At 72.2% G+C, this 461373-nt stretch carries 401 protein-coding genes and 7 pseudogenes (2 of these 408 cut by a window edge); 215 read left to right on the top strand and 193 right to left on the bottom strand.

From position 1 onward, the window contains the following. The 4 genes from M1P99_RS25035 to M1P99_RS25020 all read left to right on the top strand — a co-directional run. Window positions 1–163: the 3' portion of a hypothetical protein gene (locus M1P99_RS25035; RefSeq protein WP_304455031.1), read on the top strand. Its footprint begins 11 nt before the window's first position; 163 of the gene's 174 nt are visible here — the last part of the coding sequence; the start codon falls outside the window, past its left edge; it ends in the stop codon at window positions 161–163. A 202-nt stretch (window positions 164–365) separates the two neighbouring features. Further along, window positions 366–1775 carry an MFS transporter gene (locus M1P99_RS25030; protein WP_304455030.1) on the top strand — a complete coding sequence of 470 codons (1410 nt, stop codon included), beginning with the start codon at window positions 366–368 and terminating at the stop codon, window positions 1773–1775. Then, window positions 1772–3865: a molybdopterin oxidoreductase family protein gene (locus M1P99_RS25025; RefSeq protein WP_304455029.1), complete on the top strand. Its 2094-nt coding sequence runs from the start codon at window positions 1772–1774 to the stop codon at window positions 3863–3865. Before M1P99_RS25030 ends, M1P99_RS25025 begins: the two co-directional genes overlap by 4 nt. Before the next feature lie 72 nt (window positions 3866–3937). Next, window positions 3938–5395, top strand: coding sequence for an FAD-dependent oxidoreductase (locus M1P99_RS25020; RefSeq protein ID WP_304455028.1), 1458 nt, complete (start codon window positions 3938–3940; stop codon window positions 5393–5395). 86 nt (window positions 5396–5481) lie between these two features. Here the strand turns inward: M1P99_RS25020 and M1P99_RS25015 are convergent, their stop codons facing one another. Then, on the bottom strand, window positions 5482–5970 hold the full coding sequence (locus tag M1P99_RS25015; protein WP_304455027.1) for a DUF1772 domain-containing protein: 489 nt from the start codon (window positions 5968–5970) through the stop codon (window positions 5482–5484). 195 nt (window positions 5971–6165) lie between these two features. On the opposite strand from M1P99_RS25015, the gene M1P99_RS25010 reads away from it, so the two are divergent. The 3 genes from M1P99_RS25010 to M1P99_RS25000 all read left to right on the top strand — a co-directional run bounded on the left by M1P99_RS25010 (window position 6166) and on the right by M1P99_RS25000 (window position 12770). Beyond that, a complete protein-coding gene (locus tag M1P99_RS25010) occupies window positions 6166–9042 on the top strand; it encodes a LuxR family transcriptional regulator (RefSeq protein ID WP_304455026.1) in 2877 nt (958 codons plus the stop codon). Window positions 9043–9195: 153 nt separating this feature from the next. Continuing rightward, window positions 9196–10965 (top strand): S8 family serine peptidase, encoded by a 1770-nt coding sequence (locus tag M1P99_RS25005; protein WP_304455025.1) that lies wholly within the window; start codon window positions 9196–9198, stop codon window positions 10963–10965. 182 nt (window positions 10966–11147) lie between these two features. Further along, window positions 11148–12770, top strand: a complete 1623-nt coding sequence (locus tag M1P99_RS25000) for an OmpA family protein (RefSeq protein WP_304455024.1) — start codon at window positions 11148–11150, stop codon at window positions 12768–12770. A 47-nt stretch (window positions 12771–12817) separates the two neighbouring features. Here the strand turns inward: M1P99_RS25000 and M1P99_RS24995 are convergent, their stop codons facing one another. Both M1P99_RS24995 and M1P99_RS24990 read right to left on the bottom strand, forming a co-directional pair. Beyond that, on the bottom strand, window positions 12818–13954 hold the full coding sequence (locus M1P99_RS24995; protein WP_304455023.1) for a hypothetical protein: 1137 nt from the start codon (window positions 13952–13954) through the stop codon (window positions 12818–12820). A 186-nt stretch (window positions 13955–14140) separates the two neighbouring features. Then, entirely contained in the window at window positions 14141–15103 is a 963-nt protein-coding gene (locus tag M1P99_RS24990; protein WP_304455022.1) for a GlxA family transcriptional regulator, read from the bottom strand. A 122-nt stretch (window positions 15104–15225) separates the two neighbouring features. Here M1P99_RS24990 and M1P99_RS24985 point away from each other — a divergent pair, with 122 nt between their 5' ends. Beyond that, window positions 15226–15681, top strand: coding sequence for a nuclear transport factor 2 family protein (locus M1P99_RS24985; protein ID WP_304455021.1), 456 nt, complete (start codon window positions 15226–15228; stop codon window positions 15679–15681). Between the two features lie 14 nt (window positions 15682–15695). Here M1P99_RS24985 and M1P99_RS24980 read toward each other — a convergent pair whose 3' ends face one another. After that, window positions 15696–16337 (bottom strand): DsbA family oxidoreductase, encoded by a 642-nt coding sequence (locus M1P99_RS24980; RefSeq protein ID WP_304455020.1) that lies wholly within the window; start codon window positions 16335–16337, stop codon window positions 15696–15698. A gap of 88 nt (window positions 16338–16425) precedes the next feature. Then, window positions 16426–17031, bottom strand: coding sequence for a LysE family translocator (locus tag M1P99_RS24975; RefSeq protein WP_304455019.1), 606 nt, complete (start codon window positions 17029–17031; stop codon window positions 16426–16428). 62 nt (window positions 17032–17093) lie between these two features. Here M1P99_RS24975 and M1P99_RS24970 point away from each other — a divergent pair, with 62 nt between their 5' ends. The 11 genes from M1P99_RS24970 to M1P99_RS24920 all read left to right on the top strand — a co-directional run bounded on the left by M1P99_RS24970 (window position 17094) and on the right by M1P99_RS24920 (window position 32771). After that, window positions 17094–18563 (top strand): PLP-dependent aminotransferase family protein, encoded by a 1470-nt coding sequence (locus M1P99_RS24970; protein WP_304455018.1) that lies wholly within the window; start codon window positions 17094–17096, stop codon window positions 18561–18563. Window positions 18564–18782: 219 nt separating this feature from the next. Further along, a complete protein-coding gene (nirB, locus tag M1P99_RS24965; protein ID WP_304455017.1) occupies window positions 18783–21293 on the top strand; it encodes a nitrite reductase large subunit NirB in 2511 nt (836 codons plus the stop codon). After that, window positions 21290–21658 carry a nitrite reductase small subunit NirD gene (gene nirD / locus M1P99_RS24960; RefSeq protein WP_304455016.1) on the top strand — a complete coding sequence of 123 codons (369 nt, stop codon included), beginning with the start codon at window positions 21290–21292 and terminating at the stop codon, window positions 21656–21658. The genes nirB and nirD overlap by 4 nt, the downstream gene beginning before the upstream one ends. After that, window positions 21655–22809 (top strand): uroporphyrinogen-III synthase, encoded by a 1155-nt coding sequence (locus M1P99_RS24955; protein ID WP_304455015.1) that lies wholly within the window; start codon window positions 21655–21657, stop codon window positions 22807–22809. Before nirD ends, M1P99_RS24955 begins: the two co-directional genes overlap by 4 nt. Next, the gene (locus M1P99_RS24950) at window positions 22806–23498 is read left to right on the top strand and encodes a sirohydrochlorin chelatase (protein WP_304455014.1); all 693 of its coding nucleotides are present in this window, start codon (window positions 22806–22808) and stop codon (window positions 23496–23498) included. The genes M1P99_RS24955 and M1P99_RS24950 overlap by 4 nt, the downstream gene beginning before the upstream one ends. Window positions 23499–23781: 283 nt before the next feature. Continuing rightward, window positions 23782–24492, top strand: a complete 711-nt coding sequence (locus M1P99_RS24945) for a septal ring lytic transglycosylase RlpA family protein (RefSeq protein ID WP_304455013.1) — start codon at window positions 23782–23784, stop codon at window positions 24490–24492. A gap of 778 nt (window positions 24493–25270) precedes the next feature. Further along, a complete protein-coding gene (locus tag M1P99_RS24940; RefSeq protein WP_304455012.1) occupies window positions 25271–28870 on the top strand; it encodes a TM0106 family RecB-like putative nuclease in 3600 nt (1199 codons plus the stop codon). 257 nt (window positions 28871–29127) lie between these two features. Next, on the top strand, window positions 29128–29451 hold the full coding sequence (locus M1P99_RS24935; protein ID WP_304455011.1) for a hypothetical protein: 324 nt from the start codon (window positions 29128–29130) through the stop codon (window positions 29449–29451). A gap of 61 nt (window positions 29452–29512) precedes the next feature. Next, a complete protein-coding gene (locus tag M1P99_RS24930; protein ID WP_304455010.1) occupies window positions 29513–30019 on the top strand; it encodes a hypothetical protein in 507 nt (168 codons plus the stop codon). 58 nt (window positions 30020–30077) lie between these two features. Continuing rightward, the gene (locus M1P99_RS24925) at window positions 30078–31304 is read left to right on the top strand and encodes a site-specific integrase (protein ID WP_304455009.1); all 1227 of its coding nucleotides are present in this window, start codon (window positions 30078–30080) and stop codon (window positions 31302–31304) included. 135 nt (window positions 31305–31439) lie between these two features. Further along, entirely contained in the window at window positions 31440–32771 is a 1332-nt protein-coding gene (locus tag M1P99_RS24920; protein WP_304455008.1) for a hypothetical protein, read from the top strand. A gap of 207 nt (window positions 32772–32978) precedes the next feature. Here M1P99_RS24920 and M1P99_RS24915 read toward each other — a convergent pair whose 3' ends face one another. Continuing rightward, window positions 32979–33503, bottom strand: coding sequence for a hypothetical protein (locus M1P99_RS24915; RefSeq protein WP_304455007.1), 525 nt, complete (start codon window positions 33501–33503; stop codon window positions 32979–32981). A 177-nt stretch (window positions 33504–33680) separates the two neighbouring features. Beyond that, complete coding sequence (locus M1P99_RS24910) at window positions 33681–35144, bottom strand: amino acid permease (RefSeq protein ID WP_304455826.1); 1464 nt, start codon at window positions 35142–35144, stop codon at window positions 33681–33683. 225 nt (window positions 35145–35369) lie between these two features. Between M1P99_RS24910 and M1P99_RS24905 the strand changes: the two genes are divergently transcribed. The 3 genes from M1P99_RS24905 (at window position 35370) to M1P99_RS24895 (ending at window position 38098) form a co-directional block, all read left to right on the top strand. Continuing rightward, window positions 35370–36599 (top strand): sensor histidine kinase, encoded by a 1230-nt coding sequence (locus M1P99_RS24905; protein WP_304455006.1) that lies wholly within the window; start codon window positions 35370–35372, stop codon window positions 36597–36599. Continuing rightward, window positions 36596–37252, top strand: coding sequence for a response regulator transcription factor (locus tag M1P99_RS24900; protein ID WP_304455005.1), 657 nt, complete (start codon window positions 36596–36598; stop codon window positions 37250–37252). The genes M1P99_RS24905 and M1P99_RS24900 overlap by 4 nt, the downstream gene beginning before the upstream one ends. A 93-nt stretch (window positions 37253–37345) precedes the next feature. Next, on the top strand, window positions 37346–38098 hold the full coding sequence (locus M1P99_RS24895) for a class I SAM-dependent methyltransferase (RefSeq protein WP_304455004.1): 753 nt from the start codon (window positions 37346–37348) through the stop codon (window positions 38096–38098). Window positions 38099–38180: 82 nt separating this feature from the next. Here the strand turns inward: M1P99_RS24895 and M1P99_RS24890 are convergent, their stop codons facing one another. From M1P99_RS24890 to M1P99_RS24865, 6 genes are all read right to left on the bottom strand, one after another. After that, on the bottom strand, window positions 38181–38957 hold the full coding sequence (locus M1P99_RS24890) for an alpha/beta fold hydrolase (RefSeq protein ID WP_304455003.1): 777 nt from the start codon (window positions 38955–38957) through the stop codon (window positions 38181–38183). A gap of 13 nt (window positions 38958–38970) precedes the next feature. Further along, entirely contained in the window at window positions 38971–39771 is an 801-nt protein-coding gene (locus M1P99_RS24885; RefSeq protein ID WP_304455825.1) for an exodeoxyribonuclease III, read from the bottom strand. Window positions 39772–39905: 134 nt separating this feature from the next. Beyond that, the gene (locus M1P99_RS24880) at window positions 39906–40934 is read right to left on the bottom strand and encodes a tyrosine-type recombinase/integrase (protein WP_304455002.1); all 1029 of its coding nucleotides are present in this window, start codon (window positions 40932–40934) and stop codon (window positions 39906–39908) included. A 325-nt stretch (window positions 40935–41259) separates the two neighbouring features. Next, window positions 41260–42345: an acetate/propionate family kinase gene (locus tag M1P99_RS24875; RefSeq protein ID WP_304455824.1), complete on the bottom strand. Its 1086-nt coding sequence runs from the start codon at window positions 42343–42345 to the stop codon at window positions 41260–41262. Then, window positions 42345–44693, bottom strand: coding sequence for a phosphoketolase (locus tag M1P99_RS24870; RefSeq protein ID WP_304455001.1), 2349 nt, complete (start codon window positions 44691–44693; stop codon window positions 42345–42347). The genes M1P99_RS24875 and M1P99_RS24870 overlap by 1 nt, the downstream gene beginning before the upstream one ends. A gap of 1071 nt (window positions 44694–45764) precedes the next feature. Next, entirely contained in the window at window positions 45765–46769 is a 1005-nt protein-coding gene (locus tag M1P99_RS24865; protein WP_304455000.1) for an acyltransferase domain-containing protein, read from the bottom strand. A 130-nt stretch (window positions 46770–46899) separates the two neighbouring features. Here M1P99_RS24865 and M1P99_RS24860 point away from each other — a divergent pair, with 130 nt between their 5' ends. Then, complete coding sequence (locus tag M1P99_RS24860) at window positions 46900–48519, top strand: AMP-binding protein (RefSeq protein WP_304454999.1); 1620 nt, start codon at window positions 46900–46902, stop codon at window positions 48517–48519. Window positions 48520–48662: 143 nt separating this feature from the next. Continuing rightward, entirely contained in the window at window positions 48663–49715 is a 1053-nt protein-coding gene (locus tag M1P99_RS24855; protein ID WP_304454998.1) for a GNAT family N-acetyltransferase, read from the top strand. On the opposite strand, the gene M1P99_RS24850 is transcribed toward M1P99_RS24855, so the two are convergent. Then, on the bottom strand, window positions 49680–49964 hold the full coding sequence (locus M1P99_RS24850; RefSeq protein WP_304454997.1) for a 4a-hydroxytetrahydrobiopterin dehydratase: 285 nt from the start codon (window positions 49962–49964) through the stop codon (window positions 49680–49682). The two genes, M1P99_RS24855 and M1P99_RS24850, sit on opposite strands and share 36 nt — an antisense overlap. A 394-nt stretch (window positions 49965–50358) precedes the next feature. Between M1P99_RS24850 and M1P99_RS24845 the strand changes: the two genes are divergently transcribed. The 6 genes from M1P99_RS24845 to M1P99_RS24820 all read left to right on the top strand — a co-directional run bounded on the left by M1P99_RS24845 (window position 50359) and on the right by M1P99_RS24820 (window position 56296). Next, on the top strand, window positions 50359–52731 hold the full coding sequence (locus M1P99_RS24845) for a nitrate- and nitrite sensing domain-containing protein (protein ID WP_304454996.1): 2373 nt from the start codon (window positions 50359–50361) through the stop codon (window positions 52729–52731). Further along, a complete protein-coding gene (locus M1P99_RS24840; protein ID WP_304454995.1) occupies window positions 52731–53192 on the top strand; it encodes a roadblock/LC7 domain-containing protein in 462 nt (153 codons plus the stop codon). Before M1P99_RS24845 ends, M1P99_RS24840 begins: the two co-directional genes overlap by 1 nt. Further along, entirely contained in the window at window positions 53189–53551 is a 363-nt protein-coding gene (locus M1P99_RS24835) for a DUF742 domain-containing protein (RefSeq protein ID WP_304454994.1), read from the top strand. Before M1P99_RS24840 ends, M1P99_RS24835 begins: the two co-directional genes overlap by 4 nt. 12 nt (window positions 53552–53563) lie before the next feature. Beyond that, window positions 53564–54148 (top strand): ATP/GTP-binding protein, encoded by a 585-nt coding sequence (locus M1P99_RS24830; RefSeq protein ID WP_304454993.1) that lies wholly within the window; start codon window positions 53564–53566, stop codon window positions 54146–54148. Between the two features lie 286 nt (window positions 54149–54434). After that, the gene (locus M1P99_RS24825; RefSeq protein WP_304454992.1) at window positions 54435–55790 is read left to right on the top strand and encodes an APC family permease; all 1356 of its coding nucleotides are present in this window, start codon (window positions 54435–54437) and stop codon (window positions 55788–55790) included. A gap of 62 nt (window positions 55791–55852) precedes the next feature. Then, complete coding sequence (locus M1P99_RS24820; protein WP_304454991.1) at window positions 55853–56296, top strand: hypothetical protein; 444 nt, start codon at window positions 55853–55855, stop codon at window positions 56294–56296. A gap of 18 nt (window positions 56297–56314) precedes the next feature. On the opposite strand, the gene M1P99_RS24815 is transcribed toward M1P99_RS24820, so the two are convergent. The 3 genes from M1P99_RS24815 to M1P99_RS24805 all read right to left on the bottom strand — a co-directional run bounded on the left by M1P99_RS24815 (window position 56315) and on the right by M1P99_RS24805 (window position 59331). Then, complete coding sequence (locus tag M1P99_RS24815; RefSeq protein WP_304454990.1) at window positions 56315–56875, bottom strand: TIGR03086 family metal-binding protein; 561 nt, start codon at window positions 56873–56875, stop codon at window positions 56315–56317. A gap of 116 nt (window positions 56876–56991) precedes the next feature. Next, complete coding sequence (locus M1P99_RS24810) at window positions 56992–58398, bottom strand: amidase (RefSeq protein WP_304454989.1); 1407 nt, start codon at window positions 58396–58398, stop codon at window positions 56992–56994. 147 nt (window positions 58399–58545) lie between these two features. Beyond that, window positions 58546–59331, bottom strand: coding sequence for a DeoR/GlpR family DNA-binding transcription regulator (locus M1P99_RS24805; protein WP_304454988.1), 786 nt, complete (start codon window positions 59329–59331; stop codon window positions 58546–58548). Window positions 59332–59522: 191 nt separating this feature from the next. Here M1P99_RS24805 and M1P99_RS24800 point away from each other — a divergent pair, with 191 nt between their 5' ends. From M1P99_RS24800 to M1P99_RS24770, 7 genes are all read left to right on the top strand, one after another. Continuing rightward, entirely contained in the window at window positions 59523–60809 is a 1287-nt protein-coding gene (locus tag M1P99_RS24800; protein WP_304454987.1) for an ABC transporter substrate-binding protein, read from the top strand. Window positions 60810–60819: 10 nt separating this feature from the next. Then, window positions 60820–61791 carry a carbohydrate ABC transporter permease gene (locus tag M1P99_RS24795; protein WP_304454986.1) on the top strand — a complete coding sequence of 324 codons (972 nt, stop codon included), beginning with the start codon at window positions 60820–60822 and terminating at the stop codon, window positions 61789–61791. Then, window positions 61788–62675, top strand: a complete 888-nt coding sequence (locus M1P99_RS24790; protein WP_304454985.1) for a carbohydrate ABC transporter permease — start codon at window positions 61788–61790, stop codon at window positions 62673–62675. The genes M1P99_RS24795 and M1P99_RS24790 overlap by 4 nt, the downstream gene beginning before the upstream one ends. 164 nt (window positions 62676–62839) lie before the next feature. After that, window positions 62840–65017 carry an alpha-galactosidase gene (locus M1P99_RS24785; RefSeq protein WP_304454984.1) on the top strand — a complete coding sequence of 726 codons (2178 nt, stop codon included), beginning with the start codon at window positions 62840–62842 and terminating at the stop codon, window positions 65015–65017. Continuing rightward, the gene (locus M1P99_RS24780; protein ID WP_304454983.1) at window positions 65014–65178 is read left to right on the top strand and encodes a hypothetical protein; all 165 of its coding nucleotides are present in this window, start codon (window positions 65014–65016) and stop codon (window positions 65176–65178) included. Before M1P99_RS24785 ends, M1P99_RS24780 begins: the two co-directional genes overlap by 4 nt. Before the next feature lie 272 nt (window positions 65179–65450). Then, window positions 65451–66476, top strand: a complete 1026-nt coding sequence (locus tag M1P99_RS24775) for an aldo/keto reductase (RefSeq protein ID WP_369696572.1) — start codon at window positions 65451–65453, stop codon at window positions 66474–66476. A gap of 20 nt (window positions 66477–66496) precedes the next feature. Further along, window positions 66497–67126 (top strand): class I SAM-dependent methyltransferase, encoded by a 630-nt coding sequence (locus M1P99_RS24770; protein ID WP_304454981.1) that lies wholly within the window; start codon window positions 66497–66499, stop codon window positions 67124–67126. Window positions 67127–67316: 190 nt separating this feature from the next. Here M1P99_RS24770 and M1P99_RS24765 read toward each other — a convergent pair whose 3' ends face one another. Together M1P99_RS24765 and M1P99_RS24760 are read right to left on the bottom strand one after the other, a co-directional pair. Continuing rightward, window positions 67317–68096 carry a TSUP family transporter gene (locus tag M1P99_RS24765; protein ID WP_304454980.1) on the bottom strand — a complete coding sequence of 260 codons (780 nt, stop codon included), beginning with the start codon at window positions 68094–68096 and terminating at the stop codon, window positions 67317–67319. 166 nt (window positions 68097–68262) lie between these two features. After that, window positions 68263–68736, bottom strand: coding sequence for a hypothetical protein (locus tag M1P99_RS24760; protein ID WP_304454979.1), 474 nt, complete (start codon window positions 68734–68736; stop codon window positions 68263–68265). Window positions 68737–69062: 326 nt separating this feature from the next. On the opposite strand from M1P99_RS24760, the gene M1P99_RS24755 reads away from it, so the two are divergent. Beyond that, on the top strand, window positions 69063–69320 hold the full coding sequence (locus tag M1P99_RS24755) for a hypothetical protein (protein WP_304454978.1): 258 nt from the start codon (window positions 69063–69065) through the stop codon (window positions 69318–69320). A gap of 4 nt (window positions 69321–69324) precedes the next feature. Here the strand turns inward: M1P99_RS24755 and M1P99_RS24750 are convergent, their stop codons facing one another. The 4 genes from M1P99_RS24750 to M1P99_RS24735 form a co-directional block, all read right to left on the bottom strand. Then, complete coding sequence (locus tag M1P99_RS24750) at window positions 69325–70047, bottom strand: potassium channel family protein (RefSeq protein WP_304454977.1); 723 nt, start codon at window positions 70045–70047, stop codon at window positions 69325–69327. A gap of 96 nt (window positions 70048–70143) precedes the next feature. Then, window positions 70144–70776: an alpha/beta hydrolase gene (locus tag M1P99_RS24745; RefSeq protein ID WP_304454976.1), complete on the bottom strand. Its 633-nt coding sequence runs from the start codon at window positions 70774–70776 to the stop codon at window positions 70144–70146. Then, window positions 70773–71723, bottom strand: coding sequence for a ring-cleaving dioxygenase (locus tag M1P99_RS24740; protein ID WP_304454975.1), 951 nt, complete (start codon window positions 71721–71723; stop codon window positions 70773–70775). Before M1P99_RS24740 ends, M1P99_RS24745 begins: the two co-directional genes overlap by 4 nt. Before the next feature lie 264 nt (window positions 71724–71987). Next, entirely contained in the window at window positions 71988–73298 is a 1311-nt protein-coding gene (locus M1P99_RS24735) for an MFS transporter (RefSeq protein ID WP_304454974.1), read from the bottom strand. A 70-nt stretch (window positions 73299–73368) separates the two neighbouring features. Between M1P99_RS24735 and M1P99_RS24730 the strand changes: the two genes are divergently transcribed. Further along, the gene (locus tag M1P99_RS24730; RefSeq protein ID WP_304454973.1) at window positions 73369–74316 is read left to right on the top strand and encodes a LysR family transcriptional regulator; all 948 of its coding nucleotides are present in this window, start codon (window positions 73369–73371) and stop codon (window positions 74314–74316) included. A gap of 58 nt (window positions 74317–74374) precedes the next feature. On the opposite strand, the gene M1P99_RS24725 is transcribed toward M1P99_RS24730, so the two are convergent. From M1P99_RS24725 to M1P99_RS24695, 7 genes are all read right to left on the bottom strand, one after another. After that, window positions 74375–74830 carry a cupredoxin domain-containing protein gene (locus M1P99_RS24725; RefSeq protein ID WP_304454972.1) on the bottom strand — a complete coding sequence of 152 codons (456 nt, stop codon included), beginning with the start codon at window positions 74828–74830 and terminating at the stop codon, window positions 74375–74377. Between the two features lie 262 nt (window positions 74831–75092). Further along, window positions 75093–76550: an aldehyde dehydrogenase family protein gene (locus tag M1P99_RS24720; RefSeq protein WP_304454971.1), complete on the bottom strand. Its 1458-nt coding sequence runs from the start codon at window positions 76548–76550 to the stop codon at window positions 75093–75095. A 46-nt stretch (window positions 76551–76596) separates the two neighbouring features. After that, window positions 76597–77433 (bottom strand): ABC transporter ATP-binding protein, encoded by an 837-nt coding sequence (locus M1P99_RS24715; protein ID WP_304455823.1) that lies wholly within the window; start codon window positions 77431–77433, stop codon window positions 76597–76599. A gap of 32 nt (window positions 77434–77465) precedes the next feature. Next, entirely contained in the window at window positions 77466–78338 is an 873-nt protein-coding gene (locus M1P99_RS24710) for an ABC transporter permease (protein WP_304454970.1), read from the bottom strand. Then, on the bottom strand, window positions 78335–79186 hold the full coding sequence (locus M1P99_RS24705) for an ABC transporter permease (RefSeq protein WP_304454969.1): 852 nt from the start codon (window positions 79184–79186) through the stop codon (window positions 78335–78337). Before M1P99_RS24705 ends, M1P99_RS24710 begins: the two co-directional genes overlap by 4 nt. Continuing rightward, window positions 79183–80148: an ABC transporter substrate-binding protein gene (locus M1P99_RS24700; protein ID WP_304454968.1), complete on the bottom strand. Its 966-nt coding sequence runs from the start codon at window positions 80146–80148 to the stop codon at window positions 79183–79185. The genes M1P99_RS24705 and M1P99_RS24700 overlap by 4 nt, the downstream gene beginning before the upstream one ends. Window positions 80149–80258: 110 nt before the next feature. After that, window positions 80259–81215 (bottom strand): ABC transporter substrate-binding protein, encoded by a 957-nt coding sequence (locus M1P99_RS24695; RefSeq protein ID WP_304454967.1) that lies wholly within the window; start codon window positions 81213–81215, stop codon window positions 80259–80261. A gap of 362 nt (window positions 81216–81577) precedes the next feature. Between M1P99_RS24695 and M1P99_RS24690 the strand changes: the two genes are divergently transcribed. After that, window positions 81578–82519, top strand: a complete 942-nt coding sequence (locus tag M1P99_RS24690; RefSeq protein WP_304454966.1) for a sucrase ferredoxin — start codon at window positions 81578–81580, stop codon at window positions 82517–82519. A gap of 125 nt (window positions 82520–82644) precedes the next feature. On the opposite strand, the gene M1P99_RS24685 is transcribed toward M1P99_RS24690, so the two are convergent. Beyond that, a complete protein-coding gene (locus M1P99_RS24685; protein WP_304454965.1) occupies window positions 82645–84519 on the bottom strand; it encodes a serine/threonine-protein kinase in 1875 nt (624 codons plus the stop codon). A 489-nt stretch (window positions 84520–85008) separates the two neighbouring features. Between M1P99_RS24685 and M1P99_RS24680 the strand changes: the two genes are divergently transcribed. Next, window positions 85009–86277 carry a cytochrome P450 gene (locus M1P99_RS24680; RefSeq protein ID WP_304454964.1) on the top strand — a complete coding sequence of 423 codons (1269 nt, stop codon included), beginning with the start codon at window positions 85009–85011 and terminating at the stop codon, window positions 86275–86277. Window positions 86278–86348: 71 nt separating this feature from the next. Continuing rightward, complete coding sequence (locus M1P99_RS24675) at window positions 86349–87458, top strand: endo-1,4-beta-xylanase (RefSeq protein WP_304454963.1); 1110 nt, start codon at window positions 86349–86351, stop codon at window positions 87456–87458. Between the two features lie 55 nt (window positions 87459–87513). Here the strand turns inward: M1P99_RS24675 and M1P99_RS24670 are convergent, their stop codons facing one another. Further along, the gene (locus tag M1P99_RS24670; RefSeq protein ID WP_304454962.1) at window positions 87514–88320 is read right to left on the bottom strand and encodes an SDR family oxidoreductase; all 807 of its coding nucleotides are present in this window, start codon (window positions 88318–88320) and stop codon (window positions 87514–87516) included. A 93-nt stretch (window positions 88321–88413) separates the two neighbouring features. Here M1P99_RS24670 and M1P99_RS24665 point away from each other — a divergent pair, with 93 nt between their 5' ends. Both M1P99_RS24665 and M1P99_RS24660 read left to right on the top strand, forming a co-directional pair. Next, window positions 88414–89031 (top strand): TetR/AcrR family transcriptional regulator, encoded by a 618-nt coding sequence (locus tag M1P99_RS24665; RefSeq protein WP_304454961.1) that lies wholly within the window; start codon window positions 88414–88416, stop codon window positions 89029–89031. A gap of 91 nt (window positions 89032–89122) precedes the next feature. Continuing rightward, window positions 89123–90022: an aminoglycoside phosphotransferase family protein gene (locus M1P99_RS24660; RefSeq protein WP_304454960.1), complete on the top strand. Its 900-nt coding sequence runs from the start codon at window positions 89123–89125 to the stop codon at window positions 90020–90022. A gap of 25 nt (window positions 90023–90047) precedes the next feature. Here M1P99_RS24660 and M1P99_RS24655 read toward each other — a convergent pair whose 3' ends face one another. Next, window positions 90048–90506, bottom strand: a complete 459-nt coding sequence (locus tag M1P99_RS24655; protein WP_304454959.1) for a hypothetical protein — start codon at window positions 90504–90506, stop codon at window positions 90048–90050. Window positions 90507–90806: 300 nt separating this feature from the next. Here M1P99_RS24655 and M1P99_RS24650 point away from each other — a divergent pair. Both M1P99_RS24650 and M1P99_RS24645 read left to right on the top strand, forming a co-directional pair. Further along, window positions 90807–91346 (top strand): annotated as a pseudogene (locus M1P99_RS24650) (DUF5753 domain-containing protein); the annotation flags it as partial. After that, window positions 91343–91513, top strand: coding sequence for a DUF397 domain-containing protein (locus M1P99_RS24645; RefSeq protein WP_304454958.1), 171 nt, complete (start codon window positions 91343–91345; stop codon window positions 91511–91513). The pseudogene M1P99_RS24650 and the gene M1P99_RS24645, both read left to right, overlap by 4 nt. A 52-nt stretch (window positions 91514–91565) precedes the next feature. On the opposite strand, the gene M1P99_RS24640 is transcribed toward M1P99_RS24645, so the two are convergent. Next, on the bottom strand, window positions 91566–91958 hold the full coding sequence (locus M1P99_RS24640) for a hypothetical protein (RefSeq protein ID WP_304454957.1): 393 nt from the start codon (window positions 91956–91958) through the stop codon (window positions 91566–91568). Window positions 91959–92155: 197 nt separating this feature from the next. Between M1P99_RS24640 and M1P99_RS24635 the strand changes: the two genes are divergently transcribed. After that, window positions 92156–92629: a carboxymuconolactone decarboxylase family protein gene (locus M1P99_RS24635; protein ID WP_304454956.1), complete on the top strand. Its 474-nt coding sequence runs from the start codon at window positions 92156–92158 to the stop codon at window positions 92627–92629. 76 nt (window positions 92630–92705) lie between these two features. Here the strand turns inward: M1P99_RS24635 and M1P99_RS24630 are convergent, their stop codons facing one another. The 3 genes from M1P99_RS24630 to M1P99_RS24620 form a co-directional block, all read right to left on the bottom strand. Further along, the gene (locus M1P99_RS24630; protein WP_304454955.1) at window positions 92706–94421 is read right to left on the bottom strand and encodes a CBM35 domain-containing protein; all 1716 of its coding nucleotides are present in this window, start codon (window positions 94419–94421) and stop codon (window positions 92706–92708) included. Window positions 94422–94666: 245 nt separating this feature from the next. Further along, the gene (locus M1P99_RS24625; RefSeq protein ID WP_304454954.1) at window positions 94667–95368 is read right to left on the bottom strand and encodes a pentapeptide repeat-containing protein; all 702 of its coding nucleotides are present in this window, start codon (window positions 95366–95368) and stop codon (window positions 94667–94669) included. 71 nt (window positions 95369–95439) lie between these two features. After that, window positions 95440–97014, bottom strand: coding sequence for a PucR family transcriptional regulator (locus M1P99_RS24620; protein WP_304454953.1), 1575 nt, complete (start codon window positions 97012–97014; stop codon window positions 95440–95442). A gap of 285 nt (window positions 97015–97299) precedes the next feature. Here M1P99_RS24620 and M1P99_RS24615 point away from each other — a divergent pair, with 285 nt between their 5' ends. The 14 genes from M1P99_RS24615 to M1P99_RS24550 all read left to right on the top strand — a co-directional run bounded on the left by M1P99_RS24615 (window position 97300) and on the right by M1P99_RS24550 (window position 117846). Continuing rightward, complete coding sequence (locus M1P99_RS24615; RefSeq protein ID WP_304454952.1) at window positions 97300–98169, top strand: xanthine dehydrogenase family protein subunit M; 870 nt, start codon at window positions 97300–97302, stop codon at window positions 98167–98169. Next, window positions 98160–98678 (top strand): (2Fe-2S)-binding protein, encoded by a 519-nt coding sequence (locus M1P99_RS24610; RefSeq protein ID WP_304454951.1) that lies wholly within the window; start codon window positions 98160–98162, stop codon window positions 98676–98678. The genes M1P99_RS24615 and M1P99_RS24610 overlap by 10 nt, the downstream gene beginning before the upstream one ends. Continuing rightward, a complete protein-coding gene (locus M1P99_RS24605; RefSeq protein ID WP_304454950.1) occupies window positions 98671–100026 on the top strand; it encodes an 8-oxoguanine deaminase in 1356 nt (451 codons plus the stop codon). The genes M1P99_RS24610 and M1P99_RS24605 overlap by 8 nt, the downstream gene beginning before the upstream one ends. Next, on the top strand, window positions 100026–102461 hold the full coding sequence (locus M1P99_RS24600; protein ID WP_304454949.1) for a xanthine dehydrogenase family protein molybdopterin-binding subunit: 2436 nt from the start codon (window positions 100026–100028) through the stop codon (window positions 102459–102461). The genes M1P99_RS24605 and M1P99_RS24600 overlap by 1 nt, the downstream gene beginning before the upstream one ends. 191 nt (window positions 102462–102652) lie before the next feature. After that, a complete protein-coding gene (locus M1P99_RS24595; RefSeq protein WP_304454948.1) occupies window positions 102653–104089 on the top strand; it encodes an NCS2 family permease in 1437 nt (478 codons plus the stop codon). Between the two features lie 195 nt (window positions 104090–104284). Further along, the gene (locus tag M1P99_RS24590) at window positions 104285–106237 is read left to right on the top strand and encodes a serine/threonine-protein kinase (protein ID WP_304454947.1); all 1953 of its coding nucleotides are present in this window, start codon (window positions 104285–104287) and stop codon (window positions 106235–106237) included. Between the two features lie 164 nt (window positions 106238–106401). Further along, window positions 106402–107346: a phosphatidylinositol-specific phospholipase C gene (locus M1P99_RS24585; protein WP_304454946.1), complete on the top strand. Its 945-nt coding sequence runs from the start codon at window positions 106402–106404 to the stop codon at window positions 107344–107346. A 268-nt stretch (window positions 107347–107614) separates the two neighbouring features. Then, the gene (locus tag M1P99_RS24580) at window positions 107615–110257 is read left to right on the top strand and encodes a molybdopterin-dependent oxidoreductase (protein ID WP_304454945.1); all 2643 of its coding nucleotides are present in this window, start codon (window positions 107615–107617) and stop codon (window positions 110255–110257) included. Then, window positions 110254–111240 carry a xanthine dehydrogenase family protein subunit M gene (locus M1P99_RS24575; RefSeq protein WP_304454944.1) on the top strand — a complete coding sequence of 329 codons (987 nt, stop codon included), beginning with the start codon at window positions 110254–110256 and terminating at the stop codon, window positions 111238–111240. The genes M1P99_RS24580 and M1P99_RS24575 overlap by 4 nt, the downstream gene beginning before the upstream one ends. A gap of 127 nt (window positions 111241–111367) precedes the next feature. Next, window positions 111368–112765 carry a hypothetical protein gene (locus M1P99_RS24570; RefSeq protein ID WP_304454943.1) on the top strand — a complete coding sequence of 466 codons (1398 nt, stop codon included), beginning with the start codon at window positions 111368–111370 and terminating at the stop codon, window positions 112763–112765. A 14-nt stretch (window positions 112766–112779) separates the two neighbouring features. Continuing rightward, window positions 112780–114093 (top strand): hypothetical protein, encoded by a 1314-nt coding sequence (locus M1P99_RS24565; RefSeq protein ID WP_304454942.1) that lies wholly within the window; start codon window positions 112780–112782, stop codon window positions 114091–114093. Between the two features lie 155 nt (window positions 114094–114248). Further along, window positions 114249–115454: a hypothetical protein gene (locus tag M1P99_RS24560; RefSeq protein ID WP_304454941.1), complete on the top strand. Its 1206-nt coding sequence runs from the start codon at window positions 114249–114251 to the stop codon at window positions 115452–115454. A gap of 28 nt (window positions 115455–115482) precedes the next feature. Next, window positions 115483–117093: a hypothetical protein gene (locus M1P99_RS24555; protein ID WP_304454940.1), complete on the top strand. Its 1611-nt coding sequence runs from the start codon at window positions 115483–115485 to the stop codon at window positions 117091–117093. A gap of 63 nt (window positions 117094–117156) precedes the next feature. Further along, complete coding sequence (locus tag M1P99_RS24550) at window positions 117157–117846, top strand: peptidoglycan recognition family protein (protein WP_304454939.1); 690 nt, start codon at window positions 117157–117159, stop codon at window positions 117844–117846. A gap of 4 nt (window positions 117847–117850) precedes the next feature. Here M1P99_RS24550 and M1P99_RS24545 read toward each other — a convergent pair whose 3' ends face one another. From M1P99_RS24545 to M1P99_RS24530, 4 genes are all read right to left on the bottom strand, one after another. After that, the gene (locus tag M1P99_RS24545) at window positions 117851–119266 is read right to left on the bottom strand and encodes a sigma 54-interacting transcriptional regulator (RefSeq protein ID WP_304454938.1); all 1416 of its coding nucleotides are present in this window, start codon (window positions 119264–119266) and stop codon (window positions 117851–117853) included. A gap of 190 nt (window positions 119267–119456) precedes the next feature. Beyond that, the gene (locus tag M1P99_RS24540; RefSeq protein ID WP_304454937.1) at window positions 119457–121676 is read right to left on the bottom strand and encodes a molybdopterin-dependent oxidoreductase; all 2220 of its coding nucleotides are present in this window, start codon (window positions 121674–121676) and stop codon (window positions 119457–119459) included. 204 nt (window positions 121677–121880) lie between these two features. Then, entirely contained in the window at window positions 121881–122861 is a 981-nt protein-coding gene (locus tag M1P99_RS24535) for a D-alanine--D-alanine ligase (RefSeq protein ID WP_304454936.1), read from the bottom strand. Window positions 122862–122886: 25 nt separating this feature from the next. Continuing rightward, window positions 122887–124119: a PLP-dependent aminotransferase family protein gene (locus M1P99_RS24530; RefSeq protein WP_304455821.1), complete on the bottom strand. Its 1233-nt coding sequence runs from the start codon at window positions 124117–124119 to the stop codon at window positions 122887–122889. A 566-nt stretch (window positions 124120–124685) separates the two neighbouring features. Between M1P99_RS24530 and M1P99_RS24525 the strand changes: the two genes are divergently transcribed. Beyond that, window positions 124686–125339, top strand: coding sequence for a hypothetical protein (locus M1P99_RS24525; RefSeq protein ID WP_304454935.1), 654 nt, complete (start codon window positions 124686–124688; stop codon window positions 125337–125339). 315 nt (window positions 125340–125654) lie between these two features. Here the strand turns inward: M1P99_RS24525 and M1P99_RS24520 are convergent, their stop codons facing one another. Beyond that, entirely contained in the window at window positions 125655–126977 is a 1323-nt protein-coding gene (locus M1P99_RS24520; RefSeq protein WP_304454934.1) for a GAF domain-containing protein, read from the bottom strand. 241 nt (window positions 126978–127218) lie between these two features. Continuing rightward, window positions 127219–128838, bottom strand: coding sequence for a PucR family transcriptional regulator (locus M1P99_RS24515; RefSeq protein WP_304454933.1), 1620 nt, complete (start codon window positions 128836–128838; stop codon window positions 127219–127221). A 331-nt stretch (window positions 128839–129169) separates the two neighbouring features. On the opposite strand from M1P99_RS24515, the gene speB reads away from it, so the two are divergent. From speB to M1P99_RS24500, 3 genes are all read left to right on the top strand, one after another. Next, window positions 129170–130123, top strand: coding sequence for an agmatinase (speB, locus tag M1P99_RS24510; protein ID WP_304454932.1), 954 nt, complete (start codon window positions 129170–129172; stop codon window positions 130121–130123). 4 nt (window positions 130124–130127) lie between these two features. Next, the gene (locus M1P99_RS24505; protein ID WP_304454931.1) at window positions 130128–131747 is read left to right on the top strand and encodes a thiamine pyrophosphate-binding protein; all 1620 of its coding nucleotides are present in this window, start codon (window positions 130128–130130) and stop codon (window positions 131745–131747) included. A gap of 79 nt (window positions 131748–131826) precedes the next feature. Next, window positions 131827–133269, top strand: coding sequence for an aminobutyraldehyde dehydrogenase (locus M1P99_RS24500; protein WP_304454930.1), 1443 nt, complete (start codon window positions 131827–131829; stop codon window positions 133267–133269). Window positions 133270–133321: 52 nt separating this feature from the next. Here the strand turns inward: M1P99_RS24500 and M1P99_RS24495 are convergent, their stop codons facing one another. Next, a complete protein-coding gene (locus M1P99_RS24495; RefSeq protein ID WP_304454929.1) occupies window positions 133322–133804 on the bottom strand; it encodes a MarR family winged helix-turn-helix transcriptional regulator in 483 nt (160 codons plus the stop codon). A gap of 49 nt (window positions 133805–133853) precedes the next feature. Between M1P99_RS24495 and M1P99_RS24490 the strand changes: the two genes are divergently transcribed. Then, window positions 133854–134279, top strand: a complete 426-nt coding sequence (locus M1P99_RS24490; RefSeq protein WP_304454928.1) for a nuclear transport factor 2 family protein — start codon at window positions 133854–133856, stop codon at window positions 134277–134279. A 118-nt stretch (window positions 134280–134397) separates the two neighbouring features. Here M1P99_RS24490 and M1P99_RS24485 read toward each other — a convergent pair whose 3' ends face one another. Together M1P99_RS24485 and ddaH are read right to left on the bottom strand one after the other, a co-directional pair. After that, window positions 134398–135048 carry a TetR/AcrR family transcriptional regulator gene (locus M1P99_RS24485; protein ID WP_304454927.1) on the bottom strand — a complete coding sequence of 217 codons (651 nt, stop codon included), beginning with the start codon at window positions 135046–135048 and terminating at the stop codon, window positions 134398–134400. Between the two features lie 206 nt (window positions 135049–135254). Next, window positions 135255–136085, bottom strand: coding sequence for a dimethylargininase (gene ddaH, locus M1P99_RS24480; protein WP_304454926.1), 831 nt, complete (start codon window positions 136083–136085; stop codon window positions 135255–135257). Between the two features lie 283 nt (window positions 136086–136368). Here ddaH and M1P99_RS24475 point away from each other — a divergent pair, with 283 nt between their 5' ends. Continuing rightward, window positions 136369–137463: a Zn-dependent alcohol dehydrogenase gene (locus M1P99_RS24475; protein ID WP_304454925.1), complete on the top strand. Its 1095-nt coding sequence runs from the start codon at window positions 136369–136371 to the stop codon at window positions 137461–137463. 4 nt (window positions 137464–137467) lie between these two features. Here the strand turns inward: M1P99_RS24475 and M1P99_RS24470 are convergent, their stop codons facing one another. Further along, entirely contained in the window at window positions 137468–138289 is an 822-nt protein-coding gene (locus tag M1P99_RS24470; RefSeq protein ID WP_304454924.1) for a hypothetical protein, read from the bottom strand. Between the two features lie 237 nt (window positions 138290–138526). Here M1P99_RS24470 and M1P99_RS24465 point away from each other — a divergent pair, with 237 nt between their 5' ends. After that, complete coding sequence (locus M1P99_RS24465) at window positions 138527–140185, top strand: FAD-binding dehydrogenase (protein ID WP_304454923.1); 1659 nt, start codon at window positions 138527–138529, stop codon at window positions 140183–140185. A gap of 33 nt (window positions 140186–140218) precedes the next feature. On the opposite strand, the gene M1P99_RS24460 is transcribed toward M1P99_RS24465, so the two are convergent. Further along, entirely contained in the window at window positions 140219–141721 is a 1503-nt protein-coding gene (locus M1P99_RS24460; protein ID WP_304454922.1) for a CYTH and CHAD domain-containing protein, read from the bottom strand. A gap of 208 nt (window positions 141722–141929) precedes the next feature. Here M1P99_RS24460 and M1P99_RS24455 point away from each other — a divergent pair, with 208 nt between their 5' ends. Beyond that, window positions 141930–142547, top strand: coding sequence for a Uma2 family endonuclease (locus M1P99_RS24455; RefSeq protein ID WP_304454921.1), 618 nt, complete (start codon window positions 141930–141932; stop codon window positions 142545–142547). A gap of 47 nt (window positions 142548–142594) precedes the next feature. Here the strand turns inward: M1P99_RS24455 and M1P99_RS24450 are convergent, their stop codons facing one another. Then, window positions 142595–142816: a hypothetical protein gene (locus tag M1P99_RS24450; RefSeq protein WP_304455820.1), complete on the bottom strand. Its 222-nt coding sequence runs from the start codon at window positions 142814–142816 to the stop codon at window positions 142595–142597. Window positions 142817–142831: 15 nt separating this feature from the next. Further along, window positions 142832–143740 (bottom strand): SPFH domain-containing protein, encoded by a 909-nt coding sequence (locus tag M1P99_RS24445; protein WP_304454920.1) that lies wholly within the window; start codon window positions 143738–143740, stop codon window positions 142832–142834. A gap of 106 nt (window positions 143741–143846) precedes the next feature. Between M1P99_RS24445 and M1P99_RS24440 the strand changes: the two genes are divergently transcribed. Both M1P99_RS24440 and M1P99_RS24435 read left to right on the top strand, forming a co-directional pair. After that, a complete protein-coding gene (locus M1P99_RS24440; RefSeq protein WP_304454919.1) occupies window positions 143847–144344 on the top strand; it encodes a PH domain-containing protein in 498 nt (165 codons plus the stop codon). Continuing rightward, entirely contained in the window at window positions 144341–146167 is a 1827-nt protein-coding gene (locus M1P99_RS24435) for a PH domain-containing protein (protein WP_304454918.1), read from the top strand. The genes M1P99_RS24440 and M1P99_RS24435 overlap by 4 nt, the downstream gene beginning before the upstream one ends. A 73-nt stretch (window positions 146168–146240) precedes the next feature. On the opposite strand, the gene M1P99_RS24430 is transcribed toward M1P99_RS24435, so the two are convergent. Then, window positions 146241–146645, bottom strand: a complete 405-nt coding sequence (locus tag M1P99_RS24430; protein ID WP_304454917.1) for an STAS domain-containing protein — start codon at window positions 146643–146645, stop codon at window positions 146241–146243. 374 nt (window positions 146646–147019) lie between these two features. On the opposite strand from M1P99_RS24430, the gene M1P99_RS24425 reads away from it, so the two are divergent. From M1P99_RS24425 to M1P99_RS24410, 4 genes are all read left to right on the top strand, one after another. Continuing rightward, window positions 147020–147556: an NUDIX hydrolase family protein gene (locus M1P99_RS24425; RefSeq protein ID WP_304455819.1), complete on the top strand. Its 537-nt coding sequence runs from the start codon at window positions 147020–147022 to the stop codon at window positions 147554–147556. 96 nt (window positions 147557–147652) lie between these two features. After that, window positions 147653–148309, top strand: a complete 657-nt coding sequence (locus M1P99_RS24420) for a nucleoside/nucleotide kinase family protein (protein ID WP_304454916.1) — start codon at window positions 147653–147655, stop codon at window positions 148307–148309. A 112-nt stretch (window positions 148310–148421) separates the two neighbouring features. Then, entirely contained in the window at window positions 148422–149036 is a 615-nt protein-coding gene (locus M1P99_RS24415; RefSeq protein WP_304454915.1) for a TetR/AcrR family transcriptional regulator, read from the top strand. Beyond that, complete coding sequence (locus M1P99_RS24410) at window positions 149033–150301, top strand: FAD-dependent oxidoreductase (RefSeq protein ID WP_304454914.1); 1269 nt, start codon at window positions 149033–149035, stop codon at window positions 150299–150301. The genes M1P99_RS24415 and M1P99_RS24410 overlap by 4 nt, the downstream gene beginning before the upstream one ends. Here the strand turns inward: M1P99_RS24410 and M1P99_RS24405 are convergent. Then, entirely contained in the window at window positions 150190–151503 is a 1314-nt protein-coding gene (locus M1P99_RS24405) for an NAD(P)/FAD-dependent oxidoreductase (RefSeq protein WP_304454913.1), read from the bottom strand. The genes M1P99_RS24410 and M1P99_RS24405 overlap by 112 nt on opposite strands. 305 nt (window positions 151504–151808) lie before the next feature. Between M1P99_RS24405 and M1P99_RS24400 the strand changes: the two genes are divergently transcribed. Beyond that, window positions 151809–151943 (top strand): hypothetical protein, encoded by a 135-nt coding sequence (locus tag M1P99_RS24400; RefSeq protein ID WP_304454912.1) that lies wholly within the window; start codon window positions 151809–151811, stop codon window positions 151941–151943. A 73-nt stretch (window positions 151944–152016) separates the two neighbouring features. Here the strand turns inward: M1P99_RS24400 and M1P99_RS24395 are convergent, their stop codons facing one another. Next, complete coding sequence (locus M1P99_RS24395; protein ID WP_304454911.1) at window positions 152017–152184, bottom strand: DUF397 domain-containing protein; 168 nt, start codon at window positions 152182–152184, stop codon at window positions 152017–152019. Next, a complete protein-coding gene (locus M1P99_RS24390; protein ID WP_304455818.1) occupies window positions 152181–152951 on the bottom strand; it encodes a helix-turn-helix transcriptional regulator in 771 nt (256 codons plus the stop codon). Before M1P99_RS24390 ends, M1P99_RS24395 begins: the two co-directional genes overlap by 4 nt. A 97-nt stretch (window positions 152952–153048) precedes the next feature. On the opposite strand from M1P99_RS24390, the gene M1P99_RS24385 reads away from it, so the two are divergent. The 6 genes from M1P99_RS24385 (at window position 153049) to M1P99_RS24360 (ending at window position 160007) form a co-directional block, all read left to right on the top strand. Beyond that, window positions 153049–153297 (top strand): helix-turn-helix domain-containing protein, encoded by a 249-nt coding sequence (locus tag M1P99_RS24385; RefSeq protein WP_304454910.1) that lies wholly within the window; start codon window positions 153049–153051, stop codon window positions 153295–153297. 11 nt (window positions 153298–153308) lie between these two features. Continuing rightward, on the top strand, window positions 153309–153953 hold the full coding sequence (locus M1P99_RS24380; protein WP_304454909.1) for a class I SAM-dependent methyltransferase: 645 nt from the start codon (window positions 153309–153311) through the stop codon (window positions 153951–153953). Between the two features lie 243 nt (window positions 153954–154196). After that, window positions 154197–154607, top strand: a complete 411-nt coding sequence (locus M1P99_RS24375; protein ID WP_304454908.1) for an ester cyclase — start codon at window positions 154197–154199, stop codon at window positions 154605–154607. A gap of 165 nt (window positions 154608–154772) precedes the next feature. Next, the gene (locus M1P99_RS24370; RefSeq protein WP_304454907.1) at window positions 154773–155663 is read left to right on the top strand and encodes a hypothetical protein; all 891 of its coding nucleotides are present in this window, start codon (window positions 154773–154775) and stop codon (window positions 155661–155663) included. Window positions 155664–155684: 21 nt separating this feature from the next. After that, entirely contained in the window at window positions 155685–158036 is a 2352-nt protein-coding gene (locus M1P99_RS24365; RefSeq protein ID WP_369696571.1) for an NACHT domain-containing NTPase, read from the top strand. Window positions 158037–158234: 198 nt separating this feature from the next. Beyond that, window positions 158235–160007: a GAF domain-containing protein gene (locus tag M1P99_RS24360; RefSeq protein WP_304454906.1), complete on the top strand. Its 1773-nt coding sequence runs from the start codon at window positions 158235–158237 to the stop codon at window positions 160005–160007. Window positions 160008–160051: 44 nt separating this feature from the next. Here the strand turns inward: M1P99_RS24360 and M1P99_RS24355 are convergent, their stop codons facing one another. After that, window positions 160052–160717: a response regulator transcription factor gene (locus M1P99_RS24355; RefSeq protein ID WP_304454905.1), complete on the bottom strand. Its 666-nt coding sequence runs from the start codon at window positions 160715–160717 to the stop codon at window positions 160052–160054. A 281-nt stretch (window positions 160718–160998) separates the two neighbouring features. Here M1P99_RS24355 and M1P99_RS24350 point away from each other — a divergent pair, with 281 nt between their 5' ends. Both M1P99_RS24350 and M1P99_RS24345 read left to right on the top strand, forming a co-directional pair. After that, window positions 160999–161565 carry a pyridoxamine 5'-phosphate oxidase family protein gene (locus M1P99_RS24350; RefSeq protein WP_304454904.1) on the top strand — a complete coding sequence of 189 codons (567 nt, stop codon included), beginning with the start codon at window positions 160999–161001 and terminating at the stop codon, window positions 161563–161565. 318 nt (window positions 161566–161883) lie between these two features. After that, entirely contained in the window at window positions 161884–164148 is a 2265-nt protein-coding gene (locus M1P99_RS24345) for a DUF6351 family protein (RefSeq protein ID WP_304454903.1), read from the top strand. A 94-nt stretch (window positions 164149–164242) separates the two neighbouring features. On the opposite strand, the gene M1P99_RS24340 is transcribed toward M1P99_RS24345, so the two are convergent. Continuing rightward, complete coding sequence (locus tag M1P99_RS24340; protein ID WP_304454902.1) at window positions 164243–164794, bottom strand: transcriptional regulator; 552 nt, start codon at window positions 164792–164794, stop codon at window positions 164243–164245. Window positions 164795–164868: 74 nt separating this feature from the next. Here M1P99_RS24340 and M1P99_RS24335 point away from each other — a divergent pair, with 74 nt between their 5' ends. Next, window positions 164869–166131, top strand: a complete 1263-nt coding sequence (locus M1P99_RS24335; RefSeq protein ID WP_304454901.1) for an MFS transporter — start codon at window positions 164869–164871, stop codon at window positions 166129–166131. 115 nt (window positions 166132–166246) lie between these two features. Continuing rightward, window positions 166247–167026, top strand: coding sequence for a phosphotransferase (locus M1P99_RS24330; RefSeq protein ID WP_304454900.1), 780 nt, complete (start codon window positions 166247–166249; stop codon window positions 167024–167026). A 42-nt stretch (window positions 167027–167068) separates the two neighbouring features. Here M1P99_RS24330 and M1P99_RS24325 read toward each other — a convergent pair whose 3' ends face one another. Continuing rightward, window positions 167069–167770, bottom strand: a complete 702-nt coding sequence (locus tag M1P99_RS24325) for a class I SAM-dependent methyltransferase (protein WP_304454899.1) — start codon at window positions 167768–167770, stop codon at window positions 167069–167071. 470 nt (window positions 167771–168240) lie between these two features. Between M1P99_RS24325 and erm the strand changes: the two genes are divergently transcribed. Together erm and M1P99_RS24315 are read left to right on the top strand one after the other, a co-directional pair. Beyond that, entirely contained in the window at window positions 168241–169071 is an 831-nt protein-coding gene (gene erm / locus M1P99_RS24320; protein ID WP_304454898.1) for an ErmE/ErmH/ErmO/ErmR family 23S rRNA (adenine(2058)-N(6))-methyltransferase, read from the top strand. Beyond that, entirely contained in the window at window positions 169019–169288 is a 270-nt protein-coding gene (locus M1P99_RS24315; RefSeq protein ID WP_304454897.1) for a Uma2 family endonuclease, read from the top strand. Before erm ends, M1P99_RS24315 begins: the two co-directional genes overlap by 53 nt. A 27-nt stretch (window positions 169289–169315) precedes the next feature. Here M1P99_RS24315 and treZ read toward each other — a convergent pair whose 3' ends face one another. From treZ to treY, 3 genes are all read right to left on the bottom strand, one after another. Continuing rightward, window positions 169316–171100 (bottom strand): malto-oligosyltrehalose trehalohydrolase, encoded by a 1785-nt coding sequence (gene treZ / locus M1P99_RS24310; protein WP_304454896.1) that lies wholly within the window; start codon window positions 171098–171100, stop codon window positions 169316–169318. 89 nt (window positions 171101–171189) lie between these two features. Then, a complete protein-coding gene (locus tag M1P99_RS24305) occupies window positions 171190–172068 on the bottom strand; it encodes a putative RNA methyltransferase (RefSeq protein ID WP_304454895.1) in 879 nt (292 codons plus the stop codon). Window positions 172069–172106: 38 nt separating this feature from the next. Beyond that, the gene (gene treY / locus M1P99_RS24300) at window positions 172107–174533 is read right to left on the bottom strand and encodes a malto-oligosyltrehalose synthase (protein ID WP_304454894.1); all 2427 of its coding nucleotides are present in this window, start codon (window positions 174531–174533) and stop codon (window positions 172107–172109) included. Between the two features lie 158 nt (window positions 174534–174691). Here treY and pstS point away from each other — a divergent pair, with 158 nt between their 5' ends. Further along, complete coding sequence (gene pstS / locus M1P99_RS24295; RefSeq protein WP_304454893.1) at window positions 174692–175870, top strand: phosphate ABC transporter substrate-binding protein PstS; 1179 nt, start codon at window positions 174692–174694, stop codon at window positions 175868–175870. A gap of 370 nt (window positions 175871–176240) precedes the next feature. On the opposite strand, the gene M1P99_RS24290 is transcribed toward pstS, so the two are convergent. The 5 genes from M1P99_RS24290 to M1P99_RS24270 all read right to left on the bottom strand — a co-directional run bounded on the left by M1P99_RS24290 (window position 176241) and on the right by M1P99_RS24270 (window position 182406). Then, complete coding sequence (locus tag M1P99_RS24290; RefSeq protein WP_304454892.1) at window positions 176241–177917, bottom strand: glycosyltransferase; 1677 nt, start codon at window positions 177915–177917, stop codon at window positions 176241–176243. A 189-nt stretch (window positions 177918–178106) separates the two neighbouring features. Beyond that, complete coding sequence (locus M1P99_RS24285; protein WP_304454891.1) at window positions 178107–178280, bottom strand: hypothetical protein; 174 nt, start codon at window positions 178278–178280, stop codon at window positions 178107–178109. Window positions 178281–178366: 86 nt separating this feature from the next. Then, window positions 178367–179368, bottom strand: coding sequence for a C40 family peptidase (locus M1P99_RS24280; protein WP_304454890.1), 1002 nt, complete (start codon window positions 179366–179368; stop codon window positions 178367–178369). Window positions 179369–179845: 477 nt separating this feature from the next. Beyond that, a complete protein-coding gene (locus M1P99_RS24275) occupies window positions 179846–181750 on the bottom strand; it encodes a S9 family peptidase (RefSeq protein ID WP_304454889.1) in 1905 nt (634 codons plus the stop codon). A 191-nt stretch (window positions 181751–181941) separates the two neighbouring features. Then, on the bottom strand, window positions 181942–182406 hold the full coding sequence (locus M1P99_RS24270) for an Rv3235 family protein (RefSeq protein ID WP_304454888.1): 465 nt from the start codon (window positions 182404–182406) through the stop codon (window positions 181942–181944). Window positions 182407–182558: 152 nt separating this feature from the next. Here M1P99_RS24270 and M1P99_RS24265 point away from each other — a divergent pair, with 152 nt between their 5' ends. From M1P99_RS24265 to M1P99_RS24245, 5 genes are all read left to right on the top strand, one after another. After that, the gene (locus M1P99_RS24265) at window positions 182559–183383 is read left to right on the top strand and encodes a glycerophosphodiester phosphodiesterase (RefSeq protein ID WP_304454887.1); all 825 of its coding nucleotides are present in this window, start codon (window positions 182559–182561) and stop codon (window positions 183381–183383) included. Window positions 183384–183389: 6 nt separating this feature from the next. Then, window positions 183390–184799 (top strand): MFS transporter, encoded by a 1410-nt coding sequence (locus tag M1P99_RS24260; RefSeq protein WP_304454886.1) that lies wholly within the window; start codon window positions 183390–183392, stop codon window positions 184797–184799. 42 nt (window positions 184800–184841) lie between these two features. Then, window positions 184842–187880 carry a DEAD/DEAH box helicase gene (locus M1P99_RS24255; RefSeq protein WP_304454885.1) on the top strand — a complete coding sequence of 1013 codons (3039 nt, stop codon included), beginning with the start codon at window positions 184842–184844 and terminating at the stop codon, window positions 187878–187880. After that, window positions 187877–188584, top strand: a complete 708-nt coding sequence (locus M1P99_RS24250) for a hypothetical protein (protein ID WP_304454884.1) — start codon at window positions 187877–187879, stop codon at window positions 188582–188584. Before M1P99_RS24255 ends, M1P99_RS24250 begins: the two co-directional genes overlap by 4 nt. Window positions 188585–188701: 117 nt before the next feature. Then, complete coding sequence (locus M1P99_RS24245; RefSeq protein ID WP_304454883.1) at window positions 188702–189538, top strand: SAM-dependent methyltransferase; 837 nt, start codon at window positions 188702–188704, stop codon at window positions 189536–189538. Window positions 189539–189590: 52 nt separating this feature from the next. On the opposite strand, the gene pcaD is transcribed toward M1P99_RS24245, so the two are convergent. From pcaD to M1P99_RS24210, 7 genes are all read right to left on the bottom strand, one after another. Then, on the bottom strand, window positions 189591–190724 hold the full coding sequence (gene pcaD, locus M1P99_RS24240; RefSeq protein ID WP_304454882.1) for a 3-oxoadipate enol-lactonase: 1134 nt from the start codon (window positions 190722–190724) through the stop codon (window positions 189591–189593). Further along, window positions 190721–192088, bottom strand: coding sequence for a 3-carboxy-cis,cis-muconate cycloisomerase (pcaB, locus tag M1P99_RS24235; RefSeq protein ID WP_304454881.1), 1368 nt, complete (start codon window positions 192086–192088; stop codon window positions 190721–190723). Before pcaB ends, pcaD begins: the two co-directional genes overlap by 4 nt. A gap of 12 nt (window positions 192089–192100) precedes the next feature. Further along, on the bottom strand, window positions 192101–192664 hold the full coding sequence (pcaG, locus tag M1P99_RS24230; protein ID WP_304454880.1) for a protocatechuate 3,4-dioxygenase subunit alpha: 564 nt from the start codon (window positions 192662–192664) through the stop codon (window positions 192101–192103). Further along, on the bottom strand, window positions 192661–193419 hold the full coding sequence (gene pcaH / locus M1P99_RS24225; protein WP_304454879.1) for a protocatechuate 3,4-dioxygenase subunit beta: 759 nt from the start codon (window positions 193417–193419) through the stop codon (window positions 192661–192663). Before pcaH ends, pcaG begins: the two co-directional genes overlap by 4 nt. 145 nt (window positions 193420–193564) lie before the next feature. After that, the gene (locus tag M1P99_RS24220; protein WP_304454878.1) at window positions 193565–194737 is read right to left on the bottom strand and encodes a thiolase family protein; all 1173 of its coding nucleotides are present in this window, start codon (window positions 194735–194737) and stop codon (window positions 193565–193567) included. A 95-nt stretch (window positions 194738–194832) separates the two neighbouring features. Then, window positions 194833–195588 carry a CoA-transferase subunit beta gene (locus M1P99_RS24215; RefSeq protein ID WP_304454877.1) on the bottom strand — a complete coding sequence of 252 codons (756 nt, stop codon included), beginning with the start codon at window positions 195586–195588 and terminating at the stop codon, window positions 194833–194835. Beyond that, complete coding sequence (locus tag M1P99_RS24210) at window positions 195585–196421, bottom strand: CoA transferase subunit A (protein WP_304454876.1); 837 nt, start codon at window positions 196419–196421, stop codon at window positions 195585–195587. Before M1P99_RS24210 ends, M1P99_RS24215 begins: the two co-directional genes overlap by 4 nt. Before the next feature lie 175 nt (window positions 196422–196596). Here M1P99_RS24210 and M1P99_RS24205 point away from each other — a divergent pair, with 175 nt between their 5' ends. Both M1P99_RS24205 and M1P99_RS24200 read left to right on the top strand, forming a co-directional pair. Next, window positions 196597–197400 (top strand): IclR family transcriptional regulator, encoded by an 804-nt coding sequence (locus M1P99_RS24205; RefSeq protein ID WP_304454875.1) that lies wholly within the window; start codon window positions 196597–196599, stop codon window positions 197398–197400. A gap of 102 nt (window positions 197401–197502) precedes the next feature. Beyond that, on the top strand, window positions 197503–198375 hold the full coding sequence (locus tag M1P99_RS24200) for an aldo/keto reductase (RefSeq protein WP_304454874.1): 873 nt from the start codon (window positions 197503–197505) through the stop codon (window positions 198373–198375). Between the two features lie 20 nt (window positions 198376–198395). Here M1P99_RS24200 and M1P99_RS24195 read toward each other — a convergent pair whose 3' ends face one another. Continuing rightward, on the bottom strand, window positions 198396–199001 hold the full coding sequence (locus M1P99_RS24195) for a TetR/AcrR family transcriptional regulator (RefSeq protein ID WP_304454873.1): 606 nt from the start codon (window positions 198999–199001) through the stop codon (window positions 198396–198398). 97 nt (window positions 199002–199098) lie between these two features. Between M1P99_RS24195 and M1P99_RS24190 the strand changes: the two genes are divergently transcribed. Continuing rightward, window positions 199099–200142: an aldo/keto reductase gene (locus tag M1P99_RS24190; RefSeq protein WP_304454872.1), complete on the top strand. Its 1044-nt coding sequence runs from the start codon at window positions 199099–199101 to the stop codon at window positions 200140–200142. A 24-nt stretch (window positions 200143–200166) separates the two neighbouring features. Here M1P99_RS24190 and M1P99_RS24185 read toward each other — a convergent pair whose 3' ends face one another. The 4 genes from M1P99_RS24185 to M1P99_RS24170 form a co-directional block, all read right to left on the bottom strand. Beyond that, on the bottom strand, window positions 200167–200688 hold the full coding sequence (locus M1P99_RS24185) for a GNAT family N-acetyltransferase (protein WP_304454871.1): 522 nt from the start codon (window positions 200686–200688) through the stop codon (window positions 200167–200169). Window positions 200689–200788: 100 nt separating this feature from the next. After that, window positions 200789–201694, bottom strand: coding sequence for a carbohydrate ABC transporter permease (locus tag M1P99_RS24180; protein WP_304454870.1), 906 nt, complete (start codon window positions 201692–201694; stop codon window positions 200789–200791). Next, window positions 201691–202557 (bottom strand): carbohydrate ABC transporter permease, encoded by an 867-nt coding sequence (locus tag M1P99_RS24175; protein ID WP_304454869.1) that lies wholly within the window; start codon window positions 202555–202557, stop codon window positions 201691–201693. The genes M1P99_RS24180 and M1P99_RS24175 overlap by 4 nt, the downstream gene beginning before the upstream one ends. Before the next feature lie 189 nt (window positions 202558–202746). Further along, on the bottom strand, window positions 202747–204078 hold the full coding sequence (locus M1P99_RS24170) for a sugar ABC transporter substrate-binding protein (protein ID WP_304454868.1): 1332 nt from the start codon (window positions 204076–204078) through the stop codon (window positions 202747–202749). A gap of 379 nt (window positions 204079–204457) precedes the next feature. Between M1P99_RS24170 and M1P99_RS24165 the strand changes: the two genes are divergently transcribed. Both M1P99_RS24165 and M1P99_RS24160 read left to right on the top strand, forming a co-directional pair. Then, window positions 204458–205852, top strand: a complete 1395-nt coding sequence (locus tag M1P99_RS24165; RefSeq protein WP_304454867.1) for a hypothetical protein — start codon at window positions 204458–204460, stop codon at window positions 205850–205852. A gap of 75 nt (window positions 205853–205927) precedes the next feature. Continuing rightward, window positions 205928–206917, top strand: a complete 990-nt coding sequence (locus M1P99_RS24160) for a LacI family DNA-binding transcriptional regulator (protein WP_304454866.1) — start codon at window positions 205928–205930, stop codon at window positions 206915–206917. Window positions 206918–206933: 16 nt separating this feature from the next. Here M1P99_RS24160 and M1P99_RS24155 read toward each other — a convergent pair whose 3' ends face one another. Together M1P99_RS24155 and M1P99_RS24150 are read right to left on the bottom strand one after the other, a co-directional pair. After that, window positions 206934–207686 carry a thioesterase II family protein gene (locus tag M1P99_RS24155; protein ID WP_304454865.1) on the bottom strand — a complete coding sequence of 251 codons (753 nt, stop codon included), beginning with the start codon at window positions 207684–207686 and terminating at the stop codon, window positions 206934–206936. Between the two features lie 644 nt (window positions 207687–208330). Continuing rightward, window positions 208331–208540: a hypothetical protein gene (locus M1P99_RS24150; RefSeq protein ID WP_053619961.1), complete on the bottom strand. Its 210-nt coding sequence runs from the start codon at window positions 208538–208540 to the stop codon at window positions 208331–208333. Between the two features lie 450 nt (window positions 208541–208990). On the opposite strand from M1P99_RS24150, the gene M1P99_RS24145 reads away from it, so the two are divergent. Then, window positions 208991–209995: an arabinan endo-1,5-alpha-L-arabinosidase gene (locus M1P99_RS24145; RefSeq protein ID WP_304454864.1), complete on the top strand. Its 1005-nt coding sequence runs from the start codon at window positions 208991–208993 to the stop codon at window positions 209993–209995. Between the two features lie 255 nt (window positions 209996–210250). Next, window positions 210251–213463 (top strand): bifunctional cytochrome P450/NADPH--P450 reductase, encoded by a 3213-nt coding sequence (locus M1P99_RS24140; protein WP_304454863.1) that lies wholly within the window; start codon window positions 210251–210253, stop codon window positions 213461–213463. Between the two features lie 159 nt (window positions 213464–213622). On the opposite strand, the gene M1P99_RS24135 is transcribed toward M1P99_RS24140, so the two are convergent. From M1P99_RS24135 to M1P99_RS24105, 7 genes are all read right to left on the bottom strand, one after another. Then, the gene (locus M1P99_RS24135; protein ID WP_304454862.1) at window positions 213623–214246 is read right to left on the bottom strand and encodes a TetR/AcrR family transcriptional regulator; all 624 of its coding nucleotides are present in this window, start codon (window positions 214244–214246) and stop codon (window positions 213623–213625) included. Window positions 214247–214358: 112 nt separating this feature from the next. Then, window positions 214359–215807, bottom strand: a complete 1449-nt coding sequence (locus M1P99_RS24130) for a BNR repeat-containing protein (RefSeq protein WP_304454861.1) — start codon at window positions 215805–215807, stop codon at window positions 214359–214361. Window positions 215808–215848: 41 nt separating this feature from the next. Continuing rightward, window positions 215849–216166, bottom strand: a complete 318-nt coding sequence (locus M1P99_RS24125; protein WP_304454860.1) for an L-rhamnose mutarotase — start codon at window positions 216164–216166, stop codon at window positions 215849–215851. A gap of 150 nt (window positions 216167–216316) precedes the next feature. Further along, window positions 216317–217387, bottom strand: a complete 1071-nt coding sequence (rhaS, locus tag M1P99_RS24120) for a rhamnose ABC transporter substrate-binding protein (RefSeq protein ID WP_304454859.1) — start codon at window positions 217385–217387, stop codon at window positions 216317–216319. Then, complete coding sequence (locus M1P99_RS24115) at window positions 217384–218496, bottom strand: ABC transporter permease (RefSeq protein WP_304454858.1); 1113 nt, start codon at window positions 218494–218496, stop codon at window positions 217384–217386. Before M1P99_RS24115 ends, rhaS begins: the two co-directional genes overlap by 4 nt. Beyond that, the gene (locus tag M1P99_RS24110) at window positions 218480–219529 is read right to left on the bottom strand and encodes an ABC transporter permease (RefSeq protein WP_304454857.1); all 1050 of its coding nucleotides are present in this window, start codon (window positions 219527–219529) and stop codon (window positions 218480–218482) included. The genes M1P99_RS24115 and M1P99_RS24110 overlap by 17 nt, the downstream gene beginning before the upstream one ends. Continuing rightward, complete coding sequence (locus tag M1P99_RS24105) at window positions 219529–221052, bottom strand: sugar ABC transporter ATP-binding protein (protein ID WP_304454856.1); 1524 nt, start codon at window positions 221050–221052, stop codon at window positions 219529–219531. Before M1P99_RS24105 ends, M1P99_RS24110 begins: the two co-directional genes overlap by 1 nt. Window positions 221053–221366: 314 nt before the next feature. On the opposite strand from M1P99_RS24105, the gene M1P99_RS24100 reads away from it, so the two are divergent. After that, complete coding sequence (locus M1P99_RS24100) at window positions 221367–222416, top strand: LacI family DNA-binding transcriptional regulator (RefSeq protein ID WP_304454855.1); 1050 nt, start codon at window positions 221367–221369, stop codon at window positions 222414–222416. A gap of 109 nt (window positions 222417–222525) precedes the next feature. On the opposite strand, the gene M1P99_RS24095 is transcribed toward M1P99_RS24100, so the two are convergent. The 3 genes from M1P99_RS24095 to M1P99_RS24085 all read right to left on the bottom strand — a co-directional run bounded on the left by M1P99_RS24095 (window position 222526) and on the right by M1P99_RS24085 (window position 225626). After that, window positions 222526–223560: a carbon-nitrogen hydrolase family protein gene (locus tag M1P99_RS24095; protein ID WP_304454854.1), complete on the bottom strand. Its 1035-nt coding sequence runs from the start codon at window positions 223558–223560 to the stop codon at window positions 222526–222528. Between the two features lie 98 nt (window positions 223561–223658). Continuing rightward, entirely contained in the window at window positions 223659–224579 is a 921-nt protein-coding gene (locus M1P99_RS24090) for a helix-turn-helix domain-containing protein (protein WP_304454853.1), read from the bottom strand. A gap of 54 nt (window positions 224580–224633) precedes the next feature. Further along, window positions 224634–225626: a LacI family DNA-binding transcriptional regulator gene (locus M1P99_RS24085; RefSeq protein ID WP_304455816.1), complete on the bottom strand. Its 993-nt coding sequence runs from the start codon at window positions 225624–225626 to the stop codon at window positions 224634–224636. A 199-nt stretch (window positions 225627–225825) separates the two neighbouring features. Between M1P99_RS24085 and M1P99_RS24080 the strand changes: the two genes are divergently transcribed. From M1P99_RS24080 to M1P99_RS24030, 11 genes are all read left to right on the top strand, one after another. Continuing rightward, window positions 225826–227106, top strand: a complete 1281-nt coding sequence (locus M1P99_RS24080; protein ID WP_304454852.1) for an ABC transporter substrate-binding protein — start codon at window positions 225826–225828, stop codon at window positions 227104–227106. An 8-nt stretch (window positions 227107–227114) separates the two neighbouring features. After that, complete coding sequence (locus M1P99_RS24075; RefSeq protein WP_304454851.1) at window positions 227115–228110, top strand: carbohydrate ABC transporter permease; 996 nt, start codon at window positions 227115–227117, stop codon at window positions 228108–228110. A 98-nt stretch (window positions 228111–228208) separates the two neighbouring features. Then, entirely contained in the window at window positions 228209–228988 is a 780-nt protein-coding gene (locus M1P99_RS24070; protein ID WP_304455815.1) for a carbohydrate ABC transporter permease, read from the top strand. 248 nt (window positions 228989–229236) lie between these two features. Beyond that, on the top strand, window positions 229237–231621 hold the full coding sequence (locus tag M1P99_RS24065; RefSeq protein ID WP_304454850.1) for a glycoside hydrolase family 3 N-terminal domain-containing protein: 2385 nt from the start codon (window positions 229237–229239) through the stop codon (window positions 231619–231621). 184 nt (window positions 231622–231805) lie between these two features. Continuing rightward, the gene (gene ribA, locus M1P99_RS24060) at window positions 231806–232456 is read left to right on the top strand and encodes a GTP cyclohydrolase II (RefSeq protein ID WP_304454849.1); all 651 of its coding nucleotides are present in this window, start codon (window positions 231806–231808) and stop codon (window positions 232454–232456) included. Between the two features lie 6 nt (window positions 232457–232462). Next, window positions 232463–233158, top strand: coding sequence for a CDP-alcohol phosphatidyltransferase family protein (locus tag M1P99_RS24055; RefSeq protein ID WP_304454848.1), 696 nt, complete (start codon window positions 232463–232465; stop codon window positions 233156–233158). A 76-nt stretch (window positions 233159–233234) separates the two neighbouring features. Next, a complete protein-coding gene (locus M1P99_RS24050; protein WP_304454847.1) occupies window positions 233235–234209 on the top strand; it encodes a dehydrogenase in 975 nt (324 codons plus the stop codon). Window positions 234210–234242: 33 nt separating this feature from the next. Beyond that, window positions 234243–234626 (top strand): 6-carboxytetrahydropterin synthase, encoded by a 384-nt coding sequence (locus M1P99_RS24045; protein WP_304454846.1) that lies wholly within the window; start codon window positions 234243–234245, stop codon window positions 234624–234626. Continuing rightward, the gene (locus M1P99_RS24040) at window positions 234623–235663 is read left to right on the top strand and encodes a glycosyltransferase family 4 protein (RefSeq protein ID WP_304454845.1); all 1041 of its coding nucleotides are present in this window, start codon (window positions 234623–234625) and stop codon (window positions 235661–235663) included. Before M1P99_RS24045 ends, M1P99_RS24040 begins: the two co-directional genes overlap by 4 nt. After that, entirely contained in the window at window positions 235660–236445 is a 786-nt protein-coding gene (locus M1P99_RS24035; RefSeq protein ID WP_304454844.1) for a trans-aconitate 2-methyltransferase, read from the top strand. Before M1P99_RS24040 ends, M1P99_RS24035 begins: the two co-directional genes overlap by 4 nt. After that, the gene (locus tag M1P99_RS24030) at window positions 236442–237416 is read left to right on the top strand and encodes a lysylphosphatidylglycerol synthase transmembrane domain-containing protein (protein WP_304454843.1); all 975 of its coding nucleotides are present in this window, start codon (window positions 236442–236444) and stop codon (window positions 237414–237416) included. The genes M1P99_RS24035 and M1P99_RS24030 overlap by 4 nt, the downstream gene beginning before the upstream one ends. On the opposite strand, the gene M1P99_RS24025 is transcribed toward M1P99_RS24030, so the two are convergent. Both M1P99_RS24025 and M1P99_RS24020 read right to left on the bottom strand, forming a co-directional pair. Continuing rightward, window positions 237315–238046 (bottom strand): creatininase family protein, encoded by a 732-nt coding sequence (locus M1P99_RS24025; RefSeq protein ID WP_304454842.1) that lies wholly within the window; start codon window positions 238044–238046, stop codon window positions 237315–237317. The two genes, M1P99_RS24030 and M1P99_RS24025, sit on opposite strands and share 102 nt — an antisense overlap. Before the next feature lie 22 nt (window positions 238047–238068). Then, entirely contained in the window at window positions 238069–238659 is a 591-nt protein-coding gene (locus tag M1P99_RS24020) for a TetR/AcrR family transcriptional regulator (protein WP_304454841.1), read from the bottom strand. A 169-nt stretch (window positions 238660–238828) separates the two neighbouring features. Here M1P99_RS24020 and M1P99_RS24015 point away from each other — a divergent pair, with 169 nt between their 5' ends. The 3 genes from M1P99_RS24015 to M1P99_RS24005 all read left to right on the top strand — a co-directional run bounded on the left by M1P99_RS24015 (window position 238829) and on the right by M1P99_RS24005 (window position 242013). Beyond that, window positions 238829–240346 (top strand): MDR family MFS transporter, encoded by a 1518-nt coding sequence (locus tag M1P99_RS24015; protein ID WP_304455814.1) that lies wholly within the window; start codon window positions 238829–238831, stop codon window positions 240344–240346. A 172-nt stretch (window positions 240347–240518) separates the two neighbouring features. Beyond that, window positions 240519–241319: an SAM-dependent methyltransferase gene (locus M1P99_RS24010; protein ID WP_304454840.1), complete on the top strand. Its 801-nt coding sequence runs from the start codon at window positions 240519–240521 to the stop codon at window positions 241317–241319. A 136-nt stretch (window positions 241320–241455) separates the two neighbouring features. Further along, a complete protein-coding gene (locus tag M1P99_RS24005; RefSeq protein ID WP_304454839.1) occupies window positions 241456–242013 on the top strand; it encodes a dihydrofolate reductase family protein in 558 nt (185 codons plus the stop codon). Window positions 242014–242082: 69 nt separating this feature from the next. On the opposite strand, the gene M1P99_RS24000 is transcribed toward M1P99_RS24005, so the two are convergent. Next, on the bottom strand, window positions 242083–242808 hold the full coding sequence (locus M1P99_RS24000; protein ID WP_304454838.1) for a DUF4190 domain-containing protein: 726 nt from the start codon (window positions 242806–242808) through the stop codon (window positions 242083–242085). Between the two features lie 300 nt (window positions 242809–243108). On the opposite strand from M1P99_RS24000, the gene M1P99_RS23995 reads away from it, so the two are divergent. Further along, window positions 243109–243708, top strand: a complete 600-nt coding sequence (locus tag M1P99_RS23995; RefSeq protein WP_304454837.1) for an HAD family phosphatase — start codon at window positions 243109–243111, stop codon at window positions 243706–243708. A gap of 155 nt (window positions 243709–243863) precedes the next feature. After that, complete coding sequence (locus M1P99_RS23990) at window positions 243864–244619, top strand: hypothetical protein (protein ID WP_304454836.1); 756 nt, start codon at window positions 243864–243866, stop codon at window positions 244617–244619. A 79-nt stretch (window positions 244620–244698) separates the two neighbouring features. Here the strand turns inward: M1P99_RS23990 and M1P99_RS23985 are convergent, their stop codons facing one another. The 8 genes from M1P99_RS23985 to M1P99_RS23950 form a co-directional block, all read right to left on the bottom strand. Then, complete coding sequence (locus tag M1P99_RS23985; RefSeq protein ID WP_304454835.1) at window positions 244699–245064, bottom strand: helix-turn-helix transcriptional regulator; 366 nt, start codon at window positions 245062–245064, stop codon at window positions 244699–244701. Continuing rightward, a complete protein-coding gene (locus M1P99_RS23980; RefSeq protein WP_304454834.1) occupies window positions 245061–245507 on the bottom strand; it encodes an SRPBCC domain-containing protein in 447 nt (148 codons plus the stop codon). The genes M1P99_RS23985 and M1P99_RS23980 overlap by 4 nt, the downstream gene beginning before the upstream one ends. 95 nt (window positions 245508–245602) lie before the next feature. Then, the gene (locus M1P99_RS23975; RefSeq protein ID WP_304454833.1) at window positions 245603–246835 is read right to left on the bottom strand and encodes an FAD-dependent oxidoreductase; all 1233 of its coding nucleotides are present in this window, start codon (window positions 246833–246835) and stop codon (window positions 245603–245605) included. A gap of 348 nt (window positions 246836–247183) precedes the next feature. After that, window positions 247184–248677: a rhamnulokinase family protein gene (locus M1P99_RS23970; RefSeq protein ID WP_304454832.1), complete on the bottom strand. Its 1494-nt coding sequence runs from the start codon at window positions 248675–248677 to the stop codon at window positions 247184–247186. Next, window positions 248674–250710: a bifunctional aldolase/short-chain dehydrogenase gene (locus M1P99_RS23965; RefSeq protein ID WP_304455813.1), complete on the bottom strand. Its 2037-nt coding sequence runs from the start codon at window positions 250708–250710 to the stop codon at window positions 248674–248676. Before M1P99_RS23965 ends, M1P99_RS23970 begins: the two co-directional genes overlap by 4 nt. Window positions 250711–250757: 47 nt before the next feature. Then, the gene (gene rhaI / locus M1P99_RS23960; RefSeq protein ID WP_304454831.1) at window positions 250758–251936 is read right to left on the bottom strand and encodes an L-rhamnose isomerase; all 1179 of its coding nucleotides are present in this window, start codon (window positions 251934–251936) and stop codon (window positions 250758–250760) included. A gap of 497 nt (window positions 251937–252433) precedes the next feature. Continuing rightward, window positions 252434–253342: a serine hydrolase gene (locus M1P99_RS23955; RefSeq protein ID WP_304454830.1), complete on the bottom strand. Its 909-nt coding sequence runs from the start codon at window positions 253340–253342 to the stop codon at window positions 252434–252436. Next, window positions 253339–254232, bottom strand: a complete 894-nt coding sequence (locus tag M1P99_RS23950) for a LysR family transcriptional regulator (protein WP_304454829.1) — start codon at window positions 254230–254232, stop codon at window positions 253339–253341. The genes M1P99_RS23955 and M1P99_RS23950 overlap by 4 nt, the downstream gene beginning before the upstream one ends. A gap of 128 nt (window positions 254233–254360) precedes the next feature. On the opposite strand from M1P99_RS23950, the gene bla reads away from it, so the two are divergent. The 3 genes from bla (at window position 254361) to M1P99_RS23935 (ending at window position 256205) form a co-directional block, all read left to right on the top strand. Further along, on the top strand, window positions 254361–255269 hold the full coding sequence (gene bla / locus M1P99_RS23945) for a class A beta-lactamase (RefSeq protein WP_304454828.1): 909 nt from the start codon (window positions 254361–254363) through the stop codon (window positions 255267–255269). A 74-nt stretch (window positions 255270–255343) separates the two neighbouring features. Beyond that, a complete protein-coding gene (locus M1P99_RS23940) occupies window positions 255344–255697 on the top strand; it encodes a DUF3817 domain-containing protein (protein ID WP_304454827.1) in 354 nt (117 codons plus the stop codon). 94 nt (window positions 255698–255791) lie between these two features. Then, the gene (locus M1P99_RS23935) at window positions 255792–256205 is read left to right on the top strand and encodes a YchJ family protein (RefSeq protein ID WP_304454826.1); all 414 of its coding nucleotides are present in this window, start codon (window positions 255792–255794) and stop codon (window positions 256203–256205) included. Here the strand turns inward: M1P99_RS23935 and M1P99_RS23930 are convergent. Beyond that, window positions 256184–257731 (bottom strand): hypothetical protein, encoded by a 1548-nt coding sequence (locus tag M1P99_RS23930; protein WP_304454825.1) that lies wholly within the window; start codon window positions 257729–257731, stop codon window positions 256184–256186. The genes M1P99_RS23935 and M1P99_RS23930 overlap by 22 nt on opposite strands. 257 nt (window positions 257732–257988) lie before the next feature. On the opposite strand from M1P99_RS23930, the gene M1P99_RS23925 reads away from it, so the two are divergent. After that, window positions 257989–258384: a VOC family protein gene (locus tag M1P99_RS23925; protein WP_304454824.1), complete on the top strand. Its 396-nt coding sequence runs from the start codon at window positions 257989–257991 to the stop codon at window positions 258382–258384. Window positions 258385–258620: 236 nt separating this feature from the next. On the opposite strand, the gene M1P99_RS23920 is transcribed toward M1P99_RS23925, so the two are convergent. Further along, window positions 258621–259427 (bottom strand): PaaX family transcriptional regulator, encoded by an 807-nt coding sequence (locus M1P99_RS23920; protein ID WP_304454823.1) that lies wholly within the window; start codon window positions 259425–259427, stop codon window positions 258621–258623. Next, window positions 259424–260029 (bottom strand): GNAT family N-acetyltransferase, encoded by a 606-nt coding sequence (locus M1P99_RS23915; protein WP_304454822.1) that lies wholly within the window; start codon window positions 260027–260029, stop codon window positions 259424–259426. Before M1P99_RS23915 ends, M1P99_RS23920 begins: the two co-directional genes overlap by 4 nt. 29 nt (window positions 260030–260058) lie before the next feature. Here M1P99_RS23915 and M1P99_RS23910 point away from each other — a divergent pair, with 29 nt between their 5' ends. Continuing rightward, window positions 260059–261090, top strand: a complete 1032-nt coding sequence (locus M1P99_RS23910) for a S9 family peptidase (protein WP_304454821.1) — start codon at window positions 260059–260061, stop codon at window positions 261088–261090. 68 nt (window positions 261091–261158) lie between these two features. Here the strand turns inward: M1P99_RS23910 and mug are convergent, their stop codons facing one another. Together mug and M1P99_RS23900 are read right to left on the bottom strand one after the other, a co-directional pair. Next, entirely contained in the window at window positions 261159–261764 is a 606-nt protein-coding gene (gene mug / locus M1P99_RS23905) for a G/U mismatch-specific DNA glycosylase (protein WP_304454820.1), read from the bottom strand. 111 nt (window positions 261765–261875) lie between these two features. Further along, a complete protein-coding gene (locus M1P99_RS23900; protein WP_304454819.1) occupies window positions 261876–262550 on the bottom strand; it encodes a haloacid dehalogenase type II in 675 nt (224 codons plus the stop codon). Between the two features lie 1209 nt (window positions 262551–263759). On the opposite strand from M1P99_RS23900, the pseudogene adhE reads away from it, so the two are divergent. Further along, window positions 263760–266351 (top strand): annotated as a pseudogene (gene adhE / locus M1P99_RS23895) (bifunctional acetaldehyde-CoA/alcohol dehydrogenase); the annotation flags it as partial. Between the two features lie 682 nt (window positions 266352–267033). Further along, window positions 267034–267765: pseudogene (locus tag M1P99_RS23890) on the top strand (ice-binding family protein); the annotation flags it as partial. Window positions 267766–268040: 275 nt separating this feature from the next. On the opposite strand, the gene M1P99_RS23885 reads toward M1P99_RS23890, so the two are convergent. Beyond that, window positions 268041–268610, bottom strand: a complete 570-nt coding sequence (locus M1P99_RS23885) for a hypothetical protein (protein ID WP_304454818.1) — start codon at window positions 268608–268610, stop codon at window positions 268041–268043. Window positions 268611–268677: 67 nt separating this feature from the next. Then, window positions 268678–268875 (bottom strand): hypothetical protein, encoded by a 198-nt coding sequence (locus M1P99_RS23880; protein ID WP_304454817.1) that lies wholly within the window; start codon window positions 268873–268875, stop codon window positions 268678–268680. A gap of 356 nt (window positions 268876–269231) precedes the next feature. On the opposite strand from M1P99_RS23880, the gene M1P99_RS23875 reads away from it, so the two are divergent. Further along, window positions 269232–271685, top strand: a complete 2454-nt coding sequence (locus M1P99_RS23875) for a LuxR family transcriptional regulator (protein WP_304454816.1) — start codon at window positions 269232–269234, stop codon at window positions 271683–271685. Between the two features lie 387 nt (window positions 271686–272072). Next, on the top strand, window positions 272073–272906 hold the full coding sequence (locus M1P99_RS23870) for a MerR family transcriptional regulator (RefSeq protein ID WP_304454815.1): 834 nt from the start codon (window positions 272073–272075) through the stop codon (window positions 272904–272906). A 197-nt stretch (window positions 272907–273103) separates the two neighbouring features. On the opposite strand, the gene M1P99_RS23865 is transcribed toward M1P99_RS23870, so the two are convergent. From M1P99_RS23865 to amiA, 7 genes are all read right to left on the bottom strand, one after another. Further along, entirely contained in the window at window positions 273104–274792 is a 1689-nt protein-coding gene (locus M1P99_RS23865) for an ABC transporter ATP-binding protein (protein WP_304454814.1), read from the bottom strand. Next, entirely contained in the window at window positions 274789–276465 is a 1677-nt protein-coding gene (locus M1P99_RS23860; protein WP_304454813.1) for an ATP-binding cassette domain-containing protein, read from the bottom strand. The genes M1P99_RS23865 and M1P99_RS23860 overlap by 4 nt, the downstream gene beginning before the upstream one ends. Continuing rightward, the gene (locus tag M1P99_RS23855; protein ID WP_304454812.1) at window positions 276462–277556 is read right to left on the bottom strand and encodes a hypothetical protein; all 1095 of its coding nucleotides are present in this window, start codon (window positions 277554–277556) and stop codon (window positions 276462–276464) included. Before M1P99_RS23855 ends, M1P99_RS23860 begins: the two co-directional genes overlap by 4 nt. 10 nt (window positions 277557–277566) lie before the next feature. Continuing rightward, window positions 277567–278994 carry a YcaO-like family protein gene (locus M1P99_RS23850; RefSeq protein WP_304454811.1) on the bottom strand — a complete coding sequence of 476 codons (1428 nt, stop codon included), beginning with the start codon at window positions 278992–278994 and terminating at the stop codon, window positions 277567–277569. Continuing rightward, window positions 278991–279989 (bottom strand): CocE/NonD family hydrolase, encoded by a 999-nt coding sequence (locus tag M1P99_RS23845; protein WP_304454810.1) that lies wholly within the window; start codon window positions 279987–279989, stop codon window positions 278991–278993. Before M1P99_RS23845 ends, M1P99_RS23850 begins: the two co-directional genes overlap by 4 nt. Next, window positions 279986–280876, bottom strand: coding sequence for a hypothetical protein (locus tag M1P99_RS23840; protein ID WP_304454809.1), 891 nt, complete (start codon window positions 280874–280876; stop codon window positions 279986–279988). The genes M1P99_RS23845 and M1P99_RS23840 overlap by 4 nt, the downstream gene beginning before the upstream one ends. 85 nt (window positions 280877–280961) lie before the next feature. After that, window positions 280962–281144, bottom strand: coding sequence for a streptamidine family RiPP (gene amiA / locus M1P99_RS23835; RefSeq protein ID WP_304454808.1), 183 nt, complete (start codon window positions 281142–281144; stop codon window positions 280962–280964). Between the two features lie 117 nt (window positions 281145–281261). Between amiA and M1P99_RS23830 the strand changes: the two genes are divergently transcribed. From M1P99_RS23830 to M1P99_RS23805, 6 genes are all read left to right on the top strand, one after another. Beyond that, window positions 281262–282464 carry a hypothetical protein gene (locus M1P99_RS23830; RefSeq protein ID WP_304454807.1) on the top strand — a complete coding sequence of 401 codons (1203 nt, stop codon included), beginning with the start codon at window positions 281262–281264 and terminating at the stop codon, window positions 282462–282464. A 2-nt stretch (window positions 282465–282466) separates the two neighbouring features. Next, on the top strand, window positions 282467–284248 hold the full coding sequence (locus M1P99_RS23825; RefSeq protein WP_304454806.1) for a prolyl oligopeptidase family serine peptidase: 1782 nt from the start codon (window positions 282467–282469) through the stop codon (window positions 284246–284248). 167 nt (window positions 284249–284415) lie between these two features. Further along, window positions 284416–285441, top strand: coding sequence for a FecCD family ABC transporter permease (locus M1P99_RS23820; RefSeq protein WP_369696587.1), 1026 nt, complete (start codon window positions 284416–284418; stop codon window positions 285439–285441). Next, window positions 285438–286274, top strand: a complete 837-nt coding sequence (locus tag M1P99_RS23815) for an ABC transporter ATP-binding protein (RefSeq protein ID WP_304454804.1) — start codon at window positions 285438–285440, stop codon at window positions 286272–286274. Before M1P99_RS23820 ends, M1P99_RS23815 begins: the two co-directional genes overlap by 4 nt. After that, window positions 286271–287314, top strand: a complete 1044-nt coding sequence (locus M1P99_RS23810; RefSeq protein WP_304454803.1) for an ABC transporter substrate-binding protein — start codon at window positions 286271–286273, stop codon at window positions 287312–287314. Before M1P99_RS23815 ends, M1P99_RS23810 begins: the two co-directional genes overlap by 4 nt. A 551-nt stretch (window positions 287315–287865) precedes the next feature. Beyond that, window positions 287866–288357 (top strand): SUKH-3 domain-containing protein, encoded by a 492-nt coding sequence (locus tag M1P99_RS23805; protein WP_304454802.1) that lies wholly within the window; start codon window positions 287866–287868, stop codon window positions 288355–288357. 45 nt (window positions 288358–288402) lie between these two features. Here M1P99_RS23805 and M1P99_RS23800 read toward each other — a convergent pair whose 3' ends face one another. The 3 genes from M1P99_RS23800 to M1P99_RS23790 all read right to left on the bottom strand — a co-directional run bounded on the left by M1P99_RS23800 (window position 288403) and on the right by M1P99_RS23790 (window position 289593). Beyond that, a complete protein-coding gene (locus tag M1P99_RS23800; RefSeq protein ID WP_304454801.1) occupies window positions 288403–288594 on the bottom strand; it encodes a hypothetical protein in 192 nt (63 codons plus the stop codon). Window positions 288595–288615: 21 nt separating this feature from the next. Further along, complete coding sequence (locus tag M1P99_RS23795; RefSeq protein ID WP_304454800.1) at window positions 288616–289083, bottom strand: hypothetical protein; 468 nt, start codon at window positions 289081–289083, stop codon at window positions 288616–288618. 315 nt (window positions 289084–289398) lie between these two features. After that, the gene (locus tag M1P99_RS23790) at window positions 289399–289593 is read right to left on the bottom strand and encodes a hypothetical protein (protein ID WP_304454799.1); all 195 of its coding nucleotides are present in this window, start codon (window positions 289591–289593) and stop codon (window positions 289399–289401) included. Window positions 289594–290022: 429 nt separating this feature from the next. Between M1P99_RS23790 and M1P99_RS23785 the strand changes: the two genes are divergently transcribed. After that, the gene (locus M1P99_RS23785; protein ID WP_304454798.1) at window positions 290023–292470 is read left to right on the top strand and encodes an FGLLP motif-containing membrane protein; all 2448 of its coding nucleotides are present in this window, start codon (window positions 290023–290025) and stop codon (window positions 292468–292470) included. 124 nt (window positions 292471–292594) lie between these two features. On the opposite strand, the gene M1P99_RS23780 is transcribed toward M1P99_RS23785, so the two are convergent. The 5 genes from M1P99_RS23780 to M1P99_RS23760 form a co-directional block, all read right to left on the bottom strand. Next, window positions 292595–293881, bottom strand: a complete 1287-nt coding sequence (locus M1P99_RS23780) for a glycosyltransferase (protein ID WP_304454797.1) — start codon at window positions 293879–293881, stop codon at window positions 292595–292597. Window positions 293882–293883: 2 nt separating this feature from the next. Beyond that, window positions 293884–294351 (bottom strand): GbsR/MarR family transcriptional regulator, encoded by a 468-nt coding sequence (locus tag M1P99_RS23775; protein WP_304454796.1) that lies wholly within the window; start codon window positions 294349–294351, stop codon window positions 293884–293886. 600 nt (window positions 294352–294951) lie between these two features. Then, entirely contained in the window at window positions 294952–295647 is a 696-nt protein-coding gene (locus M1P99_RS23770) for a hypothetical protein (RefSeq protein WP_304454795.1), read from the bottom strand. A gap of 48 nt (window positions 295648–295695) precedes the next feature. Then, the gene (locus tag M1P99_RS23765) at window positions 295696–296547 is read right to left on the bottom strand and encodes a DUF1963 domain-containing protein (protein ID WP_304454794.1); all 852 of its coding nucleotides are present in this window, start codon (window positions 296545–296547) and stop codon (window positions 295696–295698) included. A gap of 87 nt (window positions 296548–296634) precedes the next feature. After that, window positions 296635–297222 (bottom strand): hypothetical protein, encoded by a 588-nt coding sequence (locus M1P99_RS23760; RefSeq protein ID WP_304454793.1) that lies wholly within the window; start codon window positions 297220–297222, stop codon window positions 296635–296637. Window positions 297223–297634: 412 nt separating this feature from the next. Between M1P99_RS23760 and M1P99_RS23755 the strand changes: the two genes are divergently transcribed. The 4 genes from M1P99_RS23755 (at window position 297635) to M1P99_RS23740 (ending at window position 301840) form a co-directional block, all read left to right on the top strand. Continuing rightward, window positions 297635–298162: a hypothetical protein gene (locus M1P99_RS23755; protein WP_304454792.1), complete on the top strand. Its 528-nt coding sequence runs from the start codon at window positions 297635–297637 to the stop codon at window positions 298160–298162. A gap of 846 nt (window positions 298163–299008) precedes the next feature. Then, window positions 299009–299149, top strand: a complete 141-nt coding sequence (locus tag M1P99_RS23750) for a hypothetical protein (protein ID WP_304454791.1) — start codon at window positions 299009–299011, stop codon at window positions 299147–299149. A 74-nt stretch (window positions 299150–299223) separates the two neighbouring features. Continuing rightward, complete coding sequence (locus M1P99_RS23745) at window positions 299224–300624, top strand: MFS transporter (protein ID WP_304454790.1); 1401 nt, start codon at window positions 299224–299226, stop codon at window positions 300622–300624. A 457-nt stretch (window positions 300625–301081) separates the two neighbouring features. Further along, on the top strand, window positions 301082–301840 hold the full coding sequence (locus tag M1P99_RS23740; RefSeq protein WP_304454789.1) for a methyltransferase domain-containing protein: 759 nt from the start codon (window positions 301082–301084) through the stop codon (window positions 301838–301840). 62 nt (window positions 301841–301902) lie between these two features. Here the strand turns inward: M1P99_RS23740 and M1P99_RS23735 are convergent, their stop codons facing one another. The 3 genes from M1P99_RS23735 to M1P99_RS23725 form a co-directional block, all read right to left on the bottom strand. After that, window positions 301903–303141 carry a cytochrome P450 gene (locus M1P99_RS23735; protein WP_304454788.1) on the bottom strand — a complete coding sequence of 413 codons (1239 nt, stop codon included), beginning with the start codon at window positions 303139–303141 and terminating at the stop codon, window positions 301903–301905. Between the two features lie 74 nt (window positions 303142–303215). After that, window positions 303216–303320, bottom strand: a complete 105-nt coding sequence (locus M1P99_RS23730) for a cittilin family RiPP precursor (RefSeq protein ID WP_304454787.1) — start codon at window positions 303318–303320, stop codon at window positions 303216–303218. Between the two features lie 224 nt (window positions 303321–303544). Further along, window positions 303545–303700 carry a hypothetical protein gene (locus M1P99_RS23725; protein ID WP_304455853.1) on the bottom strand — a complete coding sequence of 52 codons (156 nt, stop codon included), beginning with the start codon at window positions 303698–303700 and terminating at the stop codon, window positions 303545–303547. A gap of 12 nt (window positions 303701–303712) precedes the next feature. Between M1P99_RS23725 and M1P99_RS23720 the strand changes: the two genes are divergently transcribed. Next, the gene (locus tag M1P99_RS23720; RefSeq protein ID WP_304454786.1) at window positions 303713–304021 is read left to right on the top strand and encodes a hypothetical protein; all 309 of its coding nucleotides are present in this window, start codon (window positions 303713–303715) and stop codon (window positions 304019–304021) included. A gap of 53 nt (window positions 304022–304074) precedes the next feature. Further along, window positions 304075–304959 carry a phosphotransferase enzyme family protein gene (locus M1P99_RS23715; RefSeq protein ID WP_304454785.1) on the top strand — a complete coding sequence of 295 codons (885 nt, stop codon included), beginning with the start codon at window positions 304075–304077 and terminating at the stop codon, window positions 304957–304959. On the opposite strand, the gene M1P99_RS23710 is transcribed toward M1P99_RS23715, so the two are convergent. After that, window positions 304953–305162: a hypothetical protein gene (locus M1P99_RS23710; RefSeq protein ID WP_304454784.1), complete on the bottom strand. Its 210-nt coding sequence runs from the start codon at window positions 305160–305162 to the stop codon at window positions 304953–304955. The genes M1P99_RS23715 and M1P99_RS23710 overlap by 7 nt on opposite strands. A gap of 609 nt (window positions 305163–305771) precedes the next feature. Here M1P99_RS23710 and M1P99_RS23705 point away from each other — a divergent pair. Both M1P99_RS23705 and M1P99_RS23700 read left to right on the top strand, forming a co-directional pair. Further along, a complete protein-coding gene (locus M1P99_RS23705; RefSeq protein ID WP_304454783.1) occupies window positions 305772–306269 on the top strand; it encodes a DUF5959 family protein in 498 nt (165 codons plus the stop codon). A gap of 16 nt (window positions 306270–306285) precedes the next feature. Then, complete coding sequence (locus M1P99_RS23700) at window positions 306286–306654, top strand: replication-relaxation family protein (RefSeq protein ID WP_304454782.1); 369 nt, start codon at window positions 306286–306288, stop codon at window positions 306652–306654. Window positions 306655–307274: 620 nt separating this feature from the next. Here M1P99_RS23700 and M1P99_RS23695 read toward each other — a convergent pair. After that, the gene (locus M1P99_RS23695; RefSeq protein ID WP_304454781.1) at window positions 307275–307661 is read right to left on the bottom strand and encodes a VOC family protein; all 387 of its coding nucleotides are present in this window, start codon (window positions 307659–307661) and stop codon (window positions 307275–307277) included. Window positions 307662–307727: 66 nt separating this feature from the next. Here M1P99_RS23695 and M1P99_RS23690 point away from each other — a divergent pair, with 66 nt between their 5' ends. Further along, entirely contained in the window at window positions 307728–308675 is a 948-nt protein-coding gene (locus tag M1P99_RS23690; protein WP_304454780.1) for a YafY family protein, read from the top strand. 673 nt (window positions 308676–309348) lie between these two features. Here M1P99_RS23690 and M1P99_RS23685 read toward each other — a convergent pair. Then, window positions 309349–309819: a diadenosine tetraphosphate hydrolase gene (locus M1P99_RS23685; protein ID WP_304454779.1), complete on the bottom strand. Its 471-nt coding sequence runs from the start codon at window positions 309817–309819 to the stop codon at window positions 309349–309351. Window positions 309820–309945: 126 nt separating this feature from the next. Here M1P99_RS23685 and M1P99_RS23680 point away from each other — a divergent pair. The 6 genes and pseudogenes from M1P99_RS23680 to M1P99_RS23655 form a co-directional block, all read left to right on the top strand. Further along, window positions 309946–310228 (top strand): annotated as a pseudogene (locus M1P99_RS23680) (transposase); the annotation flags it as partial. A 1135-nt stretch (window positions 310229–311363) separates the two neighbouring features. Then, window positions 311364–314021, top strand: a complete 2658-nt coding sequence (lanKC, locus tag M1P99_RS23675; protein WP_304454778.1) for a class III lanthionine synthetase LanKC — start codon at window positions 311364–311366, stop codon at window positions 314019–314021. Window positions 314022–314056: 35 nt separating this feature from the next. After that, entirely contained in the window at window positions 314057–314182 is a 126-nt protein-coding gene (locus tag M1P99_RS23670; RefSeq protein ID WP_304454777.1) for a SapB/AmfS family lanthipeptide, read from the top strand. A gap of 150 nt (window positions 314183–314332) precedes the next feature. After that, window positions 314333–316090, top strand: a complete 1758-nt coding sequence (locus tag M1P99_RS23665; protein ID WP_304454776.1) for an ABC transporter ATP-binding protein — start codon at window positions 314333–314335, stop codon at window positions 316088–316090. 113 nt (window positions 316091–316203) lie between these two features. Next, window positions 316204–317943 (top strand): ABC transporter ATP-binding protein, encoded by a 1740-nt coding sequence (locus M1P99_RS23660; RefSeq protein ID WP_304454775.1) that lies wholly within the window; start codon window positions 316204–316206, stop codon window positions 317941–317943. A gap of 165 nt (window positions 317944–318108) precedes the next feature. After that, window positions 318109–319666, top strand: a pseudogene (locus tag M1P99_RS23655) (IS3 family transposase). A 148-nt stretch (window positions 319667–319814) separates the two neighbouring features. Here M1P99_RS23655 and M1P99_RS23650 read toward each other — a convergent pair. Further along, window positions 319815–321122 carry a protein kinase gene (locus tag M1P99_RS23650; RefSeq protein WP_304454774.1) on the bottom strand — a complete coding sequence of 436 codons (1308 nt, stop codon included), beginning with the start codon at window positions 321120–321122 and terminating at the stop codon, window positions 319815–319817. 730 nt (window positions 321123–321852) lie between these two features. Here M1P99_RS23650 and M1P99_RS23645 point away from each other — a divergent pair. The 4 genes from M1P99_RS23645 to M1P99_RS23630 all read left to right on the top strand — a co-directional run bounded on the left by M1P99_RS23645 (window position 321853) and on the right by M1P99_RS23630 (window position 325352). Then, complete coding sequence (locus M1P99_RS23645) at window positions 321853–322155, top strand: hypothetical protein (RefSeq protein WP_304454773.1); 303 nt, start codon at window positions 321853–321855, stop codon at window positions 322153–322155. A gap of 89 nt (window positions 322156–322244) precedes the next feature. Continuing rightward, on the top strand, window positions 322245–322874 hold the full coding sequence (locus M1P99_RS23640; protein WP_304454772.1) for a hypothetical protein: 630 nt from the start codon (window positions 322245–322247) through the stop codon (window positions 322872–322874). Between the two features lie 75 nt (window positions 322875–322949). Continuing rightward, complete coding sequence (locus M1P99_RS23635) at window positions 322950–323345, top strand: hypothetical protein (RefSeq protein WP_304454771.1); 396 nt, start codon at window positions 322950–322952, stop codon at window positions 323343–323345. A gap of 657 nt (window positions 323346–324002) precedes the next feature. Then, on the top strand, window positions 324003–325352 hold the full coding sequence (locus M1P99_RS23630; protein ID WP_304455812.1) for a pentapeptide repeat-containing protein: 1350 nt from the start codon (window positions 324003–324005) through the stop codon (window positions 325350–325352). 119 nt (window positions 325353–325471) lie between these two features. On the opposite strand, the pseudogene M1P99_RS23625 reads toward M1P99_RS23630, so the two are convergent. From M1P99_RS23625 to M1P99_RS23575, 11 genes and pseudogenes are all read right to left on the bottom strand, one after another. Continuing rightward, a pseudogene (locus M1P99_RS23625) lies at window positions 325472–325606 on the bottom strand (IS5/IS1182 family transposase); the annotation flags it as partial. 1330 nt (window positions 325607–326936) lie between these two features. Beyond that, a complete protein-coding gene (locus tag M1P99_RS23620) occupies window positions 326937–327179 on the bottom strand; it encodes a C40 family peptidase (RefSeq protein WP_304454770.1) in 243 nt (80 codons plus the stop codon). A 228-nt stretch (window positions 327180–327407) separates the two neighbouring features. Next, window positions 327408–327593, bottom strand: coding sequence for a hypothetical protein (locus M1P99_RS23615; protein ID WP_304454769.1), 186 nt, complete (start codon window positions 327591–327593; stop codon window positions 327408–327410). A gap of 150 nt (window positions 327594–327743) precedes the next feature. Then, window positions 327744–327989 (bottom strand): hypothetical protein, encoded by a 246-nt coding sequence (locus M1P99_RS23610; protein ID WP_304454768.1) that lies wholly within the window; start codon window positions 327987–327989, stop codon window positions 327744–327746. A gap of 243 nt (window positions 327990–328232) precedes the next feature. Then, on the bottom strand, window positions 328233–328400 hold the full coding sequence (locus tag M1P99_RS23605) for a hypothetical protein (RefSeq protein WP_304454767.1): 168 nt from the start codon (window positions 328398–328400) through the stop codon (window positions 328233–328235). A gap of 29 nt (window positions 328401–328429) precedes the next feature. Further along, entirely contained in the window at window positions 328430–328717 is a 288-nt protein-coding gene (locus M1P99_RS23600; RefSeq protein ID WP_304454766.1) for a metal-dependent hydrolase, read from the bottom strand. A 172-nt stretch (window positions 328718–328889) separates the two neighbouring features. Next, on the bottom strand, window positions 328890–329195 hold the full coding sequence (locus tag M1P99_RS23595; protein ID WP_304454765.1) for a hypothetical protein: 306 nt from the start codon (window positions 329193–329195) through the stop codon (window positions 328890–328892). A gap of 96 nt (window positions 329196–329291) precedes the next feature. Beyond that, window positions 329292–329537 carry a hypothetical protein gene (locus tag M1P99_RS23590; protein ID WP_304454764.1) on the bottom strand — a complete coding sequence of 82 codons (246 nt, stop codon included), beginning with the start codon at window positions 329535–329537 and terminating at the stop codon, window positions 329292–329294. After that, entirely contained in the window at window positions 329527–330243 is a 717-nt protein-coding gene (locus M1P99_RS23585) for a PIN domain-containing protein (RefSeq protein WP_304454763.1), read from the bottom strand. Before M1P99_RS23585 ends, M1P99_RS23590 begins: the two co-directional genes overlap by 11 nt. A gap of 373 nt (window positions 330244–330616) precedes the next feature. Beyond that, window positions 330617–331546, bottom strand: coding sequence for a phosphotransferase enzyme family protein (locus M1P99_RS23580; protein WP_304454762.1), 930 nt, complete (start codon window positions 331544–331546; stop codon window positions 330617–330619). Continuing rightward, window positions 331543–332760 (bottom strand): helix-turn-helix transcriptional regulator, encoded by a 1218-nt coding sequence (locus tag M1P99_RS23575; RefSeq protein WP_304454761.1) that lies wholly within the window; start codon window positions 332758–332760, stop codon window positions 331543–331545. The genes M1P99_RS23580 and M1P99_RS23575 overlap by 4 nt, the downstream gene beginning before the upstream one ends. Window positions 332761–333115: 355 nt before the next feature. On the opposite strand from M1P99_RS23575, the gene M1P99_RS23570 reads away from it, so the two are divergent. The 8 genes from M1P99_RS23570 to M1P99_RS23535 all read left to right on the top strand — a co-directional run bounded on the left by M1P99_RS23570 (window position 333116) and on the right by M1P99_RS23535 (window position 339241). Continuing rightward, window positions 333116–333685, top strand: coding sequence for an ATP-binding protein (locus tag M1P99_RS23570; RefSeq protein ID WP_304454760.1), 570 nt, complete (start codon window positions 333116–333118; stop codon window positions 333683–333685). Between the two features lie 11 nt (window positions 333686–333696). Beyond that, entirely contained in the window at window positions 333697–333969 is a 273-nt protein-coding gene (locus M1P99_RS23565) for a hypothetical protein (RefSeq protein ID WP_304454759.1), read from the top strand. A gap of 119 nt (window positions 333970–334088) precedes the next feature. Then, the gene (locus M1P99_RS23560; protein WP_304454758.1) at window positions 334089–334220 is read left to right on the top strand and encodes a hypothetical protein; all 132 of its coding nucleotides are present in this window, start codon (window positions 334089–334091) and stop codon (window positions 334218–334220) included. Between the two features lie 10 nt (window positions 334221–334230). Then, window positions 334231–335412 carry a cupin domain-containing protein gene (locus M1P99_RS23555; RefSeq protein ID WP_304454757.1) on the top strand — a complete coding sequence of 394 codons (1182 nt, stop codon included), beginning with the start codon at window positions 334231–334233 and terminating at the stop codon, window positions 335410–335412. Then, window positions 335409–336323, top strand: coding sequence for an aldo/keto reductase (locus M1P99_RS23550; protein WP_304454756.1), 915 nt, complete (start codon window positions 335409–335411; stop codon window positions 336321–336323). The genes M1P99_RS23555 and M1P99_RS23550 overlap by 4 nt, the downstream gene beginning before the upstream one ends. A 418-nt stretch (window positions 336324–336741) precedes the next feature. Next, window positions 336742–337146 carry a phosphotransferase gene (locus tag M1P99_RS23545; protein ID WP_304454755.1) on the top strand — a complete coding sequence of 135 codons (405 nt, stop codon included), beginning with the start codon at window positions 336742–336744 and terminating at the stop codon, window positions 337144–337146. 1037 nt (window positions 337147–338183) lie between these two features. Beyond that, the gene (locus M1P99_RS23540; RefSeq protein ID WP_304454754.1) at window positions 338184–338450 is read left to right on the top strand and encodes a hypothetical protein; all 267 of its coding nucleotides are present in this window, start codon (window positions 338184–338186) and stop codon (window positions 338448–338450) included. Window positions 338451–339067: 617 nt separating this feature from the next. Next, window positions 339068–339241: a hypothetical protein gene (locus M1P99_RS23535; RefSeq protein WP_304454753.1), complete on the top strand. Its 174-nt coding sequence runs from the start codon at window positions 339068–339070 to the stop codon at window positions 339239–339241. 1920 nt (window positions 339242–341161) lie between these two features. Here M1P99_RS23535 and M1P99_RS23530 read toward each other — a convergent pair. Continuing rightward, a pseudogene (locus tag M1P99_RS23530) lies at window positions 341162–342039 on the bottom strand (IS5 family transposase). Window positions 342040–342213: 174 nt separating this feature from the next. Between M1P99_RS23530 and M1P99_RS23525 the strand changes: the two are divergent. Both M1P99_RS23525 and M1P99_RS23520 read left to right on the top strand, forming a co-directional pair. After that, on the top strand, window positions 342214–343296 hold the full coding sequence (locus M1P99_RS23525) for an IS630 family transposase (protein WP_304453806.1): 1083 nt from the start codon (window positions 342214–342216) through the stop codon (window positions 343294–343296). A 641-nt stretch (window positions 343297–343937) separates the two neighbouring features. Then, window positions 343938–345284: a pentapeptide repeat-containing protein gene (locus M1P99_RS23520; protein ID WP_304454752.1), complete on the top strand. Its 1347-nt coding sequence runs from the start codon at window positions 343938–343940 to the stop codon at window positions 345282–345284. Window positions 345285–345447: 163 nt separating this feature from the next. On the opposite strand, the gene M1P99_RS23515 is transcribed toward M1P99_RS23520, so the two are convergent. The 6 genes from M1P99_RS23515 to M1P99_RS23490 form a co-directional block, all read right to left on the bottom strand. Next, the gene (locus tag M1P99_RS23515) at window positions 345448–348618 is read right to left on the bottom strand and encodes an RNA 2'-phosphotransferase (RefSeq protein WP_304454751.1); all 3171 of its coding nucleotides are present in this window, start codon (window positions 348616–348618) and stop codon (window positions 345448–345450) included. Between the two features lie 1090 nt (window positions 348619–349708). After that, window positions 349709–350941, bottom strand: coding sequence for an RNA polymerase sigma factor (locus tag M1P99_RS23510; protein ID WP_304454750.1), 1233 nt, complete (start codon window positions 350939–350941; stop codon window positions 349709–349711). Beyond that, window positions 350938–351315 (bottom strand): YciI family protein, encoded by a 378-nt coding sequence (locus M1P99_RS23505; RefSeq protein ID WP_304454749.1) that lies wholly within the window; start codon window positions 351313–351315, stop codon window positions 350938–350940. Before M1P99_RS23505 ends, M1P99_RS23510 begins: the two co-directional genes overlap by 4 nt. Window positions 351316–351343: 28 nt before the next feature. After that, window positions 351344–351925 (bottom strand): dihydrofolate reductase family protein, encoded by a 582-nt coding sequence (locus M1P99_RS23500; protein ID WP_304454748.1) that lies wholly within the window; start codon window positions 351923–351925, stop codon window positions 351344–351346. 161 nt (window positions 351926–352086) lie between these two features. Further along, on the bottom strand, window positions 352087–353532 hold the full coding sequence (locus M1P99_RS23495) for a DEAD/DEAH box helicase (protein ID WP_304454747.1): 1446 nt from the start codon (window positions 353530–353532) through the stop codon (window positions 352087–352089). Between the two features lie 237 nt (window positions 353533–353769). Then, window positions 353770–353973: a cold-shock protein gene (locus M1P99_RS23490; protein ID WP_179820163.1), complete on the bottom strand. Its 204-nt coding sequence runs from the start codon at window positions 353971–353973 to the stop codon at window positions 353770–353772. Window positions 353974–354265: 292 nt separating this feature from the next. Between M1P99_RS23490 and M1P99_RS23485 the strand changes: the two genes are divergently transcribed. The 6 genes from M1P99_RS23485 to M1P99_RS23460 all read left to right on the top strand — a co-directional run bounded on the left by M1P99_RS23485 (window position 354266) and on the right by M1P99_RS23460 (window position 360689). Further along, window positions 354266–355108 (top strand): S1 RNA-binding domain-containing protein, encoded by an 843-nt coding sequence (locus tag M1P99_RS23485; protein ID WP_304454746.1) that lies wholly within the window; start codon window positions 354266–354268, stop codon window positions 355106–355108. Window positions 355109–355514: 406 nt separating this feature from the next. Then, complete coding sequence (locus tag M1P99_RS23480; RefSeq protein WP_304454745.1) at window positions 355515–356405, top strand: LysR substrate-binding domain-containing protein; 891 nt, start codon at window positions 355515–355517, stop codon at window positions 356403–356405. Between the two features lie 110 nt (window positions 356406–356515). Beyond that, a complete protein-coding gene (locus M1P99_RS23475; RefSeq protein WP_304454744.1) occupies window positions 356516–357601 on the top strand; it encodes an S-(hydroxymethyl)mycothiol dehydrogenase in 1086 nt (361 codons plus the stop codon). After that, window positions 357598–358230, top strand: a complete 633-nt coding sequence (locus M1P99_RS23470) for an MBL fold metallo-hydrolase (protein WP_304454743.1) — start codon at window positions 357598–357600, stop codon at window positions 358228–358230. The genes M1P99_RS23475 and M1P99_RS23470 overlap by 4 nt, the downstream gene beginning before the upstream one ends. 323 nt (window positions 358231–358553) lie before the next feature. After that, window positions 358554–359774, top strand: coding sequence for an MFS transporter (locus M1P99_RS23465; protein WP_304454742.1), 1221 nt, complete (start codon window positions 358554–358556; stop codon window positions 359772–359774). A gap of 270 nt (window positions 359775–360044) precedes the next feature. Continuing rightward, on the top strand, window positions 360045–360689 hold the full coding sequence (locus M1P99_RS23460) for a hypothetical protein (protein ID WP_304454741.1): 645 nt from the start codon (window positions 360045–360047) through the stop codon (window positions 360687–360689). A 385-nt stretch (window positions 360690–361074) separates the two neighbouring features. On the opposite strand, the gene M1P99_RS23455 is transcribed toward M1P99_RS23460, so the two are convergent. Continuing rightward, window positions 361075–361641 carry a PadR family transcriptional regulator gene (locus M1P99_RS23455; RefSeq protein ID WP_304454740.1) on the bottom strand — a complete coding sequence of 189 codons (567 nt, stop codon included), beginning with the start codon at window positions 361639–361641 and terminating at the stop codon, window positions 361075–361077. 105 nt (window positions 361642–361746) lie between these two features. On the opposite strand from M1P99_RS23455, the gene M1P99_RS23450 reads away from it, so the two are divergent. From M1P99_RS23450 to M1P99_RS23435, 4 genes are all read left to right on the top strand, one after another. Continuing rightward, window positions 361747–362148, top strand: coding sequence for a nuclear transport factor 2 family protein (locus tag M1P99_RS23450; RefSeq protein ID WP_304454739.1), 402 nt, complete (start codon window positions 361747–361749; stop codon window positions 362146–362148). A 305-nt stretch (window positions 362149–362453) separates the two neighbouring features. Continuing rightward, complete coding sequence (locus M1P99_RS23445) at window positions 362454–363668, top strand: CdaR family transcriptional regulator (RefSeq protein WP_304454738.1); 1215 nt, start codon at window positions 362454–362456, stop codon at window positions 363666–363668. A 476-nt stretch (window positions 363669–364144) separates the two neighbouring features. Further along, a complete protein-coding gene (locus M1P99_RS23440; RefSeq protein ID WP_304455811.1) occupies window positions 364145–365353 on the top strand; it encodes a multidrug effflux MFS transporter in 1209 nt (402 codons plus the stop codon). 49 nt (window positions 365354–365402) lie between these two features. Next, the gene (locus M1P99_RS23435) at window positions 365403–365915 is read left to right on the top strand and encodes a pyridoxamine 5'-phosphate oxidase family protein (protein ID WP_304454737.1); all 513 of its coding nucleotides are present in this window, start codon (window positions 365403–365405) and stop codon (window positions 365913–365915) included. Window positions 365916–365919: 4 nt separating this feature from the next. On the opposite strand, the gene M1P99_RS23430 is transcribed toward M1P99_RS23435, so the two are convergent. Beyond that, complete coding sequence (locus M1P99_RS23430) at window positions 365920–366570, bottom strand: hypothetical protein (protein ID WP_304454736.1); 651 nt, start codon at window positions 366568–366570, stop codon at window positions 365920–365922. Window positions 366571–366653: 83 nt separating this feature from the next. Here M1P99_RS23430 and M1P99_RS23425 point away from each other — a divergent pair, with 83 nt between their 5' ends. Beyond that, the gene (locus M1P99_RS23425) at window positions 366654–366929 is read left to right on the top strand and encodes a hypothetical protein (RefSeq protein ID WP_304455810.1); all 276 of its coding nucleotides are present in this window, start codon (window positions 366654–366656) and stop codon (window positions 366927–366929) included. Between the two features lie 7 nt (window positions 366930–366936). Here M1P99_RS23425 and M1P99_RS23420 read toward each other — a convergent pair whose 3' ends face one another. Further along, window positions 366937–367371 (bottom strand): hypothetical protein, encoded by a 435-nt coding sequence (locus M1P99_RS23420; protein WP_304454735.1) that lies wholly within the window; start codon window positions 367369–367371, stop codon window positions 366937–366939. A gap of 191 nt (window positions 367372–367562) precedes the next feature. Here M1P99_RS23420 and M1P99_RS23415 point away from each other — a divergent pair, with 191 nt between their 5' ends. Further along, the gene (locus M1P99_RS23415) at window positions 367563–368762 is read left to right on the top strand and encodes a damage-control phosphatase ARMT1 family protein (protein WP_304454734.1); all 1200 of its coding nucleotides are present in this window, start codon (window positions 367563–367565) and stop codon (window positions 368760–368762) included. Window positions 368763–368855: 93 nt separating this feature from the next. Next, window positions 368856–369449, top strand: a complete 594-nt coding sequence (locus M1P99_RS23410; protein WP_304454733.1) for a TetR/AcrR family transcriptional regulator — start codon at window positions 368856–368858, stop codon at window positions 369447–369449. 61 nt (window positions 369450–369510) lie between these two features. Here M1P99_RS23410 and M1P99_RS23405 read toward each other — a convergent pair whose 3' ends face one another. Both M1P99_RS23405 and M1P99_RS23400 read right to left on the bottom strand, forming a co-directional pair. Further along, window positions 369511–370584 carry a magnesium and cobalt transport protein CorA gene (locus M1P99_RS23405; RefSeq protein WP_304454732.1) on the bottom strand — a complete coding sequence of 358 codons (1074 nt, stop codon included), beginning with the start codon at window positions 370582–370584 and terminating at the stop codon, window positions 369511–369513. 216 nt (window positions 370585–370800) lie between these two features. Beyond that, on the bottom strand, window positions 370801–371184 hold the full coding sequence (locus M1P99_RS23400) for a MerR family transcriptional regulator (RefSeq protein ID WP_304454731.1): 384 nt from the start codon (window positions 371182–371184) through the stop codon (window positions 370801–370803). Window positions 371185–371374: 190 nt separating this feature from the next. Between M1P99_RS23400 and M1P99_RS23395 the strand changes: the two genes are divergently transcribed. From M1P99_RS23395 to M1P99_RS23385, 3 genes are all read left to right on the top strand, one after another. Further along, window positions 371375–371806, top strand: coding sequence for a PPOX class F420-dependent oxidoreductase (locus tag M1P99_RS23395; protein WP_304454730.1), 432 nt, complete (start codon window positions 371375–371377; stop codon window positions 371804–371806). A 60-nt stretch (window positions 371807–371866) separates the two neighbouring features. Further along, the gene (locus M1P99_RS23390) at window positions 371867–372538 is read left to right on the top strand and encodes an HAD-IA family hydrolase (protein ID WP_304454729.1); all 672 of its coding nucleotides are present in this window, start codon (window positions 371867–371869) and stop codon (window positions 372536–372538) included. A gap of 490 nt (window positions 372539–373028) precedes the next feature. Then, window positions 373029–374171: an undecaprenyl-diphosphate phosphatase gene (locus tag M1P99_RS23385; RefSeq protein ID WP_304454728.1), complete on the top strand. Its 1143-nt coding sequence runs from the start codon at window positions 373029–373031 to the stop codon at window positions 374169–374171. Between the two features lie 82 nt (window positions 374172–374253). On the opposite strand, the gene M1P99_RS23380 is transcribed toward M1P99_RS23385, so the two are convergent. After that, entirely contained in the window at window positions 374254–375525 is a 1272-nt protein-coding gene (locus tag M1P99_RS23380) for a CdaR family transcriptional regulator (protein ID WP_304454727.1), read from the bottom strand. 117 nt (window positions 375526–375642) lie between these two features. Beyond that, window positions 375643–376521 (bottom strand): alpha/beta fold hydrolase, encoded by an 879-nt coding sequence (locus M1P99_RS23375; RefSeq protein WP_304454726.1) that lies wholly within the window; start codon window positions 376519–376521, stop codon window positions 375643–375645. Window positions 376522–377227: 706 nt separating this feature from the next. Here M1P99_RS23375 and M1P99_RS23370 point away from each other — a divergent pair. After that, complete coding sequence (locus M1P99_RS23370) at window positions 377228–378235, top strand: Ku protein (RefSeq protein ID WP_304454725.1); 1008 nt, start codon at window positions 377228–377230, stop codon at window positions 378233–378235. Here M1P99_RS23370 and M1P99_RS23365 read toward each other — a convergent pair. Further along, complete coding sequence (locus tag M1P99_RS23365; RefSeq protein ID WP_304454724.1) at window positions 378227–379189, bottom strand: ATP-dependent DNA ligase; 963 nt, start codon at window positions 379187–379189, stop codon at window positions 378227–378229. The two genes, M1P99_RS23370 and M1P99_RS23365, sit on opposite strands and share 9 nt — an antisense overlap. A 325-nt stretch (window positions 379190–379514) precedes the next feature. On the opposite strand from M1P99_RS23365, the gene M1P99_RS23360 reads away from it, so the two are divergent. Further along, window positions 379515–380432, top strand: a complete 918-nt coding sequence (locus tag M1P99_RS23360; RefSeq protein ID WP_304454723.1) for a ketopantoate reductase family protein — start codon at window positions 379515–379517, stop codon at window positions 380430–380432. A 112-nt stretch (window positions 380433–380544) separates the two neighbouring features. Here the strand turns inward: M1P99_RS23360 and M1P99_RS23355 are convergent, their stop codons facing one another. Then, window positions 380545–381957, bottom strand: coding sequence for an FAD-binding protein (locus M1P99_RS23355; RefSeq protein WP_304454722.1), 1413 nt, complete (start codon window positions 381955–381957; stop codon window positions 380545–380547). Between the two features lie 288 nt (window positions 381958–382245). On the opposite strand from M1P99_RS23355, the gene M1P99_RS23350 reads away from it, so the two are divergent. Both M1P99_RS23350 and M1P99_RS23345 read left to right on the top strand, forming a co-directional pair. Next, window positions 382246–382896, top strand: a complete 651-nt coding sequence (locus M1P99_RS23350) for a class I SAM-dependent methyltransferase (protein WP_304454721.1) — start codon at window positions 382246–382248, stop codon at window positions 382894–382896. A gap of 133 nt (window positions 382897–383029) precedes the next feature. Continuing rightward, window positions 383030–384763, top strand: a complete 1734-nt coding sequence (locus M1P99_RS23345; RefSeq protein ID WP_304454720.1) for a SpoIIE family protein phosphatase — start codon at window positions 383030–383032, stop codon at window positions 384761–384763. Window positions 384764–384994: 231 nt separating this feature from the next. Here M1P99_RS23345 and M1P99_RS23340 read toward each other — a convergent pair whose 3' ends face one another. The 4 genes from M1P99_RS23340 to M1P99_RS23325 all read right to left on the bottom strand — a co-directional run bounded on the left by M1P99_RS23340 (window position 384995) and on the right by M1P99_RS23325 (window position 386773). Further along, window positions 384995–385657, bottom strand: a complete 663-nt coding sequence (locus M1P99_RS23340) for a DUF305 domain-containing protein (RefSeq protein ID WP_304454719.1) — start codon at window positions 385655–385657, stop codon at window positions 384995–384997. 101 nt (window positions 385658–385758) lie between these two features. Further along, a complete protein-coding gene (locus tag M1P99_RS23335) occupies window positions 385759–386148 on the bottom strand; it encodes a hypothetical protein (RefSeq protein ID WP_304454718.1) in 390 nt (129 codons plus the stop codon). A 71-nt stretch (window positions 386149–386219) separates the two neighbouring features. After that, window positions 386220–386606, bottom strand: coding sequence for a Fur family transcriptional regulator (locus M1P99_RS23330; protein ID WP_304454717.1), 387 nt, complete (start codon window positions 386604–386606; stop codon window positions 386220–386222). Then, entirely contained in the window at window positions 386606–386773 is a 168-nt protein-coding gene (locus M1P99_RS23325; protein WP_304454716.1) for a hypothetical protein, read from the bottom strand. The genes M1P99_RS23330 and M1P99_RS23325 overlap by 1 nt, the downstream gene beginning before the upstream one ends. A 126-nt stretch (window positions 386774–386899) precedes the next feature. On the opposite strand from M1P99_RS23325, the gene M1P99_RS23320 reads away from it, so the two are divergent. Then, the gene (locus M1P99_RS23320) at window positions 386900–387292 is read left to right on the top strand and encodes a hypothetical protein (RefSeq protein ID WP_304454715.1); all 393 of its coding nucleotides are present in this window, start codon (window positions 386900–386902) and stop codon (window positions 387290–387292) included. A gap of 6 nt (window positions 387293–387298) precedes the next feature. Here the strand turns inward: M1P99_RS23320 and M1P99_RS23315 are convergent, their stop codons facing one another. After that, entirely contained in the window at window positions 387299–388276 is a 978-nt protein-coding gene (locus tag M1P99_RS23315) for a LysR family transcriptional regulator (RefSeq protein ID WP_304454714.1), read from the bottom strand. Between the two features lie 74 nt (window positions 388277–388350). Here M1P99_RS23315 and M1P99_RS23310 point away from each other — a divergent pair, with 74 nt between their 5' ends. Next, window positions 388351–389283 (top strand): DMT family transporter, encoded by a 933-nt coding sequence (locus M1P99_RS23310; RefSeq protein ID WP_304454713.1) that lies wholly within the window; start codon window positions 388351–388353, stop codon window positions 389281–389283. A gap of 100 nt (window positions 389284–389383) precedes the next feature. Next, window positions 389384–390151, top strand: a complete 768-nt coding sequence (locus M1P99_RS23305) for a siderophore-interacting protein (RefSeq protein ID WP_304455809.1) — start codon at window positions 389384–389386, stop codon at window positions 390149–390151. On the opposite strand, the gene M1P99_RS23300 is transcribed toward M1P99_RS23305, so the two are convergent. Continuing rightward, window positions 390144–391055: a GNAT family N-acetyltransferase gene (locus M1P99_RS23300; RefSeq protein ID WP_304454712.1), complete on the bottom strand. Its 912-nt coding sequence runs from the start codon at window positions 391053–391055 to the stop codon at window positions 390144–390146. The genes M1P99_RS23305 and M1P99_RS23300 overlap by 8 nt on opposite strands. A gap of 239 nt (window positions 391056–391294) precedes the next feature. Between M1P99_RS23300 and M1P99_RS23295 the strand changes: the two genes are divergently transcribed. The 4 genes from M1P99_RS23295 (at window position 391295) to M1P99_RS23280 (ending at window position 394462) form a co-directional block, all read left to right on the top strand. Next, a complete protein-coding gene (locus M1P99_RS23295) occupies window positions 391295–391711 on the top strand; it encodes a spore-associated protein A (protein WP_304454711.1) in 417 nt (138 codons plus the stop codon). A 53-nt stretch (window positions 391712–391764) separates the two neighbouring features. Continuing rightward, window positions 391765–392178 carry a spore-associated protein A gene (locus M1P99_RS23290; protein WP_304454710.1) on the top strand — a complete coding sequence of 138 codons (414 nt, stop codon included), beginning with the start codon at window positions 391765–391767 and terminating at the stop codon, window positions 392176–392178. 56 nt (window positions 392179–392234) lie between these two features. Next, window positions 392235–392651: a spore-associated protein A gene (locus M1P99_RS23285; RefSeq protein WP_304454709.1), complete on the top strand. Its 417-nt coding sequence runs from the start codon at window positions 392235–392237 to the stop codon at window positions 392649–392651. A 266-nt stretch (window positions 392652–392917) separates the two neighbouring features. Further along, window positions 392918–394462: an AfsR/SARP family transcriptional regulator gene (locus M1P99_RS23280; protein WP_304454708.1), complete on the top strand. Its 1545-nt coding sequence runs from the start codon at window positions 392918–392920 to the stop codon at window positions 394460–394462. Between the two features lie 158 nt (window positions 394463–394620). On the opposite strand, the gene M1P99_RS23275 is transcribed toward M1P99_RS23280, so the two are convergent. The 4 genes from M1P99_RS23275 to M1P99_RS23260 are packed head-to-tail and all read right to left on the bottom strand — an operon-like array spanning window position 394621 to window position 398115. Continuing rightward, window positions 394621–395658, bottom strand: a complete 1038-nt coding sequence (locus tag M1P99_RS23275) for a pyridoxal-phosphate dependent enzyme (RefSeq protein ID WP_304454707.1) — start codon at window positions 395656–395658, stop codon at window positions 394621–394623. Next, the gene (locus M1P99_RS23270) at window positions 395616–396578 is read right to left on the bottom strand and encodes a GHMP kinase (RefSeq protein WP_304454706.1); all 963 of its coding nucleotides are present in this window, start codon (window positions 396576–396578) and stop codon (window positions 395616–395618) included. Before M1P99_RS23270 ends, M1P99_RS23275 begins: the two co-directional genes overlap by 43 nt. After that, on the bottom strand, window positions 396575–397381 hold the full coding sequence (locus M1P99_RS23265; protein WP_304454705.1) for a Rossmann-like domain-containing protein: 807 nt from the start codon (window positions 397379–397381) through the stop codon (window positions 396575–396577). The genes M1P99_RS23270 and M1P99_RS23265 overlap by 4 nt, the downstream gene beginning before the upstream one ends. Further along, complete coding sequence (locus tag M1P99_RS23260; RefSeq protein ID WP_304454704.1) at window positions 397378–398115, bottom strand: methyltransferase; 738 nt, start codon at window positions 398113–398115, stop codon at window positions 397378–397380. Before M1P99_RS23260 ends, M1P99_RS23265 begins: the two co-directional genes overlap by 4 nt. Window positions 398116–398506: 391 nt before the next feature. Here M1P99_RS23260 and M1P99_RS23255 point away from each other — a divergent pair, with 391 nt between their 5' ends. Beyond that, a complete protein-coding gene (locus M1P99_RS23255; RefSeq protein ID WP_304455808.1) occupies window positions 398507–399718 on the top strand; it encodes an MFS transporter in 1212 nt (403 codons plus the stop codon). 91 nt (window positions 399719–399809) lie between these two features. On the opposite strand, the gene M1P99_RS23250 is transcribed toward M1P99_RS23255, so the two are convergent. Beyond that, the gene (locus M1P99_RS23250) at window positions 399810–401939 is read right to left on the bottom strand and encodes a heavy metal translocating P-type ATPase (RefSeq protein WP_304454703.1); all 2130 of its coding nucleotides are present in this window, start codon (window positions 401937–401939) and stop codon (window positions 399810–399812) included. A gap of 495 nt (window positions 401940–402434) precedes the next feature. On the opposite strand from M1P99_RS23250, the gene M1P99_RS23245 reads away from it, so the two are divergent. The 6 genes from M1P99_RS23245 to M1P99_RS23220 all read left to right on the top strand — a co-directional run bounded on the left by M1P99_RS23245 (window position 402435) and on the right by M1P99_RS23220 (window position 412613). After that, window positions 402435–403610, top strand: a complete 1176-nt coding sequence (locus M1P99_RS23245; RefSeq protein ID WP_304454702.1) for a glycosyltransferase — start codon at window positions 402435–402437, stop codon at window positions 403608–403610. A 396-nt stretch (window positions 403611–404006) separates the two neighbouring features. Next, window positions 404007–406178 carry a SpoIIE family protein phosphatase gene (locus M1P99_RS23240; protein WP_304454701.1) on the top strand — a complete coding sequence of 724 codons (2172 nt, stop codon included), beginning with the start codon at window positions 404007–404009 and terminating at the stop codon, window positions 406176–406178. Window positions 406179–406308: 130 nt separating this feature from the next. Next, window positions 406309–407415 (top strand): hypothetical protein, encoded by a 1107-nt coding sequence (locus M1P99_RS23235; RefSeq protein ID WP_304454700.1) that lies wholly within the window; start codon window positions 406309–406311, stop codon window positions 407413–407415. Window positions 407416–407748: 333 nt separating this feature from the next. After that, on the top strand, window positions 407749–410901 hold the full coding sequence (locus M1P99_RS23230) for a glycoside hydrolase family 38 C-terminal domain-containing protein (RefSeq protein WP_304454699.1): 3153 nt from the start codon (window positions 407749–407751) through the stop codon (window positions 410899–410901). Window positions 410902–411177: 276 nt separating this feature from the next. Then, window positions 411178–411705: a DoxX family protein gene (locus tag M1P99_RS23225; protein WP_304454698.1), complete on the top strand. Its 528-nt coding sequence runs from the start codon at window positions 411178–411180 to the stop codon at window positions 411703–411705. A 257-nt stretch (window positions 411706–411962) separates the two neighbouring features. Further along, window positions 411963–412613, top strand: coding sequence for a TetR/AcrR family transcriptional regulator (locus M1P99_RS23220; RefSeq protein ID WP_304454697.1), 651 nt, complete (start codon window positions 411963–411965; stop codon window positions 412611–412613). A gap of 122 nt (window positions 412614–412735) precedes the next feature. Here the strand turns inward: M1P99_RS23220 and M1P99_RS23215 are convergent, their stop codons facing one another. Beyond that, window positions 412736–413926, bottom strand: coding sequence for a 4-hydroxybenzoate 3-monooxygenase (locus M1P99_RS23215; RefSeq protein WP_304454696.1), 1191 nt, complete (start codon window positions 413924–413926; stop codon window positions 412736–412738). Between the two features lie 77 nt (window positions 413927–414003). Between M1P99_RS23215 and M1P99_RS23210 the strand changes: the two genes are divergently transcribed. Beyond that, a complete protein-coding gene (locus M1P99_RS23210; RefSeq protein ID WP_304454695.1) occupies window positions 414004–414768 on the top strand; it encodes an IclR family transcriptional regulator in 765 nt (254 codons plus the stop codon). A 110-nt stretch (window positions 414769–414878) separates the two neighbouring features. Here the strand turns inward: M1P99_RS23210 and M1P99_RS23205 are convergent, their stop codons facing one another. Continuing rightward, window positions 414879–415736 carry an SDR family oxidoreductase gene (locus M1P99_RS23205; protein ID WP_304454694.1) on the bottom strand — a complete coding sequence of 286 codons (858 nt, stop codon included), beginning with the start codon at window positions 415734–415736 and terminating at the stop codon, window positions 414879–414881. A gap of 331 nt (window positions 415737–416067) precedes the next feature. Then, the gene (locus M1P99_RS23200) at window positions 416068–416850 is read right to left on the bottom strand and encodes a thioesterase family protein (protein WP_304454693.1); all 783 of its coding nucleotides are present in this window, start codon (window positions 416848–416850) and stop codon (window positions 416068–416070) included. A gap of 239 nt (window positions 416851–417089) precedes the next feature. Here M1P99_RS23200 and M1P99_RS23195 point away from each other — a divergent pair, with 239 nt between their 5' ends. Continuing rightward, window positions 417090–417497 (top strand): helix-turn-helix domain-containing protein, encoded by a 408-nt coding sequence (locus M1P99_RS23195; RefSeq protein WP_304454692.1) that lies wholly within the window; start codon window positions 417090–417092, stop codon window positions 417495–417497. A gap of 99 nt (window positions 417498–417596) precedes the next feature. On the opposite strand, the gene M1P99_RS23190 is transcribed toward M1P99_RS23195, so the two are convergent. After that, window positions 417597–418700, bottom strand: a complete 1104-nt coding sequence (locus tag M1P99_RS23190) for a CPBP family intramembrane glutamic endopeptidase (RefSeq protein WP_304454691.1) — start codon at window positions 418698–418700, stop codon at window positions 417597–417599. 289 nt (window positions 418701–418989) lie between these two features. Here M1P99_RS23190 and M1P99_RS23185 point away from each other — a divergent pair, with 289 nt between their 5' ends. From M1P99_RS23185 to M1P99_RS23165, 5 genes are read left to right on the top strand one after another with little or no spacing between them, the layout of a single operon-like run. Continuing rightward, window positions 418990–420168 (top strand): ABC transporter substrate-binding protein, encoded by a 1179-nt coding sequence (locus M1P99_RS23185; RefSeq protein ID WP_304454690.1) that lies wholly within the window; start codon window positions 418990–418992, stop codon window positions 420166–420168. A 1-nt stretch (window position 420169) separates the two neighbouring features. Continuing rightward, window positions 420170–420943 carry an ABC transporter ATP-binding protein gene (locus M1P99_RS23180; protein ID WP_304454689.1) on the top strand — a complete coding sequence of 258 codons (774 nt, stop codon included), beginning with the start codon at window positions 420170–420172 and terminating at the stop codon, window positions 420941–420943. Continuing rightward, a complete protein-coding gene (locus M1P99_RS23175; RefSeq protein ID WP_304454688.1) occupies window positions 420940–421605 on the top strand; it encodes an ABC transporter ATP-binding protein in 666 nt (221 codons plus the stop codon). Before M1P99_RS23180 ends, M1P99_RS23175 begins: the two co-directional genes overlap by 4 nt. Further along, window positions 421602–422465 carry a branched-chain amino acid ABC transporter permease gene (locus M1P99_RS23170; RefSeq protein WP_304454687.1) on the top strand — a complete coding sequence of 288 codons (864 nt, stop codon included), beginning with the start codon at window positions 421602–421604 and terminating at the stop codon, window positions 422463–422465. The genes M1P99_RS23175 and M1P99_RS23170 overlap by 4 nt, the downstream gene beginning before the upstream one ends. Continuing rightward, a complete protein-coding gene (locus tag M1P99_RS23165) occupies window positions 422462–423481 on the top strand; it encodes a branched-chain amino acid ABC transporter permease (RefSeq protein ID WP_304454686.1) in 1020 nt (339 codons plus the stop codon). Before M1P99_RS23170 ends, M1P99_RS23165 begins: the two co-directional genes overlap by 4 nt. A gap of 115 nt (window positions 423482–423596) precedes the next feature. Here M1P99_RS23165 and M1P99_RS23160 read toward each other — a convergent pair whose 3' ends face one another. Further along, complete coding sequence (locus M1P99_RS23160; protein WP_304454685.1) at window positions 423597–424469, bottom strand: PaaX family transcriptional regulator C-terminal domain-containing protein; 873 nt, start codon at window positions 424467–424469, stop codon at window positions 423597–423599. 152 nt (window positions 424470–424621) lie between these two features. Here M1P99_RS23160 and M1P99_RS23155 point away from each other — a divergent pair, with 152 nt between their 5' ends. From M1P99_RS23155 to M1P99_RS23140, 4 genes are read left to right on the top strand one after another with little or no spacing between them, the layout of a single operon-like run. After that, window positions 424622–425557 carry an SDR family NAD(P)-dependent oxidoreductase gene (locus M1P99_RS23155; protein ID WP_304454684.1) on the top strand — a complete coding sequence of 312 codons (936 nt, stop codon included), beginning with the start codon at window positions 424622–424624 and terminating at the stop codon, window positions 425555–425557. Further along, window positions 425557–426456 carry an amidohydrolase family protein gene (locus tag M1P99_RS23150; RefSeq protein WP_304454683.1) on the top strand — a complete coding sequence of 300 codons (900 nt, stop codon included), beginning with the start codon at window positions 425557–425559 and terminating at the stop codon, window positions 426454–426456. The genes M1P99_RS23155 and M1P99_RS23150 overlap by 1 nt, the downstream gene beginning before the upstream one ends. A 2-nt stretch (window positions 426457–426458) precedes the next feature. After that, window positions 426459–428006 (top strand): long-chain fatty acid--CoA ligase, encoded by a 1548-nt coding sequence (locus tag M1P99_RS23145; RefSeq protein WP_304454682.1) that lies wholly within the window; start codon window positions 426459–426461, stop codon window positions 428004–428006. Between the two features lie 20 nt (window positions 428007–428026). Next, window positions 428027–428482 carry a MaoC family dehydratase gene (locus M1P99_RS23140; RefSeq protein WP_304454681.1) on the top strand — a complete coding sequence of 152 codons (456 nt, stop codon included), beginning with the start codon at window positions 428027–428029 and terminating at the stop codon, window positions 428480–428482. A 171-nt stretch (window positions 428483–428653) separates the two neighbouring features. On the opposite strand, the gene M1P99_RS23135 is transcribed toward M1P99_RS23140, so the two are convergent. Then, on the bottom strand, window positions 428654–429952 hold the full coding sequence (locus M1P99_RS23135) for an erythromycin esterase family protein (RefSeq protein ID WP_304454680.1): 1299 nt from the start codon (window positions 429950–429952) through the stop codon (window positions 428654–428656). A gap of 627 nt (window positions 429953–430579) precedes the next feature. Between M1P99_RS23135 and M1P99_RS23130 the strand changes: the two genes are divergently transcribed. Beyond that, window positions 430580–431335 (top strand): metal-dependent hydrolase, encoded by a 756-nt coding sequence (locus M1P99_RS23130; RefSeq protein ID WP_304454679.1) that lies wholly within the window; start codon window positions 430580–430582, stop codon window positions 431333–431335. Between the two features lie 77 nt (window positions 431336–431412). On the opposite strand, the gene M1P99_RS23125 is transcribed toward M1P99_RS23130, so the two are convergent. Both M1P99_RS23125 and M1P99_RS23120 read right to left on the bottom strand, forming a co-directional pair. Then, window positions 431413–432588, bottom strand: a complete 1176-nt coding sequence (locus M1P99_RS23125; protein WP_304454678.1) for a low temperature requirement protein A — start codon at window positions 432586–432588, stop codon at window positions 431413–431415. Between the two features lie 50 nt (window positions 432589–432638). After that, window positions 432639–433274, bottom strand: coding sequence for a potassium channel family protein (locus tag M1P99_RS23120; protein WP_304454677.1), 636 nt, complete (start codon window positions 433272–433274; stop codon window positions 432639–432641). A gap of 535 nt (window positions 433275–433809) precedes the next feature. On the opposite strand from M1P99_RS23120, the gene rph reads away from it, so the two are divergent. Further along, window positions 433810–436464 (top strand): rifamycin-inactivating phosphotransferase, encoded by a 2655-nt coding sequence (rph, locus tag M1P99_RS23110; protein WP_304454676.1) that lies wholly within the window; start codon window positions 433810–433812, stop codon window positions 436462–436464. Between the two features lie 262 nt (window positions 436465–436726). Here rph and M1P99_RS23105 read toward each other — a convergent pair whose 3' ends face one another. The 7 genes from M1P99_RS23105 to M1P99_RS23075 form a co-directional block, all read right to left on the bottom strand. Further along, complete coding sequence (locus tag M1P99_RS23105; protein ID WP_304454675.1) at window positions 436727–437059, bottom strand: hypothetical protein; 333 nt, start codon at window positions 437057–437059, stop codon at window positions 436727–436729. Continuing rightward, window positions 437056–438099 carry a quercetin 2,3-dioxygenase gene (locus M1P99_RS23100; protein ID WP_304454674.1) on the bottom strand — a complete coding sequence of 348 codons (1044 nt, stop codon included), beginning with the start codon at window positions 438097–438099 and terminating at the stop codon, window positions 437056–437058. The genes M1P99_RS23105 and M1P99_RS23100 overlap by 4 nt, the downstream gene beginning before the upstream one ends. Then, the gene (locus M1P99_RS23095) at window positions 438096–439148 is read right to left on the bottom strand and encodes an alpha/beta hydrolase (protein ID WP_304454673.1); all 1053 of its coding nucleotides are present in this window, start codon (window positions 439146–439148) and stop codon (window positions 438096–438098) included. The genes M1P99_RS23100 and M1P99_RS23095 overlap by 4 nt, the downstream gene beginning before the upstream one ends. A 75-nt stretch (window positions 439149–439223) precedes the next feature. Beyond that, window positions 439224–440105 carry a LysR family transcriptional regulator gene (locus M1P99_RS23090; protein WP_304454672.1) on the bottom strand — a complete coding sequence of 294 codons (882 nt, stop codon included), beginning with the start codon at window positions 440103–440105 and terminating at the stop codon, window positions 439224–439226. A 240-nt stretch (window positions 440106–440345) separates the two neighbouring features. Then, complete coding sequence (locus M1P99_RS23085; protein ID WP_304454671.1) at window positions 440346–441230, bottom strand: bile acid:sodium symporter family protein; 885 nt, start codon at window positions 441228–441230, stop codon at window positions 440346–440348. A gap of 416 nt (window positions 441231–441646) precedes the next feature. Next, entirely contained in the window at window positions 441647–442840 is a 1194-nt protein-coding gene (locus tag M1P99_RS23080) for a CdaR family transcriptional regulator (protein WP_304454670.1), read from the bottom strand. Window positions 442841–443022: 182 nt separating this feature from the next. After that, entirely contained in the window at window positions 443023–444225 is a 1203-nt protein-coding gene (locus tag M1P99_RS23075) for an IS110 family transposase (RefSeq protein WP_304450835.1), read from the bottom strand. Between the two features lie 206 nt (window positions 444226–444431). Between M1P99_RS23075 and M1P99_RS23070 the strand changes: the two genes are divergently transcribed. Beyond that, window positions 444432–445919: a long-chain fatty acid--CoA ligase gene (locus M1P99_RS23070; RefSeq protein ID WP_304454669.1), complete on the top strand. Its 1488-nt coding sequence runs from the start codon at window positions 444432–444434 to the stop codon at window positions 445917–445919. A 304-nt stretch (window positions 445920–446223) separates the two neighbouring features. On the opposite strand, the gene M1P99_RS23065 is transcribed toward M1P99_RS23070, so the two are convergent. The 6 genes from M1P99_RS23065 to M1P99_RS23040 all read right to left on the bottom strand — a co-directional run bounded on the left by M1P99_RS23065 (window position 446224) and on the right by M1P99_RS23040 (window position 452567). Then, window positions 446224–447516, bottom strand: a complete 1293-nt coding sequence (locus M1P99_RS23065) for a cyanophycinase (RefSeq protein WP_304454668.1) — start codon at window positions 447514–447516, stop codon at window positions 446224–446226. Between the two features lie 148 nt (window positions 447517–447664). After that, entirely contained in the window at window positions 447665–448879 is a 1215-nt protein-coding gene (locus M1P99_RS23060; protein ID WP_304454667.1) for a M20/M25/M40 family metallo-hydrolase, read from the bottom strand. Then, on the bottom strand, window positions 448879–449646 hold the full coding sequence (locus M1P99_RS23055) for an amino acid ABC transporter ATP-binding protein (protein WP_304454666.1): 768 nt from the start codon (window positions 449644–449646) through the stop codon (window positions 448879–448881). The genes M1P99_RS23060 and M1P99_RS23055 overlap by 1 nt, the downstream gene beginning before the upstream one ends. Continuing rightward, the gene (locus M1P99_RS23050) at window positions 449647–450576 is read right to left on the bottom strand and encodes an amino acid ABC transporter permease (RefSeq protein WP_304454665.1); all 930 of its coding nucleotides are present in this window, start codon (window positions 450574–450576) and stop codon (window positions 449647–449649) included. It abuts the gene before it with no gap. 50 nt (window positions 450577–450626) lie between these two features. Continuing rightward, window positions 450627–451565, bottom strand: coding sequence for a transporter substrate-binding domain-containing protein (locus M1P99_RS23045; RefSeq protein WP_304454664.1), 939 nt, complete (start codon window positions 451563–451565; stop codon window positions 450627–450629). A gap of 144 nt (window positions 451566–451709) precedes the next feature. Beyond that, on the bottom strand, window positions 451710–452567 hold the full coding sequence (locus tag M1P99_RS23040) for a MurR/RpiR family transcriptional regulator (RefSeq protein WP_304454663.1): 858 nt from the start codon (window positions 452565–452567) through the stop codon (window positions 451710–451712). 288 nt (window positions 452568–452855) lie between these two features. Between M1P99_RS23040 and M1P99_RS23035 the strand changes: the two genes are divergently transcribed. Together M1P99_RS23035 and M1P99_RS23030 are read left to right on the top strand one after the other, a co-directional pair. Continuing rightward, window positions 452856–453647: an SGNH/GDSL hydrolase family protein gene (locus M1P99_RS23035; RefSeq protein WP_304454662.1), complete on the top strand. Its 792-nt coding sequence runs from the start codon at window positions 452856–452858 to the stop codon at window positions 453645–453647. A 383-nt stretch (window positions 453648–454030) separates the two neighbouring features. Further along, the gene (locus M1P99_RS23030) at window positions 454031–454606 is read left to right on the top strand and encodes a hypothetical protein (RefSeq protein WP_304454661.1); all 576 of its coding nucleotides are present in this window, start codon (window positions 454031–454033) and stop codon (window positions 454604–454606) included. A gap of 142 nt (window positions 454607–454748) precedes the next feature. Here the strand turns inward: M1P99_RS23030 and M1P99_RS23025 are convergent, their stop codons facing one another. Further along, a complete protein-coding gene (locus M1P99_RS23025) occupies window positions 454749–455858 on the bottom strand; it encodes a substrate-binding domain-containing protein (protein ID WP_304454660.1) in 1110 nt (369 codons plus the stop codon). 209 nt (window positions 455859–456067) lie between these two features. Between M1P99_RS23025 and M1P99_RS23020 the strand changes: the two genes are divergently transcribed. Together M1P99_RS23020 and M1P99_RS23015 are read left to right on the top strand one after the other, a co-directional pair. Then, window positions 456068–457552: an RICIN domain-containing protein gene (locus M1P99_RS23020; protein ID WP_304454659.1), complete on the top strand. Its 1485-nt coding sequence runs from the start codon at window positions 456068–456070 to the stop codon at window positions 457550–457552. Window positions 457553–458019: 467 nt separating this feature from the next. Further along, on the top strand, window positions 458020–458838 hold the full coding sequence (locus M1P99_RS23015; protein ID WP_304454658.1) for an aminoglycoside phosphotransferase family protein: 819 nt from the start codon (window positions 458020–458022) through the stop codon (window positions 458836–458838). On the opposite strand, the gene M1P99_RS23010 is transcribed toward M1P99_RS23015, so the two are convergent. The 4 genes from M1P99_RS23010 to M1P99_RS22995 form a co-directional block, all read right to left on the bottom strand. After that, complete coding sequence (locus M1P99_RS23010) at window positions 458822–459367, bottom strand: hypothetical protein (RefSeq protein ID WP_304454657.1); 546 nt, start codon at window positions 459365–459367, stop codon at window positions 458822–458824. The genes M1P99_RS23015 and M1P99_RS23010 overlap by 17 nt on opposite strands. A gap of 94 nt (window positions 459368–459461) precedes the next feature. Then, window positions 459462–460397 (bottom strand): energy-coupling factor ABC transporter ATP-binding protein, encoded by a 936-nt coding sequence (locus tag M1P99_RS23005; protein WP_304454656.1) that lies wholly within the window; start codon window positions 460395–460397, stop codon window positions 459462–459464. Further along, window positions 460394–461134, bottom strand: coding sequence for a cobalt ECF transporter T component CbiQ (gene cbiQ, locus M1P99_RS23000; RefSeq protein WP_304454655.1), 741 nt, complete (start codon window positions 461132–461134; stop codon window positions 460394–460396). Before cbiQ ends, M1P99_RS23005 begins: the two co-directional genes overlap by 4 nt. A 6-nt stretch (window positions 461135–461140) precedes the next feature. Further along, window positions 461141–461373 carry the 3' portion of an energy-coupling factor ABC transporter substrate-binding protein gene (locus M1P99_RS22995; RefSeq protein WP_304454654.1) on the bottom strand. It continues 196 nt past the right edge of the window, so the window shows 233 of its 429 coding nt (coding positions 197–429); its start codon lies off the right edge, out of view; the stop codon is at window positions 461141–461143.

Here is a 461373-nt window from a genome sequence, read left to right as displayed (position 1 = left end):
GAAGCCGGGCAAGGGGATGGCCCTCGGACTGATTCTGGGCGCGGCCGTCGGGCTGTCCCTGGACAACATCGCCATCGGTATCGCCATCGGTCTCGCGCTGGGCACGGCCTTGGACGCCGGCACGCGCAACAGACAGCGGGGCCAGGGGCCCGACGGCCGGTGACCCGCCAGGGTGCGCAAGAACACACCGGGCGTGAAACGTGGGTGCTACATGCCTGATTGCGCTCGTAACATGGGGTTCTCACCGCGGTCGACGCCCCTGGGTGAGGCGACTGTTTCTTGTGTGTTACGGCTGGACATGTCGCGGACACGCAAGCTTCCTACCTTCGGTTTTGTCACCAACCGTCGAACAGGAAGGCCCGGTCGTGACCCCCGAGACTGGCCAACGCGCCGCCCGCACAGGAAAGAGCTGGATCACCGACTGGGATCCGGAGAACGACACCTTCTGGCAGGAGAAGGGGCGCCCCGTCGCCAAGCGCAACCTGTGGGCCTCGATCTTCTCCGAGCACATCGGATTCTCCATCTGGAGCATCTGGTCGGTACTCGTCCTGTTCATGACCCCCGCCACCGGCTTCGACTGGGCGCCTGAGCAGAAGTTCCTGCTGGTGTCCGTGGTCGCCTTCGTCGGCGCGGTCCTGCGCGTGCCCTACACCCTGGCCGTGCCCTTCTTCGGCGGCCGCAACTGGACGATCATCTCCTCCACGATGCTGCTGGTCCCCACCGGCCTGGCCGTCTTCCTCATCCAGGCACCGCAGACGCCCTACTGGCTCTTCCTGGTCCTGGCGGCCGTCGCCGGCATCGGCGGCGGCAACTTCTCCTCCTCCATGGCCAACATCAACTTCTACTTCCCCGAGAAGGAGAAGGGGTGGGCCCTGGGCATGAACGCCGGCGGGGGCAACATCGGCGTGGCCACCGTCCAGCTGGTCGGCCTCGGCGTCATCGCGCTGTTCACCGCACAGGCCGGACACTTCGTCCCGCTGTTCTACGTGCCGTTCATCCTGCTCGCGATCTGGGTCGCGATCCGCCACATGAACAACCTCGCCGGTGCCCGCAGCGACGCCTCCGCCCAGCTCGCCGCGACGAAGGACCGCCACTTCTGGATCATGTCCTTCCTCTACGTCGGCACGTTCGGCTCCTTCATCGGCTTCGGGTTCGCCTTCGGCCTGCTGCTGCAGAACCAGTTCGGCCTCGAGCCCCTGCAGGCCGCCTCCATCACCTTCCTCGGCCCCGCGATCGGCTCGCTCATCCGCCCGATCGGCGGCAAGATGGCCGACCGCTTCGGCGGGGCGCGCGTGACCCTGTGGAACTTCGTCGCCATGGTCGCCGGCACCGGCGTGGTCGTCGCCGCCATCAACGCCGACTCCTTGGCCGTGTTCATCGGCGCCTTCTGCGTCGTGTTCGTCCTGACCGGGATCGGCAACGGCTCCACCTACAAGATGATCCCCTCCATCTACGCCGCCAAGGCGCAGAACGCCATCGCCCAGGGCGCCCCCCGCGAGGAGACCCTCTCCTACAACAAGCGCATCGCCAGCTCCATGCTCGGCCTGATCGGCGCGATGGGCGCCATGGGCGGCGTCGCCATCAACCTCGTCTTCCGCGAGTCCTTCCGCGCCACCGAGTCGGCCGCCCCCGGCTTCATCGCCTTCCTGGTCTTCTACACGGTGTGCGCTTTCATCACCTACGCCGTCTACATGCGCACCCCCGGCCTCGCCACACCCCCCTCCTCCCGCCCCCAGCCCGCCCAGACCGGCACCACGGAGACCGTCGCACGATGACCCAAGGCACGAGCACCCAGACCCACTGCCCCTACTGCGCCCTCCAGTGCGCCATGCACCTGGAAACCGGACCAGACGGACGGCTCGCCGCCCGCCCGGCGGACTTCCCCACCAACCGGGGAGGCCTGTGCCGCAAGGGGTGGACCTCCGCCGAGGTGCTCACCGTGCCCGACCGCCTCACCCGGCCGCTGATGCGCAAGGACCGCGGTTCCCCGCTCACCGAGGTGGACTGGGACACCGCACTGGACCACATCGCCGAACGCCTGCTCGCCCTCCGGGCGGAGTCGGGTCCCGACACGGTGGCGGTGTTCGGCAGCGGCGGCCTGACCAACGAGAAGTCCTACACCCTGGGCAAGTTCGCCCGCCTGGCCCTGGCCACCTCCCAGATCGACTACAACGGCCGGTTCTGCATGTCCTCGGCCGCGGCCGGCTCCACCAAGGCCTTCGGGCTGGACCGCGGGATGCCCTTCCCGCTCACCGACGTCGGCCAGGCCGAGGTGGTCGTGCTCGCCGGGGCCAACCCGGCCGAGACCATGCCGCCCATGATGGGCCACCTGTCGGCACCCACCCTGATCGTCATCGACCCGCGCCGCTCGGCCACCGCCCGCGTCGCCCTGGACAACGGCGGCGTGCACCTGGCGCCCCGCCCCGGCACCGACCTGGCCCTGGCCCTGGGACTACTGCACGCCGCCCGCATCCAGGGCTGGGTCGACGACGACTACGTCGCCCGCCGCACCGCCGGCTTCGACCGCGCCTGGGAGCACGCCGCCGCCTGGTGGCCCGAACGCACCGAGCAGGTCACCGGCGTCCCGGCCGGCCGCATCCGCGCCGCCGCCGACCTGCTCGGGCAGGCCGCCCGCAACCGGTCCGCCTACATCCTCAGCGGACGCGGGACCGAACAGCACGCCAAGGGCACCGACACCGTCTCGGCGTGGATCAACCTGGCCCTGGCCCTGGGACTGCCCGGCCGCCAGGGCTCCGGATACGGGTGCATCACCGGCCAGGGCAACGGCCAGGGCGGCCGCGAGCACGGCCAGAAGGCCGACCAGCTGCCCGGCTACCGCAAGATCGCCGACCCCGACGACCGCGCACACGTGGCGGGCGTGTGGGGCGTGGACCCCGACACCCTGCCAGGCCCCGGCCGCTCGGCCTTCGAGCTCCTGGACGCCCTGGGCGAGGGCGGCGGACCGCGCGCCATGCTCCTGTTCGGCTCCAACCCCGTCGTCTCGGCCCCCGACTCCGAGCGCGTGCGCTCACGCGTGGCCTCCCTGGACTTCCTGGTCGCCGCCGACTTCGTCCTGTCCGAGACCGCCGCGATGGCCGACGTCGTCCTTCCCGTGGCCCAGTGGGCCGAGGAGTCGGGCACCATGACCAACCTCGAAGGCCGCATCCTGCGCCGCAACCGCGCCACCGCGCCCCCCGAAGGCGTGCGCACCGACCTGGAGGTGCTCTCGGCGCTGGCCGCCAGGCTCGGCCAGCCCGCCGAACGCTTCCCCACCGACCCCGACACCGTCCTGGCCGAACTGGGCCGCGCCTCGGCCGGGGGAGCGGCCGACTACTCCGGCGCCACCCCCGAGCGCCTGGAGGACGGCGAAGCCCTCTACTGGCCGGTGCTGCCCGACGCCGCGCCCACCCCGCGCCTGTTCCTGGACGCCTTCGCCCACCCCGACGGACTGGCCCGCTTCGTGGCGGTCGCCCACCGGCCCCCGGCCGAGGACACCGACGAGGACTTCCCGCTGCTGGCCACCACCGGCCGTCTCATGGGCCACTACCAGTCCGGAGCCCAGACCCGCCGCGTCACCGAGCTGCGCACGGCCGAACCCGACGTGTACGTGGAGGTCCACCCCGACACCGCGGCACGCGCCGGAGTCACGGCAGGGGAGTGGGCCACCGTCTCCTCCCGGCGCGGACGCACCCGCGCCCGGGTCCGCCTCGACCACACCGCCCGCCTGGACACGGTGTTCCTGCCCTTCCACTTCGGCGACGAGCACAGCGCCAACAACCTCACCAACCCGGCACTGGACCCCACCAGCCGCATGCCCGAGTTCAAGGTCAGCGCGGTCCGCCTCGAACCCGGACCCGCGTCCTGAGGACCGCAGCACCTTGTCAGACCCGGCCGACGCCGCCCGGGACGCCCACACCCACCCACCTGGAGGCAGTAGTTGAGCACCGTGCAGGGCGCGTCCCCGCGCCAGATCGTGGTCGTCGGCAACGGGATGGTCGGCGCCCGCTTCGCCGAGGAGGTCGCCCGGCTCGACCCTGAGGGGCGGCGCGTCCACGTCACCGTGGTCGGCACCGAACCCCACGCCGCCTACAACCGCGTCCTGCTCTCGGGCGTGGTCGCGGGCGACTACACCCCCGAACAGATCCGCCTGCCCGCACCCGACACCCCCGGCGTCACCATCCGCACCGGCCTGACCGCCACCGCCCTGGACACCGCACAGCGCACGGTGACCCTGGACGACGGCTCCCACCTGCCCTACGACGAACTGGTCATGGCCACGGGCGCACGCGCCTCCTTCCCGCCCGTGACGGGCGTCTCGGCCAAGGACGGGCAGCCCGGCGAAGGCGTGACCGCCCTGCGCGACCTGGCCGACTGCGAACGCCTGCTGTCGCTGGTACGGCCCGGCGCCCCCGTGGTGGTCCTGGGCGGCGGCGTGCTGGGCCTGGAGGCCGCGCGCGGACTGGCCGGACGCGGCGCCCGGGTGTCGGTGGTGGAGTCCTCGCCCTGGATCATGCGCCGCCAGATCGACAAGCCCGCCGCGAAGATCCTGGGCCACCTCTACGAGGACCTGGGCGTGACCGTCCACTCCTGGCGGGTGGCCTCACGGTGGGTCCCGGGCACCGGCCTGGAACTGGACGACGGGCGCGTCCTGCCCGGCGACGTCCTCGTGGTCACCGCGGGAGTGCGCGGCAACACCGAACTCGTCAAGGACGCGGGCATCGAGGTCGAGCACGGCGTGCTGGTCGACGACTTCCTGAGCACCTCCGACCCGCGTGTGCACGCCATCGGCGACTGCGCCCAGCACGCCGGAGGCGGCGCCGGCCTCGTCCAGCCCGGCTGGGAACAGGCCGCCGTCCTGGCCCGGCGCCTCACCGGCACCGAACCCCAGGCCCGCTACACCGGGTCCAGGCCGGTCACCCGCCTCAAGGCCGAGGGGATCGAGCTGACCTCCTTCGGGCAGGTCCACGAGGACGACGACGCCGCAGGCCTGGAGACCGTCACCGTCAGCGACGCGCACGGGGGACGCTACGCCAAGCTCGTGGTCAGCCAGGACAAGGTGGTGGGCGCCGTCCTGCTCGGCTTCCCCGAGGCAGCCGCCACCGTCTCCCAGCTGCACGACACCGGCGCCTCGGTGCCCGCCGACCGCCTGGCCCTGGTCCAGGGGCTGCCCACGGCCACACCGGACGAGGGAGCCCCAGGCACCCCCGAGGCGCTGGTGTGCCGGTGCAACGCCGTCACCCGCACCGACATCGAGCAGGCGTGGCTGGACGGGGCCCGGGACCGGGACGCCATCGCCGCGACCACCCGCGCCACCACCGGGTGCGGCGGGTGCGTGCGCGACGTCAACGCGCTGCTGGCGGGCCTGGACTCCAACGACGCGGCGCCGGTGAGCTGACCCGCGACCGCCGGTGCCCGCCGCGAAGCCATGGCGGCGGGCACAGCGCCCCGGCACAGCCGGCACCACCCGGGGCGGCGGTGCCCTCAGTGCGCGGCGATCGCGATCGCCGCGCACACCAGCGCGGCCAGGGACACCAGCGTGCGCAGGTGGTTCCACCGCACCCACACACCCTCGAAGTCCGCCCGCACCGCCGCGGGGTCACCGATCCGCTCGGCCGGACCGGCCTGCTCCAGGGCGTTGTTGCGCGGCACGTTCACCCCGAAGGTGATCACGTACACGGCCACCAGCAGCACCAGCGCCGACGCCGACCACGCCGCGGCCACCGCCTCACCCGAGCCGGCGTGCAGCACCAGCGCGGCCAGCACCGCCACCGGCGCTCCCACGAACACCACCGCGAACCACGGGTTGAGGATGGCGGCGTTGACACCCCGCATCGCCTCGATCATCGCGCGGTCGCCCGCCCGGCCCAGCCCCGGCATCACCGCGATCGAGAACGCGAAGAACAACCCGGCGAGCAGACCGGCCAGCACCACCGCGAGCACGGGCACCAGCGCATGCATCGTCTCCACCATCCGCGCACCCCCGCCGTGTCCTCCGAAGCGGCCACTATGCCCGATCCGCTGTGGCACACGCCACCCGACCAGCCGCGCGCCCCCAGCGCCACCACACCGACCTGGCCTACCGTTCAGTATCCAAAGCGATCGGGCACCGGATGTCGCCCCAGACCCCCTTTTCCTACCCGCGGTGTCGCTATAACGTCGTCAGGTGTGCGCCTTCCCCCACTCGTCGGCCGTCAACACCACCAACGCCGCCTGCGCGCCGCCGCCGCTCCCGGAGCCCTGCTCCTACTGGCCGGCCCGGCAGGATCGGGCAAGACCCGCCTGGTCCACACCCTGACCGAGGACGCCGACACCACCGTCCTGACCGGACACTGCCCGCCCCGCGCCGAACCCTTCCCCTTCGCCGCCCTGGTCGACGCCCTGCGCCAGGCCACCATCCCCGACGGACTGAGCCCGCTGTGCGGCGCCCTGGCCCCGCTCATCCCCGAACACACCGCCCACCTGCCCCCCGCCCCGCCCCCCGCCCCCACACCCGCCGCCGACCACCACCGCACCTACCGCGCCCTGGCCGAACTCCTGGACGCCCTGGGACCGGCCGTCCTGGTCCTGGAGGACACCCAGTGGATCGACGCCGCCACCCACGACCTGCTGCGCTACCTCACCCCCCGCCTGCCCCCGCACCTGTCCCTGATCCTGACCTACCGCCCCGAGGAACTGCCCCGCTCGGTCCGCCTGGCCGCACTGGCCGCCCGCACACCCCCCGGCACCCGCCACGACGAACTCACCCTGGGCCCGCTCACCGCCGAGGACGTCCACACCCTGGCCGAGCACATCCTGCACCCGCGCCCGGTCACCCGCGCCGACGCCCACCGCCTGAGGGACTGGACCGGCGGCCTGCCCCTGGCCGTCACCCAGACCCTGCACCACCTGGCCGCCACCGCCCCGACCACCCCCGCCGCCGACCCCCTCATCCCCACCCGCCCACCCGTGCCCGCGCCCCTGCGCGACTGGCTCCTGGACCGCGTGCGCTCCCTGGGACGTGACGCCCGCCGCCTGGTCCACGCCGCCAGCGTGCTGGAGGGCCCCGCCCACGAAACGCACCTGGCCCACATCGGCGCCCTACCGCCCGAACGCGCCGACAAAGCCCTCTCCCAAGCCTGCCGCCGCGCCGTGCTCACCACCACCGCCCCCGCCACCCTCACCCTGGCCACACCCCTGCTGCACCAGGTCTGCCACGACCACCTGCGCCAGGACCGGCGCCGCCGCCTGCACCGCGCCGCCCTGGAGGTCCTGGCCCGGACCGAGGACCCGCCCCACGCCCGCCTGGCCCGCCACGCACGCGAAAGCGGCGACCACGACCGGTGGACCGAGCACGCCGCACGCGCCGCCGAACAGGCCCTGGCCGCGGGCGAGGACGCCACCGCCGTCGCCCTGCTGCGCGACGCACTGACCCGCCCCGACCTGCCCGCGCCCCGCCGACGCGACCTGGCCCTGACCCTGGGACGCGCCGCCCTGACCGGCCTGAGCGCCGACCACACCATCACCGTCCTGCGCGACGTGCTGACCACCCCGGGCATGAGCGCCGCCGAACGCGGCGAGCTACGCATGGAACTGGGCCTGCTCCTGCTCAACCAGGCCGCCCGCGGCCGCACCGCCCGCGGCGAACTCGTCCGCGCCGCCACCGAACTCTCCACCCGCCCCGACCTGGCCGCACGCGCCATGTGCGCCCTGGCCGTCCCCCGCTCCACCCCCGACCCCGTCGACACCCACCGCCGCTGGATGGACCAGGCCGTCACCGCCGCCCGCCGCAGCCGCAACCCCGCCACCCCCCAGGTCGTAGCCGTCAACCAGGCCACCCTGCTCGCCCAGATCGGCGACCCCGCCGCCTGGGACGTCCCCCTGCCCGACCCCGGCACCGCACACGGCCACCCCACCCCCGACGTGCTCGCGCGGCGCCGCGAGTTCGCCCGCGGCTCCCTCAACCTCGCCGACGCCGCCGTCATGCTCGGCCACTACGACCGCGCCGACCACCACCTCGACGACGCCGCCCACTGGTCACCGCCCGACCAGACCCCCTACGTACACGCCAGCGCCCACACCCTGCGCCTGATGCTGGACTGGGCGCGCGGGCGGTGGTCCGGCCTGGCCGAGCGCACCGAACGCGACCTGCGCTCACCCCGCCTGGCGCGCCTGCACGCCGTCACCGCCGAACTCACCCTCGTACGCGCCGCCCTGGCCCTGGCCCAGGGCGACCCCGCCACCACCCAAGCCCGCCTGGCCGACCTGTGCGCCGGGGCCGGAGCCGACGACGCCCCCGACTACACCGTGCCCGTGCGGGCCTTCGCCGCGGGCCTGGCCGCACGTCTGGCCACCGCCCAGGGCGACCCCGCCGCCGCCTGGCACCACGTCCAGGACCTGGTCACCCTCGTGGCCAACAAGGGCGTGTGGGTCTGGGCCGCCGACCTGCTGCCCGGACTGTGCGCCCTGATCGCGTGCGGGCGCCGCGCCGTGGCCCGCGACCTGTGCACCCGCTTCTCCGCCGGACTGCGCGGCACCGACGCCCCCGCCGCGCACACCGCCCTGCTGCGCCTGGAAGCGGCCCTGGCCCACGACCAGAGCGACCACGACCGCGCCCTGGCCCTGTACCGAAAGGCCGAGGACCGCTACCTGGACATGCCCCGCCCCTACGACGCCGCCCAGGTCCGGGAGGAGGGCGCCCTCGCCCACCTGGCCCGGCCCGGAGGCCGCGGCACCGCCGCGGGCCTGACCGCCCTGCACGCCGCACTGGAGCAGTACACCGCCCTGGGCGCCGCCTGGGACGCCGCCCGCGTACGGCGCGCCCTGCGCTCCCACGGCGTGCACACCGTCACCGGTACCGGGCGCGGGCGCCGCGGCACCCGCCTGTCCCCGCGCGAGGGCGAGATCGCCGCACTGGCCGCCCAGGGCCGCACCAACCGCGAGATCGCCGCCCTGCTCCACCTGTCGCCGCGCACCGTGGAGACCCACGTGGCCAACGCGCTGGGCAAACTCGGGCTGCGCTCGCGCCGCGAACTGACCGCCCCCACCGACACCGCGCCTACGTAGCCGCCCCACCACCCCCGAACTACGTAGCGACTACGTATTGTCCGGCCACGGTGAGCCACGGACGATGACGCCAGGGTGATGACCGCATCGCCCCAGGGCGCGTATCCGCGGAACCCGCCCTCACGATCCCCCACCCCCACGAAGGATCCCCCCATGCGAAGAATCGGCGCCGTGTTCGCCGCGGCACTGTTCCTGCCCCTGCTGGCCGCCGCACCCGCCTCCGCCGCCCCCGACGAAGTGCCCGACTTCCTCACCGAAGCCGCCCCCGGCGAGCGCACCTACATCGTCGTCCTGGACGAGGACGCCGCCCCCGACGAGGTCGCCGACCGGCACGGCGACAACCCCCGCGGCGTCTACGAGCACGCCCTGACCGGCTACGCCGCGGACATGACCGCCGACGAGGCCGCCGACCTGCTCCAGGACCCCGACGTGGCCTACGTCCAGGAGGACCAGCCCGTCCACGCCCTCGAACAGGACGTCCCCACCGGCCTGGCCCGCGTCTTCGCCCCCGACAACCCCAACCTGGACGTCAACGGCCAGGACGACTACGTCCCCGACGTGAGCATCGCGGTCCTGGACACCGGCGTGGACGGCTCCCACCCCGACCTGAACGTCGCCCACTCGGTGGACTGCACCAGCGGCACCTGTACCGCCAACACCTCCACCGACGGCAACGGCCACGGCACCCACGTCGCGGGCAGCGCCGCGGCCATCGACAACGACCTGGGCGTGGTCGGGGTCGCCCCCGGCGCGAACGTGTGGAACGTCCAGGTCCTGTCCTCCTCCGGCGGCGGCACCCTGTCCGGGATCGCCGCCGGCGTGGACTACGTCACCGCCAACGCCGACCAGGTCGCCGTCGCCAACATGAGCCTGGGCTGCAACGGCTGCACCGACCAGGCCCTGAGCCAGGCGATCACCGGCTCGGTGGACGCGGGCGTGGCCTACGCCATCGCCGCGGGCAACGACGGCGTCGACGGGGCGAACTTCTTCCCCGCCAACCACCCCGACGTGCTCACCGTCTCCTCCATGGCCGACTCCGACGGGGCACCCGGCGGCAACGGCGGAACCCTGTCCTGCCGCAGCGACTCCGACGACACCCTGTCCACGTTCTCCAACTACGGCGCCGTCATCGACATCGCCGCCCCCGGCTCCTGCATCACCTCCACCTGGCCCGGCGGCGGCTACAACACCATCAGCGGCACCTCCATGGCCTCACCCCACGCCGCCGGCGGCCTGGCGCTGCTGGCCGTGGGCGAGGCCAAGCCCACCGACCGCGCCGGAGTCATGGCCCTCTACCAGACCCTGACCGAGGCCGGCAACCACGACTGGAACGACACCTCCGGCGACGGTGAGCACGAACCCCTGCTGGACGTGGGCGACCCCGCGGTCTTCCCCGCCGACGGCGACACCACCCCGCCCGACGGCCCCGTGGCCCGCGTCTCGCACTCGTGCGACGACACCACCCTGGAGTGCTCCTTCGACGGCAGCGCCTCGGCCGGCGAGGTCACCGACTGGGCGTGGGACTTCGGCGACGGCACCACCGCAACCGGCGCCACCACCACCCACACCTACACCGAGCAGGGCACCTACAGCGTCTCCCTGACCGTCACCGACGACGCCGGGCGCACCCACACCACCCAGACCGAGGTGTCGGTGGGCGCCCCCGACCACACCGCGCCCACCGCCGACTTCACCGGCTCCTGCTACTCGTTCTTCTCCTACTGCAGCCTGGACGCCGGCTCCTCCACCGAAGGCGACGCCGCCATCGAGTCCTACCACTGGGACTTCGGCGACGGCACCACCGGAAGCGGCGCCACGACCTGGCACTTCTTCCCCGGCCCGGGCACCTACACCATCACGCTGACCGTCACCGACACCACCGGCGCCACCGGTTCGCTGTCCAAGACCGTCACCCTGTCCTGACCCCGCACCCACCAGCGGCCCCCGACCTCCCACGGCCGGGGGCCGCACCGCTCCGCCCAGCCCTTCCAGGACACGATCCGCCCACCATCCCGAACCCGCCCCCTGGCGACGGCGTCTGACCAGCAGGTGACCGGCCCCCACCGGGAGACCACACAGACCGACCGCGAGGGAGCCCCCAGACCATGCCCACACCACTGACAGGAGCGGTCGGCGCGGCCGTGGCGCTGAGCCTTCTCCTCAGCTCCTGCGGCATCATCCGCGACCTGACCGGCGGCGAGACCGGAACCGACCCCCAGACCACCACCGAGGACCAGGCGGCCACCCAGGACGTCACCTACCCCCGACTCCCGTTCGTCCGCCAGGCGCGCATGTCCGTCGAGGACGGCAACGACGTCCAGTTCGAACTCACCGTCAACCGACTGCAGAACAACGGCGAGTACCTCATGCTGGAGGTCGAGCACAACTTCCTCGAGCCGCTGCCCGGCACCGTCACCGGCCGCAACGCGCCAGTGCGCCTGGTCGACCCCATCTCCGGGGAGGTCATGCGCGGGCTGCGCGACGCCGAGAACAACAACGAGAACTACGGCACCTACTTCGTCCTGGGCGACCCCTTCATGCCCACGCACGAAGGCCTGCCCACGACCATCCGCCGCTACTTCCCCGCCCCCTCACAGGACGTGGAGTACCTGTCGCTGACCGGCGCCGGCGTCGGCCACATGCCCGGCATCCCCCTCACCTACGTCGACGACTTCACCCAGGCCCCCGAACCCACCGCCGACCAGTACATCGACCCCGACACCTTCGCGCAGGCCCCGCAGCTGCCCGAGGAGATCTGGTACCCCGACAACGTCCCCGAGCCGGGCCTGGACACCTCCGCCTACCTGCAGTCCATCGAGAGCTTCGTCGACGGCCCCACCGCCTCCACCACGCGCTCGGGCGACCAGGAGACCATCGCCCTGCACTCGGACAACATGTTCGCGGTCGACGAGGCCGAACCCACCGCCGAGGCCCAGGAGACCATCCGCCAGGCCGCCCAGTCCCTGCGCGAGAACCTGGGACCCGGCGTCGACGAGATCACCATCATCGGCCACACCGACGGCCAGGGCGCGGCCGACTACAACCAGACCCTGTCCGAACAGCGCGCCGAGGCCGCCAGGGCGCTGCTGGAGGAGGAACTGGGCTCGCAGTTCACCTTCGTCACCCAGGGCCGCGGCGCCACCGCCCTCCTGGCCCAGGAGGGCGGCGCCGACGACCAGCAGGCGCGCGCCCGCAACCGCCGGGTCGAGTTCGCCTACCAGGTGCCCCTGGACGACACCGACACCTCCCAGCGCCCCCAGGGCCTGGACTCGGCCAGGCGCCACGTCGGCCCCCCGGCCCCCTACTTCGACAACCCCGAGCCCTTCACCACCGTCTCCCACAACGACGTCGACCTGCACGTGTACCCGATGGTGCGCGACGGCGCCTACCTGGTGCAGATGGTCGGCTTCCAGAACTCCACCCCGCGGGAGCTGGAAGCGGACCTGGACGCGGACGAGGCCGTCATCCCCGGCAGCCCCGCCCAGTACACCGAAGGCACCATGGGCGGGTTCCGCCTGGAGGATCCCGACACCGGCATCATCCGCTACGTGGTGCGCATCCACCTGCTCGACGGCTCCTACGAGGACTTCGCCGACCAGATCAACACCCTCGCCCCGGGCGAGCAGTACTTCGCCATCGCGGTCTTCCCCGCCCCCGCGCTCGACGCCACCGAGATGACCCTGTACGCCGGGGCCTTCGGCCAGGTCGCCGGCGTGCCGATCCACTAGCAGCGGCACGGCGGTGCCCCGCCCGGATCGGGCGGGGCACCGCCCCGTCAGAGCGCTTCACCTCCGCGGGAGGGGCCAGCGGCCCGGCTCGGCCTCGGGCAGCCCCCGCCCGCACCGCCCGCACTCCGCGCGCCGGCGCACGGCATAGGCCGCGGTCGCCACCACCAGCGCCGCACCCCACAGCGCCATCGACGCGAAGACCACCGTGTGCAGCGGCTGCGAGGCCAGCGCACCCGACCCGGGTCCCGCGGCCACCTGGACGATGACGCTGCGCCCCATCGACACCAGCGCCACCGCCACCACCGCGGCCGGGACCACGGCCAGCGGCACCGGCACACGCCGACCCGCCAGACCCACCATCCAGCGCGGGAAGCGCACCCCCACCGCTGGACCAGCCCCAGCATCAGCACCGCGCCGACCACCCCGGCCGAGCCCAACCCCACACCCACGACCACCATGTCCGAGTCGGCCAGGATCCTCGCGGCGTCCCGCTCGCTCATCCCGGGCACGACACCGAACAGCCACGGAAAACGCAGCATCGGATACAGCAGGGCCAGCACCACACCGGCCGCCACCGCACTCCGCCCCACCACCGTGGCACTCGCCCGCGCCCGGCGCTCACCCTGCGCGCTCCAGCGGCCATCGCGCCCGCACACCTGACAGGCCAGGAGCCGGGCCCGCCGATGCGTGAGCGCCGCGGCCACCCACAAGCCGGTGCCCAGAGTGCACCACAGCAGCGTCAGGGCCGTCGGCTCCAGAACGGCCCCGACCCAGGCGCCGAACAGGCCGGGCACGAACCAGCCCGCGACCGGCACCATCATGGAGTAGCCCAACAGCGCCAGCAGCGAGCCGTCGACGAACACCAGCAGCACCACGGCCGCCATCGCCCAGGCCGCCGCCTCCGCGGGGCGCCCGCCCGCGCCCCGGCGGCGCAGCAGGAGCAGCGCGATCACCACCCCGGCGGCGCCCACACCGAGGGCGGCGGCCGAAGCCGCCTCCAGGCTCCGCCCGGTGAACAGGGACCCGAACCCGTCGGTGTCGGGCACACCGCGCGGCAGGACACCCGCCCACCAGCCCAGGCCCACCCCCACCAGCGCGGCCGACCAGGCCAGGACGGACCAGGGGAGCAGCAGTGGCCGCAGACTCCGGTGTGTGTGCGGGGCGTCGGGCGGTGCGGGGGCCATGGGGCTCACTCCTCGGTGAAGGTGAAGGTCTTCGATGCCTCCACCCTGGCGCGGGCACCCCGGCCCGCACCTCCCCCCACGGCAGGAACCGCCTCCCTCCCGCGGGGGAGCGGGGTGCCCCCAAGCACCGGCCGCCGCTGCCCCGGGCCCCGACCGATCCCAACCCCGGCCGACCCCGACCACGGCTCAGGGGGAGCGGCGGGCCGTACGGAAACGGTCGCGGTAGGCGGAGGGGGTCAGCCCCAGGTGGCGCCAGAACGCCCGGCGCAGCGACTCGTCGCTGCCCAGGCCGGAGCGACGCGCGGCGCCGGTGACGCTCTCCCCGGCCTCCAGCAGCGCACGGGCCGCCTCCAGGCGCACCTGCTCCACATGGGCCCCCGGCGTGGTACCCAAACGCTCCCGGAAGAGCCGGGCCAGATGACGGGTACTCACCCCCGCCCGGGCGGCCAGGACCGGGGCCGCGTGGTCGGCACCAGGATCGGCGGCCACCGCGTCCAGAACCGGGCGCAGCACGTCCCGGCGCGGCCGAAAGGTACGGGAGGCCACCGAGAACTGCGACTGCCCGCCCGGCCGCTGCAGGAACACCACGAGGTCGCGGGCCACCTCCCTGGCCAGATCCGACCCCTCGTCCTCCTCCACCAGCGCCAACGACAGGTCCAGGCCCGCACTGACCCCGGCCGAGGTCAGCACGGGGCCGTCACGCACGTAGATGGCGTCCGGCTCCACCCGCAGCCCGGGGTGGAGCCGGGCCAGCAGAGCGGCGTGGCGCCAGTGCGTGGTCGCCCGCCGGCCCTCCAGCAGACCCGCACCGGCCAGCACGAACGCACCCGTGCACACCGAGGCCACGCGCTCGGCCCGCCCCGCCAACTCCTCCACGGCCCGGGCCAGCCCCTCGGGCCGGGGGCCGCGGGGCAGGGCGGGCGAGCCCGGCACCAGCAGCGTGTGGACCTCGCCGACCTCGGATGCGGCGCCGTCGACACCCAGGCGCAGGCCCGCCGACGTGCGGACCGCGTCCCCCGAGGGCGAGCACAGCCCCACCGTGTAGGACCCGCCCAGCCCCGCCGCGGTCGCGAACACCTCCGCCGGAGCCGTCACGTCCAACAGCCGGACACCGTCATAGGCCACCACCACGATGGCGTGTCTTCCCATACGCGCGAGCCTAGCCACCACCGGTGTCCGAATGTGCGGGGCCGGTGTCCGCAGGGACATCGCCGGCGCACGCACCGCGCTGCAACGATCGAACCCCCACCCGCCACCCGAGGAGGACACGCATGACCCGCCCGCCCCTGCCGCCCTTCACCGAGGCCGACGCCCGCACCAAGGTCCAGGCCGCCGAGGACGCCTGGAACACCCGCGACGCCCACCAGGTGTCACTCGCCTACACACCCGACTCCCGCTGGCGCAACCGCGACCTCTTCCTCACCGGACGCGACCAGATCCAGGCCTTCCTCACCGACAAGTGGAAGCGCGAACTCGACTACGCCCTGCGCAAGGAACTGTGGGCCTTCGGCGGGGACCGCATCGCCGTGCGCTTCCAGTACGAGTGGCACGACGACCAGCACCGGTGGTGGCGCAGCTACGGCAACGAACTGTGGGAGTTCGACGCCCAGGGGCTGATGCGCCGCCGCGAGGCCAGCATCAACGACGTGCCCATCACCGCGAACGAGCGCCGCATCCACGGCCCCCGCCCGCGCCAGGAGCACGGCGTGCCCTTCCCCCTGGCCTGAGCCGCCGCCGGGGCTCAGCCGCGCGCGGCGGCGTAGGCCTTGTCCAGCGCCGAGACGAACACCTCCACCGGCTGGGCCCCCGACACCCCGAAAGCCCCGTCCATCACGAAGAAGGGCACCCCGGTCGCCCCCCACCGGCGGGCCTGGTCGGCCTCCCGGCGCACCTGCTCGGCGAAGTCCTCACCCCCCAGCACACGCCGGGCCGCCGCCGCGTCCACGCCCACCTCCGCCACCAGCGCCACCAGCGTGTCCGGATCACTCAGATCACGGGCCTGCACCAGCTGGGCCAGCAGCAGGCGGTCCATCACCGCACCGTCCAGCCCGCTCTGCCGGGCCAGGTGCACCAGGCGGTGGGCGTCCAGGGTGTTGACCATCAGCGCACCCGCCAGGTCGTAGTCCAGGCCCTCCGCGGCCGCCTCCTGCGCGACCTGCTCGGTCATCACCCGCACCTGCTCGGTGGAGGCCCGCATCTTGGCCGCCAGCGAGGCGTAGACCGGCTCGCTGCGCCCGCGCGGGAAACCCGGGTCGAGCTGGTAGCTGTGCCAGACCAGCTCGACCTCCCCGGCGTGGTCGAAGCGCTCCAGGGCCGCCTCCAGCCGGCGCTTGCCGATGAAGCACCACGGGCACACGATGTCGGACCACACGTCGACCCGCACGAACGACCCCCACTCTTCCCCTGCGCCGGCATCGATCCCACCGCCCAAGCCAGTATGCGGCCCGGCCCGATCCAGGACAATGACGCCCTCAGGGCAGGGCCAGCCGCAGCCCCAACGCGGCGAAGGCCCCCGCGAAACCCCGCCGCAGCCACGCCACCACGCGCGGGCTGCGGACCACCCGGTCGCGCACCAACGCCGAACAGCACCCGTAGCCCACGAACACCACCAGCGTCATCGCCATGAACACCCCGCCCAGGCCCAGCATCGCCCCCAGCGCCGAAGCAGCGTCCACCGCCACGAACTGCGGCAAGAACGCGAAGAAGAAGATCGTCAGCTTGGGATTGAGCAGGTTCACCAGCACCCCCGACCCGATGACCCGCCACACCCCCCGCTCGGCCTGCTGCGCCGACACCTCCAACGCCCCCCGGTCCCGCCAGATGCTCCAGGCCATGAACAGCAGATAGGCCACACCCGCGTACCTGAGCACCTGGAAGGCCACCGCGCTGGTGTGCAGCAGCGCCGCCAGACCCGTGGCCGCGGCCACCAGGTGCGGCACGATCCCCAGCGTGCACCCCAGCGCCGCCACCGCCGCACCCCGCACCCCCCGGGCCAGCCCCGCCGCCACCGTGTACAGCACCCCCGTACCGGGCGTGAGCACCACCACCAACGCCGTCACCACGAACTCCGCACTCACCACGACCTCCCGCGCACACCCCTGACCCGTTCACCACCCCACCCTGGCCGCACAATGGACCAGTGAACAGGTCCAAAAAGCCCTCCGAGAACAGGTCCACAACCGTCGGCGCCGACTTCCTCCAACTCGACCCCGCCCACGCCCGACCCGGCCACCTCACCGACTGGCTCACCGACCACCTGCGCCAGGCCCTGACCCACCAGCGCCTGGGCGTCGGCTCACGCCTGCCCGCCACCCGCACCCTGGCCGCCGACCTCGGCGTCTCCCGCGGCGTGGTCACCGAGGCCTACCGGCGCCTGACCGACGAAGGCCACCTGACCGCCCGCGGACGCGGCGGCACCGTCGTGGCCTCCACCCCCGCCGCCCCGGCCACCACCCCCGCCCAGGACCACACCCCCCTGCCCGCCCTGCCCGCCGACCCCGGCACCGACATCTTCGACCGCCTGCGCCACACCCCGGCCCGCCACGACCTCACCCCCGGCACCCCCGACCTGGCCGCCTTCCCCCGCACCGCCTGGCTGCGCGCCGAACGCACCGTCCTGGCCCAGACCCCCACCACCGACCTGGGCTACACCGACCCGCGCGGCCACCCCCGCCTGCGCACCGCACTCGCCCACCACCTGGCCCGCTACCGCCGCATCAGCGTCCACCCCGACCACGTCCAGATCGTCTCCGGCACCGCCCAGGCCCTGGCCCTGCTCGGCCAGCTCCTGCACCAGGACGGCGTCGACACCCTCGCCCTGGAGGACCCCGGCTCCCTGGGCATCCGCCAACACCTGCACCACGCCCGCCTGCGCACCCCGCCCGTGCCCGTGGACGAACACGGCGCCGACATCGCGGCCCTGACCGCCACCGGCGCCCCCGCCGTCCTGCTCACCCCCGCCCACCAGTTCCCCACCGGCGCCGTCCTGTCCGGCCCCCGGCGCCGCCTCCTCCTGGACTGGGCCAAGAACGGGGGACTGGTCATCGAGGACGACTACGACGCCGAACACCGCTACGACCGCGCCCCCGTACCCGCCCTGCACTCCCTACTGCCCGACCGGGTCTGCTACACCGGCAGCGTCTCCAAACTCCTGGCCCCCGCACTGCGCCTGGGCTGGGTCCTGGCCCCGCCCCGCCACCGCGACCGCCTCACCGAGGCCAAACGCTTCAGCGACCTGGGCAGCCCCGTCCTGCCCCAACTCGTCCTGGCCCACCTCATCGAGTCCGGCACCCTGGAACGCCACCTGCGCCAGATCCGCGCCCGCCACCGCCGGCGCCGCGACACCATGACCGCCGCCCTGGCCACCCACCTGCCAGGCGCCACCGTCCACGGCGCCGCCGCCGGCCTGCACCTGATGCTCACCTTCGCCCCGGGCCTCGACGACACCGCCCTGGCCAGGGCCGCCCTGGCACGCGGCGTGCGCACCCACCCCCTGTCCTGGCACCGCCAACGCCCCGGACCCCCCGGCCTGGTCCTGGGCTACGCCGCCGCCACCGGCATCACCCAGGCCGTCACCGAACTCGGCCACGCCCTGCGCCAGACCACCTGACCCCGTCCCGCCGCCGCGACCTGCGCCGACCCGGCATCGGCCCAGGCCCGACCCCCGCCCGCCCCCGGCCCCACAGGGGCCGACGTGACCAATCACGCACCCCCCACCTGCAATGACAGGACATCGAAACACCGCCGACACAGACGGCTGATGCGCGGGTAACACCCTGCGGGTTGCCTGAAACACGACCGCACCCGCACCAGGAGGAGTCCACCCGCCATGGAAGAACTCGTCGTCATCGGCAACGGCATGGTCGGACACCGACTCGTCGAAGCCCTCCGCGACCGCGACACCGGCCGCCAGTGGCACATCACCGTCGTGGGCGAAGAACCCCGCACCGCCTACGACCGCGTCGCCCTGTCCTCCTACTTCGACGGCGCCAGCGCCCAGGACCTGTCCCTGGGCGACCTGGCCGGACCCGCGGTGGACATCCACGTCAACGAACGCGCCACCGACATCGACCGCACCGAGCGCACCGTCACCACCGCCTCGGGCCGCACCCTGAGCTACGACCGCCTCGTCCTGGCCACCGGCTCCACCCCCTTCGTGCCCCCCATCCCCGGCCACGACCGCGACGGCTGCCACGTCTACCGCACCATCGAGGACCTGGACGCCATCACCGCCTCGGCCAAGAACGCCACCACCGGCGTGGTCATCGGCGGCGGCCTGCTGGGGCTGGAGGCAGCCAACGCCCTGCGCCTGCTCGGCGTACAGGCCCACGTCGTCGAACTCGCCCCCCACCTGATGCCCGCCCAGATCGACGAAGGCGCCGGCGCCCTACTGAAGAACCTCGTCGACGACCTGGGCGTGAGCGTGCACACCGGCACCGCCACCACCGCCATCGAGGACACCCCCCACGGCGACGGCCACCGCCTGGTCCTGTCCGATGGCACACACCTGGACGCCGACCTCGTCGTGTTCTCCGTGGGCATCCGCCCCCGCGACGACCTCGCCCGCACCGTCGACCTGGACCTGGGCCCGCGCGGCGGCATCGCCATCGACGACACCTGCACCACCAGCGACCCCCGCATCCACGCCATCGGCGAGGCCGCCAACCACCACGGCACCGTCTACGGCCTCATCGCCCCCGGCAACGCCATGGCCGAGGTCGTCGCCGACCGCCTCCTGGGCGGCGACGCCACCTTCACCGGCGCCGACACCTCCACCAAACTCAAGCTCCTGGGCGTGGACGTGGCCAGCTTCGGCGACGCCCACGGCCGCACCGAGGGCGCCCTGGACGTGGTCGTCAACGACGCCGCCTCCGGCCGCTACGCCAAGCTCGTACTCTCCGACGACGCCACCACCCTGCTCGGCGGCATCCTGGTCGGCGACGCCGCCGCCTACGCCACCCTGCGCCCCATGGTCGGCTCACCCCTGCCCGGCGACCCGCTCGCCCTCATCACCCCCGAAGGCGGAGCCGCCCTGGGCGCCGACGCCCTACCCGACTCCGCGCAGATCTGCTCCTGCAACGCCGTCACCAAGGGCGAACTGTGCCAGGCCATCCACGACCAGGGCGCCACCGACGTACCCGCCCTCAAGGCGTGCACCAAGGCCGGCACCAGCTGCGGCTCGTGCGTGCCCATGCTCAAGCAGATCCTCACCCAGGCCGGCATCGAACAGTCCACGGCCCTGTGCGAGCACTTCCCCCAGTCGCGCGCCGAACTCGTGGAGATCGTGCACGCCACCAACACCACCACGTTCTCCGCGCTCATCAAGGCCCACGGCACCGGCACCGGCTGCGACATCTGCAAGCCCGCGGTCGCCTCCATCCTGGCCTCCCTGGGCGGCGGCCACATCCTGGAGGGCGAACAAGCCACCCTGCAGGACACCAACGACCGCTACCTGGCCAACATGCAGCGCAACGGCACCTACTCGGTCGTGCCCCGCATCCCCGGCGGCGAGATCACCCCCGACAAGCTCATCGTCATCGGCGAGGTCGCCCGCGACTTCAACCTCTACACCAAGATCACCGGCGGCCAGCGCATCGACCTGTTCGGCGCCCGCCTCGAACAGCTGCCCGCCATCTGGTCGCGCCTGGTCAACGCCGGCTTCGAGTCCGGACACGCCTACGGCAAGGCCCTGCGCACCGTCAAGTCGTGCGTGGGCACCACCTGGTGCCGCTACGGCGTCCAGGACTCGGTCGGCCTCGCCATCCGCCTGGAGGAGCGCTACCGGGGCCTGCGCTCACCCCACAAGCTCAAGTCCGCGGTCTCCGGATGCGCCCGCGAATGCGCCGAGGCCCGCAGCAAGGACTTCGGCATCATCGCCACCGACCAGGGCTGGAACCTCTACGTCGGCGGCAACGGCGGCTTCACCCCCCGCCACGCCGAACTCCTGGCCTCGGACCTGGACGAGGACACCCTCATCCGCTACATCGACCGGTTCCTGATGTTCTACATCCGCACCGCCGACCGCCTGCAGCGCACCGCCCCCTGGATCGAAGCCCTGGACGGCGGCCTGGACCACCTGCGCGACGTCGTCGTCCACGACTCCCTGGGCATCGCCGACGAACTCGAAGCGGCCATGACCGACCACGTGGCCGCCTACGCCGACGAATGGGCCGCCGTCCTGGCCGACCCCGACAAGCTCGCCCGCTTCGTCTCCTTCACCAACGCCCCCGACACCCCCGACCCCACCATCAGCTTCACCACCACCCGCGAACAGCCCACCCCCGACACCCCCCTCAACCTCGGCATGCCCACCCCCCGCACCAAGGAGGCCGCACGATGACCACCGCTCCCACCCAGCCCGCCGTCTGGATCAACGCCTGCCCCACCCACCGCCTGGGCCCCGCCGACGGCGCCGCCGTCCTGATGCCCGACGGCCGCCAGGTCGCCCTGTTCCGCACCCTGGACGACGAGTACTACGCCGTCGACAACATCGACCCCTTCACCCACGCCGCCGTCATCTCCCGCGGCATCGTCGGCGACCGCGGCGGCGAACCCACCGTCGCCTCACCCATGCTCAAGAACGTCTTCTCCCTGCGCACCGGCCAGAGCCTGGACGACGAGGCCGTCCAGCTGACCACCTGGCCCGTACGCGTGCACGAGTCCACCATCCAGATCAACACCCGCGCAGAACAGGGGACCCCTTGACCACGCCCGTCACCGGACCACCCGCCCACGCGCCCGCCACCACCGCGCCCCTGGCCGGCTTCACCGTGGCCGTCACCGCCGCCCGCCGCGCCGAGGAGCTCAGCGCCCTGCTGTGCCGCAAGGGCGCCCAGGTCATCGCCGCACCCGCCCTGCGCATCGTCCCCCTCAGCGACGACCAGCGCCTGGCCTCGGCCTCCACCGAACTCACCCGCCGCCCCGCCGACGTGGTCGTGGCCACCACCGGCATCGGCTTCCGCGGCTGGATCGAGGCCTGCGAGACCTGGGGCATGGCCGAGGGCCTGCTCAAGTCCATGCAGTCCTCCCGCCTGCTCGCCCGCGGCCCCAAAGCCAAGGGCGCCATCCGCGCCGCCGGCCTCAACGAGGAGTGGTCACCGCCCTCGGAGTCCTCCGCCGAAGTCCTGGACTACCTGCTCTCCACCGGCGTCCAGGGCCTGCGCGTAGCCATCCAGATGCACGGCGAACCCCTGCCCGACTTCACCGCCGCCCTGCGCCTGGCCGGAGCCGAGGTCCTGGAAGTGCCCGTCTACCGCTGGACCCAACCCGAACAGACCGCCCCCCTGGACCGCCTCATCGAATCGGTCACCACCGGGGGAGTGGACGCCGTCACCTTCACCAGCGCCCCCGCCGCCGCCGGACTGCTCTCACGCGCCGCCACCACCGGCCAGGACGGCGCCCTGGTCCACGCCCTGCGCGGCGACGTGCTGGCCATGTGCGTGGGCCCGGTCACCGCCCGCCCCCTCATGGCCCACGACATCCCCACCGTGTGGCCCGACCGCGCCCGCATCGGCGCCCAGGTCCGCAAACTCACCGAAGAGCTGCCCGCACGCTTTCCCACCCTCGGCGTCGCCGGACACCGCCTGCGCCTGCGCGGACACGCCGTGCTGGTCGACGGCACCGTCCACACCCTCTCGCCCACCCTGATGCGCATCATGCGCGAACTGGCCCGCCGCCCCGGCCAGGTACGCGACCGCGCCCACCTGCTCACCTGCCTGGGCGAGGACGCCGACGCCCACGCCGTGGAGACCGCCGTAGCCCGCCTGCGCACCGCCCTGGGCGACGCCAAGATCATCCAGACGGTCGTCAAACGCGGCTACCGCCTGGCCCTGGACACCACGGACTGCTCACGATGAACCGACACCCCACCCTGCTGCTGGCCGTGCACGGCACCCGCCAGGCGCGCGGCACCGCCATCGCCCACTCCCTGGCCCTGCGTGTGGGCGAGATCACCCAGCGCCCCACCCAGCTGGCCTTCGCCGACGTCCTGACCCCCTCGGTGGGGGAGGTGGCCGCCACCGTCCCCGGCCCGCTGGTGGTCGTACCCGCCTTCCTGGCCTCGGGCTACCACGTGCGCACCGACATCCCCCACCAGCTCGCCCAGGCCGGCCGCGCCGACGCCGTCATCACCCCGGCCCTGGGCGCCCACCCCGCCGCGCTGGCCACCGCCCGCCGGCGCCTGCTGGCCGCCGGCTACCAGCCCGGCGACGGTGTGGTCCTGGCCTGCGCCGGCACCTCCGACGCCCGCGCCCACACCGAACTGGACCAGGCCGCCGCCGGACTGTCCCAGCAGCTGGGCACCCGCGTGGTGCGCGGCAGCATCGCCACCAGCACCCCCACGGTCGCCGACCAGGTCACCGCCCTGCGCCGACGCGGCCACACCCGCGTGGTGGTCGCCAGCTGGCTGCTCGCCCCCGGCCTGTTCCACGACCGCCTGGCCCACTGCGGCGCCGACGCCGTGGCCGCACCCCTGTGCCCGGACGCCGCCATCGCCCAGGCCCTGGCCGACCGCTACCACCGGGCCGCCATCGTGCTCCCGGTCTGAGACACCCCCACCTGTGGCCGCCGCCCGCCGGCGGCCACACCCATGCCAAACACAGCAAAACCGCAGGTCAAGTGGTGATAAGTTCCACAAACCACCACTTTCCGGTACCGTGACCTGCGCGTTACCCCTAAGCTCTGCGCCCAGACCCCCGCGTGCAACACCCGGCGGTCCGACTCCACCCGTCCCACGCCCCACCCCACCAACGGGGCACCGGGCACGGGGTCCCGCGCACCCGCGCCGGAGACGGCCCGCCCCACCCTGTTCCCGTTCAAAGGACACCGCCGTGGGCAACACCGAGCCACAGACCCCGCACCTCGACACCGCCGCCACACCCGGCCCGCGCGTGACGGCCGCCCGCACCCGCAACCGCAGGAAACGCGCCCTGGTCATCGCGGCGGCCTCCGCAGCGACCCTGGCCGTGGCCGGCACCGCCACAGCCGCCGTCATCGCCACCGGCACCCCGCCCGAGACCACCGTCAACGCCGCCCAGATCCCCCAAGCCGAACCCGACCCGCTGACCACCCCCGAGGACACCCCGGCCGAACCCGACCCCGCCACCGCCGAACAGGCCGGCGAGGCCGTCTCCAACGCCACCCAGAACTCCACCGCCGACGGCAGCGCCGTCCCGGCCGAACCCGAACCCCAGGACGACCCCGACACCACCCAGCAGAGCGCACCCTCCACCGAAGGCACCCCCACCGGCGAGGGCGGCACCTGCCAGGCCTCCTTCTACGGCGACGGCTTCCACGGCGCCACCACCGCCAACGGCGAGACCTTCGACACCTACGGCATGACCGCCGCGCACAAGACCCTGCCCTTCGACACCATGGTCAAGGTCACCAACCCCGACAACGGCACATCCGTGACCGTGCGCATCAACGACCGCGGCCCCTACATCGACGGCCGCTGCCTGGACCTGTCCACCGCCGCCTTCGACCAGATCATCGGCACCGGCGCGGGCGTGGGCACCGTCCAATGGCAGGTCGTCGGCTAACCGCCACCGGCGCCCCGCCACGGGCGCCGCCGACCCCCACAACCGCCCGCAGCCTCGAGCCCGGCCACCCCGGCCAGCTCCCCGGACCCGGCGCGGGCGTACCAGCGCACCACCCACGAACGGTCCTCGGCCGCGCGCCCAGCACCCGAACGGCACTCATAGCGCAGCACACTCGTGTGCCACGCGCCACCACGCTCACACCCGGTACCGCGCCGTCCACCGCCCCGGCCCCACAGGCCCGCCCCGCCCGCTCCCTCGGCGTGGGCTCGGGCACGAACAACGGCACCAGAGCCTTCCCCGGTGCCACAGGCGCGGGCACACCCAGCAGCGCCGCGCACGCCGCCGCGTCATCGGCCGACAGAGCGAACGCGGGCCCCGCCAGGAACACCGCCCCGTACCGGCGCGGCAGACTCCGCACCCGCCCGCGAGCGCACTCCACCACGTCCGCCGAGGAATCCCCGTCCGCCCCGCGCCGCCGCGACTCGACCAGCGGATCACCATCACCGCACCCCGGCTCCAGGCCCGGCCCGCCCACGGACCGCACGCACCCCTCACAAGGAGCGACCTCCGCGGCCAACCGCCTCAACGGGCCGGACAGACCGGCGACGATTCCGGTGAAGGAATCCGCAGGACGCCTCCCGCGACCCCAGAGCACCACCCACCCCCGCGCCCACCGCACTTTCCCACCCGCGCCCGCGCGTAGCCACCCGCACACGTCCCCCGCACATGGCACAATCCCCACACCCGCACCACCCACACACCACAGGGAGCTCCGGCGTTGTTCCGCACCACCACCGGCTGGGTCGTCTCACCCACCGACCTCGTCGACACCCTGGAATGCGACCACCGCAGCGCCCTGAAGACCGCGCTGGCCGCACGCCTGCCCGGAGCCCCCGCCCCCGAACCCGTCGACGCCCTCATCGCCCACCACGGCCTGGCCCACGAACACGCCGAACTCGACCGCCTGCGCGCCCTGTTCGGCGACATCGCCCACATCGAGGACCCCCACCCCGACGACGCCTCCCTGGCCAAAGCCGCCACCGCCACCAACCAGGCCATGGCCGCGGGCGTACCCGTCATCTACCAGGGCAGCTTCCACCACCCGCTGGAGCACCGAGGCGGCGAACCGGTCGCCTTCCACGGACGCGCCGACTTCCTCATCCGCTCCGACCTGGACCCCGCCACCGGCCGAGCACACACCCCGCCACCGCCCACCTGGACCTACGAGCCCTGGGACACCAAACTCGCCCGCCGCCCCGGCCCCGGCGCCGTCCTCCAACTGGCCGCCTACGCCCACGCCCTGACCGTCGCCACCGGCCAACAACCCCAACACATGCACCTGCGCACCGGCGACGACCACACCCACACCCTGCCCACCGCCGACTTCACCCCCATCCTGCACACCATCACCCGCCGCCTGCTCGCCCGCCTGGAACACGAACCCGCCCTGCCCACCCCCACCTGGGGCCAGCCCCGCCCCGCCTGCGAGAGCTGCGGCTACGCCACCTGGTGCACCCAGGGCCGCACCGCCGCCCGCCACCTGTCCCTGGTCGCCGGACTACGCACCGACCAGGCCACCAAACTCACCGACGCCGGCCTGGCCACCATCGACGCCCTGGCCCACGCCACCGACGACCAGCGCCCACCCACCCTGCCCCGCCGCACCTTCGACCAACTGCGCGCCCAGGCCGCCCTCCAGGTCCGCCAGGACTCCACCCGCACCCCCACCGACCCCCAGGGCACCGTCACCGCCGAGGTCTTCGCCCCCGACGGCCTGGCGAGCCTGCCCGCGCCCAGCCCCGGCGACGTCTTCTTCGACATGGAGGGCTACCCCTACCACTCCCGCGACGACGGCCGCGGCCTGGAATACCTCTTCGGCGCCACCACCGAGGACGCCGACGGCCACGAGACCTTCCACGCCTTCTGGGCCCACGACCGCGCCCAGGAGAAGCAGGCCCTGGAGGACTTCGTCGACTTCGCCACCGCCCGCATCGACGCCGACGAGAACGCCCACATCTACCACTACGCCTCCTACGAGGTCGACCGCCTCAAACACCTCAGCTCCGAGTACGCCACCCGCGAAGAAGAGGTCAACCGCCTCCTGCGCGAGAACCGGCTCATCGACCTGTACACCGTCGTACGCAAGAGCATGCGCGTGTCCCAGCGCTCCTACTCCATCAAGTACCTCGAACCCCTCTACCTGCCCGCCTCCCGCTCGGGCGGCGTCACCACCGCCACCTCCTCCATCGACGCCTACGCCGCCTACCAGGCAGCCCACCAGGCCGGCGACCACCACACCGCCACCCGCGTCCTGGACGACATCGCCGCCTACAACCGCGACGACTGCCACTCCACCGCCCGCCTGCGCGACTGGCTCGAGGACCACCGCGCCCGCCAGGGCATCACCGACCGGCCCCTGATCCAGTTCGAACTCACCGAGGCCGAAGCCGAACGCGCCCGCAAACGCGCCGAGAAGCAGGCCCGCCACGCCGCCCTGACCACACCCCTGCTCGCCGACGTGCCCACCACCGACACCGACCGCGACGACGACGAGCGCACCCGCGCCGCCCTGGCCGCCCTGGTCGGCTACTACCAGCGCGAACAGCTCCCGCCCTGGCGCGAGCACTACCGCCGCACCAGCGCCCCCCTGCAGGACCTGGAAGCCGACACCGACTGCGCCGTGCCCTGGCGGGTCCGCGCGGGGGAGTGGGCCCCGCCCACCGGCCGCCAGAAGAAGGCCCGCCGCGAGATCGACATGCGCCTGGACACCGCCCACCCCCACCCCTTCACCACCGGCCAGGACGTCCACCTGCTCTACCCCGGCGCCCCCGGCCAGCCCGCCACCACCACCGGGGCCAAGGTCACCGGCGCCGAAGCCGACTCCCTCACCCTGACCGAGACCAGCGACCCCGACACCACCACCTCCCGGCCCCCCGTGGCGGTCCTGCCCGGCGCACCCGTCAACCCCCAGCCCAAGGACGGCGCACTGGAACTCATCGCCCGCACCGCCGTGGAGGACCTGCCCGCCTGGCCCCGCCACACCGGCCTGGACGTCCTGCGCCGCACCCCGCCCCGCCTGCACGGCGGCGGCCCCCTACCCGACCCCGCCCACACCGGCGGCGACACCATCGCCGCCACCATCGCCGCCGTGGACCGCCTGGACCACTCCTACCTCGCCGTCCAGGGCCCGCCCGGCGCCGGCAAGACCTACCTCGCCGCCCAGCTCATCACCCACCTGGCCCGACAGGGCCGCAGCATCGGCGTGTGCTCCACCAGCCACAAGGCCGTCGAGAACGTCATGAGCGCCGCCGTGCGCGCCGCCGCCGACGCCGGCGTGCCCCTGGCCGCCGCCAAACGCGCCAAGAGCCGCACCCCCGCCACCGACCACACCCCGCCGCCGCCCTGGGACCAGCCCTCCACCCCCCAGGCCCTGGCCACCTGGCGCACCAAACACGCCGCCGCGGGCGAGGCCGTCCTCATCGGCGGCACCGCCTGGGCCCTGGCCAACGCCGCCATGGTCGCCGACCCCGTGGACGTCCTCATCATCGACGAGGCCGGACAGTTCGCCCTGGCCGACACCCTCGCGGTGTCCGCGGCCGCCCACAACCTCGTCCTGCTCGGCGACCCCCAACAGCTCCCACAGGTCGTCCAGGGCACCCACGGCGAAGGCGCCGACGCCTCCGCCCTGCAACACCTGATGGAAGGCGAGGCCCTCATCGACCCCGCCCGCGGCTACTTCCTCGACCAGACCCGCCGCATGCACCCCGACCTGTGCGAGGCCGTGTCGACCCTGTCCTACCAGGGGCGCCTGCGCGCCCACCCCAGCACCCGGGCCCGCTCCCTGACCCACCTGGCACCCGGAGTACACGCCCACCCCACCCCCCACCAGGGCCGCACCACCCACAGCCCCGAAGAGGTCGCGGCCGTCGTCGCCATCGCCACCCGCCTGGTGGGCGACACCCTCACCCCGGGACCCCACACCCCCGCACGCCCCATGAGCGGCCACGACATCCTCGTCGTGGCGCCCTACAACCTCCAGGTGCGCGCCCTGCGCCGCGCCCTGGCCGCCGCCACCGAGCACACCCCCGCCCTGGAAGGGGTACGGGTGGGCACCGTCGACCGATTCCAGGGCCAGGAGGCGGCCGCCGTCATCTGCTCCATGACCACCTCCAACGCCGCCGAGGGCGGCCGCGGCACGGCCTTCGTCCTGGACCGCCACCGCCTCAACGTCGCCCTCTCGCGCGCCCAGGTCGCCGCCACCGTCGTCTACTCACCCGACCTGCTCACCACCACCCCGCGCACCATCGAGGACCTGCGCCTGCTGGCGGCCTTCACGGGCCTGGTCACCCACGCCCACCCGCCCCCCACCGCCCACTAGGACGCGTTCGGCGCACCCGGCGCGCCCACACCCCGGCCTGCGCCCCCAGCGGACACCGGCCACGCACCCCGCACGGGTTCCACCCACCTGCCCGGGCAGGTACGTTTTACACAGCACGCCCACCGCACCGAACGCCGCACACGCCAACGGTGCCAGGACACGCGTGCCCCCAACCACCCACCACCCGCGCGCGCCGGTGTGCCCTGCGCACCCCACCCAGGCCCGCCGCCCGTTAGACGAAAGGCACCACGGCCCCCGTGTCTGACCGTCCCTCCGCCCCCGACGGTGGTCGCAACACCCGCCACCCCACCGGCATCCGCGTCGTCATCGCCATCGTGGCCCTGCTCGCCCTGGTCCTGGGCCCGGCCGGCTACCTGATGGGCGTACGCGCCGACACCCCCACCGACTCCGGCGCCGAATGGGTCACCCTGGCCTTCGGCGCCGCCATCGGCCTGCCCCTGCTGGCCGCGGCCGTGGCCACCGTCGCCGGCGACCGCCGCGCCGCCCTGTGGTCCCTGGCCCTCCTCGTATGGCCGGTGGTGTTCGTGTCGGCCATCCACCTGGCCGGACTGGCCGGATAGGATCCACACCCGCCCCGGGCACCACAGCACCACAGCACCACCAGGCAAGGACGACAGGCGCGTGTCACCCAAGAAACGCCAACGCCGCAAGGCCGCCCCACAGCGGCCCCGCACCACCGGCCAGGACCACAGCCCCGCCTCAGGCCAGGGCGACCAGCCCGCCACGGGCCCGCGCACCGACCGCACCACCCCCCTGGTCCTGCCCGACCCGCCCGACAAGCGCATCACCGCCCTGTGGGTCGCCCTGACCGTGCTGTGGGCCCTGGGCACGCCCCTGGCCCTGGCCCACCTGCTCTTCACCGCCCTGGACATGCAGGAAGCCGCCCTGGCCGCCGGCGGCGACCCCACCGCCACCCCCGACCTGAGGGCCGTGGGCAACGCCCTGATCTGGGTCCTGGTCCTGGCCCTGGCCGTCCCGGCCGCCTCCGCCGCGGCCGCCGCGATCCTGCGCCGCAAGATCGCCGCGATCGGCTTCACCGCCGCCCTGGTCGTCTCGGCCCTGCCCCTGTTCTGGGTCATGCCGCCCCCCGACCTGTGGGACGCCCTGCGCGCCCACCTGACCGGCTGACCGACCGGCCGCGGCGCCTACCCCACACCGGAGCGCGCGTGCCCCATCATGGAACACCGTGAACACACCCGAACCGCACACACCCGACGCCCTCGAACTGCCCGCCGGCGTACGCCGACAACTGCGCACCGTCACCCACAGCGTCCTGGTCGACACCCACACCCTGAGCCGGGTCCGTGAACGCTTCGACGCCGAACAGGCGAGCACGCTCGGCCGCTACCTGGCCAGCGCCCAATCGCCCAACACCCTGCGCGCCTACCGCACCGACTGGACGGCCTTCACCGCCTGGTGCCTGGCCGAAGGACGCCAGGCCCTGCCCGCCGACGCCGTGGACGTGGCCGTCTACCTGGCCGCCTGCGCCCACACCCGCACCGACGACGGCACGGCCTGGGCCCTGGCCACCCCCACCCTGGAACGGCGCGCCGCCGCCATCGCGGCCGTGCACGGCGCCCACGGTCTGGCCTCACCCACCCGCTCCGACGTGGTCCGCATGACCCTGCGCGGCATCCGCCGCACCCGCGCCGCCCGCCCGCGCCGCAAGGACCCCGTCACCCTGACCACCCTGGAAGCCCTGCTGGCCGTACGCCCCCCCGAGGGCTTCCCCGGCGGTGTGGCACGGCGCCGCGACGCCGTCCTGCTGCTGACCGGGTTCGCCGGCGCCCTGCGCCGCTCGGAACTGGCCGCGCTGACCTTCGACGACATCACCGCGCGCACCGACGCCGCCTCCGGGGCCGCCACCCTCATCGTGCACCTGGGCGCGACCAAGACCGACCAGGAGGGCCGCCGCGGCCACATGGTGGCGCTGCCGCGCGGCCGCCACCGCTCGACCTGCCCGATGTGCGCCTTCGCCGACTGGGCCGACCTGCTCAGCGCCCTGCGCCGGGCAGGGCAGGAGGGCGTGCGCGCACACCTGGACCGGGCCGAGCCCCCGGCCGCCGCGGCCGCCCACCGGTGCGACCGGCCCCACCACCACGACCTGGCCGACGGCACCGCCCGGCCGCTGCTGCCCGCCGTGAGCAGGCACGGCCGGGTGGGGGAGCGGCCCATGTCCGGGCGGGCCGTGGGCGAACTGGTCAAACGCTACGCCGCCCGGGCGGGGCTGGACCCCGACGACTTCGGTGGGCACTCCCTGCGGGCGGGCTTCGCCACCCAGGCCGCCCTGGGCGGGGCCACCGACCGCCAGATCATGCGCCAGGGCCGCTGGACGAACCCGCGCACCGTGCACGACTACATCCGCACCGCCAACCCCCTGGAGGACAACGCCGTGACCCGCCTGGGCCTGTGACCTGGCCCGGGCGCGCGGCGGCCACGCATCTCAGCTTGCCAACGAACCCACCAACAGCACTCGAAATCACCCGTTAACGTGCGATCCTGCCTTGATGAGACATTAGGTTGGTTGCGTGAGAAAGGGGACGGACCCATGGTCGACGAATTCCGCGCCGCATTCCAAGAACTCATCGACGCCTCCGTCGCGGCCGACCCCCACACCTTCCCACCCGCGGTCCACAAGGTCTACACCCTGGCCTCCCAGGTCCCCCTCGTCGAACGCGAACTCGCCCTGGAAGCCCTGACCCCCCTGCTCTCAGGCGACCACACCGCCCCCGGCATCATCGCCGACCTGTCCGTGGTCGCCGGCGCCATCGTCGAGATGGGCACCGACCCCGGACCCACCGGCCCCGAGATCCTGCACCGCCTGCGCACCATGGGCAAGGGCGCCATCGTCTTCCTGCGCGCCTGGCAGCGCACCGGCCCCGACGCACCCCCCGACCCCGAGGCCGTCACCGCCGACACCGAAGCACGCGTGGCCACCCACCTGGGCGCCGACGCACCCTCGGCCACCATGTGCTGGTGGACCATCCGCCGCCACGGCCTGGCCGCCAAGACCATGCTCAGCGAAGGCGAAGTACGCTCACACGTACGCCGCGACCCCTCCCTGCACGCCGAACTCGTGGCCATCGCCAACCAGCTCAGCGACCACCTGACCGAGTTCGACGAGGTCCGCGCCCTGCTGCGGATGGCCGAAGCCACCTCCGCCCTGGTCATGGACCGCCGCTCCCAACGCGCCTTCCGCGTGCTCTTCGACGGCATCGGCGACAACTTCCAACTCCACACCCTGCTCGCCGACGCCCTCATCGGCCCCCACGCCCAGGGACTGCACGGCGAGGCCCCCGACCCCCGCTGGGCCGCCGCCTACCGCGACAGCGAACCCGACCCCGCCGCCCACACCGTGCGCGGCTGGTGGAACCTGGTCGCCCACGACGGCACCTGGGTGTGGAACGAGGGCGTACCCGCCGAGATCCCCACCGTGGACGGCGAACACGTCCTGATCCTGGACGACCTGCCCTACCCCCGCTCCTGGAACGCCGGACGCCGCCACCCCCACGTGACCGGATGGCTGGAGATCGAGTCCGAGCTCACCGCCGACGAAGCCCAGGTGTGGTGGAAGAGGGTCGCCCCCGCAGAACCGGCCATCCCCGACCCCGACGGCGGCTCCGACCACCCGCCCCTGCCCGAACCGGTCCTGATGCCCGCCCAGGAGGACGAGCCCGAGGCCGAACGCGTACGCGGCTTCCTGGCCACCGCACCCGCCGCCGAAGAGCCCGCCCCGGACCCGCGCCCCGACCCCCGGCCGCACCCCGAACCGCAGCCGCCACGCCCGGCACCGCAGGCCCCGGCCGCACCGCCCCAAGGACTGCCGCCGCTACCGCCCGGAGTGTCCAACAGCTCCGGCTGGGGCCCCGCCTGGCGCTAGCTCGCCTGCGACACGACCCCGCCCGGGCCCACCCCGGCCGCGCCCGCACGCTCCTGCGCCACGACCAGGCCCAACGACAGCCCGCCACCGCGCACGAACCCGCCTGAGCAGCGCCCCACAGCCACCAGAACACCACCACCCCACCCCACGCCGACGGGCCCCGGCGACCGCAGCCGCCGGGGCCCGCACACGCCCACCCGGACCCGATCAGGCCCGGTGACGCGGCTCCCGACGCCCAGGGGCACCAGAGTGGGCACCGGCCGCCGGCGGACGACCGCGCTCCTCGTCCCCGTACAGGCCCTCGAAGTACTCATCCTCGGTGACCCCCTCCGGATCACGCCGCCACCGGCCGCCCACGAACACCGTGGCCGCCAGCACCACCACCAACGGCACGAACGCGCCCAACGGCAACAACACCAAAGCGCCCTCGCTGCCGGGCAGCGAAGGCAACCGCTCCAACAGGTGCATGCGCAGCACCGACACCGCGCTGGCCCCGCCCAACACCAGCGCCGCACCCAACGGCAGCATCGGCGTCAGCCGCGGCGGCACCGCGAGCAGGGCCACCACCAGGCCCACACCCGCCAGCCCCGCCAGGGCCAAGGGGCCGGCGCCGTCCAAGGCACCGAGCCCCGAACCGTGCAGCCGACGCAGGTGGGAGAACGCCCACCCGCTCAGCAACAGCAGAACCGGGCCCAGGATCAATCCGGACAGGAAGCCGACGACATGTCGCACGGGGTGCTCCTCTCAGGGGGTTGCCAGCACCCTAGCGACAAAAGCCAGATTCGGCACACATGCCCATGACCAGGCAACTCTGCGCATACACCCCCAACACAGGGGGCCACCGCCCAGCACCGCACACACCGGCGGCGCCGCCCCGACCACGGCAGCGACTCCACCGGCACCCCCGTCTCAGACGCCGCCCGGCCGCTCCGGCTTCCCCTGCCGGGCGGCCCCGGCACCCGAACCCGGCCCACCCGCCAGGTCCGACGAACCGCCCCGGCCCGCCACCCGCGCCAACTCAGCCGGATCCGCACGACCCGGCACACCCAGCACGACCCGGCTGACCGGCACCCGCCCCCACCGGCGCCGCACCTCGAAGGCCACCATCGCCACCGCCACCGACGCCAGCGTCGCCCACAGCGACTGCCGGTGCTCCGGAATCGTCGCCATCGCCACCGCGACCGCCACCAACCCCGCCAGCACCACCCACGTCAGATACGGAAACCCCCACATCCGCAACGCCACCCGCTCCGGCGCCCGGCGACGCAACCGCGCCCCGACCACCAACTGCGAAGCACAGATCGTCACGAACAGCACCAACAGGATCGCCCCGATCGAGGCCACCAGGAACGGGAACACCCGCTCCGGCCACAGCAGGTCCGCGACCACCGCCGCATAGCCCACCACCGTCCCCAACAGGATCGCCCGCACCGGCACCCCGCGCCGGTTGGTCCCCGACAGCGCCCGCGGCGCGTCCCCCTGCCGCGTCAGCGCGAACAGCATCCTCGAGGAGGTGTACATCGCCGCGTTCAACACGCTCAGCACCGCGACGAACACCACGACCTCCATGATCAGCGCCGCACCCGGCACCCCCACGGTCTCCATCACCACCACGAACGGACTGCGGTCCAACTCCGCGGAGTTCCACGGCACCACCATCACCACGACCAGGATCGAAGCCACGTAGAACAACCCGATCCGCCACAGCACATTGGTCACCGCCGAGGCCACACCCCGCTCAGGCTCCGCGCTCTCACCCGCCGCGATCGTGATGATCTCCACCCCGCCGAACGCGAACAGCACCACCACCGTCGCACCCAGCACCGCGACCCACCCATGGGGCGCGAACCCGCCCACCTGCCACAGGTTGGCCCACCCCGAACCGGGCGAAGCACCCCACAACCCCAACGCCCACGACCCGCCGACCAGCAAGAACGCCACGATCGTGGCGACCTTGACCATCGAGAACAGCGACTCGGTCTCAGCGAAGACCCGCACCGAGACCACATTGGCCACCGTCATCGACAACAGCACCGCCAACGCCAGCGCCCACCCGGGCGCCGACACCCACCGGCCCAGGATCGCCGCACCGGCCACCGACTCCGCGGCCACCAGCACCGCGTACATCCACCAGTACACCCACCCGATCGTGAACCCCGCCCGCGGCCCGAACGCCAGGCGCGCGTAGTCGGAGAACGAACCGCCCGCGGGCACGGCCACCACCATCTCGCCCAACGCCCGCAACGTGAAGAAGACCAGCGCCCCGGCCAGGGCATAGGAGACCACGGCGGCCGGACCGGCCGTCTGGATCACCGTGCCCGACCCGATGAACAGGCCCGCCCCCACCGACCCGCCGATCGCGATCAGCGCCATGTGCCGCCGGCGCAGCGTGTGCGCCAGCCCCGACCCCGTTGCCCCTGCCGCCCGCGGCGGCGTCTCACTGCGTGTCACATCACCAACCATAGGACGACCGGTTCATCACATATCGCAAGGAGCCAGTGGAACACCTCACCCACACCGCACCCCACCAGCACAAAGCCCCCGCCCTCACCCCACAGAGGGAAGCGCCCACCCACACCCCTGTGCCACGATTTGCCCGTGCGCCCACTCACCCCGGTGATCCGACCCCTCATCCACGCCCACACCTACCGACGATGGGCCTACCTCGTCATCGGAGGCGCCCTGCTCATGCCCTTCGCCATGGCCGCACTGGTCCTGGCCACCCTCATCACCCAACACGGCCGCCCCGCAGGCGACCCCGGCCCCACCGCCATCGCCCTGGCCACCCTGCTGTGCCTGGCCCTGCTCACCGCCACCGCCCTCATCCCCGGCGTACGCAACGGCCAGACCCACCTGGCCCGCGCCCTCCTCCAAGGACCCCTGACCAACACCCCCCACACCAGAACCAGCCGCCCCACCGCCCGCTCCGCCCTGTGGCTGTGCCTGCACCTCCTCCTGGGCATGGCCGCCAGCCTGGCCACCATGGTCGCCCTCACCGAAGCCGCCATGCTCGCCACCGCACCCCTGAACCCCCAGCCCTACTCCACCCCCGCCCAACGCCTCCTCGGCCCCCTCCTGGCCCTGCTCCTGGTCGCCGCCCTGCTCTACACCATCGCCCTCCTGGGCCACCTGCTCACCCGCACCGCACCCCACCTCCTGGGACCCACCCCCACCGAACGCCTGGCCGCCGCCCACGCCCACGCCCACACCCTCGCCGAACGCGCACGCCTGGCCCGCGAACTCCACGACTCCCTCGGCCACGCCCTGTCCGTGGTCACCCTGCAGGCCGCCACCGCCGCCCGCCTCCTGGACACCGACCCCGACTTCGCCCGCAACGCCCTCACCCACATCGCCGACCAGGCCCGCACCGCCACCGCCGACCTCGACCACGCCCTGGGCATCCTGCGCGAGGACACCCCCACCGACCGCACACCACCACCCGACCTCACCCACCTCCACCACCTCACCCAAGCCACCCGCCACACCGGCACCGACCTCACCTGCCACATCACCGGCGACATCCACCGCGTACCCGCCCTGCTCTCCCGCGAGGCCTACCGCATCACCCAAGAAGCCCTCACCAACGCCCTACGCCACGCCCCCCACCACACACCCACCCTCACCCTGCACATCACCCCCACCGACCTCACCCTCAACGTCACCAACCCCCGACCACCCCGCACCCGGCCCCGCACCCGCCCCGGCCCCGGCCGCGGCATCACCGGCATGCAAGAACGCGCCCACCTGCTCGGCGGCACCCTCACCTGCCGCCCCACCCCCACCCACTGGCACCTCACCCTCCACCTGACCTGGAAAGACACCCGATGATCCGCATCAACCTCGTCGACGACGAGCCCCTCATCCGCACCGGACTGGCCGCCCTGATCAACGCCGAAGACGACATGGAGGTCACCGGCCAGGCCGCCGACGGCGCCGACGTCCCCGACCTCGTCCGCCGCACCCGCCCCGACCTGGTCCTGATGGACGTGCGCATGCCCGGACTCGACGGCATCCGCGCCACCGAACACCTGCACCGCACCCTGACCAGCCCGCCCCGCGTCATCGTCGTCACCACCTTCGACAACGACGACTACGTCTGGGGCGCCCTGCGCGCCGGCGCCACCGGATTCCTCCTCAAACGCACCCCGCCCGACGACATCCTGGCCGCCCTGCGCCTGGTCCACCGCGGCGACACCCTGCTCTTCCCCACCGCCCTACGCGCCCTGGCCGCCACCCAACCCGCCGCACCCACCCCCGCCGCCCACGCCGTCGCCACCCTCACCGAACGCGAATCCCAAACCCTCACCCTCATGGCCCAAGGCCTCACCAACGCCGAAATCGCCGACCACCTCGTCCTCGGCGTCCAGACCATCAAGACCCACGTCTCCCACATCCTCACCAAACTCGGCGTCCGCGACCGCACCCAAGCCGTCATCACCGCCTACGACGCAGGCCTCATCCGCCCCGCCACCCCCCGCTGACCACGACACACCCCCCAGTCGGCACCGCACGCCCGAGCCGCACTGCTACCTTCGGCAATCACCATCAGTCCGGACACGACCCCGGGGAGTCACATGCCCGCCACCATCGACCTGGCGCACATCAGCGACCTCTACCGCACCCACCGCGACGACCTCGCCCGCGTCCGCGACCACATGCGCGCCCACCAACGCGACGCCGCCCCGACCATGACCCCCCAACTCGACGACCTCGAAGCCGAGATCACCTACCTGCTCCTACGCGAGCACACCCCCGCCACCGTCGTGGAGATCGGCACCTACTACGGCTGGTCCACCACCTGGATCCTGCACGCCCTCCACGACAACGCAACCGGCCACCTGCACTCCTTCGACATCGTCGACCACGCCCCCCAGCACGTACCCCACCACCTCACCGACCGGTGGACCTTCACCAAAGGCGACATACGCACCAAAACCAACCTCATTCCCGCCCACACCGACCACCTGTTCATCGACGCCGCCCACAACGGCTGGTTCGCCCGCTGGTACCTGCACCACCTCCTGCCCACCCTGCCCCCCGGCATCCCCATCAGCGTCCACGACGTCTTCCACCAGCGCCACGCCCTGCCCTTCACCGAAGGCGCCGTCGTCCTCAAATGGCTCACCACCCACACCACCAGCTTCTTCACCGCCTCCGCCGCCCGCGCCCCCCACCACCACCAGGCACTGACCGACCTGAAGAAGGAACTGGGCCTGACCGAACCCGTCCGCACCGGCCACCGCAACCCGATGATCTACTTCCGCCTGCCCCACAGCGCCACACACGCACCCGCCACCACCAGCGCCCACACACCCCGCACCCGCTGACCCCCGCCCAACCCCACCACCCCCGCACACACCGGTGGGGCCGCAGGCCACCACCGGCCCCGGCCCCACCACACCCCCACACTCAGCCCTCGGCCCCCAACGCCGGCCCAGGCTCACCCCCCGACGCCTCCACCTGCGCCCGCACCGCCTCACGCGCACTGACCACATCAGCCGCATCGCCCACGATCCGCGAGAAGTTCACCGGCTGGTCCAAACTCACCATGTGCCCCGCCCGCGGCACATTCACCAACCGCCCATCCGCACACGCGTCGAAGAACTGCTTCTCATGGATACGCATGTGATCACGCGAACCGTTGATCAACCACACCGGCCCCGGATACGCCGACAACGCCGACAACGCGTCCATGTCCGAGACCGCGTCGATCACCGCCGTGGCGGCCTCGACCGCCAAACCGCCGTCCAACACCGCATCAGCCGCACCATCACGCAACGTCAACCGGTGAAAGCGCTCATTGACCGCCGCACCCTTGTCCGGCAACCGCTCCATCAACACCGACGGAATCCGATACAGCTGCGCCAACGACTGCGCCGGCTTGGCCGTACAACTGGCCGCCACCAACCCCGCCACCCGCCCCGGCGCCGCCCCCGCCGTCGCGATCGACACGAACCCGCCCAGACTCAACCCCACCACCAGAGCACGCCCGCCCACACCGTCGATCGCCCCCAACACGGTGTCCACCGCACGCCCCAGCGAGAACGCCTCACCCCGCCGCGACCCGTGCCCCGGCAGATCCGGCGCCACCACCCGACGCCCCTGAGCCGACAACAACTCCACCTGCGGCCGCCACATACTCCCCGACAACCGAAGACCATGCACCAACACGATCGGCACACCCATACCAGCAGCCCTCCTAGGCCCCGTACCGCACCGTCACCGGAGCATGATCCGACCAACGCGCACCATGCTCCACCGCACGCTCCACACGCCCCGACACCGCACGCGCGGCCAACCCCGGCGTCGCCACCTGCAGATCGATCCGCCACCCCGTGTCATTGTCGAACGCCCGCCCCCGATAGGACCACCACGAGTACGGGCCCTCCTGCTCCGGATGCAGAGCACGCACCACATCCACATACCCCGCCTCGTCGAAGACCCGCGACAACCACTCACGCTCCTGCGGCAGGAAACCCGAGTTCCTCCTGTTGCCCCGCCAGTTCCTCAGATCCACCTCCCGGTGCGCGATGTTCCAGTCACCGCACACCACCAGCTCACGCCCCTGCGCCTCCACCTGCGCACGCCGCTTGACCAGATACGGCAGAAAAGCGTCCATGAAACGCTCCTTCTCCTCCTGACGCGGCGTCCCCACCTCACCCGAGGGCAGATACAGCGACGCCACCGTCACCGCCCCCAGATCCACCTCCACATACCGGCCCGAATCCTCGAACTCGGCCTCACCGAAACCCACCCGCGACGCATCGGGCTCACGGCGCGAATACACCGCCACCCCCGCACGCCCCTTCGCCGCCGCCGGAGCCAACAGCACATGCCACCCCCGCGGCGCCACCACCGCGGCCGACAGCTGGTCGGCCTCGGCCCGCGTCTCCTGCAGACACACCACATCGGCCTCCGTGGCCGCCAACCACGCCACGAAACCCGGATCCTTCCTCGCCGCAGCACGCAGGCCGTTCACATTCACCGTCGACACCGTCAGATCATTCACAGCCACACACTAGAGCGTGTCGGCCCGCCACCGCCCGCCGCGACCACCCCAGGACAGGCCCCCACAGGCGACAGGCAAACCACCCTTCACCGACCGCGACGCACAGCACCCACGCAACACACCCCCTAACCGCCCACCACCTCATCCACCCCGCCCTCGGACCCGGCCTCGGCCACCAACCGGCGCACCACCCCATACGTGCGGTTCGACCCCGCCGCCTCCCGCTGCGCCCGCGCCGTCACCTCGATATAGGCCTGCGACGACGCCACCGACGCATGCCCCAGCAGATGCATGATCTCGCTCACCGACGCCCCGTCCTCCGCCAACCGCGTCGCGAACGTATGCCGCAACGCGTGCACCAGCGTCCCCCGCGCCACCCGGTCATGCACCCCCGCGTGCTTGTAGCACTGACGCACCAGATACTGCAGACCCCCGCGCCGCAACCCCTGCCCGCGGTTGTCCACCAGCAACGGATCCGCGCCCCTGACCACACCGAACCGGTGCCGCCGCGACACCAGATAGGCCTCCAACAACACCTCCAACGGCACCTCGATCGGCAACACCCGCTCACCACCCCCCTTGCCCACGACCCGGATCCGCCGCTCACCGGCACGCCCACCCACCGACTCCACCCGCAACGACAGCATCTCCGCCGAACGCATCCCCGTCAGCAGCGCCAACGCCAACACCGCCAGATCCCGCTCCGGCCACGGATCACGCGCCCGACGCGCCCCCCGCGCCAACGCCTCCAACAACCGCTCCGGAGTGTCCTCACCCATCAACGGCTTGGGCCCCGAGGGCCGCACCCGCGGCCGCGGCACCGCCGACATCGGATTGCCGCCCACCACACGCTCCGAGACCCAAAAACCGAAGAACCCGTTCCAGGTCGACCACGCCCGCACCACACTCGAAGCCGCCCGCTCGGTGGCGAAGTCAGCGAACGCCGCACGCAGCACACCCGCCGACAGCTCCGCCAACTCCACCTCCCGCACCCGGCACCCGCGCCCGCGCGCCACCAACTCCAGCACCGAGTTCAGATCCCGCCGGTAGGCGGCCACCGTGTGCGGCGACGGCTTGGCCGCCCGCCGCGCCACCAGATACTGCTCCACCGCGTCCTGGGCCGACACCGGCCCCGCTCCAGCTACAGCACTCATGCCCTCAGCATCCCCGATCCGCCACCACATCCACGCCGCGCATCGAACAGAATCGAACACGACGACGGCCCGGCACCCCAGGCCCCGGCAGGGGAGCCCCCCACCACCCCCCACCAGGCCGAACCCACACCACAGGCGGGGGAGAGGCCACACCCCAGCACACCCACCACCACCGAACACCCATACGAACACCGGGGGAGGGGACCCACAGCCACCGAGCACAGGCCACCGGCGCCACCAGACCCACCGGGGCAGCACCCACCACCCCCGCACACCACGAAGGGCGGCGACCCCACGGCCACCGCCCCCACACCGACCCACACCCTCACCCGCCCGCCAACACCCCCCGCACACCACCAGCGATCTCCACATCCTCACGCGCCCGCACCACCAGCGTGCGCACCCGCGCCCCCGCAGCACTCACCTCACCCTCACCCTCCACCCCCGCGTTCACACCCTCATCCACACCCACACCCACAAACCCCAACCCCCGCGCCACCAGCTCACGCACCCGCGCCGCACCCTCACCCACACCACCGGTGAACACCAACGTGTCCAACCCGCCCATCGACGCCGCCATCGACGCCACCGCCCCCCGCAACCGGTGCACATACACCCCCAGCGCCAACACCGCCGACGCCTCACCACGCCCCTCACGCTCAACGACCTCACGCATGTCCGCGGTCCCCGCCAACGCCAACAACCCCGAACGACGCACCAACGCCTCAGAGATCTCCCGCACCGCCAACCCCGCCTGCTCGTGCAACCACAACACCAACCCCGGATCCACACTCCCCGAACGCGTGGCCATCACCAACCCCTCCAAGGGCGTGAACCCCATCGTGGTATCCACACACCGGCCACCCAGCACCGCGGCCAACGACGCCCCCGCCCCCAGATGCGCCGTCACCACCCGCTCACCACCGGTCCACTCCCGCGCCCGCCGCGACGCATAGGCGTGCGAGAGCCCATGGAACCCGTACCGCACCACCCCCCACCGGCGCCGCCACTGCTCAGGCACCGCATAGGTCGCCGCCGCCTCCGGCAGCGTGGTGTGAAAGGCCGTATCGAAACACGCCACCCCCGCCACCCCCGGCAACACCCGCTCCACCACCTCGATACCGGCCAGCGCCCGGGGCTGGTGCAGCGGCGCCAAAGGCGTCAACTCCCGCAACCGCTCCACCACACCCCCCTCCAACCGGGTCGGCTCGGTGAACACCCGCCCACCGTGCACCACCCGGTGCCCCACCGCCTCCGGCTCCGGCCACCCCGCCAGCACCTCCTCCACCGCCGACGCGCTCCACCGCCCCTGCTCCAACTCCAGCGCACGCGAGCCCAGCACCTCGTCGCGCTCACCCAGCACGCTCAGCTTCAGACTGCTCGACCCGGCATTGACCACCAGAACACGCATCAGTACGGCCACGTCCACTCGCGCACCCGCGCGGGGTCCTCACCGAACTCGCGCGTGTGGGCCCGCACCGCCAACCGCGCGTCCACCATCTGCTGGCGGATGTTCGCCGCCCGCTGACCCAACCCCTCGATCCGGTCGATCACGTCGATCACCAGGTGGTACCGGTCCAGATCGTTGAGCATCACCATGTCGAAGGGGGTCGTGGTCGTCCCCTCCTCCTTGTAGCCGCGCACATGCAGGTTCTCGTGGCCCCGCCGCCGATAGGTCAACCGGTGCACCAGCCACGGATACCCGTGGAAGGCGAAGATCACCGGCTTGTCGGTGGTGAACAGCGCCTCGTACTCCGCATCGGGCAACCCGTGCGGATGATCGCTCTCAGGCCGCAGCCGCATCAGATCCACCACGTTCACCAACCGCACCCTCAACTCCGGGAACAGCTGCCGCAACAGATCCACCGCCGCCAACGCCTCCAACGTGGGCACATCACCCGCACACGCCAGCACCACGTCCGGATCGGCGCCGCCGTCCGTGCTCGCCCACTCCCAGATCCCCAGGCCCCGCGTACAGTGCGCGACCGCCTCGGGCATCGACAGGTAGTCCAGCCCCGGCTGCTTGCCCGCCACCACCACGTTCACCAGATCGCGCGAACGCAGGCAGTGGTCCACCGTCGACAGCAGCGTGTTGGCGTCCGGCGGCAGGTACACCCGCACCAGCTCGGCCGGCTTGTTCATGACCACGTCCAAGAACCCCGGATCCTGGTGGGTGAACCCGTTGTGGTCCTGACGCCACACGTGCGAGGTCAACAGATAGTTCAACGACGCGATCGGCCGCCGCCAGGGAAGGCGCCGACTCACCCGCAACCACTTGGCGTGCTGGTTGAACATCGCGTCCACGATGTGCACGAACGCCTCATAGCAGTTGAACAGCCCGTGCCGGCCCGTGAGCAGGTACCCCTCCAGCCAGCCCTGGCACAGGTGCTCACTGAGCACCTCCATCACCCGGCCCCGCCGCCCCAGGTGCTCGTCGGTGGGCTCCAACCCCGCCTGCCACACCCGGTCGGAGACCTCGAAGACCGCCGACAACCGGTTCGAGGCCGTCTCGTCGGGGCCCATGATCCGAAACGAGGACGGATTGCGCTCCACCACATCTCGCAGGAAGCGCCCCAGCACACGCGTGGCCTCACTGGTGTGCACCCCGTGCGGGGCCTCACGCACCGCGTAGCGGCGAAAGTCCGGCAGCCGCAGCTCCTTGAGCAACAGACCGCCGTTGGCGTGCGGATTGGCGCCCATACGCCGCTCGCCCCGCGGCGCCGACTCCCGCAGCCGCGCCACAGGCGCCCCCGACGCGTCGAAGAGCTCCTCGGGCCGGTAGGAGCGCATCCACTGCTCCAGCATGCGCCGGTGCTCGCCGTTGGTGCGCACCTGGGAGATCGGCACCTGGTGGGCACGCCAGGTCCCCTCCACCGGGTGCCCGTCGACCTCCTTGGGCCCCGTCCACCCCTTGGGGGAGCGCAGCACGATCATCGGCCAGCGCGGCGCCTCCCGCAGTCCCGTGGTGCGCGCCTCGTGCTGGATGCCGGCGATGCGGGCCATGGCCTCGTCCATGACCTCGGCCATCCGCCGGTGCATGTAGGTCGGGTCCTGGCCCTCCACCACCAGCGGCTGGTACCCCAGCCCCTGGAAGTAGGCCAGCAGGTCCTGGTGCGGGATCCGCGCCAGCACCGTCGGGTTGGCGATCTTGTACCCGTTCAGGTGCAGGATCGGCAGCACCGCGCCATCGCCCACCGGATCCAGGAACTGGTTGGAGTGCCAGCTGCCCGCCAGCGGACCCGTCTCGGCCTCGCCGTCGCCGACCACGCACGCCACCACCAGGCCGGGGTTGTCGAAGGCCGCCCCGAACGCGTGCGCGAGCGAGTACCCCAGCTCACCGCCCTCGTGGATCGACCCGGGCGTCTCGGGCGCCACGTGGCTGGGGATGCCGCCGGGGAAGGAGAACTGGCGGAACAGGTGCCGCATGCCCTCCTCGTCCTGGGACACCCGCGGGTAGACCTCGCTGTAGGTGCCCTCCAGCCAGGCGTTGGCCACCGCCGCCGGCCCGCCGTGCCCGGGCCCCACCACGTACATCATGTCCAGGTCCCGGGCCACGATGACCCGGTTCAGGTGCGCGTGAAGGAAGTTGAGTCCGGGTGTGGTGCCCCAGTGCCCCAGCAGGCGGGCCTTGAGGTCCTCGGGCCGCAGCTCCCGGCGCAGCAGCGGATTGTCCAGCAGGTAGATCTGTCCCACCGACAGGTAGTTGGCCGCCCTCCAGTAGGCGTCGATCAACTCCAGTTCCCGTGTGTCCAGGGCCATGTGATGTCCTCTCGCAAGGGTTGGATCGGACGCGGCGGGGGAGTGGTACCGGTCACGGTAACCCTCCGGCGGCACGTGTTCCACGAGACGTGCCGCACCCGCGGCCCCGGGTCGAGGACGCGTCGGCCCCGTCGCGGGGGAGGGCTCGGCCGGACCGGGGGCCGGCCGCGGGGGAGCAGCGCCCGGACCGGGGCCTACCCGGGCGCGGCCGCGCGACTCCGGGCCGAGGGCTCACGGGCGGGGGACCTTCGTCCCGTCTCCTGCGCACACGGCGACCCAACAGATCACCACGAACCACGCATAGATGATCAAAACCCTGCAAAAGGATGCATAACACAGATTATGCATCAAACATGGACAGACCCCGGGTTGGGCGGGGGACGCCCGCAACCGTCCACCCCGCCCCGACACCGTCCACGGGCCCGGGACAACGCGCCCCGGAGCACATCCGCGAGCCCGGCCACCCGCACGCCGCGGCCCGCGCCGGGGGACCGCGCCGGGGGACCGCGCACCGCACGTATCAGGGCCCTGGGCGCACACAGCGAGAATCCGCGACGGCCCGGCGACCTGACCGACCCGACATCAGCTTCCTGACCAGCAAGGACGCCCCAGGGCGTTCCTGCCACGGCCCGTCGGCGGCACACCGCGCCGGGCATGCGCGTCCAGAGCCGGTCACGGCCGCCTCAGGAGCCGACCGGCGCCCGCACCACGGCCCTGGGCTCCGCCGAGCCGGCTGCCACCGGCGACCCCGCACGGCAGCCGCCTCCGGCGCGGCGGCCCAAAGCACCGCGCCACGCACTGACCAGGCCCGGACACGCCCCGCGGACAGGACTCGGCCGACCCCTTCCCGACCCTCCTCCCATGCCGCCGATAATGCACATTATGTCAAGTAGAAGGTGGCGGGACCCCAGGGCCGGCCCACCCCTCCTGCCGCGCCTGAGCGGAGACCAGACCGCTCCCCTGAACTGTGATCACTCGACTCCGCCCAGACCACCCAGGACGACGAAACGACCGTGCCGGACACAGCCCCCACCAGGCCATGACCAGCACGGTCAACCCACAACACACCCCTCACGCCAACCGCAGCCACCCCGTACGCACCCGAAACCCACCCCCCGCCTCCAACCGCTCCACCACCGCACGCTCCAACCGCGTCCCCCGCGGCGCCGCAGCCACATCCACCTCCGGCATCCCGAACACGAACCGGAACACATCCGACTCCCCCGGCACACCCCGCCCCACCAGCTCGAACCGCCGCTGGAACCGCACGATCTTGGAATCCTCCCCCAACACCTCACCCCACACCGGATCCAACAACCACGACGAACACGTCGCCACCACCGGATCGAACCCCAACTGCTCCCGCGCGAACCCCCGCGCACCCGCCAACGCCGCATCCACCGACTCAGGAGCCAACCCGCCCGACGGAATGTGCAACCGCAAACACCGCTCCCCCGGCGCGAACCCCGCCCCCAACGACCGCGCCTCCTCCGGCGAATACCACTCCACACCCCCCTCATCGACCAACAGCGCCGGCTCGAACTGCAACCCGCCCACCCAGAACAACCGGTCCCGGAACTGCGCCGCCACCCACGACGCCGTCTCCACACCCAACCGGCCGAACATCCGCCGCGACCGCGCCACCTGCACACCCACATCCGCCAGCGTCGCCGCCGTCACCGCCGGATCCACCCCCGACGCCGCCTGCCGCTCCAGATGCGCCGGAACCATCGCCGCGAACGCCCACAACGACGCCGCCCGCACCCGCGCGTCCTCAGCACCCACCAGCGTCGGCCAGTCCCGCCAACCCCCCAACGGCAGATCCACGTCCGCGCACAACCGCCGGTACATGCACTCCACCAGATGCCACAACTCCGGCGGCCACCCGCCATCCGGCCACAAGCCCTCCACCTCGGCCCGATCCCGCGGACTCAGGGCGAACAGGTCCAACACCCCCGCCGGATCAGCCGGAACCTCCAACGAACGCACCGGATCAGGCAACCGCTCGGCCTCCTCCAGCCACGCCCGCACCCCAGCACCCAAACCGAACCGCTCCACCACCGCTGCACTGTCCATCAGCCCATCATCGCCCAACCCCCACACCCCACGCGAGTGAGGCCGACCTCACAGGTGGGCATAGTGTTGACGTACACCACCCAACACCACCCATCACCACCAAACCGACCGAAAACGAGGACCGCCACCGATGTCCGACCCGGCGCAGCTCATACGCGACTGGATCACCACCTACGACACCCCCACCACATCGGTGGCACACCTGCTCTGCGACCGCCACCACCCCGACACGACCGCCACCACCGAAATCGGCCCCACCCTCACCGCCACCACCCTCACCTACGGCGAACTCGCCGAACGCTCCCACGCCCTCGCCGCCGGCCTGCACGACCTCGGCATCACCCCCGGCGACCGCGTCGCCACCCTCATCCCCAAAGGCATCGACCTCACCATCACCGCCCTGGCCGTCTGGCGCCTGGGAGCCGTCCTCGTCCCCCTCCTCTCCTCCTTCGCCCCCTCCGCCATCGCCCAACGCCTCACCGACTCCCACACCCGCCTGGTCATCACCGACGACGAGTACCGCACCAAACTCGACCCCGGCCCCGACATGACCAGCACCCCCGCCTGGGACATCGCCACCACCGGCACCCACCCCCTACGCGAAGGCGACCACACCCTCACCACCCTCACCGGCCCCACACCCCGCACCGTCCCCGACACCACACGCACCGGCGCAGACCCCCTCGCGATCCTGTACGTGTCCACCGTCGTCGGCCCACCCCGCGGCGTCACCGTCCCCGTCCGCGCCCTGGCCGCCATGCACGCCTACCACCACTTCGGCCTCGGCGTCGAAGACGACGACGTCTACTGGAACACCGCCGACCCCGGATCCGCCTACGGCCTCTACCACGGCGTCATCTCCCCCCTCCTGGCCGGCCACGGATCCCTCGCACTACGCGCCGGATTCTTCGACCCCGAACTCACCCTCGACGTCCTGGGCATGTACGGCGTCACCAACCTCGCCGCCGACCCCACCACCTACCGCACCCTGCGCGCCGCCACCAAGACCCTGCCCCCCGAGGTCATCGTCCAACGCCTCTCCAGCGCCGGAGAGATCCTCGGCCAGGACGTCATCGACTGGGCCACCGACATCTTCGGCGTCCCCGTACGCGACCACTACGGCCAGACCGAACTCGGCTGGTGCGCCGGCATCCCCAACGGCGCCACCGACGGCACCGACACCCCGCTCGCCCCCGGATCCATCGGCCCCGCCCTCCCCGGATGGGACATCGCCATCCTGGAGGCCATCTCCGACGACCCCTCCCCGCTGGGCACCTACGGCCGCATCGCCATCGACCTCGCCAACAGCCCCCTGGCCTGGTTCCAGGGCTACATGGGCAACGAGAGCGCCTCCCAGCTGCGGTTCACCCCCGACCACGCCTACTACCTGACCGGCGACACCGGCATCCTGGACCGCCAACACCAGCTCTACTTCTCCACCCGCGACGACGGAGCCATCGTCACCCGCGGATACCGGATCGGCCCCAGCGAGGTCGAAGCCGTACTCAACACCCACCCCGCGGTCGAGGAGTGCGGGGTCTACTCCATCCCCGACGACCTCGCCGGACAACTCGTCGGCGCCCGGATCGTCCTCCACACCGACCACACCGGGTCCCCCGCCCTGGCCGAAGAACTCAAGGAGTGGGTGCGCACCCGCTTCGCCGAGCACGCCGCACCGGAGGACATCGACTTCGTACCGGAACTCCCCCGCACGGCCTCGGGCAAGATGCGCCGCGCCCGCCTGCGCTGACGACCGGAACACCCGGAGCCCGGCCCGTGCGCGGCACGCGCCCGCCCGCCGCGCCATCGCGGCACCAGCGCACTCGACCAGCGCTGGTGGGGGCCGGAAAACCCGTGGACACGCCCCGCGGCTTGCTGGCACCGTGGGGCGCCATGACGACCCCAGAGCTTCTGACAGCGGCGGACGTGGAGCTCATGCAAGGGCTCGCGCAGCGCATCACCGCCACCCGCCCGGAGCTGGTGAACAGCGATGCCTCGTACGGCGGACTGGCCTGGAACTGGGGCCGGGCGCACGCCGCCCAGGGTTCTGCGTGGCGCCGCCGACTATGGTCCCGAGGCGGGGACCTGGTGGCGTGGGGATGGGCCCAGCTGCCGCGCAGCGTCCGGCTCAGCGACGGAACGGTCAAGGAGACCACCGGCGCCTACCTGGCCTACCAGGTCCACCCCCACCACCCCGACCTGGTCGACGAGGTGATCGACTGGTACGACGCCACGGCGCCTGGCCTGGAACGCACCGTGCTGCCGAGCGCTGAGGACGGGTTCGCCCTGGAACGGTGGGCGGCGCACGGGTATGCGCCCGACCCGTCCGGGCAGGGCGACACCGGCTCCTGGACCCAGCTCAACCAGCGCGACCTCGTCCGGCTGGAGCCCGCGGTGCTGCCGGACGGATACCGGTTCCGCACCGCCGACCAGGCCGGGCCCGAGGCCGCGGTCCAGGCCCATCTCAACGCCTGGGGGCCCCGGGCGTACTCGGTCGAGGCCTACGGGAACCTCAGGCGGACCACGGGGTACCGCGGCGATCTGCACGTTCTGGTCGAGGCGCCGGACGGGACGATGGCGTCATCGGCGGTGATGTGGCTGGACGAGACGAACCGGACCGTCGAGTTCGAGCCGGTCGGGACGCACCCCGGCCACCGGCGTCTGGGCCTGGGACGGGCGGCGCTCCTGCACGGGATGCTCCTGGCCCGGGAGGCGGGGGCCGTGCAGGCGACGGTCGCCTGCCTGGGGGCGCCCGGCCACCCGGCGGCCCGCGCGTTGTACTACGGCGTCGGGTTCCGCGTGCTGTACCGGGACGTCCCCCTGCTCAAGTCCGCGACCGACGACCGGCGCAACACGATGCCCAGCGCCGGTGCGGGCCCTGGAGGGGCTGCCCTGGCGGGACCTCCCGGCTCAGGCGATGAGCTCGTCGATCCGGGCGGCCAGTGACATGTCGTTCTCGGTGATGGCCCCGACCGCGTGCGTGCACAGGGACAGCCGTACCTTGTTGTAGCGGATGTCGATGTCGGGGTGGTGTCCGACCTGTTCCGCGGCCTGGGCGATGCTGTTGACCAGTTCCATGGCGGCGACGAAGTCGGGCAGGCGCACGGTCCGGTGGATGTCGGGCTGGTCGGGGTCCCAGTGCCAGTCGGTGAGCCGGCTCATCCCGTCGCGGATCTGGTCGTCGGTGAGCTTCATGGGTCCTCTCCCCCGGCGGTGCCACTTTCGGTGCCAGTGAGTCACTGGACGGTACCCGTGTGATGGTCTTCCTGCGTCCGCCATACCCGGGTCACGGTCGGCTCTCACCCGCGCCGAGGCGGAGCCTGGTGTGTTCGGTGCGGCGAAGCCGCTCCTTGTTGTCGTAGGTGCTTTGTCAAAAGCACGCGCCACCTTTACGACGTAGATTTTGAATGTTGCCAGATCGAGAGCTTCTGCTCTGACCTGCGAAATCCCTGCGGATCGTACCCCTCGGACCCCGACCGGCACTTGCGCTCACACCCTCCGGGGCTGTTCACTCTGGGGAACTCCGGACACCCCCCTCCCCCCGGCGGGCGCCTCCCTCGTCGCCCGCCCCTCCCCCGGAAGCGAGCCCATGTCCCAGCACAAGCGTCGATCGCTGCGGGCCCGCATGATCACGCTGGTGCTCATCCCCAGCACCGCCCTGCTTGTTCTGTGGGCCGTCCTGACCACGGTGATGCTCACCGACATCCGCGAACTGCGCACCACCGCGTCGGTCACCGAGGAGATCGGCGGGCCGGTCGTGGACGTCATCAGCGAGCTCCAGCGCGAGCGCAGGGCCACCATGGCCGCCGCCAACCCCACCAACGGCAACCTGCGCGACCTGGCGGAGGCCCGGGAGCGCACCGACGAGGCCGTGGCGGTCCTGGACCGGCGGATCGCGGCCTTCGACACCGGCGACGTCCCCCGGTCGGCGCTGCGCTTCCAGAACGCCATGGCCCGGATCGACGGCCACCGCGTCCTCGTGGACGGCGTCTCCCCCTCGGAGATGGCCATGAAGGAGGGCACCGGCACCTACACCGACGTCATCGAGCACGGACTGCGCGTGTGGGACTCCCTGGTCGCACTGTCGGACCCCGAACAGGTCCCGCACCTGCGCTCCCTGACCTCGCTGATGCGCACCCGCGAACTGCTCAACCAGCAGGACGCCGTCCTGGCGCACTCGGTGGCCACCCACTCCTTCCCCGACGAGTCGCACGCCACCTTCGCCGCGGCCGCCGGCGCCCAGCAGTACGCCTGGGCGCGGGTGGGCACCGAACTCAGCGACCAGGACCGCCAGGACTACGTCGCGCTGGAGTCCTACTCGGTACTGCACACGGTCTACCTGCTGCAGGGCAGCATCGTGGGCACTCCCCTGGGCCGGGCGAACACGGTGCCGGTCAACGCCCCGACCTGGCGCGGGGCGGCCGAGGCGGTGGACATGCGGATGCGCGAGGTCGAGGAGTCGCAGATGGAGCGGGTGGTGGCCCTGGGCCACGCCCACGCGTCCTCCCTGCGGGACCAGGTGCTGCTGGTCAGCGTTCCCGCGCTGGTCGTCGCGCTGGCCTCCAGCGCGGTGGCGGTCACCGGGGCCCAGCGGGTGGGGCGCAGGCTCCAGCGGCTGCGCTCGTCGACGCTGGAGCACGCCCGGGTGCGGCTGCCCTCGGTCACGGCACGGCTGCGCCGGGGCGAGCAGGTGGACGTGGACGAGGAGGTGCCGCGGTTGAGCGGGGGCCGCACCGACGAGATCGGCGAGGTCGCCCAGGCCTTCGACACCGCCCAGCGCGCGGCGGTGGCCGCGGCCGTGGAGGAGGCGCAGGTGCGGGCGGGTGTGCGCAACATGTTCCGCAACATCGCCCGGCGCACGCAGTCCCTGGTCCACCGCCAGCTGGGGCTGCTGGACTCGCTGGAGCGCGGCGAGACCGACCCGGCGGTCCTGGAGTCGCTGTTCCGGATCGACCACTTCAGCACGCAGCTGCGGCGCAACGCCGAGAACCTGATGCTGTTGAGCGGGGACGCGCCCGTGCGGCGGGGCTGGGAGCCGGTGGGGCTGTACGAGGCCGTGCGGGCGGCCTCCAGCGAGATCGAGGACTACACCCGGGTGCGGCTGCACCGGCTGCCCGACGTGGCGCTGCGGGGCGACGTCGGGGCGGGCGCCGTGCGGTTGCTGGCCGAGCTGTTGGAGAACGCGACGCTGTTCTCCCCGCCGGGCACCGAGGTGACGGTCACGGGTGAGCGTTCGGCGGACGGCGGGGTCGTACTGCGGGTGCGTGACCGCGGGCTGGGGATGGGCGAGACGCAGGTGGAGCGGGCCAACGCGCTGCTGGCGGATGCTCCGCGCTTCGACCTGGGCCGGGTGCGCGAGGACTCGCAGCTGGGCCTGTTCGTGGTGGCCACGGTCGCGGCCCAGCACGGCCTGGAGGTGTCGCTGGAGGCTTCGGCGCAGGGCACGCTGGCGGTGGTGGTGATTCCCAGGGGTGCGCTGGCACCGGCCGAGCCGGTCGGGCCCGTGCCGGACCTGCCGCGGGTGCGTGCCGCGGAGCCGTCGGAGGCCGTGCGGTCGGGGGTGCGGGAGGGTCCGCGCGTGCCCGAGCCGGTCGGCGGTGGGCGCCCTGGCGCACCCTCCCCGGCCCCCGTGTCCTCCGAGCCCGTCGGGGACGGCGAGAGGGAGCGGGCGGTCGAGCCGGAGGCGGTGGCCGCCGCGGTGGTGGCGAGCGGAGAGGCCGACGGGGAGGCCGAGGAGACCTACATGGGCCTGCCGCGGCGCCGGCGCAGGGGCCGGGAACCGGCCACCGAGCCGGCGGCGCCGTCGGGCCGGGAGCCGGACGGGCAGCGGTCGCTGGCCGAGATCCGGTCGATGATGAGCGCGTTCCAGGCCGGGACGATGCGCGGTCGCGCGGGGTCCGAAGGTCCTGATGGAGAGGTCGGCGCGCACGGTGCGCGCCTTGGACAGGACGTGGAAGGGTGATGTCGATGTCGACGGGTGCTGCGGCGGAGGACCGGGTCGCCGACGGTGGTGAGGGTCGTTCGCCGGCCCAGACGTTGGACTGGCTGCTGAGCGACCTGGTGGAGCGGGTGGTGGGCGCGCGCCAGGCGCTGCTGCTGTCCGCGGACGGGTTGCTGCTGTCCTGTTCGCGGGGGCTGGATCGCGGGGAGGGCGAGCGCCTGGCGGCGATCGCGTCGGGGTTCGCGAGTCTGGCCCGTGGGGCCAGGGCGCAACTGGGGGCGGCCGAGGTGCGTCAGACCGTGGTGGAGATGGACAGTGTGTTCTTCTTCGTGCTGGCGGCCGGGCGGGGGGCTTCGTTGGCGTTGGTCGCGGAGTCCTCGTGCGACATGGGCCAGGCCGCGTTCGAGGTGAACCGTCTGGTGCGCCAGGTGGGTCCGCATCTGTCGGCGCTGCCGCGACGGCGGGGTGGTGGCGTGGGGTGAGCGGGGTGCCGCCCGGTGATCCGGGGGAGTCGAGTCTGATCCGGCCGTACTCGGTGACGGGTGGGCGTACGCGTCCGTCGCGGTCGGATCTGGCCCTGACCTCCCAGGTGGTGGCGGTGCCGTCGTTGGATCCGGTGGAGCTCGATCCCGAGCCCGCGCTGTTGCTGTCGCTGTGTGTTCGTCCGGTGTCGGTGGCGGAGGTGGCCTCGCGTTCGGGTTTCGCGCTGGGAGTGGTGCGGATCCTGTTGGCCGATCTGTTGGATCAGGGCTACGCGGTGGTGCACGGTTCGGAGTGGGAGAAGCGGCGTCCGGACGCCGCGACGCTGCGGTCGGTTCTGGAGCGTATTCGTGCGTTGTGAGGTGGAGTGGCGTTGGACGTGAAGGCCTCCGAGGGGGCGGGACCTGTTCCCGACACCTTGAAGATCCTGGTCGCCGGTGGTTTCGGGGCGGGCAAGACCACCCTGGTCTCGGCGGTGAGCGAGGTGGAGTCGCTGCACACCGAGGAAGTGATGACCTCCGAGAGCGTGGGCGTGGACGACCTGGCGGGGGTGGAGGGCAAGACCACGACGACGGTGGCGCTGGACTTCGGCCGGATCACGTTGGACGAGTCGACGGTGGTGTACCTGTTCGGGACGCCGGGGCAGAAGCGGTTCTCGTTCATGTGGGAGGAGTTGGCGGAGGGGGCGCTGGGCGCGGTGGTGCTGGCCGACACGCGGCGGTTGTCGGACTCCTTCGGGGCGATCGACTTCTTCGAGAGCCGCGGGGTGCCGTTCGTGGTGGCGGTCAACTGCTTCGACGGGCAGCGCACGCACCGCGGGGAGGACGTACGGGTGGCGTTGGACCTGGAGGAGCAGGTGCCGTTGCTGTTGTGTGACGCGCGCAGTCGGGAGTCGGCCAAGGAGGTGCTGGTGGAGCTGGTGGCCCTGGTGCTGCGGATGGAGTTGTCGGGGGTCTGAGTGTGTGGTGGCGGGGTCCGGCGCGGGGCGCCGGGCCCCGTTCGTGTGTGCGGACGAGGTCGGGTGCGGGGGGTGTGGGGGGTGTTCGTGTGGATGCACGAGCACCCCTTCCACAGGACAACTGATTTCATTGCGCGGCAAAGCCAGCAGGCATGATTCAGTTGTCGGTGTGATTCTTTGCGAGTGATTCACTTGCGCTTCGGGCGTGATGTCTGTCATGGTGGGCTGGTTCACATTAGCCCAAAGCCATGCAAGTGGTGATATACCTCGCAGGAAGGTCGATCTGTTGCCAAAGACGACCCCTCGGTTGGAGCGCGTCCTCAAGCTCCCGCACCTGGTGCTGTTCGGCCTGGCCTACCTCGTGCCGACGACCATCCTGACCGTCTACGGCGTGGCCACCGCCCTGTCCGGGGGCCGCCTGCCCTCCGCCGTGCTGGTCGCCCTGGTCGCCATGCTCTTCACCGCCTACTCCTACGGGCGGATGTCGCGGGTCTACACCTCGACCGGTTCGGCCTACGTCTACGCCCAGAAGTCGCTGGGACCGCGCACGGGGTTCATGGTCGGCTGGACGATGATGCTGGACTACCTGTTCCTGCCGCTGATCAACTACATCACCATCGGCCTGTACCTGAACGCCCAGTTCCCCTCCGTGCCGGACTGGGTGTGGATCATCGGCTTCCTGGGCGTGATCACCACCCTGAACGTGCGCGGTATCCAGATCGTGGCCCGGGCCAACACCTTCATCGTCGGCGCCCAGGTGGCCTTCCTGCTGCTGTTCTTCGCCCTGAGCTCCCGGCACCTGTTCGGGCAGGCCGACATCCACCCTCTGGCGCCCTTCGTCGGCACGGGACTGGAGATCCTGCCCGTCATCGCGGCCGCCGCCATCCTCACCGAGTCCTTCCTGGGCTTCGACGCGGTGACCACGCTCTCCGAGGAGGCCGAGAACCCCAGCCGGGACGTGCCGCGGGCGATCATGCTCGTGACTCTGCTGGGCGGGCTGATCTTCCTGGCCGCCTCGTGGTTCGGCCACATGGTCTTCCCCGACCACAGCCGCTTCACCGACGTGGACGCCGCCGCGCTGGACATCATGCGCGCCCTGGGCGGCGACCTGCTGGCGGCGCTGCTGACCACCGCGCTGATCATCGGCTCCTTCGGGTCCGCACTCAGCTCCCAGGCCAGCGTCTCGCGCGTGCTCTACGCCATGGGGCGCGACGGCACACTCCCCCAGCGCTTCTTCGGCCGCCTCAGCCCCCGCTTCTCCACTCCGGCGGCCAACATCGTCCTGGTCGGGGCGGTGTCCCTGGGCGCGGTGTTCCTGGACATCGAGACCGTGGCCTCCTTCATCAGCTTCGGCGCCCTGGTGGCCTTCTCCGCGGTGAACCTGTCGGTGATCTGCCACTTCGTGGTCCGCGAGCGGATGCGCACGCGACTCGACCTTGTCCGCTACGGACTCGTTCCCGGCGTCGGCCTGACACTGACGGTGTACCTGTGGACCAACCTCAGCGGTCTGGCCTTCGCCATCGGCGGCGTGTGGGCCCTGATCGGACTGGCCCAGCTCGCCTACGTCACCCAGGGGTTCCGCCAGGCCCCGCCCGAGATGGACTTCGACGAGCGCACCCTGGCCGAGCGCGTCGAGGCCTGAACCCCCGGACCACTCCCCTGGCACACCGGCGGCCCCGGAGCACGACGCTCCGGGGCCGCCGCGTGCGTGCCCGCGAAACAGACGAAGAGCCCGCAGAGGACGAGGAGGAACCCGACGCGGTTGTCGTCGGAGCGGGCGGGGGGCTGGTCGAGCAGGCCCGTGCCAAGGCCGCGGCGGCGGGCGTGGCGCCGCGGCTGCTGCACGGCGACGCCACCCGGCTCGACGAGGTGGACGCGCCCGGCCCGTTCGACCTGTTCTTCGACCTGAGCTGCCTGTGCGGCATCCCCCCGCACCGCCGCGACGCCTACGCCGGGGGGCTCACCCGCCGCGCGGCGCCCGGCGCACTACTCCTGATGTTCGGGTACGGCCCCGGCGCCTTCGACGATCCGGACGCGGGGGTGGGCTCCGAAGAGATCGCCACCAGGTTCTCCGGCTGGGAGCTGATCGACACCACCCCGGGCACCAATCCCTTCCCCACCTTCTGGTTCACCCTGCGCCGTGTCTGAGCGCCCGGCCGGGCCGTGTCAGGGCGTGCGCCCGGTCAGGGCCAGCAGGCGGTCCTGGGGCCCGGCGTCGGCCGCCACCGGCGCGGGGGCGCCGAACATCGGCCCCGGACCCAGGGGCCGGTCCCCCGCCCACTCCCGCAGCGCGGCGACCAGGGCCGCGTCGAGTTCCTCGTCCGCGCCCACGGCTCGGGCGAGGTCCCAGGCGTGCACGGTCAGGTCGAAGGTCATCTGCCACAGGTACTCCTGCCCGGGGGTGTCGCCCAGGGACAGGTGCACGGTCCGCTCCAGGGCCCCGGGGGACAGCCAGGCCAGACGGGCCTCGCGGGAGGCGACCGCCCAGGTGGCCGCGGGCGCCTCGCCGAGGTTGTCGCCCGCGAGCTCGTCGGCCAGGTCCTCCACTCGGCCGCCGGAGAGCAGGTGGGGCACCCACAGCTGCTCGGTGACCAGATGGTTCACCAGATCGTGCACGTCCCAGTCGGCGCAGGGCGTGGCCAGCGCCCAGTCGGCCGTCCCCACGGCCCTGACACGGCGGTCGAACTCGCCCATGGCGGTGGCGTGCAGGTCGGTCAGCTCCGGCATGGCTTCCCCTCGGCGGACGTCGGCGGTTGCCCGGGCAGCGTACCCGCCGCCGCGGCCGGGCCAAACGGTCCCCGGGCGCGCCTGCCGGGGCCCGGTGCCCCGCGACCTGGAGCGGCTCACACGTGGGCGGGCGGCAGCCGGTCCCGCCAGGGCAGGGCCGCTTCGAGCTGGGCCGCCACCATCAGCAGCAGGTCCTCCCGGCCGGCGGCGGCCACGAGCTGGACGCCGATGGGCAGACCGCGCGGGCTCTGGGCCAGGGGGAGGCTGATCGCGGGGTGCCCGGAGACGTTGAAGGGCGCGGTGAAGGGCCCGTAGGCCAGGATCCGGCGCAGCCAGGAGCGCACCGAGTGCCCGGGGGCGTCGTAGTCGAGGGTGCCGTGCGGTGCGGGCGGCCGTCCCAGGGTGGGGGTGACCAGGAGGTCGTGGGTGTCCAGGAAGAGGGACACGGCACGGGTGACGCGGTGCTGGGCCTGCAGGGCGCCGGCGATCTCCACGGCGGTGCACCGACCGGCCTCGGCCAGGACCTGGCGGGAGACGGACTCCAACGCGGCGGGGTCGGGGCGGTGGGGCAGCCGCAGCAGGGCCGTGCCGGTGGCCATGGCTGCCAGCACGCACCCCTCCACCACGTCCTCGGATTCCAGGACCGGGGCGTCCTCCCGCACGGTGTGCCCGATCCACTCCAGGGCGCGGGCGGTGTCCACAGCGGCCTCGGCCACACCCGGGTCCACCTCGGTCTCGGCCCAGGGCCGGGTGGTGACGGCGATGCGGAGCCGGCCGGGATCGCGGCGCACGGCCTGGGCGAAGGGGCGTTCGGGGGCCGGTGCGACGAACTTCTCGCCCAGGGGCGGGGCGCCCAGCGCGTCGAGCAGGTGGGCGGCGTCGCGCACGGTGCGGGTGAGGCCGAACTCCACCACCAGCCCGTACCCGGCCTCTCCGGCGTCGGGGCCGCAGGGGGTGCGGCCGCGGGTGGGTTTGAGGCCGACCACGCCGCAGGCGGAGGCCGGCACACGCAGGGACCCGGCACCGTCGTTGCCGTGGGCGAAGGGGACCGCTCCGGCGGCCACCAGTGCGGCCGCTCCCCCGCTGGATCCGCCGACGCCGAAGCCGGTGTCCCAGGGGTTGCGGGTGGGCCCGTGCCGTCGGGGCTCGGTGGCGAAGTTGAGCCCGAGTTCGGGCGCGGTGCTCTGGCCCAGGGCGGTGAGCCCGGCCGCGCGCAGGCGCTCCATCAGGGTGTGGTCGCGCCGGCCCACGGCGAGCAGGCCGCGGCTGCCCAGCGCGGAGGGCACGCCCCGGGCGAAGGGGCCGCTGTCCTTGATGACGAAGGGGACCCCGGCCAGGGGTCCGTGCGGGTCGTGGGCGGTCGGGGCGTCGAAGAGCGGTCCGGTGAGGGCGTTGAGGCGGGCGTCGGCGTCGGTGAGCGCGCGCCGGGCGGCCGTCTCGACCTCGGTGGTGCTGACCTGTCCCTGGCGGATCAGGGCGGCCAGGCCGACCGCGTCGTGCCGGGCGTAGTCGTGGACGTCCACCGCTGGTGCTCCTCGCCGGATCGGGGCCGCCGGGTCCCGGGTCGGGGCGGCCCCGCGCCACCGTAGTGGTGCGGCGGCGCGGCGCACCAGCGGTTTTCCGGTGGGGCTGTCGGTGTCACCGGGGTCGGCCGGTGCGGCCGGCCGCGCTCAGGCGTCCTCTCCGACGGGGGCGGCCACGACGCTGCCCACGTGTTCGTCGAGGGCCCGGCGCGCGGCGGGGTCGAGGCCGGTGTCGGTGACGAGCACGTCGCAGCGGTCGAGCGGGGCGATGGTGCTGACCCCCACGGTGCCCCACTTGGTGTGGTCGGCCGCGACCACCAGGGTGCCGGCGGCCTCGACCAGCGCGCGGTCGGTCTCGGCCTCCATGAGGTTGGGGGTGGTGAAGCCGGCCCGGACCTGCATGCCGTGCACGCCCAGGATGAGGACGTCGAGGTTGAGGCCGCGCAGGGAGGTCAGGGCGAGGGGTCCCACGAGGGCGTCGGAGGGGGTGCGGAATCCGCCGGTCAGGGCGACGGTGCGGTCCTGGCGGGGGGCGCGGTGCAGGATCTCGGCCACGCGCAGGGAGTTGGTGACCACGGTCAGCCCGGGGACCTCGCACAGGTGTTCGGCCACGGCCGCGGTGGTGGTGCCGGCGGACAGGCCCACGGCGCTGTGCGGTGCGACCAGGCCCGCGGCGGCGCGGGCGATGGCGCGCTTCTCGTCGGCCTGGCGGGTCGACTTGGCCTCGAACCCGGGTTCCTCGGTGCGCGGGCCCTGGAGGGTGACGGCGCCGCCGTGCACCTTGCGCAGGGCGCCGCGGCCCTCCAGCGCGTCGAGGTCGCGCCTGATGGTCATGTCCGACACCGCGAGGCTCTCGACGAGGTCGGCGACGCGGACGGCCCCGCTCCGCCGCAGCTGGTCGAGGATCTGTTCCTGCCGTTGGGCGGCCAGCAATTCGTCTCCCTGGGGCGCACGAAAATGTTCGAAGATGTTGGTTATAGCCTGGCATGATCCGTGCTCGTGTCAATTCGACCGTGGATGCCTGTTGGAAAAAGTTCATACCTGTTGACAACGTGGGCGTGAAGTGTGGAACATGTTGAAGATTGACGTGTGACCGCCTTCACACCTTTTCGGAGGAGCCCACGATGCACCCCAGACCTCCGGCACCACCCGGCCTCCGGCGCCGCTCCCTGCTGCGCGGACTCGCGGGCGCCGGGACCCTCGCGGCCCTGCCCGCCCTGGGCGGCTGCTCCTCCAGTGACCCGAACACCGTCACGCTGACCTCCAACCGCGCCAACGCCGCCCAGCGCGCGGCCATGCAGGACATCGTCGGCCTCTTCGAGGCGGAGTCCGGCCGCACCGTGGAGATCAACACCTTCGACTCCACGTCCTTCCAGGAGAGCGTCAACAACTACCTCCAGGGCACACCGGACGACGTCATCGCGTGGTTCGCCGGGTACCGGACGCGCTTCTTCGCCGAGCGCGGCCTGATCAGCGACGTCTCCGCCGTGTGGGAAGGGCTCGACGGCGCCTTCACCGACCAGGTCCGCGACCTGTGCTCCGCCCCCGACGGCAAGCAGTACATGGTGCCCGACTCCACCGCCCCCTGGGCGGTCTTCCACCGCAGGAGCCTGTTCGAGGAGAACGGCTACGAGGCGCCCGCCACCCGGGCGGAGTTCGTCGAACTGTGCGAGCGCATGCGCCGGGACGGCCTCGAACCGATCGCCTCGGGCGTGCGCGAGGGCTGGCCCGCCATGGGCATGTTCGACCACCTCAACCTGCGTCTGAACGGGCCCGGGTTCCACCTCGAACTCCTCGACGGCCAGCACTCCTGGGACTCCCCCGAGGTCCGCGCCGTCTTCGGCGCCTGGGCCGAACTGCTGCCCCACCACCAGGCCGACCCCCTGGGCCGGGGCATCAACGAGGCGCAGACCGCCCTGGTCCGCCGCGAGGCCGGGATGATGCTCTGCGGCATGTTCCTCACCCACGTCTTCCCCGAGGGCGAGGACCTGGACGACCTGGACTGCTTCCCCTTCCCCGAGTTCGACGCCGAGATCGGCGCCGACGCGGTCGAGGCCCCCATCGACGGGTTCATGGCCTCGGGAACCCTCCGCAACCCCGAGGGCGCCCACGCCCTGCTGGCGCACTTCGGCACACGCGAGGCCGAGGAGGTCTACACCGCGGTCGACCCCCAGGCGCTGCCCCTGCGGCTGGACGCCGACACCAGCGGCTTCAGCCCGCTGGAGGCCAAGGTCAACGACATGGTCGTCAACGCCGGGGCGCTCACCCAGTACATGGACCGCGACTCGCGCCCCGACTTCGCGTCCATCGTGATGATCCCCGCGCTCCAGCGCTTCCTGAGCCGGCCCGACGACATCGCCGACCTCACCGCCAGCATCCAGCGCCAGAAGTTGTCCATCTTCGGTCAGTGAGGAGCAAGGCATGGCCACCCCCGGCACCACCGAAGCACCCCCGTCGGCTCCGCCGACCCGCGACCGGGAACGACCGCCCCGGCGCGGCGGCACCTCGCTGCGCCACGGACGCCGCGACCGGATCTCCCTCGCCCTGATGCTGGGCGTCCCCGCGTTCCTGGTGGTCGGCCTGGTCTGGCTGCCCGCGGCCGCCACGGTCCTGCTGTCGTTCACCCGCTGGGACGGTATCGGCGGCCCGGAGACCATCGAGTGGGTCGGCACGCAGAACTACACCGACGCGTTCACCCTCTACCCCCCGTTCGGACCGGCGCTGCGCAACAACGTCGTGTGGCTGGTGTTCCTGTTCGCGGTCCCCACCGTGCTGGGCATGTTCTTCGCGGTCCTGCTCGACCGGGAACTGCGCGGCGGCCCCGTCTACCAGAGCGTCTTCTACCTGCCCGTGGTGCTGTCGCTGGCCCTGACCGGGTTCATCTGGCAGCTCATCTACTCCAGCGACCAGGGCCTGCTCAACGCCTTCCTCGCCCTGGTCTCCGACGCCCCGGCCGTGGACTGGTTCGGCGACCCCGACATCAACCTGTACGCGGTGCTGGTCGCGGCGGGGTGGAAGCACACCGGCTACATCATGCTGCTCTACCTGGCGGGCCTGAAGGCCGTCGACCCCTCGCTGCGCGAGGCGGCCGCCATCGACGGCGCCGGCTCGGTGCGCACGTTCACCAGCGTGGTCTTCCCCGCCCTGGTGCCGATCAACGTGGTCGTGGTCGTGGTGACCGTCATCGACGCACTGAGGGCCTTCGACCTGGTGTGGATCATCAACCGGGGGCGCAACGGCCTGGAACTGATCTCCGCGCTGGTGACCTCCAACGTCATCGGCGAGGCCAGCCGGGTGGGCTTCGGCTCCGCCCTGGCCGTGATCATGCTCGCGTTCTCGCTCGTCTTCATCGCCATCTACGTGTCCACCGTGCTGAGAGGGGCCCAACGGTGACCGCCACGACCCTGCCCGCGGCTCGCCGCCGCCGGATCCGCCCCGCGCGGGCCCCCCTGCACACGTTCCTCGTGATCACCGCGCTGGCGTGGTTCTTCCCCGTGCTGTGGGCGGTGATCAACTCCCTCCGCGACTACGACTACACGACCGTGCACGGCTACCTGTCCCTGGGCGGCTTCACCCTGGACAACTACGTCGACGCCTGGACCCAGGGCGAGATGCCCGTCTACTTCGCGAACTCGCTGCTCATCACGGTTCCCGCGGTGATCCTGACACTGTTCCTGTCCTCGTGCGCGGCGTTCGTGCTCAGCAACTACTCGCGCCGGTTCAACCTGGTGATGCTCGCGGTGTTCCTGGCCGCGAACCTGCTGCCGCCCCAGGCCCTGCTGGTCCCGCTGTTCCGCCTCTACACCTCCGTCCGGCTGCCGTTCTGGATCAGCGAGTCCGGCTCGCTCTACGACAGCCACATGGGAGTCGTCCTGATCCACGTGGCCTTCCAGATCGGGTTCTGCACGTTCGTGCTCAGCAACTTCATGAAGGCCATGCCCGCCTCCCTCCTGGAGGCGGCCAGGGTGGACGGGGCGAGCGTGTTCCAGCAGTACTGGAAGGTCGTGCTGCCCCTGTGCCGCCCCAGCCTGGCGGCCCTGGCCACCCTGCTGGTGACCTGGATCTACAACGACTTCTTCTGGGCGCTGGCGCTGCTGTCCAGCGGCGACAAGATGCCCATCACCACCGCGCTGCAGAACCTCCAGGGCGCCTTCTTCGTCGACTACAACCTCCTGTCGGCCGGGTCGGTCATCGTCGCCCTGCCGACGCTGATCGTGTTCTTCCTGCTCCAGCGCCACTTCGTGGCGGGACTGACCCTGGGAGCGAGCAAGGGGTGACGGTCCCCCGCCCAAGGGCGAGGGAGCGCAGAGGCCCCCGGCCCGCACGGGGCGGCCTTCCGCACCCGTCCCGGACGGACACGGCACACCACCGCACACCGCCCATTCCGCAGTACCGCCCACACCGCACAGAAGGAGCCCGGGACATCCGACCCGAACACCACATGACCCACCGCACCATCGAACTGCGGGCCGCGGGGACCGCACTGGTCCTGGCCGTGCCCGAGGCCGGGCTGCCGCACGTGCTGCACTGGGGCGCCGACCTGGCCGACACCGCGGGCCTGGCCGGGACCGCCGCACCGGCGGCCGCGAACAACGGGCTCGACGCACCGGTCCCGGTCTCGCTCCTGCCCGCCCAGGGCGAGGGCTGGCGCGGCCACCCGGGCATCTCCGGCCACCACGAGGGGCGGGCCACCTTCCCGCGCTGGACCGTCGACGAGGTCGTCGTGGACCCCCTCGACGGCGACAGCGGGCCGGACGGCCAGGCGCGGGACACGGACGGCGGCCGGGGCGGCGTCGTGACCGTCACCGCGCACACCGCCGGGCTGGACCTGCGCAGCGAGGTGCGGATGGAGGCCACCGGGCTGGTGCGCGTGCGCCACACGGTGACCAACACCGATGCCGCCGTGTGGACCCTGGGCTCCCTCCAGGCGACCATGCCCCTGCCCCGCGAGGCCGGCGAGGTGCTGGACCTGACGGGGCGCTGGTGCCGCGAACGCGCGCCCCAGCGCCAGGAGCTCACCATGGGCACCCGGCTGCGGGCCTCTCGGCGCGGCCGGACCGGGCACGACGCCCCGCTGGTGCTCACCGCCGGCAGCCCCGGGTTCGGCTTCCGGCACGGCGAGGTGTGGGGCGTGCACACCGGCTGGAGCGGCGACCACGTCCACCTGGCCGAACGCCTGCCCGAAGGCGCCGGACAGGCCGACGCCGTCCTGGCCGGCGGTGAACTCCCCCACCCCGGCGAGGTGCGGCTGGCCCGCGGCCGGAGCCACACCACCCCGTGGGTGTACTTCTCCTGGTCCGACCGGGGCTTGGACGGGATGTCCGCGCGCGTGCACCGCTGGCTGCGCTCACGGCCCGCCCACCCCTCCTCCCCGAGGCCGGTGGTGCTCAACACCTGGGAGGCCGTCTACTTCGACCACGACCCGGACACGCTCACCCGCCTGGCCGAGACCGCGGCGGCCATCGGGGTGGAGCGCTTCGTCCTGGACGACGGCTGGTTCCGGGGCCGGCGCGACGACACCGCGGGGCTGGGCGACTGGACCGTGGACACCGAGGTGTGGCCCGACGGACTGCACCCCCTGTTCGACCACGTGCGCTCCCTGGGCCTGCAGGTCGGGCTGTGGGTGGAGCCGGAGATGGTCAACCCCGACTCCGACCTCGCGCGCGCCCACCCGGACTGGTTGCTGTCCGCCGAGGGCCGCCCGCCCCCGCCCAGCCGCCACCAGCACCTGCTCGACCTGGCACGGCCAGAGGCGTTCGAGTACGTGTTCGAACACCTGGACGCACTGCTCACCGAGTACCGCCCCGACCACGTCAAGTGGGACCACAACCGCGACCTGCTCGAACCCGTGCACGCGCCCACCGGCGGGGCGGGCACCCACCACCACACCCTGGCGGTGTACGCGCTGTTGGACCGGCTGCGCGCGCGCCACCCCGAGGTGGAGATCGAGTCGTGCTCCTCCGGCGGCGGCCGGGTCGACCTGGGCATCCTGGAGCGCTCAGACCGGGTGTGGGCCTCCGACACCAACGATCCCCTGGAACGCCTGGCGGTCCAGCGCTGGACCGGCCTGCTGATCCCGCCCGAGCTCGTGGGCAGCCACGTCGGCGGGCCCCGGTCGCACACCACGGGCCGCATCGCCGACCTGTCCCTGCGCTGCCTGACGAGTCTGATGTCGCACGCGGGCCTCGAATGGGACATCACCGGGTGCGGCCCGCAGGAACTGGAGGTTCTGGCGGGGTGGATCGGCCTGTACCGGGAGCTGCGCCCGCTCCTGCACTCGGGCGACCTCGTGCACGCGGACGCGCCCGACCCCGCCGAGCAGCTCGACGGGGTGGTGGCCCCCGACGGAGGGGAGGCGGTCTTCCGCTACGCCCGCCTGACGACGTCGGCCCGCGCGGTGCCGGGCCGGGTCCGTCTGCCGGGCCTGCGGGAGGACCGGACCTACCGGCTGCGCCGACGCGAGGAGGCGGGCCCGCCCCGCACCACCCAGCAAGGGGCGCCGCCGTGGTACGGGCGCGAGGGGATCGAGGTGTCGGGGGCGGTACTGGCGCGCTCGGGGATCCAGCTGCCCAACCTCGACCCGGCCCAGGCGCTCCTGCTGCACCTGCGCGCGGTGTGAACCCGCGGGGAGACGAGGGCGCCTCGCAGGTGCGGTGTGAGGAGCCCGAGGAGTGGTTCCGCGGCCGGCACGCGACGCACGCCGCGCCGCGGGTGGTGGACTTCGTTCCGGAGCTGCCGCGTACGCCCTCGGAGAAGATGCGGCGGGCGTGGTCGCGCTGAGCCCACCCGGAGGTGCTCACGGGGATGCCGAGGTCGGGGTGGTGTCCGGCCTGTGCGGCGGCGGAGTCCTTCAGTTCGGCCGTGCGGTGGATGTCGGGGGCTTCGGTGTCCCACTTCCAGTCGGTGATCCACGCCTCGCGGATCTGGTCGCCGGTGATCTTCCTGGCGTCCTTCCCCTTCTTGGAAGTTCGTTCCTGACTGCCCGTTCCGCCATCTCCCCGATGGACACGCACTCACTTGACTTCATGTTGACATGAAGTTGCAGAGTTCTCATGGACTGCCAAGTGATCGGCAAAGGGAGAACGATGCTGGACGACACACGCCGTCGACGTCGGTTGGGCCGAGGAGGACCGGAGGTATCCCCGATCGGTCTGGGGTGTATGGGGATGAGCCATGCGTACGGACCGGCGGACCGCCGAGAGGCCCTGCGTACTCTTCGGCACGCCGTGGAGATCGGGGTGGACCTCCTCGACACGGCCGACGCCTACGGCGACGGACACAACGAGGAACTCGTCGGAGAAGCGGTGCGGCACCGTCGGGACGACGTGGTGCTCGCGACGAAGTTCGGGCTGCGCGGTGCCCCCGGCTCCCGTTCCCTGGCGATCGACACCTCACCGGAGTGGGTGGTGGCGGCCTGCGAGGCTTCGCTGCGTCGGCTAGGGGTCGACACCGTGGACCTGTACTACGTCCACCGCCGCGACCCCCGGGTACCCGTCGAGGAGACGGTCTCGGCGATGGCCGGTCTCGTCGCGGCGGGCAAGGTGCGCTGGCTCGGTATGTCAGAGGTCAGCCCGCAGACCCTGCGGGCCGCCCACGCGGTGCACCCCATCACGGCCGTGCAGGTGGAGTACTCGCTCTTCACCCGGGAAGTGGCGGAAGGCGAACTGTGGGACACGTGCCGCGAACTGGGGGTGGCCCTCGTTGCCTACTCACCGATCGGCCGGGGGTTGCTCAGCGGGGCGTACGTGTCCGGCGACGGCGATCAGCGCCGGTCCCTGCCCCGTTTCTCCGAGGAGAACCTGCCGCGCAACCTGGCACTGGCCCAGGCGGTCCGCCAGGTGGCCGCCGACATCGGCTGCACACCGGCGCAGGCCGCGCTGGCCTGGGTCCTGGCCCAGGGGGAGGACGTCGTCGCCATCCCCGGGACCCGAAGCGTCGCCCACCTCGTTGACAACGCCGACGCACGCGACATCTCGCTGACCCCGGACCAGATCGACCGGCTCTCACGGGCGGTCCCGCCGACCGGTGTCGCCGGGGAACGGTACCCCCAGCACGCGCTGGCCTGGGTGAACCGCTGAGTGACGAGGAGAACGACTCGATGAGACAACGCATCCACGCCCGACTGCACGCCGCCGTGCACCACCGCGGCGGCGACGGCTTCGACCGACGACGGAGTGAGTCCTACGACCGGCTGGCCCAACGGACGCTGCGGGGACTGTACCGGCGGGTGGCCTCCGACGTCGCGCGTGCGACGCCCCCGCGAGGACAGGTGCTCGATGTGGGAACCGGTCCGGGGCGGCTGCTGCACGAGGTCGCCGCGAAGCGGAGCGATCTGTCCCTCATGGGCGTCGACCCGTCCGAGGACATGATCGCGCTCGCCGAACGGCTGTCCGCAGAGCGCGGATCGGCCGGTCGCACCGCCTTCCGTGTCGCCGACGTGGCGGCACTTCCCCAGGCCGACCACAGCGTCGACCTCGTGGTGTCGACTCTGAGCATGCACCACTGGCCGGATCCGGAGGCGGCCGCCGCGGAGCTGGCCCGCGTGATCCGCCCGGGGGGCCGGCTGATGGTCTACGACTTCCGCTTCGCGCCGGTCGATGAGGCGATGAGCGCGCTGAGTCGACACCCGGTGTTCGCGCAGGGGTCGCCGGTGCGCGAACCGGTGCGCACCGGCTGGTTCCCCTTCGCGGTGTTCCAGCTCCTGGCGCTGTCCGCGTCCGGGCACTGACCTCCGTCGAGCAGAACCTCCCGGAGCCGTGCGCGAGCCGATCCCGGTGCCCGGATGCGTCCGGGCCGGCTCGCGCACGGCTCGTCTGGCTGAGGCCCGGCCCGGCGGCACGGGCCTCAGTCGGACGTGGAGGACGAGATGTCGAGTTGGACCGCCGTGTACGTGTCCGACAACGCCCAGGGGTGCCGGGTCAGGGGCCGGCCAGGACGTCCCAGCCCATGCGCACGAGGAGGGCCAGCACGACCACGAGCAGGACGGCACGGACGAATCCGGAGCCGCGCCTGAGCGCCATACGGGCACCGATCTGGGCGCCGATGATGGTGCTCACGGCCAGACCCAGGCCCAGCAGCCAGTCGATGTGGCCGCCGAAGGCGAACACGACCAGGGCGCCGAGGTTGGTGCACACGTTGACGATCTTGGCCGAGGCGGAGGCGGTGACGAAGTCCATGCCCAGGACGGCGGTCAGGGCGATGATGAGGAAGACGCCGGTGCCGGGGCCGATCAGCCCGTCGTAGAAGCTGACGCCGAGCCCGGCCAGGGCGATGGCGGCCAGCAGGCGGTTGCGGGTGCGCAGGCGGGGGTCGGCGACCGAGCCCATGGCGGGGCGGACGTAGACCAGCAGGGCCACACCGGCCAGGACGACCATGATGACGGGTTTGAGGACGTCGGCGGTCAGGGCGGTGGCCAGGACCGCTCCCAGTCCCGAGCCCAGCAGCGCGAGCGCGGAGGTGGGCAGGACCACGCTGCGGTCCAGCGGCACGCGGCGGGCGTAGGCGAGGGCGGCGGACGTGGTGCCGAAGACCGCGCCGAGCTTGTTCGTGCCCAGCAGGGTGGCCAGGGGTGTGCTGGGCGCCGCGACCAGCAGTGCGGGCAGCAGGAGGAGGCCTCCCCCGCCGACGACGGCGTCGACCCAGCCCGCGGCCACGCCGGCGAGCAGGAGCAGGCCCAGGATCTCGGGGTCGAGGGTCACTGGTCGCCCTGGGAACGTGAGGGGATCATGGGTTCTTTTCGGTGGGCGGAGTGGGTCGTGGCGATTCTAGCGGCGGGGGCGGTGTGAGCCGCGCCTCGCCGGGGTTCGGACGCCCAGCGCCTTTACGACGTAGATCACCCATTGCCGCGCAGCCGGGGCGGCCCCCTCAGCCCTGGGCGTCCGAGTGCTCCTGGCCCCTGCCCCGGCCCCGGCCCCGCGCGAGCTTGACGCAGACGATCGCGGCGGCGCCGACGGCGATGAGCACGGCCAGCCCGCCGAAGGGAACCCACAGCGGCGACGCCACGAGGGAGCTGATCCAGAAGAGTCCGGCCACGGCGTAACCGCTCCCCGCGGCCAGGGCCAGGACGTTCACCAGGACCGTGGTCAGGTTGTGGGAGGAGCCGGCTTCGGACTGCGTCTGGTAGCTGACCCCGAACCCTCCCGGAAGGCCGACGCCGAACTGCTGGATCTCGGCCGGCCGCAGCATCATGTGGGTCGGCGGCTGCGGCGCGGCCCCGGGCCGGGCGGAGGCCGGCGGCGCGGGCTCCGTCGGCACCTCGTCCTCCAGGTCCTCCGAACTCGCCACCTCGACCTCGGCGCCCGCCGCCCCGTGCGGCACTTCGTCACTGAGGTCGTCCATGTCCGCTCCCCTCGGCCAGGGTCCGCGAACGCTCGACGCGGATCGGGTCGTCCGCGTCGCGCGTCGGCATCTCATCACTGAGGTCTTCCTCACTCAGCACCACGAGCCGGTCCTGCCGACCGTCCTCCGGCATGCCACCCCCATCCCCGTCAGTCGATGACCATTTGCATCCAGAGGATGACCCGTTGCAAGCATCGACGTTGGCGCGCCGTCAGATTCAGTCAACGTATGTATGATTGATGCATATTGACTGTTCCAAACGCGTACGACAACTGACTCCGGGCAGTATGTCGGAGTCGGTGGCCCTACGCAGGAAGGCGGCGAGCATGGCCCGCACGCAATCGCGCCAGGAGACCGAGGACCAGGCCGCGGTCACGAAGGTGCACCGGGTGACCGTCAACCTGACCGAGAACTCCCACGAGAAGCTGGAAGAGACCGTCAAGCTCACGGGGCGGAACAAGACGGACACCATCAACCGCGCCATCCAGGTCAACGCCTGGCTGGAGGAGGCCATCCAGAACGGGGCGAGCGTCTTCGTGCAGGAGGGAGGGGACGGGGAGCTGCAGAAGATCGTGCTCCTGTGACTCCTCAGCCGCCCTGTGCGCTCTTGGCGTCCTCGGTGTCCTTGCGGTCCTGCTGCTGGATGTTGGAGACGAACGCGGACGCCACCGCGGCAGTGAGCGTACCCACGAGCGAGATCCCCATGATCATCATGGCGACCGCCACCAGGCGGCCCTGGAAGGTGACCGGGTAGAAGTCGCCGTAGCCGACCGTCGTCACCGTGACCACCGACCACCACAGGGCGTCGCCGAACTCGGTGATGTTCGCCCCGGGGGCGTGCTGCTCGACGTCCAGGACGGCGATGGCGCCCAGGACGGACGTCAGCGCGGCCGTGCCGGCCACGTACATCGACGCCTTGCCGCTCAGCGTCCCCGCCAGGGAGCGGTTCAGCATGCGCAGCAGGGCGAGCAGCCGCAGCAGCCGCAGCGTGCGGAACATGGGGAGCACGATCAGGACCACGTCGTACCAGTGCCGGAGCGCGTACCACGCCCGGTGCTCGGCCAGGTAGAGCCGGATGAAGAAGTCGACGGCGAACGCCGCCCACACCGTCCACGACAGGGCGCGCAGCATGGAGCGCAGGTCGCTGTCCAAGCTCTGGTCGATGACGGGCCAGGCGTAGGCGACCAGGAACGCCCCGGCCAGGAGCAGCATCGGGATCTCCACGCGCTGTTCCCAGCGGGCGACCCGTGCGCCGTGGTCGCGGCGTCCGGCGGGCTTCTTGTTCTCGTTGCCCTCGTGCGGTGCTGCCATGGGGGACCGGTCTCCGTTCTGCGTTGGATCGCCACAGGTGAGTGCACGTCCACGTAACCAGAGAGCGGACACCGCCACGACACCCGGGCGTCACGGTCAGAACGCGCTGTCGGCCCACCACCGTTGGACCTCGGCCAGCACGCGCGGCGGGATCGCGTGTCCGCCGGGGTGTTCGCGCGCCGTCACCGCCGCGCCCCGCTCCCCCAGCTGGGCGGCCAGCAGGCGCGCCTGGTCGATGGGGGTGACGGGGTCGGCCTGTCCGGCCCCCAGGAAGACCCGCGTACCGGACAGGTCCACCGGCTCGGGCTCGCGGCCCTGCAGGGGCGCTCCGGCGGCGAAGAGCGCGGCGCCGGCCAGGAGGTCCGGGTGGAGCAGCAGCAGGGCCGCGGCGGTGTTGGCGCCGTTGGAGAACCCGCTGGCCACGATCCGCCGCGGGTCCAGGCCGTAGGAGCGGGTCGCGGCGGTGGTGAACTCCGCCAGCTCGGCGGACCGTTCGATGAGGTCGTCGACGTCGAAGACGCCCTCGCGCAGGCGGCGGAACCAGCGGCTGGCCCCGTTCTCGTCGACCTGGCCGCGCGGCGAGAGCAGCGCCGCGCCGGGCGCCAGGGCACGGCCCAGCGGCAGCAGGTCGTGCTCGTCGGCGCCGGTGCCGTGGAGCAGGAGAACGGTGGGCGCCCCGGGCTCGGTCGCGGGCTCGAACACGTGGACGAAGTCGTCGGTGGTGGTCACCGTCCGACCCGGACCTCGGGCAGGCGGGCGGCGATCTGCTCGCGGTCGGGCTCCATCCACGGCGGGAGTTTGAGGGAGCGGCCCAGTTCCAGGAGGGGTTCGTCGTAGTCGAACCCGGGGCCGTCGGTGGCGATCTCCAGCAGGGCCCCGCCGGGCTCGCGGAAGTAGATCGAGGTGAAGTAGCAGCGGTCGCGGATCTCCGTCACGCCCACGCCGTCGCCCTCCAGCCGCTCGCGCCAGGCCTTCTGGACGGGGCCGTCCGGGGCGCGGTAGGCGACGTGGTGGACGGTTCCGGCGGCCACGAGGCCGCGTTCGGCCCGGGGCCGGGCCAGGACGTCGACGATGGTGCCCACCCCGGCGCCGGAGTCGTTGGTGCGAAAGCGCAGGCGGTCGCCGTCCTCCTCGGCCAGGCGGAAGCCCAACCGCCCTCCGAGCATCTCGGCGGTGCCCTCGACGTCGTTCTCGGTGAAGGTGACCGCGCGGATGCCGCGGATGGCGTGTTCGGCGGGGACCCGGCCGCCGTCCCAGGGGTCGGTGTCGTGGGAGTCGGCGCTGGCGGCGAGTTCGATGACCAGGCCGTCGGGGTCGCGCAGGCTGAGCACGTCCTCCGCTCCGCGCTCGGCGGGCCGTGTGGTGGGTACGTCCAGTGCGGCCAGGTGGTCGGCCCACCAGCCCAGGGAGCCCTCGGGCACGGAGAAGGTCGTCGTGGTGGCCTGGCCGGCGCCGCGCCGTCCCCGTGGTGCGTCGGGCCAGGGGAAGAAGGTCATGATCGTGCCGGGATTGCCCGCACGGTCGCCGTAGTAGAAGTGGTAGGTCTGCGGCGCGTCGAAGTTGACCGTGCGTTTGACCATGCGCATGCCCAGGGCGTTGAGGTAGAAGTCCGCGTTGGCCTGGGGGTCGCTTGCGATCGCGGTCACGTGGTGGATCCCCGAGGGCCGCACGTCCATGTCGTCACCTTCCGTCGAGCGCTCACCGGATCTGAGACCGGGAAGTAGTTCAACTTTAAATTAGATGGCCCGCTTTGTCTCTACCCTGCCCCAACAACACCACGAGGCCGCCCGCGACACGGTGGTGCCGCGCCCGGGCGACCGGAGGGACGTTCATCCCCCGCGGCACCATCGGCCACGGGCGGGTGCGCGGGCGCACCGGGCACGGTCCGGCCGACGCGCGGGGACCGCACTGACGCTGTGCGGCAGCCCGCCACCGGGCGATCAGCCCCGTGCGCCCGCGCCGTGGCCGGTCGCCGCCGCGGATCCGCCGCACCGGTCCGGGGTCTGCTTCGTGGGCTCCTGGGCAGGCGCGGGAGCGGGCAGTCGGCGCAGGCGCAGCGCCACCAGGGCGGCCGCGGCGCACAGGCCCACGGCGAAGAGCACCGCGCCGTTCCAGCCCGCCGCGTCATAGACCAGGCCGCCCAGCCAGCCGAAGAGGCTGGAGCCGAGGTAGTAGGCCAGCGTGTACAGGGCCATGGCCTGGGCGCGCCCGGCCGAGGCACGCGATCCCACCCACGCCGAGGCGGTGGCGTGGGCGCTGAAGAAGCTGAAGGTCAGCACCAGCAGGGCCGCCAGCAGGCCGACCAGGACGCCGGCGAACAGGCCCGCCAGCCCCACGGCCATGAGTCCGGTGGACACCGTCAGGACGGCGTAGCCGCCGAAGCGGGCGGTGGCCGATCCGGCGACGGCGGAGCCGAGCATCCCGGCGGTGTAGGAGAGGAAGAGCAGGGAGGCGGCGGCCTGGGACAGCCCGAACGGTTCGGCCGTGAGCCGAAAGCCCAGCAGGTTGTAGACGGTCATGAACGCGCCCATGAGCAGCAGGGCCTGGGCGTAGAGGGCGGGCAGCCCCCGGGCGGTGAGCGCCGAGCGCAGGCGGGCCGCCAGGGACGGGCCCGCGGCGCGTCCGGACGCCGTCGCCGGACGGGGCGCCCGCCCCCGGGGCAGGACGAGCACGAACACCGCCAGGGCGACCAGGCCCAGCAGTGTGTTGGCGGCGATCCCCCAGGCCCAGCCGCCGTGGTCGGCGGCGAACCCGGCCAGCAGCCGCCCGCCCATGCCGCCCAGCGGGTTGCCCGCGATGTAGAGCCCGGTGGCGCGTGGGGCGTCGGCGGGGTGGATCTCCTCGGCGAGGTAGGACACCGCGGCGGCGGGGACCCCGCCCAGCGCGGCGCCCTGGAGGGCGCGCAGGGCCAGCAGGAGCCAGAGGTCCGCGGCCAGGGGTGCCGCGCACCCCAGGAGGGTGGCCACGAGCAGCGAGGCGGTGATGACGCGGGCGCGGCCGAAGCGGTCGGCGGCCCCGCTCCAGACCAGGGTGAACCCGGCCAGGCCGCCGGTGGCGACGGAGACGGTGAGCGCGGCCTGGCTCGCGGAGGTGTCGAAGCCCTCGGCGATGGCGGGCAGGATCGGCTGGACCGACCACAGCTGGGCGAAGGTGGCCACCGCGGCGGCGACCAGGGCGACGACCGTGCGGCGGTAGGCGCGGCTGCCCGCGCGGGGGCGCGGATCGGGGGTGGTCGGGCTGGTCGCGGTCATGCCCTCCACGCTAGGCAGGGCCGTTTCATACGTCCAATGCATGATTTGTCGCTGATGCATACTGGATCGCATGAATGAAGTGGACGCGCTGGCCCAGGTCCTGGTCCCCCGGCTGCGGATGGTCGCGGCGGTGGCCCGCACCGAACACGTCACACAGGCGGCCGAGTCGCTGGGCGTGCCCCAGCCCACGCTCAGCCGCGCGCTGGCGCGGGTGCAGGAGGAGATGGGCATCGCGCTCGTGGAGCGCACGGGGCGGGGTGTGCGGCTGACCCGGGCCGGGCAGAGGCTGCTCCCCTACGTGGAGCGGGCCCTGGAGGACCTGCGCGAGGGGTTGGCCGACCTGACCGGCGCCGAGGAGGGCCGGGTGGCGCTGACCTTCCTGCCCACGCTCGGCGTCGAAGTGGTTCCGGCGCTGCTGCGGGGGTTTCGCGCCGAGCATCCGGGGGTGCGCTTCACCCTGACCCAGGAGCCCTGGGCGGAGTCCCTGCGGCGGCTGTCCGCGGGTGGGGCGGACCTGGCGCTGACCTCGCCGCTGCCCGCGGACCCGGGGCTGGCGTCGGCGGTGCTGCACACGCAGTGGCTTCGGCTGGTGGTGCCCGAGCACCACCGGCTGTCGTCCTCGGCGGGGCCGGTGTCGGCCGCGTCCGCGGTGGCCGAGGAGTTCGTGCTGCTCAAGCCCGGGCGGGGGGTGCGCCATCTGACCGACCGGTTGCTGGACGAGGCGGGTGTGACGCCGCGGGTGGCGTTCGAGGCCGACGACATCGCCACGGCGCGGGGGCTGGTGGCGGCGGGCCTGGGGGTGTCGGTGCTGCCCGCACGGCCGCGCGGGCCCCTGCCGGGGACCGTGGAACTGGGCCTGGCGGAGGAGGGCGCCGACCGGCCGGTGGGGGTGGTCTGGCCGCGGGCGTCCGTGGACGGCGGCAGCGGGCGTCGGGCGTTCGAGCCGCCCGCGGTCGCGTTGTTCCGCGACTACGTGTGCCGGGTGGGCCCGCGGACCATCCCCGACCTGACCGGTTGAGGAGCCCTCCCGCCCCGGGGTTCGGCCGGGGCGGGACGGAGGCCGGGCGGGGAGCCGCCTACTCGACGGTGACGGTCTGTTCCATGCCCATCTCGCGGTGGGTGCCCACGGAGCAGTAGAAGGTGTAGGTGCCGGGCTCCAGGGTGACGGTGCCGGTGGCGCTCCCTCCACCGTCGGTCACGGGAATGACGGTCTCGTCGCCGAGCTCCTCGACGACCAGGTCGTGCGGGGCCTCCCCGGCGTTGTCGAACGTGATCTCGACGGTCCCGGCCGGGAGGGTCTCGGGGATGCCCTCGAAGGCCATCTCCGAGGCGGTGACGGTGAAGGCGTCGGCCGCTTCGGCGGCCTCGCCCTCGGCGGAGTCGCCGGGCTCCTCGGCGCCGCCCTCGGCGGTCTCCCCGCCTTCGGCCGCGGACTCCTCCGCGGCGGGCGCGGCGGCCTGGTCCTCGGACGAACAGGCGGCCAGACCGAAGGCTCCGGCGGCCACCAGGGCGATCAGGGCGAGGCGTGACATGTGGTGCTCCTTGGCATCGGAGTGGCACCGAACGCGGACGTGGGGCGCGTCGGTTCGGCGCCGGGCGGGAATGCGGCCGGGGCAGTGACTCCCAGCAGCGCTCCGACCACACTAGCCGCATTGCTTTCCAGTAAACACATGAACTCTCAAGTGAAGAGGAGCACAGGCGTCACGGTCCCGGCGCATGTCCTCGGCCGGTCGTCCGTCGGGCCGGGCCGCGGCCGGGGCGCCCCCACACGCGCCCCGGCCGCGGCCCCGCCGTCTAGAAGGGGTAGCGCGCCGGGTCGGCCTGCATCGTGACCCACTGGGTCTCGGTGAAGGCCTCCATGTTGGCGCGGGTACCGCCGAAGCGGGATCCTGTGCCCGAGTCGCCCACGCCCCCGAAGGGCGCGACCGCCTCGTCGTCCACGGTCTGGTCGTTGATGTGCACGATCCCGCTGGGGACCCGGTCGGCGATCTCCATGCCGCGCATCGGGTTGCGGGTGAGCACGCCCAGGCTCAGTCCGTACTCGGTGGTGTTGGCCAGCTCCACGAGCTCGTCGATCGAGGAGAAGCGCACCACCGGGGCCACCGGCCCGAAGACCTCCTGGGCGTAGGCGGGTGTGGCGGCCCCGACCCGGTCCAGGACGGTGGGCCGGTAGAACAGGTCCTGGTAGGTGCCGCCCGCGCGCAGCCGTGCCCCGGCGTCGACGCTGCCCGTGACCAGGGCGTGGATCTTGTCGCGCTGGCCGGCGTCGATGACCGGGCCCAGGGCGGCGCCGTCCTCCTCGGTGCTGCCCACGGTCAGGGCGTCGGCCCTGGCCGCCAGGCTTTCGACGTAGGCGTCGGCGACCGCCTCGTGCACCAGGTGCCGGCCGGTGGTCATGCAGATCTGCCCCTGGTGCAGGAACGAGCCCCAGGCGCCGATCGAGGCGGCGGCGTCCACGTCGACGTCGTCCAGGACCACCAGCGGGGAGTTGCCGCCCAGTTCCAGGTGCGCGCGCTTGAGGTGGCGCCCCGCGGCCTCGCCGACCTTGCGCCCGGCCTCGGTGGAGCCGGTGAAGGAGATGACCCGCACGTGGGGGTCGGTGATGAGGGCCTGGCCCGCCTCGGCCCCGCCGGGCAGGACCTGCAGGACCCCCTCGGGCACCCCGGCCCGGCGGAAGACCTCGGCCATGACGGCGCCGCCACACACCGCCGTGCGCGGGTCGGGCTTGAGGATGACGGCGTTGCCGACCGCCAGGGCCGGGGCGACCGAGCGGATGCCCAGGATGAGCGGCACGTTGAAGGGGGCGATGACGCCCACGACGCCGACGGGTACCTGGCGGGCGAAGCTCAGCCGGGGCTTGGCGGTGCGCAGGATCTCGCCGTGGGGCTGGGAGGCCAGGGCGGCGGCCTCGAAGCACTCCGCGGCCGAGACGTGGACCTGGAAGCCCGCCATCCCGGCGGCGGCCCCGCCCTCGCGGCGCAGCCAGCCCGAGATCTCCTCGGCGTTGGCCTCCAGCAGGTCTCCGGCGCGGCGCAGCACGGCGGCGCGTTCCTCGAAGGAGGCCGCGGCCCAGTCGCGCTGGGCCCGGGCGGCCCGGGCCGCGGCGTCGTGGACGTCCTCTCCGTCGGCGATGCCGATGCGGCCCAGGACGGTTCCGGTGGACGGTGAGACCACGGGCGCGTCACCGCCCTTGGCCGGGGTCCACGTTCCGGTGAAGACGGCCGAGGTGTGGTCGTCGGCGAGCAGGGTCACGGTGTGTCTCCTTCGACGGTGGTGACGGGGTGGTCGTGCGCGCGGGTCAGTGCACGGCGGTCGAGGCGCGGTCGGCTCCGGCGGCGCTGTCGGCCGGGCCGGCGGATGTGCCCCCGGCGCTGTTCTTGGCCTGCTGGATCTCGGCGTAGACGCGGGCGCGCAGTTCGGTGAAGCGCTCGTCCTGGCGTGTGGTGAGCTGGTCGCGTTCCGCGGGCAGGTCGACGGTGATGTCATCCTGCACGATGGTGGGCGAGGATGACAGGACCAGGACGCGCTCGCCCAGGTAGACCGCCTCGTCGATGTCGTGGGTGACGAACAGGACGGTGACGCCCATGCGCCGCCAGATGGTGCGGATGAGGTCCTCCAGGTCGGCGCGGGTCTGGGCGTCCACCGCGGCGAAGGGCTCGTCCATCAGCAGGACCTGGGGTTCGTAGGCGATGGCGCGGGCGATGGCCACGCGCTGTTGCATGCCGCCCGAGAGCTGCCAGGGGTAGGCGTCGGCGAACGCGGTCAGGCCCACGGCCTCCAGGGACTCGGCGACCAGTTCGGCGCGGCGGGCCTTGGTCAGCTTCTTCTCCTTGAGGGGGAGTTCGACGTTGGCGCGCACGGTCATCCACGCGAAGAGGCTGCGGCCGTACTCCTGGAAGACCACGGCCATGTCGGGCGGCGGGGCGGTGACGGGCCGCCCGGCCAGCTCCACCGTGCCGCTCGTGGGCGGCATGAGCCCGGCGATGCACTTGAGCAGTGTGGTCTTGCCGCAGCCGGAGGGGCCGACCAGGCACACGAGTTCGCCCTCGGCCAGGTCGAAGGTGAGGTCGCGGACGGCCTCCACGTCCTTGGCGCCCCCGTGGTAGATCTTCTGCAGTCCGGTGACCTTGAGCATGGTGCCGTGTTCTCCTTGGTGGTTCATGGCTCTCACTCCCCCCGGTGGGCGGCGCGCAGGCCGCGGTACCAGTACAGGACGCGGCTCTCGGCGAGCTCGAAGAGCGCGGACAGGGCGAAGCCGATCAGGCCCAGCAGCACCATGCCCGCCCACATCTCGGGGATGGCGAAGCTGCGCTGGAACTGGACGATGGCGAAGCCCAGGCCGCTGGAGCTGGCGAACATCTCGCTGATGACCATGAGGATGATGGCCAGGGCCAGGGCCAGGCGCAGTCCCGCCATGATCTGCGGACTGGCCGAGCGCAGGATGAGTACGCGCAGCCGGGTGGTGCCCCCGATGCCGTAGCAGCGGGCGGTGTCGGCCAGGACCGGGTCCACGGCCCGTACGCCCTCGACGGTGTTGAGCAGGATCGGCCACACGCAGCCGGAGACGATGACCATGATCTTCATGGAGTCGTCGATGCCCGCGAGCAGGATCATCAGCGGGACCAGGACGGGCGGCGGAATGGCGCGCAGGAACTCCAGGAGGGGTTCGAGTGTGGCGCGCACACGGGTGGACATGCCCAACAGCACGCCCAGGGACACGCCGATCAGGGCGGCCAGGGTGAAGCCGGTGAGCAGGCGGGCGAGGCTGGGCAGCACGTCGCTGAACAGGCGCTCGGAGAACCACAGCTCCCCGAAGGCGGACGCGATGAGGTCGGGCGTGGGCGTGTAGTAGCTGCTGGAGGTGGCGCTGGCGTAGGCGTAGACGCCGATGAGCACCACGGGCAGGAGCAGGACGTGGAGCACGCGGCTCCCGGCGCGGCGGGCGGTGCCGCCGCGCGGCCGGCGGGGCGCTCGGGTCTCGCGGGCGGCTGCCGCCGCGGATTCCGTGGTGGCCGGGTCGGTCTGGGTGGGCTGGCTCATGCGGTGGCCTCCCCGCGGACGGACGTGTGCCAGCGCAGGACGCGCCGTTCCAGGACGCGTACGCCGGTGTTGATGACCACGCCCAGCGCGCCGGTGGCGACGATGAGGGCGTAGACGGACTCCACGGCGCCGCTGGACTGGGCGACGGCGATCTCCCGGCCGATGCCGGGTGAGCCGATGACCAGCTGGGCGGTGATGGACAGGATGAGGGCGACGGCCGCGGCCAGGCGCAGCCCGGTCATGAGGTAGGGCAGGGTCGTGGGCCACACGACGTGGCGGACGCGGGCCAGGCGGCCCAGTCCGTAGGAGCGCGCGGTCTGCTCGGCCACCGGGTCGACGTCGGCGACGCCGTAGAGCACCTGGATGTAGATGAGCCAGAAACAGGCGTAGACGACCAGGAGCAGCGTGGAGCGGATGTCGGTGCCGTAGAGCAGCACGGCCAGCGGGATGAGCGCGACCGAGGGGATGGGTCGCAGGAAGTCGACCGTGGAGGTGGTGTAGGCGCGGATCCGGGGCAGGGCGCCCAGGGTGAAGCCGAGCACGACCGCGGCGGTGAAGGCGATGGCCAGGCCCAGGGCCCAGCCGGCGAGGGTGTCGCCGACCGCGGCCCAGAACCCGGGCGTGGTGGCGCGCGCTCCCAGGGCGACCAGCACCTCGGTGGCGGGCGGCAGGTAGCGGTCGGAGACCACGCCCAGGCGCGGCACGGCCTCCCACAGACCGAGGAAGGCCAGGATGCCCAGGGCGCCGAGCAGAGGGCGGCCCAGGCCGTCCCGGGCGGGGCGGCGGGGACTCCGGGCGGGCGCGGGCGGGTCGGGCGCGCGGCTTTCGGTGGCGGGTGTGGCGGTCATCGGATCATCGTGTCCAGGTCGGGTGCGGAGTCGATCAGCCCGTCGGTGACCATCAGTGCGGCGACGGTCTCCAGGGCCTCCCGGTCGATCTCGGACGGGAAGCGCGGCCAGCGCAGGTCCTCGACCAGGTCGGGGTCGATCTCGGTGAAGGAGGTGAGGACGCCGGCCGTCTCGTCGGGGTGGTCGGTGGCGTAGTCGAGGGAGGCGTCCATGGCCTCGCTGAAGGCGTCCACGGTGTCGGGATCGGAGCCGATGAGGTCGTCGCCGGTGAAGTAGGCGGCGATGGACAGGTCCGGGTGCAGGTCGACGAAGTTCGCGGCGACGGGAGTGGCGCCCTGGGCCAGGGAGATGCTGAGGAAGGGCTCGACGACCCAGGCGGCGTCGACCTGGCCGTTGGACAGGGCGCCAGGCATGTCGGGGAAGGCGAGTTCGACGAAGTCGACGTCGGTGGGGTCGCCCCCGCCGACGCGGACGGAGTTGCGCACCGAGGTGTCACCGATGTTCCGGAGGTTGTCGATGGCCACGGTGGCGCCCTCCAGGTCGGCGGCGCTCTGGATGGGGCTGTCGGGCGGAACGACCAGGGCGCTGTAGTCGGTGTCGGCGTCACCGGTGGTGGTCATCCCGTTGGCGACCATGGTCAGGGGCAGGCCCTGTTCACGGGCGATCATCAGGGAGACCACGTTGCCGAAGGCGAAGTCCAGTTCGCCGCTGACCACGCGCGGCACGGTCGTGGCACCGCCGCCTCCGGTCTCGATGGTCACGTCCAGACCGCGCTCTTCGAACAGGCCCCGTTCGACACCGAGGTAGAGCGGGGCCACGGCGGTGATGGGCAGAACGCCCACGGTGACGGGGGTGAGTCCGTCGCCGTCGGGATCGTCGGTGGTCCGGGCGCCGGTGCCGCAGGACGCGACCGCCAGGGTCGCCGCGGTGGCCAGGGCCGTCGTGCGGAGCGGTCTCTTCATGGTCGGACATCTCCTGCGTCGTCTGCGTCGATGGGGGGAGGGTCCGCCCGGCGGGGGGCTGCCGGGCGGACCGGGAGGGGGTCGGATCGCCGCGGCCCTCGGCACCGGTGCTACCGGTAGAGGGCGTCCAGGTCGGGCTCGGAGTCGACGAGGCCGTCCTCGACCATGAGGTCGGCGAGGGTCTGGACCGAGTCGGTGTCGATGGCGGCGGGGAAGCGCGGCAGGGTGAGCTCCTCGATCACGCTCTGGTCGATCTCGGTGTAGGTGGTGATGACGGCGCGAACGTCGTCGGGGTGGGCCTCGGCGTAGGCCAGGGACTCCTCCAGGGCCGAGGTCAGGTCGTCGAAGAGTTCGGGGTCCTCGGCCACGCGCGGTTCGGCGGCGAAGTAGGCGGCCACCGACAGGTTCTCGTGCGTGTCGACGAAGTTGGAGGCGATCTCGCGCCCACCGGACTCGCGGATGATCGAGGCGAAGGGCTCCACGGCCCAGACGGCGTCGATCTGTCCGGTCTCCAGGGCGGCGGGCATGTCGGGGAAGGGCAGTTCGAGGAACTCGACTCCGGTGGGGTCTCCCCCGGCCTCGCGCACGGACTCCCGGACGGTCGTGTCGCCGATGTTGTTGAGGTTGTTGATCGCCACCGTGGCGCCCTCCAGGTCGGCGGCGCTCTCGACGGGGCTGTCGTCGGGGACGAAGACCCCGCCGAAGTCGGCTCCCTGCTCGCCCACGCTGGTGACGCCGTTGGAGAGCGTGACCAGGGGCAGGCCCTCCTCGCGGGCCACGATGAGCGAGACCAGGTTGCTGAAACCGAGGTCGAACTCGCCGCTGATGACGCCGGGGACGATGGCGGCGCCGCCGGAGCCGGACTCCAGTCGCAGGTCGATGCCGTGCTCGGCGAAGATGCCCTGCTCCACCCCGAGGTAGACGGGGGCGACGTCGACGATCGGGATGACGCCGGCGGTGAGCGTGGTCAGCTCCCCGTCCTCCTCCGAGGACGCTCCCTGTGCCCCGCAGGCGGTGGCGGCCAGGAGGGCGGCGCCCGTAGCGAGGGCGACCAGTGGACGGCGCATGGGAACTCCAAGAGGGGGTCGGTGGAAGCGGTCGGTGGACGACGTGGATCGACACCAGGTTGTGCGAGCTACGAACATGTGTTCTTTAAGCGAACATAAGTGATCCGGGTCACGGGGTCAAGGTGTCGACAGGGCACATTTCGAGCACGTGAACGGGTGGGCGGTGGGATGGATTCGCCTGGTCACGGCCACACCTGCGCCACCACGGGCGACCAGGAGCCGCCGCAGGGCCGATCCCGCGCACCATGGGTGCGCACGGAAGAATGGATAGGTTAGCCTTACCTTTAAGCAAGGTTCGGGCAGCGCCCCGCGCTACCGCGACCGACCGCCCCTGCCCCCGTGCCACCCGATTGGACGCGAACGTGCGCCTGCCCACCGCCCCCGACGGCAGCCGAGGATGCTCGGCCCTGGCCCGCTACAGCGGCGAGCAGATCGCCGGAACGGCGGGCCGGACCGGCGGATGGCTCCTGGTGGAGCACAACGGGCCCTGGCGCCACCCCGCCCTGGCCAGTCCCGGCTTGGACCGCGAGGCCGCCGCCGAACTGGCCCGGCGCGTGGCCGACCGCGACGTCAAGCCCCAGCTCATCAAGCGCCCGGGCCGCGTCCGCGCCGACGACGACGGCGGCCCGCTGCGCGCCTACCTCGCGCACACCGGCCGCTCGGGGGCCTGGACGCGGCGTCTGGACTTCGACGACCTCGCCGAACTACTGGACTACGACCTCACCGCCGCGGAGCGCCCCGAGCCGCCCTCCTTCGGCACACCCGTCGACCACACCCTGTACCTGGTGTGCACCCACGCCAAGAAGGACCCGTGCTGCGCGGTCCTGGGCCGCCCGGTGGCCGGTGCCCTGGCGGACGGCGACGCGGAGGTGTGGGAGACCACCCACGTGGGCGGCGACCGCTTCGCCGCCAACCTCGTGGCACTCCCCCAGGGCGTGTACTTCGGCCGTCTGGACCCCGACTCGGCGGTGCGGGCGGTGGCCGCCTTCGAACGCGGCGAGGTGGTCCCGGACCACTACCGCGGCCGCTGCACCGACTCCCCCGCCGCCCAGGCGGCCGAGGCGGCCCTGCGCGCACGGCTGGGGACCGTGGGCCTGGACGCGGTCGTCCACCTGGACGAGCGCGAGACCGAGGCGGGGGTGCGCGTCACCCTGGGCCACGGCGGCGGCGTGTACACGGTCTCGGTCGCCACTGTCGAGGGCCGGGCCTGCCCGACCACCTGCTCGGCCGTCGAGCCCACCCGCCCGGTGCGCCACGAGGTCACCGAGATCCGGCGGACCCCCGCTGTGACCGCCGCCCGCTGACCACGGGGGACGCGCCCAGCCCGGGCCCCGGCCACGGGCGCCGGTCGGGCTCCCCCTCGTCGACGACGAACGCGGCGGCCCCTCTCGGGAGCCGCCGCGCGTGTGCGGTGGTGGAGCCGGGCCGGTCAGCCCCAGAAGCCGAACCCGTAGAGCAGGAAGTTCGTGGCGGCGATGACGCCCAAGGCCAGCACCGCGCCGGTGACGAACGCCGTGCGCAGCGACCGCACCAGGAACTCCAGCGACACCAGGTTGTTGAACAGGAAGTACCCGAGCATCGTCGCGCTCCAGAACCCGGTCATGCTCAAGGGCTCGAAGGCGAAGGCCGATCCGTTCCACACCTGGGTCTGGGTGGTGAACCACTCCCAGGCGAGCGAGGCGCCGTAGCCCAGCGGGATCTGGACCAGCGGCAGGATCAGCAGCGGCAGGAGCTTGACGAAGCCCCACACCCCCGGCTGGTCCGCCTGGCGCGCCTGGGCCTGGGCCCGGCGCGTGGCCTCCTGTTCCGCGCGCAGGCGCTCGCGGTGCACGCGCTCGGCCTCCTGGCGGCGGCGCTGCTCCTCCATCTGCCGCTGCTGTTCGGCCCGGCGCCGCTGCTCCTCGGCTTGCTGCTGGGCCCGCGCCTGCTCGGCCTGCATCCGGCGCTGCTGCTCCTGCTGCCGGTACCCGGCGGTGTCGGCGCCGCCGCGGCGCTCGCCGTACAGTCCGGCGTAGGGGTCGTCGTCGGCGGGACGGGCCTGCTGCCCGTACCGGCCCTGCCCGTACTGCCCCTGGCTCTGGCCGTACTGGGCCTGGCTCTGGCCGTACTGCCCCTGCCCGTACTGGGCCGTGGGCGGTGTCCCCGGCTGCTGCTGCGTGGCGGGGAACTGTGCGGTGGGCCGGTATCCCTGCCCCTCGGCGGTCGGCTGGTGCCCCTGGGCACCCATGACCGACGTGGCGCCGTGGTCGCCCGCGCCCTGGGCGTGCGGCCCGTCCGCCGGAGCGACCCGGGTGGCCTGGTCGTCACCGAGCGCGCCCGCGGCGGCGGCGCCCGCCGCCCCGCCCAGCGCGGCCGCGCCGCCCGCGCCCAGGACCTCGGTGCGGCGGTGCCCGCCGGTGGCCTGGGGGTCGTGCGCCGAGCCCGCCAGCGCCCGGTTGACCTTGGCGACCTGCTCCTGCACACCCCTCATCACCGCCGGGGGGAGCCAGGCGGTACCGGCGGGCACGTCACCGAGGTAGTCGAGGATCTCGCCCGGGCTCGGCCGCCCGGAGGCGTCCTTGGACAGGCACGCCGCCACCAGGTGGCGCAGGGACTCCGGGACGGCGGACAGGTCCGGCTCGCGGCTGATGATGCGCATGACCATCGTGGGCATGCTGCCCTCGCCGAAGGGGCCCGTGCCGGTGGCGGCGAAGGCCAGGACGGCGCCGTAGGCGAACAGGTCGCTGGCGGGGCCGAGCGCCTCGCCCTGGACCTGTTCGGGGCTCATGAAGCCCGGGGTGCCGATGACCGACTGCGTGGCCGCCGTGCCGTCGGTGGCGCGGGCGATGCCGAAGTCGATGACCCGTGGGCCGTCCTCGGACAACAGGACGTTGCCGGGCTTGAGGTCGCGGTGGATCAGCCCGACCCGGTGGATCTCGGCGAGCGCCTCGGCCAGCCCGGCCGCGAGCACGTGCACGCTGGCCTCGGGCAGCGGACCGTGGGCCCGGAGCGCCTCGTCCAGCGGCAGCGAGGGGACGTAGGAGGTGACCAGCCAGGGCACCTCGTCATCGGGTCCGGCGTCGATGACGGGGGCGGTGAAGGCGCCGCTGACCTGGCGGGCCGCCGTCACCTCGCGGGCGAAGCGCTCACGGAAGGAGGCGTCGGCGGCCATGTGCGGGTGGATGCGCTTGATCGCGACCGCTCTCCCCCCGGCCGAACGCCCCAGGAACACCTGGCCCATGCCACCGGATCCCAGGCGGTTGATCAGCCGGTACCGGCCGATCCTCTCCGGATCCGCGCTCTCCAAGGGAGCCAACGTCCTCAACCTCCGACTCTGCCGTGTGTCGTCCCGGGGCCTGAGCGATCGTAGCCAACAGCAGGGCGCGGGCCCCGTCGCGACCGTTCACGCCCGGTGTCCTACCGAGGACACGACCGGACGCGCGAGCGCCGTGCCCACTCGGGAGAGGCCCAGTCTAGGGGTCGCGCTCCCCCGGACGGCCACCCTGCACCGTGTGGGATCCGCTGCCCGCCGGTGGGGTTCGCACGGGCGCCGGCGGGTTCGATCGGACGAAGGTGAGCGGGCCAACGAGTGGGCGTGCGCACGAGTTCCCTCCTGACCGGCCCCGGCCAACCGGTGGAGGGCCGCCCGCCAGGGGAAGGACACGCCCTAGTCTGGCCGTCACCGGCCCAGGCCGGACGTGAACGAGCACGTGTGCCCGGCCCCCGGGCGCACACCGCCGCTGTCGGAGCGCCGCGTGAGCCAGGATCCCCCCGCTCGTCCGGCGGGCAGAGCACCCGAGAAAGGACCTGCACCATGCCTTGGCCCGACACCCTTCGGCCGGACTCACTGCGCGTCGACGCCCGGCTGCGCCTGGCCCGGGGTGCCTCCTGGATGGCGGCCCAGCGGGGGGACCACCCCAGCCGCCTCCTGCACTGGCCCTGGAGGGAGAACCCCTACCCCACCTACGCCCGCCTGCGTGGCCAGGGCCCGCTCGTCACCAGCACCCTGGGGTTCCGGAGCGCGAACTCCCACGCCGCGGTGCGCGAGATCCTGCGCAGCCGCGACTTCGGTGCCGAGCCGCCCGAGGGCTTCAGCTCTCCCTCCCAGTTCCGCGTGGTGGCGCTGTCCTTCCTGCAGATGGACCCGCCCGAGCACACGCGGCTGCGCGCGCTGGCCCGGCCGGCGTTCACTCCGCGCAGGATGCGCGCGTACCGCCCCGAGATCGAGAAGATCACCGGTGAGCTGCTGGACCGGGCGCTGGCGCGGGGCGGGTTCGACCTCATGGCCGACTTCGCCCAGAAGCTGCCGATCGCGATCATCAGTCGGCTGTTGGGCGTCCCCGAACGCGATGACGCGGAGTTCGTGCGGATCGGCACCCTCATCGGGGGCGCACTCGACGGCGCCCATTCGGCGCGTCACGTGCGACAGATCCAGGGCGCCTCGGCAGAATTGGACGCGATGTTCGAGCGGCTCATGGCCGAGCGGCGCCGGGATCCGAGGGAGGACGTGATCTCGGCTCTGACGGCCCACGCGGACGGGGGCCGGATGACGGCCGCCGAACTGCGGGACATGTGCCGCCTGTTGCTGTTGGCCGGCTTCGAGACCACGGTGAACCTGATCGGGAACGGAATGCTGGCGCTGCTGCGCCACCGGGACCAGTGGGAGCGCCTGGTGGCCGACCCGGAGCTGGCGGGTGGCGCGGTGGAGGAGGTCCTGCGGTTCGACTCGCCCGTGCAGCTGACCGGCCGCTGGGCGCACACCGACACCGAGGTGGAGGGTGTGCCGGTCCGGCGCGGCGGTCAGGTGATGGCGTTGATCGGGTCGGCGAACCGCGACCCGGCCCACTTCACCGACCCGGACCGCTTCGACATCACCCGGACCGCCGCCGGTGACCACCTGGCCTTCTCCGGCGGCGAACACTACTGCCTGGGTGCGCCCCTGGCCAGGCTGGAGGGGCAGATCGCACTGCGGGCCCTGGCCGAGCGCGCGCCGGGGCTGCGGCCCACCGCGATGCCCACGCGCCGACGCACGCTCACCGTGCGCTCGCTGTCGGCGTTCCCCGTCACGACCGGTTCCCGGTAGCGGTGGGGACGGGCGAACGGGAGGCCCGACCGCGGCGGCGGTCGCGAACCCGGGGAAGGACGGTCCTCATCATGGCCGTTGCCGGATGTACCGCGATCATGTGCGCGACGGCGCTGCTGGCGTTCACAGGGCCCTGGGCCGACGGCGGCCCGCCGACAGGCAGCGGGGACCTGCCCGTGCTGGCGCGGGCCAACGGAGTGGACCTGGGGGTGGCGGTGGCCGTCGACCCCCTGCTGGGCGACGGCGGCTACCGGGACGTGGTCGGCGGGCACTACACGTCGGTGACGGCCGAGAACACCATGAAGTGGGACCACGTCCAGCCCGAGCGGGGCGTGTTCGACTGGAGCGGCCCGGACGCGATGGTCGACTTCGCCGAGGCCCACGGCATGAACGCGCGCGGACACACCCTGCTGTGGCACAACCAGCAGCCCGAGTGGCTGTCGCGGGGCGAGTGGACCTCCGCCGAGCTGCGCGGGGTCCTGCGCGAGCACATGGAAGCGCTCATGGGGCGCTACCAGGGCCGGATCGGGGCGTGGGACGTGATCAACGAACCGTTCGAGGACGGTGAGCCGTTCCTGCGCGAGAACCTGTGGCACCAGGTGCTGGGCGAGGACTACATCGCCGAGGCGCTGCGGATGGCGCACGAGGTCGACCCCGGGGCGCGGCTCTACATCAACGAGTTCAACATCGAGGGCGGCGGCGCCAAGACCGACGCACTCTACGCACTGGCCGCCGACCTGCTGGACCGGGGGGTGCCACTGCACGGCATCGGTTTCCAGGGGCACTTCGTGCACGGCCAGGTCCCCGGGAACCTGGCCGAGACGATGAACCGCTTCACTGATCTGGGCCTGGAGGTGACCGTCACGGAACTGGACGTGCGCATCGCCGAACCGGTGTCGGAGCAGGCGGTCCGGGACCAGCGGGAGGAGTTCCGCCACGTGGTGGCGGCGTGCCTGGAGGTGCCCGACTGCCGAGGTGTGACCGTGTGGGGCGTCAGCGACGCCCACTCCTGGATCCCGGAGTGGTTCCCCGGGTACGACGCGGCCACGCCCTTCGATGAGGACTACTCCCCCAAACCGGCCCTGTGGGGCATGGTGGACGCGCTCTCCCGGGAGCCCTCCGGCCGCTCGGCGGGACGGACTCCCCGGGGTCGGCGGCGCGAACGCACGCCCGCCCCCTGACGCCGAGCGGCGCGCCGGTCCGCCCGTGAGCAGGGGGCCGGCGCGCGGCCGGGTGTCACCGGGCCACGCGCGGGCGGCTCATCATCGCCCCCAGGGCCATGGTGGTCCACCGGCGGCTGACCGCCCGCGTGAGCAGGGAGGTGAGCCGGTTGGACAGGCCTGCGATCACGCTGGGCGGGGGGTTCCTCCGGTCGAGCGCGGCCAGGGCCGTCCTGACCACGTCCGCGGCCTCCATCCTGCGCATCCCGCCGTCGGCGCCGTCTCCGGCGACCTCGAAGAACTCGGTCCGGGTGGCCCCGGGCGACAGGGCGAGCACGCGCAGGCCGGTGCCGCGCGCCTCGTACCACAGCGCCTCGGTGAAGTTCAGGACGAACGCCTTGGCCGCGCCGTAGACGGCCAGCGCGGGGGCGGCCTGGTAGGCCGCCATGCTGGCGACGTTGAGCAGGAAGCCGTCACCGCGTTCGCGCAGGCCTTCGATGAAGGTGCGGCTGATGTCGACGACGCTCGTGACGTCCAGCGCGATCTCGGCGGCCAGGCGTTCGGGGTCCTCCTCGTGGAAGGGCCCGTAGGTGGCGAATCCCGCGTTGTTGATGACACTCGTGACCTCGGTGCCCCGTGCGGCGAGGGCGCGTTCGAGGGCGGCTCCTGCCCTGGGCGCGGCCAGGTCCATGGGGATCGCGGTGGCCTTGGTCCCGTGCTTCTCGGTGAGCTCGCCCGCGAGCGCGTCGAGCCGGTCGAGGCGGCGCGCGACGAGCACCACGTCGGCGCCGCGCGCGGCGACCTGGCGGGCGAACTCTGCGCCCAGCCCCGAGCTCGCCCCGGTGATGAGGACGGTCTGTGCGCGGTAGTCAATGGCGTTCATGCAAGTCTCTTCCACTCGGCGGATTGTCACACTATGACCGCCTGGCACTGAGTGTCAATTGGGCATTGGGGAGCATATGGTTACGATCGAAGCGTGAAACCAGGAGAGACGAACACCGAGCGCCTCTGGACGCGGTCCCGCCGCGCGGCCTACGCGGAGATCACCGAGATCGCGATGGGCCTGTTCCTGAGCAAGGGCTTCGAGGACACGACGATCGACGACATCGCCCGCGCCTCCGGCATCTCACGGCGGTCGTTCTTCCGGTACTTCGGTACCAAGGAGGACATCGTGCTCGGCGACCTCACACAGGAGGGTGAGGACGCCAGGCGCGCACTGGAGGAGCGCCCGGGCTCCGAGCCCCCGTGGACCGCCCTGCGCCACGTCCTGCTGGACATCGCCGCCGGGTCCCGCGACCTCGACCGCATGCTCAAGGTCACGAAGATGATGCACGAGACCCCCTCGCTCAGGTCCCGGTGCATCGAGAAGCACCTCGGGTGGCAGGCCCAGATGACCCCCGAACTGCGGCGCCGACTCGCTCGGGAACACGCCGACGGGCCGTGGCTGGACGTGCGCGCCCAGTCCCTGGTCGCGTGCGCCATCGCCTGCCTGGACGTGGCCGGAGAGGCGTGGGCCCGCGCGGACGGGGCCGTGCCCCTGTGCGAGCTGTTGGAGGCGGCCTTCGACGCGGTCGGTGACACGCGTGAGCCGTGAGGTGCCCCCGCCGCGGCGCCCTGGCCCCCGGCCCGCGCGGACCGGGGACACGGCAGGGACCGGCGCGCCCGGCCCCGTCCAGCCGATCGCCGTGCCCGACGCGCTCGCCGCCTCCGTGACCGGGTTCTTCGGCCCCGAGTGGGCACGGGACCTGCCCGCACTGGCCGCGCGGCAGTGCGACCGGTGGGGGCTGCGGCCCAGCGGCGCCGTCGCGCACGGCATGGTGGCGCTGGTCGTTCCGGTCGAACGCGCCGACGGCTCAACGGCCGTGCTCAAGCTCCAGCCGGTGGACGACGAGACCGCGGGCGAGCCGATCGCGCTCGCCGCGTGGGCGGGCGACGGCGCCGTGGGGCTCCTGGACCACGATCCGGCCACCGGAGCGATGCTGCTGGAGGCCCTCTCCCCCGGGCGGGACCTGTCCCGGGTGGAGATCACCGCGGCGCTGACGGTGATCGGCACCCTGCTGGCCCGGTTGACCGCCTGTCCGGCGCCCGCCGGGCTGCGGGGACTGGGCGCGGTGACCCTGGACCTGGCGGAGCGGGCCGACGGCATCGTGGCCGCGGGTCCGTGCTCGGAGCCCGACCGTTGGCTGCTGGCGGATCTGGCGGCGCGGGCGCGCGAGATCGCGGCCGAGCCGGGTGACCGGCTGCTGCACTGGGATCTGCACTATGGGAACGTCCTGGCCCCGGTGCCCGGCACCGGGCGCGAACCGTGGCTGGCCATCGATCCCAAGCCGCTGGCGGGCGATCCCGCGTTCGATCTGGAGCCCGCGCTGGACAACCGCTGGGACGAGGCCGTGGCCACGGGTGACGTCCGGCGCGCGACCCGGTTCCGCTTCGACCTGCTGACGGAGGTCGCCGGCCTGGAGCGCGAGCGGGCGCGGGCCTGGACCCTGGTGCGGGTGCTCCAGAAGTGCGTGTGGGCGATCGAGGGCGGCGCGGATCGACTGCCGGCCGTGCACGCCGCCATCGCCGGTGCGCTGAGCCGGTAGCCCCGGTGCACGGCTGCAGGCTTCGCTACCTGGCGGGGCCGGGGCCGCCCTGCTGGCCGGTGCCCTGGCCCGGCCACCCCGGTGCGGGACCATGACCCTGCCCCGGGCCGGGGGCGGGGTGGTGGCCCTGGCCCGGACCCGCGCCGGGAGCGGGCCCCTGGCCGGGCAGGGCCTGGAGGGCCTGCGTGAGGTGGAAGTGCAGCTCGTCGGCGATCTTGCGGCCCTCCCCCCAGTCGAAGAAGCCGAAGTTCATCTTGGGCGAGATGCGCAGGTGCGTGCCCTGAGGGAGGGGGTAGAGCTCGACGAACACGCTGAACCCCCAGGTGAGCAGGCTCATCCCGGTGGAGAAGGAGTAGCGGTAGCCGCCGCCGGGCACCGGGTTGCCGACGCTGGAGGCCCTCGTGCAACACCGCACGGCGGCGGGAAGCGTGTTCCATACGTGGTTCGGCGCGTACGGAAGCTGGAAGTCGTGGTTCGCGGCCATGCTCTCTATCCTGGGTCGGACTCCCGCGGCGGGCACTCCGCGTCGGAGATCGCACCGGGCTCGGTCGGTGCGCCGCATCCTACAGGCCCCGGACCCGCCGTATGGCGGGCGTACCCCGCCGCACGGCGCTGCCCGATGCGGCGCCACAGATCGACAATGGTGACACAGCACACACCACGCTTCGCCCACGCCCGGAGGCACCCATGACGACTCCCGCCCGCCCCCCGTTCGACCCCGAACTGGCCGCCGCCCTGACCGGGGGCGAAGCAGACGCAACCTTGGTGGCTCGGGAAGTTCGTTGAGATCGAGCGAAAGACCCAGGTCATCCAGGATTTTCAGTCCCAGGTCACATCTGGACTCCTCCAGACCGAAAGCTACGCACGAGCTGTCATGTGGGCGTCGTTCCCACCACAGAGTCAACAGGAACTCGAGGAGCGCCTGAAGCGGAGGATGGATCGGCAGAGGATCCTCGATCGCGAGAATCCCCCGCTAGCGCTGTTCGTGATCGAGGAAGGTGCTATGCGCAGGTCGGTAGGCGGAACCGAGGTGATGAAAGCGCAGTACGAGGCGCTCATCGCGCGGGCGCGTATGCCCCATCTACGACTCCAGGTACTCCCCTTCGACCGAGGGGCGCACAGCGCGATGGACTGGGCCTTTATGACCATGCGGATGACGCCCGTGGAGTCCCTTGTGTACGCGGAGGCACCGGGAGGAGGACACGTGATCACCGATGTTTCCGTGGTGGCAGACTGCCAGCAGCGGTTCGGCGCGCTGCAGAGCATGGCGCTATCACCGAACGAATCCATCGACTTCATCGCTTCACTGGGAGAGACGACGTGACGGACTGGCACACATCGACCTACAGCGGAAACACAGGAGCCTGTGTCGAAGTCAAGGAAGACTGGGTCACTGGTGTTCGGGACTCCCAGAACAGGGACCTGGGCCAGCTCTCCTTCGACTCCCAGGAATGGTCAGCCCTACTCGACGCGGTACGCGCCTCCGCCTGACCCCCGCTGTCCCCGACCCCGCGCCGGGGCGGGGACCGAGGGCTGCCGGCGGTCAGTACGTCCGGCGATACGCCTCATCCCACTTGCGTCGGGCGCCTTTCCGGGTGATCGTGCGGACGATGCCGAAGACGAAGAGCAGGAGCCCCGCGAACACGACTGCCCCGCCCGTGTATCCGAACGCCCTGGCGAAGTCGTCGAACCCCTCGGCGTTTCCGCCGCCTCCGAGGACGAACAACAGGTACGGAAGGATGACGATCACCACGCCCACGAATCCGGCGAGGATGCCGAACACGATCGACAGGACCCCGAGCGCGTTCGAAGGGCGCTTGGGCGGGATCGGCCGCGCCGGAGCGGAAGGGGCGTACGGGTGGGGCTGCACGACTCGGCCGTGTGCCCGGGGCGGGGCGGTGTGGGGCACCGGGTTCTGTGGGGGGTTCTCGTTCATCACGCCACGATAGGACACGCCGTCATCACGCACCATGGACCACAACAGGCAGGCAGGTGAGCTCGAACACCCCCGAGCGCGTCGCGGCGTTGACGTGTGGCCCGCACCACCCCCACTCGGGCCGACAGGCTGTCACATTCCGCCCGCCCGATCTGTCAGTTGAGTGACAGGCACCGCGCACACGGCGAGGAGACACCATGCAGCCCCGTATCGACCCCTTCGGCAGCGAGCTCTCGACCAAGGTCATGAAGCACTTCGTGGCGGCGAGCCGGGTCCTCTCCGAGTCGACCGTCCCCCGCGCGACCCGGGAACTCGTGCGGCTGCGGGCCAGCCAGATCAACGGCTGCGGTTACTGCACCGACATGCACTTCAAGGACGCCGTCCACGCCGGAGAGGACCCCGTGCGTCTCAACCTGGTCGCCGCCTGGCGCGAGGCCGCGGTCTTCACCGGGGCCGAGCGCGCCGCCCTGGAACTGACCGAGGAGGGCACCCGCATCGCCGATGCCGCCGGCGGAGTCAGCGACAAGGTCTGGGAGAACGCCGCCAGGCACTACGACGAGGAGGAACTGGCCGCCCTGGTCGCCGGTATCGCCCTCATCAACGCCTTCAACCGCCTCAACGTCATGATCCAGAACCCGGCCGGCGACCACCGGCCCGGCCGGTTCGCCTGAGCCGCCGGTCCTCCGACACCGGCAGCGGGCCCCGTCTCGGCGACGGGGCCCGCTGCCGCGCCCGGGGACGCGGCCCTCAGGACAGGGTGATGCTGTCGATCTCGGCGTAGCCGGTACCGCCCTCGAAGTGGGGTGAGCCCTTGGCCAGCCGGATCACGTTGTATCCGGCCTGGAGGTCGACGGTCACGCTCGTCGTCGCGAACTGTCCCCACCCGGCGGTCGGCGGGTAGGAGACCGTGGACCAGTCGCTGCCGTTGTAGGCCAGACCGTGCGTGGAGGTCGCCCCGGTGCCGTTGGCGTAGTCGATGGTCATCGTGTAGCCGCGCGCCTCGGGCACGTTGACGGTGAAGTCCACGAAGGAGTCCGAGCGCATGTCGGCGTCCCCGTCGATCCCGCCGACGTAGTAGCCGTTCGACGCCTCGCCGGAGGACCGGGTCTGCGCGTTGACGACCGTGGCGTTCTCCGCCTCGTACACCTGCTGCCAGGAGCTGGCCGGCCCGCCCGCCGGGGTGACCAGGAGCCGGTAGGCGCCCTCGGCGTCCATACCGTTGACGGGAACCGAGATCCGGCCGCCGGAGACGGGCATGGTCTCCTCGCGCACGACGGTGGGCTCGGCGACGTGGGTGTGGCGACCCGATCCGGGGGTGGACAGGAGCCGCACGTCGACCGACGAACCGAACGAGTCCAGGCCGGTGACGTCGACGGTGTTGTCGCCCCAGTCGCCGCCGAAGGCGACGTTGACGATCTGGCGGCTGGAGTCGTAGGAGGCCACACCGTCCAGCCAGCTCTGCGGGGTCGTGGCCACGATGTTGCCGGTCATCTCCCCGTACCAGCGGTAGAGCCAGTACGACGCGGTCGGCTCGTTGTCCAGGGTGAACAGGCCGTCGAAGGTGCCGGCCTCGAACCAGTAGGCGCGGTGCGCCTCACGCGCGCCGTGGCGCTCGAACACGCTCATCCAGTGCAGGGCCACGCTCGGGACGTCCATCTGGTTGAAGCTGTTGTACTCGTTGATGGCGATCGGGCGCGGCGAGACGCCGAGCTGCTGCTCGATGGCGCGGTAGTCGGCGACGTGGTCGTCGAAGGAGTCCCAGTTCATGTCGTCGAGTTCGTGCCACACGATCACGTCCGGCAGGGTGTCGGTGTCGCGGGCGTGGGTCATGAAGTCGAGCATGTCGTCGTGCCGGTAGACCGACGGGCTCGGTCCGACGATCGGAGTGACCGGGTCCAGGGACCGCACCAGGTTGTAGGTGCGGGTCCAGCCGTCGCTGAAGGAGCCGGCCGCCTGGGTGTCCCACGTCCAGTCGGGCTCGTTCCACAGCTCCCAGCCGTGGATGTTGGTCGTGTCGGTCGCGGCCAGGCGGTCGTTGACCATGGTCGTGACCTTCTGCTCCCAGTCACCCCACCCCTGCCACTCGTAGGGGAAGGTGGGATAGATGTCGGGCAGTCGGATGAACTGCTGGGCACCGGCCCTGGTGATGTTGTGCCCCACGTCGAGCGCGTCGCAGCACGGTTCGGTGGCGCCGTTGCCCAGGTGGGTGGTGCCGGGCGGGGGCTGGGTGAAGCTGGTCGGGTTCAGCGGCAGCAGCATGTCCGTGGTCGGCTGGGAGTCGGAGCCGACTCCGTAGAGGCCGCCGGCGGCGACCTGCGTCGCCGGGCGCACGACCTGCCCGACGTCGACGGTGAGGGTCAGGTCGGCGGCGCTCGCGGGGGAGGCGGGCCCCGCGGCGATGACACCGGCGAGCAGAGTGAGGGCGGACAGACGCGCGAGCGTCCGTTTCAACGGGGGGTGCAAGTGTTCTCCTCAAGGAGGCGTCGAACCGGTTCGACAACCCGGCTCGGAACCGACCGTAGTTTCGAACGCCGTTCGCCACAAGACACCTTCCGGACACTCTGAGGGCGGGCGACGGGGCGGACCGGCACATCAGCGCCGATACCGCGCCCTCGCGTCCTCGCACCCGCCGACGGGCGCGCGGGGGCGGCACCCGGCCGCCGTCCCCGCGCCCGGCGGCCCCTCGCCCCGCTCCCCCGCCGCGGTTCCTACTCCGCCACCGTGATCCCCAGCGCCCCCAGGATGGCCCCCGCCTGCGCCGGGCTGATGGTGGCTCCGCGCAGGTATCCGGCCTGGTCCAGGCCCGGCTCCCCCAGGTCGGCGCCGCGCAGGTCCGCGCCTTGGAACCGCGCGTTGACCAGGTTGGCGCCGCGCAGCCGCGACTCCACCCACACCGTCTCGCGCAGGTCGGCACTGGCCAGGTCGGCCTCGTCCATGCGCAGGCCCTCCAGCGTCAGCCCCCGCAGGGACAGGCCCTTGCACCGGGCCAGCATGAGGTTGCAGTGCGCGAAGGAGTACCCCACCCCGCGCAGCGACGTCAGGCCCGCCCCCGTCATCCGGCAGCCGGAGAAGGCCGCGTCGGTGAGCAGTGCGCCCTGCCAGCGCGTGTTGGCCAGGTCCACCCGCTCGAACCGGGCGTCGGCGCACTCCGCCCCGGCGAGGGTCGCGCCCGAGGCGCTGCCGCCCGTCAGGAGTGCCCCGTCCAGGAGCGCCCGGTCCAGCCGGGCTCCGTCGAGGCGGCAGTCGGTGAAGACGGCGTCCACGAGGTCGGTCTCGCGCAGGTCGGCCTGGGACAGGTCGCAGCGCACGAACTCCCGGCGCTGTCCGGCGGGCTCGGCGAGCGCGTCGCGCAGGTCCGTTCCGGACAGGTCGGCGTCGGTGGTCAGGGGTGTGGAGAGGTCGGTACTCATCGCGCGCACCCTAGCCGCCGCCGGTGACAGAACCGGGGAGGGCTCGCGCGGTCGGGCGCCCGACCGCGCGCTCAGTCGCGGAGCTTGAGCGCCAGGAACAGGTCGACGCGGTGTTCCAGGCTGCTCATGTCGCGGCCGGTCAGCTCCTCCACCCGGCCGATCCGGTACCGCAGGGTGTTGACGTGGACGTGCATGGCCGCGGCGCAGCGCTGCCAGGACCCGGAGTGCTCCAGGAACCGTTCCAGGGTCGTCACCAGCTCCGACCGGTGGTCGCGGTCGTAGGCCACCAGCGGGCCGAGCAGGCGTTCGCGGTAGGACGTCTGCACCTCCTCGGGCACCGAGGCCAGCAGGAGCTCGTGGGAGTCGATCTCCGCCCCGGCGATGACGCGTGAGCGCCCGCCGCGCAGTTCGGCCAGGCGGCGCGCGTGGCGGGCCTCCACGGCGGCCCCGCGCAGCTCGGGCACGCCGTGCGCGGCTGAGCTCAGGCCGATGGCGAGCCGGTAGTCCAGCAGTCCGCCCTCCAGGACGCGCGCGCGGTGGACGAGTTCGGACCGGATCTCCTCGGCGCGCTCGCGCGCCTGGGACTCGCCGCCTTCGACCGGGACCACGGCCAGGGTGTCGTTCTCGCCGGTCACGACCGCGCCGGGCCAGTCCGCGACGAGTTCGGTGAGCACGCGCCGCGCCAGGTCGGGTACGCGCGGCTCGGGCATCATCACGGCGCTCACCACCACGTGACCCCCGTCCTTGGTCCCGGCGGTCGCACCGGTGCCGTCCATGAGCGCGGTGACCTCGTCGAAGCGCTGGGCGGCCAGCAGGCGCGGCAGCCCCTCCAGGTGGCGGGCGTCGGTCAGGGCGCGCTCCTCCACCCGGCTGCGCGCCAGCACCGAGACCGACACCAGTTCGGCGACGGCCTCGTGCTCCTCGTCGCCCCACACCTGGTGGTCGCCCGTGCAGACCAGCAGCCAGTTCGACAGCGGATGGGAGTCCTTGGCCTGGACGGGTACGACGGTGAGTACGCGGCCGCCCTCGACGGGCAGGCGGGTGGTGTGGGGGAAGGACGACCAGGTCAGGGCTCTGGCGGCGATCCATTCGCGGTCGTGCTCGGCCAGCGGTTCGGTGGTCGCGGCCACGTGGCGGCCGGTGGAGGAGATCACCCAGGCACGTGTCGAGGCGTGGGTGGCCGCGTCGGCGAAGGCGGAGGGGAAGTCGGCGCCCGCCGCGACCTCCGCCATCAGGCGGCGGTGGCGGTCGCGGGTCTCGGCGATGGTGGTGAAGCGGCGTTGGGTGAGCGAGCGCAGGACCTCTTCGGTGACCGCGCCGAAGGAGGTCTCGGAGGGGACCTCCACGAGCGGGATGTCGTGCGCCTGGCAGGCGGCCATGAGGTCCGGGGGGATCTCGCCCAGGGCGGTGCCGGCGCCGATCGCGACGGCCCCGGCGCTGACGACGGAGGCCACGAAAATCTCGGAGTCCTCGGGCCGGGTGCGCCACATCATGCCGGTGAGGACGAACTCGCCGCCGCGCAGGTAGCGGGCGGGCTCCAGCAGATCCGTGGTGTAGGCCCAGCGCACGGTGCGGTGCTGGTGCTCGGCTCCCGTCAGGAACCGCAGGTGCAGCCGCTTGACGGCGACCAGCTCACTGATCTGCATGGACTTCCCTCAGAACTCTCGTGGGCGGGCCTCGGCCCGCGGGTGATGCGCGCGTTCGGCGACCCGCGCGAGGGGCGGTGGTCGCCCTCGGCACCGATTGTTCGCCTGATCGTCGCTTGTAGGAAACGACCAACGATAACTGTTCGTTCCACTGGCACTTCATGGCATCGCGTGCTAGTTGGACGCCCGTCGTCGGTGGTGTACTTCACACCACTACCTGATGTACCGAGGAGTTGCGCAAACCGACCGCTGACCGACCTGACCTGGCGAGCAACGAGGACAAGCATGGAATTCCTGAGTCCCTCCACTCTGGAGGAGGCGCTTGAGGCCAAGAGCGCCCACCCTGACGGGGTCCCCATCATGGGCGGAACCGACGTCATGGTGGAACTCAACTTCGACAAGCGGCGCCCGTCGGCCCTGATCGACCTGGCCCGCGTGCCCGAGCTGGGTGAGTGGGCCACCGAGGGCGACCACATCCGCCTGGGCGCGGGTGTGCCCTACTCCACGATCGTCGAGCACCTGTCGCGGAGCGCTCCCGCTCTGTCCAAGGCCGCACGCACGGTGGCCTCCCCGCAGATCCGCAACCGCGGCTCCGTGGGCGGCAATCTGGGCGGTGCCTCGCCCGCGGGGGACGCCCACCCTCCCCTGCTCGCCACCGACGCCGTCGTCGAACTGGCCTCGGTGCGGGGCCGTCGGCGGGTCCCCGCCCGGGAGTTCTACCTCTCCCTGCGCAGGACCGCCCTGCAGGACGACGAGCTCATCACGGCCGTCCTGCTGCCCGAGCCCAAGGGCCCGCAGCAGTTCGCCAAGATCGGCACCCGCAACGCCATGGTCATCTCCGTGGCCGCCTTCAGCCTGGCCCTGGACGCGGAGAAGCGCACGGTGGGCACCGGCCTGGGCTCGGTGGCCCCGACTCCGATCCGCGCCGAGGAGGCCGAGGCGTTCCTGGCCGCCGAGTTCGACTGGGAGGGCGCCACCCTGCCGTCGGAGAGCCTCGTGCGGCGCTTCGGCGAGCTGGTGGCCTCCGTCACCCGTCCCATCGACGACCAGCGCGGCACCGCGCAGTACCGCACCCACTCCATGGCCGTGATGGCGCGTCGCGCGCTGTCCTGGTCGGCCACCGAGTACCGGAAGGGAGTCACGCGATGCGCGTGAACGTCAACGTCAACGGCGAGGACATGACCGCCGAGAACGTGTGGCCGGGCGAGAGCCTGCTGTACGTCCTGCGCGAGCGCCTGGGCCTGCCGGGCAGCAAGAACGCCTGCGAGCAGGGCGAGTGCGGCTCGTGCACCGTCTACTTCGACGGTGTGACGGCGTGCTCGTGCATGATCGCCGCCGGGCAGGCCGAGGGCCGCGCGGTGCGCACGGTCGAGGGTCTGGCCCAGGAGCCCGGCAAGGGATCGGACCGCACCCTGGGCGCCGTCCAGGACGCGTTCGTCGAGGCCGGCGCCGTCCAGTGCGGCTTCTGCACACCGGGCCTGCTCGTGCAGACCGACGACCTGCTGGAGCGCACCGTGGGCGCGGGCAAGGGCGCTCCCGACGACGCCGAGATCCGTGAGGCGCTGGCCGGGAACCTGTGCCGGTGCACCGGTTACGAGAAGATCATCGACGCCGTGCACATGGCCGCCGCGCGCCGAGCCGAGAGCGGAGCCGCACATGAGTGACGTGACCGTCATCGAGGGCGCCCACGTCGTGACCGTGGACGGCGGGGAGTACGCGCAGGGCCACATCGTGGTGCGCGACGGCCGCATCGGGGCCGTCGGGCCCGGCCCCGCCCCCGAGGTCCCGGGTTCCCGCAAGGTCGACGGTCGCGGCTGCCTGGCCACGCCGGGCCTGGTCAACACGCACAACCACCTCTACCAGTGGGCCACCCAGGGGCTGTTCGCCGACGGCACGCTCTTCGAGTGGCTGGTGGGTTCGTACGAGATCTGGCACCGGCTGGACGCGGAGGTCGTGGGGAACACGACGTCGGCGGGGATGAGCCACCTCGCGCTGTCGGGGTGCACCACCGCCTCCGACCACCACTACATCTTCCCCTCGGGCCGGGGCGACATCGTCGCCGCCGAGGTGGCCGCCGCCCGCGAGGTCGGCATCCGCCTGGACCTGGCCCGCGGGTCGATGGACCGGGGCCACAGCTCCGGCGGCCTGCCGCCGGACAGCGTCGTGGAGAGCCTGGAGGAGGCGCTGGGCGCCACCGGGGCCGCCATCGACGCCCACCACGACGCCTCCTCCGACGCCATGACGCGCGTGTCGGTGGCGCCCTGCTCGCCGTTCTCGGTGAGCCGGGAGCTGATGGTCGGCGCGGCCGAGCTGGCCCGTGCCAAGGGCGTGCGCCTGCACACCCACCTCGCCGAGACGCTCGACGAGGAGGAGAAGTGCCTGGCCGAGTTCGGGTGCACCCCCGTCGAGTACGCGGAGAAGCTCGGCTGGCTGGGCGAGGACGTGTGGTTCGCGCACGCGGTGCACCTGTCCGACGCCGCCATCGCGCGGATCGCGGCCACCGGGACCGGTATCGCGCACTGCCCCACCTCCAACGCCCGGCTGGGCGCGGGCATCTGCCGCACCACCGAGCTGCTGGAGGCGGGCGCGCACGTGGGACTGGGTGTGGACGGCCCGGCCTCCAGCGAGCTGACCCCGCTGGCCGGGGAGATGCACCAGGCGCTGCTGATGGCGCGCGCCCGCAAGGGCCCGCAGGCGCTCAGCGCCCGCCAGGCCCTGCACATGGCCACCCTGGGCGGGGCACGGGTGCTGGGCCGCGACGCCGAACTCGGTTCGCTCACCGTCGGCAAGCTCGCCGACATCGCCCTGTGGCGGGTCGACGGGTTCGGCTACGACGTGATCGACGACCCGGTGGTCGCGACGGTCTTCGGCCCCACGCCGCCCCTGGAGCGCCTGCTGGTCGGCGGCCGTACGGTCGTCGACCGCGGTGAGCTCCGCACCCTGTCCGCCGACACCGCCGCCGCGCGCGGCCGGGCCGCGCACCGCGCCCTTCTCCAGGAGGTGAACCGCTGATGGCCACGACGACCAGCCCCACCGTCACGGACCTGTCCAGTACCACCAGGGACGGCCTGGGGTCGAGCCCGCGCCGCCCCGACGGCACGCTCAAGGTGACCGGGGAGTTCGCCTACTCCTCGGACATGTGGATGGAGGACATGCTGTGGGGGATGACCCTGCGCAGCCCCCACCCGCACGCGAGGATCCTGGGCATCGACATCACCGAGGCGCTCAAGGTCCCCGGCGTGGAGGCCGTGCTCACGCACGAGGACGTCCCCGGCGCCAAGCGCTACGGCCTGGAGTACAAGGACCAGCCCGTGCTGGCCTTCGGCAAGGTGCGCTACAAGGGTGAGCCGGTGGCCCTCGTGGCCGCCGACCACCCGGAGACCGCGCGCCGCGCCATGGAGCGGATCAGGGTCGACTACGAGGTCCTGCCCCCGGTCAGCGACTCGCGCCGGGCCGCCCTCGACCCGGAGTACCCGCTGGTACACGAGGAGGGCACCCTCAAGATCCACGAGGAGTACCACCAGTCCGGCAACCGGGTGCGCTACCAGCCCATCCGCACCGGCGCGTTCCAGGACGTGGCCGGGGAGAAGGAGCGCGAGCGCGAGCTCCTGGAGACCCTGCGCGCCCAGGCCGACGCGGTCGTGTCGACCGAGTACGAGGTCGGGATGCAGGACCAGGCGTTCCTGGGTCCGGAGTCCGGCCTGGCCGTGCCGGAGGAGGACGGCGGCGTCCACCTCTACGTCGCCACCCAGTGGCTGCACAGCGACCTCTGGCAGATCGTGCCCTGTCTGGGCCTGCCCGAGGACAAGGTGCGGATGACCATGGCGGGGGTCGGCGGCGCCTTCGGCGGCCGCGAGGACCTCTCGATGCAGATCCACGGCGCCATGCTCGCGCTGCGCACCGGCAAGCCGGTCAAGATCGTGTACAACCGCGAGGAGTCCTTCTACGGCCACGTGCACCGCCACCCGGCCAAGATGCGCTTCGAGCACGGCGCCAGGGCCGACGGAACGCTGCTGTACGCCACGCTGGAGATCATCGTGGACGGCGGCGCCTACGCCTCGGCGACGCCGGCCGTGGTGGGTGTGGCCTCCTCGCTGGGCATCGGCCCCTACGAGGTGCCCAACGTGCTGGTGGACGCCTACGGGGTGTACACCACGAACCCGCCGTGCGGGGCGATGCGCGGTTTCGGCGCGGTCCAGGCGTGCTTCGGCTACGAGTCGCAGATGGACAAGCTCGCGCGGGAGCTGGGCATGCACCCGGTGGACCTGCGGATCAAGAACGCCATGGCGCAGGGCTCGCGGATCATCACGGGCCAGGAGCTGCACAGCCCGCTGCCGATGGCGGACATGCTCCGGCGCGCCCGTGAGCTGCCGATGCCCGCCGACCGCTCCGAGCTGCCCGACCCCTCCGACCTGCGCACCCTCCCGGGCGGCGTGGCCGGGACCACGCACGGCGAGGGTGTCGTGCGCGGAGTGGGCTACGGCGTGGGCCTGAAGAACCTGTGCTTCTCGGAGGGGTTCGACGACTACTCCACCGCGCGCGTGCGGCTGGAGATCGTGGCCGGCGAGCCGGTGGTGCTCGTGCACACCGCGGCCGCCGAGGTCGGCCAGGGCCTGGTCACCGTCAAGGGCCAGATCGCCCGCACCGAACTGGGTGTGGAGAACGTGGCCATCAACCCGTCCGACACCCGCGTGGGTTCGGCCGGCTCCTCCTCCGCCTCCCGCCAGTCGTACATGACCGGCGGCGCGGTGAAGCTGGCCTGTGAGGCCGTGCGCGCGTCGGTGTTCGCGATCGCCCGGGAACGCGGTGTGGTTCCGACCGACCGGGACGAGGCGGACCTGTCCCTGAGCGGCGGCAAGCTGGTCTCGGCGGCCGACGGCGTGCTGGCGTCGCTGGCCGACCTGCTGGGCGAGTCCGCGAGCGGCGGCACGGTCGTGGAGGAGACCCGCGAGCACCACCACCGCCCGACCGAGATGATCGACCCGGTCCTGGGCCAGGGCTCCTCGCACACCCAGTTCGGGATGTGCGTGCACCGCGCCGTGGTGGACGTGGACGTGGAGCTCGGCCTGGTGAAGGTCGTGGCCCTGGACGCGGTCCAGGACGTGGGTAAGGTGCTGCACCCGCAGCAGCTCGCCGGTCAGATCCAGGGCGCCTCGACCCAGGGCCTGGGCCTGGCGCTGATGGAGGAGATCCAGGTCAAGGACAGCGAGATCCGCAACCCGTCCTTCACCGACTACCTGATCCCGACCATCCTGGACACCCCGCCGATGCGCATCGAGGTGCTCGAGCACCCCGACCCGCACGCGCCCTACGGGCTGCGCGGCGCGGGTGAGCCGCCGACGCTGTCGTCGACGCCGGCGATCGTGGCGGCGGTGCGCGACGCCACCGGGCGCCCGCTGACGCACGCTCCGGTGCGGCCGGAGGACATCGTCGGCATCGACCTGTGACCGCGGGCGGCTGACTCCGCCGCCCCGTCACACCTGAACCGCCCGCCCCGGCTCCGCCGGCGCCCTCGGCACCGGGGCGGGTGCCCCGCAGGACAGCGTGGTTCTGCGCCTACGCACGATCGGCTACTCTCCGTAGCATTCCCCCCACACATGGCGAGCTTCGCCATGCTCATCTCCCTCCAGGAGGGGACATGACCAGTACCAAGGACGGTGTCGCGCCCGAGGCGCGCACCGCACCGGCTCGATCCTGGCTCGACCGCTTCTTCTTCATCAGTGAGCGCGGATCCACCGTCGGCCGCGAGATCCGCGGCGGCCTCACCACCTTCATGGCGATGGCGTACATCATCGTCCTGAACCCGATCATCCTCGGCGGCGTCCCCGACGCCAACGGGGACTTCCTCTCCCCCGCCCAGCTGACCACCATGACCGCGCTGGCCGCGGGGCTCGTCACGATCATGATGGGCCTGGTGGGGCGCGCGCCGATCGCCTGCGCCGCCGCCCTGGGCGTCATGGCGGTGGTCGCCTACCAGGCGGCGCCCGTGATGACCTGGCCCGAGGTGATGGGCCTGGTGGTCTGGCAGGGCATCGCCATCATCGCGATGGTGGTGACCGGTGTGCGCACCGCGGTGATGAACGCGCTCCCGCACAACCTCAAGATGGCGATCGGCGTGGGCATCGGCCTGTTCGTGTCGCTGATCGGCCTGTCCAACGCCGGCTTCGTCAGCGCCGGCGAGGGCGGCCTGCTCCAGCTCGGCTCCGCCGGAGGCGGCGGCCACCTCGACGGCTGGCCGATCCTGGTGTTCGTCTCCGGCCTGGTGCTGGCCAGCATCCTGCTGGTGCGCCGGGTGCCGGGCGCGATCTTCTACGGGATCGTGGGCGCCACCGTGTTCGCGATCATCGTCCACTACACCGCGGGACTGAGCGACGAGGCGTGGGGCAGCGGCAGCCCGAGCCTGCCCGGCAACCCGGTCGCGGCCCCCGACTTCGGCCTGCTCTTCCAGGTGGACATGTTCGGGGCGTGGAGCTCGGCGGGCGTGACGACGGCCGGCGTCATCCTGTTCACGCTCGTGCTGGCCGGGTTCTTCGACGCGCTGGGCACGATCCTGGCCATCGGCACCAAGGCCGACATCGCCGGGGAGGGAGGGCAGATGCCCCGGGTGAACCAGATCCTGGTCACCGACGGCGCGGGCGCCGTGACGGGCGGCCTGACCAGTTCCTCGGCCACGCTGGTGTTCGTGGAGTCCACCGCCGGAGTGAGCGAGGGCGCCCGGACGGGCCTGGCGAGCGTGGTGACGGGGCTGTTCTTCCTCGCCGCGATCTTCTTCGCGCCGGTGTTCGGCATCGTCCCCGCCCAGGCCGCGTCGGTGGCGATGGTGCTGGTGGGCGCCATGATGATGATGCACATCCGCGAGATCGACTGGTCGGACATCTCCATCGCGATCCCGGCGTTCCTGACCATCGCGATGATGCCGTTCACCTACGACATCGCCAGCGGCATCGGGATCGGGATCATCGCCTACACCATCGTCAAGACCGCCCAGGGGCGGGTGGCCGAGGTCGGCTGGCTGATGTGGCTGCTCTCGGCCGTGTTCGCGTTCCACTTCGCGATGCACGCCCTGGGGTTCTGACCCGCGCCCTCCCGGGGCGCGATGGGCGGGGGACCCGGAGGCCGGTTCGCACACATGTGTGGGCCGGCCTCCCCTCGTGTCCGGAAAAGGTAAGCGGACTGTTACCTCAGGGCAAGAACCGCCGACGGCCTTCGCCACGTCACAGTGACAGATGAAGAACGCCGCCCGCGATACCCCGCAGACAGGGCTCACGCCATGACGACTCCCCTGACTCCTTCCGATCCGACCACCATCGGCCCCTACACCCTGTCCGCCCGCATCGACGCCGGCGGACAGGGCACCGTGTACCTGGGGCACGCCGACGACGGCTCACCCGCCGCGGTCAAGGTGCTGACCGGGCTGTGGGGTGAGGACGGGCGCCAGCGGGCGCGCTTCGCCAGGGAACTGGCCGCCGCGCGCACGGTCGCGCCGTTCTGCACCGCGGCGGTGCTGGACGCCGACATGGACGCGGACGTGCCCTACATCGCCAGCGAGTACGTCCCCGGGCCGACCCTGCGCTCGGCGGTGACGGACGAGGGCCCGCGCACGGGGGCGGCGCTGGACCGGCTGGCGATCGCGACCGTGACGGCGCTGGCCGCCGTGCACGAGGCGGGGGTCGTGCACCGCGACCTCAAGCCCGGCAACGTCATCCTGGGGCCGGACGGGCCCCGGGTGATCGACTTCGGTATCGCGCGCTTCACCGACGCCACCCAGCAGACGACGACCGTCGCGGGCACGCCGGCCTACATGGCGCCCGAGCAGATCCAGGGCCTGCCCGCGGCCTCGGCCGGCGACATGTTCTCCTGGGCGGCCGTCATGGCCTTCGCCGCCACGGGCCGTCACGCCTTCCCGGGCGAGAACACCATGGCGGTGATCGACCGGGTGCTGAGCGCGGAGCCGGACCTGGAGGAGGTACCGGAGCGGCTGCGGCCGGTCCTGAGCCAGTGCCTGGACAAGGACCCGGCGGCGCGGCCGAGCGCGGTGGAGGTGCTGGACCGGCTGATCGGGCGCGCCTCGTCGGCGGCCGCCCCGGTGGCCCGCACGGCGGTGCTGGAGGAGGTGTCCACGGCCGTGGACCAGGGCACGGCGCGCATTCGCGTCGGGCCGTGGATCCCGTTCGCGGGCGGGACGGCGGACCCGGCCAAGGGCACCGCGGCCACCGGCCCGGCACCGGGCGGGTCCGGGATGCCGACCGACGGAGGCGCCACGCCTCAGGGGCAGTGGGCTTCCGGCGCGCCCGGCCCCGGGCCGGAGGGGACCGGGGCGGCGGGCGCCGGAGCCGACGGGCCCGGTTCGGCCGCGGGACCGGAGCACCCGGCCGACGCTCACGCGCACACGGGCTTCGACAGTGGGGGTTCCGGAGCGTCGGCGCACACGGGTCACGGCACATGGGGGCACGGACCGGCTTCCGGTGGCGCGGACGCGCCGGGGACCGGCACCGGCGACCGCTGGAGCCCGGACGGGGTTCCGACCGAGCGCGACGGACTCCCGGCCCAGATCGGTGTCGCTCCCACGGCGCGTATCGGCGTCCCGCCGACGCAGGCCTTCACACCGCGCCCGGAGCGCCCCTCGGGGGCGCGTCGCACGGCCCGGCGCCGGACGAGGCCCGCGCTGGTGACCGCGGGCATGGTGGCGGCCCTGGGCTTTCTGGCGGCGCTGCTGCTGTGGTCCTACGAGCAGGGCAGGCCCGGACCGGTGGTGCCCACCGGATCGACCCCCTCCGACACTCCGGTGGACACCGTCACCGACGAGCCCGGCGCCTCGGAGGAGCAGGAGATCCCGGTCGGGACGGTGGAGGACGGAGCGGACACACCGGTCGTGGAGGAGCCCCACGAACCGGAGTGGACCCCGCCCGCGCCGGACTGCGCCACCGATCCGCACGCCGAGGGGTGCGCCGGGGTCGAACCGGACGTGTGCGAGTACGACCCCGAGACCTGCGAGGAGCCCACCGACGGTGGCGACCCCGGCGGGGGCGAGGACACCGGCGGCGACGGTACCGACGGTGACGGAACAGGCGACGGTACCGACGGCGACGGCGGTGGCACCGGCGAGGGAGAAGGGGGCGGCACCGACGTCGACGACCCCGTCACCGAGAGCGCGACCGCCCCGGAGAACGGCGAGTTCGCCACGCCGTGGGGCTTCGCCACGCCGGGGATCGGCGAGTTCTAGGGCGTGTTCGGCGGATGCCGCCCGTCGCGAGCGGCGTTCCGGTGCGGCGCGGCGGGCGTCCCCGCTTCCGGGGGGATGGCACGGCGGGCGCCGCGTGGCAGGGTGGTCGGCAGTCGGGGCGGTCCCCGCGCGGGCCCGCCCGCCCCCACCGGTGAAGGACCCCCATGCACCACTCCCCCCGCCGCCGCGCCGTGCTGGGCTCGGCGCTCACCGCCGCGTTCGCCCTCGTGGCCGCTCCCCCGCCCGCCGCCTCGGTGGTGTCCGTCGATCGCGCGGCGTGGATGGCGCCGCTCCCCGACTCCACCGCTCTGACGTCGCTGTCCCTGCCCGGCACCCATGACAGCGGTGCCTGGACCGGCAGCGTCTGGTCACGGACCCAGGACCTGGCCCTGACCGGCCAACTGGCCTCGGGTGTGCGCTTCCTGGACGTGCGCACGCGCCACTTCCATGACGCGTTCACCATTCACCACGGTGCGGAGTACCTGAACCTCAACTTCACCGACGTGGTGCGCGCCGTGACCGCCTTCCTCGCCGCCAACCCGGGCGAGACCGTGCTCATGCGCATGAAGAAGGAGCACACGGAGGAGGGCAACACCCGCACCTACGAGGAGACGCTGAACCACTACGTCGAGCACGATCCCGAAACCCGGGACCTGCTCGCCGCCCACCTGTGGGTGCCGCCGGAACAGGGCGGGAACCGCGTACCCGCGCTGGGAGAGGTCCGGGGGCGCGTGGTGGTCGTGCAGGACTTCGCGGCCACGCGGGACTACGGCGTGCGGTGGAACGCCGGCGTGCTCGACGTCCAGGACGACTACCGGGTGCCCACGCTGTTCGACATCCCGGCCAAGTGGGAGAGCGCGCGCTCGCACTTCGCGGCGGCAGCCTCGGGACCCGCCGACGTGCTCTACGTCAACCACCTCAGCGGGAGCGGGGCGCCGTGGGCCAACCCCCGCGAGGTGGCCTGGGGCGCCCTGGGCCTGCGGGGCGTCAACGACCACGCCCTGGCCCATCTGCGCTCGTCGGGCGCGTACCGCACGGGAGTGGTGGTCATGGACTTCCCGAGCCAGGAGCTCACCGACCTCGTTCTCGCCCACAACCCCGGAACGTGAGCGCCGCCTTTACGATGTAGATTCCTTTGTCGCGCGCCCCCGGTCGGACTCGGAGTCCGGCCGGCACCGCGCGCGGCGAGCCCACGGCTGCGCCCCACCGCCACGACAGGTCCTCGGCGCACCTGCGCATCCCCTCCTCCGCCGTCGGCGGCGGCCGCCCCGAAGACCCCGGCCGCCGCCACGGACCTCCCCGCGGGCCGTCGTTGACAGCACACGGGGCCACCCCTAAGTTGTCAGTGTCAACTTCGCAGCAACGGGACGGACCCACATGGACGTGGAAGTCAACGGCTCCTCCTGCCCGGCACCCGACGGACCCGGCGGCACGGCCGCCGACCACCTGCGCGACCGGCTCGGCCTGACCGGCACGAAGGTCGCCTGCGGGTCGGGCGTATGCGGCGCCTGCACCATCCTGGTCGACGGCTCCCCCGCCGTCTCCTGCCTCCTGCCCGCCGACGGCCTCGCCGGTCGCGCGGTCACCACCGTGGAAGGACTGGGCGGCGACCACCCGGTCCAGCGGGCCTTCGCCGCCCACGACGCCTTGCAGTGCGGATACTGCACACCCGGCTTCGTCGTGGAGGCCTCGGCCTTCGTCGACACCTGGCGCGCCGAGCACGGCGACACCCGGCCCGACCGCGAGACCATCGCCGACGCCATGGCCGGGCACCTGTGCCGGTGCGGCGCCTACGAGGGGATCTTCGCCGCCGTGGCCGACGCCTGCGCCGGGACCTTCGACGAGGCCTCCGAGCAGGACCCGCCCCGGATCGACGCCCTCGACAAGGTCACCGGCCGCGCCGAGTTCACCGCTGACCGGCTCCCCGACGGCACCTGGGAGGGCGTGGTCGTCCGCTCGGCCCGGGCGCACGCACGCGTGCTCTCGGTCGACCCCGGCGGCGCCCGCCCGCCCGAGGCCGACCGGCCCGCCCCGGCCGCGGGCACCGCTCCGGTCCTGGTCGACCTGCTCGGCCCCGACCGCACCGTCCGCTACGTCGGACAGCCGATCGCCGCCGTGGCCGCTCCCACCGCCGAAGCAGCCCGGGCGGCGGCGGCCGCGGTCACGATCGGCTACGACCCCCTGCCCGCGGTCCTGGACACCGGGGCCGCGCAGACCCCGGGAGCCCCCGTCCTCTATCCCACCCGGGCCGAGCAGCGCGCAGCCCCGAGCTACTCCGAGGGCCCCACCCCGCCCGCCCGGTGGAACGGCAACACACGCGGCCCCAGCACCGTGGGCTGGCGCGGGACCACCGCGCTGCGGCGGGTGCGCGCCGCAGCGGACCGCCAGGACCCGCTCCTGGTGGCCCAGGAGTACACCACCGCCACGCAGGTGCACAGCGCACTGGAGCCCCACGTGTGCGTGGCCTCCTGGGACGACGACGGCGACCTGCGCCTGCGCGTGTCCACCCAGGGGGTGGTCCAGGTCACCGACCGCGCCGCCGAGCGCTGGGACCTGCCCCGCGAGCGCGTGCACGTGGTCACCGAGTTCGTCGGCGGCGGCTTCGGCGGCAAGAACGGGCTGAGCACCGACGTCGTGGCCGCGGTGGAGCTGTCCCGCGCGGCGGGTGCCCCGGTGCGCGTGTCCCTGGACCGCGCCGAGGAGCTCACCGACGCCGGGCACCGGCCCGGCACGCGCACCCGGGTGGCCCTGCTGGCCGACGGCGAGGGCCGCCTGTCGGCGATGACCGTGGACTCCTACGGCGACGGCGGCGTGTCGACCGGGTCCAACACGGCCACGCTCGCGTTCTTGATGTACGGGCGCTCGCCCCGCCGGGTACGCGACTTCGACGTGGTCACCAACCGCCCCCCGGGCAAGCCGATGCGCGGGCCCGGCGGCCCGCCGATGGCCTGGGCCCTGGAACAGGCCGTGGACGAGATGGCCCTGCGCCTGGGCGAGGACCCTCTGGCCCTGCGCGCCCGCTGGGACGGCAACCCCAAGCGCCGGGCGCTGTACGAGAAGGCCGCCCGCCTGGACCTGTGGCGCTCCCGTCCGCGCGGCGCACGCACCGGCCGGTTCCGCCGAGGCGTGGGCGTGGCCGCCGCCAACTGGATGTACCTTCTCGCGCCCCGGGCCAAGGTGGAGCTCTCGGTGGAGGACGGCGTACTGGTGGCGCGCTCGGCCACCCAGGATCTGGGCACCGGCATCCGCTCCGTGCTCAGCGACGTGGTCACCGAACGGCTCGGGGTGCCCGCGTCGGCGCTCAGGGTGGAGATCGGGCACAGCTCCTCGGTGCACGGCACCGGCTCCTACGGCAGCCGCACCACCACCTCGATGGGCCCGGCCGCGGCCCAGGCCGCCGAACGGATGCGCGCCGCGCTGCGCGAGCACGCCCCGGACGTGCCCGCCGCGGGGCCGATCCCCGAGCGCGCCCTGAAGGAGGCGCTCACCGGCGCCGAGGGCGTGCGGGTGGTCGGCGAGCGCGGGGCGGACCGCTGGGGTCACCTCTCCCCCGACATGGGCGACCTCGCGCTGGGCCGCGGGCTCAGCGGCGCCGTCCACGTCATGGAGGTCGAGGTCGACACCCTGCTCGGACGGGTGCGGCCCACCCGCTGCTGGGCGGGCATCGCCGCCGGACGCGTCTACTCCGAACGGCTGGCGCGCAATCAGTGCGAGGGCGCGGTGGTCCAGGGCGTGGGCTACGCCCTGTTCGAGGAGCGCAGGGACGACCCGGCCACCGGCGTGGTGCTCACCGACACCATGGAGGACTACCGGATCCCCGGGATGGGCGACGTGCCCGAGACCGAGGTGTACTTCCACCAGGAGGGGTTCGAGCACGTCCGGGGCGGCGGGGTCGGCCTGGGCGAGGTGTCGGTCGTGGGCGTGGCCGCCGCGCTCGGCAACGCCGTCCACGACGCCACCGGTGTGCGCCTGCGCGAGCTGCCCATCCGACCGGACCGACTGATCAGGGGCCTGCGATGACCATCACCCGACCGACGGACCTGGGGGCCGCGCTGGCCCTGCTCGACGGCACGGGCGCCCGCCCGCGCGCCGGTGGCACCGACCTGACCGTGTGCCTGGCCGCCGGGGTGGTCGAGTCCGCGCCGGTGGTGGACCTGACGGGCGTCGGCGACCTGCGGGGCGTGGCGTGGGAGGCCGACGGGTCCGCACGTGTGGGCGCGCTGACCAGGATCGCCGAGCTCTCCGGCGATCCCCTCCTGGCCGACTCCTATCCGGCGCTGGCCCGGGCCGCTTCGGCACTGGCCACACAGCAGGTGCGGGGCACGGCCACCGTGGGCGGCAACCTGCTCCAGCGCAACCGCTGCTGGTACCTGCGCAACCCGGCCTTCGACTGCTTCCAGACGGGTGGGGACTCCTGTCCGGCCCGGTCCGGGGACCACCTGTACGGAGTGGTCGTGGACCAGGGGCCGTGCGCGGCTCCGCACCCGTCCTCGCTGGCGGTGGCGCTGCTGGCGTACGGGGCATCGGTGCGGGTGGCCGGCGGGCGGGAGCGGGAGGTACCCGTGGCGGAGCTCTACGACGGCACGGACGCCACACGCGACCACGTTCTGGGCTCCCAGGAGGTGCTGGTGTCGGTGGCGCTGCCGGTCCCCGCCCCGGGCGAACGGGCCGCCTACCTGCGCGCGACCGGACGCTCGCGCGCCGAGTGGCCGCTGGTCGAGGTGGCCGTGCGGCTGGTGTGCGGGGGCGGGGGCGCGGGCCCGGTCGCCTCGGCCTCGGTGGCCGTGGGCGGGGTGGCCCGCACCCCGCTGCTCCTGCCCGACGTGGCGGAGGCGCTGGTCGGCGCGGTGCCCGGAACGGCGCCGGGCGATGGCGTGGACGTCGCGCTGGCGGCACTGGCCGACCTGTGCGACCCGCTGCCCGCCACCGGCTACAAGGTGGACCTGCTGTCGGCGACCGTACGCGCCGGCGTGGAGCGGGCACTGGGCACCTCGGCGCAGTGAACCGCGCCCGCCCGGCGGCCCCGGCCGACCGGGCGGGCGCGGTGTCCTGCCACGTCGGAGGCGGTCGTGGCACGAATCCTGCTGGAGGAGTGGCGAGGGCACACGCCGACGGACCCGGGAGGCGACGATGGACGACGTGGACCGGACGATGGCCGTCGGGACCCCGACGGCGGGACGCGCTCCCCTGGCACCGCCCTTCGACCTGCTGGAGTCGGAGGCATCGGCCCTGTTGGACCGGCTCGCCCTGGTCCGGCCGTTCGCCCTGCACGAGACCATGGTCCCGGCCGCGGCCCTGCCGTCTCCCGCCCTGCTGGAGGTGGAGCGCTTCCTGGCCCGCGGCCGTCGGCTGCTGCGGCGGCGCGTCGAACGCTATCTCGCCTGGCTGCGCGCCCGTGCCGAGGCCACCGACCCGGCGCGTGCCCAACGGTCCTTCGTCCTGCTCCGGCTGGAGTTCAACGCCCTGTTGTCGCAGTTCGACCTGTTCGCCGACGTCATCACCCAGCGCAGCGAACACGACACGGGCGTGTGGCTGGCCGGACTCGACGCCGCCGCGGCCGACGGACTGCGTGCCGCCGCTCCCCTGGCCCGCGCAGGGCGCCTACCCGAGGTCGTGTGCTACCTGGACCGCGGACCCGGCGCGGCGATCCGCCGCGCCCGCACACGTCTGCCGGGCGGGCCCCCCAATCCGGTGGCGATCGTGCGCGTGCCCCGCGAGCGCATGGTGGGCACCGCCATCGCCTCGTCCCTGATGCACGAGGTCGGCCACCAGGGCGCCGCCCTGCTCGACCTGCGCGCGTCCGTCGGCCGGGACGTGACGCGCCGCCGGTCGCAGGCCCCGCCGCGTGACCGCCCGGCCTGGGACCTGTGGCAGCGGTGGCTGGGTGAGGCCATCCCCGACTTCTGGGCGGTGGCGAGCGTGGGCGTGTGCGCCACCCTGGGCCTGATCCAGGTCGTGAGTCTGCCCCGGGCCTTCGTGTTCCGCCTGTCCCCGGACGCTCCCCACCCGGTGCCGTGGATCCGGGTGCTGCTGAGCGCGTCGTTCGGCGCGCGCCTGTACCCGCACCCGCAGTGGCGGCGGCTGGTCCGCGCCTGGACCGCGCTCTATCCCGCCGCCCCGGACCGCCCGGAGTTCGACCGGCTGCTGGCGACCCTCCCCGAACTGGTGGGACTCATCGCCGGCCACCGCTCCCCCGCCCTCGGCGAACGGAGCCTGGCGCGGTCCCTGCCCCTGCGGGAGCGCTCGCCCGCACGGTTGAGGGGGATCGCCCTGCGCTGGCGGCGCGATCCGCGCACGGCCGCGCACCTGTCGCCCTCGCTGGCCTTCGCCGTCGTGGGCCAGGCCCGCGCGGACGGGCTGATCGGTCCCGGCGACGAGAGCCGCCTGGTCAGGGGCCTGTTGGAGAGGTGGGCGCTGGATCGAGCCCTGGGCGGTGACCCGGTCCCGCCCTCGGCCGCCGGAGGGCGCACCGGCCCGTCGGCCGGACCCGCGCCACGCGTGAGATGCTCGATGAAGGACCGGGGTTGAGGCGGGAGGCCGTCATGCAGCCTGTACTGGGGCAGATACCACAGCCACGACTGGAGCCGCGCTGCACGCCGGAACAGGTCGCCTACGCGCGCCTGCTGTCCCTGGGCGGAGCCGCGTTCGAGTCGGCCGTGGCCGCCGAACTCGACACCAACCCGGCGCTGGACCGCCAGGACGCCGCATGCCCGGTGTGCGGCGGTGTCGTGCGCGGCCCGTGCTGCGCGCCGGCCCCGCGGTACCGGGACGGTGACCTCGGCACCGACCGCTCCACCGGCTCCTGCGAGCACGTACCCGGGGCCCTCCCCCTCGCCGAGGCCCTGCTGCGCGACCTGGCCCCGCTGGTGCCCGGCCACGACCTGCCGGTGGCACGCTACGTCCTGGCCGCGCTGGACGAGCACGGCATCCTGGACGGCACGCCGGCCGAGGCCGCCGAGGCCCTGGGCGTGGACGTGGGCCGGGTGGAGGGGGTCGTCCGTGCCCTGCGCGGCGTGACCTGCCCCGGAACGGCGGCGTCGAGCCTGCGCGAACACCTGCTCCTGGACCTGGACTCCCTCGAGGACACACCCCTGACCCGCCTCGCCCGGGCTCTGGTGGGCGAGGCGGGCGGGGCGCTCGCACGCGGCGGGGCCGCGGCCGCGGCGCGTGCCCTGGGCGCCGAGCCGGACGACGTCGCCGCCGCGTGCGACCTCGTGCGGGAGCACCTGCACCCCTATCCCGTCCTGGACGCCGACCGCGACCACACCGCGCCGGTGGTGTACACCGCCCCCGACGTGGTCCTGAGCGCCGACGAGGGCCGCGTCGCCGCCCGCGTGGTCGAGGCCGACCGCGTCCTCCTGCGCGTGGACGAGCGCTTCGAGCGGCTTGCCGGCGCTCCGGTGACACCGGGCGAGGCCCTCCGGGCCCGTGCGGCCGTGGAGCGGGCCCGGCTGTTCCTCGACCGGGTCGCCCGCCGTTGGTGGACGATGCGTGCGGTGGCGGAGGCCGCCGCCGCGCACCAGCGCGACTTCGTGCTGACCGGCGCTCCGATGCGCCCGTTGACGCGCAGCGCGCTCGCCGACCGCCTGGGGCTGCACGAGTCCACGGTGGGGCGGGCGGTGCGCGACCGCGCCGTCCGGCTGCCCTCGGGGCGCACGGTCCCCTTCGCCGACTTCTTCCCGACCGCTCCGGGCCTGCGCGAGACGCTGCGGACCATCGTCGCCGACGAGGAGCACCCGCTGACCGACGCCGAACTGGCGGCGGAGCTGGAGCGGCGCGGCCACCGGGTCGCACGCCGCACGGTGGTCAAGTACCGGGCCCAGCTCGACATCGCCTGCGCGTCCCGGCGCGGCTGAGGCGACCCCGCGCAGCCGGCTGCGCCCTCCGCGCCCGCTTTCGCGCTTCCCGCGCAGCCGGCTGCGCGTCGGACGCCCTCCGACCGCTGGTCGGGCGTGGCACGGCTCCTGCTGAGAGGGGGGCGAGGACATCCGCAGCCCGGAGGGGGAGACCGATGCACGACCTCGATCTGATCCTGCAGAACGACGACGCGGCCGACGACAACGGGGCGGCGGCCGAGGAGAACGAGCTGGCCTACGAGCTGGTGGACCTGGACGGGCCCGAGGAGCTCGACCAGTTCATCGGCAAGCTGGCCAGGAAGGCGGCCCGGGCGGCGGGCAGGTCCCTGCGCTCGGACGTGGGCCGGGCGGTCGGGGGTGTGGTGCGGGACGCGGTCACCGGGGCCGCCCGCACCGGCCTGCCCGCCCTGGCCGGCGCCGTGGGAGGAGCGGCCGGCGCCCGGTTGGGCTCCCGCGGCGCCGGTGAGCGCATCGGCCGGCGCATCGCCGCATCCGCCCTGTCGCGCTACGGCCAGGGCGAGCTGGAGGCGCCCGAGGCCGACGACGAGGCGGGCCTGGAGGTCGCGCGCGATCTGGTCCGCTTCGCCGACGCCACCGCGCGCGGTGCCGCGCGGGCCCGAACGGGCACCGACCCGTGGCGCACGGCGATGGACGCGGCGCTGACCGCCGCGCGCGAGCTGGGAACCGACGGACCGCGCTACACCGACGACGACCGGGGCGCGCGCTCGCGCGACGAGGAGGAGGCGGAGATGGACGAGTTCGGCTTTCCGGAGGAGTCGGGACACGGCGGCCCCGAGCGGGAGTACGACGACGTCGACGACCTGGACGAGGGCGAGGAGATGGAACTGGCGGCCGAGCTGCTGTCGGTGACCGACGACGCCGAGCTCGACGAGTTCCTCGGCAAGGTCTTCCGTCGCGCCCGCAAGTCCGTCAAGCGGGCCGTGCGCGGACCGGTGGGCCGCGCACTGGGCCGAGGCCTGAAGGGCGTGGCCAGGAAGGCGCTGCCGATCGCCGGGGGCGCGGCGGGCACGGCCCTCGGCGGCCCCGCCGGCGGCGCGGTCGGCGCCGCGCTCGGCTCCGCCGCGGGGCGCACGTTCGAGCTGGAGCTGGAGGGGCTCAGCCCAGAGGACCAGGAGTTCGAGGTGGCCCGCCGCTTCGTCCGCCTGGCCGACGAGGCGGCCCGGCAGGCCGCGCTGGCGCCCCAGGACCAGGACCCGCGGGCCGCGGCCCGGCAGGCGCTGGCGACCGCCGCCGAGCGGTACGCGCCGGGCCTGGTGCGCACGGAGTCGGAGGTCTCCACCGCCCCGCGCTCGGGACGCTGGGTCCGCCGGGGCCGGAGCATCGTCATCACCGGCGTCTGAGACCGGAACGCGGAAGGAGGACACTGCGATGTCAGACACGACCGGGGGCCTGCTCCGGCTCATCCGCGATGAGCCGGGGCTGGCCGAGAAGCTGACCGTGGACATCCTGGCCGAGATCGTCAGGGAGCACTCCGACCAGGCGCCCGCCGACGTCAAGGCCGCGCTGGTCGAGCAGGTGCGGGACCTGGCCGGGGAGGCGGATCAGGCGCCCGAGCCGGACGCCGACGGGCTCGGCCGGCCCGTGCGCGTGCGCGTGGAGGGCCCGGTGCTGACCCAGCGCGAGGCCCGCTCGGAGACGTCCAACGAGTGGCTCTTCGCCAAGATCCGCGAGCGCGCCGCCGCCGTCTCCTACGACGCCTACGAGTCCTACCTGGCCAGGGCGTTCTGCGCCGAGTACGGCACGGGGGAGGCGGAGCACTCGCCCTACTTCGGGGTGGACGCCTACGAGCACCTGCGCGAGGCGACCGAGAAGTTCCTCATGTGCGAGGTGGGCACCTACGACCGCTCCGCGCACACCCAGGAGGCCAACGACCAGAGCCTGCAGCGGTTGGCCCACCACGGTCTGGAGGACTTCACGGAGCTGACCCGGCGCTACCGGGAGGAGTACCTGGTCGCCCTGGCACGGGAGGGGACCCGTGAGGCGCGTGTGCTGCCCTACACCGATCGGATCATCCGTGCGCTGGGCGAGCTCCCGCTCAAGTCGTCGGCGGAGCCGGGATGCTACGGGATCGTCCGTTCCCGGATCTCGCCGCCCTGCCTGCTGGAGCTGATCTGGTCGTACTGGCAGGAGCAGGGCATGCTCGTGCAGACGATGCAGTCGGTGAGCCTGCGCTTCCAGAACCGGGAGGTGGGCCGCGGCAACCCGCTCGCCAACCTGGAGATCGACCCGCTGCGGCCGCTGAACAACCTCATCTGGGGCTATATCCAGGACGAGCCGCGGCGGCTGAGCGTGCTGCGCCGCACCTACGAGTACGACCACCAGTACGGGCTCCGCCTGCGCGGCAAGGCCGTGCCCGCGATGAACCCGGCCGACAGCCGCCGCCGGTTCCTGGAGGCCTTCCACGACCTCCTGCACCTGGCGACGGTGTTCTTCAAGGAGGAGGACGACACCAACTACCGCGCGGACGGGTTCCCGCTGCTGAACGCGCTCAAGGAACTGCACCTGATCCTGGCGCAGGGGGCGCACAACCAGTACGGCGACCTGCCCTGGCAGGCCCGCCAGGAGATGCTGATCATGCAGTGGCTGCTGGCCCGCCCGGAGATGCGCGACTTCCTGGGCGGACGCGTCATGGTGCCCTACGCCGAGCCCTGGATGGGCCGGGTGGAGTCGATGGCGTCCCTGCGCGGCTGGCGCACGGCCGGGGTGACCCACTTCCGGGACCTGGCCGTGTTCGGCGAGCAGGTCCTGCTGTCGGTGCGCCAGGACGACTGGGTGGGCGCCTCCGACGTCGAGCGGGCCTCGAACTGGGCGCGGTTCTGGCGGCCGGAGATCCAGGGCTACATCCACGCCTACCGCGCCGCGACGGGAGTGGACCTGTCGGCCGACACCATCGACTCCGCGCAGATGCGGATCCGCTACACCGATCCGTCCAAGCTCCTCGGCCGACGCGGGGAGCCCTCCAAGCAGGCCCTGACCTGAGGGGCCCGATCCCGACGCCGCCGCGGGCCCGGCTGCGGGCCGCGGCGGGGCGGGGAGGCAGCGATGACGCACCACACCACCGGCCCGCGGCCGCTCGACGCACTGTTCGAGGATCGCGGGGACGACGGCGAGGAGGGGTTCCTCTCCTGGTGGCCCTTCTCCTCCGGCGTCACGGTCGAGGACCGCACCGACACCCCGTATCCGCACTCAGAGCACAAGCGGGCCCGGCCGCGGCCGGCCGACACCGTCTACGCGCTGGTGCTGCATCAGATGGCGTTCAGACGGAGCCCGCGCCGCGGCCCCGGCCGGTACGACAAGGTGACGGCGCACTACATCATCACGGAGAGCGGGAGGCTCGCCCAACTGCACCCGGTCACCACCTACCTGTACGCGTCCAACGGGTTCAACTCCGGCAGCGTGGCGGTCGAGTTCTCGGGCAACCTGCCCAGCGTCCGCGGCAGGTGCTGGAGCCCGGACACGCACGGGTGCCACGAGCTGACCCAGGCGCAGGTGAGCGCCGGACGGGGCCTGCTGCGCCACCTGGTGCGGGAGATCGGTCTGACGCACGTGCTGGCCCACCGGCAGGCCAGCGGGTCCAGGACCAACTGCCCGGGACCCGACATCTGGTACAACGTCGGCCAGTGGGGGGTGGACGAACTGGGCCTGAAGGACGGCGGGCCGGGGTTCCACCTCAAGGGCGGCAACCCGATTCCGGACGAGTGGCGCACCTGGGGCCGCTCGCCGACCCGGTGAGCGGCTAGGAAGTGCGCGGCGGGGCGGTGTCGGCGGCGCGGTCGTGCTGCCACACCTGCAGGGTCCGCACGCTCACGCCGAGGCGGTCGGCGGCCCGCCGCAGCAGTCCGGTCCGGCCGCGGCCGGCCTCCTCGGCCAGGACCTGGCCGATCAGCTCGTCGCGCACCGCGTCCCTGACCTGGGCCAGGGTCGCTCCGCGCACCAGGGCCAGGCGCACGGGGCCGGCCAGGGAGCACTCCAGCGGCTCGGGGCCGCGCGCGGGACGTTCGTCGCTCGGTACGTCGCCCACCGTGACGGCACCCGGCCCGGCGTGCCGCGCGGCCATCCGGTACACGAGCTGACGGAGCTCGCGGACGTTTCCGGGGTAGTCGAGGGCGACGAGCATCTCCCGGACCGCGCGGTCGAAGCACGGCCGGCGGTGGTCGGGCATCGCCTGGCGCAGGAAGTGCTCGGCCAGCGGCAGGATGTCGTCGGGGCGCTCCCTCAGGGGCGGCAGGTGGAAGCGGGACACGGCGATGCGGTAGTAGAGGTCTCCGCGGAAGGTCCCCTGGCGGATGCGCTCGTGCAGATCCCGGTTGGTGGCGCAGACCAGGCGGAAGCGCGTGGTGTGCCAGGTGTTGCCGCCGACCCGTTTGTAGGTCCCCTCCTGGATGACGCGCAGCAGCTCCGCCTGCAGGTCCAGGGGCAGCTCGCCCACCTCGTCCAGGAACAGGGTGCCCTGGTCGGCCAGGGCGAAGGCGCCGTCGCGGGCGCCGACCGCGCCCGTGAAACTGCCCTTCTCGTGCCCGAAGAACTCGCTTCCGGCCAGGGTCGGCGTGATGGTCGTGCAGTCCACCAGGACGAGGGAGGACCGTCCCGACCGCCGGTCGAGGGCGTTGACGAGCCGGGCGGCGAGTTCCTTGCCGGTGCCGGTCTCTCCGGTGACGAGTACCGGGTTGTCGGTGAAGGCGGCGGTCTCGACCAGGTCGGACAGGACCGAGCGCCATACGGTGCCGTGCCCGACGAGGTTGTCGCGCACGACCGGGGAGTCCAGGAGTTCCTCGACCCGCCGCCACCGCCGCAGCCGGGCGGCCACCGCGCGGACCACGTCGTCTCCGCCGCCCGCCCAGGACAGGACGTCGGAGGCTCCGTGGCGCAGGAGCCCCCACGCCTCGTCCGGCGCCGCCTCCCGGTGTCCCACGCACAACACGAGCACACGGCCGACCCGGCACATCCGGCGGACCAGCCCGTGCACGCCCTCGCCCGGTGAGGTGCAGGCGAGCACGCCGTCGCCGCGGGTGTCCGGGCGCCACGGGACGAGGTGCAGGCCACCCCCGGCCAGGCGCTCGCGGACCTCGGACACCAGGCCGTCGTCGCCCTCGGCCACGGCGCGGAACCAGTACGGGCCGATCGCGGGATCGTCGGACACGGTACTTCCCATCCATGACACCGCCGGAGCGGCGTCAGGGCGCGTGCGGGTCGGCGCGGAGCGGGAGCGCGTCGGGGCGCCCCGACGGGCGCGGCCCCTCACCGGCCGACGCCATCGGAACGCCACAGCGGGACCACACTACGGCGGCGCCGACCGGCCGATCCAGGGGACACGCGGTGCCCCGGGTGCGTGTCGGCGCGGGTCAGCCCTGGGGCAGCACCGCGACGGGGACGCCGTTGAGGACGGCGGTGCCCGAGAGCGGGTCGACCACCGAGGGGTCGGTGACGGCGTTGACGTTGACCCCCGGGTTCTGGGCGGCGACCGTCATACGGGTGCCGGGCAGGCCGTGCCCCCACCCGTGCGGCAGGCTCACCACGCCGGGCGCGACGGTGCCGGTGCGCTCGACGGGGGCGCTCACCTCGCCCGAGGCGCTGCGCACGGTGGCCTCGGCGCCCTCGGCCAGGCCCAGGCGGTCGGCGTCGTCGGGGTGGACGTGCAGGGTGCAGGTGTTGCTGCCGCCGGTGAGCCGGGGGACGTTGTGCGACCAGCTGTTGTTGGAGCGCAGGTGGCGTCGGCCCACGAGCACCAGGGAGTCGCGGCGCGCGGCCAGCCCCTCGCTCAGGCGGGCGACGTCCTCGGCGAGGGGCGCGGGGCAGGCCTCGACCCGGCCGGAGGCGGTGGACAGGATCTCGGGGACGCGCGCGTCCAGCGGGCCCAGGTCCACGCCGTGCGGCGCGTCCAGCAGCCGCCGGAGGGTGAGTCCGTCGGGGCGGGCGCCGAAGGCGTCGCCGTAGGAGCCCAGGCGCAGGAGCAGGTCGACCCGGCGCTCGGACCAGGTGCCCGGGTACAGGGCCGCGCTCAGCTCGGCCGGGTCGCGCCCGTGCACGGACGAGGAGGGGTCGGCGACGGCGCGGGCGAGGATCCGGGCGGTCTCGGCCTCGTCGACCGCGTCGGGGTCGGCGTCCGGGCCCTGGCCTGCGGCGATCTGTACGAGCCTGCGCAGGATGAGCGACTCGTCGGCCTCCCCCTCGTCCAGGGGCAGGGGCGCGGGCGAGTAGCGGACGGTGTTGCGCACCGCGAGTTCGCCGAAGGCGAGGTCGAAGTGGGGGGTGCGGCTCGGCGGCGCGGGCGGGAGGATGACGTTCGCGTGCCGGGTGGTCTCGTTGAGGTAGGGGTCCACGCTGACCATGAACTCCAGGCCCGGCAGTTCCCGGTCCAGGCGGTCGCCGCCGGGGGTGGACAGCACCGGGTTTCCGGCCACGGTGACCAGGGCCCGGACCTGTCCGGTGCCGGGGGTGGCGATCTCGTCGACGAGGGTCACCGCGGGTAGCTCGCCCTTGGCCTCGGGCAGGCCGCGCACGCGGCTGCGCCAGCGCCCGAGCCGGAAGGGGCGGCTGCGGCCGGCACCGGCGGGGCGGTGGGCGGGGCGGGGGAAGAGGGCGCCGCCGGGGCGGTCGAGGTTGCCGGTGATGAGGTTGAGGACGTCCACGAGCCAGCTGGTGATGGTGCCGAACTCGGCGGTCGTGGTGCCCACACGGGCGTAGACGGCGGCGGTGGGCGCCGCGGCCAGGTCGCGGGCCATCCCGCGGATGTGGTCGGCGTCGACGCCGCAGACGGGCGCGACCGTCTCGGGGGTGAACTCCTTGGCCAGGGCGCGCACCTCCGCCAGGCCCTCGACGTGCTCGGCCAGGGCTCCGGGGTCGGCCAGGCCCTCGGCGAAGAGGGTCTGGGCCATGGCGAAGAGCAGGTAGGCGTCGGTGCCGGGCCGGATGGCGACGTGCTCGTCGGCGAGGTCGGCGGTGCGGGTGCGCCGGGGGTCGACCACGACCAGGCGGCCGCCGCGGGCGCGCAGCGCCTTGAGCCGGCCGGGGAAGTCGGGCGCGGTGCACAGGCTGCCGTTGGACTCGACGGGGTTGGCGCCGAGCATGAGCAGGTGGTCGGTACGGTCCAGGTCCGGTACGGGAATGGCCAGGGGGTCGCCGAACATCAGGCCGCAGGAGACGTGCTTGGGCATCTGGTCGACGGTGCTGGCGCTGTAGATGTTGGCGCCGCCCAGGGTGCGCGCGAGCAGGCCCGAGTAGAGCTGCCCGGCCAGGGTGTGCACGTTGGGGTTGCCGAGGTAGGCGGCGACCGCGTCGCGGCCGTGGCGGCGCACGACGCCGGAGAGCCCGGCGTCGACGGCGGCGAAGGCCTCGGACCAGTCGACCTCCCGCCAGTGCTCGCCCTCGCGCACCATCGGGCGGCGCAGGCGGTCGGGGTCGTTGTCGAGGGCGGGCAGGGTGGCGCCCTTGGGGCAGACGAATCCCGCGCTGAAGACGTCCTGGCGGTCACCGCGGGCGGCGGTCACCCGCCCGGTGTCGATGGTGAGGGTGAGGCCGCAGGTGGCTTCGCACAGCGGGCAGATCCGAAGTGCCGTTTCCATGGGGGCTCCCGTTGACATACCGGACGGTCGGTTTGGACTGACCCTACCGCCGTCGGCACCATGTGTACAGGTCCAGAGTGCCTTCGCGACGGGGCGGCGAGCGGGTGGCGCCGCCCAGCGGGCAGAAGCGCCCCGGAACGCGGTGCGGCCCGGACCGATCGGGTCCGGGCCGCACCGCGGCGGGGTCAGCCGTGCTCGACCGGGTCAGCCGCGCAGGTAGGCCTGGTGGGCCAGCTCCCGGCAGACCACCGCGAAGTCGAGTCCGGCCGCGCCCGCCGCCATGGGGAACGTGGAGGTCTCCGTCAGCCCGGGGGCGACGTTGGTCTCCAGGAAGGTGACCTCGCCGTCCCGGCCCACGATGACGTCGGTGCGCGACAGGTCGCGCAGGCCCAGCGTCTCGTGGGCGGTGAGCGCGACCCGCGTGGCCGCCTCCAGGGCGTCGTCGTCCAGGCGGGCCGGGCAGAAGAACTCGGTGCGCCCGGCGGTGTAGCGCGCCGCGTAGTCGTAGACGCCGCCGTCGGGGACGATCTCCACCGGCGGCAGGGCCATCGGGCCCTCCCCGGTGTCCACCACGCCCACGGCCAGTTCCGTACCCTGGACCTGCTCCTCGATCAGGGCGGAGTCGCTGTAGGCGAAGCACGACACCAGCGCCGCGGACAGGTCGTGCAGCGAGGTGACCGGCGCGGCGCCGAAGGCCGACCCGCCGCGGTCGGGCTTGACGAACAGCGGAAGGCCCAGGCGGTCGGCCAGCCGCTCCAGTAGCGCCGGGGCGCCCAGGTCGTGGAAGGTCGACTTGGGCAGGGCGGCCCCGCGCGCCACCCGGACGCCGCGCGCCGCCAGCAGCGCCTTGGCCGCGGGCTTGGAGTAGGCCAGGCGGCAGGCTTCGGGCCGGGCGCCCACGTAGGGCGCCCCGACCAGTTCCAGGACCTCGCGGATCGCTCCGTCCTCGCCCGCCGATCCGTGCAGCACGGGGAAGACCACCTGGGGCGGGTCGTCGGCCAGTCGGCCGAGCAGGGTGGAGTCCACGTCGGCGACCTGCACCTCCACGTCCAGGCGCCGCAGCGCCTCGGCGACGCTGCGCCCGGAGTGGACGCTCACCTCGTGTTCGGGGGACAGTCCCCCGGCGAGAACGAGAACGCGGTCAAGGTCGGCCACGGCGCGGACCTCCTTCTGTGCTGCTGTCATGGTGCGGGGTGCCCTCACGGCTGTCTCAGGGCAGGTCGGGGGCGGGTGCCTGGCTGCCTCGGGTGGGCGGGGTCAAAGTGGTGCCGAACGTATCACGCAGGTCGACCTCGCCCTCGATGGCGCCGACCAGGCGGCGCACGCCCTCGCGGATCTGCTCCGGCGTGGGATAGCAGAAGCTCAGCCGCATGTTCGCGCGTCCGCGCTCGTCGGCGTAGAAGCCGGTTCCCGGCACGTAGGCGACCCGTTCGGCGACCGCGCGGGGCAGCATCGCCTTGGCGTCGATGCCCTCGGGCAGCGTCGCCCAGACGAAGAAGCCGCCCTCGGGCCTGGTCCAGGTGCACCCGTCGGGCATCATCGCGTCCAGCGCGTTGAGCATGGCGTCGCGGCGCTCGCTGTACATCGTGTTGAACACCTTGATCTGTTCCTGCCAGGGGAAGGTGTTCAGGTAGCGGCGCACCACGAGCTGGTTGAACGTGGAGTGGCTGAGCATCGCCGACTCGGCGGCCAGGACGAGCTTGGCGCGGACCGCGGCCGGGGCCAGCGCCCAACCGATGCGCAGGCCCGGTGAGAGCGTCTTGGACAGCGAACCGAGGTAGATGACGTTGCCGCTGCCGTGGGAGAACAGGGTGGGTTCGGGGTCGCCCTCGTACCGCAGCAGGCCGTAGGGGTTGTCCTCCACGACCAGGACGTCGTGGCGCTCGCAGATCTCCATCACGCGGGCGCGGCGCTCGGCGCTCATGGTGAGGCCGGCCGGGTTCTGGAAGTTGGGGATCGTGTAGAAGAACTTGACCGTGCGCCCGGCCCTGGCCGCCTCGGTGAGCGAGCGCTCCAGTTCCTCGGGGACCACGCCGCGCTCGTCCATGCCCACGTGCTGGATGTCGGCCTGGAAGGCGGCGAAGGTGTTGATGGCGGTGACGTAGGTGGGGGCCTCGCACAGGACGACGTCGCCGGGGTCGACGAAGACCCGTGTGATGAGGTCGAGGGCCTGCTGGGAGCCCACGGTGACGATGACGTCGTCGGGGCTGGCGGTGATGCCCTCCAGCGTCATGTAGTCGCAGAGCTGCTCGCGCAGGACGGGGTCGCCCTGGGCCGAGCCGTACTGCAGGGCCGCGGCGCCCTCCTCGGAGACCACGTCCTTGACCAGTTCGCCGATCTGGTCGAGCGGGAGCGCGGCCACGTTGGGCATGCCTCCGGCCAGGGAGACGACCTCCGGGCGGGACGCGACGGCGAAGAGTGCCCGGACCTCCGATGCGACCATCCCCTGTGCTCGGCGTGCGTAGCGGCCGACGTGCGGGTCGATACGCGAGCCCTGAGGGTTGGGCTGCTGCTCTCGGTGGTCAGCGGACACGGTCCACCTCCGAAGGAAGGACGGAAATAGCGGGGCCGTCCGGGTGCCGGCCCCGACCATCGTTGGTCTGGAGTTCGACGCCCGCCGCGGCCCGGTGGTTCACAGGATGCCGGTGACGCGGCGGGGCCGCACGGTGGCGCTGTGAGGTTCGGGTTGTGCGAGCCGTGGATGAACACGGTTCGGTAAATGTCCAGAGTGTAGCCCACGAGCGGTGTCGGCCCGGGGTCCAGGCTCCGGCCGAGCCCGTGACCGCACCGGCGTTCCGCTCCCGGCGGGCCCGCTCGACGACGGGCCCTGCCGCCTGGATCCCCGGCCGGGTGGGGGTGCCACACCTCGGATTGCCAGAACATGGCGGACTCTTCACTCTTTTCTCCCGAGTCGGACATAGTCGGCAAGCCTCCCATCAGCGACATTGGTCACGTCGGGTGCGCACGCAGTGACACCCGCACCGGATCCCGCACCTGGAGGGGGAACCCATGCGAGTCCGCTCGACCACCGTTCTCGCGCCGCTCTCGGCGCTGCTGCTGGCCTGCGTGCTCACGACGTCCTGCGCGCTCGACGACGGCGACCAGGAGGCCGACCCCGAGCGGTTGGAGCTGGAGGCGGCCGCCGGCGCCCTGTCGGTGTCGGTGCTGCGCCCGGGCGCCGAACGCGCCTTCGCGCGCGGCGGGCACACCCTGGACGGCGGTCTGCAGTGCACGAACGAGGCCCCGGCCGAGCCCTCGGCCGACCCCGGGGGCTCGGCCCCCGCCGACGATGGCACCGAGGAGGCCGACGGCTCCGGAGGAGCCGCGGACACCGGGGAGGCGAGCCCGCCGGATCAGGACGGCGGTCTGCTCGCGGTCTACTGCACCGGGGTCACCGGCGAGGGCGAGGAGGCCGCCTTCGAGGGACGCCTCGCACGCGCGGACCTGGCCGCGCGCGGGGCCGGCGACGACAGCCTGCCCGGTGACTTCACCGGCAGCGTGGCCGGTGAACAAGTCTTCGAGCTGGACTGCTTCCAGTGCGCGCCCGTGGCGGCCGCCGACGGCAACGGCGCGGAGGGCGATCAGGCCGAGGGGGGCCAGGCGGGCGACGGCGACGCGGACGACGGCGGGACCGGCGCCGCGCCGGCCGGGGAGACGGAGTAGTGCCGGTGCCGGGCGCGTCCCCTCGTGCGCGCCCGGCAGCCGACTCCGCGGCTGCGCGGCCTGGAGGTGACCTCACTCCAGGCCGCGCCACCGAAGCGGTGACCCGGGGGCTCCCCCGACCCCTCCGGATCACCTGCGGCCCGTGGGCTCGTCCGCCCCTCCCCCGAAGACCCCCCTCAAGGCTCGAAGGCCGCGGACGTGGCTCCGACACCGGGTCGCGACCGCCGTTCCCCCTGCTCAACCCGACGACCGCCCCGACTCCGGGCCGCGCGGGTACAGACAACACCACCCACCGCCGCCACAGCAATGGTTGCACTAGGTTGCGGCTACGTCGCCAAGAGCGACCATCGGAGCGCCTTCCTGCACCGTGTTCCGCAACCGGCGGACCTCGGGGGCCACGGACCCCGGCAGCAGGTCGACGCGGCTCTCCGGATAGTCCACCCGCACCCGGACGTCCTCGACGAACCGGTAGGGGCGGCTCTCGATGATCCCGCCCAGGTGGCGGCGCACCCGCGAGAGCTCGGCGCGCACGGTCACCACGTGGCCGCCGTCGCCGAACACGTCCTGCGACAGCTGCACGCCCGTGCGCCCCTGCCGGTGCACGGCCAGCAGCAGCAGGAGTTCTGCGTGGCGAGGCGTGAGGCGGTGGGACCACTGCCCGCTCGGACCGGCCACCGAGACCGTCGGGCTGCCGCCCGACAGGTCCAGGGTGACCGTGGAGGGCGTGTCGCCGCCCTCCGCGTGCAGCGGCCGCACGAGCCACCCGCCGGGCAGCGGCTCCAGGGAGCACTCCCCCAGTGCGGGCAGCCAGGCCGTCCCGGTGTCGCGCAGCGTGGGCAGGAGCACGCGGCGCACCGGCTCCATGTTCACCACGGCGGCCGTCCACCCGGCCTCGTCCACCACCATCGCGCGTCCGCCCAGCCCGGCCAGCAGGGGTGCGGCCACCGCCCGCAGCCGCTCCAGGTGAGTGTGGTGGATGCTCTGCAGGTGCGCCTCGGCCAGTTGGGCCACGGCGTGCACGAGGGCGAGCGTCGAGGGGTGGACGGTGCTCACCGGACCCGTGACGTCGACGGCCCCGAGCAGGCGGCCGTCCCGGGGGTCGTGGATGGGGGCGCAGGCACAGGTCAGGGTGTGCAGTTGGCGGACGAAGTGCTCGGCCGAGTAGACCTGGACCGGGCGCCCCACCACCAGAGCGGTGCCGATGGCGTTGGTTCCGGTGCTCCCCTCGTTCCAGAACGCCCCCTCGACGAGCCCGACCCGGTCTCCGGCCGACCTCATGCGGTGCGAACCGTCGCGCCACAGGATCTGTCCGGCGGCGTCGGTGACCAGCATGATGTGGTCGGCCTCGTCGGCCACCGAGACCAGGGACCGGCGGATCAGCGGCAGGACCTCGGCGATGGGTGAGCTGGACCGGTAGGTGTGGAGCTCGTCCAGGCGGGTGACGCGCGGCGGCGGAGCGTCGTCCGGATCGATGCCGAACCGGCGCATGCGCTGCCAGGAGTCCTCGATGACCGCACGCAGCCGGACGGGCGCCGGACGACCACTGAGCGAGGCTTCGTGCACCTTGCGCAACAGGCGCGCGTGTTCACGCGCGTCGACCCCTGCGGGAAGGGCCGTGTCCAGCGGAGGAAACGACATGTGGCCCCCTGACTTCGACGTGGCTACGGCGGTCCCCAGTTTCGTCCTTCGGCCGCGCCCGAGGCGGTGGAATCGACAGAAACGTGTGTGGCACGCGCGACTTGTGGCGCCTTTGCGTCCTGGTGCGAGGTTCCACCCGCGGGCCGGCCCGCCCACGGGCCGGATCCACCGGCATCGGGCCTCGCGCACGTCCGCCCCGGACGGTGACCGGATCCGGCCACGTGCGGACGCGCGTGCACGCTCACGGACGCCACCGGGAGAGGGCGAACCACAGCCGCATCCGCTGCTCGGCGTCGCCCAGGTCCACGCCCAGGTCGCGTTCGATCCGGCTGATCCTGTAGCGGACGCTGTTGCGGTGCGTGCCCAGGTCGGCGGCGGCGCGGTCCCAGTTTCCGTGGCGGGTGAGCCACGCGCGCAGCGTGTGGCGCAGAGTGCGCGCGGAGTCGGTGTCCACCGCCAGCGGCCCGAGCACGCGGCGCGCCAGGTCGTCGACGCCGCCCGGGTCCAGGAGGGCGTCGAAGGGGTCGGTGCCGGTGCCCCACAGCAGCGGCGTGCCGGAGGCGCGGGCGCGGGCCAGGAGGGCGGCCGCCTGGCGGTCGGCCTCGGCCAGACCGGAGGGCGGCGCCGGCGCGCTCAGCGCACCCGTCCAGCCGTGCACGCGCAACTCCTCCAGTCGGTCCCGGTGGACGTCCTCCCCCCGGTCGGCGAGCACCGCCCGCAGGCGCTCCTCCCCCGCCGCGCCCGTGTGGTCCAGTACCGGTGTGTCCAGGGGCAGCGCCGCCGGGGCGGTACGCCGTCCCGGGCGCGCACAGGCGTGCAGGACCCGGTAGCACGCGCTGTGGGAGCCGTCCGGGGCCGCGGCGGTTCCGGAGGAGGACCCCGTGGGTCCGGGGGCCTCCGGGGAGCGGTCCGACGGGGCTGTCCCGGCGGTTCCGGGGGCCGGTGCGGCCGCGGTGGGGCCGGCGCGGGTGAGTTCGGCGAGCAGGGGGGCGGTGGCGCGGGTGACGCCGCCGTCGAGGAGCAGGCCGGTGAGCAGGCGGCCGGGGACGGGCGGGGCCTCGCCGGCGGTCCGGGCCAGCAGGTCGAGCAGGGCGGTGGCGGTGCGCAGCACCGCGCGGTCGGTGATGCCGAGCGGCTCGGGGCGGCCCACCAGGACCACGCCGTGGTCCTCGGGCGGCGTGCCGACCGTGTGGAGGAAGACCTCGTCGTCCCCGGAGAGGGCCTTGGCGCTGCGCGGGCCGCGCACGGAGGAGAGCTTGTCGAGCAGGCCGGACAGGTCGGACAGGTCGGCGGGGGCGGTCGGGGTGCGCCGCGGGTCGGGTCCGGAGAGGGCGGCCCAGCCGGCGAGGGACTCGGCCAGGACGCGCAGCACGCGCCCCGCGGGGTCGGGGTCGGAGACCGCGCGGGCGAGCGCCTGGTGGGCCTCGCCCAGGCGGCGCAGGTCGCGCAGGCGGCGCTCCTCCAGTTCCTCGCCCACGGCCTGGCTGACGGCCGTGAACGGCGTGGGCCTGGGGACCTCCACCAGGGGAAGGCCCTGCAGGTGGCACTGCTCGATCAGGCCGACGGGAACGGTGTCGAGCACGGGGGTGACGCCGAAGCCGACGGCGCTCACTCCGGCGCCGACCAGGGACGCCACGTAGGCGCGCAGGCCCGCCGCGGTGGCGGGCAGGTTGACGCCGGCGGTCAGCAGGAGTTCGCCGCCGCGCAGGTAGACGGCCGGGTCGTCGAGCTCGCTGACCACCGCCCAGCCGATGCCCGGGTCGCCCGCGGCCACGACGGTGGCCAGGTCGAGGTCGCGACGGCCCACCACGGTGCTCAGGGGCACGGAGTGGGAGTCGTCGCGGAACGCGGTGTCGGCCATGGCGGGGCCCTTCCCCGCGCCGGGGGCGCGGACGTGTGTCGCCGGTGTTGCGTCCACGGAGGCGCGGACCGCACGTTGTGGATGATTCGTCCAGATCAGGTTCGGTTCTGGTGCGGATCATCCACTGGAGAGGAGTGTAATCGCTACCTAACCTGACGACAGTTCGTGTGACCCGCGGAGCCGCCTGCGGGGCGAGGACACCGTCCCCGCCCCGGGCTCCGGGACTCACGGCCCCGACCGCCCCGGCGACGGCGCCGCCCCTCCCCGACCACCTCCCACTGACCGCATTCGACGACGACGTCCACCGACGCACCGACAGGGAGCACCACCGATGAACACACCGATCGGACCCACCGACTCCAGTCTCGTCCCGCGCTTCGCCGGACCGGCGACCTACGCGCGGCTGCCGCGCATCGACCAGGTCGACAAGGCCGACATCGCCGTCGTCGGTGTGCCCTTCGACACCGGTGTGTCCTACCGTCCCGGGGCCCGGTTCGGCCCCTCGGCCATCCGTGAGGCCAGCCGCCTGCTGCGCCCCTACCACCCGGGCCTGGACGTGTCCCCGTTCGCCTCCGCGCAGGTGGTCGACGGCGGCGACATCGCGGTCAACCCGTTCTCCATCGGCGACGCCGTCGAGACCGTCGACCAGGCGGCCTCGGAGTTCGTGCGGGCCGGGACCAAGCTGGTCACCCTGGGCGGCGACCACACGATCGCGCTGCCCCTGCTGCGCTCGCTGTACCGTCAGCACGGCCCCATCGCCATGGTCCACTTCGACGCCCACCTGGACACCTGGGACACCTACTTCGGTGAGCCCTACACGCACGGCACCCCGTTCCGCCGCGCCGTCGAGGAGGGCATCCTCGACACCGAGGCGATCGCGCACGTGGGCACCCGCGGGCCGCTGTACGGCAAGCGCGACCTGGAGGACGACCGGCGCTTCGGCTTCGGCATCGTCACCGCCGCCGACGTCATGCGCAAGGGCGTGGACGAGATCTCCGACGCGCTGCGCCAGCGCGTCGGCCGCCGCCCGCTCTACGTGTCCGTGGACATCGACGTCCTGGACCCCGCCCACGCCCCGGGCACGGGCACCCCGGAGGCGGGCGGACTGACCAGCCGCGAGCTCCTGGAGATCCTGCGCGGGCTGTCGACCTGCCACCTCGTGGGCGCGGACGTGGTGGAGGTCGCCCCGGCCTACGACCACGCGCAGATCACCGCCACCGCCGCCTCGCACGTGGCCTACGACCTCGTGAGTGTGCTGGCCCTCAACCACGGCCTGGGGGACTGAACCCGTGGGCGCCCCGCGCAACGGCGGTGACCTGGTCACCGAGACCCTGACGGCGCTGGGCGCCCGGGTGGCGTTCGGCATCCCGGGCCAGCACGCGCTGGGGCTGTTCGACGCCCTGCGGCGCTCGGAACTGGAGTTCGTCTCCGCCCGGGTGGAGAACAACGCCGCCTTCGCCGCCGACGGCTACGCCCGGCGGACCGGGTGCGTGGCTCCGCTGCTGGTCTCCACCGGACCCGGTGCGCTCCTGACGCTGGCCTCGCTGCAGGAGTCCAAGGCCTCCAGCGCGCCCGTGCTCGTGATCAGCGCCCAGATCCCGCGCGCGGGCCTGGGCGGGGCCCGGCGCGGCTTCCTGCACGAGCTGCCCGAGCAGTCGGCGGGCTTCGCGAACGTCACCAAGTCGGTGTACACGGCGCGGCACGCCTCGCAGATCCCCTCGGCGCTGGCCGAGGCCTGGCGGACCGCCGCCGCTGCCCCGGCCGGCCCGGTGCTGGTGGAGATCCCGCAGGACGTGCTGCTGGAGCCGACCGCGCTGCCGCCCGTGGCGGACGTGGACGGCTCCCCCGCCCCTCTGGAGCCGCGCGCGGAACTGGTCGCCGAGGCGGCCCGGCTGCTGGACGGCGCCCGGCGCCCGGTCGTGCTGGCCGGCGGCGGCGTGGGCCGCGCGGGCGGCCACGGGGCCCTGCTGGATCTGGCCGAGGCCCTGCAGGCGCCGGTGGCGACCACGTTCGGCGCCAAGGACGCCTTCCCGTGGGAGCACCCGCTCTCGCTCCAGTCGTGGCTGGAGGACCGGCACACCACGGACTACCTCGCCGGCGCCGACGTGCTCCTGGTGGTCGGATCGGGGCTGGGCGAGCTGTCCAGCAACTACCACACCCTCGCCCCTCGGGGCCGGGTGGTGCAGGTCGAGGCCGACCTGGGCAAGCTGGAGTCCAACGTCTCGGCGCTGGGCGTGCACGGCGACGCCGCCCTGACCCTGGCCGCGCTGGCCGCGCGGGTCACGCGCCGGCCGCACGACCCGGCCGTGGCCGCGGAGGTGGCCGGGGTCAGGGCCGCGGTGGCCGCCCGCCTGGACGCCCAGGACCTGTCCGCCGAACGGGACGTGCTGGCCGCCGTGCGCGCCGCGCTGCCCGACGACGCGCCGAGCTTCTGGGACATGACGATGCTCGCCTACTGGGCGTGGTCGGCGTGGGATCCGCGCCGGGGCCGGATGTTCTCCGCGCAGGGCGCGGGCGGGCTCGGCTACGGGCTGCCCGCCGCCCTGGGCGCGGCCGCCGCCGGGGACGGGCCGGTCCTGGCCGTGTCCGGCGACGGCGGCGCCATGTACTCGATCGCGGAGCTGGCCACCGCCCGCCAGCACGATCTGGACGTGACGTGGCTGGTCGTCGACGACGGCGGCTACGGCATCCTGCGCGAGTACATGGAGGACGCGTTCGGCCAGGCCGCCCACACGGAGCTGGCGCGCCCGGACTTCGCCGCGCTGGCCGCCGCGTTCGGGGTGCCCTCCACCCTCACCGCACCCGAGCGGCTGCGCGAGGACCTGGCCGCCGCCCTGGCCGCGCCCGGTCCGCACGTGGTCGTCCTGCCCATGGTGCTGGGACTGTTCGCCCCCACCCACACCGCCTGAGAACCCGACCGGCGCCGTCCGCCCCGATCCCCCGACCCGGGGCACGCCCTTCCCACACCGACCGACGAAACGAGAGACCATGCCGACGCACGCGTTCGACACCCTGCCGAGCTTCATCGACGGCGCCCCCGTCCTACCCGAGGGGGACCGGGTCCTGGACCTGGTGGACCCGGTCACCGGCGAGGTGAGCGGCCGGGCGGGGATCTGCGGAGGGCCCGAGGTGGAGGCCGCGATGACCGCCGCCGCCCGCGCCTTCTCGACCTTGCGCCGCGAGGCCGCCCCGGCACGGCGCCAGGAGGTGCTGCTGGCCCTGGCCGACGGCCTGGCCGCGCGGGCCGAGGAGTTCGCCGACGCCGAGTGCCGCGAGACCGGCAAGCCGCGCGCGTCGATGCTGGAGGAGGAGATCCCCTTCTGCGTGGACACCCTGCGCTTCTTCGCCGGGGCCGCGCGCCACCTGGAGGGCCGCGCGGCCGCCGAGTACATGGGCGGGCACACCTCGTGGATCCGCCGCGAGCCGGTGGGCGTGTGCGTGGGCGTGACACCGTGGAACTACCCGCTGATGATGGCGGTGTGGAAGATCGGTCCGGCGCTGGCCGCCGGCAACACGGTCGTGCTCAAGCCCGCCGAGACCACGCCGACCACCACGGTCATGCTCGCCGAGCTCGCCGCGCGGGTGCTGCCGGCGGGCGTGCTGTCCACGGTGGTGGGCGACCGCGACACCGGCCGCCTGGTGGTGGAGCACCCGGCCGCGCGCCTGGTGTCGATCACCGGGTCCACCCGGGCAGGTGTGCAGGTGGCGCGGGCGGCGTCGGCCGACCTCAAGCGCCTGCACCTGGAGCTGGGCGGCAACGCGCCGGTGCTGGTGTTCGACGACGCCGACGTGGCGGCGACGGCCGCGGGCGTGGTGGCCGGGGGCTTCCTCAACGCCGGACAGGACTGCACCGCCGCGACGCGGGTGCTGGTGCAGGAGGGCGTGCACGACGCGTTCGTGGCGGAGCTGGCACGCCTGGCCTCGGAGCAGACCACGGGGCTGCCCAGCGGGCAGAACGGCGACTTCGGTCCGCTCAACAACGCCGACCAGTTCGCGCGGGTGACGGGGTTGCTGGAGCGGCTGCCCGCGCACGCGGTCGTGCAGACCGGCGGGCACCGGGTGGGCGGGCGGGGCTTCTTCCTGGCGCCCACGGTCGTGTCGGGTCTGCGCGCCGACGACGAGATCGTGCGCGAGGAGGTCTTCGGACCGGTCGTGACGGTGCAGCGGTTCGCCGACGAGGCGGAGGCCGTGGGCCTGGCCAACGGGGTCGACCAGGGGCTGGCGTCCTCGGTGTGGACGGCCGACCACGCGCGGGCGATGCGCGTCAGCGCGGAGCTGGACTTCGGCGCGGTCTGGGTGAACTCCCACGGGGAGCTGACCTCGGAGATGCCGCACGGCGGGTTCAAGCACTCGGGGTACGGCAAGGACCTGTCCGCCTACAGCCTGGAGGACTACACGCGCGTCAAGCACGTCATGAGCTCGCTGGCCTAGCCGCGGCGACCCGGGCGCCTCGGGTCCGGGGGGTGCGGCCGCCGCGCCGTCCTCATCGCGGCGGCCGCACCCGGCGCCGACGCACGGCCTCGGTGCCGCCGAGTTCGTCGAGCAGCTCGCGCAGCAGAGCGCGGGCGGTGTCCAGGCCGCGGTCCCCCAGACACTCGCGGAGACGTTCCTCCAGTTCCGTGCGGGCACGGCGGGCCGCGTCGACGGCCTCGTGGCCCCGGGGGGTCAGGGCGACGCGGCGGACACGGGCGTCGTGCGGGTCGGGGCGGCGTTCGGCGTAGCCGAGCGCTTCGAGTTCGGCCACCGCCTTCGAGGCGCCCTGCTGGGTCATCTCGAGCGCGGCGGCCAGGTCCCGGATGGTGGGCGCGGCGCCGAGGAGGTGCTGGAAGAGGTAGCCGTGGGAGGTCCGCAGACCGGTGAAGCCGTCGGCGGCGATGCGCTCCTGGACGCTGGAGGCCGCGGCCGATCCGACGAAGAGGGCGAGGGTGCCGGTGTCGAGGTCATCGGGATCCACTGGTGGTGTCATGACTCCAGTGTCCATTGACAACCATGGTTGTGCAACTAAGGTTGTCTATATGATGGAATCCAGTCACCCCCACGTCCGTACGGCCGTCCGCTACCACCAGGCCGTGTCGCGCTTCGCCGGGCCCGAGGAGCTCTCCGCCTTCCTCCACCCGGAGTCGGTCCACACGCAACTGCCCAACACACTGTTCCCGGACGGCACGGTCCGCGACGTGTCGGAGGTCGTCGCGGCGGCCGGCCAGGGCGCGTCGATGCTGGCCCACCAGGACTTCGAGGTGCGCAACGCCGTCGCCGAGGGCGACCAGGTCGCCCTCGAGGTGGTGTGGTCCGGGACGCTGTCCGTGCCGGTCGCGGGCCTGGCCGCCGGCCAGGTCCTGAGAGCCCACATCGCGGCGTTCCTGGAGTTCCGGGACGGCAGGATCATCGCCCAGCGCAACTACGACTGCTACGAACGCCTCACTCCGGCACCGCGGGAATAGGACGCGCAACGCTCCCGGTGCGGGTCCCGCGGCGCGGCGCTCGCACCGGGCACGCGCGAGCGAGGGTCGTCCCCGTGTCCGAGGGCACGGGGACGGCGGGGCACCCCCGTCCGCCTCGTCACAGCGCGGCGCCCGCCCGGTGTTCGCCCAGGTGCGACCAGGCGAGCTCGGTGACGTGCCCCGCCATGGCGTCGGGCGACTCCTCCGGGTGCTCCACGAGCCAGTCGGCGAAGGCGTCGGCGGTACTGACCGCGATACGGGCCATGAGCTGGGCGTCCTTGGCGTCAGGGCACCTCTGGTCGTGACCGGAGGTGCCGCCGGGCGCGCCACGGGTGCAGGTGGTGACGAGGTCGACGATCTCGGCCATCACACGCTCGCGCACCCGGGTGGCCTCGGCCGCGAAGGGCTCGCCCTGGACGGCGGCGCGACGGTACAGGACCGTCCAGCTCTCGCGGTTCTCGGTGACGTAGGTGAAGAAGGCCTGGATCCCGCGGCGCAGGGGGTCGTCTCCGGCGTCGGCCGGTGGCTCGTGGACGGCCCTGCGGATGGCCTGGATGAGCCGGTCGGCCTCCCGGCGCACACAGGCGGTGAACAGACCTTCCTTGGAACCGAGGTAGTGGTAGACGGTGGGCTTGGACGTACCGGCCGCCTCCGCGATCTCCTCCACGCGGACCGTGTGGTAGTCGCCCTTGGAGAAAGCGGTGACGGCGGCGTCGATCATCTGCTGTTCTCGGACCCGACGCGGCAGTCGGCGCTGTTTGGTCTTCACATCTCCAAACCCTAGGGGCCGGGGCGTTTTTGACCAGGGGCCATCGTCCCGCGTACGGGCGACCCGCGGCGGTCCGGGAGCGACCCCACGCGCGTGACCAGTAGCAATCAGTTAGTCCACCCTGACCCAGCGTGGCATTTCCCACACTCAGGCACGTTTAGTGGCCGGGATGCGCACATGGGTACGTTTTCGACACCCTGGCCTTGTCAGTCGCGTGCGTGCCGGATCTCCAGGGTGCAGCACTTGGCGCCGCCGCCCGCCTTGCGCAGCTCGTCCAGCTCCACCGGGTGCACGCGGTAGCCCCGGTCGCGCAGCCGCTCGGCCAGGGACACGGCCTCGGCCGCGATGACGACGTCGGTGCCGTCGCAGACCGCGTTGAGCCCCAGGACGGCCGCGTCCTCCTCGGTGGCCAGCAGGGCGTCGGGGAACAGCGAGGCCAGCACACGCCTGCTGCCGTCGGAGAAGGCGCCCGGGTAGTAGGCGACCTGGTCGCCCGAGAGCGCGAAGAGGGCGGTGTCCAGGTGGTAGAAGCGCGGGTCGACCAGTTGCAGGGTGATGACGGGGCGGCCGAGGAAGCGCTCGGCCTCCTGGTGGGCGGCGGCCTCGGTCCGAAAGCCCGTGGCCGCCAGGACGACCTCGTCGAGGGTGATGAAGTCGCCCTCGCCCTCGTTGACGTGCTTGGGCTCTCGGGTCTGGGTGAACCCGGCCTGGCGGAACCAGTCCAGGTAGGCGGGCCCCTCGGGGGTGCGCTCGGCACTGGCGAAGCGGGCGCCGTAGACCCGGCCGTCGACGACCAGGGCGCCGTTGGCGGCGAAGACCATGTCGGGCAGGCCGTCGATCGGCGTGATCTCACTGACCCGGTGCCCCAGCGAGCGGTACAGGTCGCGCAGGGCCTCCCACTGCCGGATGGCCCGCGCGCGGTCGACACCGGCCGCCGGGTCCATCCAGGGATTGATCGCGTATTCGACGGCGAAGTAGGTGGGCGGGCACATGAGGTAGTGCCGCCGGGTCCGTACCGCATCCCCGGATCGAGCCATGGAACCTCCCAGACGCGCGCCGCGGGCCGAGCCCCGGCGGTGAACAGGTGTGGACGGCGTCACACCGTCCGCACGGACGCGACGAAGATACCCGCGGGACCGGGCGCCCACGATGGCGATTTCTCCAAAGTCATCGCCATGAGTTCGGCGATTTCGTGGAAACGTCGACGCCGTTCCCGCCGTCCGGGACGATCCGTGCCAGGATCCGGCTCGCCCCACCCGCGCTCTGTACCAACCGGTCGGTATTGCTAGGGTCACGGCAGTCCGCGATTGGAGCGCCCCTATGAGTACGACCGTCAAGGCCGCCGTCTTCCACGAGATCGACGCGCCCCCGGAGATCCGCGACGTGGTCCTGCCCGACCCCGGTCCCGGCCAGGTGCGGGTCCGCATCGCCGCGGCCGGTGTCTGCCACTCCGACCTGTCCCTGTCCAACGGCACCCTGGCGCAGAAGATGCCGGCCGTCCTGGGACACGAGGGCACCGGGACCGTCGAGGCCGTGGGCGAGGGCGTGACCAGTGTGATGCCGGGCCAGCAGGTGATCCTCAACTGGGCGCCGCCGTGCCGCGAGTGCTGGTTCTGCCGCCAGGACGAGCCCCACCTGTGCGAGCACGCCCTGGACGGCATGCTGACGCCCTACGCGGAACTCACCGACGGCACCCCCGTCTACCCGGGGCTGGGCACGGGCGCCTTCGCCGAGGCCACCGTCGTGCCCGTGCACGCCGTCGTCCCCCTGCCCGACGGCATCGACCCCTCGGTCGCCGCCGTGCTCGGCTGCGCGGTGATCACCGGATGGGGCGCGGTCAACAACTCCGCGCACGTGCGCCCGGGCCAGTCCGCCGTGGTCATGGGCCTGGGCGGGGTGGGCCTGTCACTGCTCCAGGCGGCCCGCCTGGCGGGGGCCGACCCCCTCATCGCGGTGGACGTCTCCCCCGCCAAGGAGGAACTGGCCCGGTCGCTGGGCGCCACCCACTTCCTGCAGGCCGACGCGACGCTGACCAAGCAGGTGCGGGGGCTGACCGAGGGCCGGGGCGCCGACCACGTCTTCGAGGTCGTCGGGTCGGCCAAGGTGGTGCGCGCGGCCTGGAAGGCCACCCGGCGCGGGGGCACCGTCACCGTCGTGGGACTGGGCCGGGTCGACGACGAGGTGAGCTTCAACGCCCTGGAGCTGTTCCACCAGGCGCGCACGCTGCGCGGATGCGTGTTCGGGTCCAGCGACCCGGCCCGCGACATCCCCGTCCTGGCCGAGCAGGTGCGCTCGGGCGAGCTGAGGCTGTCGGCGATGATCACCGACGAGATCTCCCTCGACGGGGTGCCCGAGGCCTTCGAGCGCATGCGCCGGGGCCAGGGCGGCCGGTCGCTGGTCCGCTTCGGAGCCTGAGGGCTCAGGCCTGCGCGGTCGAGCCGTCGGTCTCCCGCTCCTCCTGGACCGACGGCGGCCGTTCCCGGCCCAGATTCATGGCGGACAGGGTGTTCACGGCGGTGAACAGCCCCCAGAAGAGGAGCGGGAACAGCAGGGACCCCGCGAGCACGAACAGGTAGGCGCCGGTAGCCACGAACGTGACCACCGCCATGGTGAGGGCGCCGCGCCAGCCGCAGTGGGACACCGACCAACCGGACAGCAGGGCGATGACCAGGACCACGTCCCCCGGGTGGAGGCCGAACCGGACCAGGAGCAGGGGCACGAGCACCGCGTGCGTGATCACGACCGCGCACAGGGTCCCCACGATCGACGCCGCCACCATCCAGCCCCGCTCCTGCGCGCTCCGGGGCAGGAGCGCGGCCGTGCCGGGCGGCAGCCGCAGCGGTGGGGCCTCGCCCCGCGCGATCGTGGCACTCCGTCGCACCCCGACCCAGATCTGGACGGCGGCGCCCACGACCAGGAGCGGCCATCCCCAGACGACGAGCAGGGAGACCACCGTCGCGGGCGGGTTGTCGCCGAACCAGTACACGGTCGTCGCGGCCAGGCCGAGGTCCGCGGTGGTCACGGCGGTGGCGGTGCCGACGAAGGACAACGCCGCCACCGCCTCGCCCAGGCTCGACCAGCACGTGAACCGGTAGACGCGCGACGCCGGGGTCCCCGGCCGTGTGGACGACGAGCTCAGGCGCCGCAGGACGAGCGGCAGGACGAGGAGGTAGGCGATCAGGCCCAGGCCGATCGCGGTGGCCACGGGACCGGCCTCGAAGGTCGGGGGATGGAAGTACACGGGGGATTCCTTGGTGGGGTGACGGGCGCCCGGCCACTGCGGCACGGGCCGTTCCGGGTCCGGAGCGACGTCTGCGGACCGCGGCCGGACCATGGTGCCACATGACCCGACCTTGTCACCGGGTGACAAAGGATATGGCGCGGAACACACACCGGCCTTGCCCGGAGCGTGCGTCGGGGCCAGAGTCGTCATCATCGCGCACACTGTGCCCGCGCGGCACGACGAAGGGACGGGTCCATGAGCAAGGAGCAGGCCGACGCGATCGTCGTCGGAGCCGGACTGGCCGGGCTGGCCGCCACGGCCGAACTGGCCGAGGCGGGCAAGCGGGTCCTGTTGCTGGACCAGGAGCCCGAGCACTCCCTGGGCGGCCAGGCGCACTGGTCGTTCGGCGGCCTGATGTTCGTGGACACGCCCGAGCAGCGCCGGATGGGGATCAGGGACTCGGCCGAACTGGCACTGCAGGACTGGATGGGCACCGCCGCCTTCGACCGCCCCGAGGACGCCTGGCCGCGCAAGTGGGCCGAGGCCTACGTCGACTTCGCCGCCGGGGAGAAGCGCGCCTGGCTGCACGCGATGGGCATGCGGTGGTTCCCCATCGTCATGTGGGCCGAGCGCGGCGGCTACCTGGCCGGCGGGCACGGAAACTCCGTCCCCCGCTTCCACATCACCTGGGGCACCGGACCGGGGGTGGTGGCGCCGTTCGAGCGGCGGGTGCGCGCCGCGGCCGATCGGGGGCTGGTGCAGCTGCGCTTCCGGCACCGGGTCGACGACCTCGTGGTCAGCGACGGGACCGTCACGGGGGTGCGGGGCACGGTGCTGGCGCCCAGTGACACCGAGCGCGGCCAGGCCAGCAACCGCGACTCCGCGGGCGAGTTCGAGATGGGCGCGCAGGCCGTCGTCGTCACCTCCGGCGGCATCGGCGCCAACCACGACCTGGTGCGCCGGAACTGGCCGGCGCGGCTCGGCTCACCGCCCGAGCACATGCTCTCCGGCGTGCCCGAGCACGTCGACGGCCGGATGCTGGGCATCACCGAGAAGGCCGGCGGCCACATCATCAACCCCGACCGGATGTGGCACTACACCGAGGGGATCCAGAACTGGAACCCCATCTGGGCCCGGCACGGCATCCGCATCCTGCCCGGTCCCTCGTCGTTGTGGCTGGACGCCACCGGCACGCGCCTGCCCGCGCCCTACCTGCCCGGCTTCGACACCCTGGGCACGCTGGAACACATCATGAGCACCGGGCACGACTACACGTGGTTCGTGCTCTCGCAGCGGATCATCGAGAAGGAGTTCGGGCTCTCGGGGTCGGAACAGAACCCGGACCTGACCGGCAAGGACCTCAAGCTGGTGCTCAAGCGGGTGCTGCCGGGGGCACCCGGGCCCGTGGAGGCCTTCAAGGAGCACGGGGCGGACTTCGTGGTCGCCGACCGGCTGCCCGCGCTCATCGACAAGATGAAGGCCGTGGCGGGCGACGGCGTGCTCGACGCCGACACCGTGACCCGCGAGGTGGTCGCCCGCGACCGCGAACTGGTCAACCCCTTCTCCAAGGACGTGCAGGTCATGAGCATCCACGCGGCCCGCAAGTACCGGGGCGACCGGCTCGCCCGGGTGGCCTCGCCGCACCAGATCCTGGACCCCGCCGCGGGCCCGCTCATCGCCGTGCGCCTGCACATCCTCACCCGCAAGACCCTGGGCGGGCTGCACACCGACCTGGACGCCCGGGTACTGCGCGCGGACGGCACCCCGCTGCCGGGCGTCTACGCCGCGGGCGAGGTCGCCGGGTTCGGCGGCGGCGGTGTGCACGGCTACCGCGCCCTGGAGGGCACGTTCCTGGGCGGCTGCCTGTTCTCCGGCCGCACCGCGGGCCGGGCCGTGGCCGCCGCGCTGGGGTAGGCGCCGCCCGGCGCCCCGGCACGACCGCGGGGGTCAGCGCCCGGGGAGGGGGTCGCGCGGGTCGGGACCCCCGGACCACACCCGGGCCGCCTCCTCGATGAGCGCCGCTCCCCTGGCGGCCTCGGCTCCCGCCAGGGCGCCGAGGGTCACCAGGGCCGCGTCCCGATCGTCGACCGCCGCCGCCAGGGTGTGCGCGTGTTCTGCCAGGTAGGCGCGCAGAGCCACCCCGTCCTGGTGTTCGCCCAGGACCTGCTGCAGACGGCTCGCCCACGAGCGCACGCGTTTGGCGGGCCTGCCCAGGACGGGAGCCGCGAGCGTGGCCGCGTAGCGGGTGCGCTTGGCGGCCTTGCGGACCTCGTGCCAGGCGGTGACCCGTGCGCCGGCGCCCCGGGCGGCCGTGGCGTGGTCGTGGGCGTCGGCCAGCCGGTGGCAGGCGCGCGTGAGGTCGTCGGCCAGGACGGTGCGCGCCTCCCGACCGGCCTGCCCGGTCAGCGGCGGCTCGGCGCGCAGATCGTCCAGGGCGTCCAGCAGCGCGAGGTAGCGCGCGCCCGCCAACTCGTCGGCGATGCGGCGCGTCTCGACGGCGCGGTGGTCGTCGATCGCGCCGAGCCAGGCTCCGGAGAGGCGGTGTCCCGCGGTGCGCTCCGGCAGCTCGGCGAGCCAGGACTCGCAGCGCTCGCGCAGGACCTCCAGGTCGCGGGCCAGGCCGAGCACGCCCGACAGGCGGCGCAACTCGTCGGCGAGCGGCCGGGTGGCGTCCCTGCGCAGGACTGTGGGGAACACCTGGAGCACCGCGCGGATCCGGCGGGTGGCCACGCGCATCTGGTGCACGGCGTCGGGTTCGTCCAGGCGCACCGGGGGGTCGTGGACGAGCAGGTGTTCGACCTGGTCCCAGAGGTAGGCCCGCACGACGTCGCCGGCCGTGTCGCCCGAGGGGCGGGGCGCGGGTCGGGGCACCCGGTCTCCGAGCACGGTCAGCAGCTTGCTCCCGGTCGCGGAGGGGACCGCGCCCGCCGCGGTCAGGCGCTCGCCGACGCGCTCCACCAGTGCGCGGTCCCCGCCGGCGAGTTCGACCTCGACCTCCCGCCAGGTGGTGGATTCGGTGGCCTCACCGGTGACGGTGTCGTCCGCGACCAGCACGAGCGGGGTCCCGTCGGCGTCGCGCAGCGCGGACTCGGTGCGCCGGGTGGCGATCCGCGCGACCGGGCGCAGTGCCGCGCCGCGAACGGTGGCGCGTGCGAGGTCGGCCAGTTCACCGGGGACGGTGTCGGTGTCCTGTCCCAGCGGGACGTGGAACTCGCGCTTGGCGCCCTCGCCCCACGGGATCTTCAGGTGCCAGCCGGCGTCGGTGCCGCCGGTACGGCGGCGCAGGGTGACGCCGCGCGCGGCCAGGCGCAGGTCCTCGGTGTCGAGGTAGGCGGCGTCCAGCTCGTGCGTACGCCGCTCGATACCGCCGGGCGCCAGATCGGCCAGGTCGGGCAGAACGGCGTCGGTACCGACGCTGAACGTGGTCTCGAACTCGATGTGGCCGGGCACCGGCGCTCACCTCCGGCGGGGCACCTCGGCACCGGAGGGGGTTCCGGAGCGGCGCGGTCCCGCCCCTACAGACCTACCCGCACCGGGGCCCGGGAAAAGGTCGCCCACATACGCGAATGGGGCAGTCACATATTCACGAATATCCGGATTCCCGCCCCTGACACGGAGAGTCACGGAAGACTGGCCACCATGCGATCGAGGAGGCATCATGACTCTCATGACAACCGGCAAGACGGATACGGAAGCGGAGCCCCCGCTGACCGTGGACGACCTCAGGCGGATGCCGGACGACGGACGGCGCTACGAGCTGGTCGACGCGCGGCTTGACGTGTCGCCCGCACCGATCTTCCTGCACAGCCGGGTCGAGTCCCGGCTCGCCATACACCTCGGTGTCCTCGCCCCGGGCGAGTTCGAGGTCGTCGCGGCCCCGGGCATCAACGTCAACGGCGACCGGACCCACCACCGGATCCCCGACCTGGCAGTGCTGCGCGCCGCCGACGAGGAGAGCCCCTATCTGACCAAGCCGCCGCTCCTGGCGGTCGAGGTGGTCTCTCCCGAGAGCGCCATCCGCGACCACCACACCAAGCGGCGCGAGTACGAGGAGTTCGGCGTCCACTCGTACTGGATCATCAATCCGGACCGCGATCTGCCGAGCATCACCGAACTCTGCCTGGAGGACGGCGGATACCGGGAAGCGGCCACGGTCTCCGGCGAGGCGGTCTTCAAGACCGACCTTCCCTTCCCGCTACGCATCGTGCCGCACTGGCTGGTCGGCGCGGGCGACTGGCGCAAGCACATCGGCGGGTCCGACGAGGCCGCCGGATAGCGGTGCCCGGCGGTGCCGGGCGACCCGGCACAGGTCACCCGGCGCCGTCAGGCACCGCTCTCGCCCCCCTCCGGGGCCTGCTTGCGCGGTCGTCCGCGGCGCGGCATCCCCCCGGCGTCCTTCGGCATCCGTCCGGCCTCGTCCAGCGCGCGGCGCAGAAGGAACTCGATCTGGGCGTTGGTGCTGCGCAGCTCCTGCCCCGCCCAGCGCGCGAGCGCGTCGTGGACGGCGGGGTCGAGCCGCAGCAGGACCTTCTTGCGATCGGACACTGCCACCCCCGACGGCTACTGGTACAGGGTCCCGGTGTTGACGACGGGGCTGGCGGGGCGGTCCGAGCACAGCACCACGAGCAGGTTGCTGACCATCGCGGCCTTGCGCTCCTCGTCGAGTTCCACGACCTCCTCGTCCGAGAGCCGGGCCAGCGCGCGGTCGACCATGCCCACGGCGCCCTCCACGATCTGTTGGCGCGCGGCGATCATCGCACCGGCCTGCTGGCGCTGGAGCATCGCGTGCGCGATCTCGGGCGCGTAGGCCAGATGGGTGAAGCGGCACTCCACGATCGCCACCCCCGCCGCCTCGACCCGGTCGGCGACCTCCTTGGCGAGCTTCTCCGTGATGACGTCGGCGCTGTCGCGCAGGGACAGCTCCGTGTCCTCGCCGTGGGCGTCGTAGGGGTACTCGCCCGCGATGCGCCGCACGGCGGCCTCGGTCTGGATGGACACGAACTCCACGAAGTCGTCGACCTCGAAGCTCGCACGGGCGGTGTCCTGGACCTGCCAGACCACGACCGCGGCGATCTCGATGGGGCTGCCGGAGGCGTCGTTGACCTTCATGACGGAGGTCTCGTGGTTGCGGATGCGCGTGGAGACGGAGTTGCGCACGGTGAACGGGTTGACCCAGCGCAGGCCGTCGGTGCGGATGGTGCCGACGTAGCGGCCGAAGAACTGCACGACCTGGGCCTGGTTGGGCGCGACCATCGTCAGGCCCAGGGCCGGTACCGCGCCGACGAGGGCGAGCACGACGCCCACGGCGACGAGGAGGGCGGGGGCGCCCAGGAGCGGCAGGAGGGCCAGGGCGACGCCGGCCAGTGTCAGCACCGCGCAGGCCGCGGCCACGGGGATCCCGTCGTAGCCGAAGGCGGCGCGCTCCCGGTACCGCGGAGCTGGAGTGATGGTCGGTACGGGTTCGCTCATCGGTTCTACCGTCCTCTCGGGGTGATGACACGACAATAGCATTGTGATATCACTTTTACGAGGCGGCCCGCTTCCCGGGCCCGGACGATGAAGAGAGGCGGACGCGATGAGCACCGACGCTCTGCGACTGCGCCCACCCCACCACCGCGTGGACCGGCGCGCGATCCTGTGGTGGACCACCCGTGCGCTGGCCGTGGCCGTGGTCCTGACCGCGGCGCCCGCGATCCCCGCCGTCGTCTTCGAGCCCGCGCGCCCCTGGCTCGTCCCGGCCACCGCCGTCGTCGGCGGCGTCGGCCTGCTGGTCACCGTGGCGATGCCCTGGTGGCGCTACCGGGTCCACCGCTGGGAGGTCACCGACACCGCCGTCTACACGGCCAGCGGCTGGCTGTGGCAGGAGTGGCGGGTGGCCCCGATGTCGCGCATCCAGACCGTCGACACCGCCCGCGGCCCGCTCCAGCGCGTGTTCGGCCTGTCGAGCGTGACCGTGACCACCGCTTCGGCGGCCGGTCCGATCGCCATCTCCGGGCTCGACCACGAACTGGCCACCCGGGTGGCCGACCAGCTCACCGAGACCACCCAGGCCACGGAGGGAGACGCCACATGAGCGACCCCGACGGCATCCGCCCCGGGGAGCGGGCCCACAAGCCCGCCGACCCCGCTCCTGCGGCGGCGGAACCCGCCCCCGAGCCCGCGTCCGAGCCCGAGCGGACCCCCGAGACCGCCCCGGCCGCGGAGAACGCCCCGGCGCCGGTGAGCGACCTGCCCGGGGACTGGCAGCGGCTGCACCCTCTGAGCGTCTGGGCCGGCACGCTCGCCGCGGGGATCTTCATGGTCCCGACGGCCGTCCTCGGCACCGCGGCGATCGTGTTCGCCGCGCCCCAGCCCTGGTGGGCGCTGGCCCCGCTGCCCGGAACGATCGCACTCCTGGCGCTCTTCACCTCCATCGACCTGCTGCGCCTGCGCGCCACCCGGTTCCGCGTCACCGACGAGCGCATGGAGATGCGCTCGGGCGTCGTCGCCAAGGCCTACCGCTCCATCCCCCGCGAACGCGTGCGCAGCGTGGACGTGAACGCACCCCTCTTCGTGCGCGTGTTCGGCCTGTGCTCGGTCACGGTCGGCACGGGCGACCAGGGCGGCTCCGACCAGCTCCAGCTGCTGTACGTGACCGCGGAGCAGGGCGAGCGGCTGCGCCGGGAACTACTGCTGCGCGGACAGACCGCCGGCGCCGACGCGTCCGCCGAGGGCGCCGAGGATTCCGGGGAGGTCGAGCTGGCCCGGCTCGACCGGGCGTGGTTCGCCTACGCGCCGGCGACCACCGCGACGCTCGGTATCGGCGTGGGCTTCATCGCCGCGGTGGTGGGTCTGAACGCCCAGACCGGCGGCTGGGCGTGGGAGTGGGCGTCCGAACAGGCGAACCTGCCCACCACCGAGGAACTCGCCTCGATGGTGATGACACGGATACTGGTCGTGGTACCCGTGACCCTCCTCGTCCTGCTGCTGTCGGGTGTGGTCGTGCTGACCGCCATCGCCGTCGAGACCTGGTGGAACTACCGGCTCACCCGCGAGGCCGACGGGTCGGTCCGGCTGCGCCGCGGCCTGTTGACCAGCGTGTCGCTGTCGGTGGAGGGCCGCCGCCTCAACGGCGTCACCCTGCACCAGCCGTTCGTGCTGCGGTCGGTGGGCGGGGCGGACGTGCGGGCGGTGGCGACCGGGCTGGCCGCCGCCGACGACGAGAAGACCAGTGCCAAGAGCCGCCTGTCCCCGCCGATGCCGGTCGGACGCGCCCGCGCGCTGGCCGCCGCGCTGGTCCAGGAGGACGACTCGCCCCTGGACGTCCCGTTGGCCCGGCACCCGCGCGCCGCGCTGCGCCGCCGGTTCACGCGGGCCGGGTTCGTGACCCTGCTGGGCGTGGCGGCCTCGGCCGCGCTGGCGTGGCTGCACACGCTCGCGACGCGGGCGTGGTGGGACGCGGTCCACCGGATCGAGGAGGAGATCATCCCGGTGCCGCTGGCGTCGCGGGCGGTGGAGACGACACCGAGTTGGGGATGGGCGTTCCTGGCCGTGCTGGTCGCGGCGGCGGCGTTCTGGTACGCGGTGGGCTCCTACCGCGGGCTCGGCCACGGAGTGCACCCGCGCTTCCTGGTGGTGCGCGGCGGCATGGCCGCGCGCGACACCGTGGCGCTGCAGCGGTCGGCGGTGATCGGCTGGCGGATCACGCGCTCGCCCTTCCAGCGCCGGCTGGACCTGGCCGACGTGGCGGCCACGACCGCCGCGGGCCAGGGGATGTACGCGGCCAGGGACGTGGGCCTGGGGCAGGGCCTGGCCTGGGCGGACGCGGCCGTGCCCGACCTGTTGGCGCCCTTCCTGGTCCGTGAGGACGGCGGGGACGGCGGCGGCCGCGCCCGTGAGGCGGCGGCCCCGGAATGAGGGAGGGCACCCGGCACGCGCTGCCCTCGCCGACGGGAGGGCGCCGCGCGGGCCCAGGGGCGGCCGACGCCCCTCAGGGGACCGGGTTGTTGGCGATGGGGTCGCTGTCCACGCGCAGACCGCTGGTGTGGGTCAGCGCCATCTCCAGCAGCGGGTAGATCTCGAAGACCCGGCCCATGTCGAGCGCGCTCAGGACGCGGTCGGCGATGGGTGAGGGCTCGGCCAGCACCGTGTGCCGGCCCTGGGCCCACAGGATCCTGGCGACGGTGACCAGGGCGCGGACACCGCTCGCGTCGAAGAACTCCAGCCCGGACATGTCCACCACCAGGCAGTCGCACCGTGAGTCGTACACCGCCCGCAGGAGCCGATCGCGCATCCGGTCGGCCGTGGCGAAGTCGACCTCGCCGTGGACGGGTACCACGGTGACACCTGTACAGGCGGAATGCTCCTGGGCACAGAACCGGGCATCGCGTGCCACTCGGAACCACCTCTCACCGGACGTGACCTGTCCACTACGCAACCGCGTACGAGATCGTAACCTCTCCAGGGAGGTTCGGGGAGGCTTTCGATGCGAAAACCGCGCGAAATCTCACCGAAGGCCGACATCGCGTTCGTGGCCGCCCGCCCGGACCGTACGCCTGGCGGTCACCACTCCTCTCGGACACTCGGATCCGCCCCCGCACCGTGCGTCGGGCCCCCGCGTGCGGTAGAAGCAGTAAGGCACTGTGCGTTCCCGTCCGCCACGGACGGGAGACTGGTCCTCCAGTGACGCCGACCGAGCGAAGGGAGGGAGCGGTGGCCGCATCCCGGCCGCGCCAGGCGCGCGCCGCTGGACGCACCGCCGCGCACCCCATGACCGACACCGCCGACACCCAGCCCGGCTGGTTCTCCGCCGAGGAACTGGAGAGTATCCGCGGCCGCATGCCGGTGCTCTACGTCCAGGCCGTGCCCGTACGGGTGGACGAGACGGGGCAGGTGACCCATTTCGGTCTGTTGATGCGGGCCGCGCCCGACGGCAGCTTCAACCGCTCCGTGGTCTCCGGGAGGGTGCTCTACCACGAGCGGGTGCGCGACGCCCTCCTGCGGCACCTGGAGAAGGACCTGGGCCCGGTGGCGCTGCCGCGCATCCCGACCGCCCCGCAACCGTTCACGGTGGCGGAGTACTTCCCCACGCCCGGCGTCACGCCCTTCCACGACCCGCGCCAGCACGCGGTGGCGATGGCCTACATCGTGCCGGTCTCCGGTGACTGCCAGCCGCGACAGGACGCCCTGGACCTGATCTGGTTCACTCCGGAGGAGGCGGCCAGCCCGAAGGTGATCGAGGAGATGACCGGCGGCCAGGGCGTGCTGCTGCGCCAGGCCCTGGCCTTCGTCGGCCACGCGCCCTGAGCCCCGGCCGCCCCGGGGCGGGGGCCGCGGCGCATCGCGTGGCCCGCCCCGGTGGCGGGCCGCGCCGCGGGCCCCGCAGCGCGTAGGCTCGTGCGCATGTCCGACTCGCTCGCCGCAGAAGCCCTCCGGATCGCACGTGAGGCCGCGGCCCGCCCAGGGCGGCGCGCGGTCCTCGGCCTGACCGGTGCCCCGGGCGCGGGGAAGTCGACGCTCGCCCGCCACCTGGTGGCGCGGGTCGACGACCGGCTGGGGCCGGGGGCGGCCGGATACCTGCCGATGGACGGCTTCCACCTGTCCAACGCCCAACTCGACCGCCTGGGTCGGCGCGACCGCAAGGGCGCCCCCGACACCTTCGACGCGCACGGCTACGTGGCGCTCGTCCGGCGCCTGCTGGCCGAGACGGAGCACCCCGTGTACGTGCCGGACTACGACCGGCGGCTGCACGAGCCGGTGGCCGCGCGGCACGTGGTGGACCCGCACACCGTGCTGGTGGTGACCGAGGGCAACTACCTCGCCAGCGACGAGGAGCCCTGGCACCGGCTGCGGGGGCTCTTCGCTCAGCTGTGGTACGTCGAGGCCGACGACCGGGTGCGCGAGGAGCGGCTCCACCTCCGCCAGGTCTCGGGCGGGGCGAGCGAGGAGGCCGCGCGGGAGTGGGTCGAGCGCAGCGACCGCCCCAACGGCGAGCTGGTCAAGCGGTTCCGTGACAACTGCACCCGCGTGGTGCGTCCGGGGCCCCTGGACCCGCGCTGAGCCCGGCCGCCGACCGGCGCGCCCCATCCGGACCCCCGCGGTCCGCGCCTCCGCCCTCCCCCGTCCACGACTCCCTCTTGCCTTCGGTCCCTCATTCCCCTAGTTTGGTCATATGACCAAGGCATATGACCAAACCGGAGCGGGCGCCACCTCCGCCGAACGGGGGCGTTCCAGCCGCGCCAAGCTGCTGTCCGCGGCCGTGGAGCTGATCCCGGAAGTGGGGTGGAACGCGGTCACCACCCGCCTGGTGGCCTCCCGCGCGCAGGTGCGCCCCGGACTCGTCCACTACCACTTCGACTCGCTGCCCGCACTGCTGCGCGCCGCCGCGGCCACCGTCCTGGATGACGTGCTCTCCGGCCCGCTCGCGGCCCTGACCGCCGCGCCCGACCCCGCCGAGGGGGTGGTGGCGGCCCTGCGGGAGATGGACGAGTACCAGGGCGACGATCCCGCGTCCGTCCTGGTCACCGAGGCCTACCTGGCCGCGACCCGCGACCCCGAGCTGCACGCGGTCATGGCGCGGATCGTGGTCGAGACCCGGGACGCCATCGCCGCGTGGCTGAGGAGGCACGGCACCGCGCAGCCGGAGGCCGCCGCCGAACTGGTGTGCGCGTTCTTCGACGGCGTGGTCCTGCACCGGGCGCTGGGCCCGGTGCCGCCCGCCGAGGCCTATCTCGAACCCCTGCGCCGCATGCTCGCGGCGCCCACCACCGAAGGAGACCCCAGATGAGAGCGATCATCATCGGCGGCGGCATCGCCGGTCTGGCCACGGCGTGGTGGCTGCGGCACGAGGGCTGGGAGGCCACCGTCGTCGAGCGGGGCCCGGCCCCCTCCCCCGCCTCCGGCCTGGCGGCCCTGGACGCGCCGGACTCCATCGACGGCACACTGGACCGCGGTTACGTCATCGACTACTTCGGCCCCGGCTACGACACCCTGGAGCGGATGGGCCTGCGCGCGCGGGTCCACGAGTCCGGGCTCGGGCTGAACGCGGTGCGCTACCGCAGGGCCGACGGCCGCGACTCGGCCCGCCTCGACGCCTCGGTGCCCGCACGGATCACCGGCGGCCGCTTTCTGACCCTGCTGCGCGGCGACCTGGAGGGCGTGCTGCGCGAGGCGCTGGGCCCCGCGGCCGACGTGCGGTACGGGACCGGGATCGAGGAGGTGCGCCAGGACGACGAGGGCGTCACGGCGGTCCTCACCGACGGTTCGGCCGAGCGCGCCGACGTGCTCGTGGGGGCCGACGGGATCCACTCGCGCACGCGGCGGCTCGTGTTCGGTCCGGAGTCGCGCTACCGCCGCTACCTGGGAGCGCACGCCGCGGCCTACGTGTTCACCGACCCCGAACTGATGGGGGTCCTGGCGAACGAGTTCCAGGCCGTGGAGGCCCCCGGCGTCCAGGCGGGGATGTACCGCCTGTCCGACACGACCGGGGCCGCGTTCCTGTGCCACCTGTCCCCGGACGGCTCGTTGCCGCAGGACCCGCGCGCACGGCTGCTGGAGGTGCACGGGGGCCTGGGGTGGCTGGTGCCCCGTCTGCTCGCGGCGTGCCCGCCCCGGCCGTACTACGACGAGGTCGGGCAGATCGTCATGCCGGGCTGGTCCGACGCGCGCGTGGCCCTGGTCGGCGACGCGTGCCAGGCGGTCTCGCTGATGGCGGGGCAGGGGGCGAGCATGGCGGTGGCCGCCGCCGAGGTCCTGGCCCAGGAGCTCGGCCGCCTGGCTCCGGGGAGCGGGGCGGCCAAGGCGGGGACGGACGAGGTCGCGGCCGCGCTGCGGCGCTACGAGGGCCGGGTCAAGCCGGTCATCGACACCAAGCAGCGCGCGGGCCGCAGCCTGGCGAAGTGGTTCGTCCCGGCCACGCCCGCCCGCCTGTTCGTCCGCCGTCAGGCCCTGCGGCTGTCGTCGACACCGCTGGCCGAGCGCGTCATGCGGCCCTTCCTCGCGACGCCGCGGGACACGCCGTTCGACGCTCCCGCCGAGGGCGCCCGGTCCTGAACCGCGCCGGTCCGGGCGTGGTTCCGGCGCAGGTGCCGCCGGCCCGCGTTCCGGGTCAGGCGCAGGTTCGTGGCGGCCTGGCCGCCGGTGCGCGCGCTGTCGTAGGCCCCGGCCACGATGTACTCCTTGACACGCGCCGCGAGGCGCCCGGTCAGGAAGGCCGCGCGGGGGCTGTCGTCGGGGCGCACGAACTGGACGAGGCCGTCGTGCCGGCCCAGGCTGACGCACTGGATCAGGTAGCCGAACGGGGTGGTGTCGGGTGCGCGCCCGGCGAGGTCGGCCAGGACGGTCTCGGCGGCGCTCCAACCCATCGGCAGGCCCATGGCGCAGGACATGCGCAACGGATCCCCCGTGGCACCGTCGGCGCGGGCCGCGTCGCCCACGACGAGGACGTCGGGGTGGGAGAGCGAGCGCTGGGAGGCGTCGACCAGCGCGCGGCCGTCGTCGTCGACGGACAGGCCGATCGCCGCGGGCAGTCCGGAGGCGCTGAACCCGGCGTTCCACACCACGAGGTCGGCCGGAACCCGCGCGCCGTCGGACAACAGCAGGCCCGTGGCGTCGACCTCGCCGACACCCGCGTGCTCGCGCAGCACCACACCGAGCCGGTGCAGGACACGGCGCACATGGGTCCGCGCCCGGGGCGCGACCCCCGGCGCGACCTCGCCTCGGGTGACGAGTTCGACCCCGAGACCCGGGTGGGACTCGGCCATCTCCGTGGCGGCCTCGATACCGGTGAGCCCGCCGCCGACCACCACCAGGCGCTGGGGCCGGTCGGCGGCGACGCGCTCGGCGACGGCCCGTGCGCCGTCCAGGTCGGCGATGGCCAGGGCGTGCTCGTCGGCGCCGGGCACGACTCCGGCGCGGGCCGTGCTGCCGGGGGCGAGGACGAGCGAGTCGTAGCCGAGTGTGCGCGCCCCCTGGTCCCCGCGGACCGTGAGGGTGCGGGCGTCGGGGTCCACGTGCTCGACCAGGCCGACGACGAGGCCGATGCCGGTGCCGTCGAGTGCCTGGTCCAGGGCGTGCACACCGACGTCCTGGCCCGCGGCGACCTGGTGCAGGCGGACGCGTTCGATGAAGTCCCGGGTGGCGTTGACGAGCGTGACGGTGACGTCGGCGCGCTCGTGCCGGGCGAGGTCGTGGGCACGGCGAGCGGCCGCGAGCCCGGCGTAGCCGGCCCCGAGGACGAGCAGTCGGTGAGTCATGGGAATCGTGGTCCTTCCGCGTGGCGGCGGCCTTCGTGGACGCCTTCGCAGCACAGGACGAGGGCGGCGGCGCCGTTCGTGACACGGCTCCCGGGTGAGGCACCTCACATCCCCGCGGCGGAGCCGGGTCCCGATCGGCCGCACACCGACCCGGCACGGGCGCCGACCGGCCCCCGGCGCAAGGTCCGCACCGTGAGTCCCGCGGACACGTCCCTCCCGGCCCGCGCCCGCCACACGGGCGCGTCGGTGGCGTACGACGCCGCGGGCCTGCCGGGGGCGTCGTACGCCCCTACGTCGCGACCCGGGTGACCGGACGGTTCGGCCTGGACCGGGTGGGCGGTCGGCTGGTGCCGACCGGCGCCGCCGCGCTGGTCGCGCTGTTGCTCAGCCGCGAGAGCAGGGACGACTCCCTGGACGCGATCCCCTCGCTGACCGCATGATGGTAGCGAGCACCCCCTGCGGGAGGGCCCCGTCGGACACGTCCGGCGGGGCCCTCCCGATACGGGCGCCGGTTCAGCGCGCGGCCGCCGCCAGTAGCGCGGCCCATTCCACGGCGGAGAAGGACAGGTGACCGGCGCTCCGGTTCTGCGTGTCTCGCACGTCCACCGCATCCTGCTGCTCACGCACTTCCACGCAATGGCCACCGGTGTCCGACCAACTGGACTTGTGCCAGCCACTCACAGTAGATCCTCCAGTGCTTTCCGGGACTGACCTTCGGGGAGGGAGGCACCCAAGGCGCGTTTGACCAGTTCGGACAGCCGCTCGAAGTCCTCTGAATCCTCGATGATCACGTTACCGCTGACGTGATCGCTCGAAGCCGCCCTGCCTCCATCGACCAGCTTCACCAGAAACAGCGGAGACGTCACTCCGACCAGTACCGACCCACTCGGCACCAGGTGAACACGCATCCGTTCGTCACCCATCAGCGCGAGCAGGTGTTCGGCTTGTTCCCGGCGCACCGATTCCGGAGGCCACGTGAGCGCGCTCTCCGGGAAGACGGCCGTCACCATGGGATTGTTTCGCTTCTTCAGATACGCCAAGCGCGCACACCTGGCGGTGACCAGGCTCTCGATGGCCGCATCCGGAAGAGTCGGGTTCGCTTCGCGAAAAACAATGCGCGCGTAGGAGGGGCACTGAATCAACCCGGACACCAGCACGGGGGACACGAAGTCAATCGTGATGGCCTCCGCCTGCAATAATCCGGCGTCTTGCATGAATGACGGCAACGATCCGTCCGTGGTGTCCCGCTGCCAGGTGCGAATGAGACGGCCCTCGGCATTCAGAACGCGGTCCAGGTTCTCCACATGTCCGCGCCTGGGGACGACCTCGCCCTTCTCCCACCGACAGCACGCGGACGGGGAGACTCTTGCCCGAGACGCGAGTTGCCTCTGCGACAATCCGGACAATATCCGCAATTTGGTGAGGTGCTGGGGAAATCGTTGCGCCATGATGAAAGCGTAACTCGACATTGAATTGCGCACCCTAACTTTGGAGACACATGCTTCTTCCTCGCGCAATGGCGGAGGCGAGGCGGATGCTGGGCTCATGGACGAACGAGACATCCGCTTTCTGGAAGAGACCCACCCGGACATGTACTTCACCAACGGCGAGGCGGCGGCCGTCGTCGGCGTCTGTCCGTCGACGATGCGCGCGTGGGCCCGTACCGGCCGCCTCGACGACGTGAAGTCCTTCCGCAGCAAGTACGGCTGGCGCTATTTCCGGGCGGGCGACGTGTTCACCCTGCGGGACGGCCGCACGGCGTCCGGACGGCCGCTCGACCACGAACCCGAGTAGAGTGCCCGACCGTGGCCCCAGCCGACTTCCTCGCCGAGGCGCGCACGTTCTACGACGCCTTCGCCGCCGACTACACCGAGCGGTTCCGCGACGCGCTCGACGCGATGCCGGTGGACCGGGCGATGCTGGGTGTGTTCGCCGAGCTCGTCCGCGCCTCGGGCGCGGGCCCGGTCGCCGACCTGGGGTGCGGGTCCGGGCGCGTGACGGCGTACCTGCGCGATCTGGGCCTGCCGGTGTTCGGGGTCGACCTCTCCCCCGCGATGGTCGAGTTGGCCCGCCGTGACCACCCCGGCCTGCGCTTCGAGGTGGGCTCGATCCTGGACCTGGACCTGCCCGACGGCTCGGTGGGCGGCGCGCTGGCCTACTACTCGATCATCCACACGCCGCCGGAACACCTGCCCGAGGCGTTCGCGGAGTTCCGCCGGGTGCTGGTCCCGGGCGGGCACCTCATGCTCGCCTTCCAGGTCGGTGACGAGCCCCTGTACCTGGACCGGCCGCTCGGACACGAGGTCTCCCTCGACTTCCACCGGCTCCAGCCGGACGAGGTCGCCGACCTGCTCACGGACGCGGGACTCTCGGTCCGCGTCCGTGCGGTCCGCGAGCCCGACCCGGGCGAGAGCGTGCCCCAGGCCTACCTCCTGGCCCGCCGGACGTGACCGGAAGCGGCCATCGTCGCACTTCACAGGCGACTTTGACCGCGCTTCGGGGTCGAGCTGTGCGATCGTGGAGACAACCGGCTCCGCTCGCGCGCGACCGCCGGTGGCCCGGTCCGACCGTCCAGTGCCCGACGACTTCCGTCGGCGCCCGCACGAGTTCCCCTCCTCGGCGTTCGGGCCGACCCCGCGGACCACCGGGCACGGGCGACCCACGCCGGCCGAGCATCCGAGGGGGGATGAACCGTGGGACGGGCCACAGAGATCCAGCGAGAGTACTTCGAGGCCATTCAGGCGGCTGACTTCGACCGGATCCGGTCGCTGCTGCACCCGGACTACGCCTTCACCGACGAGGAGGGCACCGAGCACGGCGTCGAGGGGAGCATCGAGAAGATCTCGGTGTTCACCACCGCGTTCCCCGGCTTCGAGATCGACATCCACCGGCAGTTGGAGATGGGCGACGTCGCGGTCATGGAGGCGACGATGCGCGGTGTGCACCGCGACGAGATGGCGGGCATCCCCGCGACGGGCAGGTCCGTGGAGATGGCCTACTGCAACGTCCTGGAGCTCCGGGACGGCAAGATCTATCGCGAGCACGACTACAACGACAACCTGAGCCTCATGCGCCAGCTCGGCGTGGCGGAGGTGCCGACCTAGCCGGACGGCCGAGGGAGCGGGCCGGGGCCGTGGTGCCGTCCCGGCCCGCCCGCGGTCGGGCGCGCTCAGGACTGGCCGGTTCCGGCCGGGCCGGGTCACCGGGCCGGGCGGCCGCCGGGCCATAAGCTCGGAACCGCCCCCTGTCGCCCCACCGGAAAGCCCTCCGTGTACGACGTCGCACTCAAACTGGGCGTGGCCGTGGTCAAGGCCGCGTGCGGCCTGTGGATCGGTAACCCGATCGCTCAGAGCGCCACCACGACGGTGGTCGACCTGGTTCAGCAGAAGGTGTCCGGCAAACGGGACCAGCGCAGGCTGGAACGCCGGTTCGCCGAGATCGAGGAGAGCATCGCCGACCGGATCATGTCCGACCTCGACCACGAGTTCCGGGGGCTGCCGGAGAACGAGCGCGAGGCCGCCGTCCTCGCCGTCGCCGACGCCTTCACGCGGGCCGGTCTCACCGACCGCACACTCTTCGAGCAGGATCTGGACCCGCTGTACCTGGAGCGCCACATCCGCGGACGCAACCCGCACGCCACGCGGGACCTGAGCGCCGCGGCCGTGGGCCTCTACGACCGGGTCCTGCCCGAGGCCTGCGCCTACGTGCTGGCCACAGTGTCCACACTGCCGAACTTCCAGAGCGGGGCGTTCACCGAGCTCCTGCGCCGCGAGGCCCTCATCCTGGAGCAGTTGGAGGAGGTCCTGGACCGGATCCCCCCGCGCCAGGTGGGCCGGGAAGAGGACCCCGAGGCGGCGTTCGAGACCGCCTACCGCCGCAAGGCGGCCGAGCGCTGGGACGTGCTCGAGCTCTTCGGCACCGACGCCCACACCCGCCGGTACCCGCTCACACCGGCCTACCTCAGTCTGCGGGTGTCCCACGCGGACATCGAGGACCCCGGGTACGCGCCGGACGGACACGACGTGCGCGTGGAGGAGGCACTCGCGACCCATCGTCGCGCGTTCCTGCGCGGGTCGGCGGGCACGGGCAAGACCACGCTGCTGCGCTGGATCGGGGTACGCGCCGGACGGGGCGACTTCCCCGACGAGATGGCGGCCTGAAACGGCCTGGTCCCGTTCCTGGTGCCCCTCCGCCAGTACGTGGACGATCCCCTCCCCGAACCGGCCGACTTCGTCCGGCACGCCGGGCGCCACCTCGCCGACCAGGCGCCTCCGGGGTGGGCCACGCGCGTACTCGCCGAGGGCCGCGGGGTCGTGCTGGTGGACGGCGTCGACGAACTCCCGCCCGGGCGGCGCGAGGACGCCCGCCGCTGGCTGCGCGACCTGCTCACCGACTTCCCCGACTGCCGGTACGTGGTGACGGCCAGGCCCGGGGCCGCGGGTGAGGCGTGGCTGGACGCCGACGGTTTCACCAGCGCGGAGATCCGACCGCTGCGGGAACGGGACGTGCGGTCCTTCGTCCACCACTGGCACGAGGCCGTGCGCGGCCAGACCGCCGACGAGGCCGAACGCGCCCTGCTGACCCGCTACCAGTCCGAGCTGACCCGAAAGGTCCTGGGCCAGCGCCACCTGCGCGCGATCGCGTCCACTCCCCTGCTCTGCGCGCTGCTGTGCGCCCTGTACCGCGACCGGCACACGTCGCTGCCCCGGGACCGGATGGAGGTGTACGAGGCGGCGCTGGCCATGCTGCTCAAGGACCGCGACCAGCAGCGCGGTATCGAGGGGATCGACCTGTCGCGCCAGGAGCTGGTCCTGCTCCACCAGGAGCTGGCCAGGTGGCTCGTGCTGAACGGGAGCTCGGACGCGCCGACGGCCACCGCGCAGCGCCAGGTCACACGTGTTCTGGCGGCCATGCACCGCGTCAGTGAGCGGCCGGAGGAGGTGTTCTCCCACCTGGTCGTGCGCGGCGGCCTTCTCCAGTGCCCGGCCGTGGACCGGGTGAGCTTCCTGCACCGCACCTTCGAGGAGTACCTGGCGGCCAAGGCACTCGTGGAGGAGGACAGCTTCCCGCTCCTGATCAAGCACGCGCACGACGAACAGTGGCACGAGGTCGTGGTGATGGCCGCCGGGCACGCCACACCCGCGCAGAGGGAGGAGCTGATCGGCGGCCTGTTGGAGCGTTCCGGCCGGGTCAAGAAGCACCGCGACCGCTTGCTGCTGGTGGCCTTCGCCTGCCTGGAGACCTCGCCCCGGCTGTCCCCTCGGCTCCGGGACGAGGTGCGGGACAGGGTGCGGAGCATCCTCCCGCCGCGCACCGAGGCCCACGTGCACGCTCTGGCCCTGGTCGGTGAGTACGCGCTCCCCCTGCTCTCGGAGGCGCCGCCGAAGAACGCCCGCCAAGCCGTGAAGGCCATCGAGACCGCGTCGGCGATCGGCGGACCGCGGTCCGTCCCGATCATCGAGGACGCGCTCAGGTTCGACTCCGAACGTGTCTTCCTCGCCGCGCAGCAGGCCTGGTGGAAAGAACGCACTCCGGACCTCGCCAGAGCCTTCTTCCCCGTGGCGGAGAAGCGGCGCCCGCACTATTACGTGCCCGTGACCGTGGACCAGATCCCACTGCACTCCCTCCACATGCCGGGCAACAGTCGGGTCTCCGTGGAGGGCGGGCACGGGGAGCGTGTGGACGAGCTGGCCTCCATGTCCGGCGTCACGTTCGTCCACCTGCGGAACCGGGACGGTGAGGACTGGCACGGAATCGATCTGGCACCCCTGCGGGAGATCCCGCTCCTGGACCGGGTCGAGGTCTACGGCAGCGCCTCCGCGTCGTCCATCGCTCCCCTCACCGGGAGCCCGATCGAGGAACTCGACCTCAGCTGGCCGGACCGCACCCTTGATCTTCACCTGACCAGGCAATTCGCCAGTCTCGAACGCCTGGTGCTGGCCCGCTCGCTTCCCGCGGTGCCGTTCGGGGACGTGGTTCCCGAGACAGGGTTGGACGCCCTCGCCTTCGTGCGGACCGGTATGCCGGATCTGCGCTACCTGACGAGCCGCCCCGACTCCGTTCACAGGCTCACGGTACTCGCCGCTCCCGGCCTCGAAGGCCTCGACGGATTGGAGAGCCAGGGCGGAACGCTGACGCACCTGGTCATCCGAGAGAACGAAGGGGATCAGCCGGTCTCCTTCCGGCCCCTTGCGGAGCTGGCCAAGGTCACAGCGCTGCGCGTCGAGGGCCCGTCCTGGAGCCGCCCCGGCAATCCGGCGTGGATCACTCGGATGCCCGAGCTCCGCCACCTACACCTGGGCAACCACGCCGCGGGGCGCCCCACGTGGGTCATCGCTCCCTGGATCGCGGACCTGCCCCACCTGCAGGACCTCTACCTCCAGTACGCCGGCCACATCGACCTCACGGCACTGGCGGGCGTCGAGGACCTGACCGTGCATGTGAGCGCGACCCAGAGGGTGACGGGAGCCCACCTCCTCGGTACGGGATCCACGCTGGTCAAAACCGACCTGCTGCGCTTCCTGCGCTGGTGAGAGCACGGTCCGGACGATTCCACGCAGGCGCACCCGACATGCGCCCACCGGCCGAGGTCGACGGCGGTGCGTGGCGGGTCAGCGCGAGCGGCTCGGGGTGCCTTCTGCGCCCCGCGCCGCGATCCCGGGAGGCGGGGAGATCCGAACCGTCGTAAGGTCGGAGCCACAAGCTTCGACACCTGCCGGAGATGAACCCTCATGAGCCAGACAGGCGACGAGCCGTACGAGCACGACGAGCGGTACCGGCTGTCCCTGCCCCGCGCCGGGCTGGACGACCTCCTGGACGAGGTCAGGGCGCGCATGTCCGACATCTACGCGACCCAGGACCGGATCCGCACGCTGCTGGAGGCGGTCATCTCCATCGGGGAGGGCCTGCAGCTGGACCCGCTGCTGCTGCGCATCACCGAGACCGCCGCCCGCCTGGTCAACGCCCGCTACGGCGCCCTGGGCGTGATCGGCTCCAACGGCGAACTCGCCCGGTTCATCCCGGTCGGCCTCCAGCCCGAGGAGATCGCCGCCATCGAGCACTGGCCCGAGGGCAAGGGCATCCTCGGCCTGCTGATCAAGGAACCGCACGCGCTGCGGCTCAGCGACGTGCACGATCACCCCGAGTCGCGCGGGTTCCCCGAGGGCCACCCGCCCATGCACTCCTTCCTGGGGGTGCCCATCCGCATCCGCGACCAGGTGTTCGGCAACCTGTACATGACCGACAAGCGCGACGCCAGCCGGTTCACCGAGGACGACGAACTGCTGCTGCGGGCCCTGGCCACCGCGGCGGGCACGGCCATCGAGAACGCGCAGCTGTACTCCCAGTCCCAGAGCCGTGAGACCTGGCTCGACGCCTCCGGGCAGATCACCACGCAGCTGCTGACCGGGGCCGCTCCCGACCAGGTGCTGCGGCTGGTCGCGCGCCGGGCCCGCGTCATGGCGCACGCCGACTTCGCGGTCATCGCCATGCCCGGATCCGAGCCCCGCACGCTCACCGTGCGGGTCTGGGACGCCGTCGGGGACCACGGCGGCCGGCCGTGGGCGGGCCTGGAGGGAGCCGTCCTCTCCTGCGGCCCCGACACTCTGCTGGGGCGCGTCTACATGGGCGGTGACGCCATGATGGCCGACGTCTCCGCACCCGAGCACCAGGGCGCGGACTTCCTGAAGGACCTGGGCGCCGGACCCGTGCTCGTGCTGCCCTTCGGACCGCCCGAGGGCGTGCGCGGCATCCTCTTCCTGGCCCGTTCCCGGGACAAGGACGCCTTTCAGGAGAGCTGGGTGGGCGTGCTGTCGTCCTTCGCCGACCAGGCGGCCGTCGCCCTGGAACTGGCCGAGGCCCGTCTGGACTCCGAGCGCCTGACCGTGTTGGAGGACCGCGACCGGATCGCCCGCGACCTGCACGACACCGTCATCCAGCGGCTCTACGCCACGGCCATCACCCTGATGGGCACCGTGCGGCGGATCGACGACACGGGCACCGCGGCCCGGGTCCAGGGCGCGGTCACCGACCTGGACGACACCATCCGCCAGATCCGCTCCACGATCTTCGCGCTGCAGAGCACCGGGTCGGACGCCTCCTGGCTGCGCTCCCGGGTGCTGGACCTGGTCAACAGCGCCGGCGACACCCTCGGGTTCGCGCCCCGCCTGCTGACTCAGGGCCCCATCGACAACGAGGTCGACGAGACGGTCGGCGAACACCTGACGGCGGTCCTGCGTGAGCTGCTGTCCAACATCTCCCGGCACGCCGGGGCGACCCGGGTGGACGTGGAGCTGTCGGTCGGGGACGACCTGTGCCTGCGGGTGGTCGACGACGGGTGCGGCATTCCCGAGGGCGCCGTTCGCAGCGGGCTGCGCAACGTCGAGTCGCGCGCCCGGGAGCTGGGCGGACACGTCACGGTCACCACGGCCGAGGAGCAGGGCACCACGGTCGTGTGGCGGGTGCCCTGCCGGGCCGGTGCGGCCGACCCGCACCGCGACGACTGACATCCCGAGGAGCATCCCGGCCGCTGCGGCGGCCGGGCCGGACGCTACCGGTGGGCCCGGTCATCGCCCATGGACAGCTTGGTCGCGTAGGAGGCCGCCTGGGTACGCCGTGCCATGCCCAGTTTGGCGAGCACCCGCGAGACGTAGTTCTTCACCGTCTTCTCGGCCAGGAACATCCTGGCGCCGATCTCCCGGTTGGTCATGCCCTCGCCGATCAGCTCCAGGACGCGCCGCTCCTGCTCGGTGAGGTCGCTGAGGGGGTCCTGGCGCACGGCGTCCTCGCGCAGCCGGCGCAGCATCCGGGTCGTGGACTCCGGGTCGAGCAGTGAGCGGCCCTCCGCCACGGTGCGCACGGCGCCGACGAGGTCGGTGCCCTGGATCTGTTTGAGGATGTACCCCGACGCCCCGGCCATCACGGCGCCGTAGAGCGCATCGTCGTCGGAGTAGGAGGTCAGCATGAGGATGCGCGTCTCGGGGAGCTGGGAGCGGATCTCCCGGCACAGCGTGACCCCGTCGCCGTCGGGCAGGCGCACGTCCAGAACGACCACGTCCGGGGCGAGCGCCGGGATCCGGGCCTTGGCACGTGCGGCGGTGCCGGCCTCGCCCACGATGTCGATGTCGGCCTCGTCGGCCAGGAGGGATCCCACACCGCGCCGCACCACCTCGTGGTCGTCCACGAGGAACACTCGGATCATGCCGTCACCGCTCATCGGCCGACCACCTTTCGTCACCGCCGCCCTGGGAATTCCGGGTCGCCCGGCCACCGCGGACAGACGGGGCCACGGCTCTGGAAGCACAGCCTAGCCACTGTGGGCGGTGCGGGTCGTGAGCCGAACGTCCCGCGCTGTTTGAGCCCCAGGTCCCCGGGGGAGGCGAGGATCGAGGACCTTCTGCGCCCCGGCCGGGACCGACGGACCACGTCGACGGTACGAGCAACGAGGATGATGGTGGCGGGAAGGCAGCCGGACCGGCGTGTGACAGGGGGCGTGTGATGACTTCTTCAAGCGGTTCGAACGAGTCGGCACAGGGGCGCGGGGGTGTCACGGGGGCACCCGCAGCCCCTGCTCCGCGCGCGGCCTCGGACCTGGCGGGCACCGAGCAGCTGAGCGAGGACGCCGAACTGCTGGTGGGCGCGGACATCGCCGAGAGCACGGACTCCAGCTTCACCGTGCTGGAACGGGAGACCTGCCTCAACCTGCTGTCCACACGCGGCATCGGGCGGGTGGCCTTCACCATCGAGGGCGACGCCGCCCCCACGGTGCTGCCGGTGAACTACACGCTGCTCAACGACACGATCGTGTTCCGGTCCAACCTGGCCGGGACCATCATGCGGCACGGGCGCGGGTACGCCGCCTTCGAGGTGGACCACTTCGACCACGAGCGCTTCGAGGGGTGGAGCGTGCTCGTCTCGGGCCGGTGCCGGTGGATTCGCGACACCGGTGAGCTGAGCCGCATCCCGCAGGGGCAGCTCGCCAAGCCCTGGGCCTCGGGTGTGCGCGACCAGGTCCTCAAGATCGTGCCGAGCCGGATCTCCGGCCGACGGATCGCCAGGAGCTGACCGCGGGGTTCGGCGTTCCCGGGGACGGCGGGGACGCGGAGCCGTGACGGCGGTCGGCCCGGGCCGGACGGGCCGCCCGGCGTGCGTTCGCGAGCCGGTGGTCCGCCGCGGGGCGGGAGTGCCTTCCGCACCCGCCCCGGTCCGGGTTCGGTTCGTCCCGGTTCGGGGTACCGCTCCCCCTATGGGAGCGCGCAGTCCTCGGCGGCCACGGAGTAACCGGAACGCCGCCGGCCGCCACACGGGTCCTACCCGCCCGGGTGATCAGACGTACCCGGTCGGCGAGCGCGCCGCCGGCCCCTCCCGCGCCGCGGGCCGCCCGTGCTGAGCCGCCGCGGCACGCGGGTCCTGCTCGGCGCCGGCGCGGCCGCACTGGCCGCCCTCTTCACGGTCTCCGGCGCGCCCCTGGCCGGACTGCCCGCCGTCGTCGCCGCGGCGCTGCCCTCCTCGGCCGCGCCCGCGAGGCCTCCCCCGGCACCGCCCGTGGGCGCGGAGGCGGCCCCCGACGGCACCCGTCCGCTCACGGTCGAGGTGCTCTCCTCCCGCCCCGACACCGTGACGGACGGCACCGCGCTGGTGCGCGTGGCCCTGCCCGCCTCGGTCGAACCGCACCTGGTGCGGCTGGCCGCCGACGGCGCCGACGTCACCGGGAACCTGCGCACGGTCGTGCTCGGCGACGGCGGACTGGCGCTGGAGGGCGTGGTCACCGGCCTGCCCGTGGGCGGCTCCGCCCTGGTGGCGACGGTGCGCGGCTCCGACCGCTCGGCGCGGCTCCCGGTCACCAACCACCCCGCCGCCGGTCCGGTGTTCTCCGGCCCGCACGAGGAGCCGTTCGTGTGCCAGACCGACGACTTCGCGCTGCACGGCGGCGGGACGCTGGGACCGCCGTTGGACGCGGACTGCTCGGCGCGGACCGTGGTCCGGTACATATACCGGACCACCGGCGGAGCGTGGGCGGAGCTGCCCGACCCGGACCGGGTGCCCGCCGACGCGGCCGAGACCACGACCACCACGGGTCGGACGGTCCCCTACACCGTGCGCGTGGAGACGGGTACGGCGAACCGGTCGATCTACGAGACGGCGGTGCTGTACGCGCCGGGTGAGGAGGGTCCCGACCCCTGGCACCGGCACCCGGGCTGGAACGGCCGGCTCGTGTTCAGGTTCGGCGGCGGATGCGCGGGCGGCTGGTACGTCCAGGGCCGCTCCACCGCCGGTGTCCTGGACCCCGGCATGCTCGCCCGGGGGTACGCGGTCGCCTCGTCCTCTCTGAACGTGTTCGGCCACAACTGCAACGACCTGCTGGCCGCCGAGAGCGCCGCCGCGGTCAAGGAGCGCTTCGTCCTCTCCCACGGGGTGCCCGACGCGACCCTGGGCTGGGGCAACTCCGGCGGCGCCTACCAGGCGCACCAGATCGCCGACAACCACCCGGGCCTGCTGGACGGGATCGTGGTCGCCCAGAGCTTCCCGGACGTGGTCTCGTCCGTGGTCCCGGCGGTGGCCGACGCCCGCCTGCTGCACGCCTACACGCGGGCCCACCCCGACGCGCTCACGCGCGACCGGCAGACGGCGGTGTCGGGGTTCGGGCACTGGGCGAACATCGAGAGGATGGCCGACTCGGCCGTACGCCTGGACCCCGCGGGCACGTGCCCCGCCCGGTGGTCCGAGCACGAGGTCTACCACCCCGAGGACAACCCCGGCGGGGCCCGCTGTGAGCTGTTCGCGCACACCGTCAACGTCTACGGCACCGACCCGGACACCGGCCTGCCCCGGCGCCCGCTGGACAACGTCGGCGTCCAGTACGGTCTCGGCGCCCTGCTCGACGGCACACTCGACGTGGACGCCTTCCTGCACCTGAACGAGCACATCGGGGGCCTGGACGAGGACGGCCGGGTGGTCGGGGAGCGGATGCGCGCCGACCCGGGCGCGGTCGTCGCCGCCTACCGGACCGGGCGGGTGCTGTACACCGGAAACGGGCTGGCCGACATCCCCGTGGTGGACTACCGCGCGTATCAGGACGACACTCCCGGCGGGGACATCCACCAGCGCTACCACTCCTTCTCCACGCGGGCGCGCATGGTCGCGGCCAACGGCCACGCGGACAACCACGTGATGCTGGCGGAGTCGCGCGAGCACGGTCGCTTCTCCGCGTCGGCGCCGGTCTCCGGGCGGGCCCTGACCGAAATCGACGCCTGGGTGAGCGGCATCCGCGAGCAGGAGAGGGCCCGTCCCGAGCGGCCGCGCGCCGAGCACGTGCGCACGGCCCGGCCGGAGTGGCTCGTGGACTCGTGCTGGGTGGGCGGGCCGGCGGCCGAGCGCGTGGCGGCCGAGCAGCGCCCCCTGACCGGCGGCGATCCCTGCGCGGACGCCTTTCCCGTGCACACGTCTCCGCGCACGGTGGCGGGCGCGCCGCTGTCCTCCGACGTCCTGGCGTGCCGCCTGCGGCCCTTCGACGCCGCCGAGCACCCGGCCGACTTCGACGAGGAGCAGGCCGAGCGCGCCGCCGCGGTCTTCGCCGACGGGGTGTGCGACTACTCCGTCCCCGGGCGCGGCCAGCAGGCCCCCGCCGGGACCTGGCTGCGCCTGTGAGGCGGGGCGCAGCGCCGGCGCGGGGACACGGCTCCCGTGTTCCGCCTCCTGCCTCGGCCCCCGCCCTCGCGTGTGTCCGGGCGGCGGCTGAGGCTCATTCGGCGGGGCGGTGCAGGATGAACGCCCCGCCGTACAGCGGCTGGTCCCGGCGCTGGTGGTCGGTGGCCACGTACTCGTCCAGGACGGCGAGGATGCGGCGGTCGAGTTCGGCGACCTGTTCGTCGGACAGGTGCAGCGCGAAGCGCGCGAACGCGCGTACCGACTCGGGGCCGGCTTCGGCCAACTCCTGCTGGAAGGCGCTCACCGGGGCGGAGCCGTCGGTGCCCCCCGGCGGCTGGGACCCGTCCAGCCACCAGGACTCGCCGGTGGCGCGGTAGGGCTTCTCCAGCGCCCCGCCGGCGCCGGTGCGCACGGGTTCGGCCACCAGCAGGCCCGCGGCCACGAGCTGTCGCACGTGGTAGAGGACGGTGCCGGGCGCGGTGTCGAGGCGGTCCGCGAGTTCCCGGTTGGTGAGCTCGCGGTGCAGGCACAGGCGCAGGATACGCACGCGCAGCGGGTGGGCCAGGGCCTTGGCCTCGCGGACGGTGGCCGGGCGCCGCCGGCGCGGCGCCGGGGCGGGGGCGCCGTGCTCTTCCTCGTCGCTCATGGCCGTCAGCGTAACAACCATGGGGAACCGATGAATCGATTGAGTTTTCTCAATCGATCTGGAATCCTCGACCCATGGACGAATCCTCCCGCCCCACCGACGCCCCCTCCCCCTCCGCGGCCCTGGGCGGCCGCTTCTGGCGGCTGTGGGGTTCCTCCGTGCTGTCCAACCTGGCCGACGGCGTGCTCAAGGTCGCCCTGCCCCTGGCCGCGCTGCGGCTGACCGACTCCCCACCCCTGGTGGCGGGCGTGACCTTCGCGCTCACCCTCCCCTGGCTGGTGTGCGCGCTGCCCGCCGGAGCCCTGGCCGACCGGGTCGACCGGCGCACGGCGATGCTCGGCGCCAACCTCGTTCGCGCCCTCGCCCTCACCGCCCTCGCACTGGTCCTGGCCTCGGGCACGGCGTCGATCTGGGCGCTGTACGCCGTGGCGCTGTGCGTGGGTGTGGCCGAGACCGTCTACGACACCTCCGCGCAGTCGATCCTGCCGCAGGTGGTGCCGCGCGGCCGGCTCTCGGCCGCCAACGGCCGCCTGCACGCCGCGGAGCTGACCGCGCAGCAGTTCGTCGGCCCGCCGCTGGGCGGTCTGCTGGCGGCGCTGGGTCTGGTCACCGCCTTCGCCACTCCGGCCGGGCTGTGGCTGGCGGCGCTGGGGGCGCTGCTGACCGTCGGCGGCCGCTACCGGGTCGCGCGGGGGGCGCCCGCGCCCCTGCGGTCCGACATCGCCGAGGGCCTGCGGTTCCTGTGGAGGCACCGCCTGCTGCGGGCGCTCGCGGTCATGGTGGGCGTGTCCAACTTCGCGACCAACGCGGCGTTCGCCGTGCTGGTGCTGTACGCGGTCGGCCCGGAGTCGGCCCTGGGCCTGACCGAGCCCGGGTACGGGGTGCTGCTGACCGCGACCGCCGCGGGCAGCCTGCTCGGAGCGCTGGGCGCCGAACGGATCGAACGGTTCCTGGGCCGGGGGCGGTCGCTGTGGGTGACCGTCCTGACCTTCGCCCTGCTGGTCGGCGCGCCGGCGCTGAGCACGAACCCGTACGGGGTGGCGGCCTGTTTCCTGGTCGGCGGGGTCGGGATCGCGGTGTGGAACGTCATCACGGTGTCGCTGCGCCAGCGGACCACCCCCGATGCCCTGCTCGGCCGGGTCAACAGCGCCTACCGGCTGCTGGCCTGGGGCACCATGCCGCTGGGTGCGGCCGCGGGCGGGCTCCTGGCCGAGTTCCTGGGCGTGCGGGCTGTGTTCGCGGTGATGGCGCTGCTCGTGCTGACGCTGCTCGTGCCGATGGCGCGGATCGACCGCGCGGCCCTGGACTCGGACGGGGCGCGACACCACGCCGGATAGCCCCGACAGACCCCGGCGCCCGACGCCGGGAGCCGGAGTCGGCCACGGGTCCGGCCTGCCCCGTGCCCGGCAAAACCGGTGGACGCGCCCGCCCGCCCGGCCCGAGCATGGGGCCATGGCGGACCTGTGGCCCTCCGGGCCGGACGAGACACCGATGACGGGCGGCAACGTGGCCGCGGAGGTCGTGCGAGCGGGCGCGACGGTGCGCAAGCCCTGGCTCCGCTCCTCACCGTCGGTCCTGGACCTGCTGCGCTATCTGGAGCGCCGCGGCTACGAGGGCGCTCCGGCCGGGCTGGGCCGCGACGACCGCGGCCGACAGGTGCTGGAGTACGTGCCCGGGACGATGGCCGATCGGATGGCACCACTGAGCGCGGCCGAGCTGGGCCGGGTCGGGGGGACGATCCGGCGCCTGCACGACCTGACCGCCGACTACCGGCCGCCGCGGGACGCCGTGTGGGAGGCATGGCTGCGGCCGCTGCGCGAGGAGGTCGTGTGCCACCACGACCTCGCGCCGTGGAACCTGGTCCGCGACGGCGACCGCTGGGTCTTCGTGGACTGGGACGGCGCCGCCCCGGGCTCGCGGATGGAGGACCTGGGCTACGCCGCGCACGGCTTCGTTCCCCTGCACCCCGGCGGCGACCCGCGGGCCGACGCCCGTCGCCTGCGCGCGCTGGCCGACGGGTACGGCTGCGACGGCGCCCAGCGGCGGGAACTGCCCGACGCGGTCCTGTACCGGGTGCGGGGGATGTTCCACACCCTGCGGGAGGGGGCGCGCACGGGCGTCCAGCCGTGGGCCCGGCTGCACGCGCAGGGTCACGCGGAGCACTGGGGTCCGGCCGCCGACTACGTGGAGCGCTACCGCGACGTGTGGCTGGCGGCCCTGACCGCGCCGTGAGCCCGGCCGGGGCCGCGCGGGCGGCGCGGGGAACCCGATCCGTCAGGCCGGGAGGTCCCACACCAGGGCGGCGGAGATGGGGTGGCCGCGGAACCGTTCCCACTTCGGCTTGGCCGCGACCCAGTCGTCGTCCACGGTGGCCTCCGACAGCTCGGCCAGCCGCCACCCGGCGGCCAGAGCCGCGCGCACGTGGTCGCTGAGCAGGTGCACGTGGGTGGTGATGGCCACGTCCTCCCCCGCGTCGTCGGTGAAGTGCGTGGGCATGCCCGACACCATCATGAACTGCGGGTGGTAGGCGACCAGGGCGAAGGTCCCGCCCGGCGCGGCCAGGCGCCGGGCCTCGGCGTAGAGCGGGGCCAGGTCGGGCAGGTGCTCGTCGATCAGTGAGGCGATCACCAGGTCGTAGGCGCCCTCGGACAGACCGCTCGCGCGCACGTCCCCCTGGGTGAGGCTGTCGTGGGCGCCGCGCGCGTCGGCCAGCTTGAGCATTCCGGCGCTGAGGTCGACGCCGTCCACGCGCGCCACGCCCCGTCCGCGCAGCCAGGCGCCCGTGCGCCCGGTGCCGCATCCCAGGTCGGCGGCGCGCCGGACGGCGGCCCAGTCGGGGTGGGCGAGGCCCTCCAGCAGGGCGAGGTCCATGGCGTCCAGGACGGAGTCCTCGTAGGTGCTCGACCAGCCGTCGTAGCCGGTGGCCACGTCGACCGTGCGGTAGTGGCGGGTGTCGAAGTCCGCGAAGTTCGGCATGGTCGCGAGTATGGCGTGGTCACGCCCGCCGGGGCGAGTCGTTTTCCCGACCGCCCACCCCGCAGGGAAAACCCGTTGCCCGGCCGTGGGGGACCCTCCTACGGTGGGGCGCATGTGCTGCTTCTGCGCGATAGAGGACCGGGCCCTGACCTGGTCCCTGAGCGCCCCTGAACTCGTCGTCCGGCCCCGGTCCGCTTCCCTGGACCGGTAGCCGGCGCCCGAGGCCTCTGTTCGGCGCGCGTTCGCGCCCGGAGGCGTCGAGGCCGCCCGCGCCCCACGCCGCCCGCCCGCGCCACTCGTGCGCGTTCGGGCGCGGTGGCGCGCGCACCCTCCCCGCTCCGGTCCAGGTCCCGCCTGTCCACTTTCCTCCAGGACGGGCCGCCCGGACCTTCCCCGGCGTGCGCACAGTGCCGCGCCCGAACTCGGCGCCCGTCCTTGTCGGCCACCCCGTGGCTGGAACGGACCGCACCGTGGCACGTACCGCACGCCCGCGACGCACCTCCGCCGGAGACACCCGGCGCCGCCTGTCCCAGAACTTCCTCGCCGATCCCGGTGCCGCCCGGCGCGTGGTGCGCCTGTCCGGGATCGGACCCGACGACCTGGTGGTCGAGATCGGTCCCGGCGAGGGCGCGATCACCCGCTTCCTCGTCCCCGCGGCCGGCCGGGTGACCGCCTACGAGCTCGACCCCCGCCTGGCCGACCGCCTGGCCGCGCGCTACCGCGGCCGGCCGCTGCGGGTGGTGCGCGCCGACTTCACCCGCTCCCGCCCGCCCCGCGGCCCCTTCGCCGTGGTGGGCAACATCCCCTACGCCCGCACCGCCGACATCGTGCGGTGGTGCCTTGCGGCACGGGACCTGACCCGGGCCACGCTGGTCACGCAGCTGGAGTACGCGCGCAAGCGCACCGGCGCCTGCGGGCGCTGGAGCCGGTTGACGGTGCTGACGTGGCCGGAGTGGTCGTGGTCGCTGGCGGGCCGGATCGACCGCGACCGGTTCCGGCCGGTGCCCCGCGTGGACGCCGGGATCCTCGTATTGGACCGACGCGCGCGGCCCCTGGTGGCGGCCGAGCGCCGAGCGGCCTACCGGCACCTGGTGGAGCTGGGGTTCGGCGGGGTGGGCGGGTCGCTGGGCGCGTCGCTGCGCCGGGCACACCCGGCCCGCCGGGTGGCGGCGGCGCTGCGCGCGGCCGGAGTCCCGCCGGACGCACCCGTGGGGACGGTCTCCCCGGACCAGTGGCTGACGGTGTTCGGTGTGCTCGACGAGGGAACGAACTCGGTCGAGGAAGTCCTGCGAAGCCGATAACTCCGCGGACCGTGTCGAGGAACCCGCCGCGTACGCGGCAACCGGTATCGGCGTCTACCTGCTGGTGGACCGCGACGCCAACGCCGTCGTAGTCCACTCCCGACCGGTGGCAGGTCGATACCTGGACCGGTCAGAGCACCCCTACGGCGAGGCCGTACGGGTCCCTGGTGTCGGGATCGTCTTGGACACCGACACTCTCAAGCGCTTCGCCCGCTGACCATCCGACGGCCCAGGAGCGGCCCGCTCACAGCCGCAGGACGGCGAAGCACTCCCCCGGCAGGTCGACCAGTGTGCCGCGCACGCGCGGGCGGCCGTTGGCGAACAGGAGTTCGCGGGGCGGGGCGTCGAGTTCGACTTCGGCGTCGACCGGGTCCAGGTTGCAGACCACGCGAAGGCCGCCGCGGACCAGGACGAGCTGACGGCCGTCGCCGCTCGCCACGACCTCGAACCGGTCCAGGCGCGGGTCGGCCAGTTCGGGTTCGTCCCGGCGCAGGGCGATGAGGGAGCGGTAGGTCTCCAGGACCAGCGCGTGGTGCTTGTGGTCGCGCTGGTCCCAGTCCAGGACGGCGGAGTCGCGGGTGGCGGGGTCCATGGGGTCGGGTACGTCCTCCTCGGCCCATCCCAGGGCGGCGAACTCGCGTCGGCGGCCGCGCCGTACGCCCTCCACCAGGTCGGGGTCGGTGAAGGAGGCGAAGAAGGGCCAGGGAGTGGTGGCGGCCCACTCCTCGCCCATGAAGAGCATGGGTGTGAAGGGCGAGCACAGGACCAGCGCGGCGCCGCAGGCGAGCAGTGTGGGCGAGAGCCGCTCGCCCATGCGGTCGCCGCGCGCGCGGTTGCCGATCTGGTCGTGGTTGCTCAGGTAGCCGAGGAAGCGGTGGCCCGGGACGCGCACGGTGTCCACGGGGGCGCCGTGGGTGCGGCGGCGGAAGGAGGAGTAGGTGCCCGCGTGCCAGAACGCGCGGGTCAGCGTGGTGGGCAGCGCCTCGGGATCGTCGAAGTCGGCGTAGTAGCCGTGGGTCTCTCCGGTGAGGGCCACGTGCAGGGCGTGGTGGAGGTCGTCGGACCACTGCGCGTCCATCCCCAGGCCGCCCGCCTCGCGGGGCGCGACCGTGCGCGGGTCGTTGCGGTCGGACTCGGCGATCAGCGCCAGCGGCCGGCCCAGGGCGGTGGCCAGCGCCTCGACCTCGTCGGAGAGCGCGGCGAGCAGCGGTGTGGCGCGGTCGTCGCGCAGGGCGTGGACGGCGTCCAGGCGCAACCCGTCCAGGTGGAAGTGGCGCAGCCAGTCGAGCGCGCCGTCCAGGACGTGGCGGCGCACGGGGTCGGAGTCAGGTCCGTCGAGGTTGAGCGAGGGCCCCCAGGCGTTCTCCCCGGAGAAGTAGGGGCCGAAGCGGGGCAGGTAGGCCCCGGAGGGTCCCAGGTGGTTGTAGACCACGTCCAACAGGACGGCCAGGCCGCGGGCGTGGGCGGCGTCGACGAAGGCCTTGAGCGCGTCGGGGCCGCCGTAGGGCTCGTGCACGGCCGACCACAGGACGCCGTCGTAGCCCCATCCGTGGGTGCCGTCGAAGGCGTTGAGCGGCAGGAGTTCGACGTGGGTGACGCCGAGGTCGGCCAGGTGGTCCAGCCGTTCGGCGGCCGACCACAGGTCCCCTTCGGGGGTGAAGGTGCCCACGTGCAGCTCGTAGACCACGCCGCCGGGCAGGGCGCGGCCGGTCCAGGAGCCGTCGGTCCAGGTGTGGGCGGCGTGGTCGTAGACGCGGCTCGCGGCGTGGACACCCCCGGGCTGCCGGAGCGAGCGCGGGTCGGGCAGCGGCCGCGGGTCCTCGTCCAGGAGGTAGGCGTAGTCGGTTCCGGGTCCAGCGGTGTCGACGCCGGCGCGCCACCAGCCGTCGTCGCCGCGCCGCATGCGGTGGTCGGCGCCGTCGGCACGCAGGGTGACGCGGGCGGCGTGGGGCGCCCAGACGGCGAAGTCGCCGTCCACCCCCCGTCCGGGCGTCGCGGTGGTGGTGGACACGGTCTCCTGTTCGCTCACGGAGGGTCACCTACCCCGGTGCCGGACCCTTCACGCCGGGCGATCGTGACCGGGGTGCCTCGCCGCGCCCGCCGGACCGACCGGCGGTGTCAGCACGGGTGGTAGCCGTGCAGCCGCACGGACGCGGTGACCGTGACGGGGGCGGGCAGTGCGGCGATGCGGTCGCGCAGGTCGGCGGGGGTGATGTGGCGGGCGCTGGGGCCCATGCCGACGACGGTGGCCGCGTCCTCGTGGGTGAGTTCCATGGTGAAGCGCAGCGGCCGGGCCTGCGCCGGAGCGAAGTCGCCGTGCAGGGACTCGGCGAGGCGCTCGTCCTTGCGCGGGTCCACCTCCAGCAGCCCCAGGGGCGCCCGGAGTTCGGCGAGGTGATCGGTGTCGGGGGTGACGACGACCAGCACGCCGTCGGGGCGCAGGACGCGCCGGAACTCGGCGGCGTTGCGCGGGGCGAAAACGTTGAGCAGGGCGTCGACCGATCCGGTGCGCAGCGGCAGGGGCCGCCAGGTGTCGGCGGTGACGGCTCCGCCGCGCTCGTGGGCGCGGGCGGCCCTGCGGACGGCGAACTTGGACACGTCGAGGGTGAGCCCCACGGCGTCGGGCCGGGCGTCGAGCACCTGGGTCAGGTAGTGGCCGGTGCCGCCGCCGACGTCTGCGATCAGCGGCGCCGGAACCGTCTGTGCCAGGGCCTCGGCCAGGGCGCGGCCGAGGGGATCGTAGTGGCCGGCGGCCTGGAAGCGCACGCGGTCGGCGACCATCTCCTTGCTGTCGCCGGTGCCGGGCGGGGTGGATCCGGTGAGCAGCCCGGCGTAGCCCTCCCGGGCGATGTCGAAGGCGTGCCCCCGGTCGCAGGCCAACCCGCGCTCTCCGCGGTCGAGCCCGTCGCCGCAGACGGGGCAGGCCAGCACCGCCGCGACACGGTCGGGCATGCGCAGCCGGGGGCCGGTGTGGTGTGTGGTGTTCTCTCGCGCCATGATCGCGCCCAGCGTAGCCGGGTCGGCGCCGGTTCCGGTCACTCCCGGACCAGCACGGCCACCGGGTAGCGGTCGAGCAGGCCGGCCAGGCCCGCCAGGGTGAGGCCGTCGGCGGTGGCCGGTGCCAGGGCGCGTCCGGTGAGCCGGTCGGTCCACGCGCCCGGCCCCGAGGGCAGCGCGAGGGACGTCTCACCCCATCCGCCCGTCTCGGCCAGCGCGATCGGCAGCCGGGTGGCGACCACCGCCAGGTCGGGCCGGGCGGCCCCGCGCGAGGTGCGGGCGAAGGCCAGTGCGTGGCGGGCGGCCGGCCCGGTGGCGGTGAGCGGGAGGTAGCCGGCGGGGTCGAGGTCGCGGCGCGCGCGCAGGCAGGTGCGGACCAGGTGGAGCTTGGCGGCGCCGGAGGCGTCCACGGGCGGTCGCCATCCCGACTCGATCCGTTCGAGCAGCGCGGTGCGGGCCGCCCAGTCCACGGGTCGGCGGTTGTCGGGGTCCACCAGGGACAGGTCCCACAGCTCGGTCCCCTGGTAGACGTCGGGGACGCCGGGGCCCAGGAGCTGGACGGCCTTCTGCCCCAGGGAGTTGCTCCACCCGGGCCGCAGCAGCGACTCGGCCATCGCGGCGACCTCGGCGCACAGGTCGGCGTCGGCCAGCACCTGGCCGGGCCAGGCCCGCACGTGTTCCTCGAAGCCGGTGTCGGGTGCGGTCCAGGAGGTGCCCAGGCGCGCCTCCCGGGCCGCCTTGAGCAGGTACTCCGCGAGCCGGTCCGTGCCGATGGGCCAGGCGCCGACGAGGGTCTGCCAGCCGAGCAGGTTCAGGGCGGGTTCGGGCAGGGGGCGGCGCTCGGTCCAGCGGCGGACGGCGTCGGCGAAGTCCTCGGCCACCTCCGAGAGCGCGGCCAGCCGGGCCCGCACGTCCTCCGAGCGCTTGGTGTCGTGGGTGGACAGGGTGGTCATGGTGTGCGGTCGGGCGGCGGCGCGACGGGCCGCGGCCGTGTGCAGTTCGCCGGGGTCCACGGCGAAGCGGCCGGGGTCGCCGCCGACCTCGTTGAGGGCGACGAAGCGGGTGGCGCGGTAGAAGGCGGTGTTCTCCGTGCCCATGGCCACGACCATGCCGCTGGTCTGCTGGATGCGCCGCGCGGCCTCGCCCCTGGGGTCGGCGCGTACGCGGCGGTCGATGACCTCCAGGTCGAAGGCGAGGTCGGGTCGGCGGTCGATGGCGCGGCGCACCGCGCGCGTCCAGGCGTCGGTCTGCTCGGGCAGGTAGGAGCGGTAGACGTCGAAGGCGCACAGCAGCTCGGCGACGGCGTCCTCCCGCTGACGGTCGGCCATGGCCGAGGGCCGGGGGGTGGTGGCGGGCGGCTGGGCGGGGAGCAGGGCGGCGATGCGGCGGACCTCGGCGCACAGCAGCTCGGAGGCGGCCTGGTGGCGGGCGTGGTCGTCGGCGGCCCCCGTGTCGGTCTCGACTCCCTGCGCTTCGGCCAGCGCGGTCAGGGCGGGCTCGCCTCCGGGGTCGGTGAACGCCCCGCAGACCTCGCGCAGGGCGTCGTAGCCGGTGGTGCCCGCCACCGGCCAGGACTGGGGCAGGTCCTCGTCGGGGGCGAGGATCTTCTCCACCACGATCCACCCGCCGAAGCGCTCGGCGAGGCGGCGCAGGTAGCCGCCGGGATCGGTGAGTCCGTCGACGTGGTCCACGCGCAGTCCGTCGAGTTGGCCGAGCCCGGCCCAGCGCAGGATCTCGGCGTGGGTGGCGTCGAACACGCCCGGGTCCTCCACGCGGACGGCGGCCAGTTCGTTGACGTCGAAGAAGCGGCGGTAGTTCAGCTCCGTGTCCCCGCGCCTCCAGGACACCAGGCGGTAGTGCTGGCGCTCGTGCAGCCGCTGGACCGGTGCGCCGGGCTCGTGGGTGCCCGGCGCCAGCGGGTAGCGCTTGTCGTGGTAGACCAGGCAGCCGTCGGCGACGGCGAGGTCGTCCAGGGCGGCCCGGCCGCCGTCGCCGTCGTCGGCCAGGACGGGCACCAGGAGCGGTCCCCGGTCGAAGTCGATGTCGAAGCAGCGCGCGAAGACCGAGTCCCGGCCGTGTTCGAGGACGTCCCACCACCAGGGGTTGGCGGCGGGCTGGGCCACGGACATGTGGTTGGGCACGATGTCGGCGACCACGCCCAGGCCGAGCCCGTGTGCCTTGTCGGCCAGGGCCGCGCGGGCGGTGTCGCCGCCCAGGACGGGCGCGACGCGGGTGGGATCGACCACGTCGTAGCCGTGCGACGACCCGGGCGCGGCGGTGAGCACCGGGGAGAGGTAGACGGCGCCGACACCGAGCCGGTGCAGGTAGTCGAGCTGGTCAGTGGCGTCGTCCAGGGTGAACCCGGGGCCCAGTTGGAGGCGGTAGGTTGACGTCGGAGCGGTGTCCGCGGGCGTGTCGTCGGTGCTCTTCACGGATGATCCGTGCCCGTCCCGCCCGCGTGTCATGCATGCCGCCGCAGGTCCGGCGCATCCGTGGCCCGCGGGACCCGGGTCGGGGCCACGGCCCGCCAATGGTTAAATGCTCGGCGGTGTTCCATCACCTGCGGCGAACCGCCCCGGAGGGGCCGCGCGCGGTGCACACACGGAGAGGACCACCGAGACCGATGAAGGGGACAGATCCAGTCGTGCCGTCCAAGAAGCGTTCGCGCACCCAGACCCGAGCCCAGCGCCCGCTCGGCGCCCACCGGGGTGCGGCCTCGGCCGCGCTGGCCGGCCTGCTGCTGGCGGCCACCGCCTGCGGCAGCGACAACGCCGTGCCGGGGGCGCGGGACCTGCCGACGCCCGCGGACCTGGAGTGCTTCTCCGGCAGCCTCTCGGGGGCGGGGTCCAGCGCCCAGGAGAACGCGATGACCACCTGGATCGCGGGCTACCAGTCGGCGTGCGAGGACGCACGCGTGTACTACGACTCGATCGGGTCGGGCGGCGGCCGCAGCCAGTTCATCGACGGCGCGGTCGACTTCGCCGGGACGGACGCCGCCTTCACCCCCGAGGAGAACACCGACGCGATGGAGCGGTGCGGGGGCGCGAACACCCTCAACCTGCCCGCGTACGTGGTCGCCATCGCCGTGGTCTTCAACCTGGAGGGCGTGGACTCGCTGAACCTGCGGCCGGACACGATCGCCAAGATCTTCAACCAGGAGATCACCCACTGGGACGATCCTGAGATCGCCGAGGCGAACCCGGACGCGGACCTGCCCGACATGCCGATCACCCCGGTCAACCGCGCCGACGACTCCGGGACCACGGAGAACTTCACGCGATACCTGCAGGAGGCCGCGCCGGACGCCTGGCCGCACGAGGCGGACGGCATGTGGCCGATCACGCCGCGCGAGTCCGCCCAGGGCAACAGCGGTATCGCGGACACGGTCGGGCGCGCCGAGGGGGCCATCGGATACGTGGAGATGTCCCACGTGCACGAGATGTCCACGGTCGCCGTGGGCGTGGGCGGGGAGTTCGTGGAGATCTCGCCGGAGGCCGCGGCGCAGGTGGTCGCCGACTCCCCCCGCCGTGAGGAGAACGCCAGCGAGTTCGACCTGGCGCTGGCCCTGGACTACGGCACGACCGAGCCGGGCAGCTATCCGCTCGTGCTGGTGAGCTACGAGGCGGTGTGCGCGGAGTACGACGACGCCCGGATCACCGAGCGGGTCCAGGCGTTCCTGCGCTACGTGGTCAGCCCGGAGGGCCAGGAGCTGGTCTCGGAGGAGACGGGCTCCACACCGGTGAACGAGTCGCTGCGCGAACAGCTGCTGGAGTCGATCGACGCGATCGGCGCCGCGGACTGATCCGCGGCGCACGCCCGGGGGGCGGCGGACACACCGCACCGCGGCGTGTCCGCCGCCCCCTCCCGATCGGGTACCGTACGCAGTGATCGCATCGCACTCGGTCACCCCTGCGGCCGGGTGGTGGCGCGCTCCGCGGTGCCCGCCCGTTCGTCGGGCCGGCGTCTTCCCCCGTCGGCCCGGCAGCGTCGGCGGGCCCCGGGCCGCGCCCGGTCCAGCCTGCGCCGGATCCCGCCGAGTCCCACGCACAGCACCGACCATCCCGGTTCCCTCCCGCACCGCGCGTGCGGCGTGAGGTCGACGGGAGGGCCGGCGCCCGCCCAGGGACGGCGGGCCCGGTCACCGCGAGTGCGGGTCAGGCCGTCGCGGCGGGTCAGGCGCGCGCGGGCCCGCGCCCCCGGCGGCGGGTCCGGTGCCACACGGCCGCGAGCCAGGCGCGGACGCGGCCCGCACGATCACCGACGGGGGCGACCGCCCCGACCGCCGGCCGCCCCTGCCCGGAGCCCCGGCCGTCCCGCCCGGCCGTCGCCTCGGACACACCGGACCCGTCCGGAGCCGCAGGCCCGGACTGCCGGGGCACGGCGACCGCGGGAGCGCGGGCGGGCGGGTCCGACTGGGCGCGCGGTGGCGGTGGGACCGACCGGTACAGGGACAGGTCGGCCAGCGTGTCCTCGCCCGCGTGGATGCGGTAGCGGCCGTGCAGGGCGGCGACCACGTCGGCGAGGTCCTCCCCGTCCGCGCGGACCCGCAGCGCTCGCGCCAGCGCCCTGGTGCGCCACAGCCGCACTCCGGCGTCGTGGGAGGGCGAGGCCGCGGGGAAGAGTTCGGTGAGCCCGGCCCGGTGGCGCTCGGCGCTGGCCAGGAGCCGGGACAGGGCCACCTGGCCCAGGCCCCAGGCGACGGGCACCTGGAGCAGGAAGGGCGAGGGAAAGCCGGTGAGCGGCGGGGCCCCGGCGAAGGTGATCCGTGGCTCGCGCAGGTAGTTGGCCTGGACCAGGCGCAGGTCCAGGTGCGGGCCGCCGGGCGCCGCGGGGTCGTGGTCGGCGCCCTCCCAGTCGGCGACCAGGGTGAGCACCAGGTCGGTCTCGGCGCTGTCCAGAAGGCGGTCGACGCAGCCGCGGACGAGGTCGTAGGAGGCGCCGCGCACGTCGACCACGGCGTGCACGAGCGGGACGCGGCGCCGGTGCGCGGGGAGGCGCTCGCGGTAGGCGTGCGGGTGGGGCATGAGTTCGGCCAGGACCTCGGTGCGGTAGCGCTCGGAGGGCAGGCGGGTGCGGGCGGTGGTGGCTCGGCCGACGTGCCAGGCGGTCGCCGCGGGCTCGGGCAGCAGGACGGCTCCGGCCTGCCAGAGGCGGTAGCCGAACTCGGTGTCCTGGCCCAGGTCCAGGTCGGGGTCGACGCCGCCGGCCGCCTCGTACAGGCTGCGGCGCAGGGCGGCGGCCGCGCCCATGTAGGCATGGAAGCCCAGGTGGTCGGCGTCGCGCAGATCCTCACTGGTCGCGAGCAGGTGGGTGATCCACTCGTGGTGGCGCCCGGTGTCGAGGGCGTCGTGGAGCCGTCCGGCCCGGGACAGGGAGAGCACTTCGGCGGGATGGGCCGGGCCGGTGTCGGCGAAGCGGACCCGGCCGAGGGTGACGCACTCGGCGTGCGTGTGCTGCCAGCGGGCCTGAGCCTCGACGAAGCCGGGGGCGGCGATCATGTCGGCGTCCATCCAGAGCAGGATGTCGCCGGTGCTGGCGTGGGCACCGTAGGAGCGCCCGAACCCGGCGCCCCAGCCGCCGTCGGGAGCGGCCAGGATCCGGCAGTGCTCGGGGCGCAGGGCGGGCAGCCGCAGGGGTGGCGAGGAGTGGTCGTCCACGACGACGACCTCGATCAGGTCGCCGGGGTAGGTCTGGGCGGCCAGGGAGGCCAGGGCGAGATCGAGGCGGCGCTGGCCGCCTCGGGCCGGGATCACCACGCTGACCCGCATCTCGGGTGTCCAGCGTCCGAGGACGGGCGGTGTCAGCGCACCCCAGTCGTTGCGGAAGACGCGGGTCGGAACGCGTTCCACCCGGCCTCGATGGGAGACACCATCGCACCCTACGTACTTATTCAGTGACACAGAGTCACTATAACCCTGTTTGGTGTCCTCATGTGGTGCTGATCACCCCGGTGTCACGCATCCGTGCGAGCGCGGGCCACGCACACGCAGGAGGCGCCGCGCTCGCGCGGAGCACGGCGCCTCCCCTCCGGCGGCGGCTCAGCGCCCGGGTCCGGTGTCGGACCTGAGCATCTTCACGCCCAGCCAGACCACGCCGACGACGGCCGCGATCATGACGATCCATACCAGCAGGCCGACCACGATGGAGAGGAGCCAGAAGAGGAGCAGCACGGCCGCGACACCTGCGGCGATCCTGATCAGAAGTCGTCCCATGCGCGGAAGGATACGCGGCCGGGGCGGCACCGGCCACCCCGGCGGCGCTCCGGTCGGCGCCGCGCGGCCGGCGCCGCCCGCGCGGGTCAGCCCACCCGGACCGCGCCGGTGAAGACGCTGTCCCAGTACGAGGCCAGGTCGACCTCCTCCAGCGGCTTGGAGGGGTTGGAGCCGTGGATCATCATGCCGTCGCCGGAGTAGATCCCCACGTGGCTGGGCGCCGACGCGCTGTAGAAGAACAGCAGGTCGCCCGGCTGCAGCTCGTCGCGTGAGACGGGCGTACCGGCGTTGACCTGGTCGTAGGTGGTGCGGGGCAGACTGACCCCGGCCTGCGCCCAGGCGGCCTGGACCAGGCCCGAGCAGTCGTAGGAGTCCGGACCGGTACCGCCCCACACGTAGGGCTTGCCGATCTGGGCGCGGGCGAAGTCCAGGACGGCCTGGACGTCGCCCGAGGCCGCCGCGGCCTGCGCGTTCTGCGCGGATCCGCCGGAGGAGGGGGCCGCGACCGGCTCCGGGGCGAGCTCGGCGACGAGCTCCTCCTGCTCCTCCAGCGCGGCCTCGCCCTCCTCCTGGGCCGCCTCGGCGGCCTCCACGGCCTCGGCGGCGGCGGTCTCGGCCTCCTGGGCCTGCGTCTTGAGCCCCTCGAAGCGCTCGACCGCCCCGACGTGGTCCTCCAGGACGATGTCCTGCCCCACGGACAGGAAGTCCAGGTCGGCGATGTTCTGCAGGGCGTCGTCGGGCGAGACGCCGAAGAGGACGCCGAAGGTGCTGTAGCTGGCGCCGACGTAGGCGGACTGGGCGATGTTGACGGCCTGGCCGGACACCTCGTCCAGCTCCTCCTCGGCCGCCTCCAGCCGCCCCTCGACCTCCTCGGCCTCGACCTCGGCCGCCACGTGGTCCTCCTGGGCCTGGTTGTAGGCCTCGTTGAGTTCGGACAGCTCCTGTTGGAGCTCCTCGTAGCGCTCCTGGGCCTCCTCCTGGGTGGGCTCGGCCGCGGCCAGGCCCGACGACAGGACGAGGGCGCCCAGGGTGAGGGCGCCGACCGTGGCGCCACGGCGCGGGGTACGCGAACGGGGTGTGCGAGTCACTGGACCGACTGCCTTCCTCCCACTCCCGCCTACCGGCGCAGGGCATCCCGAAGGCACACCTGTGGCAGGTGTGCGGGGATGCGTGGGAGGGGGTCCGGCTGCGGCGTGTGGGCCGCGGGGGCGGGCCGGCTGTCTGCGGCGGCCTCTGCTCCTGGGACAAGGACGGACAAGATGAGCAGAGTGCGACGGAGACCGGACGCCGTCACCCAGGTGGTGACAGATCAGGGCGTTCCGGCCTGAGGGAACACTAATTCATCCCCGACCCGAACGCGACCCTTTCGTTACCTTCCCTTGGGCAACCCCCTGACCTGCACGAACCTTCCCAGCAACCGGGATCACCCGCCACGGAGGAGAAACGGACACATTCTCTGCCCGCTCATCGCACGTCAAAACAAGGTCATGACACCTGAACCCGTGACATGAACCACACAGCCGAAGAAACGGGGGCCGGGGCCGTCGGGCCCCGGCCCCGGCCGGTCACAGGTGGCGCGCCCACCAGTCCAGGACGGCCTCGAACCTGGCCACCCGGTGGCTGGGCAGGCCCGAGCGCGACATCTCGTGCCCCTCCCCCGGGAAGAGCAGCATCTCCGTCTCGTGCCCGCGTGCGCGCAACGCCACGAACAGCCGCTGCGCCTGTTCCACCGGGCAGCGCCAGTCCTGCTCGGAGTGGATGATCAGGAAGGGCAGGTCGATCCGGTCGGCGTAGGTCAGCGGGCTCTCCTTCGCCCAGACCTCCGGCGGCCCGTACAGCGGACCGGGGAAGAACGCCCCGATGTCGGAGGAACCGTGGAAGCTGTCCAGCGCGTTGACGGCGCGCTCGCTGATGGCCGCGCGGAACCGCTCACCGTGGTGCGCGGCGATCCACGTCGTCATGAACCCGCCGTGCGAGCCGCCCATGATCCCCACGCGCGCCGCGTCGAGCCGGTCGTCCTTGAGCGCCTCGTCCAGGAACGCCAGCACGTCGGTCGCGGTGGTCGCTCCCACGGAGCCGATGATCGCCCGGCCGTGGTCGTGCCCGTAGCCCGAGGAGCCGCGCGGGTTGCACATCACCACCGCGTACCCGGCGGCGGCGTAGACCTGGGTCTCGTCGAAGAGCTGGGGACCGTACTGCGAGAACGGACCGCCGTGGATCATGAGCACGACCGGGTGCGGCCCCTCCCCCTCCGGGAGCGCCACCCACCCGTGCACGGGATAGCCGTCGGCGGTGTGCGCCGTCAGCTCCGTCATCGGCAGCGGGTCGAGCTCGGCGAAGCCGGTGAGCCGCCGCTCCCCGTCCGCGGTGACCAGCACCAGTTCACCGCTGCTGCGCCCGTCGGCCACGACCGCCACGGTGACGCCGCCGTCTGCCCCGTCCACGTGGTCGAAGGACTGCGTCTGCGCTCCGCCGGCGGAGAGCCGTCGCACACCGGCTTCGAAGGGCACCAGGACCAGGTCGACGGCGCCCCGGTTCTCGGCCAGAACCAGCAGACCGTCCCCCGTCACCCGCAGGCCCGGCTGGAGCCGGGGCCCCTCCCCGGGGGTCAGCCGGGTGGGCGCGGCCGAGGCGTCGGCCGGGACCGACCAGGCGCCCGTGGTCTGCCCGACGAAGTCGTTCAGGTCCGCGCCGAGCTCGTCGGCCAGGAAGTACACGGTCGACCCGTCCGGGGAGAAGCGCGCACTGCTGACGCCGAGGTCGCCTGCGCTCACCCGGCGCGGCTCGGCGCCCTCCTCCGGGGCGCACGCCCAGGCGTCCGCCACCAGGTCGGTGTCGCGGGTGGTGTGCAGCGCGGCGCAGAACACCAGTTCGGAGCCGTCGGGGCGCCACTGCGGGGCGGAGTGGTCGGCGTCGCCGCCGGTCACCCGGACCGGCTCGCCCGCAGCTCCGGAGGGATCGATCGGGGCCGTGACGAACACGTGGCTGCGGCGGTCGTTGGTGAAGCCCAGGCCGTCGAGGCGGTACTTGAGCCCGGTGATGCGGCGCGGCCGCTCCTTGTCCGGCTCGGTACCCGCGTAGCGTCCGGGCTCGGGGACGCGGGCGGTGTGGGCGATCCGGGTGGAGTCGGGGCTCCAGGCGATCTCGCCCGCGCCCAGGGGGTGGTCGGTCACCTTCCAGGGCTCGCCGCCGTCGGCGGGCAGCACGTGGATCTGGGGGCGCTTGTCGCCGTCGGCCCGCAGGAAGGCGATCCAGCGGCCGTCGGGCGAGTACGAGGGGGCGCTGTCGCGGTCCCCCCGGGTCAGGCGGGCGGGCGGCGCGGAGCCGTCGGTGGGGACCGTCCACAGCGCGCTGGTGTAGGTGTCCGCCTCCAGGTCGGGGCGGGTGAGGGTGAAGACCGCGCGGCGGCCGTCGGGGGACAGGGTGGGTGCGCCGAGGCTGTGCAGGCGGGCGATGTCAACGGGTCTCATGCATCGTCGGCGGCCCGGGGCCGGATGGGCCCGGGCCGCCTCCTCCTTCTGTGGGCCTGGGGAGCCCCCGGCCGGCGGGTCAGGGGCCGTGTCCGCAGGACCCTATCTGCGCGGATGAGGGCAGATCCAGGGGATTTCACTCACCGCTGAGGCGGGCCCGGCGCCGGAACGGCGCCACGGGCCGGGGCGGCTCACCGCGCGCGCCTGGAGGTGTCGGTCTCCAGGCTGGTGCACACCCACCGGTCGTCCTCGCGGCGGGCCCGGAAGGCGAAGACCCGGGTGCGGTGGTCGCACATGATCACGGCGTTGGCCTCCACGGTGCGGCCGGGCAGGGGCTGGTGGAAGACCCGGGTGAGGCGGGGCGCCAGAGCACAGGGCACCGACCCGCGCAGGCGGCGCAGCTCCTCGCGCACGGGCACCGCCAGCTGGTCGCGCAGGGCCTCGGGCCTGCGCCGGCCCACCAGCACCTCCGCCACGCGCTGCGCCAGCAGGTGCACCTCGCCCGGGGTGCGGTGGCCGCGCAGCGGTGCGCGGCGGCGGGCCGCGGCCGGGCGGCGCAGCGGCGTGCGGGCGGGCGTGGTGACGGGGCGGTGGGCGAGGGAGTCGCGCTGGCAGAGGAGCCGGGGGCAGGGGTGACAGGGCCGGGAGTGCGACATGAACAGGTTCCTTCCATGGGGAGGACATCCGCCTTCACTCCTGCCAGGAGCGATCCGCACACCCGTGTGCCACCTGGAATTCCAGCTTTTCGCGCGGCGGCCCGGCCGGGGACGGCCCACCGGCCACGACGCGCAGCGGGCATACTGGCGACGTGACAGACGCCTACCTCTCCCCACGCCCTCCCCTGGCGCTCGCCCACCGCGGCGGGTGGTTCACCGACGGCCAGGGAGTACGCCGGACCGAGCTGGAGAACACCGCGGTCGCCTTCCAGCACGCCGTGGACCTGGGCTACACGTACCTGGAGACGGACGTGCACGCCACCAGCGACGGCGTCCTGATGGCCTTCCACGACCACACGCTGGACCGCGCCACCGACATGAGCGGCGCCATCGGCGACCTCCCCTACCACGAGGTCGCCCGGGCCCGCGTGGCCGGGAGCGAGCCCGTGCCCGTCCTGGAGGACCTGCTCGGCACCTGGCCCGAGGCCCGGTTCAACATCGACCTGAAGTCGGACGCGGCGGTGGAACCCCTCCTGGACGTGCTGCGCCGCACCCAGGCCTGGGACCGGGTGTGCGTGGGCTCCTTCGACCAGCGGCGGCTCGACCGCGCCCGCCGCCTGTTCGACCACCCGGTCGCCACCTCCTGCGGCCCCCTCGACGTGGTGCGCCTGCGCCTGGCCTCGCTCTGGCGGCCGCTGCGGCCGCTGATCGGCCGCGCCCCGGTCTGCGCGCAGATCCCCCTGCGCCAGGGGTCCTTCCCCGTCCTGAGCCGGGACCTCATCCGCACCGCGCACCGGCGGGGCCTGCAGGTCCACGTGTGGACCATCAACGAACCCGCGGTGATGGAGCGCCTGATCGACGCGGGCGTGGACGGCATCGTCACCGACAACACGCTCGCGCTCAAGGAGATCATGGTCCGCCGCGGCCTGTGGCCGGGCGCCGACCCCGGCGCCGACAGCACCCTCCAGAACGGATAGTCCCCCATGGCCGACGCCCCTCCCGCACCGAGAGCGGACAACTCGCCCTCCCCCGATCCGCGACAGCGCAGACGCGAGCAGCGCGGCTGGTACCTGTACGACTGGGCCAACTCGGTGTTCATCACGTCCGTGGTGACCGTCCTCATCGGCCCCTACATGAGCACCCTGGCGTGTGCCTCCGCGGGGGCCGCCGACGCGGCGGCGTGCCAGGACTCCTCCCTGGCCCTGGCCCCGCTGGGCGTGGACTGGTTCACGCTGCACCCCAACGCGCTCTACCCGGCGCTGACCACCCTGGCGATCCTGCTCCAGATCGTCCTGCTGCCCTCGGTCGGCGCCATGGTCGACCGCTCCCGGCACAAGAGGCGCTGGCTGCTCTGGCTGGCCCTGGGCGGCTCGGCGTGCACCGCGGGCCTGTACGCGGCCACCGACGGATACCACGCGGCGTCGGTGCTGTTCGTGCTGGCCAACGTCCTGTACGGACTCTCGATCGTGGTCTACAACGCGTTCCTGCCGGAGATCGCCACCCCGGACGAACGCGACCGGGTGTCGGTCGCGGGGTGGGGCATCGGCTACCTCGGCGGCGCCCTGCTGCTCGCCGTCCACCTGGGCCTGGTGCTCTCGGCGGACTCGCTGGGCATCGACACCGGCCACGCCGTGCGGATCGCGTTCGTGTCCGTGGGCCTGTGGTGGGCGGGCTTCACGGTCCTGTCGGTCCGGCCGCTGCGCGACCGCTACGGTGCCCTGGCCGTGGGGAAGGGGCCGGGTCGGGCCGCCGGGGGCTCCCTGCGCCAGTTCGCCCACACCCTGCGCGACATGCGCCGCTACCCCAACACCATCCTGTTCCTGCTGGCGTTCATCCTGTTCAACGACGGTGTGCAGGCGGCCATCCGCTACGCTGCGCCGTTCGCGACCCAGGACCTGGGCCTGGGGGAGGACGCGCTGATCATGACCATCCTGGTCATCCAGTTCGTCGCCTTCGCCGGAGCCTTCCTGGCCGGGCGCGTGGCCCGGGTGGCGGGCAGCAAGGCCACGGTCCTGGGCAGCCTGGCGGTGTGGTGCCTGCTGGTCGCCCTCGCCTACTTCCTGCCGGCGGGCAACGTCCCGCTGTTCGTGGCGATGGGCGTGGGCATCGGCCTGGTCCTGGGCGGCACGCAGTCGCTGGCCCGAGCGCTGTTCTCCCAGTTGATCCCTCCGGGCCGCGAGGCGGAGTACTTCAGCCTCTACCAGATCTCCGACCGGGGATCGACGTTCCTGGGGTCGCTCGCGGTCACCATCGCGGTGAGCCTCACCGGCGGCTACCGGGTCGCGATCCTCTCCCTCATCGTGTTCTTCGTCGTCGGCGGCCTGCTGCTGTGGCGGACCCGGATGCGCGAGGGCATCGAAGCGGTCGGGAACGAGGCCCCCGAACGGCTGTGACGGCGTCCCGGGCTGTCGTCGGCCCCGGCCATACTGGGGCCGATGGACGCGATGACGGGAGGCCGCGTGCGGGTCGTGCACGGCGCGTGGGTCAGGGACGCACTGGTGCTGTGGGGTGAGGCGGACGGGGGCCCGTCCGGGGCGAGCGCGTCCGCGGACGGCCCCCCGGCGCACCCCCGCGCGGCCGACGCCGACACCCTGCGCGCCCTCCTCGCGTCGACGGGCGCCGGACCCGTGGCCGAACGGGCTCAGGACACCGGCCTGGTCGTGCGCCTGCCCGGCGACGGCACCGCCCCCTGCCCCTCCCGAGCGGACGCGGCGCCCGAGGAGGGCGTCCGGTCGCCCTGGCGGGTCCCGGGGCTGTCCCTGAGCGCGGCCGACGCCGACATCGTGCTGCCCGGTCTCGCGGGCACCACCGTTCCGGCCCCGGGGCCGTCGCTGGTCCACCTGGCGGCGGTGCACGATTTCGCCGAGCGGCTCGTGACCGCCGGGGCCGTGCTGCCCGACCTCGTGGGCGACCCGCCCCGGGCGCGCTGGCGGCCCGCGCCGATGGACACCGCCGAGGAGCACCTGGCCGCCCTCACCGCCGCCCTGCCGCCGAGCGCGCACGCCCACCTGACCGGGAACGACTCCCCCGCCCGCGCGTGCGTCCTGGCCCCCCTGGAACTGCTCACCGACGCCGCCGCCCGGCGCCTGGCACCCGCGCCGGCCCGGCCCGCCCTCGACCGGAACGCCGAGACCGCTCCCGCCGCACGGCTGGCGGCGGCGCTGACCGGTGAGCTCACCCGCGTGGACGCCGACACCGCCCAGGAGCTGCGCGGGCCGCTGCGCCGATGGCGTGAGCGCGTGCGCGGCGCGGGCCGGGCGCGGCTGCTGTTCCTGCTGCGCGAACCCGACCGGGACGGCCCCTGGCAGGTGGAGTTCTGGGTGCGCTCGGACAGCGACCCCGGTCTGCGCCTGCCGCTGGAACAGGTGTGGCTGGGCGAGGGCGCGGCGTGGCTGCCCGACGACGTCGGCACGACCGCGCTGGCGGACCTGCGCCGGGCGGCCCGGCACTACCCCGCCCTGCACCGTGCCCTGTCCGACCTCGCCCCGGCGCGGCTGCCGCTGAACACCGCCGGCGCCGAGGAGTTCGTGGGCCGGGCGGCGCCGCGGCTGGGCGCCGCCGGGTTCGCGGTCGTCCTGCCCGAGTGGAGCGGACGCGGTCCGCTCACCCTGCGCATGGCGGTCGACGACGAGCCGCGCAAGCGGCGGCGCGGCGGGGTCGGACCCACCGACCTGGTCGACGTCTCCTTCGAGGCGCTGCTGCGCGGCACCGGCTCCGACCGGCCCCTGGAGGAGTCCGAACTGGCGGAACTGGCCGAGCTGGCACGGCTCAAGCGCTCGCTGGTGCGGGTGCGGGGCCGGTGGATGGAGATGGACCCCGAGCGGGTCGGCGCCGCTCTGGACCTGCTCCGCAAGCGCGGTTCCATGCGCCGGGACCAGGCGCTGCGGATGGCGGTCGGCGCGGACCCCGCGGTGCCGCTGCCGGTCTCCGACGTGGTGGCCGACGGCCCGCTGGGCGCGCTGCTGGACGGCGGGGCCAAGGCCGAGCCGCGGCCGATGGGTGCTCCCCCGGGCTTCACCGGGACCCTGCGCCCCTACCAGGACCGGGGAGCGGCCTGGCTGCGGTTCCTGGGCGAGCTGGGCCTGGGCGCGGTCCTGGCCGACGACATGGGCCTGGGCAAGACCGTGCAGCTCCTGGCGCTGCTCACCGACGAGCGGGCCGAGGGGCCCGCCCCGGGCCCCACCCTGCTGGTGTGCCCGGTCTCCTTGGTGGGCAACTGGCGGCGTGAGGCGGCGCGGTTCGCCCCGGAGCTGCGGGTGCACGTCCAGCACGGGACGGACCGGCCGGGCGGCAACGCACTGGCACGGCTGGTGGGCGCCTGCGACCTGGTGGTGACCACCTACGGGGTGGTGGCGCGCGACGACGAGTTGGCCGCGCTGCCCTGGCACCGGGTGGTGTGCGACGAGGCCCAGGCGCTGAAGAACCACGCCACCCGGCAGGCGCGCGCGGTGCGGGCCCTGCCCGCCGCGACCCGGATCGCGCTGACCGGAACGCCGGTGGAGAACAACCTGGGCGAGCTGTGGTCGGTGATGGAGTTCGCCAACCCGGGGCTGCTGGGCTCGGCCCAGGACTTCCAGCGCGCGGTGGCCGACCCGGCCGAGGCCGCGGCCGACGGCGACGGCGCGGGTCCGGGGTCCGGCACGGGAACCGACCTGGTGCGCCGGCTGACGGGTCCGTTCGTGCTGCGCCGGCTCAAGACCGACCGCTCCATCATCGCCGACCTGCCGGAGAAGCAGGAGATGCGGACCTGGTGCACGCTCACCCCGGAACAGGCCTCCCTGTACAAGGCGGTCGTGGACGAGATGGCCCAGCGCATGTCCGAGGCCGACGAGAAGGAGCGCAAGGGCCTGGTGCTGGCGACGATGTCGCGGCTCAAGCAGATCTGCAACCACCCGGCGCAGTTCCTGGGCGACGGTTCGGCGCTGTCGGGCCGCTCGGGCAAGCTCGACCGGTTGGAGTCGATCCTGGGCGAGGCGGTGGCCGAGGGCGACAAGGCGCTGTGCTTCACGCAGTACGCGCGGTTCGGTGAGCGCCTGGCGCCCTACCTCGCGGCGCGGACCGGCGTTCCGGTGCTGTGGCTGCACGGCGGGACGCCGCGGGCCGAGCGCGAGCGGATGACCGAGCACTTCCAGAGCGTGTCGGGGCCGATGGTGTTCCTGCTCTCGCTCAAGGCGGCGGGCACGGGGCTGAACCTGACCGCGGCCAACCACGTCGTGCACGTGGACCGGTGGTGGAACCCGGCGGTGGAAAACCAGGCCACCGACCGGGCGTTCCGGATCGGGCAGCGGCGCGACGTGCAGGTGCGCAAGATGGTGTGCGTGGGCACCGTGGAGGAACGGGTGGACGAGATGATCGAGCGCAAGAGCGCGCTGGCCGACGGGGCGGTGGCCACCGGCGAGCAGTGGCTTGCGGGGCTGTCGGTGGCGGATCTGCGCGAGGTCGTGCGCCTGGCGCCGGAGGCGGTGGCCGGATGAGCGGGTCGTGGTCGGCGCTGCTGGAACAGGCCCTGGGCGCGAGCACGGGACCGGCCGTCCCGGCGCCCGTGCCGCCGGCGGTCGAACGGCTCGCGGTGCGTGGGGGCGAGGTGGTCGCGCGGGTGCGCGGCGGCTTCGAGGTGAGCCTGATCCGGCCGGTCTTCCCCGACCACGAGTGGGAGCGCGCCTGCGCTGCGCTGGCCTCGCAGCCCGTGTTCCGGGCGCGGCTGCTGGCGGGGGAGCTGCCGCCCGAGGCGGCGCGGGTGTTCTCCCTCCTGGGCCTGGACCTGGTGCCGCGCGGCTGGGGCGACCTGGTGGCCCACTGCTCGTGCGACGAGTGGCGGGGGCGGTGCGCGCACCTGGCCGCCGCGGTGGCCGCGCTGGGGCGCGAGGCCGACCGCGACCCCTTCACCCTGGCCGCCTGGTGCGGGCGTGCGCGCCGGGAGCTGGTCGCGCGGGTCGGCGCCGCCGGGGTTCGGGAGGAGGCCGAGCCGCCCGCCGGTCCGCCGGAGGCCGATGCCGCCGAGGAGTCGGACGGGGGCGGGTCGGGCGGCGCCGTGGCGGGCACGGCGGCCGGGTTCTGGTCCGCTCCACCCCTGCCCTCCCCTTTCTCCGCCCCCTCCGGTGCCGGTGCGCGTGTACGGGCCGCGGCGCCGGGAACGCTCGCCGACGAGATCCCCGCATTCACACCCGCCCGGACATGAGAATGGCCGTCGAAATCCCGTCACCGGAGTTCTCAAAACGCCCATGGGAACGGTGGAACACGGTTACGATTCGCCTGGAGATCATCTCCGCCCGACCGACCGGATTGGTGCCCCTCGATGGCTGACCGCTTCCCCCCCAACATCGACATGGAAACCCCCAGCATCGCACGCATGTACGATTTCCTGCTCGGCGGAAAGGACAACTTCGAGGCGGATCGCAAAGCGTGCGAGGCCCTCGCGAACGGTATTCCCGAACTGGTCACCTTCGCCAATGACAACCGCGCCTATCTCGCGCGGGCGGTCGAATACGTCGCCTCCCAGGGAGTGGACCAGTTCCTCGATCTGGGCGCCGGCCTGCCCACCGCCGACAACACCCACCACGCGGCCCAGCGGCACAACCCCGAGGCCAGGGTCGTCTACGTCGACCACGACCCCATCGTGCTCTCGCACGGCCGCGCGCTGATCGACGACAGTGTCAGGACGAGCTTCCTGCTGGCCGACATCCGTGACACCGACGGCATCCTCGGCGCCCCCGAGACCACCCGGCTCCTGGACCTCGACCGGCCGCTGTGCGTGATGCTGGTGTCGCTCCTGCACTGCCTGCCCGACGACAGCGACCCGTTCGGCATGGTGCGCCGACTCATGGACCGGCTGGCCCCGGGCTCGTGCGTCATCTTCTCGCACATCGTCTCCGACGACCCGGACGCCGCGGTCTGGATGACCGACAAGATCCTGTCCTTCGGCACGCCGTGGGGCCGCGTGCGCAGCCCCGAGGAGGCCGCCGTGGTCTTCGACGGCCTGGAGATGGCCAGCCCGTGGCTCGACGGACGCGACGAGGGCCCCTTCGCCGTGGACTGCGCCACCTGGCGCATGCCCGGCGCCGACCCCCGGTTCCGGCCCGAGTCGGCCGAGAGCAAGCTGTGGGAGTTGTCGGGCGTCGCCTTCCGGCGCTGATCCGCCGCCCCGGGGCCGGGTCCGGGCGTTCCCGACCCCGGCCCTGCGGTGGTCAGTCGTGCTCGGCGAAGACCTCCTGGGCGACCGCGAAGGCCTTGTTGGTGGCGGGGACGCCGCAGTAGATCGCGGCCTGCAGGAACACCTCGCCGATGTCGTCCCTGGTCAGCCCGTTGCGCAGGGCCGCGCGCACATGCATCGCCAACTCGGCCCAGTGGCCGTGCGCGACCAGCGCGGTCAGCACCATGCAGCTGCGCGTGCGGCGGTCCAGTCCCGGCCGGGTCCAGATCTCGCCCCAGGCGTAGCGGGTGATGAGGTCCTGGAACGGTTCGGTGAAGGGCGTCTTGTGCGCCTCGGCGCGGTCCACGTGCGCGTCCCCGAGGACACTGCGGCGCACCCGCATCCCCGCGGAGGCGCGGTCGCCTGCGGTGAAGTGGGCGGTCAGCAGGGTGTTGACCTTGGCGCTCTGTTCCCATGAGAGCAGGTGGGCCGCCTCGTCCAGGACCGCCAGTCGAGCGCCCGGGACGCGTTCGGCGATCAGGGCCCCGTGCTCCGACGGCGGGGTCGCCGGGTCGTCGGCGCCGGAGACGACCAGGGTGGGCGCCTGGATCCTCCCCAGGTCCTCGCGGACGTCCCAGTTCTCGATGGCGCCGCAGCAGCCCGCGTAGCCCTCGGCGGCCGTCGCGGCGATCCCCTCGCGCAGGACGGCGACCTCGGCGGGGTGCGCCTTGGCGTAGTCGGGGGTGAACCAGCGCTCGACCACGGAGTCGGCGACGGCGCCGGTGCCCTCGCGCCGCACCAGGTCGGCACGGTCGCGCCAGTTCCGGGCGGGGCCCATGTGCGCGGAGGTGGCCAGCAGCGCGAGGCGGTCCACGCGCTCGGGCGCGTGCAGCGCGAGCCACTGGCCGACCATGCCGCCGATGGACAGCCCCGCGACATGGGCGCGCCCGATCCCCAGCCGGTCGAGCAGCCGCACGACGTCCCCGCCCAGGTCGGCCATGGAGTAGGGGCCCTCGGGCACGGGTGAGCCCCCGTGGCCGCGGTGGTCGATCCGGATCACGCGGAAGACCGCGGAGAGCGCCTGCGCCTGGGGCTCCCACATGTCCACGGTGGCGCCCAGGGATCCCGCCAGGACCAGGGGCGGGGCGTCGGCGGGTCCGCTCTCGGTGTAGTACAGGTCAACGCTCATGCTCGTCCTTCGTCGGTGCTCGTCCGGCCCCGCCGGCCTCCGGCCGCGGTGACCCGGTCGGTGAACTCCGCGGCGGCGCCCAGGTAGCCCGCCGGGTCCAGCAGTGTCTCGATCCGCTCGCGGGTGCGGGTGCCCGCCAGGTGCTCGGCCAGGACCTCGGCCAGGGGGCGGCCGGTGGCCGCGGTCCGCTCGCAGGCCGCGGTGACCAGCCGGTGGGCGTCGAGCCGGCCCAGTTCCGGCGCCAGGTCGGTGGTGACGCGCTCGCTCAGGGCCAGTCCCGCGGTGGCGTCGAGGTTGGCGCGCATGCGCTCGGGGTGCACCCGCAGCCTCGTGGCGCCGGTCCGCAGCCAGGACACCGCGCTGCCGGTGCGGCGCAGCAGGTCGGTCAGGGGCAGCCACTCGGAGTGCCAGGCGCCGGCCGCCCGCTGGTGCTCCTGGATCTGGGCGGCCAGGAGGGTGGCGACCAGTCCGGGCGCCTGGCGGGCGGCGGCCAGCGCGCTGACGGCGGCGACGGGGTTGCGCTTGTGCGGAAGCGTGGAGGACCCGCCGACGCCGGGGCCGCCGTCCTCGGTCACCTCGCCGACCTCGGTCTGGGCGAGCAGGACGATGTCCTGCGCGCTGGTGCCGACGGCGCCGCAGACCCGCCCCAGGGCGCCGGCCAGGTCGGCGACGCGACCGCGTTCGGTGTGCCAGGGCAGGACGGGTTCGGGCAGGTCCAGGCGGGTCGCCAGGGCCGCGGTCACGGCGGGGCCCTCGGGCCCCAGGGAGGCCAGGGTGCCCACGGCGCCGCCGAGCTGGACCGCCAGCCCGGTCCGCAGCACGGCGTCGAGCCGGTCGGCGGCCTCGGACAGGCCGTGGGCCCAGCCGGCGGCGACCGCCCCGAAGGTGGTGGGCAGCGCCTGTTGGAGCAGGGTGCGCCCGGGCATGGGCGTGGTGCGGTGGCGGGCGGCCAGGTCGCGCAGCCCGGCGGTGAGGTCGGCCAGATCGACCAGGACGGCCCGTCCGGCGCGGCGGGCCACCAGCATGGCGGCGGTGTCCATGACGTCCTGGCTGGTGGCGCCCTGGTGGACGTGGCGCGCGGCCTCCGGATCGACCTCGCGCACGGCGGCGGTGAGCTCCTTGACCAGCGGGATGACCGGATTGCCTCCGCCCGCGGCGGCCCGCCCCAGGGCGTCGGGGTCGTAGCGGTCCGCGGCGCAGGCGGAGGCGATCGTCTCGGCCCGGTCCGGAGTGATCGACCCGGTGTCGGCCAGGGCGCGCGCGAGCGCGGCCTCGGTGTCGAGCAGGGCCTGGAGCCAGGCGGTGTCATCGGTCAGCGGACCCACGGGGCCGTGGTTGAGGACACCGTCGAACAGGCCGGGCATGCTGGTTCCTCGCTAGATGTCGAAGAAGACGGTCTCTCCGTCGCCCTGGAGGCGGACGTCGAAGCGGTAGCCGTCCGGGGCGGGGCGGGCCACCAGCGTGGCCCGGGCCTCGGGGTCGGCGATGCTGTTCAGGACGGGGTCGGCGGCGTTGGCCGCCTCCTCCTCCGGAAAGTACACCCGCGTCACGACGCGGTTCAGCATGCCGCGCGCGAACACCGACACGTCGATGTGCGGCGCCTGGTCTCCCTCGGGGCCGGGCACTGAGCCGGGCTTGAGGGTGAGGACGCCGTACTCGCCGGAGGCGTCGGTGGGGCAGCGCCCGAAGGCGCGGAAACCAGGGTGGGACGTGGCGCCGCGCGGGTCGTCGGGGTGGTCGAAGCGGCCCGCCGGATCGGCCTGCCAGGTCTCGATGAGGGCGTCGGTGACGACCGCGCCCGCGCCGTCGTAGACGGTGCCGCGGATCCACACCGCGCCGGGTGCTCCCTCGGCGACGGCGTAGGGGCCGTCGGCCCAGGGCAGGCCGATGTGCAGGTAGGGGCCGACCGTCTGGGACGGCGTGGTGGGGTGGGTGCTCAAGCGTCGTCCTCCATGATCTCCTCGTCGGACTCGAACGGGGTCTGTTCGCGTCCGCGCAGCACGATGTCCCAGCGGTAGGCCAGGGCCCACTCGGGTTCGGTGGTGTCGTAGTCGAACCGGGCGAGCATGCGCTCGCGCACCTTGGGGTCGGGCACCGAGTTCCACATCGGGTCCTGGAAGAACAGCGGGTCGTCGGGGAAGTACATCTGCGTGACGAGCCGCTGGGTGAAGGCGCGGCCGAACAGCGAGAAGTGGATGTGCGCGGGCCGCCAGGCGTTGCGGTGGTTCTTCCAGGGGTAGGCGCCCGGCCGGATGGTGACGAACCGGTAGCGGCCCTCGGCGTCGGTGAGGACGCGTCCGACCCCGCTGAAGTGGGGGTCCAGGGGGGCGGGCCAGTTGTCCGCGGTGTGGCGGTAGCGCCCGGCGGCGTTGGCCTGCCAGATCTCGACCAGGGTGTGCGGGACGGGGGTGCCGTCGCTGTCGCGCACCTGGCCGTGCAGGATGATGCGCTGGCCCTGCGGTTCCTCCTCGTGCTGTCGGGTCAGGTCGTGGTCGAGCTCGCCGAGGCGGTCCTGACCCAGGACGGGCGAGGTGATCTCGGTGAGCGTGTGCGGGAGCAGGGTGAGCGGGCGCTCGGGGTGGCGCAGCGCGGTGCTCTTGTAGCCGGGGTAGTCCAGCGGCGGGTGGGTGTCGTGGTCGCGGATGTAGCCGGGCACGATGAGCCCGGGCGGGGTCCCGTCCGGTGTGGTGGGCATGGCGGTGGTCTTTCCCTCGGTGCGGTGCCCGGACCTGGAGCATATTCCGTGGATACTCACCCTGCTGCGCGGCGCATCCACGGAACACGCCCCCGGGCCGCGGCCCGCGTACTCGTGTTCTCAGTCTGCTCGTGTGCGACCCGGTTCAGGCCTCCAGGACGACGGCGATCCCCTGGCCGACCCCGATGCACAGGGCGGCCAGGCCCCAGCCGCCGCCGCGGCGGCGCAGTTCGTGGGCGAGCTGGCCGACCACGCGCGCGCCGGAGGCGCCCAGCGGGTGGCCGATGGCGATGGCGCCACCGTGCGGGTTGACGATGGCGGGGTCGAGGTCCGGCCAGCCGCGCAGGCAGGCGAGCGACTGGGCGGCGAAGGCCTCGTTGAGTTCGACCACCGACAGGTCGCCCCAGCCGATACCGGCGCGCCGCAGCGCGGTCTCGGCGGCCTGGACGGGACCGATGCCGAACACGTCGGGGTCGACGCCGGCCGTGCCGCGACCGGCGATGCGGGCCATGGGCTCCAGCCCGGCGGCCTCGGCGCCCCGGCGGTCGCCGATGACCAGGCCCGCGGCGCCGTCGTTGAGCGGCGAGGCGTTGCCCGCGGTGACGGTGCCCTCGGCGCGGAAGGAGGTCTTGAGCCCGGCGAGCTTGTCGGCGGTGGTCGCCCGGATGCACTCGTCGCGCTCCAGTTCGGCGCCGGGGACCTGGACGATCTGGCCGTCGAAGATCCCTTCGGCCCAGGCACGGGCGGCCTTGGTGTGGCTGGCCAGGGCGAAGGCGTCCTGTTCGGCGCGGTCGATGCCGAACTTCGCGGCCAGCCGCTCGGTGCTCTCTCCCAGCGAGATCGTCCACTGGTCGGGCATCGCCGGGTTCACCATGCGCCAGCCCAGGGTGGTGGAGTGCAGCGTGGCGTCGGTGGCGGGGAAGCCCTTGGCGGGCTTGGGCAGGACCCAGGGGGCCCGGCTCATGGACTCCACTCCCCCGGCCAGGGTCAGGCTCGCGTCGCCGGTCTCCACCGTACGGGCGGCCTGGACGACGGCCTCCAGGCCGGATCCGCACAGCCGGTTGACGGTGGCTCCGGGCAGGCCGGTGGGCAGGCCGGCCAGGAGCGCGGCCATGCGGGCGACGTTGCGGTTCTCCTCGCCGGCGCCGTTGGCGTTGCCGAGGTAGACCTCGTCGTAGGCGGCGGGGTCGGCGCTGTTGCGGTCGGCCAGCGACGAGAGCACGTGCGCGGCGAGGTCGTCGGGGCGCACGCCGGACAGGGCGCCGCCGAACTTGCCGAAGGGGGTGCGGACGGCGTCGAGGATGTAGGCGTCGGTCACCGTGGGCCTCCAGGGTGTGGCGCGGCCGGCGCGGGGCCGGTCGCGGGCGATGTTGAACCTAACAGTGTTAGGTATCCTAGTCGGGCGCTCCCGGCTCAGGCCGACCCGGTCAGCTCCCGCAGCACCGCGAGCTCCTCCGTGGTCGGCTCCGGGGTGCGCACGAGGTCCTCGGAGACCTTCAGGTCCCACCCGGTCGCCTCCCTGACCGCCGCCGTGTCCACACCCGGGTGCACGCCGGTCAGGACGAGTTCCCTGGTCTCGGGGTGGGGCTCCATGACGCCGAGGTCGGTGATGACGCGCGTCGGCCCCGCCCCCGTGAGCCCGAGCCGCTCGCGGTCGCCCGGTCCGGCCCCGTGGCCGACCGAGGTCACGAAGTCGACGCGGTCGACGAACGCCCGTGTGCTCTGGCGCATGATGACCACCACCTCGCGGCAGGAGGCGGCGATCTCCGGAGCGCCGCCGGCCCCGGGCAGGCGCACTTTCGGGGCGTCGTAGTCGCCGATCACCGTGGTGTTGATGTTGGCGTACCGGTCGATCTGGGCGGCACCGAGGAAGCCCACGTCGATCCGCCCCGGCTGGAGCCAGTAGTTGAACACCTCGGGCACGGACACCACCGTGTCGGCGGTCTCGGCCAGGATCCCGTCGCCGATGGACAGCGGCAGGTGGTCGGGGACGGCGCCGAGCGTCCCGGACTCGTAGATCATCCACAGTCCGGGCGCGTGCGTGCGCCGTGCGACGTTCGCGGCGGTGCTGGGCAGGCCGATGCCGACGAAGCAGGCCATCCGGTCGCGCAGCGAGCGCGCCGCGGTGACCGTCATGATCTCGTCGGCGGTCCAGGTCACGGTGGTCACAGGGCCCTCCCCGCGGGCTGAGGACTGGTGCTGGACGCCTCGCCCGTGAGCCGCTCCAGCCAGGCGGTGAAGGCGGCGCGGTCGCGGCCGATCGCGTCCCAGGCCTTGTAGGCGTCGTTGTCGCGCTCGTAGTACCCGTGCGCGTAGGAGGGCGCGGCTCCGCCGGGGACCGGGCTGACGGCGGTGACCACGCGCCCGGGCAGGATCACCTGCCCGGGGACGGGGTCGAGGGTGTCCACGACCTCCTCGACGGTGACCAGGACCCGCTCGGCCGCCAGGGCGGCCTCCTTCTGGATGCCGGTGATGCCCCACAGCTGGACGTTGCCGTCGGCGTCGGCGCGCTGGGCGTGCACGATGGTGACGTCGGGGTTGAGCGCGGGGACCGCGGCGAGCTCCTGCCCGGTGAAGGGGCAGGCGATGGACTTGATGTTCGGGTTGTGCGCCACCAGGTCGGTGCCGCTGTAGCCGCGCAGCACGGCGAAGGGAAGACCGGAGGCGCCGGCGACGTAGCGGTTGGCCATACCCGCGTGGCTGTGCTCCTCGATCTCCAGCGGAACCGGCCAGGAGGAGGTCACGGCGTCGCGGAACCGGTGCAGGGAGCCCACTCCGGGGTTGCCGCCCCAGGAGAAGACGAGCTTGGCGGCGCACCCGGCGCCGATGAGCTGGTCGTAGACGATGTCGGGGGTCATCCGGACCAGCGTGAGGTCGCGCAGGCCCTGGCGGATGATCTCGTGCCCTGCGGCGACGGGGATGAGGTGGGTGAACCCCTCCAGAGCGACCGTGTCGCCGTCGTGGACGAGCTCGCGGACCGCCTCGTCCAGGGGGACGATCATGTGACCTCCCGTTCGTATAGCGAATGCATGTTCACACAGCGAACATCTTGGGTACGACAGTAGCGCTGACCATGGTCGGGGTCAAGGCGCCCACCGGTGCCATCCCCGCTGTGCGGCATGAGAACATCGCGAAGGGCCACGCGCCTCCGCACGACACCCGACCCAGGAAGGCCCCATGCCCACCGACGACGACACCGCTCGCGGCTCCCACTTCGTCCAGTCCCTGGAACGGGGCCTGATGGTGATCCGCGCCTTCTCCGCGGAGCGGCCCTCCATGACGTTGAGCGAGGTCGCCCGCGAGACCGACCTGACGCGCGCGGCCGCCCGCCGCTTCCTGCTCACCCTGGGCGACCTCGGCTACGTGCGCACCGACGGCCGGCTGTTCTCCCTCACCCCCCGCGTGCTGGAGCTCGGCTACGCCTACGTCGCCTCCGCGGGCCTGCCCGACGTGGCCCAGCCGCACCTGGAGGACCTGTCCGCCCGCGTGCACGAGTCCGCCTCGGTCTCGGTCCTGGAGGGCGACGACGTCCTCTACGTCGCGCGTGTGGCGACCTCGCGCATCATGGCCGTCGCGATCACCGTGGGTACCCGCTTCCCCGCCTCGGCCACCTCGATGGGCCGCGTGCTGCTCGCCGGGCTCGACGACGCCGAACTCGACGCCTACCTCGACCGCGTCGAACTCAAGCCGCTCACCCGCTTCACCATCACCGACCCCTCCGAGCTGCGGGCGGAGGTCCTGCGGGTACGCGAGCGCGGCTACTGCATCGTCGACCAGGAGTTGGAGGAGGGCCTGCGGTCCCTGGCCGCCCCGGTCCGCGACGCCTCGGGCCGGGTCATCGCCGCCACCAACGTCTCCGCCCACGCCAACCGCTCCTCCAACGAGGACATCCGGCGCGACCTGCTGCCCGTGCTGTTGGAGACCACCGCCCGCATCGAGTCCGACCTGGCCTCGGTCGCCCGCCGCGACTCCGGCAGCTGAGACCCGGGCGGCCGGACCCCGGCGGGCCCGGCCCAACACGCCTCCTTGCCAGCCCGCCTCACCTGCTGAGATCCTGCCCCTCAGCCATCCGGAGGGGGCCACGTGATCGACGTACACAGCAATGCCGCGCGGGCGGGGACCTTCGCGCTGGGCGGGGACCTGCCCGTGCACCGGCTCGGCTTCGGCGCGATGCGGATCGTGGGCGAGGGGGTGTGGGGTCCGCCCCGCGACCGGGACGAGGCCCTGGCCGTCCTGCGCCGCGCCGTCGAGCTGGGCGTCTCGCTCATCGACACCGCCGACTCCTACGGCCCGGCGATCAGCGAGGAACTCATCCGCGAGGCCCTGCACCCCTATCCCGAGGACCTGGTCATCGCGACCAAGGCCGGCCTGGCGCGCACCGGCCCGTCCCAGTGGCACCGCCTGGGCCGCCCCGAGTACCTCAAGCAGCAGGCCGAGCTCAGCCTGCGCCGACTGGGCGTGGAGCGCCTGGACCTGTTCCAGCTGCACAGGATCGACCCCGATGTGCCGCTCGCCGACCAGCTCGGCGCGCTGATGGAACTGCGCGCGCAGGGCAAGATCCGGCACATCGGGCTCAGCGAGGTGACCGTGGACGAACTCTCGGCCGCCCGCGCCATCGCGCCCGTCGCCTCGGTCCAGAACCGCTACGACGCCGCCTTCCGCGAGCACGAGGACGTGCTCGACCAGTGCGAGCGCGACGGGATCGCCTTCCTGCCCTGGGCGCCGGTCGCGCGCGGTGAGCTGGCGGGCCCGGGGTCGCCCCTGGCCGCGATCGCCGCCGAGCACGCCGTGAGCCCGGTCCAGCTGTCCCTGGCCTGGCTGCTGCACCGCTCGCCGGTGATGGTGCCCATCCCCGGCACCTCGCGCGTGGCCCACCTGGAGGAGAACACGGCGGCGGCCGCCGTACAGCTGACGGAGGACCAGACGGAGCGGATCGGCCGGTTCCTGGGGGCCTAGCCCAGGGCCCGCCCCCGGGGTCACTCCGACACGAAGACCCCCGCCCGGGCCGCCTCGACCGCGGCCCGGGCCCCGCGCTCAGCGGCGGCCTCGTCCAGGGGGTCGCCGCTGGCCAGCAAGCGGTAGTACAGCGGTGCGGAGACCGCCCGGACCACCTCGTCGGCGTCGGTGCCGGGCGGGACCTCGCCGCGCTCGACCGCCTGGTCCACGCACGGCGCCCACTCGGCGATCCTCGCGGCGTAGAAGCGGTGCAGCGCGTCGGCGGTGCGGTCGTCGCAGGCCGCGGCGGCGATCATCGCCTTGAACAGCGCCCCCTGGCGGGGATCGACCAGGGTGCGGCGCACCAGGCGGGCGTTGGCCAGCAGGTCCTCCAGCAGCGATCCGGTCTCCACCCGCGGCAGGGACTGTTCCGCCATGTCCTCCAGCAGGTCCGCGACCAGCGCGGGCACACTCCCCCAGCGGCGGTAGACGGTGGTCCTGCCGACCTCCGCGCGCCGCGCCACGTCGGCCAGGTCGAGGCCGGCCATCCCGTGTTCGGCCAGGGCGTCGCCCGCGGCGGCCAGGACCGCGGCCCGGACCCGCGCGGTGCGCCCTCCGGGTCGGACGCTTCCCGGTTCAGCAGCCATAAAGGGACTCCAGTTCCATTAAAGCCTCGGTCGTGCTAGCGTACGAGCCATCTTAACGGAACATTAGACCCGTTAGTGGTCTCTGTAGGAGGACTCCATGCGATACCGCACCCTGGGCGCCAGCGGCCTGCGCGTACCCGAACTGAGCCTGGGCACCGGCACCTTCGCCGGACACGGCCCGCTCTTCAGCGAGTGGGGCGGCACCGACGTCGACCAGGCACGACGCCTGGTCGACATCAGCCTCGACGCGGGCCTGACCCTCTTCGACAGCGCCGACGTCTACTCCGACGGAGCCGCGGAGGAGGTCCTCGGCGCCGCGGTCAAGGGCCGCCGCGACCAGGTCCTGCTCTCCACCAAGTTCGGCCTGCCCATGGGCGAGGGTCCCCAGGACGCGGGCGCCTCGCGCTCCCGGGTCATCCGCGCCGCCGAGGACGCGCTGCGCCGCCTGGACACCGACCGCATCGACCTGCTCCAGCTGCACGGGTTCGACGCCGCCACCCCCGTCGAGGAGAGCCTCTCCGCACTCGACACCCTGGTCCGCGACGGCAAGGTCCGCTACGTGGGGGCGTCCAACTTCGCCGGCTGGCAGCTGATGAAGTCGCTGGCCGCCGCCGACCGGCTGCACCTGCCGCGCCACGTCGTCCACCAGGTCTACTACTCCCTGGTCGGCCGCGACTACGAGTGGGAGCTCATGCCGCTGGGCCTGGACCAGGGCGTGGGCGCGATGGTGTGGAGCCCGTTGGGGTGGGGACGGCTCACCGGCCGGATCCGGCGCGGGCGGCCCCTGCCCGAGCGCAGCCGCCTGCACCGGACCGTCGAGCTGGGACCGCCCGTGGCCGACGGACTGCTCTACGACGTGGTCGACGTCCTGGAGGAGATCGCCGAGGAGGCCGGCCGCAGCGTCCCCCAGGTCGCGATCAACTGGCTGCTGCGCCGGCCCACGGTGTCCTCGGTCATCATCGGGGCGCGCGACGAGGAGCAGTTGCGCGAGAACCTGGGCGCGGTCGGCTGGGAGCTCACCCCCGCCCAGGTCGAGCGCCTGGACGCGGTCAGCCACCGGCCCGCCCCCTATCCCCGGTTCCCCTACGAGCGCCAGGAGGGGTTCGCGCGGATCGACCCGCCGCTCTTCGCGCGGCCGTGACCGCGCTGGTCCGGCACGCGGGCCTCAGGCGGGACGCATGCGGAAGACCTGCAGCCGCATGTCGTAGTACTTCTCCGTCTCGCCCACCCACTCCATGCCGAGCCGGCGCGCCACCGCGATCGCCCGGGTGTTGTTGGGGCGCGCGACGGCGAACACCTCCTCAATGCCCTGCTTGAACGCCCAGTCCATGAGCGCCTGGCTCGCCTCGGTGGCGTAGCCCTGCCCCCACACGTCCGGGCGCAGGGCCCAGGTGAGCTCGAAGTCCTCCTCGAACGGCGGCAGGAGCTTCAGCGACAGGCCGCCCACCAGCTCCCCGTCGGATTCGCGGACGATCGCCCAGCGGCCCGCCGGCGGGACCAGGTTCGGCCCGGCCTCGATCCATGCGTGCAGTACCGAGCGCATCGCGTCGACGTCGTTCACCGGTTGCCACTCCGGCGTCAGCCAGTGAGCGACTTCCTCGGCCCCGTACACCTTCAGGGCGGCCTCGGCATCGCTCAGCTCCCACTCCCGGATACGGAGTCGGTCGGTCGGCAGCTCAAGTCCCATACCACAAAGGTAACCCGGTTCGAACCACCCGGACAGGGGGGTGTGCCTTGTAACCGCACCCCCCGTCCGGTCGGCGGACCGGGCTCCGGCCCCGGCGCTCTCAGCCCTTGAGGCCGGTGGAGGCCACGCTCTGCACGAACCAGCGCTGGAAGACGAGGAACACGACGAGCATGGGCAGCACCATCATCACGCCGAACGCCATGATGTCCCCCCACTGGAAGGGCGGCTGTCCCTGGTAGACGCTGATCGCCAGCGGGAGGGGCCGCACGGCCGGGTCGCTGACCATGAGCACCGGCCACAGGAACATCCCCCACTGGGTGAGGAAGGACAGGATGGCCACGGTCGCGAACACCGGTTTGCTCATTGGGACGATGATCCGCACGAAGATCCGCAGCGGCCCCGCGCCGTCCATCCGGCCCGCCTCCTCGATCTCCTTCGGGATCTTCAGGAAGAAGGAGTAGAAGAGGAAGACCGAGAAGGCGTTGGCGATCAGGGGGACCGACTGGACCGCCAGGGTGTTGCGGAAATCGTTGAGCAGGTAGAAGAGCGGTACCGCGATGGCCTCGAAGGGCAGCACGACCAGCGCCAGGACCAGGATGAGAACGGCGTCGCGTCCCCGCCAGCGCAGACGGGCCAGGGCGTAGGCGGCCATGGAGTTGACCGCCAGGCCCGCCAGGACCACGACGCCGGTGACGATCACCGACGTGCCGAGGAAGTCCAGGAAGTACCCGGTGCTCGGATCGTCGAAGGTCGCGAAGACGTCGGCGTAGTTGTCCAGGGAGAGGTTGCTGGGGACGAAGCCCCCCAGACCGTCGAGCACCTGGTCGTCGGGTTTGAGGCTGCCGACGAACATGTACAGGATCGGCGAGGCGAAGACCAGCGTCACCGCGCCCATCAGGAAGTGGTCGAGTGCTCGGCGCAGGAACGCACGCCGGCGGCGGGCCGGTCGGCGGTGCGGCGGCCGCACCCGTGCGGGCGCGGTCGGCCGGTCGGCGAGCACGGTCATGAGATCTCCCGTTCCTGGGTGACGAGACGGCGCTGGAGCAGGGTGAGGCCGAGGACGACGACGAAGAGCACCACGGTCATCGACGCCGCCCGGCTGACGTTGCTCTCCGCGAACGCGGTGGTCACGGCCAGGTGCATCACCGTGCTGGTCGCACCGTCCGGGCCGCCCCGGGTGAGGATGTACACCTGGTCGAACAGGCGGAACGACAGGATCGTGGTGACCAGCGCGACGAAGACGAGCGTGTTGCGCAGGCCCGGCAGGGTGACCGCCCGGAACCTCTGCCACCGGCCGGCCCCGTCGACCTCGGCCGCCTCGTAGAGCTGGTCGGGGATGCCCTGCAGGCCGGCGAGGAGGATGACCATCTGGAAGCCGACCCCCTGCCACAGGGACAGCAGCATGATGGAGGGCATGGCGGTGCCCGCCTCACCGAGCCAGTCGTGCGGAGAGAACAGGCCGAAGCTCGCCGCGCCGAGAACGGCGTTGAGGATGCCGTCCGGCCCGGGGTCGAAGAAGAGCCGCCAGACCGTCGCGATCAGGGCCATCGGAAAGACGACCGGCATGAAGAAGAAGGTCCGGAACACCGGCATCCCGCGCAGCGGGCGGTTGAGCAGCAGCGCCAGCGCCAGGGCGGCGACCGTCTGGACCGGCACGATCACGGCGGCGAACAGGACGTTGTTGCCCAGCGCCCGGTAGAAGTCGCCGCTGAACTCCGGTGAGACGAGGATGCGCCGGTACTGCTCCAGGGCCATGAAGTCGGGCGGCCGGAAGGAGTCGAGCCGCACGTTGAACAGGGACAGCCCGATGGCCATCGTGAAGGGCAGGGCCGCGAACAGCACCAGCCCGGTGACCGCGGGCAGGGCCATCAGTGGACCCGCCCACGTCTGACTCCGCGGCCGGCGGCGCTGTCGGTGCGCGCGCGGTGGAGCGGGAGCGGTCATGAGAAGTCGTCCTTGGGTTCGGTGGGTGTGAGGGGCGGTCGGTCCCGGGCCGGGCGCGCCGCCGCCGTGGCGGCGGCGCGCGGACGCGGCCCCGGCGCGGCCCGGGGGCCGCGGCTAGCGGATGCGGAAGGAGTCGTTGTCGGCGAAGTCGGTGTCGATCGCGGTGGCAGCACCGTCGAGCGCGTCGGCGGCGTCCGCCCCGTCCCAGATGGCGGCGAAGGCGTCGGCGAACTGGCGGGTGATCACCGGGTATCCGGCGGTCACCGGGCGGGGCACGGACACGCAGTCGGCGGTGACGGGGCCGTCCCCGCAGGTCGCCGCCAGCTGGTCGGCGAACAGTTCCAGATCCCCGCCGGGTCCGTAGAGGTCGCTGGACGCGATGGCGGTCGTGGTTCCGGGCGGTGCGCCGTTGGCGGCCGTCATGACGGCGACCTGCTCGTCGGCCATGAGGAAGTCGATGAACTCGCCGGCGGCGGAACCGTTCTCGGAGGTGCCGGCCACACCCCAGGCCCAGGAGCCCTGGCCCGTCTTGACGCCGTGGCCGAAGTCGGGAAGCGGGAGCACGACGAGGTCCTCGCCCAACGCCTCGGAGTAGTTGGGGTACTCCCAGTGCCCGACCAGGGACAGCGCGACCTCACCGGAGGCGAACGCGTCGTCGTCGGTGTTGGCGTCGGTGTAGTCGGCCCATTCCTGGACCAGGCTCAGTGCCTCGACGGTGGCGGGGGTGTTGAGCGCGCCGTCGGCCGTGTCGCCGTCGATCAGTGCGCCGCCCGCGGACCAGACCACGGGGCTGAAGGCGTACGTCGTCCACTCGCTGCCGGAGCCGAAGCCGTAGTTCTGCTTGACGTCCAGGACACGGCCGTCCCCGTCCTCGGCGGCCAGGTCCGCCAGCGCGGAGGTGAACTCCTGCGCGGTCCAGGCGTCCTCCAGGCCCTCCGGGTAGTCGATCCCGGCCTCGTCCAGAAGCGCGGCGTTGCCGTAGACGCCGAGCGCGGAGTCGAACATGCCCAGGCCGTAGAGGGACCCGTCGAGGGTGCCCTGGGCGAGGATCGACTCGGTGGCGTTGGTGCGGGTCTGCTCCGACACGAAGTCGTCGATCGGGGAGAGCTTGCCGTTGTAGACCAGGCTGGCCATGGTGGGGCCGTCGAACTCGACCACGTCGGGCAGTTCGTCCGGGCTCGCCGTGGTGAGGGTGGTCGTGTAGTCGGCCTCCGGAATGAGCGTGAGCTCCACGGAGATGTCGGGGTTGGCCTCACCGAACGCCGTCACGGCGTCCTGGATGGCGACGACCTCGCGGTCCTGGCCCTGGTGGGCCCAGACGGTGATGACGCCGGCGCCGTCGCCCGCCCCGGCGGCCCCTCCCCCGGTGCCGCACGCGGCCAGGGCGAGGATCGGGACCGACAGCACGGCGGTGGCGCGCAGGGCGGCGCGTGGTCGGTTTCGCATGGATCGCACAGTCATCTCCTCCAAGCGGGCACCCCGGGTGTGCCGGCCGCGTGTGGCGGCGGTGCCGCCGCATCTGAAGGACCGCGGGCCGGACCGGGATGCCCTGTGAGCTGTGCCACCCAACGCTAGCCACGCGCAACAGGAATGCAATCGCTTACATTGACTCGTTGCGAGGACGTAATCAAACTTGCACCACACGCACACGGACGACCACATCACGTCACACAGACGGTTTCCAACTGGGGGTATAGAGTCTGCCATCAGCAGGGAGTGACTCCTTGCTATGATGTAAGCGATTGCATTATTAGGGTGCTGCGTGGCGTGCTCGGCCCCGGGGCCGCACCGCCGCGACGCCGACCACGGAGAGGACCGAGCGACCATGCGCTACGCACCCCCGGGGGCCTGCCTCAACGACTTCGCCGTCGTCGAGGGACCCGCCTACGTCCTGCTGCACCTGCAGGCCCCGTGGATCGAGCACCCCGACGTCAGCCTGTTGGAGACCTCCTACGGACGGGCGGTCTCCCACGACCTCGTCCGGTGGGAGCCGCTCGCACCCGCCTTCGGCGTGGGGGCGCCCGGGGCGTTCGACGACGCCAGCGTGTGGACGATGCACCCGCTGCGTGTCGGGGACGGGTGGACCATGGCCTACACGGGGGTGCACGACGACGGGGACAGGCGTCAGGCCGTGGGACTGGCACGGACCGGCGCCGACGACGGCTCGGGGTGGCGGCGCGTCGCCGACGTGGTCGTGCGCCCGGACGCGCGCTGGTACCGGACCGGCGCGGAGGAGGCGTGGCGGGACCCGTGGATCGTGGAACCCAAGGGAGGCCTGTTCGGGTTCCGCTACGCCATGCTCGTGTGCGCGCGGATCGCTGACGGGCCCGTCGAGGACTCCGGCTGCGTCGGGCTCGCCGTCTCCGACGACCTGGAGCACTGGACCGTCCGGCCGCCCCTGCTCGTGCCCGGCGACATCGACGAGCTGGAGTGCCCGGTCCTCGAACGCGTCGAGGGGGGCTGGCTCCTGCTCGGCTCCATCGGCTCCTCCCACCACATCGAGGCGTGGAGGGCCGACCGGCTGGACGGGGACTGGGAGCGGCTCGGCCCCCTCGCACCGCCCGGACCCTACGCTCCGCGCCTGGTCGACGGGCCCGGGGGCGAGCGCCTGCTGTTGCACACCGTCCAGCGCCGGACCGGGCTGGACGACGGCGGCACGCCGTGCCGGGGCATGCTCGCCCAGCCCAAGGTCCTGGAGACGGGGCCGGGAGGCCGTCCCCGGCTCGCCTGGTGGCGGGGCGTCGAGCCGTACCTGGGGCCGGTGACCGACCCCGATGACCACGTATGGAACGCCGTCGCGGACGCCGCTCTCGGGGGAGAACCGGCCCGCCTCGTACTCCGGGGCGGGTCGGGATTCACCGTGGACGTCACACCCGAGCGGCTGCGCGTCCGCGGCGGCGCGGACGGCCCCGTACAGGAGACCGTGTTCGCGCGCCCGGTCGAGCGGCTGCGCGCGCTCCTGTTCGGCGAGTACCTCGAAATCTACGCCGACGGTGAGTTCGTCGCCTGCGCGATGTCCTACGGTCGCGCGCCGGGCGCCTGCCACGCCCGTACCGTCGGCGGGCGCCCTCTCGCTCTGCGCGTCCGCCCCCTGCGCGACCCCTACGCCGACCGCGACGACGTGTCGGTCGCGCTGCGCTCCGACGCGCGCGCCGCCGCGCCGCCGGAACCGGCGCGCACGCGGCCCGAGCCCGCGCGTCCCCAGGGCGTGGCGGACTAGGATGCGCTTGGCCGCACGACCGGCCGGGGCGGCCGACGAGTGGGAGGAAGCGCAGTGGGAGCGAGTCTTGCGGATGTGGCCAACCGTGCCGGGGTCTCCACGGCGACGGTCTCGCGTGCCCTGCGCGGGCTGCCCAGTGTCGCCGAGGGGACACGGCTGCGGATCGTGCGCATCGCGCGGGAGCTGGACTACACCATCACGCCGAGTGCCTCCCGCCTGGCCAGCGGACGCACCCACACGATCGCCGTGGTGGCGCCCTACGTGAACCGGTGGTTCTTCGGCCAGGTGATCATGGGCATCGAGGAGGTCCTGCGAGCGAAGGGCTTCGACCTGCTGCTCTACAACCTGGCCGACGCCACCAGTCGCGACCGCTTCTTCGAGGCGATGCCGCTGCGGCGCCGGGTGGACGGCGTGGCCGTCCTGAGCATGCCGCTCTCGGCCGAGCAGGCCGCCGCCCTGTCCGGGCTCGACGTCCCGCTGGGGCTGGTGGGCACGGAGATGGAGGGCTTCGCGTGCGTGCGCATCGACGACGTGGCCGGCGCCACCAGCGCGATGCGGCACCTGACCATGCTGGGCCACCGCGACATCGCCCATATCAGCGGCGGCGGGCCGGTGGCGCACAGTTTCACCACACCGCGCGACCGCGCCCGCGCCTACCACGACGTGCTCAAGGAGGCGGGGATCGCCCCCCGCGCCGACCTGGAGGCCGTCGGCGACTACACGGTCGCGGGAGGCGAGCGGGCCATGAGCACCCTGCTCAGCGGCCCCACACGCCCCACCGCGGTCTTCGCCCAGTCCGACGAGATGGCCTTCGGGGCGCTGCGGGCGATCCGCCACAGCGGCCTGCGCGTCCCGGAGGACATCTCCGTGGTCGGCTTCGACAACCATGAACTCGCCGGGGTGATGGAACTGACGACCGTCGAGCAGCCCGTGGCGGAGCAGGGCAACCTCATCGGCCAGATCCTGCTCGACCTGCTCGAATCCGGTGGGGCACCGCCTCCGACCATGATGCTGCCCACACGGTTGGTCGTGCGCGGCAGTACCCGCCCCCTGCGGCCGGAGTGACCGGGGGCGCGGCCGGTCAGACGGAGACGGGCTCGGCCGCGCGGACGTCCTCGGTCAGGCGGGCGGCCACCTCGCGCAGGCGGCCGACGAAGTAGAAGTGGCCCCCGGGCAGGATGTGCGTGCGCACGGGGCCCTCGGTACGGCCGTGCCAGGCGGCCAGCCGCGACGGGGGCATCCCGCGGTCGTCCTCGCCGCCCAGCACCGTCACGGGATGGCGCAGCGGGGGCGTCCCGGGCCCGGGGCGCCAGGTGTCGACGACGGCGAGGTCGGCGCGGATGAGGGGTTCGGCGGCCCGCCACCGGTCGGGGTCGTCCAGCACGGAGGCGGGAGTGCCGCCCATGCGGGCGACCGACGCACGCAGGCGGTCGTCGGTGAGCCGGTGGCGCGGCCGGTCCCACTCGGCTCCGGGCGCGGGACTCCAGGCCGAGACGCCGAGCCAGGAGGGCGTGGGGCCGTCGGCCAGGCGCAGCGCCATCTCGTAGGCCACCAGGGCGCCCATGCTGTGGCCGAAGAGGCCGAAGGGCCGGTCCAGGTGGGGCCGTAGGCGCTCGCACAGGTGGCGGGCCAGCGCGCGGGCGTCGGTGAAGGGTGCCCGGTCCGACGAGCGACCGCGTCCGGGCGCCTCGACCAGGCACACGTCCCAGTCCGCCGGGAAGTGGCGGATCCAGGCCCGGTATCCCTGCGGGGAGCCGCCCGCGTGGTGCAGGAGGAAGAGCCGGAACCGGCTGTGGGGAACGGGTCTGATCCGCGTCAGGACGCTCTCGTGCACTGTTCCTCCCATCGCTCTCCGATCCGACCTCCGGGCAAAGCTACCAGTCGGTAGAACTTGCCGGTAACCAGCGTTCGCGCTGGCGGGGCGGGTCCGCCCGACACGGAGCACCCGGTCGGCTCCCCCTGGCCGCGGCCCCGCCGAACCGCCGCGTGGAGAACCCGCGACCACCGCACAGCCTTGACCCACTTCTCCTACCTGGACAGAGGGCTTATCTCCTCCGCGGAAGCCGGGCCGGATGCCCGCCGCTCGCGTACCGGCACACCCCCGGCCCGCGAGCGCGCGCCGCGTTCGGGGCGTCCCGGTGTCGTGCCCTCATCGGCGCGCCCTCATGCGCACTGTGACGAACACAGCCCTCCACGGGACCATCCATCCCACGCGGCGGCGGCCCCGCTCCACCGGCTGAGACGTTCGAAACGACCGCTCCGGTGGCCGGCGATGCACACACACCGAACGCCCGCCCCCTCCCAGGGGCGGGCGCGGGCCGCCCTGCGCCACACGCCGCCCCGGGGACCGGAGCGGCGGCCACCTGCCGCGGCCCGGACGGGGGCGTCCGGCAGGATCACTCGTCACCAGGGGCACCCACCGGCGTGCACTGGACTCGTGATCGCTCGTGCGGGTGCGTCGGTCGCGGGACGCTTCCGCTACTCCGAGGGCTCGGGCAACGGCGGGCACTCCACGCTCGGGTTCACCCCCAGGTAGTTCAGCGGGCCCACGAAGATGGTGCCGAACGTGTGCCCGACGGTCGAGCACGAGGCCTCATCACGGAAGAACAGGCCGCGTTGGAAGGCGGCGACCAGCCCGATCAGCAGCCACAGGACGACCAGGGTCGACAGGACGATCCGTAAACGCACTCTCTGCCTCCGGGGGGTGGGGGGTGCCAGGGGGGCGTGGGTTTCGACCAAGACCTACCCGCACCGCGTGGATCCCCAACCAGGCGGGGGCTTCCGGCACACGCGAACGCGCACGTGTGCGGAAAAGGAGGGTTGACGCGCACCGGACGCCACCTTACGATGACCGAACAATTACGAAGCGTATTCGTAATGAGGAACGGCGACCGCCGAACCGACCCCCTACCCCCCACGACACACCACCCCCCGTGTCCGACAGGGCGCCCGGCGGACCACCGGGCCGAGGCGGCCCGGACCCGCGACGCGTGACTCCCGTCGCCCTTCCCCACCGCCACCCGCACCCCACGGACTCCGCACAGGAGCTTCTCCGCTGAATGTTAGCGCTAACAGCCCGGCTGCGGTGCTCCGCGGCCCCTGTCGGTCAGAACGCCCACCGAGCCGAGGAGGCTCCCCATGACACGACACCCCCGCACACCCTCCGTGTTCCCCTCCCGACGCACGATGCTGGGCGCGGCCCTGGCCACGGGAGCGCTGTCCGCGGTCCCGACCATGGCCGCCGCCGCTCCCGCGCCCGCCGACTACCCCGGCCCCGGCGTGGTGACAGGGGACATCAGACTGCACGACCCGTCCTTCGTCAAACGGCCCGAAGGCGGCTATCTGGTCGCCCACACCGGCCACGACGTCGCACTGAAGACCTCGGCCGACCGGACCGCCTTCAGGGACGCGGGCACGGTCTTCCCCGGCGGCGCCCCCTGGACCACCCCGTACACGGGCGGCGACCGCAACCTGTGGGCTCCGCACCTGTCCCATGCCAACGGCCGCTACCACCTCTACTACTCCGCTTCGAGTTTCGGCTCCAACCGGTCCGCGATCTTCCTGGCCACCAGCACCAGCGGGAACTCCGGAACCTGGCGCGACGAGGGCCTGGTCATCGAGTCGTTCACCTCGAACGACTACAACGCCATCGATCCCCACCTGCAGGTGGACACGCGGGGCCGGTGGTGGATGGCCTTCGGCTCGTTCTGGTCGGGCCTCAAGATGGTCCGGATCGACCCGGCCACCGGCAAGCGCTACGACGGAAACCTGTACTCGATCGCCGGGCGCGGGGGCGGAGCCATCGAGGCACCGACCCTCTTCCACCGCGGCGGCTGGTACTACCTGTTCGTCTCCTTCGACCTGTGCTGCCGCGGCGCGGACAGCACCTACCGCATCATGGTCGGCCGCTCCAGGAGCATCACCGGCCCCTACCGCGACCGCAACGGCACCGCGATGACCTCAGGCGGAGGCACCGAGGTCCTGTCCGGGCACGGCGGGATCCACGGCCCCGGCCACCAGGACGTCTTCGCCGACACCGACAACGACATCCTCGCCTACCACTACTACGCCGACGACGGCACGGCACTGCTGGGGCTCAACTGGCTCGGCTGGGACTCCTCCGGCTGGCCCTACGTCCACTGACCCGCCCCGCTCCCCGCACCGGACCGCTCCGGTGCGGGCGAGCCCGGCACACCGTTGGGGCGGGGCCCGCGCCGGGCCCGGTCATGGTGGGGCCCCGGCGTTCGGCCCGGGCCGCGCACCACGACACCCCTCCCCCGCCTTTCATTCCTTCACCCGACCGTGTCATTCAACACAGTCACTCGACATGTTCGAGTGACTATGTCACTCGTATGGTGGTCTGCGAGCGACGGAAGACGCGGAACGAAAGGCACTCCCATGACGCAGGCATCCGCTGCCGCGGCCCGGACGATCCCCGAGCGCCCGGCGCTGCCCCTGGTCGGCCACGCCCTCGGCATCCCGACGGGGATCGACGGCCTCATGCACCTGATGAAGGAGTTCGAGGAGATGGGGCCGGTGTACCGGGTCCGCGCCTTCGGGTCCGAGAACGTCTTCGTCGGTGGCGCGGACCTGGTGGCGGAACTGGCCGACGAGACCCGGTTCCGCAAGAACGTGCACGCGGACCTGGTCGAGATCCGCCAGTTCGCCGGGGACGGCTTGTTCACCGCCTTCCACCACGAAGCGAACTGGCGCAAGGCACACGACGTCCTGATGCCCGCGTTCTCACTCGGGGCGATGCGCGACTACCACGCGACCATGCTCGACGCCGCCCACTCCCTGATCGACACGTGGGACCGGGCCGCCGGTGCACGGCCCGTGGACGTTCCCGAGGACATGACCCGGCTGACGTTCGACACCATCGGCCTGTGCGGCTTCGGCTACGACTTCCAGTCCCTGCACCGGGACGAACCGCACCCCTTCGTCGGCGCGATGTCACGGGCACTGGCGTTCGCCCAGAGCAAGGTGGAGTCCGTTCCGGGCGCGGAGCTGTTCAGGCCGAAGCAGGCCGAGCAGTACCGCCGCGACGCCGAGCTGATGACGGACCTGGTCGACGAGGTCATCCGGCGGCGCAGGACCACCGGCGACACGAGCGCGGACGACCTGCTGGGCCGGATGCTGAACACCCCGGATCCAGTGACGGGCGACCTGCTGGACGACGCCAACATCCGCAACCAGGTGATCACGTTCCTCATCGCCGGGCACGAGACCACCAGCGGCGCGCTGTCCTTCGCCCTGTACTACCTGACCAAGCACCCCGAGGTGCTCGCCCGGGCCCAGGCCGAGGTGGACGCCCTGTGGGGGGACACCGACAACCCGCACCCCGGCTACGGCGACGTCGGCAAGCTCACGTACATCCGCCAGGTCCTCAACGAGAGTCTGCGGTTGTGGCCGACCGCACCCGCCTTCGCCGTGGAGCCCATCGAGGACACCGTCATCGGGGGCCGGTACACCGTGCGCGGGGGCGAGACCCTCATGGTGCTCACCCCGGCCCTGCACCGCGACCCCGCCTGGGGTGAGAACGTCGAGCTGTTCGACCCCGAGCGCTTCACCCCCGAGCGGGAGGCGACGCGCCCGGTCCACCTGTACAAGCCGTTCGGCAGCGGTGAACGCGCCTGTATCGGCCGTCAGTTCGCGCTGCACGAGGCCACCCTGTTGCTGGGGCTGCTCGTGCACCGCTACCGGCTGATCGACCACACCGACTACCGGCTGAAGATCAAGCAGACCCTCACCCTCAAGCCCGACGGGTTCACACTCATGCTGGCCCGGCGCACCAGCGGCGAGCGCCGCCGGCCCCCCGCGACCCCGCACAGCGCCACCGCCGGCCGGGCGGAGCCCACCGAGCGACGGGCAGCCGGCACCGCGCTGACCCTGCTGCACGGCTCCAACCTGGGCACCTGCGCCGGTATCGCCCGCGATCTGGCGGTGGAGGGCGACGCGTACGGGTTCGCCCCGTCCGTCGCCCCCCTCAACGAGCACGCCGGCGGGCTGAGCTCCGCCGCGGGCCCGGTGGTGATCGTGGCCGCCTCCTACAACGGCAGGCCCACCGACGACGCCGCCGAGTTCGTCGCCTGGACGGAGGGGCTCCGGCCAGGCTCTCTCGACGGTGTCGCCTACGCCGTGCTCGGTGTCGGTGACCGCAACTGGGCGGCCACCTATCAGCGCGTCCCGGCCCTCATCGACGAGCGCCTGGCAGCGGCCGGCGCCACACCGCTGGTGCCGCGCGGCACGGCCGACGCGTCCGGGGACTTCACGGGTGCCGTGGACCGGTGGACGGGCGCCCTGTGGACGGCCCTGCTGGAACGCGACGGTGAGCCGGTGTCCGCGGCCGCGGACACCGACGAGCCGGGCGAGGACCGGGGCCTGTACGAAATCGAGGACACCACCGACTCGGTCACCGGCGGACTCACGGCACGGCACGGCGTGCAACCGATGGAGGTGCTCGACGCGCGCGAGCTCGTCGACACGGACCATGAACTCGGCCGGTCCAAACGCTTCGTGAGGCTGCGGCTGCCCGAGGGCGTCACCTACAGGACCGGTGATCATCTGGCGGTCCTGCCCGAGAACCCGGACGCCCTCGTCCGCCGGGTCTCCGCGCGCTTCGACCTCGACCTGGACCGCACCGTCCGCCTGCGGGCCCGCCGCCGCAGCCGCAACGCCCTGCCCGTCGACCGCCCGCTGACCCTGCGCCGACTGCTGACCGACTTCGTGGAACTGCAGGTCCCCGCGACCCAGGACCAGGTCGCCGTGCTCGCCGAGCACACCGTCTGCCCGCCCGAGCAGCGCCCCCTGGCCGAACTCGCCGCGGCGGTTCCCGACGCCTTCCGTGAGCGGGTCACCGACGCCGGACTCAGTGTCCTGGACCTCCTGGAGCGCTACCGGTCCTGCGAGCTGCCCTTCGCCCGCTTCCTGGAATCGCTGCCGGCCCTGCGCCCACGCCGCTACTCGATCTCCTCGTCCGCCAGGAAGTCCCCCGGGGAGGTGGACCTCATGGTGTCCCTGCTCTCCGCCCCGCACCGGAGCGGAGAGGGCACCTTCCACGGCATCGCCTCCCACCACGTCCGGACCGTGACGGCCGGCGACACGCTGCAGGCCCGGGTACTGCCGTGCGGCGAGGCGTTCCGTCTGCCCGAGGACCCGTCCGTGCCGGTCATCGTGGTGAGCGCCGGCACCGGGCTGGCACCCTTCCGCGGCGCGATCCTCGACCGGCTGCACACGGGGAGGACCGGGACCCTGCTGTGCTACTTCGGCTGCGACCATCCCGACGTCGACTACCTCCACCGCGAGGAGCTCGCCCGCGCCGAGGCGGCCGGGGCCGTCAGTATGCGCCCCGCCTTCATGCACGCGCCCGAGAACGGAGCCCGGTTCGTCCAGGACCGCATCATGCGCGAGAGCGCGGAGGTCTGGTCCGTGCTGGAGGCCGGTGGCCGGGTCCACGTCTGCGGTGACGGCCGACGCATGGCCCCTGCCGTGCGGGAGGCCTTCCGGGCGGTCTATCGCGAGCACACCGGCGCGGACGATGCAGGGGCCTCCGCCTGGCTGACCGGGCTCATCGGGTCCGGGCACTACGTCGAGGACGTCTGGGCCGGCTGAGCGTGCCACCCTGGACCGCTCGGCCGCCACGGCCCCGGACGGTCGGGTCCCGGCGGCCGCCGTGACGCGCAACGCCCGCGTGCTCGGACGGCCGACACCGCGTCCCACCGGTGGCGGGGCCGACCCCGCCACCGGGGCCCGGACCTCTCCGCCGCGGCGTCAGTCCGTCGGTACCTCCACCAGGTCGAGCCGTCCCCCGGCCAGAGCCAGGGTCGCGGCGACCAGAGCCCGCAGGCTGGCGTGCTCCGCCGACTCCTCCGGTGCGTAGAGGTGCTGCATCGTCAGCCCGTCGAAGCCGGCGAGGAAGAACCGGGCGACCGCCTCGGCGGGCTGGGCGAGCTCGTAGCCCGTACGCGCCGCCGTCTCGGTGACCATCCTCGCCGTCAGCTCGGTCACCCCTTGGTAGTGGGTCCGGCGGGCCCGGCCCAGGCGAGGGGTGCGCAGGGCGAACATGGTCAGCTCCGTGAGCAGGTGGTACCTGGCCGCGTCCTCGCGCATGGTGCGCCACAGGGCGCCGGCCAGTGCGGTGATGGTCTCCTCGAAGCCGGCGTCCTCCGGAGCCGCTTGCTCGACCCGCGCGATCAGGTCCTCGGTGAGCCGGTCCATGACCGCCAGGTACAGGTCCTCCTTCGTTCCGAAGGTGTAGTGGACCGTGGCCTGCGCGACACCGAGCTCCGCGGCGATGGCGCGCGTGCTGCCGGCGGCCATGCCCTCCCTGGTCATCAGGCTGATGGCCGCGTCGATCAACTGAGGGCGGCGCTCAGCCGCGGGAACGTGAGCCATATCCGCACCCTATCGACTCAGTCCATCGAACAAGTCAGCGGAGGAATCCGGAGCGCGCAGGCCGGAACCGCGTGCCGGGGCCCGGGCACGAACGCACGGGCCCCGGGCGGGGTCAGCCGAGCCGGAAGTCGGCGACCCGGATGGGAGTGGAGGGCCGGTCGCCCGCCTCCTGGTACATGATCGACAGCACGCCCTCGGAGGCGACCCTGGACTCGTCCACGAGCACCTCTCCGAAGGCGTCGATGTCCGAACCGTCGTCGACCATCGTCCAGTCCGTCCAGCCGGACTCGGCGGTCGCCGCCATGATCCGGCCGAAGGGCATGACCACGTAGGCGGTGTCCTCGTCGGTCATGACCAGCCGGGACCGGCCGAAGGCCTGGAGCGGCTCGGGGATCTCCGTCTTGTGCCACTGGCCCGCGTCGTCCTGGTACAGGTGGAAGACGTACCCCTGGTTCCGGCGGTCGCGGGCGAAGTCGGTGGAGCAGTGCCCGAACCGCCCCGGCCGGTAGCTGATCAGGACGTGCGGGTTGCCCTCGCCGTCGACCGCCTGCGACTCCTGGTTCATCAGCGCGTAGTTCAGCGGCAGGGGGTCGACCACGTGGCCGGGGGTGTCCACGGACACCCGCTGCGAGGTGCCGGTGACCGCGGCCACGGAGCCGTCGTCGGTGCGCCAGGTGCGGCCCTCGTCGTCGCTGTAGACGTAGCCGGTGTCGTGGTTGGACAGTCCGCCGGGGTGGCAGAGGATGTCGCCTCCCGCGGCGGTCTCGCGCCAGGTGAACGACGCGTGCAGTCGGCCGTCGTCGCCGTAGCCGATGCCGTGCAGGTACATGTTGCGGCTGGTGCTCACCGCGCCGTTGGCCGCGTAGGAGCCCTCGGGGGAGGACCACGCGCCCAGGTGCGTCCAGTGGCCGTCGCCGCCGTCGTCCCCGTCGTACTCGGCCAGCTCCAGGGTGCCGTTGCCGGATCCGCCGGTCCGGTAGGCGAGCTGCAGCCCGTCGTCGGGGGCACTGATGAACCGGGGGTAGGTGATCGATCCGAGGTCCAGCCCGGCCAGGTCCCGGCTGATCGGCTCGAAGGAGTCGAGGGACCAGGGGGCGTCGCCGGACAGCAGGCCCTCGGCCGAGCGCGTGTAGTAGACGCGGTTGTTGTGGGTGTCCATGGCCACGTGCAGGCTGCGGTCCTCGGCGGACACGCCCAGCGAGATGCTGTTGTGCGAGTCGTCGACGCTGAGCCGGTGCGGCAGCTCCAGGGTCTGCCATTCGCCGCCGTCGAGACCGCGGCGGGCCAGGACGGCGTGCCGGGTCTCGGTGTACCAGGCGGCGTACTGGTGGTCGCCATGGGTGATGATGCCGGACTGCTGGTAGGAGCCGTTGTTGACGAGTCCGTCGTAGGAGACGAAGTACAGGGCCCGCTCGTCCAGGGTCTGCTGTCCCAGGGGCGTGGCCGAGGGTTCGGCGGCCGCGGCGGCCGGGGACCCCAGGGCGCCCGCGAGGGGGACGGCCAGCGTCAGAGCCAGCGCCGAGGTCAGGAGGCGGGTGCGGGGGGCGGTGCGGGGGGACATCCGGAAGCCTTTCGACAGGGGGAGCGGGTCGGTGTCGTGGGTCAGGCCAGGTGGAAGATCTCGGTGAGCGGGAGCATGCCCTCGTCGGGGCGGCCGGGCAGTCCCTCGAAGAAGGGCGCCATCTCGGCCTGCCAGCGCTCGTTGACGTCGGTGCGGGCCATCGCGGCGCGGGCCGCCTCGAAGTCCTCGGTCTCCAGGTAGCCCACGACCATGCCGTCGTCGGTGCAGAAGAGCGAGTAGTTGTGCCATCCGGTCTCGCTGAGCGCCGCGCGCATCTCGGGCCAGACGGCGGCGTGCCGTTCCTTGTACTCCTCCAGGCGCTCCTGGCGGACCTTCAGGATGAAGCAGACGCGCTGCAAGGGATTCTTCTTCCGGGTGGGCGGACGGGCGGGCACCGCGCCGAAGGCGTCCGTTGAGGGTGGACGCCCCCGCACGAAGTGCCCCTCGGCCGGTGGCGGGTGACGGGTGGGCGGGCGGGCCGCCCGGAGCGGCCCGCCCGGAGGAGGAATCTAGAAGTCGAAGTCGTCGATGTTGTCCTCGTTGAACACCGTCGGCGGGCCGAGCACGACCTCGCCGTCCTCGCCGACCGTGTACTCGCCCAGCTCACCGGCGGTGAAGGTCTCGCCCTCGGCGCCGGTGATCTGTCCGGCCTTGAGCGCGGCGCCGGTGTAGCCGGCCAGGTAGCCCAGCTCGTGCGGGTTCCACAGGGCGAACTCCTCGACGGTGCCGTCGTGGACGAACTCGCGCATCTGGTTGGGCGTGCCCAGACCGGTGATGGCGACCTCGCCCTTGTACTCGGAGTCGCTGACGTAGCGTGCCGCGGCGGAGATGCCCACGGTGGTCGGCGACACGACGCCGTCCAGGTCCGGGTAGGACTGCATCAGGCCCTGCATCTCCTGGAAGGACTCCAGGTCGTCGTCGTTGCCGTAGACGGTGTCGACCAGTTCCAGGTCAGCGTACTCGTCCTCCTGCAGGATCTCCTCCATCGCCGCGATCCAGGTGTTCTGGTTCGTGGCGTTGGGGGTCGCCGACAGGACCGCGAAGGTGCCCTCGCCGTCGAGCTGTGCGGAGATCATCTCCACCAGCGCGCGGCCGATCAGGTCGTCGGAGGACTGGTTGACGAACACGTCGGTGCAGTTGGCGTTGGAGTCGTAGCCGACGATGGCGGCGCCGTTGTCGCGGGCCTCGTTGAGGGCCGGGCAGACCGCGTCGGGGTCGTTGGCGGCGATGACGATGACGTCGCTGGCGGCCTGGCTGGCGGCGTTGATGTACTCCACCTGGGAGTCGGCGGTGGGCTCGGTGCCGCCGCGCTCGGTGTACTCGCCCGCCAGCTCCTCCACGGCCTGCGCGCCACCGGCGTTGACGATGTCGGAGTAGGGGTTGTTGAGCTGCTTGGGCAGGAAGTCGATCTTCAGGCCCTCGGGGATCTCCGCGTCGGGGTCGGCGGTGCCGGTCGGGCCGGAACCGCCCGACTCCTCGGCAGCGTCGTCGATGGTGGTGCCGCCGCAGGCGGCGGTCATCAGCACGGCGGCCGCCGTGGCGACCAGGGCCAGGTAGCGCGGGCGCAGGGGATCGATCATGACTGTTCTCCATTACGTGGACGGTCGGTGGAGCTGGGGACGGGCACGGGTGTGGACACGGGTGGGGACCCGGGTGCGCGTCTGGCGCGGACCCTGGCCACGAGGTTGGGTGTGACCACGGAGGCGATGAGGATCAGACCGGTGATGATCTGCAGGACCTCGCTGGACAGCCCGAAGAGTTGGAGCGCGTTGCGGATGGCGCCGAGCAGCACGACGCCGCACATGACGCCGAGGATCGAGCCGACCCCGCCGAAGATGGACACTCCGCCGAGCAGGACGGCGGCCACGACCTGCAGTTCCAGGCCGAAGGCCGTGTCGGCCCGGGAGGTGCCGTACTGCAGGGTCCAGAAGACGCCCGCTCCGGCGGCGACGACACCGCTGAGGGTGAAGAGCCAGAACTTGGTCCATCGGACGGGTGTTCCGGTGAACCGCGCGGCCTCGTCGTTGTTGCCGATGTCGAACAGCGAGCGGCCGACCGGGGTGGCGTGCAGCAGGACGGCGAAGAGCACGGCCAGGACCAGCACCCCCACGGCGATCCATGGCAGCCCCTCGATGCCGAGGAAGGACTCGCGGGCCCCGCTGACCCAGCTCTGCGGGTAGCTGGCCACGGCCCGGTCGCCCAGCAGGACGTAGGCCAGGCCGCGGTACAGGGCCATCGTGCCGATGGTGACGGCCAGCGACGGCAGACCCATGACGGTGACCAGGACGCCGTTGAGGGCTCCCAGCCCGGCGCCGACGGCCAGGCAGATCCACAGCGCCGTTTCGATGGGTATCCCGGACTCCCACAGCACGCCCAGGGTGGCGCTGGTCAGGGCGAGCGTGCTCGCCACCGACAGGTCGATCTCACCGGTGACGACGATGAGGGTCATCGGCAGGGCCATCAGGGCGATGGCGGCGATGCTCAGCAGCAGGAAGCTGATGTTGCGCCCGGACGCGAACATGTCGACGAACAGGGACGCGCCGAGCAGTGCCACGACGAGGGCGGCGACGACGGGTGACTCGCGCAGGGACAGCAGAGAGACGATCCGCCGGACGCCCCCGGGCCGTTCGGGTCCGGCCGCCGGAGCGGCGGCCGGACTGGTGATGACGCGTTCAGGCGCCACGGGCACCTCCTCCTCGAAGCTTGCGGGCCGTGCGCAGCGCCAGCAGGCGGTCCAGGCCGATGGCGGCCAGGATGAGCGCGCCCACCACGGCCTGCTGCCAGAACTGGTCGATCTGCCAGATGGGCAGGGCGGCGGTGATGGTGGTGAGCAGGACGGCGCCCAGAGCGGCGCCGTAGACGGTGCCCACTCCCCCGGCGATGGCCACGCCGCCGACCACGGCGGCCGCGACGACCTGCAGTTCCATGCCGGTGCCGACGGTGGAGTCGACGGTGCCGTAGCGGGCGGCGAACAGGACTCCGGCGAGCCCGGCCAGGGCGCCGTTGACGGCGAAGGCGGTGATGACGCGGCGGCCCGCGGGGATGCCGGACAGGCGCGCGGCGTCGGCGTTGGAGCCGATCGCGTAGAGCTCGCGGCCGGAGCGGAAGTTGGCCAGGTACAGGCCCACGGCCACGACGACGACCACGGCGATCGCCGCGGGCAGCGGCACCCCCAGGACCGAGACGCGGCCCAGGGACAGGAAGCCGTCCGGCATGTCGTGGGCGTTGACCTGTCCGCCGCCCGCCCACCAGTGGTTGAGGCCGCGGTAGGCGTAGAGGGTACCCAGGGTGACGACCAGTGCCGGGACCTGCACGGTGGTCACGAGCAGGCCGTTGGCCAGGCCGCAGACCAGGCCGATGAGCACGCCCGCGAGCATGACGACGGGGACCGGCAGGCCCGGGAAGGAGACGAAGAGGATGCCGGTGCCGAAGGCGGACAGGCCCATGACGGACCCGACCGACAGGTCGACGTTCTTGGTGATCAGGACCAGGGCCTGGCCGACGGCGAGGACGGCCAGGACGGTGGCGCCCAGGAACAGGTCGCGCACTCCCTGGTGGGACAGGAAGCCGGGGTTGTGCAGCCAGGTGGCCGCGATGAGGACGACGACGGCCAGCAGGACGCCGAGTTCGCGGACCTGGGGACGGCGCCGGGCGGCTCGCGCGGCGGGCGCGGGCGGCGCCCCCGTGGCCGCAGGGGTGGACGCGGTGGTGGGTGTGCTCATCAGGCGGCCTCGCTCGGTCGCTGTCCGGTGGCCGCGTACATGACCGACTCCTCGTCGGCCTCGTCACGGTCGAGTTCGGCGGTGACGCGGCCCTCGTGCATGACCAGGACCCGGTCGGCCATGCCCAGGACCTCCGGGAGTTCGCTGGAGACCATGACGATGGCCAGCCCCTCCCCCGCGAGGGTGGACAGCAGGCGGTGGACCTCGGCCTTGGTGCCGACGTCGATGCCGCGGGTGGGTTCGTCGATGAAGAGCACACGCGGCTCGGTCGAGAGCCACTTGGCCAGGACGACCTTCTGCTGGTTGCCGCCGGAGAGCGTCGCGACGGCGTCGGTGAACGCGCCGCACTTGAGCTGGAGCCGGCCGCCCCACTCCCGCGCGCTCTCGCGTTCGGCGCGGGCGCCGAGCAGCCCGAAGCGGCTGAGCAGGCGCCGGCGGGTCGCGGTGGCGTTGCGTTCGATGGAGGACTCCATGACCAGTCCCTGCTGGCGCCGGTCCTCGGGGACCAGCGCCATACCGGTGTCCATGGCGGCGCGCGGTCGGCCCGCGGGAAGGGCCCGGCCGCCGACGCGGACGGTGCCCGCGTCGTAGCGGTCGACGCCGAAGACGGCGCGGACGACCTCGCTGCGGCCCGCCCCGACGAGGCCGGCCAAGGCGACGATCTCCCCGGCGCGCACCGAGAAGGACACGTCGGCGAAGGCGCCCTGGCGGGTCAGTCCCTCGACCTCCAGGACGGTGTCGCCGAACTCGGCGTCCTCCTTCGGGTAGAGGCTGCTGACGTCGCGTCCGACCATGCGGCGTACGACGGTGTCCACGTCCAGGTCCGCGGTGGGATCGCAGGAGACGAAGGCGCCGTCGCGCACGACGGTGATGCGGTCGCACAGACCGAACACCTCGTCGAAGCGGTGGGAGATGAACAGCAGGGCCGCGCCCTCGTCGCGCAGGGTGCGGGCGACGGTGAACAGCCGTTCGGCCTCGACGCCCGAGAGTGCGGCGGTGGGCTCGTCCATGACCAGGACCCGCGCGTGGCGGGTGATGGCCTTGGCGATCTCGACCAGCTGCTGGTCGGCGATGGACAGGCCGCGCGCGGGCCGGTCGGGTTCGATCGCCACGCCCAGGCGGCCGAACACCTCGTCGGTGTCGCGGCGCATGCGGGCGCGGTCGATGGTGCCCAGGCGGGTGCGGGGCTGGCGGCCGATGAAGATGTTCTCGGCCACCGACAGGTCGGGGAAGAGGGTGGGCTCCTGGTAGATGACCGCGACTCCGGCGCGCTGGGCGTCGGCGGGCGCGGTGAACTCGGTGGTCCGCCCGTCGACCAGGACCTGGCCGCCGTCGGGCCGGTGGACTCCGGCTATGGTCTTGACCAGCGTGGACTTGCCCGCGCCGTTCTCCCCCACGAGCGCGTGGATCTCCCCGGCACGCAGGTGCAGACTCAGTCCCCGCAGCGCTCGGACGCTCCCGAAGGACTTGGTGACGTCCACCAGCGCGAGGGGCGGAGGCACTGGTGATCGGTCGTCCGACACGTGCGTCCTCCTTCTTCCTGTGCCGATCTCCTGGAGTCCAGGAGATTCGTGCAAAAACGTTTTAATATGAAATGGATGTTAAGTCCAGCACACTACCCCGTCAAGGGGAGGACGAAGAAATCGCAGGTATCACGCTGGTAACGATGCCAGGACCGCCCCTGGGCACCCCTCGGCCCTCCCGCTCGGAGGCGCCGTGTTCCGGAATGTTATTGACACGTTTCAATCCGAGTGTGAGCATGAATCAACGTTCTGAGGGCCGTGTCAGTAGCATTCGAGCGCGTCGCCCCGACCGTTCGAGCCCCAGTGGAGAACCCTTGAGTCCCAGTCCACGCGCCACCCGCCGCACGGTGGGCATCACCGAGGTCGCCCGGCACGCCGGGGTCTCCCCCGGCACGGTGTCCAACGTCCTCAACCGGCCCGAGCGCGTCGCCGCGACGACCCGCCGCAAGGTCGAGGCGGCCATCGCCGAGCTCGACTACGTGCGCAACTCCTCCGGCAGCAGCCTGCGCTCGGGCCGCAGCGGGTCGGTGGGCCTGCTGGTCCTGGACGTCACCAACCCCTTCTTCACCGAGGTCGCGCGCGGCGTGGAGGAGGAGGCCGCAGCGGCCGGGCTGGCGGTGGTCCTGCTCAACTCCGCAGAGCAGCAGGACCGCCAGCGCCGCAACCTGCGCCTGCTCGCCGAACAGCGCGCGGCGGGCGCCGTCGTCATGCCCGTGGACGACGACCTGTCCGACCTGATCTGGCTGGCCAGGCAGGGCACCGCCTGGGTGGCCCTGGACCGGGGCGACGTGTCGGAGGAGGTCGGCTGCAGTGTCAGCGTGGACAACCACGCGGGCGGGCTGGCCGCCGGACGGCACCTCATCGGGCTCGGACACGAGCGGATCACCTTCCTGACCGGCCCGTTCGCGATCGAGCAGGTGCGGCGCCGCCACGAGGGGCTGCGCGAGGCGTGCGCGGAGGCGCACCTGGACCCGGACGAGGCCGTCCGGGTGGTCGAGCAGCCCCAGCTCAACGCCGCCCAAGGGGAGCGGGCCGTCGACGCGGTCCTGGCCGGCGGTCCCAAGCAGCGTCCCCAGGCCGTCTTCTGCGCCAACGACCAGCTGGCGCTGGGCCTGATGAAGGGCCTGGGCCGGCGCGGGATCCGCGTACCCGAGGACATCTCCGTCGTCGGCTACGACAACGTCGACATCGCCGACCTCGTCCACCCCGGGCTGACCTCGGTCGCCCAGCCCAAGTTCGACCTGGGGCGCTCGGCGATGCGCCTGCTCGTCTCGGAACTGAACGACCCCGGCCACCGGCACGAGCGCGTGTGGTTCACACCCGAGCTCGTGGTCCGGGGGTCCACGGCCGCGCGCCGGTCCTGATCCGTCCCCGGCCGATCCGCTCCCCCGAGCGCGTGGCCGGGCGCACGCGCGGGGTCGGCACCCGGGCGGCGCCTCGGGGCGGGGTCGCCCCGGGGCGCCGGACGCGTCCTCAGACCGCGGCGGCCTCGTCCTCGGTCCCGGCGGCGGATCCGTGCTCGGGCTCGTCGGGGTCCGGGAAGACCGGCCCCGGGGACGCGGACGGGACACGGACCACCGAGCGGGGGCGGTCGTCCATCAGGAGTCGGAGGACGTCCGGTCGCGCGTAGTGGCCGACCGGGTCAGCGGCGTTCTTGGCCAGGTCGATCAGGCCCAGATCGATGTCGGCGAGCACCAGGCCCTCGGTGTGCTCGTCCAGGGGCTCGGTGAGCCGGCGACCGTCGGGGCCGTAGACCCGGGAGCATCCGGCCCCGGGAGAGAGCAGAGCGCGTTGGCCGTCGGTCGGAGCGAAGACCTCCAGACCCGCCGGTCCGAGGACCTGCGTGGTCGCGACCACGAAGCAGCCGCCCTCCAGGGCGTAGGTCTGGGTGACCGCCATGTTGGCCTCCTCCCCCAGGGCATGGGCGAGTCCCCTGTACAGGCCGAAGCTGGGCCAGCCCGCGACGTGCACCTGCTCGTGTTGGGCGTACATCGCGAACTTCACCAGCGGCTGAAGGTGCTCCCAGCAGTTGAGCGCGCCCAGTCGGCCGAGCGGGGTGTCGGCCACCACCAGGTCGCCGCCGTCGCCCTCCCCGAACAGGGTGCGCTCGACGTGCGTGGGCTTGAGCTTGCGGCGGTGCAGGACCAGCGCGCCGTCGGCACCGAACACCGACTGTGCCATGTACAGGCTGCCGTGGTCCTTCTCGCTGTAGCCGAGCGCCACGGTGATGCCGTGGCGCCGGGCCGCCTGGCGGATCGCCGCCAGGTGGCGCCCGTCCACGGTCAGCGAGTTGGCGTGGTAGCGGGCGATGGAGGGCATCTGCCCGGCCACCGGGCCAAGCCAGAGGAAGAGCGGGTAGCCGGGGATCCAGGTCTCGGGGAAGGCGATGAGCGCCGCGTCGCGGGCGGCGGCCTCGGCGATCAGGGCCAGGGTCTTGTCGACGGTCGCGTCCGCGTCGAGCCACACCGGCTCGGCCTGGACGGCGGCGACGCGATAGGTGCCGGACATCGTGTCCTCCTCGTTCGGGGAAGGGCGTGCGGCCATGGTCGATGGCGCACACTCCGCCCGCGAGGCGCAACGTGCACGGACGTGCGGCGTCGTGCGCACTACTCCCGCAGCGCGGAGGGGGCGATGCCGTAGCGGCGGGTGAAGGCACGGGTGAAGGTCGTCCGGTCGGGGAGGCCGACCGCCGCGGCGATCCCGGCGATGGTGCGCAGCCGCTGCCGGGGGTCGGTGAGCATCCGGTGCGCGGCACGCAGCCGCTGGTCGCGGATGTAGGCGGCCGGCGAGGTCCCGGCCTCGGCGAAGACCAGGGCCGTGTAGCGCGCCGAGACTCCGTGTTCGCGTGCCAGTCGGCCCGCGGTCAGGTCCGGGTCGGCGAAGTGGTCGCGCACGTGGGCACGCATGGCCGACAGCAGTGCCCCGCGGCCGGTGTCCGCGGGCGCTTCGGTGCCGGTCGAGGCGCGAAGGGCGGTCGCCAGCAGTCCCAGCGCGGTGTGTCCGAGTTCGGCACGCTGGTCCCCGGTCAGGCCGTCGGCGACTCCGGAGAGTTCGCCCAGGTACGCGGCCAGCACTCGGGTGGCGGGCTCCGCGGCCGGTAGCGCGCGGCCGTACAGCGCGTCCTCGCCGCAGCCGACGAGGTCGCGCAGCGCGGGCCGCGGAACCTGGAGGACGATCTCCCGGATGGGCCCGGGAAAGGCGAGTCGATAGGGACGTGTGGCGTCGTAGAGCGCGCCCGACCCGGGGGCCAGGGGCACCCGCCGTTCTCCCTGCAGCACCGTTCCCGCTCCGCCCAACTGCAACGAGAACAGGTAGAACTCGCGCGGTTCCACCCTGGTCAGGCGGGGCGTGCGCAGCACGACCGAGTGACCGCGCGAGTCGACGCCGGTCATGGTGACGCCGGGCAGAAGGACGGTCTGTTCGACGGAGCCGCGGAAGGAATCGGACACCCCGGCCAGCGCCAGAGGCACGAAACTGTCGCTGATCACCTGGGCCCACTGCTCGGGCCCCTCCGCACTCACCTTCATGCCCGGATTGTCCTCCGGCCACGTCGCGGACGGGTCACAGCCCCTGGTCGGCGCTCAGGTGGCCGCCGGCGCGGCCGTGCTGCGCCGCACCACGAGGTCGGTGGCCAGGTCCAGGCGCAGGTTGGCGGGGCGCTCCCCGCGGGCCAGGGAGAGCGCCATCCGGGTGGCCTCCTCGGCCATCTCGGTGAGCGGCTGGCGCACGGTGGTCAGCGGCGGGCCCACCCACCGGGCGACGGGCAGGTCGTCGTAGCCGACGACGCTGAGGTCCTCGGGGATGCGCACGCCCAGCTCGCGCGCGGCCTCGTACAGGCCCATGGCCTGCAGGTCGCTGCCGGCGAAGATCGCGGTGGGCGGGTCGTCCAGCCGGAGGAGCTCGCGTCCCCGGTCACGGCCGCTCTCCACGTGGAAGTCGCCGTAGCGGATCAGGTCGGGGTCCACCTCGATCCCGGCGGCGTCCAGAGCCGAGGTGTAGCCGTCGATGCGGGCCTTGCTGCACAGCACGGGCCGCGGACCGCCGATCACCCCGATACGCCGGTGGCCGAGTTCGATGAGGTGGCGGGTGGCGGCCAGGCCGCCGTTCCAGTTGGCCGAGCCCACCGCGGGCATGTCCGGCCCGGGGTCCCCGGCCGGGTCCACGACCACGAAGGGGATGTCGCGGGCGGCCAGGCGGGCGCGCTGTTCGGGCGCCAGGTCGGAGAAGACCAGGATCGCCGCGGTGGACTGGCGCGCCAGGACGGCGTCGACCCAGGCCTCGCGGGGCGTCTGCTCGCCCCCGGACTCGGTGAGCACCACGCTCAGCCCCTCGGCGCGCGCGACGTTCTCCACACCGCGGATGACCTCGATCGCCCAGGCGCTGTCGAGTTCGTGGAAGACGAGGTCGATCATCGAGGACCGGCCGCCGCCGGGTCCGCGCCGACGGCGGTAGCCGTGCCGGCGGATCAGCTCCTCCACGCGCGCGCGGGTCTGGCTGGCCACGTCGGCCCGGCCGTTGAGGACCTTGGACACGGTCGGCACCGAGACACCGGCGGCTTCCGCAATTTTCGAGATGGTGACCGGCTCCGAGAGCGTCGATCCTTCGGGTCCGGGGGTCGGGTCTGCACTCACGTCGCCTGATACTACGCGCTTCCGTGCGGTTCGGCACGAGGCATCGCAACCGACCCGGTATTGACGCCTCTCGTTGCGTCGGCGTAAATTCGGGCCACGCAGATATCGAAATACCATCCGATAGTTTCGGAAGAGGTTGCCCATGACCACCCCCCGAGTCGTCGCAGCAGGCGCATCCGTTCTGGCCCTCCTCACCGCCACCGCGTGCGGAGGAGGCGGAGGCGGTGCCGCCGCGGACGACACCATGCACGTGTGGATGTACCAGGACACGCTGGTCGTCGTGCAGGAGGCGGCCGTCGAACGCTTCAACGCCGACTCCGACGTCCAGGCCGTCATCGACGAGGTCCCCGGTGACAACTACGAGGAGCGGCTGCGCACGGCCATGGGCTCCAGCGAGCAGCCCGACGTCTTCTTCAACTGGGGCGCCGGGAGCATCCAGCCCTACGTCGACCAGGACATGCTGATGCCGCTGGACGACCTCCTGGCCGAGGATCCCGAGCTCGCCGACGCCTTCATCCCCTCCATCCTGGAGGCCGGGAAGGTCGACGGCGTCCAGTACGGCATCCCGCTGCGCGGCACCCAGCCGGTGATCCTCTTCTACAACGAGGCCGTGTTCGAGGACGTCGGCGTCGAGCCGCCGCAGACCTGGGAGGACATCCTCGACCTGGTCGACGCCTTCGACGAGGCCGGGGTGACCCCCTTCGCCCTGGCCGGGGCCGACCCCTGGACCGAGCAGATGTGGCTGCAGTACCTCGTGGACCGCATCGGCGGCCCGGAGGTGTTCGAGCGCATCCACGGCGGCGACATGGAGGGCTGGCGCGACCCGGCGGTCCTGGAGGCCGCCGAGACCGTACAGGACCTGGTCGAGCGCGGCGCGTTCGGCGACGCCTACGCCTCGGTCAGCTACACCGAGGGCGGCGCCTCCACGCTCCTGTCCGAGGGGCGGGCCGCCATGCACCTGATGGGCTCGTGGGAGTACTCCACTCACCTGGACCAGGACCGCGCCTTCGCCGAGGACGACCTGGGCTACACCGTCTTCCCGCCCGTGCCGGGCGGTGAGGGCGACCCGGCCAACGTCGTGGGCAACCCGACCAACTTCTTCTCCGTCACGGCCGACACCGACCACCCCGAGCAGGCCCGCGAGTTCCTGGGCCACACCTCCCGGGAGGAGTACGTGGCCGACATGGTCGCCAACGGCGAGGTCCCCACCACGACCAACGCCGAGGCAGCCGTCGCCGACAGCCCCAACCCCGAGTTCGCCGCCTTCCAGTACGAGATGGTGCGCGACGCGCCGCACTTCCAGCTCTCCTGGGACCAGGCGCTGCCCCCCGAGACCGCCACGCCGATGGTCACCGAGATCGAGTCGCTCTTCAACGGCCAGAGCACGCCCGAGCAGTTCGTCGACGCCCTGGCGGCCCTGTGACCGGCTCCATGACCGGGACCGACACGAGTGAGACCTCGATGAGAGCCCTGCCCCAGAACCGCCCCGCCCGGTCCGGCCCCGCGCCGGCCGCGCCCGCCCCCTCCCCCCGCAGGGCGCGCCCCGTGCGCCACGTGGGCCGACCGGGCGGGGCCTGGGCCCTTCCGGCCCTGCTGTACTTCGGCGTGTTCGCCGCGCTGCCCATGGTGCTGGTGGCCTACCTGTCCCTGACCTCCTGGGGCGGGCTGGGCACACCGGAGTTCATCGGCCTGGAGAACTGGTCACGGCTGGTCGAGGACCCCGTCATGCGCCGCGCGGTGTGGCTCAGCCTGGTCCTCACCGTGCTGAACTGGATCGTCCAGACCCCCATCGCCCTGCTGCTGGGGGTCTGGGCGGCCGGCCCGCAGCGCAACCGCGCCGTCCTCTCGGCGGTCTTCTTCCTGCCGCTGCTGCTGTCCTCGGCCGCCATCGCCATCATCTGGCGGGCCCTGCTCGACCCCAACTTCGGTCCGCTGGCCTGGCTCGGCCCACGGCTCGGCCTGGAGTCGGTGGACGTGCTGGGCGGGCCCACCAGCGCGTTCGCGATGATCGTGTTCGTCACCGCCTGGCAGTTCATCCCGCTGCACATGCTGCTGTACCAGGGCGGCGCGCGCCAGATCCCGGCCTCCCTGTACGAGGCGGCCCGCATCGACGGGGCGGGGATGCTGCGCTCGTTCTGGCACATCACGCTCCCGCAGCTGCGGCACACCGTCACCACGTCGTCGGTGCTGATGGTGGTGGGGTCGCTGACCTACTTCGACACGGTGCTGATCCTCACCGGCGGAGGGCCGGGCACCGACACCACCATCGTGCCGTTCCTGATGTACCGCGCGGGCTTCCGCAGTTGGGAGCTGGGCTACGCCAGCGCGATCGCCTTCACCCTCGTGGTCGTGGCGACCGTCATCGCCCTGTTGCTCGTCCGCTTCACCGGCTTCGGCACGATGCGCAGCACCCGGGAGGGCCTTTGAGCACCACGACCACCCGGCCCCGGACGACCGGGGCCGTCCGGACACGCCCGTCCGCCGCACACCGCCGGCGGCCCAACCTCCTCGCGGGAGCGGGGTCCCTGCTGTGGCTGGCCGTCGTGGGCGTGCCGCTGTACGCCCTGCTCGTGGCCACCTTCCAGCGCAGCGAGAACTACACCTCCGAGGGGCCGCTGACGCCGCCGAGCGACCCGACCCTGCACAACTACGCCACCGCGATCGAGAACGGACTCCTGGGCTTCGTGCTCAACACCGCGATCGTCACCCTGGCCGTGGTGGTGATCGTGGTGGCGCTGTCGGCGACCGCCGGGTACGCCGTGGTGCGCTCGCGCACCCGGTGGACCAACGGGGTCTTCCGCGCCTTCCTGCTGGGGCTGGCGATCCCGTCCCAGGCGGTCATCATCCCCGTCTACCTCATCATCGTGGAGATGGGCCTGTACGACTCGCTGACCGCGATCGTGCTGCCCACGGCGGCGTTCGCGCTGCCGGTCTGCATGCTGATCCTGGTCGGGTCCATGCGCGACATCTCCGAGGAGCTGTACGAGGCCATGGCCCTGGACGGCGCCGGATCGGTGCGCACCTTCGTCCAACTGGTGGTGCCGCTGTCCAGGCCCGGGCTGAGCACCGTGGCGGTCTACTCCGCGCTCCAGGCGTGGAACGGCTTCCTGTTCCCCCTCATCCTCACCCAGTCGTACGACAAGCGGCTCATCACGATGGGGCTCTTCGAGTTCCAGGGCGAGTACCGGGTCGACGTGCCCGGCCTGCTCACCGCCGTGGTGCTGTCCACCGTTCCGCTCTTCATCGTCTACCTGGTGGCACGCCGTTCGCTGGTGGCCGGGCTGATGGGGGTCGGCGGCAAGTGAGCCACGCGCCGCCCACCCGTCGCCCGCCATCGCCCGTGGGGGCGCGCTGCGCGACGAGAGCCGGGCTACCACCGTCAACCGACGCTGACGCGACACCAACCCCCCGTCGCCCGCCACCGCCCGTGGGGGCGCGCTGCGCGACGAGAGCCGGGCTACCACCCTCAACCGACGCTGACGCGACACCAACCCCCCGCCACGAGCACTCCCGAGGCTCCGCGACCCGGAGCACCCTGACAGAGAGAGAGCAGATGACGCGCCCTACCGACTCCCCGGCCCTCGACGTCTGGCGCGACCCCGCGCTGCCGACCGACGACCGCGTCGACCACCTGCTGGGCCGGATGACCCTGGAGGAGAAGGCCGCGCAACTGCGCGGCCTGTGGGTGGGCGCGGACGACAGCGGCACCGGGGTCGCACCCCACCAGCACGACATGGTCGAGGAACCGCCCGTGTGGGAGGAGGCGATCGCCGACGGGCTCGGCCAGCTCACCCGGCCCTTCGGGACCGCGCCGGTCGACCCGGCCGTCGGGGCGCGCTCCCTGGCGCGTTCCCAGCGCGAGGTCGCGGCGGCCAACCGGTTCGGGATCCCCGCCCAGGTGCACGAGGAGTGCCTGGCCGGCTTCACCACCTGGAAGGCGACGGTCTACCCGGTCCCGCCCGCCTGGGGCGCGGCGTTCGACCCGGACCTGGTGGAGCGGATGGCGGCCCAGATCGGTGCGGGGATGCGCCGTGTGGGCGTGCACCAGGGGCTCGCCCCGGTGCTGGACGTGGCCCGCGACCTGCGGTGGGGGCGGACCGAGGAGACGATCGGCGAGGACCCCTACCTCGTCGGCACGATCGCCGGCGCCTACGTGCGCGGGCTGGAGTCGAGCGGGGTCGTGGCCACGCTCAAGCACTTCGTGGGGTACTCCGCCTCGCGCGCCGGCCGCAACCTCGCCCCCGTGCCGGTCGGTCCGCGCGAGTTGGCCGACGTGCTGCTGCCGCCGTTCGAGATGGCACTGCGCCACGGGGGCGCGAGGTCGGTCATGCACTCCTACACCGACAACGACGGGGTGCCGGCGGCGGCCGACCGCGGCCTGCTGACCGGTCTGCTCCGCGACACCTGGGGCTTCGAGGGCACGGTGGTGGCCGACTACTTCGGGGTCTCCTTCCTGCGGACCCTGCACCGGGTGGCCGAGTCCGAGGCGCGGGCGGCCGCGCTGGCCCTGACCGCCGGGGTGGACGTGGAGCTGCCGACGCTGCACTGCTACGGCGCCCCTCTGGTGGCGGCGGTCCGGGCGGGCGAGATCCCCGAGTCCCTGGTGGACCGGGCCGTCCGCAGGGTGCTGCGGCAGAAGTGCGAGCTGGGCCTGCTGGACCCCGACTGGGATCCCGAGGCGGGCGGCACGGCGGCGGAGAAGGGCGGGGTGGACCTGGATCCGGCACCGCAGCGGGACCTGGCCCGGCGCCTGGCCGAGGAGTCGGTGGTGCTGCTGGCCAACGACGGCGTCCTGCCGTTGTCGACGGGCGGGACGATCGCGGTGGTGGGCCCCAACGCCGACACCGCCGAGGCGATGCTGGGCTGCTACTCCTTCCCCAGCCACGTGGGGGTGGCCCATCCCGGGCTGCCCCTGGGCGTGGAGATCCCCACGCTGGTGGAGTCACTGCGCGCCGAGCTGCCCGACACCGGCATCGTGCACGCGCGCGGCTGCGGGGTGGACGACGGCGACACCTCCGGCATCGCCGAGGCGGTGGCGCTCGCGCGCGGGGCACAGGTGTGCGTGGTCGTGCTGGGTGACCGGGCCGGGCTGTTCGGCCGCGGGACCTCGGGTGAGGGCTGCGACGCCACCGACCTGCGCCTGCCCGGGGCGCAGCGCGACCTGGTGGCCGCCGTGGCGGCCACGGGCACACCGGTCGTGCTCGTGCAGCTCGGCGGGCGCCCCTACGCGCTGGACGGGCTGAGCGACCGGGTGGCCGCGGTGGTGCAGGCGTTCTTCCCCGGGGAGGAGGGCGGTCCGGCGGTGGCCGGTGTGCTCTCCGGTCGCGTCAATCCCAGCGGCCGGATGCCGTTCGGGCTGCCGCGCGATCCGGGCGGTCAGCCCTCGACGTATCTCGGTCCGCCCCTGGCCGGGCGCAGCGAGGTGAGCTCGGTGGATCCCACGCCGCTCTTCGCCTTCGGCCATGGGATGTCCTACACCGACTTCTCGTGGTCGTGCCCGGCTCTGAACGGGGCCGCGCAGAGGCCGGACGAGGCGGCCCCGGAGGTGGCCACCGACGGGGAGGTCGCCGTCGCGTGCACGGTGCGCAACGACGGTCCGGTCGCGGGCACCGAGGTGGTCCAGCTGTACCTGAGCGACCCGGTGGCGGCGGTGACGCGCCCGGTGCGGCGGCTCATCGGCTACGCGCGGGTCGATCTGGAGCCGGGTGACGAGCGTACGGTGGAGTTCACGGTCCACGCGGACCTGGCCGCCTACACCGGTCCTGACCTGCGCCGGATCGTGGACCCGGGTGACCTGGAACTGAGCCTGGCCGCGTCTTCCGCAGATCCGGGTTTCCTGTTCCGGATCCGTCTGCGCGGACCGGTCCGGGAGGTCGGACACACCCGTCGCCTCCTCACGGAAAGCAGAATCCTCCGCGAACCCGTCCGCGCCTCCTGACACCAGCGAAGCCTCCCGTGACCTGTGCGTCGCCGCTTGACTACCCCGTACAGGCCCTGGAACATTCACGCTGTTTCGATCATCAGACCGCTTGAACCCTCCCGCGGACGCCGCTAGGTTTTCGGCACCCCACGGGTGGGAAGTCGGCGGATGAGTCGCTTCCGCGACGAGATCGAAGGGGCGTATGAGCGATCAGAGCATTGACCCGAGTGCGGTGGCCGAGTCCGAACTCGCGACACGGCGCGGGATGTTCCGGGCGGTGGCCTTCCGTGACCCCGGGGACGGCAACGAGCACCTGGCCCTGGTGCTCGGCCCCCTGGGGGACGGCGAGGACGTCCTGGTCCGCGTCCACTCCGAGTGCGTGACCGGGGACGCCATGGGCGCGCTGCGCTGCGAGTGCGGCGACCAGCTCGACGCCGCCCTGGACAGGATCGTCGGCGAGGGCCGCGGCGTCCTGGTGTACCTGCGCGGGCACGAGGGCCGGGGCATCGGGCTCCTGGCCAAGGTCCGCACCCTCGCGCTCCAGGACCGCGAGGGACTGGACACCGTCGACTCGGCCACCGTGCTGGGCCTGCCCGTGGACACGCGCGACTACGGCCCGGCGGCGCGCGTGCTGCGCCACCTGGAGGTGCGCTCGGTCCGGCTGCTCACGAACAACCCGGACAAAGGGCGCTCCCTGGAGGACCACGGTGTCAAAGTGGCCTCCCGCGTCCCGCTGCTGATGCCCGCCCGCACGCAGAACAGGGCCTATCTGACGGCCAAGCGCGACCGGATGGGCCACGACCTGCCACACCTGGACCCGCCCCTGGACGGACCCGACCCGGCGCTGGGGTGACCGGCCATGTGCGCTGTGAGCGTCGCCGCCGGCGTCCCGCCGGAGACCGCGGTCCTGACGGCCGGAGGAATCGGGCTCGGCCCGGTGGGCTGGACGATGGGCGCGGTCTACCTCGTGGCCGGTGCCGCCGCCCTGCGGTGGGCCATGCGCCGGGCGGGCCGGGGCGCCCTGGGACCGGCCGACCGCGTGACCCTGGTGCGGGCGGCCCTCATCGGCGGGGTGACCGCGCTGGTCGCCGACGGCGGTCACACCTGGGCCGTCGTCGCGCTGGCCCTTCCCGCCCTGCTCCTGGACCTGGTGGACGGGTTCGTGGCCCGTCGCACCGGGACCGAGTCGGACTTCGGTGCCCGCTTCGACATGGAGACCGACGCCTTCCTCATCCTCGTCCTGAGCGTGCACGCCGTGCAGTACCTCGGGCCGTGGGTGCTCCTCATCGGGGCGATGCGCTACGTCTTCGGCGCCGCCGCGTGGGTGGCGCCCTGGCTGTCCGGCCCGCTGCCGCCCAGTCGGGCACGCAAGCGGGTCGCCGCCCTGCAGGGCGCGGCCCTGGTCGCGGCCGCCCCGGCCCTGCTGCCGGTCTGGGCCGCCACCGTGCTGGTGGCCGGCGCCCTGGCCGCCCTGCTGTGGTCCTTCGGGCGCGACGTCGTCCGGCTCTGGCACTCGCGTGAGTGCGGCGCGGACCTGATCGCCCACCGCAAGTGAACCGGCCCCAGGCGCGGGGCCGGGGTCGCGCGTGCGAGGGATGTGTCCGCTGTGACTGACGAGGACGAGGAGAAACATGAGCCAGCAAGCACGGGGGTTCTGGGTGAGTGCTCCCGGCGCGGGTGAGATCCGCACCGTCGACCTGCCCGAGCCCGGGGCCGGCGAGGTCCGCGTGCGCACCCTGTACTCGGGTGTGAGCCGGGGCACCGAGACGCTGGTCTTCCAGGGGCGTGTGCCCGAGCGTCTGGACCGCGTGATGCGCGCTCCCTTCCAGGAGGGCTCCTTCCCCGGACCCTGCAAGTACGGCTACCTCAACGTCGGTGTGGTCGAGGAGGGGCCGGAGAGCATGGTGGGGCGCACCGTGTTCACGCTGTACCCGCACCAGACGCGCTTCGTGCTGCCGGTGAGCGCGCTGCGGCTCGTACCCGAAGGGGTACCGCCCGCGCGGGCCGTACTCGCCGGCACCGTGGAGACGGCCGTCAACGCCCTCTGGGACTCCACGCCGCGGCTCGGCGACCGTGCCACGGTCGTCGGCGCCGGGATGGTGGGCTGTTGCGTGGCCCGGCTGCTGGCCCGCGTGCCGGGCACCCGGGTCGAGCTGGTCGACGTCGATCCGGCCCGCGCCCGTGTCGCCGAACGGCTCGGCGTCGGCTTCGCCCCGCCCGAGGAGGCCGCCCACGACCGCGACCTGGTCTTCCACACCAGCGCCACCGAGGAGGGGCTGGCACTCGCCCTGCGCGTGGCCGCCACCGACGGCGAGGTGGTCGAGCTGAGCTGGTACGGCGACCGGCCCGTGAGCGTGCCGCTGGGCGAGGACTTCCACTCCCGCCGGATCACGTTGCGCTCCAGCCAGGTGGGCGGGATCGCCCTCGCCCGACGGGGGCGGCGCGACTACGGCGACCGGCTCGACCTGGCCCTGGAACTGCTCGCCGACCCCGCCTTCGACGCGCTGCTCACCGGGGAGAGCGCCTTCGACGACCTGCCCTCGGTCATGCCCCGGCTGGCCGACGGGTCCCTGCCCGCCCTGTGCCACCGGATCGTCTACCCGTGACCGCAACCGCCCCCACCGAAGGAGCCGCCTCCCGTGTTCACCGTCACCGTCCGCGACCACCTGATGGTCGCCCACAGCTTCCGCGGCGCCGTCTTCGGTCCCGCCCAGCGACTGCACGGCGCCACGTTCGTCGTCGACGCGACGTTCCGCCGTCCCGAACTCGACCAGGACAACATCGTCATCGACATCGGCCTGGCCACGCGTGAGCTGGCCGCGGTGCTCGCCGAGCTCAACTACCGCAATCTGGACGAGGAACCCGATTTCGCGGGCGTCAACACCTCCACCGAGTACCTGGCCAAGGTGGTCGGCGACCGGCTCGTCGAACGCGTCGACGCGCGGGCGCGCGGCCTGAGCGGACTGACCGTGACTCTGAGCGAGTCGCACGTGGCCTGGGCGAGCCACGACCGCGAGCTGTGAGCACCGTCTTCGTCGTCCCCGCCGGCGACGCTCCCAGCGGCGGCCACGTCTACGACGAACGGCTGGCGCGGGCCATGGCGGCCGCCGGACGCCCCCTGCGGACCGTGGCCGTGCCCGGCGACTGGCCGCGGCCGGACTCCGCGGCACGGGCGCGCCTGGCCGGACTGCTCGCCGGGCTGCCCGACCGGTCCACCGTGCTGCTGGACGGCCTGGTCGCCTGCGGTGTGCCCGAGGTGGTCGTGCCGCACGCCGGGCGGCTGCGCACGGTCGTGCTGGTGCACCTGCCGCTGGCCGACGAGACCGGACTGGACCCCGGTCTGGCCCGCGACCTGGACGAACGCGAGGGCCGGGTGCTGCGGGCCGCCGCGGAGGCGGTGGCCACCAGCGCGTGGGCCGCCGCGGACGTGGCCGCCCGCCACGGCGTGGACCGGGTCCACGCCGTGCCCCCGGGTGTGGACCCGGCGCCGCCCTCCCCCGGGACGGACGGGTCCTCCCGCCTGCTGTGCGTGGCGTCGCTGACCCCGCGCAAGGGGCACGACGTACTGCTGGACGCGCTCGCTCTCGTGCGCGGCCCCGCGTGGTCGTGCGAGTGCGTGGGCCCCTTCGGCGACCCCGGCCTGGTGGCGGCGCTGCGGTCCCGGGCCGGGTCGCTCCCGGTACGCTTCGCGGGCGCACGGGCCGGCCTGGCGCTACAGGCGTCCTACGCCGCCGCCGACCTCGTCGTGCTGCCTTCCAGAGGGGAGACCTACGGCATGGTCGTGACCGAGGCACTGGCCAGGGCGGTCCCGGTGGTGGCGACGGCGGTGGGCGGTGTCCCCGAGGCGCTGGGCCGCGACCCCTTCGGTCGCCGTCCCGGCCTGCTCGTCGCGCCGGAGGACCCCGCCGCGCTCGGCGACGCGCTGCGGCGGTGGCTGACCGACGCGACGCTGCGCGAACGGTTACGCGACTCCGCGCGCCTTCGACGGCTGGACTTGACAGGATGGAAGGAGGCGGCGCGGGCCATGGCCGCCGTCCTGGACCGGGAGGTGTCCCGATGAGCGAGACCGACGTAGCCCCGTTCGCTCCGGAGTGGCTGGCCCTGCGCGAGGGCGCCGACGCCCGGGCGCGCGCCCGTGAGCCGGTCGGGCTGATCGGCGACCGCGGCCGGGTCGTCGCCGACCTGGGCTGCGGCACCGGTTCGCTGGGCCGCTGGCTCGCCCCCCGCCTGCCCTCCCCCCAGCACTGGGTGCTCTTCGACCGCGACCCCCGGCTGCTCGCGATGGCCGAGCACGGCGTGCCCGGCGCCACGACCGAGACCCGGCGGCGCGACCTGGCGTCTCTGCGGCCGACCGACCTGGACGGATGCACGCTGGTGGTGGCCTCCGCCCTGCTGGACGTGCTGACCCGTCCGGCGGTGGGCGCCCTGGTCGAGGCCGTGGTCGGCGCCGGCTGCCCGGCGCTGTTCTCGCTGACGGTGGCGGGGCGTGTGGAGCTGTCGCCCGCCGATCCGCTCGACGGCGCGGTCGCCCGCGCGTTCGACGCCCACCAGCGGCGCGGGGGCCTGCTGGGTCCCGACGCGGTCGAGGCGGCGCGCGCGGCCTTCACCGAGCGCGGCGCCGCGACGCGCACGTTCGCGAGTCCGTGGCGGCTGGGTCCTGGGGAGGGCGCGCTGCTGGCGGCGTGGCTGCGCGGCTGGGTGGGCGCGGCGCGGGAGCAGGACCCGGACCTGCCCGCGGACGCCTACCTGGAGCGGCGGCTGGAGGAGTGCTCGCGCGGCGCCCTGTACGCCATCGTCCACCACACCGACCTGTGGGCCGACCCGGCCGGGGACGACCGATGAGGATCCACGCGTGGCTGCGGGGCCTGGCCGGTGCGCTGGTCCTGGCGGGGGTGGTGTGGTGGTACCCGCTGGAGGTCTTCACCGACGCGTTCGCCGTGGTGGACGCGGGCGCGGTCGGGCTGGCCCTGGGCGTGGGCGCGTTGACCACGGTGCTCAGCGCCGCGCGCTGGCGGGTGGTGGCACGCGCCGTGGGCCTGCGGTTGCCGCTGGGGCGCGCGGTCGCCGACTACTACCGGGCCGTGTTCCTCAACGCCGTGCTGCCCGCCGGGGTGGTCGGGGACGTGCACCGGGCGCTGTGCCACGGGCGCTACGCCGGCGACCTGTCGCGGAGCGTGCGCGCTGTGGTGCTGGAGCGCCTGGCCGGGCAGGCCGTGCTCGCCCTGACCGCGGCCGCGCTGCTCTTCGCGCTTCCGGCCGCCCTGCTGGGGCCGGGCCTGCGCGCGGTCGGGGTCTCCGCGGGTGTGGTCGCGGTACTGGCGGCGGGTACCGCCGTCGGCCTGGCCGTGGGACGGCGCCGCCGTCCGCGGTGGTGGGGGGCGCTCCGCGCCGCGGCTGCCGACGCGCGGACCGGCCTGTGGTCGCACCGCGCCGAGGTGCTGACGCTGTCGGCTGCCGCACTGGCCGGCTACGTCGTGCTGTTCCTGGCGGCGGCGCGCCTGGCGGGTGTGACCGCCCCGTGGCCGCAGGTGGTGCCGTTGGTGGTCCTGGCGCTGCTGGCGATGAGCCTGCCGGTCAACGTCGGAGGCTGGGGGCCGCGCGAGGCCGTCACGGCGCTGGCCTTCGGCGCGGCCGGGCTGGGTGCCGAGCAGGGGGTGACGGCGTCGGTGGTCTACGGGCTGCTGGCGCTGGTGGCCGCCGCGCCGGGGGCGCTAGTGCTGGTCGTGCGTGTCCTGCAGGGCCCCGAGGTGCCCGGCGAAGGCCCCGACCAGGGCGGCGAGCAGCCGTCCGCCCTTGTCGGCCGTGGCCAGTGAGGGGCGGCCGACCACGCCGGTCGGGGTGTAGGGCGCCAGGCCCAGGGTGGGCATGTGGTCGCGCGGCCCGGTGACGTGGTCGGCTCCGGCGGCTGAGGGGCCGACCATCTCCGGGTGGGCGTGCAGCAGGACGGAGGTCTCCAGTTCGCCCGCGTGCATGTCGGTGTCGTTGTCCGTGGCCATCCCGGCGGCGGTGCGGGCGGCCTCCCATTCGTGGGCCTGGGGGAAGAGCGCCATGGCGCCGCCGGACTCCTGGACCACGTTGGCCAGGACGTGGTTGCCGCCGTGGCCGTTGACCAGGACCAGCCGCGGTGTGCCCGAGCGGCGCAGGGAGTCGGCGGCGTCGGTGACCACGGCGTGCAGGGTGCGCGCGGAGATGCTGACGGTGCCGGGCCAGGCGGCGTGCTCGTGGGAGCAGGACAGGGTCAGGGGCGGCAGGACGCGCACGGGGTGGGCGTCGGCGAGGGCGGCGGCCACCGTGCAGGCGATGACGGTGTCGGTGACCAGGGGCAGGTGGGGGCCGTGCTGTTCGAGGCTGCCGACGGGCAGCAGGGCCACCCGCGCAGCGCGTTCGCCCTCCTCCACGGTGGTGGTCAGCGGTAGCAGGGAGCGCGTGGTCCGGTCGTCCATGGGGCCAGTATCCCCCGCGGGGTCAGGAGGTGAAGGGCGCCTCGGCCTCGTCGAGGACCTCCTCGGCGATCTCGGCGAGGTCGCGCGCGGCCTCCTCCCCGGTCCAGGTCTCCAGGGACACCCGCAGGCAGGCGAGGAAGACGGCGACGAGGACGGCGTAGCGCACGCCGCCGGGGCGGCGGCGTCCGTCCAGGGCCCGTTCCAGGTCCCGGGCGAGCTCGGCGTGGTTGGCGAGCAGCCTGGCCAGCAGTGCGGGGTGCTTGCGGGCGAGTTTGGCGCGCGCCCACCCCTCCCGGTCGGTCGGGCGTCCCCAGTGGGCGTAGACGCCGCGGGCGGCGTAGCGCAGCGCGGTCCAGGCGTCCTCGTCGGCGGGCCGGTCCAGCACCGCGTGCGTGAGCGAGCGCATGTACACGTGCTCACCGTGCAGGACGGCCTCCTCCTTGCAGGAGAAGTAGTTGGAGAAGGTCCGTCGCGAGACGTTGGCGGCCTCCGCGATCGCCTCCACCGTGACGTTCTCGTACCCGAGTTCGGCGGTCAGCCGCACGGCGGCGGCGTGCACCCCTCGCCGCGTCTCTTCCTTCTTGCGTTCCCGCAGTCCACCCGCTCTGTCCACGGTGCTAGTCTACACACAGTGCAAACATGCTCATTGGGCATCTTTGCCTGGTGAGCACACTTTCAGGCTCGTCCCATCTCGTCTTCCAGAGGTCTCCTTGAGCAGAACACGCCCGGCGCCCGAGACGCGGACACCATCGATCACGCGCTCACTGAGCGGGCTGCTCACCGTGCTGGGCGTGACGATGCTCAGCGGCACGATCGTGTCGGTCGCGCTCCCCCAGATCGTGGGCTCCCTCAACGGCACGCAGTCGCAGTACACCTGGGTGGTGACCGCGACCCTGCTGGCGTCGACGGCCTCCACACCGATCTGGGGCAGGCTGGCCGACCTCTTCGACAAGAAGCGGCTGCTCCAGCTGTCGATCGTCCTCTTCGTCCTCTCCTCGCTGCTGTGCGGCCTGGCGCAGTCGACCGAACAGCTCATCGCCTTCCGCACCGTGCAGGGTCTGGGCATGGGAGCGTCCCAGGTCCTGGTGCAGGTGATCATCGCCTCGCTGGTCAGCCCCAAGGAGCGCGGCAGGTTCAACGGCTACATCGGCGCCATCATGGCGGTGGCCACCGTCGGCGGGCCGCTCATCGGCGGGGCGATCACCGACATCTCCTGGCTCGGCTGGCGCTGGTGCTTCCTCATCGGCGTGCCGTTCCTGGTCATCGCGTTCGTCGTGATCGGCCGCACCCTGCACCTGTCCGACACCCGCCGCCCGGACACCAGGGTGGACTACGCGGGCGCGCTGCTCATCGCCTCCGGTGTCAGCCTGCTCCTGCTGTGGGTGACCTTCGTCGGCGACGGCTTCGGCTGGTTCTCCTGGCCGTCCGCCGCCATGGTCGCGGGGACGGTGGTCCTGCTCGGCCTGGCCGTGCGGGTGGAGTCGCGGGTGTCGCAGCCGGTCATCCCCGTGCACCTGGTCGTGCGGCGCGAGACGGCGATGGCCATCCTGGCCAGCGCCGCGGTCGGCATGGCCATGTTCGGCGGCGCGGTCTTCCTGGGCCAGTACTTCCAGCTCGCCCGCGGCTACTCCCCGATCGAGGCCGGGCTCCTGACCGCGCCACTGATGCTGGGCGTCCTGGTCTCCTCCACGGTCTCGGGCCGTATGGTCTCGCGCTCGGGCCGGGTCAAGTCCTACGTCGTCACCGGCATGGTGTCGCTGACCGCGGGCTTCCTGGTCCTGTCCACCATCGACGAGACCACGTCGCTGTACCTCGTGGCCGGCGGCATGGTCCTGATGGGTGCCGGGGTGGGCATGTCGATGCAGAACCTGGTGCTGGTGGTCCAGAACTCCGTCCCGCTGAGCGAACTCGGCGCGGCCAGCGGGGCCATCACCTTCTTCCGCTCCCTGGGCGGCACCGTCGGGGTCTCGGTCCTGGGAGCCGTCCTGGCCAACCGGGTCGGCACCGGCGTCACCGACGGCCTGGCCCGCGCGGGGGTCGACGCCTCCGCCGCCCCGGGCAGCGCAACGCTGAACCTGGACGCCATGCCGCCGTTCGTCCGGGGGATCGTCGAGTCCGCGTACGGCTCCGCGACCGGCGACATCTTCCTGCTCGCCACGGGCATCGCGTCGGTCGGCCTGGTCGTCGCCCTGTTCCTGCCCCGGGTGCGGCTGCGCGACAGCCTCGATCTGCCGGGCCGGGAGGACGACGGGGAGCCCGCCGGTCCCACCGCCCCGACCGACACGGCCGCCTCCGGCTGAATCCGCTGGTCCACCCAGGAAAGGACGCCCCCGGCATCGCCCCCGGGGGCGTCCGCCGTGTCGGTCCCGGTGCGGGAAGCCCTACGGGACAGGCGATACGGAGTTGCGCACGCGGGGCGCGGCCACAAGACTGCGGGTAGCGCAGCGCTCACCGCTCCGACGAGAGGTCCCCATGACGGACACGCCCATCGACACCAGCGTCGCCCACACGGCACGGGTGTGGAACTACTGGCTCGGCGGCAAGGACAACTACCCCGTCGACCGCGAGGTCGGGGACCAGGTCAGAGAGCTTCTCCCCCAGGTGGTCGAGGTCGCCCTCGGCGACCGCCTCTTCCTGCGCCGCGCGGTCACGCACATGGCCGAGGAGGGGATCCGCCAGTTCCTGGACATCGGCACCGGCCTGCCCACAGCCGACAACACCCACGAGGTGGCCCAGGCCCGCGCCCCTGAGGCGCGTGTGGTCTACGTCGACAACGACCCCCTCGTCCTGGCCCACGCGCACGCCCTGCTCACGGGCACCGAGGCGGGCCGGACCACGTTCGTGGGATCGGACCTGCGCGACACCGCATCGGTGCTCGAGGCCGCCGCCGAGACCCTCGACCTCTCACAGCCGGTCGGCCTGACCCTGCTGGGGACGATGGGCCACTTCGAGGACATCGAGGAGGCACTCGGCCTCGTCCGCACCTACATGGCCGCCCTGGCGCCGGGCAGCTTCCTGGCGGTGTGCGACGGCGTCTTCGCCCACCTGGAGCGGGTCACCGGCGCGCGTGCGCTGGAGGCCATGGAGCGCTGGCAGGAGGGCGTCGCCCAGGCGTACCACCTGCGCTCGGTGGAGGACTTCACCCGCTTCTTCGACGGCTTCGAGCTGGTCGAGCCCGGGGTCGTCTCCGTGCTGCGCTGGCGTCCGGAGCCGACCGAGGTCGGCGAGATCCGGGACCTGCCCCAGTACTGCAGCCTGGCCCGCAAGGTGTAGGGCCTCCGCCGAGGGGGCGGGGGCCGTCCCGGGCGGGGCCGCCCCGCGGGTGGCCTCCGGGGAATGTCGTGGGGCGGTCCTAGGGTGGTCCCACCCGCCCCGGATCCACCGGGCACGAACGGAAGCGGACCCCGCCATGAGCACCATCACCCACTTCGTCGCCCAGTCCGTCGACGGCTACATCGAGGGTCCCGGCGGCGAGTTCGACTGGCCGCTCATGGGCCCCGAGCTGTCGGCGTACGCGCGCGCCCTGGGAGAGGAGACCGACGCCTTCCTCTACGGCCGCAGGGTGTGGGACATGATGTCGGGTTTCTGGCCGCGCGCCGAGGACATCTCCACCGACGAACACGACCTGGCCTTCGCCCCGATGTGGCGGGACAAGCCCAAGTACGTCGTGTCCCGGACCCTGGAGAAGGCCGACTGGAACACCGAGGTCATCGGGGACGACGTGGCCGCGCGGCTGGGCGCGCTCAAGGAGTCCGGCACGAGCATGGTGATGTTCGGCGGCTCGGACCTGGCCGCCTCCCTGACCGAGGAGGGGCTCATCGACGACTACCAGGTGTTCGTGCACCCGGTGGTGCTGGGCGGCGGCAGGCCCGCCTTCCCCCACAACGAGAGGCGCCACGGGTTGAGCCTGGTCGAGTCGCGCGTGTTCGACTCCCAGGTCGTCCTGGCGCGCTACCGCCGCGCCTGAACCGCCCGGTCCGCGCACGCGTCCGGGCCCGCCAGGCGGTGACCGGGCCCGGAGCGGACCGTACGGTGGTCAGTTCACCGTGACGGTCAGGGGATCGTCGAGCGTGGAGGGATCCACGACCTCCAACTCGGAGACCTCGGTGCCCTCCGGCACGTCCACCACGACCTCACCACTGAGCGAGTTGCCCGGGTTGATGTCGGTGTAGACGAAGTCGCCGAGGAGGGTGAAGTCGACCGAGTGGGCGTTGCCCTCGGAGTCGTGCAGAGTCACGGCCTCGCTCGCGTCGAACACGGTGGCCTCGGTGCCCTGGTTGGACACCTCCATCTGGATCACCTGGAACTCACCCTGCGGGTACTCGGTGAGGTCGAACTCGTCGGTGTAGGAGGTCCGGGTCTGGATGTCCACCACGGTGACCTCCCAGTCGCCCGTGGACCCGGCCTCGCCCACGGCCACGGTCTGACCTGCGGGTTCCGACTCGGCGGAGAGCACGAACACGCCCGCCACCACCAGCACGAACAGGGAGAATCCGGAGAGGACGATCCCCCACAGGGCCATCGTCGTGCCCTTCAGGTGACCCGCGGAGCCGCGGATGCGCACGAGCGCCAGGACGCCGGTCACCGCTCCGACGATCGGCGGGAAGACCAGCAGCCCCAGTGGCGTGACCGAGGCGATGCCGACCACGAGGGAGACGGTGGCCAGACCGGAGGTCTCGGCCGGGGTCACCGGCTGGTAGTAGCCTTCGGGCGGGTATCCCGTGGGCGGTGTCCCCCCGTTGTACGGCGGTTGCTGGTTCATCGCGACCCCCTCGGCCGGTCCCCACCGCGGCGGCGCCGGGATGGGGCGGGCGCACGCCCGCCGTCCCGGACCGGGTCTCCGTCCACCCGCGAGGTGTGCGCCCCTCCACCACCAGCCCACCCCGGAACGTGATCCATATCACTGGGGCATTGCGCCCTGGCGCTGGGGTCATTGTCCGGACCGACGGGGTCCTTCGTCCCTGACCGGGGCACGGCGGAGGACCCCGGGAGCGGACGGGTAGCCTTCCCTCGGACCCGCCGCGGGCGGCGTGCCGCCCGACCGACCACCGGGAGGACCTCCGTGGACGCAGTGCTCTTCGACATGTTCGGTGTCATCGCCAGGGACCAGTCCGAGAAGGGGCGTTCGGCCCTGGTACGGGCGGCGGGCGCGCCGGCCGAGGACTTCTGGTCCGCCTACTGGCACCCCCGCCACGCCTACGACCGCGGCGACCTGGACGGCCCCGGTTTCTGGCGCGCGGTCGGCGAACGCCTGGGCACCGCCTTCGACGACGCCGCGGTCGCGGAGCTGGTGGCGCTCGACGTGCGGAGCTGGTCGCACGTGGACGAGGACATGGTCTCCTTCGTCGGCTCGCTGGCCTCCGACGGCGTGAAACTGGGTCTGCTGTCCAACATCCCGCACGAGAACGCCGAGTACTTCGAGCGGCACCACGCGCGGGTGCTGGACCTGTTCGAGGTCCTGGGCCTGTCCTGCCGGCTCAACCTCGCCAAGCCCGAGGCCGCCGCGTACCAGTGGTGCCTTGAAGGGCTGGGGGTCGCGCCCGAGAAGGTGCTGTTCGTCGACGACCGCCCGCACAACGTGGACGCCGCCGTGGCGCTGGGGCTGCAGGGGCACGTGTTCACCTCGCGCGCGGCCCTCCAGGAGCGGCTCGGCCTCCGGTGACCCGACGCCGGACCGCGCCGGAGCCGTGACCGGGTGCGGTCGGCTCCTGACCTGTACCCGGGCGGACCGCTGGGCGTACTGTGACGGTAAGCGCCCTGTGCCCGGGCTCAATGGGCGCCCGGGCCGGGCCGGTTCTCGCCCTGGAGGTGGGCGCCATGTCCACACCTACCCGCAACCGGATCCGAGCGGCCGTCATGATCATCGCGCCGGTGGTCCTGTTGGTCGCCTTCCTCTACCACCCGTTCGTGACCGGCGCCGGCGTCCCGGCCCCGGAGGCCGTCGCGGCGGCCGCCGAGGCCGACACCACGCGTTGGGCCACGGCGCACCTGCTGACCCTGGGCGCCTTCGCCCTGACCGTCCTCGCCTTCCAGGCCCTGCGCGGGCGGCTGAGGGACGCGGGCGAGGAGCGGTGGAGTTCCTGGGGCTTCCCGCTGGTCCTCGTGGGCTTCGTGCTCCTGGCCGGGCTCCCCGCGATCGAGATGACCGTCGCGAGCGCGATCGGCACCGGTGTCGACACCCTGGCGTTGATCGAGGCCGTGAACCCGTGGTTCATCACGCTGCTGATCGGCGGTTCCGTGGCCTTCGTGCTGGGGACGCTGGCGTTCGCTGCCGGTGTGGCCCGTGGCGCGATCATGGGCCGCGGGCTGACGGCGCTGGTGGTGATCGCCCTGGTCGTGACGGCGCTGGCGATGGCGGCCCCGCCGTTCTGGGCCTTCTACGTGGCGGGTGTCGCCGCGATCGCGGCGTTCTGGCCGGTGGCCTGGGCGACGATGCGCACCGGGACGCGGACCGGTGCGACGGTGGAGGCGCAGGAGGGCGTGCGACCCACGGCTCCGCGTCCGCGTGTGGCCGAGGAGCAGGGCGGACTGCTCCGCGGCTTCGGCCGGCGCCGCACGCACACCTCCCACTGATCCCGGCGCTGCCACGGGGCCGACGGTGGACCCGTCGGCCCCGCCCACGCACGCAGCGGCGCACGCCGACCGGCCGCCGTCAGGACTCCGGGGCCGGATCCTGGCGTTCGGCGGCCTCGGCGAGGCGTTTGACCGCCGCCAGGCGCCGGTCCCAGTCGGCGGCGAGCGCGGACATCCACTGAGCCGTCGCGTCCAGCGCCGCGGGCCGCACCGTGTACCGCACCTCGCGTCCGGCCCGCCGTCCGGTCACCAGACCGGCCGCGTCCAGCACGGACAGGTGCTTGACCACCGCCTGCCGGGTGACGGGCAACTGGTCGGCCAGCGCCGTCGCGCTGGCCTCGCCCCGGACGGCGAGCAGGTCGAGCAGTCGGCGCCGGGTCGGGTCGGCCAGGGCGGCCAGGACGCCGTCGGCCTCCTCTCCGGCGCCCGGTTCCGCGCCGGTCACCGCGAGGTGCGTTCGGCGCGCTTCCTGAACGCCTCGAAGACCTCGGGCCAGCCCACGGTGTTGTCCCGCACGGCGCGGTCGCGCAGCTCCTGGGATCCGGCCAGCGACGCGAACCCGCTCTCGACGACGCGCAGCCGTGTCTTGTCGCCCTCGGTGGTCAGCGTGAACTCCACGAGGGTGCTGTTGTCCTCGCTCGGCTCCTCGCCCGGGAAGGCGCTGGCCCAGCGGTAGGCCAGGTAGCCGGGCGGATCGACCTTCTCCACCCGGACGGGGAAGTCGCCGTGCACGGGGTCGCGGGCCACGACGGTCTCGCCCTCCCTGGCCACGGTTCCGGCCGCGGCCTCCGGGTCGGCGACCCAGAACCCGGGCTGGGCCACCAGCGACCAGACACGCTCCAGCGGTGCCGCGATCAGGGTGTCGCGCTCGATTCGGTCCTCGCCCATGGGAGCCTCCTTCGCCGTACCGATAAGTGCAACTCCAGAGTTGCACATCCGGCCAGAAGGAGCAACCATCAGGTTGCACTTCGATCGGGAGCCGGTCACGGTCGCCTGGCGAACTCCGGGGCGTGCTCGGTGCGCACACCGACACCGATCACGTACGCGGGTACGGCCCCCAACGGGGGGAACCGTTTGACCAGCGCGGTCATCGCTTCGGGCGGCCCCGTGCGCCTGCCCTCCAGCACGGGGGCGATCACGTTCCGGTGCATGAGTTGTTGCAGCCCCTGCACCAGGATGGTCGCCGGAAGGCGGCGCCGGTGCACCCGTGCCAGGTCGCGGACACTCGGATGCCCCGCGCGCAGCGGCCCGGCGAGGACCCCGGCCGCGGCGACCGCGTCCTGCACGGCCAGGTTGATGCCGACACCGCCCGCCGGGGACATGGCGTGCGCGGCGTCCCCGATGCACAGCAGGCCGGGCAGGTGCCACTGGCGCAGCCGGTCGAGTCGGACGTCGAGGAACGCGACGTCGTCCATCGACGTCAGCGCGTCCACCGTGTCGGCCAGCGCGGGCAGGCACTCCGCCAACCGCTCGCCGAACCGGTGGACCCCCTCCGCCCGGCGTTCGGCGTCGGACCCCTTGGGGATGAGGTACGCGATCTGGTAGTAGCCCTCGCGCGGGATGACCACGCACATCTGGCCGGTCGCGAAACTGGCCTGGAGCGCCTCGATCCCGTCCCCGGGCCTGCGGGGCAGCCGCAGCCACCAGGCGTCGAAGGGCACCTTGGTCCCGTGCGGCCTCAGGCCCGACGCCGCACGCACCGTCGAACCGCGCCCGTCGGCTCCGACGGTCAGGTCGGCGCGCAGCTCGCCCTCCCCTCCCCCGTCCTCGCGGTCCCGGTACCGGACACCGGTGACCACGCCTCCCCGCCGGGTCAGCCCGGTGACCTCGGTGTTCATCCGCAGGGTGAAGTGCGGCTCCGCCTCGCCCGCCTCGGCGAGCAAGTCGAGCAGGTCCCACTGCGGCACCATCGCGATGTAGGGGAAGGCGATCCCGAGCCGTGTGAAGTCGGCGAACACCACCCGCTCCCCGTGGACGTCCGGCAGGGCCACCTCGTCCACCCTGCTCTGCGGCAGCGCCGCGAAGCGGGCGCCGAGACCGAGTTCGTCCATGAGCTGGAGGGTGCTCGGATGCACGGTGTCACCGCGGAAGTCCCGCAGGAAGTCACCGTGCTTCTCCAGCACGGTCACGTCGACACCACCGCGGGCCAGGAGCAGGCCCAGCACCATTCCGGCCGGTCCGCCGCCCGCGATCACGCAGGTCGTGTGTTCGGTCATGGTCGCCTCCCCGTCCATCGTCGGTCGGCGCGGCACGCCGTGCAATGCCCCGGGCCCGTGTCATCGTGCCCGCCCGGGGCCGGCACGACGCCCGGACGTCGACGACGGGGTGGGTGCTGGGCGCCGGCACCGGCCGAAGCGCCGGCCCCGCCTGTCCCGGTCCAGCGACGGGGGAGGTGCGCACGGCAGGCACCGCCTCCCGGGCACCTGCACCGGAGCCCCACGAGGGGCGGCGCCGGAGGGCCCCGCTCATGAGAAACCCGTGGGCCCCACCGGGCGAACGCGGTGGGGCCCACGGGTGACGCGGCCGGAGCCGTTCGGCCGGAGCGGCGCGCGGCAGGGCACGCCCTAGGACCAGAGGCGCTTGTGGGCCGCCTCCCACGGCCGCGTGTCACCGGACGGCTCGTACCGGCGGGTCTCGGTCGAGGCGGCGACGATCCGGCGCAGCGCGGCGAGGTCGCCCTCCACCGCGCCGACCGCGCGGGCCTGCACCAGCAGGTTGCCGATCGCCGCACCCTCCGCGGGGCCCGCCACGACCGGCAGTCCGGTCGCGTCGGCGGTCAGTTGGCACAACAGGGTGTTGTGCGCGCCCCCGCCGACCACGTGCACGACATCGACGTCCCGACCGCTGAGCTCGGCGGCCTGGCGCACGGCCCGGCGGTAGGCCAGGGCCAGGGAGTCGATGACGCACCGGGCCAGTTCGGCGTCGTCGGACGGCGGGCGCTGCCCGGTCTCGACCGCCAGCTCCGCGATGCGCGCGGGCATGTCGCCCGGCGGCAGGAAGCGCGGGTCGTCCACGTCCACCACGCAGGAGAGGGCGGGCACCCCCGCGGCCCGGCGCAGCAGGTCCGGCAGGTCGACCTCCCGGCCCTGCTCGCGCCAGGTGCGCAGGGACTCCTGCAGCACCCACAGCCCCATGACGTTGCGCAGGTAGCGGACGGTACCGTCCACGCCGAGCTCGTTGGTGAAGTTGGCGGCCCGGCTCCGCTCGCTGCGCACCGGGGCGTCCAGCTCCACGCCGACCAGGGACCACGTCCCGCACGAGACGTAGGCGAAGTTCGGGGTGGTGGCGGGAACCGCGACCACGGCCGAGGCGGTGTCGTGCGAGCCCACGGCGACCAGCGGGGCGCCTGCGGCGGCGCCCACCGACTCCCGGCCCCGCAGCGGGCCCACGACCGTACCCGGCTCGACCAGCCGCGACAGCAGACCGCGCACCGGTACCCCGAACGGTCCTTCGAGCGCGTCCAGGCACGCGTCGGCCCAGGTCCGGGTGCGTACGTCGACCATCCCGGTGGTGGAGGCGTTGGTCAGCTCGGCGACCCGCTCCCCCGTCAACCAGTACCCGAGCAGGTCGGGGATGAGCATCAGCTCGCGGGCCAGGGCCATCTGCGCGTCGCCCGCCGCGGCGGCCAGTTGGAAGACCGTGTTGAACTGTTGGACCTGCAGGCCGTTGACCGCGTACATCCGGTCGGCGGGCAGGTGCTCGAACACCCTCTCCGGGGCACCGGTGGTCCGCGCGTCGCGGTAGTGCGCGGGGTTGCCGAGCAGTGCCGCGTCGGCGTCCAGCAGGCCGTAGTCGACCGCCCAGGAGTCGATACCCGCCGAGGCCAGTCCCCCGTGCGCTTCGGCGGCCGCGCGCAGCCCCTCCTGGACCCCCCGGTACAGGGACAGGATGTCCCAGTGCAGGGTGTCGCGCCCCTCGCGGGGGATCGCGACGGGTCCGTTGGGGAAGCGGGCGACCTCCTCGGTGTGCAGGCGCCCGCCCTCCAGACGGCCGGTGATGACGCGGCCGCTGGAGGCGCCGAGGTCGACCGCGGCGTGGACGGAGTGCGCGGCGCTCATCGCAGGAAGGCGGCGGCGACGCCGGCGTCGACGGGGATGTGCAGGCCGGTGGTGTGCGACAGCTCCCCGGCGGTCAGTGCGAACACGGCGTTGGCGACGTGCTCGGGCAGGACCTCGCGGCCCAGGAGGGTGCGCTTGGCGTAGAACGCGCCCAGCTCCTCCTCCGGGACACCGTAGACCTTGGCCCGCTGGGCGCCCCAGCCGCCGGCGAAGATCCCGGAGCCGCGCACGACCCCGTCGGGGTTGACGCCGTTGACGCGGATGCCCTCGGAGCCGAGTTCGGCGGCCAGCAGGCGCACCTGGTGGGCCTGGTCGGCCTTGACCGAGGAGTAGGCGATGTTATTGGGTCCGGCGAACACCGCGTTCTTGGAGGCGATGTAGACGATGTCCCCGCCCAGGCCCTGGGCGGTCATCAGCCGGGCTGCCTCGCGGGAGACCAGGAAGGAGCCCTTGGCCATGACGTCGTGCTGCAGGTCCCAGTCGCGCTCGGTGGTCTCCAGCAGCGGCTTGGAGATGGACAGGCCGGCGTTGTTGACGACCAGGTCCACTCCGCCGAAGGCCAGGGCTGCCTCCTGGAAGGCGGTGGCGACGGCGGAGGGGTCGCTGACGTCGCAGGCCAGGCCCACGGCGAGGTCGTTCGAGCCGAGTCCGGCGGCGGCCTCGACGGCCTTGTCCGCGTCCAGGTCGGCGACGACCACGCAGGCGCCTTCGGCGGCCAGGCGGGTCGCGATGGCCTTGCCGATGCCGCTCGCGCCGCCGGTCACCAGGGCGACGCGGGTGGCCAGCGGCTTGGGCTCGGGCATCCGGGCGAGCTTGGCCTCTTCCAGGGCCCAGTACTCGATCCGGAACTTCTCCGACTCCTCGATGGGCCGGTAGGTGGAGACCGCCTCGGCTCCGCGCATGACGTTGATGGCGTTGACGTAGAACTCGCCGGCCACGCGCGCGGTCTTGGCGTCCTTGCCGAAGGAGAACATGCCCACCCCGGGCACCAGCACGATGGCCGGGTCGGCGCCGCGCATGGCGGGGCTGTCGGGTGAGGCGTGGCGCTCGTAGTAGGCGCGGTACTCGGCGCGGTACTCCTCGTGGAGTTCGCGCAGCCGGGCGACGGCGTCCTCCAGCGGCGCGTCGGCGGGCAGGTCCAGGACCAGCGGACGGACCTTGGTGCGCAGGAAGTGGTCCGGGCAGGAGGTGCCCAGGGCGGCCAGCCGGGGGTGTTCGGCGGCGGCGAGGAAGTCCAGGACGACGTCGCTGTCGGTGAAGCGGCCGACCTGCGGGTGGTCGGTGGAGGCCAGGCCGCGGATGACCGGGGCCAGGGCGGCGGCGCGCTCGCGGCGCTTCTCCTCGGGCAGGGCGCCGTAGCCCTCCAGGGCGGGGCCGAAGGGCTCGGGGCGGCCGCGCTCGGCGAGGAAGGCCTCGGCGGTGCGGATGATCTCCAGGGAGTTGGCCTGGCACTGCTCGCTGGTGTCGGCCCAGGCGGTGATGCCGTGGCCGCCCAGGACCGCGCCGATGGCCTGCGGGTTCTCCTCGGCGATCGTGGCGATGTCCAGACCGAGCTGGAAGCCCGGACGGCGCCAGGGCACCCACACGACGCGGTCGCCGAAGCACTCGCGGGTGAGCTTCTCGCCGTCGGCCGCGGTCGCCAGGGCGATGCCGGAGTCGGGGTGCAGGTGGTCCACGTGCGCGGCGCGTACGAGCCCGTGCATGGCGGTGTCGATGGAGGGGGCCGCCCCGCCCTTGCCGAAGAGGCAGTGGTCGAAGGCGGCGACCATCTCGTCCTCGCGCTCCTCGCCGGGGTAGACGTCCACGAGCGCGTGGAGCCGGTCCAGGCGGAGCACGGCCAGGCCGTCCTCGGTCAGGGTGCCCAGGTCGCCGCCGGAGCCCTTGACCCACAGCAGTTCGACGGGCTGGCCGGTGACGGGGTCGGTCCGGGTGCCGGCGGCGGAGGTGTTGCCCCCGGCGAAGTTGGTGTTGCGCGGGTCGGCGCCCAGGGTGTTGCTGCGCTTGATGAGGTCGTCGATGACGGAGTCGGCCATGGTGGTCTCCTGGTCGGTCTCGGCTGTGCGGTGGGGTCGGGACTCGCTCACGCGCCCCACCCGGCCTGGGTTCCGCCCTTGCGCTCGTCGATGACGCGTTCCATGTAGCCGGAGGCGGCGTGGGCGGCCATGGGGTCGGCGGCCAGGCCCAGGTCCTCGCGCAGTCCGGCGAGCAGGGGGCGCACGTCGGTGTTGAAGGCGTCCATCATGACGGCGTTGGCGGCCAGGACGTCGCCCTCGGCCTGGGCGGCGGCCAGGGCGTCGGCGTCCACGAGCAGGGCCTTGGCGGTGGCCTCCTGCACGTTCATGACCGAGCGGATCTGCCCGGCGATCTTCGGCTCGATGTTGTGGCACTGGTCGAGCATGAAGGCCACCTCGGTGTCGGCGGCCAGACCGCCGCCGCGGGCGACCTCGTACATGATGCGGAAGAGCTGGAAGGGGTCGGCGGCACCGACCATCAGGTCGTCGTCGGCGTAGAAGCGGGAGTTGAAGTCGAAGGCGCCCAGGCGGCCCGCGCGCAGCAGGAAGGCGACGATGAACTCGATGTTGGTGTGCGCCGCGTGGTGGCCGGTGTCGACGCAGACCACGGCCTTCTCACCGAGTTCGAGGCAGTGCGCGAAGGCGGTGCCCCAGTCGGGGACGTCGGTGGCGTAGAAGGCCGGTTCGAAGAGCTTGTACTCCAGCAGGATGCGCTGGTCGGGGCCGAGCCGTCCGTAGACCTCGGACAGCGCCTCGGACAGGCGGTCCTGGCGGGCCCGCAGGTCGTCCTGGCCGGGGTAGTTGGTGCCGTCGGAGAACCACAGCTTGAGGTCGCGGGAGCCGGTGGCGTCCATGACGTCGACGCAGTCCAGCAGGTGGTCGGTGGCCTTGCGGCGGACCTTGGGGTCGGGGTTGGTGACGCTGCCGAGCTTGTAGTCGTCGTCCTGGAAGACGTTGGAGTTGATGGTTCCGATGCCGATGCCCAGGTCGCGGGCGTGGGCGGCGAGCGCGGAGTAGTCGTCGACCCGGTCCCAGGGGATGTGCAGCGCGACGGTGGGGGCCACGCCGGTGAGGCGGTGGACCTCGGCGGAGTCGGCGATCTTCTCCCAGGGGTCGCGGGGCACGCCCGGCTGGGCGAACACCTTGAAGCGGGTGCCGGAGTTCCCGAACGCCCAGGAGGGCAGCTCGATGTGCTGGCGTCGGAGGACGTCCAGGACGTCCGCGCGGCTGTCGGTGGAGGGTGCCACGGTGGGGCTCCGTTCGGGTGGTGGTCGGCGTGCCGTGAGGTGTGCGGGTGGGCGGGGCAAGCCGATTGAATCGTTTCATTTCAACTTCGCAGAAGTTATCGTTGTGCGTCCCAACCTGTCAATATCTCCTCACCTGGCTAGGAAGCACATCCCCAGGTGACCAGCTTGAAACGTTTTACCTTCACAGTCTTCCCGGCCTACACACGGAGTCATGGATCACATACTCGGCTCCCCGGCCGCACCGGCGGCCGGCCGTGTGGAATCGTGGGCGCGACCCGCTGGATCCGGGTGGCTCACGAGCCCCGGCCCCGTACCGGGCCCGGCTGCCGGACTACCGGGGCCACCTGCTGGACGCCGCGGGCCTGTCGGTGCGGGACCGCCGGCCGGTGCTGCCGTGGTCGCCCGGCGTCACCGCGGGTGTACGCCCGGCGGCGGCCCCGGTCCGGTAGGAATCCCCGCGGCCGGGTGGGGCGGAACCGTCCGGTGCGTGCCGGGGGTCACGCCCAGGCGGCGCGCAGGTGGTCGCGCAGGGCGCGGGCGACACGGGCCATGAGCGCCTCGGCGCCCGGCTGGCTGTAGGCGGGCACGCGCGAGGCCGTCATCGCGGCGACCGCGAACGCCTGCCCGTCGGCGTGCTCGACCACCCCCACCTCGTGGCGCAGGTGGAGCAGGGTGCCGGTCTTGGACGACCACCGCGACGCGTCGGAGCTGAAGTCGGGCGCCAGCCGGTGCCGCAGGACGTTCCCGGCCATGAGCTCGCGCACCCGCGCGGCGACCTCGGGCGTGATCGCCGAGGGGGTCCACAGTGCCTGGAGCAGGTCGGTGAAGGCACGCGCCGTCCCGGAACTGGCTCGGGTGATGTCGAGCTGCGGGATCCGGTGCCCCCGGCCGGGGGTGCCCGCGCCGATGGCCAGGATGTGGGCCAGGTCGACCTCCGCGGGCGAGAGGCGGTCCGCAGGAGTGCTGGTGAGCTCGCCCATGGTGTGCCGGACGGTGACGCCGCGCAGTCCGAGCCGACGCAGCACGGCCGCGACCTCGGAGGGCGGTGTGAGCTCGAACAGGGCGTCGGCCGCCGCGCTGTCGCTCAGGCACGTACTCAGGTAGAGCAGGTCGTCGATCGAGATCCGGGCCGGGTGCCGGAACCGGGTCACCCCGATGGGGCCCGGCGTGGTCACTCTCCCGGGCTGGACGAGAACCTGGGTGGAGCCGTCGAGTTCCCCCCGGTGCACGCGCTCCAGGACGGCCAGGGCGAGCGGGATCTTCACCAGGGAGGCCGACGGCAGCTCCAGGTCGGGTTCTATGCCGAGTTCGTCGCCCGTGCGCAGGTCTCGGACCAGGAACGATCCGTCCAGCCCGCCGGCGTCGAGTTCCTCGCGCAACTCCCGCAGCAGCGCATGGCCGTTCAACGGACCTCCTCCATGGTCTGCGGAGTGCCCAGGCAGTGGCCGAGCGGCTCGTGCAGGGCACCGCGCAGGGGCTCGGCGTCGCCGGCGTCGTCGGCGGACACGTCGTAGCCGCGTGCGAGCCCGATCTCGCCGAGGGGGCGCCAGTGCAGGCCCAGTTCCTCCGCCTGGCCGCGCGAGCACAGCAGGAGGTCGGCCGACGCCAGGACCTCGGCGGCGGCGGAGGCGAGGGAGGCGGCGACCGCGACCTGTCCGGGCCGCAGGCCGACCGCGTCGCGGATGCGTGTGAGCGGGTCGCGGATGTGGGGGACGTCGTCCTCGGGCTGGATCCACACCCTGCGGGCTCCCACGGGCGGGTCGGTGCGGCCCACCCGCAGTGTCTCGACGTAGGCGACGGCCACCGCGGGTTCGACCGCGCCGGCCACCCCCAGGGGCACCGTCCAGGTGGCCTCGCCCGGGGGGACGGCGAGGACGGCGGCACGGACCTCCCGCGAGCGCAGCAGGTGGACCCGCTCTCCGGGCGGGCCCGGTCGCGGGTCCAGGCGCAGGCCCCGGCGGCGGCCCTCCGCGGCCAGTAGCGCGAGTCCACGGGTGGGGCACACGTCGGGGACGGCCAGGCCGAAGGGCGCCTGGCGGGCCCGGTGCGCGTCGTGCTCCATCGACTCGGCCAGATCGACCAGGCGGCGGGCGGAGGGCAGCATGTCGCGGCCGAAGCGCGTGAGGGTCGCCCGACGCGAGGTGCGGTCGAACAGTCGGGCTCCCAGGTGTTTCTCCAGGGCGGCCACCCGTCGGCTCGCCACGGGCTGCGGGATGCGTGCGGCGGCGGCGCCGAGGGTGAAACTGCCGCGGTCGCTCACGTAGACGAAGGCCCTGCAGGCCCCGACGAGGTCCATGCACCACACACTATGCCGGAAACGCATGGGAGTGCTCATTCGCGTCTTGGACAGCATGATCGAGGGGCGCGAGACTGCTGAGCGTCACCGATCGAATCCGGACGGGGAGTCCCACCATGCGTGTACCCATGACCCGACACAAGGCCCTAGCGGCGCTGGCCGCCTTGGCCCTGGCGCCGCTGGCCGCCTGTTCGACGCCCGGAGCGGCGGAGACACCCGCGCCCTCGGCGTCGCCGACGGCGTCGGCCTCGGCGGGCGCCGCCGAGGCCGACTTCGCGCGGCTGGAAGAGGAATTCGACGCCAGACTCGGCGTCTACGCGCTCGACACCGGCAGCGGCGAAGCCGTCGAGTACCGCGCCGAGGAGCGGTTCGCCTTCGCCTCGACCATCAAGGTGGCGCTGTTCGGGGCCCTGCTCGAACAGACCACGCCTGAGGAGTTGGAGAAGGAGGTCACCATCACCGAGGACGACCTGGTCAACTGGAATCCGATCACCGAACAGCACGTCGGCGAAGAGATGTCCCTGCTCGAGCTGGGCGACGCCGCGCTGCGCTACAGCGACAACGCCGCGACCAACCTGCTGCTGGAGGAGCTCGGCGGTCCCGACGCACTGGACGCGGCGCTGGAGGAGATCGGCGACGACGTCACCAGCGTCGACCGGAGCGAACCCGGCCTGAACGAGGCCGCCCCGGGTGACGAGCGCGACACCAGCACTCCCCGCGCCATGGCCACCACCCTGGAGGCCTTCACCCTGGGCGACGTCCTGCCCGAGGACGACAGCGAGATCCTCACCGAGATGATGCGGGGCAACACCACCGGGGACGACCTGATCCGCGCCGGCGTCCCCGACGGCTGGGAGGTCGGTGACAGGACCGGCGCGGGCGGCTACGGCACCCGCAACGCCATCGCCGTGGTGTGGCCGCCCGAGGACGACCCGATCGTCCTGGTGGTCATGTCCGGCCGCGACCAGGAGGACGCCGAGTACGACGACGCCCTCATCGCGCAGGCCACTGAGGTAGTGGTCGGCGCCCTGGCCTAACCTGGGACCGGTCCCGGCCGCCGACGGCGTGCCGGGGCCGGTCGTGTCCGGCACCCACGAGTTCGAGGAACAGCGTGCGCATCTCCACCCTGACAGCGATGGCCTTCCGCGCGGTGGCCGCCTTCGAGGCCCTGACCTGGGCCGGGCTTCTGGTCGGTATGGGCTTCAAGTACCTGGTCAACGGCAACGAGCTCGGTGTGCACATCTTCGGACCGATCCACGGCGGGGCGTTCGTCGTCTACGTGCTGCTGACGCTGTTCGCGGCGTTGCGGCTGCGCTGGGGCGTGTGGCCCACCCTGCTCGCGCTGGCCGCCTCCGTGCCCCCGATGTGCACCCTGGTCGCCGACTGGTGGCTGCACCGCACGGGCCGCCTGACGCCGCCCGAGCAGCGCGACGCCGCCGACCGCGCCCCCGAGAAGATCGCCTGACCCGTCACTGGCACCGGGCGGGGTCCGGGCGGCACGAGACCGGCCCGAGCGCGAGGGGGAACGGTGCACGCCTCCCAGGCGCCACAATGGACCCATGTCCCGATCCCGCCGCCGCGCCACGGCTCCGCCCGACACCGATCCCTGCCCCTGCGGTTCGCCGCGCCCCTACGGCCGGTGCTGTGGGCCGCTGCACCGGGGCGAGTCCGCGGCGCCCACCGCGGAGGCGCTGATGCGCTCGCGCTACAGCGCCTTCGCCGTCGGTGACGCCGCCTACCTGATGCGCACCTGGGCGGCGGGCACCCGGCCCGCCGCGCTCGACCTGGACCCGCGCACGGAGTGGGTGCGCCTGGAGATCCTGGGCACGGGCGAGGGGACGCCGTTCCACAGCGAGGGCACGGTGTCGTTCCGGGCCGTGTACCGCGAGGACGGGCGCGAGGGCGAGCTGCGCGAGGACAGCCGGTTCGTCCGCGAGGACGGCGCCTGGGTCTACCTCGACGCCCTCGCCTGACGGCCCTTCGGAGCCTCCTCCCGCCGTCTGCGGAGGAGTCCGCGCACACCGTCGATCACCGCCCGTGCCCCGGGGCTGTGGGCATCGCCCGGGCGGTCCGGCGGCTTCGGGCCACAGGCCGCGGCCGCCTCGGCGAGTGAGGCGCGCAGCCGCCCGGCCAGCACGGGATCGACTTCCATGGTCTGGGCATCCGCGCTGGTACCCGCGCCGGGGGCCGTGCCCGTGCCGACCTGAGCGGCGGTGTCCGGGGTGGTGCTGGCGCCGGGCCCGGTGGCGCTACCCGTGTCCGCGGTGGCGCCCGCGACGGGCGCCGACCCGTCGAACGGCTCGGGCTCCGGTGGCCGTGCGGGCGGAGATGTCGGACGCTCGGGGTGGAGGAGTTCGCCGGGCACGCTCCGGCACGGCCCCTGGCAGGCCCGGCACCGCCCACCGGGGACGTTGCGCACGCCAGGGTGCTCGGGGCAGGTGCGTGGCGCGGTTCCCGACGCGTCGACCCCGAACTCGGGCGGACGGTCGAACACGTCGTCACCGCCTTCGTGCGGCGCGCGCGGCGACGGGATCGGCAGCGGTCCTCTCGGCCGGTGCACCCCCGCGCCGAGGCGACCGTCCAGGAAGTCCCGGGCCGAGCGCGGGCTCGCCAGGCGCCGCATGAGGGCGGGAAAGGGCCTGGTCAACGTGTCCGCTCCGGACAGAAGAGCGGACAGCGCGGCAGCGTCCAGCCCGGCCTGGGCCAGCCGCTCGACGGCCCGGGCCAGGGCGGCGCGGTCCGCGCCCGGGTCGCGCAGCGCCCCGGTGGGAATGTCGGCGATCGCCTCCAGCGCGTGCGCCTCCGCCGTCTCGCGCGCCTGCGCGCCTCCTGTGGTGTGGCTCCCGCGGACGGACCGGGCGGCCTCGTCGGAGAGGGGTGGAATGGAAGAGGGGTCTGTGGGTGGATGTGACCTGGCGCCGGGGTCGATTTGACCTGTCGCGGTCGCACCCGGGCAAGGACGGGAACCGACGGTCAGCGGTTCCTCCCCCAGCGCGGCTCGCTGCCGGTTGATCCGCTCCAGGACCGGCGCAGGGTAGGCCCGGGCCGGGACCATCAGCTCCAGCACTGTGGGAAGGCGGTCGCCGTGACGGCGCCGGGCGACGATGTCCTCGGCGAAGAACCGGCGTGCCTCCTCCGGCGCAAGCCTGCGCACCAGCCCCGCCCGCACGAGATCGGCGAGGCCGCGCTTGACGGTGGAGGCGCTGGCGAGCCCGCCCGTGCGTTCGCGGACCGTGTCCACGAACAGGTAGCACCAGCGGCCGTCGACGTCGACGGCGCCGGCGATGATCCTCGCGACGAGGTAGGCGCGCTGGGAGGGCACCAGCCCGGCCCGCAGCGCGTCGTCGACCCAGATCGAGGGGTGGAACCCCTCGGCGCGCATCGAGCGCAGCGGGCGCTTGCGGGGGCCGACGTTTCCGGCCGGGACCGGATCGGGGTTCGGGCCGGGTCGATTGGGAGGAGTCGCCTGTACTTCGGGGCTGGAGAAGTTACACTTCACTCCGAGCCGCCTTCCTGGTTGTGCAGGAATCGGTGGTCAGAGGCCGTCCCAGTGTTGGTAGCACAGGGCGGCCTCGATTTTTGTGCGCGTCACGACCGGCCAGGCGAACAGGGGTTCGCATGCGTCGCGATCACGAAGCAGGATGCCACACCACCACGGTGTGTGCGGGGCGTTCGACGAAAAACCCGTTGGGTTCCGGACACGGGACGGCTACCGTGTCCAGCGGCGAACGCGCCACGTGCCTGGGAGGCTCCGACATGGCCAGCAAGTTCACCGAACTCGCGATCGACTGCGCCGACCCCGGTGGTCTCGCCCGGTTCTGGTGCGCGGTCCTCGGCTACGAGGTACAGGAGGTGGACGAGGAGGACGGGTTCGTCGCCATCGGCTCCCCCGCCGTCCCCGAGGGCGGGAGCCGCCCCGGCCCGGTGCCGCCGTCGTTGACGTTCGCGCGCGTGCCCGAGGGCAAGACCGTCAAGAACCGGCTCCACATCGACGTCAATCCGACCGACAGGGAGCAGGACGAGGAGGTCCGCCGCCTGCTCGACCTGGGCGCCCGCCACGCCGACGTCGGCCAGGCCGGCGATGAGAGCTGGGTCGTCCTCGCCGACCCGGAGGGCAACGAGTTCTGCGTCCTCTCGGGCCGCCAACCGTGAACCCCGCGGACATCCGGCGGCCCCGGCCCCGGCGCCGCTGCGATCATCGTCGGCGATGACGGAGACGAGGGACCCCTGGTCGACCGGAACGCCGGTCGCGCGGTCGGCGGCCGCTGCTCCACCGGCGCACGCTCCGAGGGCACCCTCACGTGGAACACCCAGAGCCCTCCGGAGGCACTCGCCGCCACCACCGCCTGGCGGCGGGATACGCGGGAGGGGCGCTTCGGAGCCGAGCCCTAGAAGCCCGGCCAACCCCGATAGACGCCCCCGTCGGAAGCCCGCGACGCGAGCGTCCTCCACACGGACCGCCACTCCTCACGGACCCGCGAAGGGTGCCAGGGGGTCGGGCGCAGCTCCAGTGGGATGAGGGGGTCCGGACGCATCGCCTGCTCCAACGCGTCCGCCAGGTGAAGCTGGAGTACCCGGACCCGCACGCCCTCCGCTTCGCCCGCGGCGGCGGCGACCCGGTCGACCGTCTCCTCCAGGGACCGGTAGCCGTCGACGACCGACGCGGCGGGCCACAGCAGCTCGGCCACGGCGCGCGAGTCGGTCACCCCGCGCACCGTCACCCGGGCGGCCTCGGCGTGCACGAGATGTTCCCGGGCCGTTGCGTCGAGCAGGTCCATCAGCTCGTGGGGGCTCAGGTACAGGCCCGTGGACACAGTGGCGGCCCCGAGTTCGGTGAGGTGGCGCCGGAGGGCGTCGCGCCGCGCACGCTGCGACTCCGGCAGGCTGACCGCGGTCAACCGCCACACCCCGTCCCATGGGGCTCGGCCCGCGTCCTGGGCCTCGGCGAGCGTCAGAGCCGCCCTGTCCCGCTCCAGGCGGGCCAGTCCCTGTTCGGTGAGCCGCACGGTCCCCCGGCGCCCGCGCCCCGCCTGGACGACGTCCCCGGCCGCGACCATACGGCGCAGGGCCAACCGCACGGGCTGGTCGGGCAGGCCCGCCGCGTTCGCCGTGTCCAGGACGAGGTCGAGCCCCACGTCCCCCGTCATGGGCAGGAACGCCTCGATGACCGTGCGCGGTGCGATGTCCCCCGTCATTCCGCGCGCTCCCCGTCCGGGAGGCGCCGCAGAGCGGTGGAGGAGCCGAAGCCGTAGAGCCCGCTCAGGAACCCCAGGGACGCAGAGCCCACCGGAGTGAACCCGCGCCGCCGGTACAGCGCCTCGGCGCGCGGGTTGGTGTCGACCACGGACAGTTCCACCGCGGACAGGCCGTGGCGCAGGGCGTAGGAGTCGGCGGCCTCCAGCAGAAGCGAACCGATGCCCCGCCCCCGGTGGTCCTGTGCGACACAGATCCCGTCGAGCACCAGCACGCCCTCCGGTGCCCGGCGGTGCAGCGGAGTCAGGGCGAGGAGGGCCCGTACCGCGCCCACCGCCCCGAGCCGCGTTGTCATCTCGGACCACGCGGGGTCGAACGCGCCGCGTCCGCCGTGGTGGACGCCGCACACACCCGTCACCGTCCCCTCGACCCTGGCCGCGATGACGCGGTCGGGGCGCATCGCAGCGGTGATGAACTCCCTGCCCGCCCCGTCCTCGGCGAAGGCGGGGCTCAGCTTCCGCCGAAACGCCTCCCAGTACAACCCGCCCACGCGGGCCCGTTCGTCCTCGCTGAAACCCATGCCTATGTCAACCGCCATGTCCATGCGCCAAAAGTATCATGTAATCTACGAACGTGAATAGAACGAAACATGTACGGCGGTCGGGCGGATTCACCCGGGCCCCGGCCCTCGTCCTCATCGTGCTCCTCCTGGTCGGAGCGGCCACGGCCGTCGTGGGCAACGACTACCGACTCGACGAGCGAACGGTGATGATCCCGGTGCCGGGAGGGCAGGTGGAGGCGGTCCTCGCCTCCCCCGACACGGGCGAGGCGCGGGGTACGGTGGTGTTCGTGCACGGGGACGGTCCGGTCGACGCGGCCAACGACGGCCTCTACCGGCCGCTGTGGGAAGCCGCCGCCGACGCGGGCTACACCACGGTCTCCTGGAGCAAACCCGGCATCGGGGCCTCCAGCGGCGACTGGCTCGACCAGGACATGGGCGACCGCGCCGACGAGGTGTCCGCGGTGATCGACTGGCTGTCCGAACAACCGGAGACGGCCCACGGGACCATCGGGCTCTGGGGAGCCAGCCAGGCCGGATGGGTACTGCCGAAGGTCGTCGCGGGCCGCGACGACGTCGACTTCGTCGTAGCGGTCTCCCCGGCCGTCAACTGGCTGCGCCAGGGCCGCTACCACCTGCTGTCGGAACTCGACCACGCCCGCGCGGACCAAGCCGAACGGGAGAGGGCCGTCGCGGACAGCGACCGGACCAGAGCCCTGCTGGCGGAGGGCGCCGACCACGCCACCTACCTCGCGGGCACGACCGACCCGCACCCCATGGACGCCGGGCGCTGGGACTTCGCCCTCCGCAACTTCCGTGCCGACGCGACCGCCGATCTACAGGCCATGTCCGACCAGGGGGTCCCCGTGCTCCTCATGCTCGGCGAGCACGACCGCAACGTCGACGCCGACGAGACCGCACGCGTCTACACGCGGATCCTCGGCCGGAACGTGCGCGTCGAGCGCTTCGACGCCGCCCACTCCATGGCACGGCCGGTGGCGGAGGAGTCCGCTCCCGTCGGCCTGGCGACGGCCCTGTTGTGGCCCCGGGCGCTCTTCGCGCCCGGTGTGCTCGACACCTACCGGTCCTTCGTCGAGACCGTGTGAGAGGGGCCCCGGCGCCGCGGGACCCGGGGCCACCGCCGGGGTCCGGGTGGGGGCGCAGAGCCGCGCGCTCACCGGCCGCCGCGCCGGTCCGGCAGGCCCGCGGCCCGCCGCAGGCGCGCGAACTCCTCGGTGAGCGGCCCCAGCTGCCAGTGCGCGTTCCTGCCACTCGGGTTGGGCAGCAGCCAGACCCGTGTGTCCCCCATGTCCATGGCCTGCGGCCCGACCTTCGCCCCGCGGTCGCCGAAGGCGTCCCGGAACGCGGTGACGCCCAGGACGGCCAGCCACCGGGGACGGAACGACCCGACCTTGCGCCGCAGACTCCGCCCTCCCTCCACGGCCTCCGCGCGGCTCAGCTCGTTCGCCTGGGCCGTGGTGCGCTCCACGACGTTGGTGATGCCCAGGCCCAGGGCCAGGAGCTGCTGTTCCTCGTCCGGACGCAGGCGGCGCGGAGTGAAACCGGACCCGTGCAGGGCCGGCCAGAAGCGTGTGCCCGGGTTGGCGAAGTGGTGCCCGGCCGCCCCGGACGCCAGGCCGGGGTTGATACCGCAGAACAGCACGTCCAGGTCTTCCGCCAGGACGTCGGGAACCACCTTGTCCCGAGCCGCCTCCAGCTCCGCCCGGCTCGGACCGGACCCCCGGCCCACCCTGTTCGGCGTGTCCTCGTTCCTGGGCATGGATCCACCCTCCTCAGTGGTCGGTGACGCGGGAACCCACCCGCCCCGCTCTCCACGGAGGCGTTCGCCCCGACCGCCCGCCGGAGCGGTGCGCCCTGGTGTGGGTGGGGATCAGCCCGAGGAGAGGCGCAGCAGGCGTTCGGCCACCTGGACGAGATCGGGGCCGCTCACGTCAGGTGCGCTGAAGACGTCACCGTAGCGGCCTTCCAACCGCGCGCACCAACCGGTCAGACAGCCGGCCCGCTTGGCACCGTGACAGTCCCAGGCGTGGACCGCGACCAGCGCCATACCGCCCGGTGGCGTTCCCAGCTCTCCGGCCGCCACGCGGTAGATGGACGGCGCGGGTTTCCAGATTCCGGCCCTCTCCGCGGTGACCACCTGGTCCACGTGGCGCGCCAGGCCCGCCCGTTCCAGGAGGCGCGCCGTGTTCTCGGTGCTGCCGACGGTCAGGCAGCCGACCCGGAGCCCGGCTTCGGACAGTCGGCGCAGCGCCGGTTCGGCATCTGGATGGGCGGGCAGCCGACCGAAACCCTCCAGTACGTGATCGATGTCGGCCTCGGTGGCGGTGTGGCCGGTGTCCGTGCGCAGCGCCTGCCGTGCCACCGAGTCGAACGAGGCGAAATCCCCGGCGAGGGTCAGTGCCATCGAGTCGCGCTGGAACCGCATGAACCACGGTTCCAACAGCCGGCCGGGCTGGCCGACCTCCTCCAACCGCGCGCGGAGCGGTTCCAGGTCCACCAGGGTTTCGAGCACATCGAAGGCGACGGCACGCGGTCGGATGGTCATAGGGCCCTTCTCGGTTGGCGATTCCTTCTGCCGGCTCATACCGGCCGTGTCATGACGAAGTCGACGCAGGAGGACGAGAAGCGCGAGGGCGGGCGGCCACCGCGGTGCGGATGACACCCCCTGCCCCGCACGCAGGACGGGACACCGCGGCCGCCCGTCCCAGTGGGCCCGCGAGGCGACCGCCCGGGAGCCGTGCGCCCGGGTTGTGCACGGACCCTGGAACACAGGGGCCCGAGGGGCGACGGAGCCGCGTTCTCCCAGGCCACGGCGCTCGGCCGTCTCCTCCCGGATTCTAGGGGAGCCGGTCGGCCGAACCCTGGATTGCGACGCTGCAGGGTTTCGCGCGACGAACTCTGGGGCTGATACGCGCGGGTCGGTCGCGGACCCCCTCCGACGTGGCCTCCTCGGCTCGACACGCCGATCAGGCCCCGCTCACGCACGACGTCCGCCGGTTCACCGGACGCACACCGAGCGCGTATCGCGCCCGTTCGACGTCGGCCTCGAAAGCGTAGGGGTCCGCCCGAGTATGAAGAACCACCGGGCGCATCAAAGCGGAGGGAGAACGCCGGCCAGGGCCTCATGTCTGCACAGAGAAATTCCAGCATGTCCGCCTTTGACTCTTTCGCGTGCTTTCCCGGTGTTTTCGACTTCTGTTACCCAGATCACCACCACCGCGCCGACCAGAAATCTCCGAGAGGCCAGCGACTTCCAACGGGACTCCGCAAAGCATGAACATGAGCAACTTATCCTCCTTCTGAAACTCATCTTTCTTCTGTCTCACATGACGTCCAGACAGCAGACAGAGAAATACTCATTCCTTTAAAGGACACACCGGCCTGACCTTATGGTTAGCCCAGCCTTCCCTCACGGATACACTCCAAAAAAACGGTACTCAGGTTCGTTTTTCGCTTAACGCAATGGGCATTGATGACAGTGCACGGGGAGAGATCACATGGACGTCGCCACATAAGTGGCGCCAATCACATGGCGATCCACCCGTTCGGGGGCAAGATATTACGGGGATGCCGCCATAGTGATGCCGATCACTCGCATCACTATGGCGTGAAGGTGATCTTCATTCCGTCGAGGCCAGCGATCCATTTCGCTCGCCTGCGACTTTCTCAGGTGTTCCCTGAACGGTCTTCTTCGGCATGACACGCATGTGGCGCGCGATTTTCGCCGTGCCACGAAACTGCAACGAAAGGCGTATCAGTGAAGACGATCGACACGATCGTGAAGAGAGCACAGGCGTCCGTGGCCGCATTCGAGGCCCTGGGGCAGAAGGAGGTCGACCGGATCGTCCGCGCCGCCTCGATGGCGGCGCTCGCCGAACACACGAACCTGGCCGAGCACGCCGTTGAGGAGACCAAGCGGGGCGTCGTCGAGGACAAGGCGGTGAAGAACGTCTTCGCCTGCGAGCACGTGACGCACCACATGAAGGACCTGAGGACGGCCGGCGTCGTCGGTACCGACGATCTGCGGGGCATCACCGAGGTCGCCGCACCGGTCGGAGTCGTCTGCGCGATCACGCCGGTCACGAATCCCACGTCGACGGTGCTGTTCAAGGCGCTGATCGCACTGAAGACGCGCAACAGCATCATCTTCTCGTTCGCCAGGTCGGCCAGCGGCAGCAGCAGGAGGGCCGCCAGGATCGTCCGGGACGCCGCGGTCGCGGCCGGTGCCCCCGAGCACTGCGTCCAGTGGCTGGAGGGGTCGGATCGCGCGGCCACCAGCGAGCTCATGAGGCACGAAGGAGTCTCGGTCATCCTCGCCACCGGCGGCCATCGCCTGGTCCGCGCCGCCTATTCGAGCGGGAAGCCGGCGTTGGGAGTCGGAGCCGGCAACGTCCCCGCCGTCATCGACCGAACCGCGGACGTGCGCCGGGCCGCGCACGACATCGTCCTGTCCAACACGTTCGACCACGGCATGGTCTGTTCCTCCGAGCAGGTCCTGGTCGTGGACGAGGGCGTGAGGCAGGAGTTCACCGAGGAGCTGCGCGGCCTGAACGCCCACGTGGCCACTCCGGAGGAGAAGGCACTGCTGGAGCGCTACCTGTTCGGTGCCGAGGCCGGAACCGAACAGCCGGACGAGGCCGAGTTCAACCGTGACGCCGTCGGACGCCCGGCTTCCTGGATCGCCGAGCAGGCCGGATTCCGAGTACCCGCCGACACCTCGGTCATCCTGGCCGACGTCGACGCCGTCGGCCCCGGGGAGCCGTTGACACGGGAGAAGCTCTGCCCGGTCCTGGCCGTCGTCCGCGCCTGCGATCGGGAGGAGGCCACCGGGCTGGCCCGGCAGGTGCTCGCGCTGGACGGGCTGGGGCACACGGCCGCCGTGCACGCCCGGGACGAGGAGTACTGCGAGCGGTTCGGCACAAGGGTCGAAGCGGTCCGCGTCATCTGCAACTCGCCCACGTCCCAGGGGGGCATCGGGGGGATCTACAACGCCCTCGCCCCCTCACTGACCCTGGGCACCGGGTCCTACGGCGGAAACTCGTTCGCGGGGAACGTGCACGCCGTGAACCTGCTCAACATCAAGCGCATCGCGCGCCGGACGACGAACATGCAGTGGTTCAGGGTTCCGCCGGAGATCTACTTCGAGCCGTACTCGCTGCGCTACCTCACCGAGATGCGCGACGTGGAACGGGTGAGCCTGGTGACCGGTGCGGGCGCCCGCCGTCGTGGCCACGTCCAGCGGGTCGTGGACGCGCTCGGCAAGCGCGGCACACCCGTCGAGATCGACGTCATCGACGACGTGGAAGCCGATCCCGCCCTCCCGACCGTGCGTCGGGGCTCGGACAGGATGGCCCGCTTCCGACCGGACACGATCATCGCCCTGGGCGGTGGTTCGGTCATGGACGCCGCCAAGGTCATGTGGCTGCTCTACGAGCACCCCTCGGTCGAGTTCTCCCAGATGCGCGGGAAGTTCTTCGACATGCGCAAGCGCGTGTTCGACTTTCCCGGGACCGGGGCCCTGGCCAGTCTGGTCTGCGTCCCGACGACATCCGGCTCCGGATCCGAGACCAGTCCGTTCGCCGTGATCACCGATCCGGACACCGGGCTCAAGTACCCGCTGGCGGACTACGCCCTCACGCCGAGCGTCGCCATCTGCGACCCGACCCTGGCGACCCGTCTGCCGCCGACCGTCACCGCGGACAGCGGGTTCGACGCGCTCACGCACGCGATCGAGGCCTACGTCTCCGTCTACGCCAACGACTTCACGGACGGCCTGTGCCTGAAGGCGATCCAGTTGGTCTTCACCCATCTGGAGCGGGCCGTGAACGAGGGCGAGAACGCCCCTGAGGCCCGCGCTGGGATGCACAACGCGGGGACCATCGCCGGCATGGCCTTCGGCAACGCCTTCCTCGGGATCGTGCACGCGATGTCGCACACGCTGGGGGCGACCTTCCATCTCTCCCACGGACGTACGAACGCCCTGCTCCTCCCGCACGTCATCCGGTACAACGGGGCGCCGTCCGGCAAGCTCACGGGCTGGCCCAAGTACGAGTCCCACCGGGCGCCCGAGCGATTCCAGGACATCGCGCGCAGTGTGGGCCTGCCGGCCGACTCCCCCCGTCAGGCGGTGGCGGAGCTGGCCCGCGCCGTCGAGGACCTGCGTGAGGCCGTGGGCATCGAACCCTCCTTCGCCAAGGCCGGGGTCGACGAGGAGGAGTTCCTGCAGGCTCTTCCCGAGCAGGCGATCAACGCCTACAACGACCAGTGCGCGCCGGCCAACCCCAGGATGCCCCTCATGGCGCACATGGAGGAGCTCATGGAAACCGCGTACTACGGGCACCGGTGATGTCCCGGTAGCACGGTGAGGCGTCGAACGAAACCCTGGCCCCTTCCGACGGCCCGGGAGGGGCCAGGGGGTTCACCGGTATCGAGGGCGAGCAGATGCCCCTGTAGGCACCGGGCCGCACAGTCACCGATCGGATCGAAGGACCTGTGGGCTGCATTACCCTCACGGGATTCTTTCTTCCAGGACCTACGTCCTGACTTTCTGGTACCTCTCGTTTATTTCAGCGGACCCGTTAAAACTTTATATCCAAGGATTTCGGAGTGGAGCGGCTCAAAGCACTCCGAATCCACACATCGAGAACCATCGGTGAATCAGCCACGGGAGCGCGATCCCCCACCCCTCCCCCGGCGATTCGAGGCGGATATCTCCGGCAGCCTGTGTAAAGTCCCCTCCTGTAGGTAGAGGCCCGAGATCCATCTCGCACCTCTGGCCGTGTCTGGCGATATTGATTTGCTTTTCCGGTCGGATGCCTAATTCAAGGAGAGTTTCTGAGATGACAGCCACGTCCGTGCACGCATACCGATGGTCTCCTCCAACTTCCCTGGCCGCGGCCGGTTTCGCCCTTCTGCTGGCTCTCGCCATGCTGGGCCTCACACCGGCCGGCGCGCAGGCGCAACCGGCACCAGTGGATCTCGGCACCGCGGACAGTTTCGCGGTCCTGGCCGGTTAAACGGTCACCAACACCGGGCCATCTGTGATCACGGGGGACCTGGGAGTGCACCCGGGTACCGCGGTGACCGGATTCCCGCCGGGGACCGTCAACGGAGCGGTGCACATCGCCGACGCCGTCGCCCTTCAGGCGCAGTCCGACCTGACCACCGCGTACAACGACGCCGCCGGTCGCCCTGCCACCGCGAGCGTCTCCGGTGACCTCGTGGGCCAGACCTTCACTCCCGGTGTCTACGCCGCCAGTTCGTCTCTCGGACTGACCGGGACCGTGACGCTCGACGCCGAGGGCGATCCCGATGCGGCCTTCATCTTCCAGGTCGGGTCCACCCTCATCACCGGGTCGGCCAGCGAAGTCGCCCTGGTCAACGGTGCTCAGGCATGCAACGTCTTCTGGCAGGTCGGCAGCTCGGCGACGCTGGGAACGAACTCCACTTTCAGGGGGAACGTCCTGGCCCTGACTTCGATCAGCGCGAACACGGGTGCCACGGTCGACGGTCGTCTGCTTGCTCGCAACGGTGAAGTCACCCTGGACAACAACGTGATCCAGAGGGCCGACTGCGACGACGACGGGAACGGCGACGGCAACGGAGACGGCGACGGAAACGGAGACGGCAACGGCGACGGTGACGGGAACGGTGACGGGAACGGCGACGGGAACGGCGACGGGAACGGCGACGGAGACGGCAACGGCAACGGCAACGGAGACGGTGACGGGAACGGAGACGGCTACATGAACGGCTACTGATGTGACGTCGTGTTCGAGGGAGGAGCTCTGATTCCATGCTCCTCCTCGGTTCGAAACGGGAGTCTCCTCTGACGCGCCATTGAACCGATCGACCTGTCAACCTGGCCGCTTCACCCCTGGTGGTGGGGCGGCCAGGCCGCGTTCGGCCACAATCGCGACCCCCCTCAACGCGGGGACACCGAAAAGGTCGCCGTGGGCACGCGCACCAGGCGTGCGTGGATCGCTTTTCCGGCCCAGGAGAACCGCGCGGCCGCGCCCGTACCCCGCGGGCCCGCTCACACGTGGCAATCCACCAGCTCGCCCGGTACCGGGAGGGTGAATTCGACGGAAACCGTCTCGGATCCCTCCAGGGCATCGCTCAGGACCGCACGACCGGTGGCCTGGTCACCGGAGACCTCCAACACCACCTCCTGCCCGGAACCCATCGCCGCCTGTTGGGAACCGAAGACCCCCTCGGGGCCCGACCAGGAAACGCTGTCCATCGATGCCCCGCCGATCGTCTGGACGTAGGCGTCGACCTGGATCGCCTCGCCGTCGAAGACACCACGCCCCTGCAACTCGAGTTCCCTCTCCACACCGGCCTGTTCCAACGGGGCGCAGTTGCGGACTTCGGTGATCTGGTACTCAGCTCCGTCGACAGTGACCGTGCCCAGGACGGTGTCGGGGCCATTGCTGTCGGAGTCCTCCTCCTGCCCGCCCTCCTCCGCGGCGGTCTCCTCAACGACGGCCTCCTCGCCCTGGGCCGTGGCGTCGCCATCGCCGGTGTTCAAGGCCGAGCAGGCGCTCGCTACCGGGGTGAGGGCGAGGGCCAGCAGCAGGACAGGGGTCAGGCGTCGGTGTCTCATGGTGTGCTCCGAAAGTGTCGAGTGGCCCGGGAGGGACGGGTCCGGCTGGTGGTGGCCGCTACGCAGGTCAACCGCAGCGTGCGGCGGCCGTGAAGTCACCCGGCAACGGGTCCTGCGCGCCGTCCTCCCCGCCGGAGGCCGCTCCGGCCCCATCGGAGGGAACGCTCCCCGCCGAGGCGTCGGCCCCGGCGGCCTCACCCGCACCGAAACAGCCGGCGACCAGGGCCGGCCAAGGCACCATGAGCAGGAAGGGCGTTCGCCTCATCGGCGATGCGGTCGTGTGCACCGGCAAGGTACCTCCGTCGTCAGCGTGTGCTCGGTGGTGGCCGGACTGCCGCTCCCGAAACCTGCGCTCCGAAGGCACAAGGTAGTGATACGGGCCTCGATGCCACCATGGTCAATTTCTGACTACGGACCAACACGGGACGGACTGGAAGGCGCCGATCGCTGTTAGGCTCCCTCGTCATGGCTCACAGACCGGAGCCGCGGTCCCCGCGCGAACACCAGCGTCGGAACCTGGTCGCCGCACTGTCGTCACGAACCGGAACGCGGCGCGCACACCTGGTAGAGGGCCCCGGAGGCATCGGGAAGAGCCACCTCCTCCGTGACCTGGCGAGGGAGTTGCGGACCGGCGGCCTGACGCCCCTGCTCGTCTCCGGTTCCACCGTCGGCGCCGACATTCCCCTGGGAGCGTTCGCCGGCCTCGAACCGTCGGTCGTACAGGCCACACGCGAGGCCTCCCCCACGGCTCGTCTGATCTCGTACTTCGCGCAACGGCGGTCCGTCGCGATCCTGCTCGTGGACAACGTCGACGCACTGGACCCGGCCTCGCTGTTCGCCACGACCCATCTGATCCGCGACACGCGCCTGCGTGCGGTCGTCGCGACCCGGCGGCTCACCGAAGCCCCCGGGGCGGTCCGTGAACTCTACGACCACGGCAGCCTGACCGCGCACACGCTGCTTCCGCTCTCGGACACGGAGTCGGTGCAGATGGCGGGGCAGCTCTTGGGCGGGCACCTCACACCTGGGGCCGCTGCGGCGATCGCCGCCCGCGCAGAGGGCAACCCCCTGCACATCCGGGAACTCGTGCGCGGCTCCCGCAGCGAGGGGACCCTGGTGCGCACCCCCCACGGATGGGATCTGGACGGCCCCCTCCACCCCACGAGTCGCCTGACGCAGCTGATCGGCTCCCATCTGAGCACCCTGCCCGCGCCCGACCTTGCGCTCGCCTCGGTCCTGGCCACGGCGGGGGAACTGCCCGTGTCAGCGCTCGACCGCCAGGAGTGGGACCACCTCATCGGCGAGAAGGTCGTGGTGGAAGGCGAAGGATGGCTACACCTGGCCCATCCCCTCTACGACGAGGCGCTGCGCGCCCTCGTCCCCGCCGCGCAACGGCGCAGGCACCGGAGGCGAGCCGCCGCGCTGCTCGCCTCGGCGGCGGAGTCGGTCGCCCCCGAGCGGGCCGCCGACCTGACCAGGCGGTCCGTGATCCTGAGCGTGGAGTCCGGCGACCCCGTCTCCACCGAAGCGGCCACGGCGACCGCCGAGCACGCTCACGCGCTCATGCGGCACGATCTCGCCCTACGGATCGCCACGCGCGCGTTGGAGAGCGCCCCCGGTGACGTCCAGGCGTTGAGCGTGGCCGGACGGAGCGCTTCGGCACTGGGTGAATCCGAGCTCGCCGACCGTCATCTCGACCTCGCCCTGGAGCGCGCGCGAACCGACGCCGAAACCTCAACGGCGGCTCGGGCCAAGGCCCACCACCTGGCTACGCGCCACCATCGCGCTGTCGACGCCGCCCACCTCCTCCACGAGGCACGGGAGCGCATGAGCGATCCGGTGGAGGCCGTCCGGGTGGAGCACGACGCCTTCCAGTGGCGGATGGTCAGTGGTCTGCACGCCGTCCTGGCCCCACCGGACACCGCGTCCCAGGACGCCGCGCACGCCCACGCCCTGCTGGTCACCGTGATGGCGACGGTGATCACGGGCCCCTTGGCAGAGGTGGAGCAGCTCCTGAGGCGACTGGAGAAGGTACTGCCCGGGCACCGGGAGCAGCTACCCGCGGCCGATCAGATGACGCGCCTCGCCGAGTTCATGGCTCTGTCCTACACCGGGGACGTCATCGCCACCCGCGGCGCGCTGGAGCAGGAGATCCGCTCCTGCACCCTGGACCACCCGCAGATGCGCGGCACCTGGGAGTACGCGCTCGGCCTCACCGAACTCCTCACCGACGACGCCGAGCGCGCACACGCACTCGCCGCATCAGCGGTCCGGCACCTCAGATGGCGGGACCCCATGGGCCTGTTGCCTGCCGCGCTCGCTCTGGCCTCGGCCGCCTGTATCGCCGCGGGTAGGACTGGCGAGGCCGGAGGATATCGGAGCGGCATCGCCGAGGCGAGTCTGGCCGACCCCAAGGTCAGGATGCAGCTGACGTGGGCGCGAGCGTGGCACGAACGGGCCTTGGGCAGGCCCGAGGAAGCCGCGGAGATCCTGGCCGAAGGCGCCCGGTACCTGCTCGACGCCCGACACGTGTTCCTGGCGGGGATGCTGGCACACTGCGCAGCGCGGCTCGGCCACCCCGGGCCTGTGGCCAAGCTCGCGGCGGAGGCCGCCGACACCGCGGGCGGTGGCCTCGCCGTCTTCATCCAGGAACACGCGGCGGCCATGGAGGAGCGCGACCACGAGGCGACGGCGGACCTCTTCGCGCGCGCGACCGATCTGGGCCTGCGTGCCACCGCCGCGGACACCGCGTTCGCCCTGGCCCGTTGGAGCTCGGCGAACGGAGACCGGCGTGCCGCGGACCGGTGGAACGCGCGTGCCGCTCGGAGCAGGCGGGGAGCGGCCCTCTGGTCGGCTGTACCCGACCGGTCCACGCTGCTCACTCCCAGGGAGTCCGAGGTCGCCTTCCTGGCGGCACACCGTCTGACCTCGAAGGAGATCGCCCACCGGCTCGGCAGTGCCCCCAGCACGGTCAACAACCAGCTCGCCGCCGCCTACCGCAAGCTGGGTGTGCGCGACAGGTCCGAGTTGCGCGCGGTCCTGGCCCCCGAAGGGGGTCCGCCCGCTCCGGTGTGAGGTCGCGCCGGTCTCGCGGCCGCGACGCGGCAGCGCCGCGTGTGTCCTGCGGACCGGTCATCTGAGCCGCCCCCTCGCTTCCGGTGGCCTGCGCGGCACATCCCTGCTGCTCTCGCGTGGCGGGCGGCTGCGCGGCGCGCGTGAGCCAACGCGGGGATGCCCCGGGCACACTGGGCAGGGTCGCGGTGCGGCGAACCCGCACGTGGCCGGCTCGGTCCGGACGCGCAGATCGCCTCCGACCCCACCTACCTGTTCGGGGTCGATACCACCCGCTGCACGGTAGCCGCCGCCCGACCGCCGCCGGTCACTCCTGTCCTCAGCCGGCCCCTGACCGTGTCCGAGACACCGACTTGCCTCTCCCCTTGGGGGAGAGGCCACAGTAGAACCATGCTTCCCATCAGTTCCTTCAGTGAACTCACCGGTCTCTCGCGCAAGGCACTGCACCACTACCACTCCATCGGCCTCCTGGTCCCGGACCACGTGGACGAGGACACGCAGTTCCGCTGGTACACCGTCGACCAGATCGAGCGCGCTGGGAGGATCGTCGCCCTGCGCCGTGTGGGGATGAGCCTGGACTCCATCCGCCGCGTGGTGGACACACCCGACCTGGCTCCCGAGGCGCTCCGACGACACGCCGAGCGGTTGCGGCGCGAGCGTGAGGAGCAGGACCGCGCGCTGGCGGAGGCCCACGCGGTGCTGGCGTGGGAGCCGCGCGTGGAGGTCGGGGCCCGGCGGGCGCGCACCGCCCTCACCGGGCTGACCGCGGAGGAGGGCGAGGACTTCGACGTGAGCCGGTCACGGGCCGAGGCGCAGGCCCTGGCCGAACTGCTCGGCGCTCTGGCCCGGGAGCGCGGGTGGCGTGCCGACGGCCACTGGTGGAAGGCCCTGGAACCGGGAACGGACGGTAGGGCGGCGTTTCGGGTGTGCGTACCGGTCACGGCGGCGGACTCATCGCCCCTGCCCTCGGACGTGGAGCTGGTCGAGTACGGCGGGGGGACCGAGGTCCGGCTGGCGGTACCCGGACCCGAGAGCCTGGGGGGCTTCACGGTCGCGCTGGCCCACCTGCTCAGGCACGAGGTGGAGGGCATGTTCGCCGACCTGGGCACCCTGCGTCAATCCGAGCACGACGGCGCGGTGGAGTTCTCTGTGGGCCTGCGCCCTCTGGCGGAGGCGCCCTGCGGCTCCGCCCGTGACGCGGCCGCTGAGGCCGGCCCGACCTGACCGCGTGATCGGCGCGGGTCGGAGGCCCCGCGGATGGACCGTCGGAAGTCCGGTCCCAGGCCCGGAGGCTTCGGGAGCGTCGTCGGTGGCCGTTCGGCCCCGTGACGGGCCCGGCCGGGCCCTGCCGAGGGGTGAACTCGACAAGTCGTCGCGGGACGGGGCCGCCGTGACGGGCAGCCCCGGGAGGTCCGACCGGGTCAGTCACCCGACTTCCGCGCGGAGAGCGGGGTCCCGGCCACGTCCACGACGCGTGCGAGGCGGGCGAGCGTCTCGGCCCGGTGGGAGGCGATGAGGACGGTACCGGGGAACTCGGCGATGACGTCGGAGACCAGGCGTTCGGTGGCCGGGTCGAGACTGGCGGTGACCTCGTCCACGAGGAGCACCCGTGGGCGGCGGGCGAGGGCACGGGCCAGGCACAGGCGAGCCCTCTGACCGCCGGACAACCGCACACCCGCCTCGCCGAGGTCGTCGTCGAGACCGATCCAGGAGGCGGCTTCGACACGTTCGAGCAGGCCTGTCAACTCCTCGTCGGACCGTGGCCCGCAGCCCCGCAGCAGGTTGTCGCGGACGGTGCCGTGGAAGAGCATCGCGTCCTGGTCGACCAGGGCGACGGCCCCCCGCAGCGCCGCGTCGTCGAGCTCGGCGACGGGGACGCTCTCGCCGTCCGCCGCCACGAGTTCGACCGACCCCTCCGAGGGGTCCCAGAGCCGGGCCGCGAGCGCGATGACCGTGCTCTTGCCCGAGCCCGAAGGGCCGACCAGCCCGACGTGCTCGCCGGGGGCGAGCTCGGTGGACCAGGAGGTGAGCGTCGGCTGCCGGCCTTCGTAGCAGAAGGACACCTCCCGGAACCGGAGGCCGAGCGGCCCGTCGGGCAGCCGTCGCGGCGCTTCGGGAACACCGACGACCGGGGGCCGATCGATGCCGGCGGCGACGCGTTCGGCGCCGGAGACGAGCGGATGGAGCCGTGTGAGGGTGTCCGTGGCGTCGACGACGGCGGCGACACCGGCCAGGGCCAGAGCGATCAGCGCGGGCAGCTCTGCCGGGGCCAACCGCACCGGGGCATCGTCAGAGAGCACGCCCGCTGCGGTGGCGCTGGTGGCGATGACGCCGATGATCACGGCGGTGATGATCAGTTCCCGGATGCCGGTGACCAGGTGCGACAGCAGTTCGCGCCGCCGCGCGAGGGTGGTGGCGCGCGCGGTGGCGGCGCTGGTCTCGGCGACGATGCGCGGGACGAGTCCGTAGGCGAGGACCTCGCGCAGGGCGCCCAGCGCGTCGACGATGTGCTCGGACAGGTCCGAGCGCTCACGCTGCTCCCGCTCGCCCAGCCGCCGGGCCGCCCCGGCCCAGTACAGCGCGCTGCTCGCCACGACGGCAGCGCCCATGAGCATGACGAACGCCGCTTCGGGCAGGAGGGCGGACGCGGTGGCCAGGGAGGCGACGAACAGCGTGAGCGAGGCGCCGAGCTGGGCGATCGTGTGAGCGTAGAAGAACTCGAGCTTCTCGGTGTCCTCCATCGCGACGGTGGCCGCGCGTCCGGAGTGCTCGCGGCGACGGCCCGGAACGCTGCGCGCGTAGGCGTCGAACAGGGCCATCCTCAACCGGGCCAGCACGCGGTAGGCCAGGGCGTGGGAGACGTCCATCTCCCGCCAGGTCAGCAGCACGCGCAGCAGCACGAGCCCGAGGACCAGGGCCCACCAGAGGGGTCCGGGCGGTGTGCGCTCCACGACGGCGTGGCCGACCGCCCATGCCGTGAGGACGGTCAGACCGGCCAGGCCGAGCGAGCTCGCGGTGCCGAGTACGTAGCTCCAGAGCATCCCGCGCCATTCGGGCCGCAGAACGGGCAGCAGTGCGCGGAAGGCACGGGGCGCGGTGGGGGTCTTCACGAGGCACTCCTGTGCAGGTGTCCGGAGTCGAGGCTCAGCACGTGGGGGACCTCGGTGAGGGTCTCGGAGCGGTGGCTGATCATGATGACGACGCGGTCGCGGGCGACACGGTGCAGGGTCTGGACGACGTCCGCGGAGCGGTCGGCGTCCAACGCGCTCGTCGGCTCGTCGACGAGCAGGACCGGCCGCTGTGCCAGCAGCGCGCGGGCCAGGGCGAGGCGCTGGCGCTGTCCGCCCGACAGGCTGGTACCGGCTTCGGTGACCTCGGTGTCGAAGCCGCGGGGGAAGCGCTGGATCTCGTCGAGGATCCCCGCGTCGCGGCAGGCCGCGACCAGGTCCGCTTCCGCGGTGGCGCCGGTGACCGCGAGATTGTCGCGAATGGTCCCGACGAAGAGCACCGGCCTCTGGGAGACCACGGCGATGTCGGAGGTACGCAACGGTCGGCCGTCGAGGGCGATGCTTCCGGCGCGCGGAGTGAGGAAGCCGAGGAGGAGGTCGAAGAGGGTGGACTTTCCCGCCCCGGAGGCTCCGACCACCGCGGTGAGGGAGCCCCGCCGGGCCGTCAGGTCGAGAGCGTGGATGACGTCGTCGGATGCGTCGGGGTAGCGGAAGCTCAGACCGGTGACCTCCAGGGTGTCCGCCGACGGGTCGCCGGCCGCCGGGGCGTCGCCGGGACCGGACGCGGTGCTGATCGGAGCGGTGTGGACGGCGGCGGCGCCGGGGTGTTCGGTGAAGGCCCCGATCCGCGTGAGGCCGGGAATCGCGGTGAGGCCGAGGAACCCGGCGTGCCAGTGCCTCGAGAGGTCCCGGATGGGACGGAACGCTTCGGAGGAGAGCAGGAGGATCAGGTAGACCTCCACTGCCGGGGCCTGCCCGGCGACCGCGTGGGCGATGGCGACGGCGGCCGCGGCGACCGCTCCCCCCTGGACGGCCGCGTCGGTGACGGCCGTCTCGCCCAGGGATCCGCGCATCACCCGCTCGGTGGCCCTGCGCAGCGCCTCGGAGCGGTGGTCCAGTCGCTCGCGGGTACCGGACACGTCGCCGAGCGTGCGCAGGGTGGCCATACCGCGCAGGGATTCCAGCAGGTCGGCGCTGAGCGCCTCGTAGCTGTCCCGGTGGTCGAGCCCGCGCCGGGCCATCATCCGCTTCCACGCCATGGGTCCCACCAGGGCGAAGACGACCCCTCCGGCGACGCACACCCCCGCCCACGGCGAGAGCGCGACGAGGCCGATCACGACGATCGGGCAGGTCAGGAGCAGTTGCACGATGGCGGGAACGTACTTGGAGACGTAGGCGTCGATACCGTCGACACCGTCACCGAGGCTGGCGCGCATCGAACCGTCCCGGGCCGCGGTGTCGTGCAGCCGCTCGGGCACGAGCGCCGCCCGCACCGCGCGGCGGCGGACCGCCTGTCTGACCCGGCCTCCCAGGTCCGCGGCGGCCGACGCCTGGGCCAGGGAGAGCACCAGGCGCAGCAGCGCGATCCCGAGGATCAGCGCCAGGGCGACGAACACCTCCCGTGCCTGCCCGTGCAGCACCGCCGACATCGACCAGGCGATCGCCACGGCCTGTCCGACGTGGCCGAGGAAGACGAGGACCAGCAGGGCGACGCTCCGTGCCAGGGCCCCGGGAAACCGGGCCGCCTCCCGCCACAGCAGGGGAACGATCATCATGCGTCGGGCTCCTTGTCGAGGTCGGGTGCGCCGGGGAGCATCGCCAGGGCGTGCACGGTCCAGCGGTCGCGCGAGGCGACGAATCCTGACACCGGGCGGCAGCGCCATCGTCCGGACAGGGCGCCCGCGTAGCACAGGCCGGCCGCGGCCCGGTGGGCCCGCCACAGGGTTTCGGTGACCTCGGCGGCGGGCGTGTCCGTCGCGACGGACCACGTCTCCAACCGGTGTGCCCCGAGCACCCAGGCCTGCCCGCAGGCCCTCGCCGCGTCCGCGGCCCGCGCATCCGGGGCGCGCACCGCGGCCTCGAACTCCCCGATCGCCGGGGAACGCCGCGCGGACAAGGCGTCCCGGCGCTCAGGCACGACCGACCAGGAGCCGGGCAGTGCGACGGCGGCCAGCGGGATCTCCGGCGCGAGTCCGCGTGCGAGCCACCGGCCGTGCTCGGCCGCGCGCGGGACGCCGAGCAGCTCGCGCAGCCGCGGGCCGGGGCCCAGCCGCACCGCGGCGGGCGACGGCGCGCACAGGAACTCCACGGCGGCCAGGGCGTAGGCGGTGTCGGCGATCCACAGGGGCCAGGCCCGGTGGCGGTACCGGCCGAAGCTGCGACCGGGCTGCACGGTCAGGACCAGGTGGGTCCCCGTCACATCGGCGGCCGCGCCGGGGGCGTGCCAGCCCGCTCGCCGTTCGCGGGCCTCGTCGCGCCGGTAGAGCGCGCCGTCCTCCAGGTCGAAGGCGTAGCGCCCCGCTTCCAGGGGGCCGTCGGCGCCCACGACCAGGTGGGTGTGGACGGGGTAGGTCGCTCCCGCGGAGGGCACCGGGCGCCGGCGGATGCGGGTCACCGTCCCGTCGGCCAGGCGGTGGTGTCCCTCACCGCGCCACAGTCCGTCGAGCAGGGCGCGCTCGCGGTCGGGTACCGCCACGGGGTCGGCTCCGGCCCGCCGCCAGGGGTTGGCGCGCGGCCCGGGCGGCAGGGGCGGACCCGGTGTGCGGGCCGAGAAGGCGCGTGCCAGCGCGGCCGGCAGCCGCGAGGGGGCGGCCGGAGCGCGCTTCGCGCCGCGCGGCGAGGGAGCCGGTGGGATGGGGCGGGGCATGGGCAGGGCCTCACATGTGCGGGGGCGGGATGAGGGTGAGGTCCGCCGGGCTCCCGTCCCAGGAGGTGCGCCACCCCCGGTCGAGGGCCGCCTGCTCGAAACGCGGCATGCCGAGGTAGGCGAAGGCGGCGGGCGCGTTGGGGACGAGCCCGGTGACGAAGCTGCGGACCACTCGCAGCGAGGTGCGACGGACATCGCTCGTCGTCAGGTCCCGGGTGAGGACGCGGTGTCCGCGAGCGGCCAGCCGCTGGTGGACCTCGTCCATCGTCACGGCCGGGACCTGGGTGATCGGCCGGATTCCCAGGGCGGGCTCGGTGAAGCGCCGGGCCTGCCCGTGGACCCGGGGGTCGAGCCACAGCTGGACGTGCGCGCCCAGGTCGACGACGTGCTCGCACTGGGGTCCGGCGGCGTCGAGGTAGGCGGCGTCGGCGCGGTGGTCGAGGTAGAGGCCGCGGGCCATCAGTCCCTGCTCGACGGCACGGAAGACCCACCCGTCGGCGGTGGTGCAGCCCTGGGTGTAGACCCAGGTGTGGACGGCTTCGAGGACGGCCTTGCGGGCGGCCCTGACCGGGTCGAGCGCGGCGGAGAACCCCGCGGCGTACAGGCCCCGTTCCTTGTCGTGCACGAGTGCGGCCACGGCGGGGGCGAACTCCGAGGGCATGACCGCCAGGAACACCTCCAGGGAGCTGCCGCGCAGGTCGTCGGCCAGCCCGGGGACGCTGGCGGGGTCGATGCCGAAGGTGGGTCCGTCCAGGTGCCACCACAGTTCGAGGGCGTCGCGTTCGATGATCTCCAGGACCCCTCGGTCCCGGGCGTCCTCGGTCCCCTGCCCGGTGGCGATCCCCGCGTAGTTCAGGTGGTGCACGCGCGGCAGGTGCCGGAAGCGCGACTGCCTCCAGTTGAGGTAGACCAGCGAGGCCGGCATCCAGACCTCGGCACCGCCGCTGTCGGCACAGCGCGTCCAGAGGGTGGGAGTGTCCTCGGTGAGGGGCTGGTAGGGGAAGCCGGCCCGGGTGTACTGCCACGGGGCGAACCGGGGCAGCTCGTCCAGGTCCATCGGACGGTGGCCCGCGGCCAGCAGTTCCGCGCGGGTCGCGATGCGCAGTTCGTCCTCGGGAAGGTCGGCGGGGAGCCAGTTCCCGCAGTAGCGCTCGATCCCCTCGGCGATCGCGGCGATCCTGGCCTGGCCCGCGTCGTCGAACGACGTGCCCAGCGAGACACGGTCCGCCGGCCACTCGCCGAGTTGTCGGGCGTCGGCCACGGCCGCGGTCAGGCCCAGGTAGGAGGCGGGGGCACCGGTGGGGTGCGGCACGGCCCGCACGGAGCGGATGATGCCGCACTCGGGGTCGACCAGCGCCTCCACGGGCAGAGGGTGGGCGGTCCTGGCCGCCGCGTCGCCGGCGGCCTCGGGGTGCCGCCGCCCGGTGGTGAGAGTCACGGTGAGGTCCTTTCGTGGCGCCAGGCCCCTGACGCGGAATCGAGGGTCGACCGGGTGTGGGGCGCGGACGCGGCCGCGAGGATCCCGGTCCACTCCGCCGGAGCGCCGGGCAGCCCCTGGGCCGCCAGCCACGGGTCGATGATGCGGGTCAGTCCGCCGGCGGCCGCGATACGGGACCGCAGGGACCGGTCGGCGACGCCGCCGACCAGGCCGTGCCCCCAGGGGCCGCCGGCGAAGTGGCTCGGGGCGCTCCACGCGCGGGCGAGCCGTCGGGCGTCGTCGTCGAAGAAGTCGTCATCGCCGCTGATCACCAGGAGCGGCACATCGATGCGGCCGTAGCGCGATGCCGGGTCCACGCGGCGCGCGCTCCACAGCCGCCGCCACCCGGTCATGGTGGAGGGCGACCAGTCCCAGTGCTCGGCGGCCTCGACCACACCCCGCTCGCGCGCCTGTGCGACGCGCCGGTCGAGTTCGGACGGGGGCAGCGGGGGCTGGGAGCGCCGGTGGCGTCCGTGTTCGTGCCACCATCCGATCCGGTGCCGGATCTGTGGGCGGCCCTGGGGGTCCCACGCGGTCTCGGCCGGTCCGAGGGCGGGGACGAGGGCGATGATCGCCGAGACCGGGGACGCGCCGTTCCCTGTCACGGCCCGAGCGGCCTCCAACGCGGTGTGCGCGGCGTAGGAGGCCCCGAACAGCACCAGCGGCAGCCCGGCGAACTCGTCGAGCAGGTGGACGAGCACCTGGCCGCCGTCCTCCTCCTCGTACGAGAAGGGGCACCAGTCCCCCTCCGACCGGTACCGTCCGCGCACGTCCTGCACCAGGCAGTGGTAGCCGCGGGCGTTCCATGAGCGTGCCGTCGCCTCGTGCCGGCCGGCGTCGTAGGGGGTGCGGACGACCACGAGGCCTTCCGGCTTCGCGCACTCCCACACCAGCCCGCGCAGGGGGGTGCCGTCGCCTCCCCGGCAGAGGTGTTCGCGTCCGGGCTCTTCGGTCATACCCGCTCACGTGCTCCTCGGTCGATGGCGGGCGGCGGGTCATAGGACAGGACCGGGTGTTCGCTGACCGTGCCGGTGGCGGGGACCAGCTTCCACAGCGTGCCGCGGTGGTGCTCCAACGTGTCCGACTCCTGTGCCCAGGCGAGGGCCATGGTGAGCAGACGGCTCGTCAGCAGCGTGCGCGCGGCTGGCGAGGGGGGTGTGTCGGCCACGGCCGCGCGCCGCCAGGTGTCGAGTTCGCGGGGGACGAAGCTCGCCGCCAGGCGCCGCCGGTAGACCTGCTCGGCCCCGGGGTCGTCGCCGGTGAGGCAGATCGGATCGACGAAGCAGTTCTCGCCCTCGCGGTAGGCGCGCAGCCAGGCCACGCCCTGGCCCGGCAGCGCGTCGAGGCGGTCCCAGCCGACGCGCTCGGCGGGTGAGTCCGCGTACGCGACCACGAGCCCCCACGGCCAGGGGCCCTCCGCGCGGGGGCCGTCCGCGCCCTGGTCCCCACGGTCGCCGCCGATCGCACCGTCGGTCGCGGCGAGCAGTGCCTCGCCGTCGGTGTGGCGGGTGAGGCGCGCGCCGCAGTCGGCCAGGGCCTCGGCCACCGCGTCGACGAGGGGGTTCCGGCCGACCAGGGCGACCTCGCGCCGGGGCCGCGGCCAACGGCACTGTGCGTCCTCCTCCTCGTGCGAGGACATCGTCGCGCGGAGCGCCTCGGCGTAGGAGGCGGCCTCCCCATCGCCGGCCGAGGCACCGCCCAGGACGTCGAGGAGACCGGGCGGCGGGGACACCAGGCGGAGGAAGCGTCCCGAGGAGGTGCGCACGACACCGGTGTCCGCGCTGTCGACGATGACGTGCGCGCCGGTCCCCGGCACGCGGGCGATGGATGGTTCTGGGGGCATGGCCGACCTCTCACACGGCCCGGTCGGGCAGCGCGGGGCTGCCCGACCGGGTGGTCCTCACTGACGACGTCGCGGGGGACGAGTGCTAGTCGAAGGGGTTCTCGACGAGCGCGTTGGAGTGCGTGGCCGACAGGTGTGCCAGCTGCTCGGACTCCTCGATCTCGGCGACGACGTCGAAGGGGTTCTCGACGAGCGCGTTGGAGTGCGTGGCCGACAGGTGCGCGAGCTGCTCGGGCTGCTCGATCTCGGCGACGATCTGGTTGTCCATGGGGGACTCCCTTCTCAAGGCATGACGTATCGGTCATCTGGGCCGATACGTGTCCGCCGGGGGCGAACGAGACTCACCATAATTGATAATGATTGTCATTTCCAATACTCTGGGCCCATGAACTTCCAGGAGCTCCTCGTCGCCGACTACCGCGCGGGCCGCACCTACGCCGTGGCCGACGGCACCGTGAAGCCGCTCGGCGACGCCGTCCTCGCCGAGCACGCCGGGTTCCTCGCGCTGCCCCGCCGCGGCGAGGGCGGCGCCGCATGGGCCTTCGTCGACGACCGCTCCGGCGCGCTCGTGGTCTCCGGCCCTCGCGGGGAACGACGCCTCCCCACGGCCATCCCCGGCGAGCACCTCGCCTGCGACGCCTCGGGCCGCTACGTGGTGGTGACGACCGGACTGGGCGCGAACGCGCAGGCGTGGAGCGACGTCGTCACCCTCGTCGACCTGGAGCGGGACGCGTCGGTACGGTTCCGCTCCCGGGTCGGCGAGCCCGGAGCGATGATCGTCCCGGACCAGGCCGGCGGCGCACCGGCGGTCGTGCTGCGCCACAGGGAGCCCGGCGCCCTCGAGGCGCTTGCGCTCCCCCGGTGCCTCGACGCCGCCCCCCACGTGCCGCGGATCACCGGTGAGACCGTCCACGGGATCGCGGACGACGGGCACGGCGACGTCGTCGACCAGCGCACGGGCATCGCCGCGACGGCGACCAGCCGAGGGCTGGAGCGCTTCGTGGTCGAGGGCGGCGTCCCGCGCATGCTCGGCACCGTCGCCTGGCCCGTGCCCGGACGCGCCTACTACCTGCGCCTGGACCCGGCCACCGGCCGTGCGGTGGGCGTGGTCCGCGGCGGCCCGCCGTCCCCGACGGCCTGGACCGAGTGGACCAACCACCTGGTCGACATCGACCTGTCCACCGGCCGGACGCGCTGCCAGGAGCTGCCTCGGGGACTGGCCTTCCGCTTCGGGCTCGGCGGCACACGGGCCGCCGTCGCCACGATCCACCCCGACGGGGACCAGCTCACCGTCATCGAGCGGGCCGACCCCCTGATGGGCGTCGCGCACCGGACCCCTCTTCCCGCGATGTCGCACCCTCCCGCCCCCGGGCACCTGCCCTGGGACCCCGTCGGCGACGCACCCGCCCAGCGGCGCTCCGTGGCCGTCGACCCCACGGGAACGACGGTCGCGGTGACCCGAGGGGGCGACGGCCAACTGCACCTGTTCCGCGACGGCGGACTCGACACCGTCACCGTGCCCAGCCCGCTCGACGAGGGCGGGCACCTGGCCTGGCCCGGCGGCGACACCGACACCATCGGCCGGTAGCGATGCACGCATCCCCGCACGACTCCTCCCCTGCCCTCGTCCCCGCGATCGACACCGCGCTCGCACAGTGGGAACGCCACGGCCGCCCGGGCCTGCCCGAGCACGGGTTCGCGCTCAGCCGACCGCCCGGACGCCGACGCCACGGGATCTACCGGGCCGACACCGGCTCACCGGTGTTCGAGCCCGAAGGGCACATCCTGCGTATGGCCCCCTCTCCGGACGGGCGCAGCATCTGCGTCCAACTCGCCGAGCGCGCGGACGAGGACGCCGCACTGGGGCTGGTCGACGCCGCCACCGGAGCTCTCCGCCTCTACCCGGAGGTCCGCTGCCGCTACGACCCCATGCTCTGGGACGACGACTCCTCCGGCGTGGAACTGGTCGCCGGCGGCTCCCGCCGCCTCGTCCGCCTCGACGCGGGCACCGGGCGGTCGACGGCCGCGGCCGTGCCGCCGGACACCCGGCTCAGGCTCTTTCCCGGAGGCCGGCGCGGACTGCTCGCCGAGAGCCGCTCCGGCAGGCCCAGCCGTCTCGTCGACCGGGCCACCGGGGTCGAACTCGCCGCGTTCGCCGCCATCGTCCGGGTTGTGCCGGTCGGTGACGACATCGTCGTGGACGACGGCGTCCGCCTCCACGGCCTCGACCCGGGCAGCGGTGCGCACAGATGGCGCTGGGGCGACCCGGACCTGCGGGTCACCTCGCTGGCCGCTCACGGCCAGGACATCGTCGCCGTCGGCGTACGCGCGGGCCGCAGTGTCATCGTGCGGCTCGTCCAGGGCGCGGTCGCGGCCGAGCGAGAGGTCACCTACCGGGGCGGCCCGGCCGTCGCGACCGGGGTGAGCGCCGACGCCGGCCGGTTCCACGCCCTCGTGGAAGGCCCGGCCCTGCCCCCGCGGGTCGTACCCGCGGAGGAACTGCTGTCCGACCCCGCCGAGGAACTGCTGTCCGACCGCCCGGCAACGGTCCGCCGACCGGCCCCGGCCCACACCGAACACCACGTCTTCACCGCCGAGGACGGCGCACGCGTCCCCGTCGTGGTCACCTCGCCCGCCGACGCGAAGGGCCCCGCACCGCTGATCCTCACCTGCTACGGCGGATTCGGCGTGCCGAGCCTGCCGACGTTCGAGCCGACCGTTCCGGCGTGGATCGAGCAGGGTGGCCGCTACGCCATCGCCCAGGTCCGGGGCGGCGGCGAGCACGGCCCGGCCTGGCGGAGGGCCGGGCACGGGCTCGCCAAGGGCCGCGGTATCGACGACCTCACCGTCATCGCCCGCGGCCTGGTCGAGGCCGGGCTGACCCGACCCGACCTGCTCGTCCTGGCGGGCGCCTCCCACGGCGGAGTCCTGGCCACCAGCTGCGCCCTCGGATCTCCGGACCTGTGCGCCGGGGTCGTCAGCACCGCCGCGCCACTCGACCTGCTCAACCTCGGCGCCCACCCGCTCGGACAGCGGTGGGCCGACGAGTTCGGAGCCTCCGACACCCCCGAGGGACGCGAGCACCTGCGCCGCATCTCACCGCTGCACCGTGCCGGGGCCCTGGCCTCCGGCACGGCTCTGCCCCGCTTCCTCGGCATCGTGCTGGCGGAGGACTCCCGGGTGGCCGCCGACGACACCCTGGCGGTCGCCGACGCGCTGCGCCGTGTCGGAGGCAGCGCCACCGTGTGGCGCGCCCCGGGAACGGGCCACGGCGGCAACCACCTCGACAGCCTCCACCGCCTCGGGGCGACCGTCCTCAGCTTCGCCGCCGCCACCACCGGATCAGCACAGACCGCTCCGTCCACGACCTGAGAGAACCCCCGCGACAGATGGCACCAGCAACACACGGGAGAAGCGTGTCGACCACCCTGCAACGCCTCCTGACCACCACGCGTCCCGGAGGGGCACCTCCCGGCGGTCCCCCGAGCCCGGCCTCCCCCGCGGCCGACGCCCGGCGGCGCGGTGTGCTCGCCGCCCGGATCCTCGTTCCGGTCCTGGCCCTCGCCCTCGTCGCGGTGGTCCTGCTGTCGACGAGCGTCGGCACGATCGACGTGACCCCGGCGGACGCCCTGCGCATCGTCATCGGCCACCTCGTGCCCGGGATGCCCTGGATGTCGGACGGAACGCTGACGACCGTGCAGGACAACGCCGTCTGGCAGTTCCGTCTGCCCCGCGCGCTCCTGGCCGCGACCGCCGGCGCCGCGCTCGCCCTGGCCGGCGCGCTGATGCAGGCCGTGGTCCACAACTCCCTGGCCGAGCCCTACATCCTCGGCGTCTCCGCCGGCGCCGGGGTCGGCGCGGTGTCGTTCATCGTCCTGGGTATCGGGTCCAGCTCCCTCGGAGTCGGGGGCGCGGCCTTCCTCGGCGCGCTCATGGCCACCGCGGCCGTCTACACCCTGGCCCACAAGAACGGGCGCATCGCACCCCAGCGCCTCATCCTCGCGGGCGTCGCCCTCGGCTCCCTGTTCAGCGCCGTGACGAGCTACCTGACCATCACCACCGACGCGCAGAACGTCTTCAGCATCATGTTCTTCCTGCTGGGCTCGGTCTCCGCCGCCACGATGGGCCACCTCGCCCTGCCCTCGGCGGCGCTGCTCATCGTGGGGCTCCTCGCCGCCTTCCGCGCCCGGGCACTCAACGCCCTCCTCGTCGGAGACGACGCCGCCGCCTCGCTGGGCGTCAACGTCAACCGGCTGCGCAGCGGCACCCTCGTCGCCGCGGCCCTGCTGACCGGATCGGTCGTCGCGGTCTCCGGAGGCATCGGCTTCGTCGGGCTGATCATCCCCCACATCGCCCGCATCATCGTCGGTTCCGACCACCGCAGGATGCTCCCGGTCGCCCTGCTCGCCGGAGCGGTCTTCCTCGCCACCTGCGACTTCCTGGCCCGCACGCTCGCGGCCCCCGCTGAGATCCCCCTGGGCGTGCTCACCGCGATGGTCGGAGCACCGTTCTTCCTGTGGCTGCTGCGACGCGACCGCGCCGACAGCGTGGGGGCGGGCCGATGAGAGTCGAGATCGAGAACCTCACCGCCCACCGCGGCGGACGGCCCGTCGTCACCGACGTGAGCGTCTCGGTGCCCTCGGGCACCGTGCTCGGACTGCTCGGCCCCAACGGGAGCGGCAAGTCCACCCTGCTGCGCACCGTGTCGGGGCTCGCGTCGCCCTCATCCGGCCGCGTGCGCCTCGACGGCACCGACATCACCGCGCTCAAGCGCAGGGACCTGGCCCGGCACGTGGCGGTGATGGCACAGGAGCACAGCGAGGAGTTCGAGATCCCCGTCCTCGACATGGTCCTGCTCGGGCGCATCCCGCACGGACGCGGCTACGGACGCGACTCCGACCACGACATCGCCCTCGCCCGCGAGGCCCTCACCCGCGTCGGCGCCGCGCACCTGGAGACCCGCTCGTTCGCGGCCCTCTCCGGGGGCGAGCGCCAGCGCGTGCTCTTCGCCCGCGCGCTCGCCCAGGACACGCCCGTGCTCATCCTCGACGAGCCCACGAACCACCTCGACATCGCCCATCAGCTCGAACTCCTCGATCTGGTCAGAGCCACCGACCGCACCGTGCTGGTCGCCCTGCACGACCTGAACCTGGCCGCGCGCTCCTGCGACGCCATCGGGGTCCTGGCCGAGGGGCACCTGCTCTCCCTCGGCACCCCGGACGAGGTGCTTCACACCGACCTGGTGCGTTCGGTCTTCGGCGTCGAGTCGACCGCCGTCGCCCATCCGCGTTCCGGACGGCGGCACCTGCTCTTCGACGCCCGCAGCCCGCTGGAGCCGAACGACCACGAACCCGCGAACCCATCCATCACGACCGAGGAAGAAATCACCACCCCATGACAGGCAACGCCACCCGGCCCGCGTCTCGGCGCCGCTTCCGCCCCCTCAGCCTCTCGACCGCCTGCGCCGCCCTCGCCGTGCTACCGCCGGCCCTGACCGCCTGCGGTTCGGGCGTCACAGCCGACTCGGCGGACGCCGTGGACTCCGGGAACACCGTGACGGTCACGAACTGCGGACGGGAGCTGTCCTTCGACACCACTCCCAGCAGTGTCGTCGGTCTGATGCCCTCGCAGACCGAACTGCTCCTCCGACTCGACGTGGGCGGCTCCATCGTCGGCCAGGCCCAGACCGAGGTCTCGGCGCTCCCCGACGACATCGCCGACGAGGCCGCCGACATCCCGGTGCTCAGCGCCGACGCGCCCCCGGCCCGCGAGGACCTCCTCGCCGTCACCCCCGACCTCGTGGCCTCCCCCACCGAGTACGAGTTCACCGCCGAACAGGGCTTCGCCAGCATCGAGCAGCTGAACGAGAACGGCGCCCAGGCCTACGTCGCGACCGGCGGCTGCGCCGACCGCCGCAACACCGCCGAGGTCACCGACGTCCTGACGGACATCGCCGACCTCGGCGCCATCCTGGACGTTCCCGACGCGGCCGAGGAGCTCGCCCAGGACCTCGAGGACCGGCTGGCCGCCGTGGAGGACGCGATCGGCGACGCCGCGCAGCCCACCGTCGCCCAGGTCTACGTCGAGGGCAATTCCTTGTCGGCCATCGGCGCCGGCATCGAGGCGGACATCATCAGGACCGCCGGCGGCGACAACGTCTTCGACCCCGACGCGCCGGAGTTCGCCGACTTCTTCGCCGCCCAGATCAACCCCGAGGAGGTCATCAGCCGCGAACCCGAGGCCATCGTGTTCGGCGTGAGCGGCCCCGAGCACGAGGAGGAGACCCGCGAGTACCTTCGCAGCACCTTCCCCGACGTCCCGGCCGTAGAGGACGACCTCCTCATCGCCATCCCCGCGAGCGACCTGTACCCCGGTGCCCTGGGGAACATCGACGCCGTGGAGACGATCGCTCAGGAGCTCTACCCGGACGCGTTCTAGCCTGACGATCGGCCTCGGCCCGTGGCCCGGACACCGCTCCGGCCACGGGCCGGGCCGTCCCCGCACACCGCGAGTGGGGTACGCCCTCTCTCCGGCGCCGTGGACGGGGCGAAAGTCACGAACGTGCTTGCGACTATCGCTGGTCAAGGCATCACACACGTCGATCCACAAGCGCTCACCGCGCGTAGAACCAGAGTCCGCGAAGCTGCGCTCGCCGCACGTTTCACATTCCCGTGCCGACTCTGGTGACGACCTTGTTCGAACGGCTAACGGAAGCCGTCGGCGTACAGACAGCAGCTCGACTCGTCATGTCAGAGCATCCTGCGGATGAAGTTCGTGCAGCCGCGCGGGATCTCGTGTCGGGAGTCACGCCTGTTTCCCGACCTTGGAACCCATAGTTCCACCCTGCACCCTGGTTTGTATATCCTCAAGTGCCGGGATCACCTCCCGCCGTCCGCACGTCGAATGAGCTGAGCCTGGACGCTCTGCAGTCCCGTGGTGCAGGTGCCGAACTCTGCTCGATAGATTGATCGTTTCATATTGAAGACTGAATGCTAAATATCACGAGAATTAATCGGGACACCCTGATGGCCATGGAGGATGCGGGATGGCATCCAGGAAGGCTTCTAGAGGGTGCGCAATCATGGTATGACGAACTGCGCAGCAAGGGGTATCCTGAAAACCAAACGGCCCTGGATTTCCTTGGAGAGCTGGGAGGGCTTGCCATTGAACCCATCCCGAACAAAGAGGCTCGTTTTGGAAACCATGAAGCCCTGAATATAGACCCATTTTCTGCAGATGCTATGGGAATTTCCTTCTTTGATGAGATGTCGAGCCTGGTCGGGGAACCCTGCTTTCCTGTTGGGGAGTGGTTGAGCTACAGTTCTGTGTTCCTGACGGCTTCTGGGCGCATGATGGCCGGCGGGCTCGGCTATGTCTGGCTTTTGGGCGGTTCACCGGAGGAGGGTGTTCAGCAAGCTGTCATGGCGGATCGGGATCTGCTGTGCATCCACACAGACGAAGGACTTTCCCCTTGGCCTTGAGCTCATCCCATACGTCCGGGCAAGTAGCACTGCGCCTGGCACGTATCACACTCTGTGGGTGTTCAAGTTGGCGGTGCGGACCGAGGCCGGCCCCTGGTAGTGCTTGCCGATGTCCGCCTCGGAGTGCGGGAGGGCGCCGCCCAGGGGGGCGCCGAGCCAGTCGAGGAAGCAACACGACTCCACGACGTCCCGATCCGTGTTCCCGACTGTGAGAACGCCCTGGACGGCGTCGTTCACCGGACCGTGGTGCCGGCTATCTCATCGGCCTTCGTGCGGAGCGGCGTTGACGCAGTACACGTGCCCGTTCACGTCCGGCTCGTGTTCGAGGAGATGGTCGGTGGTTTCCCAGAACAGGGGCAGCCACGGGTGCGGTAGGGCCTTCTCACGGTCGAGCCGGTCACCGTAGAAGGGGTCTCCCTCGTGGAATTGGGCCGCTTGGATGAGCGAGCACGCGGGAGCGGGGGAACCCTCTACCGGGCCGACCCGGCAGCCGAAGGTGGTCCGGTTGGGACTGGGCTCCAAGGGATTGCCGGGGGTCCAGACATCGTCCATGACGACGTCGATGAAGGCCTCGTGCACGTCACCGTGGTTGTAGAGGTGGGCGTAGTAGATCGCGAACGCGCCGTGCTCGCTGTTGACGAAGCCGCAGATCCGCAGGTGCTCGGAGTCGCAGTGGCCGCACGTGAAAGGGGTGACCTGGCGGTCAGGGTCGATTGTCAGTCGCATTCCCGGATTGTCCCATCCTGCGCCGACGCTTCTCCTCGCCCCACAGAAGGGCCGACGTCCTGCGCCACCACCCCTCTGGGGAGCCCGAGCGGCCCCTTGGAAAGGAGGCTCTCAGGGAGTCCGCCAACGCTCCCGTGCCCACCCCGGACCGGGCGCTCAACCTCACCGGTAGCGGGGACCGCACACCCGACATCGAGGGCTCCCCCGACAACGGAGCCTACGAGCGTGGCCGAGCGCCCACCATCACCAACAGCGCCGACACCTTCACACCCGCCGATGGGGACTTGCCCACTAGCGCCCGCGTCAACGGTTCGGTCAACGGCTGTGGAGCTTGGCCTGGTCGGAGCTGGTGTCCTGCTTCCACTGCGGCTTACCCCTGCCCTTGAACGGGCAGAACGCCGCCTCCGACAGGCCCACATACCCCTTGTCGCCCAGGCCGAGCAGGTTCGAGTCCGTGTGCTGCCGCAGGTGGCACGAGAGGCGGCCGAGACAACAGTGCGGCCGGTACAACGAGGTTCCGGGAGGGGCCGTCGGCCTAAGAGAGGTCGGAGGCGACCGCACCCTGGCCCCACCCCGGTCCCCTCCATGCGGTGACTCCTACGAGGTGGGGCGACGCACCCCGGGGGGGTCTTTGGTGTCCCCGGCCGGATGCGTACCTGTGGCTCTCGGGTGGGAGGGCGCTGGTCCTCTGGGGCACCGTCCGCGACATCCGTTCACACGGGTATCCCATTCCGACCGAAAGCCTGCGGAAACCACCGCGGCTGATCATAATGAAATCCATGCCCGTCGTCGGACACGGCTGGGAGTCCCCCCATGGCGCGTATATCGGATGATCAACTCGGGACACCTCAGGAGGGCAGCGGCCGGACAGCTCCCGTCCGTGGGGCCCGTGGACGGGGGGCGGGCGGCCGGGTCCGGCGCCGCTCCTTCGTCGCTGGCATGCGGTCGGGCGGTGCTCCCCCGCTCGCGCCCCTGGTCCGTTGCCTCCCCGCCGCGCTCGCCGCTGTCCTGGTCGCCCCGGGCCCGGGCGGCGCCCCCGCCGCAGCGGTCGACACAGGCCCCGACGCCCCGGCAGTCGACCCCTCCATCGACCGGTTCAGCCCGGACCCCGAACTCCAGGGGACCCCCGACGCAGAGCACGCGGCCCGGGAGGTGACCTCTCACGAGCACACGTTCTGGGCCCCGACCTGGTCCTTCGTCAAGACCGTCGTGGTCCGGGACGCCACCGCCTGCTCCCTTCCCGACGACGTGGTTGGCCCCTCAGCCGAGGGAGGGCGGGGAGTACAGGTCACCGGAGCATTTCCGGTAGGCGAAGGGCTGGAGGCCGTCCCGCTCTCCGAGCCGACCGTGCACTACGCCGACCCCGACGACCTCGTCATCGAACTCGAGGACGAACTCGCCGCCCCACCGGGGGAAACGGTCACGATCACGATCGAATGCCGAACAGCCGACGGCCAATGGGCGGAGGTCGGCACCGCGCTGTTCCCCATCAGCTTCGGCACGGACGTCCTCCCGATCGGTATGGAGTTCCCCACCACGGTCGATTTCGGTCCGGTCGTGGAGAACGGACGCGTGCCGCTCAGTCTCGCTGACCTGCCCACCGACGGGCCGGTCAGCTATTCCATATCCGAACTCGACATCGCCGACGTGCGCGCGGAACTCGACGGCGCACCCGCGACCGTCGAGGGGACAGGCAAAGACGGGGAGGTCGTGTTCCCCCCAGACGCGGGACCGGGTCTGCACATGCTCACCCTGGCCTACGCCGACCCCGCCGTCTGGGAGGTCACCGTCCCCGTCATCAACGGGTACGCCGCCCCGGCGCCCCCCGCCGCGCCCTCGGAGGCCGCGCAGGGCGACGGCGACGGCGTGCCCCATCTGGAGGATCTGCGCACCGACCCGGTCACCCTCCTCATCGCGCTCGCCGTCACCACGGCGGTCGTCTCCGTCGTGTGGCTGCTGGTCGGCTTCCCCTCCGACATCTTCAACAAGTCCCTGGAGGGCAACCAGGGCCGGATCCGCTCCTGGTGGCAGCGCCTGCGCACCCTCATCACCGGCCGCCGCGGCGGTCGCCGGGCCCTGCTCACCCCTGCGGCCGGGACCGCCTTCGTCGTGTTCTGGATCCTGTCAGCCGCCCTGCCGGTCCTGCTCAACCAGAACCCGGACCCCGAGGCCACACCGCTGCTGGACTTCCTCGGCCTGATGATCGCGGTGTTCGTCGTGACCGTGGTCTACGCGTGGGTGGTCAACGCCCGCGACTGGGCCTGGTCGCAGGTCCCGGGCCGCTTCGAGGTTCTCCCGGGCGGCCTGGTGATCGTCGCCCTGTGCTCGCTGGTCTCCGCCGCGGCCGATTTCGAGCCCGGGTACTTCTACGGTCTCATCGCCGGGTTCGCCGCGATCGCCGACCGCAGGTCGAAACTGGAGATGCCCGAGGCCGAGCAGGACGCCTTCGTCCGGGAGAACGAGGGCCGCGCCACCCGGCTGGGCGCCTACAGCGTCCTCGCGCTGAGTATCGTGTGCTACCTGTTCTGGAACTCCCTCAGCTCCCTCGTGGAGGACGGCGGGGCGCCCTTCGGCGTCCAGCTCATGGACAAGGCACTGTTCTCCGTCACCCTGCTCGGCGTCCAGACCGTCGTCTTCGGCCTGCTGCCGATGAGGTACCTCGACGGCCACCGGCTCTGGCGCTGGGGCCGACTCCACTGGGCCCTGGCCTTCGTTCCGGGCCTGTTCGTCTTCGTCTACCTGCTCCACATGCACCCCGACCAGGTGGCGGGCAAGACCGTCCCCGGCTCCCTGCTGGCGACGGCCTCGCTCTTCATCGGCTTCGGGGGCCTGTCGCTGGCCGTCTGGGCCTTCTTCGTCTGGCGCGCCCGCCGCGCCTCGGCCCACAGGCCGCAGGCGGTCGCCGTCGGCGCGTCCACGGCCGCCCCCGACCCCGCAAGCACAGGCCCGGCCGCCTCAGCGGACACAGAAGCGGGGGTCCCGGCAGAACAGGTGGAACCAGCAGAACCGGAGGAGACCGAGGCTTCCGAGGACGACCGCCCTGTTCCTGCACCTGGGGATGCCGGGCCCAGCAAGGAACCATCGGCCGCCGAGTCCGCTCCTGTACCCGCACCGGCCACGGAGCCTGACATCCCGGCGACCGGTGTCCGGGTCGACGACACCACGTCCGAGCCCACCACCCCCAACGAGCCCGACGGTGACAACGACCTGCCATCGGACGTTCGCGGCGACGCACCCGCCGAACCGGCGCAGGCCCGGCACCCGGAACCCCCTGCGGACGACGACGGTCCCGACCCCGCCATCGCCCTCGACCCGGAACCGGCCGATGCGGAGCCGCCCCCGAACGAGGACCTCCCTTCCACAGAGGAGCGCTCCGGCCAAGCGTGACGAGTGGCAGCGCGCGAACGTCGGTCGGATCGTTCGGCGCCGCGTGCGGTGGAGGCCGTGGTGAGTGCCGGACCCGCCCGAGCCAGTCACGCCAGATGTGACCGCCAGGCCGTCGGTCTTCGTCTCATGAGGTCCGGCTCATGATCGCCTCGATCCGCGCCACAGCGTCAGCCGCCCCGTTCTCTGCGGCGATCCGGCGTCCGATCTCGGCCGCCGTGTGCTGGACGCGGGTGCTGGTGGTCACTTCGCGCAGGGCGTCGGCGAGCCGCTGAGCCGTCAGCTTCGCCTGCGGGATCGGAGTGCTGCCGGCGCCGAGCGCGGCCACCTGCCGCCCCCAGAAGAACTGGTCGACGATGAAGGGGCAGATCACCGCGGGCTTGCCCGCGCGCAGGGCGGCGGCGGTGGTGCCCGCTCCACCGTGGTGGACGACGGCGGACACGCGGGGCAGGAGCCAGTCGTGTGGGACCTCGGTGATGCGCAGCACCGTGTCAGGCAGGTCCACGGGCTCCAGGCCGCCCCATCCGGTGGCGATGATGCCGCGCACGCCGGCCAGTCGGAGTGCCCCGACGACGCTCCCGGTCACGCGCTTCGGGTCACGGCCGGCCATGCTGCCGAAACCGACGTACACCGGTGGTTCCCCGGCCGCGAGAAAGTCGACGAGATCGGTCGGCGGCGTCCAGTCGTCCGTGCCGTCGAGGAACCAGTAGCCGGTCAGGTCCGCATGCTCGGGCCAGTCTGCGGGTCGGGGCACAACGTGTCTGCTGATGCCGTGCAGGACCGGGGTCGGCTGGCCCCCGGGACGGTGTGTGGCCATCGCGGCGCCCTTGACCACGCCGAGACCGAGAGCGTCGCGTCGGAAGGTGTTGACCATTTTGTTGTAGCCCTTGTAGCCGGCGGCGACCAAGCGGTAGGTCAGCCGGTTGTACCAGGCTCCGAGCGGCAGGTTCGGCATGCCTACGACCGGGAATGCGCCGGTCGGCACCGCGACCGGGACGGGGACCGCGAGCACCGCCGGTACGCCGAGCGCCTCGGCGACGTGCGGGCCGGCGAGCGCCTTGGGGTGGTAGACGACGATGTCGGGCTCGACGCTGCGCGCGACCCTCCATACATCGCTCATCAGCTCCCGGTTGATCAGGCCGGCCTTACGGGCGAGCTGGATGTTCATGCGGACGAGCCCGAGGACGCCGGAGGCGTCGTCCATCGCGGTCCGGCCCTCCTGGGAATCGATGAGCTCCATGAAGCCGTCGCTCAGCGACCCGAAGGCGAGGCCGTGTCCGGTGACGAACGACTGGAAGCGTTCGCAGGTCGCGACGGTGACGTCGTGCCCGGCTGCCTGCAGGCTGTGGCCAAGGGCGACGTACGGCTGGACGTCGCCACGCGACCCGACGGTCACCAGGAGGATCTTCGGCATCGCTATCCTTCTCTCTCATTCGCGACGTGCTCGTGGAACTCCTCCATCAGCGCCGGGATGCGTTCGACCATGTAGGCGTAGAAGTCCCGGGTGTGACGCAGTCTGCGGGCCTGCGGGGCGTCCGGGTCGCCGATCAGGTCGATCCCGCGTTGCATCACGTCGATGAAGGCCCGCATCTTGGCGGTCGGGTCGATCGTGCGGGTGAACGCGTCCGGGTGGATCTCGTAGGCGTGGCCACGGCCGCTCGTCGGCACCCTACGCACCAGACCGGACTGTTCGAGAGCGCGCATCCCGGTCGAGACCGACGCCTTGGAGAGCCCGACGGCTTCACGGAGCTGTGTGGTCGTCTGGCTCGGCGGGTCGCAGATGAGCAACCAGCCCAACAGGGTGCCGAAGGCCGGAGTGGTCCCCATCTGCGCGAGCGCGATTCCGACCTCCTCGGCATACCGTCGGCCGACTTCAGCCTCCATCCCGCACCTCCATCGGATTGCATGTTCAGAATATTCTGAACATCCTATCCGCTATGACACGCTCGTACGAGCACGGGGCTACACGTCAGGCGCGGCCTCGGCCGGTATGCGCCAGGTACGCCCCTTTCCCTACCTCCGGTGCCGAGGAGGTGGGTGAGTAGGTGGCGGATGACGCGGGCGTGATCGTTCGGGCCGAGTGGTTCCACGGGGGGCGTTGGAGCAGCCATGGGGTGGGGCGCTGGTGGGCGGTCACTGGACACGCTGGGCGCCCCTGCCGCAGGGTCGCGGGTGGGCAGAATGCTCCGAGAGGTCCGCACCTGTACTGGACCTTGCGCTGGGGCCTCCATCGAGGTCGCCGCGTAAGCCACGGGTCCACCACGACACCCTCCCAGTGCGCAGCTCGGTGACGCGGGCAGCGCACCCGCACAACGAGGTGGGGGCGGTCGGCGCGGGTGAAGGTATCGGTGGCTGTAGCCGGACCGGCGAGCACACCAGAAGCGAGAGGCCGACCCTCACCCCAAGGCAGCAGTCGGTTTCACCCGTCCTTGCCTCGTGTTTCCTCATGCCCGAGGTCGCCATTGCATCGGATCAAGGGGCTGATCATTGTGTGTGGTATTCGCCGCAGGATGCGCTGTACACAGTAGCGCCGGTGTGCAGCCTTGCCAGCTCTGAGCCGACCAGGCGAACACATATCTGTCCGTGCTCGTCGGTCACCGGATACTCCAACATGGTACTTACGTGGGTCGTGCCTCTATCGGTGTGGAGTTCCGCTGCTTGGGGGAACTCCGCCAGCGATCCGGTCACGGTTCCGAATACCAGGGTGTCGGTGCCTTCCGCGCAGGTTTCCTCGATGTCCATACGCCAATGGTTTCGTGCCGTGGTGAGCAGGGAGCGGCCTCCGGCGCGGAGTTGGTCCAGGGCCGGGGCGCGTGCGTGGAGATGATGGGCGATCGCGCAGCACAGACGGACTCCCCGCCGGGTGCGCACGAATCCGGGCCACGGACGGAAATTCAGCGCATTCTCGACGAGTTCCAGCGCGGCCACCTGTGTTGCACCGGTGCGCTCCTGCGCGATCTGGAGCAGGAGCGGGGCCGCTGGCACGGCTGCGGGGAAGACCGTTCCGCTGTGGTCATGGATGACCCCTCCCCCCGCCAGGCGGGATGCCGCTGATGCCGCCTCTGTGTGTCCCCGGGCGCGGGCGAGGTCGTGAAGGCCCTCCCGGGCGGCTTCGGGGCGGTAGTAGTCCGCGGGGCCGGGGACGGAACGCCAGTCAATGGCTTCGATCGCATCGAGCATGTCGGCATTCTCCTGTTGTGTCCGCTTCGTATCAGCACGTGCTCGGAGCTACTGCATGACGGTGTGGTGGGGATGGTCCGGGGAGGTCGGACAGTAGTGGAGACCGAGGGAATAGCCGCGGCTGATGACCAGTCTTTCCAGTCCGCCTGGTTCCATGCTGTCGATCTGGAGCAGGTGTTCCATGGGGGTACCGCAGTCGCATTCCACCGGGGAGGGGTCGGTGAGGCCCCATGGCTGGTAACCGCCGAACTTCATCCCCGGTCGATGGGCGACGTCGTCGAAGTAGCTGGGCCTGGGGATCACGTGTCCGGCTTGGGGGACGTCGTCTTCCCATTCCTCGATGCGGTCGGCGAGCTCTTCGGGGAGGAAGGCGTCGGAGGGGTAGTCGGTGATCTCCTCGATGGCCACGACGCAGGGCGGGAGCATGTAGTCCCTGGCGCTGGTGTGGGGGTAGGGCTGCTCCTCAAGGGGTCGCAGGTCTGTGGTGTCGTGCCGCCAGCGCATGGTGAGCCAGGGGGTGTAGCCGTGGCCGTCGGCGTCCGGTGGCTCGGGGTGGTCGCTGGGGCACCACAGGACCTGGAGGAGTTCGGCGTTCCCGGGAAGGGTGTGCCCGTCGGGCAGGTCGCCGGCGAAGAGTTGGAGGACCGGGTGCAGGGCGATGGGTTCGTCGAAACGGCCCTCGACGGCACCATCACGGAGGCCGTAGCCGTGGTGGAGGAGGTCGCAGGTGGGCCAGGGCTCACCGGTGGGCCACAGAAGCGGGCCGCCGACCGAGCTGTCCTCGGGCTTGGGATCGCCCAGGTGGGGGTGGAGCAGGAGCGCGGGTTTTCCATGCTCGCGTAGTTCAGGGAACGCGGCGAGGAGCTGGGCGAGCTTCGTTGCGGGGGCGGAGTGGGACATGTTAGGGCCTCGATGGTGGGGGATGAGACAGTGGCCTGGCCAGATGAGCGCTGGTCAGTGGCGTGGTGTGGTCGGGGCGCGGCGGGTTCAGGAGCAGTCGAACCAGTGGTCGGTGGGGCGGTCGGGGCAGGACCGGCACTCGAAGACGTAGATTCCGCCGGCGTCTCCCAGCATCAGGCCGGCGGGGTTCTGCGCCACGCGGGCCCGCTCGCAGTCCCATGGCTCCTGGCCGTCGCCAGGCCGGTCTTCCAGGGGGAGCCAGGTGCGCCAGGAGGCCCCGTCGTACTCCCAACTGGAGACGGTGAGGAGGTGGTCCATGGGTTGCTCGCACGAACCGCACTCGGGCCACACGGGGTCCTGGGTCCAGCCCGGGTAGCCGCCGATCTTGATGCCGGGGGCGTCGGAGAGGTGGTACTGGTAGCTCCAGCCCGTTTCCCGCTCCAGCCGGTCGAAGCGCTCACGCAGGAGGTCGGACAGGTCCTCCGGGAGATCCCCGCTGGGGTATTCGCTCACCGTTTCGGGGTGGAGCGTGCAGGGGTCGGGGATGTACTTCTCCGATGCTTCGGCGTGCGGGAAGGGTGTGGGTCTGACCTGGTGTACGTCGTGTGATCGGCGCCAGTACACCTGCGGTAGGGGGCAGAGCAGTTCGCCGTGGTCGTAGGGGCACCACAGCACCTGGAGGAGGTCGCGTCCCGGGGGGGAAGGGGGCGTCGGGGGCGTGGGCCCGGTGGAGTTGGACGACGGGGACGAGGAGGACCTCCCCTTCGTAGGGTTCGCTGGTGTCGCGGTCGTAGTGTTCGCCGTCGCAGACGGGCCAAGGCTGCTCTTGCGGCCACAGGAGCGGTCCTCCGATAGAACTGTCCTGGCTAGAGGGGCGGCCCGAGCGGGGGTGGAGGCGTATCGTCTCCCTGCGCCAAGGGCGCAGTTCGGGAAACAGCTCCTCGATGTCGACCGGGCGGGGTGAGGTGCGGCGGCTCATAGGGGTCTTCCGGTGTGCGAGTTGTGCAGGTCATCGGGGACTGTAAGTGCCATAGCCGACAGTCCACCGCCCGGCCTTGGACCGGACGGGAAGCGGGACGGGAAAGCCGTGGTGTTCGGACTGGGGCTGGGCCTGCGGCTCCCTGCGGACTTCAAGGTGCCCTCCGACCACTGCAGAGCGGGGCGTGTGCGGCACAAGAAGGTGATGGAGTACCCCACCGCCTCAGCCCTTCAACACTTGCTTGTGGAGGCACTGGCAGTGGTTGCGGCCGACGCGTCAGATCAAGCAGGCTGGACGGGTCGACACGTTGTTGGGGTGGATGAGATCGCGCTGAACTTCGACGACGCCTTCCGCATGTTTGAAAGGCCGATCGAGCAACGACAGATCGATGAAAGCTCTGTGTGCGCGCTGCGTGAGATCGACGCGTTGTTCACGAGTATGAGCGGGACCGGGAACAGTATCCGCTGGACGGAGAGCGCCTTATCCAGCGACAAAGGATGGATTCAGGTCCGACGGGTAGCCCGTCAAGTCCTCATCCAGTTGACGGGCCGGTGGGACCACCCCCTGCCCGATATCCAGGTAATCCGTTGCCCCGGAGACCCTGCTCCTGGGGCAGGACAGGGGTGTTCGGTGTGAACGTGACCGTGATGGGGTTGTAGGCGGTCCTGTCGGGAGCAAAAGGGGCACTACAAGCCGTGGTTGGCGCATGGGCCCGCACGGCAGCCGGGGCAGCTGTGGGGTGCTGGTGGGCGGACGCGGGGGTTCCCGGTCCGAGCCCACAGAGTCACGGGATGGCAGAATGCTCCGCGAGGTGGGCTCCCACCTGTACTGGACCTCGCACTGGGGAGCACACACGGAGTAGTCCAGGGCCCCAGACGGGCCTCGCGCCTCGCCTATTCGACTCGTCCACCCCATCTGAACTGGGGGAACAGCGCCCCGGCTATGTCCTCACTCAGGGGCCATCACCGGCGTCACCGCGGCCGCAGGCGGACTCGGCCTGGGCAGGGCGGACTCGGCGGCCTGCGAGCGCTCGGCCGAGGCGACTTCGACGTCAACGCCCTGACACCCTCAGGGACCTGATGAGCGGCGGGACCCTGCGCCCGGACGGGTCCACCGGGAGTTCGACGACTCCTGGTCTCCCCGGTGACGTGAACACGCCGAGTTCCCCGGACAGGCCGTTCCCCAAGGAGGGCGGGGATGAGCCCGCCCCCGAGGGCCCCGCCCCCACATACCCGGACCAGCAGAAGCCGGACCATAGAGGGCCGATGTCTCCCGAGCTCAGGGACAGCGTTCAGCAGGTGCCTCTCCGGGTGCGGCTGGAGGTCAAGACCGCTATGGGACACCTGGGCCTGTTGATCCCCGCCACGAAGCAGAACCGGCACCTGGCGCTGGGACGTACCTTCAGGCCGTCTGGAGCGGCACGGTGGCGGGCGAGCGCTCGAACTGGAGAACCAGGGCACCCAGGACATCCGGGACTACGACGTGGCCAAGGACATCAGCCGCGTGGAACAGCTGACCGGCCACGCGACGGGCTGGAGCGGCGGCGTTGTGCCTGACACGGTCGGAACGGGCCTGTGGGGACGCCCGTTCGGCCTGCAGGCACGGGCAGCAAGGGATCTGTGATCGGGAATTGACCAGTTTCATAAAGTCTGGGTCGGACCATACCGTCTCACTCATTTTGAAAGGTACACCCCCAAGTGAACAGCGCACCCCCTGACCGGGCGAACCCCGGAAAGAAGGCGAAGCCACCGATAGGGCGGAACTTCAACCGGTTCTGGTTCGGGAGCCTGTCCAGCAACCTGGCCGATGGGCTCATGCTCACCGCTCTGCCGCTGATCGCGGCGATGCTCACCAACGACCCCTTACTGGTCTCCCTGCTCGCCGTCGCCCGGTTCCTGCCCTGGCTGCTTTTCGGGCTGTTCGCGGGGGCGGTCGTGGACCGGGTCGACCGGGTCCGGCTGATGGTCGGGGTCAACGTGGTCCGCGCCGCACTGATCGCGGGGCTGGCCGCCGTGGTCGCCACCGGTAGCGCCACCATCTGGGTGCTCATCGTCGTCATGTTCATGGCTATGACCTGTGAGGTCTTCTACGACCTCGCCGGGCGCGCGATGCTGCCCGATATCGTCCGCGCCGGGACCATCGACCGCGCCAACGGCCGCCTGATCAGCGGACAGACCATCACTGAGGACTTCGGTGGCGCCCCGCTGGCCGGTTTCCTGTTCGTGGTCGCCGCCTCGCTGCCGCTGGCGGTCAACGCGGGTGCCTACCTGGTGGGCGCGCTGGTCCTGCTCGGCCTGCCGTTGGCGGTGCGTCGCCCCGCGCAGCCGGAGGGCGCTGAGACCAAGGAGGCGGAACCGAGCGGGAACCCTTTCCGGTCGATCCTCACCGAGATCGGCGCGGGCATGCGCTACACCTTCGGCGACGCATCGCTACGCTCCCTAGTGCTGTTCGGCGCCATCACCAACATCGGCATCATGGCGATGAACGCCGTCATGGTCCTGCTGGTCCGCGACCACTTCGGGGTGCCCGCGGCGCTGTTCGGCGTGTTCATGTCGGCCACGGCGGTCGGCGCGATCATCGGTGCCGCCCTCACCGGCAGGCTGGTCGCCCGCTTCGGCCGCTTCCCGATTCAGGTGGTCGGGTTCCTTCTGCAATCTCTGAGCTGTGTGGTGGTGGGGCTGGCGCCCAACGCCTACACGGCCGCTGCGGCCTGGGTCCTGCTCGGCGGTATAGCGACCGTCTGCAACACCGTGATGGTCAGCGCCATCCAGGTGGTCGTGCCCGGCAGCATGCTCGGCCGGATGATGTCCTGCGCGCAGTGCCTCGGCTACGGGCTCACCCCGGTTGGTTCCCTGCTCGGCGGGCTGATCGGCCGGATCGACCTTCGATTCCCCGCGATCTTCGCCGGGGTGCTCATCCTGGTAGCACTGCTGACGGTGCTTCCCGCGCTGCGGGACTTCGCCCGGCGGGCGGGTGAGGTCGAGCGGGCCGCAAGGGATTGGGAGGCCCGGGAAGGCCAGGTGGACCGGGGCAGAGACCTTGACCAGGGTGAATCGAGGGAGGATCCGGGGCACGAGGAGGGATGGAAGGAACCGTAGGGAAAACTCCGGGGGGTCGATCCGTTGTCGACCCGTTCAACATGAGTGAGAGCAGAGGAGAAGCCCTCGCCGCGCACCTGGGCGTTGGAGGTGGTGGTGATGTTCGGGTCTGGTTCGGTGTTCAAAGCGGTGCGGGTGTCGGGTGAGCGGCGCCTCGATGAGGTACGGGAGTCGTCGTCCACGGTTGCGCTCGCGTGGTCATCGAAGCTGGTACTACTCACCTGAGCTTGGCCACGGCCCTGGTCGTCGGTACCGGGTTCGGGTGGGTGGAGTCGCTTCGTGTGAGGGCGCGTGTGCGGCGTTGGGCAGAGCCCGAGACGGGGAACCGGGCCGTGAGTCCGGCTGAGGGTCGTTCCCGCTGTTCACGCACGGCGGCCCCATCTCCGTGCCTTGAGCGGACCGGGCCCGCTCTCCGCCAAACGTTGAACCCACGGGGGCAGGAGAGCAGGATGCCCCTATGCAGACTCCCCAGCGTTACGACACGGACCGACTCCTCGCCCGACTGGACCGCTTCGACCTCACCCCCTTCGCCCGAGATCTTCGCGCGCGGGTCCGAGAACTGCTGCGCTGCGGACCGGAGGACATGGTCGTGGACGTTGGCTGCGGCGGCGGACGGGCCGTGGCCGAGATCGCCGCCGAAGGGCCGCACGTGGTGGGGGTCGATCTCGACCAGCGGATGCTCGACGCCGCGCGTTCGCGTCTCCCCGACGCGGATCTCCGCCTGGGCGACGCCTACGAACTCCCGCTTGCGGACGCTTCCGCTCAGGGCTATCGGGCAGAAAAGGTCTACCACTCCCTGGACGACCCCGGGAGAGCCTTGGCCGAGGCACGCCGGGTCCTGGCACCCGGAGGCCGTATCGTCCTGGTCGGACAGGATTGGGACGCCTACATGGTGGACGCCGCCGACTCCGGGGTCACCCGCTCCATCCTGCAGTCCTACGCCGATCGGATGCCCGACGCACGCGCGCCCCGGCACCAGCGGGCGCTGCTGCTCGACGCGGGGTTCACCGGCATCGAGGTGGAGGGGAGCGTGCTCGTGCTCACGGACGAGGAGGTCCTGCCCATGCTCATGGCGCTGGCTGAGGCGGCGGAGGAAGCCGATGCAGTCTCAGCGGAACAAGCAGCCTCCTGGTCCGAAGACCAGTGCGAGCGCGCCCGCACTGGGAGGCTCTTCGCTGCCGTTCCCTTCTTCGTGGTCAGCGCCATCCGGCCCTGACCCGGTGGAGCCGTCAGGCAGGGCCGATTCCTGGGAGCGACCGCCCTGACCTGGCAGCGCTTTCACACCAGGTGTTCCCTGCGCACGACCGCCCGCACCCCGCGAGGCTGAAGCGCCAGTGCCGGGTGCGGCCGGACGGCCTGCGAGTCGACCAGTTCCAGTCGCACCCGCGCGCGCAGTTCCCTGGCGATGACCTCTGTCTCGCGCAGAGCCATCGACGCGCCCACACAACCCCTCGGGCCGGCTCCGAAGGGGAAGTAGGCGTGGCGGGGGGTCGGGCCGCGCCCGAACCACCGCTCGGGCCGGAACTCCTCAGGGTCCGGGAACCACCGCTCGTCGCGGTGGGTGACCCACTGGCTCAGACCCAGGACCGTGCCAGGGGGGAGCGTGTAGCCACCTGCCTCGAAGGGGCGCACGGTCTCGCGGCTGATCACCCACGCGGGCGGGTACAGGCGCATCGACTCCTTGGCCGCCGCGAGGGCGTAGCCGTCGTCCGCCATCCGGCCGTCGGCCTCACTGTGCCCTCCCAGAGCGAAGAAGAGCCATGTCAGGGCGTCGGCCGTGGTCTCGTACCCCGACATCAGGAGAGTGGCGAGCTCGTCTCTGACTTCCTCGAAGGGCGGGTCATCGGACAGAAGACGGTCCAGCGCCGTGTCGGAACCCGTGGGCCGGTGGTCGCGGATCAGCGCCGCGAGGGTCTCGTCCAGGGTCCGCAGGGACTGCCTGAGTTCCCGGTTGACGCGGGTCGGCAACCACCTCGAAAGACGCGGAGACGAGGTCAGCCGCATGATGGCCGCCACGGCGGCGGCCAGTGTCTCGCCCCGTTCGCCGAGTTCGCGCCCGGCGATGTGTGTGGCCCCGATCCGCATGGCCAACCCTGACATCTCCCGGTGTACGTCGATGGTCTGGCCGTCACGCCAGGTGTCAACGGTGTGAGCGACGCCCTCACGCGCCACGCGTTCCAGGTGTTCCAAGCGCTCGCTGCGGAAGGCGGGACGGAGCCGAGCGCGTTTGCGTTCCCAGTCCAGACCCTCACTGTTCATCATGGCGAGGGGGAAGCCCGTGGGCCCGCGCCGGACACCCGCACTGATCTTGACGACGTTCTCGCCGCAGTCCACCAGCACCCGGCGGATGTCGTCGGGGTGGACCAGGAGCACGTTCGAGGGGGTGAGGGAAACGACGTCGCCGAACTCGCGGGCCGCGCGGGAGAGGAAGGCGAGCGGGTCGAGCGCGAAGTCGGCGACGTTGGAGGTGCCGCGCCCACCGTGGGGCCCCGGTGGTGCGGAGGTCATGGCCGTCATCGGGTCCGTTCCGGGCGGGGCCCGTGCCCCGAGGGGGCGGCACGGGCCGGTAGAACTGCGGAGTCTTCGAATTCCTAGTAGTAGATGTAGGGGCGGGTCAGCCGGGCGCCGTCGATGATGCGCAGTTTGGCGGCGATGCGGTAGGCGGCTCTCTTCATTGGTTGCTTCCTTCCAGTCAATTCCGGTTCCCCAACGGTTCCGGAGATCGCAGTGAACGCTACGCAAGCCCTACGCGTAAGGGAAAGTAGTGCCCGAGTGAGGTTCACGTGGATACCCGGTGACTAAAGTCTGGCTCCGCGGGAAGGGAGTTACATCACTAGTTTGCCCTCAGAACGTCAAAGCCTGCACTTTCAGCAGACGTAGTAGTTAGTAGTCACTCGGATTCTCTCAACGAGAATCATTTTCACTTCCCGTTGACGGCACGAGCCACGCGGGCGATGCCTCCGATCCGGTTCGGGCAGAGCGTGGTGGCATGCTCCAACACCTTCCAGCGCTCCTTGAGCTCGGCGGCAGTGCGCTCGCCGAGCGCGCGAGCATGCCGCAACAGCGCGTCGCACATCCGGATTCCTGTGTGAAGAGCCCCTTCGCCTTCGCTCACAGGGCGCTTGGCCGGGGCGTGCACGCCAATCCCGGTGCCCCGCGACCGTGTCCCGACTGGATCGATGCCGCCCGCCACCTGGTCGGAGACCAGCACCGCTCCTACCTCGCTCTCGGCGCTCCCGCACAGCACTGGATCGGCACCGCCGCCGGAGCGCCCGCGCAGTTCTTCCGCCGCTGCCTCGCCTCCTGGATCGGCGCGGAGGAAGGCGAATGGGACTGGCTCACCTTCCCCCAGACCGACCGCGTCCAACGTATGAGCAGCCTCCTCACCGCAGGATGACCCACCTAACGCTCACGAAAGCGGGGCCCGTGCCCCGGCGTAGGCTGGGGCGCGTGGTTCACACAGAGAACTTCGTGGGGCGCGGGACCCGTGCCGTCCACACAGCCGCAGACATCCTGGGCATCACCTCGCCCCAAGAGCCTGAGCTGATCCGCGCCGGAGAACGCGCCGTGTTCCGACTCGGCAACGGCCGAGTGATCGCCCGTGTCGAACGCTCCGCCGAGCGTAGGGAGGAAGCGGACCGGGAGGTCCGTGCGGCCCGCTGGCTCGCCGACCAAGGAATCCCGGTCAGTGAGCCTCTCCTCGGTGACCAACCCGTCCTGGCCGAGGACACCGCGGTCACGTTCTGGGAAGCGGTCGACGGACAATGGACGGTTCCCAAAGAGCTGGCGGTCCTGCTGCGCGCCCTGCACCACCTCACACCGCCGCCCACGCTGCACCTCCCGGAGCTGGACCCGTTCGACCGGATCGGCGAACGGATCGACACCGCTCGGCTCAGCGAGCCCCAACGGGACACGCTCCGGCGAGTGCACCGGGACCTCGCCCACCACGTCGACCCCGTCGAACCGGTGCTCGGCCGCCACGTCATCCACGGCGACGCCAACATCGGCAACGTCCTGGCCACCGAGCACGGAACCGTGCTCTTCGACCTGGACGGCATCTGCTGGGGCCCACCGGAGTGGGACCTGGTCCTGACCGCCCTGTATCGGGACCTGGGCTGGCACACCGACGCCGAGTACGCCGACTTCTGCACCGCCTACGGGTTCGACGTCACCGCCTGGAACGGCTATCCGCTCTACAAGGCGGTCCGGGAACTACGCATGACCACCTGGCTCGCGCAGAAGACCGGCGAGAGCCCCGAGATCGACACCGAGATCGAACAGCGCATCACCGACCTGGCCGATCCCGAACGCCCCAGGTCCTGGCGGCCCTACTGAACGCCGGCCACCACCGGGCGGGCCTGGCGCAGGAACCGCGCGGCCTGCGGCTGATCCCGGCAGGGCAGAAGCTGTTTCGCGAAGTCGTCCAGGAACCCGACACAGCGGGCCGATGACGTCCGCCGCACGTGAAGGATCGCCTGCTCGCCGATGTGGCTGGCCTCCTCCACCTCCCCCTGGCCCAGGGCGGCCGGAGGTGACATGGGATTCGGCCGCTGGCACCGAGGATGCCACCCGCTACTACACCCACGCGGGTGAGACCGTGGCGGTGCACGAGAACGACGGTAGTTTGCACCAGATGTTCACCGACCACCACGGCACCGGCCAGATCAGTGTCGACGCGGCGTGGGGGGATGTGACCCAACGCGGGATGACGGTTTTCGGACAGACCCGCTCGACGACCGGTGAGTGGCCGGCAAGCGTGGGTTCGTGGACGGCACCATAGATGCGAGCACCGGGCTGACCCCGTTGGGTGCGCGTTCCTATGACTCGGACCTGGGCCGGTTCGTGTCCGTGGACCCGTTGATGAACCTGGCTGATTCCTAGCAGATGCACGGGTACGCCTACGCCAACAACAGTCCGGCGGATTTGACGGATCCTGACGGACTGATGGTGGCGTCAGGCGGCTCGGGCTCGAGGCGAAGGTCATCAATGACTACTACCGGTTCACGAGTGGTGGGTACGGTAACTACGGTTTTGGTTCGGGTTCCTATGGCTCCTCACCCAGGCCGGTGACTCCTGCTGCCATCGGACTAGAAGCTCCTCGAATTGCTCTCATCATCGTCTGGGCCAGCCACCGATGACAGCGGCAGGTGTTGGAGGTCGCGATTGACGCTGTGGTGCTGTGCGAGAAGATCAGGGGCGACCTGGTCCATCAAGCACACGAGGCGGCCGTGGCAGACGAAGCGCAGACGTTGGAACTCTTCCGGTTCGCGGATCCGGGGCAGAGCGTTGCCTTTGAAGTGGAGTGCGGTGGTCCTTCGACCGGAGGGGAGGTGCGGTACTTCTCCGCCTCCATCGTGCTGGAGAGCGACTTTGTCCATGGTCGGGTCAATCTGGTGGTGTCGGTCGGGGAACTGGAGGACTGGGAGCGTTGCCTGGATGCCCTCCAAGCGGAGGAACGGGTCGAGTGGCCTGCGGGTGGTCGGACCGCTTGGCTGGAGGTGGTGCCCGACGACCCAGTTGAGGTGACCGTGCATGATTCGCCGTCAACGCAGATCACGGTGTGTATGCCGATCGATGACACCTCCGACTGGGTGGAGGAGAACCGGTTGAGGCTCGAACGCGTCCGCAACGTCGTCGAGCCGTGAGTTGTCGCGGGTCCAGGTGTTCCGGTACCACCTCGCATTGCTTGGGCTGTGCCGACACGTAAGAGAGGCCGGTGCCCGCCTGCGGAAGTGGTACGGAGAACGCGAGTGCGAGAGCAGGTGGGGACGGCATATCCGCCCCGACGCCTATGTCCGCTGGAAACAGGGCGATGTGGCGATGGACCCGTTCGTGGAGTACGACACCGGCAGCGAGAGCCTCACCCAGCTCCAGCGGGAGATGCCCGGGTACGCGCGCCTGGCCCGGGAGAGCGGCCTGCCTTCGATCGTGTTGGTGTTGTTCCATTCCGACCAGCGCGACGGCAACGCAGCCCGCACACTCACCGGAGACTGCACCGGCACGGTGGGGGTGATCAGGGTTCACTCCTAAATGCTCCGGGTCGGGGCTGCTCGGAAGAATGATGTGGGTAAGAGGGAATGGCGAATAAGAGGTGGGAGGCTGCCTCGGAGGGGAATGCCCTCGTGGTCGTGGGCGCCGTGATGGGGCAGTGAACCCGTGGTCCGTTGGGTGGTCCTGATACTGGTCCGGAAAGTGCTCCGGTCGGGTGTCCGTGGTGGTCCGGCCATGGGTGGACCACACCTGGCAGCAGTATCAGTGCAGGCCGTCCGGGCTTCGGGGTGGCCCGCCGGCCGCCCCGGCTGTATACCCAAGTGGGTAGTCACCTTCACGTAGGGCGAGCGGTGCCCGGGCGGTACGGGGGCGTGAACGCCCCCGTACACCTCTCCTGCTAAGCTCCTGTATTCCGCATTCGCCCGCCCCTCCCGTCCATCCTGTTCATCACATCATCCTTCTTAGCCATGATCGTATATTGGCGTTCTGTGGAGTGTGTGGTGTGGTCAAGATCGCGCAGATAGGCGAGAGGGACTGCAGTGCGCATTATATTCTCGGGCGTCGTTTTTTCGTGGCCGTTGCGAAGCTGCCTCATGCGCGAGTGAGAGAGTAGTGGCGGTGTCGCGCCTCGTCGGCCTCTCTTCAAAGGGCCCCTGGTGTCAGACTCCGTGCGTGGAGAGGCAGAAGGGATGGCCCGCCGGGTCCAGCAGCACCCGCCACACATCGGGCTGCGGCTGGAACGGGGCCATCACAGCACCCAGGGCCAGCATCCGGTCCTGCGCGGCGTCCAGATCGTTGACGCTCAGTTCGATGTGCGCCTGTTTCTGGTGGGTGGGGTCGGGCCAGGACGGGGGTCGGTAGTCGGCCTGCCGGACGAATCCCAGCCCGGGGGCGTCCGCGCGGCCGAGCAGAACGAAGTCGTCGCTGGAAAACAGCACGGGCAGGTCGAGGGCGTCGCTATAGAAGCGGGCGACCTCGGCCGGGTCCGGGCAATCGAAGTCAACGGAAAGGAATCGGATCGCGAGGGAGGTGTTTCCTGTGCTCATGGTGGGACAGTAGGAGACGACCCGGACAGGTATTGTCCTGGTCCTACACCACACTGGATGGCTGTGATGGGTACCACTTCTCGACTGCTGCGCCTGGTGTCGCTCTTGTCCACACGACCGGTCTGGACCTGCCGCGAATTGGCCGAGCACATGGCGGTCACCGACCGGACGGTCCGGCGTGACATCGCCCGGCTGCGGGACCTGGGCTATGGCATCGAGTCTGATCCGGGACCCTGGGGCGGCTACCGCCTCAGCCCCGGCACCCGATTGCCGCCGCTGGTCCTGGATGACGAGGAAGCGCTCGCCGTGGCCATTGGTTTGCGTTCGGCCGCGCTCAGCGGGGCCCTGGGCGTCGACCAAGCCGCACTGTCAGCCCTTCTGAAGCTCCGACAGTCCCTGCCGAGACGGCTGGCCGGCCGGCTGGGCGAACTCGACGCCACCCTGGCACACACCCCGCGGTCCGAGGAGCCGCAGATCAGCCCGCACAGACTGTTGGAGCTGGCGACGGCATGCCGCGCCGGGATGCGAACCGAACTGTCCTACCGGGACCGCATGGGGCGTTTGACCATCCGGCACGTCGATCCGTACCGCCTCGTCCACACGGGCCTTCGTTGGTACTTCGTCGCCCGCGACGTCGGTCGGGACGAGTGGCGTACCTTCCGGGCCGACCGTGTGACAGGGACGCGGACCACCGCAGAGCCGACTGAACTGGTCGATCCGCCAGACGCCGCGTCACTGGTCTCCCGGAGCATCGCGAGCGTCGTGTACCCGGTGTATGCGACGGTCCGGCTCCCGCTTCCCATGGACCGGGCCCTGGCCGTGGTCCCGCCCACGGTCGGCGCGCACGCTCCCGACGGTCCCGATGCCACGGTGGTCGAGATCGGTGGCAACGACGTGGAACAGCTCGCCGACTACCTACTCGGCCTCGGTACCCCTCTTCGGGTGCTCTCCACCGACGCTGTGCGTGAGGCACTGCTTCGCCGAACCCGCGCACTGCTCGAAGCCAACAGATGACCTTGGTAGGTCTTTCACGATGCCGTGTCCCCGGGCTCAATCCGTCTCTGACTCGAACCGTGATCAGGCCGTCGTGCCGGGTCTGCCGTGGTGCGGGGATACGGCCTCGGACTCCTCACGTGCGGGAACGCCCGGGGTCTGTGGGGTAGGGTCTCGGCTGAAACGACTGTATGCGGCTGGCGGGCGGACCTGGGGCACCCCGCCAGGGTCACGGGATGGCACAATGCTCCGCGAGGTCCTCGCCCACCTGCACTGACCTTGCACTGAGGAGCACACACGGAGCATTTCAGGGCCCCAGACGGGCCTCCCGCTTCGCCTGTTCGACTCGCGAACCCCGTCTGAACTGGGGTTTTGTGGCGCACCCGGCAGGATTCGAACCTGCGGCCATCGGATAGAAGTGCCCTGGTTACGTACCGTCACGTGTCGCTACATACCGTTTCGTGTCACCCCATCCGATCTACGATGTCGTCTGGGGTCGCGCGATGCCGCCCGGTGTTGTTCGGGTCCATAACTGCGGAGCACGAACGGGTCGTTGGCATCGTCCGATGGCGCCTCGCAAGGTCCTCGCTGTGCGACCGGTGCTCGGGTGCACCATCGGGCACGGCGGGAGTCGCAAGCGCAGGCCACGCACAATGAGGCGGGCCCTCAGGCATGACATCACCTCTACGGGTGGTCAGACGAGCCGGTCCAGTTCTTCGCCGATCGCCTCACGCAAGTTGTCATGTTGCGGGCCGAGTGCAGAGTGCTCATCGCTCCAACGCTCACGCGGGTACAGCCATACAGGCCTACCCACGAGATCGGCCGGCTCCCAGGCGAACCGTGGCCACACATGCGCGTGCAGGTAGGGATCGGTATTTCCGAGAATCTCCAGGTTGACCCGCAGGAAGGCGGGGTCCCGCTGCTTGCAGGCGCGTTCAACGGCTTCCCCCAGCCTGTCCATGCCGGACAGGAACGCCAACCGCCTGCTCATGGACAGCTCTGACAACCGCTGTACCCCTGGGTCATCCACCAAGAGCACCGAGTATCCCGGCAGGAACTGAACGTCCCCGATCACCGCGAACCCTGTGTCCAGCCTCCGGAGCACTGTGGGGTTCTCTCCCTGGAGGGCACTACCGATCCGGTCGTTCCGCCAGTCGTAGTTCATGATCTGCATCTTGGCGCACTGCTAATCAGGATGCGTAGCGCGGTGTCTGGTGACGAGTGCGGTGGAGGCTGTGGTGTGTGCCGGGATCGCCTCCCGTCACTCGTGCGAACCTGGAAGCCTCCGAAGGGCGTCAACGGCATCGTGTTGTCGTTGTCGGCCCGCCGACTCACCCACGGCGAGATCCGCGCCCCCTGACCGAGGTCTACCGGGCCAGCGTGTCCGAGCAGACCGTCTCGGCCATCACCGATGGCGCGACGGAGCGCATGGCCGAGTGGCAGAACCGGCCCCTGGGCCAGGTCTGCCCCGTGTTGTTCGTGGACGCGCGATCAACGTCAAGATCCGCGATGGCCAGGTCGCCAACCGGCCGATCTACGTCGTGCTCGGGGTGAGCGCCGAGGGCGAGCGCGACTCGCCTGCCCTGATCGACCCAGTCCACGACCAAGTCCAGGTGCCTGCGGTGCTGATATGGGACATCCACTCCCAGCACACGGCAGGCGGCTCCAGGAGGAGCAGGGCGCAGGGGATGGCCGGGGTGGTCCACCCGCCCAAGTACGCGCACGAGCCGGACCCCGTGGGGACGCGCCGTTCGCCCGTGAAGACGTTCCTGGCCAACCGGGCCCACCGGAGCGTGGACGGGCTGCGAAGGTGATGCGGTCGCGCCTGCGCCCAGTCCAAAGGCGGTCGGTCCTGCCGCGGGGCCTCACCCGATCCGCTCTCCACCATCCTTTACAGACGACCACCTCATCGAATCTCATTGTCCCTCCTCCATGGGTCCATGAGTCAGCGTTGACGCGGCAAAAACGTTCCCGTGGGGCGCCCAGGCAGCCGGTATGCAGTTTTCACACCTGCCTCGAACCAGTCTCTACCGTAGCTTCGGAAAGCATGGTCTGGATCTCAGGACGAACGCTTCACCTCGTACTGGACGAGGAGGTGGGCGCAGTCATGAGCCCGACGCGACATGCCGCCTCGGCGGGGAAAGGGATGCACTCATCCGCTGGTCCACTGGGTGGTGATATCGCGCCGGATGCCGCTGAGCATGTGGCGTTCTCAACGGCAGGCGTTCGGGAATGATCCGAGGTCAGGAGTTTCACTGTCCCAACCTCCCCGGAGACCTCCTGGTCAGAGCGCCGTACGCCTTTGAACTGCGATAACCTCCCTATTCTCACCCGTTGCAAGCCTCTCAAAACTCCTTAATCCGTAGATCATCGACAAAACGTAAACAAGCGAACAAACACCAGGTCAGGACGTTCGCCTCGCCCTGACTTGCCATCGATCGGCGCACCAAAAAAGTTGGCGCCCATCGATTCAGCATGCAGTGAAGAGGTCCCGCTTCCGTCGCAGGGAGCGCACTCTGGTTGAATCTGCTGGTTGAAGCGTTAAACGCGTTCGGGGGGCGCTGATGGTGGCACTCGTGGACCCGCGCCACGAGTCAATCGTGAGCAGGAAAGGACCCAAAAAGTACGCGCAAAGGTATGGACGCCGAGATAACCCCTATGTCACCATCTGGAATGCCACTGACCGAGAAGATGGGCGAGGGAGTTCGTATGATCAAGGGGTACGGTGTGTTCTGCGACGCCGACCGCTACTTCTACGACTCGCCCCACCGCCTCTGGTCGGGTTCCGGCACCTCCGAGGCGGTCGGCGAACGCGGCCAGGTCTTCGAGGCGGCCGAGCGGCCGGCTCCCGAAGGGTGGCAGAGCCACCGCGCCGGCGACTGGCTGGCACTGCGCCCCGTCGAGCACCGCCTTCCGGACCAGGGATGGAAGATCCACGTCTCCGCTTGCCTTGACAACGCGGAATCGGTCCTGGCCCGAGTCTGGGACTACTGTGTGGCACGGGGCGTCTCGTTCAAGTTCATCCCCACCCGGTACCTGTTGCACAACCGGAACGCCAAGTACGCCGATCGAGGGGGCAGCGGGAAGTTCATCACCGTCTACCCGGGCGAGGACGAGTGCGCGTCGGTCGCCGCCGGTCTGGACGCACTCGTGGGTGGCGAACGCGGGCCTTACGTCCTCAGCGACGTGCGCTGGAACGCGGGCCCGGTCTACCTACGCTACGGGAGTTTCACCAGACGGCACTGCTACGACGATCACGGCGAGCCAGTACCCGCGTTGGAGAACGCCGATGGCGTGCTCGTGCCCGACCGGCGCGGTCCGGCCTTCCACACACCGGACTGGGTGACAACCCCCGAATTTCTCCGTCCTCATCTGGAGGCGCGCGGTGCCGTCGACGTCACCGGGCTGCCGTACGACATCGAACGCGCCCTGCACTTCTCCAACGGCGGCGGCGTCTACGCGGGCAGGGACCGTGCCACCGGGGAGCCCGTCGTGCTCAAGGAGGCCCGGCCGCACGCCGGCCTGGCCGCCGACGGAGCCGACGCGGTACGCCGCCTCGAACAGGAGCGCACCGCCCTGGAACGCCTCTCCGGACTGGACTGCACCCCCGAGGTCAAGGACTCCTTCACCCTCGGCGACCACCACTTCCTGGTGATGGAGTACGTCCAGGGCAAGCCGTTGAACTCCTTCTTCGCCCACCGCCACCCCCTGGTCGAGGCCGATCCCGCACCGGAGACGCTGAGGGAGTACGGGCGATGGGCGATGCGCCTGCACGGCTTGGTGGAGGAGGCCGTCGGCGCGGTGCACGATCGCGGCATCGTCTTCAACGACCTGCACCTGTTCAACATCATGGTGTCCGATGACGAGTCCTCGGTGGTACTGCTCGACTTCGAGGCCGCCCGAGACGTCGAGGAGGGCAGCCGACAGACGGTCGCCAACCCGGGGTTCGTCGCCCCGCACGGTCATCGTGGGTTCGATGTGGACCAGTACGCGCTGGCCTGCCTGCGCATCGCCCTCTTCCTGCCCTTGACCAGTGTGCTGGCCATGGACCGGAGCAAGGTCCGGCACCTGGCCGCGGAAGCCGCACGCGTCTTCCCCGAAGCCAGGGAGTTCCTGGAGGCCGGAGTCGCGGAGATCATGCGCGAGCCGGACCGCGGACCGGGGACGGGAACCTCCTCGGAGGAGACTCGCCCGGCCGTCACCGGGGCGTACGAGCCCTACCCGCCTGCTGAACCGGGGGACTGGCCGCGCAGTCGGGACTCGATGGTCCGAGCCATCCTCGCCTCGGCCACCCCCGAAAGGGACGACCGCTACTTTCCCGGCGACATCGCCCAGTTCACGACGGCGGGCGGCGGGCTCTCCTTCGGCTACGGCGCCGCCGGGGTGCTCTACGCCCTCGCCGAGAGCGGCGCCGCACGGTGCTCCGATGCCGAGGAATGGCTGCTGCGGCACAGTAAGGAGCCCGCGTCAGGAACGCCGCTGGGCTTCTTCGACGGCCTCTCGGGGCTGGCCTGGACCCTGCGCCGCCTCGACCACGAGGAGCCGTCCCTGGCACTGGCCGAACTGGTCCTGGCACAGTCGTGGGAGGGGCTCGGCCCTGGACTGCACAGCGGGACGGCCGGAATCGGCTTGGCCCTGGACTCCCTGGCCACCGACACCGGGGAGGAGGAGCTGCGCTCGGGCGCGCTCCGCTGCGCGGAACTGGCCGCACACGGATTGTTGGACGTCCCGCCCGAGCGCCGTCGCGCCGGGCTGCTCCACGGGGGCGCGGGTGTGGCCCTGCTCTGCCTGCGCCTGTACGAGCACAACGGTGACACCGCCCTGCTCGATCTGGCACAGCGGGCACTCCGGACCGACCTCGACCGCTGCACCACCAGCGCTTTCGGCACACTCCAGGTGGACGAGGGGTGGCGGACCATGCCCTACCTCGGTGCGGGCAGCGTCGGGGTGGGGATCGTGCTCGACGACTACCTGGAGCACCGTTCAGACGAGGCGTTCGAGCTGGCCCGGCCTGAGATCGTCGGGGCCGCGCGATCCAGCTTCTACGCCCAGCCCGGCCTCTTCCGGGGGTTGGCCGGCATGATCCTGTACCTGAGCCGGACGAACACCCCCGGACCAGGTACCGGGCCCGCCGAGGTGCGTCGCCAGATCGACGCCCTGTCCCGGTACGCCATGCGCTACCAGGACCACCTGGCCTTCCCGGGAGAACAGATGATGCGGCTCTCCATGGATCTTTCCACGGGCACTGCGGGGTGTCTGCTCGCGCTCACCGCGGCACAGAGCGAACAGCCCGCCCAACTGCCCTTCCTTCCTCCGCTGCTGCGGACCCAGAACCGGCCACTGCCATGGTCCGGAACAAATGAATAGAAGAGAAGAAAACACCTAACGAAAGGATATCAGCCATGACTCTGCTCGACCTGCAGTCCCTGGAGACCGCCAAGGAAGAGGCGCACGGCGAGGTCGCGGGTACCAGTACCGCCAGCCTCCTTCTGTGCGGTGACAGCAGCCTGAGCGTCACCACCTGCTAGGCGCGCGCCGCGGATGAGCGCGGCGCAACCGGGCCGTGGGGTCGCAGGCCGACCCCACGGTGTCGGGTCCGGTGCACGGACCCCTTTCGGCCCGGCGGCGCCCCTGGGCGCCGCCGGGCTCCGCCACGAGCCATGCAGGAAGGCGACCGGATGGTGACCACCCGCCCTCGTGACGGTGCGACCGACAACGGCGCCGCACGGTCCGCGGACGCCCTGCTCGCCCGCGTGACCCGGGTGAGCGCCACGCGTACTGCGGGAATCGTGCTGTGCGCCGCCGCGGCTGCGGCCGCTTCGCTCGCCTTGCCCGCCGTGCTCGGCCTCACCCTCGACCTGCTCTTGCAGGGCGACGCGGAGGCCGCACGCATGCTCGCGGCGGCCGTGGCCCTGACCGCCGCCCAGGTAGCGCTGGAGGCGGCCGTCGCGCTCCTGGCGGGCACGGTCGGCGCACGGTCCACCGCCTGGCTGCGACTGCGGGCGGTCCGGCGGCTGATGGCCGCCGCGCCCCACGCCGTGAACCGGTTCTCCCCCGGCGACGTGGCGACCCGGCTCTCGGTGAACGCCACCGAGGCCGGGGCCGCCCCGGCCGGTGCGGCCCAGATCGTCGCGGCGGTGCTCGCTCCCACTGGAGCCCTGGTCGCCCTGTTCGTGATCGACCCGTGGATCGGAGCAGCCTTCCTCCTGGGACTGCCGGTCCTGGGTCTGCTGCTGTGGTCGTTCGCCCGCGACTCCTCCGACAGCGTCTCCAGGTACCAGCGGGTGCAGTCCCTGATCGCGACGCGGCTGACGGACGCCCTGGGCGGCGCGCGGGCCATCGCTGCCGCCGGGACGGTGGACGAGGAACGCGCCCGCGTTCTGCTGCCCTTGGGGGAGCTCGGAACCGAGGGGAGGCGAATGTGGTCGGTGCACGGCTCCGCGATGGCGCGCAGCGGAGTACTCATGCCCTTGCTCATCACCGCCGTGCTCGCCGTCGGCGGATTCGGCCTGGCGGACGGGAGGATCAGCGTCGGAGACCTGTTGGCGGTATCCCGGTACGCAGCGCTGGCCGCAGGACTGGGGTCGGTGGCCGGTCCGCTCGGAGCACTGGTCCGCGGTAGGACGGCGGCCCGCCGGGTGGGCGCGCTCCTCACAGTCCCCTCCCTGGCCCACGGACGGACGGAACTTCCCCCCGGCGGCCCCGGAACGCTGGAGCTGCGCGGCGTCGGGGTGAATCTCGACGGCGTGTGGGTGCTGCGCGGCGTCGACCTGCGCGTGCCCGGCGGCCGGACGGTGGCCGTCGTTGGACGTTCCGGCTCCGGCAAGTCGACGCTTGCGGCCGTCGCCGGACGGCTCGCCGCCCCCGACGAGGGCGAGGTCCTCTTGGACGGTGTACCACTCGACGCCGTGGCGGACGACGTGCTTCGCCGGGAGGTCGGGTACGCGTTCGAGCGGCCCTCGCTCCAGGGCGCCACCGTCGGGGACGCGATCGCGTCGGGCGCCGAGACCGCCTCTGCCGAAGGCGTACGGTTGGCCGCACGGGCGGCCGGAGCCGACGACTTCGTCCGGGCGCTTCCCGGGGGGTACGACACACCGCTGGACGAGGCGCCTCTCTCCGGCGGGGAGCTGCAACGGCTGGGACTGGCGCGGGCGTTTGCCCACGCGGGACGGCTGATGATCCTGGACGACGCCACCTCAAGTCTCGACACGGCGACCGAACGGCGAGTGGACCGGGCGCTGGCGCATGAGGTCCGTCCTGGCACCCGCGTCCTCATCGCCCACCGGCTCTCGACCGCTGCACGCGCGGACCTCGTGGTGTGGCTGGACGACGGCCGTGTCCGGGCCGTACGCACACACGCCGAGCTGTGGCGGGACCCCGACTACCGGGCAGCCTTCGGACACGCCGACGCCGCCGCCGGCCGGGGGAGGAAATGAAGCCCGGGACGGCCGCCCGGCGCCCACAGCGGTCCGGACGCACCAGCCCGACACCCAGCGGCCCCAAGCCGCGGCGGGGGGCCGGCCGCCGCCGGCGCACGCTGCACGGACTGATGCCGCATGCCTGGCCCTTCCTGTGGCGTCACAGGCGTACGCTGCTGCGCCTGGGCGCGTGGTCGCTCGTGGAGTCCGCGCAGACGTTCCTCGTCGGGATCTGCCTGGCGCGCGCCCTGGACCAGGGGTTCATGGCGGGGCGGCCCACCGCTGGCCTGGTGTGGCTGGCCGTCGCCGCAGGCTCCATCTTCTTGGCCGGACCCGCTCTGCGCGGTGTGTTCGGTCAGCTCGCCGGACTGGTGGAACCGCTGCGGGACGGGCTGGTCAGGCGCGCGGTCGAGCAGGCCCTGCGCCGAGCCGTGGCCGATCCCGCACGGGCAGCGGGGGCCGAGCGAGCCTCGGTCTCACGGCTCACCCAGCAGACGGAGATCGCACGGGACAGCTTCGCCGGACTGGTCCTGACGGTACGGTCCTTCCTGTTCACCGCGGTGGGAGCGCTCGCGGGGATGCTCACCCTTGCTCCCGAGCTGCTGCTGGTCGTCGTACCGCCCATGCTGCTCGGGCTGGTGCTCTTCCTCCTCACACTCGTTCCCATGGCGGCAGCGCAAAGGCGGTTCCTCGACGCCGACGAGGCGTTCACCGACCGTGCGCGGAGCCTGCGGGGCGAGCTGCGCGACCTGGTGGCCTGCGGGACTGCGGACGCCGCGGTCGGCGGGGCCAGGACCCTGATCGACGAGGCCGCGGCGTCGACGCGGTCCCTGGCCCGGTGGACGGCCGTGAGGACCCTGGCACTCGGCGTGGCTGGGCAGCTCCCCGTCATCCTGCTGCTCGTCGCTACACCGTGGCTGCGCGACCAGGGAGTCACCACAGGAGCGCTCATGGGCGCTCTGGCCTACCTCGTGCAGTCCCTGCTGCCGGCGCTCCAGACGATGATGACCGCCGTGGGCGCTGCGGGCAGCCGCCTCGTGGTGGTCCTCGACCGGTTTGTGCCCGGGGAGGGGGACGGCGCAGTCGAGGAAGACCTACCGGCCGCGGAGGCCGGTGGCCACGGGGCGTGTGCCCTCCCCGGTCCAGTGGCGGCACCGGCGGTGTGGTGCCGCGAGGTACGGGTGTCCTACGGAGAGGGAACGCGACCCCTGGTGGAGGGGTTCGAACTCTCGGTCGAGACCGGGGAGCACATCGCGGTCGTCGGCCCGAGCGGGATCGGCAAGTCGACGCTGGCACACGCGCTGTCCGGACTCCACGCCCCGGACGAGGGCGACGTGCGGCTGGCGGGCTGGGCGGTGAACGGGCGTTCCCCCCGGGATCTGGCCCGGATGCGGGTTCTCCTCCCCCAAGAGGGCTACGTCTTCGCCGGATCGGTCCGGGAGAACCTCGCCCAGTTGGAGCCCGGCGCCGGGGACGACCGCATCGCCCGTGCGGTGGAGGCGCTGCGCCTCGGGCCGCTGGTGGACCGCCTCGGTGGCCTGGAGGCCGATGTGGACCCCGGGACCCTCTCCGCGGGGGAGCGGCAGGCGCTATGCCTGGGCCGGGCGTACGTGTCCCCGGCACCACTGCTCATCCTGGACGAGTCGACCTGTCATCTGGACCCGGACGCAGAGGCACACGCGGAGGAGGCGTTGGCGAATCGGCCGGGCACGACACTGATCGTCATCGCGCACCGGCTGTCGTCGGCGCTGCGGGCCGACAGGATCCTCCTCTTGGACGGCGCGGACACGGTGTTCGGCACGCATGAGTCCCTGCTGCGAGGCTCCCCGCTCTACCGGGACCTGTCGGGGCATTGGAACTCGTCCAACTGAGAGCGCGCGCTCTCAGAGTTGAAGGACGAGTACGGCACGGTTGATCTTTCCGGCCCGGGGCGGGCAGCACCGTAGCCGACGGAGGATGTCCCGGGAAGGAAGAGGGACGTTCCCCCCGAGTAGTGGACATCTCCGACACTGGTAACACGAGGAGGAATCCACCCCATGGTCATGAAGGTCTACCCGCCCGAGTTCAAGGCCGACGCCATCGCCCTGTACCGGTCCCGTCCCGGCGTGACGATCGCTCACATCGCCGAGGAACTCGGCATCAACCGCGAGACCCTGCGCAACTGGATCCGCAAAGACGACGACGCACGCTCAACAGGCACCACCGCGCCCACCCGCTCCCGCCCCAGCACCTCCCCGGCCGCCCGGAGAGCCTGAAACAGGAGAACGAGCGGCTACGCGCCCAGGTCGCCGAGCTCACCACCGAACGCGAGATCCTGCGCAAGGCAGCCGCCTATGCCGCCGGAGAGATGAAACTGTGAGCCGCTTCGGTTTCGTCGACGACCGCTCCGGAACCTACGGCGTCAAGCAGCTGTGCGCGGTGCTTGGCCTGTCCCGGTCGGGCTTCTACGCCTGGAAGAAGGGCGGGGCCGCACGTGCCGAGCGGGCCGCGCGTGATGCGGAGCTGACCGCGGCGATCCGCCGGATCCACGACCAGGACCCGGCCTACGGGGAGCCGCGGATCACCGCCGAACTGCGAGAACAAGGACATGACGTCAACCACGAACGAGTGGAACGGCTGATGAGAGCGGCCGGGATCGAAGAGCTGCACCCGCGCACGAAGGTGCGCACCACCGCGTGCGAGCCCTCCGATCAGCCGGTACCTGACCTGGTCGGACGCGACTTCACCGCCGAGCGCCCCAACAGCCGCTACGTCGGCGACATCACCTACCTGCCCGTGGAGGGCGGCCGGTTCCTCTACCTGGCCACCGTCATCGACCTGTACTCGCGCCGTCTGGTGGGTTGGTCCATCGCCGACCACATGCGCACCGAACTGGTGGCGGACGCCTTGGAGGCGGCCCGGGCCGAGCGCGGGTGTGTGGCCGGGGCCCTTTTTCACTCCGATCAGTACACCTCGGCCGCCTTTGCCCGGGTGTGTGGCCGGTTGGGGGTGGTCCAGTCGATGGGGGCCGTGGGCTCTTCAGCGGACAATGCCGCCGCGGAGTCGTTCAACGCCAGCCTCAAGCGCGAGACGTTGGAGGGAAAGGGCTTGAAGCGGTGGGCGAACACCCGCCTGGGTGACGGGGAGGCCGATATCCGCACCCAGGTGGTCACGTTGGGTTGGAAGACGGTGACGACTACTCCGAAGAGCGCGGCCGGCCAGCGCACGATCACGCTGGACAAGGACACGGTGCGGGGGTTGCGGTCCTGGAGGAGGTTCCAGAATGAGGCCCGACTCGCGGCGGGCCGGGGGTGGGTGGACTCGGGGCTGGTGTTCACCCGTAAGGACGGGTCGGGGTGGCATCCGGGGGAGGTGACCCGCTGGTTCAACCGGGTGGTGAGGGCGGTGGGGCTGTCGCCGATCCATCTGCACGGGCTCCGTCACGGGGCTGCCTCTCTCGCGTTGGCGGCGGGGGCGGATGTGAAGGTGGTCTCCGGCGAGCTCGGCCACGCCACGACGCATTTCACTCAGGACACGTATCAGACGGTGTTCCCGGAGGTGGCCCGGGCGGTGGCGGAGGCGACGGCGGCCCTGCTCAAACCCGTGAGCCGGTAGCGGTGGTGTAGCCGGTCCGGCGAGCACACCAGGAGCCGCATGGCCCTACAGGCCCCAGGTCGCGCGGGATGTTCACCCGCTTTGGTCTGGGGTTTCCTTGTGCCCGAGGGCGCTACCCCATCGGATCAAAGGTCTGCTGGATTCGTGGTCAATCGACCCTCCATAGGCGTGCGGTGCTGTCGTAGCTTCCGGTGGCAAGGAGGTTGCCGTCGGGGCTGAACGCCACCTCCCACACGCCGCTGTTGTGTCCGGTGAAAGTGGCTTCAGGGCGTGTGTTGTGTCCGGTGAAAGTGGCTTTAGGGCGTGGGTCTGATACCGGCCACAGCAGGGCGGAGACCAGCGCGATGGCTACCACTGCGCTGGTGTAGTACGGCCACCTCTTCCGCTGCGGTTTCTGCCTGCGGGGGTCTTTCCGTGTGGGGGCGGGCCGTGGGACAGGCGCGGGTGCGGGTGCGGGCGGTGGTGACTGGACTCTGGTCGGTTGCGGGGCGGCGGCCGGTTCGGTTCCGGAGCGGGGGGCGGCTTGTGGCAGTGACGGGGGCTTTGCTGGGGCTGGCGGGTCCGGTGCGGCAGGGGCCGGGGGTTCTGGTTGCGTGAGTGGGGCGGGGTGTGCCTTCGGTGGGCGGCTGCTGTGTGGTGGCCAGGAGTCGTGGAGGTCGTGGTCGGTGAAGCGGGCCAGGATCTGGTCCGGGGTGGGGCGCTGGGTGGGGTCGTGGTTCCAACAGGCGGTGATCAGGTCCCGGGTGACCGGGTCGATGTCGCCGGGGTCGGGTGGTGGGCTGATCAGGCGGCGCAGGGTCTCGGCCATCGTGGCGCCGTTGAAGGGGTTGGCACCGGTGGCGGCGTAGGCCAGCACGGTGCCCAGGGAGAACAGGTCTGAGGCCGGGCCGACGCGGGAGCCGTCGGTCTGCTCGGGGGACATGTAGGGCAGGGTGCCGAAGACGGCGCCGTGCGTGGTCATGCTGTCGGCGTCCAGGGGGCGGGCGATACCGAAGTCGATGATGCGGGGGCCGTCGTGGGCCAGGATGATGTTGCCGGGTTTGAGGTCGCGATGCACTAGGTCGCAGCCGTGGATGGCCTTGAGTCCTTCGGCCAGGCCGGTGGCCAGGACGTGCAGGGCGGGTGGGGTGATGGGCCCGCCCTCGCGGACAGTCTCTGTCAACGTGGGGCCGGAGATGTAGGCGGTGGCGATCCAGGGTGCGTCGGCGTGAGGGTCGGCATCCACGATCTGGGCGGTGTGGAAACCGCCGACGCGGCGGGCGGCCTCGGCCTCGCGGGCGAAGCGGGCGCGGAAGCCGGTTTCGGAAGCGAGTTCGGGGCGGATGGCCTTGACGACGAGCTGGCGTCCGGAGGTGGTGCGGGCGAGGTAGACCTGGCCCATGCCGCCGGTACCCAGACGCGCGGTCAGCTTGAATTCGCCGATGTGTGGGGGGTCGGTGGGGTGAAGGGGTTCCACGGGGGCTTTCTGCCAGGGGAGGGCTGGGGTGGTGATGGGTACCTGGTGTGTCAGGTGGAGAACTCGTGGGTTGGTGGACCGGTGGGTGGGGGGCGGGGCTGGTTTGCTGTGGTGTGCTTCATGCCATCTGATTGTGGCGCGCGAGGCCCTTTGGGGTAAGAGGTTTGGGGTTGATCGGCCGTTTCCGGCCCCTGGGGTATCGCGGGCCCAGGGGCCGGGATCGCCGGTGTTAGGGCGGTTGTGAGGCGCTGGTGGGCGCGCACGGGGGCGCCCCGGCCGGGGCGCGCAGGGTCACGGGACGGCAAAATGCTCCGCGAGGTGCGGCCCCACTTGTACTGGACCTTGCACTGGGGAGCACACATGGAGCATTTCAGGGCCCCAGACGGGCCTCGTGCCTCGTCTGTTCGACTCGCGAACCCCGTCTGACCTGGGGTTTTGTGGCGCACCCGGCAGGATTCGAACCTGCGGCCATCGGATTAGAAGTTCGCTGGTTACGTACCGTGGCGTGTCGCTACGTACCGTTTCATGCCACCCCATCCGATCCGCCATGCCGTCTGAGACCAGGTGATGCCGCTTGGTGTCGTGTCAGTACGGGACTGCGGAGCATAAACGGAGCACAAACCGGCGGCTGGTGGCGTCCGATGGCACCTCGCGAGATCCTTGTGAACCAGGTGCTGTCTCCGGTCACATGGTGAAGAGCGACCACCCACACCCCCAAGAGGTTGTGCCCGTGTCGTTCACACCGCTGTTCTCCACCTATCGTCAGGGCGAGAACCGGGTCACCTCGGACGAAGTGGTGGTCGTGGCCGCCAGCCAGGCCTACCCCGAGTATCTGGACACCGCCGCCTACATCTGTCAGCCCGGCCGGGTCTTCCAGGAAGGGTTGGCCCACATGGGCTTCTATGCCCAGCAGGCCAACCGCCCGTATCGAGGCTTGCGAGGACCGGGTGCCTTTTATCTACGCCGAGGTCAGGCGGCGTCGGGCCAACGGTGGAACGGACGCCCATCAGTGCCCAGATGTCCGAATTCATGAAGCATTGGGCACCAGATCCGCCGTACTCGCCCGTAACTCGCGGGGACGCACCTAGTCTCCCCTCACCACCCTCGAGAACGGAGATGTGCATGCGCCGTCAGGTCTTCACCATGGTCGTAGCTGCGGCACTGGTCGCATTGGTCGGCTGCGGTGGCGAGACCGACCCCGAGGACCCCTCCCTGGCAGATGAGGAGATCGGATCCCCCACTGACGCCGCCACGGATGAGCCCGCTGAGCCGCTGCCCTGGGGTGAGGCGGCCACAGTCCTCGGCGACAACGGCACCGAGGTCGAGCTCATCCCGGTGGCTATCCGCTACTACGACGGTGAGGGTCTGGCTGAGGATGACATGGCGCCTTCCGGGGTGTACGTCATCGTCCAGTTCGACGCTACCGCGCTGACTTCCTCCGAAAGTCTGAGCTGGGTCGACGGCACCGGGTTCACATGGCGAGCCGACGGCCAGCAGCTCGGTCGCAGCGACAGCGGCGATCCGCCGTGGACTGGCCATGAGCAGGGCTTCTACGGTGAGCCGTTCCTACCTGATGAGGGTGCCCGCTCTGGCCTGGTGTACTTCGATATCCCCGAGCAGGGTGCCGGAAACCTGTCCTATGTGGACGATATGGCGGGCACCGTGATCCGCTGGGAGGTGCCAAGCGAGTCCGAGGGTGACGAAGGGCCACTATGGGATGACGTCGATGCGGCTATTGCAGAATGGAGCTAGGTGCTGTTGTGTTCATTGGACAGACCTAGTGCGAAAACGGACAACTAGATATGGGACGTCCTGGAAGGAGTGCGTGTGTACGGTAGGACCGAGGGTGAATGGGAAGATCTGCTCGAGGAGACTGTGACGTTCCTCGAAGAGCAGTCTCGTTTGGAGCGCCTTACGAGTTACACGGAACTGAATTCCGCCCTGGTGCGGCGGACAGGTCAGCGTGCCTTCGATTTCTCAAGCGACGCAGACAGGGCGGCAATGGGGCATCTCCTCGGGGATGTAGTGGAGCGGACCCGCTCAGAGGTTGAAGCCATGATATCAGCGATTGTCGTCTACCTGAATGCGAACGACGCTGGAACGGGTTTCTACAAGTTGGCATCGGAACTTGGCGAATTGACTCCAAATTCTTCCCGCGCCCAAAAGGAAGCCTTCTGGGCCAGCCAAGTCAAGAAGGTACACAACTACTACGCCTCCCACTGAACGGAAGGTTGCCGCTCGGCATGGATGTGTTGCAGCGCGGCAGATCTGAAGGCTCATGCGATCGCTATACGGCAAAACCGGGTGCTCTCTCGCTGTGATCGACGAGCGTGTTTCTATGGAGAGGGGGTCCTGTTGTGGTGCTCCTGCCCGCCAACACCTGAGCAGCTCAGGGCGGTGTCAATTCGTGGAAGCAACACCGTCGCCCCCAACCAGCTCTATCCGCCATGTGATCCTCACCGATACCCTGCACTAGATCCATGCCGAGTCCAACCTTTTTCACGGCGGAATTTCCTGCAACTGGGACCGTTATTCGCTAGTGTGGCACACACGATAAGGTCGCGGGAGGAAAAGCCAGAAAACCTTGCCCTCAACCATCGTACACATTCCTGCATGCGTGATTCGTCCGTGCTCCGCAGCTTTGGGCCGGGGCGTTAGAAAGCGGAACGATGCGGCACGGGATGACAGGTCAGAAAGGCTACGACCACGAAGCCGAAGAACTACACATCACCCAGATCTGGCCTCAAGGAATCGGGTGCCGATCGAGCAGCATCACTATCTAGCGTGACCATCTTGATCAGGGGTCTTGTGCGGCTCGTTCGCCCTACCGACCGCCCAGAATTAAGAATCATCTCAAGACGCATTCTCCTCGTGGGCTTGGTGCTCTACAGCATATTTCTCTTGAGTAAAGTTGCTTGGCCGCTGTTCCCATTTGTATGGGAGATGCTGCCCGACCGATCCCGTGGCCTGCTCGGCCAGGTGCCCGCTCTCCAAGCCACAGTCACAGCCGTCGCACTCTTCGTTCTCTTGCACACTGCGTGGTTGGCCAGACACTGGATGCTTCTGCCCGCCGGGCTGGGGTGGCGCATCCTGGGTGCTTGGGCGACGGCCATCCTGCTGGTCGCGCTCATCATCGCCGCCCTGTGGCTGGTGCTGGGCCTGCCCGGCCTGGAAACCACTCCCACCGTCTCCCCTAAAGCTCTGGACGCCATCGCCACCCGCGCCTTCGCGATTGTGGCCGGCCTGGGCGGAGTAGCCTTCCTCGTCATTGCCTACCAGCGCCAGAGCGGCGAGCAGACCCGGCTGTTCACCGAACGCTTCACCACCGCGGTCGCCCAACTGGGCGAGGATCAACCGGCAGTGCGCCTGGGCGGAGTACATGCCCTCGCTCACCTGGCCGACGACGCTCCCACCCCAGGACTGCGACAGATGTGCGTGGACGTGCTGTGCGCCTACCTGCGCAACCCTGGCCCAGATGACCTGCCTCAGGGCAGTACCGAAGACCAGAAGCAGGACCACCATGACCGGGTGGTCGAGCACGCCGCCATGCGCGAGGTCCGTCTCACTATCGTGCGCACCATTAGCCACCGCCTCCGCACACCCACCCCATGGCGGGAATGCGACTACGATTTCACCGGCGTCACATTTGAACACCCGCTCGACCTCAAGGGAGCGATGTGTCGAGGACGTATGGGCTTCGCTCGGACAACCTTTACCGGTGGCGTCGACTTCCAGTACGCGGCTTTCACTCGCCGTGCTGCCTTCCAGTACACGATTTTCACCGATGACGTTGTCTTCTTGGGCGCGACCTTCACCGGCGACGCCGTTTTCCAGTCCGCGACCTTTAGGGGAAACGCCATATTCGAGAGCGCGACCTTCACCCGCCGCGCCGCCTTCAAGCGAGCAACCTTCTCCGGCGAAGCCACCTTCAAGCGAGCGACCTTCAGCCGTAGCGCGTACTTCCCCGGCGGAGCCACCTTTGAGGAAGCCACCTTCACGGGCCGCGCCGACTTCTCTGGCGTCACCTTCCCCGGCGAAGCGACTTTCGAGGGAGCGATTTTCAGCCGCAGCGCGGACTTTGCAAGTGATGGAATGGTCCGGAGCGCTGCGAGAGGTCCCTGCCCGCAGGGGTTGCTAGCGGTAGCGCAGGTCTCCAATAGCAGAGTGTTGCTGCCCCGATGGTGGACCCATCCCGGGCGGGTGCGGTTCAAGAATCCGCCACTGGCCTAGGAAGCCGGAGTAGTGCCTGACCCCGCTGGCCGACCTGGGCATCCACCAAACGCACTCGAGCCCCAAGGTCTCCAACGAGCCCTTCCGAGCAAAGGTTGGTGACCGTGGGTGAGTGCCGGTCAGGTGGTGCGGCCGTCTTCGAGTTGGAGCAGTACCAGGGCGGCACTGGTGGTGGCGCCGATGCGCCACGGGGCCAGACTGAGTCGTCGTTAGGCCTTGAAGGTGGCCTTGAGTAGCGAGTTAGCGCGTTCAGCCACTCGGTGCATCCCAGGGTGGTGCCTTGTGCGGGGTGTGGTGGAGGCTGTGTGCCGGGATCGCCTCCCGTCACTCCCGTGCAACGAGCGGCTGTCGAAGGTGGTGTTGGGTTCGGCTCGCATTGTGTCGCCGGAGCAGCACGTTAGATGACTGGAGTGGATCGCCTGGCTGACGCTGCGGGACGCCGGGAGGACCCGTCAGCACGGGCGGGAACGGGCGTGAACAGGGGCTTGGGCCCATCTCGGTTTCACCTTGGTCCCAACAGTGCGGCGTCTCCTTTGAAGCTAGGGCGTGGACCCAGCCTGACCTGGGGCTATTTTTTGTGGCGCGCACCCGGCAGGATTCGAACCCGCGGCCCTCGGATCAGGAGAATCTGTGCCGCTGGAGGCCGCACGGTGCCGCCCGGTGTCGTGTCAGTAGGGTTCGGTGACAGCGTGTCGCACTAACCGAATGACCAAACTCAGGTGTGAATGCGTAGTCCTGTGGTATATTTTTTGGGCTTCGAGTTGTCTGGTCAATGAGAGGGTGGTTTTATTTGAATTCCACCTGGTGTTAAGATGTAGAATCCCCGCAAGGGCAAGGAGAGTTCTGCTGTTGCTCATCCCCCTTAATAATAAGCTCGCGCTCACTCCTCCGTCGGGAGAAATGCAGGTCAGCGGATTGACATGCAAGAAGGTGGATTCGGAAGGTGTTGTTCGGGACTGGACTCTCTTCGTTGAGGGGCATTCCAGCATCACCATCCGGGACACTCGGTGGCAGAACGGTGAACGTGACTTGAAGCCCCGCCTTCCGGATCCGGTGCCCGTCGGCACTCCTCACCCACTCATGCTGCTCAACGGAAGGCGTCGGGCTGGAATCTACCGAGTCCCCAATCGGAGCAACCGTTCCTGGATGGCGGTCCACGTGATTCGCCCAGGAGAGGACGGCTAGCCGAAACGGACCGCTCCGGCGCTGGCGGGCTTGCACATGCACTGCGGGCGAGAACTCGTCGAACGAGTCCGTGAGCTGGGCATCACTGATCTGGGGCCGAAGGCGCAACTCCTTCCGACCAAGGAGGGTGATCGGACGAAGAACCAGCTCCGCGCCCTGTTCGATCAGTCGGAAGACGTCGCACCGGTCGCGCTCTATGCCACTACTCATCTGGTTCCGACACTTCGACACATCGACTGGATTTGATTGCGAGTTGGGCTTGCTTGAGCGGACCAGTGAGCGGTTAACTTCCGTGAATCCTCAGGAAGGACGAAAAGGTCTCACAGCTCCGTCGCACCGTGGGCGCGGACACTCCCATATTGGAAGGTCGTCCGCGCCCACGCCGTCCCAGCAGAGCCCTCAGGCCGGTCGGCCGGCCGCCACGAACCGAGCGCTGTAGTAGGCGCTGTCCGCGGGCTTGGCCCGGATAGACCGGCACGTTCCCGGGAACAGCAGGTCACCCGGCCGCACCTCGTCGAGCGCCACACGGGTTCCGACGTTGACCTGGTCGGTGGTCACCTGGGGAAGGCGCACACCCGCCGCCTCCCACGTCCGCATCGCCAGCCCCGAGCAGTCGAACGCCCCGGTCCTGCTTGTCGCCACAGATACGGATTGCCGACCTGGCCCAGATCCCACTGGGCGGCGGTCCGGCCCTGCCTGCCGCTGGCGCCCGTTCCCATCTCGGGAGCCAGAAGGGGAGCGGCCTTCTCGGTGTTGTCTTGTGCCGGGGCTGGCGGATCGAGTGGGACCGCCCGGAGGAGTTCGGGGACGAACGGAGCGAATCCGGCACGGCTTCTTCTGACACGCAGAAGGCGCCAACGGGGCGGGAGACTACTCGGAGCGGCGCTCGATCTCCTCGCCGATCTGGTTGGCGAAATTCCAGTCCCCCCGCCGCTGCAACGGTTCACTGAGGGCCTCATAGACAGGCTCGTGCAGCCAAGTCGGGCAACTCTTCATGAGGGCGTCATCGACTCCCTTGCGCACCTCGCAGGCCACCTTCTTGGTCACCGGATCCATGCCTCAATGCTCCCTCGCAGTGGTTCTGCTGCGGGCAACCCGGGCCAAGGCTGTGACTGAATTAAGCTGGGAGCGGCCATCAAGGAATCCTTGACCACTGCCCGCACGCAGAAGGCCCCTCCGAAGAGGGGCCTTTCGTGGGCGCCGGAGTCAGCGCCGGAAGAAGTGTGGCAGAGGGAACCCATTCCCAAGAAGCTTCTCGATGCCGTCAGTCAGAGTGTTTGTCTTCTCCACCAGCATCACCATCCAATCAGCGAAGCGCCCAAAGCGGCTCTTCTTGCCCTGCTTCTTCTTGCGGTCAGCTACGGCCACGAACGCGAACGTCGTTGTGTACAGGACTGAGGGTAGGACGGCTCCGAGAGCATCAGCCGGAATCGAACCGGCGAGCTCTGCCAAGTCTGTGCTTTCGCGGTTCAAATGTTACCGTGCAGTGTCGATTCTTGGGAAGGCTTGAACCCATGAAGTGACGACAGTCATAGGGGAATCGGTGTCGGTGATCGTGATCAGCGGGGGATCTCACACGCGGTATGGAACGCGCGGGCGTGCCTGATACACGCGAAAGGCCCCGCACGAGGCGGGGCCAGGAAGACGCCTACCCCACCATGCGGGAGGATCAGCGCCTACCACCAGGATACGCGCTCACTCCGCGTCCGACTCCGACAAGGCCCGGGCCTTCAACATCACCTCTGACCGCACCTCGCCGACGCGACGCTCCACCGGTCGCCGTACCCGCTGATCGGCCCAATCCGCCAGATATCCGATCTCACGGTCCGCGGCGGCCTGGTGGGCGCTGAGCTTCTCATTCACCGGCTCCACTGCATCGCCTCCTGGTGGGTCTACGCTCCGACCAGTGCAAACATTCCCACAGCCGGACCACTGACCATGAACGCCCACCTGATCGCGTCCTCCACACGGGACTTGCCAGTGACGAACGCGACCGGGCTGCGGAACAACCACCAGCGCTTCCCACGGTGAACCATCGGCCAGGCGAGTGGAACACCCGAGCGGGTCAACCAGTCGCCGAGGATCTGCGTCAACGCGCCGACTGCGACCGTCACACCGATCAGCCACGGGGACGCGCCCGGCAACACCACGGCCGCGGTCGCGACCAGGACAGCCAGCACCCCTGCACCCTGCACAGCCGACCGGCCCCACAGACGGAGCACACACACCAACCCGAGCGCCGACTGTCTCGTGCCGGGGTCGGTAGAGGCTGTGGCGTGGCATGACTTCAGCGGTAGTCACATCAAATTCTACAGGGGGCGTGGAATATTTCTAGAGAAACTGCCCCTTGATTCAATTTCTGTCCGCCAGACTGCGCAGTTCTTCGTTGAATCTTTGTTGGAGATCCTCTGGGAAGTCAAAAGTAAGCCTCATGTCGACAGATATGGGCTCGGAGCTTCCACTGGCGATTCTCTTCATTGCGCCTTCTATGCTTTCGACGTAGCTTAATGTGAAATTTCTGACTTCTTCGATCGGCTGCTCAACAAAAAGCGCCGTTATCTCTAGCAGGCCTTCTGAATCCTCTGAAACTCGGAGCGATCTTATCTCGTTGCCCCAGTCTATGAGTTGCTCGTAAGTGGTGATCAGACGCTCGGCCATGTGCTTGATTAGCTCAGGATTTCCAGGCTCGCCGGGCCGACCGAAGGAAATTTCTTGTGCTCGCCGGGAGATAATTTTCTCCAGGTTTCCGGAGATTTACATCACTTTGGATATTCTATCATTAAGTTCTTCTCCCAGGGAGAGTTCGTCAATTTTGAGTCCTACCGACATGCTGTACCCCAAGTGGTAGTCTCTCCATTTTGACTCAATCTCATTAATGAACTTTTTTAGGTAGTGGCCGAAGAGAAGGTATTCCCAGCCGTCGAGTCGCTCGGCGAGCAGTTCGATTCGCTCACTTTCATCCCGAGGGACACTTGTTGCCACGCTTCTATCATTCTCCACTATTTGCTCCTTCTTGCTGCTGTGATCGCTCTAGTTCTCTAGGTAGTATTTCTGCAGAGAGCCCTGAGGCTGCGGCCCGAAATTTCATCCCCCTGTCTCGCGTGATTATTTTTACAGTGTTTCCGGTTGCGGCCTGGAAGTAGGATGCCTGGCGTACTATCTCGTCGTCTACCCTGAGGAGACGAGTGTGTTCAAGAGGTTCGTTCGTAATTTGAATATCTACGCGGTTTCTTGCCTTTATTCTCTGAAAGGCGTCTATGTTAGAAGTTAGGTGATCCAGGGAAGAGAGCGGTACTCTTGCTTTATGTTGTTTAGTATCCTTGAGCTTGTCTAGCTCATCTATTACCACCAAGGGAAATAGAAGGCATGCAGATTTGGAGTTTGTCAGTTCTTGCCAATCCACCATCTCAAACGGCTTTCCGTGCACCAGGACGTTGGTATCTAGTAGGATCAAACTCTCCGTTTCGTCGACGGCGAGAATTTTTCTATAGTGCTCTATTTGGTCGACTAGTTCGGAGATGAAATCAATCTGATCTTCGATCTCTAGTCTTATGAGCGAGTGTGGTCGGTGCGTGGAATCAGACATGGCTCGGATTTGCCAGTATCTCTCAGAATGAAGTTTGTGTGAAGCTTCCCTGTCTTGATATATGAGCTTTAGCTCCGACTCGGCCCTTTCTGACCATATTAGATACCTGTTGGCAGCCATTACTGGATCCCCGTTTAATTCTCCGACTAAATTCCTGAGAACTCGCAGCAAGGTAGCAAGATTTTCTGTAGTCAATGAGTGGTCTCGGTTATTTTTGAGAAAATGCCAAGTCATTGTCTTTTCTTTCTTTTTTCGTGATGATTCTTGAGTCGGGATTGGGTGTCTGCTCTTCGTGATTGTCTCCCGAGCTCCTCTCTGTGGTGGGTGCTGTCATGGTCGCTGAACTGCTCTTACCTCCATCACAAGCGGGGAATGGGGTTTCAAAGCGGCTCGTCTGAGCGAGGCCGCAAGCCTCGGTGTCTCGTACCGAGTTCGATGGAGGCTCTTGTGTGTCGGGAGATCGCCTCCCGTCGCCCGATACATCTGGTTGCGCCTACCGGTAAGTGGACCAGCGGGTGGCGGTGTCGCCGCGTTGGAGGGTGTCGAGGCGGTGGCGCCACTGGGCGCGCAGACCGGGGTTGGTGTTGAGGACCGGGAGGACGCTGGTGACGAGTCTGAGTTCGCGGAGTTGGCGTAGGACGGGGAATCCGGGCCAGGTGAGGATGTCGAAGCCGTACTCGGTCGCGAGCGGGCTGTGGTGGTCTGTGGGGTAGTCCATGCGGACTTTTCCGACGGCGGCGGGGACGAGGTCCCATTCGCGGGGGCCGTGGCTGAGGCTGTCGAAGTCGCAGATCACCGGACCGTGGGGGCCGGGGATGAGGTTGCCCATGAACGGGTCGCCGTGGAGCACCCCGGCGGGAAGTTCGAACTCCAGGTCCTGGACCAACAGTTCCAGGTGGTCGGTGCGCTCGGTGAGGAAGACCCGGTCGGCCTCTGCCAGCCCTTCGGCATCTGCGATGCGGCTGCGGATGCGCGCGAAGGGCTCCCACGATGGCAGCGCGAAACCCGGTGCAGGCAGGGCATGGATGTGCTTGAGGATGCGCCCGAGGTCGGTGCCGGTCGCATCCGGGCTGGTGGAGGGGACCAGGTGCCAGAAAGTCGCTGTAGCCCCGCATGCCTGTACCGGTTGGGGGATCTCTTCGACCAGCCGCACCGTGGGCGCGTCGTGCTGGGCGAGCCATCGGGCCGCCTGGATGACCACGGGGACACGTTCGGCCACGGTCGTGGACCCGGAGATGCGCACCACCAGCCCCGCAGCCGGGAGTCGGTAGACGGCGTTGTTGGTGAACTTGATCAGCTCGGCGTCCTCGGCCGCCTTGGTGCCCAGCCCGGCCTCTTCGCACAGGGCCGCGAGAACGTCGTGGACGCGATCGCGAGTGAGGGCGAAACGAGAGCCGGCGGAGGGGGCGGGAGTGGTGCTCATGATGTGCGAAGGGTAGCAATCTCGGCGGCCAGCTCTGCTGTCTCGCCCCGGGTTCGGTAGGCCAGGGCTGCGTGCTGGAGCGGTGCGAGCCGGTCGATGACGCGCACGGAGCGGACCTGGCGGGCGAGGTCGACGGCTTGGCGCCCGACGCACACGCCTTGGTCGGGGTCGCCGTTGCGGATGTGGGCGGTGGCCAGGGTGGTCAGTTCGAAGGCTTGGCTGCGGCCCATGGCTGGGCTGCGGGCGTCCACGGCCCGGTACAGGTGCTCGGTCGTGGCGGTGTACGCACGAGGCGAAGGGGTGGGGAGTGCGGCGTTAACGACCCCGGACATGGCGTCCAGGTCGGCTTCGTGGAAGAACCGCACCCACGGAGTGGTGTCCGCCTCGGCGCGGGCGAAGGCGTCGTGGGCGCGGGCGAGGGAGTCCATGGACCGCTTCTGGTCATCGAGGACGGCGTAGGCCCAGGCGGCGTTGGCGCACATGAGCGCGACGGTGCGCTCGCACCCGGAGTCCTGGGCGGCGATCTGTCCCAGTTGCAGGAACCGCAGGGCCTGGACGGTGTGGCCGCGGTGCAGGTGCAGGCGCCCCATCCGGTAGAGCACGTTGGCCACCAGCGAGGGCTCCTCGATGTACTGGGCCTGCTCCAGCGCCAGGGACAGGTGCTCGGCCGCGACCTTGTAGCGGCCCACGTCGAAGCTCGCCCACCCGGCGAGATTGTGCAGATCGGCGACGGCCCGGTAGAGCTGGAGACCGAGCTGGTTCGCGGGTTTGGCCGCGCGCAGCAGCCGATGGGCGTAGGCCAGGTGCGCCATGATCGCGTCCAAGCACGCGCCGCCCCCGAGCTGGTAGTCGGCGGCCCGCAGCGCCTTGGTGACTGTCTCGACGTGGTCCACGTCGGTTCCCGTCACCCGCCGGACGGGCAAAGGCGTCTCGGGGATGTTCGGCCCGCGCCACCTGTGGGGGTCGATCTCCGCCGCGCCCATGGTGACCTGAGCGGCGTGTGCCAACAGCCTGGTGCTCTCGACGCTCTCCTGTCGCGTGCGTGAGGTCGTCACTCGGGGCGCCCCGAGCCCGTCGAGGAAGCGGCGCAGCTTCACGACGTCTTTCAACTCGCGCTTGCGTGATTCGAGTTGGGAGACCATCGACTGGGAGAGCCCGGTCAAACGCGCGAGGGCTTCCTGGGACAGGTCGGTGCGCGAACGCAGGAGGCGCACCAGGGAGCCCGCGTCGAGGCGCCCGGCGGCTTCCTGCGCTTCAGGGGCGTCCCAGAATCCCTTGGGTATACACGAACACCTTTTCTTCGTATCGGCGACAGATGTCCTCTCCCTGCCGCAATTCGCGCATATCGGCACCATGGGTCCCTTGGACGGGGAAATGTTCGCTCCCCATGTAACAGGGATCTTGGTCCGCCTGGCCAGCCTTGCTCTCAAAAGCATCACCACCGTAATAGCGATCATCACCCCTGTTCATGGGAACCGGAGGCGCGTCAACCCGAAACTGAGAACTCGTCAACGACCTGGAACTGACGCACAAGGCACGGTGACCAGGCACGGGAGGATGGTGATGGGGATGAGGGCCGCACTGGTGGACCGGGCGGAGGAAACGGAGACCGGCGCCGCGAAGCGAGACGTTTTTGCGCTGCCCAAGCGCGCCACCGCAGCTTCGGACCGTGCCCCGGTCCTTCTGGAGGCGAATCCCGAGGTCACCGGGTCCGCGATGACGGTTCCCGGCGACCCCTTCTACGCCACGGTCATGCGCCGTCGCCTGCGGACACTGGCGTCCCTCCCTGACTGGGAGATTCGCCCGGTCACGCTGCTCGCCTCGGAGCTGTTCAACAACTGCATCCGCCACACCCGATCGGGCGATCCGGGCGGCGAGGTCACCATCAGCGTGTTCAAACTGGCGGGCCGGACGCAGGTGCGCATCACTGACGCCGGCCCTCGCGAGGGGGAGATCACTGTTCCCCGCCTTCGGCCCCTTGACCCTGAGAACGAGAGCGGGCGCGGACTGCACCTGGTCGCGACGGACGCGAGTCGGTGGGGCACCATCCACCATGACGACGGCCGCACCAGTGTCTGGTTCGAGGTGGACCGCCTCGAGCGCAACCCCGACCGGCCCGTCGACCACGCCGAGCGGTGATCGCGGTGGCCTTGAACATCAGGGACGACCACGACCAGTACACGGCCGCCTGCCAGCTCCAGTTGCGTCACCGGAGCCGTTGGCTCGTGATGTGGGGGCCGGGCTCGCGGGCCTTCTTCGCCTTCTACCGAGGCCGTGCCCACGTCGTCCCGCTGTCCGCGCCCACTTGTCAGGAACTGCACCGCCGGATCCTACTCACCGAGACAGTCCTCGCCGAGAGCTTCGGAGCCAGCACCGATGCCACTGAACTCTCCCAGCTCGTGACCACCCGAGCGGGGAGGTAGGGCGCCTCGCGGTCGGGCTCCGTCCAGCCGGCCACGAGGCATCGCGGTGACACGCGTCTGCAAGGAACGGGCCCTGTCACCGCACTCCACGAAGAAATCGAATGAAGGGAAAACCGCAGATGCAGAGCACGCATTTCGACGGCGACCTGGTGGTCGCGGTCGAGGACATCCGGGCCGAGCGCAGCCGAGGCGAGCAGCCCTCCGATGGCGGCGGCACCGGCCGCTCCGACACCAACGACGGCATCCGCTAGGAGAACACCCGTGTCCGCTGACCTGATCAGCGGCCGTCTGGGCGGGGACCAGTTCCCCGCCCAGGTGCTCGGCCGCACCCACCGCCGCTATGCCGCGAACGCCACCCAAGCCACCGACTTCGCGCACCTGCTCACCTGGCCCGACCTCAATCAACTCCTCGCCACCCGACGTCTCGACGTGCCCCGGATGCGGCTCTCGGACGGACAGACGGTGGACGTGGGCCAGTACACCCGTCTGCAGACCTATCGGCGTATGCCCAACTGGAACGCCCCGGTACCGCACCTGTTCCACGAACAGCTCCGCCAGGGCGCCACGCTGGTCGTGGATGCGATCGACGAGATGCACCCGCCCATCAACACCGTGGCCGCTGAGCTGGAAGCGTGGTTGGGCACCCGCGTCCAGGTCAACGCCTACGCCTCCTGGACCGCCAAGGAAGGCTTCGGCGTCCACTGGGACGACCACGACGTCATCGTCCTCCAGGTCTCCGGGCGCAAGCGCTGGCGGATCTACGGCACCACCCGCCAGGCACCGCTGTACTCCGACGTGGAGGTGGATAACAACGCCCCCACCGAGCCCGTCGACGAGTTCACGATGGAGCGCGGCGACGTGCTCCACGTCCCCCGGGGGTGCTGGCACGCCGCATCGGCCTCGGAGGGAGAGCCCAGCCTGCACCTGACCTGCGGGCTAAACACCACGACCGGCGCGGACTTCCTCGACTGGATCAACGGGCTGATGCTCGAACACCTCGAGGTTCGCAGCGACGTCCCCCGGAACAGGGGCGATCAGGCGGCGTGGACCTACCGCCTGGCCGAGCTGATCACTCAGCGGCTCCAGTCACCCGGGGTGGTCGAGGAGTACTGGGACCACCTGAACCAGACCGCCACGGCAAGGATGGCGTTCAGCCTGCCGGTCGCCGTGACCGGGACGCTGTCAGCGTCCTCCCGCCTACGGCTGGCATCTCGCAGGGGCACCGTGAGCGAAAAGAACGGACAGGTGGTTCTCTCGGCTCAGGGGCGCCGCTGGCGTCTGGCACCGGTGGCCGCCCCGGTACTCCACCGCCTCGCCGACCACGAACCGGTCACCTTCAAGGAACTGTGTCGACTCGCCCCGGAGATCTCCGAAGACGCCCTGATGTCCCTGCTACGGCGACTGATGGACGACGGCGCCCTGGTCTGGGAGGGCGAAGAGTGACCCTTCTCGGACTGGGCACCTACCGCAGCCGCGACGCCGCCCACTCGGCGCGCATCGCGGCTGCGGCCGGTTGCCCCCTCATCGACACCGCCCCCGTCTACGGGCACGGCACCCACCAGCGCGCCATCGCCTCCACCCTGGAAGCCAACCCACAGGTGCGGATCGCCTCGAAGGTCGGCCACATGCCCCCTGGCCAGGCCGAGATCGCCGTGTCCAGCGGAGCCCTTGCGGCGGAGGAAGCACGTGGCCTGCACAGCATCGCCGCCGACTACGTCCGCCACCAGATCGCGATGAACCGGCTGGAACTGCGACGGCCACGCCTGGACCTTGTGTACCTGCACAACCCCGACCATCACCACGATGGCGACCGCGATGGGCTGCACGATCGAATCCGGGGCGGATTCATCGCCTTGGAGGAAGCCCGCGCCGACGGACAGATCACGGGGTACGGGGTCGCCACCTGGTCCGGATTCACCGAAGCCTTCAGCGTGCCCGACCTACTCCGACTGTCCCGCGAAGCCTCAGGAAGCGCTGAGACCGGTCTGTCCGCCGTCCAACTGCCCGTGTCACTGGTCAACATCGCCCCGATCAAGGACGCCTTGACCGGAAGCGGTCCCCTCGCCGAAGCACACGAGGCAGGATTGGAAGTGTGGGCCTCCGCCCCACTCCACGGCGGCAAACTCGTCCACCTGGTGAACGAACGCCTCGCCCACCACATCAGCGACAGGGCCTCACCCGCCGAGGCAGCCCTCATGGTGACCGCCTCAGCACCCGGCCTCACGGGGATGCTGATCAGCACCTCGAGTACAGGACACTGGTCGAGCGCGGCCTCGGTAGCGGCCCGCCCACCGTTGCCCGATAACCGACTCAAGGACATCAGTGACCTCCTCCTCGCCCGAGAAAACGCCTGACCTGGAACAGGCCTGGCATCACGCGGTCGCAGCCCTGGACCTGGTCGCACCACCGGATGCCACGCTGCACCGCGGTGTGGGCGGCCGGACTCTGAGCGGTCCGGTCGCCACCGCCGAAGGCTCTTCTTGCTGGCTTCGCGTCACGTCCGCCCCCAAGCCTGGGGGGAAGGTGTGGGAAGGGGCTTCGCACGCCGCCGAGCTGATCGGCGACGGTGTTCCCCAGCCGCGCCTGCTCAGCGAATACACCTGGGGAGAGGGACCGGTCTTCCAAGCGTTGTTGTGGGAACGACTGCCGGGGACGGTTGTGTCGGCGACCCCGGATCTCACTGCCCCTGTGAAGGCCGAACCCCGATGGTGGAGCGGCCTACGCCACGCTCTGGATGCTCTCCAAAGAGTTCCCAGGCCCGAGGGACGCCAGGTGTTCACCCAGGCGTTCGTCCACCGCATCCCCAACCACATCCCCGAAATCGCCGAGACCGGGGTCGACACAACCGTGCGAAGCTGGGTGACCTCTCACGGCGACCTGCACTGGGCCAACCTCACCGACAACCCGCTGAGCATCATCGACTGGGAGGGGTGGGGCGCGGCGCCGGCCGGGTACGACGCCGCCGTCCTGCACGCCTACGCCCTGCCAGCCCCGGAGACCGCAGCGAAGGTCCGCCAGGTCTTCGCCGACGTGCTCGACACCGACGACGGGCGCCTGGCACACCTGATCATCTGCGCCGAGATCATCCAGGCGAGCGAACGGGACGAACTCCACGCCCGACTGGCTCCCTACGTGCAGCGGTTCGTGGTCGAACTGCTGACTTCAACCTCGCAATAGCCGCACGACACGGGGCTGGCATAGTGAGCTGAGCCTGCGCCCGTGCCCCCACCCAGGACATAGGGGCTAAGACTCGAACGGGTTCCACCGCGAGAGCGGGTCCCCCACCGGCAACAGCGATCGGTGACCGTAGATCTTGGCCTGCGCCGAGCATGGCCAGAGGGCGGCGAGGGGCTACTACAGCGCCCGGTTCGGGGTGACCGTCAGGCCCGGCTGACCGGCCCGACACCGCCCTGTGGGTGCGGATAATCCCCTGCGCGGGCTTGTCCGCGCCCACAGGGGTGTTACGCGCGCGACGGGCGCTTGACGGCCGTGCTGGGCCGTCGTCTCATGGCCCCTGATTCTCGGGCCCCATGACTTTTCTGAGTCATCCGGGTTGAAACTTCTCGCGAGTATAGGAAAACATCACAATCGTTGTTCAGCCTGGGTGAACACGACCATTCCCATATGACCGGATTTATTCGTATGCCTGAAATGGGGCTCTTCGTCATGCCTGTTACTGCCCTGACAAACGCCGACCTTGCCCTGCTCATGGCGGGCGTCGACACCAGCTAACCGAGTCGATTGCTCCGTGTCGCATGGGGGTGAGGAAGCGCAGCTCCGAAGGGCGGCCGACCTTCGGCGCCATTGACACACTCCCCGCCCTGAACACGGGCGCACGAGCTCCAAAAAGAACACAGAAGAGAAGGCGCCTCGGGCAGTGAGCCACCACCGACCCGAGGCGTGATCCGCCACCTGAGTAAGCAGGAGGAAGATCTATGAGTCATGGTACGGGTCGGCACCGCAGGCGCCGGCACGGATGGGCCGGCCGTGTGCGGTGGGCCGTGGGCGCGGCGCTCGCCACGATCGTCGGAGTAGGGTTCGCGCCACCTTCGCGCCCGGCGGAGCTGGAAGCTCGGAAGACGTCACCGCGACGGGAACCCCCGAACACCGCGACCATGCGCCCGGCTCCCGAGCCGGAGTGGGTGCGGCGCTATGACGAGGCGCGGCGCTCCCACACAGATCGGGCGTGGTCGCTGTTCACAGAGGGCAGCAACGTGACCGAGCCCGATACCCCGGTAGAGCTGCCGGAGTTCGGCTGGTGTGTGGACGAGGACGGGGTGCGGGCGGTGCGCCCGTACCTGGTCGCGCACGAACAGCGCCAACGGGCCAAGCGACGACGACCGGCACTGCCCACCTCCGTCCACGGAAGGCCCGCATCGAACGTTCCCGCCGAAGCGGTCGCTACGAATACCCCTGGTGAGTGGGACGAGCTGGCTGGGCTGATCCGCCAGTGGGACGCGCAACGGGCACTCGTGGTCTGACCTCGAGTCGCGGCCTGGGGGCTGTCTCCACCTGGAGGCAGCCCCTTCGGCGTCGGCCGGTGGTGGTCGGGGTGGGGTTGCCGGCGACCTCGGCGGTGCCGGTGAGCGAGATTCGCTCGGTGGTAACCGGCTTTCGTTGACCGGTATTTCGTTGGGATGGTGCTTTTGCCAAGGCCCTGCGCGACCGCCTGCGGGGCCGTGCCGGTGGTGCTGCGGAAAGGCGAGAGGGAGCCTTCTTGAAATTTGGTCCACAGCGCTGATGATGCCGGTCCCTGTGGTCCCTTAAGTGCGGAGTGAGAACGATGTGAGAACGAAGTGAACCTGGGCCAACGAGTGGTCCAACAAGGGGTCCAACAGGTGGCCCGCCTCGCTGGACCCCCTCTCCAAGCGCATAACCGCAGGTCAGGGCCTACTCAAGTGGTCCAACGCGTGTCCAGACTTATACCCAGTGGGTAGTCATCTTCACATAGGGGGCGTGCGGCGCCCCCGGCGAGCCGGAGGCGCCGCACGCCACGGGTGCCTCCGGTGACCCTACTCTCCCGTTCTTGTCGGCCTGTTCTCTCTCCTCTGTATTCGCTGTTCTTTTCTTTATTGATCCACATATTAAAAGGTGCTGTGTGCGGGTTCTCGGGGCGGTGGTGCGGGCGCTCGAACCGCGCGGCGCCGTGCACTGGCCGCCCCTGATCCTGGACTGGCTCGGGTGGTCCTGCGGGAGTGGGGTGCGCGAGGCGCAGCGGGCCACGCTGTCCGGGGCGGGTGGGATCCACTCGGTGGTCACCGGAATCCGCTGAAGGCGTCGAGCCGATGGTCCGTCTGGCCTTGACTTGAAGGGAGACGGTGCCGCACCGGTATCGCGGCCGTGCGTCCGGTCTCGGGCGCGTGGTGGTGCGGGCCGGACGAGGGCCTGTGACTTGACCTGTGACTCCGCCGGTCAGTGGACCTGTGGCTGTGCCTGTGACTCCGCCCGTGGCGGGGCCGCTTAGATCGGCCCACCCTGCTCGCGTTATCAGTGCAGGTCACAGCCGCTGCGGGTGGGCCGTTGGAAACCCACACTTATACCCAGTGGGTAGTCATCCTCACGTAGGGCGGGCGGCGCCTGGCGGTGTGCGGGCGCCGCCCGCCCCGCCTCCTGGGCCAGACTTTTCTCTCCTGGCTGCCTCGCTGTGCCCCCACGTTGTCTCCCTTCTTGCTTCCTGTTTCTTCTGCTTGGCGTTGACAGCCACCAGAAGGTGGGCCGATGCCATCGGCGGTGCGGACGAAGAACGTCCGCGTCCGCGTTCGGGATGACCCCGGCCCTGGCTTCCCTGGACGCGGTCCTTCCGGCGCCCAGGAGCGGTGCTTCGCCCCGGGCTGCTGCAAGGGAACTCGGTCCGGGGCGAAGAGGTGGGCCGATGCCATCGGCGGTGCGGACGAAGAACGTCCGCGTCCGCGTTCGGGATGACCCCGGCCCTGGCTTCCCTGGACGCGGTCCTTCCGGCGCCCAGGAGCGGTGCTTCGCCCCGGGCTGCTGCAAGGGAACTCGGTCCGCGCGGTGTGTGGCCGTGCGAGATCACGGGTTCGATGCCGCATCCGCTGTTGGGGTGTCTTCTCCACGGATGACCAGGGCGAGGCGGCGATACGGGGGAGGGGCCCGCCGGTGACGAGACCCGACCGCCTTCCGCCGACACCACAGCCCTGGTCAGCGGAGGGTTCCACAGGTCGGAGCCGTCCGTTCGGTACCAGCGCGGGGCTCGCCCCGGCCCTGCGCCGGGGCCCGCACCGGGGGTGTGTGGGGCCGTCAGCGCCCGGACGTGGGCCCCGGCGCCCGGGGACGGGACATCTACCCCGGGGTGCGCTGGGCGGGGCGGGTTGGGGCGTGTGACGGCCCTCCCCTGGCCAATGCGGGTTCCCGTGCCGGGCGGGCGCGTAGGGGGGATGGGGCGGATCGCCACCGGTCGGGCGGTGGGGCGCAGGCCTCTACATATCCGAGGGGTTCTCTGTCGCGTCCGTTTGACTGCCTGCGGGGTCGAGCGTGGGCTCGGTGTGGTGTCGAACGAGCTGGGGGGGCCAGCGCGGGTGAAGGCACCGGTGCCGTAGCCGGACCGGCGAGCACACCAGGAGCGAGAGGCCGACCCTCACCCCAAGACAGCAGGCGGGTTCACCCCGGCTGGCCTGGGGTTTCCTCGCTCCCGGGCCGGTTGCCGATCGGATCAAAGGTCCCCTGGTAGATCAGGGTGGTGTCATACCGGCGTTCTACCGCGATCCACCCTGATCCCGCAGCGGAATACGAACATTGATCACGACCTCACACACGCCCTAGCAGATCCACCTCACTGGCTGGTTTGCAGGCCGATATCAAGGAGGGTGACGCGGTAGGCGGCTGGAAGTACCGCGTGGCTGGTGTGGCGACATGTCGGCGCGAGCGAGGGCTGGTACCTCCAGAAGGCTGTGACCTGGTATTTGTGTCGCTCGGCAGGGTGCGAACCTGCGATCATCGGATTAGCGGGTATAGTTGGCTTGGAACTGGCACCTCCGCCTGGCGCAATTGAGGGGGGACGCCGATAGGAGGAGCCTGTGGGCTTTCACTGAGGGGGGACAGCGGAGGTTCAGCGACCAGGGGAAACCCTGGTCGCTTTTTTGTTCGCAGCATTGGAGGATGCCCGCAGCTCTCCCACATCTGCGAGCGGAACACTCTCCGGCCGGGGCCGCCCGACTAGGGCCTGTTTGGAAAGTCAGAGCCATTCGTTGATGGCAGCGATCTGGACGGTGGCCTCGTAGCGAAGGGCGAGCTTGTCATAGCGCGTGGCCACCGCCCGGTTGCGTTTGAGCCGGTTGATCCCGCACTCCACCGCGTGCCGGGCCCGGTAGTCGACCTTGTCGAAGCCGGGCGGACGACCCCCACTCCGCCCCTTGCGTTTGCGGTTGCGCACCCGGTCGGCGGGTTCGGGAATCGTCGCTCTGATCTTGCGTCTGCGCAGGTAGGCACGGATCTTCTTCGAGCTGTAGGCCTTATCCGCGCGTACCCGCACCGGCCGGGTGCGCGCCGGACCACTGCGATCCCGCCCCGCCACGCGGATACGTTCCATGACCGGCTCGAACTGAGGGGCGTCCCCGCGCTGGCCGGCCGTGACCACCACCGACAAGGGCTTTTGGCGCTGCTCGCAGGCCAGGTGGATCTTGGTGGTCCACCCGCCCCGCGAGCGTCCCAGAGCGTGGTCGTCGGGCTCGTCCGTTTCGTGATCTGGGCCCTCCCCCTTTTCGCGGCTCCGGCGGCGTGCTGGTGGGCGCGCACGATGGTGGAGTCGACGTTGACCTGCCAGGTGATCAGGCCCGCCGCGTCGGCCAGGGCGCGCAGGGCGTCCAAAATTCGGGCCCAGGTGCCGTTGCGGGTCCAGCGGCGGAAGAGGTCGTAGACGCTCTGCCAGGGGCCGTAGCGCTCGGGTACGTCGCGCCAGGGGGCGCCGGCCCGCACCCGCCAGCGGATGCCGTTGATCAGGGTGCGCTTGGAGCGCGAGGGCGGACGGCCGGTGGCCGGCACGGGCAGGAGCGGTTCGAGCACAGACCATTGGGCGTCGGTGAGGTCACCGCGCCCGGGGCCGGGTAGGGTCACAGCGAAGCCTTCGGTGGGCTTGGTCTTCTTGGTCGTTGACTGATCTACCGAAGGCTTCGCCTATGTGCGGGGTGACACGCCTGGCGTGACCAGATCGGTGCTTTTGCCCCTGATCACACCAGTTACCAAACAGGCCCTAGTGTTCTGATTGGTTATTTCGTTTATGGTTGCAGGATGAGTGCTCCTGGACCGAAGCTGCCCCCGCTGGAGCTGAGCGACCAAGAACGCGCCGAGCTCCAGCGGTGGGTCAGACGACGCAAGACCGCACAGGACCTGGCCCTGCGGGCCCGGATCGTGCTCGCCTGCGCCGAAGGCCTGTCCAACGCCCAGGTCCGCCGCGCGGTAGGAGTATCGGCGCCCACGGTGACCAAGTGGCGCCAGCGCTTCATCGCGCACCGCTTGGACGGCCTGACCGACGAACCCCGGCCCGGACGGCCGCGCACGATCACCGACGCCCAGGTCGAGGCGGTGGTGGCCGCCACCCTGGAGAGCACACCCGCCCCTGACACCCACTGGTCCACGCGCTCCATGGCCCAGCACACCGGCATGACCCAGAACGCGGTGTGGCGCATCTGGAACGCCTTCGGCCTGCAGCCCCACCGGCGGGAACAGTTCAAGATCTCCACCGACCCGTTCTTCATCGACAAGGTCCGCGACGTCGTCGGCCTCTACCTCGACCCGCCCGAACGGGCGGTGGCGCTGTGCGTGGACGAGAAGTCCCAGATCCAGGCGCTCAACCGCACCCAGCCGGTGCTGCCGATGATGCCCGGCACCCCCGAGCGGGCCACCCATGACTACGTGCGTGCCGGGGTGACCAGCCTGTTCGCCGCGCTGGACACCGCCACAGGGCAGGTGATCACTTCGATCCACCGCCGCCACCGCGCCATCGAGTTCAAGAAGTTCCTGGCCAAGATCGACCGCGAGGTCCCCGCGGACCTGCAGGTGCACCTGGTCCTGGACAACTACGCCACGCACAAGACCCCCGAGATCCAAAGGTGGCTACTGCGCCACCCCCGGTTCCACCTGCACTTCATCCCGACCAGTTCCTCCTGGTTGAACCTGGTCGAGCGGTGGTTCGCCGAGATCACCAACCGGCTGATCCGCCGCGGCACCCACCGCAGCGTCCAGGCCCTGGAGAAGGACATCCGCACCTGGGCCGCGTCCTGGAACGAGAATCCCCGACCCTATGTGTGGACCAAGACCGCAGAGGAGATCCTCGACAGCATCGCCTCATACTGCCAACGCATCAGCAAGTGAACTAACCAATCAGAACACTAGTCGCGCCTTCGGTCGTGAGAGGACCCTAGGTCGTACGCCGGGCAGCAGAAGCAGGCCATGACCCTGCGCCCCTAGGGTGGGTTCTGACGATCTCCGGGCCCGGGCCGGAATCGAGCTTCTTGCTCCATGGAGAGCTGCATCCCCGGTGTACTGGCCAGGGCAGGTAATAGGACAGAGGGGCGCAGCCCAGGTTGATGGTGGGGGCTCGGTGGATGGAAGTGCTCGTTGCCCGACTCAGGGAAGGACCATAGTCGCTGCATCTAATTGGCTACGGTCATACCATGACCCCAAACCATTCCCCCGGAGCATCACTACCAGAAGGACGTCCAAGGACGTGGACGGAACACCTGAAGACACAGGTCAACCTACGTGCCCTATCTTTGACGTCTGTCACGCTCGGAGCATCCGGAGTTGCGGTCGCGTTGTGGCCGTTGACCACAGCAGCGTGGGACTTGCTCAACCTCACTGCCGATCAAGCACTCCGTCTCGTCGCTCTTGGGGTCTGCCCGCTACTGCTAGTTGGCGGAGCGGCAGGGCTGACCCGGCGGCGAGGGGCCCCAGCCCACCTGGTCTGGCTGATCATTGCGGCCTGGCTCATAGCCGCCGGAGCGGTTGCGGTCATGACTGGCTTGGCCTGGCTCGTATTGGAGACCCCTCGCTGGGAGCCCCCCGACGACCTGACCCCGAAGGGCCTGGAAGCGATCACCACCCGCGCCTTTGCAATCGTTGCCGGTTTGGGAGGCGTCGCGCTGTTGGTTATCGCCTATCGGCGCCAGCGCGCCGTCGAAGCTGAGGCGCAGAGAGCGGAGTTGACGGTTGTTCGTGAAGACACCAAGCTGTTCAACGAGCGCTTTACCACCGCCTACAGCGAGCTCGGAAGTGAGCACGCGGCTGTGCGCTTGGGTGCCATCCATGCCCTGGCGCACCTGGCTGACGATGCGCCCTCCGATGAGCTGGTGCAGATGGTAATCGACGTTTTGTGCGCGTATCTGCGTATGCCCTACGATCTCGCACCCGATCCGCTTCCCAAGAAAACTACCACGGCGCGGCGTGAGGAACACCGCGCACGCAAACTGGATTTTGCCGCGTTCCGGGAAGTGCGCCATACTGTCATCCGTGTCATTGGCAACCACCTACGCGAACCTACTCGATGGCGTGGCAGGAATTACGACTTCACTGGTGTGGAATTTGACGGCGGCAGCTTCCACGGTGCTGAGTTTACGGGCGGATACGTTTCATTCCGTTTCGCAAGGTTCAAAGGTCGAATGTCCTTCGATGGAGTTACGTTCAGCGGTGGCCAAGTCAGCTTTGACGGTGCCGATTTTTGTGGAGAACGGGTGTCCTTTCGCTTCGCTAGGTTCGCCGGATCTCAAGTGTATTTCCGATTTTCTACTCTCAGTTGTCAGGTGAGCTTTGAAAATGCCAAGTTTATCTCCGGCCAAGTAAAATTTGATCGGGCTAGATTCGCCAGTGAGCTTGTGCGCTTCGATCGTTCCGCATTCGTCGGCGGCCAACTTTCTTTCGATCTCGTGAGATTCATTAAGGGTCGAGTTGACTTTAATGGTGCAAGGTTCACCGGGGGCTCTTTGGGTTTCAAGGGTGCTCGTTTTTCTGGCAGTCAGGTGGACTTCAGTGGCGCTGAATTTTCGGGTAGCCAAGTGGACTTTAGTCTTGCTGTTTTCTCCGGCGGTGAAGTGACATTTAGTGGTTCTTCGTTCTCTGGAAGTCAGGTTAGCTTTAGTGGCGCTGGATTTTCGGGTAGTCAAGTGAAGTTCCGCCTCGCCGTGTTCTCTGGTGGGCATGTGAGCTTCAGAAATTCCGTGTTCTCGGGTGGTCAGGTGAGCTTCATTGATGCAGTAGGAACGCCTCCATCTGGTCTCTTGGGATCTCTTGAGAAAGGAGGTTCCCAAGTAATCGTTCTTCCTGCCCTATGGAAGAATAGACAGGGCGGACAAGGTTTGAAGTGAAGACTGACCGCGGCGCAAGAAGTTCTTGTCGGATTCTTAAAGCTGACTGCGGACTATTTCGCGTGGCGTTGGCCGTTAGCTTCGATCTTTCATGACAAGCGTCGATCGGCTGACGGCCGCTCGTCGGTCGCAGTACCAGGCATTCTCCGATTCGACCAGAGGTTCAGATTGTGGCGAACAGTTCGTAGAGCGGAACCACTCTCAGTGCGGGCGAGGGGACCTGCCCCACCAGCCAGGTGGTGCCTCCCGCGAAACGGCAGATCAGACCATGGGCGATCGGGTCCTCCAAGGCCAGGAGCACGGAAGGGCCGTGTCGGCGTCCTACCCGGATGGCCGTGTCACGGTCAGTTGTCATGTGGACCCACTGGCGTGACATAGGGAGCAGCCCCTCACCTCGTTCGAGAACTGCCTGGAGCGAAGACATAGCCGTGGAGTGGTAAAGGGCGCTGTCTGGGGTGCTGGGTTCATGGTCGGTGCATACATTCCGCGAGTGCCCGTATAGGGCACGTATCCTGCCGTTTCGTACATCAAAACGGGTCTCATCCACTGCTAGGGAGACTCGGATCAACTCGTCCTCGGAGACATTCAACCGACTATAAGAGACGGCCAGCATTTGCGCCACGTCCTCCAGGCGCGCCCAGCCGTAATTGTCCATGGGCAGTTCTCTGTTGTGCCGCAACAGGTAGGCGAGCGTACGGCTGATCCGGCGTCGGCGCCCTTCCCTCAGTCCCCGCAACGGGGCATGGTCGTAGGTGCCACGACGCTCGGCCCAGCCTTGGCGCAACCGGGTAGCGAAGGTGTGGCTCTCCCCCCACTCTGGACGCGTGCTCATCTCGTCCAGTAGTGCCTCGGCGTGTTCACGAGCACCGGGCGAACCGTCTCCGGAGCTAAGCCCTCGGACCACGCGGGCCAGCAGGGATACACGGTAGGACTCCCACACCCTCTCCAAGAGGTCGGAGAGGTCTTCGCCGGTACTGTGGGAGAGAGCGTGCAGGTACGTCTCGACTATCTGACGGCGCAGGTCCCATCGGTTCACAGGCAGTGCCGGGACGTCATCGGTCATCTGGGCTAGTTCGTACCCGAGGGGCCGGTAGTCCGCCGCCTCCAAATCGACCGCGATGATCCGTTCGTCGTCCGTGACCAGCCAATTGAAGGCGTGTGCGTCCCGGCGGCGGACTGCGGGAAGATCGAGACGGGCGAGGAGGGACCACCAGTCGTCGAATGTCGCATTGACTACTTCCGTCGGGTGGTTGGTCAGCATGCCGCGCAACCACTGGCGGACTTCGTTGCGCACCCTGCTGCGTACCTTCCCCACACCTCTCTGAAGGCCACGGGAACTGTGGGTGTAGGCGAGGAAGATCGCTGTGCGCTTCAGCAACTTTAGCGACAGTTCGGGATTCTCGGCGGACAGCAAGTTAGCTAATACCTGGCCGTGCTCGAACCGGCGAACGGTAACGATCTCGTGTTCCTGTAGATTGGCGCGCTTGGGCTGACGGTACAAGGTCTTCTCATAGGGAATGGTGGTGATGTACTCACTGATACCGAATTGGCCATTTGAATCCATCTCGGCTAAGGTGCGGCTCACCGCCGCCGAGGCTTCCTCATCTCGGTTGAAACAGACCTGGGAGGTAGGTTTGAACACCAGGGTGGAGCTGGTGAAACCCAGGTAGTCCTCGACAGTCATGACGTTGCTGCGCCCTCCCAGGTTATGGTGGACCAGATCCGGACTGCCGCTTGCTCGCTGAGCCGCCTCTCGGTAGAAGAAGTTTGCGTCGCGTTCGGCTACGGCCCGGACCCATCGCTTGGCGTCGTTGACGCTGCCAAGATCGTGCAGCAACTTGCCCTTGTCCTTGGGGGTGACCGCGCCGCCCCGTTCGGCATCCCGTCCGAGCCGGACCAACGGCACACTGGAGGTCGTGTGACGTGACGCCTCTTTGACAAGTCGGCTGATCCCGACCCTCCACAGACTCCGGTCCCCGTCCAGGTAGGACAGTTCCAGGAGATCGTCCGCGTGGCGCAGTCTGCTGAGCTCATCGGTAAGCGGAAAGGAGTTGTTGTCGCCTTCTTGGAGCCGGATGGCCTGGCGGAGCCGGTTCCTTCGCTCTTCTTCCGGGACTCTGGGTAGATCTGCGTAGGCGCGCAGGCAGTTGGAAAGCAATCTTCGAACGAGGGGGTCGGTCGAGGAAGCGAAGCGCTGTTCGAGTTCATCTACCAGTGCACCCGGGAGCGAGGCGGCAGGGAGGTCTCCTTTCCCGGCGAACCTGTGGAAGTGCTCACCGATACCGAAGTGGTTCTTCAGGTGCCGCAGCTCAAGGTGAAGGAAGGGCAGCATACGGGGCGCCCTGCGGGCCTTCGACAGCACACACCGCAGGATTGCCTGTCGGACCTCCTCGTCCGGTTTCGCATCCTTCACCAAGACGAGGGTCCGCTCGGCCTCGTCGAAGTAGTTCTGGTTCCGCTGGTCCTGGGGGCGCCCATCCGCCAACCTCAACCACACTTCGGCGAGGTTCAGAAGCCAAGCAGCGTTGCGTTGGCAGGTTGGGGCGTGGCGTTGGTCGACCTTTATGGCATGACCTAGGTACTCGCGGTCTCCGGTGTTGTCGTGCAGTCGGAGGTAGGACTCGAGGAGATAGGGGACTGCGTCCTCGGCGGAATTGCCTTCTAGGATCGAATGGTCGATCTGTTTGGCCGACTCTTGAAGATCGGCGTTGCTCACGGGCTCGAACCTGGCGATCAGGACCGAGGACTGCCCCAGCCGCCCAGAAAACTGGTAGCGACCCTGACTGTCGGTCTGGCTGCTGTTGTGCACGATGTCCGCCAGATAGACTCGTGTCAGGCGCAGGAGCCTGCAGAACACCACGGGACGTCGCCAGTTGATTTGCAGGGCCATGGCCCACAGGCATAGGGCCACACGCTGCCGGACCACGTGAAGGGTCTTGGCGTAGTGCATACCCGGGTAACGGTTCTGGGCTGCTTGCGCCGCCAGCCTGCACAGGTTGCTCTCGAAGACGAGGGCTTCGAAAGCGAGGGCACTGCTGACAGAGTCGCCCAAGACATCGCGCCACTGCTGAAACAGCGTCTTGGTTCCTTGGGGAACGATGACCACGCTCGATACCCAGGACCGACTGCGGAGTCTGACCCAATCTCGGATGGCTTCGTCAAGGGAATCGTAGCCGATCCAGAGCAGGAGATGGGCGAGCTCGGGAAATTCTTGTTCCACGAAGTCCCTGAGTTCACGGTTGGAAAGCTCAAGGGAGTCGAGAGGTGGGGGCGCGCCGCCTTTCACCCTGGTGAGTTGTGCTGCCAGGGCTGATGGGGTGAAACGTGCTTGCAATCCGCCTCCCAGGGCTGAGGCCTTCTCTCCGGTTGTCATTCCTCACAGCGCGGATGTGCTTGTCGAGAGCAGAGACGCTTCGCGCCTTCTCTCCTCCCTTCCCCGCTTGAGCCTCTGGTGATCCCTCTGGCCGGACCTCTGACTCCAAGAGTAGACGCCCTGCTCCTTCTGGCGGTCGAGGCCGCCAGTCGTTGTTTCGTTCCGTGTGGGATGGAGGTTCTCCTGCCGGGATCACCTACCGTCACTCGTAGGGTTGGTGGTGTCATACCGTCGTAGTGTTTCGCCATCGCATACGGGCCAGGGCTGCTCTTGCGGCCACAGGAGCAGTCCTCCGACAGAGCTGGCGTAGTGTGACGGGCGGCCTGGGCGCGAGTTCAGGCGTACCGCGCTCCCCTGCACAAGGGCCGCAGCTCGTGAAAATGGTCTTCGACGTTGACCGGACAAAGCGGGGTGCAGTGAGTCAAAGGGGTCTTCTGATATGCGGGCTGTGCAGGGCGCGGGTGACTCTATGTGCTGGATCCGACGATCCGCCGCTCAGGTTCTGACTGGGCGGATGGGGGCGCCTCCGACGGTCCGGCCCCCGTTGCCGTCGGCTTTGGGCCGGGATCCAGCGGATTCGTGAGATGGGCGTACCGCGTAGTGGGCCGTGGCGCTGTTGTCGGGGTACATGGGCGGCTGTCGTACCTGTTGGGGCAGCGTGCGCACAGGCCCGGGATTGCCCGTGGCGCGGCGGCTGTGGGGCGCTGGTGGGCGGACGCGGGCTGTCCCGGCCCGGCGCCCACAGGGTCACGGGATGGCAAAATGCTCCGCGAGGTCCGCCCCCACCTGTACTGGACCTTGCACTGGGGAGCACACACGGAGCATTTCAGGCCCCGAACGGGGCCTCGCGCCTAGCCTGTTCGACTCGTGCACCCCGTCTGACCTGGGGTTTTGTGGCGCACCCGGCAGGATTCGAACCTGCGGCCATCGGATGAGAAGTCCGATGGTCACGACGCCCTGGTCAGGAACCTCAGCAACACCTCCCACCAACCGTGCCGGTGGTCCCAAGGCACGTCGGTGGCAGGGCATGTGGGCGAAAGCCCCGCGTCCCCTACTCCCCCAGTGACGCGGCGCGCTGCCGGAGGAAGGCTCGCACGGCCCGGTCGTCGCTGAGTTCCGCCGCCGTCGCGTAGGAGTCAGCGGCCTCGTCCGGCCGGTCCAGGCTGGCCATCAGGTCTCCCCGGGTCGCGTGGAAGGGCTGGAACCGCTCGCGCTCGGCCGGCAGGGCGTCCAGCAGCTCCAGACCGTGCTCGGGCTCGTCCGTGCGTCCCACGACCGCCGCGTGGGCGACGCGGGCACCCAGGCTCGGCGCCACCGCGGCCAGTGCCGTGTACAGGGTGCGCAGCGCGGGCCAGTCGACTTGCCCGGTACGTCTCCGATCGCAGTGCACGGCCTGGATCGCCGCCTCCAGCTGGAAACGGCCCGGTACCCGGCCGGGGCGTTCGGCCCGTCGCAGGTACTCTTCACCCCGCGCGATGAGCGACCGGTCCCACCCGGCCGGATCCTGTTCGTCCAGCGGACGATAGGTGCCCTCGGGCACCGCCCGTGCCGAGGACAGCGCGACCAGCGCCGCGAGCGACCAGGCCTCGGGCTCGTCGCCGAGCAGGGTCGCGGTCGTGACGGCCAGGTACAGCGCTTCTCCGGCGAGCGAGTCCCCGTCGGTCGGGCCCGGCCGGGCCAGCGCGTAGCAGCCGTAGACCGCTTCGAGCACCGGCGGCAGCCGCTCGGGCATGGCCTTCCGCCCGGGGATGGCGAACGGGATCCGGGCGTCGCGGATGCGCCTCTTGGCTCGTACCAACCGCTGGGACATCGCCCCGGCGGGTACGGCGAAGGCCCGGGCGATGTCGGCGGAGTCGAATCCGAGGACGGTCTGCAGCATCAGTGGTGTGCGCGCGGTCGCGGCGATCGCCGGGTGCGCGCAGACGAACAGCAGCGCCAGCAGCCGTTCCGGTATCGCGTCCGGATCGAGCCCGTCCAGGGGCGAGACGGCGTCCGCGCCGGTGCCGGTGGCGGCCTCCATCGGCTGGTTGCGCCGGTAGGCGGCCGACTTCCACAGGTCCCGCTGCCGGTTGCGCGCGACCGTCAGCAGCCAGCCCTCGGGGTTGTCCGGGACGCCGTCGCGCGGCCACGCGGTCAGGGCCTGCTCGAACGCCTGCGCCAGGGTGTCCTGGGCGAGTTCGAGGTCGCCGGTCGGGGCCGCCAACAGCGCCACCAGCCGACCGTAGGAGGTCCGCGCGGTGCGCTCGACGGCGGCCGACGCCGGCCCGGCCGTCGCCCTGGTCATGACGACGGAACCCAGACCCCGGCCTCGGTGTGCACCGCGCCGGGCCGGATCTCGACGGTGCCCCACTCAGCGGGCGGGGCCTGTCGCGCCCAGTCCAGGGCGGCGTCCAGGTCCGGTACGTCGATGACGATCACGCCGCCGAGCTGCTCCTTGGTGTCGGCGAACGGACCGTCCTGGATCCGGGGCTCCCCGTCGACGAGGGTGAGCGTGGTCGCGCTGGTGGACGGCTGCAGCACCTGGCCGCTCACGAGGACGCCGGCCTGCTCCAGGGTCGCGGCGTAGGAGGCGAAGGCCCGCATGCCGTCGGCCATCGCCTCCTCGCCGATCGACTCGTCGGTCTCCTCGCCGTAGTGGAGCATCAGCATGTACCGCATGGTCCGGTCCCTCCTCCGAGCCGCACGCTCACTTCGCCCGGTAGCGCGCGATCACGACACCGGTCGTGGACGTCACCGACTCCTCCAGCACGAGGTCGGCGCGGTCGGCCGCGCCGAAGAGCCGGGTTCCCGAACCCAGCACGATCGGGTGGATCAACAGGACGTACTCGTCGACCAGTCCCCCGGCGTGCAGGGACCGCACGAGCTCTCCGCTGCCGAGCACGGTGATCGTACCCTCGACGTCGCGCTTGATCCCGGACACAGCCTCGGTCACGTCACCGGTCACCGGGGTGGAGTGGGGGTAGGCGAGTGCGGTGTCCGCGTCGCGCGAGGCGACGTACTTGCGCTGGTTCACCAGGACCTCGGTGAAGGGGTTCGTTTCGGGGACCGACGTCCAGTGGCCCAGCAGGTCCTCGTAGGTCCGGCGCCCGAACAGCAGGGCACCCGTCCCTTCCATCCTGGAGCCCACAAACCGCCCGATGACCTCGTCGGCGAACCCGTCGCCCCATCCTCCGTGGCCGAAGCCGCCGCGTGTGTCCTCGTCCGGGCGTCCCACGCCCTGCAGCACGCCGTCCAGGGTGACGCTCTCGAAGACGCTGATCTCTCCCATGGTCCTGCTCCTCGTCTCGTGGTCTCCCGGGCCGCGGTGTGCGGACCGACATGGTGATGACGAGGCGGAGGGGGCCCAACAGACACGCGTGGACGAAAAACGGGGCCCGGGAGCGAAGAATCGCTCCCGGGCCCCGTTCAGGCTTCAGCGGCCGTGGCCGATCAGCGGCGCGGGCGCCTGCGCGGTCCGCGCGAACCGGATCCGCGCGGTCCCGATCCGTACGGCGACGAGCCGTGGCGCCGCTCACGGGTGGCGGTCGACGCCACGGTGACAGGCACGCCCGAAGGCTCGCGCGCCCCGGTCACCCTGGCCAGATCCGTGCTGGCGACGTCCACCCGCAGCATCTGCGGTTCGATCTTGGCCCGACTCATGAGCCGGGTCATGTCGCGTCGCTGGTTGTTCAGCACCAGCGTGACCACGTTGCCGGACTCCCCTGCACGGGCGGTACGGCCGCCGCGGTGCAGGTAGTCCTTGTGGTCCGTGGGCGGGTCGATGTTGACCACCAGGTCCAGACCGTCCACGTGGATGCCGCGGGCCGCCACGTTGGTGGCGATGAGCGCGGTGACGTCGCCTCGCTTGAACTGGTCGAGCGTGCGGGTCCGCTGGGGCTGGCTGCGACCGCCGTGCAGGGGCGCGGCGAGGACGCCGTTGGCCAGCAGGTGGTCGGCCATCCGGTCGACGGCGCGCTTGGTGTCGAGGAACATGATCACTCGGCCCTCACGGGCGGCGATCCGGGTGACGATGTCCTGCTTGTCCATGTGCGTCACGTGCATGACGTGGTGCTCCATGGTGGAGACGGCGCCCTCGGACAGGTCGACCGAGTGCACGACCGGGTCGTTGAGGAAGCGGCGGACGAGCGTGTCGACGTTGCGGTCCAGGGTCGCCGAGAACAACATGCGCCGGCCGCCGGCCGGAATCTGCTGCAGGATGGCGGTGACCTGGGGCATGAAGCCCATGTCGGTCATCTGGTCGGCCTCGTCCAGGACGGCGGACTCCACCTGGTCCAGGACGCAGTCGCCGCGCTCCATCAGGTCGCGCAGACGGCCGGGGGTGGCCACCACGAGGTGGACGCCCTGGCGCAGGCTGCGGGCCTGGCGGTGGATGGGCATGCCGCCGACGACGGTGGTCGCGCGCACTCCCACCGACCGCGCGTAGGGGTCCAGCGCCTCGGTGACCTGCTGAGCGAGCTCACGGGTCGGCGCGAGGACCACGGCGAGGGGGCGCCGGGGCTCGGCCGTCGTTCCCTGGAGCTTGGCGAGCAGCGCGAGCCCGAAGGCCAGCGTCTTGCCGGAACCGGTCCGGCTGCGGCCCAGAACGTCACGCCCGGCCAGGGCGTTGGGCAGGGTCGCCGCCTGGATCTCGGACGGGGTGGTCAGACCCTGGCGGGCCAGGGTGCGCTTCAACGGCTCGGGCATGTCGAGCGCGTCGAAGGTCTCCACCGGCGGGAGCGCCGGGGTGACGGTGGTCGGAAGAGCGAACTCTCCCGAGGGGCCGCCGCTGCGTCCGCGCCCGTTGGACTGGGAGCGCTGGGGGGCGTGGGGACGCTGCCGGCCGAAGGGCCGAGCGGTGCGGTTGCGGCTTGTAGCAGTGCGGTAGGGCTGACTCATGTGGGGCCTTTCGCCGACGGCGCTGGCCGGGCGGGAGGCCTTCTGGCCTCGCAGGGGGAAACCGGGTACGCCGGAGGAAACAACTCGGATGACCGCACCGGTCCGGAGTGTTCCGGGGTGCGGAGGGCGCCGGTGCCTGTCGGTGATCGACGGCGGAGAATCCGGCGGAGCACAGAAAAAAGCGGTGGGCCCGGCACCCGAAGGGCGGGCACCACCGCTGGGGGAGAGCGAACTCCCCTAGATCAGGGTGATGTTCTCGGCCTGGGGGCCCTTGGCGCCCTGGGTCGCGTCGAACTGCACAGCCTGGCCCTCGGCCAGCTCACGGTAGCCCGTGGCCTGGATGTTCGAGTAGTGGGCGAAGACGTCGGGGCCGCCGCCGTCCTGCTCGATGAAGCCAAAGCCCTTTTCGCCGTTGAACCACTTAACCGTACCGGTCGCCATATGGATACCTCTCGTTCGGAGCATGAAGAAAACCGCGGATGACGATTTTCCGTCACCGCGGTGATCTCCCGAACGGATGTCTGTCCATCGGGGGCCACAACTGCAACTCCCTGAAACTTAGCACAGGAAAGTCATCCTGCGCGGATTTTCCGGTGTGTCGAAGGACACCGGCGGATGTGGTAACGAACAGGCGGAAAACGTGTCGACCAGGATTTTCTCAAATATCCCCACGCCTGGGCGGGTGTGGGGGTCCGGCCCGTTCGGTCCGGGGCCCCGTTGGCAGGATGAGGCCATGGACGGAACACGGAACGGGGCAGGCAACGAGCAGTGGGACCAGGATTCTCTGGCCGCGGTCGCGGTCGGGGACGTCCTCGGCGGGACCGTCACCGCGGTGCGCGCATATCGGGACGCGTCGGTGGCCCTGGACGGATGTGCCGGGCCCCCGCTGGGCGAGATCGTGTCCCAGGACCTGTCGTGGCGCCGGTCGGCCGAAGCGGTGCTGCGGGTCGGTCAGCGGATCACGGCGGAGGTCGTGTCCGTGGACAGGGAGAACGCCCGGATCCGCCTGTCGACGGCGGCCACGGAGAACCCGGAACTCTGGCGGTTCCTGAAGGGTCGGTGCCCTGGGGAGCTCGTCTCCGGCACGATCGCGTCGATCGAGTCGTTCGGCGTGTTCGTGGCATTGGACGAGGGCCCCGGCCACCCCGTCTTCCCCGGCGTCGGGTTCGTCTCCCACTCCGGACTGAGCTGGTGCACAGTGCGGCACGCCACGGAGATCGTCAGTGTCGGCGAGCGCGTCCGGTGCGAGTTCCTCGCCTTCGACACCTGGAACGGTGAGGCCCGGCTGTCGCTGCGGGCGACCCGACCCGATCCCTTCCAGTCGTTCGCCGACCGGACGGAGGTGGGGCGGCAGGTACGTGGACGGATCGTCAAGCTGGCCCCGATCGGTGCATTCGCCGAGATCACCGTCGGAGTGGTCGGGCTCATCCCGCTGCGCGAACTGCCGGAGGCTCCCGTGACGGACCCGGAGGACCTCGTCCGGGTCGGCGACGAGGTCACGGCGGTGGTCACCACGCTCGAACGGGAGCGGCGACGGTTCACCCTCTCGATGCGCCAGGTCTCCGGCGGCCGGTGAGGGCGCACGCGCCTGTGCCAGGATGCCGACGATGGCTTCTCGAACCCCCAACCCCCCCGAACCTGCGTCCCCCGGGCCCGCCCCTGGCCGCACTGGGCGCCCTGTTGGACCGCTCCCTCGCCCAGATCTCCGCCGCCGCCCACGACGCGCGCACCTTCGACCGCGAGGCCGTCCGGGCCAGGAGCAGGGACACCGGCAGGGCCCGGACCTTGGTGTCGCGGACCTCCACCGGCCGGCCCTGGTCGATCCACACCGCGAGCGGTCCCAGCACACCGCAACCCACCGCGGTCACCAACACGACGGCCTCGGCCGGTATGAGTGTGTACACGGGCACCAAGGCGGCGGTCTGCGGCCGCCGTCACGCGAGGAGACCGGGCCGGGGCGGGCAGGCCGTAGTCTGTGCCGCGTGGAGCTACGTCAGTTGCGGCACTTCGCCGCGGTGTGCGAGGAGCAGCACTTCACGCGCGCCGCCGAGTACCTCGGCATCACCCAGTCGGGCCTGTCCGCGTCGATCCGCGCCCTGGAGCGCGATCTGGACGCCCAACTGCTGCTGCGCACCACCCGGCGGGTGACCCCCACACCGACGGGGCGCCTGCTGCTCGCCGAGGCCCAGCGCATCCTGGCCGCCGCCGACGGACTGCGGGAGCTGGTCGCCGACGACCAGAGCGTGCGGGGCACGCTGTCGCTGGGCACCGAGCAGTGCATGGGTGTGGTGGAGGCGGTCCCGCTGCTGCACCGCTACCGCGCCCTGCACCCCGACGTCACGCTCAACCTCCAGCAGGAGGCGACCGGCGAGCTCCTGGACCAGCTGCGCGCCGGCCGCTTGGACACCGCTCTGGTGGCGGGCACTCTGCGCGAGGGCGAGGGGGTGCGGATCCTGCGCATCACCGAGGAGCCGATGATGCTGCTGTCGGCTCCCGACCACCCCCTGGACTCCGGGGACGTGCTCGCGCGGTTGGCGCACGAGGAGTATGTCGACCTGCATCCCGGATGGGGCGCCCGCGACTGCGCCGACCGGGCCTTCGCCGACTTCGGCATCACCCGTCGGGTGGCGCTACAGGTGAACGACGTCTACACGCTGCTGGACCTGGTGCACCGGCGCATGGGGGTCGCGGTGGTCCCCCGGCCGGTCCTGGACAAACCGCAGGCCGAGGGGTTGCGCAGCACGGCGCTGCCCGGCGGGACCCGGTGGGCGGTGGGCCTGGCGCTGCCCGGGGGCACGCGCCCCTCCACGGCGACGCGGGCCTTCGTCGACCTGCTGCGCGCCGAGCACCCCATTCATGACTCGGACTCCTGAATCCCAGACCTCTCACATGTTGGACATGTTCACTCGCTGTGGTGCATGGTGAGGCCCCGGGCGACGCGCACCGGCGTCGCGCGGCAGCCACGTGTTGGGAGCGCCTGCCCATGCCACAACGAGTATCCGGAGTCATCGCCCGGGCCAAGGGAGAGCCCGTCGAGGTGACCACCATCGTCATCCCCGACCCCGGGCCCGGCGAGGCCGTCGTCGCCGTCCAGGCCTGCGGGGTGTGCCACACCGACCTGCACTACCGGGAGGGCGGTATCAGCGACGAGTACCCCTTCCTGCTCGGGCACGAGGCCGCGGGCGTGGTGGAGTCGGTCGGCGAGGGCGTCACCACCGTCGCGCCCGGCGACTACGTGATCCTCAACTGGCGGGCGGTGTGCGGTGACTGCCGCGCCTGCCGCCGGGGCCGTCCCCAGTACTGTTTCGACACCCACAACGCGACTCAGCCGATGACGCTGGAGGACGGCACCGCGCTCTCCCCCGCCCTGGGCATCGGCTCCTTCGCCGAGAAGACCCTCGTGGCCGCCGGGCAGTGCACCAAGGTGGACCCCGACGCCTCCCCGGCCGCGGCCGGGCTGCTGGGCTGCGGCATCATGGCGGGAATCGGCGCCGCCATCAACACCGGCGGTGTGGGCCGGGGCGACTCGGTCGCCGTCATCGGCTGCGGCGGCGTGGGCAGCGCCGCGGTGGCCGGGGCGAACCTGGCCGGAGCGTCGCGGATCATCGCGGTGGACCTGGAGGAGCGCAAGCTCGACTGGGCGCGCGGCTTCGGCGCCACGCACACCGTCAACGCGCGCGAGAAGGACCCGGTCGAGGCGATCCGCGAGCTCACCGGCGGGTTCGGCACCGACGTGGTCATCGACGCGGTCGGTCGGCCCGACACCTACGAGCAGGCCTTCTACGCCCGCGACCTGGCGGGCACGGTCGTGCTGGTGGGCGTGCCCACTCCGGACATGCGCCTGGAGCTGCCGCTGCTGGACGTGTTCGGCCGCGGCGGCGCACTGAAGTCCTCGTGGTACGGCGACTGCCTGCCCTCCCGCGACTTCCCCATGCTCATCGACCTGTACGAGCAGGGCCGACTGGACCTGGACGGCTTCGTCACCGAGGAGATCGGCCTGGGCGACGTCGAGGCGGCGTTCGGCCGCATGGAGCACGGCGAGGTCCTGCGGTCGGTAGTGCGGCTGTGAGCGGAGCACGGGTGGACCACCTGACCACGACCGGGGTCTTCACCCTGGACGGCGGATCGTGGGAGGTCGACAACAACGTCTGGCTGATCGGTGACGACGACGAGGTCGTGGTCATCGACGCCCCGCACGACGCGGACGCCATCCTGGCGGCTGTGGACGGGCGCCGAGTGGTGGCCGTGGTCTGCACGCACGGCCACAACGACCACGTCAACGCCGCCGTGGAGGTGGCGGAGGCCGCCGGCGCACCGATCCTGCTGCATCCGGACGACCGGGTGCTGTGGGACATGACCCACCCCGAGCGGGGGCCGGACGGCGAGCTCGCCGACGGGCAGTCCGTCAAGGTCGCGGGGACGGAACTGACCGTGCTGCACACACCGGGGCACGCGCCCGGCGCGGTGTGCCTGTACGCGCCCGAGCTCGGGGCGCTGTTCAGCGGCGACACCCTGTTCCAGGGCGGTCCGGGGGCGACGGGACGGTCCTATTCGGACTTCCCGACCATCGTCGGGTCCATCCGCGACCGGCTGCTGACGCTGCCGCCGGAGACCGAGGTGCACACCGGCCACGGCGGGTCGACCACCATCGGCGCGGAGGCGCCCCACCTGCAGGAGTGGATCGACCGCGGTCACTGATCACGAAGGACGGGAGCCGGAGGCTCTCGGTCGAGGGTGGCGGCCCCGCCCTGCGCGTCGCGCCCCAGGGGCGATGGCGGCGGACGGGGGGAGGGCCGGTCGGTGGAGGCGCCCACCGCCGACCGGCCGCGGGCGGTTCCCCGGGGCTCTGGGACCGGGAGGCGCGCCGACCGGGCACGCGATGACTCGAACAGGTCCGGGCGGCACCCGGTCGCGACGGTTCGGGCGTCCCCGGCCGATCGGGGGTCCCGCAGGGAGTGGGCGGCGTCCGCCGCCGACGCCCTAGGATCAGGGGCCGACACGAGCCCCCGGGAGTCGCCCGCATGCCGAGTTATCCGCGCTTCCTGTTCACCGAGCGGCGGTGGCTCGCGAGCGGCTTCCTGCTCTTCGGATGCTCGTCGTTCGGGCAGACCTTCTTCGTCTCGCTGTTCTCCGCCGACATCCGCGCCGAGCACGGGCTCTCGCACGGGGCGTTCGGCTCGCTGTTCATGGTCGCCACGCTCGCCGGCGCCCTGGTCCTGACGCAGGTCGGCCGGATGGTCGACCTGTGGCCCGCCCGCACGGTGGTGCTGGTCACCGTGCCGCTGCTCGCGGTCGGCGCGGCGGCGATGGCCTCCGCCACCCACGTGGCCGTGCTCGTGGCCGCGCTGTTCGCCCTGCGCCTGTTCGGCCAGGGCCTGATGCCGCACACCGCCTTCACCCTGACCGGGCGGTGGTTCGACCGCGAGCGCGGACGCGCGACCTCCGTCGCCACACTGGGCCTCAACACCGCGGAGGCCGTCCTGCCCCTGCTGGTGGTGGCGGTGGTGGCCGTCGCGGGATGGCGCGAGACGTGGTGGCTGGTGGCCGCCGGCCTGTTGGTGCTGTTGTGGCCGCTCGCCGCGCTGACCGGACGCGAGCGCGTTCCCGACACCGGTCCCGCCGCGACCGGCGCGCGGCCCGCGGGCGGGTGGACCCGCCGGGCGGCGCTGCGCGATCCCGCCTTCCACCTCCTGCTGGCCGTGATAGCCGCGCCCGCGCTGATCGGCAACACGGTCTTCTTCCACCAGGCGCACCTGGTGGAGTCGCGCGGATGGGCCCCGGCGCTGTTCGCGTCGGCGTTCGTGGTCTACGCCGTCCTGACGGTGGTGTTCAACCTCGTCGGCGGCTTCCTCGTGGACCGGTTCACCGCACTGCGGCTGACACCGGTGTTCCTGCTCCCCCTGGCCTGCGGCCTGCTGGTGCTGGCGGCGGCCGAGGGGCCGTGGAGCGTGTTCGCGTTCATGGCCCTGTACGGGGTGACCAACGGGTTGTCGCTGGGGCTGTTCGGCGCGGTGTGGCCGGAGGTGTACGGGGTGCGGCACCTGGGATCGATCAGATCCGTGGTGGTGGCCGTACTGGTCTTCGCGTCCGCGGCCGGTCCGGGCGTCGCGGGTCTGCTGATCGATGCCGCCGTGCCCTTCCCCGCCCAGATCGCGGCCCTGGGCGGGTACTGCCTGGCCGCCTCCGCGGTGGCCGTCCGGGTGGTCCGCGCCGCGCGGACCCGCGAGCACGCCCTCGGGTGACGACCGGTTCCGGCTCCGCCGGGCGGCGAGCGCCGGTACCCGCCCGTGCCCTGACCTCGCTGCCGGGAGTGGGCGGTCAACCGCCGGGACGGCAGGGACGGCTCCGTACTCCATGGCGGCCAGGACCAGCAGGGTGAGATCGTCGGCGCGCCGGCGCAGGGCGGCCGGGTCGGCGAAGACCCGCAGCGCGCCAGGCACGAGGGTGGCCAGGGCCCGCGCCACCAGCGGTTCGTCCAGGCGGCCCCGCAACGGGCGGACGGTGCCCGGCCAGTGCCGCTCCTGCAGCGCGCCCAGGGCCACGGCGGTGATCCAGGCCTCGAACAGCAGGTCGGGGGCGACCGGGTACGGGTGGGGGCCGATCGCCCGGTCCAGGGCCGCGCGCAGGCCGTTCTCGGTGGCGCCCCACGCTCCCAGGACGTCGAGCGTCGGACGGCGCGTGGCGGGCACGTCGTGGTGGAGGTCGACGACGACCGCCCGGCCGACGTTCCAGGCGACCATGGGCAGCAGGCGGGGCGGCTCCAGGACGGAGGCGTCGTGCGCGGCCCCCTCCGGGGCGAAGCAGACCGAGTGGCGCGCCCCGTGACCGTTGTTGCCGGTCAGGCTCGGCAGGTCGTCGTGTTCGACCAGGTTGGGCACCATCACCAGCGCCTGGACGCCGCGGGCCCGCAGGAACCGCCGGACGGCCTCGTCGTCGGCCTCCCCGTGCTCGACCTCCTCGGCCAGGAACCGCGCGAGGTCGACCGACAGGCCGCGGGGCAGGGCGAGCGCCTGGGTCGGCACGTAGGGATTGACGACCGGAACGGCCGCGGCGCCGGTGAACACCGCCCAGCGGGCCAGGAACGCGGTGCGCGATCCCCATTCCACGAAGAAGGACACGGCGGAATCGGGGTGATGGGAAAGGCAGGTGAGCGCTGATTCCACGAATCCGTGGGAGAAGGTGATGTCGTCCTGCAGAACGAGGTGGTGGGTACCGGGGAAACGGGCGGCGTCGGCGTAGGCGAGCCGTGCGCTGCGCAGGGAGGAGGCGGGCCCGTCCGGCTCGGGGTCGTAGGCCACGCGGGCGTTGTCCAGGGCCAGGCCGGACAGGACGCGGTGCGCGGAGGCGCTGCGGGAGGGATGGGCCATGACGGACGCCGACAGCGCGACAGGGGGCCGGGAAAGGTCGGTGTGCATGCGCACACAATATCCACGAAAAGGCCGGTGAATCGAATGGGTATTTCTTTTTATTGCGACCGACTCGGCCAGAGCAACACGATCTCTTCGAAAGAATCCAAGCCGATTCGCGGCACCGTCGCCAGGCTCAGCCGGGCCGATGGGCGGCGCGCCGGTCGAGCACGGTGAGCACCCACTCTCCCCAGCGGAGGTTCTCCTGCTCCAGCGAGATGCCGCGCCGCACGGTGAGGTACGGCCCCACGCGCCCGCCGTGGGCGAGGTGCTCCTCCTCGGTGCGCCCGTCGAGCTCGCGCAGGCGGAGCCGCTCGTAGCGGGCCAGTCTGGCGCTCGACCACTCCATGCGCGCGACGACGGCCGCCCGGACGGCCTCGGCGTCGCCCGCGTCCACGGACTGCACCTGCACCATGAGCTCGTCGCGGATCGCGGTCGGCCTGGGGGCCCGCGCCGTGAACTCGCGCAGGACCCGCTCGCCCTCGCCGGTCGCGGTGAACACGCGCTTGTTGGGACGGCGGCTCTGCTCGACGACGGTGGCCTCGATGAGCCCGTCCGCCTCCATCCGCTCCAGTTCGCGGTAGAGCTGCTGCGGGGTGGCCATCCAGAAGTTGCCCACCGAGGCGTCGAAGATCTTGGCGAGGTCGTATCCGGAGGCGGGCCCCTCCAGGAGGGCGGCCAGTACCGCGTTGCGCAGAGCCATGGCACCACTGTAGTGCGATGGTGACTATTCACTTCCGTGACTAATCGCGTCCTGACGTGCTACCTTCCGCTCCACTTATTCAACAAGTTGAGTATGGAGCGTCTCATGCACCCGTTCCGCGCGGCCGTGGAGGCCCGGGACCCCGATGCCATGGCGGCTCTGCTGGCCGAGGACGTCGTCTTCACCAGTCCCGTCGTCTTCCGTCCCTACCCGGGCAAGGCCATCACCGCCGCGATCCTGCGCGGTGTCCTGCGCGTGTTCGAGGACTTCCGCTACGAGCGCGAGATCGCCGACCCCGGCGGCCGTGACCACGCCCTGGTCTTCCGCGCCCGCGTCGGCGACCGGGAGATCCAGGGCTGCGACTTCCTGCACCTGGACGAGAACGGGCTGATCGACGAATTCACCGTCATGGTCCGCCCGCTCAGCGCAGCCACCGCGCTCGCCGAGGCCATGGGCGCCCAGTTCGACCGGATCACCCGAGAGGCGGCGGAGGACACGCGGGCCTGACCGGGCACCGGGTACGGCGGGCGGGCCGGAGCGGGCACCGTCCGCCTGGGCGGACGCGGCACCTCCGACCGCCCCTGACCAGGGCCGCGCCGGCCGGCACGCTACCCACCGGTTAGTCACCCCGGTGAGTGCGCCGCGGCGGCCGGTGCCCGCCCCGCCCTCCCCCGCACCGCCCCGCATCGTCGCCTTGTCATCGGCGTGACAAAGCCGCCGCCCCGGCCTTGCCCTGCCCGGATCTACCACCGCGCCCGCGCGACGCCTAGTGTCGGGCAGTCAGGCGCGACGGCGGGGACGAGGAGGCACGTGTGACGTTCGGTTCCTACCAGACCCGTGGGGCCGGCCACCCCGCGCGGCACATCCCCCCGGAACTGGCGTCGCGGATGCGGCCCCACCTCTCGACCGGCACCGAACTGGTCGTCAAGGAGATCCGCCGCCTCTTCCCCGAGTTCGACGTGCCGCCCGACAGCGACCTGGGCCGCCGCCTGACTCAGGGGGTGACCCTGGCGGTGGAGCGCTTCTGGGACCTCGTCGCGGCCCCGGAGAGCACGCGCGAACCCCTGCTGGCCCGGTTCCGGGATCTGGGCCGCGACGAACTGCGCGACGGCCGCAACCTCGACGCCCTGCAGTCGGCCCTGCGGGTGGGGTCCCGGATGTCGTTCCGCTTCCTCACCGACCACCGCGAGACGCTCGGCATCAGCCCCGACACGCTCTTCCGCATCGCCGACGCCATCTTCTTCCATATGGACGAGCTGGCCGTGGCCTCCACCGAGGGCTACGCCGAGGCGCGGGCCCAGCGCAGCGAGGAGCTGGACCGCCAGCGCGGACGCCTGGTCCGGCTGCTGCTCAACGAGCCCTCGGCCCCGCCGGAGACCATCGCCCACCACGCCCGGATGCTCGGCTGGCAGCTGCCCCAGACCGCAGCCGCCGTGGTCGTGGCCGACGGTGAGAACTCCGAGCCCGGTGCCCCCGCCCTGCCACCCGACGTCCTCACCGACGTCACCTGGCTCGACGCCCACCTGGTCATGCCCGACCCGGACGGGCCGGGGCGGCGGCGGGTGCTCGACGCGGCGCTGGCGGGCCGGATCGCCGCGATCGGGCCGACCGTGCCGCTCAGCCGGCTTCCGCTCTCGCTGCGCTACGCGCAGAAGGCGCTGGAACTCGGCCAGCGCGGCGTCCTGGACACCAGCGGCCTCATCCGCTGCTCCGACCACCTGGTGGCGCTGGCGCTGTTCGCCGACCGCGACCTGCTCGACCTGCTGTGCCGGACCCGTCTGGCACCGCTGGCGGCGCTCCCCCAGGGCCAGGCCGATCGCCTGGCCGAGACCCTGTTGGCCTGGCTTCGCCACGCGCACAACGCCAACCGGGTGGCCGAGCACCTCTACGTGCACCCGCAGACGGTGCGCTACCGGCTGCGCCGGATCCGCGAGCTCTTCGGCCCGGACCTGGACGACGCCGAGCGCCGGTTCGAGCTGGAGATCGCCCTGTACGCCCACACCCTCACCCGCTCCGCCGACTCCTGAATCCGCGTCCCGCGGTTCGTGGGGCGCCGGCGGGGGCGGGTATTGCCAACCTTCGTGGCAGTACAGCCAGGGCCGGTCGCCCGGCGACCATGCCAGTGGTCACAGAACGGCGAAAACGCCTGTGTCCAGGCGGTTCGACATTGGTAATACGAATCACGCGGACGGCTCGGCACAGCCGGGATTGCCCTCCCCTGGTCGCACGTTGGAGCCGGGGTGCGTCCCTGTAGGGACCGCTTCTTCCGCGCCCCGCCCGACGGCGGTCCACGGCGCCCCGATCTCGCTCGACCTCCGTTCGCCATGCCCTGGAGCTCCCTGTGACACTGCTGTCCACGCGCCCCGAGCGCCTCGCCCCCACGGCCGTACCGGCCCCGGCCGACCCCGACGCCCCGGCGGTGACCGCCGACCGGGAGCCGGCGGCCACCGCGCCCGGTACGGGCCGCGAGGCGGTCGCCGGGCCCCGCGGCGGCGCGCCCGCCCTGACGCGCCGCCGCGCCCTGCTGCTCGTCGCCGTCCTGGGCGCGCTCTCGGCCATCGGCCCGCTCGCGACCGACCTGTACCTGCCCGCGCTGCCGCAGATCGCCACCGACCTGCGCACCAGTGAGTCCAGCGTCAAGCTCACCCTGACCTCGGTCATGGCGGGGCTGGCCCTGGGCCAGCTCGTCATCGGCCCGCTCAGCGACCGGTGGGGGCGGCGCGGCCCCCTGCTCGTGGGCCTGGGCGTGTTCACCGCCGCCACGTTCGCCATCATGTTCGTCCCCGACGTGGCGGCCTTCAGCCTGCTGCGGCTGGTGCAGGGGGCGTCCGCCGCGGCCGGGCTGGTGATCTCCCGTGCCGTGGTCCGCGACGTCTTCGACGGCGAGGCCGCAGCGACGTTCTTCTCCCGGCTGGTGCTGATCGCCGGTCTGGCGCCGATGCTCGGCCCCGTCATCGGCGGCCAGCTGCTCCTCCTGGGCTCGTGGCAGATCGTGTTCGGCGCGCTCGGTGCCGCGGGGCTGGTGACACTCGTCCTGGTCCACTTCGCCCTGCCCGAGAGCCTGCCGGCCGACCAGCGGCGGCGGATCGGCGTGGGCGAGCAGGTGCGGGTCTTCGGCGAGCTGCTGCGCGACGTGCGCTTCGTGGGCCCCACGCTCACGCTCGCGCTGAGCTTCGGGATGAGCTTCACCTACATCTCCACGTTCTCCTTCGTCTCGCAGTCCCGGTTCGGGGCCAGCGCGCAGGAGTTCAGCCTGGTCTTCGCCGTCACCACGCTCGGGATGATCCTGGGCAACCAGGTCAACGTCGCGTTGATCCGCCGTCTGGAGATCCACCGCCGGCTCCTGCTCGGACTGGGCGGGGCCGTCCTGTCGGTCCTGGCCATCGGTGTGCTGGAGGCCGCGGGCGGCGCCGGCCTGGTCTCGGTGACCGCCGCCCTGTTCGCCATGATGGTGTTCACCGGACTGATCTCGCCCAACGCCACCGCGCTGGCACTGTCGGGGCAGTCGGCGGCACGGGCCGGCAGCGGATCGGCGCTGCTGGGCACGCTGCAGTTCGCCATCGGTTCGGGCCTGGCCGCCACCGCAGGCCTGTCCGGCCCGGTCACCCTGTCCAGCATGACCACGGTCATGCTCGCCACCGCCGTCGGCGCGGCCGTGGTCTTCGTGGCCTTCGCCCTGCGGGCGCGGCGCGCGCGGTTGGTCGCCGCCTGACGCTAGCGTGGCGCACGTACGCCGAGCGATGACCGCCGAAGGAGCCGTGATGGACCCCTCGCGCCCCCGCGCCGAGTCCTTGACCGACGAACCCCCCGGCGCCTGGCCGGACGTCCTGGCACACCTGGAGGGCAACACCGGGACCGCCTGGCTGACGACCACGCGCGGCGATGACGGGCCGCACACCCGGCCGGTCCTGGCCGTGTGGGTGGACGGGCGCGCGTGCTTCGCCTCCGGTGAGGGCACCGCCAAGTCCCGCCGTCTGGTCCGGGACGCCCGGGTCAGCCTCGCTGTGGACACCGGCCGCGTCCACGCCGTGGTCGAGGGGACCGCCGAACCGGTCCTGGGCGCCGAGCCGCTGGAACGGGTGGCCCTGGCCTACGCCGACCGGTACGGCTGGGCGCCGACCCCCGGGGACGGGTTCCTGACCGGCGCCCAGGGCGCGCCGACCGCGGGCCCGCCGCCCTACCGCGCGTACGCGATCGCACCCGCGGCGGTGTACGCCTTCCCCGCCGCGGACGACCTCGCCCACGGTCCCACCCGGTGGACCTTCGCAGGCTGAGGGATCACGCCTCGGGCAGGTCCACCTGGATCTCGCCGCCGAGCCGGGCACCGGCCTCCAGGTGCAGGGAGCTTCCGCTCCAGAACCGGCCCGGGTCGTAGTAGCCGGGTCGGCGCCCGGCCGGCAGCAGCCCCATCGCCTCGTAGGTCAGGGCCACCACCTCCGCGCAGTAGGTGCTCTCCAGGGTGCGTTCGCGGTCGCGCCGCGTCAGCGGCAGGCGGCGCAGCGGCACACGGCCGCGCAGCCACCGGGCGGCCATCCGCGCCGAGGAGGGGAAGGGCGTGCCGTCCAGGCGGGCGACCGTGCGCAGGACCGCGTCCTCCATGGCGGTGTCCGCCTCGGAATCGAGCTGGCGCAGCCACGCCCTCTGGCCGTAGCGGCGGCCCCACACGAGAACCGCGTCGCGCAGGTCGTGCAGCTGGACGCCGCGGTGGTGGGTGCCGGTCCACATGTCGGTGAGCGACCGGCCCAGTTCGGCGTGCCACATCAGCGGCGGGAGGTCGTCGACGACGACCGACATGCCCACGTGGTTCACGGGACTGTTCGTGGTGATCTGGATGGCGCGGTCGGCCACGCTGGTCCCGCGGAACACCCAGGCGTCGCCGGTGCGGGTGATCTCCAGTGCCCTGTCCAGGGTGATGCTCGAACCTGTCACGTTCAGAACCTACCCCCGCCCGCCGCCCCGGTGCGCGCCCGTGGCTGTAGCGTGGGGGCATGCGTTGGTGGAAGGTTCTCGGTGTGGCCGCGTTCGCGGGGGTGGCGGCCACCGGTGTGGCGATCGCCCGCGCCGAGCGCAAGCGCCGCGCCTACACTCCCGACCAGGTCCGTGACCGGCTGCGCGAGCGTGTGGCCGAGGCGTCCGCGACCGCGGAGGGCACCGAGGCGCCCGGGCCCGTTCCGGTGCCGGAGGCGGAGCGCGAGGGCCCCGCGGCCCGGGTTCGGGGCGCGCTGGCGCGCGTGCGCGACAAGGTCAGCACCGTGCGTGGCACGGTGCTGACGCGTGGCCGCTCCTGAGAGGGCCTCAGGCCTCGTTGCGGCTCAGTCCGTAGAGCGTTGCACCGGCCACCAGTCCGAAGAGGGCGTGCCCGAACAGGCTCCACATCGACATCTCGCCCATGGGGAACAGCGGCATGCCCAGGAACGCGGGCATCAGCACCAGCCCGCCGATCACCCACAGGGCCAGACCGTAGACCAGCCCCGCGGCCATCACCGACCACATCCGGTCGCCGATGACACCGGCGAGCAGCCCGAAGACCACACCGAACACGGCCGAGATCGCCAGGTGTACCACGCCGCCGATGACCGCGTCGTTGCTGCCGACCAGCATGGCGACCGTCGACAGCATCCCGGTCGTCGCCATCACGATCCCGAAGACGACACCGCCGACGATGCCGGCGACCGCGCCGCGCCAGGCGTGCGTCATCGCGTGGGAGCGCGCGTGAGCAACGGTGGACATGAATCTCACCTCCCGCGACCGGCGCGTCCGGGACCCTTCGAACCGCGGATCTCCGCCGGTCCTACCTGCCATTGTTCCCCTCGCACGGCTTCTTGTGCAGCTGTGAACATTGCGATTCGATCATCGTGGCCGCCCGAACGAGGATGGGGTGGCCGGTACCCGTCGAACCCGTCCGACCCAGGAGTCGCACCATGCCCGAAGGCTCGCGCCGCGCCGTTCCGACCGAGCTTCCCCGCGCCGACGTGGTCACCGGCGACGTGCCCGGGTCCTTCCCCAGGAGCGTGATGTGCGAGCGCCACCCGGCGCTGATCGACAGGGTGAGCGGGGCGTTCCCGTACCCGCCGGAGCAGCGGGCACGCCTGTCCGCACTGCGCGAGGAGGCCACCGAAGGGGTCATCGAGCCGTTGGACGAGGACGCGCACGACCACGGCGCCTGGCGGGCGTGGGGCATGGACGACCATGTCGGCACACCGTGGACGCGGGCGCCCTTCCTGTGGGCGGAGAGCTACTTCTACCGCCGTCTGCTCGGCGCTCTGGACTACTTCGGCCCCGGCCCGTGGCAGGGCGTGGACCCCTTCGCCCCGTTCAAGCGCGCGGAGCTGGCGGGACCGGAGGCCGCGGCCGAGATCGGCGCCCTGGACTCCCTCGCCGACCTCGCGCCCCGGGACCGGGACCAGGCCCTGCTGCGGTCCTCGCTGTGGGGCAACCGGGCCGACCTCGGCTTCCAGGTGGGCGGCGGCGACACCGCCGCCGCGGCCTCGGGCCTGGTGGCCGACCACTCCGCCGAACTGTGGGAACTGCTCGAGACTCGTGCGGGCGGCCGGGTCTGCCTGGTGGCCGACAACGCCGGACGCGAGCTCCTACCGGACCTGGTCCTGATCGACACCCTGCTGGCCACCGACCGCGCCCGCGAGGTCGTCCTGCACGTCAAGCCGGGCCCGTACTACGTCTCCGACGCCACCATGGCCGACGTCCTGGACGGCCTGCGCCGCCTGTGCGAGGCGGGCGGCGCGGCGGAACGGATCGGCACCCGGCTGTGGCGGGCGGTGGGCCACGGGCGGCTGCGCGTGCGCGCGCACGCCTTCTCCTGCGCCCCGCTCCCCTACCGGGACATGCCCGCGGACCTGGCCGAGGAGTTCGCGGCGGCGTCGGTGACCCTGATGAAGGGGGACCTGAACTACCGGCGGCTGGTCGGTGACCGCCACTGGCCCGCCACGACCCCCTTCGCGGCGGTGACCGCCTACTTCCCCGGCCCGGTCGCGGCCCTGCGCACGCTCAAGTCCGACGTCGTGACCGGGTTGGACCGGGCCGCGGTCCAGGCGCTGGATGCGGGCGGCGGAGCCTGGCGCACGAGCGGCACACACGCCCTCGTCCAGCTCGCCGGGGCCTGACGCCCGGCCCGGTGTCGGCGAACCCCGGTGGGCCGCAGGGTTCGCGGTAATCTGTGACGGACCTGGGGTCCAGTGACCGGGAGGGGAGCGCCCATGGGCAGGGAGGGCGCGGACGCCCGCGGGCGCATGGTCGCCGGGGCGGCCGACATGATCCGGCGCCGCGGCCTGGCCGCCACGTCGGTCCGGGAACTGGCCGCGCACAGCGGGACGCCCCTGGGCTCGACCTACCACTACTTCCCGCGCGGCAAGCAGCAGCTGGCCGCGGAGGCCGTTCGCTTCGCCGGCGTGGTCGTGGGCGACGGTCTGGCCGAGGCGCTGCGGGCGGGGCCCGTGGCGGGACTGCGGGCGTTCCTGCGGGTGTGGCGTCGCACGGTGATCGACAGCGAATTCCGGGCGGGCTGCCCGGTGCTGGCCGTGGCGGTGGAGGAGCCGCCCGGGGACGGGGCCTCGGAGGTGCTGTCCGCGGCGTCCGAGGTGTTCGCGGGCTGGCAGGACCTGCTGGCCGAGTCCCTGCGCGAGCACGGGGCCGAGCCCGCCCGCGCGGCGCGGCTGGCCGCCCTGGTCGTCGCTTCGGTGGAGGGCACGGTGGCGCTGTGCCGTGCCCAGCGCGACATCGGTCCTCTGGACGACGTCACCGTGGAGCTGGAGGCGCTGTTGCGGTCCGCGGTCCAGGGTGGCGGGGGCTGAGCCGCCCCGGCGCCGTGGAGGGCACGGACGCTGGTCGCCGTCCTGCCGGGGGCGCCCCGGCTCAGAGCCAGTCGCGGCGCTTGAAGACCACGTACAGGGACACGCACACCAGGGCCATCAGGCCGAGTGAGAACGGATAGCCGAAGGCCCAGCCCAGCTCGGGCATCCGGTCGAAGTTCATGCCGTAGACGGTGCCGATCAGGGTGGGGGCGAAGAGGATGGCCGCCCACGACGAGATCCTCTTGAGCTCGTTGTTCTGTGAGTGGCCCGCCTCGGCCAGGAGCTTCATCTCCTCGTTCTGGGCCTGGGAGACGAGCGTGGCGTTGACGGCCAGGATGTTCTGCAGCATCTGCCGGAATCCGTCGACCCGCTCGGCGGCGGTGGTGGCGTGGTCGGCGACGTCGCGCAGCCTGCGCCGCAGCTCCTCGTGGGTGCCGTACTTCTCGAACCCGGCGGCCAGGTCGTCGGTGATGCGCAGCAGCGGCCGGGTGGCGCGCTGGAACTCGATCACTTCGCGGGAGAGCTCGTAGATGCGGCGGGACACCCGGGGATCGCCGCTGAAGACCTCGGTCTCGATCTCGTCGACGTCGTGCTGCAGCCCGGCGATCACGGGGGCGTACCCGTCGACCACGGCGTCCAAGACCGCGTACAGGACGGACTCCGGCCCCAGGGCCATCAGCTCGGGGTCGCCCTCCAGGCGGAGGCGGACCGCCGCCAGGTCCGGGACGCCGGCGTGCCGGACCGTGACCACGAAGTCCCGGCCGACGAAGAGGTGGATCTCCCCGAACTCGACCTCCTCGGTCTCGTCGATGTAGCGGGCCGCGCGCAGGACCACGAAGAGGGTGTCGCCGTACCTTTCCAGCTTGGGGCGCTGGTGGGCGACGATGGCGTCCTCCACGGCGAGCTCGTGCAGGTTGAACTGGTCGGCGGCGGCCTGCAGCTGGGCCTCGGCCGGACGGTAGAGGCCGATCCAGGCCATGGTCGACCCGCGCGCGTCGGGCAGCCGGCGGTAGATCTCCTCCAGGGTGCCCGGTGTGGGCACCCGCCGCCCCTCCCGGTAGAGGGCCGCGTCCACGACGCTGTGCTCCAGGGGCGCCTCGGCGGACACGGGCGCGTCGTTGGCCCGCGGGTCCATCACCCACTCCGGAGCGGACTCCGGGCCCGGCCCCGCGTCCGGTTCCCCGGAATTCCGCGAAGACCGCGTGAACGGGTATCTGCCCCTGCGCACCGCGCGCGCTCGCCAGTCGGACATGTCGGGCCCCCACGGGTGGACGTCCGCCACGGTACCGGCCCCGAGCGGCGGGGACGGGTGGCGGCGTTCCTGCTCCTCGAACTGCTCGTCGCTGCCAGCTTAGGGTGCCCCGACGCCGCGGCCGGGGGCCGCGCGGCGCTCGGTGGCGCCGATGTACTCGCGCAGGACCCGGCGGGAACGGTCGAGCGCGCCGATGTGCTCGTCCAGTCCGTTCAGCCGCGCGCGCAGCGTGTCCAGGAGTTCGGTACAGGGTTCCAGGTCGGGGGCCTCCCCGGTCACGCACGGGAGCAGGGAGGCGATCTCCTGGGTCGAGAGGCCGGCACCGAGCAGCTTGCGGACCTGGGTGACGGTCAGGACCGCGTCGTCGGCGTACTCGCGGTAGCCGTTGGCGGCGCGACGGGGTTCGAGCAGCCCCTGGGCCTCGTAGTACCGCAACTGGTGGGCGTTGACACCGGTCCGCCGACTCAGTTCTCCGATCAGCACACCGATCCCCTGATCCCCTTGACCTTCACACCGGTCTGAACGTTCAGGATTCTGCCAGAACCGTACGGCCCCTGCCGAGGAAGCACCCGGTGCGCGAGAGCGGGGTCCACGGCGTTGGCCGAGCCGTTCCGGGCCCCTTCCGGAGTACGGTCGTGACCTGTCGTCAGCCGAACTGGAAGAGGACCCTGACATGACCACCACACCGTTCGATCCGCGCGCCCTACTCGCGGGCAGCCGGCTCGGCGTCCTGGCGACGATCAAGTCCGACGGCCGCCCGCAGCTCTCCCCCGTCATGCCGTTCTACGACCGCGAGGCCGGGGTCCTCTACGTCTCGATGACCGAGGGGCGGGCCAAGACCGCCAACCTGCGGCGCGACCCACGGGCCGCACTGGAGGTCACCAGCGCCGACGGGGGGTCGTGGGCCACCGCCGAGGGAACGGTGACGCTCACGGGGCCGGGGACCGACCCGCACGGACCCGAGGTCGAGGCGCTGGTCGAGTACTACCGGGCCGCGGCCGGGGAGCACCCGGACTGGTCGGAGTACCGGTCGGTGATGGTGTCCGACCGCCGGGTGCTGATGACGATGCCGGTCGACCACGTCTACGGCGCCCGGATCCGCTGACCGGCGGCGCCCGCGTGTCCGGGTCGCGTAGTGAGGGGGCGGACGGGGAAGGGTGGTGGCATGGACGAGCGCCGACGCCCACTGGTGATCGCCTTCGACGTCATGGAGACCCTGTTCCCGATCGCCCCGCTGGACGCGCGGTTCACCGCCGCCGGGCTGGCGCCGGGCACGGTGCGGCACTGGTTCGAGCGGACCCTGCGCAACGGGTTCGCCCTGTCGGCGGGCGGCGGTTACCGGCCCTTCGCGGAGGTGGCCGTCGGCGCCCTGCTCGACGTCGACGGCCACCGCCTGCCCGAGGCGACCGCGCGGGAGCTGGTGGGTGCGGTCGCCGAACTGGAACCGCGCCCGGACGCCGTCGCGGCCGTCCGGCTCGCCCGGGAGTCGGGGCCGCGTGTGGTGGCGCTCACCAACGGCTCCGCGGCCACGACCGGAGTGCTCCTGGGCCGGACCGGCCTGGACGCCCACGTGGAGCGCGTGGTCTCCGCGGACGAGGTGCGCCGCTGGAAGCCCGCGCCCGAGCCCTATCTGCACGCCGCCGCGGTCTGCGGGGTCCCGCGCGCACGCCTGGCCCTGGTGGCCGCGCACGCGTGGGACGTCGACGGCGCCCGGCGCGCGGGCCTGACCACCGGGTGGTCCGCGCACCTGGAGGGGCGCTTCCCCGCGGTGTTCGAGCGCGCCGACGTGCACGGCGCCGACCCCGTGGACGTGGTGGAGGGACTGCTGGCGCTCTGACGGCCTCGGCCGGGCGGGCGGGCGCGGCCAAGCGGGGACCCCGCGGTCATGTGCGCCCCACGCCGGGCATCCAGTGACAGAGGTCACGCCCCTTGATGTGCTCTCGACTGCGCTCTGTCACCGGGGCGTGCGGGATGTGGGCACCGGGCGCGCCGAACGCACCTCGCGCGGGATCGCCCCGCGGGATCGCCCCGCGGGATCGCACGGGCATCCAGCGGAGGGTACGGCGGGGCAGGGCACCGAGGGCCGCGTCGTCGCGCACGCCGACCGCGACGCCTCCCGTGCCCTGCCCCGCGGGGGCCGGGAGGCGCGGGACGCGGGAGGCCGCCCCGGCGGCCGGCCGGGCCCCGCCCGCAAGCTCGGTCGTTCGCGGCCCAGAAGTTGACTAAGCTGCCGGGGACCCCCTTATCCGTATGAGCACGTCCGGCACGCCCGAGCCGACCCCGGCTCCCCCGACCGGAGCAGAACACAGCCAGGAGCAGAACCCTCCGTGTCCCTCATCGAAGCAGTCATCCTCGGCTTGGTCCAGGGGCTGACCGAGTTCCTCCCCGTCTCCTCCAGCGGGCACCTACGGGTGATCTCCGCGTTCTTCGGTTGGCCGGACCCGGGCGCGGCCTTCACGGCCGTCAGCCAGCTCGGCACCGAGCTCGCCGTTCTGATCTACTTCCGGCAGCGGATCATGAAGATCATCTCCACCTGGACGCTCTCGCTGTTCAGGCGGGAGCTGCGCGGCGACATCAACGCCCGCATGGGCTGGTACGTGATCATCGGCTCCGTGCCGATCGTCGCCCTCGGCCTGCTGCTGGAGCACCAGATCGAAAGCGTCTTCCGCGACCTGCGGCTGACCGCCCTGACCCTGATCGTCTTCGGCGTCTTCCTCGGCCTCGCCGACCGGTACGGCAGGAAGGTCCGCAACCTGGAGGAACTCAACGTCTCCCGCGGCCTGACCTTCGGCCTCTTCCAGGCCCTGGCCCTGATTCCCGGCGTCTCCCGCTCCGGCGGCACCATCACCGGCGGGATGCTCCTCGGCTTCAAGCGCAAGGACGCCGCCGAGTACGCCTTCCTCCTCGCCCTGCCCGCGGTCTTCGGGTCGGGCATCTACAAGCTCACCGACATCGGCGCCAACGAGTACGCCGGGTGGGGCGCCACCATCGTGGGCACGCTCATCGCCGGTGTGGTCGGGTTCATCGTCATCGCCTGGCTGATGAAGTTCATCTCCACGCACAGCTTCATGCCGTTCGTCTACTACCGCATCGGTCTGGGCATCCTCGTCCTGACCCTGGTCAGCTTCGGTGTGATCGACCCCGAGGGCGGCGCCGACTCGCAGGTCGCACGCAGCGAGGTGATCGCGGAGGAGACCGTCGACGAGGACGAGGAGTCGAGCGGGGACGGCGCGGCGGCAGAGGAGGAGCCGTCCGCCGAGCCCAGCGAGGCGCCCTCGGCCGAGCCCACCCCGGAGATCGATCCGGTGACCGGTTGGGAGATCGACCCGGAGGTGGGGCTGCCGCGCAACCCCGGCACCGGGCTCTACCACGACCCCCAGCTGGGCATGGACGTCGACTACGACCCGGCCACCGGCATGGCCACCAACCCGGTCACGGGCGAGCAGTACGACCCCACTCCGGCCGAGTGATCTGAGCACACGCCGCCCTCGGCCCCGGTCCACCCCACACGGACCGGGGCCGAGGCCGTTCGCGCGTGGGAGCGCCGGCCCCTCACGCTCCCCCGGCGTCCGCCTCCCCGTCCTGGCCGTGGGGTGCCCTGGCGACCCGGTGGCGGTCGCTCAGCAGCCTGATGGCGATGACCAGCTCCAGCAGGTCGGCGAAGGCGCGCAGGTCGCAGCCGGTCCGCTCGGCGATCCGGTCGAGCCGGTAGTAGGCCGTGTTGACGTGCAGGTGCATCGCCTGGGCCATGGCCCTGGCCCGCAGGTCGTGCGCGGCGTAGGACAACACCGTCTCCACCAGAGCCCCGCCACGGGACAGGTCCTCCTCGACGAACCTGCGCAGCTCCGGGCGGACGAGCCGCCGGGCCGTGGCGTCGTCGCGGAGCACGAGGAAGTCGAAGGTCGACATCAGGGGCAGCGGCACGAGCCCCGCCGCACCGCCCAGACCGTCCCTGGCCGTGCACGCCTCGGCGTAGGCCTCCGGCACCGCGGCCACGTCCGCGTGGACGGCGCTCACGCCCACGGCCAGGTGGACACCGGCACGCACCAGTTCGTCCAGTGCGCGGCGCAGCCGTTCGACGACCGCCCCGGCGGCTGGAGCGTCCGCCTGGGCCAGGGCGGTCACCTCCTGCTGGCGGACGACCGTGAGCCCGGGGGCGCGCTGGGCGAAGGCACCGCGCAGGGCGGCGGCGACATCCGGCAGGGTGTGCTGGTCGGGCAGCGGGGCGACCGGCAGCGCGGTCGCCACGACCAGGCCCACGCCCGGGTCCAGTCCCGCCGAGGACAGCAGCGACCTCTTGGGGCCCGGCGGGATCTCATGGCCCGCCAGGAGGTCCTCGAACAGGTCACGGCGCAGCCGGTCGAGTTCGGCCACCTCGTGCTGCTGGGCGTCGAGGTAGGCCTCGGCCGCCACCGAGCTGCCCACCTCGATGAGGTGCATGACCCGCCCGACCAGTGCCATCGCCGCGTCCCGCGAACCGGGGTCCCGGCGCGCCGCCGCTCTGACGCCCTCCCACAGAGTGAGCTGGCCGATCCGGAAGGCCTGGAGGAAGTCCGGGAGCGCCACGCCCTGGCGCACCCTCCTGCGCGCGTGCTCCGCGGTCACGGGGAAGTCGCGGGGCTGGACGGCGCGTTGCTCCTTGACGCTGGTGACCAGCGCGTGGAACACCATCCCGACATGCTCGGTGAGGTCCGCGCGCAGGCGGGGGTCGGCGCTGGCACCGTAGGCGGGGACCTGCTCCCAGATGCGGTCGACCGCCTCGAGCGTGATCTGCTCCATGGACGGTTCGAGCGCCTCGACGATCCTCCGCAGATCCGGTTCCATCACATCCGCCCCACCGCTCGCCGCCGTCCGTGCGCCGTCGCCATCGACTCCAGGTGTTCCGGCTCACTCTACGGGGATGACCTGGGGCTCCTGGCGGGTCGGCACGAAGCGGACCCCCTACCGGGCGCTGTGCTGGTCGAGTCGGCGCCCCGTGACCCGCTGGATCCAGTCCAGCAGGTCGGCGACGACGAGGTCGCGGTCGCGGCCGGTCTCGTTGAACAGTTCGTGGCGCGCGCCGTCGTAGATCCGGTAGACCAGGTCGTCGACGCCGGCCTCGCGGTAGCGCTCGACGAGCCGGTCGGTGAACGCCAGTCCCTGGTTGAGGGGGTCGCGGTCGCCGACAAGGACGTAGACAGGGGTGTTCCGGGAAACCCCGAAGGGGTTGGCCAGGCGCCCCATCGCGGCCGCGGTGAGCCCGTCCATACCCTCCGCGTCCAGGGCGAAGCCGCACAGCGGGTCGGCGATGTAGGCGTCCACCTGGGCCTCGTCGCGGCTGAGCCAGTCCGCCGGAGTCCGCGCCGGCTGGAACGGGGCGTTCAGCGCGGTCAGCGGGTCGGTGCCCTGCCGGGCCAGGTCCACCAGGAGCAGGTCCACGGCGGTGGTGCCGCTCAGCGCCACGCCGTCGGCCAGGTCGGGGTGGTCGAGCAGGTACTGCTGGGCGGCGAACGAGCCCAGGCTGTGGCCGAGGAGGACGAGGGGCAGTCCGGTGTGGCGCTCGCGCAGCAGGCGCGAGAGCGCGGCGACGTCGGCCACCAGCAGGTTCCAGCCGTCCTCGCCCAGGACGCCGGGGCCCGCGTGCATGGTCGCGCCGTGGCCGCGGTGATCGTTGGCGTACACGGCGTATCCCCGCGCGTTGAGGTCGGCTGCGAGCGGGGCGTAGCGCAGGGCGTGCTCGCCCATGCCGTGCGAGATCTGGACGACACCGCGCAGGGGGCCGTCCGGGACCCAGGCGTGCACGTGGACCGTCAGGCCGTCGTCGCCGGCGAAGGTGAACATGGGGGCTCCGTACGTTGTCGGGTGGCCCGGGAGGGCCGGTGGGCGCGCACCGACGGTTCGACCGGCGCTGGGACCGGCTACACGCCGGTGACCTCCTGGCCAGTGTGGTCACGGAACGGACCCCTGCCCATGTACGGCTTCCCAAGGATCGGCCGGATTCCTTGGAGAGCACTCCAGTTCCCCGCCGGCACGCCCGCCCCTCGCCCGCCTCTGATCCGATGCCCGCCCCGGCACGGCGCCCCCGCACACGTGAGCGCCGCGCCCCGGGTGGGGCGCGGCACCGCGTCACTGCGCGTTCCTTCCGGGGTCACGCCCGGTGGAACTGTGTGGTTCGATGCCAGGTCGCGACCTCCCTCCCACCGGGGCGGCCCCGCCGTCCGATCGGCGTGTCCGCCCATGGGTGCTCGTCCCTCCATACGAGCACGCGCGGCGGCGAACGTCCACACGGCGGCCACAACCGGACAAGAGTGCAGGTCAGAGCAACTTTTCGGCTCCGCGGCCCGCTCGGGGCGCACCACTCGATCGAAGCCTTGACTCCGTTGCCGTGGATCCGTCACTCACCTGCGTCCATCGAACACGGAGCATGACCGGCGAAGTGGCGCCTTCGCCCGGGCCGGCCATGGCACCGAGCGGCCGACACGGTCCTTTACCTCGCGATCCGCACGTTTTGCCTGGCAGCGGACATCATGGAGGAGAGGTGGTCGGCATGGTCAGTACGGTGTGGCGCGGCACCCTCACGGTGGGGCTGCTGTCGCTGGGCGTCAGTCTGTACAGTGCGCGCGAGCGCCACGGACCGACGATGCACCAGTTCGTCCGGGGCACGGACCACAGGGTCCGCTACCGGAAGGTGGACGAGGAGACCGGCAAGGACGTCAGCTCCCGCGACATCGTCAAGGGCGCGAAGGTCGACAGCGACGAGTACGTGATCCTGGAGCCCGAGGACCTCGCGGGGCTCGCTCCCGGCAAGTCCAGGAGCATGGAGATCACGGGCTTCGTCCCCGCGGACTCGGTGGACCCCGTCTGGTACTCCAACGCCTACTTCCTGTCCCCGCAGGACCAGTCCGCGGCCAAGCCCTACCGGCTGCTGTGCGCGGTCCTGGAGCGCACCGGCCGGGCCGCCCTGGCGACGATGGTGATGCGCGACCGCGAGCACCTGGTCCTGGTCGGCCCCCAGCAGGGGGTGCTGGCCGCCAGCACCCTGTTCTGGCCGGACGAGATCCGCGCCCCCTCGGACGTGATGCCGCCCATCGCCGACGCCACGATCTCCGAGCGCGATCTCGGGCTGGCCGAGCAGCTGGTGGAGGCGATGGCCGAGGACTGGGACCCCGAGCAGCACGAGGACGTCTACCAGAAGCGGCTGCAGGAACTCATCGAGGCCAAGAGCGCCGGGCGCACGGTGCGCCACGCCGAGGAGCGCCCCGCCCAGGAGGGCACGGTCGTCGAACTCACCGACGCCCTGCGCAAGACGCTCAAGGAGCGCAAGGGCGGACGCGCGCGGGCGCCCGAACCGCGCCGGTCCGAGGAATCGGCCAAGGGCCCCGCGGCCAGGGGTGCGCGCCGGTCGAAGAAGAAGGCCGAGCCCTCCGAGGAGGATCTGGCCGGCATGACCAAGAAGGAGCTGCTGCGCCGGGCCCAGGAGCTGGACGTGCCGGGGCGGTCGAAGATGTCCCGGGAGGACCTGGAGTCGGCCGTGCGGGAGCGGATCTCAGCCTGACGGGGGCCGGCGCTCGACGTCGAGCCCTTCCGGCACCTCCGCCACCCCCAGGTCCGGTCGGGGCCGCACGAACCGCACCACGTGCCGCCACTTCCCCGCGGCGGTCCCGGTGTCGGGCACGACCTCGACCACGGTCTCGGGGACCACGCCCACATGCGGCGGTGCCTCGCCGCCGCGCCACCGCGACGGAGCGGCCAACCGCTCTCCGGACGCCGTCAGCAGCGGAGCCGTCTCGGCCCGCTGCTCGGGGGTCAGGTCTCGCGTGCGGCCGACCACCCGCATCTCTCCCGTGTCGGGGGCGCGGCGGCCGAGGACCAGCGCCTCGGGCCGCTCCACCGAGCCCACGACCCCCACGACGACGGCCTCCGTGCTCACCGCGTGCTTGTACTTGCGCCAGCCCCGGTGGCCGGACTCGTAGACCCCGTCGGCGGACTTGACGACGAGCCCCTCGATGCCGACCTCGCCGAGCCCTTCGTACCACTCCCGCGCCGTCTCCGGGTCGTCGGTCTGCCACGTCAGGTCCAGGTGCGGATCGTGCCCGTCGGCGAACAGCCGTTCCAGGCGGCGGCGCCGGTAGGACAGCGGTCGGTTCCGGATGTCCCGGCCGTCCACGCGCAGCAGGTCGAAGGCCACGAAGTGGGCGGGTTCGGTCCGGGCCAGTTCCCGGACCCGGCGCGCCCCGGCGGTGTTGCGGCGCAACAGCGCGTCGAAGCTCAGCCCGCCGTCCAGCCAGCACACGATCTCGCCGTCCATCAGCAGGCCGCCGGGCAGGGTCTCCAGCGCGGCCGCCAGCTCCGGCCAGCGCCGGTCGGTCCGCGCGCCCGAACGCGAGACGATCCGGGTCGGCGCGGTACCGGCCCGGGTCCGGAAACCGTCCCACTTGGGCTCGTACACCAGGCCCGGACCCGTCGGCAGCCCGGCCGCGGCCCGGGCGAGCATCGGCTCTGGATCCACATCCGGGTCATGCCCCTGCCGCCCGGGTGCAATCACTCACGCCGCAGGTCAGCGCGTGTTCGGCAGCAGAACCTTGAGCGTCCTGGAGCGGATCGCACCCCGGCGGCGCCCGAACTCCCCATCAGTTCCGCCGCACTCGCCCCCTCGTTCGCACGGGCCGCCAGGCGCGCGTCGTCCTCCTCCGACCGCCGACGCGGCGTAGCCAGTCGCCTGTGCGGGATCGGCGTTCCGACCGGCACCGGCCGGCCCCGCCTTGCCACGTGATGTCCCATGGTCATACGTTCTGCGTGGTCGAGTGGGAGTCAGGAACGAGAGTGGGACGGTCATGCGGATCCTTGTCGTGGGTGCGGGCGCGGTCGGCGGGTACTTCGGCGCCCGCCTGGTACAGGCGGGGCGGGACGTGGACTTCCTCGTCCGTCCCCCGCGGGCCCGGCTGCTGGCCGACCAGGGGCTGCGGCTGACCACGCAGGACGGGGACACCGAGACCGTGCCCGTGTCCCCCGTCACCGCCGACCGGCTCACCGCCGACTACGACCTGGTGATCGTGGCCGTGAAGTCCTATGGCCTGCACGAGGCGCTCGAGGACTTCGCCCCCGCGGTGGGCGCGCGCACCGTGGTGGTGCCCTTCCTCAACGGCATGCGCCACCTGGACACCCTCGTCGAGCGGTTCGGCGCCGACCGGGTCTACGGCGGGGTGAGCCTGGTCCAGACCCGACTGGACGAGGACGGCGGCATCGTCCAGGTCGGCCCGCTGGCCGAACTGGCCTACGGGCCGTTGTCCGAGCGGCCCGTCGTCGGGCCGGACGAGGTGCACGCCGCCCTGGACTGCGGCGGCTACACCGCGCGCGCGAGCGAGCACATCCGGCGGCGCATGTGGGACAAATGGGTGTTCCTGGCCAGCCTGGGCGCCTGCAACTGCCTCATGCGCGCCCCCGTCGGCCGGATCAACACCGTCCCCGGCGGGCCGGAGTTCACCGCGGGCATGGTCGCCGAGGCCGTCGCCGTGGCCACCGCCTCGGGATTCGCGCCCAGCGAGGCGATGCTGGAGCGCACCCGGACCATGGCCTCCGACACCACGGCCACGACCACCACCTCGATGTACTGGGACCTGACGCGGGGCAACGCCGTCGAGGCCGACCACATCATCGGCGACCTGGTCGCGCGCGGCCGCGAGTTGGGCGTGCCCACACCGCTGTTCTCCCTCGCCTACACGCACCTGTGCGCGTACTCCGCCGGGCGCTAGGACGCGGGTGGCGGGTGCCGCCCGTCGCGAGAGGCGCCGCACCCCGGCGGCGGGCGCGGCGGGAGACCCCGCCGCGCCCGCTGATCGACGGCCCCGCCTGCGGGGCCGCCGCCTAGCCGAAGATCCCCTGCCCCGGGGCGAGGATGCCCGCGGGGTCGTGGGCGGCCTTGGCCGCGGCGAAGTCGTCCCACGCCGACCCGAAGTGCGCCCGCCAGTCGGCCCGGTCCATCGGGATGCTGCCCACCGGGTACTGGAACCCGCCCGCGTCGCGGACGCGTTCGTACAGGGCCCGGTTGGCCGCGACCATGGCCGCGTTGTCGGGCACCCCGGGCGCGGGAGTGGCCGTCTTGAGCAGGGCGAAGAGGAAGACCACCGGCTCGTCGGGCACCCGCGGCAGCGTCGTGCCCAGCAGCTCGCGGCGCACCGGGTACATCAGGACGACGCCGGTGGGACCGACGTCCTCCTGGGTCAGCTCCGCCAGAGCCGAGGCGGCCAGGGCGTCGAACTCGCTGGAGGGCACGAAGACGTTCCACCAGGGGTGGGGGTCGTACCAGGCGCCGATCGACTTCAGGAACTCCACGGCCGGGGCGAGCCGGTCGGCGAAGTCGAGGTAGGGCAGGTCCTCGATCTCGGCGTCGGCGCGGGTGTCGGACAGGTCCGCCAGGAGGGCGTCGTCGTCCGGCGGTGTGGAGCCCTCGTGGTAGGCGACCGCCTCCAGCATGAACCGCCAGCCCGGTCCGCCGTCGGGCAGCGACTGGGCCTGTCCCTCCAGGTAGTCGAAGCGGCCGTCGGCCAGCACGCGGCGCTGGTCGGCGGTGAGCGCCTCGACGGTCTCGTAGTACAGGTGGTACTGGCGCACGGTCTCCGGTGCGGGGGCCAGGCGCACGGTGGCGCCGACGATGACCGCGCACTGGCCGAGGCCGCCCAGGACGGCCCGGAACAGGTCGGCCCGGACCTCGGGCGAGCAGCGCAGCCGCCGCCCCTCCCCGGTCACCACGTCCACTTCCACGACGGTGTCCACCTGCAGGCCGTGGTGCTGGGTCTGGCCGCCGATCCCGCCCACCGCCAGGGTCCCGCCGACCGACAGCTCCAGGTAGTCGGTGAGCACGGGCGGGGTGAGCCCGTAGGGCAGTGCGGCCGAGAGCACCTGGCTCCACCGCACTCCGGCGCCGACCTCGGCGCGGCCGTCGCGCACCTGGAGGCCGTCGAGCGTCGCCGTCTCGATGACCAGCCCCTCTTCGACCTGGGCCTGGCCGCGGGTGGAGTGGCCCTGTCCGCGCGCCGCGACCGGGATGTCGCGGGCCCGGCAGAACCGGATCATCCGCTCGACGTCGCGCACCGACCCGGGCCGCAGCACGGCGCGGGGGTGCCGCGAGATGTCGTGGCCGAAGTCGTCCGCGGCTGCGGCCAGGGACTCCTCGTCGAACACGAGCTCGCCGTCGAGGGCGGGTACGCGGTCCTCCTCCGCCAGCGAGGCGTCGTCGGCCCAGGCTCGTGCGAGGGGGTCGAATCCGGTGGCGGCCACGCCGGCTCCCAATCCCGCGAGAAGGGTCCTGCGGCTCACGTTGTATTCCATTGCGTCCTGTCCGTGCCGTCGGGGTTTGCGGTCAGCGGGGAAATCCTAAAGGTCCCCTGTGGGGCGACGGGCGGTCCACCGCCGATGTGCGAAGATGGGGGCCAGGAACAAGTGGTGACTTAACGCGATCAGGACGGTAAGTTCGGCTTCTGTACCGCGAATCCGTTCGGTCGGAGGCCGCGGTGCGTTCCACCGCACCGTGTGAGGGGAAAGGCGATCACCATGGCGCCGGATGTCATGTCGTCCGACGATGGCTGGGCCGCGCGAGAACACGGTCAGGCGACCGCCTACGACCACATCGGCGAGCATTACGACGAGGCCTTTCCCCACAAGGAAGTACAGGTCAAGAGCACGCTCGGACTCATCGAGCGGTTGGCGCCCGGCGCCCGGGTGCTCGACGTCGGCTGTGGCACCGGGGTGCCCACCGCGCGGCGGCTGACCGACGCGGGGCTGTCGGTGACCGGCATCGACATCTCCCCGGTCATGCTCGACATCGCCCGCCGCAACGTACCCGAGGCCGAGTTCGTCGACAAGGACATCGTCGACCTGGACCCGTCGGAGGGGACCTACGACGCGGTGGTGGCCTACTTCTCGCTGCTGCACCTGCCGCGCGCGCTCGTCCCGCGCGCGCTGTCGGTCCTGCACTCGGTGATCGTCCCCGGCGGCTGGTTCACGCTGTCCATGGTGGAGGCCGACGTCGACGACCTCCCCATTCCCTTCCTCGGCCACCACGTTCGGGTGACCGGTTACTTCCGTGAGGAGCTGCGCGGGCTGCTCACCGGGGCGGGATTCACCATCGAGGAGGAGGAGACGGCGTCCTACGCCCCCTCCAGTGCCCAGGCGGATCCCGAGATCCAACTGTTCTTCACCTGCCGCAGGACCGGCTGACACCCGGACCCACGGCCCCTACCGATCACTCGGTGTATCGGTGTGCCCGAAAATCAACCAAAAAACGTCCACAGCAGGTGGAAAAGGATTGTCAAGCCGTCGGAATTCCCTTCGAGCGCAGAAAGCCGGAGCGATGGATCCCAAGACCTCGGACCTCTTCGACACGGCACGCGAGTCCGTCCGGGAGCGCACCGCCGTGCGGGAGCGCGTGCGATTCCTCAACGAGGCCGCCACGCGCATCGGGGCCAGCATGGACATGCGCAAGATCGTCCGTGAGCTGGTCGGAGCCGTGGTTCCGCACCTGGCCGACGCCGCGACCGTCCACCTGCTCGACGCCCTGCTGCCCGGGCCGCACCTGGACGTGGAACTGCCCGACGCCGCCGGATCCCTGACCGCGCCGCTGCGCCGGGTCGCGGTCGTGCACAGCGGATACCAGTCCGAGCTGTGGCGCACGGTCGTGCCGGAGGAGCAGGTCCACGTCATGCCGCCGACCAACCCCGTGCACCGGTCGATGGCGGAGGCCTCTCCCGTCCTCGTGCCCCGTATCGACCCCGACATCGCCGCCATGCTCGCCCGGACCCACACCACCGGCGACCTCACACCCCTGATCCTCGACCGGTCCCTGCTCGCCCTGCCGCTGACCGTGCGCGGCCGCGTCCTGGGCGCGGTCGTCCTGATGCGCGACCCCGACCGCCCGGTCTTCGACGAGGTCGACACGCTGATGGCCGAGCAGTTGGCGATCCAGACGGGGCTGGCGCTGGACAACGCACACATGTACCGGTCCGAGGCCGACGCCACCGACGCCCTCCAGCGCTCCATGCTGCCCGCGCTGCCGCCCCGGCTCTCCTGCGCCGACATCACGCACCGCTACCGCAGCAGCAGCCACATCGCGCAGGTCGGCGGGGACTGGTTCGACGCCATTCCGCTCTCGGGCAGCCGGGTGGTGTTCGTCGTCGGGGACGTCATGGGCCACGGCCTGCACTCGGCCGCGGCGATGGGCCAGTTCCGCACGGCCGTGCAGACCCTGGCCGCTCTGGACCTGCCGCCCGAACAGGTCCTGCGGCACCTGGACGACCTGGCCCTGCGCCTGGGCGAGGACTACCTGGCCACGTGCCTGTACTGCGTCTACGACCCTGTGGCCCGGCTGTGCACGATGGCCAACGCCGGGCACGTCCCGCCCGTGCTGGTCCGGCACGGGCGCGGCGCGGAACCGGTCCGGCTGCCCACGGGGGCGCCGATCGGCGTGGGCGGGGTCGCCTTCGAGTCGGCCGACGTGCACGTCCACGACGGCGACATTCTGCTGCTGTGCACCGACGGACTGGTCGAGGCGCGCGGGCGCGACATCGAGAAGGGCCTGGCGGCGCTGTGCGAGGCCGCCGAGCGTCCGCTGCCGCTGGAGGAGCTGGGCGACGCGATCCTCACCGACCTGCGCACGGACGACCAGGAGGACGACGTGGCGCTGCTGCTGGCCCGGCTGCGCGGCGTGCCCTCGCGCCATGTCGCCCACTGGTTGATGGAACCGCGCCCCACCACGCCCTCGCGGGTCCGGCGGCTGATCCGCGCCACGCTCGCCGAGTGGGGCCTGGAGGAGCTCACGGACGTCACCGAGCTGCTGGCCACGGAACTGGTCACCAACGCGGTCCGCTACGCCAACGGCCCGATCGGGGTGCGGCTGCTGCGCACCGACGCGCTGTTGTTCGAGGTCTCCGACGAGGACCAGCACCGCCCCGTGCTGCGTCGGGCCGCCGACACCGATGAGGGCGGCCGCGGCCTGCAGCTGGTCAGTCGGCTGGCGCAGAGGTGGGGCGCGTCCGGCAAGACGCCGGGCAAGGTGGTGTGGTTCGAGCTCGACCTCGACGGCGGGTGACGCCCGGCGTTCCTCCACGGCTCCCCGTCGGCCCTGCCCGGCCCGGCTCTGCACGCGTCGTCGCTTTCGCGTCCGACCGGACGGGCCCCGATCGCCTCGGTGGAGCCCCCGTGGCCCGCGGATCGTGGCCGCCCCCGTGCAAGACCGGCACGCACGCGTCAGACCCGGCCGGGGCTCGGGGCCCTTCGTCGAGCCGGGTGCCGGACGGGTCGCCCGGCACCCGGAGGGACATCAGCGGCCGCCGTGGTCCCCGGAGTCCTCGTCACCGTCGTCGGAGCCCTCGTCCTCGGCGTCCGCGCCGCCGCCCTCGCCCAGCATCGTGTTCATCCGCTCGATCTCGGCGTGCTGGGCGTCGAAGATGTTCTGGGCCAGGCCCTGGGCCTCGGGGTTGACGCCCTCCTCGATCTCGGTCTCGGCCATGGTGATCGCACCCTCGTGGTGCAGGATCATCATCTCCAGGAAGTGGGTGTCGAACTCGTCGCCCTCGGCCGCCTCCAGCCCGGTCATCTCCTCGTCCGCCATCATGCCGGGCATGTCACCGTGGGTGCCCTCCATCCCCTCCATGTCCTCCATCGGCGGCTCGCCCCAGGACTCCAGGAGGCCGGTCATCTGCTCGATCTCGGGCCCCTGGGCCGCGGCGATCTCCTCGGCCAGGTCGCGGACCTCGTCCCCGGCCCGCGACTCGGCCATCTCGGCCATCTCCACGGCCTGTTCGTGGTGCGGGATCATCTGGCGGGCGAAGGCGACGTCGGCGTCGTTGAACTCGGCCGTGGCCCCCTCGGACTCGGCGGTGTCGGGCGCGGCCGCGTCCTCCGCCGTGCCGCAGGCGGTGAGGACCAGGACGGTGGCCGCCGCGGCGGCCGCGGGCATCAGGGCGCGCTGAAGAAAGGTCATGTCGTACGTCTCCGTGTGTGGTCACTGCGCCGCGCTCCGTGCGCGCGGCAGGGGTCTCGGGTGTGGGGCACCGGTGCCGTGGCGCGGAACCCCCGGGGCCTTTAGACCCGCAACACCTGCAACAGCGCGAGCGAGGGCGCGGGCGGGAGGAAGGCGCGGCTCCGCGAGGGGCCGCGCGGCACGCGCGCGGTGGGCGACGGGGTACCGGGCCAGGGGAAGAACGCCGCCGGGGCGACGCCGACCAGGGCCACGCCCAGGGCCACGATCGCCAGGCACACCGTCACGGGATCGATGTCGGGCGGGTCGCCGACCGGATGGTCCGCCGTCGAGACGGCGGCCGTGACCGCGTGACCGCCGTCGTGGCCACCCGGCTGGTCATGGCCCAGCGTGTGCATGGCACCCACGCCCAGCAACAGGGCCGCGCACAGCAGCAGACGCGCCCAGGCCGGGGCCGGGCGCGTGCGGGCGGGGCACGGCGCTGTCGACGACATGGCGACAGCCTAGTACGCCTCGAACACGGACCGTGTCCGACCCCGCGTTCTCGGCCACGACCGGGCGCGTCTCAGGGAGCGCACTGGGGGCACACTCCGGACAGCTCGAAGGAGTAGTCCAACGAGCCGAACCCGCTGGTGCCGCCGATCCGCTCCACCAGGGGCGGGAGCTCCGCCATCTCGGGGACCTCCTCCACCTCGCCGCAGATCCGGCACAGCAGGTGGTGGTGCTGCGAGGTGCTGCCGCACAGGCGGTACAGGCGCTCGCCGTCGGCGGAGTGGACGGTGTCCAGGACGCCCTCGGAGGCCAGGCGGCGCAGGGTGCGGTAGATGGTGGACAGGCTCGGCGGCCGCTCCTGGGTGCGGGGCGTGGCGATGACGGCGTGGACCTCCTGCGCCCCGCGGAACCGGGGATCGCGCCCCCCCACCCGCAGGACCGCGTGGTCGTAACGGCCCATCAGACCCGGGCGCCCGCGCCGTGCCGGAGGAGGGACAGGCCGGCCCCGTGCACCTCGTAGGTCACGCTCCAGCGCACGCCCTCCGGCCCCGTGGGCTCGGCGGCGCCGCCCGCACCGGCGTCGATGAACTCGGCCGAGCCGGCGCAGTCGTCGTGGAATGCGGGCATGGGCAGTCCCTTCCTGGGGGGAGTTCGATGAGAATGATTATCGTGATCGTATCGCCTCCGGGCCACGGCCCCAACCCCTCGGCGCGCCGGGTTAGGCCCCTCGGGGCGGCTGGGCAGACTGTCGGCATGAGCCACAGCGAACTGACCGGGCACTGGGACGGTCCGTGGTACCGGGTGCACGGGGACGGCTTCACCGCCCTGTTCCTGCCCGACCCCGACGAGGACCTGACGCTCGTCGACAACGTCGACGTCGTGGTCGAGCTGGGGGACGGGACCCGCTGGTCCGGGACCCTGTTCACGCTCGCCGAGGTCGAGCGGCTGATGGCCGAGAACGCCGAGACCGGGGAGAATCTGGAGGGGCGCTACTTCGGGTGCGTCGACACCCTCATCGTCCGCGACCCCGGGGTGGGCGACATGACGCGGGTCCTGGCGGGGCTGATCGACTCCGGCGACCTCACCCGCGTGCTGCACCGGGCCGACACCGAGGACCTGGACGACGCACCCGACGCCGCCCGGTGACCCGCCTCAGCCCGACGCACGCTCCGCACGCCGCGGGGTGACCGCATCGGCGCCCGGGTCCGCCGCCGGGCCGGCGCCGCCGTCGGCGCCCCACTCGGCCGCCTGCGCGGTGAGGGCGCCGGCACAGGCTCGTACGGCCGGGGTCTCGGCGTCCACCCGCCACACCGCCCGGATCGTCCGGCGCACGGGCGGGTCCAGAGGCCGGAACACGACGCCCTCGGGCGCCGGCCGCCGCCCCAGGTCGGGCACGAGCGCCACCGCCACCCCGGCCGCCACCAGCGCCAGCTGGGTGGGCAGCTCCTTGAGTGCGTACCGCACGCGGGGCTCCACGCCGCGGCCGCGCAGGGCCTGGAGCGTCGCCTCGTAGGGCTCGGTCCCGGGCGGGCAGCTGGCCCAGGACTCCTGCCCCAGTTCCGCCGGGTCGACCCGGGCCCGCCCTGACAACCGGTGTCCGGCGGGCAGGGCGACGCTGACCGGCTCGTCGACGAGGGGGACCGTGGCCACGCCCGACGGGAACGCCAACGGACGGCTCGACCAGCTCTCGACCAGGAGCAGGTCCAGATCCCCGTTCAACAGGGCGGGCATGAGTTCGACGACCTCGCCGTCGCACACGGTGGCCTCGAGCCGGGGGTGGGCGGCCGAGAGGGCGGCCAGCGGCCCCGGCAGCAGGGCACGGATCGCACTGCCGACGCCGCCCAGGCGCAGCGGGCCCAGCACCTGGCCGCTCAGCTCGGCCAGGTCGCCGCGGGCCTCGGCGAGCTGGGCGAGGACACGGGTGGCGTGCCCGGCCAGGACCCGCCCTGCGTGGGTGAGGCGCACGGTGCGTCCGTACGGCTCCAGCAGGGGCTGGCCCGCCTCGCGTTCGAGCTTGGCGAGCTGCTGGGAGAGCCCGGAGGGCGTGACGTGCCGGGCGCGTGCCGCGTCGGCGATGGTGCCGTGCTCGGCCACCGCCGCCAGAGCGCTCAATCGTTCGGTGTTGAACACATCAGCAATACTACCGAGAAACGTCCACGAATCATCGCTTTTGTTTTCGGGTCGAAGGCGCCAGAGTGAGCGTCATGAGCAAGCAGTCCGTTTCCGGCGCCGACTCCCGGCTCGCGCGGGTCGATCCCCTCCTGCTCGCCCTGGCGGGTGCCGCGTGCACCTCGCTGTCGGGTGTGCTGGTCAAGGCCTCGGGGGCCAACGCCGGGACCGCGGCGTTCCTGCGGTGCGCGCTGGCGCTGACGCTGCTGGTGCCGATGTCGGTGGCCGAGCTCCGGCGGATCGGGTGGCGGCCGCGGCGCCTGGTGCTCATCGACACCGCCGCGGGGCTGCTGCTGGGCGTGGACTACGTGCTGTGGACGGCGAGCATCGGAGAGGTCGGCGCGGGCATCGCGACCGTGCTGCTCAACGCACAGCTGGTGGTCTTCCCCGTGCTGGCCCGGATGTTCACTGGCACGCCGATCCGACGCTCCTTCCTGATGGCCGCGCCGGTCATGCTGGCCGGGGTGGCCCTGTCCGCCGGAATCACGGGCCCTTCGACCGCCGAGGGCGACCCGTTTCTGGGCCTGGCCTACGGTTGCGCGGCGGGCGCGGCCTACGCGGGCTACCTGTTCCTGTCCCGCCTGGGCGGTGGCAGCGGGCACACCGCCACCCCGGTGTGCGTGGCGACCCTGGCCGGTGCGCTGTCCGCGGGCGCGCTGGGCGCGTGGTGGAGCGGGATCGACCTGGCCTCGCTCGACCCGCGGGCCTGGGGCTGGCTGGCGCTGCTGGCACTGACCGGCCAGGTGCTGACCTGGATCCTGGTGGGGGCGGCCCTGCCCCGCCTGGCGCCCAGTTCGGCGGCGGCGGTGCTGGTGCTGCCGCCCGTGCTCGCGGTCGGCGCGGGCGCTCTGCTGCTGGGCGAGCGCGCCACACCGGTCCAGCTCGCCGGGTGCGCCCTGGTCCTGCTGGCGGTGTGGGCGTCCGAGCGCGCGGCCCGTGCCGCGACGCACACCGCGAGACGCACTTAGGCTAGGCTTACCTCATTTAATGCCCCCGTCGAGGTCCCCGTCGAGGTCCCCACCGAGGAATGAGGTCCCCTTGCGCATCCGGCAGCCCGAACACCGCACCATGGTGCGCACCCGTGTGGTGCGCACCGAGCGGACGAGCCCGCACTTCGTCACCGTCACGCTCGGCGGCGAAGAACTCGCCGGCTTCCCCTTCCTCGGTTTCGACCAGTGCGTCAAGGTCTTCCTCCCCCGCCCCGGCCAGGAGACCCTGCGCATGCCCACGGCCTCGCACAACGGGTGGATCGCCCAGTACTACCTGATGCCCGCCGCCGAGCGCCCCGTCGTGCGCAACTACACCGCGCGGCGCTTCGACCCCGCCCGCCTGGAACTGGACATCGAGTTCGTCGCCCACGGCGACGGCGGCCCGGCCTCGGCCTGGGCGCCCGAGGCCCAGCCGGGGGACGAGGTCGGCGTGTTCCCGGAGGGGTACTACTACCTGCCGCCCGAGGGCACCGACTCCCAACTGCTGGTGGGCGACGAGAGCGCGGTCCCGGCCCTGCTGTCGATCATCGAACAGGCACCCGGGGACCTGAGCGCCGACGCCTACCTGGAGGTTCCCTCCGCCGACGACATCCGCGACGTGAAGGCGCCCGAGAGCGTCCGTGTGCACTGGCTCCCCCGCCAGGACGAGGACGCCCTGCCGGGCCGGCTGGCGCTGGAGACCGCGCGCTCGGCCGAGCCGCCCGGGGGCACGCCCTACTGCTTCGTCGCCGGGGAGAGGACCCTGCCGACCGGCCTGCGGCGCAGCCTGGTCCGCGAGCGCGGCGTGCCCAAGGCGCACATCACCTTCGTCGGGTACTGGCGCCGCGGGGTCGCCACGCTCACGTAGCTCGGGCCGTCACGCCCCGCACGTGGTGCCGACCGCGCTCGACCAGGGTGAACCCCGCCCTCAGGTAGGCGGCGGCGGGCGCCGGGTACTCGTCCATGGGGCGGGAGTTGATGAAGACCTCGCGCCCGCCGCGGCGCGCCACCTCCACACACGCGTGCCGGGCCAGCGCGGCGGCCAGGCCACGCCGCCGGTGCGCGGGGACCACGCCCACGGGTTCGAGTTCGGCGCAGCCGCCGCGCGCGTCCCACCACACGGTGGCGCAGGCCGCCAGTGACCCGTCGGGCGCCTCCACCACCAGGTCCAGGTCCGGGTCGAAGAGCAGCGCGCGGCGCAGGCGTGCCAGGTGCGCGGGGGTGAAGCCGCTGGTGGCCGCCGGGTCGACGCGGTCGCGCACGTGCGCGGCCCACGGCATGTCGGCGGGCCGCCAGGCCGCCCGGTGCACGGCGACCCGGGCCGCGTCCTCCCCCGCGCGCACGGGTCGCACCCGATAGCCCTCCGGCCACACCGGGCCGTCCCCGGCCGCGTCCCGGACCATCCCCGTCACGGGATCGGCCGAGTCGGGCACGAACCCGGCCTCGGCCACGAGCGCGCCGAGGGCGGGGTCGCCGTGCGCCACGGGAATCCGCAGGTCCCGCTCCCCCGCCGTGCGCAGGGCCCACGCCAGGAGGCGGCGTCCCGCGGCGGCGTCGGCCGACACGCCCCGCACCTGGATCTCGCCGCGCGCGACCCCGGCCCAGCCCACGATCCGGCGCCCGCGTACGGCCACGACCGCGCGGCGGGGCAGCTGGTCGGTGGCGGCCTCCCAGCCGAGCCCGCCCGGGTGCGGCCCCGAGGGCCACAGATCCCGGGCCAGGCGCTGCGCGCCGAGCGTGTCCCGGCGCCGCCAGGCGCGCAGTCTGAGCATCGGGGGCCTCTCGTGGGGACACGGCGTCCCGACGACGCCGTGGGACCGGGTGCGGTGGGACGCCACGTCATGGCGGACCGAGCGCACCCTAGCCGGTCACCACCGCCGGGACCACACGGCCGCCACGCCTGCGAAGCGGGAGCGAAGTGGAACCGAAGCCCGCGCGAAGCGGTGCCTGCCACCGTGTGGCCGGTACCCGCCCGCAGGCGGGTGCCGTACCCGAGGACGGAAGAGTTCCCATGTTGAAGAAGTTCCGGTCGGCCGCCCTCCTGGCGGCCGCCGTCACCCTCGGCTCCCTGGCGGCCGCGTCGCCGGCGTCGGCGGCGGCCCCCGTGGCGAGCTACAACGGCGCGTGCGGTAGCGGCTACTCCGTCGTCAACCACGCGAACATCGGCTCCAAGGGCACGGTCTTCCTGACCTACAACTCCAACGGCTACAACTGCGCCGTGACCGTGCGGGCCAACCCGGGCCCGGCCGTCGACATGACCGTCGGCCTCAAGCGCTCCAGCGACTCCCCCAGCCAGGCCAAGCAGGACGGCGGCGACTACACGACCTACGCCGGCCCCGTCTACCGCTACGCGCCCAGCCACTGCGTGGACTGGTTCGGCAACATCAGCGGCACCAACGCGCACAGGACCGCCACGAACTGCTCCTGACCCCACCGCACCGCGCCGCCACAGGCGGCGCACCGACGTTCGACTGGAGTGCCATGAGGAACCTGCTCAGGAAGGCCGCCGCCCTGGCCGCGGCCGCGGCCATCGCCGGCACGGGCCTGCTGGCGACCGCGGCCCCCGCCGCCGCGGCCACCTACAACGGGGCCTGCGGCTCCGGCTACGGCGTGGTCAACAAGATCGAGTTGCCCAACGACCGGGGCACCACCTTCCTCACCTACAACGGGTCCACCGGCTACAACTGCGTGGTCACCGTGCGCACGAACCCCGGTACGGCCACGTTCATGGAGGCGTTCATCCGCACCACGGGCTCGTCTTCCTGGAAGAAGGACAGCGGCGACTACACGACCTACGCCGGTCCGGTCTACCTCAGCGCGGCCGGCCGCTGCGTCGACTGGGGCGGCACCATCGGCACGGCCACGCTGTCGGAGAAGGGCACCAACTGCGGCTGACCGGCCGGCCACGCTCCACCCCCGCCCAACGCCCCGACCCATGATCGGAACGTGACATGAAGAAGCTCACCAAGAAGACCGCCGCCGTCGCCATGGCCACCGCCTTCGCCGTCAGCGGCGTGCTCGTCAGCGCCTCCCCCGCCGCCGCGGCCACCTACGGCGGCGAGTGCGGCAGCGGCTACAAGGTCGTCAACCAGGACAACGTCGGCAACAAGGGCACGGTCTACCTGACCTACAACAGCTCGACCGGCAAGAACTGCGTGGTGACCAAGCGCAACAGCCCCGGCTCGCGCGTGATCATCGAGGCCGGCCTGTCGATCAGCCCCGCGGGGACCCACTGGGCCGCCTACGAGGGCGACTACTTCACCTCCTACGCCGGTCCGGTCTACCTCAACGCGGCCGGCAAGTGCGTCGACTGGATGGGCCGGATCAGCGGAACGGAGGGCGGCGACCGCGGCACCAACTGCGGCTGACCGTCCACGGGCGGCACCGGGCCCCGGACGGGGCCCGGTGCCGCCCGGCCGTCCCGGGTGTTCCGATGCCTGGCACACCGTGTTTTGGACCTTCGGTGAAAAAGACGGTGAAAACGTCCGAATCGCAACGTGCCTGGTCAACTCAGGGCGATATCGGACACGTGCACGGCCCCCGTCCTCCAGGTGGACTCCGCACCGAAGCCTCCCGTAAGCTCCGCGACGCTACGCGATGAACTGCGCATCGTGCGTGAGGGGGCCCAGGGGTGTTGGACGATCTGTCGGGAATTCGGTACAGACTGCTCGGTACTGTCGAAGTCCAGGTCGACGGTCGCAGGATCCTCACCGGCGGGCCCAAGCGGCGGACGGTCCTGGCGGCGCTCCTCCTCCAGCCCAACACCGTGGTCACCGACGAACGGCTCATCGACCTCGTCTGGGGCCGGCGCCCGCCGCGCGGTGCCCGTCCCCAGCTCCAGGGCCATGTCCACGGCCTGCGCAAGGCGCTGGGCGCCGACACCATCCAGAGGGCCGCCTGCGGCTACCGCGCGGTGGTCCCCGAAGGCGCCACGGACCTGGACGCCTTCGAGCGGAGCCTGGTGCGGGCCGCGGCCGACCGCGCCGCCGGACGTCTGGACGAGGCCGCCCGCACGCTGCGCCACGGCCTGGCGTTGTGGACGGGCCCGGCACTGGGCGGAGTCACCCCGACCCTGGCCGAGCACGCCCGCCCCGCCCTGGAGGAGTCCCGTCTTCGGGCCCTGGAGGAGCTGTACGGGGTCGAGGTGCGGCGCGGCCGCGCCGCGTCGGCCGTGGCCGGTCTCCGGGCGCTGTGCGCGGACCACCCCACCAGGGAGAGCCTCACCGGGCTGCTGATGACCGCCCTGCACCACAGCGGGCGCACCGGCGAGGCGCTGGAGGCCTACGCGGCGCTGAGCGCGGTCCTGGCCGAGGAACTGGGCACCGATCCCGGCGCGGAACTGCGGCGCCTGCACCTGGACCTGTTGCACGCGGACGAGCCGGGGAGCGGGAGAGGCGACGCCTTGCCGCCGGCGGGGCGCACCCGGGTGCGCCCGGCCGAACTCCCCCTCGCCGTCGGCGGTCTGGTGGGGCGCGTCGAGGAACTGGGCGTGCTCGACCAGGGGCTGGACGCCGACCGCGCGGCCGACCGCTCCACGACGATCTTCGTGCTCACCGGGGTCGCGGGCGTCGGCAAGACCGCCCTGGCCCTGCAGTGGGGCACGGCGGTACGCGACCGCTTCCACGACGGCCAGTTGTACGTCGACCTGCACGGGTCCACCCCCGGACGCGAGCCGACCCCCATCGACGACGCCCTGCGCCAGCTCCTGCGCAGCCTGGGCGTGGAACCGCGCGACCTGCCGTCGGATTCCTGCGAGCTGGCCAAGCTGTTCCGCTCGGTCACCGCCGACCAGTGCCTGCTGTTCCTGCTCGACGACGCGGCCTCGGTGGAGCAGGTCGCCCCGCTGCTGGCCGGCGGGCGCGGGAGCGCCGTACTGGTGACCAGCCGCAACGACCTGACCGGTCTGGTGGCGTTCTTCGGAGCGCGTCCCGTGCGGCTGGAGGTGCTCTCCCGCGAGTCCGCGATGGAGCTGTTCGCCGCCGTGGCCGGCGTACCGGCCGTGGAGGCGGCGGCGGTCGCCGGGATCGTGGAGGAGTGCGGCTACCTGCCGTTGTCCGTGCGGCTGGCGGCGGCCACGCTGACCGTCCGCGCGCTCTGCTCGGACCGCGTGCGCCGCGCCGGGCTCTCCGGTGCCGCCGGCGGCCCGAAGCCGCCGGCCCCGGACGCCGCCGTGTGCTGAACCCGCCCTCCGGGGCCCTGCCGTGAGCGGAGACGCCGGCGACGCGCGGCCCGGAGGACCGGGGTCGGGCCCGCCGCCCGGCCCCCGGTGCCGGGGCCGGGCGCGGGAGGCACACCACCGGTCGGACGGCCCCGGCCCGCGCCCCGGGGACCGCGGCCTCAGCCGTGGGCGGCCGACCGGTCGTCGGCGTACACGCCCTGGGCCGGGGGCTTGGCCCGCCCCCACTCCATGCGCGACCACGGCGGAGCCAGGTCGGCGAGGTCGTGGACGGCGGTGGGCGCCAGGTCCTCGACCGCCTCGGCCTCGGTGTGGCGGGCGAAGACCGGATCGACGTAGCGGTGGCCGGTGTCGGCGGCCACGAACACCACCCGGCGCCCGGCGTCGCGCAGCCGCTCCCACCGGGCGATGAGGTAGGCGGCTCCGGTGGACAGGCCCGCGAACACCGCGTGGCGGCGCAGCAGGTCGACGCTCCCGGCCAGCGCGGGTGCGAATCCGGTCCAGTGGACGGTGTCGTACAGGGTGTGGTCGACGTTGCCGAAGGGGATGGAGCTGCCGATGCCGGCGATGATCATGCCGCGGTCCTCGACCTCGTCGCTGCCGAAGGTGACGCTGCCGAAGGGCTGGACGCCCACCAGCCGGGTGCCGGGGTCGCGTGCGCGCAGGTAGGTCGCCAGTGCCCCGGTGGAGGCCCCCGAGCCCACGCCTCCCACGACGGTGAGGGGCCCGGCGCCGATCTCGGCGGCCACGCGGTCGGCGACCTCGCGGTAGCCCAGATAGTGGATGGAATCGTGGTACTGGCGCATCCAGTGGTAGTCGGGGTGGTCGGCCAGCACCTCCCGGACCCGGGCCACGCGTCTGCTCTGGTCCAAGCGCAGGTCGTCCGAGGGCGGCATCTGTTCCAGGGTCGCGCCGAGGACGTCGAGTTGGACGCGGGTCACGTGGTCGATGGTCGTGGAACCGATGATGTGGCAGCGCAGCCCGTAGCGGTGGCAGGCCAGGGCGAGGCCGTAGGCGTAGATACCGCTGGAGCTGTCCATCAGGGTGTCGCCGGGGCGGACGGCGCCGGTGTCGAGCAGGTGGCGGACGGCCGCCAGCGCGGACACCACCTTCATCGACTCGAATCGCAGGCACACCAGGCCCTCGCCCAGGTCGATCAGGTCAGGTCGGCCGAGTGCGTCGCATACGTGGTGGTCCAAGTTCGTTCTCCGTCGGTCCTGGAGGGGGTGGAGAAGACCCGGGTGGGCACAAGCCCTTCGCTCCGCAGTCGGCAGACGGCGGTGTCGATCCGGGCGCTCAGATCGGGAACGGTGGCGTCGAACAGCACACCGGCGACGTTGCCGCTGTGCGCGACCTGGATGCCGACCGCCTCGCAGTGGCGGGCGACGCCCCTGATCTTCCCCAACTCCTCCTTCGGTAGAACCCGTTGGTTGAGAATGGCGCTCTCGGTGCTCACCCGGCCGACCTCCGCCGCGTCGCCGTCGGCCACGGCCGCGCGCAGGGCTGCGCGCAGCCGTTCGTAGACGGCGGCGTCCCGGCTCCGCACGGTGCCGGGCAGGCGCATGGTGTCGACGGGGCGGCCGTGGCCGGTCAGGCAGCCGACCACGGCGAGCTCGGGCAGGGCCGCCCCCAGTTCCTCCAGGACGCGCCCCTCGCGCTGGGCGAACAGCACGGGGCGCTCGCCCAGCATGACGGGGTCGGAGGCGCCCTCGGCCGCCACGGCCGTGCGCGCCACCGAGGCCGGGCGCAGCAGCGCCCCGTAGGCGTCGGCCACCGCGCGGATGGCGGCGGTGACGTCGCTGGTGGAGGAACCCAGCCCCAGGCCGGCGGGAAGGCCGCCGGTGAGGCGCAGGTTCCCGCCGGTGGCGGCCCGGCCCGTGGCGCGGGCGCACTCGGCCACGGCCAGGGCCGCGGCGCGGACCGCCTTGTCCCGGCCCGGCGGGTCGACCGCGATGCGGTGCGGTCCGGTGCCGGGCAGGGGGGTGAACTCCGCGCGGGTGAGGGGGTCGGCCATCGGCAGCGTGACCAGGCCCCGGACGGGGTGGCCGTGGTCGTCGAGGAAGACGCCCTGCAGGAGTTCGCCGTGGTGGCAGGTGGCCTGCCCCAGGCCGGTCGTCACTGGTCGTTCTCCGTCCGGTACCGGTAGAGGGCGGTGGGGTCCGCGCTGAACTGGGAGAAGGGGAAGGGCTCGGCGGAGACGGCGGTGACGCCGTGCCCGAGGAAGGCGCGGGCGACGGCGCTGCCGCTCTGCGCGTAGACGACCAGGGGCAGGCCGCGCTCGCGGCAGCGGGCGAGGATGTGGTCGAAGCTGCCGTTGCCCAGGGTCATGCCGGTGGCCACGACGGCGTCGGCGGTGTCCAGGACCTCGTCCATGTCGGTGGTGACGGTGTCGCCCCACTGGGTGGTGCGCAGGTTGAGGTCGCAGGGCAGGCACTCGCCGCCGCGTTCGCGGATGGCGGCCACGAGCGGGTTGACGACGCCGATGAGGGCGACCTTGCGGCCGTCGGGCTCGGGCAGGAGTCCGGCGATGGCGGCGTCACGGGCCAGGGCGCGTTCCAGGGGCGTGCCCAGGGGCAGGGTGACCGCTTCGGCGCGGGGGTCGAGGGCGTGCGGCTCGGCCTGGGCGAGGTAGGCGTCCAGGGCGGCCACGCGCAGGGGCGCGGGCAGGGCCTCGTCGCCGTCGCGCAGGAGGTCGGCGAGGGGGCGTCCGGAGAGGTCGGCGCACACCGACGGGTCGATCTGCCCGGCCTCGAAGGCACAGGCCCCGAAGGCGCGGCCGACCCGGACCAGGACGTACTGGTTGAGGTAGGTGACGTCGCCTCCGGGCAGGCGGGTGCCGTGGTGGACCCAGAAGACGCTGGTGGCCGCGGGCAGGTCGGGGGTGGCGAGCACGGACGCGAAGAGGGAGTCGAGGTTCCTCACCGGGCGTCCTCCCGGGTGAAGCGGAACAGGTAGGTCAGGACGCCGTCCTCCCAGTCGTGGAGGTGGTGGACGTGGGGGGTGAACCCGGTGTCCAGGGCGTGTCCGACGATGTGGGGCAGGTCGGCGGTGTTGGAGGCGACGAAGTAGACCGCTCCGCCGGGCGCCAGGAGGCCGCGCTCGGCGATCTGGGTGAAGAAGGCGTCGATGACGGGGGTGCCCGCGCAGACGTTGCGGACGATGTCGGGGTCGTCGCTGACGGTCTGGCTCACCGCGGGCGGGTTGAAGGTGACGACGTCGGCCCGGACGCCGTCGGGGAAGCCGTCGAAGACGTCGGCGACCACCGGGGTGAACGCGGTCGGGGTGTCCGCGGTGCCCGCCGCGCCGTCGACGATGCGGCGGTAGTTGTCCTCGGTGGCGCGGACGCTGGCGGGATGGACGTCGACGGCGTGGACGGTGCTCGCTCCGCGGAGTCCGGCCACGGCCGCCTCGACGCCCAGTCCCGATCCCATGGCGACGTAGTGGCGCCCGCGTACGTCGATGTCGTCGTCCAGGAGGCGCTGGTGGATCATGCGGCTGGTGGCGCCGGGGAGGAACACGCCGGGGGGAACGTCGAACTCCCACCCGTTCCAGTCGTAGCGTCGGTGCGTGTGCAGGTCGGCCTTGGGCTGGTTGAGGGCGATGATCCGCTCGGCGGGGAGCGGAAGCGGGAGTCGTGCGATCAGGGAGCGATCCACGCGTGTCCTTTCGAGGATGGGGTGGTTCGGCTGGCGCGGGCGGGCGGGAGCGGGGGTGCGTGACCCGGGCCGGACATGCGTGCTCTTCCCTCTCGAACGACTGGCCATGCAACGGTCGGACCGCGGTCACCGAGCCCTCACTCGCGGCCACTATAGGGGCAATGAAAATCGTTGTCACTTTGAGCCTCCGCCAGATGGCGACCGAGTGAGACCATTCCGAAACGCAGAGTCATGGACGGAGCTCGCGGAGGAGGCGGGGCCGACCGTCGCGCCAACTCGTCAGTGATAATCGTTTTCATTAGGGTGGGGTGACCACCCGTACACGCACAGAGATGAGAGACGACTCGTGCCTTCGCCGACGCCGCCGAACGCGACCAGGCTCCGGCCCCCGCTGCTGCGCCACCCCCGGTTCGTCCGGCTGTGGTGCGCGACCACCGCCTCCGGGCTCGCGACCTGGGCCATGCCCTTCATCCTAGGTCTCGCCGTCCTGGAGGGAACGCTCACCGCCGTCCACCTCGGCCTGGTCCTGGCCGCCCGCACCGCCGGCTTCCTCGTCGCCGTCCCGCTCGGCGGGCTCCTCGCCGACCGCCACTCGCGCCGCGCGGTCGTGCTGTGGTCCGGCCTGATCGCCGCCGCCGCGACCCCGGTCATGGTCGCCGGCCTGAGCACGCCGCCCGTGCTCATGGCCGCCGCGGCCCTGGTCGTGGGCGCGGGCCAGGGCGCCTGCCGCCCCGCCTTCCAGGCCCTGACCGCCGAGGTCGTCGACCCCGACGACCGTCAGCGGGCCAACGCCGCCATCACCTTCTCCGTGCGCGTGACCACTCTGCTGGCCCCGGGTCTGACCGCCCTGCTGTCCACGGTGCTGGGCACCGCCCCCCTGCTCCTGGTCACGGCGCTGTTCTGGCTCGCCGCCGCGCTCCTACCGGGTCCGGGCTCGCACACCGCGGCGGCGCGCACCGCGCGCGCCCCCTTCCACACCGAGTTCCTCGAAGGGCTGGCCGAGGCGCGCCGCCACCCCTGGTTCCTGGCCGGGCTGGGCGCGCTCACCGTCGTCATCGCCGCGGGCTACTCCTCCACCAGCGTCCTGCTGCCCCTGGCCAGCCGAGACCACTACGGAACCGAGGCCGTCCTGGCGGGCGCCCTGACCGCCTACACCGCCGGGGCGCTGTTCGGCGCCGTCATCGTGGCCCGCTGGACCCCGCGCCACCAGGGCTGGGCCGCGCTGGCCGGGCTCGCCCTGTACGGACTGGCACCGCTCAGCCTCGTCCTGCCCGTGGGCCCGGTCGTGGTGTTCGCCGCCTACGCGGTGGTGGGCGTGGGGGTGGAGCTGTTCAACGTCCCGTGGTTCACCGCCGCCCAACGCGAAGTGGAGCCGGGCAAGCTCGCGCGCGTGTCCTCGCTGGACTTCCTCTTCTCCTACGGGTTCGCGCCCGTGGGCCTGGCGCTGATCGCCCCGGCCGCGCAGGCGTTCGGCACCGACGCGGTCCTGGTGGCCTGCGCCCTGCTGTGCTTCGCCGCCCCGGCTCTGGCCGCCCTGGCCCCGGGGGCGCGGGGCTTCACGGTCGGCCGCACCGCCCGGACCCGTTCGTTCGTCCGGTCCTGAGCCCCGGCCTCCGTCACCGCGTGCACGCGCGGCCGGCCCGGGCCCGCCCCCGGAGAGGGGTGGGGCCCGGGCCGGGCGAGCGCGGACACGCCTACACCCGGACCGCCTCGCGCGCAGCTCCCGCGGTACGCAGCACGGCCCGGGTGCTCGCGCTCGGAGTCAGGTCGAGCCGGCGCAGGAGCTGGGCGTTCAGCGCGACCACGACCGTGGACAGCGACATCATGATCGCGCCGACCGCCATCGGCAGGACGAACCCGACCGGTGCCAGCACACCCGCGGCCAGAGGCACGGAGATCAGGTTGTAGCCGGCGGCCCACCACAGGTTCTGCTTCATCTTGCGGTAGCCGGCCCGCGAGAGCTCGATGACCGAGAGCACCGAGCGCGGGTCGTCACTGGCCAGGATCACCCCGGCCGAGCCGATGGCCACGTCCGTCCCGGCGCCGATCGCGAGCCCGACGTCGGCCTGGGCCAGCGCGGGGGCGTCGTTGACGCCGTCGCCGACCATGATCACCCGGTGGCCCTGCTTCTGGAGTTCGGCGACCTTGGCCCCCTTGTCCTCGGGTCGGACCCCGGCGAAGACCTGGTCGATCCCCAGGTCCACGGCGACGGAGCGGGCGACGGCCTCCGCGTCGCCGGTGATCATCACGACCTTCATGTCCAGGGCGTGCAGGGCTCCGACGGCCGCGCGGGACTCCTCCCTGACCTCGTCGGCCAGCGCCAGCGCGCCGATGGCCTCGCCGTCGGAGAGCACGTGCAGGATGATCGCTCCCTCGTCCTTCCATGCCTGGACGGCGGCCACCTCCTCCGCGCCGTGCTCGGCGAGCATCGCGGGACCGCCCACGCCGATCCGGGCCCCGTCGACCGTCCCGGAGACGCCCACCGCGGTGGCGGCGCGAAAGTCCGACGCCCGCGGGACGTCCAGGCCACGATGGTGCGCGGCCCGGACGATGGCCTTGGCGAGCGGGTGCTCGCTGTCGGCCTCGACCGCGGCGGCCAGGGCCAGGACCTCGTCCGTGCCGCGCCCTGCGACGGACTCGACGTGCGAGACGGTCGGTTCGCCCTTGGTCAGAGTGCCGGTCTTGTCGAACAGGACGGTGTCGGCGGTGCGCGTGCTCTCCAGGGCCAGCCGGTCCTTGATCAGGACCCCGCCCCTGGCGGCGCGCTCGGTGGCGATGGAGACGACGAGCGGAATGGCGAGCCCGAGGGCGTGCGGGCAGGCGATGACGAGCACGGTGATGGTCCGGACGAGTGCCTCGTCGGGCGTCCCGAGCAGGGCCCACACGCCCAGGGTCAGGGCTCCGGCGACCAGGGCGAACCAGAAGAGCCAGCCCGCGGCCCGGTCGGCGAGGCGCTGGGCCCTGGAGGAGGAGCTCTGGGCCTGGGCGATCAGCTTCTGGATCCCGGCCAGGGCGGTGTCGTCGCCGACCGCGGTGACGCGGACGCGCAGCGCGGTGTCGGTCGCGACGGTTCCGGCGACGACCTGGTCGCCCGGGCCGCGGGCGACCGGGCGCGACTCGCCGGTGATCATCGACTCGTCGACGTCGGCGGTGCCCTGGGTGACCTCGCCGTCGGCCGGAACACGACCGCCGGGGCGCACGACCACGGTGTCGCCGAGGACCAGGTCGGCGGGGGCCACCGTGACGACGGAGTCGCCGACGACCTTCTCGGCCTCGTCGGGCAGCAGCGCGGCCAGCGACTCCAGGGCGGAGGAGGTCTGGGCCAGGGAGCGCATCTCGATCCAGTGGCCGAGGAGCATGATCACGATGAGCAGGGCCAGCTCCCACCAGAAGTCGAGCTCGTGGGAGATCAGGCCCAGGCTGGCGCCCCAGGAGGAGACGAACGCGACGGTGATGGCCAGAGCGATCAGCAGCATCATGCCGGGGCGCAGCTCCCGGACCTCGCCGACGGCGCCGGTCAGGAACGGCTTGCCTCCCCAGAGGAACATCACGGTGCCGAGCAGGGGGGACACCCACTCCACGCCGGGAAGGCCGGGGACGGCGTAGCCGACGATGCCCGCGAACATCCCGCTCAGCAGGACCGTGGGCACGGCCAGCGCCAGCATGCCCCAGAACAGCCGACGGAACTGCCCCACATGGTCACCATGTCCGCCGTGGCCCGTGTGCCCACCGTGACCGCTGTGGTCAGCGCGTCCGGTGTCGTCGGCGTGACCGACGTGGCCGCCCTGCCCGTGCTGCTCGTGTTCTGGGGAGTTCGTGTTCATACCACGGAACCTATACCCCCCGGGGGTATACAGCAAGGCTCTGAGTAGTGATCCACGTCACACATATCGCCACTGTATACCCCGGCCCGGCCTCCCTCCCCCGGACGACACGGCGTCCACCGCCCGGGTCATCGGTCGCTTCCGGGCCGACCGGGACACCGAGTGGAACGGGGCCCGGGGCGGAACCGCGACGGCCGCCACCGGCTCCGTCGATCAGCGAGGAGGTCGCCGTGATCGTCTCGCGGATCGACTCCGTCCGAGCGGCCTCACCCCCGCCCTCTCCGGCGCCGCGGGGCCGTACACCCGGCCTGATCGCTCTGGCCCGTTCCCCGGCGCCGGTCCCGCCGCCCCTCCGCCGCTCGCGGGCGTGCGAGGACCGGTCCCGGCGGGCGTTACGGTGCTGTGGGGTCACCGCGCGGCTACCGCCCCGGCCGCCCACCGCCCCGCCCTGCCCGAATCATCCGCTCCGCTCCGGAGCCACCAGATAGGAATCGTGTGAACAGCGACGACCTCCCCCTGCGGGACCTGCGTCTGATCGTGACCGGCGGGGGGACAGGTGGCCACACCTACCCCGCGCTCACCACCGTGCGCGCCCTGCGCGACCGCCTGGAAGCCGCCGGCCGCACTCTGGACGTCCTGTGGGTGGGCACGGAGAACAGCCTGGAGTCCCGGGTCGCGGCCGACAACGGCATCGACTTCGCCCCGGTCGCCACCGGCAAGATCCGCCGGTCCAAGAACCCGCTCAAGCTGGCCTCCCCCGAGAACATCCGCGACATGGCCAACGTGCCCCTCGGTGTCGCCCAGGCGCGTTCACTGGTCTCGGACTTCACACCCGACGCGGTCCTGGCCACCGGCGGCTACGTGGCGGTACCGGTCGGCCTGGCCGCGAAACTGTGCGGGCGGCCCCTCGTCGTCCACGAGCAGACCGTCCGCCTGGGGCTGGCGAACAAGGTCCTGGCCCGGGTGGCCGCACGAGTCGCGGTGTCCTCCCCCTCCACCCTCGAACTCCTCCCGGACAGCGCGCGCGAGAGCGCCGCGGTGACCGGCAACCCCGTCCGCCCCGAGGTGCTGACGGGACGGGCGGACCTGGGCGCCAAGGGGCTGGGGTTCGACGGGCACGACCCGTCGCTGCCCACCGTCTACGTCACGGGCGGCGCGCAGGGCTCGGCGCAGATCAACGAGACGGTGCGCGCCGTCCTGCCGTGGCTGCTCGACCGGGCCAACGTGGTGCACCAGTGCGGCGCCGCGAACCTGGAGGGCCTGCGCGGGCACGCCGCCGAGCTGCCCGCCGACCTGGCCGCGCGCTACCACCTGACGGCCTTCGTCGGCCCGGAGCTGCCGGACGTGCTGGCCCTGGCCGACGTGGTGATCTCGCGCAGCGGCGCCGGAACCATCGCCGAGCTGACCGCCCTGGGAAAGGCGGCCGTCTTCGTCCCCCTCGCCTCCTCCGCGGGCGACGAGCAGCGCCACAACGCGCGCCACCTGCAGGACTCCGGTGCCGCCGCGGCCCTGCTGGACGATGTCACGCCCGAGAACCTGCGGACGGCGGTGGACTCGCTGCTGTCCGACCCGCAGGCGCGCGAGCGGATGGCCGAGCGGGCCCGTGAGCACGGTCGGCCCGACGCGGCCGAGCGCCTGGTCGACGTGGTCCTGTCGGCGGCCCGCGGCTAGGGCGTGTTCCGTGGATGCCGCCCGTCGCGGGCGGCGTTCCGGTGCGGCTGTCGCAAGGCCGAAGAAGAAGGCGTCCCGGTGTGGCTGTCGACCGATGAGAACGCGGCGGGAGTCGTGCCGGGGCGTCGCGCAGCAGGGTGAGTATCCGCGGAACATACCCCAGGGCGGCATCCACCGGACGCACCGCGGGTGCGGGGCCCCGACCGGCCGGGCCCCGCACCTCCCGCGGAACCGGGCCCCGCCAGGGCCCCGAACCCCGCCCCTGACACGCTCAGCCGCAGGTCAGAGGCCGGTCAAGCTTGTGAATCCCGGGCGAAGGGAGCAAGCTGGAATGAGCGACGCGCAGGGGACCCGCCGTAGCGCGGGTGACGGCTGCGGCAGGGGGGAGGCGCGTCCATGGACAGCGAGGACGTCCCGGCGGTCGTGCCCGCGATCGTGCCCGAGCAGGCCGACGCCGTCTCGGGCCGTGCGGGCGGCGAGGGCACGCCTCCCACGGCCGTGCTCAAGCAGTGGGCGCTGGACCAGATCCCCCTGCCGATGGCCCTGCTCGACCACGGGGCACGCGCGATCGCGGTCAACGCGGCCATGGAACGGGCGATGGGCAGGCCCGAACGCGACCTGCTGGGCCTGCGTCTGGGCGAGTCCGGCCCCGACCTCCTCGTCCAGGGCCTGAAAGGCATCGACAAGGTCCTCGAGCGGGTCCTGCGCGAGGGCGCGTCGGCGCCCTACGAGGCGTACCTGCGCGTGCCCGGCGAGTCCCGCGAGCACGCCTGGCTGCTGAACCTGTATCCCGTCAAGGACGCCGACGGCCGGGTCCGGGCCCTGTCCGTGGCGGGTGTGGACACCACCGAGCAGTACCGGGCCCGACGGCGGCTCGGCGTGCTCAACGAGGTCGGGCTGCGCATCGGCACCACCCTCGACCTGGCCCGTACCGCGGACGAACTGGCCCAGGTCAGCACGGAGCACTTCGCCGACTTCGCCGTCGTGGACCTGCTGGACGCGGTCGTGCGGGGGGAGGAGGCCGACCCGGTCACACCGGGCGACGAAGCGGTCTTTCGCCGGTCCGCCCAGCGTTCGGTGATCGAGGGGTGCCCCGAGTCCGTGATCCCGCTCGGCGGGCTGCACTCCTACACCGTTCACTCACCGCCTGGCCTGGCGCTGAGCACCGGGCGGGCGGCGCGGTACACGGTCGACCACGCCCACGTGCGCTGGTGGGCCGCCGACGCGCCCGAACGCGCCCACAGCATGACGCGGCACGGGATGCACTCGAAGCTGTTGGTGCCCCTGACCGCGCGCGGCGTGACCCTGGGCCTGCTGATCCTGGCCCGCCACCGCACACCCGAACCGTTCGGCGAGGACGACCAGTTCCTGGCGGAGGAACTGGCCTCCCGCGCGGCACTGTGCGTCGACAACGCCCGCCGGTACACGCGTGAGCGCGCGAACGCGCTCGCCCTCCAGCACAGCCTCCTCCCCCACCGCGCGCCCCGGCAGGCGGCGGTGGAGGTGGCCTCGCGCTACCTGCCCGCCCACTCCCGGGCCGGGATCGGTGGCGACTGGTTCGACGTCATCCCGCTGTCGGGGGCCCGGGTGGCGCTGGTGGTGGGCGACGTGGTCGGCCACGGCCTGCAGGCCTCGGCCACCATGGGGCGCCTGCGCACGGCGGTACGCACGCTGGCCGACGTGGACCTGGCGCCGGACGAGCTGCTCACACAGTTGGACGACCTCGTGCTGCGCCTGGACCGCGAGGAGGCGGCCGCGGACGCCGGCCGGTCCGGGCAGGGCGAGAGCGCGGGCGAGTTCGGCGCGACGTGCCTGTACGCCGTGTACGACCCGGTCTCGCGGCGCTGCGGCATGGCCAGGGCCGGGCATCCGCCTCCGGCGCTGGCCACGCCGGACGGCCGGGTCGAGTTCCTGGACGTGCCGGCCGGACCGCCGCTGGGCCTGGGCGGCCTGCCCTTCGAGGCCACCGAGTTCGACGTGCCCGAGGGCAGCGTCATAGCCCTGTACACCGACGGCCTGGTCGAGGCGCCGGACCGCGATCCGGACGCCGGGTACGCCTTGATGCGCGCCGCCCTGGCCGATCCCGGAGGCGCCTTGGAGGACACCTGTGACAGGGTGCTGCGCGCCGTGCTGCCCGGCCGCCGCGCGGACGACATGGCGCTCCTGCTGGCCCGGACACAGGTCCTGGACGCGGAGCACGTCGCCACGTGGGAGCTGCCCAGCGATCCGGCGATCGTCTCCAGGGCCCGTGAGCTGGCCGGTGCCCAGTTGGCGTCCTGGGGGCTGGAGGAGGCGGCCTTCGTCACCGAGCTGGTCGTCAGCGAGCTGGTCACCAACGCCCTGCGCTACGGCAGTCCGCCGGTGCGGCTCCGGCTGATCCGCGACGAGACGCTCATCTGCGAGGTCTCCGACACCGGCAGCGCGGCACCGCACCTGCGGCGTGCCCGGGTCTACGACGAGGGGGGACGCGGCCTGCTCATCGTCGCCCAGCTCACCGAGCGCTGGGGCAGCCGCCACACGGGGGCGGGCAAGACCATCTGGGCCGAGCAGGAGCTGCCGTCGGCGTGAGCGCGCCCCGGGGCCGGGAGATCGTCCGGCTGCGCCTGCTCCGGGCGACCGGTGCGCACGGCGCTCCCGGCGAACCCGCCTGAACTGGGCGATATCCGGGTGTACGGCGTCCTCTCGTACGCTTCCGCGCATGCACGAAGCACCCGAGAAGGGACACCAGGTTCTGCAGGGCCGCACCCCGCGGAGCGGCCACGGCACGGAAGCCCTCCTCTCCGTGGTTTCTCTCAGCGATCCGTGGGAGGACGGCGAGCGCGAGGCCTTCGAGGCGTCCGCCTCCGAGGTGGTCATGGTCGCGCCCCTGTTGCGCGTGGTGGGCGAGTCGGGGCGGCGGCGCCTGGTCGTGGGCCGCGTCCGGGTCACGGCGACCGGACAGGAGCGCCCCCGGGTCGCCCTCGCGCTCCAGGCGGCGTGGTCGGAGGCGGGCGGCTGGCACGAGGAGACCGGACCCGTGCCCGCGGCCGACGACGCCCTCATCGCCTCGCTCGCCGAACCAGCGCACAGGATCGACGGCGACACCGCGCGCGTCGCGGTGACCATGGCCAAGGCGTTCGCCGAGGCCTCGCGCAACGACGTGCTCCGACTGCGCGGGCTGCGCTACGAACTCGAACGCGGAATCGCCGACCAGCTCGCCGGACGGTCCGACACCGCCCTGCGGCCTCTGCTGGCCGCGGCCGTCGAGCTCGCCACGGCCGTGGGCCGGGCGCGTGACCAGGCCGTGGAGGCGGCCCGTTCCGGGCTGTGGGTCTGGCTGTGGCACGAGGCGGTGTACCGGGCCGACCTGCCGCACAGGGAGGAGCCGCCGAGCGGGAGCGACCTGCCGGAGTGGGCGGCCACGTACCGGGCCGGGGTGCGCCACTGCGAGGCGATGGACGCCGAACTGGCGGAGGAGGCCTCGCGGCTGCACTCCCTGCTCAACAGCATGTCCACGTTCGCGATCGCCCAGGGCTCGGAGGCGCAGGACCGGTTCACGCTCGTGGTGGGGGTCGGTGCGTCGGTGGTGGCGCTGCCGGCGCTGGTCCTGTCGCTGTACGGCGCGGCCCCGTTCCTGCCGATGGACTCCTTCGACCGCGCCTGGCGTGCGCTGCTGCCGATCGGGATGACGGCGCTGGCCGCGGCGCTGATGGCGATCAGGTGGATGCCGGGCCGGGCGTCGGCCCGGCACTACGGGGCCACGGCCGCCGTGATCGTGGCGCTGCTGTCGGTCCTGCTGCTGGCGGGCGTCCTGGTCCCCGGCTGACCTTCACCGGCCCGAGCCGGGTGGCCGAGCGGACCCTGCCCCGGGGCACGGTCGTGACCTGCCGCGACGCCTCGTACGCGGTCAACGGTGAGTACCCCGGGCAGGTCACCGCCCACGACTCGGTCGCCCGATCGCCGGCGGGCGCTGGCCGAACCGCTGCACCGCGCCACGGCCCGCTGAGGCGGTCGCGGTCGGGGTGGGGAACCCGCGCCGGCCCGCCCCGCCCCCTCCCCTGCCCCCCGGTCCCGCTGGGGCCGCGGCCTCCCGGTCGTTGACCCGGAGGTCGCACGCTGGAAACGTGACCGGAACGGGACCGCGACGAACGGAGACCACGTGCACGACGACCGCCGGGCGACCGAGGCGCGACTGGAGCGGGCGCTCCGCGAGCGGGTGTGGCCCGCGGTGTACTCGGCGCCGGTCCCGATGGAGGTCGCACGCTGGGACGTGACAGGGGAGCCGGTCGACGCGGCGCGGGGCGTCGCCGCGCCCTACGAGCCCGCCGCGGTGGGCGACGCGTGGGGCCCCGCCTGGGGCACGACGTGGTTCCGACTGCGCGGCCGGGTCCCCGACGCGTGGGCTGGCCGCCGGGTGGAGGCCGTCGTCGACCTCGGCTTCGACCAGGGCATGCCCGGCTTCCAGTGCGAGGGCCTGGTCCACCGCCCCGACGGGACGGTCGTCAAGGGCCTCCAACCGCGCAACGCCTGGATCCCGGTCGAGGCCGGGGCGGGCACGGCGGTGGAGTTCCACGTCGAGGCCGCCGCCAATCCCGTCATCCTCGACCACCCTCCCTTCCGGCCCACGGACCTGGGCGACGGTCCCGGACCCGCGGACCGTCCTCTGTACCGGCTGCTGCGCGCCGACCTGGCCGTGTTCGAGACGGCGGTGTGGGAACTGGCCATGGACCTGGACGTCGCGAGCGGGCTCATGCACACCCTGGACACCGGGGACCCGCGCCGCTGGGAACTGCTGCGCGCGCTGGAGCGCTCCCTGGACGCGCTGGACCCCCAGGACGTCCCCGGCACCGCCGAGCGGGCGCGCGCGGTCCTGGCCCCCGTGCTGCGCTCCCCCGCTCCGGCGAGCGCCCACCGGGTCTCCGCCGTCGGGCACGCCCACATCGACTCCGCCTGGTTGTGGCCCCTGCGCGAGACCGTCCGCAAGGTCGTCCGGACCAGTGCGAACGTCGTCGAGCTGATGGCGGACCACCCCGACTTCGTGTTCGCGATGAGCCAGGCCCAGCAGTGGGCCTGGCTCCAGGAGCACCGGCCCGAACTCTTCGACCGGGCGGCGGAGCTGGCGCGGGACGGCCGGTTCGTACCGGTCGGCGGGATGTGGGTGGAGTCCGACACCAACATGCCCGGGTCGGAGGCGCTGGCCCGCCAGTTCGCCTACGGCAAGCGGTTCTTCCGCGACGAGCTCGGCATCGACACCCAGGAGGTGTGGCTGCCGGACTCCTTCGGCTACTCCGCGGCCCTGCCGCAGCTGGTCCGGCTGTCGGGGTCGCGCTGGTTCCTCACCCAGAAGATCTCCTGGAACCAGGTCAATCCCTTCCCCCACCACACCTTCTGGTGGGAGGGCCTGGACGGCACCCGGGTCTTCACGCACTTCCCGCCGGTGGACACCTACAACGCCGAGCTGACGGGCGCGGAGCTGGCGCACGCCTCCCGGACCTTCCGCGACAAGGGCGGGGCGACGCGGTCGCTCGTACCGTTCGGCCACGGCGACGGGGGCGGCGGCCCCACCCGCGAGATGCTGGCCCGGGCGGCGCGCCTGGGCGACCTGGAGGGGTCGCCACGGGTGGCGGTCGAGCGCCCCGCGTCGTTCTTCGCCCAGGCGCACGCGGAGTACCCCGACGCCCCGGTCTGGCTCGGTGAGCTGTACCTGGAGCTGCACCGCGGCACCTACACCAGCCAGGCGGCGACCAAGCGGGGCAACCGGCGCTGTGAGCACCTGCTGCGCGAGGCCGAACTGTGGGCGGCCACCGCCGCGGTGCGCACGGGCTCCGACTACCCCTACGCGCGGCTGGAGCGCGTCTGGCGCACGGTGCTGCTGCACCAGTTCCACGACATCCTGCCCGGCAGCTCGATCGCGTGGGTGCACCGTGAAGCGGCCACCGCCTACGCCGAGGCGGGAGCGGAACTGGCCGAGGTCATCGGGGCGGCGCAGGCGGCCCTGGCCGCGGACACGGGGTCGCACACGAGCGCGAGCACGGCGGAGTCCGACACCGGGGTGGTCGACAGTACGCCGGACGGCCACACGGTCTTCAACGCGGCACCGCACGAACGCGACGGGATCCCCGCCATGGGCGCCGGCCCGGCCGCCGCCCCGGCGCCCCCGGAGGCCGCCGCGACGGTCGGTCCGGGCCCGGACGGCGGCCTGGTCCTGGACAACGGACTGCTGACGGTCACCGTGGACGGCCGGGGGCTGGTCACCTCGGTCCTGGACCGGGTGGCCGACCGCGAGGTCCTCGCCCCGGGGCGGCCCGGCAACCTCCTCCAGCTGCACCAGGACGTACCCAACCAGTGGGACGCGTGGGACGTCGACGCGTTCTACCGCAACACCCGTGAGGACCTCACCGGCCTGGACACCCTGGACGTGCTCGGCCCCGGCGCCGGACCGGCGGGCGCGGTCGCGGGCACGGCGACGGTGCGGGTGACGCGGTCCTTCGGCTCCTCCACGGTCGAACAGCACCTCTCGCTCGGCCCGGGCGCGCGTCGGCTGGACGTGACGACGGTCGTGGACTGGCACGAGCGGGAGAAGTTCCTCAAGGCGGCCTTCCCCGTCGACGTGCGCGCGCACGAGGCGGCCTGCGAGATCCAGTTCGGCCACGTCCGACGCCCCACGCACACCAACACCTCCTGGGACGCCGCGCGCTTCGAGGTCTGCGCGCACCGCTGGGTGCACGTCGGCGAGCCCGGCTACGGCGTGGCCGTGGTCAACGACTGCACCTACGGCCACGACGTGACGCGTGACGTGCGCGAGGACGGCGGGACCACCACGACGGTGCGGCTGTCCCTGCTGCGCGCCCCGCGCTTCCCCGACCCGGAGACCGACCAGGGCCTGCACCGGTTCCACTACGCGCTGGTGCCCGGGGCCGCGATCCAGGACGCGGTGCGCGAGGGGTACCGGATCAACCTGCCCCCGCGCGAGGTGCCGGGGGCGGCCGCCGTCGTGGAGCCTCTGGTGCGGGTCGACGACCCGGGCGTGGTCGTGGAGTCGGTCAAGCTCGCCGACGACCGCTCCGGCGACGTGGTGGTACGGCTCTACGAAGCCCGGGGCGGGCGCGCCCGGGTCGCCGTACGGCCGGGTTTCCCGGTGAGCGGGGTGCACGCGGTGAACCTCCTGGAGGAGGAGTTCGAGGGCGCTCCCGTCCTGGATACCGCGATCGGGTCCGGCGGAGCGGACTCCGGGGACGGGCCGATCGCCGTCACGCTGCGTCCGTTCCAGATCCTCACGCTGCGTCTGCGGCGGCCGGCCTCCCACCCCTGACGGGTCCGGGCCCGCGGCCGAACACCTGGTCGGCGGCGTCCCCTCCGGGACGGGAACCGCCGGAGTCCGGCCGAGCCCCGGGGACGCGGCGGTCACGCACGGCCAGGGACCGTTGACAGAAGCGACAGGGGCACGGATAATCACCCCAGTTCTGGGAGCGCTCCCAGAACTGTCTCACGAGGGCGGCCGCTCCCCCTCTCCTCCGGGCGCGGTCGCCCGCCGTGGGCCGCACCGTCGCGGCCCGCCCCGCCCCCGCTCACGAGACGAGGACCCCCCATGACCTCTGTCGCCACGTCTTCCCCACCCCACGCATCAGCCTCCACGGATCACGCGTTCGACCTCGGCCTGCTGCTCCTGCGCGCCACCTGCGGACTGACCCTGGCCGCCCACGGCGCCCAGAAGCTCTTCGGCTGGTTCGGCGGCAACGGCATCAGCGGCACCGGCGAGTTCTTCGCCGCCGCGGGCTACCGCCCCGGTGAGCTCATGGCCGTGGTGGCCGGGCTCAGCGAGTTCCTGGGCGGTCTCGGCCTGGCCCTGGGACTGCTCACACCACTGGCCGGCGCCGCGGCCATCGGCGTCATGGTCAACGCCGCAGCGTTCCACTGGAGTGACGGGTTCTTCGGTGGGATGGAGTACCCGCTGGTGCTCGCGCTCGCCGCCGCCGCCATCGCCGTGACCGGCCCGGGACGCTACGCCCTGGACCGCCTGCTGCCCCTGCTCCACCGGCACCGCCTGTACTACGGCCTGGCCGCCGTCGTGCTGGGCGCCGGAACCTCCACCGCCGTCCTCCTCCTGCGCGCCTGACTCCGGCCGGGGCCGGTGTGCCGCCCAGGGCGGACTCCGGCCCCGGCCCACTCCCGGTCACCGGCGCAGACCAAACGCGTGGGGCACGACTACCGCTCATGACCCCATGCCGGGTCACGGAGTTCCTCCGCGGCCGGAAGCGTGCTGACTGAATACTCATGAAGCAACGGTTCGTGTGGGAGTCTCCCGATACCGTGGGCCGCGGGCACCGACGTCCCCGAGTACCCCCGGGTGCGACGAACTGGAGAACTACCGGCATGAGCGAGACGACCCCCGCAGCGGACACCCGCACCGTCGACGACGGCGGAGCCCCGGCGCCGCGCAAGCGGGTGAACCGGCGTGAGCAGATCCTGCGCACCGCCGCCGACGCCTTCGCCACGCAGGGGTTCAACAACACCTCGCTCGCCGACATCGCGGCGATGCTCGACATCACCCCGGCCGGGGTCCTGCACCACTTCGGGTCCAAGACCGCCCTGCTCACCGCCGTTCTGGAACTGCGCGACGACACCGACCCGGCTCCCGAGGGCAGCCGGATGCTCGACCACCTCGTGGCCACCGCCGAGCGCAACGCCGAGCGCCCGGGGACCACGCAGCTCTACGCCGTGCTGTCGGCGGAGAGCGCCACCGACCGCCACCCCGCCCAGGAGTGGTTCCGGGACCGCTTCACCGTGCTGCGCCGCGAGATCGGGGACGCCGTGCTGGACCGCCTCGGCCCACGTGAGCGCGAGGCGGCGGACACACCCGGCCCGGACGGCCGGACCCCGGCCGACGAGGCGGCCGCGGCGGTCATCGCGGTGATGGACGGTCTGCAGGTCCAGTGGCTGCTGGACCCGGAGGCCGTGGACATGGCCGCGGTCACCGAGACGGTCATCGACGCTCTGGTGGCCCGCCTGTCCGGCCGGGGGTGAGCGGGGCCCGCGGCAGGGTCGGCCGTGGGGGATCCGACAGCTCACATGAACGGCACCGAGGGTGCGGCGGTGCTCGCGGGTGCGACCGCGGGCACCACCGGTGACAGGCGCCGGGGGCGGGCTCAGTCGTCGATCGGCCAGCCCGTGTACGCCTCGGCCAGATAGGCCGCGCCCGCCCGGCTGCTCGTCACCATGTCGAGCTCGCCGAGCTGGCGCTGGATGTCGAAGGGCGTGGCCTCCGGCGGCGTGTGCAGCATCGAGGTCATCCACCACGAGAAGTGCTGGGCCCGCCAGACCCGGCGCAGGGCCGTGGGGCCGTAGGAGTCCAGGTGCCGTTCCTCGCCCGAGGCCAGGAACTCCTCCAGCACGCGGGCCAGCACGACGACGTCGGCCACCGCCAGGTTCAGGCCCTTGGCCCCGGTGGGCGGCACCGTGTGCGCCGCGTCTCCGGCCAGCATCAGCCGGCCGAAGCACATCGGGTCGCACACGTAGCTGCGCATCGGGATCACACCGCGCTGGAAGATGGACCCCTCCTTCAGGGCGAAGCCGTCGCCCGCCACCCGCGCCTGGAGCTCGTCCCAGATCCGGGCGTCGCTCCAGGCCGCGGGGTCCTCGTCCGGGGCGCACTGGAAGTACATCCGCTGCACCTCGGGCGTGCGGGTGCTGATCAGCGCGAACCCGCGGTCGGAGCGGGCGTAGACCAGCTCGGGCGAGGAGGGCGGAGCCTCGGCGAGGATCCCGAACCAGCCGAAGGGGTAGGTGCGGAAGTGGTCGACACGCCGGTCCTCGGGCAGGGCCGCGCGGCTCACACCCGCCGAGCCGTCGCAGCCCGCCACCACGTCGCAGCGCAGTTCCACCCGACGCCCCTGGGCGTCGGTGAAGTGGACCGAAGGGCTGTCGGTGTCCACACCGCTCGGCACCACGTCGCTCACGCCGAAGCGTATGTCGGCGCCGACGGCCAGGCGGGTGGCGATCAGGTCCTTGAGCACCTCGTGCTGCGGATAGAGCCAGACCGAGCGGCCCACCAGCCCCGCGAAGTCGATCCGGTGGCCCCGGCCGCCGAAGCGGAACTCGACCCCGTCGTGCTTGGCGCCCTCGGTCAGGACACGAGTGTCCACGCCGGTGCCCGTCAGCAGGTCGACGGTGCCCTGTTCGAGGACCCCGGCGCGGATGGTGCTCTCGATCGCGTCGCGCTCTCGGGTCTCCACGACGACCGAGTCGATGCCGCGGGCGGCCAGCAGGTGGGACAGGACCAGGCCGGCGGGACCGGCCCCGATGATGGCCACCCGGGTACGGGTTGTGAGTGAGTTCATGCCCCCACTGAATCGGTGGGCCGGGTCACAGACCAGCAGGCCGTTCCGTCCAGTGGAAGATCGGGGAGAATGGACGCATGGCCGGCAACAGCACTGCGGCGGGTCGCTCGGTGACCGCGCGCGCCCTGGACCTCCTGGGCGCCTTCGACGCCGAGCACCCCGAGGCGACCCTGACCGATCTCGCGCGGCGCTCCGGGCTGCCGCCCGCCACCGCGCACCGGCTGGCCGGCGACCTGGTGACCTGGGGCGCGCTGGACCGCGACGCCGACGGCCGCTACCGCATCGGCCTGCGCCTGTGGCGGACGGGCCTGCTGGCCCCCGTGTCCGACCGGCTGCGCGAGACGGCCCTGCCGTTCATGCAGGACCTGTACGAGGCGACCCGGGAGAACATCCACCTCGCCGTCCTGGACGGGGACCGGGCCCTGTACGTGGAGAAGCTGTCCGGGCACCGCTCCGTCCCGGTGCTCTCCCGGGTGGGCACCCACCTGCCCCTGCACGCCACCGGGGTCGGCAAGGCGCTGCTCGCCTGGGCCGACGAGGACTTCCTGCGCGCCTACTGCGACCGCCCGCTCTCACGGCAGACCCGGCACACCATCACCGAGCGGGGACGGCTGCTGCGCGAGCTGCGCACGTCCGTCGAGCGCGGCTACGCCTCGACCAGCGAGGAGATGTCCCTGGGGTCGTGCTCGGTGGCGGTCCCGGTGTCGAACGGGACCGGACCGCCCGTGGCCGCCCTGGGCATCGTCGTCCGGACGGTACGCGCCGATCTGTCGCGGCTGGTCCCGGCGCTGCGCGCCGGAGCCGAGGGCCTCGGCCTCCGTCTGGCCGCCTCCGAGGACTGATCGCCCGGGGAGCGCCGGCCGCCCTCCGCGGGTCCGACCGGACCCGCACGGCCGACGGGCCCCGGGTGGCGGCGCGGGTCCGGCTCCGCCGGGGAGCCGGACCCGGCGGCTCACACCAGGGCCCCGAGGGTCTCCACCAGAGGGGTGGTCGGGCGCCCGATGAGACGGGAGAGCTCGCCGGTGGTCGAGGACAGCTCGCCCTCGCGCGTACCGGCGTCCAGGCCCACGACGAACCGGGCGGTGCCCTCGTCCAGCCCGGCACCGGTCAGGACGGCCTGGTGCTCCTCGGGGGTGACGTTGTCGACGACGACCTCGCGGCCCAGGACCCGGCCCATCGCGGCGGCGAGCTCGTCGAAGGTCCACGCGGTGTCGCCGGAGAGCTCGTGGACGGCGCCGGCGTGCGCGGCGGGGTCGCGCAGCACCGCGGCGGCGGCCGCCGCGTAGTCGGGGCGCGAGGCGCTGGCCACCCGGCCCGCTCCGGCGCTGGTGAGGACGGTGCCGGTCTCGCGCGCCTGCTGCAGCTGCTGCTCGTAGTTCTCGCTGTACCAGCCGTTGCGCAGGAGTGTGTGGGGCAGGCCGGAGGCGCGGATGATCTCCTCGGTGGCCTTGTGCTCCGGCGCCAGGACGAGGGTGCTCTCGGCGGCGTTGAGCAGGCTGGTGTAGACGATGTGGCCCACACCCGCGTCCTTGGCCGCCTGGACGGCGTTGCGGTGCTGGTCCACGCGCTTGCCGACCTCGCTGCCCGAGACCAGGAGCACGGTGTCGGCGCCCTGGAAGGCGGCCTTGAGCGAGGCGGGGTCCTCGAAGTCGGCGCGCGCCGTCGAGACGCCCCTGCCGGACAGGTCCGCCAGCTTGGCGGTGTCGCGCCCGGTGGCGGTGATCTGGTCGGCGGGCAGCCCCCCGGCCAGGAGGTCCTCGACGACGAGGCGGCCCAGGTGGCCGGTGGCACCGGTGATGACGACGGACATGTGCGGGGTCCTTCCGATGGAGGACCGGGACTTTCCCGGCCGCTGTGTGGTGCCAACCGGGCCGTTCATCCGCACATTCCAAAGGTCTTGTACCCACTTTTTGGTTAGTACTCCGGGGTGGGTGCGATACGGGGTGGGTGCGCTACGCAGTAGGTGCGACAGGACACGGTCGGAACGCGCGGCCGCAGGCCGGGGCGACCCGCGCCGGCGGCGGCTCCCGGGCCCGCAGCGTGGTGTCGGGGCGGGACCGCGCCCGCCCGGTGAGCCCGACCGCGCAAGCCCTGCGCGCCGGAGCGGGCGGCAGCGCCTCCGCCTCCAGGCGGCCGACGGGTCAGCGTCGGCGCACGAGCAGGGGTTGGGCGACCTCGCCGAGGCGGCCCCCGGCGTCGGACAGGGCGGCCCGGGTGAGCCCGAGGCCGTCGTCGGACAGTTCGGTGCCGCAGTCCATGTACGTCCAGTCGCCCTCGGGGTGGCGCAGGAGGGTCGCGGTCATGGTGGGCGGGATGGACAGCCACTCGTCCATCGGCAGGACCGCCGACAGGCCGTTGGCGGAGTCGGCGACGATCAGCGCGCGGGCCGCGCCGGTGAGCTTCTCCCCCGCCACCAGGGGGATGCGGACACGCGTCCACGCCTGGGCGGCGCCGGAGACGGTGAAGCCGCCCCGCACGAAGCGCCACTCGATGGCCTGGCCGTACCCCCAGCCCGTGCGACCGGCGAAGAGGTCCTCCTCGGAGGGCGCGGGCAGGGGCGGCGGCGCCACGGGCTCGCCGTGCACCGGCGGAGTGGGTCCGGTGGCGATGTGCCACGCTCGGGCGGTCACGGCGGTACGCCCGTCGATGATCATGTCGGCCTGGGTGAGGTGGACCTGGCGGCCGGGCCGCAGCGTGGTGAGTTCCACCCGCGCGGGCAGCCGCGGGATGGGGGCGAGGAAGTCCACCGAGATCCGCCCCAGGCGCAGGCCGGGGCCGACGGCTTGGTCGATCACGTGGCCCAGCAGCGCGGAAGGCGGGCCGCCGTGCTGGGCACGGCTGTCCCACGGGCTCTCTGTGGCCGCGGTGGGTTCGTAGGTCTGGTCGTCGAGGGGCAGGTAGAACGCTTCGGGCCCGGTTCCCATGCTGTGGCCTCCGTGGGGGGAGAGTGCGGCCGGCGCCCCGCGCCCGGGTCCGGCGGACTCAGTCCTATGACGGTCGTTATAAGTCGAGGGCCACGCTATCCCATCGCCCATCGCCTTCGGGAGCCGACCTGCCGCCTCCACCCGGGCCGCCAGGACGCCCGCGGCCCCGTCCACGCGTTCCGCTGAGCCGCGGGCACGGCGGACCGAGGTCTCTCGATCAGGACAGGTATCGTCGAGGAATGACGACACCGTCCTCCTCGACGCCGTTCGACTCCTCCGAGATCCTGACCGTCGGCGGACAGGTCCTGTCCGAGAACTGCCCGTCCCGGCGCCTGTTGGGCGACATCACCAGCAAGTGGGGCGTCCTCGTCCTGGTCTCCCTCTCCGAGGGCCCCCGGCGCTGGAGCGAACTCCTGCGCGGTATCGGCGGCATCAGCGAGAAGATGCTCGCCCAGACCCTGCGCACCCTGGAGGCCGACCGCCTGGTCCTGCGCGACGCCCGCCCCGTGGTTCCGCCCTACGTGGTCTACAGCCTCACCGACAGCGGCGAACAGGTCACCCAGCTCCTGCTCCCGCTGTTGGACTGGGCGCAGACCCACGCCATCGCCGAGGTCAGTGCTTCGGCCGACACCGCCTCGACCCGCTGAGCCCGACCCGCAACGCCCCCAAGGAACCCGCACCGCCGTCGCCGATGGCACCGTCCGAGTTCCACCGGCGGGCCACCGGCCGTCCGCGCGGGCGGTGCGCTACCGCGCCCGCTGCTCCCGGCCGGATCCGTGCTCGTGGGGATCGGCCTCGGCGGGGGTCAGGGCCGGTCCGGTCCTTCGCGTGCGCCACCACACCACGGCCGTGGCCGCGATGAGGATCGCGCAGGGGATCAGCATCTGCGCCGATCCGACGCCCGCCGACCGGTCCGTCCACTCCGCCGGGTCGGAGCGCAGGAGGACCACGGTGAGGAACGCGAGCGTGTTGTTCACCGCGTGGATCACGACCGCGGTCTCCAGGCCGCCCGTGCGCCACGTGATGAGGGCCAGCGTGGCGCCGAAGGTGAAGTAGTAGACGTTGAGCCACGGGTCGGCCGCGAAGTGGATCGCCATGAACACCAGGCTCGACACCACGACACCGATGACCAGGGCCGAGCGCGGACCGCGGCCCCAGCTCGCGGCGACCCGGAAGGCGAGCCCGCGCAGCCCGTACTCCTCACCGGCCGACTGCACCGGCACCAGCACGAGGATCACCGCGAACATCGCGAGCAGGTCGCCGAACCGCCAGGGCACCTCCTCCACGGGGGTGAGCGCGGAGAAGGCGGTCATGTAGACGGCCCAGAGGGGAACGATGACCAGGATCGCCCGGCCGAACACCGCGGGCCGGAAGAGCGACCTCACCGAGTGCAGCGAAGCCGCCCGCATCCCGTAGAGCCACCGTTGGATGAGCATGCTCCACGGGATGAGCAGGGCGAGCGCGAGCAGGTTCGAGCCCATGTCCACGGGGGTGAGCTCGGTGCCGCCCGTCAGCACGCTGTCCCTGCCGAGCAGGGCGTCGACGACGGCGGCGAGGAGCGTCAGGACGATGCTGAAGAGGAACATCCCTCCCACGAGGAGCACGAGTGCGGCGATGCCCCGCCAGATCCGGCGCTTGTCATCGGCCAGGACGCGGTGGTAGGGCACGCCCGGCGGGACCGGACGCGGCCCGCGACGCCGCGGCGGCGGCCCGGCGGACCCGGACGGAGCGGAGGGGCCGGACGGGATCGAGGCGCCGTCCGGGGGCATCGCGCCCGGTCCGGGGCCGGAACCGGGGGGCGTGGGGTGGGGCCCGTCGGTCGGTGCATGGCTCTCGTCGTAGGGGTTCATACCGTCAACGCTAGCCAGACGCGCCGCCGCGCAGGAGTGCCGGTTCACACGGGTTCGCGCTGCGGTCCTCACCCGCGGGAGATGACAGATGTCATGTCCCGGCGGCATCGCCCGAACCAAGTTGTGCATCTTGTTGACTGACGTCATGGATTTGCATAAGTTGGGGCCCCAGTGACCTTCGTCACTGACCCGTTCGGCTCGGAGCGCCACCCGCCCACGCCCGATCCCCCGCGCCTCCATCCTCATGGGCGCACCTCCACACGCCCCCCGACTCACAGGAGCACCCCCCGTGCGCAGATTCATCTCATTACTCGCCCTCGTCGCCGTCTCGGCCACCGCGTGCGGTGGCGGCGGGGACTCCGGCAGCGACGACGCCGTCCGCGTCGGCTACATCACGCCCCTGACCGGCGGCTACTCCGCCCTGGGCACCGACAACGAACTGGCCGTCGAACTCGCGGTCGCCCAGGTCAACGCCGACGGCGGCGTCCTGGGCCGGCAGATCGAGCTCATCACCCGCGACGACCAGAGCGAACCCGACCAGGCGGTCCTGGCCTTCAACGACATCCAGTCCCAGGACCCGGTCGCCGTGATCGGATCGGCCGTGTCCGACAGCGCCATGGCCACCATCCCCGCCGTCGAGCGCGCCGGAGTCCCCTACATCTCCCCCACGCCCGCCGACGAACAGCTCGACCCGCTGCGCGAGGAGGTCTTCGTCGTCCCGGCCACGGCCGCCGCCTACGCCGAACGCGCCCTGCAGTACTTCCAGGCCGAGGGCCTGACCGAGGTGTCCGTGGCCTACTCGGCCACCACCTACGCCGTCGCCGGGTTCCTGGCCACCGAGGAGCTCGCCGACGAGTACGGCATCGAGATCTCCGCGGTCAACGAGTACCAGCAGGACACCACCGACTTCGGCCACGTGTTCAGCGAACTCGACTCCGTCGACCCGCAGGCCCTGCTGTTCTGGGGCACCGGGCCCCCCGCGGTGACCTTCGCCCAGCAGTACGGGTCCGTCGAGGCCGACGTCCCCCTGGTCATGACCGGTGCCCAGGCCAGCCACCTGTGGCTGGAGCCCGCCGGCGACGCCGCCGAGGGCGTCACCGTGCTCAGCTCCATCGGCGTGGTCGGCGAGCACCTGCCCGAGGGCGAGCAGAAACAGGTCATCGAGGAGGTGTCGGCCGCCTTCTCCGAGGAGCACGGCTACGCCCCGCCCCAGTTCGCCCTGGACGGCTACAGCGCCGTGCGGCTGCTGGTCGCGGCGATCGAGAACGCCGGCTCCACCGAGCACGCCGACATCCTGGCGGCCCTGGAGGAGCTGACCCTGGTCACCCCCAACGGCACCTACGCCTACTCCGACTCCGACCACGCCGGGATCACCACCGACGCGATCTCGGTCAACACCGTCGAGGACGGCGCCTTCGTCCCCGTGCCCTGGGCGGTCGAGCAGCTCGACGCCGCGTACGGGGGTTGAGGTGGCCGAACTACAGATCACCGGACTCAGCCGCTCCTTCGGCGGGGTGCACGCCGTCCAGGACGTCGACCTCGCCGTCGCCGACGGTGAGACCCGGGGCATCATCGGCCCCAACGGGGCGGGCAAGTCCACTCTGTTCAACCTCATCAGCGGGCACCTGCGCCCGGACCGGGGCGGCATCCGCCTGGCCGGGCGCCCCCTGGACGGGCTCCCGGCACACCGGCGGGCCCGGCGCGGCGTGGCGATCGTCTTCCAGGCCGCCCGGATCTTCCCCGGCATGACCGTGCTGGAGAACGTCATGGTCGGCGCGCACCTGCGCGCCGACGCCGGGTTCACCGCGGCCGTGCTGCGCCTGCCCGCCCACCGCGCGGCCGAACGCCGTATCAGGGAGCTGGCCCTGGACGCGCTGGACCGCGTGGGCCTGTCGGACCGCGCCGGGGATCCCGCCGAGGCCCTGCCCATCGGCCAGCAGCGCGCCATGCAGCTCGCCCGCGCCCTGTGCGCGGACCCCGCGCTGCTGTTGCTGGACGAGCCCGCCTCCGGGCTGCGCGCGCCCGAGCGCGAGCGGTTGGCGTCGATCGTGGAGGAGCTGCACGAGGACGGCCAGACCACCCTGCTCATCGAGCACGACGTCGCGTTCGTCTCGCGCCTGTCCGACCGCGTCACCGTGCTCGACCTGGGCCGGGTCATCGCCGAGGGCACGCCGGACCAGGTCCGGCGCGACCCGGCGGTGGTCTCGGCCTACCTCGGCACGGGGGAAGGGGCCGCCGCGTGATCACCGTGGAGGACCTGGTCGTGCGCTACGGCTCGGCCACAGCCCTGGACGGCGTCGGCCTGGAGGTGGGCACCGGGGAGATGGTCGCCCTGGTCGGCCCCAACGGGGCGGGCAAGTCCACCCTCGTCGACACCCTGTCGGGAGTGGTGCGGCCCGCAGCGGGACGGGTGGCCACCGAGGGCCGGTTCGCGCACGTACCCGAGGGGCGGCAGCTGTTCGGCGACCTGACGGTCGAGGACAACCTGCGCCTGGGCGCGTGGAAGGTCCGCGACCGCGACCCCCGGCACGTCTACGGGGTGCTGCCGGACCTGGAGGGGCTGCGCGGACGCCGCGCGGGCGCCCTCTCGGGCGGACAGCAGCAGATGGTGGCGGTCGGACGGGCGCTGATGGCCCGACCGGACGTGCTCGCCGTGGACGAGCTGTCCCTGGGGCTGGCACCCAAGATCGTCGACGACCTGGTGCGGCACCTGGTCCGGCTGAACCGTGAGGAGGGGATGGCCGTGCTGCTCATCGAACAGAACGCCCGGCTGGCGTTCGACGTGTGCTCGCGGGCCTACGTCCTGGAGGCCGGGCGGGTGGTCGCCGCCGGCGCGTGCGACGAGCTGGCCCGCGGGTCCGCGGTGGCCCGCGCCTATCTGGGCGGCGGGGTGGGGGCGCCATGATCACGCTTCTCGCCCACATCGTCAGCGGCCTGGCCATCGGGTGCGGGTTCGCGCTGGTGGGCAGCGGGCTGGTGGCCGTGTACCGGGTGACCGGGGTGGTCAACTTCGCCCAGGGCATGTTCGCGGTGGTCGGCGGGCTCTGCGCGTCGGCGTTCCTGGGCGCCGGGATCTGGCACGGCGCCGCCGAACTGCTGGCGGTGGCCGTCGCGGCCGCCACCGGGGCGGTGACCGGGCTGCTGGCGCTGGGCCGGCGCGGCACCGCGCCGATGACCGCCCTGATCGTGACGCTGGCGGTGGGCTTCCTGGCCTACGCCGTCCTGGTGGCGGTGTTCGGCGACACCCCGCGCTCCACACCGGGGCTGCCGGGGATGACGTCGCTGCTGGGGGTGCCGGTGCGCCGCCACCACCTGCTGGTCATCGGCGTGACCGCTGTGGTGTTCGGGGCGCTGTGGCTGTTCCTGACCCGCACCTACCTGGGCAAGGCGCTCACGGCGTGCGCGTCCAATCCCTACGCGGCCCGGGTGACGGGGATCCCGGTGGCGCGGATGGCCCAGTTCGCGTTCGTGCTGGCGGGTGTGCTGGGCGGTGTCGCCGGGGTGCTGGTGGCGCCGTTGCGGCCGATGTCGTTCGACTCGGACGTGACGCTGATCGTGCACGGATTCGCCGCGGCGGTCCTGGGCGGGCTGACCCGGCCGATGGTCGCCCTGGCCGGGGGCGTCCTGCTCGGCGTGGTGGAGGCACTGGTCGCCGGGTACGGAAACGCGGCCTACCAGACCACGGTCGCGCTCGTGGTGATGCTCGCCGTGATGGTCTGGCACGCGGCGCGTCGGCCCTCGGTCCACCAGGAGGTGACGGTATGAGGTCGCCAGGTGTGTGGGCGGTCCCGGCGGTGGCCGCGGCCACGCTGGCGCTGCCCCTGGTGCTGGACAGCGGCGGCCTGGCCGTCTACGTGCAGGTGGCGGTGTCGGCGAGCGTGGTGGTGGGGATCTCCCTGCTGATGGGCTACGCCGGGCAGGTGTCGCTGGGCCAGGCGGTGTTCTTCGCCACGGGCGGGTACACGGCGGCGCTGGTGTCGCAGGCGGGCCTGCCCACGCTGGCGGGGCTGCTGGCCGCGCCGGTGGCGGCGGCGCTGTGCGCGCTGGTCCTGGGGCTGCCGCTGCTGCGGCTGCGCGGCCACCACCTGGCCTTCGCCACGATCGCGGTGCACCTCATCTTCCTGGTCGTGGTGGCGCAGACGGACGCGCTGGGCGGCAGCACCGGGTTGCAGGGGATCCCCCTGCTGTCGCTGGGCCCGGTGGAGGTGTCCACCAACCAGGGCTACGCCTACGTGGCGTGGGCGGTGCTGGCGGTGGTGGTGGTCGTGGCCCGCAACATCGTGCGGTCGCGTCCGGGCCGCGCGCTGCGGGCGCTGGCCACGAGCGAGACCGCGGCGGCCTCCTCGGGGATCCCGGTGGGCCGGCACAAGCTCACGGTGTTCGCGGTCTCGGCGGCGTTCGCCGGGGCGGCGGGCGGGGTGTTCGCGTTCTACATCGGCTTCCTGTCGCCGGGGATGTTCCCGGTGTCGATGTCGATCACCTACGTGGTGATGGCGGTGGTGGGCGGTCTGGGCTCGGTGTGGGGCGCGGTGGCCGGTACCGCGCTGGTGACGGTCCTGGTGCACTACCTGGGTGTGCTGGGCACGCTGGGCGGCATGCCGGACTACGCCCCCGCGGTGTTCACCTACGCGGTCTACGGACTGGTGCTGGTCCTGACGGTGCTGTTCCTGCCGCACGGGGTCGTGCCGTCGTTGGCCGCCTGGTGGCGGGGCCGACGGCACCGCGTCCGGGAACACCCGGGCCCTGCCGGGGAGGACGGGCACGAGCCCGCGCGGGCCTGAGCCGCCCGGCGGGGCGGCGCCCTCCCCGGCCCCGGTCGCGGTCCCGCGTACGAGCCGACGCGGCCCCGGTTCGGGCACCGGGGCCGCCCGGCCCGGGAGCGGCCGGACGCGTGCCTCAGTCGGCCGGCAGGGTGTCCACGACCTCCTCGACGATCCGGGTCGCGGACTCCCCGTAGCGCCGGTGCAGGTCGTTGACGAGTTCCTGGGCGGGGACGGCGGGCCAGGGGTCGGGCAGGTAGGCCAGCGGCAGGCGCGGGTCGGCGCGGATGAGCCGCATCCACTCCGAGGTGAGCAGCAGCAGGCGGGCCAGGTCGTCGGGCGCCTCGGGAACGGGATCCGGGGAGTCCCACCGCTCCAGGAAGCGCCGGTACCCCGCGGCCAGGTCGTCGACGTCGTAGGCCTCGTTGACGAGCTGGGCGGCCTGGGTGGGCGCGCCCAGGCTGGCGTGGAAGACGTGGACGTGGTCGGTGAGACCGAGTTCGTCGACGAAGGCGGTGGTGTCCACGACCGTGGGCGCGATCCACAGTCCGCTCCGCAGGGGGCCGAATCCGGCCCAGGACAGGTGGGTGCGCAGGTCGTGCCGCTGGCGCTGCCAGGACTCGGGCAGGGAGAAGGACAGCAGCGTCCACATGCCGCCCCCGTCGAGGTTGACGACCCCGGCGTCCCAGATGCGCTGGTCGCCGTCGGTGAGCACGTCGACGGCGCGGGGCGTGAGTCCGAAGTAGACGCGCCGGCCGCTGCGCCGACGGTCGAGCATGCCGCGTTGGGCCATCCGGCTCAGCGTGGAGCGCACGGCCTGCTCGGACACGCCCAGGCGGGCGAACACGTCGATGAAGGACCCGGAGAACACGCGCAGGTCCCTGCCCAGGACGAACCGGCCGAGGAAGGCGAGCATGAGCGACTGCGGCCGCGGCCGTACCGCTCCCGCCGTCCCGGCGTCCGCCGCCTCCTCGGCTTCGGGCTCCCGTTCGACGATATGTCCTGTCATCCCGCCCCCTCGCTGAACAGCGTAACGGGCGCCGGAGCGCGCCCACCGCACGGATTCATCTTATGCACTTTCTTGACCGCCGTCATCATTTCGCATAACTTCGTGACACCAACCGGGGGTGACGCACCCCTCAGCGAGAACGGAGACACCCGATGGACCTCAGCGGACAGTCGGCTCTGGTGACCGGGGCGGGCCGCGGACTCGGCCGCGCCTACGCCCTCGAACTCGCCCGCCGCGGCGCCTCCGTCGTCGTCAACGACGCCGATGCCGAGGCCGCCGCCACCGTGGTCGAGGAGATCGCCGAGGCCGGCGGCACCGCCGTCGCGCACGCCGCCGCCGTGGGCTCGGCCGGGACCGCCCGGGCGCTGGTGGACACGGCCGTGGAACGGTTCGGCCGCCTGGACGTGCTGGTCGCCAACGCGGGCGTCCTGCGCGACCGCGTGCTGTGGAAGATGTCCGACGAGGATTTCGACACCGTCATCGACGTCCACCTGCGCGGCGCCTTCACCTGTGCCCGCGCCGCCGTCACCCACATGCGCGAGCGCGGCGAGGGCGGACGGCTCATCATGGTCGCCTCGCCCGCCGGACAGCGCGGCAACTTCGGCCAGACCAACTACGCCGCCGCCAAGGCGGGCATCGCGGCGATGGTGCGCACCTGGTCGATGGAGTGCGCCCGGGCGGGGATCACCGTCAACGCCGTCGTCCCGGTGGCCGCCACGGCGATGACCGCCACCATCCCCGCGTTCGCCCCGCACGTGGCCGCCGCCCAGGACGAGGGCGTCCCGCTGCCCGGGTGGATGCGCCAGGCCGAGGGGTTCGGCACGCCCGAGGACTGCGCCGGGCTGGTCGCCTACCTCGCTTCCGCGGAGTCCGCGCACGTCACCGGCCAGTGCGTGGGCGTGGGCGGCGACAAGCTCTCCCTGTGGGCCCACCCGCGGGAGGTGTCCGTGGCCTACCGCGACGGCGGCTGGAGCGCGGAGGACATCAGCACCGCGTGGGCCACCACGCTGGGCCGCGACGAGCAGAGTGTGGGCATCCCCGCGCCCGCCGCGCCCGCCGCGCCCGCCGAGCCCGGGAAGGACGCCTGATGGGCGGCGCGAACGGCATCGACCTGGACAGCATCACCGCGATCGACGTGCACACCCACGCCGAGGTCTCCGCGCGGGGCGGCGACGCCATCGGCGCGGACCTGCACGCCGCCTCCGGCGACTACTTCAAGGTCGAGGGCGAGCGCCGGCCCACGCTGGATCAGATCGCCGCGCACTACCGCGAGCGGAGCATGGCGTGCGTCGTCTTCCCCGTGGACACCGAGTCCACGACCGGCCTGCCCGCGGTCCCCAACGAGGAGGTCGCCGAGGCCGCGATGGCCCACCCCGACGCACTGATCCCCTTCGCCAGCGTCGACCCGGCCAAGGGCGCCCTGGGCGCCCGCCAGGTCCGCCGCCTGGTGGAGGACTACGGGGTCAAGGGGTTCAAGTTCCACCCCTCGCTGCAGGAGTTCTTCCCCAACGACCGCTCCGCCTACCGGGTCTACGAGGCGATCCGCGAGAGCGGGGCCATCGCGCTGTTCCACACCGGCCAGACCGGGATCGGCGCCGGCGTCCCCGGGGGCGGCGGTATCCGGCTGAAGTACTCCAACCCCCTGCACGTGGACGACGTCGCCGCCGACTTCCCCGGCATGCCCATCATCCTCGCCCACCCCTCCTTCCCCTGGCAGGAGGAGGCCCTGTCCGTCGCGGTCCACAAACCCGAGGTGCACATCGACCTGTCGGGGTGGTCACCGAAGTACTTTCCGCCGATCCTGGTGCGATACGCCAACACCCTGCTCCAGGACAAGGTCCTCTTCGGCTCCGACTACCCGGTCATCTCTCCCGACCGGTGGTTGGCGTCCTTCGACAAGCTCGACATCAAGCCCGAGGTCAGGCCCAAGATCCTCAAGGACAACGCCGCGCGCCTGCTCGGGCTCACCCCCCTCTCCGAGGAGTAGCCATGCTCAACGAAGGCCTGGGATCGTGGTCCGCCCGCCGGGCGCGCACCTCCCCCGAGCGCGTGGCCGTCGTCCACGAGGGCACCGCCCTCACCTACGCCGAACTCCACACCCGCGTCCTGCGCCTGGCCTGGGCCCTGCGCGGCCTGGGAGTACGGACCGGCGACCGGGTCGCCTACCTGGGCGCCAACCACCCCTCGCTGTTGGAGACCCTGCTGGCCTGCGGCACGGTGGGAGCGGTCTTCGTTCCCCTCAACACCCGCCTGGCCAACCCCGAGCTCGACGTGATCGTGCGCGACTGCGCCCCCGTGCTGCTCGTCCACGGCGGCGACCACGCCGGGGCCGCAGCCGCACTGCACGAAGCGGACGCCGTCCCGCACCTGCTCGCCGTCACGGGCGGCGGGCGCGACGCGCGCGGGGGCGACGGCGGCCGTGTCCCGGCGGCCTCGGACTACGAGGAACTGATCGCCGCCCAGTCACCCGACCCCCTCGACGCCCCCGTGGGGCTCGACGACGTCTGCATGATCATGTACACGTCCGGGACCACCGGGCGGCCCAAGGGCGCGATGCTCACCCACGGCAACATCACGTGGAACTGCGTCAACGTGCTCCTGGACGTGGACATCACCGCCGACGAGGTCACCCTGGTGACCGCGCCGATGTTCCACACCGCCGCCCTGAACATGACCTGCCTGCCCACCCTGCTCAAGGGCGCCCGGGTGGTCATCTCCTCCCGGTTCGACCCGGACCTGGCCTTCGACCTCATCGAGTCCGAGCGCGTGACCTGGATGTTCGGTGTCCCGGCCATGTTCAACGCCCTGTCGGCCGCGCCCCGGTGGGCCGAGGCCGACCTGTCCTCGATCCGCATCCTCGAAGCGGGCGGGGCCCCGGTACCGGACACCACCATCGCCACCTACCAGAAGCGCGGGCTGACCTTCCTCCAGGGCTACGGCATGACGGAGACCTCCCCTGGTGTGCTGTTCCTGGGCGCCGCCGACGCCGTGCGCAAGGCCGGGTCGGCCGGCCGTCCCAGCTTCTTCACCGACGCGCGGGTCGTGCGTCCGGACCTGACGCCCGCCGATCCCCACGAGCCCGGCGAGATCGTCGTCCACGGCCCCAACGTCATGCTCGGCTACTGGGGGCGCGGCGCCGACACCCCGTCCTCGCACACCACCGACGGCTGGTTCCGTACCGGCGACGTCGCCGTCACCGACGAGGAGGGCTACGTCCGCGTCGTCGACCGGGTCAAGGACATGTACATCTCCGGCGGGGAGAACGTGTACCCGGCCGAGGTCGAGAACGTCCTGCACGAGCACCCGGACGTGGCCGACTGCGCGGTGGTCGGGATCCCGGACGACCGGTGGGGCGAGGTCGGCCACGCCGTCGTCGTCCTGGCCGACGGGGCCGCGACCACCGCCGACGACCTGGCCGGACACTGCCGTCGCCACCTGGCCGGCTACAAGTCCCCCAAGTCCTTCGCCTTCACCGACGCGCTGCCCCGCAACGCCTCCGGCAAGCTCCTCAAGCACCGCCTGCGCCAGACCCTCTGAACCCGAACGGGAGTACCCCCATGCCCATCACCGTCAACGGACTCGACGAACTGCGTGCCGCCGCCGGCCGCGACCTCGGCCACAGCTCGTGGCTGGACGTCGACCAGAAGCGCGTCAACCTGTTCGCCGACGCCACCGACGACCACCAGTGGATCCACGTCGACCCCGTGCGCGCCGCGGGCGGCCCCTTCGGCGGCCCCATCGCCCACGGCTACCTCACTCTGTCACTGGTGATTCCGCTGTTCAGCGAGCTGCTCGTGATGGAGGGCATCTCCGTCTCGATCAACTACGGCCTGAACAGGGTGCGCTTCATCTCCCCCGTCCCCGTCGGCTCGCGCATCCGCATGGCCGCCACCCTGGCCGAGGTCACCGACGTCCGCGGAGGCGTCCAGTGCGTCGTCGACGCCACCGTCGAGATCGAGGGCCGGGACAAGCCCGCCGTGGTGGGCCAGGCCGTCTTCCGCTACCTGGCCTGACTCGCGTCCCGAGCCGCGGCCGTGCCACGGCCGCGGCTCCCGCGTGCCGGGCACCCGCAGGATCGGGGTCCGGCCGCGCCGCCGGGTCCGCCGCACCCGTCCGCACCACCCGGAACCGGTGGACCCGGTGCGGAGCCGGCCGCCCCCGGATGCGTGGTCGCCGGCCCGCCCTCACCTGCCGCCGAGACCACCGGCCACGGTGGACAGCGGGGTGTTGAGGATGCCGTCGAACGCGTCCAGCACGGGGATCTGCAGGTACTCGCCCTGCAGCCGGATGCGGTCGGGGCCCGTGTCGGAGATGTCGCCCCCGCGGTCCCGCGCGCGTGCGCGGCGCAGGTCGGCGATGCCCAGTCCGAGTTCGGCGTCGGCGATGGCGGCCTCGACGCTCCCCGGCTCGGGCGGACCCAGCTCGGCCGCGTCGAGGGCGAACCCGGACCGCGCGTTGTCGTCACGGCGCAACTCGGCGGTGTGTCCGGTGGTGCTGGTGAGGCCGAGAGCGAAGTACTCGTCGCCGAGGGCGCGGTGCAGGTGCTGCCCCATCGGGAAGGCCGTGAGCCGGCCCTCGAACGAGACCGGTGCCTTCTGGATGTGGGCGTTGTGGGCCACCAGCACGACACGGGCCTCGGGTTCGCCGCGCTCCAGGTGCCACAGGAGCGACTCGGCCATGTAGGCGTCCCGGGCCGAGTTGTCGGCGGTCAGCCCCTGGCCGGTGAGCAGGTCGGCCATGGCGTGGAAGGTGTAGTCGGCCTGGCAGGCACCTTCCAGGCGTCGCAGGGCGACGTCGTAGCCGTGTTGGTCGGAGCGGGCCACGTAGAGCGGTTCGACGGACCGGAACCGGATGAGCAGGCGCGACAGGATCGCGCTGAGGGCGTCCTGGTCGGCTGTGGCCAGCCGCGCCCACGCCGGCGCGGCGGCGGCCCCGGAGTCAGCGGCGAAGGACGCGGCGATCCGCATCGCCGTCTCGACGGCCGGGACGTTCTCCGGATCGACCTGGCGCAGGTACTCGGCGACCGGTTCCAGGGCGGGCAGCAGGGAGCCTCCGGCGGCCGGGAGGTCGACGCCGGCGAATCGGACCGGTGGTGCGGCGGAGCGGTTGTACCGGCGGATCCAGCGCAGCGGACCGCCGACTCCCACCGGGGCCGTTCCGGCGAGATGGTCCGCGAGGTCGTCGTCCGCCCCCTCCCCCTGAGCCCAGGCGTCGAGGGCGAAGCCCTCGCTGAAACCGTGCTCGAAGGCCAGGACGGTGAAGCCGCAGCGTTCGACGAGGAACCGTAGGAGGCGTCGGCGCATGCGCGCGAACTCGTCGATGGAGTGGGAGTGCTCGCCGACGGCGACGACGCGCGCTCCCTCGACGATGTCGCGCAACGGCTCCAGGTCGTCGAGCGGGGCCTCCGGGTCGAGGTGGATGAGGGGGACGGTGCTGCCGCGCAGCTCCGAGGCGAAGGGATCGTGGTGGGACGAAGCAGGCATACGGACGGCTCGATTCTCGGCGTCGGAGGGGACGGTCCACTGGCGCGGGAGTGCTCGCCGCGCTCGCAGCGGTCGTCGGCGGTCGACGGCCGGTCGGTGGCGGCGAAGGGCCCGCCACCCTACGTGCCGACGGGCCCCGGCGGGCCCGTCACGACCGCTCGGGCGCCACGGCCTCCAGGTCGTCGACGGTACCGGACATGATCGCGCGGACGTGCTCGGTGATGTGCTGCAGCGGCCGGTCCCACCGGGCGACGCCTGGCAACTCCCGGACACCGGTTGCCCTTGAATTTCTCCATCAGGCGATCGAGGAGTTTGTTCTGGAAATGAGTGAAACTGGGCCCCATGTCCGCGGGAACGGTCACACCCAGGACATCCTTCGCGTGCTTCCAGTAGGACTCCAGGACGTCCTGGGGCCAGCCGGGCATCTGCTCCCCGGCGGGCCGGGGAATCCACGTGCTCCAGAAGAGCGCGCGTCCGCCCAGGTAGGGGATCTGTGGGGCCAGGTCGAAACCATCGGGCCGAGCCGGTTTCCACGGTTTGGCGACGGCGGAGCCCATGAGGCTCTGGTTGTCCGAGAGACGGTCAGGACGTCCTTCCCTTCCCCTGCAACCCCCGGAGACTCTGATGATGGGTTCGTCGCACGCCGCGACCGGTGTGCTCGCCGGCGCGGCCATCGGTGTGCTGTGCGGTTCCGGTCCCATGGACGTGCTGTTGTGCGCGGCCGTCGCAGCGGGTGCCGCGCTGCTCCCCGATCTGGACGAACCGGGCAGCACCGTGGGCCGGTCGCTGGGACTGGTGACGGAGAAGGCGTCGGAGATGCTGCGGGAGGCCTCACGGAGCGTGTACCTGCGCACGGCCACGGAGGTGGAGCTGGCCGCGGCCAAGGACGGGGCCCACCGGTACCTGACGCACACCGTCCCCGCGTGTGCGGCCTTCGGCCTGGTGGCGTCGGCGGTGGCGGCGATCGCGCCGCTGGGCACCGGGCTGGTGGTGTTCGCGACGGCCGCGCTGGGGTTGGGGACGGTCGCCCGGTCCCTGAAGAGCTGGGGTCCGCTGAGAAGGCGGAGAATCGCGGCCTCTGTGACAGCGGTCGTCATCGCGACCGGCGCGGTGTTCGCCGAGGGTGGCGGTCCCGCGCCGTGGCTGATCGGGGCGACGGTCGCCCTCGGCGCGCTGACTCACGTGCTGGGCGACTGGCTGACCCGGTCGGGGGTGCCGCTGGCCTGGCCGTTCGTGGTGCGCGGCAAGAGGTGGTGGATGTTCAGGTCGCCGGTGGCGTTCCACACCGGCAAGAGCAGGGTCGAGGACGGCATCCGGTGGGCGTCGTTGGCGGGCCTGCCGCTGATGCTCCTCCTCGACTCACCTCCACCGGCGGTGGGGTGAGGGCGCACTGGGCCGGGCCCCGCTCCGGTGGCGCCCTGCTGTGGCCGGCGATCCCGGACTCGACCGCGCCGGCGCGGTCACTCCCGTGGCGCGAGGTCCGGGCCGGTCTCGGCGCGGGCCGCCCACACCTCGCGAACCACCTGCGCGCCCATGACGGTGCTCCCGGCCAGCATGATCGCGGTCGCCGACCAGTGCGCGGAGACCGCGAGCGGGATCAGGGCCACGAGCACGGCCGCCCCGCCCACGCGCCAGAGCGTCGTGGCCAGGGTCCGGTTCGGCGCGACGAGGGCCAGAAGGAGCCCGAACAGGGCCAGCGAGCCCAGGAAGAGGGCGACGTAGGACGGTTCCAGGTGGTGGGAGACGGTGCCCTCGAACATCTTCTTCTTCGCGACGCCGAAGGAGACCAGGGCCAGGCTCAACGGCAGATGCAGGTGCAGCCAGGACACGGCGGCGCCCGGACGCAGGTGCCCGTGGCCGCGCTCGTGGACGTCGTTGAAGTACAGCCACCACAGGGCGAACACCAGCAGCACCCCGGGCAGGGAGTAGAGCACGGCGCCGACGGTCATCGGCGGGCTCGGCGAGACGGTGACGGACTTGATGAAGCTCTCCCCCAGCACCAGGATGACCAGCGTTCCGTACCGCTCGGCCAGGTGCCCGAGGTGGACGGGGAACCGGCTCAGGTGCGCGGCCAGCGCACGGGAGTTGCTGTTGTAGAGCTCCCAGAGGAAGACCGCGGTCCACACCCACCAGCGCTGGTCGGGCGGCAGGAGCAGGGACAACCCCCAGGCCGCGGCGCCCACGACGTGGTAGCGCCAGACGTAGAACATCAGCAGAGGGCGGTCGTCGGGCGCGTGCCGCAGGGTGCGCAGGTACATCGCGATCATGGTCAGGCGGAAGCCGATCACGCACAGGACGAACTGGGTGCTGCTGTCCTCGAACGCCCCGGGCACGCTCAGGCCCATCCAGGCGACGAGGAACATCTGCAGCACCAGCAGCAGCCGGTGCCAGACGTCGTCGGCCTGGAACTGGTTCATGTACCAGGTGAAGTTGGCCCACACCCACCACAGCGGGATGAAGAGCACGAGCACCTGTCCCACGCCCAGCCAGCTGACGTCCTGGCTGAGCCGGTCGCCGACCTGGATGAACACGGCGACGAACACGAGGTCGTAGAAGAGCTCCAGCCACGTGGGACGGCTCGCCTCCTCTTCGGACATCGCGCGCCGTACACGCGGCGCCGCCCAGATCCCCGTCATGGGTCCCTCCCCTTCGATACCGCTCCGGTCCCCCGGCCGATCGCCCCGAGTCACCCGGCGCCGCCCTCCTGGCTCTCCGCACGGGCACCGGCGCCGGTGTACACACCGACCAGACGGGCGATGACCGTGGTGAGGAAGAGGGTGGCCGCCACGGTCTCGACGGCGGCCAGGGACCGGGCCCACGGGGTGACGGGCAGGATGTCTCCGTAACCGAGCGTGGACATGGTGATGTAGGAGTAGTACATGAACTGCTGCCACACCATCGGCTCGCCTGGGTGCGAGCCGTCGGTGAAGCTGCCCGGGAAGTGCAGTTCGGTCACGCTGAAGACGGCGGAGAACATACCGCCGAGCAGGAGGTAGACGCTGACGGCGGCCAGGATCAGTTCCAGGCCGGGCGTGGAGCTGCGCCGGTAGACGAACTTGAGCAGCGAGTACATGACGCCGCCCTGGAAGAGCGCGACCGTGACGAACATGCCGGTCAGCGCCGTGGGGTGCCCTGGGTCCCAGGCCACCCACAGGCCGAAGAAGACGAACGCGGCTCCGACCGCGATCCCCGGCAGGACATGGTCGCGCTCTCCTCGCACGACGAGCAGGCCGAAGACGATCATTCCGGCGTAGAGCAGCATGTACAGCGCCGCCCACCCCGCGCCGTGGAGGGTGATCGGGTATCCGAACTGCAGCAGCACGACGAAGAACAGCAGCAGTGCCAGGTTCGCTTGTTGCCGGATCGTACCCCTCCCGCGCCGCCTTTTCCCAGGTCGACGCCACTGTGACACAGCAGGCTCGTCGTGCGGAGCCCTGGCGGGCCGGTTTGACGGACTCGACACCAAGATGAGGGCGTTCCCATAGTCCGCGCGTCGTTCCGTTCCGGTTCGACGTCCGGGCCGGCGTCGCGCACCGGGGCCAAGGCCCGGCTGCGCCCCAGGACGGTCGGCGCCCGCCATCGTCGTCAGGGGTACGTCCTCGGGCTGCGGCAGATCGGTTGGCCGAGCCTGACCGCGCTGGTGTCGTCCGTCATCGGTGCGGTCTATGAGGCCTTCGAGATCATCTACCTCGCTCCCCCGCTGTTGGCGGGGTGACAATCGGGCACCGGTGGGAGGAGGGCTGGTACGGGGAGGGGTTCCGGAAGCTCTCCCCCACTTTCACTTTATAGCAGATTCCCGCATCTCATGAGGCGCTGAGAATTACTGCATACTGCTGCTTCGCGAACGGGATCAGCGAATGACGGGGGAATGGGAATTGCGCTACGTCAGGGACTTCGCACATATCGACGGGACGAATATCGCCGCGGCCGGCGGGAAGGGGGCCGCTCTGGGCGAGCTCTCGCGGATCGCCGGCATCCGGGTGCCGGACGGCTTCTGCGTGACGACGGATGCCTTTCGGCGGGCCCTCGCCGGGGTTCCGTCGGTCGACGCCGTGTTCGATCGGCTTGCGCGGCTGGAACCGGGCGACGGCGCGGCGATCCGCGCTGTGAGCGCCGATATGCGCCGCCGTATCGACGACGTGGGGATACACGAATCCGTCGCGGCGGAGATCGGCGAGGCGCTCACCCGGTTCGGGGAGGACGTCCCGTACGCGGTGCGGTCCAGCGCGACCGCCGAGGACCTGCCGACCGCGTCGTTCGCGGGTCAGCAGGACTCCTACCTCAACATCACGGGTCCAACGGCGATCCTTCGGCACGTCCGGCGGTGCTGGGCGTCGCTGTTCACCGAGCGGGCGGTGGCCTACCGCGTCCGCAACGGCTTCGACCACCGGCGGATCGGTATGGCCGTGGTGGTGCAGCGGATGGTGTTCCCGGACGCGGCCGGGACCATGTTCACCGCGGACCCGGTGACCTCGAACCGCACGACCGTCACCGTGGAGGCCGCGTGGGGGCTCGGCGAGGCGCTCGTCTCCGGCCGGGTCTCCGGTGACGTCTACACGGTGCGCGACGACCGGGTCGTCTCCACGGCGATCGCCGCCAAGACGCTGGTCGCGCAGGCGTCGCCGGAGGGCGGTACCAGGGACGCGCCCACACGAGCGGAGCGGCGGGCGCAGCCGACACTGACGGAATCGCAGGCCGTGCACCTGGCGCGGCTGGGACGGAGCATCGAGGCGCACTTCGGTCGGCCGCAGGACATCGAGTGGTGCCGGGTGGGCGACGACGTCCACATCGTGCAGAGCCGGCCCATCACCACGCTGTTCCCCGTCCCTGCGGCCGACGACCAGGAGAAGCACGTCTACGTCTCCGTCGGCCACCAGCAGATGATGACCGACGCGATGAAGCCGCTGGGGCTCTCCCTGTGGCAGATGACGACCCCGCGGCGGATGCACGAGGCGGGCGGACGGTTGTTCGTCGACGTCGCCCCCGCGCTGGCCACGCCGTCGGGGCGCGCGGGTCTGATGGAGGCCCTGGGAGGATCCGATCCGCTGCTCGGGGACGCGCTGCGGACCGTCCTCGACCGCGGCGACCTCGTCCCCTCGCCTCCGGAGGAGGACGCCCCGTCCGCACCCGCCGGTGGCCCGCCCTCCCACACCGCTCCCGCCCTGGACGCACCCGACCCGATCGCGACCGATCCCGGCATCGTCACCGAGCTGATCCGGAGCGGTGAGGACTCCGTCGCCGCCCTGCGCCGCGAGATCCGGAACGTGTCCGGGCCGGCGCTGCTCGACTTCATCCGGACCGACCTCGCTGAGCTGAAGCGGCTCCTCTTCGATCCGCGGAGCCTGCAGGCGATCATGGCGGCGATGGAGGCGAGCCGGTGGCTCAACGAGCGCCTGGAGGCATGGCTGGGCGAGAGGAACGCGGCCGACGTGCTCACGCGGTCCGTCGACCACAACGTCACCTCGGAGATGGGGCTCGCACTGCTCGACGTGGCGGACGCCGTCCGGCCGCACACGGACGTCGTCGCGTTCCTGCGCCGCGTCATGGACGAGGGCCGGGAAGGCGATGGCTTTCTGGACGAGATGGCCGGACTGGTCGGCGGACCGGAAGCACGTGAGGCCATCAGGGGCTACCTCGACACGTACGGAATGCGCTGCGTGGGCGAGATCGACATCACCAGAACGCGCTGGAGCGAGCAGCCCGCCGCGCTCGTGCCCGCCGTCCTCGGCAACGTCGGGAACTTCGCGCCGGGCGAAGGCGGGCGACGCTTCGAACGGGGGCTCCAGGAGGCACGGCGGAAGGAGGAGGACGTGCTCGAGCGTGTGCGCGCCCTCCCCGACGGCGGGGTCAGGGCCGAGGAGACCAAGCGGATGATCGACCGTGTCCGTACCTTCGCCGGGTACCGGGAGTACCCCAAGTACGGCATGGTCAGCCGCTACTTCCTCTACAAGCAGGCGTTGCTGCGGGAGGCCGACCGCCTCGTCCGCTCCGGGGTCCTGCGCGAGCGCGAGGACATCTTCTTCCTCCGGTTCCGGGAGCTGGAGGATGTCGTGCGCACCGGAGCCGTGGACGCCGGGCTCGTGCGGGAGAGGCGGGAGGCGTTCCGGTCCTACGAGGCGCTCACTCCGCCCCGGCTCCTCACCTCGGACGGTGAGGTCGTCACCGGCCGGTACGGGCGGCAGGACGCCCCGTCCGGCGCGCTGGTCGGCCTGCCGGTCTCGGCCGGGGCCGTCGAAGGCCGTGCCCGTGTCGTCACGGAGATGGCGCGGGCCGACCTCGCCCCGGGCGACATCCTGGTCACCGCCTACACCGACCCCAGCTGGACGCCCCTGTTCGTGACCGCCGCCGGTCTGGTGACGGAGGTCGGCGGACTCATGACGCACGGGGCGGTGGTCGCGCGGGAGTACGGTCTGCCCGCGGTCGTGGGGGTGGAGCAGGCGACCCGGAGGATCCGGGACGGGCAGCGGATCCGCGTGCACGGGACCGACGGGTACGTCCAGATCCTGGCGTGAGCCCTCGCCCCGGCCCCAGAGCCGCCGGGAGGCGGTCCTGGGGCCGCTCCTGGGGAAGGCAACGGGCGCCGGGGCCCGGGGGACGCCGCCGAGCCGTCCCCCAGCCCGCGGCGGGAGCGGGGTCGTAGGGCTGCTTCGCCCGCGGACGGCGCGAGCCGCCCGGCCCGGCGCCGGGCGACGCGTTCCTCGGCACGGACGGGGGCCGGCGTGCGGTTGCCCTGGTGGAGATCTCCGTCCGGCATGGACGTGACCGGGAGTCCCCTCACCGGCGCGATGGGCCGTTCCACGACGGGGCTTGGTCCGCACCGCCGGGGTGTTCGGCCTCGCGTGTGGGCGCACGGCTCGTCCCGGACCTGAGCCAGGGCTGGAAGAGGCGCGTCATGAACGGCATCACGACATAGGTCTGGAGGGTGACCAGCACGACGGTGAGGACGAGCGTGACGACCGGGACGGGCAACGCGGAGACCACGGGCCCCAGGAGCCACAGCAGCAGGGTGATGATCGGGTAGACCGAGAGCCAGCTGACCAGGGCCGTCTTGTAGCGGGGCGGAGCCGCTGCGCCGGCCCCGTGCCCGGCTCCGGAGCGGGCGGTCACAGTCCCGCCGCCCTCACCCGCTGGGGCGGCCCGCCGACCACGACCAGGTCCAGGTCCGGGTTGGCCTGGACACCGCCCATCACCACGGACGGGTCGATGAGCCCCTCGGTGTGCACGAAGTCGTCGGTCGCCACGCCGGTCACGTCGAAGAACGGCTCGAAGACGTCGGAGGTGAGCAGCCCGAGCATCTGCGTGTTGTGTGCGGCGATCGCGAAGCTGTGCACAGTGCCGGCCGGTGCGTGCAGGAAGTCACCGGAGGTCAGCAGCAGCTCCTGTCCGTTGACCCACAGCCAGATCCGCCCGGACAGGCACAGGAAGTTCTCCGTGTGCAGGCGGTGGAAGTGGCGGATGATGTAGGGCTGGGGCGCGGCGAGCGTGCTGACCGAGAAGTAGCGCCCACCGGTGTTGCGGCCCCGCGCGGCATAGGCGTTGTGGGCGTCCGGCCAGCCGCGGCGGTCACCGGTCCGCGAGCGGAGGAAGTACGCCTCCGGTCCGTCCGGCAGCGTGTCGTCCCAGACGTCCTGGGCGTCCGCGCGCCGCAGGTCGTGCTCCTGCGCCCCCGGCAGCAGCGCGGCGGAGGCTCCGGCGGGCGTGTAGACGTGGCGCTCCACGGTCTTCCGCGACCCCACCAGGGCGTCCAGGGCACCGCTGGAGGCGGAGAAGAACAGCAGTCGGGACATGTGGCCGAGGATCCGGTAGGCCACCGGGGTGCCCGGCGGCACGTGGATGGAGTCGCCGGAGACCAGGACGCGGCTCCGACCGGGGAGCCAGAACTGCACGGAGCCCTCGAACACGTAGTAGGAGTGCTGGTGGGAGGGGAGGCTGTGGAAGGGTGCCTCGGATCCGCGCGGTCCCAGCACGAAGGCGGCGTCGAAGAGTCCTCCGGTGTCCGCGCCGCGGGCGATGACCGTCCACAGCTGCCCGCCGATCTCGTAGCGCAGGCCCTCGCCGCCGGCCAGGTAGTACGGGACCGGCTCACCGGGCAGGGCGTTGACGACCGGGGCGAGGTCGTGCATGGTCTCCAGGTCGCTGCTGGTCATCGGGACTCTCCTGGGGTGGGACGCGGGCGGGGGTCCGCCGTACGGCGGGCCGCGGTGCTGGGTGTGAGGTGTCGTCGGAAGAAGGCGTCGATGTCGTCGAAGCCGAAGGTCGCCGCCTGGTCGGCGGCGGGCTCCTCGCTCCCGCCACCGGTATCGGCGCCGGCGCCGGGACCGGAGCCGTTGGCGACGCGGTGCGCCGCCGGGGCGGGGCCTTCGGCCGCCAGGCGGCCGTCGTCCATCATCCGCGCGGTCCGGACGTCGAGGCGGCCGGCCGGGTTGAGGAAGCCGTGCCGGTAGCCGTCGAGGAGGTAGAGCTCGCTGGGCACGCCCGCGGCGGCGAGGGCCTCGTGCAGGCGCTCGCTCTGCGTGTGGGACACCAGGTCGTCGCCGGTTCCGTGGGAGATCTGGAAGGGCGGTGCGGACGGGCTCACCCAGGTCAACGGGTTGGCGCGGCGGGCGAGCTCCGCGCGTTCCGAGGGCGGACCGCCCAGGAGGCGGGCTTCGGGTGAGGACGCCTCGTCCCGTCCGGAACGCGCGGCCTCGGCGACCACGGCGGCCAGGTCCACGGGCCCGTAGGACTCCGCGACCGCCTGCACGGACGGGTCCCCCTCGGTGTCCCCCTCGCCTGGCAGCGCGGCCAGGTGGCCGGTCAGGCCGGCCAGCACCGCCAGGTGGCCGCCGGCCGAGGCGCCCCAGGCTCCGACCGCTCGGGGGTCCAGACCGTAGGCCCCGGCACGGGCGCGCAGGAAGCGGACCGCGGCTCGTACGTCGTGGAGTTGGGCGGGAAAGAGCGCCTGTCCGGAGAGCCGGTACTCGATGCTCGCGAAGGCGCATCCGGTGGAACGGACGTGACGGGCCAGGTCCGGGGCCAGTGTTCGGTCGCCGGTGAACCAGCCTCCTCCGTGCAGCCACAGCACGACGGGCACGGGCCGGTCGGCGCGGGCCGGGAGGTGGAGGTCGAGCAGGAGGTCGCCGGTGGCACGCGGTGCGTAGACGAGGCCGAGTTCGGATCTGACGGATTCAGTGCAGGGAGGGGGGCCGTGGGACATGCCCCCATCCTGTGGTGGCGACGGTGGCGGCGACCAGCGCGATCTCCCGAACGGCCGTCCGGGAATTCCGCATGCTCACACCTGCGCTTCCGTCCCGTCGAGTGCGCAGAGGCGGACGAACCGTTCCAGCGCGGCGGGACGGCGCCCCCGGCGGACGCTCAGGTAGGTGGTCACGCGCGGGGCGTCCACGATGGGCACGAACCGCACCCCGGGGTGCGCGTAGGTGGTCTCGGCGGAGCGCCCCGCGATGTTGACACCCTGCCCTGCGGCGCACATCTCCAGGATCTCCTCGAAGTTGCGGGCGACCGAGAGCAGGTGCGGCGTGGAGCCGCCGACGCCCACCGACGAGAACCACCGGTCGTGCGCCCCTCCCTCGACGGCCACGAAGGTCTCCTGCGCGATCTCGGCCAGGGTGACCGACTCCCGCCCGGCCAGTCGGTGCTGCTTGGAGAGCACCAGGAGGCGGTCCTCCTCCCAGAGGGGCAGCGACTCGAACCCGGGCGGCGGGCCGTCCTCGGTTCCGACGGCGAACGCGCAGTCCACCTCGCCTTTGGCGAGGGCCTCGTGGCATCCCGTGAACCCCAGGTGCCGCACCTGCCACCGCACCCGGGGCATGTGCCGTGCCGCCTCGGCCATGATCGCGCGGAACTCCGCGCTGGTGACCATGAGGCCGATGCGGACGCAGGGTTCGGCGTCCTCTCCCCGCCCCCATTCCACGACCTCGTCCATGCTCTCGACCGCACCCCGGGCGATCGGCAGCAGTTCACGGCCGTGATCGGTGAGCTCCACTCCGCGGGGCGAGCGGTCGAAGAGGGAGCGGGACACCCGCCGTTCCAGCGCCGCCACCTGCTCGCTCAGCGCGGAGGGGCTCAGGTGCAGCCGTGCGGCGGCGCGGCCGAAGTGGAGTTCCCGGGCCACGGCGAGGAAGCATCTGAGCTGGTGGATCGTGAAGTCCATGTCCCCGCCGTGTCGTCCTGGTCCGTGCGGCGTCGCGCTCACGCCCCTCCCACGAGCGTATCCCCGGCGCTGTTCGGGGCGCTCACGGCCGATCGGAGGGTTCTTCGAGGCCGACGGCGCCGTCCCTGGTGACCACGCATCCGTCGTGAACGGGGGAACCGGGTCGGTGCCCGCCACGGATCCGGATCCGTGGCGGGCACCGACCCGCGCCGCGACCGGCCGGCGCGTCGTCGCCGCCGGTCAGCCGACCTCGGCGACGCGGCTGCTCTCGCGCCGCCCCGCCCTGGCCAACAGGTAGGCCGCGACCGAGGCGGGCAGGTACATCAGGACGCCGTAGACCGCGGCGGGAAGGGCCAGCGCCTCGTCGCCGAGCACCGAGACGGCCACGGCGATCGCCAGCGTCGCGTTGTGGATGCCGATCTCCATGGCCGAGGCGGTGGAGTCGCCGCGTGTCACGCCGCACAGGCGGGGCACGACGTAGCCGACGCCGAGGCTCAGTACCGACAGCAGCAGTGCGGCCGGCCCCAGCGTGGTGATGTTGTCCCGCAGGACGCCGAACTGCGAGACGACGGCGGCCAGGATGACCAGGGCGAGTACGGCCGTGGAGCCGATCTTCACCGTCTTGCCCATGCCCTGGGCCCAGTCCGGGAAGCGGCCGCGGACCGCCATGCCGATGGCGACCGGAACGAGCACGATCGCGAACACCTGCAGCACCTTGCCGAACTGCAGCCCGATGGAGGCGTCGTCACCGAGGAAGTACGTGATGGACAGGCCGACCACGACCGGCAGTGTGAAGACGGACAGCACCGAGTTGACCGCCGTGAGCGTGACGTTGAGCGCCACGTTCCCGCCGGCCAGGTAGCTGAAGAGGTTGGCCGAGGAACCGCCGGGCGAGGCGACGAGGAGCATCAGGCCGACCGCCAGCACACCGCTCAGCCCGAAGGCCTTGACGAGTCCCAGGCAGATCAGCGGCAGCACGACGATCTGGCAGGTCAGCGAGACGAGGGCGGCCTTCGGGAACCGGACCACCCGGCCGAAGTCACGTGTGGTGAGCGACAGGCCGAGGCCGAACATGACCAGGCCCAGGGCCAGGGGAAGCCCCAGCGTGAACAGGGGGGAACTCATGTGTACTCCTTGGTGGTCCTGGATCGTGCGGATGCTCCGCGCGGTGCTTCGGGTCGAGCCGGGGAAGGGGCGGCGCCCAGGGGATCGGGGCTCGCACCGGCCACCGGGGGGCGCCGGTCACGTCGGCGGGGTCGCCATCATGCGCCCTGGCGCCGAAGCGCACCGGGCGCGGCAGGCGAGCGGTCGGCGGGGAGCGTGTCCCGGGGCGGGGCGAGGTCCTCACCCTCACCGCGGATCGACTCCCTCCATGGTCGAGCGGGCGGCAGGGCGCGGCAATGTTCCCGTTGCCCCGAACCGGGCGGCCGACCCTGTGCAGGCGCCCAATGAGCGGCGACGCGGGCCCGCGCGCACGCGGGATCTCCGACCGGCCCGTGCGCACGTGCGCTGCGGCGGGGCTCACCCGACCGCCGCCGGCGTCAGCGCGGCACTTCGGTGGCGCGCAGTGCCAGCGCCCACCCGAGCCGGGCCTCGCCGGACTCCACGGGCCAGCCGGTGAGCTCGGCGACGCGGGAGAGGCGGTTCAGCACCGTGTTGCGGTGGCAGTAGACCCGTTCGGCGGTACGGGCGACCGAGCAGCCCTCCTCCAGCCACACCCGCAGGGTCCGCACCAGAGCCGAGCCCTCGGGACCGCAGGCCAGGACCCCGGACAGGTAGCGGGCGACCATGAGGTCGGCGATCTCGGGGTCCGCCGCCAGGCACGCCTCCGCCAGGCGCTCGTCGAGGCACGCGACCCCCCTTCCGTCCGGGGGCAGCGTGCGCAGGGCGCGCTCGGCGAGGCGGAGGCCGGTGTCGGCCGCCGCCGGTTCCTCGAACACCGGAGAGACGCCGGCGGCCCCGACGCGCGTCCGGCGGAGCACGTCCGCCAGTTCGCGCGGATCGGCGGCCCCGAGGCGGACCAGGCCGGCGTACCGCTGGGCCCAGGGGCGCCAGAACGACCACATCCCCGCGTCGAGCAGCGCGGGGCCGGGGTTGGGCGGCGCCGCGGGGTTCTCGCCGATGTCCACCACCACCAGGGCGTACCGGTCGCGGGTCGGCAGGCCGAGCGCCTCGGCCGCGGCCGACATCACCACCGGGTCCCGGCCGCGGCCCTCGAGCAGGGCCGCGAACAGGGCGCCGCGCCGGGAGTCCTGGCGGCGCTGCACCTCCAGCTGGGTGAGCCGGTAGGCGTCGGCCATCACCGTCGAGAAGCGGTCGACGATCTCCCACAGCGCGCCCGCGACCTCCAGGCCCGCGTCCTGTTCGGCCGCCGCCGCGCCCCGCAGCAGGTCCGTCATGGCCTGCCACAGCACGCGGCCGCCGCGCCGGTAGGCGAGCAGCACGGTGTCCAGCGGCATGCCCTGTTCCGCCCGCCGCCGCCCGGTCTCGGTGGCGGCGGCCTCGATGTCGCCGGCGCTCGCCGGGATCCCGCCGAACGCCTGCAGGGACAGGAGCACGTTGTGTCGGCAGACGGTGTGCAGATCGGTGACCGGGACCGGACTGCCGGAGGCGTACGCCGGGCTGTGCTCGCAGATGTCGGCCACCACCCGGCGGGTGAGCCCTTCGACGTCCGCGAGCAGCGTTCGTGCCAGTCGACGGCGCAGCGCTCGCCCGGTGTGCTCGCCCTCGGTCATGCGGCCACGTTAGGCGTCCGCACAGCGGAGGGGAAGCGTTGTGCCGGGGCTTGGCCGAACGCCCAGGCGGCCCGGGCCCATGGTGGGCATCTGCCCATGGCCGACGGCCGGGGCCCCGACGGAGGCTGGCGGAGTCAGCCGTCCCCGGCACCCCCTTCTCTCCAGGAGTCTCAATGAAGTTGTCAAGCCGCCAGCGGGACCGGTGGGACGGGGGTGAACACCCGCCCGTCCCGCAACAAAGCCCACAGCACGCTCACCCTGCGCCGGGCCAGAGCGATCACCGCCTGGACGTGCTTGAGCCCCTCGCCCCGCTTCTTCTGATAGAACTCCCGGCTGGGCCCCTCGACCTTGAGCGCCGAGAGCGCGGACATGAAGAACACCCTGCGCAAAGCCCGGTTGTAGCGTTTGGGCCGGTGCAGATTACCGGTCCGTCTCCCGGAGTCCCGGGCCACCGGCACCAACCCGGCAGCCGAAGCCAGGTGCCCGGCGTCCCGGTAGGCGGTCAGGTCACCGGCGGCGGCGATGAACTCCGCCCCCAGGACGGGACCGAACCCGGGCACCGACTCGATGATCTTCGCGGCGTCCAGTTCGCGGAAGACCTCGCGAATCTGCTTCTCGGTGTCCTTGAGCCGGTCGTCCAGGTCCAAGACCTGGCGGGCCAAGTCCGCCACGATCGACGCGGTCACGGCCTCGCCGGGCACCTGCGTGCGCTGGGAAGCGGCCGCTTCCATCGCCTTGTCAGCGATCGACTCGGCGCTGCGCACACCCCGCTTGCGCAGCCAGGTCCCCAACCGTGCCCGGCCGATCTTGCGCAGAGCGCGAGGGGTCTGGAATCCGGTGAGCAGCACCAGCGGCCCCTTGGCGCCGGAGTAGTCGAAGGCGCGCTCCAAAGCGGGGAAGATCGAGCACAAAGCGTCGCGCAGCCGGTTGACGGCCCGCACCCGGTCGGCTGTCAGGTCGTTGCGGTAGCCGGTCAGCACGGCCAGGGACCGCACGGTCTCGGCGGGCACGTCGATGGGCGCGAAGTCGCAGCGGTGGCGCACCGTTTCGGCGATGACATAGGCGTCGCGGGCGTCGGTCTTGGCCTCGCCCCGGTAGGCGCCGGCCATCCGGTTGACGGTGCGTCCGGGCACGTACAGGGGTTGTTGGCCGTGCGCGGCCAGCAGCGCGAGCAGCAGAGCCGAGGCGGTGCCGCAGATGTCGATGCCCCACACGGCCTCGTCGGCCAGGGCCAGGATCTCGACGAGGGCGTCCAGGATCGAGTTCTCGTCGTTGGCGATCTTGCTCGACCACAGGGTGGTGCCGGTGTCGTCGACCACGGTGGCCCAGTGGTGGGCCTTGCCCGCGTCGATGCCGACCCAGACTCGTTGACGCGAGGGTTCCATCCGCTCCTCCAGGCGTTCGACGTCATGCCGTCGGCCCGTGGAACACCCCGTCGTCATCTCCGTAAACAGCGACTCGTGCGCAGATCTCAATCAGCGATCGGAGCGCCCCGGAGGGACGGGCGGCCACTCCTGGCAAGCCACTGAAGGCAAGCCCCCATCAGCCACACCCGGCCCTCCCGGGCCACTTAACAACTTACGGAGCCACCATGCAGTTGAGCGTCGCCACCGTCCTGCGGGACTCCGCCGCCCGCTTCCCCGACCGGACCGCGCTCGTCGAGGGCACCGAGCGCATCGGCTACCGCGCGCTGTGGCGGCAGGTGCTGGGCTTCGCCGCGGTGCTGCGGGGGCGCGGCGTCGGCCCGGGCGACCGCGTCGCCGTGCTGCTGCCCAACACCGCCGACTTCCCGCGCGCGTACTACGCCGTTCTGGCGGCCGGAGGAACCGTCGTTCCGGTGCACGCGCTGCTGGTGGAGGAGGAGGTCGAGTACGTCCTGCGCCACAGCGGCTGCGTGGCCGTGGTCAGCGGCGGACCGCTGCGGGCCGTCGCCGACGCCGCCGCCGCGCGGGCCGGGATCGAGGTGCTGGAGGTGAGCACGCAGGACGAGCCGCTGCCGCAGGCCGAACCGCGACGACCGGAGGACACCGCCGCGATCCTCTACACCAGCGGGACCACCGGTCGGCCGAAGGGCGCCCGGCTCACCCACCTCAACCTGGTCATGAACGCCACCGTCTGCGCCCAGGACCTCCTCGGCCTCACCGGGGACGACGTGGTGCTGGGCTGCCTGCCCCTGTTCCACAGCTACGGCCAGACCTGCGCCATGAACACCACCCTGCGAGCGGGCGCGACCCTCGTGCTCACCCCGCGCTTCACCGGCCCGGGCGCGCTGGAGCTGATGGCCCGGGAGGAGGCCACCGTCTTCATGGGCGTACCGACCATGTACCACGCGCTCACCGAGGCTGCGGACGCCGGCGCACCGCACCGCCCCACCACGCTGCGGGTCGCGGTCTCCGGCGGTGCGGCGCTGCCCGTCGCTCTGCTGGAGCGGTTCGAGACACTCTTCGGCACACCGGTCCTGGAGGGCTACGGGCTCACCGAGACCTCCCCCGCCGCGACCTTCAACCAGCACGCCACCGGCCGCCGGCCCGGCACCGTCGGCCACCCCGTCTGGGGCGTGGAGGTGGGCATCGCCGACCCCGGCGAGGAGACGCGGACCGTGCTGCTGCCGGACGGCGAGGTGGGAGAGGTGGTGCTGCGCGGCCACAACGTCTTCGACGGCTACCTCGACGACCCCGCGGCCACGGCGGCCGCCGTGGTCGACGGCTGGTTCCGCAGCGGTGACCTCGGGTTCCGGGACGAGGACGGCTTCCTCAGCATCGTCGACCGCAAGAAGGACCTCATCATCCGCGGCGGCTTCAACGTCTACCCGCGCGAGGTGGAGGAGGTGCTGGCCCGGCACCCGGCCGTCGCCCAGGTCTCGGTCCTGGGACTCCCGGACGAGGCGCGCGGCGAGGAGGTCTGCGCCGCCGTGGTCCTGCGGCCCGGCATGTCGGCGGCCCCCGGGGAGATCGCCGACTGGGCCCGGGAGCGGCTCGGCAGGCACAAGTACCCGCGCGTCGTACGGCTGCTCACCGAACTGCCGCTCGGCCCCAGCGGCAAGGTCCTCAAACGCGAACTCCGGGAGGTCTGCGCGTGACCCCACCGCCCGCCCGCGACCGGTCCATGCATCCGGGGGCGCCCCGGAGGACGGCCCCGGGGGGGGTCCGCCTCACCGCGCGGATGTGTCCGACACCCCCGTGGGGACGTCCTGGGCGCCGCACGCCCGCAGCGGCTCCCGCCGCTCACGGTCCTCGGCGCCGGCCGGGGTGAGCACCGGGAGCCGCTGACGCCGGCCGGGAGTCCGCCCGGGGCCCGACGGGTCGGCCGTGCCCCGACCCGGTGTCCGCGGGCACGGCCGTGGTGTCCCGCGTGCGGCACGGACCGCACACGGGACGCCTTCCTCAGGCGCGGCCGATGTCCACGCGCAGGCCGGTGAACGAGACGGCGCCGTCCCCGCCGCGGTAGGCGGCGGAGCCCTCGTCGACCGACAGGTCGACCCGCAGGCGCGGCGAGCGCTCGTAGGAGAGGCCGTAGGCGGTGTCCTGGCCCGCGGTGCCGACGAGTTCACGGGCGAGCCGCAGCATCTGGCCGGACTCCCCGGGGCGGGCGTAGGGCGAGGAGAAGACGTCGGTGCTCCGGCGCACCTTGCCCGAGGACGGCACCAGTTCCGTCTTGTCCGCGGCCGGAGCCGCCGTCCACGTGTCGGCGCGGTAGGTGTCGCCGTGGGTCAGGGACGTCCAGCGCGTCCCGGTCGCCGTCCACTGGCCGCGGTCGGAGCCGACCCCGGCACCGCGCAGGTCCAGGACGTGGACCGCGCCGGAACCGACCACCCGCATCCCTCCGTCGGGCGAGGCGACCAGGGCCGTGTCCTCGTCGACGCCGAACACCCGGTGCCGACCGTTGTCCAGGGCGAGCCTGGCCATCCGGCCCTGGCGGCCGCGCTCGGCGAAGTGGGTGTCCACCAGGCCGTGGGAGAAGAATCCGAACCCGCCCTCGGGCACGTACCCGAGCACGCTCGGGTCCTCGAAGTACCCCGGCCGGGAACCGTCGACGATCCCCGGGTGGCTGTCCCCGCCGGTGACCATCGGTCCCGCCTGCTGGATGACGGCGCCCGCGCTCGTGCCCGCCACGACGGCGCCCTGCGCCGCGCGGTCGCGGATCGCGGCGAGGACGGCGCTGTCCTCGTGGCGGTCCCCGCGCAGCAGGGTGGTGACGTAGCGGTACTGGTCGCCCCCGCCGAAGAAGAAGCCGGTCATCTCCGAGGCCCGGGCCGCGACCTCCGCGGACTCGGCGTTCTCGGGGTGGTCCAGGTCCACGGGGATCCACTCGGCCTCACCCGCGCCGTGGCCTTCGAGGAGGTCGGCGTAGTACTGGCCGTTGCACCGGCTGTTGTTGCATGCGGGGGTCCCGGCGTCGGGGTCCTCGGAGGCGGGGCGGGACGAGGCGGTGACGACGCCGATGCGGGCGGCGTCCCCTCCCGCCAGCCGGACGATCTCCTCGTAGATCCGGTCGTCGGACAGGGAGCCGCCGACCAGGACCACGGGGCCCGCGGTGGAGGCGCTGGACCCGGTGGTCCCGGGTTCCGCCGGGGCGGCGGCCGCCGGTGGGGCGGACCCGAGCAGGAGGGCCCCCAGGCCGGCGAGCAGGGCCGCGGCGGCCCGGTGCGGTCGGGTGTGAGGTCTCTTCGGTGACATGTGCGTCCTTTCGGACAGGGGGCCGCCGTGGTCAGCGGGCGGCCCGGATCGCTGCCCCCGTTGGGCCCCGTGCCGGAGCACGGGGAGTGCGCGGCCCCGGGCGCCGGGGGGGGTGTCCGCAGAACACGCCCTGGTCCCGGGGCCGAGGTCAGCCCTCGACGGCCGAGGGGATACGGGTCCCGTCCCCCGCCGGGGACGGGCGCGAGGACCGCAGCACCAGTTCCGCGAGCAGGGCCGTTCTCGGGGCCACGGACTCCAGGTCGAGCCACTCGTCCGGGCCGTGGTCGCCGCCGCCCACCGGGCCGAGCCCGTCCAGGACGGGGGTCCCCCGTTCGGCGATGAGGTTGGCGTCGGCGCTGCCCCCGGTCGACACCGCGCTCAGGGCGATCCCCGCCTGGCGGGCCAGGTCCAGACAGGTGTCGCGCACAAGCGCGTCCCGCGGCCCCGCGGCCCAGGGCGGCGCCGGCGCCACGACCTCCGTGCGCACCTCCACCCCCGGGACCAGGTCCGTCGAGGTGATGTCGCCGATCGCCGCCAGCGCGGCCGCGAAGGTGGACGGGAGTTCGGCGCGCACGTCCAGGACGAGGGTCGCCTCGTCCGGCACGACGTTCGGGCGGTGGCCCGAGCGCATGACGCCGATGTTGACCCCCACGTCCGGCCAGCGGCCGTTGAGCCGCTCGATCCGCACCGCAGCCCGCGCGCAGGCCAGGGCGGCGTTGGCCCCCGCCGCGCGTTCGATGCCCGCGTGGGCGGCGCGTCCGCGGAAGGTGACCTCCACGTCGGCGACCCCCTTGCGGCCGGTGACGACGCTGCCGTCCTGCCGAGCGCACTCCAGGCACAGGGCCAGGTCGGCCTCGTCGGCGAGCCGGGCCAGCAGGGAGCGGCTGCCGAGGGAGCCGATCTCCTCGTCCGGTCCGCAGTACAGGACGAGTTCACCACGGCGCCAGTGGGGGGCGACCAGCCGCAGGGCGGTGATCCCGGCGAGGAGCCCGCCCTTGTCGTCGCAGACGCCCGGACCCCTGGCCCACCGGCCGGCCTCGACGGTGAACGGGCGCCGCGCGGCGGTGCCCTTCTCGAAGACCGTGTCCATGTGTCCGGCCAGCAGGAGGACCGGCCCCGGGGAGGGGCCGCGCAGCCGGCCCACCACCGCGTGCCCGAGCGGGCTCCCGTCCGGGTGCCGCACGGGGTGGCGCTCGACCTGCGCACCGGCGGCGGCGAGGTAGCCGGACACCCGGTCACCGACCGCGTCCACCCCGGTGGCGTCCAGGGAACCGCTGTCCACGCCGACCAGCTCACGCAGCCGCTCGACGTACTCGGGAAGCAGCTCCGCCGCCTCCCGGCACCGCAGTGCCATCGTGTCCATCACAGCACCTTGGACAGGAACGCCCGGGTGCGCTCATGCCGCGGGGAGTCGAGGAGCGTGCCGGGGCGCCCCTCCTCGACCACCACCCCGCCGTCCATGAACACCAGCCGGTCGGCGACCTCGCGGGCGAAGCCGATCTCGTGGGTCACCACGATCATCGTCATCCCGTCCCGGGCGAGGTCCCTCATGACGTCGAGGACCTCACCGACCAGCTCGGGGTCCAGGGCCGAGGTGGGCTCGTCGAAGAGCATCAGCTCGGGGCGCATCGCCAGCGAGCGGGCGATGGCGACCCGCTGCTGCTGGCCGCCCGAGAGCTCGCCGGGATAGGCGTGGGCCCGGTCGGCCAGGCCGACGCGGTCGAGCAGTTCGAGGGCGTGGCGGCGGGCTTCCTCGAGCGGTTCGCGTTTGACCTGGACCGGCCCCTCGGTGACGTTCTCCAGGGCGGTCATGTGGGGGAACAGGTTGAAGCGCTGGAAGACCATGCCGATCTCGCGCCGCTGGGCCGCGATCTCGCGTTCGCGCATCTCGTACAGCCGTCCGCCCCGGTGGCGGTAGCCCACCAGGCGCCCGTTCACCCACAGCCGTCCGCCGTTGATCTTCTCCAGGTGGTTGACGCACCGCAGGAAGGTCGACTTGCCCGAGCCCGAGGGCCCGAGGACGCAGCAGACCTCGCCCGAGCGGACCCGCAGGTCGATGCCGCTGAGCACCTCCGTGCGGCCGAAGCGCTTGCGCACGCCCTCGGCGGCCACCATCGTGTCCTGGTCCATTCAGATTCCTTCCCTGCGGCCGAGGAGGCGGGAGAGCGTTCCGGTCGTGCCCGCGCCGAACCCGCGCCCGAAGCGCTTCTCCAGGTGGTGCTGGCCGAGCGAGAGCAGGCTGGTCAGCATCAGGTACCAGAACACCGCGACGGTGAGCAGCGGGATGACCTGGAAGTTCTGCGCGTACACGTTCTGCACGGCGGTCAGCAGGTCGCTCCCGCCGATGACCGACACCAGGGCCGTCATCTTGAGCATGTTGATCGTGTCGTTGCCCATCGGAGGGATGATGATCCTCATGGCCTGCGGCAGGACGATGCGGCGCAGGATCGTGACCGGGCCCATCCCCAGGGCCTGGGCTGCCTCCGTCTGTCCGCGGTCCACCGAGAGCATGCCGCCCCGGATGATCTCCGCGGCGTAGGCCACCTCGTTCAGGGCCAGCCCCAGGACGGCGGCGACGAAGGGGGTGACGATCGCGCTCGTGGGCTCGTCGACCAGGGCGATGCCGGTGAAGGGGATGCCGATGAACAGCCGCGGGTAGAGGGCGCCGAGGAAGCCCCAGAAGATGATCTGCACGAGCAGCGGTGTCCCGCGGAAGAACCACAGGAACACCCAGGCCACGGTGCTCAGCACGGGGTTGTTCGACATGCGCATGGCCGCGACGACGACTCCGCCCGCCACGCCGATCACCATGGCGACCACGGTGAGGACGACGGTGATGCCGATGCCCCGGAACACGAAGTCCCGCGTCAGATAGCTCAGGACCAGCCGGATGTCCAGGTTGGGGTTGGTCAGCAGCGACCAGAGCAGGGCGCCCGCACAGAGGCTGACGGCCAGCGCCGCGAACCAGCGCCCGTAGTGGCGCACGGGGACGACGACGAGGTCGGTGGCAGTGGGAGGGGACTCCGTCGCTGGTGTCATCGGCGCGGCTGGGGCGGGCATCGGGATTCCTTCCGGGGTGTGCGCGGTGGGGGTGTGCGGCGACGGGATGGTCAGTCGATCGCCTGGTTGACGGTGGCCTCGTCCAGGGCGATGGGCTCCTGCCCCCACTTGGCGAGGATGTCGGTGTAGGTCCCGTCGTCCATGAGGGACTGCACCGAGGCCCGGTAGGCCTCGACCAGCTCCTCCTCGCTCTTGAGGAAGCCGAAGCCGTTGGGGCTGGCCAGGTAGCCGTTCGGGTGGTCGGGGTCGACGACCAGTTCGGCCTCGCCCTCCAGGGCCGCGGCGGTCTCCACGAGGTTGACCTGGGTGGCGCCGACGGCGTCGACCATGCCTGCGCTGAGCGCGGTGACCGCCTGGGGGTTCTCGGGGTAGCTGGTGATCTCGATCGGTTCGTCGCAGTCCTGCTCGGCGTAGCCCTCCAGGATCTCCTGCTGGCGCGAGGCCTTCTGGACGCCCACACGCAGTCCGCACAGGTCGGCGATCGACCCGATGTCGAGCGGGTTGCCGTCCTCGACGAGGATGCCGGTGCCCGAGGCGGTGTAGTCGACGAAGGACGCCACGTCCTGGCGTTCGCGGTTGTCGGTGATGCCGCCCACGATCACGTCGTAGCGGCCCGCCTGCAGGCCGGGGACGAGCCCGTCGAAGGGCTGCTGCTGGAAGTCGGTGTCCAGGCCCAGACGGGCCGACGCGGCGACCATCAGGTCGTGGTCGAGCCCGGTGAACGACTCCTGGTCGCCCTCCTCGACGAAGGCGATGAACGGTTCGTAGGGGGCGTTCGTGGCCACCGAGACCAGGCCCGCGTCTCGGATGTGGTCCGGGAGGCTCTCGGCGAGCGCGGTATCCGGTTCGACGGCTCCGACACCGTCGATGGGGACGGATCCGAGGGCCTGCTCGGGCTCCGCGCCGCCGGAGCCTCCGCAGGCCGTGGCCATCAGAACCAGCAGGAGAGCGGCGCCGGTACCGCTCGTTCCGCTCATACGTGTCGTCATCTGTTCCTCCTCGGAAGGGGGGGGCATGACCCCGGGGGATGGAACAGATGTTACGTACATTGCCTTTCGTCGGCAATGTGTAATGAATGAAACGTTACTCGGCCGAGACGCACCGCGGCGGGACACCCGCGGGACCGGAGCCGGTCAGAGCAGGTCGAAGCCCCGGCTGGCCTCCTCGAAACGGCGCATGCGCTCCTCGGCGCGACCCCCCAGGGACCGCATCACTCCGGCCACCAGGGCCTCGCAGACCGCCATGGCCGGAACCTGGGAGTCGTAGGCGGACACCGAGTCGACGTGGACGGGCAGGACGACGTCGGCGACGGCGGAGATCGGCGACAGCCAGCGGTCCGTCAGCAGGACCACCCTGGCCTCCCGCCGCGCGGCCTCCTGCGCCGCATGGAGCGACCACGCCTCGTATCGGCGGAAGTCGAAGACCACGAAGACGTCCCCGCGCCCCGCGTCCGCCAACAGGTCGGCCCGCTCCACCGGGGCGTCGGGCAGGGTGACGGCGTTCCCGCGGATCTGCATCAGGTGCAGGACGAGGTACTGGGACAGCAGACGCGAGAAGCGCCCGCCCCACGAGACGACCCGGTGCTCGGGTTCGCTCATGAGGCGCACCGCCTCGTTCAACTCGAAGGCGGGAAGGCCCTCCAGGGTCGTGCGCACGGCGCCGCCCAGAGTCCTGGCGGCCGCGGCCCCGAGGTCGGCACGGTCGGTGTCGGGCCGGTCGGCTTCCCGGGAGGCGTAGGCGTCCAGCGGCGACTGCTCGCGCTCGCCCAACTCGGCGAGCAGCCCCTGCTGGAGGGCGGGGTAGTTGTCGAACCCCAGCCTGGCGACGAAGCGCAGGACCGTGGGCGCGCTCACCCCGGCGCGCTCGGCCAGGAGCCGAACCGTGCCCAGGCCCGCCGCCGGATAGTCCGCGAGCAGGGCCCGCGCGACCCTGCGTTCGCTCGTGCTCAACCCGCCCTCATGGGTCCGGATCATCTCCGCGATGCTCGCCACAGCCGCACTCCCCTTCTCGCGTAACAGATGTTACAGACCGTTCCACGCGGGGGGCACCCGAGCCCGCCGCGCGACGCGGCTCCACACGGAAGCCTCGTCGCCAGGGAGGGACATCCGTCACGCCGGGATTTGTTACTTACGAGTAAGTAACAAACGAGACGAGGGGCCTTGTGACACGGAACACATGACCCTACGTTCGCCTGGGTGCGGGGACCGCCCGTCGCCGTCCCCGCCTTCCTCCCCCGTCCCCCCGCGCACGCCCCGCCGTGCGACGAAAGGCCCCCGCTGATGATCCGACGCTCCTGTTCGACTCTGTTCCTCATCCTGTTCCTCCTGGTCTCCTCCTCCGTCGCGGCCGGCGCGGCCGGCACGTCCTCGAGCCTCGACTACGTCGCGCTCGGCGACTCGTACTCGTCGGGCACGGGCGCGGGATCGTACGACCTCTCGTTCTCGTGCCAGCGGTCCTCCCGGGCCTACCCCGCGCGCTTCGCCGAAGAGAACGCCGTCCAGTCCTTCGGCTTCAGCGCGTGCTCCGGAGCGACGTCCGCGGACGTGCGCGGCAGCCAACTCGGGTCGCTGTCAACCGGAACCGACCTGGTCAGCGTCACCAGCGGCGGCAACGACTCCGGGTTCGTCGACGTCGTCGTCGCGTGCCGGACCGGGACCGACCAGGACTGCTTCTCCGCGCTGGACACGGCCGAGCAGTACATCGCGCAGACTCTGCCCGGTGAACTGGACCTGCTGTACTCGGACATCCGCGCGGGAGCCCCGAACGCCCAGGTCGTGGTGCTCGGCTACCCCCGCCTGTACGAGACGACGACCTGTTTCGGCGCCATCAGCGTCGAACGCCGAGAGCGCATCAACGCCACCGCCGACACCCTCAACTCGGCGCTCCACGGCGGGGCCCAGGCCCACGGGTTCACCTTCGCCGACGTGAGCCCCGCCTTCGAGGGCAGGCGGATCTGCGCCTCCTCGCCCTGGATCCACGGGCCGACGTGGCCGGTGTCGAGCTCCTACCACCCCAACAGCGGCGGTCACGGCTACGGCTACCTCCCCGTGCTGTCGGGGGCCGTGGCGTAGGCCCGCGACGGTACGACGGGCCGCGGCCGGGACACCGGCCGCGGCCCGTCCCCCTTCCCCCGTCCGGCCCGGAGCACGGTCGGCGGACGGCGGACAGGTCCAGGCCCGGTCACGGAACACCGCGCGGTCGTACCGCACCCGCGCGCGCAGCGTGGCGGCCGGGCGCCCCGACGGGTCGGAAGGAAGACCCCGTGCCGGCGCACCGGGCCGTGTGCGGCCGAGCACACGCGGTCACTCCGAACTCGCCACGAGATGCCGGGAACCGAAGCGGGCCCGCCTGTGTCAAAGCAAGGGAAAAGTTCCCCTTGCCCGTCCCCGACTCCACTCCCGTGCGCCCCCGGAGTGGCTGATCCAGCCGACTCCCACTTTGGACATCACTGATCATGAGCAGTCACCTCACCCTCGCCCCCCTGAGCGGCACCGTTCTCGCGCGGGCGACCGCCGGCACCGCCTCCCTCGTCCTCGCGGCGACGCTGACCTCCTGCTCCTTCTCCCTGGGCGAGTTGGAGCCCGTCGGTGAGGACGCCGTCGCGCCGGCCGAGTCCACGCCGTCCGCGGAGCCCGACACCGCCGAGCAGGACGGGGAGGGCGCAGCCACCGAGGACGTCATCGCGGAGCACTCCGAGACCGAAGACGCCCAGAACGTCCTTCCCATGGACGCGTCCGAGGCCCTGACCTGGGACAGTGAGACCTACTGGCTCAGCGGGACCGGGGAGGCGCTCTACAGGCTGGACTGGACGCCCTCGTCCGACATGACCCTGGACCTGACCCACTCCGGCAGCAGCAACTTCATCATCGTGACCTACGGCGCGGACGAGACCCGCTACGCCAGCCTCGTCAACGAGATCGGCGCCTACGAGGGCAGCGTCACGCTCGGCGACCTGCCGCTGCTCGACGGCGCCGAAGCGGTCGACTACCTCCACATCAAGGCCGACGGGGCCTGGACCATCGCCCGCTGACCCGCCGGGGCCGCGCCGCCGGACGCGTTCGTGTACGCACGGAACGACGCGTCCGGCGGCACGGCCCGCGGCCGTGTAGGCGGGCGACGGCCCGGCCGGTGTCCGGGCGCGCCCATCGAGACGGGGGTGCCGCGCCGCGGTGTCACAGTGGCTCCGCTCTCCTGACCGAGGAGTCGCGCAGGTTGAGCTCCGGCAGGACGAGCACCCGTTGTCCGGGGCGGCGTCGGCCCTCCACGAGCCTGGAGACCATCATCTCGACCGCGACCCGGCCGACACGGGCCTTGGGCGGTCGGACGGCCGTGATCGCCGGCTGCGCGAGATGGGCGACCTCGTCGTCGTAGCCGACCAGCGCGATGTCGTCCGGGATCGCGACCCCCTGCTCGGTGAGGTACTGGGCCACGGATATCACATCGGGGTCACTGTGCACGATCAGTGCGGTGATCCCGCGACGGCGGCACCTGTCCAGAATGCCCTCGATGATCTGGCGGTGGCCCGGCACGTACAGGGACACCCCCTGCCGGACCACGAAGTCACTGGGCAGGTCGAGCTCCTCGCAGGCCTTGAACCAACCCTGGACGAGGTGGGCCGACGTCGGACTGCCCTCGGACAGCACCAGCCCGACACGGCGGTGACCGTGCTCGTGGAGGTGGCGCACGGCCATCTCCAGACCCAGCGCGTGGTCGGTGCGCACCCACTCCAGTTGGCTCCCGGTCGGCGTCCAGTGGGGGATCTGCCGCTCGACCATGATCGTCGGCACCGGCAGGCCGCTGATCCAGTCGGCCATCTCCTCGACGCCCTCACCGTCGAGGCTGGGGGCCAGCAGCAGTCCCTGCACCTGGCCGGCCTCGATGAGCCGGCTGATCTGACGGCGGTCCTCGGCCTGGTCGTAGCTGGAGCCGCGCAGCTGGAGCCCGACGCCGAGAGCGGCGGAGGCCGCGCGTGCGCCGCCGACGACCCGCGGCCAGTAGTAGTCCAACGAGGGCACGACCATGCCGATCGTCAGGGGCGTCGCCCGGCGGCGGTTCCGGTGTGCCGGGGCCCGGCCCGGGTCGGGTGCGGTCGGCAGGGTGGCGCCCCCGTGCACCTTGGTGAGCAGGCCGCGGGCGGCCAGGGCGGCGATGTCGCGCCGCACGGTCATCTCACTGACCTCCAGCAGCCTCGCGAGGTCGCGGACCCGTACGGTGCCGTGGCGACGCAACTCGCCCATGAGCCGTTCCCTGCGCTGGTGGGCGAACGGTCGGTCTTCGGTCATTCGGCACTGTCTCACGAAGGTGATCTGTTCGTCTATGAACGTTTTTGTTCGTTCGTGTTCGAGAGGTAGCGGATTCGTGCTGTTGCCGACTATTCCTGGTTCAACGCATGCGGTGAAACGGGCCACTGATCCGTCACAGATCGTTCATGGGAAGGCACATCTGACGCGGACCCGCGGCCCTGGCGTTGCCCCCACGAATGAGGAGAGCCATGCTCCACCCCCGTGCCACCCGTACCCCCCGAGGCGGCCGTTCCCCCCGACGTCCCGCGCACAGGCGCCTGCTCCGCGCGATGCTGGCGGCCTCGCTGACCACGCTGCTCGCCGTGCCGATCGGCGCCCTGCCCGCCGCGTCACCGGCCGCGGCGGCCGACCTGGACGCCTCGCAGTTCGCCGGAGTGAACTGGGCGGTTCCCGGAGACAACTTCGTCGACGGCCCCCTCGTCCTCGAAGGACTGGACCGGTCCGACGGCTATGCGACCGTCAGTGCCAAGGCGGACGCCGTCTACAGCGGTTTCCAGAGCACCGTCGGCGCCAACACCGTCCGGCTGCCCGTCAACACCCACTCCGTCCCCGGTACGGACTGGGGCGACGCCTACGCCGGAGCCGTCGACGCCGCGACGGCCAGGGGCATGAAGGTGATCCTCGGCTACTGGGAGGACGGTGCCTCCTCCGGCGGCAGAATCGTCGACGAAGCCGCCTTCCACGCGATGTGGGACGCCCTGATCGACGAGTACGGGTCCAACGGCCTGGTCTACTTCCAGCCGATGAACGAACCCCACGGCTACAGCGCCAGCGCGTGGGCCGATGTCGCCGCCGACTGGGTCGCGCGCTACCCCTCGGTCCCCAGGGACCGGATCCTCGTCAGCGGCAGCGGCTACAACAGCGAGGTCACCTCGGTGTGCGGCGACAGCCGCCTGGACGGAACCCACCTGTCGCTGCACATCTACGCGTTCCAGTTCGAATCCATGAGCTACGACGCGTGGGTCAACCTGTTCCGGGACCGGATCGGTTCCTGCGGTTCGCGCACCGTCCTGGACGAGTTCGGCGCCCCGATGGACGACGGCCGCGACTACAACGAGTCGAACAGCTCGGACAACTTCGTCCGATACATGCGCGCCGCCACCGATACCGTCCACGATCTCGACATGGGTGCGGTCTACTGGCCGGCCCTCGGCGGCAAGCACACCTACAGGCCCGACTACGACTGGTATTCGCTCTACGCCCTCCACGGCAGCGGCACCGACCTGACGCTGAGCGTGCGCAACCCCACCCAGATCGACCGGCTCACGTACGCCTTCGGCGCCGGCGACAGCACACCCGACACGGGGCTGGAGAACGTCGGCGTGCCGGGCTGCCTCGATGTCCCCGAAGGCACGCAGGAGAACCGCACCCAGGTCCAGATCTGGGACTGCAACGGCGGATCGAACCAGCAGTGGACCAGAACGGCCACCGGAGAGATCACCGTCTACGGCGGCGCGAAGTGCCTGGACGCCCTCGGAGGGGCCTCGTCCAACGGAACGAGGGTCGGCATCTACGACTGCAACGGCCAGGACAACCAGAAGTGGACCTTCCACTCCGACGGCACCCTGCGCAGTGTCGCGTCCGGTCTCTGCCTGGACGTGAGCCGAGAGACGTCCAAGGCCCAGCTCTGGTCCTGCTGGGGCGGCAGTAACCAGCAGTGGCGGGTCGTCTAGAAGTAGTCCGCCGACGCGTGTCGAGCGGGTGCTGCCGTGCGAGCGGCTGGTGGCGGGTGTGACACGGGCCAGTCCAGCGCGGCAGCACCCGGCACGGCTCGAGCCTACGTATCGGGTCGGGAGCTCCTCTTCCTCGGCTTACCGGTCTCGGACGCGGGTCCTGACAAATGCGAGCGCTAATCGTGCCATCAGGAAGGGCGGCCCCGAGCCCTCGCACCCGGAAGCCCGTGTCCGTGATGATCGCCGCCGGCCAGCGCGCCCTTCGCTGCGAGGCCGCCGCCCAGATCGCTGCCATCCAAGGACAGCTCTGGATCCCCCGACCGGCACCAGCGGAAACGGCCACACCACGTGCCCCGCCACCGGCCCGAACGCGAGCAGTGGGCAGCGGTAGCCTCACAGCGTCTCCCGCTTCAGGGATGGGCATCCGACCGTCGCGGCCCGCGACGACTATGGCGAACCGAGAGCGCATGACCACCCGATTCCACACCCACCACATCGACATCCGCGAAAACACCGTGGTCAAGCGCTACATCGACTGGAGCCGAGGTGAGCCGTACCGGGAATGGGCGGCGCTGAAAGTCCTGGACTTCCACGTCCCCGACCTGGCACCGCACCCGATCCACGCCGACCTCGACGCCACTCCACCCGCCATCACGATGAGCCGCCTGCCCGGCCGCGTCCTACGCGGTGAGCCCACCACCAGCGCCCAGATCGAGGCAACCGCCCACGCCCTGGACCGGCTGCATCGGATCCCCACCCGGGCCGTCACCGAACTCGACCCCGCCTCCTGGGGCCCGGAGGCGGCCGTGGCCAAGGTCCGCCGGCTCATCCACGCACGACCTGACCCCGGCAGCGACCCACTGGCGCGGCAAGCCCACCAGGAAGGCACCACCTGGATGGCCACCACCGACCCAGACCACCTCTTGGACAACCCCTACCCGCCTGTCCTGGGCCTGGCCGACGGCAACCACGCCAACTTCCTCTGGGACGGACAGCGCGGATGCGTGCGGCTCATCGACTGGGAGGACTCCGGGCGCAACGACCGCGCCTTCGAGCTCGGCGAACTCACCGAGCACATCTCCCGCACCGACGGCACTCTGGACCCCGAAGCGCTGCTGGCCCAGATCGACCTCACCCCGCGAGAAGCGATGCGAGTGCGCGGATTCCGCCGCCTGGTCGCACTCTGCTGGCTCCTTCAGCTCGGCCCCACCGGCGCCGCCACACCGCACAACCCTCCCGGCACCGCGCGCCGCGTCGCCGAGCGACTACTCAACCTGTTCGGTTGACGCGCTCTTCCTGTCCCAGGACGGAGCGGTTGTACGTCGATCTGCGCGAGAAGGCCCACGCGAGATCATCACCCGGGGCTGTTGATGGCAGCAGCCGCAACCCAAGGTCATCGGTAGTGCTCTCACTCGAGAGTAGACCGGAGAGTTCAGCACCGGTCCATCCCGCGTGCGCGGGGAGCAGGCTTGGTGCTCCGGGAATGGGATGGGCCATGGGAGTCCATCCCCGGATGCGGGGGTCGTCCACCGCCGTGGAGCGCAGGCGCTTGAGGACGAGGTTCTGACGGCGGGAGGCGAGTGTGGTCACGGCGGGGGCGTAGAGCCCCATCCTCACCACGAGGAACATCAGCACCGCGGCGACGGCTCCCAGGTCCAGACGCGGGACGCGGTCGTGCAGGTACACGTAGAACGCGCTGGACGCGGCCGGAACAACGAGCATGGTGACCAGGACCAGCCGGTTCCGGAAGATCTGGATCTCCAGGTAGTGCGTGGTGAGGACGATGGTGGAGCCGTCCTCGCGCAGCCGGTCCAACGCGTCCCACTGGTCGTCGCGGGACTGGATGTCCAGGCCGGTGGTGGGCGCGTCCAGGAAGACCGTCCCTGACGGCGTGGAGGTCGCCGACCGTTCAGGTGTCCAGGAGCCGGGCCAGGTCCTCCGGTGAGGCGGGGTCGGCCGCGTCGTCCGGCAGAAGTCCGTGCGCGCGCAGCGCCCGCCCGACCACCGGGCCCCAGGCGGGTCGCAGCCGGGCCCGGGCCAACAGGTCGGTGTCGCCCAGGACCTCCCCGGCCGGGCCCGCCGCCAGGACCGTCCGGTCCAGTACCAGCGCCTGGTCCGCCCAGCCGTGCGCCAGGTCGACGTCGTGCGTGGACACCACGAGCGTGGTGCCCCGGGCCCGTAGGGAGTCCAGGGTCGTCACCAGTTCCGCCACCCCCGCCGGGTCCAACCCGGCCGTGGGCTCGTCCAGGATCAGCACGTCGGGGAGCATCGCCATCGCCCCGGCCAGCACCACCCGTTTGCGCTGGCCGTAGGAGAGCAGGTGGGTGGGCCGGTCCGCGAGCGCGGTGATGCCGAGCGCGTCCAGCGCCCAGTCCACCCGCTCACGCACCTGGTCGCCGGGCAGGTCCAGGTTGAGGGGGCCGAACGAGACGTCCTGGCCGACGGTGGCGGAGAACAGCTGGTCGTCTGGGTCCTGGAAGACCATCTGCACCCGGCGGCGCAGTCGGTCCCGGGCGCGCCGACCGTGCGTCAACGGGTCCCCGTCCAGCAGCACCGACCCCCGGGTGGGCGCCAGGCTGCCGGCCAGCAGCCGCAACAACGTGGTCTTGCCACCCCCGTTCGGGCCCAGTACCGCCAGCAGTCCGCCGTTGCGGATCCGTACGTCCACCCCGGTCAGGGCGGGGCCCGTGCCCTCGTACTCGTAGTGCAGGCCGTTCCCGGCCAGGACGGGCGGGACGCCGGGTCCGGCCGGCGCGGGGTCCGCCGCCGTGGCGGCGGGGAGGCCGGACCGGGGTCGGGCGCGCATGCGTGCCTCCAAGGAGTCGTCGGCGGTTCCAGTGCTCACAGCAGGACCGCGTGGGTGAGGGAGAGGGCGGCGACCAGCAGGGCCGGAGCGGCGGCCGCGGCCAGCTCCACCGGCCGAACCGGCTGCTCGGCGGTCTGGACTGTGAGCCGCCCGGTGTATCCGCGACAGGCCAGGCCGTCCTGAAGCCGCCGTGCCCGGTCCAGGGAACGGACCAGCAGCACCCCGCCCAGCGCACCCGCCGAACGGATTCCGGACCGCCGGGAGTGGTAGCCCAGCCGCCCCGCCTGGCCGGACGCGACGCGCTGAGCGGTCTGCAACAGCACCATCAGCATCTGGTAGGTCAGGGCGATCACCTCGACTAGGGCGGTGGGCAGCCGGGAGCGGCCCAGGCGGGCGAGCAGGTCGGCCATGGGCGTGGTCAGGACGAACAGGAGCTGGGTGCCGAGTGCGGCGGAGGCCCGCGCCACCACGGCGGCGGCCCGTTCCGGCCCCCCTTCGGCCCAGCCCAGTTCCCCCGGACCGCCCACGGTCAGCAGAAGTGGGACCGCGCTGGTGATGATGAGCAGCAGCGGCGCGGCCGCCACACGTGCCAGCAGCCCGAAGGGGACGCGGGCCGCCGCGGCGGCCGCCAGCGTGGCCGCGGCCACCAGCGCGGCGCCCGGCCACGGTGGCAGCAGCAGTGCGCACGCCAGCAGCCCACCGCACAGGACCCCCTTCACGGCGGGGTGGTACCGCCGCCACCGGCTCCGGTAGGCGGCGGTATCGATCGGTGTCACGCGGGGTCAGCGTTCGGAGGCGTCGTCGCTCGGCTCCGGCTCGGCGGCGCCGGGGCCGTGGCCGGTTCCGGGCCCCGCACCGCTCGGCGCGACGGGCGACGCCGCGGCGTGGCCCGATCCCGTCACGGGCCGCAGCCTGGACCGTGTGCGCACCACCCCGAAGACGTAGCCGACGATTCCGGCGCCGATCGCCGCCTGCAGGGCGAACAGCCCGGACTCGACCTCACCCGAGGGCAGCT

Origin of the sequence: Nocardiopsis sp. YSL2, from assembly GCF_030555055.1 — a bacterium.
Taxonomy (GTDB): domain Bacteria; phylum Actinomycetota; class Actinomycetes; order Streptosporangiales; family Streptosporangiaceae; genus Nocardiopsis.
Note: the sequence above shows the minus strand (reverse complement) of the source record. Positions and strands in the feature narration are given on the sequence as shown.

Bases quoted from the DNA above. Each gene is read 5' to 3' on its own strand.
- M1P99_RS25025 (WP_304455029.1), top strand. From the start codon at position 1,772: ATGACCCAAGGCACGAGCACCCAGACCCACTGCCCCTACTGCGCCCTC.
- M1P99_RS25015 (WP_304455027.1), bottom strand. From the start codon at position 5,970: ATGGTGGAGACGATGCATGCGCTGGTGCCCGTGCTCGCGGTGGTGCTG.
- M1P99_RS25005 (WP_304455025.1), top strand. From the start codon at position 9,196: ATGCGAAGAATCGGCGCCGTGTTCGCCGCGGCACTGTTCCTGCCCCTG.
- M1P99_RS25000 (WP_304455024.1), top strand. From the start codon at position 11,148: ATGCCCACACCACTGACAGGAGCGGTCGGCGCGGCCGTGGCGCTGAGC.
- M1P99_RS24995 (WP_304455023.1), bottom strand. From the start codon at position 13,954: ATGGCCCCCGCACCGCCCGACGCCCCGCACACACACCGGAGTCTGCGG.
- M1P99_RS24990 (WP_304455022.1), bottom strand. From the start codon at position 15,103: ATGGGAAGACACGCCATCGTGGTGGTGGCCTATGACGGTGTCCGGCTG.
- M1P99_RS24985 (WP_304455021.1), top strand. From the start codon at position 15,226: ATGACCCGCCCGCCCCTGCCGCCCTTCACCGAGGCCGACGCCCGCACC.
- nirB (WP_304455017.1), top strand. From the start codon at position 18,783: ATGGAAGAACTCGTCGTCATCGGCAACGGCATGGTCGGACACCGACTC.
- nirD (WP_304455016.1), top strand. From the start codon at position 21,290: ATGACCACCGCTCCCACCCAGCCCGCCGTCTGGATCAACGCCTGCCCC.
- M1P99_RS24950 (WP_304455014.1), top strand. From the start codon at position 22,806: ATGAACCGACACCCCACCCTGCTGCTGGCCGTGCACGGCACCCGCCAG.
- M1P99_RS24920 (WP_304455008.1), top strand. From the start codon at position 31,440: ATGGTCGACGAATTCCGCGCCGCATTCCAAGAACTCATCGACGCCTCC.
- M1P99_RS24910 (WP_304455826.1), bottom strand. From the start codon at position 35,144: ATGGCGCTGATCGCGATCGGCGGGTCGGTGGGGGCGGGCCTGTTCATC.
- M1P99_RS24900 (WP_304455005.1), top strand. From the start codon at position 36,596: ATGATCCGCATCAACCTCGTCGACGACGAGCCCCTCATCCGCACCGGA.
- M1P99_RS24895 (WP_304455004.1), top strand. From the start codon at position 37,346: ATGCCCGCCACCATCGACCTGGCGCACATCAGCGACCTCTACCGCACC.
- M1P99_RS24890 (WP_304455003.1), bottom strand. From the start codon at position 38,957: ATGGGTGTGCCGATCGTGTTGGTGCATGGTCTTCGGTTGTCGGGGAGT.
- M1P99_RS24880 (WP_304455002.1), bottom strand. From the start codon at position 40,934: ATGAGTGCTGTAGCTGGAGCGGGGCCGGTGTCGGCCCAGGACGCGGTG.
- M1P99_RS24875 (WP_304455824.1), bottom strand. From the start codon at position 42,345: ATGCGTGTTCTGGTGGTCAATGCCGGGTCGAGCAGTCTGAAGCTGAGC.
- M1P99_RS24870 (WP_304455001.1), bottom strand. From the start codon at position 44,693: ATGGCCCTGGACACACGGGAACTGGAGTTGATCGACGCCTACTGGAGG.
- M1P99_RS24865 (WP_304455000.1), bottom strand. From the start codon at position 46,769: ATGGACAGTGCAGCGGTGGTGGAGCGGTTCGGTTTGGGTGCTGGGGTG.
- M1P99_RS24860 (WP_304454999.1), top strand. From the start codon at position 46,900: ATGTCCGACCCGGCGCAGCTCATACGCGACTGGATCACCACCTACGAC.
- M1P99_RS24855 (WP_304454998.1), top strand. From the start codon at position 48,663: ATGACGACCCCAGAGCTTCTGACAGCGGCGGACGTGGAGCTCATGCAA.
- M1P99_RS24850 (WP_304454997.1), bottom strand. From the start codon at position 49,964: ATGAAGCTCACCGACGACCAGATCCGCGACGGGATGAGCCGGCTCACC.
- M1P99_RS24845 (WP_304454996.1), top strand. From the start codon at position 50,359: ATGTCCCAGCACAAGCGTCGATCGCTGCGGGCCCGCATGATCACGCTG.
- M1P99_RS24840 (WP_304454995.1), top strand. From the start codon at position 52,731: ATGTCGATGTCGACGGGTGCTGCGGCGGAGGACCGGGTCGCCGACGGT.
- M1P99_RS24815 (WP_304454990.1), bottom strand. From the start codon at position 56,875: ATGCCGGAGCTGACCGACCTGCACGCCACCGCCATGGGCGAGTTCGAC.
- M1P99_RS24800 (WP_304454987.1), top strand. From the start codon at position 59,523: ATGCACCCCAGACCTCCGGCACCACCCGGCCTCCGGCGCCGCTCCCTG.
- M1P99_RS24795 (WP_304454986.1), top strand. From the start codon at position 60,820: ATGGCCACCCCCGGCACCACCGAAGCACCCCCGTCGGCTCCGCCGACC.
- M1P99_RS24785 (WP_304454984.1), top strand. From the start codon at position 62,840: ATGACCCACCGCACCATCGAACTGCGGGCCGCGGGGACCGCACTGGTC.
- M1P99_RS24775 (WP_369696572.1), top strand. From the start codon at position 65,451: ATGGACTGCCAAGTGATCGGCAAAGGGAGAACGATGCTGGACGACACA.
- M1P99_RS24770 (WP_304454981.1), top strand. From the start codon at position 66,497: ATGAGACAACGCATCCACGCCCGACTGCACGCCGCCGTGCACCACCGC.
- M1P99_RS24760 (WP_304454979.1), bottom strand. From the start codon at position 68,736: ATGGACGACCTCAGTGACGAAGTGCCGCACGGGGCGGCGGGCGCCGAG.
- M1P99_RS24755 (WP_304454978.1), top strand. From the start codon at position 69,063: ATGGCCCGCACGCAATCGCGCCAGGAGACCGAGGACCAGGCCGCGGTC.
- M1P99_RS24750 (WP_304454977.1), bottom strand. From the start codon at position 70,047: ATGGCAGCACCGCACGAGGGCAACGAGAACAAGAAGCCCGCCGGACGC.
- M1P99_RS24740 (WP_304454975.1), bottom strand. From the start codon at position 71,723: ATGGACGTGCGGCCCTCGGGGATCCACCACGTGACCGCGATCGCAAGC.
- M1P99_RS24735 (WP_304454974.1), bottom strand. From the start codon at position 73,298: ATGACCGCGACCAGCCCGACCACCCCCGATCCGCGCCCCCGCGCGGGC.
- M1P99_RS24730 (WP_304454973.1), top strand. From the start codon at position 73,369: ATGAATGAAGTGGACGCGCTGGCCCAGGTCCTGGTCCCCCGGCTGCGG.
- M1P99_RS24725 (WP_304454972.1), bottom strand. From the start codon at position 74,830: ATGTCACGCCTCGCCCTGATCGCCCTGGTGGCCGCCGGAGCCTTCGGT.
- M1P99_RS24715 (WP_304455823.1), bottom strand. From the start codon at position 77,433: ATGCTCAAGGTCACCGGACTGCAGAAGATCTACCACGGGGGCGCCAAG.
- M1P99_RS24710 (WP_304454970.1), bottom strand. From the start codon at position 78,338: ATGAGCCAGCCCACCCAGACCGACCCGGCCACCACGGAATCCGCGGCG.
- M1P99_RS24705 (WP_304454969.1), bottom strand. From the start codon at position 79,186: ATGACCGCCACACCCGCCACCGAAAGCCGCGCGCCCGACCCGCCCGCG.
- M1P99_RS24700 (WP_304454968.1), bottom strand. From the start codon at position 80,148: ATGAAGAGACCGCTCCGCACGACGGCCCTGGCCACCGCGGCGACCCTG.
- M1P99_RS24695 (WP_304454967.1), bottom strand. From the start codon at position 81,215: ATGCGCCGTCCACTGGTCGCCCTCGCTACGGGCGCCGCCCTCCTGGCC.
- M1P99_RS24680 (WP_304454964.1), top strand. From the start codon at position 85,009: ATGCCTTGGCCCGACACCCTTCGGCCGGACTCACTGCGCGTCGACGCC.
- M1P99_RS24675 (WP_304454963.1), top strand. From the start codon at position 86,349: ATGGCCGTTGCCGGATGTACCGCGATCATGTGCGCGACGGCGCTGCTG.
- M1P99_RS24670 (WP_304454962.1), bottom strand. From the start codon at position 88,320: ATGAACGCCATTGACTACCGCGCACAGACCGTCCTCATCACCGGGGCG.
- M1P99_RS24655 (WP_304454959.1), bottom strand. From the start codon at position 90,506: ATGGCCGCGAACCACGACTTCCAGCTTCCGTACGCGCCGAACCACGTA.
- M1P99_RS24640 (WP_304454957.1), bottom strand. From the start codon at position 91,958: ATGAACGAGAACCCCCCACAGAACCCGGTGCCCCACACCGCCCCGCCC.
- M1P99_RS24635 (WP_304454956.1), top strand. From the start codon at position 92,156: ATGCAGCCCCGTATCGACCCCTTCGGCAGCGAGCTCTCGACCAAGGTC.
- M1P99_RS24625 (WP_304454954.1), bottom strand. From the start codon at position 95,368: ATGAGTACCGACCTCTCCACACCCCTGACCACCGACGCCGACCTGTCC.
- M1P99_RS24620 (WP_304454953.1), bottom strand. From the start codon at position 97,014: ATGCAGATCAGTGAGCTGGTCGCCGTCAAGCGGCTGCACCTGCGGTTC.
- M1P99_RS24615 (WP_304454952.1), top strand. From the start codon at position 97,300: ATGGAATTCCTGAGTCCCTCCACTCTGGAGGAGGCGCTTGAGGCCAAG.
- M1P99_RS24610 (WP_304454951.1), top strand. From the start codon at position 98,160: ATGCGCGTGAACGTCAACGTCAACGGCGAGGACATGACCGCCGAGAAC.
- M1P99_RS24605 (WP_304454950.1), top strand. From the start codon at position 98,671: ATGAGTGACGTGACCGTCATCGAGGGCGCCCACGTCGTGACCGTGGAC.
- M1P99_RS24600 (WP_304454949.1), top strand. From the start codon at position 100,026: ATGGCCACGACGACCAGCCCCACCGTCACGGACCTGTCCAGTACCACC.
- M1P99_RS24595 (WP_304454948.1), top strand. From the start codon at position 102,653: ATGACCAGTACCAAGGACGGTGTCGCGCCCGAGGCGCGCACCGCACCG.
- M1P99_RS24590 (WP_304454947.1), top strand. From the start codon at position 104,285: ATGACGACTCCCCTGACTCCTTCCGATCCGACCACCATCGGCCCCTAC.
- M1P99_RS24585 (WP_304454946.1), top strand. From the start codon at position 106,402: ATGCACCACTCCCCCCGCCGCCGCGCCGTGCTGGGCTCGGCGCTCACC.
- M1P99_RS24580 (WP_304454945.1), top strand. From the start codon at position 107,615: ATGGACGTGGAAGTCAACGGCTCCTCCTGCCCGGCACCCGACGGACCC.
- M1P99_RS24575 (WP_304454944.1), top strand. From the start codon at position 110,254: ATGACCATCACCCGACCGACGGACCTGGGGGCCGCGCTGGCCCTGCTC.
- M1P99_RS24570 (WP_304454943.1), top strand. From the start codon at position 111,368: ATGGACGACGTGGACCGGACGATGGCCGTCGGGACCCCGACGGCGGGA.
- M1P99_RS24565 (WP_304454942.1), top strand. From the start codon at position 112,780: ATGCAGCCTGTACTGGGGCAGATACCACAGCCACGACTGGAGCCGCGC.
- M1P99_RS24560 (WP_304454941.1), top strand. From the start codon at position 114,249: ATGCACGACCTCGATCTGATCCTGCAGAACGACGACGCGGCCGACGAC.
- M1P99_RS24555 (WP_304454940.1), top strand. From the start codon at position 115,483: ATGTCAGACACGACCGGGGGCCTGCTCCGGCTCATCCGCGATGAGCCG.
- M1P99_RS24550 (WP_304454939.1), top strand. From the start codon at position 117,157: ATGACGCACCACACCACCGGCCCGCGGCCGCTCGACGCACTGTTCGAG.
- M1P99_RS24545 (WP_304454938.1), bottom strand. From the start codon at position 119,266: ATGGGAAGTACCGTGTCCGACGATCCCGCGATCGGCCCGTACTGGTTC.
- M1P99_RS24540 (WP_304454937.1), bottom strand. From the start codon at position 121,676: ATGGAAACGGCACTTCGGATCTGCCCGCTGTGCGAAGCCACCTGCGGC.
- M1P99_RS24535 (WP_304454936.1), bottom strand. From the start codon at position 122,861: ATGACAGCAGCACAGAAGGAGGTCCGCGCCGTGGCCGACCTTGACCGC.
- M1P99_RS24530 (WP_304455821.1), bottom strand. From the start codon at position 124,119: ATGGTCGCATCGGAGGTCCGGGCACTCTTCGCCGTCGCGTCCCGCCCG.
- M1P99_RS24525 (WP_304454935.1), top strand. From the start codon at position 124,686: ATGCGAGTCCGCTCGACCACCGTTCTCGCGCCGCTCTCGGCGCTGCTG.
- M1P99_RS24520 (WP_304454934.1), bottom strand. From the start codon at position 126,977: ATGTCGTTTCCTCCGCTGGACACGGCCCTTCCCGCAGGGGTCGACGCG.
- M1P99_RS24515 (WP_304454933.1), bottom strand. From the start codon at position 128,838: ATGGCCGACACCGCGTTCCGCGACGACTCCCACTCCGTGCCCCTGAGC.
- speB (WP_304454932.1), top strand. From the start codon at position 129,170: ATGAACACACCGATCGGACCCACCGACTCCAGTCTCGTCCCGCGCTTC.
- M1P99_RS24500 (WP_304454930.1), top strand. From the start codon at position 131,827: ATGCCGACGCACGCGTTCGACACCCTGCCGAGCTTCATCGACGGCGCC.
- M1P99_RS24495 (WP_304454929.1), bottom strand. From the start codon at position 133,804: ATGACACCACCAGTGGATCCCGATGACCTCGACACCGGCACCCTCGCC.
- M1P99_RS24490 (WP_304454928.1), top strand. From the start codon at position 133,854: ATGATGGAATCCAGTCACCCCCACGTCCGTACGGCCGTCCGCTACCAC.
- ddaH (WP_304454926.1), bottom strand. From the start codon at position 136,085: ATGGCTCGATCCGGGGATGCGGTACGGACCCGGCGGCACTACCTCATG.
- M1P99_RS24475 (WP_304454925.1), top strand. From the start codon at position 136,369: ATGAGTACGACCGTCAAGGCCGCCGTCTTCCACGAGATCGACGCGCCC.
- M1P99_RS24465 (WP_304454923.1), top strand. From the start codon at position 138,527: ATGAGCAAGGAGCAGGCCGACGCGATCGTCGTCGGAGCCGGACTGGCC.
- M1P99_RS24455 (WP_304454921.1), top strand. From the start codon at position 141,930: ATGACTCTCATGACAACCGGCAAGACGGATACGGAAGCGGAGCCCCCG.
- M1P99_RS24445 (WP_304454920.1), bottom strand. From the start codon at position 143,740: ATGAGCGAACCCGTACCGACCATCACTCCAGCTCCGCGGTACCGGGAG.
- M1P99_RS24440 (WP_304454919.1), top strand. From the start codon at position 143,847: ATGAGCACCGACGCTCTGCGACTGCGCCCACCCCACCACCGCGTGGAC.
- M1P99_RS24435 (WP_304454918.1), top strand. From the start codon at position 144,341: ATGAGCGACCCCGACGGCATCCGCCCCGGGGAGCGGGCCCACAAGCCC.
- M1P99_RS24425 (WP_304455819.1), top strand. From the start codon at position 147,020: ATGACCGACACCGCCGACACCCAGCCCGGCTGGTTCTCCGCCGAGGAA.
- M1P99_RS24420 (WP_304454916.1), top strand. From the start codon at position 147,653: ATGTCCGACTCGCTCGCCGCAGAAGCCCTCCGGATCGCACGTGAGGCC.
- M1P99_RS24415 (WP_304454915.1), top strand. From the start codon at position 148,422: ATGACCAAGGCATATGACCAAACCGGAGCGGGCGCCACCTCCGCCGAA.
- M1P99_RS24410 (WP_304454914.1), top strand. From the start codon at position 149,033: ATGAGAGCGATCATCATCGGCGGCGGCATCGCCGGTCTGGCCACGGCG.
- M1P99_RS24405 (WP_304454913.1), bottom strand. From the start codon at position 151,503: ATGACTCACCGACTGCTCGTCCTCGGGGCCGGCTACGCCGGGCTCGCG.
- M1P99_RS24390 (WP_304455818.1), bottom strand. From the start codon at position 152,951: ATGGCGCAACGATTTCCCCAGCACCTCACCAAATTGCGGATATTGTCC.
- M1P99_RS24385 (WP_304454910.1), top strand. From the start codon at position 153,049: ATGGACGAACGAGACATCCGCTTTCTGGAAGAGACCCACCCGGACATG.
- M1P99_RS24360 (WP_304454906.1), top strand. From the start codon at position 158,235: ATGAGCCAGACAGGCGACGAGCCGTACGAGCACGACGAGCGGTACCGG.
- M1P99_RS24355 (WP_304454905.1), bottom strand. From the start codon at position 160,717: ATGAGCGGTGACGGCATGATCCGAGTGTTCCTCGTGGACGACCACGAG.
- M1P99_RS24350 (WP_304454904.1), top strand. From the start codon at position 160,999: ATGACTTCTTCAAGCGGTTCGAACGAGTCGGCACAGGGGCGCGGGGGT.
- M1P99_RS24340 (WP_304454902.1), bottom strand. From the start codon at position 164,794: ATGAGCGACGAGGAAGAGCACGGCGCCCCCGCCCCGGCGCCGCGCCGG.
- M1P99_RS24335 (WP_304454901.1), top strand. From the start codon at position 164,869: ATGGACGAATCCTCCCGCCCCACCGACGCCCCCTCCCCCTCCGCGGCC.
- M1P99_RS24330 (WP_304454900.1), top strand. From the start codon at position 166,247: ATGGCGGACCTGTGGCCCTCCGGGCCGGACGAGACACCGATGACGGGC.
- M1P99_RS24325 (WP_304454899.1), bottom strand. From the start codon at position 167,770: ATGCCGAACTTCGCGGACTTCGACACCCGCCACTACCGCACGGTCGAC.
- M1P99_RS24305 (WP_304454895.1), bottom strand. From the start codon at position 172,068: ATGGCGCGAGAGAACACCACACACCACACCGGCCCCCGGCTGCGCATG.
- treY (WP_304454894.1), bottom strand. From the start codon at position 174,533: ATGACACGCGGGCGGGACGGGCACGGATCATCCGTGAAGAGCACCGAC.
- pstS (WP_304454893.1), top strand. From the start codon at position 174,692: ATGAAGGGGACAGATCCAGTCGTGCCGTCCAAGAAGCGTTCGCGCACC.
- M1P99_RS24285 (WP_304454891.1), bottom strand. From the start codon at position 178,280: ATGGGACGACTTCTGATCAGGATCGCCGCAGGTGTCGCGGCCGTGCTG.
- M1P99_RS24275 (WP_304454889.1), bottom strand. From the start codon at position 181,750: ATGAGACCCGTTGACATCGCCCGCCTGCACAGCCTCGGCGCACCCACC.
- M1P99_RS24270 (WP_304454888.1), bottom strand. From the start codon at position 182,406: ATGTCGCACTCCCGGCCCTGTCACCCCTGCCCCCGGCTCCTCTGCCAG.
- M1P99_RS24260 (WP_304454886.1), top strand. From the start codon at position 183,390: ATGGCCGACGCCCCTCCCGCACCGAGAGCGGACAACTCGCCCTCCCCC.
- M1P99_RS24255 (WP_304454885.1), top strand. From the start codon at position 184,842: ATGGACGCGATGACGGGAGGCCGCGTGCGGGTCGTGCACGGCGCGTGG.
- M1P99_RS24250 (WP_304454884.1), top strand. From the start codon at position 187,877: ATGAGCGGGTCGTGGTCGGCGCTGCTGGAACAGGCCCTGGGCGCGAGC.
- M1P99_RS24245 (WP_304454883.1), top strand. From the start codon at position 188,702: ATGGCTGACCGCTTCCCCCCCAACATCGACATGGAAACCCCCAGCATC.
- pcaD (WP_304454882.1), bottom strand. From the start codon at position 190,724: ATGAGCGTTGACCTGTACTACACCGAGAGCGGACCCGCCGACGCCCCG.
- pcaB (WP_304454881.1), bottom strand. From the start codon at position 192,088: ATGCCCGGCCTGTTCGACGGTGTCCTCAACCACGGCCCCGTGGGTCCG.
- pcaH (WP_304454879.1), bottom strand. From the start codon at position 193,419: ATGCCCACCACACCGGACGGGACCCCGCCCGGGCTCATCGTGCCCGGC.
- M1P99_RS24210 (WP_304454876.1), bottom strand. From the start codon at position 196,421: ATGATCGTCCCCCTGGACGAGGCGGTCCGCGAGCTCGTCCACGACGGC.
- M1P99_RS24205 (WP_304454875.1), top strand. From the start codon at position 196,597: ATGCCCACCGACGACGACACCGCTCGCGGCTCCCACTTCGTCCAGTCC.
- M1P99_RS24195 (WP_304454873.1), bottom strand. From the start codon at position 199,001: ATGGCTGCTGAACCGGGAAGCGTCCGACCCGGAGGGCGCACCGCGCGG.
- M1P99_RS24190 (WP_304454872.1), top strand. From the start codon at position 199,099: ATGCGATACCGCACCCTGGGCGCCAGCGGCCTGCGCGTACCCGAACTG.
- M1P99_RS24185 (WP_304454871.1), bottom strand. From the start codon at position 200,688: ATGGGACTTGAGCTGCCGACCGACCGACTCCGTATCCGGGAGTGGGAG.
- M1P99_RS24180 (WP_304454870.1), bottom strand. From the start codon at position 201,694: ATGACCGTGCTCGCCGACCGGCCGACCGCGCCCGCACGGGTGCGGCCG.
- M1P99_RS24175 (WP_304454869.1), bottom strand. From the start codon at position 202,557: ATGGCCCTGCCCGCGGTCACCGGGCTGGTGCTGTTCGCGGCCCTGCCC.
- M1P99_RS24170 (WP_304454868.1), bottom strand. From the start codon at position 204,078: ATGCGAAACCGACCACGCGCCGCCCTGCGCGCCACCGCCGTGCTGTCG.
- M1P99_RS24165 (WP_304454867.1), top strand. From the start codon at position 204,458: ATGCGCTACGCACCCCCGGGGGCCTGCCTCAACGACTTCGCCGTCGTC.
- M1P99_RS24145 (WP_304454864.1), top strand. From the start codon at position 208,991: ATGACACGACACCCCCGCACACCCTCCGTGTTCCCCTCCCGACGCACG.
- M1P99_RS24140 (WP_304454863.1), top strand. From the start codon at position 210,251: ATGACGCAGGCATCCGCTGCCGCGGCCCGGACGATCCCCGAGCGCCCG.
- M1P99_RS24135 (WP_304454862.1), bottom strand. From the start codon at position 214,246: ATGGCTCACGTTCCCGCGGCTGAGCGCCGCCCTCAGTTGATCGACGCG.
- M1P99_RS24130 (WP_304454861.1), bottom strand. From the start codon at position 215,807: ATGTCCCCCCGCACCGCCCCCCGCACCCGCCTCCTGACCTCGGCGCTG.
- rhaS (WP_304454859.1), bottom strand. From the start codon at position 217,387: ATGATCGATCCCCTGCGCCCGCGCTACCTGGCCCTGGTCGCCACGGCG.
- M1P99_RS24110 (WP_304454857.1), bottom strand. From the start codon at position 219,529: ATGAGCACACCCACCACCGCGTCCACCCCTGCGGCCACGGGGGCGCCG.
- M1P99_RS24095 (WP_304454854.1), bottom strand. From the start codon at position 223,560: ATGTCCGGCACCTATCGCGTCGCCGCCGTCCAGGCCGAGCCGGTGTGG.
- M1P99_RS24090 (WP_304454853.1), bottom strand. From the start codon at position 224,579: ATGAAGGTGAGTGCGGAGGGGCCCGAGCAGTGGGCCCAGGTGATCAGC.
- M1P99_RS24080 (WP_304454852.1), top strand. From the start codon at position 225,826: ATGACCACCCCCCGAGTCGTCGCAGCAGGCGCATCCGTTCTGGCCCTC.
- M1P99_RS24075 (WP_304454851.1), top strand. From the start codon at position 227,115: ATGACCGGGACCGACACGAGTGAGACCTCGATGAGAGCCCTGCCCCAG.
- M1P99_RS24065 (WP_304454850.1), top strand. From the start codon at position 229,237: ATGACGCGCCCTACCGACTCCCCGGCCCTCGACGTCTGGCGCGACCCC.
- ribA (WP_304454849.1), top strand. From the start codon at position 231,806: ATGAGCGATCAGAGCATTGACCCGAGTGCGGTGGCCGAGTCCGAACTC.
- M1P99_RS24055 (WP_304454848.1), top strand. From the start codon at position 232,463: ATGTGCGCTGTGAGCGTCGCCGCCGGCGTCCCGCCGGAGACCGCGGTC.
- M1P99_RS24050 (WP_304454847.1), top strand. From the start codon at position 233,235: ATGAGCCAGCAAGCACGGGGGTTCTGGGTGAGTGCTCCCGGCGCGGGT.
- M1P99_RS24035 (WP_304454844.1), top strand. From the start codon at position 235,660: ATGAGCGAGACCGACGTAGCCCCGTTCGCTCCGGAGTGGCTGGCCCTG.
- M1P99_RS24030 (WP_304454843.1), top strand. From the start codon at position 236,442: ATGAGGATCCACGCGTGGCTGCGGGGCCTGGCCGGTGCGCTGGTCCTG.
- M1P99_RS24025 (WP_304454842.1), bottom strand. From the start codon at position 238,046: ATGGACGACCGGACCACGCGCTCCCTGCTACCGCTGACCACCACCGTG.
- M1P99_RS24010 (WP_304454840.1), top strand. From the start codon at position 240,519: ATGACGGACACGCCCATCGACACCAGCGTCGCCCACACGGCACGGGTG.
- M1P99_RS24005 (WP_304454839.1), top strand. From the start codon at position 241,456: ATGAGCACCATCACCCACTTCGTCGCCCAGTCCGTCGACGGCTACATC.
- M1P99_RS24000 (WP_304454838.1), bottom strand. From the start codon at position 242,808: ATGAACCAGCAACCGCCGTACAACGGGGGGACACCGCCCACGGGATAC.
- M1P99_RS23990 (WP_304454836.1), top strand. From the start codon at position 243,864: ATGTCCACACCTACCCGCAACCGGATCCGAGCGGCCGTCATGATCATC.
- M1P99_RS23980 (WP_304454834.1), bottom strand. From the start codon at position 245,507: ATGGGCGAGGACCGAATCGAGCGCGACACCCTGATCGCGGCACCGCTG.
- M1P99_RS23975 (WP_304454833.1), bottom strand. From the start codon at position 246,835: ATGACCGAACACACGACCTGCGTGATCGCGGGCGGCGGACCGGCCGGA.
- M1P99_RS23970 (WP_304454832.1), bottom strand. From the start codon at position 248,677: ATGAGCGCCGCGCACTCCGTCCACGCCGCGGTCGACCTCGGCGCCTCC.
- M1P99_RS23965 (WP_304455813.1), bottom strand. From the start codon at position 250,710: ATGGCCGACTCCGTCATCGACGACCTCATCAAGCGCAGCAACACCCTG.
- M1P99_RS23950 (WP_304454829.1), bottom strand. From the start codon at position 254,232: ATGGACCTCGTCGGGGCCTGCAGGGCCTTCGTCTACGTGAGCGACCGC.
- bla (WP_304454828.1), top strand. From the start codon at position 254,361: ATGACCCGACACAAGGCCCTAGCGGCGCTGGCCGCCTTGGCCCTGGCG.
- M1P99_RS23935 (WP_304454826.1), top strand. From the start codon at position 255,792: ATGTCCCGATCCCGCCGCCGCGCCACGGCTCCGCCCGACACCGATCCC.
- M1P99_RS23925 (WP_304454824.1), top strand. From the start codon at position 257,989: ATGGCCAGCAAGTTCACCGAACTCGCGATCGACTGCGCCGACCCCGGT.
- M1P99_RS23920 (WP_304454823.1), bottom strand. From the start codon at position 259,427: ATGACGGGGGACATCGCACCGCGCACGGTCATCGAGGCGTTCCTGCCC.
- M1P99_RS23915 (WP_304454822.1), bottom strand. From the start codon at position 260,029: ATGGACATGGCGGTTGACATAGGCATGGGTTTCAGCGAGGACGAACGG.
- mug (WP_304454820.1), bottom strand. From the start codon at position 261,764: ATGCCCAGGAACGAGGACACGCCGAACAGGGTGGGCCGGGGGTCCGGT.
- M1P99_RS23900 (WP_304454819.1), bottom strand. From the start codon at position 262,550: ATGACCATCCGACCGCGTGCCGTCGCCTTCGATGTGCTCGAAACCCTG.
- M1P99_RS23885 (WP_304454818.1), bottom strand. From the start codon at position 268,610: ATGAGACACCGACGCCTGACCCCTGTCCTGCTGCTGGCCCTCGCCCTC.
- M1P99_RS23880 (WP_304454817.1), bottom strand. From the start codon at position 268,875: ATGAGGCGAACGCCCTTCCTGCTCATGGTGCCTTGGCCGGCCCTGGTC.
- M1P99_RS23870 (WP_304454815.1), top strand. From the start codon at position 272,073: ATGCTTCCCATCAGTTCCTTCAGTGAACTCACCGGTCTCTCGCGCAAG.
- M1P99_RS23860 (WP_304454813.1), bottom strand. From the start codon at position 276,465: ATGATGATCGTTCCCCTGCTGTGGCGGGAGGCGGCCCGGTTTCCCGGG.
- M1P99_RS23855 (WP_304454812.1), bottom strand. From the start codon at position 277,556: ATGCCCCGCCCCATCCCACCGGCTCCCTCGCCGCGCGGCGCGAAGCGC.
- M1P99_RS23845 (WP_304454810.1), bottom strand. From the start codon at position 279,989: ATGACCGAAGAGCCCGGACGCGAACACCTCTGCCGGGGAGGCGACGGC.
- M1P99_RS23840 (WP_304454809.1), bottom strand. From the start codon at position 280,876: ATGCCCCCAGAACCATCCATCGCCCGCGTGCCGGGGACCGGCGCGCAC.
- amiA (WP_304454808.1), bottom strand. From the start codon at position 281,144: ATGGACAACCAGATCGTCGCCGAGATCGAGCAGCCCGAGCAGCTCGCG.
- M1P99_RS23830 (WP_304454807.1), top strand. From the start codon at position 281,262: ATGAACTTCCAGGAGCTCCTCGTCGCCGACTACCGCGCGGGCCGCACC.
- M1P99_RS23825 (WP_304454806.1), top strand. From the start codon at position 282,467: ATGCACGCATCCCCGCACGACTCCTCCCCTGCCCTCGTCCCCGCGATC.
- M1P99_RS23815 (WP_304454804.1), top strand. From the start codon at position 285,438: ATGAGAGTCGAGATCGAGAACCTCACCGCCCACCGCGGCGGACGGCCC.
- M1P99_RS23810 (WP_304454803.1), top strand. From the start codon at position 286,271: ATGACAGGCAACGCCACCCGGCCCGCGTCTCGGCGCCGCTTCCGCCCC.
- M1P99_RS23805 (WP_304454802.1), top strand. From the start codon at position 287,866: ATGCTAAATATCACGAGAATTAATCGGGACACCCTGATGGCCATGGAG.
- M1P99_RS23795 (WP_304454800.1), bottom strand. From the start codon at position 289,083: ATGCGACTGACAATCGACCCTGACCGCCAGGTCACCCCTTTCACGTGC.
- M1P99_RS23785 (WP_304454798.1), top strand. From the start codon at position 290,023: ATGCGGTCGGGCGGTGCTCCCCCGCTCGCGCCCCTGGTCCGTTGCCTC.
- M1P99_RS23780 (WP_304454797.1), bottom strand. From the start codon at position 293,881: ATGCCGAAGATCCTCCTGGTGACCGTCGGGTCGCGTGGCGACGTCCAG.
- M1P99_RS23775 (WP_304454796.1), bottom strand. From the start codon at position 294,351: ATGGAGGCTGAAGTCGGCCGACGGTATGCCGAGGAGGTCGGAATCGCG.
- M1P99_RS23770 (WP_304454795.1), bottom strand. From the start codon at position 295,647: ATGCTCGATGCGATCGAAGCCATTGACTGGCGTTCCGTCCCCGGCCCC.
- M1P99_RS23765 (WP_304454794.1), bottom strand. From the start codon at position 296,547: ATGTCCCACTCCGCCCCCGCAACGAAGCTCGCCCAGCTCCTCGCCGCG.
- M1P99_RS23740 (WP_304454789.1), top strand. From the start codon at position 301,082: ATGCAGACTCCCCAGCGTTACGACACGGACCGACTCCTCGCCCGACTG.
- M1P99_RS23735 (WP_304454788.1), bottom strand. From the start codon at position 303,141: ATGACGGCCATGACCTCCGCACCACCGGGGCCCCACGGTGGGCGCGGC.
- M1P99_RS23725 (WP_304455853.1), bottom strand. From the start codon at position 303,700: ATGTGCGACGCGCTGTTGCGGCATGCTCGCGCGCTCGGCGAGCGCACT.
- M1P99_RS23710 (WP_304454784.1), bottom strand. From the start codon at position 305,162: ATGTCACCTCCGGCCGCCCTGGGCCAGGGGGAGGTGGAGGAGGCCAGC.
- M1P99_RS23695 (WP_304454781.1), bottom strand. From the start codon at position 307,661: ATGAGCACAGGAAACACCTCCCTCGCGATCCGATTCCTTTCCGTTGAC.
- M1P99_RS23690 (WP_304454780.1), top strand. From the start codon at position 307,728: ATGGGTACCACTTCTCGACTGCTGCGCCTGGTGTCGCTCTTGTCCACA.
- M1P99_RS23685 (WP_304454779.1), bottom strand. From the start codon at position 309,819: ATGAACTACGACTGGCGGAACGACCGGATCGGTAGTGCCCTCCAGGGA.
- lanKC (WP_304454778.1), top strand. From the start codon at position 311,364: ATGATCAAGGGGTACGGTGTGTTCTGCGACGCCGACCGCTACTTCTAC.
- M1P99_RS23670 (WP_304454777.1), top strand. From the start codon at position 314,057: ATGACTCTGCTCGACCTGCAGTCCCTGGAGACCGCCAAGGAAGAGGCG.
- M1P99_RS23665 (WP_304454776.1), top strand. From the start codon at position 314,333: ATGGTGACCACCCGCCCTCGTGACGGTGCGACCGACAACGGCGCCGCA.
- M1P99_RS23660 (WP_304454775.1), top strand. From the start codon at position 316,204: ATGCCGCATGCCTGGCCCTTCCTGTGGCGTCACAGGCGTACGCTGCTG.
- M1P99_RS23640 (WP_304454772.1), top strand. From the start codon at position 322,245: ATGCGCCGTCAGGTCTTCACCATGGTCGTAGCTGCGGCACTGGTCGCA.
- M1P99_RS23615 (WP_304454769.1), bottom strand. From the start codon at position 327,593: ATGGATCCGGTGACCAAGAAGGTGGCCTGCGAGGTGCGCAAGGGAGTC.
- M1P99_RS23595 (WP_304454765.1), bottom strand. From the start codon at position 329,195: ATGGCCGAGCGTCTGATCACCACTTACGAGCAACTCATAGACTGGGGC.
- M1P99_RS23585 (WP_304454763.1), bottom strand. From the start codon at position 330,243: ATGGCTGCCAACAGGTATCTAATATGGTCAGAAAGGGCCGAGTCGGAG.
- M1P99_RS23580 (WP_304454762.1), bottom strand. From the start codon at position 331,546: ATGAGCACCACTCCCGCCCCCTCCGCCGGCTCTCGTTTCGCCCTCACT.
- M1P99_RS23570 (WP_304454760.1), top strand. From the start codon at position 333,116: ATGAGGGCCGCACTGGTGGACCGGGCGGAGGAAACGGAGACCGGCGCC.
- M1P99_RS23560 (WP_304454758.1), top strand. From the start codon at position 334,089: ATGCAGAGCACGCATTTCGACGGCGACCTGGTGGTCGCGGTCGAGGAC.
- M1P99_RS23525 (WP_304453806.1), top strand. From the start codon at position 342,214: ATGAGTGCTCCTGGACCGAAGCTGCCCCCGCTGGAGCTGAGCGACCAA.
- M1P99_RS23520 (WP_304454752.1), top strand. From the start codon at position 343,938: ATGACTGGCTTGGCCTGGCTCGTATTGGAGACCCCTCGCTGGGAGCCC.
- M1P99_RS23510 (WP_304454750.1), bottom strand. From the start codon at position 350,941: ATGACCAGGGCGACGGCCGGGCCGGCGTCGGCCGCCGTCGAGCGCACC.
- M1P99_RS23505 (WP_304454749.1), bottom strand. From the start codon at position 351,315: ATGCGGTACATGCTGATGCTCCACTACGGCGAGGAGACCGACGAGTCG.
- M1P99_RS23500 (WP_304454748.1), bottom strand. From the start codon at position 351,925: ATGGGAGAGATCAGCGTCTTCGAGAGCGTCACCCTGGACGGCGTGCTG.
- M1P99_RS23495 (WP_304454747.1), bottom strand. From the start codon at position 353,532: ATGAGTCAGCCCTACCGCACTGCTACAAGCCGCAACCGCACCGCTCGG.
- M1P99_RS23490 (WP_179820163.1), bottom strand. From the start codon at position 353,973: ATGGCGACCGGTACGGTTAAGTGGTTCAACGGCGAAAAGGGCTTTGGC.
- M1P99_RS23485 (WP_304454746.1), top strand. From the start codon at position 354,266: ATGGACGGAACACGGAACGGGGCAGGCAACGAGCAGTGGGACCAGGAT.
- M1P99_RS23475 (WP_304454744.1), top strand. From the start codon at position 356,516: ATGCCACAACGAGTATCCGGAGTCATCGCCCGGGCCAAGGGAGAGCCC.
- M1P99_RS23465 (WP_304454742.1), top strand. From the start codon at position 358,554: ATGCCGAGTTATCCGCGCTTCCTGTTCACCGAGCGGCGGTGGCTCGCG.
- M1P99_RS23455 (WP_304454740.1), bottom strand. From the start codon at position 361,641: ATGGCTCTGCGCAACGCGGTACTGGCCGCCCTCCTGGAGGGGCCCGCC.
- M1P99_RS23450 (WP_304454739.1), top strand. From the start codon at position 361,747: ATGCACCCGTTCCGCGCGGCCGTGGAGGCCCGGGACCCCGATGCCATG.
- M1P99_RS23435 (WP_304454737.1), top strand. From the start codon at position 365,403: ATGGACCCCTCGCGCCCCCGCGCCGAGTCCTTGACCGACGAACCCCCC.
- M1P99_RS23420 (WP_304454735.1), bottom strand. From the start codon at position 367,371: ATGTCCACCGTTGCTCACGCGCGCTCCCACGCGATGACGCACGCCTGG.
- M1P99_RS23415 (WP_304454734.1), top strand. From the start codon at position 367,563: ATGCCCGAAGGCTCGCGCCGCGCCGTTCCGACCGAGCTTCCCCGCGCC.
- M1P99_RS23410 (WP_304454733.1), top strand. From the start codon at position 368,856: ATGGGCAGGGAGGGCGCGGACGCCCGCGGGCGCATGGTCGCCGGGGCG.
- M1P99_RS23405 (WP_304454732.1), bottom strand. From the start codon at position 370,584: ATGGACCCGCGGGCCAACGACGCGCCCGTGTCCGCCGAGGCGCCCCTG.
- M1P99_RS23395 (WP_304454730.1), top strand. From the start codon at position 371,375: ATGACCACCACACCGTTCGATCCGCGCGCCCTACTCGCGGGCAGCCGG.
- M1P99_RS23390 (WP_304454729.1), top strand. From the start codon at position 371,867: ATGGACGAGCGCCGACGCCCACTGGTGATCGCCTTCGACGTCATGGAG.
- M1P99_RS23380 (WP_304454727.1), bottom strand. From the start codon at position 375,525: ATGGAACCGGATCTGCGGAGGATCGTCGAGGCGCTCGAACCGTCCATG.
- M1P99_RS23375 (WP_304454726.1), bottom strand. From the start codon at position 376,521: ATGTTCACCTTCGCCGGCGACGACGGCCTGACGGTCCACGTGCACGCC.
- M1P99_RS23370 (WP_304454725.1), top strand. From the start codon at position 377,228: ATGGTCAGTACGGTGTGGCGCGGCACCCTCACGGTGGGGCTGCTGTCG.
- M1P99_RS23360 (WP_304454723.1), top strand. From the start codon at position 379,515: ATGCGGATCCTTGTCGTGGGTGCGGGCGCGGTCGGCGGGTACTTCGGC.
- M1P99_RS23350 (WP_304454721.1), top strand. From the start codon at position 382,246: ATGTCGTCCGACGATGGCTGGGCCGCGCGAGAACACGGTCAGGCGACC.
- M1P99_RS23345 (WP_304454720.1), top strand. From the start codon at position 383,030: ATGGATCCCAAGACCTCGGACCTCTTCGACACGGCACGCGAGTCCGTC.
- M1P99_RS23340 (WP_304454719.1), bottom strand. From the start codon at position 385,657: ATGACCTTTCTTCAGCGCGCCCTGATGCCCGCGGCCGCCGCGGCGGCC.
- M1P99_RS23335 (WP_304454718.1), bottom strand. From the start codon at position 386,148: ATGTCGTCGACAGCGCCGTGCCCCGCCCGCACGCGCCCGGCCCCGGCC.
- M1P99_RS23330 (WP_304454717.1), bottom strand. From the start codon at position 386,606: ATGGGCCGTTACGACCACGCGGTCCTGCGGGTGGGGGGGCGCGATCCC.
- M1P99_RS23325 (WP_304454716.1), bottom strand. From the start codon at position 386,773: ATGCCCGCATTCCACGACGACTGCGCCGGCTCGGCCGAGTTCATCGAC.
- M1P99_RS23320 (WP_304454715.1), top strand. From the start codon at position 386,900: ATGAGCCACAGCGAACTGACCGGGCACTGGGACGGTCCGTGGTACCGG.
- M1P99_RS23310 (WP_304454713.1), top strand. From the start codon at position 388,351: ATGAGCAAGCAGTCCGTTTCCGGCGCCGACTCCCGGCTCGCGCGGGTC.
- M1P99_RS23305 (WP_304455809.1), top strand. From the start codon at position 389,384: ATGGTGCGCACCCGTGTGGTGCGCACCGAGCGGACGAGCCCGCACTTC.
- M1P99_RS23300 (WP_304454712.1), bottom strand. From the start codon at position 391,055: ATGCTCAGACTGCGCGCCTGGCGGCGCCGGGACACGCTCGGCGCGCAG.
- M1P99_RS23295 (WP_304454711.1), top strand. From the start codon at position 391,295: ATGTTGAAGAAGTTCCGGTCGGCCGCCCTCCTGGCGGCCGCCGTCACC.
- M1P99_RS23290 (WP_304454710.1), top strand. From the start codon at position 391,765: ATGAGGAACCTGCTCAGGAAGGCCGCCGCCCTGGCCGCGGCCGCGGCC.
- M1P99_RS23285 (WP_304454709.1), top strand. From the start codon at position 392,235: ATGAAGAAGCTCACCAAGAAGACCGCCGCCGTCGCCATGGCCACCGCC.
- M1P99_RS23250 (WP_304454703.1), bottom strand. From the start codon at position 401,939: ATGAACACGAACTCCCCAGAACACGAGCAGCACGGGCAGGGCGGCCAC.
- M1P99_RS23240 (WP_304454701.1), top strand. From the start codon at position 404,007: ATGGACAGCGAGGACGTCCCGGCGGTCGTGCCCGCGATCGTGCCCGAG.
- M1P99_RS23235 (WP_304454700.1), top strand. From the start codon at position 406,309: ATGCACGAAGCACCCGAGAAGGGACACCAGGTTCTGCAGGGCCGCACC.
- M1P99_RS23225 (WP_304454698.1), top strand. From the start codon at position 411,178: ATGACCTCTGTCGCCACGTCTTCCCCACCCCACGCATCAGCCTCCACG.
- M1P99_RS23220 (WP_304454697.1), top strand. From the start codon at position 411,963: ATGAGCGAGACGACCCCCGCAGCGGACACCCGCACCGTCGACGACGGC.
- M1P99_RS23215 (WP_304454696.1), bottom strand. From the start codon at position 413,926: ATGAACTCACTCACAACCCGTACCCGGGTGGCCATCATCGGGGCCGGT.
- M1P99_RS23210 (WP_304454695.1), top strand. From the start codon at position 414,004: ATGGCCGGCAACAGCACTGCGGCGGGTCGCTCGGTGACCGCGCGCGCC.
- M1P99_RS23205 (WP_304454694.1), bottom strand. From the start codon at position 415,736: ATGTCCGTCGTCATCACCGGTGCCACCGGCCACCTGGGCCGCCTCGTC.
- M1P99_RS23200 (WP_304454693.1), bottom strand. From the start codon at position 416,850: ATGGGAACCGGGCCCGAAGCGTTCTACCTGCCCCTCGACGACCAGACC.
- M1P99_RS23195 (WP_304454692.1), top strand. From the start codon at position 417,090: ATGACGACACCGTCCTCCTCGACGCCGTTCGACTCCTCCGAGATCCTG.
- M1P99_RS23190 (WP_304454691.1), bottom strand. From the start codon at position 418,700: ATGAACCCCTACGACGAGAGCCATGCACCGACCGACGGGCCCCACCCC.
- M1P99_RS23170 (WP_304454687.1), top strand. From the start codon at position 421,602: ATGATCACGCTTCTCGCCCACATCGTCAGCGGCCTGGCCATCGGGTGC.
- M1P99_RS23165 (WP_304454686.1), top strand. From the start codon at position 422,462: ATGAGGTCGCCAGGTGTGTGGGCGGTCCCGGCGGTGGCCGCGGCCACG.
- M1P99_RS23160 (WP_304454685.1), bottom strand. From the start codon at position 424,469: ATGACAGGACATATCGTCGAACGGGAGCCCGAAGCCGAGGAGGCGGCG.
- M1P99_RS23155 (WP_304454684.1), top strand. From the start codon at position 424,622: ATGGACCTCAGCGGACAGTCGGCTCTGGTGACCGGGGCGGGCCGCGGA.
- M1P99_RS23150 (WP_304454683.1), top strand. From the start codon at position 425,557: ATGGGCGGCGCGAACGGCATCGACCTGGACAGCATCACCGCGATCGAC.
- M1P99_RS23145 (WP_304454682.1), top strand. From the start codon at position 426,459: ATGCTCAACGAAGGCCTGGGATCGTGGTCCGCCCGCCGGGCGCGCACC.
- M1P99_RS23140 (WP_304454681.1), top strand. From the start codon at position 428,027: ATGCCCATCACCGTCAACGGACTCGACGAACTGCGTGCCGCCGCCGGC.
- M1P99_RS23135 (WP_304454680.1), bottom strand. From the start codon at position 429,952: ATGCCTGCTTCGTCCCACCACGATCCCTTCGCCTCGGAGCTGCGCGGC.
- M1P99_RS23130 (WP_304454679.1), top strand. From the start codon at position 430,580: ATGGGTTCGTCGCACGCCGCGACCGGTGTGCTCGCCGGCGCGGCCATC.
- M1P99_RS23125 (WP_304454678.1), bottom strand. From the start codon at position 432,588: ATGACGGGGATCTGGGCGGCGCCGCGTGTACGGCGCGCGATGTCCGAA.
- rph (WP_304454676.1), top strand. From the start codon at position 433,810: ATGACGGGGGAATGGGAATTGCGCTACGTCAGGGACTTCGCACATATC.
- M1P99_RS23100 (WP_304454674.1), bottom strand. From the start codon at position 438,099: ATGACCAGCAGCGACCTGGAGACCATGCACGACCTCGCCCCGGTCGTC.
- M1P99_RS23095 (WP_304454673.1), bottom strand. From the start codon at position 439,148: ATGTCCCACGGCCCCCCTCCCTGCACTGAATCCGTCAGATCCGAACTC.
- M1P99_RS23090 (WP_304454672.1), bottom strand. From the start codon at position 440,105: ATGGACTTCACGATCCACCAGCTCAGATGCTTCCTCGCCGTGGCCCGG.
- M1P99_RS23085 (WP_304454671.1), bottom strand. From the start codon at position 441,230: ATGAGTTCCCCCCTGTTCACGCTGGGGCTTCCCCTGGCCCTGGGCCTG.
- M1P99_RS23080 (WP_304454670.1), bottom strand. From the start codon at position 442,840: ATGACCGAGGGCGAGCACACCGGGCGAGCGCTGCGCCGTCGACTGGCA.
- M1P99_RS23075 (WP_304450835.1), bottom strand. From the start codon at position 444,225: ATGGAACCCTCGCGTCAACGAGTCTGGGTCGGCATCGACGCGGGCAAG.
- M1P99_RS23070 (WP_304454669.1), top strand. From the start codon at position 444,432: ATGCAGTTGAGCGTCGCCACCGTCCTGCGGGACTCCGCCGCCCGCTTC.
- M1P99_RS23065 (WP_304454668.1), bottom strand. From the start codon at position 447,516: ATGTCACCGAAGAGACCTCACACCCGACCGCACCGGGCCGCCGCGGCC.
- M1P99_RS23060 (WP_304454667.1), bottom strand. From the start codon at position 448,879: ATGGACACGATGGCACTGCGGTGCCGGGAGGCGGCGGAGCTGCTTCCC.
- M1P99_RS23055 (WP_304454666.1), bottom strand. From the start codon at position 449,646: ATGGACCAGGACACGATGGTGGCCGCCGAGGGCGTGCGCAAGCGCTTC.
- M1P99_RS23050 (WP_304454665.1), bottom strand. From the start codon at position 450,576: ATGCCCGCCCCAGCCGCGCCGATGACACCAGCGACGGAGTCCCCTCCC.
- M1P99_RS23045 (WP_304454664.1), bottom strand. From the start codon at position 451,565: ATGACGACACGTATGAGCGGAACGAGCGGTACCGGCGCCGCTCTCCTG.
- M1P99_RS23035 (WP_304454662.1), top strand. From the start codon at position 452,856: ATGATCCGACGCTCCTGTTCGACTCTGTTCCTCATCCTGTTCCTCCTG.
- M1P99_RS23030 (WP_304454661.1), top strand. From the start codon at position 454,031: ATGAGCAGTCACCTCACCCTCGCCCCCCTGAGCGGCACCGTTCTCGCG.
- M1P99_RS23025 (WP_304454660.1), bottom strand. From the start codon at position 455,858: ATGACCGAAGACCGACCGTTCGCCCACCAGCGCAGGGAACGGCTCATG.
- M1P99_RS23020 (WP_304454659.1), top strand. From the start codon at position 456,068: ATGCTCCACCCCCGTGCCACCCGTACCCCCCGAGGCGGCCGTTCCCCC.
- M1P99_RS23015 (WP_304454658.1), top strand. From the start codon at position 458,020: ATGACCACCCGATTCCACACCCACCACATCGACATCCGCGAAAACACC.